Annotated in this window: 359 protein-coding genes, 2 rRNA genes, 1 other RNA gene and 4 pseudogenes (1 of these 366 only partly in view); 159 read left to right on the forward strand and 207 right to left on the reverse strand. The window is 62.4% G+C overall.

What is annotated here, in order from left to right:
• The 17 genes from R9B85_RS11380 to R9B85_RS11460 all read right to left on the reverse strand — a co-directional run.
• Positions 1-148, reverse strand: partial view of an amino acid ABC transporter ATP-binding protein gene (locus tag R9B85_RS11380; RefSeq protein ID WP_112249780.1) — the 5' end (the start) only. It extends 626 nt beyond the left edge of the window; only the first 148 of its 774 coding nucleotides appear in the window; its start codon is at positions 146-148; its stop codon lies off the left edge, out of view.
• Positions 145-804 (reverse strand): amino acid ABC transporter permease, encoded by a 660-nt coding sequence (locus R9B85_RS11385; RefSeq protein WP_025341019.1) that lies wholly within the window; start codon positions 802-804, stop codon positions 145-147. Before R9B85_RS11385 ends, R9B85_RS11380 begins: the two co-directional genes overlap by 4 nt.
• Entirely contained in the window at positions 785-1,450 is a 666-nt protein-coding gene (locus R9B85_RS11390; protein WP_112249939.1) for an amino acid ABC transporter permease, read from the reverse strand. The genes R9B85_RS11385 and R9B85_RS11390 overlap by 20 nt, the downstream gene beginning before the upstream one ends.
• Positions 1,451-1,753: 303 nt before the next feature.
• Positions 1,754-2,539 (reverse strand): MetQ/NlpA family ABC transporter substrate-binding protein, encoded by a 786-nt coding sequence (locus R9B85_RS11395; protein ID WP_085621614.1) that lies wholly within the window; start codon positions 2,537-2,539, stop codon positions 1,754-1,756.
• Between the two features lie 174 nt (positions 2,540-2,713).
• A complete protein-coding gene (locus tag R9B85_RS11400; RefSeq protein WP_112249788.1) occupies positions 2,714-3,544 on the reverse strand; it encodes a sigma 54-interacting transcriptional regulator in 831 nt (276 codons plus the stop codon).
• Between the two features lie 64 nt (positions 3,545-3,608).
• Positions 3,609-4,190 carry an alpha/beta hydrolase gene (locus tag R9B85_RS11405; protein WP_112249790.1) on the reverse strand — a complete coding sequence of 194 codons (582 nt, stop codon included), beginning with the start codon at positions 4,188-4,190 and terminating at the stop codon, positions 3,609-3,611.
• Between the two features lie 271 nt (positions 4,191-4,461).
• On the reverse strand, positions 4,462-4,863 hold the full coding sequence (locus R9B85_RS11410; protein ID WP_112249792.1) for an ExbD/TolR family protein: 402 nt from the start codon (positions 4,861-4,863) through the stop codon (positions 4,462-4,464).
• 1 nt (position 4,864) lies between these two features.
• The gene (locus tag R9B85_RS11415; RefSeq protein WP_046613603.1) at positions 4,865-5,584 is read right to left on the reverse strand and encodes a MotA/TolQ/ExbB proton channel family protein; all 720 of its coding nucleotides are present in this window, start codon (positions 5,582-5,584) and stop codon (positions 4,865-4,867) included.
• 30 nt (positions 5,585-5,614) lie between these two features.
• Positions 5,615-6,406: an energy transducer TonB gene (locus R9B85_RS11420; RefSeq protein ID WP_025341026.1), complete on the reverse strand. Its 792-nt coding sequence runs from the start codon at positions 6,404-6,406 to the stop codon at positions 5,615-5,617.
• 402 nt (positions 6,407-6,808) lie between these two features.
• Positions 6,809-7,798, reverse strand: a complete 990-nt coding sequence (locus R9B85_RS11425) for a sulfate/molybdate ABC transporter ATP-binding protein (RefSeq protein ID WP_013974693.1) — start codon at positions 7,796-7,798, stop codon at positions 6,809-6,811.
• 3 nt (positions 7,799-7,801) lie between these two features.
• Entirely contained in the window at positions 7,802-8,671 is an 870-nt protein-coding gene (gene cysW, locus R9B85_RS11430; RefSeq protein WP_423771028.1) for a sulfate ABC transporter permease subunit CysW, read from the reverse strand.
• Between the two features lie 11 nt (positions 8,672-8,682).
• Positions 8,683-9,501, reverse strand: coding sequence for a sulfate ABC transporter permease subunit CysT (gene cysT / locus R9B85_RS11435; protein ID WP_046613605.1), 819 nt, complete (start codon positions 9,499-9,501; stop codon positions 8,683-8,685).
• 100 nt (positions 9,502-9,601) lie between these two features.
• Positions 9,602-10,609 carry a sulfate ABC transporter substrate-binding protein gene (locus R9B85_RS11440; protein WP_112249794.1) on the reverse strand — a complete coding sequence of 336 codons (1,008 nt, stop codon included), beginning with the start codon at positions 10,607-10,609 and terminating at the stop codon, positions 9,602-9,604.
• A gap of 48 nt (positions 10,610-10,657) precedes the next feature.
• The gene (gene oscA / locus R9B85_RS11445) at positions 10,658-10,840 is read right to left on the reverse strand and encodes a sulfur starvation response protein OscA (protein ID WP_003258557.1); all 183 of its coding nucleotides are present in this window, start codon (positions 10,838-10,840) and stop codon (positions 10,658-10,660) included.
• Positions 10,841-11,089: 249 nt separating this feature from the next.
• On the reverse strand, positions 11,090-14,143 hold the full coding sequence (locus R9B85_RS11450; RefSeq protein WP_112249796.1) for an efflux RND transporter permease subunit: 3,054 nt from the start codon (positions 14,141-14,143) through the stop codon (positions 11,090-11,092).
• On the reverse strand, positions 14,140-15,207 hold the full coding sequence (locus tag R9B85_RS11455) for an efflux RND transporter periplasmic adaptor subunit (RefSeq protein ID WP_112249797.1): 1,068 nt from the start codon (positions 15,205-15,207) through the stop codon (positions 14,140-14,142). Before R9B85_RS11455 ends, R9B85_RS11450 begins: the two co-directional genes overlap by 4 nt.
• Positions 15,204-16,292, reverse strand: a complete 1,089-nt coding sequence (locus tag R9B85_RS11460; protein ID WP_112249799.1) for an efflux RND transporter periplasmic adaptor subunit — start codon at positions 16,290-16,292, stop codon at positions 15,204-15,206. Before R9B85_RS11460 ends, R9B85_RS11455 begins: the two co-directional genes overlap by 4 nt.
• Before the next feature lie 241 nt (positions 16,293-16,533).
• Here R9B85_RS11460 and R9B85_RS11465 point away from each other — a divergent pair, with 241 nt between their 5' ends.
• A complete protein-coding gene (locus tag R9B85_RS11465; RefSeq protein WP_112249801.1) occupies positions 16,534-17,226 on the forward strand; it encodes an RHS repeat-associated core domain-containing protein in 693 nt (230 codons plus the stop codon).
• Positions 17,227-17,278: 52 nt separating this feature from the next.
• Here the strand turns inward: R9B85_RS11465 and R9B85_RS11470 are convergent, their stop codons facing one another.
• Positions 17,279-17,551 carry a DUF3077 domain-containing protein gene (locus R9B85_RS11470; RefSeq protein WP_112249803.1) on the reverse strand — a complete coding sequence of 91 codons (273 nt, stop codon included), beginning with the start codon at positions 17,549-17,551 and terminating at the stop codon, positions 17,279-17,281.
• 525 nt (positions 17,552-18,076) lie between these two features.
• On the opposite strand from R9B85_RS11470, the gene R9B85_RS11475 reads away from it, so the two are divergent.
• Positions 18,077-18,532: an REP-associated tyrosine transposase gene (locus tag R9B85_RS11475; RefSeq protein ID WP_112249805.1), complete on the forward strand. Its 456-nt coding sequence runs from the start codon at positions 18,077-18,079 to the stop codon at positions 18,530-18,532.
• Between the two features lie 104 nt (positions 18,533-18,636).
• Here R9B85_RS11475 and R9B85_RS11480 read toward each other — a convergent pair whose 3' ends face one another.
• The 7 genes from R9B85_RS11480 to R9B85_RS11510 form a co-directional block, all read right to left on the reverse strand.
• Positions 18,637-19,530 (reverse strand): ABC transporter permease subunit, encoded by an 894-nt coding sequence (locus R9B85_RS11480; protein ID WP_112249806.1) that lies wholly within the window; start codon positions 19,528-19,530, stop codon positions 18,637-18,639.
• Complete coding sequence (locus R9B85_RS11485; RefSeq protein ID WP_112249808.1) at positions 19,527-20,447, reverse strand: ABC transporter permease subunit; 921 nt, start codon at positions 20,445-20,447, stop codon at positions 19,527-19,529. The genes R9B85_RS11480 and R9B85_RS11485 overlap by 4 nt, the downstream gene beginning before the upstream one ends.
• Positions 20,444-21,586, reverse strand: coding sequence for a polyamine ABC transporter ATP-binding protein (potA, locus tag R9B85_RS11490; protein ID WP_016712588.1), 1,143 nt, complete (start codon positions 21,584-21,586; stop codon positions 20,444-20,446). The genes R9B85_RS11485 and potA overlap by 4 nt, the downstream gene beginning before the upstream one ends.
• A gap of 71 nt (positions 21,587-21,657) precedes the next feature.
• Positions 21,658-22,752, reverse strand: a complete 1,095-nt coding sequence (locus tag R9B85_RS11495) for a polyamine ABC transporter substrate-binding protein (protein ID WP_112249810.1) — start codon at positions 22,750-22,752, stop codon at positions 21,658-21,660.
• Between the two features lie 158 nt (positions 22,753-22,910).
• Complete coding sequence (locus R9B85_RS11500) at positions 22,911-24,008, reverse strand: polyamine ABC transporter substrate-binding protein (protein ID WP_085621599.1); 1,098 nt, start codon at positions 24,006-24,008, stop codon at positions 22,911-22,913.
• A gap of 170 nt (positions 24,009-24,178) precedes the next feature.
• Complete coding sequence (locus R9B85_RS11505; RefSeq protein WP_112249812.1) at positions 24,179-25,540, reverse strand: aspartate aminotransferase family protein; 1,362 nt, start codon at positions 25,538-25,540, stop codon at positions 24,179-24,181.
• Positions 25,541-25,587: 47 nt separating this feature from the next.
• Positions 25,588-26,946 (reverse strand): glutamine synthetase family protein, encoded by a 1,359-nt coding sequence (locus tag R9B85_RS11510; RefSeq protein ID WP_112249814.1) that lies wholly within the window; start codon positions 26,944-26,946, stop codon positions 25,588-25,590.
• A 574-nt stretch (positions 26,947-27,520) separates the two neighbouring features.
• Between R9B85_RS11510 and R9B85_RS11515 the strand changes: the two genes are divergently transcribed.
• Positions 27,521-28,897, forward strand: coding sequence for a glutamine synthetase family protein (locus R9B85_RS11515; protein WP_112249816.1), 1,377 nt, complete (start codon positions 27,521-27,523; stop codon positions 28,895-28,897).
• Positions 28,898-29,048: 151 nt separating this feature from the next.
• On the opposite strand, the gene argA is transcribed toward R9B85_RS11515, so the two are convergent.
• Complete coding sequence (argA, locus tag R9B85_RS11520) at positions 29,049-30,347, reverse strand: amino-acid N-acetyltransferase (protein WP_112249818.1); 1,299 nt, start codon at positions 30,345-30,347, stop codon at positions 29,049-29,051.
• Between the two features lie 124 nt (positions 30,348-30,471).
• Positions 30,472-31,614 carry an acetylornithine deacetylase gene (gene argE, locus R9B85_RS11525; RefSeq protein WP_112249820.1) on the reverse strand — a complete coding sequence of 381 codons (1,143 nt, stop codon included), beginning with the start codon at positions 31,612-31,614 and terminating at the stop codon, positions 30,472-30,474.
• A 231-nt stretch (positions 31,615-31,845) separates the two neighbouring features.
• Between argE and R9B85_RS11530 the strand changes: the two genes are divergently transcribed.
• Positions 31,846-33,213 carry a CYTH domain-containing protein gene (locus tag R9B85_RS11530; RefSeq protein WP_112249821.1) on the forward strand — a complete coding sequence of 456 codons (1,368 nt, stop codon included), beginning with the start codon at positions 31,846-31,848 and terminating at the stop codon, positions 33,211-33,213.
• A 117-nt stretch (positions 33,214-33,330) separates the two neighbouring features.
• Here R9B85_RS11530 and R9B85_RS11535 read toward each other — a convergent pair whose 3' ends face one another.
• Positions 33,331-33,801, reverse strand: coding sequence for an Lrp/AsnC family transcriptional regulator (locus tag R9B85_RS11535; protein ID WP_015272225.1), 471 nt, complete (start codon positions 33,799-33,801; stop codon positions 33,331-33,333).
• Positions 33,802-33,927: 126 nt separating this feature from the next.
• Here R9B85_RS11535 and R9B85_RS11540 point away from each other — a divergent pair, with 126 nt between their 5' ends.
• The 3 genes from R9B85_RS11540 to R9B85_RS11550 all read left to right on the forward strand — a co-directional run bounded on the left by R9B85_RS11540 (position 33,928) and on the right by R9B85_RS11550 (position 36,539).
• Positions 33,928-34,233 carry a hypothetical protein gene (locus R9B85_RS11540; protein ID WP_112249822.1) on the forward strand — a complete coding sequence of 102 codons (306 nt, stop codon included), beginning with the start codon at positions 33,928-33,930 and terminating at the stop codon, positions 34,231-34,233.
• A gap of 216 nt (positions 34,234-34,449) precedes the next feature.
• On the forward strand, positions 34,450-36,135 hold the full coding sequence (locus R9B85_RS11545) for a GspE/PulE family protein (RefSeq protein ID WP_112249823.1): 1,686 nt from the start codon (positions 34,450-34,452) through the stop codon (positions 36,133-36,135).
• 89 nt (positions 36,136-36,224) lie between these two features.
• Complete coding sequence (locus R9B85_RS11550; RefSeq protein ID WP_215520534.1) at positions 36,225-36,539, forward strand: DUF2388 domain-containing protein; 315 nt, start codon at positions 36,225-36,227, stop codon at positions 36,537-36,539.
• Positions 36,540-36,657: 118 nt separating this feature from the next.
• On the opposite strand, the gene gcvP is transcribed toward R9B85_RS11550, so the two are convergent.
• The 10 genes from gcvP to R9B85_RS11600 all read right to left on the reverse strand — a co-directional run bounded on the left by gcvP (position 36,658) and on the right by R9B85_RS11600 (position 49,181).
• Positions 36,658-39,531 (reverse strand): aminomethyl-transferring glycine dehydrogenase, encoded by a 2,874-nt coding sequence (gene gcvP, locus R9B85_RS11555; RefSeq protein ID WP_215520535.1) that lies wholly within the window; start codon positions 39,529-39,531, stop codon positions 36,658-36,660.
• A gap of 194 nt (positions 39,532-39,725) precedes the next feature.
• Positions 39,726-40,109, reverse strand: a complete 384-nt coding sequence (gcvH, locus tag R9B85_RS11560) for a glycine cleavage system protein GcvH (RefSeq protein WP_423771029.1) — start codon at positions 40,107-40,109, stop codon at positions 39,726-39,728.
• Positions 40,110-40,160: 51 nt separating this feature from the next.
• Positions 40,161-41,243 carry a glycine cleavage system aminomethyltransferase GcvT gene (gene gcvT, locus R9B85_RS11565; RefSeq protein ID WP_112249829.1) on the reverse strand — a complete coding sequence of 361 codons (1,083 nt, stop codon included), beginning with the start codon at positions 41,241-41,243 and terminating at the stop codon, positions 40,161-40,163.
• Between the two features lie 125 nt (positions 41,244-41,368).
• A complete protein-coding gene (locus tag R9B85_RS11570) occupies positions 41,369-42,991 on the reverse strand; it encodes an ABC transporter permease (protein ID WP_112249941.1) in 1,623 nt (540 codons plus the stop codon).
• A 161-nt stretch (positions 42,992-43,152) separates the two neighbouring features.
• Entirely contained in the window at positions 43,153-44,154 is a 1,002-nt protein-coding gene (locus R9B85_RS11575) for an extracellular solute-binding protein (protein ID WP_423771030.1), read from the reverse strand.
• Positions 44,155-44,365: 211 nt separating this feature from the next.
• Positions 44,366-45,583: a 2-octaprenyl-3-methyl-6-methoxy-1,4-benzoquinol hydroxylase gene (locus R9B85_RS11580; protein ID WP_181457295.1), complete on the reverse strand. Its 1,218-nt coding sequence runs from the start codon at positions 45,581-45,583 to the stop codon at positions 44,366-44,368.
• A 9-nt stretch (positions 45,584-45,592) separates the two neighbouring features.
• Complete coding sequence (locus R9B85_RS11585; protein WP_207877059.1) at positions 45,593-46,078, reverse strand: DUF4442 domain-containing protein; 486 nt, start codon at positions 46,076-46,078, stop codon at positions 45,593-45,595.
• Positions 46,075-47,274, reverse strand: a complete 1,200-nt coding sequence (gene ubiH, locus R9B85_RS11590) for a 2-octaprenyl-6-methoxyphenyl hydroxylase (RefSeq protein ID WP_215520536.1) — start codon at positions 47,272-47,274, stop codon at positions 46,075-46,077. The genes R9B85_RS11585 and ubiH overlap by 4 nt, the downstream gene beginning before the upstream one ends.
• Positions 47,271-48,605 carry a Xaa-Pro aminopeptidase gene (gene pepP, locus R9B85_RS11595; RefSeq protein WP_112249835.1) on the reverse strand — a complete coding sequence of 445 codons (1,335 nt, stop codon included), beginning with the start codon at positions 48,603-48,605 and terminating at the stop codon, positions 47,271-47,273. The genes ubiH and pepP overlap by 4 nt, the downstream gene beginning before the upstream one ends.
• A gap of 21 nt (positions 48,606-48,626) precedes the next feature.
• Complete coding sequence (locus R9B85_RS11600) at positions 48,627-49,181, reverse strand: YecA family protein (protein ID WP_112249837.1); 555 nt, start codon at positions 49,179-49,181, stop codon at positions 48,627-48,629.
• 181 nt (positions 49,182-49,362) lie between these two features.
• Here R9B85_RS11600 and R9B85_RS11605 point away from each other — a divergent pair, with 181 nt between their 5' ends.
• From R9B85_RS11605 to R9B85_RS11620, 4 genes are all read left to right on the forward strand, one after another.
• Complete coding sequence (locus R9B85_RS11605) at positions 49,363-49,545, forward strand: TIGR02449 family protein (RefSeq protein WP_029886233.1); 183 nt, start codon at positions 49,363-49,365, stop codon at positions 49,543-49,545.
• Entirely contained in the window at positions 49,542-49,862 is a 321-nt protein-coding gene (locus tag R9B85_RS11610) for a cell division protein ZapA (RefSeq protein WP_003259368.1), read from the forward strand. The genes R9B85_RS11605 and R9B85_RS11610 overlap by 4 nt, the downstream gene beginning before the upstream one ends.
• A gap of 17 nt (positions 49,863-49,879) precedes the next feature.
• Positions 49,880-50,059: non-coding RNA, 6S RNA (gene ssrS, locus R9B85_RS11615), on the forward strand.
• An 80-nt stretch (positions 50,060-50,139) separates the two neighbouring features.
• Complete coding sequence (locus tag R9B85_RS11620; protein ID WP_207877071.1) at positions 50,140-50,748, forward strand: 5-formyltetrahydrofolate cyclo-ligase; 609 nt, start codon at positions 50,140-50,142, stop codon at positions 50,746-50,748.
• A gap of 18 nt (positions 50,749-50,766) precedes the next feature.
• On the opposite strand, the gene R9B85_RS11625 is transcribed toward R9B85_RS11620, so the two are convergent.
• Positions 50,767-50,919, reverse strand: coding sequence for a hypothetical protein (locus tag R9B85_RS11625; RefSeq protein WP_003253683.1), 153 nt, complete (start codon positions 50,917-50,919; stop codon positions 50,767-50,769).
• Positions 50,920-51,097: 178 nt separating this feature from the next.
• On the opposite strand from R9B85_RS11625, the gene R9B85_RS11630 reads away from it, so the two are divergent.
• The 4 genes from R9B85_RS11630 (at position 51,098) to R9B85_RS11645 (ending at position 56,585) form a co-directional block, all read left to right on the forward strand.
• Positions 51,098-51,547 (forward strand): EVE domain-containing protein, encoded by a 450-nt coding sequence (locus R9B85_RS11630; RefSeq protein WP_112249839.1) that lies wholly within the window; start codon positions 51,098-51,100, stop codon positions 51,545-51,547.
• A 247-nt stretch (positions 51,548-51,794) separates the two neighbouring features.
• Positions 51,795-52,754, forward strand: a complete 960-nt coding sequence (locus tag R9B85_RS11635; protein WP_207877055.1) for an HlyD family secretion protein — start codon at positions 51,795-51,797, stop codon at positions 52,752-52,754.
• The gene (gene rbbA / locus R9B85_RS11640) at positions 52,751-55,471 is read left to right on the forward strand and encodes a ribosome-associated ATPase/putative transporter RbbA (RefSeq protein ID WP_313857134.1); all 2,721 of its coding nucleotides are present in this window, start codon (positions 52,751-52,753) and stop codon (positions 55,469-55,471) included. Before R9B85_RS11635 ends, rbbA begins: the two co-directional genes overlap by 4 nt.
• Before the next feature lies 1 nt (position 55,472).
• Entirely contained in the window at positions 55,473-56,585 is a 1,113-nt protein-coding gene (locus R9B85_RS11645; protein WP_207877050.1) for an ABC transporter permease, read from the forward strand.
• A gap of 179 nt (positions 56,586-56,764) precedes the next feature.
• Here the strand turns inward: R9B85_RS11645 and R9B85_RS11650 are convergent, their stop codons facing one another.
• Entirely contained in the window at positions 56,765-57,169 is a 405-nt protein-coding gene (locus R9B85_RS11650; protein ID WP_025341058.1) for a flagellar basal body-associated protein FliL, read from the reverse strand.
• Between the two features lie 169 nt (positions 57,170-57,338).
• Between R9B85_RS11650 and R9B85_RS11655 the strand changes: the two genes are divergently transcribed.
• Positions 57,339-58,316, forward strand: a complete 978-nt coding sequence (locus R9B85_RS11655; RefSeq protein ID WP_207877048.1) for an NADPH:quinone oxidoreductase family protein — start codon at positions 57,339-57,341, stop codon at positions 58,314-58,316.
• Between the two features lie 114 nt (positions 58,317-58,430).
• Here R9B85_RS11655 and R9B85_RS11660 read toward each other — a convergent pair whose 3' ends face one another.
• The 5 genes from R9B85_RS11660 to trxA all read right to left on the reverse strand — a co-directional run bounded on the left by R9B85_RS11660 (position 58,431) and on the right by trxA (position 63,782).
• Positions 58,431-59,081, reverse strand: a complete 651-nt coding sequence (locus R9B85_RS11660; RefSeq protein WP_112249851.1) for a gamma-glutamylcyclotransferase — start codon at positions 59,079-59,081, stop codon at positions 58,431-58,433.
• A 246-nt stretch (positions 59,082-59,327) separates the two neighbouring features.
• Positions 59,328-60,296 carry a CDP-6-deoxy-delta-3,4-glucoseen reductase gene (locus R9B85_RS11665; protein WP_013974732.1) on the reverse strand — a complete coding sequence of 323 codons (969 nt, stop codon included), beginning with the start codon at positions 60,294-60,296 and terminating at the stop codon, positions 59,328-59,330.
• Positions 60,296-61,762, reverse strand: a complete 1,467-nt coding sequence (ubiD, locus tag R9B85_RS11670) for a 4-hydroxy-3-polyprenylbenzoate decarboxylase (RefSeq protein WP_112249853.1) — start codon at positions 61,760-61,762, stop codon at positions 60,296-60,298. The genes R9B85_RS11665 and ubiD overlap by 1 nt, the downstream gene beginning before the upstream one ends.
• Before the next feature lie 203 nt (positions 61,763-61,965).
• The gene (gene rho / locus R9B85_RS11675; protein WP_003253661.1) at positions 61,966-63,225 is read right to left on the reverse strand and encodes a transcription termination factor Rho; all 1,260 of its coding nucleotides are present in this window, start codon (positions 63,223-63,225) and stop codon (positions 61,966-61,968) included.
• A 227-nt stretch (positions 63,226-63,452) separates the two neighbouring features.
• On the reverse strand, positions 63,453-63,782 hold the full coding sequence (trxA, locus tag R9B85_RS11680; protein WP_112249855.1) for a thioredoxin TrxA: 330 nt from the start codon (positions 63,780-63,782) through the stop codon (positions 63,453-63,455).
• Between the two features lie 254 nt (positions 63,783-64,036).
• Between trxA and ppx the strand changes: the two genes are divergently transcribed.
• Positions 64,037-65,539: an exopolyphosphatase gene (gene ppx, locus R9B85_RS11685; protein ID WP_112249857.1), complete on the forward strand. Its 1,503-nt coding sequence runs from the start codon at positions 64,037-64,039 to the stop codon at positions 65,537-65,539.
• Here ppx and ppk1 read toward each other — a convergent pair.
• Positions 65,526-67,769, reverse strand: coding sequence for a polyphosphate kinase 1 (gene ppk1 / locus R9B85_RS11690; RefSeq protein ID WP_112249859.1), 2,244 nt, complete (start codon positions 67,767-67,769; stop codon positions 65,526-65,528). The genes ppx and ppk1 overlap by 14 nt on opposite strands.
• A gap of 213 nt (positions 67,770-67,982) precedes the next feature.
• Between ppk1 and R9B85_RS11695 the strand changes: the two genes are divergently transcribed.
• Positions 67,983-68,627, forward strand: a complete 645-nt coding sequence (locus R9B85_RS11695) for a DedA family protein (protein ID WP_181457296.1) — start codon at positions 67,983-67,985, stop codon at positions 68,625-68,627.
• Positions 68,628-69,176: 549 nt separating this feature from the next.
• On the opposite strand, the pseudogene R9B85_RS11700 reads toward R9B85_RS11695, so the two are convergent.
• Positions 69,177-69,755 (reverse strand): annotated as a pseudogene (locus R9B85_RS11700) (sterol desaturase family protein); the annotation flags it as partial.
• A 112-nt stretch (positions 69,756-69,867) separates the two neighbouring features.
• Between R9B85_RS11700 and elbB the strand changes: the two are divergent.
• On the forward strand, positions 69,868-70,527 hold the full coding sequence (gene elbB / locus R9B85_RS11705; protein WP_215520539.1) for an isoprenoid biosynthesis glyoxalase ElbB: 660 nt from the start codon (positions 69,868-69,870) through the stop codon (positions 70,525-70,527).
• Between the two features lie 178 nt (positions 70,528-70,705).
• On the opposite strand, the gene R9B85_RS11710 is transcribed toward elbB, so the two are convergent.
• Positions 70,706-71,158 carry a YaiI/YqxD family protein gene (locus R9B85_RS11710; RefSeq protein ID WP_423771031.1) on the reverse strand — a complete coding sequence of 151 codons (453 nt, stop codon included), beginning with the start codon at positions 71,156-71,158 and terminating at the stop codon, positions 70,706-70,708.
• A 172-nt stretch (positions 71,159-71,330) separates the two neighbouring features.
• Here R9B85_RS11710 and R9B85_RS11715 point away from each other — a divergent pair, with 172 nt between their 5' ends.
• On the forward strand, positions 71,331-74,180 hold the full coding sequence (locus R9B85_RS11715; RefSeq protein ID WP_112249867.1) for a class I adenylate cyclase: 2,850 nt from the start codon (positions 71,331-71,333) through the stop codon (positions 74,178-74,180).
• A gap of 134 nt (positions 74,181-74,314) precedes the next feature.
• On the opposite strand, the gene rnk is transcribed toward R9B85_RS11715, so the two are convergent.
• From rnk to cyaY, 3 genes are all read right to left on the reverse strand, one after another.
• Positions 74,315-74,725 (reverse strand): nucleoside diphosphate kinase regulator, encoded by a 411-nt coding sequence (gene rnk / locus R9B85_RS11720; RefSeq protein ID WP_016712630.1) that lies wholly within the window; start codon positions 74,723-74,725, stop codon positions 74,315-74,317.
• 146 nt (positions 74,726-74,871) lie between these two features.
• Positions 74,872-75,096, reverse strand: coding sequence for a DUF1289 domain-containing protein (locus R9B85_RS11725; RefSeq protein ID WP_112249868.1), 225 nt, complete (start codon positions 75,094-75,096; stop codon positions 74,872-74,874).
• 2 nt (positions 75,097-75,098) lie between these two features.
• Entirely contained in the window at positions 75,099-75,431 is a 333-nt protein-coding gene (gene cyaY, locus R9B85_RS11730; protein WP_051096329.1) for an iron donor protein CyaY, read from the reverse strand.
• 311 nt (positions 75,432-75,742) lie between these two features.
• On the opposite strand from cyaY, the gene lptM reads away from it, so the two are divergent.
• The 6 genes from lptM to R9B85_RS11760 are packed head-to-tail and all read left to right on the forward strand — an operon-like array spanning position 75,743 to position 80,362.
• Positions 75,743-75,955 (forward strand): LPS translocon maturation chaperone LptM, encoded by a 213-nt coding sequence (gene lptM / locus R9B85_RS11735; protein WP_112249869.1) that lies wholly within the window; start codon positions 75,743-75,745, stop codon positions 75,953-75,955.
• Positions 75,956-75,964: 9 nt separating this feature from the next.
• A complete protein-coding gene (gene lysA, locus R9B85_RS11740) occupies positions 75,965-77,212 on the forward strand; it encodes a diaminopimelate decarboxylase (RefSeq protein WP_063912185.1) in 1,248 nt (415 codons plus the stop codon).
• Positions 77,213-77,216: 4 nt separating this feature from the next.
• A complete protein-coding gene (gene dapF, locus R9B85_RS11745; protein ID WP_207877046.1) occupies positions 77,217-78,047 on the forward strand; it encodes a diaminopimelate epimerase in 831 nt (276 codons plus the stop codon).
• A gap of 13 nt (positions 78,048-78,060) precedes the next feature.
• Positions 78,061-78,771, forward strand: a complete 711-nt coding sequence (locus R9B85_RS11750) for a DUF484 family protein (protein WP_015272252.1) — start codon at positions 78,061-78,063, stop codon at positions 78,769-78,771.
• On the forward strand, positions 78,771-79,670 hold the full coding sequence (xerC, locus tag R9B85_RS11755) for a tyrosine recombinase XerC (protein WP_112249871.1): 900 nt from the start codon (positions 78,771-78,773) through the stop codon (positions 79,668-79,670). The genes R9B85_RS11750 and xerC overlap by 1 nt, the downstream gene beginning before the upstream one ends.
• On the forward strand, positions 79,667-80,362 hold the full coding sequence (locus R9B85_RS11760; protein ID WP_112249873.1) for an HAD family hydrolase: 696 nt from the start codon (positions 79,667-79,669) through the stop codon (positions 80,360-80,362). Before xerC ends, R9B85_RS11760 begins: the two co-directional genes overlap by 4 nt.
• A gap of 181 nt (positions 80,363-80,543) precedes the next feature.
• Here R9B85_RS11760 and sutA read toward each other — a convergent pair whose 3' ends face one another.
• From sutA to glnK, 3 genes are all read right to left on the reverse strand, one after another.
• Positions 80,544-80,873, reverse strand: a complete 330-nt coding sequence (sutA, locus tag R9B85_RS11765) for a transcriptional regulator SutA (RefSeq protein WP_112249875.1) — start codon at positions 80,871-80,873, stop codon at positions 80,544-80,546.
• A gap of 429 nt (positions 80,874-81,302) precedes the next feature.
• A complete protein-coding gene (locus tag R9B85_RS11770; RefSeq protein WP_112249877.1) occupies positions 81,303-82,634 on the reverse strand; it encodes an ammonium transporter in 1,332 nt (443 codons plus the stop codon).
• 46 nt (positions 82,635-82,680) lie between these two features.
• Entirely contained in the window at positions 82,681-83,019 is a 339-nt protein-coding gene (glnK, locus tag R9B85_RS11775; protein ID WP_002555808.1) for a P-II family nitrogen regulator, read from the reverse strand.
• Positions 83,020-83,534: 515 nt separating this feature from the next.
• Here glnK and R9B85_RS11780 point away from each other — a divergent pair.
• Positions 83,535-83,801: an accessory factor UbiK family protein gene (locus R9B85_RS11780; RefSeq protein WP_207877043.1), complete on the forward strand. Its 267-nt coding sequence runs from the start codon at positions 83,535-83,537 to the stop codon at positions 83,799-83,801.
• A gap of 139 nt (positions 83,802-83,940) precedes the next feature.
• Positions 83,941-85,431 carry a YifB family Mg chelatase-like AAA ATPase gene (locus R9B85_RS11785; protein WP_207877041.1) on the forward strand — a complete coding sequence of 497 codons (1,491 nt, stop codon included), beginning with the start codon at positions 83,941-83,943 and terminating at the stop codon, positions 85,429-85,431.
• A gap of 123 nt (positions 85,432-85,554) precedes the next feature.
• Here the strand turns inward: R9B85_RS11785 and R9B85_RS11790 are convergent, their stop codons facing one another.
• Together R9B85_RS11790 and R9B85_RS11795 are read right to left on the reverse strand one after the other, a co-directional pair.
• Positions 85,555-85,923: a response regulator transcription factor gene (locus tag R9B85_RS11790; RefSeq protein WP_215520543.1), complete on the reverse strand. Its 369-nt coding sequence runs from the start codon at positions 85,921-85,923 to the stop codon at positions 85,555-85,557.
• Positions 85,920-86,912 (reverse strand): response regulator, encoded by a 993-nt coding sequence (locus R9B85_RS11795; RefSeq protein WP_112249883.1) that lies wholly within the window; start codon positions 86,910-86,912, stop codon positions 85,920-85,922. The genes R9B85_RS11790 and R9B85_RS11795 overlap by 4 nt, the downstream gene beginning before the upstream one ends.
• A 238-nt stretch (positions 86,913-87,150) precedes the next feature.
• Here R9B85_RS11795 and R9B85_RS11800 point away from each other — a divergent pair, with 238 nt between their 5' ends.
• On the forward strand, positions 87,151-92,199 hold the full coding sequence (locus R9B85_RS11800; RefSeq protein WP_423771032.1) for a trifunctional serine/threonine-protein kinase/ATP-binding protein/sensor histidine kinase: 5,049 nt from the start codon (positions 87,151-87,153) through the stop codon (positions 92,197-92,199).
• Between the two features lie 117 nt (positions 92,200-92,316).
• Here the strand turns inward: R9B85_RS11800 and ycaC (R9B85_RS11805) are convergent, their stop codons facing one another.
• Both ycaC (R9B85_RS11805) and R9B85_RS11810 read right to left on the reverse strand, forming a co-directional pair.
• Positions 92,317-92,943 carry an isochorismate family cysteine hydrolase YcaC gene (ycaC, locus tag R9B85_RS11805; protein ID WP_144175718.1) on the reverse strand — a complete coding sequence of 209 codons (627 nt, stop codon included), beginning with the start codon at positions 92,941-92,943 and terminating at the stop codon, positions 92,317-92,319.
• A 73-nt stretch (positions 92,944-93,016) separates the two neighbouring features.
• Complete coding sequence (locus R9B85_RS11810) at positions 93,017-93,379, reverse strand: helix-turn-helix domain-containing protein (protein WP_423771033.1); 363 nt, start codon at positions 93,377-93,379, stop codon at positions 93,017-93,019.
• A gap of 137 nt (positions 93,380-93,516) precedes the next feature.
• On the opposite strand from R9B85_RS11810, the gene R9B85_RS11815 reads away from it, so the two are divergent.
• The 3 genes from R9B85_RS11815 to R9B85_RS11825 all read left to right on the forward strand — a co-directional run bounded on the left by R9B85_RS11815 (position 93,517) and on the right by R9B85_RS11825 (position 97,224).
• Positions 93,517-94,488, forward strand: coding sequence for a GlxA family transcriptional regulator (locus R9B85_RS11815; RefSeq protein WP_112249891.1), 972 nt, complete (start codon positions 93,517-93,519; stop codon positions 94,486-94,488).
• A 242-nt stretch (positions 94,489-94,730) separates the two neighbouring features.
• Positions 94,731-96,518 (forward strand): monovalent cation:proton antiporter-2 (CPA2) family protein, encoded by a 1,788-nt coding sequence (locus R9B85_RS11820; protein ID WP_112249893.1) that lies wholly within the window; start codon positions 94,731-94,733, stop codon positions 96,516-96,518.
• Positions 96,519-96,930: 412 nt separating this feature from the next.
• Complete coding sequence (locus R9B85_RS11825; RefSeq protein WP_085601142.1) at positions 96,931-97,224, forward strand: hypothetical protein; 294 nt, start codon at positions 96,931-96,933, stop codon at positions 97,222-97,224.
• A gap of 481 nt (positions 97,225-97,705) precedes the next feature.
• On the opposite strand, the gene ycaC (R9B85_RS11830) is transcribed toward R9B85_RS11825, so the two are convergent.
• The gene (ycaC, locus tag R9B85_RS11830; protein WP_013974760.1) at positions 97,706-98,335 is read right to left on the reverse strand and encodes an isochorismate family cysteine hydrolase YcaC; all 630 of its coding nucleotides are present in this window, start codon (positions 98,333-98,335) and stop codon (positions 97,706-97,708) included.
• Between the two features lie 262 nt (positions 98,336-98,597).
• Between ycaC (R9B85_RS11830) and R9B85_RS11835 the strand changes: the two genes are divergently transcribed.
• The 3 genes from R9B85_RS11835 to R9B85_RS11845 all read left to right on the forward strand — a co-directional run bounded on the left by R9B85_RS11835 (position 98,598) and on the right by R9B85_RS11845 (position 102,575).
• Positions 98,598-99,509 (forward strand): LysR substrate-binding domain-containing protein, encoded by a 912-nt coding sequence (locus R9B85_RS11835; protein ID WP_085621549.1) that lies wholly within the window; start codon positions 98,598-98,600, stop codon positions 99,507-99,509.
• A 203-nt stretch (positions 99,510-99,712) separates the two neighbouring features.
• Positions 99,713-100,975 (forward strand): OprD family porin, encoded by a 1,263-nt coding sequence (locus R9B85_RS11840; protein WP_207877035.1) that lies wholly within the window; start codon positions 99,713-99,715, stop codon positions 100,973-100,975.
• A 1-nt stretch (position 100,976) separates the two neighbouring features.
• Positions 100,977-102,575: an MFS transporter gene (locus R9B85_RS11845; RefSeq protein ID WP_207877033.1), complete on the forward strand. Its 1,599-nt coding sequence runs from the start codon at positions 100,977-100,979 to the stop codon at positions 102,573-102,575.
• A gap of 166 nt (positions 102,576-102,741) precedes the next feature.
• On the opposite strand, the gene R9B85_RS11850 is transcribed toward R9B85_RS11845, so the two are convergent.
• The 4 genes from R9B85_RS11850 to ycaC (R9B85_RS11865) form a co-directional block, all read right to left on the reverse strand.
• Positions 102,742-104,583 (reverse strand): amidohydrolase, encoded by a 1,842-nt coding sequence (locus R9B85_RS11850; protein ID WP_181457299.1) that lies wholly within the window; start codon positions 104,581-104,583, stop codon positions 102,742-102,744.
• A 377-nt stretch (positions 104,584-104,960) separates the two neighbouring features.
• The gene (locus R9B85_RS11855; RefSeq protein ID WP_112249900.1) at positions 104,961-105,779 is read right to left on the reverse strand and encodes an alpha/beta fold hydrolase; all 819 of its coding nucleotides are present in this window, start codon (positions 105,777-105,779) and stop codon (positions 104,961-104,963) included.
• Between the two features lie 39 nt (positions 105,780-105,818).
• Positions 105,819-106,127: a hypothetical protein gene (locus R9B85_RS11860; protein ID WP_085621544.1), complete on the reverse strand. Its 309-nt coding sequence runs from the start codon at positions 106,125-106,127 to the stop codon at positions 105,819-105,821.
• 115 nt (positions 106,128-106,242) lie between these two features.
• Positions 106,243-106,872 (reverse strand): isochorismate family cysteine hydrolase YcaC, encoded by a 630-nt coding sequence (gene ycaC / locus R9B85_RS11865; RefSeq protein ID WP_015272313.1) that lies wholly within the window; start codon positions 106,870-106,872, stop codon positions 106,243-106,245.
• Between the two features lie 320 nt (positions 106,873-107,192).
• On the opposite strand from ycaC (R9B85_RS11865), the gene R9B85_RS11870 reads away from it, so the two are divergent.
• Complete coding sequence (locus R9B85_RS11870; RefSeq protein WP_112249901.1) at positions 107,193-108,620, forward strand: mechanosensitive ion channel family protein; 1,428 nt, start codon at positions 107,193-107,195, stop codon at positions 108,618-108,620.
• 108 nt (positions 108,621-108,728) lie between these two features.
• Here R9B85_RS11870 and R9B85_RS11875 read toward each other — a convergent pair whose 3' ends face one another.
• Positions 108,729-110,015 carry an FAD-binding oxidoreductase gene (locus tag R9B85_RS11875; protein WP_313857179.1) on the reverse strand — a complete coding sequence of 429 codons (1,287 nt, stop codon included), beginning with the start codon at positions 110,013-110,015 and terminating at the stop codon, positions 108,729-108,731.
• Positions 110,016-110,171: 156 nt separating this feature from the next.
• Complete coding sequence (locus tag R9B85_RS11880; RefSeq protein ID WP_112249904.1) at positions 110,172-111,662, reverse strand: aldehyde dehydrogenase family protein; 1,491 nt, start codon at positions 111,660-111,662, stop codon at positions 110,172-110,174.
• A gap of 136 nt (positions 111,663-111,798) precedes the next feature.
• Here R9B85_RS11880 and R9B85_RS11885 point away from each other — a divergent pair, with 136 nt between their 5' ends.
• Complete coding sequence (locus tag R9B85_RS11885) at positions 111,799-112,689, forward strand: LysR family transcriptional regulator (protein WP_112249906.1); 891 nt, start codon at positions 111,799-111,801, stop codon at positions 112,687-112,689.
• A gap of 184 nt (positions 112,690-112,873) precedes the next feature.
• Positions 112,874-114,268, forward strand: a complete 1,395-nt coding sequence (gene hglS, locus R9B85_RS11890) for a 2-oxoadipate dioxygenase/decarboxylase HglS (RefSeq protein WP_215520549.1) — start codon at positions 112,874-112,876, stop codon at positions 114,266-114,268.
• Between the two features lie 144 nt (positions 114,269-114,412).
• On the opposite strand, the gene R9B85_RS11895 is transcribed toward hglS, so the two are convergent.
• The 3 genes and pseudogenes from R9B85_RS11895 to R9B85_RS11905 form a co-directional block, all read right to left on the reverse strand.
• Complete coding sequence (locus tag R9B85_RS11895; RefSeq protein WP_390899149.1) at positions 114,413-115,282, reverse strand: methyl-accepting chemotaxis protein; 870 nt, start codon at positions 115,280-115,282, stop codon at positions 114,413-114,415.
• Positions 115,277-116,320: pseudogene (locus tag R9B85_RS11900) on the reverse strand (Cache 3/Cache 2 fusion domain-containing protein); the annotation flags it as partial. The gene R9B85_RS11895 and the pseudogene R9B85_RS11900, both read right to left, overlap by 6 nt.
• 220 nt (positions 116,321-116,540) lie before the next feature.
• The gene (locus tag R9B85_RS11905; protein ID WP_112249912.1) at positions 116,541-117,467 is read right to left on the reverse strand and encodes a LysR substrate-binding domain-containing protein; all 927 of its coding nucleotides are present in this window, start codon (positions 117,465-117,467) and stop codon (positions 116,541-116,543) included.
• 155 nt (positions 117,468-117,622) lie between these two features.
• On the opposite strand from R9B85_RS11905, the gene R9B85_RS11910 reads away from it, so the two are divergent.
• Entirely contained in the window at positions 117,623-119,011 is a 1,389-nt protein-coding gene (locus R9B85_RS11910) for a NorM family multidrug efflux MATE transporter (protein ID WP_207877030.1), read from the forward strand.
• A 101-nt stretch (positions 119,012-119,112) separates the two neighbouring features.
• On the opposite strand, the gene R9B85_RS11915 is transcribed toward R9B85_RS11910, so the two are convergent.
• Positions 119,113-120,780 (reverse strand): putative bifunctional diguanylate cyclase/phosphodiesterase, encoded by a 1,668-nt coding sequence (locus R9B85_RS11915; RefSeq protein ID WP_112249914.1) that lies wholly within the window; start codon positions 120,778-120,780, stop codon positions 119,113-119,115.
• Between the two features lie 254 nt (positions 120,781-121,034).
• Between R9B85_RS11915 and rep the strand changes: the two genes are divergently transcribed.
• Positions 121,035-123,044 (forward strand): DNA helicase Rep, encoded by a 2,010-nt coding sequence (gene rep / locus R9B85_RS11920; protein WP_085621535.1) that lies wholly within the window; start codon positions 121,035-121,037, stop codon positions 123,042-123,044.
• Positions 123,045-123,109: 65 nt separating this feature from the next.
• Positions 123,110-123,682 (forward strand): xanthine phosphoribosyltransferase, encoded by a 573-nt coding sequence (locus tag R9B85_RS11925; RefSeq protein ID WP_009683322.1) that lies wholly within the window; start codon positions 123,110-123,112, stop codon positions 123,680-123,682.
• Between the two features lie 114 nt (positions 123,683-123,796).
• Here the strand turns inward: R9B85_RS11925 and R9B85_RS11930 are convergent, their stop codons facing one another.
• From R9B85_RS11930 to dadA, 5 genes are all read right to left on the reverse strand, one after another.
• Positions 123,797-125,653, reverse strand: coding sequence for an acetyl-CoA hydrolase/transferase C-terminal domain-containing protein (locus R9B85_RS11930; RefSeq protein ID WP_375149973.1), 1,857 nt, complete (start codon positions 125,651-125,653; stop codon positions 123,797-123,799).
• Between the two features lie 227 nt (positions 125,654-125,880).
• On the reverse strand, positions 125,881-126,285 hold the full coding sequence (locus R9B85_RS11935) for a c-type cytochrome (RefSeq protein WP_038408395.1): 405 nt from the start codon (positions 126,283-126,285) through the stop codon (positions 125,881-125,883).
• A 154-nt stretch (positions 126,286-126,439) separates the two neighbouring features.
• Complete coding sequence (locus R9B85_RS11940) at positions 126,440-126,988, reverse strand: cupin domain-containing protein (RefSeq protein WP_013974777.1); 549 nt, start codon at positions 126,986-126,988, stop codon at positions 126,440-126,442.
• Positions 126,989-127,097: 109 nt separating this feature from the next.
• The gene (alr, locus tag R9B85_RS11945) at positions 127,098-128,171 is read right to left on the reverse strand and encodes an alanine racemase (RefSeq protein WP_423771034.1); all 1,074 of its coding nucleotides are present in this window, start codon (positions 128,169-128,171) and stop codon (positions 127,098-127,100) included.
• 144 nt (positions 128,172-128,315) lie between these two features.
• Positions 128,316-129,659 (reverse strand): D-amino acid dehydrogenase, encoded by a 1,344-nt coding sequence (dadA, locus tag R9B85_RS11950; protein ID WP_423771063.1) that lies wholly within the window; start codon positions 129,657-129,659, stop codon positions 128,316-128,318.
• Positions 129,660-129,776: 117 nt separating this feature from the next.
• On the opposite strand from dadA, the gene dadR reads away from it, so the two are divergent.
• A complete protein-coding gene (gene dadR / locus R9B85_RS11955; protein WP_003258963.1) occupies positions 129,777-130,265 on the forward strand; it encodes a transcriptional regulator DadR in 489 nt (162 codons plus the stop codon).
• Positions 130,266-130,267: 2 nt separating this feature from the next.
• Here dadR and R9B85_RS11960 read toward each other — a convergent pair whose 3' ends face one another.
• Positions 130,268-130,621, reverse strand: coding sequence for a YkgJ family cysteine cluster protein (locus tag R9B85_RS11960; RefSeq protein ID WP_112249920.1), 354 nt, complete (start codon positions 130,619-130,621; stop codon positions 130,268-130,270).
• 211 nt (positions 130,622-130,832) lie between these two features.
• On the opposite strand from R9B85_RS11960, the gene R9B85_RS11965 reads away from it, so the two are divergent.
• Positions 130,833-132,125: an NAD(P)/FAD-dependent oxidoreductase gene (locus R9B85_RS11965; protein WP_252379166.1), complete on the forward strand. Its 1,293-nt coding sequence runs from the start codon at positions 130,833-130,835 to the stop codon at positions 132,123-132,125.
• Between the two features lie 384 nt (positions 132,126-132,509).
• Positions 132,510-133,505, forward strand: a complete 996-nt coding sequence (locus R9B85_RS11970) for an IS110 family transposase (protein ID WP_085627414.1) — start codon at positions 132,510-132,512, stop codon at positions 133,503-133,505.
• A gap of 43 nt (positions 133,506-133,548) precedes the next feature.
• On the opposite strand, the gene R9B85_RS11975 is transcribed toward R9B85_RS11970, so the two are convergent.
• Positions 133,549-133,779 carry a DUF1127 domain-containing protein gene (locus tag R9B85_RS11975; RefSeq protein WP_252379176.1) on the reverse strand — a complete coding sequence of 77 codons (231 nt, stop codon included), beginning with the start codon at positions 133,777-133,779 and terminating at the stop codon, positions 133,549-133,551.
• A gap of 177 nt (positions 133,780-133,956) precedes the next feature.
• On the opposite strand from R9B85_RS11975, the gene R9B85_RS11980 reads away from it, so the two are divergent.
• Positions 133,957-135,387 (forward strand): PLP-dependent aminotransferase family protein, encoded by a 1,431-nt coding sequence (locus tag R9B85_RS11980; protein ID WP_181457286.1) that lies wholly within the window; start codon positions 133,957-133,959, stop codon positions 135,385-135,387.
• Positions 135,388-135,447: 60 nt separating this feature from the next.
• Entirely contained in the window at positions 135,448-137,001 is a 1,554-nt protein-coding gene (locus R9B85_RS11985) for a phospholipase D family protein (RefSeq protein ID WP_112249407.1), read from the forward strand.
• Positions 137,002-137,020: 19 nt separating this feature from the next.
• Here R9B85_RS11985 and R9B85_RS11990 read toward each other — a convergent pair whose 3' ends face one another.
• Both R9B85_RS11990 and R9B85_RS11995 read right to left on the reverse strand, forming a co-directional pair.
• Positions 137,021-138,160, reverse strand: coding sequence for an MFS transporter (locus R9B85_RS11990; RefSeq protein ID WP_112249408.1), 1,140 nt, complete (start codon positions 138,158-138,160; stop codon positions 137,021-137,023).
• A 141-nt stretch (positions 138,161-138,301) separates the two neighbouring features.
• Positions 138,302-139,795 carry an aldehyde dehydrogenase gene (locus R9B85_RS11995; RefSeq protein WP_423771035.1) on the reverse strand — a complete coding sequence of 498 codons (1,494 nt, stop codon included), beginning with the start codon at positions 139,793-139,795 and terminating at the stop codon, positions 138,302-138,304.
• A gap of 196 nt (positions 139,796-139,991) precedes the next feature.
• On the opposite strand from R9B85_RS11995, the gene R9B85_RS12000 reads away from it, so the two are divergent.
• Positions 139,992-140,351, forward strand: coding sequence for a cupin domain-containing protein (locus tag R9B85_RS12000; protein ID WP_112249410.1), 360 nt, complete (start codon positions 139,992-139,994; stop codon positions 140,349-140,351).
• 169 nt (positions 140,352-140,520) lie between these two features.
• Here the strand turns inward: R9B85_RS12000 and rpmG are convergent, their stop codons facing one another.
• Together rpmG and rpmB are read right to left on the reverse strand one after the other, a co-directional pair.
• Entirely contained in the window at positions 140,521-140,676 is a 156-nt protein-coding gene (gene rpmG, locus R9B85_RS12005; RefSeq protein ID WP_003253507.1) for a 50S ribosomal protein L33, read from the reverse strand.
• Positions 140,677-140,687: 11 nt separating this feature from the next.
• Positions 140,688-140,924, reverse strand: coding sequence for a 50S ribosomal protein L28 (gene rpmB / locus R9B85_RS12010; RefSeq protein WP_003253504.1), 237 nt, complete (start codon positions 140,922-140,924; stop codon positions 140,688-140,690).
• Between the two features lie 361 nt (positions 140,925-141,285).
• Between rpmB and R9B85_RS12015 the strand changes: the two genes are divergently transcribed.
• Positions 141,286-142,893 (forward strand): ABC transporter substrate-binding protein, encoded by a 1,608-nt coding sequence (locus R9B85_RS12015; protein ID WP_423771036.1) that lies wholly within the window; start codon positions 141,286-141,288, stop codon positions 142,891-142,893.
• Positions 142,894-143,025: 132 nt separating this feature from the next.
• On the opposite strand, the gene radC is transcribed toward R9B85_RS12015, so the two are convergent.
• Positions 143,026-143,706: a RadC family protein gene (gene radC, locus R9B85_RS12020; RefSeq protein WP_207877021.1), complete on the reverse strand. Its 681-nt coding sequence runs from the start codon at positions 143,704-143,706 to the stop codon at positions 143,026-143,028.
• A gap of 128 nt (positions 143,707-143,834) precedes the next feature.
• Here radC and coaBC point away from each other — a divergent pair, with 128 nt between their 5' ends.
• The 4 genes and pseudogenes from coaBC to argB all read left to right on the forward strand — a co-directional run bounded on the left by coaBC (position 143,835) and on the right by argB (position 147,955).
• Positions 143,835-145,046: a bifunctional phosphopantothenoylcysteine decarboxylase/phosphopantothenate--cysteine ligase CoaBC gene (gene coaBC / locus R9B85_RS12025; RefSeq protein ID WP_003253409.1), complete on the forward strand. Its 1,212-nt coding sequence runs from the start codon at positions 143,835-143,837 to the stop codon at positions 145,044-145,046.
• A 5-nt stretch (positions 145,047-145,051) separates the two neighbouring features.
• Positions 145,052-145,507 (forward strand): dUTP diphosphatase, encoded by a 456-nt coding sequence (dut, locus tag R9B85_RS12030; protein ID WP_133969737.1) that lies wholly within the window; start codon positions 145,052-145,054, stop codon positions 145,505-145,507.
• Positions 145,508-145,651: 144 nt separating this feature from the next.
• Positions 145,652-147,019 (forward strand): annotated as a pseudogene (locus tag R9B85_RS12035) (phosphomannomutase/phosphoglucomutase); the annotation flags it as partial.
• A 30-nt stretch (positions 147,020-147,049) separates the two neighbouring features.
• Positions 147,050-147,955, forward strand: coding sequence for an acetylglutamate kinase (gene argB, locus R9B85_RS12040; RefSeq protein WP_085621522.1), 906 nt, complete (start codon positions 147,050-147,052; stop codon positions 147,953-147,955).
• A 161-nt stretch (positions 147,956-148,116) separates the two neighbouring features.
• Here argB and pyrE read toward each other — a convergent pair whose 3' ends face one another.
• A complete protein-coding gene (gene pyrE / locus R9B85_RS12045) occupies positions 148,117-148,758 on the reverse strand; it encodes an orotate phosphoribosyltransferase (RefSeq protein ID WP_313857218.1) in 642 nt (213 codons plus the stop codon).
• Positions 148,759-148,838: 80 nt separating this feature from the next.
• Here pyrE and R9B85_RS12050 point away from each other — a divergent pair, with 80 nt between their 5' ends.
• Complete coding sequence (locus tag R9B85_RS12050) at positions 148,839-149,618, forward strand: exodeoxyribonuclease III (protein ID WP_003253401.1); 780 nt, start codon at positions 148,839-148,841, stop codon at positions 149,616-149,618.
• Positions 149,619-149,732: 114 nt separating this feature from the next.
• On the opposite strand, the gene R9B85_RS12055 is transcribed toward R9B85_RS12050, so the two are convergent.
• The gene (locus R9B85_RS12055) at positions 149,733-150,101 is read right to left on the reverse strand and encodes a DUF4870 domain-containing protein (protein ID WP_112249417.1); all 369 of its coding nucleotides are present in this window, start codon (positions 150,099-150,101) and stop codon (positions 149,733-149,735) included.
• A gap of 23 nt (positions 150,102-150,124) precedes the next feature.
• The gene (gene rph / locus R9B85_RS12060) at positions 150,125-150,847 is read right to left on the reverse strand and encodes a ribonuclease PH (protein ID WP_252379161.1); all 723 of its coding nucleotides are present in this window, start codon (positions 150,845-150,847) and stop codon (positions 150,125-150,127) included.
• A gap of 228 nt (positions 150,848-151,075) precedes the next feature.
• Here rph and R9B85_RS12065 point away from each other — a divergent pair, with 228 nt between their 5' ends.
• Complete coding sequence (locus R9B85_RS12065) at positions 151,076-151,939, forward strand: YicC/YloC family endoribonuclease (RefSeq protein ID WP_112249418.1); 864 nt, start codon at positions 151,076-151,078, stop codon at positions 151,937-151,939.
• A 13-nt stretch (positions 151,940-151,952) separates the two neighbouring features.
• Positions 151,953-152,573, forward strand: a complete 621-nt coding sequence (gene gmk / locus R9B85_RS12070) for a guanylate kinase (RefSeq protein ID WP_112249419.1) — start codon at positions 151,953-151,955, stop codon at positions 152,571-152,573.
• 124 nt (positions 152,574-152,697) lie between these two features.
• Here gmk and R9B85_RS12075 read toward each other — a convergent pair whose 3' ends face one another.
• From R9B85_RS12075 to R9B85_RS12085, 3 genes are all read right to left on the reverse strand, one after another.
• Positions 152,698-154,239: an APC family permease gene (locus R9B85_RS12075; protein ID WP_112249420.1), complete on the reverse strand. Its 1,542-nt coding sequence runs from the start codon at positions 154,237-154,239 to the stop codon at positions 152,698-152,700.
• 113 nt (positions 154,240-154,352) lie between these two features.
• Complete coding sequence (locus tag R9B85_RS12080; RefSeq protein ID WP_112249421.1) at positions 154,353-155,126, reverse strand: gamma-glutamyl-gamma-aminobutyrate hydrolase family protein; 774 nt, start codon at positions 155,124-155,126, stop codon at positions 154,353-154,355.
• A 4-nt stretch (positions 155,127-155,130) separates the two neighbouring features.
• On the reverse strand, positions 155,131-156,513 hold the full coding sequence (locus R9B85_RS12085) for a glutamine synthetase family protein (protein WP_423771037.1): 1,383 nt from the start codon (positions 156,511-156,513) through the stop codon (positions 155,131-155,133).
• 207 nt (positions 156,514-156,720) lie between these two features.
• Between R9B85_RS12085 and R9B85_RS12090 the strand changes: the two genes are divergently transcribed.
• The 5 genes from R9B85_RS12090 to R9B85_RS12110 all read left to right on the forward strand — a co-directional run bounded on the left by R9B85_RS12090 (position 156,721) and on the right by R9B85_RS12110 (position 161,481).
• A complete protein-coding gene (locus R9B85_RS12090) occupies positions 156,721-157,593 on the forward strand; it encodes a LysR family transcriptional regulator (protein ID WP_013974798.1) in 873 nt (290 codons plus the stop codon).
• Between the two features lie 262 nt (positions 157,594-157,855).
• Positions 157,856-158,119 carry a DNA-directed RNA polymerase subunit omega gene (gene rpoZ / locus R9B85_RS12095; protein WP_003253383.1) on the forward strand — a complete coding sequence of 88 codons (264 nt, stop codon included), beginning with the start codon at positions 157,856-157,858 and terminating at the stop codon, positions 158,117-158,119.
• 59 nt (positions 158,120-158,178) lie between these two features.
• Positions 158,179-160,287 (forward strand): bifunctional GTP diphosphokinase/guanosine-3',5'-bis pyrophosphate 3'-pyrophosphohydrolase, encoded by a 2,109-nt coding sequence (spoT, locus tag R9B85_RS12100; RefSeq protein WP_013974799.1) that lies wholly within the window; start codon positions 158,179-158,181, stop codon positions 160,285-160,287.
• Between the two features lie 23 nt (positions 160,288-160,310).
• On the forward strand, positions 160,311-160,691 hold the full coding sequence (locus R9B85_RS12105) for a RidA family protein (RefSeq protein WP_085621514.1): 381 nt from the start codon (positions 160,311-160,313) through the stop codon (positions 160,689-160,691).
• Positions 160,692-160,749: 58 nt separating this feature from the next.
• Positions 160,750-161,481 (forward strand): hypothetical protein, encoded by a 732-nt coding sequence (locus R9B85_RS12110; RefSeq protein ID WP_207877009.1) that lies wholly within the window; start codon positions 160,750-160,752, stop codon positions 161,479-161,481.
• Between the two features lie 129 nt (positions 161,482-161,610).
• On the opposite strand, the gene R9B85_RS12115 is transcribed toward R9B85_RS12110, so the two are convergent.
• Positions 161,611-162,468 (reverse strand): SDR family oxidoreductase, encoded by an 858-nt coding sequence (locus R9B85_RS12115; RefSeq protein WP_207877007.1) that lies wholly within the window; start codon positions 162,466-162,468, stop codon positions 161,611-161,613.
• 190 nt (positions 162,469-162,658) lie between these two features.
• Between R9B85_RS12115 and exbB the strand changes: the two genes are divergently transcribed.
• From exbB to R9B85_RS12145, 6 genes are all read left to right on the forward strand, one after another.
• Entirely contained in the window at positions 162,659-163,633 is a 975-nt protein-coding gene (exbB, locus tag R9B85_RS12120; protein ID WP_207877005.1) for a tonB-system energizer ExbB, read from the forward strand.
• A gap of 3 nt (positions 163,634-163,636) precedes the next feature.
• A complete protein-coding gene (exbD, locus tag R9B85_RS12125; RefSeq protein ID WP_112249425.1) occupies positions 163,637-164,065 on the forward strand; it encodes a TonB system transport protein ExbD in 429 nt (142 codons plus the stop codon).
• On the forward strand, positions 164,062-164,793 hold the full coding sequence (locus R9B85_RS12130) for an energy transducer TonB (protein WP_112249426.1): 732 nt from the start codon (positions 164,062-164,064) through the stop codon (positions 164,791-164,793). The genes exbD and R9B85_RS12130 overlap by 4 nt, the downstream gene beginning before the upstream one ends.
• Before the next feature lie 94 nt (positions 164,794-164,887).
• Complete coding sequence (locus tag R9B85_RS12135) at positions 164,888-165,814, forward strand: hydrogen peroxide-inducible genes activator (protein ID WP_013974805.1); 927 nt, start codon at positions 164,888-164,890, stop codon at positions 165,812-165,814.
• Between the two features lie 3 nt (positions 165,815-165,817).
• Positions 165,818-167,896: an ATP-dependent DNA helicase RecG gene (recG, locus tag R9B85_RS12140; protein ID WP_112249427.1), complete on the forward strand. Its 2,079-nt coding sequence runs from the start codon at positions 165,818-165,820 to the stop codon at positions 167,894-167,896.
• Between the two features lie 78 nt (positions 167,897-167,974).
• Positions 167,975-169,378 carry an aminoacyl-tRNA deacylase and HDOD domain-containing protein gene (locus R9B85_RS12145; protein WP_252379157.1) on the forward strand — a complete coding sequence of 468 codons (1,404 nt, stop codon included), beginning with the start codon at positions 167,975-167,977 and terminating at the stop codon, positions 169,376-169,378.
• A 125-nt stretch (positions 169,379-169,503) separates the two neighbouring features.
• Here R9B85_RS12145 and R9B85_RS12150 read toward each other — a convergent pair whose 3' ends face one another.
• From R9B85_RS12150 to R9B85_RS12165, 4 genes are all read right to left on the reverse strand, one after another.
• Complete coding sequence (locus tag R9B85_RS12150; RefSeq protein ID WP_112249429.1) at positions 169,504-169,878, reverse strand: helicase; 375 nt, start codon at positions 169,876-169,878, stop codon at positions 169,504-169,506.
• Between the two features lie 149 nt (positions 169,879-170,027).
• Positions 170,028-170,327 (reverse strand): HU family DNA-binding protein, encoded by a 300-nt coding sequence (locus R9B85_RS12155; protein WP_112249430.1) that lies wholly within the window; start codon positions 170,325-170,327, stop codon positions 170,028-170,030.
• A gap of 186 nt (positions 170,328-170,513) precedes the next feature.
• Positions 170,514-171,662, reverse strand: a complete 1,149-nt coding sequence (locus R9B85_RS12160) for an NAD(P)/FAD-dependent oxidoreductase (RefSeq protein WP_423771038.1) — start codon at positions 171,660-171,662, stop codon at positions 170,514-170,516.
• A 16-nt stretch (positions 171,663-171,678) separates the two neighbouring features.
• A complete protein-coding gene (locus R9B85_RS12165) occupies positions 171,679-171,846 on the reverse strand; it encodes a rubredoxin (RefSeq protein WP_003253349.1) in 168 nt (55 codons plus the stop codon).
• 246 nt (positions 171,847-172,092) lie between these two features.
• On the opposite strand from R9B85_RS12165, the gene R9B85_RS12170 reads away from it, so the two are divergent.
• A complete protein-coding gene (locus R9B85_RS12170) occupies positions 172,093-172,650 on the forward strand; it encodes a chorismate--pyruvate lyase family protein (protein WP_112249432.1) in 558 nt (185 codons plus the stop codon).
• Positions 172,650-173,540 carry a 4-hydroxybenzoate octaprenyltransferase gene (ubiA, locus tag R9B85_RS12175; protein WP_133969750.1) on the forward strand — a complete coding sequence of 297 codons (891 nt, stop codon included), beginning with the start codon at positions 172,650-172,652 and terminating at the stop codon, positions 173,538-173,540. Before R9B85_RS12170 ends, ubiA begins: the two co-directional genes overlap by 1 nt.
• A gap of 100 nt (positions 173,541-173,640) precedes the next feature.
• On the opposite strand, the gene R9B85_RS12180 is transcribed toward ubiA, so the two are convergent.
• Positions 173,641-174,012 carry a COG4315 family predicted lipoprotein gene (locus R9B85_RS12180; protein ID WP_112249433.1) on the reverse strand — a complete coding sequence of 124 codons (372 nt, stop codon included), beginning with the start codon at positions 174,010-174,012 and terminating at the stop codon, positions 173,641-173,643.
• Between the two features lie 172 nt (positions 174,013-174,184).
• Between R9B85_RS12180 and phoB the strand changes: the two genes are divergently transcribed.
• The 3 genes from phoB to R9B85_RS12195 all read left to right on the forward strand — a co-directional run bounded on the left by phoB (position 174,185) and on the right by R9B85_RS12195 (position 177,799).
• Positions 174,185-174,874 carry a phosphate regulon transcriptional regulator PhoB gene (phoB, locus tag R9B85_RS12185; protein WP_003253341.1) on the forward strand — a complete coding sequence of 230 codons (690 nt, stop codon included), beginning with the start codon at positions 174,185-174,187 and terminating at the stop codon, positions 174,872-174,874.
• Positions 174,875-174,922: 48 nt separating this feature from the next.
• Positions 174,923-176,230 (forward strand): phosphate regulon sensor histidine kinase PhoR, encoded by a 1,308-nt coding sequence (gene phoR / locus R9B85_RS12190; RefSeq protein ID WP_375149963.1) that lies wholly within the window; start codon positions 174,923-174,925, stop codon positions 176,228-176,230.
• 228 nt (positions 176,231-176,458) lie between these two features.
• Positions 176,459-177,799, forward strand: a complete 1,341-nt coding sequence (locus tag R9B85_RS12195) for a hemolysin family protein (RefSeq protein ID WP_112249435.1) — start codon at positions 176,459-176,461, stop codon at positions 177,797-177,799.
• Positions 177,800-177,916: 117 nt separating this feature from the next.
• On the opposite strand, the gene R9B85_RS12200 is transcribed toward R9B85_RS12195, so the two are convergent.
• From R9B85_RS12200 to R9B85_RS12235, 8 genes are all read right to left on the reverse strand, one after another.
• Complete coding sequence (locus tag R9B85_RS12200; protein WP_133969754.1) at positions 177,917-178,813, reverse strand: M23 family metallopeptidase; 897 nt, start codon at positions 178,811-178,813, stop codon at positions 177,917-177,919.
• A 239-nt stretch (positions 178,814-179,052) separates the two neighbouring features.
• Complete coding sequence (locus R9B85_RS12205) at positions 179,053-179,949, reverse strand: response regulator (protein ID WP_423771039.1); 897 nt, start codon at positions 179,947-179,949, stop codon at positions 179,053-179,055.
• Between the two features lie 164 nt (positions 179,950-180,113).
• On the reverse strand, positions 180,114-180,884 hold the full coding sequence (phoU, locus tag R9B85_RS12210) for a phosphate signaling complex protein PhoU (RefSeq protein ID WP_112249438.1): 771 nt from the start codon (positions 180,882-180,884) through the stop codon (positions 180,114-180,116).
• Positions 180,885-181,071: 187 nt separating this feature from the next.
• The gene (gene pstB, locus R9B85_RS12215) at positions 181,072-181,905 is read right to left on the reverse strand and encodes a phosphate ABC transporter ATP-binding protein PstB (protein WP_112249440.1); all 834 of its coding nucleotides are present in this window, start codon (positions 181,903-181,905) and stop codon (positions 181,072-181,074) included.
• A 72-nt stretch (positions 181,906-181,977) separates the two neighbouring features.
• Positions 181,978-183,594, reverse strand: coding sequence for a phosphate ABC transporter permease PstA (gene pstA / locus R9B85_RS12220; protein ID WP_215520567.1), 1,617 nt, complete (start codon positions 183,592-183,594; stop codon positions 181,978-181,980).
• Positions 183,595-183,665: 71 nt separating this feature from the next.
• Positions 183,666-185,954: an ABC transporter permease subunit gene (locus R9B85_RS12225; RefSeq protein WP_112249442.1), complete on the reverse strand. Its 2,289-nt coding sequence runs from the start codon at positions 185,952-185,954 to the stop codon at positions 183,666-183,668.
• 140 nt (positions 185,955-186,094) lie between these two features.
• Positions 186,095-187,093: a phosphate ABC transporter substrate-binding protein PstS gene (locus tag R9B85_RS12230; protein WP_056793940.1), complete on the reverse strand. Its 999-nt coding sequence runs from the start codon at positions 187,091-187,093 to the stop codon at positions 186,095-186,097.
• Positions 187,094-187,316: 223 nt separating this feature from the next.
• A complete protein-coding gene (locus R9B85_RS12235; RefSeq protein WP_112249443.1) occupies positions 187,317-188,606 on the reverse strand; it encodes an MFS transporter in 1,290 nt (429 codons plus the stop codon).
• A gap of 360 nt (positions 188,607-188,966) precedes the next feature.
• Between R9B85_RS12235 and R9B85_RS12240 the strand changes: the two genes are divergently transcribed.
• The gene (locus R9B85_RS12240) at positions 188,967-189,365 is read left to right on the forward strand and encodes an acyl-CoA thioesterase (RefSeq protein WP_003253317.1); all 399 of its coding nucleotides are present in this window, start codon (positions 188,967-188,969) and stop codon (positions 189,363-189,365) included.
• Between the two features lie 71 nt (positions 189,366-189,436).
• Positions 189,437-190,333 carry a D-hexose-6-phosphate mutarotase gene (locus R9B85_RS12245; RefSeq protein ID WP_423771040.1) on the forward strand — a complete coding sequence of 299 codons (897 nt, stop codon included), beginning with the start codon at positions 189,437-189,439 and terminating at the stop codon, positions 190,331-190,333.
• 123 nt (positions 190,334-190,456) lie between these two features.
• On the opposite strand, the gene R9B85_RS12250 is transcribed toward R9B85_RS12245, so the two are convergent.
• The 5 genes from R9B85_RS12250 to R9B85_RS12270 form a co-directional block, all read right to left on the reverse strand.
• Complete coding sequence (locus tag R9B85_RS12250) at positions 190,457-190,990, reverse strand: DUF3299 domain-containing protein (RefSeq protein WP_370290545.1); 534 nt, start codon at positions 190,988-190,990, stop codon at positions 190,457-190,459.
• Positions 190,991-191,038: 48 nt separating this feature from the next.
• Positions 191,039-191,284 (reverse strand): GlsB/YeaQ/YmgE family stress response membrane protein, encoded by a 246-nt coding sequence (locus R9B85_RS12255; protein WP_112249445.1) that lies wholly within the window; start codon positions 191,282-191,284, stop codon positions 191,039-191,041.
• Between the two features lie 96 nt (positions 191,285-191,380).
• A complete protein-coding gene (locus R9B85_RS12260) occupies positions 191,381-192,463 on the reverse strand; it encodes a 5-(carboxyamino)imidazole ribonucleotide synthase (RefSeq protein WP_112249446.1) in 1,083 nt (360 codons plus the stop codon).
• 10 nt (positions 192,464-192,473) lie between these two features.
• A complete protein-coding gene (gene purE, locus R9B85_RS12265) occupies positions 192,474-192,965 on the reverse strand; it encodes a 5-(carboxyamino)imidazole ribonucleotide mutase (RefSeq protein WP_003253304.1) in 492 nt (163 codons plus the stop codon).
• A gap of 171 nt (positions 192,966-193,136) precedes the next feature.
• Complete coding sequence (locus R9B85_RS12270) at positions 193,137-194,069, reverse strand: LysR substrate-binding domain-containing protein (protein WP_075046777.1); 933 nt, start codon at positions 194,067-194,069, stop codon at positions 193,137-193,139.
• A gap of 182 nt (positions 194,070-194,251) precedes the next feature.
• On the opposite strand from R9B85_RS12270, the gene aspA reads away from it, so the two are divergent.
• The 4 genes from aspA to R9B85_RS12290 all read left to right on the forward strand — a co-directional run bounded on the left by aspA (position 194,252) and on the right by R9B85_RS12290 (position 199,320).
• Positions 194,252-195,676: an aspartate ammonia-lyase gene (aspA, locus tag R9B85_RS12275; RefSeq protein ID WP_112249494.1), complete on the forward strand. Its 1,425-nt coding sequence runs from the start codon at positions 194,252-194,254 to the stop codon at positions 195,674-195,676.
• 273 nt (positions 195,677-195,949) lie between these two features.
• Positions 195,950-196,942: an AraC family transcriptional regulator gene (locus tag R9B85_RS12280; protein WP_112249447.1), complete on the forward strand. Its 993-nt coding sequence runs from the start codon at positions 195,950-195,952 to the stop codon at positions 196,940-196,942.
• Between the two features lie 231 nt (positions 196,943-197,173).
• Positions 197,174-198,217 (forward strand): histone deacetylase family protein, encoded by a 1,044-nt coding sequence (locus R9B85_RS12285; protein WP_207876993.1) that lies wholly within the window; start codon positions 197,174-197,176, stop codon positions 198,215-198,217.
• Positions 198,217-199,320 carry a polyamine ABC transporter substrate-binding protein gene (locus R9B85_RS12290; protein ID WP_112249450.1) on the forward strand — a complete coding sequence of 368 codons (1,104 nt, stop codon included), beginning with the start codon at positions 198,217-198,219 and terminating at the stop codon, positions 199,318-199,320. Before R9B85_RS12285 ends, R9B85_RS12290 begins: the two co-directional genes overlap by 1 nt.
• A 30-nt stretch (positions 199,321-199,350) precedes the next feature.
• Here the strand turns inward: R9B85_RS12290 and R9B85_RS12295 are convergent, their stop codons facing one another.
• The gene (locus R9B85_RS12295; protein ID WP_112249451.1) at positions 199,351-200,898 is read right to left on the reverse strand and encodes a PLP-dependent aminotransferase family protein; all 1,548 of its coding nucleotides are present in this window, start codon (positions 200,896-200,898) and stop codon (positions 199,351-199,353) included.
• A gap of 90 nt (positions 200,899-200,988) precedes the next feature.
• Between R9B85_RS12295 and R9B85_RS12300 the strand changes: the two genes are divergently transcribed.
• From R9B85_RS12300 to R9B85_RS12310, 3 genes are read left to right on the forward strand one after another with little or no spacing between them, the layout of a single operon-like run.
• Positions 200,989-201,618 carry an FMN-binding negative transcriptional regulator gene (locus R9B85_RS12300; protein WP_112249452.1) on the forward strand — a complete coding sequence of 210 codons (630 nt, stop codon included), beginning with the start codon at positions 200,989-200,991 and terminating at the stop codon, positions 201,616-201,618.
• An 11-nt stretch (positions 201,619-201,629) separates the two neighbouring features.
• The gene (locus R9B85_RS12305; RefSeq protein WP_112249453.1) at positions 201,630-202,076 is read left to right on the forward strand and encodes a GNAT family N-acetyltransferase; all 447 of its coding nucleotides are present in this window, start codon (positions 201,630-201,632) and stop codon (positions 202,074-202,076) included.
• A gap of 7 nt (positions 202,077-202,083) precedes the next feature.
• Positions 202,084-202,755: a GNAT family N-acetyltransferase gene (locus R9B85_RS12310; protein WP_207876992.1), complete on the forward strand. Its 672-nt coding sequence runs from the start codon at positions 202,084-202,086 to the stop codon at positions 202,753-202,755.
• Between the two features lie 184 nt (positions 202,756-202,939).
• Here R9B85_RS12310 and oadA read toward each other — a convergent pair whose 3' ends face one another.
• Entirely contained in the window at positions 202,940-204,748 is a 1,809-nt protein-coding gene (gene oadA / locus R9B85_RS12315) for a sodium-extruding oxaloacetate decarboxylase subunit alpha (RefSeq protein WP_112249455.1), read from the reverse strand.
• Positions 204,749-204,759: 11 nt separating this feature from the next.
• Positions 204,760-206,175 (reverse strand): acetyl-CoA carboxylase biotin carboxylase subunit, encoded by a 1,416-nt coding sequence (locus R9B85_RS12320; protein WP_112249456.1) that lies wholly within the window; start codon positions 206,173-206,175, stop codon positions 204,760-204,762.
• A gap of 189 nt (positions 206,176-206,364) precedes the next feature.
• Between R9B85_RS12320 and R9B85_RS12325 the strand changes: the two genes are divergently transcribed.
• A complete protein-coding gene (locus R9B85_RS12325; protein ID WP_286675447.1) occupies positions 206,365-207,327 on the forward strand; it encodes a LysR family transcriptional regulator in 963 nt (320 codons plus the stop codon).
• Here the strand turns inward: R9B85_RS12325 and R9B85_RS12330 are convergent.
• Positions 207,269-207,487: a PA3496 family putative envelope integrity protein gene (locus R9B85_RS12330; protein ID WP_080563834.1), complete on the reverse strand. Its 219-nt coding sequence runs from the start codon at positions 207,485-207,487 to the stop codon at positions 207,269-207,271. The genes R9B85_RS12325 and R9B85_RS12330 overlap by 59 nt on opposite strands.
• 213 nt (positions 207,488-207,700) lie before the next feature.
• Positions 207,701-208,567 carry a transcriptional regulator HexR gene (gene hexR, locus R9B85_RS12335; RefSeq protein WP_011536461.1) on the reverse strand — a complete coding sequence of 289 codons (867 nt, stop codon included), beginning with the start codon at positions 208,565-208,567 and terminating at the stop codon, positions 207,701-207,703.
• Positions 208,568-208,670: 103 nt separating this feature from the next.
• On the opposite strand from hexR, the gene zwf reads away from it, so the two are divergent.
• The 5 genes from zwf to R9B85_RS12360 all read left to right on the forward strand — a co-directional run bounded on the left by zwf (position 208,671) and on the right by R9B85_RS12360 (position 214,503).
• Positions 208,671-210,113, forward strand: a complete 1,443-nt coding sequence (gene zwf / locus R9B85_RS12340; RefSeq protein ID WP_112249459.1) for a glucose-6-phosphate dehydrogenase — start codon at positions 208,671-208,673, stop codon at positions 210,111-210,113.
• An 88-nt stretch (positions 210,114-210,201) separates the two neighbouring features.
• Positions 210,202-210,516, forward strand: coding sequence for a hypothetical protein (locus tag R9B85_RS12345; RefSeq protein ID WP_112249460.1), 315 nt, complete (start codon positions 210,202-210,204; stop codon positions 210,514-210,516).
• A 130-nt stretch (positions 210,517-210,646) separates the two neighbouring features.
• Positions 210,647-212,833 carry a DNA helicase II gene (gene uvrD, locus R9B85_RS12350; protein WP_423771041.1) on the forward strand — a complete coding sequence of 729 codons (2,187 nt, stop codon included), beginning with the start codon at positions 210,647-210,649 and terminating at the stop codon, positions 212,831-212,833.
• Between the two features lie 293 nt (positions 212,834-213,126).
• Positions 213,127-213,981, forward strand: coding sequence for a Tim44 domain-containing protein (locus tag R9B85_RS12355; protein WP_112249462.1), 855 nt, complete (start codon positions 213,127-213,129; stop codon positions 213,979-213,981).
• 114 nt (positions 213,982-214,095) lie between these two features.
• On the forward strand, positions 214,096-214,503 hold the full coding sequence (locus R9B85_RS12360; RefSeq protein ID WP_112249463.1) for an SMI1/KNR4 family protein: 408 nt from the start codon (positions 214,096-214,098) through the stop codon (positions 214,501-214,503).
• Between the two features lie 141 nt (positions 214,504-214,644).
• Here the strand turns inward: R9B85_RS12360 and R9B85_RS12365 are convergent, their stop codons facing one another.
• Complete coding sequence (locus tag R9B85_RS12365) at positions 214,645-216,405, reverse strand: cation:proton antiporter (protein ID WP_112249464.1); 1,761 nt, start codon at positions 216,403-216,405, stop codon at positions 214,645-214,647.
• Positions 216,406-216,748: 343 nt separating this feature from the next.
• Between R9B85_RS12365 and R9B85_RS12370 the strand changes: the two genes are divergently transcribed.
• Entirely contained in the window at positions 216,749-217,234 is a 486-nt protein-coding gene (locus tag R9B85_RS12370) for an acyl-CoA thioesterase (RefSeq protein ID WP_112249465.1), read from the forward strand.
• Here R9B85_RS12370 and pdxY read toward each other — a convergent pair.
• Positions 217,231-218,103 carry a pyridoxal kinase PdxY gene (gene pdxY / locus R9B85_RS12375; protein ID WP_112249466.1) on the reverse strand — a complete coding sequence of 291 codons (873 nt, stop codon included), beginning with the start codon at positions 218,101-218,103 and terminating at the stop codon, positions 217,231-217,233. The two genes, R9B85_RS12370 and pdxY, sit on opposite strands and share 4 nt — an antisense overlap.
• Before the next feature lie 120 nt (positions 218,104-218,223).
• Here pdxY and R9B85_RS12380 point away from each other — a divergent pair, with 120 nt between their 5' ends.
• Complete coding sequence (locus R9B85_RS12380) at positions 218,224-218,616, forward strand: DUF3301 domain-containing protein (protein WP_112249467.1); 393 nt, start codon at positions 218,224-218,226, stop codon at positions 218,614-218,616.
• Here the strand turns inward: R9B85_RS12380 and R9B85_RS12385 are convergent, their stop codons facing one another.
• From R9B85_RS12385 to zigA, 3 genes are read right to left on the reverse strand one after another with little or no spacing between them, the layout of a single operon-like run.
• Positions 218,617-219,588, reverse strand: a complete 972-nt coding sequence (locus R9B85_RS12385; protein WP_207876991.1) for a CobW family GTP-binding protein — start codon at positions 219,586-219,588, stop codon at positions 218,617-218,619. It abuts the gene before it with no gap.
• Between the two features lie 40 nt (positions 219,589-219,628).
• Positions 219,629-220,255 (reverse strand): DUF1826 domain-containing protein, encoded by a 627-nt coding sequence (locus tag R9B85_RS12390; RefSeq protein WP_423771042.1) that lies wholly within the window; start codon positions 220,253-220,255, stop codon positions 219,629-219,631.
• Complete coding sequence (gene zigA / locus R9B85_RS12395; RefSeq protein ID WP_423771043.1) at positions 220,252-221,460, reverse strand: zinc metallochaperone GTPase ZigA; 1,209 nt, start codon at positions 221,458-221,460, stop codon at positions 220,252-220,254. Before zigA ends, R9B85_RS12390 begins: the two co-directional genes overlap by 4 nt.
• 192 nt (positions 221,461-221,652) lie before the next feature.
• Between zigA and folE2 the strand changes: the two genes are divergently transcribed.
• Positions 221,653-222,558 (forward strand): GTP cyclohydrolase FolE2, encoded by a 906-nt coding sequence (gene folE2 / locus R9B85_RS12400; protein ID WP_423771044.1) that lies wholly within the window; start codon positions 221,653-221,655, stop codon positions 222,556-222,558.
• Here folE2 and R9B85_RS12405 read toward each other — a convergent pair.
• On the reverse strand, positions 222,542-223,069 hold the full coding sequence (locus tag R9B85_RS12405) for a DUF3617 domain-containing protein (protein WP_015272374.1): 528 nt from the start codon (positions 223,067-223,069) through the stop codon (positions 222,542-222,544). The genes folE2 and R9B85_RS12405 overlap by 17 nt on opposite strands.
• Positions 223,070-223,200: 131 nt before the next feature.
• On the opposite strand from R9B85_RS12405, the gene cls reads away from it, so the two are divergent.
• A complete protein-coding gene (gene cls, locus R9B85_RS12410) occupies positions 223,201-224,640 on the forward strand; it encodes a cardiolipin synthase (RefSeq protein ID WP_112249473.1) in 1,440 nt (479 codons plus the stop codon).
• 123 nt (positions 224,641-224,763) lie between these two features.
• On the opposite strand, the gene cfaB is transcribed toward cls, so the two are convergent.
• On the reverse strand, positions 224,764-225,948 hold the full coding sequence (cfaB, locus tag R9B85_RS12415; protein WP_423771045.1) for a C17 cyclopropane fatty acid synthase CfaB: 1,185 nt from the start codon (positions 225,946-225,948) through the stop codon (positions 224,764-224,766).
• Positions 225,949-226,154: 206 nt separating this feature from the next.
• Here cfaB and lpdA point away from each other — a divergent pair, with 206 nt between their 5' ends.
• Positions 226,155-227,555: a dihydrolipoyl dehydrogenase gene (lpdA, locus tag R9B85_RS12420; RefSeq protein WP_252379398.1), complete on the forward strand. Its 1,401-nt coding sequence runs from the start codon at positions 226,155-226,157 to the stop codon at positions 227,553-227,555.
• 439 nt (positions 227,556-227,994) lie between these two features.
• Entirely contained in the window at positions 227,995-228,180 is a 186-nt protein-coding gene (locus tag R9B85_RS12425) for a hypothetical protein (protein ID WP_064491861.1), read from the forward strand.
• A gap of 509 nt (positions 228,181-228,689) precedes the next feature.
• Here R9B85_RS12425 and R9B85_RS12430 read toward each other — a convergent pair.
• From R9B85_RS12430 to R9B85_RS12465, 8 genes are all read right to left on the reverse strand, one after another.
• Positions 228,690-229,094, reverse strand: a complete 405-nt coding sequence (locus R9B85_RS12430; RefSeq protein ID WP_064491886.1) for an antitoxin Xre-like helix-turn-helix domain-containing protein — start codon at positions 229,092-229,094, stop codon at positions 228,690-228,692.
• 164 nt (positions 229,095-229,258) lie between these two features.
• Positions 229,259-229,474, reverse strand: a complete 216-nt coding sequence (locus R9B85_RS12435; RefSeq protein WP_047595890.1) for a tautomerase family protein — start codon at positions 229,472-229,474, stop codon at positions 229,259-229,261.
• Positions 229,475-229,523: 49 nt separating this feature from the next.
• On the reverse strand, positions 229,524-230,621 hold the full coding sequence (locus tag R9B85_RS12440; protein ID WP_081273207.1) for an alkene reductase: 1,098 nt from the start codon (positions 230,619-230,621) through the stop codon (positions 229,524-229,526).
• Between the two features lie 28 nt (positions 230,622-230,649).
• Positions 230,650-231,216 carry an OsmC family protein gene (locus R9B85_RS12445; protein WP_064491859.1) on the reverse strand — a complete coding sequence of 189 codons (567 nt, stop codon included), beginning with the start codon at positions 231,214-231,216 and terminating at the stop codon, positions 230,650-230,652.
• Positions 231,217-231,283: 67 nt separating this feature from the next.
• Positions 231,284-231,955 carry a DsbA family oxidoreductase gene (locus R9B85_RS12450; protein ID WP_064491858.1) on the reverse strand — a complete coding sequence of 224 codons (672 nt, stop codon included), beginning with the start codon at positions 231,953-231,955 and terminating at the stop codon, positions 231,284-231,286.
• A gap of 47 nt (positions 231,956-232,002) precedes the next feature.
• The gene (locus R9B85_RS12455) at positions 232,003-232,344 is read right to left on the reverse strand and encodes a carboxymuconolactone decarboxylase family protein (protein WP_064491857.1); all 342 of its coding nucleotides are present in this window, start codon (positions 232,342-232,344) and stop codon (positions 232,003-232,005) included.
• A gap of 94 nt (positions 232,345-232,438) precedes the next feature.
• Complete coding sequence (locus tag R9B85_RS12460) at positions 232,439-232,999, reverse strand: TetR/AcrR family transcriptional regulator (RefSeq protein WP_064491856.1); 561 nt, start codon at positions 232,997-232,999, stop codon at positions 232,439-232,441.
• A 61-nt stretch (positions 233,000-233,060) separates the two neighbouring features.
• Positions 233,061-233,846 (reverse strand): SDR family NAD(P)-dependent oxidoreductase, encoded by a 786-nt coding sequence (locus R9B85_RS12465; protein ID WP_064491855.1) that lies wholly within the window; start codon positions 233,844-233,846, stop codon positions 233,061-233,063.
• A gap of 321 nt (positions 233,847-234,167) precedes the next feature.
• Between R9B85_RS12465 and R9B85_RS12470 the strand changes: the two genes are divergently transcribed.
• The 4 genes from R9B85_RS12470 (at position 234,168) to R9B85_RS12485 (ending at position 238,562) form a co-directional block, all read left to right on the forward strand.
• Complete coding sequence (locus R9B85_RS12470) at positions 234,168-236,225, forward strand: carbon starvation CstA family protein (protein WP_064491854.1); 2,058 nt, start codon at positions 234,168-234,170, stop codon at positions 236,223-236,225.
• A gap of 13 nt (positions 236,226-236,238) precedes the next feature.
• Positions 236,239-236,442, forward strand: coding sequence for a YbdD/YjiX family protein (locus tag R9B85_RS12475; protein WP_064491885.1), 204 nt, complete (start codon positions 236,239-236,241; stop codon positions 236,440-236,442).
• Between the two features lie 108 nt (positions 236,443-236,550).
• Positions 236,551-237,897: a cache domain-containing protein gene (locus tag R9B85_RS12480; RefSeq protein WP_064491853.1), complete on the forward strand. Its 1,347-nt coding sequence runs from the start codon at positions 236,551-236,553 to the stop codon at positions 237,895-237,897.
• A 32-nt stretch (positions 237,898-237,929) separates the two neighbouring features.
• Positions 237,930-238,562, forward strand: a complete 633-nt coding sequence (locus R9B85_RS12485; RefSeq protein WP_064491852.1) for a response regulator — start codon at positions 237,930-237,932, stop codon at positions 238,560-238,562.
• Here the strand turns inward: R9B85_RS12485 and R9B85_RS12490 are convergent.
• On the reverse strand, positions 238,498-238,677 hold the full coding sequence (locus R9B85_RS12490) for a hypothetical protein (protein WP_231114277.1): 180 nt from the start codon (positions 238,675-238,677) through the stop codon (positions 238,498-238,500). The two genes, R9B85_RS12485 and R9B85_RS12490, sit on opposite strands and share 65 nt — an antisense overlap.
• A gap of 50 nt (positions 238,678-238,727) precedes the next feature.
• On the opposite strand from R9B85_RS12490, the gene R9B85_RS12495 reads away from it, so the two are divergent.
• Positions 238,728-239,696, forward strand: coding sequence for an IS5-like element IS2000 family transposase (locus tag R9B85_RS12495; RefSeq protein ID WP_064491851.1), 969 nt, complete (start codon positions 238,728-238,730; stop codon positions 239,694-239,696).
• A gap of 70 nt (positions 239,697-239,766) precedes the next feature.
• On the opposite strand, the gene R9B85_RS12500 is transcribed toward R9B85_RS12495, so the two are convergent.
• Positions 239,767-240,243: an SIR2 family protein gene (locus tag R9B85_RS12500; RefSeq protein ID WP_064491850.1), complete on the reverse strand. Its 477-nt coding sequence runs from the start codon at positions 240,241-240,243 to the stop codon at positions 239,767-239,769.
• Positions 240,244-240,384: 141 nt separating this feature from the next.
• Here R9B85_RS12500 and R9B85_RS12505 point away from each other — a divergent pair, with 141 nt between their 5' ends.
• A complete protein-coding gene (locus R9B85_RS12505) occupies positions 240,385-240,894 on the forward strand; it encodes a hypothetical protein (protein WP_423771046.1) in 510 nt (169 codons plus the stop codon).
• Here R9B85_RS12505 and R9B85_RS12510 read toward each other — a convergent pair.
• The 22 genes from R9B85_RS12510 to rpmH all read right to left on the reverse strand — a co-directional run bounded on the left by R9B85_RS12510 (position 240,891) and on the right by rpmH (position 263,345).
• Positions 240,891-242,041, reverse strand: a protein-coding gene (locus R9B85_RS12510) for an IS3 family transposase (protein ID WP_087535084.1) whose coding sequence is annotated in 2 segments (ribosomal slippage) — positions 240,891-241,807 and positions 241,807-242,041 — 1,152 coding nt in all. Because the reading frame shifts where the segments join, the coding sequence is not laid out codon by codon here. The genes R9B85_RS12505 and R9B85_RS12510 overlap by 4 nt on opposite strands.
• Before the next feature lie 841 nt (positions 242,042-242,882).
• Positions 242,883-244,718 carry a glutamine--fructose-6-phosphate transaminase (isomerizing) gene (gene glmS / locus R9B85_RS12515; RefSeq protein WP_207876985.1) on the reverse strand — a complete coding sequence of 612 codons (1,836 nt, stop codon included), beginning with the start codon at positions 244,716-244,718 and terminating at the stop codon, positions 242,883-242,885.
• A gap of 3 nt (positions 244,719-244,721) precedes the next feature.
• Positions 244,722-245,498, reverse strand: a complete 777-nt coding sequence (locus R9B85_RS12520) for a DeoR/GlpR family DNA-binding transcription regulator (protein WP_112251652.1) — start codon at positions 245,496-245,498, stop codon at positions 244,722-244,724.
• Positions 245,499-245,805: 307 nt separating this feature from the next.
• The gene (glmU, locus tag R9B85_RS12525) at positions 245,806-247,173 is read right to left on the reverse strand and encodes a bifunctional UDP-N-acetylglucosamine diphosphorylase/glucosamine-1-phosphate N-acetyltransferase GlmU (protein WP_112251653.1); all 1,368 of its coding nucleotides are present in this window, start codon (positions 247,171-247,173) and stop codon (positions 245,806-245,808) included.
• Positions 247,174-247,286: 113 nt separating this feature from the next.
• A complete protein-coding gene (locus R9B85_RS12530) occupies positions 247,287-247,712 on the reverse strand; it encodes a F0F1 ATP synthase subunit epsilon (RefSeq protein WP_023383131.1) in 426 nt (141 codons plus the stop codon).
• 44 nt (positions 247,713-247,756) lie between these two features.
• Positions 247,757-249,133, reverse strand: a complete 1,377-nt coding sequence (gene atpD / locus R9B85_RS12535) for a F0F1 ATP synthase subunit beta (protein ID WP_003253197.1) — start codon at positions 249,131-249,133, stop codon at positions 247,757-247,759.
• A 27-nt stretch (positions 249,134-249,160) separates the two neighbouring features.
• Positions 249,161-250,021 carry a F0F1 ATP synthase subunit gamma gene (gene atpG, locus R9B85_RS12540; RefSeq protein WP_112251654.1) on the reverse strand — a complete coding sequence of 287 codons (861 nt, stop codon included), beginning with the start codon at positions 250,019-250,021 and terminating at the stop codon, positions 249,161-249,163.
• Positions 250,022-250,069: 48 nt separating this feature from the next.
• A complete protein-coding gene (gene atpA, locus R9B85_RS12545; protein WP_063912289.1) occupies positions 250,070-251,614 on the reverse strand; it encodes a F0F1 ATP synthase subunit alpha in 1,545 nt (514 codons plus the stop codon).
• Positions 251,615-251,635: 21 nt separating this feature from the next.
• Positions 251,636-252,172: a F0F1 ATP synthase subunit delta gene (locus R9B85_RS12550; protein ID WP_003253191.1), complete on the reverse strand. Its 537-nt coding sequence runs from the start codon at positions 252,170-252,172 to the stop codon at positions 251,636-251,638.
• A 12-nt stretch (positions 252,173-252,184) separates the two neighbouring features.
• Positions 252,185-252,655 (reverse strand): F0F1 ATP synthase subunit B, encoded by a 471-nt coding sequence (locus tag R9B85_RS12555; protein ID WP_027917106.1) that lies wholly within the window; start codon positions 252,653-252,655, stop codon positions 252,185-252,187.
• Positions 252,656-252,712: 57 nt separating this feature from the next.
• Positions 252,713-252,970 carry a F0F1 ATP synthase subunit C gene (gene atpE, locus R9B85_RS12560; protein WP_003097235.1) on the reverse strand — a complete coding sequence of 86 codons (258 nt, stop codon included), beginning with the start codon at positions 252,968-252,970 and terminating at the stop codon, positions 252,713-252,715.
• A 144-nt stretch (positions 252,971-253,114) separates the two neighbouring features.
• Entirely contained in the window at positions 253,115-253,984 is an 870-nt protein-coding gene (gene atpB, locus R9B85_RS12565) for a F0F1 ATP synthase subunit A (protein ID WP_112251655.1), read from the reverse strand.
• A 16-nt stretch (positions 253,985-254,000) separates the two neighbouring features.
• Positions 254,001-254,408, reverse strand: coding sequence for a F0F1 ATP synthase subunit I (locus R9B85_RS12570; RefSeq protein WP_008092225.1), 408 nt, complete (start codon positions 254,406-254,408; stop codon positions 254,001-254,003).
• 149 nt (positions 254,409-254,557) lie between these two features.
• Positions 254,558-255,430, reverse strand: a complete 873-nt coding sequence (locus R9B85_RS12575; protein WP_085621457.1) for a ParB/RepB/Spo0J family partition protein — start codon at positions 255,428-255,430, stop codon at positions 254,558-254,560.
• Positions 255,431-255,439: 9 nt separating this feature from the next.
• Entirely contained in the window at positions 255,440-256,231 is a 792-nt protein-coding gene (locus tag R9B85_RS12580) for a ParA family protein (RefSeq protein ID WP_112251656.1), read from the reverse strand.
• 18 nt (positions 256,232-256,249) lie between these two features.
• Positions 256,250-256,900 (reverse strand): 16S rRNA (guanine(527)-N(7))-methyltransferase RsmG, encoded by a 651-nt coding sequence (rsmG, locus tag R9B85_RS12585; RefSeq protein WP_112251657.1) that lies wholly within the window; start codon positions 256,898-256,900, stop codon positions 256,250-256,252.
• A complete protein-coding gene (mnmG, locus tag R9B85_RS12590) occupies positions 256,897-258,789 on the reverse strand; it encodes a tRNA uridine-5-carboxymethylaminomethyl(34) synthesis enzyme MnmG (protein ID WP_015268403.1) in 1,893 nt (630 codons plus the stop codon). The genes rsmG and mnmG overlap by 4 nt, the downstream gene beginning before the upstream one ends.
• Before the next feature lie 621 nt (positions 258,790-259,410).
• The gene (gene mnmE, locus R9B85_RS12595; RefSeq protein ID WP_207876981.1) at positions 259,411-260,781 is read right to left on the reverse strand and encodes a tRNA uridine-5-carboxymethylaminomethyl(34) synthesis GTPase MnmE; all 1,371 of its coding nucleotides are present in this window, start codon (positions 260,779-260,781) and stop codon (positions 259,411-259,413) included.
• Between the two features lie 88 nt (positions 260,782-260,869).
• A complete protein-coding gene (gene yidC, locus R9B85_RS12600) occupies positions 260,870-262,552 on the reverse strand; it encodes a membrane protein insertase YidC (protein WP_112251659.1) in 1,683 nt (560 codons plus the stop codon).
• Positions 262,553-262,554: 2 nt separating this feature from the next.
• Positions 262,555-262,800, reverse strand: a complete 246-nt coding sequence (gene yidD / locus R9B85_RS12605) for a membrane protein insertion efficiency factor YidD (RefSeq protein ID WP_075046823.1) — start codon at positions 262,798-262,800, stop codon at positions 262,555-262,557.
• Positions 262,793-263,197, reverse strand: coding sequence for a ribonuclease P protein component (gene rnpA / locus R9B85_RS12610; RefSeq protein ID WP_003253166.1), 405 nt, complete (start codon positions 263,195-263,197; stop codon positions 262,793-262,795). Before rnpA ends, yidD begins: the two co-directional genes overlap by 8 nt.
• 13 nt (positions 263,198-263,210) lie before the next feature.
• Positions 263,211-263,345 carry a 50S ribosomal protein L34 gene (gene rpmH / locus R9B85_RS12615; protein ID WP_003253163.1) on the reverse strand — a complete coding sequence of 45 codons (135 nt, stop codon included), beginning with the start codon at positions 263,343-263,345 and terminating at the stop codon, positions 263,211-263,213.
• 596 nt (positions 263,346-263,941) lie between these two features.
• On the opposite strand from rpmH, the gene dnaA reads away from it, so the two are divergent.
• Genes dnaA through gyrB form a run of 4 tightly spaced genes read left to right on the forward strand, consistent with a single transcriptional unit; the run spans position 263,942 to position 270,168 of the window.
• Complete coding sequence (gene dnaA, locus R9B85_RS12620; RefSeq protein ID WP_112251661.1) at positions 263,942-265,480, forward strand: chromosomal replication initiator protein DnaA; 1,539 nt, start codon at positions 263,942-263,944, stop codon at positions 265,478-265,480.
• A gap of 40 nt (positions 265,481-265,520) precedes the next feature.
• Positions 265,521-266,624, forward strand: a complete 1,104-nt coding sequence (gene dnaN, locus R9B85_RS12625) for a DNA polymerase III subunit beta (protein WP_112251662.1) — start codon at positions 265,521-265,523, stop codon at positions 266,622-266,624.
• Positions 266,625-266,639: 15 nt separating this feature from the next.
• Positions 266,640-267,743 carry a DNA replication/repair protein RecF gene (recF, locus tag R9B85_RS12630; RefSeq protein WP_112251663.1) on the forward strand — a complete coding sequence of 368 codons (1,104 nt, stop codon included), beginning with the start codon at positions 266,640-266,642 and terminating at the stop codon, positions 267,741-267,743.
• Between the two features lie 4 nt (positions 267,744-267,747).
• A complete protein-coding gene (gyrB, locus tag R9B85_RS12635) occupies positions 267,748-270,168 on the forward strand; it encodes a DNA topoisomerase (ATP-hydrolyzing) subunit B (RefSeq protein ID WP_112251664.1) in 2,421 nt (806 codons plus the stop codon).
• A 335-nt stretch (positions 270,169-270,503) separates the two neighbouring features.
• On the opposite strand, the gene R9B85_RS12640 is transcribed toward gyrB, so the two are convergent.
• On the reverse strand, positions 270,504-271,796 hold the full coding sequence (locus tag R9B85_RS12640) for a sigma-54 interaction domain-containing protein (protein WP_112251667.1): 1,293 nt from the start codon (positions 271,794-271,796) through the stop codon (positions 270,504-270,506).
• Positions 271,797-272,018: 222 nt separating this feature from the next.
• On the opposite strand from R9B85_RS12640, the gene R9B85_RS12645 reads away from it, so the two are divergent.
• Genes R9B85_RS12645 through R9B85_RS12655 form a run of 3 tightly spaced genes read left to right on the forward strand, consistent with a single transcriptional unit; the run spans position 272,019 to position 275,029 of the window.
• Positions 272,019-272,903, forward strand: a complete 885-nt coding sequence (locus tag R9B85_RS12645; RefSeq protein WP_112251668.1) for an MBL fold metallo-hydrolase — start codon at positions 272,019-272,021, stop codon at positions 272,901-272,903.
• A 39-nt stretch (positions 272,904-272,942) separates the two neighbouring features.
• Entirely contained in the window at positions 272,943-274,214 is a 1,272-nt protein-coding gene (locus R9B85_RS12650; RefSeq protein ID WP_423771047.1) for an NAD(P)/FAD-dependent oxidoreductase, read from the forward strand.
• The gene (locus R9B85_RS12655) at positions 274,211-275,029 is read left to right on the forward strand and encodes a sulfite exporter TauE/SafE family protein (protein WP_112251670.1); all 819 of its coding nucleotides are present in this window, start codon (positions 274,211-274,213) and stop codon (positions 275,027-275,029) included. The genes R9B85_RS12650 and R9B85_RS12655 overlap by 4 nt, the downstream gene beginning before the upstream one ends.
• Here R9B85_RS12655 and R9B85_RS12660 read toward each other — a convergent pair.
• On the reverse strand, positions 275,018-275,905 hold the full coding sequence (locus R9B85_RS12660) for a LysR family transcriptional regulator (RefSeq protein WP_133969799.1): 888 nt from the start codon (positions 275,903-275,905) through the stop codon (positions 275,018-275,020). The two genes, R9B85_RS12655 and R9B85_RS12660, sit on opposite strands and share 12 nt — an antisense overlap.
• A gap of 238 nt (positions 275,906-276,143) precedes the next feature.
• Here R9B85_RS12660 and R9B85_RS12665 point away from each other — a divergent pair, with 238 nt between their 5' ends.
• Both R9B85_RS12665 and R9B85_RS12670 read left to right on the forward strand, forming a co-directional pair.
• A complete protein-coding gene (locus tag R9B85_RS12665) occupies positions 276,144-277,790 on the forward strand; it encodes a GMC family oxidoreductase (RefSeq protein ID WP_112251672.1) in 1,647 nt (548 codons plus the stop codon).
• A gap of 98 nt (positions 277,791-277,888) precedes the next feature.
• Positions 277,889-279,508, forward strand: a complete 1,620-nt coding sequence (locus R9B85_RS12670; RefSeq protein ID WP_112251673.1) for an MFS transporter — start codon at positions 277,889-277,891, stop codon at positions 279,506-279,508.
• A gap of 313 nt (positions 279,509-279,821) precedes the next feature.
• Here the strand turns inward: R9B85_RS12670 and R9B85_RS12675 are convergent, their stop codons facing one another.
• Genes R9B85_RS12675 through glyQ form a run of 4 tightly spaced genes read right to left on the reverse strand, consistent with a single transcriptional unit; the run spans position 279,822 to position 284,180 of the window.
• Positions 279,822-280,607 carry a lysophospholipid acyltransferase family protein gene (locus R9B85_RS12675; protein WP_112251674.1) on the reverse strand — a complete coding sequence of 262 codons (786 nt, stop codon included), beginning with the start codon at positions 280,605-280,607 and terminating at the stop codon, positions 279,822-279,824.
• A 46-nt stretch (positions 280,608-280,653) separates the two neighbouring features.
• Positions 280,654-281,181, reverse strand: coding sequence for a D-glycero-beta-D-manno-heptose 1,7-bisphosphate 7-phosphatase (gene gmhB / locus R9B85_RS12680; RefSeq protein WP_112251675.1), 528 nt, complete (start codon positions 281,179-281,181; stop codon positions 280,654-280,656).
• Positions 281,182-281,184: 3 nt separating this feature from the next.
• A complete protein-coding gene (glyS, locus tag R9B85_RS12685) occupies positions 281,185-283,236 on the reverse strand; it encodes a glycine--tRNA ligase subunit beta (RefSeq protein ID WP_133969803.1) in 2,052 nt (683 codons plus the stop codon).
• Positions 283,233-284,180 (reverse strand): glycine--tRNA ligase subunit alpha, encoded by a 948-nt coding sequence (gene glyQ / locus R9B85_RS12690; protein WP_027592054.1) that lies wholly within the window; start codon positions 284,178-284,180, stop codon positions 283,233-283,235. Before glyQ ends, glyS begins: the two co-directional genes overlap by 4 nt.
• A gap of 83 nt (positions 284,181-284,263) precedes the next feature.
• Here glyQ and R9B85_RS12695 point away from each other — a divergent pair, with 83 nt between their 5' ends.
• Both R9B85_RS12695 and R9B85_RS12700 read left to right on the forward strand, forming a co-directional pair.
• A complete protein-coding gene (locus R9B85_RS12695; protein ID WP_112251677.1) occupies positions 284,264-284,815 on the forward strand; it encodes a DNA-3-methyladenine glycosylase I in 552 nt (183 codons plus the stop codon).
• A 41-nt stretch (positions 284,816-284,856) separates the two neighbouring features.
• On the forward strand, positions 284,857-285,744 hold the full coding sequence (locus R9B85_RS12700; RefSeq protein WP_423770276.1) for a lysophospholipid acyltransferase: 888 nt from the start codon (positions 284,857-284,859) through the stop codon (positions 285,742-285,744).
• Positions 285,745-285,883: 139 nt separating this feature from the next.
• Here the strand turns inward: R9B85_RS12700 and R9B85_RS12705 are convergent, their stop codons facing one another.
• The 5 genes from R9B85_RS12705 to def are packed head-to-tail and all read right to left on the reverse strand — an operon-like array spanning position 285,884 to position 290,412.
• Complete coding sequence (locus tag R9B85_RS12705; protein WP_046615308.1) at positions 285,884-286,198, reverse strand: tetratricopeptide repeat protein; 315 nt, start codon at positions 286,196-286,198, stop codon at positions 285,884-285,886.
• An 11-nt stretch (positions 286,199-286,209) separates the two neighbouring features.
• Positions 286,210-287,583, reverse strand: a complete 1,374-nt coding sequence (trkA, locus tag R9B85_RS12710; RefSeq protein WP_013970264.1) for a Trk system potassium transporter TrkA — start codon at positions 287,581-287,583, stop codon at positions 286,210-286,212.
• 23 nt (positions 287,584-287,606) lie between these two features.
• Positions 287,607-288,917: a 16S rRNA (cytosine(967)-C(5))-methyltransferase RsmB gene (rsmB, locus tag R9B85_RS12715; protein WP_112251681.1), complete on the reverse strand. Its 1,311-nt coding sequence runs from the start codon at positions 288,915-288,917 to the stop codon at positions 287,607-287,609.
• The gene (gene fmt / locus R9B85_RS12720; RefSeq protein ID WP_112251682.1) at positions 288,914-289,846 is read right to left on the reverse strand and encodes a methionyl-tRNA formyltransferase; all 933 of its coding nucleotides are present in this window, start codon (positions 289,844-289,846) and stop codon (positions 288,914-288,916) included. Before fmt ends, rsmB begins: the two co-directional genes overlap by 4 nt.
• Before the next feature lie 59 nt (positions 289,847-289,905).
• A complete protein-coding gene (gene def, locus R9B85_RS12725; protein WP_016712797.1) occupies positions 289,906-290,412 on the reverse strand; it encodes a peptide deformylase in 507 nt (168 codons plus the stop codon).
• Positions 290,413-290,619: 207 nt separating this feature from the next.
• Between def and dprA the strand changes: the two genes are divergently transcribed.
• From dprA to R9B85_RS12740, 3 genes are all read left to right on the forward strand, one after another.
• On the forward strand, positions 290,620-291,717 hold the full coding sequence (dprA, locus tag R9B85_RS12730; protein ID WP_112251683.1) for a DNA-processing protein DprA: 1,098 nt from the start codon (positions 290,620-290,622) through the stop codon (positions 291,715-291,717).
• 42 nt (positions 291,718-291,759) lie between these two features.
• Positions 291,760-292,317: an L-threonylcarbamoyladenylate synthase gene (locus R9B85_RS12735; RefSeq protein ID WP_023660948.1), complete on the forward strand. Its 558-nt coding sequence runs from the start codon at positions 291,760-291,762 to the stop codon at positions 292,315-292,317.
• 441 nt (positions 292,318-292,758) lie between these two features.
• A complete protein-coding gene (locus R9B85_RS12740; RefSeq protein WP_112251758.1) occupies positions 292,759-293,070 on the forward strand; it encodes a hypothetical protein in 312 nt (103 codons plus the stop codon).
• Positions 293,071-293,345: 275 nt separating this feature from the next.
• On the opposite strand, the gene R9B85_RS12745 is transcribed toward R9B85_RS12740, so the two are convergent.
• A complete protein-coding gene (locus R9B85_RS12745; RefSeq protein WP_112251684.1) occupies positions 293,346-294,323 on the reverse strand; it encodes an NADPH:quinone reductase in 978 nt (325 codons plus the stop codon).
• Between the two features lie 134 nt (positions 294,324-294,457).
• Between R9B85_RS12745 and hemF the strand changes: the two genes are divergently transcribed.
• Positions 294,458-295,369 carry an oxygen-dependent coproporphyrinogen oxidase gene (hemF, locus tag R9B85_RS12750; protein ID WP_112251685.1) on the forward strand — a complete coding sequence of 304 codons (912 nt, stop codon included), beginning with the start codon at positions 294,458-294,460 and terminating at the stop codon, positions 295,367-295,369.
• Positions 295,370-295,394: 25 nt separating this feature from the next.
• A complete protein-coding gene (gene aroE / locus R9B85_RS12755; RefSeq protein WP_112251686.1) occupies positions 295,395-296,219 on the forward strand; it encodes a shikimate dehydrogenase in 825 nt (274 codons plus the stop codon).
• Between the two features lie 140 nt (positions 296,220-296,359).
• Here aroE and R9B85_RS12760 read toward each other — a convergent pair whose 3' ends face one another.
• The 3 genes from R9B85_RS12760 to betC all read right to left on the reverse strand — a co-directional run bounded on the left by R9B85_RS12760 (position 296,360) and on the right by betC (position 300,502).
• Entirely contained in the window at positions 296,360-297,925 is a 1,566-nt protein-coding gene (locus R9B85_RS12760; RefSeq protein WP_112251687.1) for a SulP family inorganic anion transporter, read from the reverse strand.
• A gap of 115 nt (positions 297,926-298,040) precedes the next feature.
• A complete protein-coding gene (choX, locus tag R9B85_RS12765) occupies positions 298,041-298,970 on the reverse strand; it encodes a choline ABC transporter substrate-binding protein (protein WP_112251688.1) in 930 nt (309 codons plus the stop codon).
• A 14-nt stretch (positions 298,971-298,984) separates the two neighbouring features.
• Positions 298,985-300,502, reverse strand: a complete 1,518-nt coding sequence (gene betC / locus R9B85_RS12770; RefSeq protein WP_112251689.1) for a choline-sulfatase — start codon at positions 300,500-300,502, stop codon at positions 298,985-298,987.
• A gap of 108 nt (positions 300,503-300,610) precedes the next feature.
• On the opposite strand from betC, the gene R9B85_RS12775 reads away from it, so the two are divergent.
• The gene (locus R9B85_RS12775; RefSeq protein ID WP_423770277.1) at positions 300,611-301,510 is read left to right on the forward strand and encodes a choline sulfate utilization transcriptional regulator; all 900 of its coding nucleotides are present in this window, start codon (positions 300,611-300,613) and stop codon (positions 301,508-301,510) included.
• A 110-nt stretch (positions 301,511-301,620) separates the two neighbouring features.
• Here the strand turns inward: R9B85_RS12775 and R9B85_RS12780 are convergent, their stop codons facing one another.
• Complete coding sequence (locus R9B85_RS12780; protein WP_112251691.1) at positions 301,621-302,238, reverse strand: NAD(P)-dependent oxidoreductase; 618 nt, start codon at positions 302,236-302,238, stop codon at positions 301,621-301,623.
• A 52-nt stretch (positions 302,239-302,290) separates the two neighbouring features.
• On the opposite strand from R9B85_RS12780, the gene R9B85_RS12785 reads away from it, so the two are divergent.
• Positions 302,291-302,623: a DOPA 4,5-dioxygenase family protein gene (locus R9B85_RS12785; RefSeq protein ID WP_112251692.1), complete on the forward strand. Its 333-nt coding sequence runs from the start codon at positions 302,291-302,293 to the stop codon at positions 302,621-302,623.
• Between the two features lie 120 nt (positions 302,624-302,743).
• Here the strand turns inward: R9B85_RS12785 and trpA are convergent, their stop codons facing one another.
• Both trpA and trpB read right to left on the reverse strand, forming a co-directional pair.
• Positions 302,744-303,553: a tryptophan synthase subunit alpha gene (trpA, locus tag R9B85_RS12790; protein ID WP_215521513.1), complete on the reverse strand. Its 810-nt coding sequence runs from the start codon at positions 303,551-303,553 to the stop codon at positions 302,744-302,746.
• The gene (trpB, locus tag R9B85_RS12795; RefSeq protein WP_112251694.1) at positions 303,550-304,767 is read right to left on the reverse strand and encodes a tryptophan synthase subunit beta; all 1,218 of its coding nucleotides are present in this window, start codon (positions 304,765-304,767) and stop codon (positions 303,550-303,552) included. The genes trpA and trpB overlap by 4 nt, the downstream gene beginning before the upstream one ends.
• A gap of 111 nt (positions 304,768-304,878) precedes the next feature.
• On the opposite strand from trpB, the gene R9B85_RS12800 reads away from it, so the two are divergent.
• Positions 304,879-305,775, forward strand: coding sequence for a LysR family transcriptional regulator (locus R9B85_RS12800; protein ID WP_112251695.1), 897 nt, complete (start codon positions 304,879-304,881; stop codon positions 305,773-305,775).
• Here the strand turns inward: R9B85_RS12800 and R9B85_RS12805 are convergent.
• Entirely contained in the window at positions 305,772-306,095 is a 324-nt protein-coding gene (locus R9B85_RS12805) for a DUF883 family protein (protein ID WP_112251696.1), read from the reverse strand. The genes R9B85_RS12800 and R9B85_RS12805 overlap by 4 nt on opposite strands.
• A gap of 150 nt (positions 306,096-306,245) precedes the next feature.
• Here R9B85_RS12805 and R9B85_RS12810 point away from each other — a divergent pair, with 150 nt between their 5' ends.
• Together R9B85_RS12810 and R9B85_RS12815 are read left to right on the forward strand one after the other, a co-directional pair.
• Entirely contained in the window at positions 306,246-306,461 is a 216-nt protein-coding gene (locus R9B85_RS12810) for a dodecin (RefSeq protein WP_013970282.1), read from the forward strand.
• Between the two features lie 101 nt (positions 306,462-306,562).
• Positions 306,563-306,784: a DUF1161 domain-containing protein gene (locus R9B85_RS12815; RefSeq protein ID WP_112251697.1), complete on the forward strand. Its 222-nt coding sequence runs from the start codon at positions 306,563-306,565 to the stop codon at positions 306,782-306,784.
• Between the two features lie 98 nt (positions 306,785-306,882).
• Here the strand turns inward: R9B85_RS12815 and R9B85_RS12820 are convergent, their stop codons facing one another.
• Positions 306,883-307,887 carry an LLM class flavin-dependent oxidoreductase gene (locus R9B85_RS12820; protein ID WP_112251698.1) on the reverse strand — a complete coding sequence of 335 codons (1,005 nt, stop codon included), beginning with the start codon at positions 307,885-307,887 and terminating at the stop codon, positions 306,883-306,885.
• A 152-nt stretch (positions 307,888-308,039) separates the two neighbouring features.
• Between R9B85_RS12820 and R9B85_RS12825 the strand changes: the two genes are divergently transcribed.
• Together R9B85_RS12825 and R9B85_RS12830 are read left to right on the forward strand one after the other, a co-directional pair.
• Positions 308,040-308,465: an OsmC family protein gene (locus R9B85_RS12825; protein WP_112251699.1), complete on the forward strand. Its 426-nt coding sequence runs from the start codon at positions 308,040-308,042 to the stop codon at positions 308,463-308,465.
• A 73-nt stretch (positions 308,466-308,538) separates the two neighbouring features.
• Positions 308,539-308,772 (forward strand): DUF1161 domain-containing protein, encoded by a 234-nt coding sequence (locus tag R9B85_RS12830; RefSeq protein WP_112251700.1) that lies wholly within the window; start codon positions 308,539-308,541, stop codon positions 308,770-308,772.
• Between the two features lie 33 nt (positions 308,773-308,805).
• Here the strand turns inward: R9B85_RS12830 and R9B85_RS12835 are convergent, their stop codons facing one another.
• Positions 308,806-309,219, reverse strand: a complete 414-nt coding sequence (locus tag R9B85_RS12835; protein WP_112251701.1) for a hypothetical protein — start codon at positions 309,217-309,219, stop codon at positions 308,806-308,808.
• Positions 309,220-309,274: 55 nt separating this feature from the next.
• Positions 309,275-309,688 carry a hypothetical protein gene (locus R9B85_RS12840; protein ID WP_015268455.1) on the reverse strand — a complete coding sequence of 138 codons (414 nt, stop codon included), beginning with the start codon at positions 309,686-309,688 and terminating at the stop codon, positions 309,275-309,277.
• Positions 309,689-309,773: 85 nt separating this feature from the next.
• On the opposite strand from R9B85_RS12840, the gene R9B85_RS12845 reads away from it, so the two are divergent.
• The gene (locus R9B85_RS12845) at positions 309,774-310,847 is read left to right on the forward strand and encodes an aminopeptidase (RefSeq protein ID WP_112251702.1); all 1,074 of its coding nucleotides are present in this window, start codon (positions 309,774-309,776) and stop codon (positions 310,845-310,847) included.
• A gap of 123 nt (positions 310,848-310,970) precedes the next feature.
• Here the strand turns inward: R9B85_RS12845 and R9B85_RS12850 are convergent, their stop codons facing one another.
• Positions 310,971-311,621, reverse strand: a complete 651-nt coding sequence (locus R9B85_RS12850; protein WP_112251703.1) for an HAD family hydrolase — start codon at positions 311,619-311,621, stop codon at positions 310,971-310,973.
• Positions 311,622-311,743: 122 nt separating this feature from the next.
• Positions 311,744-312,292 (reverse strand): gamma carbonic anhydrase family protein, encoded by a 549-nt coding sequence (locus tag R9B85_RS12855; RefSeq protein WP_112251704.1) that lies wholly within the window; start codon positions 312,290-312,292, stop codon positions 311,744-311,746.
• A gap of 66 nt (positions 312,293-312,358) precedes the next feature.
• Between R9B85_RS12855 and prlC the strand changes: the two genes are divergently transcribed.
• The 6 genes from prlC (at position 312,359) to R9B85_RS12885 (ending at position 320,791) form a co-directional block, all read left to right on the forward strand.
• Complete coding sequence (prlC, locus tag R9B85_RS12860) at positions 312,359-314,446, forward strand: oligopeptidase A (protein WP_112251705.1); 2,088 nt, start codon at positions 312,359-312,361, stop codon at positions 314,444-314,446.
• A complete protein-coding gene (locus tag R9B85_RS12865) occupies positions 314,443-314,724 on the forward strand; it encodes a YheV family putative zinc ribbon protein (protein WP_133969829.1) in 282 nt (93 codons plus the stop codon). Before prlC ends, R9B85_RS12865 begins: the two co-directional genes overlap by 4 nt.
• A gap of 112 nt (positions 314,725-314,836) precedes the next feature.
• Positions 314,837-316,831, forward strand: coding sequence for a M3 family metallopeptidase (locus R9B85_RS12870; protein WP_252379139.1), 1,995 nt, complete (start codon positions 314,837-314,839; stop codon positions 316,829-316,831).
• Positions 316,832-316,908: 77 nt separating this feature from the next.
• Positions 316,909-317,967 carry a PA0069 family radical SAM protein gene (locus R9B85_RS12875; protein WP_112251708.1) on the forward strand — a complete coding sequence of 353 codons (1,059 nt, stop codon included), beginning with the start codon at positions 316,909-316,911 and terminating at the stop codon, positions 317,965-317,967.
• 380 nt (positions 317,968-318,347) lie between these two features.
• On the forward strand, positions 318,348-319,067 hold the full coding sequence (locus tag R9B85_RS12880) for a carbonic anhydrase (RefSeq protein WP_085621386.1): 720 nt from the start codon (positions 318,348-318,350) through the stop codon (positions 319,065-319,067).
• Between the two features lie 191 nt (positions 319,068-319,258).
• Positions 319,259-320,791, forward strand: a complete 1,533-nt coding sequence (locus tag R9B85_RS12885; RefSeq protein WP_112251709.1) for a SulP family inorganic anion transporter — start codon at positions 319,259-319,261, stop codon at positions 320,789-320,791.
• Positions 320,792-320,926: 135 nt separating this feature from the next.
• Here R9B85_RS12885 and R9B85_RS12890 read toward each other — a convergent pair whose 3' ends face one another.
• Positions 320,927-321,568, reverse strand: coding sequence for a hypothetical protein (locus R9B85_RS12890; RefSeq protein ID WP_112251711.1), 642 nt, complete (start codon positions 321,566-321,568; stop codon positions 320,927-320,929).
• Positions 321,569-321,938: 370 nt separating this feature from the next.
• Here R9B85_RS12890 and coxB point away from each other — a divergent pair, with 370 nt between their 5' ends.
• From coxB to R9B85_RS12910, 4 genes are read left to right on the forward strand one after another with little or no spacing between them, the layout of a single operon-like run.
• On the forward strand, positions 321,939-323,066 hold the full coding sequence (coxB, locus tag R9B85_RS12895; protein ID WP_015268462.1) for a cytochrome c oxidase subunit II: 1,128 nt from the start codon (positions 321,939-321,941) through the stop codon (positions 323,064-323,066).
• Positions 323,067-323,109: 43 nt separating this feature from the next.
• Positions 323,110-324,699 carry a cytochrome c oxidase subunit I gene (ctaD, locus tag R9B85_RS12900; RefSeq protein WP_013970300.1) on the forward strand — a complete coding sequence of 530 codons (1,590 nt, stop codon included), beginning with the start codon at positions 323,110-323,112 and terminating at the stop codon, positions 324,697-324,699.
• Between the two features lie 10 nt (positions 324,700-324,709).
• The gene (locus tag R9B85_RS12905; RefSeq protein WP_112251712.1) at positions 324,710-325,276 is read left to right on the forward strand and encodes a cytochrome c oxidase assembly protein; all 567 of its coding nucleotides are present in this window, start codon (positions 324,710-324,712) and stop codon (positions 325,274-325,276) included.
• 16 nt (positions 325,277-325,292) lie between these two features.
• Positions 325,293-326,180, forward strand: coding sequence for a cytochrome c oxidase subunit 3 (locus R9B85_RS12910; protein ID WP_112251713.1), 888 nt, complete (start codon positions 325,293-325,295; stop codon positions 326,178-326,180).
• Between the two features lie 98 nt (positions 326,181-326,278).
• Here R9B85_RS12910 and R9B85_RS12915 read toward each other — a convergent pair whose 3' ends face one another.
• Positions 326,279-326,482, reverse strand: coding sequence for a twin transmembrane helix small protein (locus tag R9B85_RS12915; protein ID WP_003258925.1), 204 nt, complete (start codon positions 326,480-326,482; stop codon positions 326,279-326,281).
• Positions 326,483-326,545: 63 nt separating this feature from the next.
• On the opposite strand from R9B85_RS12915, the gene R9B85_RS12920 reads away from it, so the two are divergent.
• From R9B85_RS12920 to R9B85_RS12940, 5 genes are read left to right on the forward strand one after another with little or no spacing between them, the layout of a single operon-like run.
• Positions 326,546-327,283, forward strand: a complete 738-nt coding sequence (locus tag R9B85_RS12920) for an SURF1 family protein (RefSeq protein WP_112251714.1) — start codon at positions 326,546-326,548, stop codon at positions 327,281-327,283.
• Positions 327,252-327,833, forward strand: coding sequence for a hypothetical protein (locus R9B85_RS12925; RefSeq protein ID WP_112251715.1), 582 nt, complete (start codon positions 327,252-327,254; stop codon positions 327,831-327,833). The genes R9B85_RS12920 and R9B85_RS12925 overlap by 32 nt, the downstream gene beginning before the upstream one ends.
• 9 nt (positions 327,834-327,842) lie before the next feature.
• On the forward strand, positions 327,843-328,922 hold the full coding sequence (locus R9B85_RS12930; protein WP_112251716.1) for a COX15/CtaA family protein: 1,080 nt from the start codon (positions 327,843-327,845) through the stop codon (positions 328,920-328,922).
• Positions 328,907-329,800, forward strand: coding sequence for a heme o synthase (gene cyoE, locus R9B85_RS12935; protein WP_112251717.1), 894 nt, complete (start codon positions 328,907-328,909; stop codon positions 329,798-329,800). The genes R9B85_RS12930 and cyoE overlap by 16 nt, the downstream gene beginning before the upstream one ends.
• The gene (locus R9B85_RS12940) at positions 329,797-330,429 is read left to right on the forward strand and encodes an SCO family protein (RefSeq protein WP_049275720.1); all 633 of its coding nucleotides are present in this window, start codon (positions 329,797-329,799) and stop codon (positions 330,427-330,429) included. The genes cyoE and R9B85_RS12940 overlap by 4 nt, the downstream gene beginning before the upstream one ends.
• 119 nt (positions 330,430-330,548) lie before the next feature.
• Here R9B85_RS12940 and R9B85_RS12945 read toward each other — a convergent pair whose 3' ends face one another.
• The 3 genes from R9B85_RS12945 to R9B85_RS12955 all read right to left on the reverse strand — a co-directional run bounded on the left by R9B85_RS12945 (position 330,549) and on the right by R9B85_RS12955 (position 333,062).
• Positions 330,549-331,319, reverse strand: coding sequence for a MetQ/NlpA family ABC transporter substrate-binding protein (locus R9B85_RS12945; protein ID WP_112251718.1), 771 nt, complete (start codon positions 331,317-331,319; stop codon positions 330,549-330,551).
• Between the two features lie 64 nt (positions 331,320-331,383).
• Positions 331,384-332,055, reverse strand: coding sequence for a methionine ABC transporter permease (locus R9B85_RS12950; RefSeq protein ID WP_085621373.1), 672 nt, complete (start codon positions 332,053-332,055; stop codon positions 331,384-331,386).
• Complete coding sequence (locus R9B85_RS12955) at positions 332,055-333,062, reverse strand: methionine ABC transporter ATP-binding protein (protein WP_061305075.1); 1,008 nt, start codon at positions 333,060-333,062, stop codon at positions 332,055-332,057. Before R9B85_RS12955 ends, R9B85_RS12950 begins: the two co-directional genes overlap by 1 nt.
• Positions 333,063-333,287: 225 nt before the next feature.
• On the opposite strand from R9B85_RS12955, the gene katE reads away from it, so the two are divergent.
• Positions 333,288-335,423 carry a catalase HPII gene (katE, locus tag R9B85_RS12960; protein WP_207878746.1) on the forward strand — a complete coding sequence of 712 codons (2,136 nt, stop codon included), beginning with the start codon at positions 333,288-333,290 and terminating at the stop codon, positions 335,421-335,423.
• Between the two features lie 109 nt (positions 335,424-335,532).
• Here the strand turns inward: katE and R9B85_RS12965 are convergent, their stop codons facing one another.
• From R9B85_RS12965 to zur, 4 genes are all read right to left on the reverse strand, one after another.
• Entirely contained in the window at positions 335,533-336,240 is a 708-nt protein-coding gene (locus R9B85_RS12965; protein ID WP_112251721.1) for a PA5502 family lipoprotein, read from the reverse strand.
• Positions 336,241-336,367: 127 nt separating this feature from the next.
• The gene (gene znuB, locus R9B85_RS12970; RefSeq protein ID WP_112251722.1) at positions 336,368-337,150 is read right to left on the reverse strand and encodes a zinc ABC transporter permease subunit ZnuB; all 783 of its coding nucleotides are present in this window, start codon (positions 337,148-337,150) and stop codon (positions 336,368-336,370) included.
• Positions 337,143-337,919 carry a zinc ABC transporter ATP-binding protein ZnuC gene (gene znuC / locus R9B85_RS12975; RefSeq protein WP_133969843.1) on the reverse strand — a complete coding sequence of 259 codons (777 nt, stop codon included), beginning with the start codon at positions 337,917-337,919 and terminating at the stop codon, positions 337,143-337,145. The genes znuB and znuC overlap by 8 nt, the downstream gene beginning before the upstream one ends.
• Positions 337,916-338,401: a zinc uptake transcriptional repressor Zur gene (gene zur, locus R9B85_RS12980; protein ID WP_112251724.1), complete on the reverse strand. Its 486-nt coding sequence runs from the start codon at positions 338,399-338,401 to the stop codon at positions 337,916-337,918. The genes znuC and zur overlap by 4 nt, the downstream gene beginning before the upstream one ends.
• 18 nt (positions 338,402-338,419) lie before the next feature.
• Here zur and R9B85_RS12985 point away from each other — a divergent pair, with 18 nt between their 5' ends.
• Positions 338,420-339,376 carry a zinc ABC transporter substrate-binding protein gene (locus tag R9B85_RS12985; RefSeq protein WP_207878744.1) on the forward strand — a complete coding sequence of 319 codons (957 nt, stop codon included), beginning with the start codon at positions 338,420-338,422 and terminating at the stop codon, positions 339,374-339,376.
• Between the two features lie 111 nt (positions 339,377-339,487).
• On the opposite strand, the gene R9B85_RS12990 is transcribed toward R9B85_RS12985, so the two are convergent.
• Both R9B85_RS12990 and R9B85_RS12995 read right to left on the reverse strand, forming a co-directional pair.
• Entirely contained in the window at positions 339,488-340,438 is a 951-nt protein-coding gene (locus tag R9B85_RS12990) for a homoserine kinase (protein WP_112251726.1), read from the reverse strand.
• Between the two features lie 69 nt (positions 340,439-340,507).
• A complete protein-coding gene (locus tag R9B85_RS12995) occupies positions 340,508-340,795 on the reverse strand; it encodes a DUF2782 domain-containing protein (protein ID WP_013970316.1) in 288 nt (95 codons plus the stop codon).
• Positions 340,796-340,870: 75 nt separating this feature from the next.
• Between R9B85_RS12995 and polA the strand changes: the two genes are divergently transcribed.
• The gene (polA, locus tag R9B85_RS13000; protein ID WP_207878743.1) at positions 340,871-343,618 is read left to right on the forward strand and encodes a DNA polymerase I; all 2,748 of its coding nucleotides are present in this window, start codon (positions 340,871-340,873) and stop codon (positions 343,616-343,618) included.
• 401 nt (positions 343,619-344,019) lie between these two features.
• On the opposite strand, the gene yihA is transcribed toward polA, so the two are convergent.
• Positions 344,020-344,652 carry a ribosome biogenesis GTP-binding protein YihA/YsxC gene (yihA, locus tag R9B85_RS13005; RefSeq protein WP_003252993.1) on the reverse strand — a complete coding sequence of 211 codons (633 nt, stop codon included), beginning with the start codon at positions 344,650-344,652 and terminating at the stop codon, positions 344,020-344,022.
• A 201-nt stretch (positions 344,653-344,853) separates the two neighbouring features.
• Here yihA and R9B85_RS13010 point away from each other — a divergent pair, with 201 nt between their 5' ends.
• From R9B85_RS13010 to R9B85_RS13045, 8 genes and pseudogenes are all read left to right on the forward strand, one after another.
• Positions 344,854-345,156 carry a c-type cytochrome gene (locus tag R9B85_RS13010; protein ID WP_015268479.1) on the forward strand — a complete coding sequence of 101 codons (303 nt, stop codon included), beginning with the start codon at positions 344,854-344,856 and terminating at the stop codon, positions 345,154-345,156.
• 31 nt (positions 345,157-345,187) lie between these two features.
• Positions 345,188-345,805, forward strand: a complete 618-nt coding sequence (locus R9B85_RS13015) for a c-type cytochrome (RefSeq protein ID WP_003256951.1) — start codon at positions 345,188-345,190, stop codon at positions 345,803-345,805.
• A gap of 195 nt (positions 345,806-346,000) precedes the next feature.
• The gene (gene dsbA, locus R9B85_RS13020) at positions 346,001-346,633 is read left to right on the forward strand and encodes a thiol:disulfide interchange protein DsbA (protein WP_112251729.1); all 633 of its coding nucleotides are present in this window, start codon (positions 346,001-346,003) and stop codon (positions 346,631-346,633) included.
• Between the two features lie 34 nt (positions 346,634-346,667).
• Positions 346,668-347,500: pseudogene (locus R9B85_RS13025) on the forward strand (endonuclease/exonuclease/phosphatase family protein).
• Between the two features lie 27 nt (positions 347,501-347,527).
• Positions 347,528-349,471 (forward strand): GGDEF domain-containing protein, encoded by a 1,944-nt coding sequence (locus R9B85_RS13030; protein WP_112251731.1) that lies wholly within the window; start codon positions 347,528-347,530, stop codon positions 349,469-349,471.
• 94 nt (positions 349,472-349,565) lie between these two features.
• Positions 349,566-349,961, forward strand: a complete 396-nt coding sequence (locus R9B85_RS13035; RefSeq protein ID WP_112251732.1) for a hypothetical protein — start codon at positions 349,566-349,568, stop codon at positions 349,959-349,961.
• A 66-nt stretch (positions 349,962-350,027) separates the two neighbouring features.
• Positions 350,028-350,816 (forward strand): N-acetylmuramoyl-L-alanine amidase, encoded by a 789-nt coding sequence (locus R9B85_RS13040; RefSeq protein WP_423770278.1) that lies wholly within the window; start codon positions 350,028-350,030, stop codon positions 350,814-350,816.
• A gap of 321 nt (positions 350,817-351,137) precedes the next feature.
• Complete coding sequence (locus tag R9B85_RS13045) at positions 351,138-352,742, forward strand: EAL domain-containing protein (RefSeq protein ID WP_112251734.1); 1,605 nt, start codon at positions 351,138-351,140, stop codon at positions 352,740-352,742.
• 39 nt (positions 352,743-352,781) lie between these two features.
• Here the strand turns inward: R9B85_RS13045 and R9B85_RS13050 are convergent, their stop codons facing one another.
• Positions 352,782-354,548 (reverse strand): KinB sensor domain-containing domain, encoded by a 1,767-nt coding sequence (locus R9B85_RS13050; protein ID WP_112251735.1) that lies wholly within the window; start codon positions 354,546-354,548, stop codon positions 352,782-352,784.
• An 11-nt stretch (positions 354,549-354,559) separates the two neighbouring features.
• The gene (gene algB, locus R9B85_RS13055; RefSeq protein ID WP_112251736.1) at positions 354,560-355,906 is read right to left on the reverse strand and encodes a sigma-54-dependent response regulator transcription factor AlgB; all 1,347 of its coding nucleotides are present in this window, start codon (positions 355,904-355,906) and stop codon (positions 354,560-354,562) included.
• 211 nt (positions 355,907-356,117) lie between these two features.
• Here algB and R9B85_RS13060 point away from each other — a divergent pair, with 211 nt between their 5' ends.
• The 6 genes from R9B85_RS13060 (at position 356,118) to R9B85_RS13085 (ending at position 361,628) form a co-directional block, all read left to right on the forward strand.
• On the forward strand, positions 356,118-356,939 hold the full coding sequence (locus R9B85_RS13060; RefSeq protein ID WP_207878737.1) for a BON domain-containing protein: 822 nt from the start codon (positions 356,118-356,120) through the stop codon (positions 356,937-356,939).
• A gap of 174 nt (positions 356,940-357,113) precedes the next feature.
• Positions 357,114-357,404, forward strand: coding sequence for a hypothetical protein (locus R9B85_RS13065; protein ID WP_112251738.1), 291 nt, complete (start codon positions 357,114-357,116; stop codon positions 357,402-357,404).
• 41 nt (positions 357,405-357,445) lie between these two features.
• The gene (locus R9B85_RS13070) at positions 357,446-357,607 is read left to right on the forward strand and encodes a DUF1328 domain-containing protein (RefSeq protein ID WP_003252966.1); all 162 of its coding nucleotides are present in this window, start codon (positions 357,446-357,448) and stop codon (positions 357,605-357,607) included.
• A gap of 2 nt (positions 357,608-357,609) precedes the next feature.
• Positions 357,610-358,080, forward strand: a complete 471-nt coding sequence (locus tag R9B85_RS13075; protein WP_133969853.1) for an inhibitor of vertebrate lysozyme family protein — start codon at positions 357,610-357,612, stop codon at positions 358,078-358,080.
• Positions 358,081-358,823: 743 nt separating this feature from the next.
• On the forward strand, positions 358,824-360,152 hold the full coding sequence (gene gltP / locus R9B85_RS13080) for a glutamate/aspartate:proton symporter GltP (protein WP_025337235.1): 1,329 nt from the start codon (positions 358,824-358,826) through the stop codon (positions 360,150-360,152).
• Positions 360,153-360,398: 246 nt separating this feature from the next.
• Entirely contained in the window at positions 360,399-361,628 is a 1,230-nt protein-coding gene (locus tag R9B85_RS13085) for a nucleoside recognition domain-containing protein (RefSeq protein WP_423770279.1), read from the forward strand.
• Positions 361,629-361,653: 25 nt separating this feature from the next.
• Here R9B85_RS13085 and R9B85_RS13090 read toward each other — a convergent pair whose 3' ends face one another.
• The 9 genes from R9B85_RS13090 to R9B85_RS13130 form a co-directional block, all read right to left on the reverse strand.
• Positions 361,654-362,271 (reverse strand): ABC-type transport auxiliary lipoprotein family protein, encoded by a 618-nt coding sequence (locus tag R9B85_RS13090; RefSeq protein ID WP_112251741.1) that lies wholly within the window; start codon positions 362,269-362,271, stop codon positions 361,654-361,656.
• Positions 362,268-363,206: an MlaD family protein gene (locus R9B85_RS13095; protein WP_046616914.1), complete on the reverse strand. Its 939-nt coding sequence runs from the start codon at positions 363,204-363,206 to the stop codon at positions 362,268-362,270. Before R9B85_RS13095 ends, R9B85_RS13090 begins: the two co-directional genes overlap by 4 nt.
• A gap of 3 nt (positions 363,207-363,209) precedes the next feature.
• A complete protein-coding gene (locus R9B85_RS13100) occupies positions 363,210-364,001 on the reverse strand; it encodes an ABC transporter ATP-binding protein (protein WP_112251742.1) in 792 nt (263 codons plus the stop codon).
• A complete protein-coding gene (locus R9B85_RS13105; RefSeq protein WP_112251743.1) occupies positions 363,998-365,131 on the reverse strand; it encodes an ABC transporter permease in 1,134 nt (377 codons plus the stop codon). Before R9B85_RS13105 ends, R9B85_RS13100 begins: the two co-directional genes overlap by 4 nt.
• 116 nt (positions 365,132-365,247) lie before the next feature.
• On the reverse strand, positions 365,248-366,270 hold the full coding sequence (locus R9B85_RS13110) for a DUF5924 family protein (RefSeq protein ID WP_112251744.1): 1,023 nt from the start codon (positions 366,268-366,270) through the stop codon (positions 365,248-365,250).
• Between the two features lie 161 nt (positions 366,271-366,431).
• Positions 366,432-367,832, reverse strand: a complete 1,401-nt coding sequence (locus tag R9B85_RS13115) for a M16 family metallopeptidase (RefSeq protein WP_112251745.1) — start codon at positions 367,830-367,832, stop codon at positions 366,432-366,434.
• 30 nt (positions 367,833-367,862) lie between these two features.
• Positions 367,863-369,521: a Na/Pi cotransporter family protein gene (locus R9B85_RS13120; RefSeq protein WP_423770280.1), complete on the reverse strand. Its 1,659-nt coding sequence runs from the start codon at positions 369,519-369,521 to the stop codon at positions 367,863-367,865.
• 281 nt (positions 369,522-369,802) lie between these two features.
• Complete coding sequence (locus tag R9B85_RS13125; RefSeq protein ID WP_112251747.1) at positions 369,803-370,573, reverse strand: TerC family protein; 771 nt, start codon at positions 370,571-370,573, stop codon at positions 369,803-369,805.
• A gap of 71 nt (positions 370,574-370,644) precedes the next feature.
• The gene (locus R9B85_RS13130; RefSeq protein ID WP_015268498.1) at positions 370,645-371,952 is read right to left on the reverse strand and encodes a CitMHS family transporter; all 1,308 of its coding nucleotides are present in this window, start codon (positions 371,950-371,952) and stop codon (positions 370,645-370,647) included.
• Between the two features lie 267 nt (positions 371,953-372,219).
• Between R9B85_RS13130 and R9B85_RS13135 the strand changes: the two genes are divergently transcribed.
• Complete coding sequence (locus R9B85_RS13135; protein ID WP_112251748.1) at positions 372,220-372,621, forward strand: GFA family protein; 402 nt, start codon at positions 372,220-372,222, stop codon at positions 372,619-372,621.
• Positions 372,622-372,747: 126 nt separating this feature from the next.
• Here the strand turns inward: R9B85_RS13135 and R9B85_RS13140 are convergent, their stop codons facing one another.
• The 10 genes from R9B85_RS13140 to R9B85_RS13185 all read right to left on the reverse strand — a co-directional run bounded on the left by R9B85_RS13140 (position 372,748) and on the right by R9B85_RS13185 (position 382,562).
• A complete protein-coding gene (locus tag R9B85_RS13140) occupies positions 372,748-374,703 on the reverse strand; it encodes a DUF4105 domain-containing protein (RefSeq protein WP_423770281.1) in 1,956 nt (651 codons plus the stop codon).
• Positions 374,700-375,020, reverse strand: a complete 321-nt coding sequence (locus tag R9B85_RS13145) for a DUF2388 domain-containing protein (RefSeq protein WP_003256970.1) — start codon at positions 375,018-375,020, stop codon at positions 374,700-374,702. Before R9B85_RS13145 ends, R9B85_RS13140 begins: the two co-directional genes overlap by 4 nt.
• 37 nt (positions 375,021-375,057) lie before the next feature.
• Entirely contained in the window at positions 375,058-375,351 is a 294-nt protein-coding gene (locus R9B85_RS13150) for a DUF2388 domain-containing protein (protein WP_112251750.1), read from the reverse strand.
• 85 nt (positions 375,352-375,436) lie between these two features.
• Entirely contained in the window at positions 375,437-375,754 is a 318-nt protein-coding gene (locus tag R9B85_RS13155) for a DUF2388 domain-containing protein (RefSeq protein WP_112251751.1), read from the reverse strand.
• A 306-nt stretch (positions 375,755-376,060) separates the two neighbouring features.
• Positions 376,061-376,276, reverse strand: a complete 216-nt coding sequence (locus tag R9B85_RS13160; protein ID WP_112251752.1) for a DUF1127 domain-containing protein — start codon at positions 376,274-376,276, stop codon at positions 376,061-376,063.
• A gap of 382 nt (positions 376,277-376,658) precedes the next feature.
• Positions 376,659-378,152 carry an acetyl-CoA hydrolase/transferase family protein gene (locus R9B85_RS13165; protein ID WP_112251753.1) on the reverse strand — a complete coding sequence of 498 codons (1,494 nt, stop codon included), beginning with the start codon at positions 378,150-378,152 and terminating at the stop codon, positions 376,659-376,661.
• Between the two features lie 186 nt (positions 378,153-378,338).
• A complete protein-coding gene (locus R9B85_RS13170; RefSeq protein ID WP_015268505.1) occupies positions 378,339-379,775 on the reverse strand; it encodes an NAD(P)(+) transhydrogenase (Re/Si-specific) subunit beta in 1,437 nt (478 codons plus the stop codon).
• A 2-nt stretch (positions 379,776-379,777) separates the two neighbouring features.
• Positions 379,778-380,092 (reverse strand): NAD(P) transhydrogenase subunit alpha, encoded by a 315-nt coding sequence (locus tag R9B85_RS13175; protein WP_003256966.1) that lies wholly within the window; start codon positions 380,090-380,092, stop codon positions 379,778-379,780.
• Between the two features lie 11 nt (positions 380,093-380,103).
• Positions 380,104-381,225, reverse strand: coding sequence for a Re/Si-specific NAD(P)(+) transhydrogenase subunit alpha (locus tag R9B85_RS13180; protein ID WP_112251754.1), 1,122 nt, complete (start codon positions 381,223-381,225; stop codon positions 380,104-380,106).
• Positions 381,226-381,662: 437 nt separating this feature from the next.
• Complete coding sequence (locus R9B85_RS13185) at positions 381,663-382,562, reverse strand: LysR family transcriptional regulator (RefSeq protein WP_423770282.1); 900 nt, start codon at positions 382,560-382,562, stop codon at positions 381,663-381,665.
• A gap of 161 nt (positions 382,563-382,723) precedes the next feature.
• On the opposite strand from R9B85_RS13185, the gene R9B85_RS13190 reads away from it, so the two are divergent.
• The 4 genes from R9B85_RS13190 to R9B85_RS13205 all read left to right on the forward strand — a co-directional run bounded on the left by R9B85_RS13190 (position 382,724) and on the right by R9B85_RS13205 (position 390,428).
• Positions 382,724-383,905 carry an acyl-CoA dehydrogenase gene (locus R9B85_RS13190; RefSeq protein ID WP_112251756.1) on the forward strand — a complete coding sequence of 394 codons (1,182 nt, stop codon included), beginning with the start codon at positions 382,724-382,726 and terminating at the stop codon, positions 383,903-383,905.
• A gap of 14 nt (positions 383,906-383,919) precedes the next feature.
• Positions 383,920-385,140 (forward strand): CaiB/BaiF CoA transferase family protein, encoded by a 1,221-nt coding sequence (locus tag R9B85_RS13195; protein WP_207878727.1) that lies wholly within the window; start codon positions 383,920-383,922, stop codon positions 385,138-385,140.
• A 567-nt stretch (positions 385,141-385,707) separates the two neighbouring features.
• Positions 385,708-387,244 (forward strand): 16S ribosomal RNA (locus tag R9B85_RS13200).
• A gap of 292 nt (positions 387,245-387,536) precedes the next feature.
• Positions 387,537-390,428 (forward strand): 23S ribosomal RNA (locus tag R9B85_RS13205).
• Together the 16S and 23S rRNA genes form the textbook arrangement of a ribosomal RNA operon.
• Positions 390,429-390,482: the final 54 nt, after the last annotated feature.

Raw genomic sequence — 390,482 nt, forward strand, 5'->3', positions numbered from 1 at the left:
GGCAGCGCAGCAGCGTGCTTTTGCCACAGCCGCTGGGGCCGAGAATGACCACCACCTCGCCGGCCGCCACCTGGAGGTCGACGTCCTTGAGCACCTGGTGCTCGCCAAAGAACTTGTTGAAACCCTGGAATTCGATCAATGCGCTCATGAGTGGGCCCAGCGGCGTTCCAGCACGCGTGAAGCGGCGGACAGCGGATAGCAGACGATGAAGAAGAACAGGAACAAGGCGCCGTAGATCAGCACCGACTCGTAGGTGCGTTCGATGATCTGCTGGCCGGCCTTGATCACCTCGACCACGCCGATCAGCACCGCCAGCGAGCTAGTCTTGATGATCCGCGTGTAGATGTTGATGGTCGGCGGGGTCATGCGTTTGAGCGCCTGTGGCAACAGCACATAGCCATACAGCTGCCAGCCGGCCAGGCCGATCGACAACCCCGCCTCGCGTTGGCCGCGCGGCAGCGAACGCAGCGCGCCTCGCACCACCTCGCCCACCTCGCTGGCGCCCCACAGGCCCAGCACCAGCACCGCGCACCAGAAGCTGGGGATGCTCAAGGCCAGGAAGATCGGCAGGCCGAAGAACACCAGGTACAGCCAGACCAGCACCGGGATGGCACGGAACAGCTCCAGGTACACCTGCAAGGCAATGTTCAAGGCCCGGTTGCCCAAGGTTGCCAGCACGCCATAGAGCACACCGCCCAGCGTCGCGAAGAGGATGCCCAGCGCAGAGATGGCCAGGGTCTGCGCCGCGCCGCCAGCCAGCTGCGGCAATGCCTGCAGTAGCAGCTCAGACGCCGAGCTGGCCATGTTGCAGCCTCCTTTCGACATAACGCAGCAGCAACGACAGCGGCAGGAACAGCAGCACGCAGAGCAGGGTCAGCACGGTGAGCATTTCATAGGTCTTGTAGTACAGCGCGATGTAGTTCTTGGTGGTGTAGAGAATTTCCGGCACGGCCACCGCCGATACCACTGTGGTTTCCTTGAGCAGGAAGATGAAGTTGGCGAACAGTGCCGGCAGGCTGAGGATGCCGGCCTGGGGCAACACCACGTGGCGCAGCAGCTGGCCTTCGGACAGGCCGATGGAACGCCCGGATTCCAACTGGGCACGGGGCACGGCTTCGATGCCGGCACGCAGCACCTCGGTGAGATAGGCACCGCCCATGAAGGTCATGGTGATGATCGCTGCGGCAAAGCCGGAAATCTTCAGGCCCAGGCTGGGCAAGGCGAAGTAGACGAAGAACAGCTGGATCAGCAGCGGCGTGTTGCGGGCCAGCTCCACGTAGGCTTTTACCAGGCGCCACAGGTATGGGGTGCGCAATACCAGCAGCGTGGCATTGACCAGGGCGACCAGCAGCGAGATGGCGATGGCGATCAGGCCGACCTGCAGGGTCACGCCCACGGCCTTGAGGAAGGCGGGCAGCGTGCCGAGGATGAATGCGATGTCGAGGGTCATGGTGAAGCAGGTCTGCAGAGTGCGCGTGGGCACGATAGCTAGACTCTAATGATCTAAAAACTTTTTAATAAATATCTTTATTGCATATACATATCACTGAGAGTTCCGCGCTGGAGGCATATATTGGCGGCGCACGCAGAACCTTGTGGGAGCGGGTTTACCCGCGAAGCACGCAACGCGGTGGCTGGCACGGGCTTCGCCCGTGTTCGCGGGTAAACCCGCTCCCACAGGTAACTATGCCCCCGAACAAAAACGCCGACACTAGAGTGTCGGCGTTGGGTCATGCCAGGTAATGCAAGCGCATCAGAACGCCGGCAGCACCGCACCTTGGTACTTCTTGGCGATGAATTCCTTCACTTCCGGGCTGGTCAGGGCCTTGGCCAGTTTCTGGATGGCTTCGCTGTCCTTGTTGTCCGGGCGGGCGACCAGGAAGTTCACGTATGGCGAGTCGCTGCCTTCGATCACCAGCGCGTCCTTGGCCGGGTTCAGGCCGGCTTCCAGGGCGTAGTTGGTGTTGATCATGTCCAGGTCGACCTGATCCAGCACGCGCGGCAGCATGGCCGACTCAAGCTCGCGGAACTTCAGCTTCTTCGGGTTCTCGGCAATGTCCTTGGGGGTGGCCAGGGCGTTCTTCGGATCCTTCAGGGTGATCAGGCCAGCCTTCTGCAACAGCAGCAGGGCGCGGCCGCTGTTGCTGCCCTCGTTAGGGATGGCAACGGTGGCGCCTTCTTTCAGCTCGCTCAGGCTCTTGACCTTCTTCGAGTAACCACCGAAGGGTTCGACATGCACGCCGATCACGGTATCCAGGTGGGTGCCCTTGCCTTCGTTGAAGTTCTGCAGGTACGGCAGGGTCTGGAAGTAGTTGGCGTCCAGGCGCTTCTGGTCAACCTGCACGTTCGGCTGCACGTAATCGGTGAAGACCTTGATCTGCAGGTCCACACCTTCCTTGGCCAGGGTCGGCTTGATCAGTTCGAGGATTTCGGCGTGCGGTACCGGGGTGGCAGCAACCACCAGTTTTTCGGCGGCGGTAGCCAGGCCGGCGAACGACAGGGCAGCGGCCAGGGCAGTGGTCAGCAGGGTCTTCTTCATGGTGGTCCTTGTTCTGGTTCTGGGCCATCGACGATGGCGAATCGGGTGCCCAACCGGTTCACCAGCGGGCGTGGGGCGACAATACCGAGATTTTTTATTCCGTAACAATATCTTTTATTTAGCTGCTTATTCCAAAAACAAACTGCCATCAGCCACTTTGCTTATGAGCGGTGTCTAGCGCGCGGGGTTGGCCAGATCGAGGTCCTCAGCCAGGATCTCTTCGCCATCATTCACCAGCAAGGCGAAGTGGATGACGTTCTCCAGTTCACGGGTGTTGCCGGGCCAGGGGTGTGCTTCCAGCACCTGCTGCGCCGCCTCGCTCACCAGCGGCACAGGCCGTTGCAGACGCACGCTGTAGATGCCCACGAAGTACTCGGCCAACGGCAGGATATCGCCGGGCCGCTCGCGCAGCGGCGGCAGCTCCAGCGCCCCCTCGCGCAGGTACTGGTACAGGCGCTCGTTGAAGCGCCCTGCACGCACCACACGCGCCAGGTCGATGCTGGTAGCGGCCACCAGGCGTACGTCCACCGGTTGCGGCTGCTGCGCGCCCACCCGGGTAACCTCGCGGTTTTCCAGCGCGGCCAGCAGCTTGCCCTGGATGGCCAGCGGCAAGTCGGCGATCTCGTCCAGGTACAACGTGCCGCCGTTGGCCGAACCGAACCAGCCGGCGCGGCTGCTGGCTGTGCCGCCCTGGCTGCCGGCGCTGTAGCCGAACAGCTCGGCATCGGCGTAGGTGGGGCTGATGCCCGCGCAGTTGACCGACACGAACAGCCCGCTGCGGTCGCTGGCGCGGTGGATCTGCCGGGCCAGCAGCTCCTTGCCGGTGCCGGTTTCGCCACGGATCAGCACCGGCACGGGTTGCGGCGCCAGGTGCTCCAGCTCTGCGCGCAACTGCTGCGAACGCGGGTCGATGAACACCAGCGCCTTGGCGCGGATGCTCAGCGGGCTCTTGTCCAGCTCGGGGAAGGTCAGCAACGGCTGGCCAAAGGGGTTTTGAAAAGTCATGACGAACTCCCGCCCCAGGCCTGCGGTGGCCGGGCGTCAGGCAAACGGTAAACAGTAAGGGCGATCAGGCACGGCGCAGTGCGCGCTGCTCGACCCGGCTCTGCAAGCGATACAGGTAGGCGAAACCTTGTTCCCAGCGCTCATGGCCGGACTTGACGTTGATGTGCCCGGCGTTGGTCAGCAGCCCTGCTTCGGCCCCCCAGGCCTGGGCCAGGTACAGTGCCCTCGGCACGCTCACGGCCGGGTCGTTGTCCGAGCTGACCACCTGGCTGGGGAATGGCAGTACTGCGGTCGGGATCGGCGCGAAGTTGCGCAGCGCCGGCGCGCAGGTCGGCCGTTCTACGTCAGCGGGTGCCACCAGCAGCGCGCCACGTACCCGCCGCAGCAGGGCCGGGCTGGCTTGCGCGGCCCAATGCGCGACAGTTATGCAGCCCAGGCTATGGGCAATCAGAATCACCGGCGAGCGCTCGGCGACGATCGCCTGCTCCAGTGCCTGCACCCAGTCCTGGCGTTGCGGGGTCAGCCAGTCGTGCTGCTCGACCCGGGCACTGTTGGGCAGGGTGCGCTGCCAGTGACTTTGCCAATGGTTGTCTGGCGATCCTTGCCAGCCCGGCACAATCAGGTAACGAATCGACTCATTGCGCATGGGGACGCCTCCAGTGAGTTTGCGTGCTTGGAGACAAGTATAGGGAGGGAGTTATATCAGTAAAGGAATAAGAAGCTATTTATTAATAACCAAAATGCGATTTCTGTGGGAGCGGGTTTACCCGCGAATGCGTCGGTGATGCCTACATCGCATTCGCGGGTGAACCCGCTCCCACAGGGGCATTGATAGCCATGAAATCCTGGCAAAAAAAGGGCCATCCCCTGCCAAGAGATATGGCCCATAAGCACTTGCCTGAAGAGGGTTGCCGGGTTCAGCGCGCGGTAATCACCGCCAGCTTGCTGATCCCCGCACGTTCGATGGCCGCCATGGCCCGCGCCACTTCGCCGTAGTTCACGCCGTCATCGGCCTGCAGCTGTACGCGCACGTCCGCGTCCTTGTCCTTGGCAGTCTTGAGGCTGGTTTCCAGCAGGTCGGGCTGGATCTCGTCCTTGTTGATGAACAACTTGCCGTCACCATCGATGCTGACCACCAGCGGGTCCTTCTGCTCCACCGGGGCCACGGCCTCGGTCTTGGGCAGGTTGATGGGGATGGCGTTGGTCAACAGCGGCGCGGTGACGATGAACACCACCAGCAGCACCAGCATGACGTCCACCAACGGCGTGACGTTGATTTCACTGAGGACTTCGTCGCTGTCCTGGGTCGAAAAGGCCATGTCAGGACGCCTCCTTCACCGGCTGGGTAAAACCGGCCTGGGGCCTGTGCACGGCCGGGTGCACCAGCACGCGGAAGGCACTCTTCTGCGCCAGGCTGTAGAAGTCGTGGGCGAAGTCATCGAGGTCGGCGGCGGTGAGCTTGAGGCGGCGCAGGAAGTAGTTGTAGACCAGCACTGCCGGCACCGCGACGGCGATACCCACGCCAGTGGCGACCAGTGCCGCGCCAATCGGCCCGGCCACGGTTTCCAGGCTGGCGGAGCCGGCTGCGCTGATGCCCTTGAGCGCTTCCATGATGCCCCACACGGTGCCGAACAGGCCGATGAAGGGCGAGGTGCTGCCGATACTGGCGACCACTGCCAAGCCGGTTTCCAGCGAGCGGCGCTCACGCACGATCTGCTGGCGCAGGGCACGTTCCAGCCTGTCCTGGTGATTGATGGCGTGGCTCAGGTCATTGGCCTGGCTGTCACCGACGGCGATGGCGGCGTAACCGGCCTGGGCAACGCGGGCGGCCGGCCCAGGCAGTTCGTGGCTGGGCTCGGCAGCCGAGTCCAGGCTCGAGGCGGCCCAGAATTGCTGGTGGAAGCGCTTGTCCTGGTTCTTCAGCCGCACGAACTGCACGACCTTGACCAGGGCCAGGCCCCAGGTGACGACAGAAAAACCGACCAGCAGCCAGATGACTGCGCTTTCAACGGATTCGAGAGGGGATGCCAGCAGGCTCATGATGATGTCTTCCTGTGTTCTGCGAAAAAGTTAGCGAAGCTTGAAATCGATCGGCACGCTGACCCAGCCGGTCTGGGCCACATCGCCCTGCTTGGCAGGCACGAAGCTCCAGCGCTTGACCGCAGCCAGTGCGGCGGCGTCGAGGGCATCGCGGCCGCTGCTCTTCTGGATCTGGATCTGCCCGGGCTTGCCGCTGGGCAGCACCTCGACGCGCAGCAGCACGGTGCCTTCCCAACCGCGGCGCTGGGCCATCTGCGGGTACTCCGGCGCCGGGTTCTTCAGGTACGCCGCGTTGGCCGACGCCGGGGTGACTGGGGCCGGCGCGGGTGGCGCAGGCGGGGCTGGGGCGGCCACAGGGGCTGGCGGCGGGGCTTCGACCGGCTTGGGCTGGGGTTTGGGCTGTTGCTTGACCACCGGCTTGGGCACGGGCTTTGGCTTGGGTTTGGGCTTGGCCGCCAGTTCGTCGACCACCGGCGGTGGTGGCGGCTGGACCACCGGCGGTGCCGGGGCTGGGGGCGGTGGTTCGACCACAGGCGGTGCCGGCGCAGCGAACTCGATGGTCATCGGCGGTACCTGCGGTGGCACCACCGGCAGCTCGGGTGTTGGTGCCTGGCTCACCCAGTACGCTGCAGCGCCATGCAGGGCCAGCACTAGCAGGCCCAACACCAGCTTGTCGCGGCGCTTGAGCCCGCTGACGGGCGTGCGTTGCAGGCGCAGCTGGCCAAGCGGGAGGCGAAGCGTGCGTCCAAGGTCGACCAGGTCGCCCGGGGCTGGGCGCCATGGCTGGTCGTAGGCCCTGACGGCCGACTGGACATTACCCATTGATCAAACTCCTGGGGTCTCGATTCAGGTGTGTGGCTGAATCATCGGGGGCAGGGGCTTATCTCTTAAAGTAATGTTTAAAATTATCGTTATAACTTTAATGAATATGTTTTTTGAGGGATTGTGGCGAAGCCGCGGAATTCGCGGCCTGTGGCTTTAGGGCCTTAAGACGATGCATTGCGGGCATGCAAAATATTCGTGCACGGCATGAGATTGCCGCGAGGGCTGCGCCCTCGATCGCGACGCAAGGCCGCTCCCACATGGACCGCGCAAGCCCAGGCATTACGCGATCCCCTGTAGGAGCGGCCTTGTGTCGCGATGGGCTGCAAAGCAGCCCCGGCAATCCATCAGGCATAAAAAAGCCCGGGACCAACCCCGGGCTTTTTCATCATCAAAGGCGACTCAGATATCCGCCACCTTCTGCCAAACCTTCGGCCGGAAGAACAATGTCTCTCCCCGCGCCAACCCGGTCAGGCTGTCATGGTCCTTGACCACCTCGGCCTCGATCAGCTCGCTCTGCCCTTCCACCTTCAAGGTCACCCGCGTGGTCGCGCCCAACGGCCGGATGTCCCGCACCTCGGCCGCATGGTGCCCTTCGGTCTCATGCCGCGACAGCGACACTTCGTGCGGGCGGAACAGCACATGATGCCCTTCGCTCAGGGCAAGACGGTTGGAATCACCTAGGAAGTGATAGACGAAATCGTTGGCCGGGTGCTCGTACACCTCGCCCGGCGAGCCGATCTGCTCGATCACGCCCTTGTTCATCACCACGATGCGGTCAGCCACCTCCATGGCCTCTTCCTGGTCGTGGGTAACGAACACCGATGTCAGGTTGATGTCCTCGTGCAAGCGCGCCAGCCAGCGGCGCAGTTCCTTGCGCACTTTGGCATCCAGTGCACCGAAAGGCTCATCCAGCAGCAGCACCTTGGGCTCCACCGCAAGCGCACGGGCCAGGGCGATACGCTGGCGCTGGCCGCCGGACAACTGCTCGGGGTAGCGGTCGGACAACCAGTCCAGCTGCACCATGTTCAGCAGCTCATGCACCTTCTCGGCAATCTTGCTCTCGCTCGGGCGCTCGCCCTTGGGCTTCATGCGCAGGCCGAAAGCGACGTTGTCGAACACGCTCATGTGGCGGAACAACGCGTAGTGCTGGAACACGAAACCGACGTTGCGGTCGCGCACGTCATGGCCGGAAACGTCTTCGCCATGGAACACGATATTGCCTTGGTCCGGGGTTTCCAGGCCGGCAATGATGCGCAGCAACGTGGTCTTGCCGCAGCCGGACGGGCCAAGCAGGGCCACCAGCTCGCCGCTGTTGATGTCCAGGTTGATGTTGTCCAGGGCCTGGAAGCTGTTGAAGCGCTTGCTGACGTTACGAACTTCGATCGACATGAATCATTCCTCCGCGGCGCTGTGGCGCAGGCGGTTAATACGGTTCTCGCTCCACTGCTTGAGCAGCAGGATGAAGAGCGCCAGGATCAGCAGCAGGCTGGCCACGCTGAAGGCCGCGACGTGGTTGTACTCGTTGTAGAGGATCTCCACGTGCAGCGGCAAGGTGTTGGTCACGCCGCGAATGTGGCCAGACACCACCGACACCGCGCCAAACTCGCCCATGGCCCGCGCGGTGCACAGCACCACGCCGTAGATCAGGCCCCATTTGATGTTCGGCAGGGTCACGTGCCAGAACATCTGCCAGCCATTGGCGCCGAGCAGGCGCGCGGCCTCCTCTTCCTGCGTGCCCTGCTCCTGCATCAGCGGGATCAGCTCACGGGCCACGAACGGTACGGTGACGAATATGGTGGCCAGGACGATGCCCGGCAGGGCGAACACGATCTGGATATCGTGGTCCTGCAGCCACGGCCCGAACAGGCCTTGCGCGCCGAACATCAGCACGTAGACCAGGCCGGCGATCACCGGCGACACCGAGAACGGCAGGTCGATCAGGGTGACCAGGATACTCTTGCCACGGAAGGTGTACTTGCTCACGCACCAGGCGGCGCTGACGCCGAACACCAAGTTCAGCGGCACCGAAATGACCACGGCGAGCAGGGTCAGCTTCAGCGCCGACAACGCGTCAGGCTCGAAGATCGCCTCGAAGAAGGTGCCAAAGCCATTCTTCAGCGCCTGCGATACCACGATCACCAGTGGCAGCAGCAGGAACAGCGCGAACACCAGCCAGCCAAGGCCGATCAGGATACGCCGCGAAGTGGCACTGCCCCGGCGGGCGTTGGCGGCGGCGGTTGCATTCAGGGATGAACTGGACATGCCGGCCTCCTTCAAGGGGTTTCGATGCGGCGCTGCAGCAGGTTGATCAGCAGCAGCAGGATGAAGGAAACCACCAGCATCAGCACGCCGATGGCGGTCGCGCCGGTGTAGTCGTACTGGTCGAGCTTGACCATGATCAACAGTGGCAGGATCTCGGTCTTCATCGGCATGTTGCCGGCAATGAAGATCACCGAACCATACTCGCCCACGCCACGGGCGAAGGCCAGGGCAAAGCCTGTCAGCCAGGCAGGCAGCAGCGCTGGCGCCAGCACGTGGCGGAACACCTGCAGCGGCTTGGCCCCCAGGCAGGCGGCGGCCTCTTCCACTTCACGCGGGATATCGGCCAGTACCGGCTGCACCGTGCGCACCACGAAGGGCAGGGTGACGAAGGTCAGCGCCAGGGTAATGCCCAGCGGGGTGTAGGCGATCTTGAAGCCCAGGTCGGTGGCGAACTGGCCGACCCAGCCCGAGGGCGCGTACAGGGCGGTCAGGGCGATACCGGCTACGGCCGTGGGCAGGGCGAACGGCAGGTCGATCATCGCATCGATGATCTTGCGCCCGGGGAAGGTGTAGCGCACCAGCACCCAGGCCAGCAGGGTGCCGATCACACCGTTGATGATGGCGGCGAACAGAGCGGTGCCGAAACTCAGCTTGAGCGCGGCGATCACCCGCGGCGCACTGATGACGTTCCAGAACTGCTCCCAGGTCAGCTGCGCGGCATGCACGAACATGGCGGCCAGCGGTATCAGCACGATCAGGCTGAGGTACACCAAGGTGTAGCCCAGCGTCAGCCCGAAGCCGGGTATGACGGGGGAAATGCGGCGTGACATAAATATCCCTGGTTGAACGCACGAAACCCGGGACATATCCCGGGCCGGTGCTAGCTTCTGAATCCTGGGGCTGCTGCGCAGCCCCGCTTTTCCTTGGCGTTTACTGTGCCTGATAGATCTGGTCGAACACACCGCCATCGTTGAAGAATTTAGGTTGTGCAGTTTTCCAGCCACCGAAGTCCTTGTCGATGGTTACCAGTTCCAGTTTCGGGAACTGCTTGCCAAACTCGGCAGCGACCTTCGCGTCACGAGGGCGGTAGAAATTCTCGGCGGCAATCTTCTGCCCGGCCGGGCTGTACAGGTGCTTGAGGTATTCGCCGGCAATCTCGGTATTGCCCTTCTTCTCGGCGTTCTTGTCCACAACGGCCACCGGCGGCTCGGCGAGGATCGACAGCGACGGCACGACGATTTCGAACTTGTCGGCACCACCGTCTTCCTTCAGCGCCAGGAAGGCTTCGTTTTCCCAGGCCAGCAGCACATCGCCCTGGCCGTTGTTGACGAAGGTGATGGTCGAGCCACGGGCGCCGGTATCCAGCACTGGTACGTGCTTGAACAGCTCCTGCACGTATGCTTTGGCCTTGTCTTCGCTACCCCCGGTTTTCAGGCCGTAGGCCCAGGCAGCCAGGAAGTTCCAACGGGCGCCACCGGAGGTTTTCGGGTTGGGGGTGATGACCGATACGTCCTTCTTGATCAGGTCGCCCCAGTCCTTGATGCCTTTCGGGTTGCCCTTGCGTACCAGGAACACGATGGTCGAGGTGTACGGGGTGCTGGCATCCGGCAGGCGGGTCTGCCAGTTGTCCGGCAGGGTCTTGCCGAGCTTGGCGACTTCATCGATGTCGCCGGCCAGGGCCAGGGTCACCACATCGGCACGCAGGCCGTCGATCACCGCACGAGCCTGCTTGCCCGAACCACCGTGGGATTGCTGGATCTTCACCTTGTCGCCCGGGTGGGCCTGCTGCCAGTGCTTGATGAACTCGGCGTTGTACTGCTGGTACAGCTCGCGGGTCGGGTCGTAGGACACGTTCAGCAGTTCGTAGTCCTTGGCGATGGCGGAACCGGCAAAAACAGCACTGGCCAGGGCGGCGAGCGCATAACGGCGGATGGACATGGTGAAGCTCCCGATTGGCATTTTTCTAGTTTTGGATGGGTGGTGCGATCAGCCGGTCTTGTTGCCGGGCTGCTGCAGGCGGAACTTCTCCTTGCGCTCGATCTGCACGACCTGAGCGTTGTGCACGGTGATCTCCACCGCACCGAATCGCAGGTCGCGCAGGGCGCTCTGGATTTCACGCAGAATGGTGGCTTCGTCCTGACCGTCGATGCTACGCAGAGATGCACTCATGCTCGTTCTCCTTGGAGTGAGGGTGCCGGGCTGAGGTTTGAAGGGGATTTGCGCCTGGCTTGAGGGCAATAGTAGTGAGGCGGGGTTATTCTTAAAAATACTGTTTAAGAATGTTTATATAACCAAATAAAAAGACCAATTTGAAGGCGACAGAAGGCCCTGTGGGAGCGGGTTCACCCGCGAATGCGGCGGTGGCTCCACCATCGCATTCGCGGGTAAACCCGCTCCCACAGGGTCCGTACCAGGGCTTCAGTTGTGCTTCTGCGGCTCGCGGATCTTGTACCAGGCCACATACAACGCCGGCAGGAACAGCAGCGTCAGCAGGGTCGCCACGATGATCCCGCCAATCATGGCGTATGCCATCGGCCCCCAGAACACCTCGCGGGCAATCGGGATCATGCCCAGACTCGCCGCAGCCGCGGTCAGCAGAATCGGCCGGCGCCGGTGGTTGGTGGCCTCCACCACCGCATCCCACGGCGAGTAGCCCTGGGCTTCGAACTCGTCGATCTGGGTCACCAGGATCACCGAGTTACGAATGATGATGCCCGCCAGCGCGAGAATGCCGAGAATCGCCACGAAGCCCATGGGCGTACCTGTGGGCACCAGCGCAATGATCACGCCAATCAACCCCAGCGGCGCCACGCTGACCACCAGGAACAGCTTCTGCACGCTGTGCAGCTGGATCATCAGGAACGTCGCCATCAGGAACAGCATCAGCGGGATGACCTTGCGGATCGGTCCCTGCGCCTTGGCGCTCTCCTCCACCGTACCACCGGTGGCCACTTCGAAGCCCACCGGCAACTTGCTGGCGAACTCGTCGATCTTCGGCTTCAGCTGGGCCACCAGGTCGGTGGGCTGGATGTCGCCGTTGACCGAGGCCTTGATGGTGATGGTCGGCTTGCGGTCACGCCGCCACACCAGCGGCTGCTCCAGCTCGTAGCGCACGGTGGCGAAAGCCAGCAGCGGGATCGAGGTGCCGTTGGGCGTCAGGATCTGCAGGTTCTGCAGAGTGTCGGGCGAACCACGCTCGCTGTCCTCGGCACGGGCGACCACGTCGACCAGATAGATGTTGTCGTTGACCTGGGTGATCTGCACACCGCTGACGATGCTGTTCATCACATTGGCCACATCCTCCGACGACAGGCCCAGCTGGCGCGCCTTGTCCTGGGCGATTTCCACGCGCAGCACCTTACCCGGCTCGTTCCAGTCGTAGATCATCTCGCCGATGTGCTCGTTCTGATCGAGCAAGGTGGCCAGTTCGATGGCGTGCTTGCGTACCTCGTCGATATTGGCACCGCTGACCCGATACTGGATGGGTCGGCCCACTGGCGGGCCCATTTCCAGCGATTGCACGTTGGTGCCGACGCCAACGAACTCTTCATGCAGGATCTTCTGCAGGCGGTCCATCATGGCCTGGCGTTCCTCGAAGCCCTTGCTGACAATCACCAGCTGCGCGTAGTACGGGTTCTGCAACTGCTGGTCGAGGGGCAGGTAGAAGCGGATCGCGCCCTGGCCGATATAGGTGCTCCAGTGCACCAGGTCCGGGTCGTCCTTGATCCGCGCCTCGAAGCGGTCGACCACCTTGCGCGTTTCCTCGATCGAGGCGTTCTGCGGCAAGTTGAGGTCAACGAGGATTTCCGGCCGGTCCGAGGACGGGAAGAACTGGTTCTGCACGAAGCGCTCGCAGAAGATCGCCAGGGCGAACAGCACCACGGTGCCGATGATGGTCAGCCAGCGGTTGCGCATGCACCACAGCAAACCATGCTCGAAGGCCCGGCCGACACGGCCCGGCTCGGCTTCATGGGCCTTGAGCTTGGCGCTGCTGAGAATGTGCACACCAAGCACCGGGGCGAAGAACACCGCCACCACCCACGACACCATCAGCGCCACGGCAATTACCGCAAACAGGGTGTAGGTGTACTCACCCGCAGAACTGGCGTTGAGGCCGATCGGCACGAAGCCGGCCACCGTCACCAGGGTGCCGGTGAGCATGGGGAAGGCTGTGGAGGTATAGGCAAAAGTCGCCGCCTGTTCCTTGCTTTCGCCCATTTCCAGCCGGGTGACCATTACCTCCACGGTGATCATCGCATCGTCCACCAACAGGCCCAGGGCGATGATCAGCGCCCCCAGCGAAATCCGCTGCATGGTGATACCGCTGTATTCCATGAACACGAACACCATGGCCAGCACCAGCGGGATCGAGCAGGCCACCACCAGCCCGGCACGTACGCCGAGGCTGACGAAGCTCACCGCCAGCACGATCACCACCGCCTCGAACAGCGCACTGGTGAAGCCGCCGACAGCTTGCTTGACCACCACGGCCTGGTCGGAAACGGTATGCACCCCGACGCCCACGGGCAGGTCTTCGACCACCTGATCCATGCGCTTTTTCAGCGCTGCACCGAACACCTGGATATTGCCGCCAGCCTTCATGCCGATGGCCAGGCCCAACGCCGTCTGGCCGTTGTAGCGGAACATCGGTGAAGGGGGATCGACGTAGCCGCGCTCGATATCGGCGATGTCGGCCAGGCGGAAGAAGCGGTCGTTGATCTTCAGGTTGACGGTTTGCAGGTCCTTTTCCGAGGTGAACTGCCCGGAGGTACGCACCGAGATACGTTCCGGCCCTGCCTCGATCACGCCGGCAGGGGTCACGGCGTTTTGCGATTGCAGGGCCTGCATGACCTGGCGCTGGTCGATGCCCAGGGCTGCCAGCTTGCGGGTGGAGAAGTTCAGGTACAGCACTTCGTCCTGGGTACCGATCAGCTCGATCTTGCCGATGTTGGGCACATCACGCACCTCGGCCCGCGCCTGCTCCACATAGTCGCGCAGCTGGCGCAGGGTCAGGCCGTCGGCGGTGAAGGCATAGATGGAACCGAACACATCGCCGAACTCATCATTGAACCCGGGCCCCTGGATACCCGCAGGGAATTCACCGCGAATGTCCTGGATCTTCTTGCGCACCTGGTACCAGATGTCCGGGATGTCCTTGGCCTTGGTGGTGTCGCGCAGGTACACGTAGACCGTGGATTCGCCGGGGCGGGTGTAGCTTTTGGTGTAGTCGAGGGAATCGAGTTCCTCGAGCTTCTTCTCGATGCGGTCGGTGACCTGGTACAGGGTTTCGTCCTGGGTCGCGCCGGGCCAGCGGGTCTGGATGACCATGGTCTTGATGGTGAACGACGGGTCTTCCTCGCGGCCCAGGTTGAAGTAGGAGAAGATCCCCATCAGCAGGCCAACGAACATCAGGTACCAGACGAACGATTGATGCTTGAGTGCCCAGTCGGACAGGTTGAAGCTTCCTTTCATTGCGCATCCTCGTCGAAGGTGACCTTCTGGCCAGGCTTGAGGCTGTTCACGCCTGCAGTCACCACCCGCTCGCCAGGCTGCACGCCCGAGGTCAGGACAATGCTGTCGGCGGTGCGACCGATCAGGGCCACGTCACGAGTAGCCACGGTCTTCTGCTGCGTATCGATCACCCATACCTGGGTCTTGCCGTCGCGCTCGAGCAAAGCACTCAAGGGCAGTTCGCTGCGCGGCGATACCTCCGAACTCAGGGTCACGCTGATGGCGGTGCCCAGGTGGAAGGCCGCCGGGGTGCTGGCCAGGGTCAGGCGCGCGCGGCGGGTACGAGTCGTGGCGTCCGCCTGGGGTTCCAGTTCCCGCAGGCTGGCGGTGGTGTTGATGGTCGGGTCCAACTGCGAAGCAACGGTGAAGGTCAGGCCTTTGCTCAACTGCTCGGCCAGGCCTATCGGCAGGTCGATTACCGCTTCTTTCACATCCGGCCTGGCCAGGGTTACCACGGCCTGGCCGGCGGTGACGGTTTGCCCGGCTTCGGCCTGCCAGGCAGTGATTACCGCCGCGTGGTCGGTGCGCAGGGTGCTGTAGTCGAGCTGATCACGGGCCTGGCTGACGGCCGAGCGCGCCTGCTCCAGTGCCGCGCTGGTGGTTTTCAGGTTGGTCTGGGCGATATCCAGCTGGGCCTGGGCGCCTACGCCACGGTCGTACAGCTGTTGCTGGCGGCGGGCATCGGCCTGGGCGTTGATCCACTGCGCCTGCACCTTGGCCAGGTCGCCTTCGGCGGCACGCAGCTGGTTCTGCTGGTCGGTCGGGTCGAGGGTGGCCAGGGTGTCACCCGGCTTCACCTGAGCGCCCACATCCAGCCAGCGTCGGGCAATACGCCCGGAAACCCGGAAGCCCAGTGTGCTTTCGAAGCGTGCCTGGATACTGCCGGCAAAGCGGCCCAGCTGCGACTGCACCTGGGGTTCGACCTTGACTGACAATACCGGCCGGATCGGCTCTGGTGCCTCGTCCTCGCTATTGCAACCGGCCAGCAGCACACCGGCCGACAGCATCAGCAGCAGGCGCTTCATAGCTCACCCCCTTGGGCCCTGGCGTCGACTTTCTGCACCTGCATGCCGGGGTGCAGCAACTGCCCGCCATTGACCACCACGGTCTCGCCACCCTTCAGGCCACTGGCGACCACGATCCTGCCGGTGAGATAGCGGCTGACTTCGACCTTGCGCAGTTCTACCTTGTCGCCCTCGCCCACTACCCAGACGGCAGGTTCGTGCAGAGCCTTGGTCAGCGCCGACCATGGCAGCTCGACGCTAGGCCGGCCCTGGGCGTTGGTGGTGGCGGTGACCGGCGCGCCCAGTTGCATCCCGGGCGGCACATTCTTGAGCCCTACCTTGACCTGCACTGTGCCGCTTTGCTCCGACACGGTCGGGGTGATTTCGCGTACGAAGCCATGGGCCTGAACCTTGGGGTCGTCGAGCAGGCTGACGATCACCCCGGCATCGCTGGGCGGTGCCACCAGCAGCGATTCGTAGACGTTGAATACCGCGTCACGGTCGCCATCGGTGGCCAGGCTGAAGATCGGCATGGTCGCCTGCACCACTTGGCCGACCTCGGCCTGGCGCTCGGTGATCACACCATCGGCTTCGGATACCAGTGCGGTGTAGCTCAACTGCTCGTTGGCGTTGGCCAGTTGCGCCTGGGCCGCCTTGAGGGCGCTCTGGTTGCTGCGCAGGGCGGCTTCGGCGGCGTCGTATTCGCTCTGGCTGGTGTAGCCCTTGGGCAGCAGTTTCTGCTGGCGGACGAAGGCCGCGCTGGTCTGGGTAACCCGCGCTTGCGCTGCGAACACCTCGGCCTTGGCCGAGTCGACGTTGTTCTGCAAGTCTTTCGGGTCCAGGCGTGCCAGCACCTGGTTGGCCTTGACGTGATCGCCGACATCGACGCTGCGCGAAATGATCTTGCCGCCCACACGGAACGACAGGTCGGTCTGCACCCGCGCCTGCACATCACCGGTCAGGGTGACCCTGGCGGCGAAGTCGGTCGGCTGTACCTGTTGCACGCCTACGCGTGGCAGTGTTTCGGTGGTTTCTTCCTTGCTACAGCCTGACAGCAGGGTACCCAGCCCCAGGCAAACGACCAACAGCGGACGCATCAACGTCATGCAGGCTCCTTGCTTGCGCGCAAATGATTCGTGGGATGCGACTGTCAGCGTAGTTCAGGGTTCGATAAACATCACTGACAAGAGTCAGTGAGCATTGAGGTGATGACCTCTTCGATGCCGAGCACGTGCGCAGAAGGTGCAGTTGAGGTTTGGGCAAGCCAGGGCTGCCTGACAGATTTGCCAGTTACCAGAAACCTCTCCAGACGGCATTCTTGGCGATGTTCACAGAGAGGTGGCATACATGGCTAGGGAGCAATCCTGCTCGGCGCATCAGCGCCATTTTGGCTATTCACCCTATGGCTATTCTGCGCGGACGATGCAAGACATTTCGCTGATCGGCTTCAACGGCGAGCCAAATGACTGGTCTGGGTTCTACCTCCTGGGCCAAGGTTACAGAGCCTACAGCACTTTACTCATGCGGTTCCTATCACCAGATACGTTAAGCCCATTCAATGCTGGAGGCATCAATGCCTATGCCTATTGCAAGGCAGATCCGATCAACTTTATTGATCCAACCGGAGAGATGCCCCAGAGACCTGTTGCCACCCATCGTAGGGTAACCTGGCCTGTTGCGAGCCTTTCCGAAAATTACTCGTTTCTGTACCCACGAAAAAAGCCCGATCCCCATTTCGTGCAGCAGCCTCGAAGTATCTTGAAAAAAACCAGTACCCTGCCGATCGAGATGCCACCTGAACCTCTGCGAAAGGAGTTTGAATTTGATCTTTCAGGCCTCGACAAGGACAAGCTGGAAACTGTGAGCAAGATGATTTCAAACGAGTTAAGAGAAAACAAATCAAAGATAAAGGCTCTGCGTGCCGATGACCCACAGATACAAGAATTCATAGCCCTCCGGAATTCTGGCCGACGAGTCAAGACAATGCTTAACGCAGAGGCGAAAGCTATAAGAAATGAAGAACAAGACAATACCGGCTAGTTTGAGCTCAAAAGCCTCTTCGAAGTCATATCTGCGAAGAGGCCTGTACAAGTCAGAGCTGAATAGAAGCCCGATTCAGCCCTAACTCAATGTCGTCGATCAAAGCTTTGGCAAAGCCACTGAGAATTCTCGCGGCACTGCCGGCCAGCCGGTCATTTTCCATTTCGGCTTCCGTCGTCAGGTGATTGATGCAGCCGAGCATTACGGAGAGTTCGGAAAAGGCGTAGTTGAAGGGGATATTGGCCTGGACGCGGAAGAGGTCCATGCAGGTTTCTTTACCGACGGTGCTGCTGTTTGTTGGGTGATTCGGGACGTGCGTCGTCATGGTTGGAATCCAATGTCGTTTATGGAACCGCCAGCTCATCTTTCTCACGGATAAGGGGTGGCAGCCGTACGTGGGGTGAGAAAACCGAGGACATTGAACCCGGCCAGACCGAAGCCTGCCCACGCAAGGCCGCCATGACAGGAAGCCTGTTCAACATCGAGCGGGTTCTCACACCCGGTCACCTTGCTTGGCGACCCAACGACGTTATCCCTGGGGCATTTCCCCTACAACAGAGCAGCTTCCACATGGCTCGTAGGATAATTCCCAAGCTGATTTGACTGAAGCACTTGGTTTGAGTTGATGAAAATTCGTACACCTTGCGGGCCTCTTCGCGGGTGAACCCGCTCCCACAGGGGGGAGCGCCAGATTTCAAGATGTGCACCATATCTGTGGGAGCGGGTTCACCCGCGAAAGGGCCGGTATTGCCACCAGAGTGTCTGCCATATTCAGAAACCATGATCCAAAAAGCACCTGCATCCCAGCCGCTACCTTTGAGAGCTCACCTGCTTTTCAAGGAAGAAAACAATGTCTCGGGCCCAATCCCATTTATTGCGCCGTGGCCGCTATTCACAGCATGGCAGGCTCTATCTGCTAACCACCGTCACCCACCAGCGCAAGCCACTGTTCCATGACTTTCAACATGCCCGATTGGTGATTCACCAATTGCGCCAGTCAGATGAGGAGCACGCCTGTCGGTCACTGGCTTGGGTATTGATGCCGGACCACCTGCATTGGCTGATTGAGCTGAAAGGTACGACGCTGGGGACCTTGATGCGCAGATTCAAATCCAGGTCCAGCCTGGTGTTGCATCGGGCAGGGGTTGAGCATGATCCGGTTTGGCAACCCGGGTATCAGGACCGGGCACTAAGAAGGGAAGAAAGCATGGTGCATTTCGCCAGATATATCGTTGCCAATCCGTTGCGGGCTGGCCTGGTCAAAAGTGTCAGGGACTATCCACATTGGGATGCAGTCTGGCTTTGAATCAGAGTTGAGGCATTCGCGGGTAAACCCGCTCCCACAGGATTAACACAGGCCCGAGGCAGTGATTTTCCTGTGGGAGCGGGTTCACCCGCGAATAGGCCGGATCAGGCCGAAGCCGTAACCTGCACCGGTCGCTTGACCTGTGGCTGCGAGGCATTGGCCGCCGCGCCTTCTTCGATCGCCTGCTGAATCGCCTTGCGACGACGCTCTTCTGCCTGGCGGCTGAAGTACCAGACGAAGAAGGTCACCAGCGACACCGACAGCAGGATCAGGCTGGCGACGGCGTTGATCTCCGGTTTCACGCCCAAACGCACCGCCGAGAACACTTCCATCGGCAAGGTGGTCGAACCCGGGCCCGACACAAAGCTGGCCAGCACCAGGTCATCCAGCGACAGGGCGAACGACATCATGCCGCCCGCCGCCAGCGACGGCGCGATCATCGGGATAGTGATCAGGAAGAACACCTTCCACGGCTTGGCACCCAGGTCCATCGCAGCTTCCTCGATCGAAAGGTCCAGCTCACGCAGGCGGGCCGACACCACTACCGCCACATACGCCGCACAGAACGTGGTATGGGCGATCCAGATGGTGACGATGCCGCGCTCCTGCGGCCAGCCGATCATCTGCGCCATGGCCACGAACAGCAGCAACAGCGACAGGCCGGTGATCACCTCGGGCATTACCAGCGGTGCGGTGACCAGGCCACCGAACAGCGTGCGGCCCTTGAAGCGGGTGACCCGGGTCAGCACGAATGCCGCCAGGGTACCCAGCGCCACCGCCGCCACCGCCGTGTAGCAGGCGATTTCCAGCGAGCGCATGACCGAACCCATCAGTTGGGTGTTGTCGAGCAGGCCGACGTACCACTTGACCGACCAACCACCCCATACCGTCACCAGCTTGGAGGCGTTGAACGAGTAGATCACCAAAATCAGCATTGGCAGGTAGATGAACAACAAGCCGAGCACCAGCATCAGCTTGGAGAAACCGAAGCGCTTCATGCCCTGCCCTCCATTTCTTTGGCCTGGCTGCGGTTGAACAGCAGGATCGGCACGATCAGGATCGCCAGCATCACTACCGCCAGCGCAGAGGCCACCGGCCAGTCACGGTTGTTGAAGAACTCTTGCCACAGCACCTTGCCGATCATCAGGGTTTCCGGGCCGCCAAGCAGTTCAGGAATCACGAACTCGCCCACCACCGGGATGAACACCAGCATGCAGCCGGCGATGATGCCGTTCTTCGACAGCGGCACGGTGATTTTCCAGAAGCTGTTGAAGGTACTCGAACCCAGGTCCGAAGCGGCCTCGAGCAGGCTCTGGTCGTGCTTCACCAGGTTGGCGAACAGCGGCAGGATCATGAACGGCAGGTACGAATAGACCACGCCGATGTACACCGCCAGGTTGGTGTTGAGGATTTGCAGCGGCTGGTCGATCAACCCGATCCACAGCAGGAAGCCGTTGAGCAGGCCGTTGTTGCTGAGAATGCCCATCCAGGCATAGACGCGGATCAGGATCGCGGTCCAGGTCGGCATCATGATCAGCAACAGCAGGACCGTCTGCGTCTCCTTCTTGGCGTTGGCAATGGCATAGGCCATCGGGTAGCCGATCAGCAGGCACAGCAAGGTGCTGAAGAAGGCCATCTTCAGCGAGCCCAGGTAGGCCGAGATGTATAGCTCATCCTCGGTCAGCAGGCCGTAGTTGGCCAGGTTGAGCACCAGCTGGATCTTGTCTTCGACGTAGCTGTAGATCTCGGTATACGGCGGGATCGCCACATCGGCTTCGGCGAAGCTGATCTTCAGCACGATGAAGAACGGCAGCATGAAGAACAGGAACAGCCAGATGAACGGCACGCCGATCACCAGGTGCCGCCCCTCCGGGGTGATGCGCTGGAAGGCTCGCTTGAGCTTGCGCAGTTTCATGACCGCAGTACCACGCCGCTGTCGTCTTCCCACCACACGTACACTTCATCGCCCCAGGTTGGGCGAGTGCCCTGGCGCTCGGCGTTGGCAACGAACGACTGGACGATCTTGCCGCTCGGCAGCTCGACATAGAACACCGAGTGGCCGCCCAGGTAGGCGATGTCGTGGACCTTGCCGCGCGACCAGTTGTGCTCGCAGGTAGGCTGCTGGGTGGTGACCAGCATCTTTTCCGGGCGCAGGGCGTAGGTGATGTGCTTGTCTTCCACCGAGGTGGTGATGCCGTGGCCGACGTAGATCTTGCGCTCCAGCTCCGGGCTGGCAATGATCGCGTGGCCTTCGGCGTCGTCGACCACTTCACCTTCGAACAGGTTGACGTTACCGATGAACTCGCATACCAGGCGGCTGGTAGGCGTCTCGTAAATGTCCACCGGCGAACCGATCTGGGCGATCCAGCCCAGGTGCATGATGGCGATGCGCTGGGCCATGGTCATGGCCTCTTCCTGGTCGTGGGTCACCATCACGCAGGTCACGCCCACTCGTTCGATGATCTCCACCAGTTCCAGCTGCATCTGCGAGCGCAGCTTCTTGTCCAGTGCGCCCATCGGCTCGTCGAGCAGCAGCAGCTTGGGGCGCTTGGCCAGCGAGCGGGCCAAGGCCACGCGCTGGCGCTGGCCACCGGACAGCTGATGCGGCTTGCGCTTGGCGTACTGGGTCATGTGCACCAGCTTGAGCATCTCGGCCACGCGGGCGTCGATCTCGGCCTTGGGCATCTTGTCCTGCTGCAGGCCGAAGGCGATGTTCTGCGCCACGGTCATGTGCGGGAACAGCGCGTAGGACTGGAACATCATGTTGATCGGCCGCTCGTAGGGCGGCATGTCGGTGATGTCGACGCCATCGAGGAAGATCCGCCCTTCGGTCGGGCGCTCGAAACCGGCCAGCATGCGCAGCAAGGTGGACTTGCCGGAACCGGAGCCACCCAGCAGGGCGAAGATCTCGCCCTTGCGGATTTCCAGGGACACATCGTCCACAGCTACCGTTTCGTCGAACTTTTTCGTGACCCGGTCGATCTTGACCAGCACCTGCTTGGGTTGCTGGCCACCCTCGAGGGCTTTTTTATAGGCACCGGAGGCAACTGCCATGAGTGAAACTCCCAACAAGATTTTTGTGCCCGCGAGCCCTGTTCTACAGGTACCGCCACGGGCCTGGATTTTTACTTACCCGACTTGACCTTGGTCCAGCTACGGGTCATCAGCCGTTGCACCTTGGGTGGCAACTCTGAATTCACGAACATCTTGTTCAGCACTTCCTGCGGTGGGTAAACCGCGGCGTCAGTCCTCACGGCCTGGTCCATCAGGTCGCCAGCCTTGGGGTTCGGGTTGGCGTAACCGACGTAATCACTGACCTGGGCGATAACCTCAGGCTTCAGCAAATAGTTGATGAAGGCATGCGCCTCTTTGACGTTCTTGGCGTCCTTGGGGATCGCCAGCACATCGAACCAGAGGTTGCCGCCTTCCTTGGGAATTGCGTAGGCCAGGTTCACGCCCTTCTTCGCTTCTTCGGCGCGGGTCTTGGCCTGGAACACATCACCCGAGAAGCCTGCCGCGACGCAGATGTCGCCGTTGGCCAGGTCGGTGATGTACTTGGACGAGTGGAAGTAGGTCACGTACGGGCGTACTGCCAGCAGTTTCTTTTCGGCCGCCTGGTAGTCCTTGGCGTTGGTGCTGTTGGGGTCCAGCCCCATGTAGTTGAGCACCGCCGGCAGCATTTCGTCCGCCGAGTCGAGGAAGGCCACGCCACACTTGGCGAGCTTCTTCATGTTTTCGGGCTCGAACAGCACCGCCCAGGAGTCGATGGTGTCCACGCCCAGCGCAGCCTTCACCTTGTCGACGTTGTAACCGATACCGTTGGTGCCCCACAGGTAAGGCACGGCGTACTGGTTGCCCGGGTCGTTCCTTTCCAGGCGCTTCATCAGCGCCGGGTCCAGGTTGGAATAATTGGGCAGCAGGCTCTTGTCGAGCTTCTGGAACGCGCCCGCCTTGATCTGCTTGCCGAGGAAATGGTTGGAGGGCACTACCACGTCATAGCCGGTATTACCGGCCAGCAGCTTGCCTTCCAGGGTTTCGTTGGAGTCGAACACGTCTTGCACGGGCTTGATGCCCGTGGCTTTCTCGAAGTCCGCGAGTGTGGTCGGCCCGACATAGTCAGACCAGTTGTAGAAGTGCACCGTAGGCGCCGCTTGGACGCTGCATGCCAGCGTCAGGCCCGCTCCAGCCATCAAGGCTTTGCGGAATACAGAAATGGACAAGTGGGTGGTCCTCACAATCAGTGCCTGGGTAGCGACAATGCTGCCGCACACGCAAAACCGGCGCGCAACTTACCTTCGCAGCTTCGATGCCGCAATCATCAATTGCCTTTCACTGGCTCTGGGCCGGGGTTCGCCGGCCCAGAGGTGCCGCATCGGGGTTATTTGCCCGACTTGATCTTGGTCCAGCTACGGGTGATGTCACGCTGGGCCTTCGCTTCAGGTGCAGCGATGGCATACAGCTGTTTCTTCACTTCGGCTGGCGGATAGATGCTTGGGTCGCTGGTGATTTCCTTGTCCACGAACTGGGTGGCGGCAGCGTTGCCGTTCGGGAAGCGCACGGCGTTGGTGATTTCAGCCATGATTTCCGGCTGCATCAGGAAGTTCATGAACTGGTAGGCAGCGTCTTTGTGCTCGGCGTCCTTGGGGATGGCGACCATGTCGTAGAAGGTACCGGCACCTTCCTTCGGAATGACGTAGTCGACCTTGACCTTGTCGCCGGCTTCGTGGGCACGGGCCTTGGACTGCTCCAGGTCACCCGAGTAACCGACGGCTACGCAGATGTTGCCGTTGGCCATGTCGCCGATGTACTTGGACGAGTGGAAGTAGGTGATCGAAGGACGGATCTTGAGGAACAGGTCCTCGGCAGCCTTCAGGTCTTCCTTCTTGGTGCTGTCGGTCGGCTTGCCGAGGTAGTGCAGCGCAGCCGGGAGCATTTCGGTCGGCGCGTCGAGGAAGCTCACGCCGCAGCTTTTGAGCTTGGCGATGTTCTCAGGCTTGAACACCACGTCCCACGAGTCGATCTTGTCCACGCCCAGCGCGGCCTTGACCTTCTCCGGGTTGTAGCCGATGCCGATCGAGCCCCACATGTACGGGAAGGCATGCTTGTTGTCTTTGTCGCTGGCATCGCCAACGGCCTTGAGCAGGTCAGGGTCGAGGTTCTTCCAGTTCGGCAGCTTGGAACGGTCCAGTTCCTCGTACACGCCAGCCTTGATCTGCTTGGCCAGGAAGTTGTTGGACGGCACCACGATGTCGTAGCCAGACTTGCCGGCCAGCAGCTTGGCTTCGAGGGTTTCGTTGCTGTCGAACACGTCGTACTTGACCTTGATACCGGTCTGCTTCTCGAACTTGGCGATGGTGTCCGGAGCGATGTAGTCCGACCAGTTGTAGACGTTCAACACCTTGTCTTCAGCCTGAACAGCGGTAGCCATGGCGCCCATCAGGGCGGCGGCCAGCAACGTCTTGCCCATTTTATTCATGCGTAATGCTCCAGAATTTATTATTTAGCCATCTGTTCAGCAGCCAGGACCTACGGTGCAGAGCGCGCGGCGACTGAAACAGTCGCTAGTCTGGCAAGTTACAAGGCTCTGTATCAAGGAAAGCAGGGCCTTGTAACCACTTAATGTCACATCGCTAGCCTAGCAAACTGTCAACGAATCGCTTCGAGGGTCAGGTCCAGGCATTTGCGTGCCTTTTCCACCAGTTCGTCGATCTCTGCATGGCTGATCACCAGCGGCGGCGCAATGATCATGGTGTCACCCACCGCGCGCATGATCAGGCCGTTGTCGAAGCAGAAGGTGCGGCAGATCATGCCCACGCCCTTGCCTTCGTAACGGCTGCGAGTGGCCTTGTCCTTGACCAGCTCGATCGCGCCGAGCAGGCCCAGGCCGCGTACCTCGCCCACCAGAGGGTGGTCCTGCAGTTCACGCAAACGCTTTTGCAAATACGGTGCCGCTTCGGTACGGGCCTTCTCGACAATTTTCTCGTCGCGCAGGATGCGCAGGTTTTCCAGGCCTACTGCCGCCGCTACCGGGTGGCCGGAGTAGGTGAAGCCGTGGTTGAAGTCGCCGCCTTGGCTGAGTACCTGGGCCACGGTGTCACGCACGATCACACCGCCCATGGGGATGTAACCGGAAGTCAGGCCCTTGGCGATGGTCATCAGGTCGGGCTTGAGGTCGTAGTAGTCGGAGCCGAACCACTCGCCGGTACGGCCAAAACCGCAGATCACTTCGTCGGCGACGAACAGGATGTCGTACTTGGCGAGGATCTCCTTCACCTTCGGCCAGTAGGTTTCCGGCGGGATGATCACGCCGCCGGCACCCTGGATCGGCTCGGCGATGAAGGCGGCGACGTTGTCTTCGCCGACTTCGAGGATTTTCTGCTCCAGCTGCTCGGCTGCCCACACCCCGAACTCATCCGGGGTCATGTCGCCACCTTCGCCGAACCAGTAAGGCTGCGGGATATGCACGATGCCAGGGATCGGCAGGCCGCCTTGTTCGTGCATGCCGCTCATGCCGCCCAGGCTGGCGCCAGCCACGGTGGAGCCGTGGTAGCCGTTGATGCGGCCGATGATGGTCTGCTTCTGTGGCTTGCCTTTCAGCGCCCAGTAGTGGCGGACCATGCGCAGCACGGTGTCGTTGCCTTCGGAGCCGGAGCCGGTGAAGAACACATGGGTCATGCCCTGTGGCGCCACGTCGGAGATGGCCTTGGCCAGCTCCAGCGCAGGCGGGTGGGCAGTCTGGAAGAACAGGTTGTAGTAAGGCAGCTCACGCATCTGCTTTTCTGCCGCCTGCACCAGTTCTTCACGGCCATAGCCCACAGCCACGCACCACAGGCCAGCCATGCCGTCGAGGATCTTGTGCCCCTCGCTATCCCACAAATGCACACCCTGGGCCTTGGTGATGATACGCGGCCCCTTCTCCTTCAACTGCTTGTAGTCACTGAAGGGTGCGAGGTGATGCTCCCCGCTCAGGGCTTGCCATTCACGGGTTTGCGGGTTGTTGACGCTCATGTGCTTCTCCGTTGTTCGACAGCCGCGTCCTGCGGCACCAAGTTTGATCAGACAGCAAACAGCAGGAACTCACGCTCCCAGGAACTGATGACTCGCTTGAAGTTCTCGTGCTCGGCGCGCTTGGTGGCGACGTAGCCGGTGATGAACTTCTTGCCCAGGTACTGCACCAGTGCACGGCTGTTTTCCATGCGTTCCAAGGCATCTTCGATGGTCAGTGGCAGGCGCAGGTTGCGGCGTTCGTAGCCACGGCCCTGCACCGGCGCGCTGGCGTCGATGCCTTCGACCATGCCGATGTAGCCACACAGCAGGCTGGCGGCAATGGCCAGGTAAGGGTTGGCGTCGGCGCCTGGCAGGCGGTTCTCGACCCGACGGCTTTGCGGGCCGGCGTCCGGCACGCGCAGGCCGACGGTACGGTTCTCCTCGCCCCACTCCACGTTCACCGGCGCCGAGGTGTCGGGCAGGAAGCGGCGGAACGAGTTGACGTTCGGGGCGAACAGCGGCAACGCCTCTGGTATGAACTTCTGCAGGCCACCAATGTGGTGCAGGAACAGTTCGCTCATGCTGCCGTCGTCGTTGCTGAAGATGTTCTTGCCGGTGGCCACGTCGACCACGCTCTGGTGCAGGTGCATGGCACTGCCTGGCTCGCCGGTCATGGGCTTGGCCATGAAGGTGGCGGCGACGTTGTGCTTGAGCGCAGCCTCGCGCATGGTGCGCTTGAACACCAGGATCTGGTCGGCCAGGTGCAGGGCATCGCCATGACGGAAGTTGATCTCCATCTGCGCCGTGCCGTCTTCATGGATCAGCGTGTCGAGGTCCAGCTGCTGCAGTTCGCACCAGTCGTAGACGTCTTCGAACAGCGGGTCGAATTCGTTGGCGGCTTCGATCGAGAACGACTGGCGACCGGTTTCCGGGCGGCCCGAACGACCTACCGGAGGCTGCAGCGGGAAGTCAGGGTCTTCGCTGCGCTTGGTCAGATAGAACTCCATCTCCGGCGCGACGATCGGCTGCCAGCCCTTGTCGGCGTATAGCTTGAGGACTTTCTTCAGCACGTTGCGCGGCGACAGTTCGACCGGGTTGCCCTTCTTGTCGTAGGTGTCGTGAATCACCTGGGCGGTCGGCTCGATGGCCCATGGCACCAGGAACACTGCGTTCTCGTCGGGGCGGCAGATCATGTCGATGTCCGCCGGGTCCAGCAGTTCGTAATAGATGTCGTCGTCGACGTAGTCGCCGGTCACGGTCTGCAGCAGCACGCTCTCGGGCAGGCGCATGCCTTTTTCGGCGATGAATTTGTTGGTAGGCGAAATCTTGCCGCGCGTGATGCCGGTCAGGTCACTGATCATGCATTCGACTTCGGTGATCTTGTGCTCTTTCAACCAATCGGTGAGCTGGTCGAGGTTGTTACTCATAAATACCTCAGGAGGTAAGGTGGTCCGCGCACTGATTCTGGATGGAGTACATTGCTAAAGCAAAAACCCCCGCGCAGAGCCACAGTGGATACACTGAAAACAGGTGCGTCCGTAATGAGTTCGAAAGGCAGGAAGACGAAACGAAGGGCGGCAAGCCGCTATGAGGGCAGGTCCGTGAGCGCCAAACGTCAATTATTGCGGCCAGGGCGGCCACGCCATCGACGAAGCTTGCAAAAATGACGGATGTACCCGATGGCACTGCGCAGGCAGTGCTTTCAGGTCTCGGCAAGCGGACCATGTGACCCTCGTATTATTGTGTTCTGGGTTGAGACCGAGCTTAGCCTTGTTCATTTTTTTACACAACCACTCCGTAAAAAATAAAACACGGTTGGTCGGAGATAGCCCTTTGCGCGGGAAATAGCGGATAATGGTTTGCCCCGAGATGCAGCAAATCTGCCGTCGATGTGCCATTTCAGGGCATCATGGGGTTGGCTTGACATCAGTTTGTCTTTTCGATTGACTGGTCTTGCAAGCCCCCCTTGATTGATATTTTTAACAACAAAGGTGTTGCATCATGTCGGTACCCCCGCGTGCCGTTCAGCTTAACGAAGCGAACGCGTTCCTTAAGGAACATCCTGAGGTTCTCTACGTTGACCTTCTGATTGCAGATATGAATGGTGTGGTGCGTGGCAAGCGCATAGAGCGCACCAGCCTCCACAAGGTTTACGAGAAAGGCATCAACCTGCCTGCCTCCCTCTTCGCCCTGGACATCAACGGTTCCACCGTTGAAAGCACCGGGCTGGGCCTGGACATCGGCGATGCTGACCGCATCTGCTATCCAATCCCTGACACCCTCTGTAACGAGCCGTGGCAAAAGCGCCCTACCGCTCAGCTGCTGATGACCATGCACGAGCTCGAAGGCGAGCCGTTCTTCGCCGACCCGCGTGAAGTGCTGCGTCAGGTGGTGAGCAAGTTCGACGAACTGGGCCTGACCATCTGCGCCGCGTTCGAGCTGGAGTTCTACCTGATCGACCAGGAGAACGTGAATGGCCGCCCGCAGCCGCCGCGTTCGCCAATTTCGGGCAAGCGCCCGCAGTCGACCCAGGTGTACCTGATCGACGACCTGGACGAATATGCCGACTGCCTGCAGGACATCCTGGAAGGCGCGAAAGAGCAAGGCATCCCGGCCGACGCCATCGTCAAGGAAAGCGCCCCGGCGCAGTTCGAAGTCAACCTGCACCACGTGGCCGACCCGCTCAAGGCCTGCGACTACGCGGTACTGCTCAAGCGGTTGATCAAGAACATCGCCTACGACCATGAAATGGACACCACCTTCATGGCCAAGCCCTACCCGGGCCAGGCAGGCAACGGCCTGCATGTACACATTTCCGTGCTGGACAAAGATGGCAACAACATCTTCACCAGCGAGGATCCCGAGCAGAACGCCGCGCTACGTCACGCTGTCGGCGGTGTGCTCGAGACCCTGCCCGCGTCCATGGCGTTCCTTTGCCCGAACGTCAACTCGTACCGCCGCTTCGGCGCGCAGTTCTATGTGCCGAACGCGCCAAGCTGGGGCCTGGACAACCGCACCGTGGCCCTGCGGGTTCCGACCGGCTCGCCGGACGCCGTGCGCCTGGAGCACCGCGTGGCCGGTGCCGACGCCAACCCGTACCTGATGATGGCCGCCGTACTGGCCGGTGTGCACCATGGCCTGACCAACAAGGTCGAGCCGGGTGCGCCGATCGAAGGCAACTCGTACGAGCAGCTGGAGCAAAGCCTGCCGAACAACCTGCGCGATGCCCTGCGCGAGCTGGACGACAGCGAGATCCTGAACAAGTACATCGATCCGAAGTACATCGACATCTTTGTCGCGTGCAAGGAGAGCGAGCTGGAGGAGTTCGAGCATTCGATCTCCGACCTCGAGTACAACTGGTACCTGCATACCGTGTAAATGAAAACGCCGCCCACAAGGGCGGCGTTCTTGTTTGAGATCGGTGTCGCCTGCTTCGCGGGTAAACCCGCTCCCACAGGGACCGCGCCGGCCTCAGGTCCGGTGAGGATCCTGTGGGAGCGGGTTTACCCGCGAAGAGGCCAGTACAGGTTTACAAGGGCTTCTCGAAAATCTTCGAATTGCGCTGATAGTTGTACAGCGAAGCCCGCGCCGCCGGCAGCCGCTCCACGCCACTCGGTGCAAACCCGCGTTCGCGGAACCAGTGCGCGGTTCGCGTCGTCAGCACGAACAGGGTGTTCAGCCCCAACTGCCGCGCCCGGCTTTCGATACGCTCCAGCAGTTCGTCGCCACGCCCGCCATGGCGGTACTCCGGGTTCACCGCCAAGCACGCCAGTTCGCCGGCGTCGGAGTCGGCAATCGGGTACAACGCCGCACAGGCGATGATCATGCCTTCCCGCTCGACCACGCTGAACTGCTCGATCTCCCGCTCCAGCACCTCACGCGAACGGCGCACCAGGATGCCCTGCTCTTCCAGCGGGCTGATCAGCTCCAGCAAACCGCCCACATCCTCGATGGTTGCCTCGCGCACCACTTCGAACTGCTCCTGCGACACCAGCGTGCCGCCACCGCCACGGGTGAACAGCTCGGTCAGCAAGGCGCCATCTTCGGCATAGCTGACGATATGACTGCGCGCCACGCCGCCTTTGCAGGCTTCGGCCGCGGCATCCAGCAATTCGCCCTGGTAATCGCTGCCCAGGCGCTGCAAATGCGGGGCAACCTGCTGCGGGCGCAGCTCACGCACCAGCTTGCCATCTGCATCCAGCAGGCCCGGCTCGGCACCAAACAGCAGTAGCTTGTCGGCACCCAGTTCGATTGCGGCACGGGTGGCCACGTCTTCGCAGGCCAGGTTGAAGATTTCGCCCGTGGGCGAATAGCCCAGCGGTGACAACAACACGATGGAGCGCTCGTCGAGCAGGCGGCTGATGCCCTTGCGGTCGACCCGGCGTACTTCGCCGGTGTGGTGGTAGTCCACGCCTTCGAGCACGCCGATCGGCCGCGCCGTGACCAGGTTGCCGGACGCCACGCGCAGGCGCGAGCCCTGCATCGGCGAAGCGGCGATGTCCATCGACAGGCGCGCCTCGATTGCCAGGCGCAGGGCGCCGACAGCATCGATCACGCAATCCAGGGTGGCGGCATCGGTGATGCGCAGGCCACGGTGGTAGTGCGGGGTCAGGCCGCGCTCGGCCAGGCGGCTTTCGATCTGCGGGCGCGAGCCATGTACCAGCACCAGGCGCACGCCAAGACTGTGCAGCAACACCAGGTCGTGGACGATGTTGCCGAAATTAGGGTGTTCCACCCCATCGCCAGGGAGCATGACCACGAAGGTGCAGTCGCGATGGGCATTGATATACGGGGAGGCATGACGCAGCCAGTTGACGTAGTCGGGCATGACAGGGCCTGTGGATAAGTGGACGGAGAACGGCGATACAGGGGGCGTTCAGGATCATCGTCGGAACAGGCTTGCGGTCACGCGCGGTCTCCTCTAGGCAGGAACGAATCAATTCGATTGACGTTTAGTCCAGGCAATAATGCCGGATCAAGTCACGCAATAGACGCACGGTAGGCTCGATTCGTGACATTTCAAGGTATTCGCCGGGCTGGTGGGCACAGGCGATGTCGCCGGGGCCCAGCACGATGGTCTGGCAACCCAGCTGCTGAAGATAAGGCGCTTCGGTGCCGAACGCCACCGCTTCGGCGCGATGGCCGGTCAGGCGCTCCGCCACCTGCACCAGCTCGGTGTCGGCGGCCTGCTCGAATGGCGGCACCTCCGGGAATAGCGGCGCATGGTCGATGCGCACCTCGAAGCGCTCTGCCACCGGCACCAGCTTGGCACGGATGGCCGCGCGCAGTTGCTCCACATCCATGCCTGGCAGCGGGCGCAGGTCGAATTCCAGGGCGCACTGGCCGCAGATACGGTTGGGGTTGTCACCGCCGTGGATGCAGCCGAAGTTCATGGTGGGGGTCGGCACGGTGAATTGCGGGTTGCGGTAGGTTTGCTGCCATTGCTGGCGCAGGCCCATCAGCTCGCCCATCACTGCGTGCATGGCCTCCATGGCGCTGCGGCCCAGGCTTGGGTCCGAGGAGTGGCCGCTGCGCCCGAGGATGTCGATGCGGTCCATGAGGATGCCCTTGTGCATGCGAATCGGCCGCAGCCCGGTGGGCTCGCCGATCACTGCCGCACGGCCGAGTGGCTGCCCGGCCTCGGCCAGAGCGCGCGCGCCGGACATTGAGCTTTCTTCGTCACAGGTGGCGAGGATCAGCAGCGGCTGCTTGAAATCGTGCTCCAGCAGCGGGATGACTGCCTCGATGGCCAGGGCGAAGAAGCCCTTCATGTCGCAGCTGCCCAGGCCGACCCAACGGCCATCGGTTTCGGTCAGCTTCAGTGGGTCACTGGCCCACAGCTGTTCGTCATAGGGTACGGTGTCGCTGTGCCCCGCCAGCACCAGGCCACCCGGGCCAGTGCCACGGCTGGCCAGCAGGTTGAACTTGCCGGGGCTGACCTGCTGGATGTCGCACTTGAAACCCAGGTCGCCCAGCCAGCCGGCCAGCAGGTCGATGACCTGGCGGTTGGACTGGTCCAGCGCAGGCTGGGTGCAACTGACCGAAGGCGCGGCGATCAAGGCGGCGAACTGGTCTTTCAGCGTCGGCAACGGCATGCGCGTACTCCTCGGAAGCGTTGCCCATCATAGCAATGCCACTCGTTCGCAGGGCAACCGTGTGGCCTTCTTCGCGGGTAAACCCGCTCCCACAGGGAAAGCGCCACACCTGAGGGCAACACAGTACCTGTGGGAGCGGGTTCACCCGCGAAGAAGCCCACCACGATCCAACAGACGAGAGCCGACTCCTGTAGACTGCTGGGCAACCACGCCCCCTCCTTCGAGCCTGTGATGCACAAAGAAACCGAACTCAAGCTCCGCGCCAGCCGCGAGACCCTTGCCGCCCTGCGCGAGCACCCTCTGCTGAAAAAGCGCAACAAGTCCGGCTGGCAGACCCGCGAACTGCTCAACCAGTACTTCGACACCCCAGAGCGCGAGCTCTCCGCTGCCCGTGTGGCCCTGCGCCTGCGCCGCGATGGCGAGGCCATCATCCAGACCCTCAAGTGCCGCGGCACCAGCGTGGCGGGCCTGTCCGAACGCAACGAGCACGAATGGCAGCTGGACAAGGTCAAGCTCGACCTGAAGAAGCTCGACGACAGCTGCTGGCCCGCGCAACTGGCCAACCTGGACAAAAAGACCATCAAGCCGCTGTTCACCACCGACTTCACCCGTGAATACGCCGAAATCGCCTGGGGCCGTGGCAAGAGCAAGGTGGTGATCGAGGCCGCGCTGGACCAGGGTTTCGTGATCGCCGGCAAGCGCAAGGAAGAAATCTGCGAGCTGGAACTGGAACTGCGTGAAGGCGAGCCTCAGGCTCTTTTGGAACTGGCCGCCGAGCTGGCCGCCAGCCTGCCACTGATGCCATGCGACATCAGCAAGGCCGAGCGTGGCTACCGCCTGCTGGAGCCGGACAGCTACGAGCTGGGCCTGCCGCACACCGAGCTGGAAGGCGAAATGGCCGTGGACGACGCCTACGCCGCACTGGCCTGGCAACTGCTGGGCAGCAGCCAGCGCCTGGCCGAGCAATACCGCCACAACGGCCACTGGCGCCTGTTGCAGGACTGGGTCGAGTGCCTGAGCGAGCTGCGTGCCATGACCGCCAGCCTGGGCCAGGCCGCGCCGCGCGCCACTACCCGCGACCTGCGCAGCAGCCTTGACGCCCTGCTCGAAGACTGGCGCCCACTGGTGCAGGCCGGCAATGAGGACGAAGATATCCGCCGCGCCGCTCCCGAGCAGTTCGTCGAAGAGCTGGAAGACGTGCGCTGGGGCCAGTTCTCGCTGGAAACCTCGCGCTGGCTGCTGGCCCGCGCCTGGACCGTGGAGCGCAAAGGCCGCGGCGAGCGCCAGGGCAAGGCGCAGCTGGCCAGCTGGCTGGCGCACCTGCTGGGCGAAGAAGGCCGTGCGTTGAAACTGCCGCTGTACACCCAGCGCCCGGAAGACCTGGCCGAGCAGTTGCCGCGCATCGAACAGCTACTGGCCTGGCTGCACCATGCCCGCCAGGTGCTGGAAGCGCCACAGATGGACCGCCTGTATGGCGACCTGAAGAAGCTGCATGAGCTGGCTGAACAGCCGATCAGCGATGAAGTGCTGGAAGCGCGTATCGAACAGGCCCGGGCGGTAGATCAGAGCCGCGGCTGGAAGCACCTGCTCAAGGCTTGATACCGCGTAGCCTTCTTCGCGGGCTTGCCCGCTCCCACAGGGAACTGCACAAGGCCTGGGCCTGCACAGCACCTGTGGGAGCGGGCGAGTCGGGGCGCCGAACCGCCGCGAATGGCCTCAACGCGAAAGTGGCAGGCTGGTGGTGGACTTGATCTCCGATAGCGCCACGATCGAGTTCACCTCCTGTATCCCCGGCACGTTCGACAGCTTTTCGAAGAAGAACCGCTCATAAGCCTCGATATCCGGGGTAACAATGCGCAACAGAAAGTCCACCGAGCCCATCAGCACATAACACTCCAGCACCTCCGGAAACCCACGGATCGCGTCGGTGAACTCGGTGAAGTTGGAGCGCCCGTGGGCGTTCAGTTTCACCTCGGCGAATATCTGCGTGTTCAGGCCGACCTTCTTGCGATCCAGCAAGGTCACCTGCCCGCGAATCACCCCCTCCTCCTTCAACCGCTGGATACGCCGCCAGCACGGCGATTGGGACAGCCCCACGCGTTCGGCGATCTGCGCGCTGGACAGCGAAGCGTCCTCCTGCAGCAGTTCGAGGATACGGCGGTCGTAGGCGTCCAGCTCGCTGTGCATCAATAATTCTCCTGAACAGCACTTCATGAATAGAACAATTCGCCGATACGGCGAAATGATCAAATCATAGCGAAAAAATACCGCCACCAACGTGCAAGAATTTCTCCCACATTCGCGGAGACCAGCATGAACGCACAGCCCCGTACCGACGCCTGGGCCGCCAGCAGCGCCCACAGCACCGTGCACTATCGCCTGCAGGCCGAGGCCGAGCCTGACAGCCTGTGCCGGGTGCTCAACCTGTTTGCCCTGCAGTTCCTGACCCCGCACAGCGTGCAGGTCAACCAGCAGGATGACTGGCTGGATATCGAGGTCGGCATCGGCGGCCTGAGCTGGCACCGGGCCGAGGTGATTGCGCAAAAATTGCGCAACCTGGTGTGTGTGGGTGAAGTGAGCCTGACCAATCTGCAGCGGGTGGAGCTGGCGGTGGTCTGAGCGATCAGTTGTACCTGTGCTGGCCTCTTCGCGGGCGCGCCCGCTCCCACAGGTACTGCACAGTATTCAAGGCCTGTGCGATCCCTGTGGGAGCGGGTTCACCCGCGAAGAGGCCAGCACAGGCACTGCAAGATCCCGAAACCCTTCATCCCCATCAACCCAGCCCCGCCCGTCTAGCCTTGATCAGCACTCCCCTGTCAGGCACGGACGCCAACCATGCACACCTCCGACAACCCGGCACTCGACCTCAAGCGCGTGCTCCAGGCCCTGCTCGCCGACCAGCATCTACACGCCAACGACACCCTTCAGGTACTCGAGCACGCCGCCACTCACCCCACCGCTCACCCGCTGGAACAGATCGCCGCCTGCGCCCTGGAAGACCGCCGACACCCTGGCCAGCCCCTGGACCTGGACCGCCTCTGCCAATGGCTGGCCAACAAGGTCGGCCAGCCCTACCTGCGCATCGACCCGCTGCAACTGGACCTGCCCCAGGTCACCGGCCTGATATCCCCTGCATTCGCCCAGCGCCATGGCATCCTCATCGTTGCCGCCGACGCCTCCAGCGTCACCGTCGCCAGCGCCCAACCCTACCAGGACGACTGGCTGGCCGACCTCACCCGCAGCCTTGGCCGGCCGGTCCGTCGCGTGCTGGCCAACCCGCAGCAGGTTCGCCAGGCAGGGCAGTCGTTCCATCGCCTGGCCCAATCGGTAAAGGGCGCGCAACACCAGCAGTCAGCAAGCCTGGGTGAACTCGAACAGCTGCTGGAACTGGGCAAGCGCCAGGCCGAGGCCAGTGCGGACGACGCGCACATCGTGCATATCGTCGACTGGCTGCTGCAGTACGCCATCGAGCAACGCGCCAGCGATATCCACCTGGAACCACGCCGCGAGCAGGGCCAGTTGCGCTACCGCATCGACGGCCTGCTGCACAACGTCTATGCCTTCCCCGCCGGAGTGACCCTGGCGCTGGTCAGCCGCCTGAAACACCTGGGGCGCATGGACGTCGCGGAAAAGCGCCGGCCGCAGGATGGCCGGCTGCAAAGCCGCCTGCCTGGCGGTGGCGAGGTAGAATTGCGGCTGTCGACTCTGCCGACCCCGTTCGGCGAAAAGCTGGTGCTGCGCCTGTTCGACCCGCAACAGTTGCAAGAAGGCTTCGACCGGCTCGGCCTGGATGGGGCGCAACTGGAACAGTGGCAAAGCCTGCTGCGCCAGCGCCAGGGCATCATCCTGGTCACCGGCCCCACCGGGTCCGGCAAGACCAGCACGCTGTACGCCAGCCTCAAGCTGCTGGCCACGCCGCAGGTCAACCTGTGCACCATCGAAGACCCGATCGAGCGCCTGGATCCCGCCTTCAACCAACTGCAGGTGCAGCCTGCGCTGGACCTGGGTTTCGCCAACGGTGTGCGGGCCATGCTGCGCCAGGATCCGGACATCATCATGATCGGTGAAATCCGTGACCGCGAGACCGCCCTGGTGGCGGTGCAGGCAGCCCTGACCGGGCACCTGGTGCTGTCGACCCTGCACACCAACGACGCCTGTGGCGCGATCACCCGCCTGCAGGAGCTGGGTGTGGCCGACTACCTGATCAAGGCAACGCTGGTGGGGGTCATGGCCCAGCGGTTGGTTCGCACGCTGTGCGCGGATTGCCGGGGTGGTGCAGCGCTGCCCGAAGGCCAGCCGTGCCGTACCTGTCGTGGCACCGGGTTCCATGGCCGCACAGGGTTGTTCGAGCTGCTGGTGCCCAGCGACAGCCTGCGCGCCCTGATAGGCCCGGGCAGCGACCTGGCCAGTTTGCGGCGTCAGGCCGTGGCCGATGGATTGCTCGATCTGCGCCGCTGCGGTGAAGCCAAGGTAGCCTGCGGGCAGACCCGCCAAGAGGAAGTGCTACGGGCCTGTTCCTGAGCAAAAATCCTTTGTATTCAAGGAACTTGCACCCCCGTGGCAGGATCAAACCGCGCATCTTCAACCCTCACCCTTCGAGGTGTTTCAACATGCGTTTCAAAACCGCCATCGCTGCCGCTGCCTTGCTTTCGCTGCCTATCGGCTCGGCCATGGCCGATACCTTCTGGCGTAACGTGATGACTACCGGTGCTACCACGGCATCGAGCTACCTGACTTCCGGGGATCACAAGCTGGTGATGGCGGCGCAGGATGACGCTGGCAGCTTTGTGGCCAGCGAAGGCGCGATCCGCGGCCCGTTCCTTGAAGCGGCGATTCGCCAGGCCCGCGCGCAGAACCCGGAGATGCAGGCTTCCGACATGGAACTGGCCAATGCCATCCTGGCCAAAAATGCGGTAGCCGAGTAACCGCGTCGCCTGCTTCGCGGGTGAACCCGCTCCCACAGGTACTGCACAGTATTCAAAACTTGCAGAAGCCCTGTGGGAGCGGGTTTACCCGCGAAGAGGCCGGCACAGGCAACCACAATTAGCGATAAGCCTCCACCGGCACACAAGCACAGAACAGATTCCTGTCCCCATACACGTTGTCGACCCGGTTCACCGCTGGCCAGTACTTGTGCTGGCGCACGTGAGCACTGGGCGCCACCGCCTGCTCCAGGCTGTAAGGCCTGTCCCACACCGCCAGCACATCGGCCAGGGTATGCGGCGCATGCTTGAGCGGGTTGTTCTCCGCCGGCCAGTTGCCCTCCTGCACTTCGCCAATTTCCGCCCGAATCGCCAGCATCGCCTCGACGAAACGGTCCAGTTCGGCCTTCGACTCACTCTCGGTCGGCTCGACCATCAACGTGCCCGGCACCGGGAACGACATGGTCGGCGCGTGGAAGCCATAGTCCATCAGGCGCTTGGCCACGTCCTCTTCGCTGATGCCGGTCAGCGCCTTCAGCGGCCGCAGGTCGAGGATGCACTCATGCGCCACCCGCTGGTTGCGCCCGCGGTAGAGCACCGGGAAAGCGCCACCCAGCTGGCTGGCCAGGTAATTGGCCGAGAGGATCGCCACCTCGCTGGCATCTGCCAGCTGCGGCCCCATCATGGCTATGTACATCCAGCTGATCGGCAGGATGCTCGCACTGCCCCAGGGCGCGGCGCTGACTGCGCTGTTGTTCGGGTCCAGGCCGGGTATCGGCACCACCGGGTGGCTGGCGACGAACGGCTTGAGGTGCGCGCGAATGCCGATCGGGCCCATACCCGGGCCACCACCACCGTGGGGGATGCAGAAGGTCTTGTGCAGGTTCATGTGTGAAACGTCGGCGCCGATATCCGCCGGCCGTGCCAGGCCCACCTGGGCATTGAGGTTGGCGCCGTCCATGTAAACCTGGCCTCCGTGCTGGTGGACCACCTCGCAGATTTCGCGGATCCCCTCTTCATACACGCCGTGGGTCGACGGATAAGTGATCATCAGGCACGACAACCGATCCCCGGCCGAGTTGGCCTTGGCCTTGAGGTCGGCCAGGTCGACATTGCCATCATCGTCGCAATCGACGATCACCACCTCCATGCCGGCCATTTGCGCCGACGCCGGGTTGGTGCCGTGGGCCGACGACGGGATCAGGCACAGCGTGCGTTGTGGCTGGTGGCGGCTGCGGTGGTAGCGGGTAATGGCCATCAGGCCGGCGTACTCGCCCTGGGCGCCGGAGTTGGGCTGCATGCAGATGGCATCGAAGCCGGTAATGGCGCACAGCCAGCTTTCCAGCTCGTCGATCATTGCCTTGTAGCCGGTGGCCTGGGCCGCCGGGGCAAACGGGTGCAGTTGGGCAAAGCCAGGCCAGGTAATGGGGATCATCTCGCTGGTGGCGTTGAGCTTCATGGTGCACGAACCCAGCGGGATCATCGACTGGTTCAGCGCCAGGTCCTTGTTCTCCAGCTGCTTGAGGTAGCGCAGCATCTCGGTTTCGCTGTGGTGCAGGTTGAACACCGGGTGGGCGAGGAACGGCGTGCGCCGCACCAGGCTGGCGGGGATGCCTTCGGGCAGGGCCAGCTGATCGAGTGTGGCGATGTCGAGGCCATGGTCCACCCCCAGGAAGATGTCGAACAGTCGCAGCACCGTGTGCTCCGAGCAGGTCTCGTCCAGGCTCACGCCCAGGTGCCCGCGGCCGAGGATGCGCAAGTTGATCTGCGCGGCTTCGGCGCTTTCGATGATGGCCGCCTGGGCACCGCCGACATCCAGGGTGAGGGTGTCGAAGAAGTGCTGATTGAAGCGCTTGATACCCTTGGCTTCGAGGCCGGCGGCGAGGATGAAGGTCAGCCGGTGCACGCGCTGGGCAATGCGCTGCAGGCCTTCCGGGCCGTGGTACACCGCGTAGAAGCCGGCGATGTTGGCTAGCAGCACCTGGGCCGTGCAAATGTTGGAGTTGGCCTTCTCGCGGCGGATATGCTGCTCGCGGGTTTGCAGCGCCATGCGCAGCGCGGTATTGCCACGGGCATCGCGCGACACGCCGATGATGCGCCCCGGCATGGCTCGCTTGTAGTCATCGCGGCAAGCGAAATAGGCCGCGTGGGGGCCGCCATAGCCCATCGGTACGCCAAAACGCTGGGTCGAGCCCAGCACCACATCGGCGCCCAGCTCCCCTGGTGGTGCCAGCAGCACCAGGCTGAGCAGGTCTGCGGCTACGCAGGCCAGGGCATGCTGGCTGTGCAGATGATCGATCAGCGGACGCAGGTCGCGCACCTCGCCATGAGTATCCGGGTACTGCAGCAAGGCCCCGAAAACCGCGTGTTTGCCAAGGTTATCCACAGAGTCGACGATCAGCTCGAAGCCAAAGCCCTCGGCACGGGTCTTGAGTACCGACAGGGTCTGCGGGTGACAGTGCTCGTCGGCGAAGAAGGCATTGCTCTTGTTGCGCGCCACCCGCTTGGCCAGGGCCATGGCCTCGGCGGCGGCAGTGGCTTCGTCGAGCAGCGAGGCATTGGCCAGGGCCAACCCGGTGAGGTCGATGACCATCTGCTGGAAGTTCAGCAGCGCCTCCAGCCGGCCTTGGGCAATCTCGGGTTGATAGGGCGTATAGGCGGTATACCAGCCCGGGTTCTCCAGCACGTTGCGCAGGATGACCGTGGGGGTGATGGTGCCGTGGTAGCCCATGCCGATCAGGCTGGTCCAGACCTGATTCTGCCCGGCGTAACCGGCGAGCTTGGCCAGGGCGGCCTGTTCGTCCAGTGCCGGCGGCAGGTCGAGGGGGCGATTGAGGCGGATGTCTGGCGGTACGGTCTGCTCGATCAGCTCACTGCGGCTGGCGACACCCAGCGCATTGAGCATGGCCTGCTGCTCCGTGGCATCCGGGCCCAGGTGGCGACGCAGGAAAGGGTTGAGCTCTTGCAGTTGATGCAGGGATGGCGACTGGGACATGACGACGCTCTCTTCCTGAAACAGCTCTCATGGAGACTTACAAGTCTAGGAAGGGATTGCCGATTGTGCGGGGAAAGTTGCTTGCAGGCCCGGCCTCTTCGCGGCTAAAGCCGCTCCCACAGGGACCGCACAGATATCAGACGCTGTGCAGTACCTGTGGGAGCGGCTTTAGCCGCGAAGAGGCCGACGCGGTATTACTCGCCGATGGCAGCCTTGTAGCCAGCAGCATCCAGCAGCTTGTCCAGCTCGGCCGGGTTGCTTGGCTTGAGCTTGAAGATCCACGACTCGTAAGGCTGCTCGTTGAGCAGCTCAGGGCTGTCAGCCAGCTCTTCGTTGACCGCGATCACTTCGCCAGAGACCGGCGCATAGATGTCCGAAGCGGCCTTGACCGACTCGACCACACCGGCAGCGTCGCCAGCACCAAACACCTTGCCGACTTCGGACAGCTCGACGAACACCACGTCACCCAGGGCTTCCTGGGCGTGGTCGCTGATACCCACGGTCACGGTGCCGTCGGCTTCCAGGCGAGCCCACTCGTGGCTTTCGGCAAAACGCAGGTCGGCGGGGATATTGCTCATGTCTTGAATTCCTCGATTGGCTCAGCGGTACGCCCGCCGGTTGAAAATTGTTCAGATCAGGATCTTGCCGTGGCGCACGAAGGTCGGTTTGACCACCCGCACCGGGTACCACTTGCCGCGGATTTCCACCTCGGCCCGGTCGCCAGTGGCCATGGGCACGCGGGCAAGGGCGATGGACTTGCTCAGCGTAGGCGAGAAACTACCACTGGTGATCTCTCCTTCGCCAATCCCGGCTACACGCACCACCTGGTGGGCACGCAGCACGCCACGCTCTTCCAGCACCAGGCCGACCAGTTTTTTCTGTACACCTTGTTCGATTTCCTTCAGCAGGCCGGCGCGGCCGATGAAGTCGCGCTCGGCGGGCTCCCAGGCGATGCTCCAGCCCAGGTTGGAAGTGAGTGGTGTGTGTGCTTCGTCGATGTCCTGGCCGTACAGGTTCATGCCGGCTTCCAGGCGCAGGGTGTCGCGGGCGCCAAGGCCGCTTGGGGCAATACCGGCGCCGACCAGGTCGTTGAAGAAGGCCACGGCCTGCTCGCCAGGAAGGATGATCTCCAGGCCGTCTTCACCGGTATACCCGGTGCGGGCAATGAACCAGTCGCCTTCGGCCATGCCCTCGAATGGGCGCAGTTCGCGAATCAGCGCGGCGCGCGCGGGGCTGAGCAGGGCGGCGACCTTTTCGCGTGCATGCGGGCCCTGGATGGCGAGAATGGCCAGGTCGGGACGGACCCGGAAGTCCACGGCATAACCGGCACGCTGTGCGGCCAGCCAATCGAGTACCTTGGCCCGGGTAGCCGCGTTGGTGACCAGGCGGTAGCCGGTTTCGGTGCGGTAGACAATCAGGTCGTCGATGACCTTGCCCTGCTCCTGCAGCAACGGGCTATACAGCGCCTTGCCGATATCGTCGAGACGGGCCACATCGTTGGCCAGCAGGCGCTGCAACCAGGCAGTGGCGTCGCTGCCGTCGACATCGATCACAGTCATGTGGGACACATCGAACACCCCGCAATCGCTGCGCACCTGATGGTGCTCCTCGACCTGCGAGCCATAGTGCAGTGGCATGTCCCAGCCACCGAAATCGACCGTCTTGGCGCCCAGCGCCAGGTGCAAGTCGTACAAAAGCGTGCGCTGTCCCATGGGTTTCTCCTTCCGGGCGTGGCGAAGCGGCGGCGGTCGATGACGTTGGGTCGTCAGCTCTTCTTGTGTAGGACCCGCCGCGCGAGTGCCGCGCATTGTAGCCGCAAGGGCGCGGGCTGACACCCTCAGTGACTGTGACCGGGTCGACGTGCCGAACGGCGGATCAGGCCGATGACCGGCAGCAGGCCCACCAGCACCAGGGTCAGTGCCGGCAGCGATGCACGCGCCCACTCCCCCTCGCTGGTCATCTCGAACACACGTACCGCCAAGGTGTCCCAGCCGAACGGGCGCATCAGCAAGGTGGCCGGCATTTCTTTGAGCACGTCGACGAACACCAGCAGGGCGGCGCTGAGCGCGCCAGGTACCAGCAGTGGCAGATACACCTTGAAAAACAATCTCGCGCCGCCGACGCCCAGGCTGCGGGATGCCTCGGGCAGTGATGGGCGGATGCGCTCCAGGCTGCTCTCCAGCGGCCCGTAGGCCACCGCGATGAAGCGCACCAGGTAGGCCAGCAGCAAGGCCGCCAGGCTGCCCAGCAGCAGCGGCTTGCCGGCACCGCCCAGCCAGCTGGACAGCGGGATGACCAGGTGGTTGTCGAGGTAACTGAAGGCCAGCATGATCGACACCGCCAGCACCGAGCCGGGCAAGGCATAGCCCAGGTTGGCCAGGCCTACCCCGGCGCGGATACCACCCGTCGGCGCCTGGCGCCGGGCAAAGGCCAGCAGCAACGCCACGCACACCGTGACCAGCGCCGCCATGCCGCCCAGGTACAGGGTGTGCAGCACCAGGCCGACATAGCGCTCGTCCAGGTCATGCCGGCCGCGCTGCCAGAACCACGCCAGCAGTTGCAGCAGCGGGATGACGAAGGCGCAGGCGAACACCAGCAGGCACCAGCCACTGGCCAGCAACGCCTTGAACCCGCGCAGGTGGTACAGCGCCTGCCCGCGCGGCCGCTCGTTGCCGCTGCGGCTGGCGCCCCTGGCACGGCGCTCGCCATAAAGCACCAGCATTACTGCCAGCAGCAACAGGCTGGCCAGCTGGGCCGCGCTGGACAGGCTGAAGAAGCCGTACCAGGTCTTGTAGATGGCTGTCGTGAAGGTGTCGAAGTTGAAAACTGCCACCGCGCCAAAGTCGGCCAGAGTTTCCATCAGGGCCAGGGCGATACCGGCGCCGATCGCCGGCCGTGCCATTGGCAGGGCCACACGCCAGAACGCTTGCAGCGGGGACAGCCCCAGCACCCGCGCCGCCTCCATCAGCCCCTTGCCCTGGGCAAGGAATGCAGTACGCGCCAGCAGGTAGACATAGGGGTAGAACACCAGCACCAGGACGACGATCACCCCGCCAGTGGAACGCACCCGCGGCAGGCGCATCGGCCCGAACACCTCGCGCAGGGCGCTCTGCACCGGGCCGGCGAAGTCCAGCAGGCCGACGAAGACGAACGCCAGCACATAGGCCGGGATGGCGAACGGTAGCATCAGCGCCCAGTCCAGCCAGCGTCGGCCAGGGAACTCGCAGAGGCTGGTCAGCCAGGCCAGGCTGACGCCCAGCACGGTGACGCCGATACCCACACCCACCACCAGCGTCAGGGTATTGCCCAGCAGGCGAGTCATCTGGGTGTCGAGCAGGTGCGACCAGATCTGCATGTCGATCGACTGCCAGGACAACAGCAGAACGCTCAGGGGCAGGAGCACCAGGGCGGCGACCAGGGTGACCGGGAGGTACCAGCGGCGTTGGGGGGTGTGGGGCAAGGCTGAAGTCTCGAGTGCGATGGCGACCGCTGCGCGGTCGTTCGCGGGTGAACCCGCTCCCACAGGGTTCGGCGCCGCCCTTGGGGGCAGTGATATTCCTGTGGGAGCGGGTTCACCCGCGAAGAGGCCCTTGCAGGCCCCGGAAGGATAAAGCCTGGCGCTTAGTTCCAGCCAGCCCGATCCATCAAGCGAATCGCTTCAGCCTGACGCTTGCCAGCGATTTCCACCGGAATGCTGTCAGCCTTGAAGCTGCCCCACGCCGCCACTTCTTCCGATGGCTTGACCTTCGGGTTGGCCGGGAACTCCTGGTTGATGTCGGCGAACAGCTTCTGCGCCTCTTCACCGGTCATCCATTCCACCAGCTTCTTCGCTGCCTCCGGGTGTGGCGCGTGCTTGGTCAGGCCGATGCCCGACAGGTTCACGTGCACGCCACGGTCACCCTGGTTGGGCCAGAAGATCTTCACCGGCAGTTTCGGGTTCTGCTTGTGCAGGCGGCCATAGTAGTAGGTGTTGACCACGCCCACGTCGCACTGGCCGGCCTCGATGGCCTGGATCACGGCGTTGTCGTCGGAGAACACATCGGTGGACAGGTTGTTGACCCAGCCTTTGACGATTTGCTCGGTCTTCGCCTCGCCGTGGGTCTCGATCAGGGTGGCGGTCAGCGACTGGTTGTACACCTTCTTCGCCGTGCGCAGGCACAGGCGGCCTTCCCACTGCTTGTCGGCCAGGGCTTCGTAGGTGCTCAGCTCCTGCGGCTTGACCCGCTCGGTGGAGTAGATGATGGTGCGGGCGCGCAGGCTCAGGCCGGTCCAGTCGTGGGACGAGGCGCGGTACTGCGGTGGGATGTTCTGGTCGATGATGTCGGACTTGATCGGCTGCAGGATGCCCATCTGCTCGGCCTGCCACAGGTTGCCGGCATCGACGGTCAGCAGCAGGTCGGCCACGCCATTTTCGCCCTCGGCCTTGATGCGCTGCATCAGCGGGGCTTCCTTGTCGGTGATGAACTTGATCTTGACCCCGGTCTTGGCGGTATAGGCATCGAAAACCGGCTTGATCAGCTCGTCGATGCGCGAGGAGTACACCACCACTTCGTCCGCTGCCTGGGCGGCGCCGCCGAACAGGGTCAGGGCCAGGGCGGCCAGTAGGGGCTTGCGTGGCAACATGGAAAGCACTCCTCGGATCGTATGAGAGGCGCAAATGGTAGTGAATCCCATTTTCCGACTCATCTACATAGCCGTTACCGGATGTTGCAGAGGGATAACAGTTGCAAGGCTCCTGTGGGAGCGGGCAAGCCCGCGAACACCGGCAAAGCCGGTGCCATTCACCGCGTTGCCTGTTTCGCGGGCATGCCCGCTCCCACAGACTCCAGCAATCTCATGCCTTGGCCAGATCCGGCAGGTCGCCGCTCAAACCCAGCGCCTGTCGCACGAACATCGCTTTGGCCTCCGGCATCTGCTCCACCAGCTTCAACCCGCTGTTACGCAACCAGCGCAACGGCAACGGGTTGGCCTGGAACAACCGCTCAAACCCTTCCATCGCCGCCATCAGCGCCAGGTTGTGCGGCATGCGCCGCCGCTCGTAACGGCTCAGCACCTTCACATCAGCCAGCCGCTCGCCACGCTCGCAGGCATTGACCAGCACCTCGGCCAGCACCGCTGCATCCAGGAAGCCCAGATTGACGCCCTGCCCGGCCAGCGGGTGAATGGTGTGCGCGGCATCGCCGATCAATGCCAGGCCTTCATCCACATAGCGCTTGGCGTGGCGCTGACGCAGCGGCACGCACACTCTAGGGTCGGCTTGCAGCACATTACCCAGGCGCCCCTCGAAAGCCCGCTCAAGGGCCTTCAGGAAGGCAGCTTCATCCAGCGCCATCAATTGCTCGGCATGCTCCGGCGTGGTCGACCACACGATCGAGCACCAGTCCTGCTGGCCATCGCGGGTCAACGGCAGGAACGCCAATGGCCCTTCATCGGTGAAGCGCTGCCAGGCCGTGGCCTGGTGCCCGGCACTGCAACGCACGCTGGTGACGATGGCATGGTGCAGGTAATCCCACTCGCGGGTTTCGCAACCGGCCAGGCGCCGCACTGCCGAGTTGGCGCCATCGGCCGCGATCACCAGCGGCGCGCGCAGTTGCCGGCCATCTGCCAGGGTCAGTAGCCATTCATCGCCAGAACGGCGTAGCTGCTCCAGCCGCGCATTCGCCAACAGGCCGATGTCGCTGTCATGCAGGCGCTCCAGCAGGCCGTCCTGCACCACCCGGTTCTCGACGATATGGCCGAGCGTCTGGGCGTGCACGCTGGCAGCCGAAAAGTGAATCTGCCCGGTGCCGCTGCCATCCCACACATGCATGTCCGAGTATGGCGTGGCACGCCGCCGGGCAATGCCATCCCAGGCGCCAAGGCGCTCCAGAATGCGCTGGCTGGCCGCCGACAGCGCGCTGACACGCGGCTCGAACGGGGCCTGGACATCGAACGGCTTGACCGTCAGCGGGCCGCCGTCGAGCAAGAGGATTTGCAGGCCACTGTGGCGCAACGCCAGAGCCAAGGCGCTGCCGACCATACCGGCACCGACAATCAACAGATCTGCGCGCATTTCCATGCCTTACGCCAGCCTCGCTTGCGGCTTGAGCCGCACATATAGGGTTTTATCGACCCGCGCCACCAGCTCGCCGGTGCCGTCGCGGATGTCGACCTGCAAACGTGGCAGGCATTTCTTGCCGGTGGCGGTCTGCTGGCGGATGTCTTCCAGCAGCGCGTCATCGACGTGGAGTTCGGCATACACCGGGCCTTTGCCCGGCGCAATGAAATCGATGCTGGCTGCCTTGTCCCAGACGATGTAGTCACGCCCCAGCTGCTCGATCAGCAACAGCATGTAGAAAGGGTCGACCATCGAATACAGGCTGCCGCCAAACTGAGTACCGACATAGTTGCGGTTCCAGCGGGTCAGCTTCATCGCCACCTTGGCGCTGCGCAGGTCCGGGCTGATGTGCTGCACGCGGATACCGGCCCCCAGATACGGCGGGTACAGGTTCAACCGCCAGCGCAACAGGCGTGCCCGGCGCGCCAGCCGGCGCGCGTCGTCGCTCATGCCTGCCCCCGCGGGTCGGGGCGGGTACCAAGGCCCATGGCCTGCCTGGCGAACCAGCTCTTCGCCGGTGGCAACAGGTCCAGCCCGAGCAGGCCAAGGTTGCGCCCGGCGGCCAGCAACGGCTGGCTGCTGCCGAACAGGCGGGTGACCTGGTCGGAAAAACCGATGGTCATGGCCTGGTCCATGCGCTGGCGCTGGTGGTAGGCCTGCAACGTGGTCAGGTCGCCAGGCTGCTGCGGGCCGGCCAGCAGTGCCTCGGCCAGCGCCTGCACGTCACGAAGCGACAGGTTGAAGCCCTGGCCGGCAATGGGGTGCAGGCTGTGCGCGGCGTTGCCCAGCACCACCAGATGCGGCCGCACCTGCTCCTGGGCCTCGATCAGCGACAGTGGGTAGAGGTGCCGCGCGCCGACCTGACGCAAGGCGCCCAGACGATAGCCGAACACACCCTGCAGCTCGCGTAGGAAATTGCGCTCATCGATGTCGGCCAGGCGCCGCGCGTCCATGCCCTGGCGGGTCCAGACCAGCGCACAGCGGTTATCCGGCAGCGGCAACAGGGCCATGGGGCCTGCTTCGGTGAAACGCTCGAAAGCCTGGCCGCCGTGGGCCTCGCCCGGGGTGATATTGGCGATCAACGCGCTCTGTTGATAGGGCGTGTGGCGTACGTGGATGCCCAGCTGTTCGCGCAGGCCGGAGCGGCCACCGTCGGCCAGTACCGCCAGGTCGCACTCCAACTGGGTGTCGTCGTTCAGTTGCAAACGGTAGCCACCTTCGATGGCCTGCATCGCGGTCACTTCCGCCGGGCAGCGCCAGCTCACCACCTCGCTGTCCAGCCCTTGCCACAGGCACTGGCCCAACCAGGCGTTTTCCACCACGTAGCCCAGCGCCGGTACGCCCTCTTCCTGGGCATCCAGGCGGGTGGCGCCGAAGCGGCCGCGGTCGGACACATGAATTTGCCGAATCGGCTCCGCGCGGTGCTCGATGGCCTGCCACAGGCCCAGCTGCTGGTAGATCTGCCGGGTACCGAACGACAGTGCCGACGAACGCGCATCGTAGCTGGGTTGAAAGCTGTCACCCGGGGCGAACGGCTCGATCAGCAGAATCTTCCAGCCCCGCGCCTTGGCCCCCGCCTGTAGCGCCAGGGCCAGGCTCGCGCCCACCAGGCCGCCGCCGATGATCGCCAGGTTTACCCGGTTCATGCCGCGTCCTTGCGGGCGGCCTGCATCAACGCCTCGATCTCGGCGACCGTGCGCGGCACGCCCGAAGTCAGGATTTCACAGCCTTGCCTGGTCACTACCACGTCGTCCTCGATCCTTACACCAATGCCGCGCCATTTCTTCGCCACGGCCTGATTGTCGGCGCCTATGTAGATGCCCGGTTCGACGGTAAGCGCCATGCCGGGTTCAAGCACCCGCCACTCGCCACCCACCTTGTACTCGCCCACATCGTGTACATCCATGCCCAGCCAGTGCCCGGCGCGGTGCATGTAGAAGGCACGATAGGCCTCGCTGTCGATCAGCGCCTGCACCTCGCCCTTCAGCAGGCCCAGTTCCACCAGGCCCTCGGTGATGACCCGCACGGTGGCCTCATGGGCATGGTTCCAGTGCTTGCCGGGGGCGATTTCGGCAAACGCTGCGGCCTGAGCCTTGAGCACCAGCTCGTAGATGGCCTTTTGCTCCGGCGAAAAGCGCCCGCTGACCGGGAAGGTACGGGTGATGTCGCTGGCGTAGCAGTCGATCTCGCAACCGGCATCGATCAGCACCAAGTCGCCATCCTTCAGCGGGGCGTCGTTCTGCTGATAGTGCAGGATGCAGCCATTGCGCCCGGCCGCGACGATAGAACCGTAGGCCGGCATCTTCGCCCCACCCTTGCGGAATTCGTAGTCCAGCTCGGCTTCCAGGCTGTATTCGTGCAGCCCGGCCCGGCAGGCCTGCATGGCCCGCACGTGGGCCCGCGCCGAGATATCTGCGGCAGCGCGCATTACCTTCACTTCCGCCGCCGATTTATACAGGCGCATGTCGTGCAGCAGATGATCCAACGCAACGAACTCGTTCGGCGGCTGGGCGCCCAGGCGGGCCTTGGAGCGGATCACGTTGATCCAGTCCATCAGCCGGCGATCGAACTCGGGGTTGCTGCCCATGGCGCTGTACACCCGCTCACGGCCTTCGATCAGGCCCGGCAGGATCTCGTCGATGTCGGTGATGGGGAAGGCATCGTCTGCGCCGAAATCGCGCACCGCACCTTCCTGGCCGGCCCGCAGGCCATCCCACAGCTCGCGCTCGGGGTTGCGTTCACGGCAGAACAGCACGTATTCGCCATGCTCGCGCCCGGGGATCAGCGCAATCACCGCTTCCGGCTCGGGGAAACCACTGAGGTACTGGAAGTCGCTGTCCTGGCGGTAGACGTGCTCGACGTCGCGGTTGCGGATGGCAACCGCGGCAGCGGGCAGGATGGCGATGCTGTTGGGTACCATCTGCGCCATCAGCGCCTTGCGCCGACGGGCATACTCGGCCTTGGGAATGTGGCTCATGGGCAGACTACCCCCGGTTGATCAGTGCAGCGATGGCTTGGGTGCAGGGGCGGCCGGCTTGGCCAGCTCGGAGAACAGCAGCAATGGCGCCACGCGCAGGTATTCCATGACTTCCATGTAGTCGCTCTCGCCATCCTCGGACTCCTCGAGGGCTTCCTGAACCTGGGAAATGGCCACCAGGTCCTGCAGCACTTCCTTGGCCTCGTCGGACAGGTCCTTGCCACCGGCATTCAGGCCAAAACCGGTAATGAAGCCTTGGCACCACTGGCCCAGCGCGGTGGCGCGGTCGCTCAGGGCGGCGGCGTCGGAAGGCAGCAGCAGGACGATCGCCATGTCGTCGCTGGTGAGTTCGCCCTTGACCATTTCCTGCAGGCCGACCAGGGCGTTGCGAACGGAGTCACCGGGCTCGGTTTCCAGCAGCTGGGCCGCATCGGCCAGCCAGCCGTCGGCGTCGAAGCCGGCACCGGCGCAGCTGCGGCCGATCAGCAGGCCGTGCAGTTCGGCCGGGGTGACAGGATGGCCATTGCTGGACAGCAGCATGGCGAAGGCGATGTAGGGCGATTGGGTATTGGGCATGGGCAGCTAGGCGCCAGACGGCGCAATGACTAGAATGGAGACCTTGTATCCTAGCACCGGCAGGCGCGCCAAGACCATCGGCACTGGCCGTCGCCGCCCAGGGAGAGGCATCATCGCCAGGTGACTCAACGACGGAGCGAATCGAGTGCAACCCACGCAAGAGAACGACCTGCAGGCACTGATGAGCCGATTCGAGCTGCTGATCGAACGTGTCGAGCAACTAAAACGGCAAAATGCACTCCTAGTAGCTCAGGAAAAATCCTGGCGCGAAGAGCGCGCCCACCTCATCGAAAAGAACGAGATCGCCAAGCGCAAGGTCGAGTCGATGATTTTACGCCTCAAGGCTCTGGAGCAAGACTCATGAGTTCAAGCAATAGCGTCACCGTGCAGATCCTCGACAAGGAATATTCGATCATCTGCCCGCCGGAAGAGCGCAACAACCTGGTCAGCGCCGCGCGCTACCTGGACGGCAAGATGCGCGAGATCCGCAGCAGCGGCAAGGTGATCGGCGCCGACCGCATTGCGGTCATGGCAGCGTTGAACATCACCCACGAAATGCTGCACCGCCAGGAAGACCGCAACGATGCCCCGGCAGGCGGCACCACCCGCGAACAGGTGCGCGACCTGCTGGAACGGGTCGACCAGGCACTGTCCGACGACGCGGATACCAAAATCGGCTGAGATTGGTATACTGGCGCCACTCCCTGGGGGATGCGCCAGTCGGTTATGTCCCTGAGCCGATACGCACAACCACGGGGGTTGCACGCTGGGGCCGGTGTGCATGTCCGCCCGACGGAAAGCCTTAACGCCCCCTGCAATCTCCACCTTGAACTTTCGGGTTCAAGGGCTACACCGATAGCGGTCTTATCGGGGAGCCTGAATTCTCTTGCCCGCCCCCTCCGGCGGGCAATTCGTTTTGGCCGAGCGCTCGGCCAGCACACCTGGGATCGCCCGTGCCATGACCGACACCGCGCAGCTCACCCGCCCCCAGCTTCGTCGCCTGCTTCGCAATGCCCGCCGCGCCCTTACCCCTGCCCAGCAACGCCAGGCCGCCCTTGGGCTGTATCGCCAGCTGGCGCAGCACCCGCTGTTCCGCCGCGCCCGGCACATTGCCCTGTACCTGCCCAACGACGGTGAAATCGACCCATACCTGCTGCTGCGCGAAGCCCAGCGCCGCGGCAAGCGCACCTACCTGCCGGTGTTGCACGCCTGGCCGCGCACGCGCATGGTGTTCCAGCGCTTCGAGCACGGTGAAAAGCTCAAGCCCAACCGCTTTCGCATTCCGGAACCCGTTACCGACCGCAAGCGCCAGCGGCCGATCTGGGCATTGGACCTGATCCTGCTACCGCTGGTCGGCTTCGACGAAGTAGGAGGGCGGCTGGGAATGGGCGGTGGTTTCTATGATCGCAGCCTGGCCTACCAGGCGCGTCGCCAGACCTGGAAAAAGCCGTTGCTGTTGGGGCTGGCACATGAATGCCAGAAGGTCGAGCGGCTGGCTCAGGCCAGTTGGGATGTGCCGCTGCAGGGGACGGTCTCGGACCGTGGCTGGTACCTGGCGCCGCGTTGAGCGGCGCCGGCGTGGGCATCAACGTTGTGGCTGGCTGGCGTCGACCGGCATCTGATAGGCGTTGTCCAGCTTGCGCTCCCAGAACCCTTGCGCATAACCGGTAGTGACCACACCCAGGCCAAAAATGAACACCAGAATCCACAGCAGATCCGGCTTTTTACGTTGATTCATCGAAGATTGCCCCCCAAGCAAACTGTTCAGGCTCGGCGGTTTTCTGGGAACCACCGGAGCATCGCGCTTTAAACGGGGCGCATTTTCCGACAACCTGCGTCTGCAAGCAAACCTTGACGTCAACCGGCTGTCGGTTTCGTGCAACAGGTTATTTCAAACCTTTTCAGGAGCAGCACCCATGGCCTACTGGCTGATGAAATCCGAGCCTGACGAGCTCTCCATCGAAGCCCTCGGCCGCCTCGGCGAAGCGCGCTGGGACGGCGTGCGCAACTACCAGGCGCGCAATTTCCTGCGGGCCATGTGCGTTGGCGACGAGTTCTTTTTCTACCACTCCAGCTGCCCGCAGCCGGGCATCGCCGGCATCGCCAGGATCACCCGCGCTGCCTACCCGGACCCGACCGCGCTGGACCCGCAAAGCCACTACTACGATGCCAAGGCCACGGTCGACAAGAACCCGTGGAGCGCGGTGGATGTGGCTCATGTGCAAACCCTGCCACGGGTGCTGGAGCTGGGCTGGCTGAAACAGCAGGCAGGCCTGGCCGAACTGCCCCTGGTGCAAAAGGGTAGCCGCCTGTCGGTGATGCCGGTGACGCCGGAGCAATGGGCGGTGATTGTCGCTTTGCGTTGAAACTGCAGCTAAGGTCAGATCTTGCTGACCGGCGCGGTCCGCTGTAGGAGCGGCCTTGTGTCGCGATGGGGCGCACAGCGGCCCCGGGATGTCAGCGTCACCCCATGAATTGCCGGGGCTGCTTTGCAGCCCTTTCGCGACACAAGGCCGCTCCTACAGGGACTGTGGGGGCCTTTGATTGATATCAACACATCGCCAATGGCCGCAGGCCATGATGCAGTGTGCATGACCGCAAGGATGCAGAACGATGAACCGATACGCCCCCAGGATCTTCGCCATCGCGCTGATCGCCCTACTCGCAGCAGCCGGCGGGCTGGGATACTGGAAATCGCTCCACGACCAGTTGCCCGAAGGCCTGAGCATGGGCAACGGCCGCCTCGAAGCCACCGAAGTGCAGATCGCCAGCAAAATCCCCGGCCGCCTGGCCGAGGTGCTGGTCGACGAAGGTGACAAGGTCACTCGCGGCCAGCTGCTGGCGCGTATCGACACCCGCACCATGGAAGCCCAACGCAGCCAGGCCGAAGCTGAAGTGCTGCGCGCCCGGGAAAACTACGCAGCCGCCCAGGCCAGTGTGCAGCTGCGCCAGAGCGAACTGCTGCTGGCCAGCCAGGAGCTCAAGCGCGTGCGCGAGATCTTCCAGCGCAAGTACGCCAGCCAGCAATTGCTCGACCAACAGCAGGCGCGCTTCGACACGGCCAACGCCGCCGTGGTCGCCGCCCGCGCCCAGCTGGCGGCGATCAAGGCCGCCATCGGCGCCGCCGAGGCCCAGGTGGCGCAACTCACCAGCGAAATCGACGACAGCAGCCTGCGCGCACCGATCGACGGCATCATCCAGCTGCGCCTGGCCGAGCCGGGTGAAGTGCTGGGTGCCGGTGGCCGTGTGCTGATGTTGATCGACCCCAGCGACCAGTACATGAACCTGTACCTGCCGGCCTCCACCAGCGGCCGGCTGACCGTCGGCGACCAGGCGCGGATCGTGCTCGACGCCCTGCCCGAGCGGGCGCTGCCGGCGAAGGTGGCCTTTGTCGCGGCCAAGGCCCAGTTCACCCCCAAGCAGGTGGAAACCCGCGACGAGCGGCAGAAGCTGGTGTTCCGGGTCAAGTTGCGCCTGACCGACCCGGGCGCCGTGCCGCAGGCCAAGCCGGGCATGCCAGGCGCCGGCTATGTACGCACGGCTGAAGTGGACTGGCCGGCCAACCTGCAATGAACGCCCCGGCACTGTTGGCCGAGGGCATCAGCCATCGATATGGCCACCTGGTGGCTCTGCACCCCCTTGGGTTCAGCCTGCCGGCGGGCACCCGCTGCGCGCTGATCGGCCCTGACGGGGCTGGCAAATCGACCCTGCTGGGGCTGATCGCCGGCGTCAAGCGCCTGCAACAGGGCGAGCTGCAGGTGCTGGGCGGCTCGATTCGCCAGCGCCGCCATCGCGCGGCGCTGTACCCGAAAGTGGCGTTCATGCCGCAGGGGCTTGGCAACAATCTGTACCCGGAACTGTCGATCAGCGAGAACATCCGCTTTTTCGCCACCCTGTTCGGCCTCGGCCGGCGCGAGTGCGAGCAACGCATGGCCAACCTGCTGCAGGCCACTGACCTGCAGCGCTTTGCCGAGCGCCCGGCCGGCAAGCTGTCGGGCGGCATGAAGCAGAAGCTGGGCCTGTGCTGCGCACTGATCCACGAGCCGGACCTGCTGATCCTCGACGAACCGACCACCGGCGTCGACCCGCTGTCGCGGCGGCGCTTCTGGGAGCTGGTCGAGCAGGTGCGCGCGCAACGCCCGCAGCTGACCCTGCTGGTGGCCACCGCCTACATGGAAGAAGCCGAGCAGTTCGAGCATTGCCTGATGCTCGACGGCGGCCGCCTGCTGGCGGCAGGCCCCAGCCATGAACTGGCCGCAGTCACCCGCAGCGGCAAGCTGGACGACGCCTTCACCCACTACCAGGGCGCGGGCAAGGCACACCATCAACCCCTGACCATCCCGCCGCGCCCTGCCATGGACGGCCCGGTCGCCATCGAGGCGCACGACCTGACCCTGCGCTTTGGTGACTTCACTGCGGTCAACAAGGTCAGTTTCGCCATTGGCCGCGGGGAGATCTTCGGCTTTCTCGGCTCCAACGGCTGTGGCAAGACCACCACCATGAAAGTGCTCACCGGCCTGATGCCGGCCAGCGAGGGCAGCGCCAGCCTGCTCGGCCGCCCGGTGGATGCCAGCGACCTGGCCACGCGCAAGCGGGTCGGTTTCATGTCGCAGAGTTTTTCGCTGTATGGCGAGCTCAGCACCCGGCAGAACCTGGCCCTGCATGCCCGCCTGTTCGACCTGCCCAAGGCCGAAACCGCCCAGCGCATCGATGAGCTGATCGAACGCTTCGACCTGAGCGCCATCGCCGACCAGCCGTCCGGCGCCCTGCCCCTCGGCCTACGCCAGCGCCTGTCACTGGCGGTGGCGGTGCTGCACCGCCCGGAGGTGCTGATCCTCGACGAACCCACCTCCGGCGTCGACCCGGCCGCCCGCGACGATTTCTGGCGCCTGCTGGTGGAGCTGTCACGCGAGCAGGGCGTGACCATTTTCCTCTCCACCCACTTCATGAACGAAGCCCAGCGCTGCGACCGCATCTCGCTGATGCATGCCGGCCGGGTGCTGGCCTGCGACACGCCCGACGCCTTGCAGCATCAGTACCAGGGCGACACCCTGGAAGACGCGTTCGTACGTTGCCTGGAACAGGCCCAGGAACTGGCCCCGCAGGCCACCGACAATACCGTACTGGAGCAGGCAGCCTCGCCGGCACCGGCGCTGCGTCAAGGCTTCAGCCTGCGCCGCCTGCTGACCGTGGCCAGCCGTGAGGGCAAGGAGCTGCTGCGCGACAAGGTACGCCTGGCCTTCGCCCTGCTGGGGGCGATGTTCATGATGGTGATCTTCGGCTATGGCATTTCCCTGGATGTGGAAAACCTTGCCTTTGCCGTGCACGATCAGGACCAAAGCCCGCAAAGCCGGGCCTACCTCGAAGCCTTTCGTGGTTCACGCTATTTCGCCGAACAGGCGCCCATCCGTGATACCCGCGAAATGCACCAGCGCCTGCAGCGCTCGGAAATCAAACTGGCGCTGGAAATTCCGCCCGGCTTTGGCCGCGACCTGTACGCCGGTCGCCAACCGGTGGTGGCCGCCTGGCTAGACGGCGGCATGCCGTTCCGCGCGGAAACCAGCCGCAACTACGTGGAAGCCGTGCACCAGGCCAACCTCGAGCAACTGGCCAAGGCCAGCCCCCTGCCGCAGCCGCGCCAGGACCTGGTGCGTCTGGAAACCCGTTTTCGCTACAACCAGGATGTGGTCAGCGTGAACGCCATCGGCCCGGGAGTGATGGCGCTGATCCTGGCCTTCATCCCGGCCATGCTCACCGCGCTGGGCATCGTCCGCGAGAAAGAGCTCGGCTCCATCACCAACTTCTACGCCACGCCCCTCACCCGCCTGGAGTTCCTGCTCGGCAAGCAGATGCCCTATCTGGTCGTGAGCCTGGTCAACCTCGCTCTGCTGGTGGCAATGAACCGCTGGCTATTCGCCGTGCCGCTCAAGGGCAGCGTGCTGGCCCTGGCCTGCGGCGGCGTTGCCTACCTGCTGGCGACCACCAGCCTGGGCCTGCTGATTTCGGCGTTCACCCGCACCCAGATCGCCGCCATCCTCGGCACCATGATCATCACCAGCCTGCCGACCATCCAGTTTTCCGGGCTGATCGTGCCACGTTCGTCACTGGACGGCGCGGCGGCAGTGATGGGCCAACTGTTCCCGGCAGGCTACTTCCTCGACATTGCGGTCGGCACCTTCACCAAGGCGCTGGGCCTGCGCGAACTGTGGCCGCAGTGCCTGATCCTGCTGAGCTTCTTTGCCGTGTTCACCGGCCTGAGCCTGGCCATGCTGAAGAAGCAGGAGGCCTGAGATGTCGCGCCTGAATCACACCCTGCGCCTGGGCCTTAAAGAGCTGACCAGCCTGCGCCATGACAGCGTACTGCTGTTGTTCCTGCTGTATGCCTTCAGCGTGGCCATCTACATGCCGGCGGCGGGCTCGGTAATCGGCGTGCACAACGCCAGTGTCGCGATAGTGGACGAAGACCACAGCCTGCTCTCGCGCAAACTCGGCGAAGCCTTGCAACCGCCCGAGTTCCAGCCCGCCGCTCCGCTGGCCGCAGAGCGCCTGGACCAGGCCATGGACAGCGGCCAGTACACCTTCGTGATCAACGTGCCGGTGAGTTTCCAGAGCGACCTGCTGGCCGGGCGCTCGCCGGAGCTGCAGATCAATGTCGACGCCACAGCCATGAGCCAGGCCTTCATGGGGGCTGGCTACATCGGCCGCATCTTCGAACGCGAGTTGCTCGACTACAGCCAGCGCAACAATACGCAGAGCCCGGTGGTAATTAACGCCAAGGCCCTGTTCAACCCCAACCTGGAGGGTGGCTGGTTCCTGGCGGTGATCCAGATCGTCAACAACATCACCATCCTGGCGATCATCCTCACCGGCACCGCGCTGCTGCGCGAACGCGAGCACGGCACCCTCGACCACCTGCTGGTGCTGCCGCTGACCGCGCTGGAAATCATGCTGGCGAAAATCGCCAGCAATGCGCTGGTGGTGGTGATCTGCACCTGGATTTCGCTGGTGGTTGTGGTCAAGGGTGCGCTTGGCGTGCCGTTGGTCGGCTCGATGGGGCTGTTCCTGGCAGTGACCGCGCTGTACCTGTTCGCCAGTACCGCACTAGGGATATTCCTCGCCACTCTGGCACGCTCGACGCCGCAGTTCGGCCTGCTGGCGATCCCGGTGATCATCCCGATGCTGTTGCTGTCAGGCGGCAGCACACCACTGGACAGCATGCCGCAGTGGTTGCAGTGGGTGATGCAAGGGTCGCCGTCGACTCACTTCGTCAGCCTTGGCGCCGCAATCCTGTTCCGTGATGCCGGGTGGACGGTGGTGTGGCCGGACATCCTGGCGCTGGCCGTGATCGGCCTGGTGTTCTTCGCCGTGGCGCTGGCGCGGTTTCGCCGTAGCCTGGCGTCCTGACCCGCGCATACCCGGCTCAAAATCTGAAGTTTGCGCGATTCCTGTGGGAGCGGGTTTACCCGCGAATACCGGCGCAGCCGGTGCCATGCACCGCGTTGGATTCTTCGCGGCTAAAGCCGCTCCCACGGGATCGCGCCACAGTGCGGATTGCGCTGCTCCTGAGAGAGCCGGCTTGCCGGTCACTGCACGATCAGGTTGTTGAACAGCAGGTCCTCAACAATCGGCTTGCCCTCTTCGGCTTCCATCACCTGCTGCACCTGCTTCAGCGCTTCCTGGCGAAGATGCTCCTTGGCTTCGACGTTGCTCATGCTGTCCACCGACTGCTGGGTGAACAGCGCCACCAGCTGGTTGCGGATCAGCGGCTCATGGTGCTTCACCGCCTTCGCGGCTTCGTCGCCGGTCACTCGCAGGGCCACATCGGCCTTGTACACGCGCAGCCGCGGGCTGCCGTCGAGCGCATAGTTGCCGACAAAGGGCGGGCTCAGGCTGATGTAGGCGACCTTGGGCGCCCCTTCCTTGGCTTCCTCGGCCATGGCCGCAGCCGGCAGCAGCAGCGCCAGCACCATCAAGATCCACGCTTTCACAAATTCGCTCCTCAATACAGTTGGCGCCAGCTTACCCAGCATGCCCTTCAAACCCAAGCCCGGGCTAGTGCCGCCACTTATGCCCGCACATCAGGGCGGGCCATGCTCGTTGACCCGGCAGGCGGCCTTCCTACACTTATCGGCCACGACCCGCAAAGGAATAGCCCCGATGAAAGCTGTGTTGTGCAAAACCCTGGGCCCGGCGCGCAACCTGGTGCTGGAAGAAGTACCCAGCCCGGTGCCGAAGAAAAACGAAATCCTGCTGGATGTGCATGCCGCCGGGGTCAATTTCCCCGATACCCTGATCATCGAAGGCAAGTACCAGTTCCAGCCACCGTTGCCGTTCTCCCCAGGCGGCGAGGCGGCGGGCGTGGTGGCCGCAGTCGGGGAAAAAGCCGGCGCGTTCAAGGTCGGCGAACGGGTCATGGCGCTGACCGGCTGGGGTGCGTTCGCCGAGCAGGTGGCGGTGCCGTTCTACAATGTGCTGCCGATCCCCCCGAGCATGGACTTCACCACTGCTGCAGCGTTCGGCATGACCTACGGCACCTCCATGCACGCCCTGCGCCAGCGCGGCCAGTTGCAGGCGGGCGAGACCCTGCTGGTGCTGGGCGCTTCCGGCGGGGTCGGGCTGGCGGCGGTGGAGATCGGCAAGGCGCTGGGCGCGCGGGTGATCGCGGCGGCCAGCAGTGCGGAGAAACTGGCTGTGGCCAAGGCAGCCGGGGCAGATGAACTGATCGACTACAGCCAGGCCAGCCTGCGTGAGGAGATCAAGCGCTTGACGGGTGGCCAGGGCGTCGACGTGATCTACGACCCGGTGGGTGGCGAGTTGTTCGAGCAGGCGGTGCGCGGGCTGGCCTGGAATGGCAGGTTGCTGGTGGTGGGCTTTGCCAGCGGGGCCATCCCGCAGCTGGCGGCCAACCTGGTGTTGCTCAAGGGCGCGGCGGTGCTCGGGGTGTTCTGGGGGGCGTTTGCCCAGCGTCAGCCGGAGGACAATGCGGCCAACTTCCGGCAGCTGTTTGCCTGGCATGCCGAAGGCAAGTTGAAGCCGCTGGTGTCGCAGACTTATCCACTGGCTGAGGCAGGGGCGGCCATTGAGAGGCTGGGGCAGCGGCAGGCTGTGGGTAAGTTGGTGGTGCTGGCCAGGTAAGACAGTTCCGGCCTTTTCGCGGGTGAACCCGCTCCCACAGGGACCGCACCGCCCTCAAGGAATGTGCAGTACCTGTGGGAGCGAGTTCACCCGCGAAGAGGCCGGCACAGGTAATCAAACTTCCCGCAGGTTATGGCAGCGCCTGAACCGCGCCTCCAGGTTGCGATCGGGCATCTGGTGGCTGCGCAGGGCATTCAAGGTCTGTTCGACGTAATCACGCGTGGTGCCATAGCGCCCCTTGGCACTGGCCAGGATCTGGCTGAGCAGTGTGTCCGGCAGGTTCCCGGCGTAGCACGGTAAATGCCGCTCCAGCACGAAGCCCAGAGCCTGCACCTTGCTGCCATCACCCAAACGGCAACTGAGCCAGTGCGGCCGGTACGCCGGGTATGGCATCTCGCGCTGCCACAGGGCCATCAGCGAATCGTCCAGGGTGCTTTCATCCAGCCGGTAGGCAAAACCACTGCAGGAGCCACCACGGTCCAGGCCGAACACCAGGCCGGGGGTTTCCGGCGTGCCGCGGTGTTCGTGCGACCACAGGTACAAGCCTCGGTGGTAACCATGCACTCGAGCGCGTTGGCGTTCCACCGAGTTGCACTCCGGCCGCCAGATCAACGAACCATAGGCGAACAGCCACACCGGCCCACCCTGATGGCGAGACATGGTTGTCTTCATGGAACTGAACAACTGTTCGCGAGTATGTTGCTGACCGAAGTCGAGTGTCGGTGGATATGGAACTTCCCAGGACATACTTTCAAGTGCCGACATAAGCTGCCGCCATTATCCCTGTGAACTACGGATGTAGCGAGATTCGATTACGATGCACCCCAAAGCCTCTGTACCAGGGGCGCTTGCAGTAACCATAGGACAGAAGTGCAGGAATACTCAAGCCCTCGCGCCAGAGTTTCATCCGCGCTCCCGACGACTGGAAAGTACTGTTTCGGCAACTGCGAAAGTTATTGGCCAAGGCGGTAACAATTACCGCCTTATACCCATACTTTCAAACTTCGGTTATTAGCCGCGTGGCGCGTAGGCAAAAACATCTGCGCGCATGCGATGCGCATCCATGCCGGCTTCGACCAAGGCGTCGAGAGTGGCATAGATCATGTTCGGCGAGCCGCTGGCATATACATGCACGCTGTTGAGGTCGGCGATGTCCTCGCAAACAGCCTCATGCAGCATGCCGCAACGGCCTTCCCAGCCGCACAGGTCGCTGACCACCTGGTGCAGGAACAGGTTGGGCAGGCGCTGCCATTCGTCCCAATGCTCGATCTGGTAGAAGTCCTCGGGCCGGCGCACGCCCCAGTACAGGTGCACCGGGTGCTTGAAACCCTGAGCCCGGCAATGCTCGACCAGGCTGTGCATCTGGCCCATGCCGGTGCCAGCAGCAATCAGCACCAGCGGCCCGTCGGGCAACTCGGCCAGGTGGGTGTCGCCGAACGGCATTTCGATGCGAGCCAGACCGTCGCGCTTGAGCTGCTCGATAAGTTGCAGCGCACTGGGCTCGCGCGCCAGCACATGCAGCTCCAGCTCGCGCCCGGCATGGGGTGCGGAAGCCAGCGAAAATGCCGCCTGCTTGCCGCCTTCGCGTTCGATCATCAGGTACTGCCCCGCGTGGTAGCGCGGCGGCCTGCCAGCCGGCGCGCGCAACCGCACGCGCCAGACGTCGCCACCGACCTCGACGCACTCACTGACACTGCACGCCAGTTTGCGCACCGGCAGCTCGCCCAGGGCGAGCACACCATCCCAGAGCAACACGCAATCCTCCAGCGGCTCGGCAATGCAGGTGAACAGCTCGCCATGGTCGCGGACTTCGCCGTCCTGGCGTACCCGGCCTTCGACCAACAACGCGGCGCAGACATGGCAATTGCCATTGCGGCAGCTGTTCGGGCAGTCATAGCCCAGCCGCCGCGCTCCATCCAGGATCCGTTCCCCGGGTTCGAGCGCCAGCACCGCCCCGGACGGCTGCAACGTTACCTGCATCAATCTATTCCCAACTGATCCCACAGCTCATCGATACGGCGGGTGACGGCCTCGTCCTTGACGATGACCCGTCCCCATTCGCGTGTAGTCTCGCCCGGCCACTTGTGCGTGGCGTCCAGGCCCATCTTCGACCCCAGCCCGGATACCGGCGACGCGAAGTCCAGGTAGTCGATCGGGGTGTTGTCGATCATCACCGTATCACGCTTGGGGTCCATGCGCGTGGTGATGGCCCAGATCACATCATTCCAGTCACGGGCATTGATATCGTCATCGGTGACAATAACGAACTTGGTGTACATGAACTGTCGCAGGAACGACCATACACCCAGCATCACGCGCTTGGCGTGGCCCGGGTACTGCTTTTTCATGGTCACCACCGCCATGCGGTACGAGCAGCCTTCCGGCGGCAGGTAGAAATCGACGATTTCCGGGAACTGCTTCTGCAGGATCGGCACGAACACTTCGTTCAGCGCCACGCCGAGGATCGCCGGTTCGTCTGGTGGGCGACCGGTGTAGGTGCTGTGGTAGATCGGTTTCTGCCGATGGGTGATGCGCTCGACGGTGAACACCGGGAAGCTGTCCACTTCGTTGTAGTAGCCGGTGTGGTCGCCGTATGGGCCTTCCGGGGCCATTTCGCCCGGGTGGATCACACCCTCCAGGATGATTTCGGCGGTGGCCGGCACCTGCAGATTGCTGCCCCGGCACTTGACCAGTTCGGTGCGGTTGCCGCGCAGCAGGCCGGCGAAGGCGTACTCGGAGAGGGTGTCCGGCACCGGGGTCACGGCGCCGAGGATAGTGGCCGGGTCAGCGCCCAGGGCCACGGCCACCGGGAACGGCTGGCCAGGGTTCTTCTCGCACCATTCGCGGTAGTCGAGGGCGCCGCCACGGTGGCTGAGCCAGCGCATGATGACTTTGTTGCGGCCGATCACCTGCTGGCGGTAGATGCCCAGGTTCTGGCGGTCCTTGTTCGGGCCGCGGGTGACTGTGAGCCCCCAGGTGATCAGCGGCGCCACATCGCCCGGCCAGCAGTGCTGGATCGGCAGAGCGCCGAGGTCGACATCGTCCCCCTCGACCAGCACTTCCTGACACACTGCATCCTTGACCACTTTCGGCGCCATCGACACGACTTTCTTGAAGATCGGCAGCTTGGACCAGGCATCCTTCAGGCCCTTCGGCGGCTCGGGCTCCTTGAGGAAGGCCAGCAGCTTGCCGATCTCGCGCAGTTCATCGACCGACTCGGCGCCCATGCCCATGGCCACGCGCTCCGGGGTTCCGAACAGGTTGCCCAGCACCGGAATGTCGAAGCCGGTGGGTTTTTCGAACAGCAATGCCGGGCCCTTGGCACGCAGGGTGCGGTCGCAGACCTCGGTCATTTCCAGGACGGGGGAGATCGGAACCTGGATGCGCTTGAGCTCGCCGCGCTGTTCCAGGCCACGGATGAAGTCGCGCAAGTCGCGATACTGCATGCAGGAGCCTCGTATTGGCCGTATCGGTCGGGGTGCAGAGTGTAGCGCCGTTCGGGCTCTGTTTGGGGGCAAAAATGCATTGGGGCCGCTTCGCGACCCATCGCGACACAAGGCCGCTCCTACAGGTTACGTATTCCCTGTAGGAGCGGCCTTGTGTCGCGATGGGCTGCAAAGCAGCCCCAATCAATCCCGAACTGAAACGCTTACTTGCGCTTCATCGACAGGAAGAACTCATCGTTGGTCTTGGTCTGCTTGAGCTTGTCGACCAGGAACTCGATGGCGGCGATTTCGTCCATCGGGTGCAGCAGCTTGCGCAGGATCCACATGCGCTGCAGTTCGTCGTCGGCGGTCAGCAGCTCTTCGCGGCGAGTGCCGGAACGGTTGATGTTGATGGCCGGGAACACGCGCTTTTCAGCGATGCGGCGATCCAGCGGCAGCTCCATGTTGCCGGTGCCCTTGAACTCTTCGTAGATCACCTCGTCCATCTTCGAGCCGGTTTCGACCAGCGCGGTGGCGATGATGGTCAGCGAACCGCCTTCCTCGATGTTACGCGCGGCACCGAAGAAACGCTTCGGCTTCTCCAGGGCGTGGGCATCGACACCACCGGTCAGTACCTTGCCGGAGCTCGGGATCACGGTGTTGTAGGCACGCGCCAGACGAGTAATGGAGTCCAGCAGGATGACCACGTCCTTCTTGTGCTCGACCAGGCGCTTGGCCTTCTCGATCACCATTTCGGCAACTTGCACGTGGCGGGTTGGCGGCTCATCGAAGGTAGAGGCAACCACTTCGCCGCGCACGGTGCGCTGCATTTCGGTCACTTCTTCCGGGCGCTCGTCGATCAGCAGGACGATCAGGTGGCACTCGGGGTTGTTACGGGTGATGTTGGCCGCGATGTTCTGCAGCATGATCGTCTTGCCCGCTTTCGGCGGGGCAACGATCAGGCCACGCTGGCCTTTGCCGATCGGGGCGCACAGGTCGATGACGCGGCCGGTCAGGTCTTCGGTGGAGCCGTTACCGGCTTCCATCTTCAGGCGCTTGTTCGGGAACAGCGGCGTCAGGTTTTCGAACAGGATCTTGTTCTTCGCGTTTTCCGGGCGGTCGAAGTTGATGGTGTCGACCTTCAGCAGGGCGAAGTAACGCTCTCCTTCCTTCGGCGGGCGGATCTTGCCGACGATGGTGTCGCCGGTACGCAGGTTGAAACGGCGGATCTGGCTGGGCGAGACGTAGATATCGTCAGGGCCGGCCAGGTAGGACGCATCAGCCGAACGCAGGAAACCGAAACCATCCTGGAGGATCTCCAGCACGCCGTCACCCGAGATCTCTTCGCCGCTTTTCGCGTGCTTCTTCAGCAGGGCGAAAATCACGTCCTGTTTGCGCGAACGGGCCATGTTTTCGATGCCCATCTGTTCGGCCATTTCCAAAAGATCGGTAATCGGCTTTTGCTTGAGTTCAGTCAGGTTCATAAGGGGAGTGACGTAATCATGTAAGAAGGGAGAATTAAGCTTCTGGCTTAATGAGGCCGCGCCGCTAGATGGCGACAGGATCGCGTACTGATTCGAATTAGGGATGCTTCGGCGACGGCATGTAGAGGGCACTGGAGAAGCAGTGCGAGGCCGAATGTAACACTTGCTTTTTTCTGCGTCTAGTGCTCTGAAAAAGAAAAGCCCCGCATCTGCGGGGCTTTTCCACATCACAGGTGGGCGTCGAGGAACGCGGCCAGCTGCGATTTGGACAGGGCGCCGACCTTGGTGGCTTCGACGTTGCCGTTCTTGAACAGCATCAGCGTCGGGATACCACGCACGCCGTGCTTGGCCGGGGTTTCCTGGTTCTCGTCGATGTTCAGCTTGGCGACGGTCAGTTTGCCCTCGTAGGTAGCAGCGATGTCGTCCAGTACCGGAGCGATCATCTTGCATGGACCGCACCATTCAGCCCAGTAGTCGACCAGTACGGCGCCTTCGGCCTTAAGGACATCGGCTTCGAAGGAGGCGTCGGTGACATGTTTGATCAGATCGCTGCTCATGGATATCTCCAGGGTCGTAAGCAAAAAAACGTGGCCCATGATAGCCGCACCCACGCCCGACAGGAAGCCGCGGACGATTGAGTGTAACTATAGTTGTGCAAGACGCCACGAATCGAAACTGTCACACAAACGTCATAGCATCGAATGGCACATTGCCTTGCATCAAGGCCAGCTCAACGGCTTTGTACCACGCGTTGGCGACAGCCTGCTATCGTGGCACGATTGCCAGGTTAACGACCGAGAACAACCAGATCATGCCGCATACCATCGCGAAGAACCTGTCCCTGATCGCCGCCATCGACCTTGGCTCCAACAGTTTCCACATGGTCGTGGCCAAGGCCCACCATACCGAAATCCGCATTCTCGAGCGGCTCGGCGAGAAGGTTCAGTTGGCCGCCGGCATCGACGAAGACCGCAAGCTCAGTGAAGAGGCAATGGAACGAGGCCTGGATTGCCTCAAGCGCTTTTCCCAACTGATCAACGGCATGCCGGCAGGCTCCGTGCGCATCGTCGGTACCAACGCCTTGCGCGAAGCGCGCAACCGCAACGAATTCATCCAGCGCGCCGAAGCCATCCTTGGCCACCCGGTCGAGGTGATTTCCGGCCGTGAAGAAGCGCGCCTGATCTACCTGGGCGTGTCGCACACCCTGGCCGATACCCCCGGCAAGCGCCTGGTGGCCGATATCGGCGGCGGCAGTACCGAGTTCATCATCGGCCAGCGCTTCGAGCCGCTGCTGCGCGAAAGCCTGCAGATGGGCTGCGTCAGCTTCACCCAGCGCTACTTCCGCGATGGCAAGATCACCCCGGCCCGCTACGCCCAGGCCTACACCGCCGCGCGCCTCGAGCTGATGAGCATCGAGAATGCCCTGCACCGCCTGACCTGGGACGAGGCCATCGGCTCGTCCGGTACCATTCGTGCCATCGGCGCTGCCATCAAGGCAGGTGGCCTGGGCAATGGCGAGGTCAACGCCGAGGGGCTGGCCTGGGTCAAGCGCAAGCTGTTCAAGCTGGGTGAGGTCGACAGGATCGACTTCGAAGGCGTCAAGCCGGACCGCCGCACCATCTTCCCCGCGGGCCTGGCAATTCTCGAAGCGATCTTCGATGCCCTGGAACTGCAGCGCATGGACCACTGCGACGGAGCCCTGCGCGAAGGCGTGCTGTTCGACCTGCTGGGCCGCCACCACCACGAAGATGTGCGCGAACGCACCCTGAACTCGCTGATGGAGCGCTACCACGTGGACCAAGGCCAGGCCGCGCGCGTCGAGCGCAAGGCGCTGCACGCTTTCGACCAGGTGGCCGCCGCGTGGGACCTGAAAGACGGGAACTGGCGCGATCTGCTGGGCTGGGCCGCGAAAGTGCACGAAATCGGCCTGGATATCGCCCACTACCATTACCACAAGCACGGCGCCTACCTGATCGAGCACTCCGACCTGTCAGGCTTCTCCCGCGAGGACCAACAGATGATGGCCTTGCTGGTGCGCGGCCACCGCCGCAACATTCCCAAGGACAAGATCGCCGAACTGGGCGAGGAAGGGGTCAAGCTGCTGCGCCTGTGCGTGCTGCTGCGCTTCGCCATCCTTTTCCATCACATCCGTGGCAACCAGCAGATGCCCAAGGTAGAGCTGAAGGCTGGCGATAACAGCCTGGATGTGGTGTTCCCCGCCGGCTGGCTGGAACAGAACCAGCTGACCCAGGCCGACTTCGCCAACGAGGCGGAGTGGCTGGCCCGGGTCGGCTTCGTCCTCAGCGTACGTTGAGGACCGGGTTGCTCAGGCGCTCCAGCAGGGTCGCCTGGGCACTACGCGGGTTCTGGTTGCCGGTTGGCGTGCTGCGCACGTAGCGCCCGTCCGGCTGCAGGGTCCAGGCGTGGGTGTTGTCGGTCAGGTAGCCTTCCAGCTCCTTCTTCACCCGCAGCAACAGCTTCTTGCCTTCCACCGGGAAGCAAGTCTCGACGCGCTTGTCGAGGTTGCGCTCCATCCAGTCGGCACTGGACAGGTAGATCTGCTCTTCGCCGCCATTGAGGAAGTAGAACACTCGCGTGTGCTCGAGGAAGCGGCCGATGATGGAGCGCACCTGGATATTGTGCGAAACCCCCGGAATACCTGGGCGCAGGCAGCACATGCCACGCACCACCAGATCGATCTTCACGCCCGACTGGCTGGCCTTGTACAGCGCCTTGATGACCTTGGCGTCGGTCAGCGAGTTGAACTTGGCAATGATATGCGCCGGCTTGCCTTCGAGGGCGAACTGGGTTTCGCGCGCGATCATGTCGAGCATGCCCTTCTTCAGGGTGAACGGCGCGTGCAGCAGTTTCTTCATGCGCAGGGTCTTGCCCATGCCGATCAGCTGGCTGAACAACTTGCCGACGTCCTCGGTGAGGGCGTCGTCGGAGGTTAGCAGGCTGTAGTCGGTGTACAGACGGGCGTTGCCGGCGTGGTAGTTACCGGTGCCCAGGTGCGCATAACGCACGATCTCACCCTGCTCGCGGCGCAGGATCAGCATCATCTTGGCGTGGGTCTTGAAGCCGACCACGCCGTAGATCACCACCGCACCGGCCGCTTGCAGGCGGCTGGCCATCTGCAGGTTGGACTCTTCGTCGAAGCGTGCCCGCAACTCGATCACTGCGGTGACCTCCTTGCCGTTACGCGCCGCGTCCACCAGCGCATCGACGATTTCCGAGTTGGCCCCGGAACGGTACAGCGTCTGGCGCACGGCAAGCACATGTGGGTCCTTGGCGGCCTGGCGCAGCAGGTCGATCACCGGGGTGAAGGACTCGAACGGGTGCATCAGCAGGATGTCCTGCTTGCCGATCACGCTGAAGATGTTGTCGGCGTTGACCAGCAGCTTGGGGATCGCCGGGGTGAACGGCGTGTACTGCAGCTCGGGGTGGCTGTCCAGGCCGGTGATGCTGAACAGGCGGGTAAGGTTGACCGGGCCGTTGACCTGGTACAGCTCGCTTTCGCTGAGGCTGAACTGCTTGAGCAGGTAGTCCGACAGATGTTTCGGGCAGGTGTCGGCTACTTCCAGGCGCACGGCGTCACCGTAGCGGCGCGAGAACAGCTCGCCGCGCAGGGCGCGAGCCAGGTCGTCGACCTCTTCGGAGTCCAACGCCAGGTCGGCGTTACGGGTCAGGCGGAACTGGTAGCAGCCCTTCACCTTCATGCCCTGGAACAGGTCGTCGGCGTGCGCGTGGATCATCGAGGACAGGAACACGTAGTTGGCGCCGGGGCCACCCACATCTTCCGGCACCCGGATGACCCGCGGTAGCAGGCGCGGGGCCGGGATGATCGCCAGGCCCGAATCGCGGCCGAAGGCATCGACACCCTCGAGCTCGACGATGAAGTTGAGGCTCTTGTTCACCAGCAGCGGGAATGGGTGAGTCGGGTCGAGGCCGATCGGGGTGATGATCGGGGCGATTTCATCGCGGAAGTAGCGGCGCACCCAGGTCTTGAGCTTGGGTGTCCAGTAACGGCGGCGGATGAAGCGGATATGGTGCTTTTCCAGCTCCGGCAGCAGCACATCGTTGAGAATCGCGTACTGGCGCTCCACTTCGCTGTGCACCAGGTCGCTGATGCGCGCCAGCGCCTGGTGCGGCTGCAGGCCGTCGGCACCGGCCTGCTCACGGGCAAAGTTGATCTGCTTCTTCAGGCCGGCGACGCGGATCTCGAAGAACTCGTCGAGGTTGCTGGAGAAGATCAACAGGAACTTGAGGCGTTCGAGCAGCGGGTAACTCTCGTCCAGCGCCTGTTCCAGCACACGGATATTGAACTGCAGCTGCGAGAGTTCGCGATGAATGTACAGGCTGCTGTCGTCCAGGCCCGGGATGACGATCGCCGGGGCCGGCGCAGGGGCCGGAGCCGCAGCCTCTGCCACCGGTTCCGCGGCAGGCTGGGGGGCCGGCGGCAGGTCTGGCGGGGTCTGCACCATCTCTTCGGGGAGTTCCTGAGCATCCTTGATCGCGACAGGGGTTAGCACTTCATTATTCATCTGGCGTTCCTGAGGACGTTAACGCCCTATCATCTATTGAGCGGCAAGATAAGCGCCCATTATGACGCCTGTGTTACATGCCAGGGCAAGCCATGCCGCGTGGCTTCTGGCATTCTCCGAGCGGGAATTGTTCATGTCGAGACACATTTGGACACTTTCACGAACGCGCGCGAAGGGGTAGGCTTCGCGTTCATTTCGCCAGCACCTCAGAAAATGCTTCAACAATTCCTGCAGGATTTCGGCTACTTCGCCCTTTTTCTAGGCACCTTCTTCGAAGGCGAGACCATCCTGGTGCTTGCGGGATTCCTTGCGTTCCGCGGTTACATGGACATCAACCTGGTGTGCCTGGTGGCGTTTTTCGGCAGCTATGCCGGCGACCAGCTGTGGTACTTCATGGGCCGCCGCCACGGGCGCAGGATCCTGGCACGCAAACCGCGCTGGCAGGCGATGGGTGACCGGGCGCTGGACCACATCCGTCGCCACCCCGACATCTGGGTACTGAGTTTCCGCTTCGTCTATGGCTTGCGCACGGTCATGCCGGTGGCCATTGGCCTGTCCGGCTACCCACCACGCCGCTATCTGCTGCTGAACGGTATCGGCGCGGCCATCTGGGCAGTGGCCCTGGGCGCGGCCGCGTACCATTTCGGCGCCATCCTCGAAGGCCTGCTGGGCAACGTGAAGCGCTACGAGCTATGGGTGCTCGGTGGCCTGTTGGCGCTGGGCGGCCTGCTATGGCTGCGCCGGCGCTTCCGCACGTTGCGCGCGGAGCGCAAGGCGGCGGGCAAGGCCCAGGCCCCAGAGGCTGAGCAGGCTGTAAGCCACGAGCAGCAACCAGGCCAGCGGCACGACCACCGCTAGGCCCAGTGCGCCGGCCAGGTACAGCGCCGGCGCATTCGCCAGCAACCGTACCAGCTCCAGGCGCACGGCCCATGGCCGGTTCTCCAGCAGCGCGCCAAGCACGAACAAGCCAAACGCCATCAGCCCCCAGCCGAGCAACAGGGCGGCGGTTGGCACTCGCTCGGCTACCTCCATCAGATAGCTGCCCAGCGCCACGTAAACCACGAATTGCGCCGCCACATAGGCCTGCTGCGCGCGGCCCAGGGCAACCTCGAACTTGCGGAACAACGCCAGGTCCTGCTTGGCCTGTGGGTAGCGTGCGGCCACATCGGCCGGGCGCCAGCCGGTGGGCATGAACCAGATCCGCAGCTTGTCCCACAGGCTGTCAGCGCGCCGGGCATCGTGCCAGAGCTGGGCATAGAACTGCAGGTTGGCCCACAGCGGGTTCCAGCTGGCCAGCGGCGTGGTCACCCCGAACACCACCGGTTCGGCCGGGTCCTCCTCTTTGAAGGTGCCGAACAGACGATCCCAGAGAATGAACACGCCGCCGTAATTGCGATCCAAGTAAGCAGGATTTTGCGCATGGTGGACGCGATGGTTGGATGGCGTGATCAACACCCACTCGAGCCAGCCCAGCTTGGGAATGTGCCGGGTATGCACCCAGAACTGGTAAAGCAGGTTGAGCGACGCCACCGTGATGAACACCAGCGGCGGCACACCGAGCAACGCCAGCGGCAGGTAGAACAGCCACGAGAAGATGAACCCGCTGCTGGTCTGGCGCAGCGCCGTAGTGAGGTTGTACTCCTCGCTCTGGTGATGCACCGAGTGCGCAGCCCACAGCACGTTGCGCTCGTGGCCAAGACGGTGCAGCCAGTAATAGCAGAAGTCGTACAGGACAAAGGCCAGCAGCCACACCCACCAGGCCTGCGGCGGCAGCTGCAGCAACGCCATGTGCTCGAACGCCATGGCATAGGTCACCAGCCCCACCCCTTTGGTCAGCAACCCGGTACTGGTCGACAGCGCGCCGGTGCTGAGGCTGTTGATCGAGTCGGCCAGGGTGAAGTTGCGCTGGCCACGCACATGGTCGGCCAGCAGCTCGACGGCGATCAGCACGAAGAAGAACGGCACGGCCAGCAGAATCAGGTCCATGGGTACGACCTCAGACGTTATCCGCCAAGATTAGGCCGCGCTTGCGGGAATCCCTATGGCTACATCTGCCAAACTAGAGGACATTTAGCGCCTCGACACTGGAGTAAAAAGCATGACAAAAAAAGTAGCGGTGATTCTTTCCGGCTGTGGCGTTTATGACGGCGCCGAAATCCACGAAAGCGTGATCACCCTGCTGCGCCTCGACCAGCGTGGTGCGCAGGTGCAGTGCTTCGCGCCGAACATTGCGCAGATGCATGTGATCAACCACCTGACCGGCGAGGAAATGCCCGAGTCGCGCAATGTGCTGGTGGAATCGGCGCGCATTGCCCGCGGCGAGGTCAAGGACATCCGCGAAGCCAGGGCCGAAGACTTCGATGCGCTGATCGTGCCGGGCGGTTTCGGAGCGGCGAAAAACCTGTCCAACTTTGCCGTGGAAGCTGCCAACTGCAGCGTCCACCCGGATGTGCTGGCCCTGGCCGAAGCCTTTGCAGCGGCGTGCAAGCCGGTTGGCCTGATCTGCATCTCGCCGGCGCTGGCGGCGAAGATCTACGGGCCGGGTGTGGTCTGCACCATCGGTAGCGACGCGGGCACTGCGGAGACCATGACGAAGATGGGTGCTACCCATGAAGAATGCGATGTACACGACATTGTCGAAGACACCCAGCGCAAGCTGGTCACCACCCCGGCGTACATGGAGGCCAAGTCGATCAGTGAAGCGGCTGGAGGCATCTACAAGCTGGTGGACCGGGTGCTGGAGCTGACGCACGAGTAACCGGTGCAAGATCAGCATCTGAAGCGGTCCCTGTGGGAGCGGCCTTGTGTCGCGAAAGGGCCGCAGCGCGGCCCCGGCAATTCATGCGGCGAAGCTGAAATCCTGGGGCCGCTTCGCGGCCCTTTCGCGACGCAAGGCCGCTCCCACACGTCGCGCCCATCCCGCCAGCCGGGTCGTTTCAAGGCTTGGACAACCGGGCGATGATCCGGTCCAGCGCATTGGCAAACGCCTGCTTCTCACGCTCGCCATAAGGCGCCTGCCCTCCCCCCACCTGACCCTGCTCGCGCAGGCCGGTAAACAGGTTGCGCGCCGCCAGCCGATCACCCATGTTGCGCTCGTCGAACTCGCGACCGCGCGGGTCCAGCGCCGCCACGCCCTTTTTCACCAGGCGGTCGGCCAACGGCACGTCACTGCAGATCACCAGCTCGCCGGGCACGGCGTGCTCCACCAGGTAATCGTCAGCTGCGTCCATGCCGCTGGGCACCACGATCAAACGCACGATCGCGAACGCCGGCTTGGCCACAGCCTGGCCCGCCACCATCACTACCTCGAACTTGCGCTTGAGGGCGAACTTTACGATCAGATCCTTGGCCGCCTTGGGGCAGGCGTCGGCATCGATCCACACACGCATCGGAAAACCTCGCAATCAGCTTGAGGCCTCCATCATGCCTCAAGCGCAACGAAAGCTGGAGCAGCTGCCACGCACGTTGGGAAAATGGCGCCAATATTTCAATTGCCGCTTATCCGACCCCGCCACTCAGGCTAAACTCGCCACAGCTCCGCTGGCCTGCCCCGAGTGCGCAATGAACCACCCCCACGAAATCCGCCCTGACCTGGACGAAGGCATCGACCGCAAGGTCCTGGCGACATTGCGTGCGCGCTTTCTGCGGCTCAACCAGGGCCGGCTGCAGCGGGCCCTGGAGGGCCTGTCGACGCGCCAGCAACAGGTGCTGACGCTGCTGCCACTGCTGTTTCATGTGAACCACCCGTTGCTGCCGGGCTATGTCTCCGGCAGCACTCCCGCCGGCGTATCGGGCTACGAGCCGAGCGCCGACCTGGTAGTCGAGGCCCAGCGCCTTGCCCGCTCGTTCACCTACAAAGCCCGCCATGGCAATCCGCCGCGGCCGATCCACGGCCTGTTCCTGATGGGCAGCCTGGGCTCGCTGGCCCAGGCCGAGCACAGCGACATGGACCTGTGGGTATGCCACGCGCCCGGCCTGGCCGACGAGCAGCTGGGCGAGTTGCGCCGCAAATGCCAGCTGCTGGAGGCATGGGCAGCAAGCCTGGGTGCCGAGGCGCACTTCTTCCTGATCGACACGCAAGGTTTCGCCCAGGGCCAGCGCGAGGGCCAACTCGGTTCCGACGATTGCGGCACCACCCAGCACTACCTGCTGCTGGACGAGTTCTACCGCACCACTATCTGGCTGGCCGGGCGCACGCCTCTGTGGTGGCTGGTGCCGGTCTACCAGGAACACGATTACCACGCTTATACCCAGACTCTGCTGTCCAAGCGCTTTATCCGCAGCCAGGACGCCCTCGACCTCGGCAACCTCGCGCACATTCCGCCCGGCGAATTCGTCGGCGCCGGCTTGTGGCAGCTGTTCAAAGGCATCGACTCGCCCTACAAGTCACTGCTCAAGCTGCTGCTGACCGAGGCCTATGCCAGCGAGCACCCCGCCGTCCGCTGCCTGAGCCTGGACTACAAGCAGGCAGTGTTCGCCAACCAGCTCGACCTCGACGAGCTGGACCCCTACGTGATGGTGTACCGGCGCATCGAGCGTTACCTGCTGCAGCGCGGCGAACACGCGCGCCTGGAGCTGGTGCGGCGCAGCCTGTACCTGAAGGTGAACAAGAAGCTCAGCGACCCGGCCCGGGCCAATGGCTGGCAGCGCCGGCTGTTGCAGCGCCTGGCCGACGAGTGGGGCTGGGACCAGCGCCAGTTGGCCCTGCTGGACAGTCGCAACCAATGGAAAGTGCAGCAGGTTGCCGTCGAGCGCCGTGAACTGGTGGCCGAACTGAACCACAGCTACCGCTTCCTCAGCCAGTTCGCCCGCACCCAGAACGCCAGCAGCCGCGCCGACCAGCGCGATCTCAACGTGCTGGGCCGGCGCCTTTACGCAGCCTTCGAGCGCCGCGCCGGCAAGGTCGAAGTGATCAACCCCGGTATCGCCCCGGACCTGGCCGAAGGCACCCTGACCCTGGTCCAGGCGCCTAACCGCAAGGAGCCTGGCAGCTACCACTGGGAGCTCTACACCGGCAACCTGAGCCCTCATGAAGTGGACCACTTCAGCCCGCTAAAGCGCTGCCGCGAGCTGCTCGAACTGCTGACCTGGGCCCATCGCAACGGGGTGATCGACAGCAGCACGCGCCTGGCGCTACACCCAGGTGTCAGCGACCTGAGCGAATTCGAACTCTTCAACCTGGTGGGCTGCCTGCAGCAGAGCATCCCCCTGCCCTTGCCGACCGTCAGCGAAGTTCGCTTGCTGCAACCCAGCGTTGCCGAGGAAGTGCTGCTGCTGGTCAACGTCGCCATCGACCCACTGCGCCACCACCGCGACCTGAACATCCTGATGACCACCGAGCGCACCGACTCGCTGAGCTATGCAGGCGTGCGCGAAAACCTGGTTCTGACCCTGGACCAGGTCACCCTCAACAGCTGGAACGAGGTATTGGTCCAGCGCTATGACGGCGAGCACGCGCTGGTGCGCTGCCTGCGCGACTTCCTCAACAGCCCCGTGCTGCGCGGCCACCGTCCGAGGGTGCGGGTGCGCTGCTTCTGCCAGAGCCGCGCCCAGGCCATCGGCCAGCGCGTGGAGGAAATCTTCGACACCGTGCAGCTGCTGCTGGACCAGGGCCTGAACCACCGCTACCTGCTGCAGGTGGCCCAGCACACCCATGTGCTGGAGCTGCTGGCCGGACATGTCGGCCTTACCACCCTGGCCGAACATGAGGCGCTGCTGGACCACCTGGGCCAAGAGCGTAGTGCCTACAGCCCGTTGTACCTGGACGCCAACGCCCTGCAGGACCACGACCTGCACCTGGTGCTGGAGCAAGGTCGGCCAGCCTGCATCCAGGTGTTCTACCGCCTGCAGGGTGGCTGGGCCGAGCTGTACGTGCTGGATGAATACAACGCCCTGTGGCAGCAACGCCTGCCGCTGCACGACGAAGCCCACCTGCTGTTGCCGCTGCAGCGCTTCCTGCGCTCTGTGGTGATGCGCCGGGATGCCCGTCTGCCGTTGGACACTCAGCGCGCGGCCTCACTGGACATCCACTACGCGCAACTGTTGCCTTCCGGGCCAGGCAAGGCACGCAGCATCGAGCCGCGCCAGGCCCCGTTCGAGGGTAGCGACCAGCCTTACTACGAGGTGCAGGCAATCATCCAGGGCGGGGTGGCGGGTGCGGCGCACGTGACGCTGTACTGCGACCAGCAGGAGTTTTCCGAACTGGAGCATGGTGAGCAGCTGTATGCGGTGGTGGCCAGGCAGATCATCGGCCAGCGACGGGGTGCAGAGCAGTACCGCTGCTACATCACCGACCTGGACTTGTCCGAGTTGCTGGATGACCAGCTGGGGTCGACGCAGCTGTACCTGCGCTACAAGCGGGAGCTGGAGCAGGCTTTGAACGAGGGGTTGGAGCAGGTCCTGGGCGAATGACCCAATGCAGTACCTGTGGGAGCGGGTTCACCCGCGAACACCGGCAAAGCCGGTGCCATACACCGCGTCGCCTGCTTCGCGGGTGAACCCGCTCCCACAGGGTCCGTCATGGACCTGTGAATGCCTTCGTGATTCTACAGGTCGAAATCGCCCGCCGCTTCCGGCTGGTATTCCACTTCCAGCAGCTTCAGCTTGAGGGTCTTGCCCCCCGGTGCCGGCCAGTCGATCTGCTCGCCCACCGACAACCCGAGCAAGGCACAACCGATCGGCGCCAGGATCGAGACCTTGCCTTCCGGCCCGGCATCCTTCGGGTAAACCAGGGTCAGGTGGTAGTCCTTGCCGCTGGCTTCCTCACGGCAGTGCACGCGCGAGTTCATGGTCACTACGCCTGCCGGAACTTCCTCGTGACCGACCACCTGCTCGGCGCGGTCCAGCTCGTCCTGCAGGGCGAGCACACCCGGCGTACTCTCGTCGAGGCTGTCGATCAGACGCTCCAGACGTTGTACGTCCAATCGGGTGAGGATGAGGGAAGGCTTGGTGCTCATGATCCAGTCAGACTCCTTTGAACAGGCGGTTTTCATCGTGCAGATAAAGCAAAACCCCGCCCAAGGGCGGGGTTTGTGAAGGCTTTGGCGTCACCGACGCAGAACTCGACGTTACCACAGCCGGGTAAATACTCAAGCCCCTGCGATCAGTGTGCCTTAGCCTGGTCGCGCAGGGCCTGGGCCTCGCGGCAGATCTGCCGGCGCCGTTCGTCATCGGCCGAACGCCATTCGCGGATGTGCTCGACATGCCGATGGCAACCCGTGCAGACCCGCTGTTCGTCCAGCCGGCAAACGCTGATGCAGGGCGACGGCACTGCGGGGCTGACGTTGCTGTAGAGCGGCTTGGGCGGCCGGGCCTGGGGGCTGCTCATGTTCAGATCTCGTCGAAGTCCAGCTTCTCGCCGGCCCGCTCCCAGACGATGCGCTCGAGCATTTCGCCCAGCAGCTCTTCGCTCTTCTCGCATACCCACTTGCCGCTGTCTTCGTCGTAGTCGAAGTGGAAACCGCCGGAACGGTCGGCCAGCCACAGCTGGCGCAGCGGCTCCTGGCGGCTGAAGATCAGCGTGCTGCCGTTGTCGAACTTGACGGTCAGGACGCCAGCGGAGTTCTCCATGTCCAGGTCCAGGCCGCTCTCGTCGAACAGGTCCTCCAGGGCCTGTTGGGTAGCGTCGACCAGATCATGGAAACGCGCTTCACTCAAACTCATTGCAGGAACCTCGAAATTGGCTGCGTTACAGGCAAGCCCGGCAAGATACGGGCGCTTGCCACCGAATGCAAAGGTTTAGCCGTTGCCTTCACTGGCATGAACTCAAAGCCTGTGGGAGCGGGCATGCCCGCGAAGCAGGCGCCGCGGTGTGTGGCACCGGCTTTGCCGGTGTTCGCGGGCAAGCCCGCTCCCACAGGGCCCCTTGCAGGCGGTAAGAATAGCCCGCCCGGCGGGCCGGCCCTTGCATAGGCAAGCCGCCGGTCGCTCGGTATACTCGGGCGCAATACTGCATTTTTCTAAGGATTTCACCCATGAAGCGCCTGATTTCCTCCTTCGCGGCGCTGGTCGCTGTTGCCTGCCTCGTTTCGGCCTGCGGCCAGAAAGGCCCGCTGTATCTGCCTGAAGACGGCGATAACGGCAAAGCGCACAAGTCGCACCAGCACCAGCCAAAAGCCAAGCCGGCCCCGGTAGAGGAGCAGCAGCCCGAGCTGCAGTCCGAGCCCGAGCAGTCGCCAGCGCAGTAAGGAAACCAGATGAACGCTTTCAACTACCGCGACGGCGAGCTGTTCGCGGAAGGCGTGGGCCTGTCGGCCATCGCCGAACGCTACGGCACTCCGACCTACGTGTACTCGCGCGCCCACATCGAGGCCCAGTACCGCAGCTACGCCGACGCCCTGCAAGGCACCGAGCACCTGGTGTGCTTCGCGGTAAAGGCCAACTCCAACCTCGGCGTGCTGAACGTGCTGGCGCGCCTGGGCGCAGGCTTCGACATCGTTTCCGGCGGTGAGCTGGAGCGCGTGCTGGCCGCTGGCGGCCGTGCCGACCGCGTGGTGTTCTCCGGCGTCGGCAAGACCCGCGACGACATGCGCCGTGCCCTGGAGGTCGGCGTGCACTGCTTCAACGTCGAATCAACCGACGAACTGGAGCGCCTGCAAGTGGTGGCCGCCGAGATGGGCAAGGTTGCCCCGGTCTCGCTGCGGGTCAACCCGGATGTCGACGCCGGCACCCACCCGTACATCTCCACCGGCCTGAAAGAGAACAAGTTCGGCATCGCCATCGCCGATGCCGAGGCCATCTACGTGCGCGCCGCGCAGCTGCCGAACCTGGAAGTGGTCGGTGTCGACTGCCACATCGGTTCGCAACTGACCACCGTCGAGCCTTTCCTCGATGCCCTCGACCGCCTGCTGGTGCTGGTCGACCGCTTGGCCGAGTGCGGCATCCACCTGCGCCACCTGGACCTGGGTGGCGGTGTCGGCGTGCGTTACCGCGATGAGGAGCCGCCGCTGGTGGCCGACTACATCAAGGCCATCCGCGAGCGCGTCGGCGACCGCGACCTGGCCTTGGTGTTCGAGCCGGGCCGCTACATCGTGGCCAACGCCGGCGTCCTGCTGACCCGCGTGGAATACCTCAAGCACACCGAGCACAAGGATTTCGCCATCATCGATGCGGCGATGAACGACCTGATCCGCCCGGCCCTGTACCAGGCCTGGATGGGCGTCAGCGCAGTCAAGCCACGCACAGGGGAAGGCCGTGCCTATGACCTGGTCGGCCCGATCTGCGAGACTGGCGACTTCCTCGGCAAGGACCGCGTACTGAACCTGGCCGAAGGTGACCTGCTGGCCGTACAGTCCGCGGGCGCCTATGGTTTTGTCATGAGCTCCAACTACAACACCCGTGGCCGTTGCGCTGAAATCCTGGTCGACGGCGACCAGGCCTTCGAAGTACGCCGCCGCGAGACCATCGCCGAATTGTACGCTGGCGAAAGCCTGCTGCCGGAGTAAGCCCATGCTGCTGCGTTTTACCAAGATGCATGGGCTGGGCAACGACTTCATGGTCCTCGACCTGGTCAGCCAGCACGCGCACATCCAGCCCAAGCACGCCAAGCAATGGGGTGACCGCCACACCGGCATCGGCTTCGACCAGTTGCTGATCGTCGAGGCACCGAACAACCCGGAAGTGGACTTCCGTTACCGCATCTTCAATGCCGACGGCTCCGAGGTCGAGCAGTGCGGCAACGGTGCGCGCTGCTTCGCCCGCTTCGTGCTGGACAAGCGCCTGACCGCGAAAAAGCGCATCCGCGTGGAAACCAAGGGCGGCATCATCGAACTGGACGTGCAGAACGACGGCCAGATCAGTGTCGACATGGGCCCACCGCGCTTCAACCCTGCCGAAATCCCTTTCGTCGCCGACGAGCAGGCGCTGAACTACCCACTGGAAGTCGACGGCCAGGTGCATTCCATTGCCGCCCTGTCCATGGGTAACCCGCATGCCGTGCTGCGTGTCGATGACGTGCGCACCGCCCCTGTGCACCAGCTGGGCCCGAAGATCGAAAACCACCCACGCTTCCCGCAGCGGGTGAATGCCGGCTTCCTCCAGGTCATCGACCGCCACCGCGCCAACCTGCGCGTCTGGGAACGTGGAGCTGGCGAAACCCAGGCCTGCGGCACCGGCGCCTGCGCCGCCGCCGTAGCGGCGATCAGCCAGGGCTGGATGGACTCCCCGGTGTCCCTCGACCTGCCCGGTGGCCGCCTGCACATCGAATGGGCCGGCCCCGGCAAGCCCGTGCTGATGACCGGCCCAGCCGTACGCGTCTACGAAGGACAGGTTCGTCTCTAAGCGAGTAACCGCCATGACCGATCAGCCCCAGGTTGTACCCCAGCAGTCCGCCGAGCTCGATGCCGAAGCGGTGGTCGCCTATCTGCGCGCCCACCCCACCTTCTTCGCCGAGCACGACGAGTTGCTGATCGAACAGCGTATCCCTCACCAGCGTGGCGACAGCGTGTCGCTGGTCGAGCGCCAGCTCAAGCTGCTGCGCGACCGCAACATCGAAATGCGCCACCGACTGTCGCAACTGATGGATGTGGCCCGCGACAACGACCGGCTGTTCGACAAGACTCGCCGGCTGATCCTGGACCTGCTCGATGCTGGCAGCCTGGAAGAAGTGGTAATGGCGGTCGAAGACAGCCTGCGCCAGGAATTCCAGGTGCCCTTCGTCAGCCTGATCCTGTTCGGCGAAAATGTCGCGCCGGTCGGGCGCTGGGTGAGCAACGCCGAAGCGCAGCAGGCCATCGGTGCCCTGCTGGGCGGCGGCAAGACGGTCAGCGGCAACTTGCGCGAGCACGAGCTGGCATTCCTGTTCGGTGAAGAGCAGCGCCGGGAAGTGGGCTCCAGCGCCGTGGCAGCCTTGGAATACCAAGGCTTGCACGGGGTGCTGGCGATCGGCAGCCGCGACCCGCAACACTACAAGAGCAGCGTCGGCACGCTGTTCCTTGGCTACATTGCCGAGGTGCTTGGCCGCGTTGTGCCTCGCGTTACCCAGACCTTGCGCCCGGTACGCTGATGGAACGCCAGCTGGAGGCTTATTGCGCACACCTGCGCAACGAGCGCCAGGTGTCTGAGCACACCCTGCTGGGCTACCGCCGCGACCTGGACAAGGTGGTCGCCTACTGCAAGGAACATGGCATTGCCGGTTGGCAGGCGCTGCAGATCCAGCAGCTACGCCAGCTGATCGCCCGTCAGCACCACCACGGTCAGTCCTCGCGCAGCCTGGCCCGGCTGCTGTCGGCGGTACGTGGCCTGTACCGCTACCTGAACCGCGAAGGCCTGTGCCAGCACGACCCGGCCAGCGGCCTGAGCGCACCCAAGGGCGAACACCGGCTGCCCAAGGTGCTGGACACCGACCGCGCCCTGCAGTTGCTCGATGGCGGTGTCGACGATGACTTCATCGCCCGTCGCGACCAGGCCATCCTCGAACTGTTCTATTCGTCGGGCCTGCGCCTGTCCGAGCTGACCAACCTCGACCTCGATCACCTCGACCTTGCCGCCGGCCTGGTGCAGGTGCTGGGCAAGGGCGGCAAGGCCCGCGTGCTGCCGGTCGGGCGCAAGGCTCGCGAGGCATTGCAGGCCTGGTACCGCCTGCGCGGCATCGGCAACCCACGCGACCGCGCGGTGTTCATCACCCGCCAGGGCAACCGCATCAGCCCACGGGCCGTTCAGCAACGGGTGAAGGCGGCCGGTGAGCGCGAACTGGGCCAGCACCTGCACCCGCACATGCTTCGCCATTCCTTCGCCAGCCATGTGCTGGAATCGTCCCAGGACCTGCGCGCGGTGCAGGAGATGCTCGGCCACGCCGACATCGGCACCACGCAGATCTATACCCACCTGGACTTCCAGCACCTGGCTGCGGTGTACGACAGTGCCCACCCTCGGGCCAAACGCAGCAAAGGCACAGACTCATGAGCATCAAGCTGATCACCTTCGACCTCGACGACACCCTGTGGGATACCGCGCCGGTAATTGCCAGCGCGGAAGTCGTGCTGCGCGACTGGCTCGAAGCCAACGCCCCCATTCTCGGCGGCGTGCCGGTGGAGCACCTGTTCGCCATTCGCGAGCGCCTGGTGCAAGCCGAACCCGGCCTGAAGCACCGCATCAGCGCCCTGCGCCGACGAGTGCTGTTCCACGCCTTGGAAGAAGTCGGCTACAGCGAAAAACACGCGCAGGAACTGGCCAACGAAGGCTTCGAAGTATTCCTGCATGCCCGCCACCAGGTGGAGATTTTCCCGGAGGTGCAGCCGGTGCTGGAGATCCTGCGCCACCACTACACCTTGGGCGTGGTCACCAACGGCAACGCCGACGTGAGCCGCCTGGGGCTGGCGGACTATTTTCGCTTTGCCCTCTGTGCCGAGGACCTCGGCATCGGCAAGCCGGACCCGGCGCCGTTCCTCGAAGCCCTGCGTCGTGGTGACGTGGACGCCAGCGCAGCAGTGCACATCGGTGACCACCCGGGCGATGACATCGCCGGCGCCCAACGTGCCGGGCTGCGCGCGGTGTGGTTCAACCCTCAGGGCAAGGCGTGGGTAGGCGAACAGGCGCCGGACGCCGAGATCCAGCGCCTGTCGCAGTTACCCGACATCCTCGCGCGCTGGCGCTGACAGGGGCCGCCTCGCGGCCCATTCGCGGGTAAACCCGCTCCCACAGGGACCGTGCAGGCCCTAAGGCCTGTGGTGAACCTGTGGGAGCGGGTTCACCCGCGAAGAGGCCGGCAAGGGCAACACAAAACCAGCAGGCACAAAAAAGCCCGCAGCGACGGCGGGCTTTCTTGCGAACAGCCACTCAGATAGGGCGGCTGCCGTACTTGTTGTCCGGCTTCTTGGGTGGATCTGCGACCACGTTGGCCTCGACTTCCTGAACCTTGCCGCCGCGAGCGAGGAACTCTTCCATGGCCTTGGCCAGGGCATCACGCTCCTTCTGCTTGGCTTCCATGCTCGGCATCTCGTCTACCGCGACTGCGGCCTTGGATTTGCCCTTGGCAGCAGGTGCCGGGCTGCTGTCGTCATCGCCAGCGTCTTCGGCGCCGTCATCAGCTGCCGCTTCGAGGCCTTCATCACCCTCGTCTTCGTCGCCTACTTCGAGGTCATCATTTTCCAGATCGTCGTCGCTCATGTTCTACCTCATGACTTGCGAAAAGCAGGTTAGTTATAGACCAGTGCAGCCGTAGACCGGCAGCCACCAGTGAAAATTCAACTGGCCGTGGGTTAGGCCACTGCCCTAGGGTCGGCGCTCCTGATGGGAGGCGGCACCCAGCAGGCCCTGCTCCTGGCAGGACCTGACAAATCCTTTAGCCCCTGCTGGCCACACGCTACTGGCAAGCCTAGCAAAGGCTGGCGAAGCGTGTGGACTACTCGTCAAACACCCTTCGGCGCGCATTCTAGCGCGCCAGCAGAAAAAGCAAAGCACCATGAATGCTCTGCGTTTTGTAAGATTTCCGCCTACGTCGCGAACGTGTCGAATAAACCGTTTGCCGTGCGGGAAATGCTAAAAATCTGGCAAAAAAATGCCCGGCAAGCCGGGCAAGTTTTTACCGCGTCGCAGTTACAGGTTGTAGCCGCGCTCGTTGTGCTGAGCCAGGTCGAGGCCGACCGACTCTTCTTCTTCGCTGACCCGCAGGCCCATCACCACATCCAGCACCTTGAGGATCACGTAGGTGACGATGGCGGTGTAGACCACGGTGAATATCACGCCCTTGGCCTGGATCCAGACCTGCATGCCGATGTCGGTGACGGCACCGAAGCCGCCCAGCGCCGGGGCTGCGAACACGCCGGTGAGGATGGCGCCGACGATACCGCCGATGCCGTGTACGCCGAAGGCGTCCAGCGAGTCGTCATAGCCGAGCTTGCGCTTGAGGCTGGTGGCGCAGAAGTAGCAGACCACACCCGAGACCAGGCCGATCACCAGGGCACCCATCGGGCCTACGGTACCGGCAGCCGGGGTGATGGCGACCAGGCCGGCGACCACACCCGAAGCGATGCCCAGCGCGCTCGGTTTACCGTGGCCGATCCACTCGGCGAACATCCAGCCAAGGGCCGCAGCGGCGGTGGCGATCTGGGTCACCAGCATGGCCATGCCGGCGGTGCCGTTGGCGGCAGCGGCAGAGCCTGCGTTGAAGCCGAACCAGCCGACCCACAGCATGGCAGCGCCCATCAAGGTGTAGCCCAGGTTGTGCGGGGCCATAGGGGTGGTCGGGTAGCCCTTGCGCTTGCCCAGAACCAGGCAGCAGACCAGGCCCGCGATACCGGCGTTGATGTGCACCACGGTGCCGCCGGCGAAGTCCAGCACGCCCCAGTCCCACATCAGTGCGCCGTCACCGCTCCAGACCATGTGCGCGATCGGCGCGTAGACCAGGGTGAACCAGATGCCCATGAACACCAGCATCGCAGAGAACTTCATGCGCTCGGCGAAGGCACCGACGATCAGTGCCGGGGTGATGATGGCGAAGGTCATCTGGAAGGTGATGAATACCGCTTCAGGGAACAGCGCGGCAGCCGAGGTCAGGTTCGAGGGCGTGACGCCACTGAGGAACGCCTTGGAGAAGCCGCCGACGAAGGAATTGAAGTTGAGCACGCCCTTTTCCATACCGGTGGTATCGAAGGCCATGCTGTAGCCGTAGACGACCCAGAGAATGCTCATCAGGCCAGTGATTGCAAAGCACTGCATCATCACCGACAGCACGTTCTTGGAACGCACCATGCCGCCATAGAACAGGGCCAGGCCCGGAATGGTCATGAACAGCACCAGCGCCGTTGCGGTCAGCATCCAGGCGGTGTCGCCGGAGTTCAGCGCTGGGGCAGCTTCCTCTGCCAGGGCAAGCCCGGGCATTACGAGGGACAATAGGGCTCCTAGCCCTGCGATCTTACGCAGAGTCATGTTGTTTTCTCCTGGGGCGTTGGGTTTGGTGAGGCTTTGTTGCTGCTTAGATCGCGTCGGTATCGGTTTCGCCGGTACGGATACGGATCGCCTGCTCCAGATTCACCACGAAAATCTTGCCGTCACCGATCTTGCCGGTGTTGGCTGCCTTGGTGATGGCTTCGATTACCCGATCAAGGTCCTTGTCATCGATGGCGACATCGATCTTCACCTTGGGCAGGAAATCGACCACATATTCAGCACCGCGATACAGCTCGGTGTGGCCCTTCTGCCGACCGAAGCCTTTGACTTCAGTGACGGTGATGCCCTGCACGCCGATTTCCGACAGCGACTCGCGCACGTCGTCCAGCTTGAACGGCTTGATGATGGCTGTGACTAGCTTCATGAAACTCTCTCCCGATTTGGTGGACTTGCCCCAGGAAAACAAACCCGTCTCAAGTCTAAGCGCAGCGGTTGGCTTTGTAACGCGTCGTCGGCATCCGGCTCCGCGTGCGCACTGCCTGGTCACAAGGAACTGCATCAGTGCATGGCTCGCAGTGGTCTTTGCAGAAACCTTGCCAGTTCCGTCAAAGCGCGGGAAAACAGAGAGTTATGTGAATCAGTCGGGATTGGCCAGTCGCCAGCATAGGAAAGATGCACAATTTCGGTGCGTTCCGACCTGGCGAATTGCTCGAAAAATGTGCAGTTTCAGAGGAGCGCTGCTTCCTGTAGGAGCGGCCTTGTGTCGCGATAGGGGTGCGAAGCGCCCCGACGATTTGTGCCTGGATACTGATATCGCTGGGGCCGCTGTGCGGCCCTTTCGCGACACAAGGCCGCTCCTACACCAGCCAGCGACGAGGCCGGATGCTCATGCATGCGTGCTACACTGCCGGCCATTTCCCAGTATCAATGGACAGCCCCATGCTCGCGCCCAAAGCCCTTCTCGACGCCCTGAGCGACCAGGCCTCGCGCCTGTTCAGCAACGATACCGCCCAGCCCCGCGCCGAACTGGAAAGCCAGTTCAAGGTGCTGATGCAAGGTGCCTTCAGCAAGCTCGACCTGGTCAGCCGCGAGGAATTCGACAGCCAGATGGTCGTGCTGGCGCGCACCCGAGCACGCCTCGAAGCCCTGGAAAAACAGCTAGCCGAGCTGGAAGCACGGCTGAACCCAGCCCCACAGGATGAATGAGCGCGCAAGGGCATGAAAATACAGGGTAACGCCCTAGCCTGAAAAACCACGACGCACACTTGTTGCTCCGGCCCGGGCTGCGCTCGCTATGCTTGCCAAGCCGCAGGAAGCGGCCCTTTTCAGCGACAACGGAGCGTCCATGTCCTTAGCCCTCGTCCACAGCCGCGCCCAGGTGGGCGTGCAGGCACCGGCGGTCAGCGTCGAAACTCACCTGGCCAATGGTTTGCCCCATCTCACTCTGGTCGGCCTGCCGGAAACCACGGTCAAAGAGAGCAAGGACCGGGTACGCAGCGCCATCGTCAACTCCGGTTTGAACTACCCGCAGCGGCGCATCACCCAGAACCTCGCCCCCGCCGACCTGCCCAAGGATGGCGGGCGCTATGACTTGGCCATTGCTCTGGGCATCCTCGCCGCCGATGGCCAGGTGCCCGCGGCCACCCTTGCCGAGGTCGAATGCCTGGGAGAACTGGCGCTGTCTGGCAAGTTGCGCCCGGTGCAGGGCGTTTTGCCCGCAGCACTGGCGGCACGCGAAGCAGGCCGGGCGCTGGTGGTGCCACGGGAGAATGCCGAGGAGGCCAGCCTGGCAGGCGGGCTGGTGGTGTATGCGGTGGGGCACCTGCTGGAGCTGGTCGCCCACCTTAACGGCCAGGTGCCGTTGCCGCCGTATGCCGCCAACGGCCTGATCCTGCAGCAACGCCCGTACCCGGACCTGAGCGAGGTGCAGGGGCAACTGGCGGCCAAGCGTGCACTGCTGCTAGCGGCGGCCGGGGCGCACAACCTGTTGTTCACCGGGCCTCCCGGTACCGGCAAGACCTTGCTCGCCAGCCGCCTGCCGGGACTGCTGCCACCGCTGGACGAGCACGAGGCGCTGGAAGTGGCAGCGATCCAGTCGGTCAGCGGCCATACGCCTCTGAACAGTTGGCCGCAGCGGCCTTTTCGCCATCCACACCACTCCGCCTCCGGCCCGGCGCTGGTCGGCGGCAGCAGCCGTCCACAACCGGGCGAAATCACCCTGGCCCACCATGGCGTGCTGTTTCTGGATGAATTGCCGGAATTCGAACGGCGTGTGCTTGAAGTGTTGCGCGAGCCGCTGGAATCGGGCGAGATCGTGATTGCCCGGGCCCGCGACAAGGTGCGTTTCCCCGCACGCTTCCAGCTGGTGGCGGCAATGAACCCCTGCCCTTGCGGCTACCTGGGCGACCCCACAGGCCGCTGCCGCTGCAGCACCGAGCAGATCGCGCGGTATCGCAACAAGCTGTCCGGGCCATTGCTGGACCGTATCGACCTGCACCTGACCGTGGCCCGGGAGAGCACCACGCTGAACAACCAGCCCTGCGGCGAGACCAGTGCCGATGTGGCGGCCAAGGTAGCCGAGGCACGTGAACTGCAACAACGGAGGCAAGGGTGTGCGAATGCGTTTCTCGACCTTCAGGGGTTGCGCCGCCATTGTGGGTTGGCGGTGGCGGACCAGGCTTGGCTGGAGGGGGCCTGTGAACGGCTGACCCTGTCGTTGCGCGCGGCACACCGGTTGCTGAAGGTGGCGCGAACGCTGGCAGATCTGGAAGGTAGCCAGGCAATTGGCCGGGCGCATCTGGCCGAGGCCCTGCAGTACCGGCCGGGGAGCAGTTAGATTGCCGGGGCTGCCTTGCAGCCCATCGCGACACAAGGCCGCTCCCACAAGAGACACCACAGTTTCCAGGGTTGTGGAGATCCCTGTGGGAGCGGGCAAGCCCGCGAAGGGCCGACACAGGCATCACTGGCTGCCCAGCAAAGCCTCTTCAACAACCTTCAGCAGCACCTCTTCGGAAAATGGCTTGCCCAGGCAGGCCAGCGCCCCAAGCGCCATCGCAGCCCGCACAGCCCCTTCATCCCAATGCGCCGACATGCAGATCACCGGCAAATGCCACTCCAGCCGGGCCAGTTCGCGCTGCACCGCCAGCCCGCCCATCCCCGGCATCCTCAGGTCGAGCAGCACACACCCAGCCTGCCGCGCCAGTGCCGAGGCCAGGAACAGGTCCCCTGCAGCAAACGACAAGGTCTCGAAACCTGCCGAACGCAGCAGGTTTGCCAGGCTTTTGCGCACCGACGCATCGTCGTCGACGATGCACACCGCTCTGCTCATGCGCCGCCCAGGCCCTCAGGCTGCGCCCCGATAACGTTGTGCATGGCCACCAGCTCCAGCAGCGAGCGGGACTGCATCTTGTTCATGATGTTCTTCTTGTGCACCTTGGTCGTCACCTCGCTGGTGCCGATCTGCCTGGCGATCTGCTTGTGCGACAGGCCGCCGACCACCAGCGAGAACACCTGGCGCTCGCGCTGGGTCAGGCGCCGGTACTTTTCCTCGACCTGCCGCGCATGGTGCCACCTGCGCCCTTCGGCCACGGCACGCCTGCGCACCGCCTGCAGCAGTGTCAGCAGCTGGTCTTCGTCGAACGGTTTGGTCAGGAATTCCACGGCCCCGGCACGCATGGCCTGGACGGTCATCGGGATGGTGCCGAAGCCGGTCATGAACACGACCGGCCAGGGCAGCGCCAGCCGGCGCAGCGCGTCTTGCACCTCCAGGCCGCTGGTATCGGGCAGGTGCATGTCCAGCAATAGGCAGGCATAGGGTGTTTCCAGGCGGGCATCGAACAACGCCTCGGCACTGGCGAACAAATGATGCGGAATGTCATGCGAGCGCAGCAGGCGGCCCAACGCCGCACGCACCGACGGGTCGTCATCCACCACCAGCACCGGCACGTTCAAGCGTTCATCGAACAGCTCGACAGCGTCGGCCACGTCGCATAGCGGCGATTTGCCCAACGCCTCGCCAGGCACCTCGAGGCAGATCTCGGCGGCCAGGCGGTAGCCCCGGCGCGGCACGGTCTGGATCAGGCCACGGTCGCCAAAGGCCTTGCGTAGCAAGGACACCTGCACCTGCAGGTTGTTGTCCTCGACCACCGTGCCGGCCCACACCTGGCTGAACAGCTCGTCCTTGCCGACCACCCGACCCTTGGCCTTGATCAGCATCGCCAGCACCTCGAAGGCACGCCCGCCCAACAGGATCGGCTTGCCATCAACAAAGGCTTCGCGCCGCTCCAGCGACACATGGGCATTACCTATTCGGATCATGGCTTCCTCGCGCGGGCACGGGCGTTTCCCAGCCCCGGGCAGCCTAGGCCAGCGTACGCCGTCAGACAATTATCCCGAGGGATAGGTTGGCCTGAGGACTATACAAAAGCCCGTCAGCCCCCAGGGGACGATAACGGACAACAGCGTGCCCGTTCCTGCCAAGCAGGCTGCAGCCCGCATCCGTGCTGGGTCCGCTGCGTATACTCGCGCGTCAGGATGTCGCTAGCAGGGGTACCTTATGCTCGATGAACGCCTTGCCCACAGGCCCATCGATTACGACCAGTCCATCGACGAGGGCTGGCTGAACCGGTGCGACATCCGCGCGCTGGGCCAGGAAGGTGAGCTCAGCTACTTCCGCCTGCGCGACCCTGCCACCCATCAGGCCTGGATCGCCGTGCGCGCCCCGCGCGAGGCCCCCGCCGCCTGCCAGCGCCTGGAACGTGACTACCGCCTGCAACTCGACCCGCAGTGGGCGGTGATCCCCTCTGCGTTCGTGCGTTCGGCCGAAGGCCCGCTCCTGGTGTATCCGGCCGGCCGCTCCATCGCCGACCTTATCGCAGAAGGCCCTGCGGCCCTGGTGCCGTTTCTCGATATTGCGGTGAATGCGGCCACTGCCTTGGCCCAGGCCCACGAACGCAATGTGCTGCACGGCGCGCTGCGGCCCGAGCATGTGTGCCTGCACGCCAACCAGCGTGTGCGGCTGGGCTGCTTTCGCGCCGACCCGGCGCAGCTGATCAGCGAACAAGGCACCCCGCTCGGCAACTGGGCGTACCTGGCGCCGGAACAGGTCTGCCCGCACGGCAGCAGTAGCGACCGACGCACCGACATCTATGCCCTGGGCGCGATCCTCTACCAGCTACTGCTGGGTGAACTGCCACTGGCCGGGCGCGACACCCAGCACTGGCGCCAATTGCATGCGGGCGTGCAGCCGCGGACGGCCTGCGAAGTGGACGGCAATGTGCCGCAACCCCTTAGCCGGATCCTGGCCAAGGCCTTGGCAAAAGAACCGGACGCCCGCTACCAGACTGCCCGCGCCCTGGCGGTGGACCTGGCCCATTGCCAGCGGCAGTGGGCCGCCAGCAAGTCCATCGAGGCCTTCGAACCCGGCTGTGCCGACCCGGTCACGCCCGACCGCGCACGCCTGTATGGCCGCAGCTCCGAGCAGAAGGCCATCGCCCTGCTGCTCAAGCCCCTGAGCCGTGACAGCAAACCACAAGCCCTGTTCATCAATGGGGCTACCGGCATGGGCAAATCGAGCCTGGTCGAGGCAGCACTCAAGGCCAACGCCCAGGGTTACTGGGCCACCGGCAAGTGCAATGGCGTTGCCCAGGCCACGCCCTACGCACCCTGGGTCGAAATTCTCGGCGCGCTGACCACCCAGTTGCTGGCCAAGAACAGCCAGGACCTCGACACCCTGCGCCGCGAGATCCTGCGCCGCATCAAAGGCCACGGCCGGCTGCTCGGCAAGCTGGCGCCAGACCTGCAGCTGGTCCTCGGCCCCTTGCCCGAATTGCCGGCCAAGCCCACGCGCCTGGCGCTGCAGAAGGAGCTGCGGGCGATCGTCGAATTCCTGCAGGTGTTCAGCCGCCCCGGCCAGCCGCTGGTGCTGTTCTTCGATGACCTGCAGTGGGTCGACGACGCCAGCCAGCAACTGCTGACGCAACTGCTGGCTCACGCGCCCGGCAACCTGTTGCTGATCTTCGCCCGGCGCAATGATGCGCCAGCCAGCAGTACTCCCCTTGCCCTGCCCACAGCGGTGCGCAGCACCACGCTGAACCTGCGGCCCCTGGCGGTGGGCGCGGTGGCTGAGCTGATCGGCGAGCGCTACCACGTCGGCCCCGAGGACGCATTGCAGGTGGCCGAGCTGGTGCACGAAAAGACGGCGGGCAACCCGTTCTTCATCAATCAGATTCTCCGGGCCCTGGTCGAGGACCAGCTGTTCACCTTCGACACCCAGGCCATGCGCTGGTCATGGTGCCTGAAGGCCGTGGCCCGCCACCGCTATTCCGACAATGTCGCCGACCTGATGATCCACCGCCTGGCGCGCCTGCCAGAGCCGCAGCGTGACCTGCTGCGGGTGGCCAGCGCGGCGGGCAGCCGCTGCGATGAACGCCTGCTTCAGCAGGTGCTCTTTCAAGTGCCCGGCGAACCGTTGAAAGCCTTGATTGGCGCGGGTTTCCTGCAATCGGGCCAGAACGGCCTGGGCTTCGCCCACGAGCGGGTAATGGAAGCCGCCTATGCCCTCACGCCCGCGCCCGAGCGCGCCCAGCTGCATGCACGAATTGCCCTGGCCATGCGCCAGGCCGGGCCGGGCCGCCTGCAAGAGGCGCTGTTCGAGCTTGCCAACCAGCTGCAACGCGCCAGCCCATGCGGCTTTTCAGCAGATGACTGCGAAGCGTTCCTGCAACTTTTACGCGAGGCAGCGGCACGTGCACGCGACGGTGGCGCTTTCGAACAGGCAGCTGGCTACCTGCACACGGCCGAGCAGTTGCTGCACCGCGGCACAACGCTGGAAAGCCGCGCCACGCATGGCTTTGCCATAGCCTGCATGGCCACCGAGTGCGACATGCAACTGTCGCGAATGACCGCGGCCGAGGCCCGCATCAGCGAGTGCCGCCAGCGCGCACGGTCGGCGTTGGACCAGGCGCGGGTATGCCGCCTGCAGGCACTGCTGAACACCTTGCGCGGCGACTATCAAGCGGCCATCGACAGCGCCATATCCGGCCTGGACTTGCTGGGTATAAGCCCGGTGCGGGGTATCGACTGGCAACAGGTCGAAGCCAGTCATGCCAATGTACAGGCCTTGGTGGAACAGAAAGGCCGGCACTGCCTGGAGTCGCTGCAGCGCACCGATTCGGAGGAAGTGACAGTTGCCATCAGCCTGCTGGCCACCCTGTCGTCATCGTTTTTCGTAAAGGACGACATCTGCTTCCTGCACCTGGCCAAGCTCATGGAGCTGTCGCTGTTGCACGGCGTCGCCCCGGGCAGCACCTACGGCATGGCCTGGTACGGGGTGATGATTGCCGAGCGCTTCGGCGCCTACCATGATGGCCATGCTTGCTGCCTGGCTGCGCTCAAGCTGATAGAGCGGCACGGTTTCGACGCTGACCTGACCAGCGCGCTGCTGGCCCTGGACCAGGTCAGCGCCTGGACTTCGCCCATGGAGTTCGCCCGCCGTACCGCAATGGATGCGGTCGACTCCGGGCGCCTGAGCGGCGACCTGGCGATGAGCTGCTATGCCTGCAACCACCTGGTTTCCGATTCGCTGTTCATGGGCCGCTACCTGCCGGACGTTATAGAGGAGCTGGCGCAAGGCCTGGCCACCGTGCGCCGCTACGGTTATGGCGACGTCGAGCAGATCCTGCAGGCCCAGCAAGCGTTCGTCGCCAAATTGAGCGGCACGCCCTGCCCGGCCGTGGCCGCAGCCTCAAAATCGCCTACCACACGGTTCTTTCAGTACCTGCTGGCCGGCATGTGCGACTTCTACCTGGGCAACATCCCGCAGGCCATGCGCAATCTGGCACTGGCCGGCGACAACGCCTGGGCGGCACCGGCGCACATCAACCTGGCCGACTATCACCTGTTCCGCGGCCTGGCCCTGGGCAGCCCCGAAGCCGTTGGCAACCTTGCCGACAAGCTGCGCGAGCTTCAAGCCCTGCGCGAACGCTTCGGCCGCTGGGCCGGCTTCAACCCGGCCACCTTCCGCAACAAGCTGTTGCTGATCGAAGGCGTGATCGCCAAGCTCGAAGGCGACGGCCTGGCCGCCATCCGCTGCTTCGACCAGGCACAGATCGCAGCTACAGCCGCCGGTTTCATCCATGAACAGGCGCTGGCCCACGAACAGCTGGCCGAGGTCTGTATCCCCAGCGGCCTGATATCCGGCGCCAACCTGCACCTGCGCATCGCCCGCGACTGTTTCCACATCTGGGGCGCGACCGGCAAGGTGCACCAGCTGGAGGCTCTGCACCCGTTCCTGCGCACCCAGCCGATCCAGGAAACACACCGCGCCACCCACCAGGCCAAGCTCGACCTGGAAGCCGGCATCGAGGCAGCACGGGCGCTGTCCGAGGAAGTGCTGCTCGAGGGCCTGATCGAAACCCTGATGGGCCAGCTGACCCAGCATTCCGGCGCCGACCACGGTGCTCTGCTGATCGTCAGCGGTGCCGAATTCCAGATGGCTGCCCTCGCCTACATCGACGACGCCGGGCTGCACGTGAGCATGGACGACTGCCAGAAGTTCATGACTCAAGCCCCGCTGTCGATCATCAACGCCACCATGCGTACCAAGAAGCCGCTGGTGCTCAACGACGCCCTCAGCGATTGCCCGGAGGCTTTCCGCCAGGAGCTACAGGCGCGCAACGCCCGTTCGGTGCTGTGCCTGCCGCTGGTGATCCAGGGCGTGCTGATCGGCCTGGTATACCTGGAAAACCGCCTGGTGCCGAACCTGTTCGGCAGCCAGCGCCTGGCCATGCTGGAGATCCTCGCCTCGCAGGCCGCGGTGTCGCTGCAGACCGCCAAGTTCTATACACGCCTGGCAGAAGACAACCAGACCCGTGCGCAGATGGAGGCCGAGTTGCGCCGCTCCCGCGCGGAGCTGGCGCGCACGGCGCACCTGCAGGTGATGAACGAGCTGTCGGCGTCCATCGCCCACGAAATCAGCCAGCCGCTGCTGGGCATCGCCTCCAACGCCGCTGCCAGCCTGCGCTGGCTGAAACGCGCCAAACCCGACCTGGAAGAGGCGATTGCCGGGCTGGAAGACATCCGCAACGACAGCGAACGGGCCGCCAACATCGTGCGTGCGCTGCGCTCGCTGGCCAAACAGTCGCCGATGCAGCTCAAGGTGGTGAAGCTGGACGAGCTGATCCGCGAAGTGGTGCGCCTGACCTCGGCCGATGCCGCCAAGGGCAAGGTGGATGTACAGATGCGCTTGCAGGCGGGGGTAGGCGTGATGGCCGACCCGGTGCAATTGCAGCAGTTGGTGTTCAACCTGATTACCAACGCCCTGGAGGCGCTGGCGGGGTATCGCAGTGACGGGGTGCTGCGGATTGCGTCGGCGGTGGTCGGGGATGGGGTGGAAATCTGCGTGGACGACAACGGGCCGGGGATTGCAGCGGATGAAAGAGAGCGGGTGTTCGAGGCGTTTCATACCACCAAGGTCGGCGGCATGGGGATGGGCCTGGCGATCTGCAACTCGGTGGTGCAGACCCATGGCGGGCAGTTGCAGGCGCTGGTGTCGGAGCTGGGGGGGTGTCGGATTCGCTTCACTTTGCCTGTGAATCATTCTTGAGCCTGTACCGGCCCTTTCGCGGGTGAACCCGCTCCCACAGGGGAAGTGCATAGCCTGAGGACTGCACGGTTCCTGTGGGAGCGGGTTTACCCGCGAAGGGGCCGGTACAGGTTTACATCAACGGCCGCTCAAGGCCGCATAGCTGTTCATCAGGTTGCGGTAGTTGGGGATGCGCTGCGACAGCAGGTTGCCCAGCCCTTCGATGTCGTTGCGCCAGTCGCGGTGCAGCTCACAGGCCACCGAGAACCAGTTCATCATCTGCGCGCCCGCCTGGGTCATGCGCACCCAGGCCGCCTGCTGCACGGTTTCGTTGAAGGTGCCCGAAGCATCGGTCACCACGAACACTTCAAAACCTTCCGCCAGCGCCGACAAGGTCGGGAACGCCACGCACACATCGGTCACCACGCCAGCGATGATCAGTTGCTTGCGGCCAGTGGCCTTGATCGCCTTGACGAAATCTTCGTTGTCCCAGGCGTTGATCTGGCCTGGGCGGGCAATGTACGGCGCATCCGGGAACATCTCTTTCAGCTCGGGCACCAGCGGGCCGTTCGGGCCTTGCTCGAAGCTGGTGGTGAGGATGGTCGGCAGGCCGAAGAACTTGGCCAGGTCGCCCAGGGCCAGCACGTTGTTCTTGAACTCGTTGGGCGAGAAGTCCTGCACCAGCGAAATCAGGCCGGTCTGGTGGTCGACCAGCAGCACCACGGCGTCGTCTTTGTTCAGGCGCTTGTAATCGGGTTGGCTCATCGGGGTGACTCCTTGGGTTGGGAAAACGGGCCGGCACTGTCCACAAGGGGCTATACCGGCGGATAGTTTCGGCTTAAGGATGGGCCTGCGCCTGACGCCAGGCCTTGGGCGGCTGGCCGACCAGGCGGCTGAAGGCACGGGTGAAATGGGCCTGGTCGCAGAAGCCGCATTCCAGGCTCACGTGGGTGATCGGCGCCTCGGTGGCGAGCAGCCGCTTGGCCTTTTCCATGCGTGCCAGCAGGCGCCAGGCCTGGGGCGAGAGGCCGGTGTTGACCTTGAATGCGCGGGAGAAGTGGCTGCGTGTGAGGTTGCACACGCTGGCGATCTCGATGATCGACAACGGGCTGTGCAGCATCAGTTCCTTGGCCCGGCGCAACCGCGCAGGCGTCAGCGCGCCGGCGGGTTGCAGCGGCGCTTGGGGCGTCCCGAGGTGCATGGCGACTCTCCTGTTCAATGCAGAAAGTCTCGCCCTCGGCACATGACAAAGTCCTGAGGCAAACCTGAATTGTTCTTAATTGTGTGCGGCTGGATACCTTAAGATGCATGACATATTCAGCTATAGAGCCAAGATGCATGCAGCAGAACGCCCACCGCACCGTGGCCATGGTGCTGTTCAACGATGTGTTGTTGCTGGATGTCACCGGGCCCATGGATGCGTTCGCCATCGCCAACCGGTTCTTGCCTGCCGAGCGGCAGTACCGATTGCTGACGCTGGCCGAGGGGCAAACGGCGGTGCGCGGCTCATGCGGGCTGAAAGTGATAGCCGACCTGCGTCTGGAGGATTTGCCGGACGCCGTCGACCTATTGCTGGTACCAGGCGGCCCAGGGGCCTATGACATCGCCCTGCCAGGCATCGAACGCTGGCTGCCCCAAGCCGTGCGCCGGGCCAAACGCTTCGGCGCCATCTGCACCGGGGTATTCCTGCTGGGCCGTGCCGGGCTGCTGAATGGCTATCGCTGCACCACTCACTGGAACTACGTGGAGCGCCTGGCACAGGCGTTTCCCGAGGCCAAGGTCGAGACCGAGCAGATCTATGTGATCGACCGTTGCCTGATTACCTCGGGCGGCATCACCGCTGGCATCGACCTGGCACTGGCGGTAGTGGCCGAGGACCATGGCAAGGCACTGGCCCTGGAAGTGGCCAAGGTGCTGCTGGTCGCCCGCCATCGCCAGGGCGGGCAGACACCCTATGGGCCACTGCTGGCGGCTGTACCACGGGACGATTCGCCGATTGCCCGGGTGCAGGCGTACATCGTCGACCATATCGAGCAAGCCTTCACCGTGCAGAAAATGGCCGACCTGGTGGCCATGAGCGGGCGCAACTTTGCCCGGACGTTTCTGCGCGAGGTCGGGATCACGCCGCTGCAGTACCTGCAGAATGCGCGCATCGACCGGGCGCGCAAGCTGCTGGAAGGCACCGACCTGCCCTTGAAGGTAGTGGCTGCGCAGTGCGGGTTTGGCAGTGACCGGCATTTGCGCAAGGTGTTCTGCGAGCGGATTGGCATGACGCCGGCGCAGTATCGGGCGCAGTTTGGTGGCAGCTGAGTATGTAGATTTCCTGTGCCGGCCTCTTCGCGGGTGAACCCGCTCCCACAGGGGATGCGCAGGCTTGAAGGCACCGCTGTTCCTGTGGGAGCGGGTTCACCCGCGAAGAAGCCAGCACGACTGTCACCTTGTTCAGGACAATGTGTCTTCCCCACAGCAGATTGTCTGGCACCCCCCAATTCCCCAGAATTGTCCGTCAAACTGATCTAACGCTGCCCCGGCAGCTCATGGAGTACGAGCCAATGCCACACGAAGGCAGCCTTCTGCAAACTGCGGTGATCTTCCTGCTTGCCGCTGTCCTCGCCGTCCCGCTGGCCAAGCGCCTGCAACTGGGGGCCGTGCTCGGCTACCTGCTCGCCGGCGTGATCATCGGCCCGCAGGCGCTGGGCCTGATCCGCGACACCGAAAGCGTGGCGCACATTTCCGAGCTGGGCGTGGTCCTGCTGCTGTTCATCATTGGCCTGGAACTGTCGCCCAAGCGCCTGTGGCTGATGCGCAAGGCCGTGTTCGGCGTCGGCACCGCCCAGGTGCTGCTGACCGGTGCGCTGATCGGCGCCATCGCCCTGTTCGGCTTCAGCCAGACGCTACCGGCGGCCATCGTGCTCGGCCTGGGCCTGGCGCTGTCGTCCACCGCCCTTGGCCTGCAGAGCCTGGCCGAGAGCAAGCAGCTCAACGCCCCGCACGGCCGTTTGGCGTTCGCCATTCTGCTGTTCCAGGACATCGCCGCCATTCCGCTGATTGCCTTGGTGCCGCTGCTGGCCGCCAGCGGCCCGGACACCAGCCACGGCGACAGCCTGGAGCACGGCCTGAAGGTGTTCGCCAGCATCGCCGTGGTCATCGTCGGTGGCCGCTACCTGCTGCGCCCGGTGTTCCGCACCGTGGCCCGCACCGGCCTGCCGGAAGTGTCCACCGCCACCGCGCTGCTGGTGGTGATCGGCACTGCCTGGCTGATGGAAGAAGCCGGCATTTCCATGGCCCTGGGTGCCTTCCTCGCCGGCTTGCTGCTGGCCGATTCGGAATACCGCCACGAGCTGGAATCGCAGATCGAACCGTTCAAGGGCCTGCTGCTGGGGCTGTTCTTCATCAGTGTCGGCATGGGTGCCAACCTGCACCTGCTGCTGGAAATGCCGTTGGTGGTGCTGGGCCTGACCCTGCTGCTGGTGGCCGTGAAGCTGGTACTGCTGGTCGGCGTCGGGCGCCTGGCCGGTGGCCTGAACAGCGCCAGCGCCCTGCGCCTGGGCATGGTGCTGGCTGCCGGTGGCGAATTTGCCTTCGTGGTGTTCAAGCTGGGCAAGGACCAGGGCCTGTTCGATACCCAGACCTACGACCTGCTGCTGATGACCATCACCCTGTCGATGGCAATTACCCCGCTGCTGATGATTGGCTGTGCCCGCGCCCTCAAGCGCCCGCAACCGGCGCGTGAGGTGCCGGAGCATTACAAGCAGATCCAGACTGACACGCCACGGGTGGTGATTGTCGGCATGGGCCGCATGGGCCAAATCGTCGCGCGCATCCTGCGGGCACAGAAGATTCCGTTCATTGCCTTGGAAACCTCGGTGGACACCATCGAGATGACCCGCATGTTCGAACAGGTACCAGTGTTCTACGGCGACCCGCTGCGCCCCGAGGTGCTGCATGCTGCCAAGGTGGGCGAGGCGGAGTATTTCATCATCACTATCGATGACCCGGAAGCTGCCATTCACACGGCGGAACGGGTGAAACGCCTGTACCCGCACCTGAAGGTGCTGGCCCGCGCGCGTAACCGCCAGCATGTGCATAAGTTGGCGGATGTCGGCGCCGAGCCGATTCGCGAGACGTTCTACTCCAGCCTGGAGATGACCCGCCGGGCATTGGTGGGGTTGGGGTTGAGCGACGCGCAGGCGGCGGACCGGATTGCGCGGTTTACCCAGCATGACGAAGAGGTGCTGGTGGCCCAGGGGCAGGTGCGTGATGACCGGGCCAAGGTGATGCAGACGGCCAAGGAGGCCCGGGCTGAGTTGGAGCGGTTGTTTGATTCGGATGCGGATTGAGGATTTCGAGCGCATGACTGTAGAGATGCAGCGCCCTTGAGATCGAGCGCCGCCATTACGCGAACACAAAAAAACCATCACAAAATCGTCCGATTCTCAGCTAGGTCCTACTTCCCCGCGAACCATTTCCTACGGTCACACCAATCCCGAGGATTTATCCTACGCACCGTGTCGACGCCCGTCTGATTGTCCGGGGAAAGCCTGCTCTCTAGGCTTGCCGGGTCGCTGTCGGTTCAGCGATCGGGTGTGGAAACCCGGCAGGTAAATCGGAATAGCTGTTGTCATGGCAGCTGCGCGCGGGAGGCCGAATGGCCTGCCGGGGTTCCGATAGCCTGGCTTTCCACCCCGCGTGCAGCCGCCACCCTTCGCGTGGAAACGGATGGTGCCGGCCAACCTCTATCGGAGTTTGGCTATGAAAAAAATTGTCCCCAATCCACCTCTTCCCGACACCAAAGAGCGCGCTTTCAGCCGCTGCGATGCCGGCCATCCACCTTTGTTCACAGTAAACCCGGGCGTCTCTGCCCACGACGCCCTGGTGCATGTCGCCCAGTACCTGCGCGGCGCCTACGACTGTGGCTACAAAGCCCTGGAACACCTGGATGAAACGGGCAAGAGCCTGTTCTGGAGCAACCTGAATGCGCTCGAAATGGCAGAAGGATTGGTTGAGGCATTGCTGGATGGGATTGAGTCGCAGCCTGTAAGTTGAAGTGCATTGCATTTGCACAGAGCAGGCTGCGGTAACCGGCCTGCTCCGCCTCAATATAGGAAACGCCCTACAAAACGGGTCAATCCCCGTCTGATTGTTCGAGGAAACCCTTCTCCCTAGGCTCACTTGGCCGCACTGATCGCAGCCAGGTATCGCATTGAGCCCCAACAACCCCACCGCGAAAGTCGAAAGCATCGCCACGGAAAACTGCTTTACAAGCGGTACGCTTATCTGCCGAGCAAAGAAAAGGGCCACTGTCACCAGTGGCCCTGTGCTCGTGCTTGATATTCATATACACACCCTCAAGCCGGGGTGTGGAGGTCTCACCCGACGCTGATGATTCAGCCATCGACGGGGTTCCTACGCCAGCTATTGCCGCTGAATGGCAGCTGGTTTCGCGCTCAGGTGAAACGCTAACAACACTCCTGGACCAAGTCAACGATGGCCCCCTTGCAGAAGCCATCCATCAGATTACTTGGTGTTACTTACCCGCAGTCAGCGCGTTGTAGCTGGTAATCAGGTTGCGATAATCCGGAATGTGGTTGGAGCAGAGCGCCGCCAGCCCTTCGATGTCGTTGCGCCAGTCGCGGTGCAGCTCACAGGCCACGCCGAACCAGGTCATCATTTGCGCGCCGGCGCGGCTCATGCGGTCATGGGCAGCATCGCGGGTCATTTCGTTGAAGGTGCCGGAAGCATCGGTCACCACGAACACTTCGAACTCTTCTTCCAGGGCCGACAGCGCCGGGAACGCTACACAGACCTCGGTCACCACGCCGGCAATGATCAGCTGCTTCTTGCCAGTCGCCTTCACTGCCTTGACGAAGTCTTCGTTGTCCCAAGCGTTGATCTGGCCAGGGCGGGCGATGTACGGGGCGTCCGGGAACAGGGCTTTCAGCTCTGGTACCAGCGGGCCGTTGGGGCCTTGTTCGAAGCTGGTGGTGAGGATGGTCGGCAGGTTGAAGAACTTGGCCAGGTCGGCCAGGGCCAGCACGTTGTTCTTGAACTTGTCCGGCTCGATGTCACGGACCAGGGACAGCAGGCCAGCCTGGTGGTCGACCAGCAGGACAGCGGCATCGTCTTTGTTCAGGCGGTTGTAGGTGAATTTGCTCATGGTCTGTGCTCCTAAGGGTTATGAATTTTTCAGCATTCGGGGGTGTTTCGCGTTGATGGGCACAGATTAAAATCATCACCTTTGTGGCGGTAGATAGCAGAATTTGGCTTTAGCGTTCTGTTTTATGAACGATAGATTTGCAGGGGCTGTGCCGGCCTCTTCGCGGGTAAACCCGCTCCCACAGTGATGGCGCAGTACCTGTGGGAGCGGGTTTACCCGCGAAAGGGCCGGCACAGGCAATCAAGTACCTGGAGACCGATCATTGGAAGACCTCAACTCCCTCTACTACTTCACCCAGGTAGTCGAGCACGGCGGCTTCGCCCCGGCTGGCCGGGCGCTGAACATGCCCAAGTCGAAGCTCAGCCGGCGCATTGCCGATCTCGAAGACCGACTGGGCGTGCGCCTGCTGCACCGCACAAGCCGCCACTGCTCGCTCACCGAGATCGGCCAGGCCTACTACAATCGCTGCCTGGCCATGCGCGTGGAGGCCGAGGGCGCGGCGGAGATCATCGAGCGCAACCGCAGCGAACCGCGCGGTCTGGTGCGTATCAGTTGCCCGACCACCCTGCTCAATTCCTGGGTCGGGCCGATGCTGACCCGCTACATGCTCAAGTACCCGCAAGTGGAACTGTTCATAGAGAGCACCAACCGCCGCGTCGACCTGCTGCACGAGGGCTTCGACGTCGCTCTGCGGGTGCGCTTTCCACCGCTGGAGAACACCGACATGGTGATGAAGGTACTGAGCAACAGTACCCAGTGCCTGGTCGGTCAGCCGCAGTACCTGGAGCAACTGCCCAAGGGGTTTGACCCACAGTTGCTGGGCACGCTGCCCAGTGTGCATTGGGGCAGCGCGCAGCGGGAGTATCAGTGGGAGCTGTTCCAGGGCGAGGACAGCAGCCGCAGCATCGTCATCCCGCACACGCCACGCATGGTGACTGACGACCTGTTCGCCTTGCGCCATTTCGTGGTGGCCGGAGTGGGCATTGCGCACCTGCCGCGGGTGGCGGTGCGCGAGGACCTGGCGGCGGGGCGGCTGGTGGAGTTGCTGCCGGACTGGCACCCGCGCTGCGGCATCGTGCATGCGATCTTCCCGTCGCGGCGCGGGTTGCTGCCGTCGGTGCGGGCGCTGATCGACCATCTGGCCGAGGAGTTTGCGATCAGCGACATGGCTTGAGCCGGTTGCCGCCTGTGCCGGCCTCTTCGCGGGTAAACCCGCTCCCACAGGGTCATCAATAGCTCCAAGGTTTGTGCAGTACCTGTGGGAGCGGGTTTACCCGCGAAGAGGCCGGCACAGGCAAAACCAGCCAGAGCACACACATACAAGACCCCTGGCCTATCCTTCATCCACATTCCCGGATCATCCTTCCCGGAGCCCCCATGATCCGCGCCACTCACGGACCAGGCCGCGCCCTGCTCGCCACCCTCGCCCTGTGCCCGGCGCTCAGCCAGGCCGAAGAGCCCGGCTGGTCGCTGCTCAGCCGCAACTACTTCCTGCACAGCGACTTCCGCTCGCCCTCCGGCAGCGGCCAGAACTACCGCCAGGAATGGGCCCAGGGCTTCATTGGCGAAATCCGCTCCGGCTTCACCGAGGGCACGCTCGGCGTCGGCATCGATGCCCATGGTTTTCTCGGCCTCAAGCTCGACGGCGGCCGCGGCCATGCCGGCACCGGCCTGCTGCCGCGCGACAGCGATGGCCGTGCCGAGTCCGACTACTCCAGCGCCGGCGCCGCACTCAAGCTGCGCCTGGGCAACACCCAGCTGCGCTATGGCGAAATGACCGTGGAAACCCCGGTGTTCGACACCAGCGACAAACGCCTGCATCCGGAATACGCCACCGGCTGGTTCCTGGACAACACCGACCTGCCAGACTGGCGCCTGCAGGCCGGGCGCTTCACCGCCTTCAACAACCAGGACAACAGCTCCAGCCATGATGACTTCAGCGGCTACGGCGCTACCACCGACAACCGCGCCATCAGCCTGGCCGGTGCCACGTTTGCTCCCGACGGCCCATTCGGCGGCGCGCTGTACGCTGGCCAGTTGGAAGATACCTGGCGCCAGGCCTACCTCAACCTGAACCTGGCCGAAGGCAACTGGCGCCTGGACGGCAACCTGTACAAGACCCGCGACACCGGCAATGCCAGTGCCGGGGCAATCGACACCCTCGCCTACAGCCTGCTGGCCAGGTACAGCTTCGGCGCCCAGGCGCTGAGCCTGGCCTATCAAAAGGTCGAGGGCGACACCCCGTTCGACTTCGTCGGCGGCGACTCCATCTACCTGGCCAACTCAATCAAGTACGCCGACTTCAACGGCCCCGGCGAGCGCTCGTGGCAACTGCGCTACGACCTCGACTTCGCCACCCTCGGCGCACCCGGCCTGAGCCTGATGGGCCGCTACGTCAGCGGCCGTGGCATCGACGGCAGTCATGCCCCGGCAGGCGGCGCCTATGTGGACCAGTACGGCGACGGCGGCAAGCACTGGGAGCGCGACATCGACCTGAAATACGTGGTGCAGGCCGGCGCCGCCAAGGACCTGAGCCTGTCGTTTTCCCACGTCAGCCACCGCGCCAACCAGGCCCAGGCCGGCGATGACATCGACCGGATCTACCTGATCATCGAATACCCACTCAAAGGCAGCTTCTGACATGAGCACGTCCCCTTCAGGCGCCTGGAGCCCATTGCGCAACGCCACCTTCCGCATGCTGTGGATCGCCACCATCGCTTCCAACATCGGCACCTGGATGCACGAAGTGGGCGCCGGCTGGCTGATGACCACGCTGTCGGCCAGCCCGTTGCATGTGGCTCTGATCCAGGTAGCCGGCTCGCTACCGATGTTCTTCCTCGCCCTGCCGGCCGGCGCGGCGGCGGATATCGTCGACAAGCGCCGATATCTGTTGCTGGTGCAGTTGTGGATGTCGTCGGTGGCCGTGGTGCTGGCGGCCCTGACCCTGCTCGGGCTGATGAATGTCACCCTGCTGCTGGTGCTGACCCTGGCGCTGGGCATCGGCACGGCACTGATGATGCCGGCCTGGAGTGCGCTGACACCGGAGCTGGTGGGCAAGGACGACCTGGCCAACGCGGTGGCGCTATCCAGTGTTGGTATCAACGTGTCACGCGCCATCGGCCCGGCTTTGGCGGGCGTGGTGGTGAGCATGGTCGGCCCGTGGCTGACCTTCGCCCTGAATGCCATCTCGTTCGCCGGGGTGATCCTGGTGCTGTTCCTGTGGAAGCGCGAGGTGAAGGAGCCGCTGCTGCCGGCCGAGCGCTTCGTCGGCGCCATGCGCACCGGGCTGCGTTTCGCACGCAGCGCCAAGCCCTTGCAAGCCGTGATATTGCGCGCCTTGGCGTTCTTTTTCTGCGCCAGCGCCGGCACCTCGCTGCTGCCATTGATCGTGCGTGGCGAGATGCATGGCACCGCCGCCGATTTCGGCCTGCTGCTGGCGGCCATCGGCATCGGCGCGGTGGCCGGCGCCACCTTGTTGCCACGCCTGCGCGAACGCATCAGCCGCGACCGCCTGGTGCTGCTCGCCAGCCTGCTGTATGCCCTGTTCCTGCTGGCCCTGGCGCTGGTGCGCAACTTCTATGTGCTGCTGCCGGCGATGCTGCTCAGCGGCGCGGCGTGGATAGCTGTGTTGTCCAACCTGCAGGTGGCGGCGCAGACCTCGGTGCCGGCCTGGGTACGGGCGCGGGCGTTGTCGGTGTACATCCTGATCTTCTTTGGTGCCATGGCCAGTGGCGGGTTGCTGTGGGGCACGCTGGCCAGCCATGCGACGATCACCTTGAGCCTGCTGCTGGCCGCAGGTGGCCTGGCGCTGGGCACGCTGCTGACCTGCAAGGTGACGCTGCCGGAAACCGCAGCCGAGGAGCTGACGCCGTCACTGCATTGGCCAGTGCCGCTGCTGAGCGACGACATGGACAAGGAAAGCGGGCCGGTGATGGTCACCGTGGAATACCACATCGAGCCGGCCAAGGCGGAGGCGTTCCAGCAGGCCGCGCGGGAGCTGGAGGCAATGCGCAAGCGCAATGGCGCGTTGTCGTGGGGGTTGATGCGCGACAGTGCGGACCCGGCGTTGTGGCTGGAATTCTTCTTCGAGGAATCGTGGCTGGAGCATTTGAGGCATCACCACCGGGTAACCCGGGGTGAGCTGAAGATCGAGGCCCGGGTGCGCATGTTGCAGACCGAGGGGGTGGAAGTGAAGATTCGGCATCTGTTGGCGGGTGGGGAGCACAAGGCTCACCATTGATGCTGGCTTTCCCGGCCCTTTCGCGGGTGAACCCGCTCCCACAGGTACAACGACAACCTTGAGGTTTGTGTTATCTCTGTGGGAGCGGGTTTACCCGCGAAGGGGCCGGCACTGAAGGAACAAAAAAAGGGGCCAGATACTGACCCCTCCTTCACATCAGCTCAGCTTAGAAAGCAAAGCACGAACAACCCAACGCCCCCCAGAAGCCCTGGAAGTCATTCACCGGCACATTCGAATGCCGTGCCTTCTCATGGCTGTGCGCATGCACCCCGCAAGGCCCCACACACTGGTGCGCCACCGCTGCCAGCGACGGCGTGCCCACGCGCCAGTGGCCCGGCACCTTGGTCACCGGCGACCATTCCGGCAGCACTGGCACCTGGGGCGGGCCGAGCTTGTCGAATTCCGCCGCACCATACACCACCTTGCCATCGACCACGGTCAGCACCGACTCGATGCCCTTGATCGCCTCTTCATCGACACTGAAGAAGTCCAGCGACAGTGCCGCCAGGTCGGCCAGTTGGCCCACCTTGATCTGGCCTTTCTTGCCCTGTTCGCTGGAGAACCAGGCGCTGCCCTGAGTGAACAGCTGCAGCGCAGTGTCTCGACTGAGGCCTTCCGGATACAGCTCCATGCCACCGACGGTCTTGCCGCTGACCAGCCAGTACAGCGAGGTCCACGGGTTGTAGCTGGACACGCGGGTAGCGTCGGTACCGGCGCCCACCGGCACGCCCATGTCGAGCATGCGCTTGATCGGCGGGGTCTGCTCGGCGGCCTTGGCACCATAGCGGTCGACAAAATACTCACCCTGGAAGGCCATGCGGTCCTGGATGGCGATACCGCCGCCCAGCGCACGCACTCGCTCGATGTTCTGCGGGGTGATGGTTTCGGCGTGGTCGAAGAACCACGGCAGGCCATTGAACGGGATGTCCCGGTTGACCTTCTCGAACACGTCGAGCATGCGCGTGATCGATTCGTTGTAGGTGGCATGCAGGCGGAACGGCCAGCGCTGCTCGACCAGGTGGCGCACCACCGGTTCCAGCTCTTGTTCCATGGTTTGCGGCAGGTCCGGGCGCGGCTCGAGGAAGTCCTCGAAGTCGGCGGCGGAGAACACCAGCATTTCGCCGGCGCCATTGTGGCGCAGGAAGTCGGTGCCACTGTGCAGCTTCACGCTGGAGGTCCACTTGCGGAAGTCGTCCAGCTCTTCCTTGGGTTTCTGGGTGAACAGGTTGTAGGCAATGCGCACGGTCAGCTGGTTGTTGTCGGCCAGCTCCTGGATCACCTGATAGTCGTCCGGGAAGTTCTGGTAGCCGCCGCCGGCATCGATCGCGCTGGTCAGGCCCAGGCGGTTGAGCTCGCGCATGAACTGGCGGGTGGAGTTGACCTGGTATTCCAGCGGCAGCTTCGGCCCCTTGGCCAAGGTGGCGTAGAGGATCATCGCGTTGGGGCGGGCGATGAGCATGCCGGTCGGGTTGCCGAACTTGTCGCGCTGGATCTCGCCACCCGGCGGGTTGGGGGTGTCCTTGGTGTAACCGACGGCCTTGAGCGCGGCGCGGTTGAGCAGCGCCCGGTCATACAGGTGCAGCAGAAATACCGGGGTGTCCGGTGCGGCCTGGTTGATTTCTTCCAGGGTGGGCATGCGTTTTTCGGCGAACTGGAATTCGTTCCAGCCGCCGACCACGCGCACCCACTGCGGGGTGGGCGTACGCGCAGCCTGGTCCTTGAGCATACGCAGGGCATCGGCCACCGACGGCACGCCTTCCCAGCGCAATTCCAGGTTGTAGTTCAGGCCACCACGGATCAGGTGCAGGTGCGAGTCGTTCAGGCCGGGGATTACCGTGCGCTGCTTGAGGTCGATGATCTGCGTGGTGGCGCCCTTGTGGGCCATGGCTTCGGCGTCATTGCCTACCGCGATGAAACGGCCGTCCTTGATGGCGACGGCGGTCGCGGTGGGCTTTTCACGATCAACGGTGTGCAATTTGCCGTTGAACAGAATGAGATCGGCGGTCATGGAACCTCCTTGGGTGGATGCGTGAGCGGAACCGGCGGAACCGGTAAAGGGCAATGCGGACCAGAGCGCGCCGGCGGCACCGAGCACGGTACTGGTGGCGAGGAACTGGCGACGGGTCTTGTCGTTGCGGTCCTGGGACATGGTCTTCTCCGTCTGGGTGCGGTAGCGGCAGGCGCAACTGCGGAGCATGCCGTTTGCTGTAGGGGCAAGGCTTGGATGGATGTGCGGTGGGTTGTTGAAGGTTAGCCCGGTTCAGTATTTGTGCTGCCTGGGCTGGCCTCTTCGCGGGCACGCCCGCTCCCACAGGGACACCACCGGCCTTGAAAACTGTGGTATCCCCTGTGGGAGCGGGTTTACCCGCGAATGCCCCAGCACAGTTACTTCTGAAGGAACGCCAGCAAGTCTTCGTTCAGCTGCTGTGCATGAGTCACCGCAAACCCGTGCGGCGCCCCTGCATACACCTTCAGCTCAGCCCCGCGAATCAGTTCCGCCGCCTGCTTGCCGGTGGTCTCGAACGGCACGATCTGGTCATCGTCGCCGTGGATCACCAGGGTCGGCACATCGACCTTGGCCATATCCGGACGGAAGTCGGTTTCGGAGAATGCGGTCACGCAATCCAGGGTGCCCTTGATCGATGCCATCAGCGCAATGTTCAAGGTCTGGGTCTGCACGCCCTGGGACACCTGCTGCCCATGGTTGATGCCATAGAACGGCGTGGCGAAATCGGCGATGAATTGCGCCCGGTCGGCACGCAAGCCAGCGCGGATACCCTCGAATACCGACAGGTCGACCCCTTCAGGGTTGTCGTCACGCTTGCCGAACACCGGCGTCACCGCGCCCAGCAGCACCAACCCGGCCACCCGCTCGCTGCCGTGGCGGGCGATGTAGCGGCTGACGTCACCGCCACCCATCGAGAAGCCCACCAAGGTCACATCGCGCAGGTCGAGGTGCTCGATCAGCTGGGCGATGTCATCGGCGAAGGTATCGTAGTCGTAACCGCTCCACGGCTGGCTCGAACGGCCGAAACCACGGCGGTCGAAGGCGATGGCGCGGTAGCCGCGGCTGGCCAGGAATTCCATCTGCGAATCCCACATGTCGGCATCCAGTGGCCAGCCGTGGCTGAACAGCACCGGCTTGCCGCTGCCCCAGTCCTTGAAGTAGATCGAAGTGCCATCGCGGGTAACGAAGGTGCTCATGTCGGTATCTCCTTGAAAATGTCGAGGTAAAGGCCTGGCTCAGCCACGCAGCCAGTTGGCGCAGCGGCGGGTTACCCAAGGCATGATGTAGAACACCACGGGCAGGATGACGAACACATTGACGATCAGGTTGCCGGCAATCACACCGCCCAGCTGCGGGAAGCGTGCGAACAGCGGCGCCAGCAGTTGCGGAATGACCATGGTCATCGGGCAGATCACCAGGTAGGTCAGCAGCGCCTGCTTCCAGCGCGGCGGTTGCGCTGCCGTGGTGCCCGGGGTGCTATCAAGAACCTGGTGTTGCAGGCATACGGTTACCACTTCGCGGTTGTCTTGGAGTGCGGTGTTCATCAGCGTTCCTTGGGATGAGCTTGCCCGCATCCACTGTGCAACGGCGGACGGGCGCTGGATTGGACAGGTGTGCTGCCTTGCCGGGCACCGACTGGCGGTGCCCGGGGCGATCGGTTTACTTGCTGGCGTTGAAGGCGTTGTAGCTGGTGATCAGGTTGCGGTAGTCCGGGATGTGGTTGGAGCACAGCGCAGCCAGGCCTTCGATGTCGTTGCGCCAGTCGCGGTGCAGCTCACAGGCCACGCCGAACCAGGTCATCAGTTGTGCGCCGGCCTGGCTCATGCGGTCGTGGGCGGCGTCGCGGGTCATGGCGTTGAAGGTGCCGGAGGCATCGGTGACCACGAACACTTCGAACTCTTCTTCCAGGGCCGACAGTGCCGGGAAGGCTACGCACACTTCGGTCACCACGCCGGCGATGATCAGCTGTTTCTTGCCGGTGGCCTTCACTGCCTTGACGAAATCTTCGTTGTCCCAGGCGTTGATCTGGCCTGGGCGGGCGATGTACGGGGCGTCCGGGAACAAGGCTTTCAGTTCCGGTACCAGCGGGCCGTTCGGGCCTTGTTCGAAGCTGGTGGTGAGAATGGTCGGCAGGTTGAAGAACTTGGCCAGGTCGGCCAGGGCCAATACGTTGTTCTTGAACGCGTCCGGCTCGATATCGCGGACCAGGGACAGCAGGCCAGCCTGGTGGTCGACCAGCAGGACAGCGGCGTCGTCTTTGTTCAGGCGGTTGTATTTGAAGTTGGTCATGGTCGTTGCTCCTAAGGGTTTTGATCTTTTCAGTAAGTTGGGTGTTTCGCGTTGATGGGAGAAGATTAAAACCATGACCTTTCAGGCGGTAGATAGCAGTTTTTGGCTCTAGCGTTCTGTTTTGTGAACGATGGTTTTGTGTGGGCCGTACCGGCCCTTTCGCGGCTAAAGCCGCTCCCACAGGGATTGCGCTGGATTTGAATCGTGCGCAGTACCTGTGGGAGCGGCTTTAGCCGCGAAGAGGCCGGCACAGGCCCCATTGCCTGCCCGGCCAACCTGCTCTATTACTACCCACAGCCCTCCCCTCACCCGAGACCACCATGCTGGCGTTCATCCAGTCATACCCGCTGTTGCTCGGCACCGCCCTGATCCTGCTCGACCTCGTGCTCTGGCAACTGATTCCTCTCCAGCAAAGGGCCTGGCGCATCGGCGCGCGGCTGGTGCTGTTCCTGCTGTTCAGCTCGGTGCTGGTAGCTGCCGGCATGAGCCCGCTGCAACCGCCACCCTGGCCCGATGATGTCTCGCGCAACCTGATCGCCACGGTACTGGCGATCGGCTGGTGGCTGTTTGGCGCACGTACGGTGACGGTGGTGTTCGGTCTGTTGCTGGTTGCCCGCGGCAGCCATGGCGGGCGTTTGCTGCAGGATGTGCTGGGAGCGCTTATCTTCCTGGCGGCCGTGGTCGCTGCCGCGGGCTATGTGTTGCAGTTGCCGGTAAAAGGCCTGCTGGCCACATCGGGGGTCATGGCCATCGTTATCGGCCTGGCGCTGCAGAGCACACTGGCCGACGTGTTCAGTGGCATCATCCTGAACACCACGCGGCCGTATCAGATTGGCGACTCGATCTCCATCGACAACACCGAAGGCAAGGTATTGGAAATCGACTGGCGTGCCACCCGCCTGCTCACCAGCACCGGCAGCCTGGCGGTAATCCCCAACTCGGTGGCGGCCAAGGCCCGGCTGCTCAACCACAGCCGCCCGGCCGATGTGCACGGGGTGTCGATCAGCGTGGTGGTGCCGGCCAAGGTGCGGCCCAAGCGGGTGTTCGATGCGCTGGAAAAGGCCTTGCAAGGGGTCAGTGCCATTCTTGCGACCCCAAAACCAAAGGTGACGGTGAAAGCCTCGACGCTGGAATCAGTGGAGTACGAAGCCAGTGGCTTCGTGGCCGACGCGGGCGCGAAGGGCGACGCGCGCAACCAGCTGTTCGACCTGGCCCACCGGCACCTGGAGGCCAGCGGGGTAATGTGGAACGCCGACCTGGCCATGCCGCCACGCAGCCGCCAGCGCGAGGTGCTGGACGAGGTGCGGGTGTTCCGCTCGCTGAGCGCTGAAGAGCGCGATGCGCTGAGCCAGCGCATGACAGCGGTGGAATACCTGGCGGATCAGGTAATCCTGGGCGTGGGCGAGCATTCCGATCATTTGCTGGTGATTGGCAGCGGGGTGGTTTCGGCGTCGATTCGCGATGGCGACAGGCTGGTCGAGGCCGGGCGCATGGGGCCGGGAGAGGTGCTGGGTATCGAGGGGATCATCGACGAAGAGGAATCGCTGGCCGAGTTCCGCACGTTGACCGGTTGCGTGCTGTATCGGATCGACAAGGAACAGGTGAAGAGCTGCCTGGTGCAACGCGGTGATGTGCAGACGGCGTTGAGCAAGTTGCAGCGGTTTCGGCGGCAGAGCCGCGAGTCGTTGTTGATGCAGAAGCCGGTTTCGATCAAGAAGGGCGGCTTTCTCAGCTGGCTGCACAAGTAAGCCTGGCCCGGCCCCTTCGCGGGTAAACCCGCTCCCACAGGGACCACACAGGTCTCAAGGACTGTGGAGATCCTGTGGGAGCGGGTTTACCCGCGAAGGGGCCAGTGCTTACAACACAACTCTCAGGCATTGCCCCGCGTGGTACAGCGAGAACCCGGACTCGTAGAACGCAGTCCGCAGCGAGGGTGCACTCACCCCCTTCATCGGCGAGAACGGAATCGGCAGGCTGCCCTCCTCCCCCTTCAGCAAGAACTCGGCGAACGCCCGGCCAATCACGGTGCCGGTGGTATTGCCCCGCCCGTTGTACCCGGTCACCGCCACCAGCCCTGGCGCCGGTTCGAACAGGCGCATCAGGTGATCGGGGGTGAAATCGATGCAGCCGGTCCAGTGCATTTCCCACTCGACCTTGCCCAGCTCCGGGTAATAGTGGCTCTGGATGCGGTCGGCCCAGCTGCGCACGAACCACGCCGGCTTGTTGTCGACCCGGCCCAGGCTGCCTAGCAGCAGGCGGCCCTGGTCGTCGCGACGGATGCTGCTGAGCACGGTGCGGGTGTCCCAGGAGCCTTGGCCATGTGGCAGCACCTTGTCGGCTGCAGCCCCCTGCAACGGCTTGGACGCCACCTGGTAGTAATAGCCACGGAAGAACTGCTTCTGCAGGTTGCTCCAGTCGCCTTCGGTGTAGGCGCCAGTGGATATCACCACCTTGTCGGCGCGCACCGAACCATGCGCTGTCTTCACCCGCCAGGCATCGCCGTCACGCTCCAGGCCTTCGACCGAAGACTGCTGAAACAGCTTGCCACCCAGGCGTGCCACCGCTGCGGCCAGGCCCTGGGTGTAGCCCATGGGGTTGATGGTGCCGGCGCGGCGGTCGAGCAGCGCGGCGGAGATCTTGTCGGTGCCACAGTATTCCTGGCACTGGGCGCCGGTCAGCAGCTCCACGTCGGCACCACGGCGGCGCCATTGTTCGTGGCGGGCCTCGAGGTCGGCGATACCGGTGGCGTTGTGCGCCATGTGCAGCGTGCCTTTGTGCTGGGCCTGGCAGTCGATGCCAAGGCGTTCGATCATGGCGAACACTTCGGCCGGGGCTTCGCCGAGCACCTTGTTCAGGCGGCTGCCCTGCTGCAGGCCGAGAGTTGCCTCGACATCATCGGGGCGGATCCAGGTGCCGGCGTTGACCAGGCCGACGTTGCGCCCGGAGCCACCGTGACCGATCTTCCAGGCCTCCAGCAGGATCACCGACTTGCCCTGTTCGAGCAGGTGGATGGCCGCCGACAGGCCGGTAATGCCGCCACCGATCACGCAGACATCGGCCTTGTGCTCACCGGCCAGGGCCTGGGCGGCGACGGTCGGTTTGCTGACGAATTCCCACAAGCATTCTTGACGCAGTTCGGACATGGCCCGGCTCCAGCAATTTTGTTCTTGTTGGGGCTGCTTTGCAGCCCATCGCCGGCAAGCCAGCTCCCACGGGGATCGCACAGACTCCAAGCTTGTGCGATCCCTGTGGGAGCTGGCTTGCCGGCGAAACGGGGGCGAAGCCCCCGCCTGCGGCTATCAGTCGAACACGATACCCTGCGCCAGCGGCAGCTCGCGCGAGTAGTTCACGGTATTGGTCTGGCGACGCATGTAACCTTTCCAGGCATCCGAACCGGACTCACGGCCACCGCCAGTCTCCTTCTCGCCACCGAACGCACCGCCGATCTCGGCGCCGCTGGTGCCGATGTTGACGTTGGCGATGCCGCAGTCGCTGCCCGAGGCGCTCTGGAAGCGTTCGGCTTCACGGATGTCGGTGGTGAAGATGCAAGACGACAGGCCTTGTGGCACTTCGTTGTTCAGGCGCAGGGCCTCTTCGAAGTCGTCGTAGGCCAGCACGTACAGGATCGGGGCGAAGGTTTCGTGGCGTACCACGTCGCTTTGCGCCGGCATTTCAGCGATTGCAGGCGATACGTAGTAGGCGTTGGGGTACTGGTCTGCCAGCTGACGCTCGCCACCAAATACCTGGCCACCTTCGTCACGGGCCTTGGCCAGCGCGCCCTGCATGGCGTCGAACGACTGCTTGTCGATCAGCGGGCCCACCAGGTTGTCCTTGCGTGGGTCACCGATACGCACCTTGCCGTAGGCGGCTTTGACGCGGGCCACCACTTCGTCCTTGATCGAACGGTGCACGATCAGGCGGCGCAGGGTGGTGCAACGCTGGCCGGCGGTGCCGACTGCGGAGAACAGGATGCCACGCACGGCCAGGTCGAGGTCGGCGCTGGGGGCCAGGATCATGGCGTTGTTGCCACCCAGTTCGAGGATGCTGCGGCCGAAGCGGGCAGCCACACGTGGGCCCACTTCGCGCCCCATGCGGGTGCTGCCGGTGGCGCTGACCAGCGGTACGCGCGGGTCGTCGACCATGGCTTCGCCGGCTTCACGGCCGCCGATCACCAGTTGTGCCAAGCCAGCCGGGGCATCACCGAAGGCTTTCAGGGCTTTGTCGAACAGCGCCTGGCAGGCCAGCGCGGTCAACGGGGTCTTCTCGGACGGTTTCCATACCACCGAGTTACCGGCGACCAGGGCCAGGGCGGTGTTCCAGGCCCAGACTGCGACCGGGAAGTTGAAGGCGCTGATCACGCCGACCACGCCCAGCGGGTGCCAGGTTTCACGCATGTGGTGGCCAGGGCGCTCGGAAGCGATGGTCAGGCCGTACAGCTGGCGCGACAGGCCAACGGCGAAGTCGCAGATGTCGATCATTTCCTGCACTTCGCCCAGGCCTTCCTGGGTGATCTTGCCGGCTTCGATCGAAACCAGTTCGCCAAGGTCGCCCTTGTGCTCACGCAGCACTTCGCCGAACAGGCGCACCAGCTCGCCACGGCGCGGGGCCGGTACGCTGCGCCAGGCTTCGAAGGCGCTCTGGGCCTGATCGATGCGGGCGATGGTCTCGGCCTTGCCGAGCAGTTTCACCGAGGCGATCTGGCTGCCGTCGATCGGCGTGTGAACAGGGTAGTCGCCCTGGGTGTAAGCCTCGGCAGCAACGCCAAGGCGCTCGAGCAGTCCAGCAACCATTTGTGCATCTCCTACATCGGGTGATGGGGTGGAAAAATGATGTGGATCAGTATTAATCCGATCACACCAGTGCAACAAACGACCTTTATTCCGCATATCATTCCGTCAGGTAATGATTTGAGCCGCAGAGACCGCTATGTCCAAACGCCTGGTGCCCTCCATGACCGCCCTGCAGTGCTTCGAAGCTGCAGCCCGCCATTTGAGCTTTACCCGTGCCGCCGAAGAGCTGCACCTGACCCAGAGCGCGGTCAGCAAGCAGGTGGCGCAGCTTGAAGACATGCTGCGCCATCACCTGTTCCTGCGTATCCGCCGCCGCCTGCAGCTGACACCGGCGGGCAGCCTGTACCTGGCCGAGGTCAACAAGATCCTCACCCAGGTGGATATGTCCAGCCGCTACGTGCTCACCTACGGCGAGCAGACCGAGATATTGAAGGTAGCCACTCAACCGAGTTTTGGCGTGCGCTGGTTGATCCCGCACCTGAAGGGCTTTGGCAAGCGCCACAACAACATCCACCTGGATATCCGCAACGAGATGGAGCCGTTCGCCCTGCTGCAGGGCTCGGCGGACGTGGTGTTCTTCTATGGCCAGGGCACTTGGCCGGGGGCCACCTGCGTGGAGCTGTTCGGTGAGGAGGTGGTGCCGGTTTGCGCGCCGGAGCTGCTGGCTGGCCGTGAGCTGAGCAATGCCGCAGAGCTGGCCGATTTGGTGCTATTGCAGAGCACCTCGCGGCCAGAGGCCTGGCACGAGTGGTTCCTGGAGTTGGGCTTGCAGAGCGTCAGTGCCTACCATGGGCCGCGCTTCGATACCTTCTACATGGCCCTAAGTGCGGCGCAGGCCGGGTGCGGGGTGGCGTTGGTGCCGCGCTACCTGGCGGCGAAGGAGTTGGCCGAGGGGAGTTTGGTGGTGCCGTGGAACCATGCGATGCGCAGCGCCGGGGCGCATTACCTGGCGTATGCCGAGCATGCAGCGGAGGTGCCCAAGGTAAGGGCATTGGTGGAATGGATTCGCGAGCAGCTATCGACCTGAGGGCCTCTTCGCGGGTAAACCCGCTCCCACAGGTATCACGCAAGGCCTGAACCCTGTGAGGTACCCGCGAAAGGGCCCTGAAGGTCGATCAAAAAAGGAATGACACTCTCACTTTTTTTCGCTTGTGAGCCAAGTGCATTCCCAGCTTTCATGTAAGCGTCCGAACCCAACCAGGAAGCTAGCGATGCCCGCCCACGATTTCGTCAGCCCCGACAGCATCCGCGCGCAGTTCTCTGCCGCCATGTCGCTCATGTACAAACAGGAAGTGCCCCTGTACGGCACGCTGCTGGAGCTGGTGAGCGAAATCAACCAGCAGGTCATGGCCCAGCAACCCGAGGTTGCCGAGGCCCTGCGCTGGACCGGCGAAATCGAGCGCCTGGACCAGGAGCGCCATGGTGCCATCCGTGTCGGCACCGCCGCAGAGCTGGCTACCATCGCCCGGCTGTTCGCGGTCATGGGCATGCAGCCAGTCGGCTACTACGACCTCAGTTCCGCCGGCGTGCCGGTGCATTCCACCGCCTTCCGCGCGGTGCACGAGCAGTCGCTGCACGTCAGCCCGTTCCGCGTGTTCACCTCGCTGCTGCGCCTGGAACTGATCGACAACCCGAAGCTGCGCGAGCTGGCAGATAGCATCCTGGCCAAGCGCCAGATCTTTACCGCCCGCGCCCTTGAACTGATCGACCAATGCGAGCGCGATGGTGGCCTGAACGCCGCCGATGCCGAGGCGTTCGTGCAGGAAGCGCTGCACACCTTCCGCTGGCACCATGACGCCACCGTCACTGCCGAGCAGTACCAGCAGTTGCACGACCAGCACCGCCTGATCGCCGATGTGGTGGCCTTCAAGGGCCCGCACATCAACCACCTGACCCCGCGCACCCTGGACATCGATGCGATCCAGCTCGGCATGCCGGCCAAGGGCATCCCGCCGAAGGCCGTGGTCGAAGGCCCGCCCACCCGCCGCCACCCGATCCTGCTGCGCCAGACCAGCTTCAAGGCCCTGCAGGAAAAGGTCGCCTTCAGCGACCAGCAGGGCAGCGAAGGCAGCCATACCGCGCGGTTTGGCGAAATCGAGCAACGCGGCGCGGCGCTGACGCCGAAAGGCCGCCAGCTGTACGACAAGCTGCTCGACGCCACCCGCGCCGCCCTGGGTGGCGCCCCGGCCGAGGCCAATGCCGAACGCTACATGGCGTTGCTGAAGGACACCTTTGCCGAATTCCCGGATGACCTGGCGCAGATGCGTGAACAGGGGCTGGCCTACTTCCGCTACTTCGCCACCGAAAAAGGCCTGGCCGCGCGCGACCAGGACGACCGCCCGACCACACTGCAAGGCTTGATCGAGGCTGGCCATGTGCACTTCGAGGCGTTGGTGTACGAGGACTTCCTGCCGGTCAGTGCGGCGGGGATTTTCCAGTCCAACCTGGGTGACGATGCGCAGGCGGAGTATGGCAGCAACGCCAACCGCGACGCGTTCGAAGCGGCGCTGGGGCTCAAGGTGCAAGACGAACTGGCGCTGTATGCGCAGAGCGAACAGCGCTCGCTGCAAGCGTGTGCGCAGGCGTTGAACCTGGGCTCGCTGTAAGGCTCGGACGGTACTTGGTCTTTCGTGGTCTGTTCGCGGGCTCGCCCGCTCCCACAGGTCTACCGCTGCCTTCCGGCTGGGTGTAATCCTGTGGGAGCGGGCAAGCCCGCGAAAAGGCCCTGACCGGCACGACAATGTCAGCGCTTAGCGGCCACCCCGAAAACGGTCCACTTCCTGGCGCAACTGCGCCGCCAACCCTTCCAGCTCCCGCGCGGTAAACGCCAGTTCGTTGGCCACCTCGCGTTGCTCGCCGTTGGCCTGGGCGATGCTCTGCAGATTGCGGCTGAGTACCGTCGCGGTGCTACTCTGCTCCTGGGTCGCGGTACTGATCACGGCAAACTGTTCGCCGGCGGCGCGGCTCTGCTCGTCGATACGCGCCAGCGCCTGCGCCACCTTGTCGTTGCGCTCCAGGCCTTCCTGCATCAGTTGGTTGCCCTGCTCAAGGGTCGAGATGGCATGCCCGGTCTGCTGCTGGATGCTGGTGATCATGCCGGAGATTTCATCCGTGGCCTGGCGCGTCCGCGCTGCCAGGCCACGCACTTCATCCGCCACCACGGCAAAGCCACGGCCCTGCTCCCCAGCACGGGCCGCTTCGATGGCGGCGTTCAATGCCAGCAGGTTGGTCTGTTCGGCAATCGCGGTAATCACGCTGATGATGCCGCCGATTTCCTGCGAACGTGCGCCCAGGCTATCCATCACCGTGGCCGTGCCGCCGAGGGCCTCGGCAATTTGTTTCAGCGAGCGCGAAGCCTCGTCCATGGCGCTGCGGCCGATGCGCGTCTGCTGGGCGTTGTCGCGGGCCATGCGTTCGGTACCGGACATGTTGTCGGCGATGTTCATCGAGGTGGCGCTGAATTCCTCGACTGCGCCGGCCATGCTGGTGATTTCGCCGGATTGCTGGTCCATGCCTTCGCAGGCGCCGGCCGATAACCCGGACAGCGAGCGGGCACGGTTACTGACCTGCTCGGAGGCGCTGCGGATGTGTTCGACCATGGTCGACAGCGCCTCGCCCATCTTGTTGAAGCTGCGCGCCAGCTGCCCGATTTCATCATGGCTGGTCACCGCCAGCCGGGCGCTCAAGTCGCCCGCCCCCAGCGCTTCGGCCTGGCGCACCAGGTCATCCAGCGGGCGCAGCTTGCGGCGCAGCAGCCACAACGTGGCGGCCACCGCCAGCAGCATCGCCAGCAGGCTGCCGATCGCCAGGCGCAGGCCGACGCTCCAGGTCACCTCGCGGATTTCTGCCATCGGCATGCTCGCGACCACTGTCCACGGGCCCTCGGCAAACGGCGCGGTGGCACTGTACAGCTGCTGCTCGGCATTGGCCGGCGGCACCAGCCACTGACCCTTCTCGTCCTGCAGCGCCAGCGAACCGGTCTGGCCGATGCGAAAGCGCTTGAGGTTGGCGAACTGGGCGTTCTGCGCCTCGGTGTAGTCAAAGCCGACGAACAACACGGCGATCACCCGCCCTGCGCTGTCGCTCACCGGCACATAACGGGTCATGTAGTTGCGCTCGAACAGCACGGCACGGCCGATGTACATCTGCCCGGCCAGCAGTTTCAGGTAGGCCGGATGCTGGCGATCGAGCTGGGTACCGATGGCGCGGCTGCCGTCCTGCTTCTTCAGGTTGGTGCTGATGCGCACGAAGTCGTCGCCGCTGCGCACGAACAGCGTGGCGATGCCGGCCGTCATCTGCTGGAATTCGTCCACTTGCTGGAAATCGTTGTTCAGCAGGTGGTCGCCCTGGTACAGGGCAGGCGTTGTCTGGCCGGCGACCTGCACGGTCTCGCCCGCATGCAGCGCCAGGCCCGAGGCGAAGCGCCGCTCGAACAGGCCGCTCAAGCGCTGGGTGTTGTCCTTGAGCGAACCGTGGAAGCTGTCGAGCTGGTCGGCCAGCAGGCGCGCTTCGCTGGCCAGGTGGGCCTGGCGTGTGGCGAGGTTGGCGTCGTCCAGCGAACGCAGGGCAAACAGGGTACTGCCGGAAATCACCAGCGCCAGCACGATGGCAAGGGCGACACCGAGCTGTGAGGCAATACGGGCACGCGGTTGAGACATGGGGCAAGCTCCTGGCAAGAGGCCGGGATCATCCTGATCACGCTGACCACCCGCTTGTTATCGACGGGAAGCGCGCCCTCTTCCGGGACGCTGGTGCCAGTGAATCGGCGTCGCCGGCGAATACTTGAGTGTCGGGCAAGGATATTCGCAAACCTTTGCGCTTTCCTGTGATGCCCTTTTCGCGGGCTTGCCCGCTCCCACAGGGGCCGCGTCGCAGAAGTCAGAGACGTGGCAGGACTTCTACAGCGGGTAAATCCATAGCCGCCACCTCTTGCTCGAGAAATGCGCTCAGCCGCCGCAGGCGCTCGCCGCCGCGCCGGGTGCGTGGCCACACCAGGTAGTAATCCATGCCGCTGGGCACGGCCGTCGGCCAAGGCAGGCTCAACCGCCCCTGCGCCACATCCTCGGCCACCATCAGCAAATCGCCCATGGAAATGCCGTAGCCACGCGCCGCAGCAATCATGCCCAGCTCCAGCGTGTCGAAGACCTGCCCGCCCCTGAGCGAAACCTTGTCACTCAACCCCATACGCTCCAACCATTCCCGCCAGTCGCGCTTGTCCACCGTGGGGTGCAGCAGCTCGATGCAGGCCAGCCGACGCTCGTCCCAGGGTTCCTCGTCGAGCAAGTCTGGCGCACCCACGGGGATCAACAACTCCGGGAACAACTTGCGCACTTCCCATTCCGGCGGGAACACCCCGTCGCTGAGCAACACTGCGCAATCGAAAGGTTCCTGGTTGAAGTCCACGTGGTCGACATCCATCCAGGCGCTGGTCAGCTGCACTTCGTTGCCAGGCTGCAAGTGGCGAAAGCGGCTAAGGCGCGCCAGCAACCAGCGCATGGTCAGGGTCGAGGGGGCCTTCATGCGCAAGATGTCATCCTCACCGCGCAAGGTATCGCAAGCCCGTTCCAGCGCGGCAAAGCCTTCGCGCACGCCGGGCAGCAGCACCCGCGCCGCTTCGGTCAGTTGCAGGCTGCGGCCGCTGCGCACGAACAGGCGGCAGGCAAAGTGCTCCTCCAGTGTGCGGATATGCCGGCTGACCGCGCTCTGGGTAATCGACAGCTCTTCGCCGGCGCGGGTGAAGGAGCTTAGCCGCGCGGCGGCTTCGAATGCGCGCAGGGCATACAGCGGGGGGAGCTGACGGGACATGAGGCACCTGCCATACGGGGCTGTGAAATGAATCACCGGGAAGCATATATACATGAGTCAGACTCATGCCAATGATCGCTTTTATCCTTTTGTGCAAAGTTGACCAAAGCCTCAGAATCGCCCTTCGTTGATCACCCCAGGAAAAGGACTGCCCCATGCATGTCGCGCCCACCACAGAACTCAAGGCTTTGCTGCGCCTGGCCGGGCCGCTGATCGCCTCGCAGTTGGCGCACATGCTGATGGTGCTGACCGATACCCTGATGATGGCCCGCATCAGCCCGCAAGCCCTGGCTGGCGGCGGTCTGGGCGCGGCAAGCTACTCGTTCGTGTCGATCTTCTGCCTGGGCGTGATCGCTGCGGTCGGTACCCTGGTGGCGATTCGCAAGGGCGCCAACGACATCGAGGGCGTCACCCGCCTGGCGCAGGGTGGCCTGTGGCTGGCCTGGGGCCTGGCGCTGTTCGCTGCGCTGGTGCTGTGGAACCTTGAGCCGGTACTGCTGCTGTTCGGGCAAAAACCCGAGAACGTTGCCTCGGCCGCCGAATTCCTCACCCTGCTGCCACTGGCCCTGCCCGGCTACCTGACCTTCATGGCCTTGCGCGGCTTCACCAGCGCGCTGGGCCGGTCTACCCCGGTGATGGTCATCAGCCTGGTAGGCACGGTGCTCAACTACCTGTTCAACGTGGCGCTGATCGAAGGCATGTTCGGCCTGCCCAAGCTGGGCCTGATGGGCATCGGCCTGGTCACTGCGGTGGTGTCGATGGGCATGGCCATTGCCTTGGCGCTGTATATCCGCTGGCACACGGCGTATGCCGCCTACCCGCTGCGCAAGGGCCTGTCACGCCCGTCGCTGCCGGCCCTGCGCGAGCTGTGGCGGCTGGGCCTGCCGATTGGCGGCACCTACATGGTGGAAGTCGGCCTGTTCGCCTTCGCCGCGCTGTGCATGGGCGTACTGGGCAGCACCGAGCTGGCGGCGCACCAGATCGCCCTGCAGATCGTCTCCACGGCATTCATGGTGCCTACCGGGTTGTCGTATGCGGTGACCATGCGCGTGGGGCTGTACTACGGCGCCGGCAACCTGCTGGCGGCGCGCAGCGCCGGGCGAGTGGGCATCGGCTTCGGGGCAATGATCATGTTTGCCTTCGCCGCGCTGTTCTGGCTGCTGCCCGATGCACTGGTGGGGTTGTTCATCGACCGTGACGACCCGGCGTTTGCGGCGATCTTCCAGCTGGCGGTGCAATTGCTGATGGTGGCAGCGTGGTTCGAGCTGTTCGATGGCATGCAGACGATCGCGATGGGCTCGATCCGTGGGCTGAAAGATGCCAAGACCACCTTCCTGATCGGGCTGGTGTGCTACTGGCTGGTGGGGGCGCCGAGCGCCTGGCTGTTCACCTTTACCCTGGGCGGTGGCGCGGTTGGCGTGTGGTGGGGGCTGGCGTTGGGGCTGGCTTGTGCGGCGGTGGCACTTACCTTTGGCTTTGAGTGGCGGATGAAGCGGCTTTTGGGCAAAGCCGGGTTTGGTGGCGCGGCGACGACTTCGGCCTGACTTGCGGGCCTCTTCGCGGGTAAACCCGCTCCCACAGGGAATGCGCAAAGTCAGAATCCTGTGCAAAAGCCTGTGGGAGCGGGTTCACCCGCGAAAGGGCCCTAAAGGACTGCGCCCAACTGGCAGCCGGTCGCCTGCAGCAAAAACTCCATCAGCTCCCCCACCGGCAGCGGCTTGCTGACCAGGAACCCCTGCACCTGGTCACAACCAAACCCGCGCAACAACGCCATCTGCTCCTCACTCTCCACCCCCTCGGCCACCACTTCGAGGTTGAGGTTGTGCGCCAGGTTGATCATGGCGTGCACGAGCTTGCGGTTCTCCTCGCGCATTTCCATTTCCGCGACAAAGCTGCGGTCCACCTTCAGCAAGGTGATCGGCAAGCTGTTGAGGTGCACGAACGAAGAGAACCCGGTACCGAAATCATCGAGCGAAAAGCGCACGCCCAGACGCCCCAGGGCGTCCATGGTCTGCCGCACCAGCTCGTTACGGCGCATGACCGCCGTTTCGGTCAGCTCGAATTCCAGCCAGCGGGCATCCACGCCATGCTCGAGGATCAGGCGGCTCAAGGTCGCCAGCAGCTGGCTGTCCTGGAACTGGCGGAAGCTCAGGTTGACCGCCATGTGCAGCGGTTCCAGGCCGCGCTCGCACAGCGCCTGCATGTCGCGAAGGGCACGGGATATCACCCAGTACCCCAGCGGCACGATCAGGCCACTCTGCTCGGCCAGCGGCACGAACTCGCTGGGCGGCAACAGGCCGCGCTCGGCATGCCGCCAGCGCACCAGCGCCTCGAGGCCGACGATGCGCCCGTCGGCCAGGTTCAGCCGCGGCTGGTAATGCAGCTCCAGCTCGTCCCGGCGCAAGGCGCGGCGCAGTTCGCTTTCCAGGTCGGCAAGGCTGCGGGCATTGCGGTTGATGCGCTCGTTGAACACATGGAAAGTGCAACCCTGGCTGCCCTTGGCCTGGCGCATGGCGATGTGCGCGTGCCACATCAACGGGTCGGCACCACCTTGGGCACGGGCATGGGCCAGGCCCAGGCTGCAGCCCAGCAACAGGCTTTCGCCGTCGACCCAGTAGGGTTCGGCCAACGCCTCGACAATCCGCTCGGCAATCCATTCGGCACGGTTGGGATCGCGTCGGGTATCGATCAGCAGGGCGAACTCGTCGCTGCCCAGGCGCGCCAGCTGGTCGCCCGCCTCCAGTTGCTGTTTGAGGCGCGCCACCACCAGCAGGATCAGGCGGTCGCCACTCTGGTGGCCGAGGGCGTCGTTGACGTGGCGGAAGTTGTCCAGGTCCAGGTGGCCAAGGGCAAGGCCACCGCCGTCGTTCTCGGCCAGGCGCGCGGTCAGCAAGGCCTGGAAGCCCTGGCGGTTGGCGATGCCGGTCAACGGGTCCTGCTCGGCCAGGCGCTGCAAGGTGGCCACCAGCACACCGCGCTCGCGCACATGGCGCAGCGAGCGGCGCAAGGTGTCGGCATTGAGCTGGTCACGCACCAGCCAGTCGCTGACAGCGCTGGGCGCTACCTGGGGCTCGTGGTCGAGCAGCAGGATGCTCGGCAGCTCGCAGCGCCCGGGTGCGGGCTGCAGGGCCGGGGTTGTCAGCACAACGGCCTGGCGGTCCTGGTTGAACAGGCTGTCGACCGACTCCCAGTTCGGCGCTGTCAGCAGCACAACGCTGCCACCCAGGGCAGGCATGCACGCGCGTAGCAGCGCGCCCCATTCCGGCTCATCGGCCAACAGCAGCAAACGCAATGGTTCGACAGGCGTGGACAAGCGGGCTCCTTAGGGTTTCACGGTGCAACGGAAACTGCCAGGTATGCTACTGCATTAATGAAAATGATTTTCACTTTAATGCATGTTTTTACCGGTGTAGCATCCCGACGTATTTTGTCGTGCATCCTGCGCGAAACTGCGCCAGCCGGCAAATCCCGTTTACATATTTGACTCAGACGTCAGACGGTCGCGCCACAAACGCCCCATGCCTGTTAGAATGCGCGGCTATTTTCTGGCGACCCCCGGTTTCTAGCATGTCCCGACTCAATCCCCGGCAGCAGGAAGCCCGTGACTATGTCGGCGGCCCTCTTTTGGTGCTCGCCGGTGCAGGCTCGGGCAAGACCAGCGTGATCACGCGCAAGATTGCCCACCTCATCCAGAACTGCGGCATTCGTGCCCAGTACATCGTGGCGATGACCTTCACCAACAAGGCCGCGCGCGAGATGAAGGAGCGGGTCGCCACCCTGCTGCGTCCGGGGGAAGGCCGTGGCCTGACAGTGTGCACCTTCCACAACCTGGGCCTGAACATCATCCGCAAGGAGCACGAGCGCCTGGGCTACAAGCCGGGGTTCTCGATCTTCGACGAGTCCGACATCAAGGCATTGCTGTCGGACATCATGCAGAAGGAATACTCTGGCGACGACGGCATCGACGAGATCAAGAACATGATCGGTGCCTGGAAGAACGACCTGATTCTGCCCGCCGAGGCCCTGGAGAAAGCGCGCAACCCGCGCGAGCAGACCGCCGCCATCGTCTACACCCACTACCAGCGCACGCTCAAGGCGTTCAACGCGGTAGATTTCGACGACCTGATCCTGCTGCCGGTCAAGCTGTTCCAGGAGCACCCCGATGTGCTGGAGCGCTGGCAGAACCGCGTGCGCTACCTGCTGGTGGACGAATACCAGGACACCAACGCCAGCCAGTACCTGCTGGTGAAGATGCTGATCGGCATGCGCAACCAGTTCACCGTGGTAGGCGACGACGACCAGTCGATCTATGCCTGGCGTGGCGCCCGGCCAGAAAACCTCATGCTGCTCAAGGAGGACTACCCCTCCCTGAAAGTGGTGATGCTGGAACAGAACTACCGCTCAACCAGCCGCATCCTGCGCTGCGCCAACGTGCTGATCGCCAACAACCCGCACGCGTTCGAGAAGCAACTGTGGAGCGAGATGGGCGTGGGCGACGAGATTCGCGTCATCCGCTGCAAGAACGAGGAAGCCGAGGCCGAACGCGTGGCCATGGAAATCCTCACCCTGCACCTGCGTACCAACCGCCCGTACAGCGACTTCGCCATCCTCTACCGCGGCAACTACCAGGCCAAGCTGATCGAACTGAAGCTGCAGCACCACCAGGTGCCGTATCGCCTGTCGGGCGGCAACAGCTTCTTCGGCCGCCAGGAGGTCAAGGACCTGATGGCCTACCTGCGCCTGCTGGTGAACCCGGACGATGACAACGCCTACCTGCGGGTGATCAACGTACCGCGCCGCGAAATCGGCTCCACCACGCTGGAAAAACTCGGCAACTACGCCACCGAGCGCGGTATTTCGATGTACGCCGCCAGCGAGGAGCTGGGCCTGGGCGAGCATCTGGACGCCCGCTACACCGAGCGTTTGCAGCGCTTCAAGCATTGGCTGGACGGGGTGCGCCACAAGGTCGCCCTGGAAGACCCGATTGCCGCGCTGCACGAGATGATCCGCGATATCGACTACGAGAACTGGATCCGCCAGCAGACCGCCAGCGACAAGGCGGCCGAGTTCCGCATCAGCAACGTCTGGTTCCTGGTCGAAGCGCTGAAGAACACCCTCGAGAAGGACGAAGAGGGTGACATGACCATCGAGGACGCCATCGGCAAGCTGGTGCTGCGCGACATGCTCGAGCGCCAGCAGGAAGAGGAAGAGAACGCCGAAGGTGTGCAGATGATGACCCTGCATGCCTCCAAGGGCCTGGAGTTCCCCTACGTGTTCATCATGGGCATGGAAGAGGAAATCCTCCCGCACCGCTCCAGCATCGAGGCCGACACCATCGAAGAAGAACGCCGCCTGGCCTACGTGGGCATCACCCGCGCGCGCCAGACCCTGGCCTTCACCTTCGCCGCCAAGCGCAAGCAGTACGGTGAAATCATCGACTGCACGCCCAGCCGGTTCCTCGACGAACTGCCACCGGACGACCTGGCCTGGGAAGGCCTGGACGATGCGCCGGTCGAGGTGAAGGCCGCACGGGGCAACAACGCCCTGGCCGATATCCGGGCAATGCTCAAACGCTGATCAACCATTACTCTTTAACTTTGCCGCTATTTGCGGCCACCTTTGTTACATCGAGGAATACCACAGTGGAAGCACTGCATCAGAAGATTCGCGAAGAAGGCATCGTGCTTTCCGATCAGGTTCTCAAAGTCGATGCGTTTCTCAACCACCAGATCGACCCTGCACTGATGCAGCTGATCGGTGACGAGTTCGCCCGTCTGTTCGCCGACGCGGGCGTGACCAAGATCGTCACCATCGAAGCCTCGGGCATTGCCCCGGCGGTGATGACTGGCCTGAAGCTGGGCGTGCCGGTGATCTTCGCGCGCAAGCACCAGTCGCTGACCCTGACCGAGAACCTGCTGACCGCCTCGGTGTACTCCTTTACCAAGCAGACCGAGAACACCGTTGCCATCTCGCCGCGCCACCTCAACAGCAGCGACCGCGTGCTGGTGATCGATGACTTCCTGGCCAACGGCAAGGCGTCGCAGGCACTGATCTCGATCATCAAGCAGGCCGGCGCCACCGTCGCCGGCCTGGGTATCGTGATCGAAAAGTCGTTCCAGGGCGGCCGTGCCGAGCTGGACAGCCAGGGCTACCGCGTTGAATCGCTGGCCCGGGTGAAGTCGCTGGAAGGTGGTGTGGTGACCTTCATCGAGTAAGGCCGCTACGCGATCTCTGTGGGAGCGGGTTTACCCGCGAATGCGATGGCACATTCCCTACCGCATTCGCGGGTAAACCCGCTCCCACAGGGGACCGATGCACCCAGGGATCTATTAGGTTGCCGCCAACCCCGCCAGCAACAAACGCTGGTACAGCTCTTCCTTCAGCCCCTGCGGCTGATCCAGCCCCATCCGCGCCAGATGCCGCTCATACCCCTCCGGCCCCGGCGCATCCAGCGCTGCCTTGCCCAGCTCCAGCACCTCGCTCAGCTTGAACTTGCCCTTCAACCAGTTCAGCGCCCGCAGCAAATCCCGCTCTTCGGCCGTAAAGTCCGTGCCCAGCGGATACTCCGGGAACAACTGCGAGTGACGCGCCCTGATCGCTTCCAGCCGCTGCGGTGTGTTGTCGGTAAAGCGCGCTTCCAGTTGAAAATCCCTGGCCAGTTTGCCGGCATCTTTCGCCTGCTCGATCAGCCCCTGCTGGAACCGCGAATCACACACCGCCAGCAACCGCGCAATCACCTCGCTGTCGGTCTGCCCGCGCAAATCAGCAATGCCGTACTCGGTCACCACGATATCGCGCAGGTGCCGGGGGATGGTGCAATGGCCATAGTTCCAGAACAGGTTCGAGGTCACCTCCCCGCCCGCCTCACGCCAGCTGCGCAGCAGCAGGATCGAGCGTCCGCCCTCCAGCGCATGGCCCTGTGCGACGAAGTTGTACTGCCCGCCCACGCCACTGAGTACCCGGCCATCCTCCAGCTGGTCGGCCACCCCGGCGCCGAGCAGGGTCATGCCGAACACGGTGTTGATGAAGCGCGCATCGCGGCGCTGGCGGCGTTTGAGTTCTTCCTGCCCATATAGCTCGTTGATGAAGCTGATACGCGTCATGGCAAACCGCGCGCGCTGCTCCAGCGGCATGTCGCGCAGGCGCTGGTAGAACGCCTGCGGGCCGAGGAAGAAGCCGCCATGCAACAACGCGCCCTCCTTATCCGCCGTGCGTCGCAACAGGCCTGCCTCGGCCAGCACCAGCAGGCCGTTGACGAACATCTCGCTGCAGCCATACAGGCCTTGAGCGAAGGTATCCAGGCCCCCTTCCCGCTCGATCAGCGCCCGCCAGGAGCCGACATCCAGCGCATTGAGCACCGCACGGTAGCCCGCGTTGTCGCCCTGGCGCGCCAGCAATGCCGCGGCGACCGCATCGCCCATGGCACCAATACCGATCTGCAGCGTACCGCCGTCACGCACCAGGCTGCTGGCGTGCAGGCCGATACAGTGGTCCTGGGTGTTGACCGGCATGTTTGGCGTGGAGAACAGGCGGCGCTGCTCAGCTTCGTCGAGCAGCAGGTCGAAGGAATCGATGGGCAGCTCGGCGTCGCCCGGCATGTAAGGCAGCTCGGCATGCACCTGGCCGAGCATGAGGATCGTTTCGCCAGCGGCGCGGCGCTTGGCGATCATCGGCAGCAGGTCGAGGGTGATATCCGGGTTGCAGGCGAGGCTCAGATGGACAGGCCGTTCTGGGGTAGCAGCCACCAGCTGGGCGATCAGGTTCAGGCCCTTGGCGTTGATGTCGCGCGCGGCATGGCTGTAGTTGCTGCTGATGTAGTCCTGCTGCGCCGGCGCGCTGTGCAGCAAGCTGCCTGGCTGCATGAAGAACTGCTCGACGCGGATGTTGCGAGGCAACGTGTCGTTGCGCAGATCAGCAAGGTAGGCGAGTTCTTCGTAGTCGGCGAAGACGCGCTCGACGAAGGGTTCGAGAAAGCGCCGTTGCAGGCCATCGCCCAGTGGCGGGCGGCCAAGGGACAAGGCCGTGTAGATGGTCAGCTGCCGCTCCGGTAGCTCGCGGACGCGGGCATAGAGCGCGTTGACGAAGGCGTTGGGCTTGCCCAGGCCCAGCGGCAGGCCCATGTGGATATGGGCTGGCAGGCGCGACAGGACTTGCTCGACAGCCTGGTCGATGGAGCAGAGGTGCATCGGGGCCTCCTGAGACATCCATGGGTTCAGGGGTTGGACATGGGCTTTGGTGGGTTGGTTGCCTGTACCGGCCCTTTCGCGGCTGAAGCCGCTCCCACAGTTACAGCACAAGATTCAAGAACTGCGAGATTCCTGTGGGAGCGGCTTCAGCCGCGAAAGGGCCGGTACAGGCACCACAAAAACAAAGCCCGCCATCAATGGCGGGCCTCATGCAATTCAGCTGTTTCTCACAGCCCGGACATCTTCTTGATTGCCCCTTTCAGGTCGTCATCCGAGCAGTCCGCGCAGGTGCCTTTGGGTGGCATGGCGTTGATGCCGGTAATGGCCTTGGCCAGGATGCCATCCAGGCCGCCCTGGTGGTCGGCGCGTTCCTTCCACGCCGCAGTATCGCCAATCTTCGGCGCGCCGAGCAGGCCGGAGCCATGGCAGGCATTGCAGTGCTTGGCGATGATCTCGTCCGGCGTCTTGGCACCACCGCCACCTGCGGCGGCGGCCACTTCCATGCCCTTGCACTCCTGGCCCTGGACACACACCTGGCCAACCGGCTCCAGGCGCTTGGCGATGTCATCATTGGTCGCAGCGGTTGCGCTCATTGCCCAGAGGGCGAATACGGCTGCTGGTACGGCCAGCATCTTCTTGATTTGGTTCACGCGAACACCCTCATGGTGGCTAATCACGCTCGCGGCCACGGATCGGCGAGCGTTGAAAAGTATAGCGGGAACCCAGAGGCCGTGAAACGACCCCACACAGGAAAGGGGTATTGCCGAATCAATGCACTGCGCTGGATCAAAAGTTTGAAGGTGTCGCCGCACTGATCAAGCGCGCCGGCCGGTCGAACGGGTTACGAAAACGGTGCGGGCGGGTGCTTTCGAAGTAGTAACTGTCACCCTCTTCAAGGATGAATATCTCGTTGCCGACCACCAGCTCCAGGCGGCCTTCGAGCAGGATGCCGGTTTCTTCGCCGTCATGGGTAAGCATTTCGGCCCCCGTGTCGGCACCCGGTGGATATACCTCGGTGAGGAAGGCGATAGCACGGTTGGGGTGCGACTTGCCGACCAGCTTCATGGTCACGGCACCGTCGGAGATATCGATCAGCTCATGGGCCTTGTAGACGATCTGCGTGGGGCTTTCAGGTTCCAGTTCGACCGAGAAGAACTCGACCATGGACATGGGAATGCCGCTCAGTACCTTGCGCAGCGAGCTGATCGACGGGCTCACGCTGTTCTTCTCGATCATCGAGATGGTGCTGTTGGTCACGCCGGCACGCTTGGCGAGTTCGCGCTGGGACAGGCCCTTGAGCTTGCGGATGGCTTGCAGTCGTTCGCCGACGTCCAAAGCTGGAGCCTCCTGAAACGGTGGAAAGGGGGGTGGATGTGAACGATATCATGGCAATGCCGTTCAGTATTTACAACACACCGCCCCTCAACCTGTCCGCTTCAGCGTGTCATTCGCCGATGTAGTCCCGCGGTACCCGCTTCAGGTTGCAGAAAATCTGGTACGGAATGGCACCCGCGTGTGCGGCCACTTCACTGGCAAGAACATGCTTGCCCCACAATTCGACCGGGCTGCCGACGGTGGCTTCCGGCACATCGGTCAGGTCGATGCTGAGCATGTCCATCGATACCCGGCCAATCAGTTGGGTGCGCTTGCCAGCGACCAGCACCGGGGTACCGTTGGGCGCCTGGCGCGGGTAGCCATCGGCGTAGCCCATGGCAACGACGCCTACACGGGTTGGCCGTGGGCTGACGAACTTGGCGCCATAGCCCACCGGCTCGCCGGCAGGCAGCTCGCGCACGCTGATCACCCGCGATTGCAGGGTCATCACCGGCTGCAGGCGCTCGGCCTCGGCCTGGGCCACCTCGAACGGCGTGGCACCGTACAGCATCAGGCCCGGGCGCACCCAGTCGCTGGGGGCCTGCGGCCAGCCCAGCACACCGGGGGAGTTGCGCAGGCTGCATTCGGCGGCCAGGCCCTGGCGGGCAGCCTCGAACACGGCGATCTGCTGGGCGGTGGCGTCGGCATCCAGTTCGTCGGCGCGAGCGAAGTGGCTCATCAGCACGATGCGCGCGACCTTGCCGCTGGCCAGCAGGCGCTGGTAGGCCTCGTGGTAGTCCTTGGGGTGCAGGCCGACGCGGTGCATGCCGCTGTCGAGCTTGAGCCAGACGGTGAGCGGCTTGTGCAGCTGGGTCTTTTCGATCGCTTCCAGCTGCCACAGCGAGTGAACCACGCACCACAGGCCGTGCTCGGTGATCAGGGCCAGTTCGCTGGCTTCGAAGAAGCCCTCCAGCAGCAGCACCGGGGCCTTGATGCCGGCAGCGCGCAGCTCCAGCGCTTCTTCGATGCAGGCCACGGCAAAGCCGTCGGCTTCGGCTTCCAGGGCCAGGGCACAGCGCACGGCGCCGTGGCCGTAGGCGTCGGCCTTGATCACGGCCAGGGCTTTGGCACCGGTCAGTTCACGGGCCAGACGGTAGTTGTGGCGCAGGGCCTGGAGGTCGATCAGGGCGCGGGCGGGACGCATGGCGGCTGCCTTATGGTGGTTCGGGTTGAAATCGGTGTTGGGTTCTTCGCGGCTGAAGCCGCTCCCACAGGGGACCACAAAATGTCCGGGAACATACGATCCCTGTGGGAGCGGCTTTAGCCGCGAATAGGCCGGTACAGGCTATTACTGCTGGTGAGCCGGCGCAGTCTGCCCGTGCTTGGCCACTTCCGGGCTATTGCCATAACGGGAAATGTCCAGGCCTTCGGCACTGATCTGCGGCTTTTTGCGCGCAATCAGGTCGGCCAGCAGGCGACCGGAGCCGCACGCCATGGTCCAGCCCAAGGTACCGTGGCCGGTGTTCAGGAACAGGTTGCGGAACGCCGTGGCACCGACGATCGGCGTGCCATCCGGGGTCGCCGGGCGCAAGCCGGTCCAGAAGCTGGCCTGGCTCAGATCACCGCCGCGAGGATAAAGGTCGTTGACGATCATCTCCAGCGTTTCGCGCCGACGCGGGTTCAGCGACAAGTCAAAACCGGCGATTTCAGCCATGCCGCCGACGCGGATACGGTTGTCGAAACGGGTGATGGCAACCTTGTAGGTCTCGTCGAGAATGGTCGAGGTCGGGGCCATGTCGGCGTTGGTGATCGGCACGGTCAGCGAGTAGCCCTTCAGCGGGTACACCGGGGCCTTGATGCCCAGCGGCTTGAGCATCTGCGGCGAATAGCTGCCCAGCGCCAGCACGTAACGGTCGGCGGTTTCCAGCTTGCCGTCGATCCATACGCCATTGATGCGGTCACCCGCGAAGTCCAGGCGCTGGATGTCCTGGCCGAAGCGGAACTCCACGCCCAGCTTCACGGCCATTTCGGCAAGCTTGGTAGTGAACAACTGGCAATCGCCGGTCTGGTCGTTGGGCAGGCGCAGGGCGCCGGCCAGGATGTCCTTCACGCCAGCCAGGGCCGGTTCGACGCGGGCAATGCCATCGCGGTCGAGCAGCTCGTAAGGCACGCCGGACTGTTCGAGCACGGCAATGTCCTTCGCCGCGGCATCCACCTGGGCCTGGGTACGGAACAGCTGGGTGGTGCCCAGGCTGCGGTTTTCGTAGGCGAGACCGGTTTCGGCGCGCAGTTCGTCGAGGCAGTCACGGCTGTACTCGGACAGGCGCACCATGCGTTCCTTGTTCACCGCGTAACGGCTGGCGGTGCAGTTGCGCAGCATCTGTGCCATCCACAGGTACTGGTCGACGTCGCCGGTGAGCTTGATGGCCAGGGGCGCGTGACGCTCCAGCAGCCACTTGATGGCCTTCAGCGGCACGCCTGGGGCGGCCCAGGGCGAGGCATAGCCGGGCGAGATCTGGCCGGCGTTGGCAAAGCTGGTTTCCATGGCCACCGCCGGTTGGCGATCGACCACCGTTACTTCGAAACCTTGCCGGGCCAGATAGTAGGCACTGGCGGTTCCGATCACACCGCTACCAAGCACCAGAACTCGCATCGTTTTATCCCTCGCACGCGGCGCGCCGCAGTCTTTTATTGAAATGGCATGAATGCGCGCAGTATAGGAATTTGAAGGCAGTGCAATTCACTATATAAAAGCCTATTATTGGCGAGAATTCTCGGCAAAATCGCCTTTCACGGAGGGGCATCCCCTATGAGAACCCAGCACCAGAGCAAGCGTGAACTGGACAAGATCGACCGTAACATCCTGCGTATCCTGCAGAACGACGGGCGTATTTCCTTCACCGAACTGGGCGAGAAAGTCGGGCTTTCCACCACCCCTTGCACCGAGCGGGTCCGCCGCCTGGAGCGCGAGGGCATCATCATGGGCTACAACGCCCGCCTGAACCCGCAGCACCTCAAGGGCAGCCTGCTGGTGTTCGTGGAAATCAGCCTGGACTACAAATCGGGCGACACCTTCGAGGAGTTCCGCCGCGCGGTGCTGAAACTGCCTCACGTGCTGGAATGCCACCTGGTTTCAGGCGACTTCGACTACCTGGTGAAGGCGCGCATTTCCGAGATGGCCTCGTACCGCAAGCTGCTCGGCGACATCCTGCTGAAGCTGCCGCACGTGCGCGAATCGAAGAGCTACATCGTGATGGAAGAGGTGAAGGAAAGCCTTTGCCTGCCGATCCCGGACTGAAGTCAGACCAGCACCTGGCGGGTGGTGGCAATGAACTGGTGGACCAGCTGCTCGGCAGCAGGCTCGATCATCTGTTGAGGGCCACGACCACGCGGGCAGGCCAGGCGCGGCGTGGTGCCGAACAGGCGGCAGATCATCGGGCGCTCCTCATACACCGTGCAGCCGTTGGGGCCCAGGTGCACGCAGTCCAGGCGCTCCAGCGCGGCATCCTGCTCGGCCTGGGACTTGCGCGGCAGGCGGGCCATTTCTTCCGCCGAAGTGGTGACCGGGCCGCAGCAGTCGTGGCAGCCGGGTTCGCACTCGAAGGAAGGGATGAGTTCGCGCAGGAAGTGGATCTTGTGGCGGTTGCAGGACATGGCTGGGTACAAAGCTAAATAGATAAGTTCGATTATAGGCCCATTCGCGGGTAAACCCGCTCCCACAGGATTGTGGATGCATCAGGCATTGCGCTGTCCCTGTGGGAGCGGGTTTACCCGCGAACGAGGGCGCAGCCCTCGCCTTGTTGCCCACCACCCTACCCCGGCTTATCCTCCTCCCTCTCAGCCCACCAGCCTCAGGACCTGCCCAATGATCCACAGCGCGCAGCACGCCGCCTCCTATTACGCCGCCAGCAGCGCGCCACACCCCGACCACTCCTTCCTGCAAGGCGAGCACAGCGCCGACGTGTGTATCGTCGGCGGCGGCTACTCGGGCCTGAACACCGCCATCGAACTGGCCGAACGCGGCTTCTCGGTCATCCTGCTGGAAGCGCGCAAGCTCGGTTGGGGCGCCAGCGGGCGCAATGGCGGCCAGCTGATCCGCGGCGTTGGCCATGGCCTGGAGCAGTTCCTGCCGGTCATCGGTGAGGACGGCGTGCGCAGCATGAAGCTGATGGGCCTGGAAGCCGTGCAGATTGTCCGCGAGCGGGTCGAAAGGCATGCCATCGCCTGCGACCTGACCTGGGGTTACTGCGACCTGGCCAACAAACCCGCCGAACTGCTGGGCTTTGCGGAGGATGCCGAAGAACTGCGCGGCCTCGGCTACGCACATGAGCTGCGCCTGGTCGGCAAGGACGATATCCACAGCGTGGTCGGTGCCGACTGCTATGTCGGCGGGCTGGTCGACATGGGCTCCGGGCACCTGCACCCGCTCAACCTGGCCCTGGGCGAGGCTGCCGTGGCCAGCCGCCTGGGCGTGAAGCTGTTCGAGCAGTCCGAGGTCACACGCATCGACTACGGCCCGGAAGTACAGGTACACACCGCCCAGGGCCGGGTACGCGCCAAGACTCTGGTGCTGTGCTGCAACGCCTACCACAACGACCTCAACCGCGAGCTGGGCGGCAAGGTGCTGCCAGCCGGCAGCTACATCATCGCCACCGAGCCGCTGGGCGAGGAACGCGCCCGCGCGCTGCTACCGCAGAACATGGCAGTGTGTGACCAGCGTGTCGCACTGGATTACTACCGCCTCTCTGCCGACAACCGCCTGCTGTTCGGCGGTGCCTGCCATTACTCGGGCCGCGATCCGAAGGACATTGCCGCCTACATGCGGCCGAAGATGCTCAAGGTGTTCCCGCAGCTGGCCGACGTACGCATCGACTACCAGTGGGGCGGCATGATCGGCATCGGCGCCAACCGCCTGCCGCAGGTCGGCCGCCTGGCCAGCCAGCCGAACGTGTATTACGCCCAGGCCTACTCCGGCCATGGGCTCAACGCCACCCACTTGGCCGCGCGCCTGCTCGGCGAAGCCATCAGCGGCCAGGAGAGCGGGCGGTTCGACCTGTTCGCCAAGGTGCCGCACATCACCTTCCCCGGCGGCAAGCACCTGCGCTCGCCGCTGCTGGCGTTGGGGATGTTGTGGCATCGCCTGAAAGAGCTGATCTGAAAGCTGCGCGGCCCCTGTAGTAGCGGCCTTGTGTCGCGAAAGGGGTGCGTAGCACCCCCAGGTTTCAGCTTCGCCGCAAATATCGCTGGGGCCGCTCTGCGGCCCTATCGCGACACAAGGCCGCTCCTTGTATGTTGTGTCTGGCCTAGCGGGAGAGGTTATTCTCGTCGGGCTGAAGAAGCACTTCCGGGGAGGCCGATCGCTCCTGAAGGCAGGCATTGCCCCTGACCTTGTATGTAGAGAGGCCCCCCGCCTCATTGCCCACTGCGAAGAGTATCGAGAAGCCGACAAGTCGGACTTCGCATTACAAGGTTGCAGCAGCATGAAGTTCGAGGTCGGGGAACCGGAGGCCATTGTTACCTAACTCGCTTGGAGAGGGAAGAAATGAGTGTCTGGGTTGGCGTCGATATCGGCTCACGTACTTCGGTCGTTGGGGTGCGTAAAGATGGGCGTCCGGCCGGACAGTGGGATATCGCTCAAACCCCTGCAGGCCGTAAGGCTGCGGTGAAAAAGCTGCTGGCACTCAAACCCAAGTCGATCGTGATGGAGGCGACCGGAATCTATTACCTGGACTTGGCCCTTGAGCTACATGCGGCTGACCTCCCTGTATCCGTGATCAACCCCAAGAGCTTCCACAATTTCGCCAAACTAATGCTGGTGAACAGCAAGACCGATGCAATAGATGCTCAACTGCTGTCCGAGTACGGCGAGCGTATGACACCGCGCTTGTGGACACCTCCAAGCCTTGTGCAGCTTGAGCTGAGGGCTCTGGGGCGACACATCAATCGTTTGGTGGGGCATCGTACAAGGGCGAAGAACGAACTGCATGCATTGCAGGCGACCGCTACAACCGTGTCGATGCTGATCGAGGATCAGGAGGAAGCGATTGCTTCACTGGATAATCGAATTGAGCGCTTTCGTAAGGCGGGCCGCGAGCTGGTCGCCCAGTGTCCGACGCTTACTCGGCAGTACAAGCAGCTGCTCGCAGGGCCTGGGATGGGAGAAGTCTCGGCACTTGCGGCATTGGCTGAACTGACCATCCTTCCTCAAATACTCAAGTCCTCGCAGGTAGCTCGCCACGCGGGTCTCGATGTTCGACAGACCCAATCGGGAACGAGCATTGATAAGCCCGGCAGACTCGGCAAAAGTGGGAATGCTTATCTACGGGCAGCCATGTACATGCCTGCCTTGACCGCAGTGCGCTGCGACCCTTATGCGAAGGCTTTTTACGAGTCGTTGGTCAACAGGGGCAAGAAGAAAATGCAGGCTATCGCTGCTGTCATGCGCAAGTACCTGACAGGCATCTGGGCATGCATGCGCGGGGATGAGCCATTTGATACGGCCAAGCTTTTCAGCTCTGAACACCTCAGAAAAGCTTGACCGCCAACAGAGTATCTACATCGACCGCGCGACATCTGTATGGTCAGTCCTTCCAGAAGGGCTTTCGCCCCTCGCTTCGGGCCTGCTCCCAGCTCAGCCCGACATCGCGCAACTCATCGTCAGTCAGCTGCAGCAGCGCCCTGCGGGTGTGCCAGCGATGCAGCATCAGCCCCCAACGCCCCAACCCTTCCGGCGCGTTGAACACCTTGGCCTGCTGCCCGGCTTCCAGTTCCCTGGCCAACAGTTGCAAGCGCACATCGCTCATGCCACCCATCGCTGCATTCTCCATTCGATTGATACCGTGGAGAAAGCATGCGCGTCGACAGCATCGGCAATACAGATCCAATACAGTCTTATTATTCCCATACAGAATTGGCCGCAGACAGACTGAATGCTGTATTTTCCAAGCAACTGTACCGGTCGCTACCCTATTGCAGGGCAGGAGTATGCCGTGACCCTTTACCTGAACCTCGCCGAGTTGCTTGGTGCCCGCATCGAGCAGGGCCTCTATCGCCCCGGCCAGCGCCTGCCGTCAGTGCGCGCCCTGAGTGTGGAGCACGGGGTCAGCCTGAGCACCGTGCAACAGGCCTACCGCATGCTGGAAGACAGCGGCATGGTCTCGCCCCGACCCAAGTCCGGTTACTTCGTCAGCGACCACCGCCAGCTGCCGGCACTGCCCGCTGTCAGCCGCCCGGCCCAACGCCCGGTGGACATCTCGCAGTGGGAACAGGTGCTGGAACTGATACGCAGCACCCCGCGCCAGAATGTGGTGCAGCTCGGCCGTGGCATGCCCGACATTGACAGCCCCACCCTCAAGCCACTGCTGCGCAGCCTCGCCCAGCTGAGCCGGCGGCAAGACATGCCTGGCCTGTACTACGACAACATCCACGGCAACCTGGCCCTGCGCGAACAGGTGGCCCGGCTGATGCTTGACTCCGGCTGCCGCCTGAGCCCGGCCGACCTGGTAATTACCACCGGCTGCCATGAGGCACTGTCATGCAGCATCCGCGCCGTGTGCGAGCCGGGCGATATCGTCGCGGTCGATTCCCCAAGCTTCCACGGCGCCATGCAGACCCTGAAGGGCCTGGGCATGAAAGCCTTGGAAATCCCCACCGACCCGGTCACCGGCATCAGCCTGGAAGCGCTTGAGCTGGCCCTGGAACAGTGGCCGATCAAGCTCATCCAGATCACCCCCAGCTGCAACAACCCGCTCGGCTACATCATGCCCGAGGCCCGCAAGAAGGCGCTGCTGGGCCTGGCTCAACGCTACGACGTGGCCATCCTGGAAGACGATGTTTATGGCGACCTTGCCTATACCTACCCGCGCCCGCGCACACTCAAGTCATTCGACGACGATGGTCGTGTGCTGCTTTGCAGCTCGTTCTCCAAGACCCTCGCCCCCGGCCTGCGGATAGGCTGGGTAGCGCCCGGGCGCTACCTGGAGCGGGTGCTGCACATGAAATACATCAGTACCGGCAGCACGGCCAGCCAGCCCCAGCTGGCCATCGCCGACTTCATCGCTGGCGGGCACTACCAGCCCCACGTACGGCGCATGCGCAGCCAGTACCAGCGTGGTCGCGACCTGATGAGCGCCTGGGTGACCCGCTACTTCCCGGCGGGCACCCGGGTCAGCCGGCCCCAGGGCGGCTTCATGCTGTGGGTGGAGTTGCCTGAACATTTCGATACGCTGCGGCTGAACCGCGCTTTACTGGAAGAGGGCGTGCAGGTTGCCGTGGGCAGCATCTTTTCGGCCTCGGGCAAATTCCGCCACTGCCTGCGCATGAACTTCGCCGCGCGGCCAACGCCGCAGATCGAAGCTGCCGTGCGCAAGGTGGGTGAAACCGCCCTTCGTCTACTGGATGAAGAAAACGCCGGCGCGTAACTTTGCGCCGCCCATCACGGTCCAATCCTTCAAGCCTTCGTTGCACAGGACGATCTACCCTTGAGACTCCAGCGAGCCCTGCCTCTGCTGCTGGTGCTGCTGCTTGGCCTTGCCGGCTGTGCCAGCGTCGGCACGCCCCGCGAGACCAGCCAGGCGCTACCCGCCAACGACTCGGCCTTCGGCCGCTCGGTGCTGCGCCAGGCCGCGCCCTACGACGGCCGCTCGGGCTTTCGCCTGTTGCCCAACAGCAACGAGGCGTTCCGCGCCCGCGCCGAACTGATCCGCAACGCCCAGGCGAGCATCGACCTGCAGTACTACATCGTCCACGATGGCCTCAGCACCCGTGCCCTGGTGCATGAGCTGCTGCGCGCCGCCGACCGCGGCGTGCGCGTGCGCATCCTGCTCGACGACACTACCAGCGATGGCCTGGACGTCATCATGGGCACCCTCGATGCCCACCCGAACATCCACATCCGCGTGTTCAACCCGCTGCACCTGGGCCGCAGCACCGGCGTGACACGCGCCGTGGGCCGCCTGTTCAACCTGTCGCGCCAGCATCGGCGCATGCACAACAAGCTGTTCCTGGTGGACAACAGCATGGCCATCGTCGGCGGGCGCAACCTGGGCGACGAGTATTTCGATGCCGAACCCAACCTGAACTTCACCGACATCGACCTGCTAGGAGTAGGCCCGATAGCCGAACAGTTGGGGCACAGCTTCGACCAGTACTGGAATAGCGCCCTCAGCCGACCGATCACCGACTTCCTCTGGCACGACCCGGATGCCAGCGACCTGCGCGCCAGCCGCCACCGCCTGGAAGTGTCGCTGGCCGAAGCCAGGACCCAGCGCAAAGCCCTGTATGATCGCCTGATGGCCTACCAGTCGCAGCCGCGCCTGGATGTGTGGCGCAACGAGCTGATCTGGGCCCATGCCCAGGCGCTGTGGGATGCGCCGAGCAAAGTACTGGCCAATGACGAACCGGACCCGCAATTGCTGCTGAGCCAGCAACTGGCGCCGGACCTGGCCAGCGTGCAGCGCGAGCTGATCCTGATGTCGGCCTACTTCGTGCCGCGCGAGCCGGGCTTGCTGTACCTGACCGGCCGCGCCGATGCCGGCACTTCGGTGAAGCTGCTGACCAACTCGCTCGAGGCCACCGACGTGCCGGCCGTGCATGGCGGCTATGCGCCCTATCGCCGGGCCTTGCTCGAGCACGGCGTGCAGCTGTACGAGCTTCGCCGCCAGCCAGGCGACCCCAGCGCCGGGCGCTTGAGTTATCACGGCAGCTCGGATTCGAGCCTGCATACCAAGGCGATCGTGTTCGACCGGCGCAAGACATTCATCGGCTCATTCAACTTCGATCCGCGTTCGGTGCTGTGGAATACCGAGGTAGGCGTACTGGTGGATAGCCCGGAGCTGGCTGAATACACCCGCGAGCTGGCCCAGCAGGGTATGGCGCCTGCATTGAGCTATCAGGTGAAGCTGGTGGGTGACCAGATGGTGTGGGCGACCGAGGACAATGGCCACCAGCACATGCTGACCGCCGAGCCTGGTGGGATATGGCGACGGTTCAATGCCTGGATCAGCAAGGCGGTCGGCTTGGAAAAGATGTTGTAGCTACAGGCCTCACAATCCATCAGGCAGACACCGGCTCGAAGGCCCCACGCCGCCGGGTCAACACCACCAACCCCGCCGCGCCCACCGCCATCAGCAACGGCAACGCATGCCCGCTGATCCATTGGCTGCCTGCCCCCGCCAGCAATGGCCCGAGCAAGCAGCCAATACCCCACAGCTGCGCCACATGAGCGTTGGCCCGCACCAGCGCATCATCCCGGTAGCGTTCGCCAATCAGCACCAGCGACAAGGTGAACAAGCCCCCCGCACTGGCCCCGAACAGCACCCATAGCGGCCAGATCGCTGGTGTATGCAGCAGCAGTGGAATCGCCAGGCTGGACACCAGCAGCGTTACCGCGCAGCCGGTGAACAGAGAACGTCGCGACATGTGGTCGGCCAGCGCCCCGATGGGCAGCTGCAGCACCGCATCGCCTACCACCACGGTACTGACCATGAACAGGGCGACTTCGGTGCTGAAGCCCTGCTGCAGGCAATACACCGGCAACAAGGTCAGGATCATCGCCTCGAACGAGGCGAACAGGGCAATGGCCCAGGCGATTACGGGCAAGCGCCGGCAGAAGGAGAACAGGTCGCCGAAGGTGACGCTGCAGGCCTCCGTGCTGGGTGCCCCGCCACGGCCGAGGAGAATCAGCGGTGCCACCAGCAACAAGCCGGTAGCGGCCCAGAAGCCGAAGTCATCATCCGAACCGAGAAAGCCCAGCACCAGCGGCCCGGCCAGCTGGCTGAGGGCATAGCTGCTGCCGTACAGCGCCACCAGGCGACCACGCCATTGCTCGACCACCAGCTGGTTGATCCAGCTTTCGCCGAGTATGAACACCACGGTCAGCGACATGCCGATCAGCAACCGTAGCAGCAACCACAATGGGTAGCTGGGCAGCAGTGCGACCAGGCCGATCGACAGCGCCCCGCCCCACAGGCACAGGCGCATGGCTGAGGGCACGCCAACCCAGCCGGCCAGGCGGCTGGCCAGGCTGGCACCTACCAGCACGCCCAGCGCCGGCATCGCGGCCATCACGCCGATGGCGAAGCTGCCGTAGCCCCAGGCCTCCAGGCGCAGGGATACCAGCGGCATGCTCACGCCGAGTGCCAGCCCGACGCTTAGCACCGATGCCAGTACGGCGAAGTAGGTACCCCAACGCATTGCAGCCTCCCAGGCCAAGAATTTTCCATGGCCATTCGCGGGTAAACCCGCTCCCACAGGTACACCACCGCCCTTGAGAGCGGTGCAGTACCTGTGGGAGCGGGTTCACCCGCGAATTGGCCGCAAAGCGGCCCCCCGGGATTACAACTTGATCCAGGTCGCCTTCAGCTCGGTGTACTTCTCCAGCGCATGCAGCGACTTGTCACGGCCGTTGCCCGACTGTTTGAAACCACCGAACGGCGCGGTCATGTCGCCGCCGTCGTACTGGTTGACCCAGACGCTGCCAGCGCGCACGGCACGGGCGGTCTTGTGGGCCTTGGAGATGTTCGAGGTCCAGATGCCAGCGGCCAGGCCATACGGCGTGTCGTTGGCAATGGCAATGGCTTCTTCGGCGGTATCGAAGGCGATCACCGACAACACCGGGCCAAAGATTTCTTCCTGGGCAATGCGCATGGCGTTGGTCACGCCGTCGAAGATGGTCGGCTCGACATAGGTGCCACCGGTTTCTTCCAGGGTGCGCTTGCCGCCGGCCAGCAGCTTGGCGCCGTCCTTGTGGCCTGCCTCGATGTACGACAACACGGTGTTCATCTGCTGAGTGTCCACCAGCGCACCGACAGTGGTCTGTGGGTCCAGCGGGTTGCCTGGCTTCCAACCTTTCAGGGCCTCGACCACCATCGGCAGAAACTTGTCCTTGATCGAACGCTCCACCAGCAGGCGCGAACCGGCAGTGCACACTTCACCCTGGTTGAAGGCGATGGCGCTGGCGGCAGCTTCGGCGGCGGCTTGCAGGTCCGGAGCGTCGGCGAAGACTATGTTCGGGCTCTTGCCACCGGCTTCCAGCCAGATGCGCTTCATGTTCGATTCGCCCGCGTAAACCATCAGCTGCTTGGCGATCTTGGTCGAACCGGTGAATACCAGGGTGTCGACGTCCATGTGCAGGGCCAGGGCCTTGCCCACGGTGTGGCCGTAGCCTGGCAGCACGTTCAGCACGCCAGCCGGGATACCGGCTTCGATAGCCAGCTGGGCGATGCGAATGGCAGTCAGCGGCGATTTTTCGGACGGTTTGAGCACTACCGAGTTACCGGTGGCCAAGGCTGGGCCGAGCTTCCAGCAGGCCATCAGCAGCGGGAAGTTCCACGGTACGATGGCACCTACCACACCCACTGGTTCGCGGGTAACCAGGCCAAGCTGGTCGTGCGGGGTCGGAGCGACTTCGTCATAGACCTTGTCGATGGCTTCGGCAGTCCAGTGAATGGCTTGCGCCGCACCCGGGATGTCGATGCTGGAGGAGTCGCCGATCGGCTTGCCCATGTCCAGGGTTTCTAGCAGCGCCAGCTCTTCGACGTTCTTGCGCAGCAGGTCGGCGAAGCGGATCAGCTTGGCTTTGCGCTTGGCCGGGGCCAGCTGCGACCAAACGCCGGAGTTGAAGGTGGCACGGGCGTTTTCCACAGCGCGGTTGGCATCGGCCAGGTCGCAGCTGGCAACCTTGGCCAGGAAGCGTCCGTCGACCGGGCTCAGGCACTCGAAGGTTTCACCGGATGCGGCATCGGTGTATTCGCCGTTGATGAAGGCACGGCCTTCGATCTTCAGTTGCTGGGCACGTTGTTCCCAGTCCGCACGAGTCAGGGTGGTCATACGAAACTCCTCCTCTTGTTTAGGTGCAACGCCGCACTGAGGACTCACAGGCGTTGTCAGAATTCTGGCCGGGCGACGAGCGCACACTGGCAAGCGATACCCTAAACCAGCCCGGGTAAACTATCAATATATTTGACACAGAAGGCTCAAAAGCCTACTGATGTGCATTTTATTAAACAAAAACAGGAGCCGAACCATGAGTATCGCCAGCATCATCGACTTCGCGCAGGTCATCACCGAGGCCGAACGCTACCGCCCGGCGGCGGAAAAAATCCTCAAGGGCGAGCCAGACCAGGCGGTCTACAACCATTATTCCAGCCCGTGCGGGCAGTTTGCCGCAGGCGTGTGGGAAGGCGAGGTGGGGCAGTGGACGGTGAACTACACCGAGCATGAATACTGCGAGATCGTCCAGGGCGTTTCGGTGCTGCGGGACCAGGATGGCGGAGCCAAGACCCTGCGTGCCGGTGATCGGTTTGTCATCCCGGCCGGCTTCAAGGGCACCTGGGAGGTGCTGGAGCCTTGCCGCAAGATCTATGTGATGTTCGAGCAGAAATGATTTGAGGCTGTGCCGGCCTCTTCGCGGGTAAACCCGCTCCCACAGGGCCTCGCAATCGTTGAGGATGGCGCTCTACCTGTGGGAGCGGGTTCACCCGCGAAGAGGCCCTGACAGGCATAAAAAAACCCGCGTCCTTTCGGATGCGGGTTTTTTTCAGGTCGCCGATCAATTACTTGATCTTGGCTTCCTTGTACACCACGTGCTTGCGAACAACCGGATCATATTTCTTGATCTCGATTTTGTCCGGAGTGGTGCGCTTGTTCTTGTCGGTGGTGTAGAAGTGGCCGGTACCGGCACTCGAAACCAGACGGATCAATTCACGCATGATGTTCTCCCTTAAACCTTGGCGCCAGCTTTACGGATGTCAACCAGAACGGCGTCGATGCCGCGCTTGTCGATGATACGCATGCCTTTGGCGGAAACGCGCAGACGCACGAAACGCTTCTCGGATTCAACCCAGAAACGGTGGTGCTGCAGGTTCGGCAGGAAACGACGACGGGTTTTGTTGTTTGCGTGGGAAATGTTGTTCCCGGTTACTGGACCCTTACCAGTAACTTGACAGACTCTCGACATGACTCAGCCCTCTAAAACCACATGCCCAACCCGGCATGGGTTGGCCGCTTAATCTCTCAGTCTTTGGCGCCTGGGCGCCGTGATTCTGGAGGTCTTACCGACCGGATACGCTGACGCGACAGGCCGAGCCCCTAGAAAAGAGCGCTGCTTTATACCAGAAAGACTCGGCCACAACAACAGAAGATACGTTTCCGGCACCGACCAAGCGCGCCGGGCCAGCATAGCGGCAGGCGCCGCCAGCCGTCGACCGCTCGTCGACAGTTTTGTAAAAAAGGGTGTGGTCATTTCCCGACGGGCACACTAGGGTAGGCCTTTTCCAGACTGCACTGGCAGATGGGCCACTGACAGCCAAGGAGCCACCATGCGTGCCGCCGCCCTTTCCTTATTGTTCAACTCCTTGTTCGCCGCAGGCGCCCTGTTCGCCGCCGGCGTTGCCCAGGCAGCCCCGCTGAGCGTCTGCAGCGAGGCCAGCCCCGAAGGCTTCGATGTGGTGCAGTACAACTCGCTGACCACTACCAACGCCACGGCCGATGTGCTGATGAACCGCCTGGTGGAATTCGACGCGGCGCAAGGCAAGGTGGTGCCGAGCCTGGCGGCCAGCTGGACTGTTTCGGCCGACGGCCTGAACTACGACTTCACCCTGCGCGATGATGTGAAATTCCACAGCACCGCCTACTTCAAGCCAAGCCGCGCCCTGAACGCCGACGATGTGCTGTTCAGCTTCCAGCGCATGCTCTACCCCGCCCATGCCTGGCACAAGACTGCACCGGGCGGCTACCCGCATGCCCAGTCGCTGCAACTGGGCGGCCTGATCAAGGCGATCGAGGCGCCGGCACCGAATACCGTGCGCTTCACCCTCAATCACCCGGATGCCACGTTCCTGGCTACCTTGAGCATGGGCTTCGCCTCGATCTACTCCGCCGAGTACGCAGACAAACTGCTCAAGGCCGGCACGCCGGAGAAGCTCAACAGCCAGCCGGTCGGCACCGGGCCATTCGTCTTCCAGCGTTTCCAGAAGGACGCCGTGGTGCGCTACCGCGCCAACCCCGACTACTTCGCCGGGAAGCCGGCGGTCGACCCGCTGATCTTCGCCATCACCACCGATGCCAACGTGCGCCTGCAGAAGCTCAAGCGCGGCGAGTGCCAGGTCGCGTTGTCGCCCAAACCGCTGGACATTGCCGAAGCTGGAAAGGACGGCAACCTCAAGGTGGCCAGCACCCCGGCGTTCATGACTGCCTTTGTCGCCATCAACAGCCAGCACCCGCCGCTGGACAAGCCGGAGGTGCGCCAGGCCATCAACCTGGCCTTCGACAAGCAGGCCTACCTCAAGGCCGTGTTCGAAGATTCCGCGGTGGCTGCCAACGGCCCCTACCCGCCCAACACCTGGAGCTACGCCAAGGACTTGCCCGGCTACCCGCTGGACCTGAAGAAAGCCAAGGCCCTGCTGACCAAGGCCGGCCTGGCCGAAGGTTTCAGCACCACGATCTGGACCCGTCCTTCAGGTAGCCTGCTCAACCCCAACCCCAGCCTTGGCGCGCAGATGCTGCAGGCTGACCTGGCGAAGATTGGCGTGAAAGCGGAAATCCGCGTTATCGAGTGGGGCGAGCTGATCCGCCGCGCCAAGGCGGGCGAGCATGACCTGCTGTTCATGGGCTGGGCGGGTGACAACGGCGACCCGGACAACTTCCTCAGCCCGCAGTTTTCCTGCGCGGCGGTGCAGTCTGGGACCAACTTCGCACGCTTCTGCGACAGCCGCCTGGACCAGTTGATCAGCGCCGGGCGCACCACCAACGACCAGAGCGTGCGCAGCCGGCTTTACCAGCAGGCGCAGACGCTGATACAGCAGCAGGCGCTATGGGTGCCACTGGCGCACCCTACGGCGGCGACACTGTTGCGTCAGGGGGTTGAGGGGTATCAGGTGAGCCCGTTCGGGCGGTTGGACTTCAGCAAGGTTTCCGTAACCAAGTAAACCTGTGCCGGCCCTTTCGCGGGTGAACCCGCTCCCACAGGTGCTGCACCACATTCAAGATGGGTGCAGTACCTGTGGGAGCGGGTTACCCGCGAAAGGGCCGGTACTGCAGCACAAAACTCCAGTTTTTCCTCAGGCCACAATCCACCCATGCTCGACCATCGACAGCGGCTCGCCGTCACCGATGATGATGTGATCCAGCACCCGCACATCGATCAACGCCAGCCCCCGCTTCAACGACAGGGTCAGATGCACATCGTCCTGGCTGGGTTCACTGTTGCCCGAGGGGTGGTTGTGGCACAGGATCAAGGCCGCCGCGTTATGCAGCAACGCCCGTCGTACCACTTCGCGCGGGTAGACATTGGCCCGATCTATCGTGCCTCGGAAGAGGATCTCAAACGCCAACGGCCTGTGCTTGGTATCGAGAAAGAGGCATCCGAACACCTCGCTGACTTCATGTCGCAGCATCGCTTTCAAATAGCGCCTCACCGTTGCCGGGCTGTCCATCGCGGATTCACGCTCAATCGAAGTTGCAAGGTGCCTGCGCCCGATCTCTAGCAGCGCCTGCAGCTGGCTGTACCTCACCGGGCCCAACCCAAGCTCGCCGACGAAGGCCTCACGGTCTGCCTCCAGCAACTGGCGCAACCCCCCGAACTTCACGAGCAGACCTCGCGCCAGCTCCACGACATTGCGCCCACGCACACCTGAGCCGAGAAATACAGCCAGCAATTCCGCGTCCGTCAGGCTTCCGGCCCCACGCTGCAGCAACTTCTCCCTCGGCCGCTCTTCAGCCGGCCATTCCCTGATATTCATCCCGTCCCTCTGCCCTTGCTGCGGCCCATTTCGGCCCTGTGTTAATCTATTTCGCCTCGTACATGCGACGTTCTGCCGCAGGCATTTTCAAACGTCGACGCCCGCTCTCACTGGAAAAAGGCAAGCCTATGCAGCGGCTGTATCGCAAGCGCATCGTTCTCGGCGTGGGTGGCGGCATTGCCGCCTACAAAAGCGCCGAACTGATTCGCCGACTCCTGGAGCACGGCGCGCAGGTGCGCGTCGTCATGACCCGTGGTGGTGCAGAGTTCATCACCCCGCTGACCCTGCAGGCGCTGTCGGGCCACCCGGTGCACATGGACCTGCTCGACCCTGCCGCCGAAGCGGCCATGGGCCACATCGAACTGGCCAAGTGGGCCGACCTGGTGCTGATCGCCCCGGCCACCGCCGACCTCATGGCGCGCATGGCCCAGGGCATGGCCGACGACCTGCTGACCACCCTGGTGCTGGCTACCGATGCCACCGTCGCCGTGGCCCCGGCCATGAACCAGGCCATGTGGCGCGACCCGGCGACCCAGGCCAACCTCGAACTGCTCAAGAGCCGTGGCATCCAGGTGTTCGGCCCGGCGTCCGGCAGCCAGGCCTGTGGCGATGTGGGCCTTGGCCGCATGCTTGAAGCCACCGACCTGGCCTGGTGCGCCGCGGAAAGCTTCAAGCGCCAGGCCCTGACCGGCAAGCACGTATTGATCACCGCCGGCCCGACCCAGGAAAACATCGACCCGGTGCGCTACATCACCAATCATAGCTCCGGCAAGATGGGCTTCGCCCTGGCCGAAGCGGCCGCCGAAGCCGGGGCTCGGGTCACCCTCGTCACCGGCCCGGTACACCTGCCGACCCCCGACCGGGTCAGCCGAATCGACGTGGTCAGCGCGCGGGACATGCTCGCGGCCTGTGAAGCGGCCATGCCGTGCGACCTGTTCATCGCCTCTGCGGCGGTTGCGGACTACCGCCCGGAAGTCGTTGCCACGCAAAAACTGAAGAAAGATCCTACGACCGGCGACGGCATGCTGCTGCAGATGGTGCGCAATCCCGATATCCTTGCCACCATCGCTGGCCGCGCCGACCGCCCGTTCAGCGTCGGTTTCGCCGCCGAGACCGAACACTTGCTCGATTACGCCACGCGCAAGCTCAAGGACAAGAACCTCGACCTGATCGTCGCCAATGATGTGGCCAACCCCAGCATCGGCTTCAACAGCGAGGAAAACGCCTTGACCGTGATCGACCGCCAGCAGCACCAGACCCTCTTCGCGCAGACCAGCAAAGGCAAGATTGCCCGGCAACTGGTCGCCTTCATCGCCGAACGGCTCAATCAGGTTCAATAAGTTACATGCACGCTCTTCAAGCCAAGATCCTCGACCCACGCCTGGGTAGCGAATTCCCGCTGCCGACCTACGCCACCCCCGGTTCCGCCGGCCTCGACCTGCGCGCCCTGCTCAAGGAAGACACCGTCCTCGAGCCAGGCCAGACCCTGCTGATCCCGACCGGCCTGTCGATCTACATCGGCGACCCGAGCCTGGCGGCGGTGATTCTGCCGCGCTCGGGCCTGGGCCATAAGCACGGCATCGTGCTGGGCAACCTGGTCGGGCTGATCGACTCGGACTACCAGGGCGAGCTGATGGTGTCGTGCTGGAACCGTGGCAACACGCCGTTCACCATCGCCGTTGGCGAGCGCATTGCCCAGCTGGTGCTGGTACCCGTGGTACAAGCCCATTTCGACATCGTCGAAGCGTTCGATGAAAGCCAGCGCGGCGCTGGCGGCTTCGGCCATTCCGGCAGCCACTGAGCCGAGAAATGACCGTTCAGGCCAAGGATGGCGAACTCTCTGGCGAAACCACCGTCCAAGCGTTCAGTTTGCGCCTGCCCAGAAAGCCTTTGACTAATGGAGCTTCCAGAGATGAACGACATGGCCCACCTGGCACCCGCCGCGCTGCCAGACAGCATTTTCCGCGCGTATGACATTCGCGGCGTGGTCGGCAAGACCCTTCACGCCGAAACCGCCTACTGGATTGGCCGCGCCATCGGCGCGCAGAGCCTGGCCCAGGGCGAACCGCAGGTTTCGGTCGGCCGTGATGGCCGCCTGTCCGGCCCGATGCTGGTCGAACAGCTGATCAAGGGCCTGGTCGATGCCGGCTGCCAGGTCAGCGACGTCGGCCTGGTGCCCACCCCGGCGCTGTACTACGCAGCCAACGTGCTGGCCGGCAAGTCCGGTGTGATGCTGACCGGCAGCCACAACCCGTCGGACTACAACGGCTTCAAGATCGTCATCGCCGGCGATACCTTGGCCAACGAACAGATCCAGGCACTGCTGACCCGCCTGAAAACCAACAACCTTAGCCGCGCCGATGGCCGCGTGGAAAAGGTCGAGATCCTTGACCGTTACTTCCAGCAGATCGTCGAGGACGTGAAGCTGGCCAGGAAGCTCAAGGTGGTCGTGGACTGCGGCAACGGTGCCGCCGGCGTGGTCGCGCCGCAACTGATCGAAGCCCTGGGCTGCGAAGTGATCCCGCTGTTCTGCGAAGTCGACGGCAACTTCCCCAACCATCACCCGGACCCGGGCAAGCCGGAAAACCTCGAAGACCTGATCGCCAAGGTCAAGGAAACCGGCGCCGATATCGGCCTGGCCTTCGACGGTGACGGCGACCGCGTCGGCGTGGTGACCAACACCGGCAGCATCGTCTACCCCGACCGCCTGCTGATGCTGTTTGCCCAGGACGTACTGTCGCGCAACCCGGGCGCCGAGATCATCTTCGACGTCAAATGCACCCGTCGCCTGACCCCGCTGATCAAGCAGCACGGCGGCCGCGCACTGATGTGGAAGACTGGTCACTCGCTGATCAAGAAGAAGATGAAGCAGACCGGCTCGCTGCTGGCCGGCGAGATGAGCGGTCACATCTTCATCAAGGAACGCTGGTACGGTTTCGACGACGGCATCTACAGCGCCGCGCGCCTGCTGGAGATCCTCAGCAAGGCCGATCAGAGCGCCGAAAACCTGTTTGCCGCCTTCCCGAACGATATTTCCACGCCGGAAATCAATATTGATGTGACCGACGAGGGTAAATTCAGCATCATTGATGCACTGCAACGCGACGCCGACTGGGGCGAAGCCAACCTGACCACCATCGACGGTGTGCGGGTGGATTACGCCCACGGCTGGGGCCTGGTTCGCGCCTCCAACACCACCCCGGTGCTGGTGCTGCGTTTCGAGGCCGACAGCGACGCCGAATTGCAACGTATCAAGGATGTTTTCCGTACCCAGTTGCTGCGGGTTGAGCCTGAGCTGCAACTGCCGTTCTGACCGACTATCTGTTCCTTACAGGAGCCCTGCATGACCCTCGATCGCGATGCCGCTTCCCATGTAGCCGAGGTTTTGTCCGAAGCACTGCCTTACATTCGCCGCTTTGTCGGCAAGACCCTGGTGATCAAGTACGGCGGCAACGCGATGGAGAGCGAGGAGCTCAAGACCGGCTTCGCCCGTGACATCGTGCTGATGAAGGCTGTGGGCATCAACCCGGTAGTGGTCCACGGTGGTGGCCCACAGATCGGCGACCTGCTCAAGCGCCTGTCGATCGAAAGCCACTTCATCGACGGCATGCGCGTCACCGACTCGGCGACCATGGATGTGGTGGAGATGGTGCTGGGTGGCCAGGTCAACAAGGACATCGTCAACCTGATCAACCGCCACGGCGGCAGCGCCATCGGCCTGACTGGCAAGGACGCGGAGCTGATCCGCGCCCGCAAGCTGACCGTCAGCCGCCAGACGCCCGAGATGACCACCCCGGAAATCATCGACATCGGCCACGTGGGCGAAGTGGTAAGCGTGAACACCGACCTGCTGAACATGCTGGTGAAGGGTGACTTCATCCCGGTGATCGCGCCGATCGGCGTGGGTGCCAACGGTGAGTCGTACAACATCAACGCCGACCTGGTGGCAGGCAAGGTAGCCGAGGCGCTGAAGGCCGAGAAGCTGATGCTGCTGACCAACATCGCCGGCCTGATGGACAAGCAGGGCGAAGTACTGACCGGCCTGACCACCGAGCAGGTCAACGAACTGATCGCCGACGGCACCATCTACGGCGGCATGCTGCCGAAGATCAAGTGCGCGCTGGATGCGGTGCAGGGCGGGGTGAACAGCTCGCACATCATCGACGGCCGCGTGCCGAATGCGGTGCTGCTGGAGATTTTCACCGACAGCGGCGTGGGTACCCTGATTACCAACCGCAAGCCGCGCTGATTGGTTGGTTAACCTGCACAGGCCTCTTCGCGGGCACGCCCGCTCCCACAGGGATAGCGCCAACCCTGTGGGAGCGGGTTTACCCGCGAAGAGGCCAGAACAGGCGACACAAAAAAGGCGACCTTCACAAGAAGGTCGCCTTTTTCATTTCCAGACCCGGATCAGATCCCGTACTGCGCCCGGTAAGCTTCCACAGCCGGCAGATGCTGCTTCAGCTGCGGGTCATCGGCCAGGAACTCCAGCACCTGCGTCAGCGAAACGATGCTGACCACCGGAATACCGAAGTCGCGCTCCACTTCCTGAATCGCCGACAGCTCGCCATTGCCACGCTCTTCGCGGTTCAGCGCGATCAGCACGCCTGCGGCCTTGGCCTGCTGGGCTTTGATGATCTGCATGACCTCACGAATGGCGGTACCGGCAGTGATCACATCGTCGATGATCAGCACATCACCAGCCAGTGGTGCACCGACCAGGCTGCCACCTTCACCGTGGTCCTTGGCTTCTTTGCGGTTGAAGCACCATGGCACGTCGAGCTGATGCTGATCGGCAAGGGCCACGGCAGTAGTCGCTGCCAGCGGGATACCCTTGTAGGCCGGGCCGAAAAGCACATCGAACGGGATCTTGCTGTCGACGATGGCTGCGGCATAGCAACGGCCCAGTTCGGCCAGGGCGGAACCGCTGTTGAACAGGCCGGCATTGAAGAAATACGGGCTGGTACGCCCCGATTTCAGGGTGAATTCACCGAAACGCAGTACCCCGCGATCGATGGCAAAACGGATGAAGTCGCGCTGATACGGCTGCATGGATAGTCCCGGACACCACGGATTTAGCTAAATGGGTTGAGCTCGGGTATCATACACGCACGAGATTTTTGGGGCCATTTATGCGGATCATCAGTGTGAACGTAAATGGCATTCAGGCTGCGGCCGAGCGTGGTTTGCTCAGCTGGCTGCAAGCCCAGAATGCCGACGTCATCTGCCTTCAGGATACCCGCGCCTCGGCCTTTGAACTCGATGACCCAGCTTTCCAGCTCGATGGCTATTTCCTTTATGCCTGCGACGCGGAGGTGCCAGCCCAAGGTGGTGTGGCCCTGTATTCGCGCATGCAGCCCAAGGCAGTCATCACCGGCCTGGGCTTCGAGACAGCCGACCGCTACGGGCGTTACCTGCAAGCAGATTTCGACAAAGTCAGTATCGCCAGCCTGCTGCTGCCTTCGGGCATGAACGGCGACGAAGACTTGAACCAGAAGTTCAAGTTGATGGACGACTTCGCCAAGTACCTGGACAAACAGCGTCGCAAGCGTCGCGAATACATCTACTGCGGCTCGTTCTACGTGGCGCAGCAGAAGCTCGACATCAAGAACTGGCGTGACAGCCAGCAGTCGCCGGGCTTCCTGGCGCCGGAGCGCGCCTGGATGGATGCGATCACCGGCGAGATGGGTTACGTCGATGCCCTGCGCGAAGTCAGCCGTGAAGGCGACCAGTACAGCTGGTGGCCGGACAACGAGCAGGCCGAGATGCTCAACCTGGGCTATCGGTTCGACTACCAGATCCTCACTCCGGGCCTGCGCCGCTTCGTGCGCAACGCCCGCCTGCCGCGTCAGCCGCGCTTCTCCCAGCATGCGCCGCTGATCGTCGACTATGACTGGACGTTGACCATCTGAAGGCATGGGGCCGCTTTGCGGCCCTATCGCGACACAAGGCCGCTCCTACAGGGAATGCATATCCCTTGCAGGAGCGGCCTTGTGTCGCGATAGGGCTGCAAAGCAGCCCCAGCATTATTTGATCGGCCGCCAGATCATCGGGTAGCGATACGGCTTGCCCTCATTCGCCCGCACAGCCGCGATGATGATCAGGATCATCACCGCGACCATCAGCATGGCGAACAGCATCAGTCCGATGAACACGAACATCAGCAGGAAGCAGATGAACCCGGCAATGGTCACGCTGATCTGAAAGTTCAGCGCCTCTTTGCCCTGGGCGTCGATGAAAGGGTCTTGCTCGCGTTTGAGGTGCCACAGCACCAGCGGGCCCAGCAAGTGCCCGAGCGGCACCACCAGGCCCAGCAGCGCGGAGAGGTGGCAGAACATCGCCCACTGCCGGATTTCGGCATTGGGCGGGGTGATCGACAGGTTGGATTCGCTCATGCCCCGCACCTCCCTGGCTGGGTTCAGTCGGCCAGCGCCGCCTGCTGCAGTTCGAAGATCTCGGTCATGCCCTTCTGTGCCAGGGCGAGCATCGCGTTGAGGTCTTCAGGCTGGAACGGCGCGCCTTCGGCAGTACCCTGCACTTCGATGAAACCACCGGCGCTGGTCATGACCACGTTCAGGTCGGTTTCGGCAGCGGAGTCTTCCAGGTAGTCCAGGTCAAGCACCGCTTCGCCCTGGTACATGCCCACCGACACTGCGGCGATCATGTGCTTGAGCGGGTTGCCGGCCTTCAGGCCACCGCGCTTCTTGATCACCGCCAAGGCGTCGCACAGGGCGACCATGGCACCGGTGATGGACGCGGTACGGGTACCGCCATCGGCCTGGATCACGTCGCAGTCGACGTACAGAGTAATGTCACCGAGTTTGCTCATGTCCAGCGCGGCGCGCAGCGAACGACCGATGAGACGCTGGATTTCCAGGGTGCGGCCACCCTGTTTGCCACGGCTGGCTTCGCGCTGGTTACGCTCGCCGGTGGAGCGCGGCAGCATGCCGTATTCGGCGGTCAGCCAGCCTTGGCCCTGGCCTTTGAGGAAGCGCGGCACACCGTTTTCCACGCTGACCGTGCAGATGACCTTTGTGTCACCGAACTCGACCAGTACCGACCCTTCGGCGTGCTTGGTGTAGTTGCGGGTGATGCGGATCGAGCGGAGCTGATCGGCGGCGCGACCACTTGGACGTTTCATCTGGGATACCTGTACTGGGACTTTGAATCTGCCGAGCATTATAGAGCCCACGGCCAGGGGAAGACATGCCTATTGTCGCGCCCCGCACAGCCCGTCGCCTTTTCCTACCGGCCAGGCCACCCGTCGGTAACATGGGTGGATTGGGCGCCAAGGCCCCACTGCGCTACAATCCTGCGCCTTGCAGCCGAGAGGCTCCCACCGTTCATTCATATACGCGAGGTACTCCCCATGGTGCACAGCATGACCGCTTTTGCTCGTGTCGAGCGCGCCGGCAGCCAAGGCACCCTGGTCTGGGAGCTGCGCTCGGTCAACCACCGTTACCTGGAGCCGCACCTGCGTCTGCCCGAGGCCCTGCGCGACCTCGAAGGCGCCGTGCGTGAAGGCCTGCGCCAGGGCCTGTCGCGGGGCAAGGTGGAATGCACCTTGCGCCTCAACGAAGACAGCAACGGCAAACCGCTGAAGGTGGACCGCGAGCGCGCCGCGCAGCTGGTTGCCGCCGCCGAGGAAGTGGCCGGGCTGATCAAGCAGCCGGCACCACTGAACCCGCTGGAGGTGCTGTCGTGGCCAGGCGTGCTGGTAGCCGACGCCAGCGATCCACAGGCACTGAATACAGAAGCCATGGCGTTGTTCGATCAGGCGCTGGCCGAGCTCAAGGCCGGGCGCCAGCGTGAAGGCCAGGAACTGGCCCGGTTGATCAACGAACGTTTGGACAACATGGCCAGCGAAGTCACCACCCTGCGTGCCCTGGTGCCGCAGATGCTGGCAGCGCAACGGCAGAAGATCCTCGACCGCTTCGGCGACATGCAGGCCGAACTCGACCAGCAGCGCCTGGAGCAGGAGATGGTGCTGCTGGCGCAGAAGAGCGACGTGGCCGAGGAACTCGACCGCCTCAGCACTCACGTCACCGAAGTACGCCGGGTGCTCAAGGGTGGCGGTGCCGCCGGCCGACGCCTGGACTTCCTGATGCAGGAACTCAACCGCGAGGCCAATACCCTAGGCTCCAAGGCCTTCGACCCACGCAGCACGCAAGCGGCGGTCAACCTGAAGGTATTGATCGAACAGATGCGTGAACAAGTACAGAACATCGAGTAAGGCCACCCCGACCATGAACCACAGCAGCGGCACCCTCTACATCGTTTCGGCCCCTTCGGGCGCCGGCAAGACCAGCCTGGTCACCGCCCTGATCAAGGCCGACAAGCGCGTAAGCGTCTCGGTCTCGCACACTACCCGCGCCATGCGCCCAGGCGAAGAGCACGGCGTGAACTACCACTTCGTCAGCCATGACGACTTCAAGGGGCTGATCGCCAAGGGTGACTTCCTGGAACACGCCGAAGTGTTCGGCAATTTCTACGGGACTTCGCGCAGCGCGCTGCAAGAGGTGCTCGACCAGGGCAATGACCTGATCCTGGAGATCGACTGGCAAGGCGCCCAGCAGGTACGCAAGCTGATGCCCGAGGCCTTGTCGGTGTTCATCCTGCCGCCAAGCCAGCAGGCCCTGCGCGAGCGCCTGGATGGCCGCGGGCAGGATAGCGAAGAAATCATTGCCGGGCGCATGCAGGAAGCGGTCAGCGAGATGGTGCACTACGACGAGTACGACTACGTGATCATCAACGATGATTTCGACGTGGCGCTGGAGGATTTGAAAGCGGTGTTCCGCTCCAATCGCCTGCGGCTGAAGAAGCAGCAACAACGCAACAGCGGGCTGCTGAAAGAACTACTTTCCTGAAAGAGCGAACGGGGCTGCTTTGCAGCCCATTCGCAGCACAAGGCTGCTCCTACATCGACAGCGTACATCGCGCCATTGCAGGAGCAGCCTTGTGCTGCGAATGGGGCGCAAAGCGCCCCCAGCTTTATTCCTGCAAAGGCAAGGTAGCCTGCTGACGCAGGGTTGCCCCCAGGAAGTATGCCGGCGCGCGCAGGCGCGACAGCATCATCAGCACGATGCCCAGCACCGAGATGATCGCGGCGATCACGAACACCAGCCCCAGCCCGCCCACATGCGAGCCGCTGCCGAAGTCCGGCGAGGCGCTGTCGATGGCGGTACGCAAGAAGATCACCGACAGGATTACCCCACCCACCAGCGGGCACAGGCCGCGCATCAGGAAGTGGCGCAGGCTGTCGAACAGGCTGTGGCGGAAGTACCAGACACAGGCGAAGGCCGTCAGCGAATAGTAGAAGCAGATCATCATGCCCAGTGCAGTGATGGTATCCGCCAACACGTTCTCGCTCAGGGTGCGCATGGTCACGTAGAACAGGCCCGCAGCCACACCAGCGCAGATGGTGGCGTAACGCGGGGTCTGCGAACGTGGGCAGACGCTGGCGAACTTCTGCGGCACTGCACCGTAGTATCCCATGGCCAACAGGGTGCGCGCCGGCGACACGAAGGTCGACTGCAGCGACGCCGCGGTACTGGCCAGCACAGCGATGGACATCAGGATCGCCAGCGGCCCCATGACCGGACCGGCCAGGTGGGCGAAGACGTTTTCCTGGATGCGCGGGTTGTTCAGGCCCAGGCCTTGTTCGCTGATACCGGCAAACTGCAGGGTGGCAATGGCGGTGAACAGGTACAGGCCGAGGATCAGCAACACGGTCCAGGTGGCCGCCTTGCCCGGCACCTCGTCACTGCCGACCGATTCCTCGCTGACGGTCAGGCACACGTCCCAGCCCCAGAAGATGAAGATCGACAGCGACAGCCCGGCGGCAAAGGCCGAGAACGATTCGACGCCGAACGGGTTGAACCAGGCGAAATCGAATTCCAGCGGTGGCGGCGCCGTGGTTTCGCCGAAAGCGGCAAAGGCAAATCCGATCAGCACCAGCAACTGCAGGGCCACCAGGCCGTATTGCACGGTCATGGTGGTGGTCATGCCGCGACAGCAGATCCACACCGCCAGGGCGATGAACACGCAACAGGTGGTTATGTTGATGAGCAGGTTGTCGGCCAATGCCGCCAGCTCATGCTTGCCGGTGATCTGGCCAAGGAACAGGTAGAAGAAATCGACCGCCACCCCGGCCAGGTTCGACAACACGATGGTGGTGGCGACCACCAGGCCCCAGCCGCCGATCCAGCCGATCATCGGGCCGAAGGCACGCGCCGACCAGGTAAACGAAGTGCCGCTGTCCGGCTCCGCCGAATTCAGTTCGCGGTAGCCCAGGGCCACCAGCAGCATCGGCAGGAAGCCGACGATGAACACCGCTGGCAGGTGTGCGCCCACTTCGCGCACGGTCGGGCCAAGGGCGCCGGTCAGGGTGTAGACCGGGGCGATGGTGGAAATGCCCAGCACCACGCTGGCCAGCAAGCCCAGCCGGCCCGTGGCCAGGCCCTTGCTGCGCTGGGTGTTGCCCGCGTCGGCCGCCACATCGGGTGGGCGGCCGGCTTCTGTGTAATTGCTCATGAGTATTTGCCGTAAATTTTGGAATTGTTTTCACAGGCCTTGCGCACAAGGCCCGCTTTCACTCATTGAAAGCTTGTTGCCGGGAACAAGTCATCCGAGACCTTCGGGTGACGTCAGAATGCCTCCTGCCGTGCGCCCTCCCGTGTAGCGTAAGCAATGCAGGCCTCGCGAAACGCCTGGAACAGGCGCCGCGAGACCGGGTTCTCGGTAAATCGCCACTCCGGGTGCCACTGCACGCCAAGCACAAAGCCCGGCGCCGCAGGCATGGACACCGCTTCGATCAGGCCATCCGGGGCCCGTGCCTCGACGCGCAGGCCCGGGGCCAGGCGGTCGATGCCCTGGCTGTGCAGCGAGTTGACCTCGAACTGCGCAGCCAGGCCCAGGCGCTCGAACAACCCGCCAGGCTCGATGCCGACAAGGTGACGAGCGCCGTATTGCACCTCCAGGGGTGCGTCCTCAGGTTCACGGTGGTCAAGGTAGCCGGGCAGTTCCTGCACGCGCTGGTGCAGGCTGCCGCCCAGCGCCACATTCAATTCCTGGTAGCCACGGCAAATACAGAACACCGGCACACCAGCGGCAATGGCCGCCTGCAACAGCGGCAGGGTCAGGCGATCGCGTGCCAGATCGTGCCGGGTACCCGCCGCGCTGGGGGCGCCATTGTAATGATGCGGTTCGATATTTGAAGGTGAGCCGGTAAAAACAATGCCGTGCAGACGAGCCAGCAGCGCCTGCGTGTCGCTGCCCCCGTCGCGGGCCGGCAAGATCAATGGCAAGCCGGCAAAGCCGGCCGCCTCGACATACTTGTCGCCTACCGTATGCGACGAGTTCTTCCCCACCTGCTGGCGGCAGGCGCTGACACCGATCAAGGGGACCGCATTTGCGCTCATGGGCTTACACCGTGTGCAGGTACCAGTTGTACTCGAGGTCGGAAATCGACACTTCGAACTCGGCCAGTTCGCTTTCCTTGCAGGCCACGAAGATATCGATGTAGTCCGGGCTGATGTATTGGTTGAGGACTTCGCTGTCGTCCAGCGCGCGCAGGGCATCGCGCAGGTTGTTCGGCAGGCTCTGCTCCAGTTGCTCGTAGGAGTTGCCTTCGATCGGTGCCTGCGGTTCGACCTGATTGGTCAGACCATGGTGAACACCGGCGAGGATCGCCGCGAGCATCAGGTAGGGGTTGGCGTCGGCGCCGGCCACGCGGTGCTCGAGGCGTACGTTGTCGCTGCTGTCGGTGGGCACGCGCACGGCCACGGTGCGGTTGTCCAGGCCCCAGCTTGGCGCATTGGGCACGTAGAATTGCGCGCCGAAGCGGCGGTAGGAGTTGATGTTCGGGCAGAGGAAGGCCATCGACGCCGGCATGGTCTCCAGCACACCACCGATGGCGTGGCGCAACGCGTCGCTTTGCAGCGGGTCGTCGCTGGCGAAGATGTTCTTGCCGGTTTTCTTGTCCAGCAACGAAATATGCACGTGCAGGCCGTTGCCTGCCTGGCCTGGGTAAGGCTTGGCCATGAAGGTGGTGTCCATTTCATGGTCGTAGGCAACGTTCTTGATCAGGCGCTTGAGCAGGATCGCATAGTCACAGGCCTTCAGCGGGTCGGCCACATGGTGCAGGTTGACCTCGAACTGTGCCGGGGCGCTTTCCTTCACGATGGCATCGGCGGGCAGGCCCTGCTCCTTGGCGGCTTCGAGCATGTCCTGCAGGCAGTCGGCATATTCGTCGAGGTCGTCGATCAGGTACACCTGGGTCGACTGCGGGCGCTTGCCGGAAATCGGCGAGCGCGGCGGCTGCGGGCGACCGTTGAGGTTGTCCTGGTCGATCAGGTAGAACTCAAGCTCGAACGCGGCGCAGATATCCAGGCCCAGGTCATCGAACTTGCTCACCACCTGGCGCAGTACTTCGCGCGGGTTTGCGAAGAACGGCTGGCCATCGAGCTCATGCATGGTCATCAGCAGCTGGGCAGTGGGACGCTTCTGCCATGGCTCGTCCGACAGCGTGCCGGGGATCGGGAAGCAGATGCGGTCGGCATCGCCGATGTCCAGGCCAAGGCCGGTGCTCTCGACGGTGGACCCGTTGATGTCCAGGGCGAACAGCGATGCCGGCAGGTTGATGCCCTTCTCGTACACCTTGTGCAGGCTGGCCCGCTCGATGCGCTTGCCACGTACCACGCCGTTCATGTCGGAGATCAGCAGGTCGACGTACTGCGTGTCCGGATGGGCCTGGAGGAAGTCATTCATCTCGCTGGAAGAACTGGCGCACGGGGTTACCGACGTCATGGCTGTACATCCTTTGATTTGCTGCGGCGATGTGGGGGATACGGCTGGCGCCTCACGGGCGACGATGGTTGCAGCTGTTGTTCTTTTCACTTTCCCATCGTGGGGATTGGTTACCCGACCGGGCGCATTGATTCCCGGGGGCCGTTCCACTATAAAATGGCCAAAACGCAACAGACATTGGCAATTCGGCAAGCAGAGCGTGCACCAATGCAATATCAGATTACCCATGCCGACCTCTCCCTGGTCCTGGCCCTGGAACGTGGCCGCTCGCTGGCCAAGGCCGCCGAGCTGCTCAAGGTCGACGTGTCGACGGTCTTCCGCTCGATCCGCCGACTGGAGTCGGCGCTGGGCACCGCCTTGTTCGTCAAGAGCCGCAAGGGCTACCTGCCGACTGATACCGCCCAGGCCTTGGCTGAACAGGCCGAGCGCGCCGAGCAGGCGCTGGAGGCAGCGCGCATCGCCATGACCAGTGGCGAGCAGGTGGTCAGCGGCACCGTGCGGCTGACCTGTACCGAGGCGGTGATGCATAGCTTGCTGCTGCCGGCTCTGGCCGAGTTCATGCCCAACTACCCGGCCTTGTCGCTGGAGATGGGCACTTCCAATACCTTCGCCAATCTCAGCCGGCGCGATGCCGACATTGCCCTGCGCCTGACCAACACGCCACCAGAGCACCTGGTGGGCCGCAACCTGGGGTCCACCTCCTACGTAGTCTGCGGCCAGCCGCAATGGCGCGAACGCCTGGCAGAGTCACCTGCCAGCGTGCCGTGGATCGCCCCCGACGACTCGATGCAGGACCACCCCACGGTGGTCTGGCGCAACCAGCAGCACCCGGGGTTGAGCCCGCGCTACCAGTGCAGCGGCATGTCGACCATCGCCCAGCTGGTCACGGCCGGGCTCGGCGTGGCAGCGTTGCCGGACTACATGGTGCACGCGCTGCCCGGGGTGGATGCGCTGAGCGGGCCGCTGCCGGGTTGCGACACCCAGCTGTGGCTGCTGACCCGGCCGGACTGCCGGGCGTTGCGCTCGGTGCAGACCCTGTTCGAGGAGCTGACCCCGCGGTTGCGTGACGCGATGCTCTGAGGGTATCGTCAGGCTCATGTATCGAGAGTGTCTGTTGCGGCCCTTTCGCGGCTGAAGCCGCTCCCACAGGGTGCGGTGATGGACCTGAGGACAATGCGGTCCCTGTGGGAGCGGCTTCAGCCGCGAAGAAGGCAACACAGGGCTTGAAGGTAACCACCCGACAAAACAGCGCTTCCCTATTGGCTGGTGATTTTTTAAACTATCGAGTCCGCCTGCCCATTATCGGGCTGCACGCCCACCGCAATTGCTACTGAGGAAGACCATGGCCCGCGTAACTGTTGAAGACTGCCTGGAACACGTGGATAACCGCTTTGAGCTGGTCATGCTCTCGACCAAGCGCGCTCGCCAGCTGGCGACCGGCGGCAAAGAGCCACGCGTTGCGTGGGAAAACGACAAGCCGACCGTTGTTGCCCTGCGTGAAATCGCCGAAGGCATCGTCACCAACGAATTCATCGCCGCTGAAGAGATCGTCACCGAGGATCCGGTGTTCGCCGCGTTCGAGGACGAGAACAACGAGGCTGTCTGATTGATGCCAGGTCGACGTCGCACGGCGCAAGGCCCCCTTCCTCGGCAGGAGGTAAACCCATGCCGGGTATAGAAGCCTTGGCCGAACGGCTGTCGACCTATCTTGGCCCCGAACAGGTCAACCTGGTCCGGCGTGCCTATTTCTACGCCGAACAGGCCCACGATGGGCAGCGCCGCCGCAGTGGCGAGCCCTACGTGACCCACCCGCTGGCCGTGGCCAGCATCCTCGCCGACATGCACATGGACCATCAGAGCCTGATGGCGGCCATGCTGCACGATGTGATCGAAGATACCGGCATCGCCAAGGAAGCCCTCAGCCAGCAGTTTGGCGAGACCGTGGCCGAACTGGTCGACGGGGTCAGCAAGCTGACCCAGATGAACTTTGAGACCAAGGCCGAGGCGCAGGCCGAAAACTTCCAGAAGATGGCCATGGCCATGGCCCGCGATATCCGCGTGATCCTGGTCAAGCTGGCCGACCGCCTGCACAACATGCGCACCCTGGAAGTGCTGTCCGGCGAAAAACGCCGGCGCATCGCCAAGGAAACCCTCGAGATCTACGCCCCCATCGCCAATCGCCTGGGCATGCATACCGTGCGCGTGGAGTTCGAGGACCTCGGCTTCAAGGCCATGCATCCGATGCGTTCGTCGCTGATTCACCGTGCGGTGAAAAGCGCTCGCGGCAACCGCAAGGAAATCGTCGCCAAGATCGAGCATTCGCTGGCCAACTGCCTGGCTGCCGACGGCATCGAGGGCGAGGTCAGCGGCCGGCAGAAACACCTCTATGGCATCTACAAGAAGATGCGCGGCAAGCGCCGCGCCTTCAACGAGATCATGGACGTGTACGCCTTCCGCATCGTCGTCGACAAGGTCGACACCTGCTACCGCGTACTCGGTGCGGTGCACAATCTGTACAAGCCGCTGCCCGGTCGTTTCAAGGATTACATCGCGATCCCAAAGGCCAACGGCTACCAGTCGTTGCACACCACGCTGTTCGGCATGCACGGCGTGCCCATCGAAATCCAGATCCGCACCCGCGAGATGGAGGAGATGGCCAACAACGGCATCGCCGCGCACTGGCTGTACAAGTCCAACGACGACGAGCAGCCCAAGGGCAGCCACGCCCGCGCCCGCCAATGGGTCAAGGGCATCCTCGAGCTGCAGCAACGTGCCGGCAACTCGCTGGAATTCATCGAGAGCGTGAAGATCGACCTGTTCCCGGACGAGGTCTACGTGTTCACGCCAAAAGGCCGCATCATGGAGCTGCCCAAAGGCTCCACGGCCGTCGACTTCGCCTATGCGGTGCACACCGACGTCGGCAACAGCTGCATCGCCTGCCGCATCAACCGCCGCCTGGCGCCGCTGTCCGAACCGCTGCAAAGCGGCTCGACGGTGGAAATCGTCAGCGCCCCGGGCGCACGGCCGAACCCGGCCTGGCTCAACTTCGTGGTTACCGGCAAGGCGCGTACGCACATCCGCCACGCGCTCAAGCAGCAGCGTCGCTCCGAGTCCATCAGCCTGGGCGAACGCCTGCTGAACAAGGTGCTCACCGGCTTCGACAGCAGCCTGGAGATGATCCCCCAGGAACGTATCCAGGCGATTCTCGCCGAGTACCGCCTGGAACTGATCGAAGACCTGCTCGAAGACATCGGCCTGGGCAACCGCATGGCCTACGTGGTCGCACGCCGCCTGCTGTCGGCCGAAGGCGAGCAGTTGCCAGCACCGGAAGGCCCGCTGGCGATCCGCGGTACCGAAGGCCTGGTGCTGAGCTACGCCAAGTGCTGCACGCCGATCCCGGGCGACCCGATCGTGGGCCACCTGTCAGCCGGCAAGGGCATGGTCGTGCACCTGGAAAACTGCCGCAACATCAGTGAAATCCGCCACAACCCCGAGAAGTGCGTACAGCTCTCCTGGGCCAAGGACATCACCGGTGAATTCAATGTCGAGCTGCGTGTCGAACTGGAGCACCAGCGCGGCCTGATTGCCTTGCTGGCCAGCAGTGTCAACGCTGCCGACGGCAACATCGAGAAAATCAGCATGGACGAACGCGACGGCCGTATCAGCGTGGTCCAACTGGTGGTCAGCGTGCACGACCGCGTGCACCTGGCGCGTGTGATCAAGAAGCTGCGTACCCTGACCGGTGTGGTCCGCATCACCCGCATGCGTACGTAGTCCGCCAACCGCAAGGAGTCATCATGAGCAAGACCGTCATCAACAGCGACAAGGCCCCTGCCGCCATCGGCACCTACTCGCAGGCGATCAAGGCCGGCAACACCGTATACATGTCGGGCCAGATCCCGCTGGACCCGAAGACCATGGAACTGGTCGATGGCTTCGAAGCCCAGACCGTACAAGTGTTCGAGAACCTCAAGGCCGTGGCTGAAGCCGCTGGCGGTTCGTTCAAGGACATCGTCAAGCTGAACATCTTCCTCACCGACCTGAGCCACTTCGCCAAGGTCAACGAGGTGATGGGCCGCTACTTCGAGCAGCCTTACCCGGCCCGCGCCGCCATCGGTGTTGCCGCGCTGCCGAAAGGCGCCCAGGTCGAAATGGACGCCATCCTGGTCATCGAATGATGCCCCGGTGACGGGCGCCCTGCCCGTCACCTTCCCTTCTCTGCAAGGTTACCCCGTCATGCGTCAAGCACTGCCCCTAGCGCTGGCAGCCCTGCTTCTGGGCGGCTGCGCCAGCCACAAACCCGAAGATTTCAACGGCACCTGGATCAACCAGGACGCCATCAATGCGGCCGTCAAGGGCGGCAGCCTGCGCCAGGCGCTCAATGAGCACGGGCCGGTGTTCGAGTGGAAGCTCGACGTTGCCAGCCAACAGGCCAGCTACAGCAATGGCTTCGAAGCGGCCGACGGCCAGCTGAGCGCCACCGACAAGCAATGGCAGGCCAGCTTCCAGGGCGGCCAGACTGAACAGCTGTCGCTCGATGGCGACGAACTGCAGGCTGTCGATCAAAACGGCGGCAAGCAGACCTTCGTGCGCGCCAAAGCGCCGACGGCGGCCAATGCGCCACTGGGCAGCAGCTTCGAGAAAGCCCTGTACCAGGCCTATCTGGGCGGCAACTGGAAGATCATCGAAGGCCAGGGCAAAGGTGCCAGCGTGCGCTTCGGCGACACCGGCAACGTCACCGGCCTGCCGGGGCCAGACCGTTTCGCCCTGTGCCTGGCGGGTGATTGCGCGACCATGGGTGGCAGCAACGACAGCCTGTGGCTGGAGCGCAACCAGCGTGGCGCGCCGTTCATCCTCAAGCGCGATGGCGACAAGCTGGAGATTTTCCAGGCAGTGAACCGGGCGCAGCCGGATGAAATGCCAGTGCTGGCAGCCGGCAAGCGCCAGTGGGTGCTGGAGCTGGATTGAGACTTGCTGGATCGCGGCCGAATACACCGGCCTCTTCGCGGGTAAACCCGCTCCCACAGGTACACCGCCAGGCTTGAAACCAGTGGTATATCTGTGGGAGCGGGTTTACCCGCGAAGAGGCCAGTAGCCTCAGCACAGGCCTTTCAGGATGGCCGCATAACCTTCCTTGTAGCTCGGATACGCCGGCGCCCAGCCCAACGCCCGCGCCCGGGCGTTGCTGCAGCGCTTGCTGCCGGTGCGCCGCACGCGCTGCTCATCCGACCATTCGGTTACCCCCATGTACGCCCGCAGCCAGGCCACCACATCGGCCAGCGGCGCCGGGTCGTCGTCGACGCCGATGTAGCAATCGTCCAGCACCTTGCCGTCGGCATCCGCCTGCAACAGGAACGCCAACAGGCCGGCAGCATCCTCGGCATGGATGCGGTTGCCATACAGCGGTGGCTCCTCGGCCACGCGGTAGCCTTGGCGCACCTGGCTGAGCAGCCACTCGCGGCCCGGGCCATAGATGCCGGTCAGGCGCACCACGCTGGCCGGGATGCCGCTGGCCAGTGCCAGCCGTTCAGCCTCCAGCATCAACCGCCCGGAATAACCTTCAGGCTCGGTGGCGGCGCCTTCTTCGATCCACTCGCCGTCCTTCTGTGCATACACGCTGCTGCTGGACACGAACAGCAGGCGCCGTGGGCGTTGGCCACGCTCGGTCAGCCAGGCCAGCACATGGCGCAAACCGTCGACATAGGCTGCCTGGTAACCCGCCTCGTCGTGCTGGCTGGCCGCCACGCAATACACCAGGTAGTCCGGCGCGCGCTGCGGCCAGGCGTCGGGAATCGATGGCTCGGACAAGTCCGCAGCCACCGGCACGACCCCCGCCGGCAACTGCCCGACCGACCGACGCAGGCCGCTCACCTGCCAACCGCGCGCAAGCATCTGCCGGGCAAGGCGCCCGCCTACATCACCACATCCCACCACCATCACGGAAAGGCCTGACATCTCTAAACTCCCTAGACCAATTGATCAGCCCGACCACGCTACACGATGGATGGCTAGACCATAGGCGAAAAAAGCAACAAGATTACTTTTGTTAACAAGAATTACTTGCAATAATGGCCGCCAAATTGTTCTCGGCCTACCTCGAGGCCTTGGAGAACGTTCACTTTATTCTTCATCAGGTCCGGCCAGCATGACACGTACTCAACCTTCCGCTTCGCCAACCCCGTCGCGCGCCTGGCGCGCCATCGCCGCGCTGACACTCAGCCTGGTGCTGGCCCCGGCGGCCATGGCCGATGAGCCAACTGCCAATGCTGCCACGCCTGCAGCCGCTACTGCACCAGCTGCTCCGGCAACTGCTCCAGTCGCAGCACCGGCTGACGGCGCAGTTGCCGCCACCCCGGCTGATGCCCCGGTCGCGGTAGACCCGAGCGTCGAAGCCCTGGTTGAAGACACCTCGCTGGGCATGGCCCACGACCTGTCCCCATGGGGCATGTACAAGAACGCCGACGTGGTGGTGAAGGCGGTAATGATCGGCCTGGCCATCGCCTCCATCATCACCTGGACCATCTGGATTGCCAAAGGCTTCGAGCTGATGGGCGCCAAGCGTCGCCTGCGTGGTGAAATCGCCCTGCTGAAGAAGTCCGCCAGCCTCAAGGAAGCCAGCGAGGTTTCCAACAAGGAAGGCACTCTGGCCCACACCCTGGTCCACGATGCCCTCGAAGAGATGCGCCTGTCGGCCAACGCCCGCGAAAAAGAAGGCATCAAGGAGCGCGTCAGCTTCCGCCTGGAGCGCCTGGTACACGCCAGCGGCCGCACCATGAGCAGCGGCACTGGCGTACTCGCCACCATCGGCTCTACTGCGCCATTCGTCGGCCTGTTCGGTACCGTATGGGGCATCATGAACAGCTTCATCGGCATCGCCAAGACCCAGACCACCAACCTGGCCGTGGTTGCCCCGGGTATCGCCGAAGCCCTGCTGGCCACCGCCCTGGGCCTGGTCGCAGCAATTCCGGCCGTGGTCATCTACAACGTCTTCGCCCGCTCCATCGCCGGCTACAAGGCCCAGGTGTCCGACGCCTCCGCCCAGGTGCTGCTGCTGGTCAGCCGTGACCTGGACCACCAGGGCAGCGATCGCGTTGCCCCGCACATGGTGAAAGTGGGGTAAGCCATGGGCCTGCATCTCAACGAAGGTGGCGACGACCTCGCCGAGAACCACGAAATCAACGTTACGCCGTTCATCGACGTAATGCTGGTGCTGCTGATCATCTTCATGGTCGCAGCCCCCTTGGCCACAGTCGACATCAAGGTCGACCTGCCGGCCTCGACCGCCAAGCCGGCACCGAGGCCCGAGAAACCGGTGTTCGTAAGCGTCAAGGCCGACCAGAAGTTGTACGTCGGTGACGATCAGGTCCCTGCCCCCGACCAGCTTGGCCCGATGCTCGATGCCAAGACCAAGGGCGACAAGGAAACCACCATCTTCTTCCAGGCTGACAAAGGCGTGGATTACGGTGACCTGATGGACGTGATGAACAACATGCGCGCGGCCGGCTACCTCAAAGTCGGTCTTGTAGGTCTCGAGACGGCAGCCAAGAAATGACAAGAACGCGCTCTAACATGGCGCGCTACGGTGGCAGCCTGGCGATCGTGCTGGGCGTGCACGTGGTCGCCGTGCTGCTGACGCTCAACTGGTCGGTGCCCCAGGCCATCGAACTGCCCCCGGCAGCCATGATGGTCGAACTGGCGCCGTTGCCAGAGCCTGCGCCACCACCGCCCCCTAAAGCGGCGCCGCAGCCACCGGCACCGGTCGAGGAACCGCCGCTGCCGAAGCTGGCCGAGGCACCCAAACCCAAGATCGCCATTGCCAAGCCGCCCAAGCCGAAGGCCAAGCCGCAGCCGCCAAAGCCCGAGAAAAAGCCTGAGCCGCCGAAGGAAGCACCGCCGACCGAACAAACGGTAGACGCACCGCCCAGCAACACGCCACCGCAGAAGTCCGCGGCACCGGCGCCGAGCATTGCGTCCAACAGCAACGCCCTGCCGACCTGGCAGAGCGACCTGCTGCGTCACCTGGCCAAGTACAAGCGTTACCCGGAAGACGCGCGTCGGCGCGGCCTGCAGGGCATCAACCGCCTGCGCTTCGTGGTCGACGCCGAAGGCAAGGTGGTGTCGTACTCCATGGCCGGTGGCTCGGGCAGTGCCGCCCTGGACCGGGCGACCCTGGAAATGATCCGTCGGGCCGGCACGGTACCCAAGCCGCCACCCGAGTTGCTGAACAATGGCACGATCGAAGTCGTGGCACCGTTCGTCTACTCGCTGGACCGCCGCTGAGACTTTTGCTTCTGTCACAAATCGGCAAGTCTGATAACGTGCGTCTATCGATTGCAGCCGCTATGCTGGGCTCGCAACTTCATGGACGCACGTTATGACCCTCACAGAATTACGCTACATCGTCACACTCGCCCAGGAACAGCACTTCGGCCATGCCGCCGAGCGCTGCCACGTGAGCCAGCCGACCCTGTCGGTCGGTGTGAAGAAGCTCGAGGATGAGCTTGGCGTGTTGATCTTCGAGCGCAGCAAGAGCGCGGTCCGTCTGACCCCGGTCGGCGAAAGCATCGTCGCCCAGGCACAGAAGGTACTGGAGCAGGCCCAGGGCATTCGCGAGCTGGCCCAGGCCGGCAAGAATCAACTCACCGCCCCGCTCAAGGTCGGTGCCATCTACACCGTCGGCCCGTACCTGTTCCCGCACCTGATCCCGCAACTGCACCGCGTGGCGCCGCAGATGCCGCTGTACATCGAAGAGAACTTCACCCACGTACTGCGCGAAAAACTGCGCAACGGCGAACTGGACGCGGTGATCATCGCCCTGCCGTTCAACGAAGCCGACGTGCTGACCCTGCCGCTGTACGATGAACCGTTCTGCGCCCTGATGCCGGCCGACCACCCGTGGACGGCGAAAAAGACCATCGACACCGCCATGCTCAACGACAAGAGCCTGTTGCTGCTCGGTGAAGGCCACTGCTTCCGCGACCAGGTACTGGAAGCCTGCCCAACGCTGAACAAGGGCGGTGAAGGATCCAAGCACACCACGGTGGAGTCCAGCTCGCTGGAAACCATCCGCCACATGGTCGCCTCGGGCCTTGGCGTGTCGATCCTGCCGCTGTCGGCGGTGCACAGCCACCATTACGCCCCCGGCGTCATCGAGGTTCGCCCATTGACTGCACCGGCTCCATTCCGCACCGTGGCCATTGCTTGGCGCGCCAGCTTCCCGCGGCCGAAGGCCATCGAGATCCTCGCCGATTCGATCCGCCTGTGCTCGGTCGCCAAAGCCCCAGCGGAACAACCGGCCTGAGTCATGAGTGAGCTGTCGAAGGTCCCGGTCACGGTACTCAAGGGGGTTGGCGAGGCCATGGCGGAGAAACTCGCCAAGGTCGGCCTGGAAAACCTGCAGGACGTGCTGTTCCACCTGCCCCTGCGCTATCAGGACCGCACCCGCGTGGTGCCGATCGGCCAACTGCGCCCTGGCCAGGACGCGGTGATCGAGGGGGTGGTCAGCGGCGCCGACGTGACCATGGGCAAGCGCCGCAGCCTGGTGGTGCGCCTGGGTGACGGCACCGGTGTACTGAGCCTGCGCTTCTACCACTTCAGCAACGCGCAGAAGGAAGGCCTCAAGCGTGGCACCCACCTGCGCTGCTACGGCGAGGCCCGCCCCGGCGCTTCGGGCCTGGAAATCTACCACCCGGAATACCGCGCGCTGAACGGCGACGAACCGCCGCCACCGGTCGAGCAGACCCTGACACCGATCTACCCGTCCACCGAAGGCCTCACCCAGCAACGCCTGCGCCTGCTGTGCCAGCAGAGCCTGGGCCTGCTCGGCCCGCGCAGCCTGCCGGACTGGCTGCCCGACGAACTGGCCCGGGACTACCAGCTGGCGCCGCTGGACGATGCCATCCGCTACCTGCACAACCCGCCGGCCGACGCCGACCTCGACGAGCTTGCCGAAGGCCAGCACTGGGCCCAGCACCGCCTGGCCTTCGAAGAACTGCTGACCCACCAGCTGTCGCAGCAACGCCTGCGCGAAAGCCTGCGCAGCCTGCGCGCGCCGGTGCTGCCCAAGGCCCAGCGCCTGCAGGCGCAGTACCTGGCCAACCTGGGCTTCCAACCGACCGGCGCGCAGCAGCGGGTGGCCAACGAAATTGCCTACGACCTCAGCCAGCACGAGCCGATGATGCGCCTGGTGCAAGGCGATGTGGGTGCCGGCAAGACCGTGGTCGCCGCCCTGGCCGCGCTGCAGGCCCTGGAAGCCGGCTATCAGGTGGCCTTGATGGCGCCTACCGAGATCCTCGCCGAACAGCACTACATCACCTTCAAGCGCTGGCTCGAACCGCTGGGCATCGAAGTGGCCTGGCTGGCCGGCAAGCTCAAGGGCAAGGCCCGGGCAGCCGCCCTGGAGCAGATCGCCAACGGTGCGCCAATGGTGGTCGGCACCCACGCGCTGTTCCAGGAAGAAGTGAAGTTCAAGCATCTGGCCCTGGCGATCATCGATGAACAGCACCGTTTTGGCGTGCAGCAACGCCTGGCCCTGCGCAAAAAGGGCGTGGCCGGCGAATTGTGCCCGCACCAGCTGATCATGACCGCCACGCCAATTCCGCGAACCCTGGCCATGAGCGCCTATGCCGACCTGGACACCTCGGTGCTCGACGAGCTGCCGCCCGGGCGCACGCCGGTGAACACCGTGCTGGTGGCCGACAGCCGCCGCTTCGAAGTGGTCGAGCGGGTGCGCGCGGCCTGCGCCGAAGGGCGCCAGGCCTACTGGGTGTGCACCCTGATCGAAGAATCCGAAGAGCTGACCTGCCAGGCCGCCGAAAGCACCTACGAGGAGCTGGGCAGCGCCTTGGGCGAGTTGCGGGTGGGGCTGATCCACGGGCGCATGAAACCGGCGGAAAAGGCTGAGATCATGGCCGAATTCAAAGCCGGCAACCTGCAGTTGCTGGTCGCCACCACGGTCATCGAGGTGGGTGTGGACGTGCCCAACGCCAGCCTGATGATCATCGAGAACCCCGAGCGCCTGGGCCTTGCCCAGTTGCACCAGCTGCGTGGCCGGGTTGGCCGGGGCAGCGCCGTCAGCCATTGTGTGCTGCTGTACCACCCGCCACTGTCGCAGATCGGCCGCGAGCGGCTAGGGATCATGCGGGAAACCAACGATGGCTTCATCATCGCCGAAAAAGACTTGGAACTGCGTGGCCCGGGCGAGATGCTAGGCACCCGCCAGACCGGCCTGTTGCAGTTCAAGGTCGCCGACCTGATGCGCGACGCCGACCTGCTGCCGGCCGTGCGCGACGCCGCCCAGGCCCTGGTCGCACGCTGGCCGGAGCATGTCAGCCCACTGCTTGACCGCTGGCTGCGTCATGGCCAGCAATATGGCCAAGTGTGACGCTGGTCCCATAATGGATCCAGTTTTGCCCCTAGGCTGGTTATACTTCGCGTTTAAAAGAATCAGTGGATACGGACCATGACTGAAGTTGCCCTGGACACCGCAACCCCACACGCTCCCTCGGTCATCCGGCTGCTGCTCGACAAACTCGGCGTGGCCTACCGCGAGGTGGTCGAACATCCGCACCTGCCGGCAGCGGCGCGGGTACAGACCGTGCTGCTCGACGACGAGGTCGGCGCCATGATGGTGCTGTTCCCGCAGAGCCAGCTGCTGGACCTCGATCGCCTGGCGGAACTGACTGGGCGCAAGCTCACCGCGGTGTCGGTGCCGCGCCTGAAGCAGATGCTGGACAAGCACCAGCTGAAGGCATTGCCAGGTATCCCGGCGCTGACCAGCTCGCCGTGCCAGTACGAAAAAAGCCTGCTCGACGCCGAAACCGTTTTTATCCAGTCTGGCGAAGCCGGCCTGCTGCTGGCAATCGAACGCGCGCACTTCAAGCGCATGCTGGCCAAGGCAAGCGCCAGCAGCTTCGGTCAGGAAGTCGAGGCGATCAGCCCCAACCTCGATCGCCCCGATGATGACACCCGGGAAATCACCAATGCCGTCCAGGCCTTCACTGCCCGGCGCATCCACAAGCGCCTGGAAGAAACCATCGAAATTCCGCCGCTGGCCGACACCGCGCAAAAGATCATCAAGCTGCGGGTAGACCCCAACGCCAGCATCGACGATATCACCGGCGTGGTGGAGACCGACCCGGCGCTGGCTGCGCAGGTGGTGAGCTGGGCGGCATCACCCTACTACGCCTCTCCGGGCAAGATCCGCTCAGTGGAAGATGCCATCGTGCGCGTGCTGGGCTTCGACCTGGTGATCAACCTGGCCCTTGGCCTGGCGCTGGGCAAGACCCTGAGCCTGCCGAAAGACCACCCGCAGCAGGCCACGCCGTACTGGCAGCAGTCGATCTACACCGCCGCGATCATCGAAGGCCTGACCCGCGCCATGCCACGAGCCGAGCGCCCCGAGGCCGGCCTGACCTACCTGGCCGGGCTCCTGCACAACTTCGGCTATTTACTGTTGGCGCACGTGTTCCCGCCGCACTTCTCGCTGATCTGTCGCCACCTGGAGGTCAACCCGCACGTTTGCCACACCTACGTGGAACAACACCTGCTGGGCATCAGCCGCGAGCAGATCGGTGCCTGGTTGATGAAGCTGTGGGACATGCCGGAAGAACTGTCCACCGCGCTGCGCTTCCAGCACGACCCAGCCTATGAAGGCGAGTTTTCGGCGTTCCCCAACCTGGTATGCCTGGCCACCCGCCTGCTGCGCTCGCGGGGGATCGGCTCTGGGCCACAGCAGGAGATTCCGGACGAGTTGCTGGAGCGGCTGGGGATTACCCGGGACAAGGCCGAGGATGTGGTGAACAAGGTGCTCGAGGCAGAGAGCCTGTTGCGTGAGCTGGCTTCGCAGTTCCACGCACCGCACTGACATGATTGGCCCCTGTGGGAGCGGGTTTACCCGCGAAGATCGCGACGCGGTGTATGGCACCGGCTTGCCGGTGTTCGCGGGTAAACCCGCTCCCACAGGGTATGGGTCAGCAGGCCTATAGGCGTTCAGCCCTTTTTCTTCGGCTTCAGGTACTTCATCAACCCCTGGAACCACATCACCAGCGCCGGATTGCCCTTGATCTGGATGCTCTTGTCCTGAATCCCCTGCATGAACGCCAACTGCTTGTTACCTGCCTGCATGGTGGCGAAGCCATAGGCTGCGTCCTTGAAGGCAATGGCAAACGCCGGCTGCGGGTGCGCGCCGCCCTTGCTGCTGACGCGTTCGTTGCTGACGATGAAGTGCCGGGCGACCTTGCCGTCCAGGGTCTGCATCTGGAACACCAGGTCCTTGCCCTTGAGCTGCTGCTGGAACGCCGGGTTGTTGCGGCTGGCCCTGGCCATCAACAGCCCCATGGCCCAGAGAAGAAAGCGGAACTTCATCAACGCGCCTCGAATTAAAAGTGACTAAGGCGCGCAGTCTATCCTTTTCCAGAACTATTTATGCAAGTTCGAAACATTTTGCCTGCAGAAAGCACAACGGGCGCCCTGGGGCGCCCGCTTGGCTGACACTGGGGGTTGTCAGGGAGCGATCACTTGCCTTTCTTGGACGGCTTGACGGGGGCGTTGACGCTGTCACGCAGGTTCTTGCCTGGCTTGAAAGCCACGGTATTGCTGGCCTTGATCTTGACCGGTTCACCGGTTTGCGGATTCTTGCCGGTACGCGCACCGCGATGACGTTTTTCGAAGGTGCCGAAACCGACCAGGGTCACGGTGTCCTTGTCCAGGGCACCCGTGATGCTGTCGAGAATCGCGTTCAAAACCTGATTGGCCTTTTCCTTGGTCAGATCGGCCTTTTCGGCGATGACGGCGGCGAGTTCTGGTTTGCGCATAGTGAAGCCTCTTTGACGGAATTCTTGTTGTTATGCCGTGCTGCCCTTGGAGCAGCGCTCAAGGCACCGCAGGCTCTAATCTGCGGCAGACGGAAGTGAGGATGGCACGTGCACCGGGGCCGCGCCAGTATCTGGGCGGCCATTGTGCAATCAACAACAGGATAAATCCGACAGAACGCCAGCTATTTACGCCATCACGGCCGGCAGCTGGCGATTCAGGGCCAGCTTTTCCATCACGGCCGCCCCGGTGAGGGCGTAGCCCAGCAGCTTGCCGTCTGCATCAAGGCAAAGCACCTTGAGGTCACTGCCCTGCCCCTCCACCTGCCAAGTGCCTTCGTGGCCCTGGGGCGGCGGCGAGACCACCAGTGGGCAGGCCGGGGTTTTCACGGTGATCGGCATCGGCCCGTAGGCGACCGTTGTCGGCTTGCCGGCCAAGGTTTGCGCCAAGGCCCGGGCACAGCTCATCAGCGGCATCACATAGAGCAGGTTGATACCATCGACTTCGGCACAGTCGCCAAGGGCAAAGATGTTGGCGTGGGACGTACGCAACTGGCGGTCCACGCAAATGCCGCGGTTGGTCTGCAGGCCAGCGGCGGCGGCCAGGTCGGTGCGCGGGCGCAGGCCGATGGCCGAAACCACCAGGTCGCAGGCGATCACGCTGCCGTCGGACAGGTGCGCCTCCAGGCCCTGGGCCACCTGCTGCAGGCGGGTCAGTACCGGGCCCAGGTGAAAGCGCACGCCCAGGCCTTCCAGCCCGGCCTGCACGGCAGTCGCAGCGGCTGGGTGCAGCAGGGTCGGCATGATTTGCTCGCACGGCGCCACCACATCGACCTGGAAGCCGCCCTGGCTCATGTCGTTGGCGAATTCGCAGCCGATCAGGCCGGCACCGAGGATCAGCACACGCTGTTTGCCGACGGCGGCGGCACGGAAGCGCGCGTAATCTTCCAGGTCGTTGATCGGGAACACCTGTTCGCCGCCGTCGCCTTCGATCGGTACCTGCACGGTCTGCGCACCCCAGGCCAGCACCAGGTCGCGGTATTCCACCGCCTCCTCCCCAATCCAAAGGCGCTTGTGGCCTGGGTCGATGCCGCTGATGCGGGTATGGGTACGGATCTCGGCATTCAGTTGCTCGGCCATGGCGCCCGGCTCGGCCATGCACAGGCCGTCGGCGTCCTTCTGTTTGGCAAAGCCGGTGGACAGCATGGGCTTGGAGTAGGAACGACCGTCATCGGCGGTGATCAGCAGCAGTGGCGTCTGCGCATCGAGCTTGCGAAATTCACGGGCCAGGTTGTAGCCCGCAAGGCCGGTACCGATGATTACCACAGGGGACGTCATGTCGTGCTTTCCTCGATTAGCCGATGGAGATCATTTCAAAGTCGCTCTTGCCCACGCCGCAGTCGGGGCACAGCCAGTCTTCAGGCACATCTTCCCAGCGGGTGCCGGGGGCGATGCCGTCGTCGGGCCAGCCTTCGGCTTCGTCGTAGATCAGGCCACAGACAATACATTGCCACTTTTTCATGGGGGTGGGATTCCTCGGTTCAGGCTGGGGCTGTGTTGCGGCTGATGGCCCTTTCGCGGCTAAAGCCGCTCCCACAAGGACCGCACAGCAGCAGAGGTTGTGCGTTCCCTGTGGGAGCGGCTTTAGCCGCGAAGAAGCCAGCGCGCGATTCGTGGGGGCTTTGTAGCGGCCCTGTCGGCAGTATGCAAGCAGTCGGGGCAATCATGCTAAGCTCGCCGCCTCTCTGGTTGTAACAAGCAGACCGACGTGTCGTACGAATCCCCGCAAGCAGCCGCTGTCGCGTGGCTGCCGTATTCACAGCTGGCGACCGATCTCGACCAGCCCACCCTTGACTGGCTGTTCGACGAGGGCTCGCTGACCCGCCGCCTGACCCGTCTGTCCAACGATCACTTCTCCGTCACCCCGCTGTTCGAGGGCTGGCAACCGCTGCGCGATGACGAATGCCAGGCACTGGGCACCACCGCCGGCGCCGAAGGCTGGGTGCGTGAGGTGTACCTGCGCGGCCATGGCCAACCTTGGGTGTTCGCCCGCAGCGTCGCCAGCCGCAGCGCCCTGGAGCGCGGTGGGCTGGACCTGGAAACCCTGGGCAGCCGTTCGCTGGGCGAGTTGCTGTTCTGTGACCAGGCGTTCATCCGCCACCCCATCGAGGTGTGCAGTTATCCACAGGCCTGGCTACCGAGCGAAGCGGCACACGTGGCGCTGTGGGGCCGCCGTTCGCGCTTCGAACGTGGCGGCCTGGACCTGCTGGTAGCAGAGGTGTTTCTGCCAGCATTGTGGCAAGCGGCCAAGGAGGAAAACCGCTGATGTACCTGCAACTGCTCAAGTCGCTCAACCACCTGCACCCACGGGCCTGGGACTTCGTCCAGCTCAGCCGCATGGATCGGCCGATTGGTATCTACCTGCTGCTGTGGCCGACCTTGTCGGCGGTGTGGATTGCCGGCAACGGTTCACCAACCCTGGCCAACGTGCTGATCTTCGGCCTCGGTGTGGTGCTGATGCGCGCCGCAGGTTGCTGCATCAACGACTTTGCCGACCGCAAGGTGGACGGCCATGTCAAACGCACCGCCGACCGCCCCCTGGCCAGCGGCCGGGTTCGCCCGCGCGAAGCACTGGCGCTGTTCGCCATCCTGGTCGGCGTGAGCTTCCTGCTGGTGCTGTGCACCAACAGCCGCACGGTGTGGCTGTCGTTCGGTGCGGTAGCACTGGCGTTCTGCTACCCGTTCATGAAGCGCTACACCTATTACCCGCAGGTGGTACTGGGGGCGGCGTATTCCTGGGGTATTCCCATGGCCTTCACCGCAGCGGGCGGCGAACTGCCGGCCAGCGCCTGGCTGCTGTACATCGCCAACCTGCTGTGGACGGTGGGCTACGACACCTACTACGCCATGGTCGACCGTGATGACGACCTGAAGATCGGCGTGAAGTCGACCGCTATCCTGTTCGGCGACGCCGACCGCACCATCATCCTGACCTTGCAGCTGCTGTCGCTGGGCTGCCTGTTGCTGGCCGGCAGCCGCTTCGAGCTGGGTGGCTGGTTCCACCTGGGGCTGCTGGGCGCGGCGGCGTGCTTTGCCTGGGAGTACTGGTCGACGCGCAAGCTGGACCGGGAGTCGTGCTTCAAGGCGTTTCTGCACAACCACTGGGCCGGGATGCTGGTGTTCATCGGGGTGGTGCTGGATTACGCATTGCGCTGAACGCACCGCCCTTGTGGGAGCGGGTTTACCCGCGAATGCAATGCTTGCTGCACTGCAGCATTCGCGGCTGAACTCGCTCCCACAAGGAAAGCGGACACTCTCAAGGCTTGGCGATATGCCAGACATCCTTCACGCCATCACCGGTCTTGTCCCCGGCCTTCTTGTCCTTGATGAATGTATACAGCGGCTTGCCGTCATAGGCCCACTGCTTGCTGCCGTCATCGCGCATCACCACCGTCCACTTGTCCTTGGCCGGTTCGTCATTGGCCTTGACCATCAGTGGTGGCCAGTTGGTGGCGCATTCGCCGTTGCACATCGACTTGCCGCCCGCATCCTTGTCGAAGGTGTACAGGGTCATGCCGGCATGGTCGACCAACATGCCGCCCTTCTCCATCGCATGGTCGGCAGAGGCCACCCCCGGTAGCGCCAGCGCAGTGAAAAGGGCCATCCAGCTCAGCGTTTGTCGTGTCATTGGATTCACCATTGTTTCGGGGGGATTGAGTTGAAATTGCCGCGATTGCGGCTCTTTCAAGCCTAGTTCAGTCATGGAATGTCGCCAGAACAGCCAACACCCTGTCACACAGCTGCAATAATTCCGTTATCTAATGCGGGCCAAGACACCGTATCCAGGAGAGGTTTTGAGCATGGTTGGCAGGAACATTCTGATCGTCGACGACGAAGCACCGATTCGCGAGATGATCGCCGTTGCCCTGGAAATGGCCGGCTATGACTGCCTGGAAGCGGAAAACTCCCAACAGGCCCACGCGATCATCGTCGACCGCAAACCGGACCTGATCCTGCTCGACTGGATGCTGCCGGGCACCTCCGGCATCGAGTTGGCCCGCCGCCTCAAGCGCGACGAACTGACCGGCGACATCCCGATCATCATGCTCACTGCCAAGGGTGAAGAGGACAACAAGATCCAGGGCCTGGAAGTAGGCGCCGATGATTACATCACCAAGCCGTTCTCGCCGCGCGAGCTGGTCGCCCGCCTGAAAGCCGTGCTGCGCCGCACCGGCCCGAGCGACAGCGAGGCACCGATCGAAGTCGGCGGCCTGCTGCTCGACCCGATCAGCCACCGCGTGACCATCGACGGCAAGCCAGCCGAGATGGGCCCTACCGAATACCGCCTGCTGCAGTTCTTCATGACCCACCAGGAGCGCGCCTACACCCGTGGCCAGCTGCTTGACCAGGTGTGGGGTGGTAATGTCTATGTCGAAGAACGCACCGTCGACGTGCACATCCGCCGGCTGCGCAAGGCGCTGGGTGAAGCCTACGAAAATCTGGTACAAACCGTCCGGGGCACCGGCTACCGCTTCTCGACCAAGAGCTGATCGAGCCGAAAAGCGCCAAGCTGCACGTCGTTGTACAAGGACCGTCAATTGAACCAGAACTGGCACGCGACCCTGATTCGCCACCTGCTGCTGCTGATTACCGTCTGCCTGATCGGCGGGCTGGTCAGTGGCTACTATGGATGGAGCCTGGCCATCGGCCTGGCGCTCTATCTGGGCTGGACCCTCAAGCAACTGCTGCGCCTGCATGACTGGCTACGCAACCACCAGCCCGACGAAGCACCGCCCGATGGCTACGGCCTGTGGGGCGAAGTGTTCGACAGCATCTACCACCTGCAACGCCGCGACCAGCGCGTGCGCGGCCGCCTGCAAGCGGTGATCGACAGGGTGCAGGAGTCTACGGCCGCACTGCGTGACGCGGTGATCATGCTCGACAGCGACGGCAACCTGGAATGGTGGAACCGCGCCGCCGAGACCCTTCTGGGCTTCAAGACCCCACAGGACGGCGGCCAGCAAGTGACCAACCTGGTGCGCCACCCGCGCTTCAAGGAATACTTCGAGGCGGAAAACTACCTCGAACCGCTGGAGATTCCCTCGCCGATCAACGACCGCATGCGCGTGCAGTTGCACATCACCCGCTATGGCAACAACGAGCACCTGATGCTGGTGCGCGATGTTACCCGCATCCACCAGCTGGAGCAGATGCGCAAGGACTTTGTCGCCAACGTCTCCCACGAGCTGCGCACACCGCTGACGGTGATCACCGGCTACCTGGAAACCCTGCTGGACAATGTCGAGGACGTGAACCCGCGCTGGAGCCGAGCCCTGCAGCAGATGAGCCAGCAAGGCTCGCGCATGCAGACACTGCTCAACGACCTGTTGCTGCTGGCCAAGCTGGAGGCCACCGACTACCCGTCGGACAACCAGCCGGTAGCGGTCGATGCCTTGCTCGCCGCGATCAAGAACGACGCCCAGGCCCTGTCCGGGCCGCGCAACCAGCGCATCACCCTGGAAGCCGCGCCCGGCGTGCAGTTGAAGGGAAGCGAGTCGGAGCTGCGCAGCGCCTTTTCCAACCTGGTGTTCAACGCGGTCAAGTACACCCAGGACGAAGGCAGCATCCGTATCCGCTGGTGGGCCGATGCCCAGGGCGCGCACCTGTCGGTGCAGGACTCGGGGGTGGGCATCGATGCCAAGCACCTGCCGCGCCTGACCGAGCGCTTCTACCGGGTCGATTCCAGCCGTGCGTCGAATACCGGCGGCACCGGGCTGGGGCTGGCGATCGTCAAGCATGTGCTGATGCGCCACCGCGGCAAGCTGGAGATCAGCAGCGTGCCGGGGCATGGCAGTACCTTTACCTGTCACTTCGCGACGGCACAATTGGCCAACGGCAAGGCTTGAGGACCTGGGGGGCTGCCTTGCAGCCCATCGCCGGCAAGCCAGCTCCCACAGATGCTCCGCTCTCCCCCGTGGGCGCTGGCTTGCCGGCGATGGGCCGCAAAGCGGCCCCAATGAATCCACCACACTTTGCTTTTGCGGCCCCAGCCGCTACATTGGACCCCCTGTGCCAGCAAGAGCTGGCTCTTTTTTTCTCTCTATCTCGAAGACGGACCCCGTAAAAACTCCATCATGGACCCTTCCCCTGGTATCAGCCTCACCTCGTTATTCGCCGATTTCGGCATGATCATCTTTGCCTTGCTCCTGGTGCTGCTCAACGGCTTCTTCGTTGCCGCCGAGTTCGCCATGGTCAAGCTGCGCGCCACCCGCGTCGAGTCCATCGCCGAGCTGCACGGCTGGCGTGGCAGCATCCTGCGCAAGGTACACAACCAGCTCGACGCCTACCTGTCGGCCTGCCAGCTGGGCATCACCCTCGCCTCGCTGGGCCTGGGCTGGGTCGGTGAACCGGCGTTCGCCCACCTGCTCGAGCCGCTGCTGGCATACCTGGGCGTGGACACGCCCGAGCTGATCAAGGCCATCTCGTTCTTCGTCGCCTTCTTCGTCATCTCGTACCTGCACATCGTGGTCGGCGAGCTTGCGCCCAAGTCCTGGGCCATCCGCAAGCCCGAACTGCTGTCGCTGTGGACCGCCGTGCCGCTGTACCTGTTCTACTGGGTGATGTACCCGGCCATCTACCTGCTCAATGCCAGTGCCAACGCCATCCTGCGCATCGCTGGCCAGGGCGAGCCCGGCCCGCACCACGAGCACCACTACAGCCGTGAAGAGCTCAAGCTGATCCTGCACTCCAGCCGTGGCCAGGACCCGAGCGACCAGGGCATGCGCGTGCTGGCCTCGGCCGTGGAAATGGGCGAGCTGGAGGTGGTCGACTGGGCCAACTCGCGCGAGGACATGGTCAGCATCGACGCCCATGCGCCGTTGAAGCAGATCCTCGCCCTGGTGCGCCGTCACAAGTTCAGCCGCTACCCGGTTTACGACGCCGAGCGGGAGGAGTTCACCGGCCTGCTGCATATCAAGGACCTGCTGCTGGAACTGGCCGAACTCGAGCACCTGCCCGAAACCATCGACCTCGACGACCTTGCCCGGCCACTGGAGCGCGTGTCGCGGCACATGCCGCTGGCGCAGTTGCTGGAGCAGTTCCGCAAGGGCGGCGCGCACTTCGTGCTGGTGGAGGAAGCCGATGGCAAGGTAATTGGCTACCTGACCATGGAAGACGTGCTGGAAGTGCTGGTAGGCGACATCCAGGACGAACACCGCAAGACCGAGCGCGGCATCCTCGCCTACCAGCCTGGCAAGCTGCTGGTGCGTGGCGACACGCCGCTGTTCAAGGTCGAACGCCTGCTGGGCGTCGACCTTGACCATATCGAGGCGGAAACCCTGGCGGGGCTGGTCTACGAGACACTCAAGCGCGTACCTGAAGAAGAGGAAGTGCTGGAGGTTGAAGGGCTGCGTATCATCATCAAGAAGATGAAAGGGCCGAAGATCGTGCTGGCCAAGGTGCTCAAGCTGGATTGAGGGCCAGGGGGCTGCTTTGCAGCCCATCGCGACACAAGGCCGCTCCTACAGGGGTTCGCGTGTCCCTGTAGGAGCGGCCTTGTGTCGCGATAGGGCCGCAAAGCGGCCCCAAAAATCTCAAGGGTTACCCGCAGTGAAGTCAGGCAATCCACCGATCGGCCTGTCGAACCGATAAGGTATCGACTCCAGCGCCAACCCCACATTGCGCTGCACCACGAAATGCAGGTGCGGCCCGGTGCTGTTACCGGTATTGCCCGACTTGGCCAGCATCTGCCCCTGGCGCACTCGTTGCCCCTCCGCTACCACCACCGAACCGCGCATCAGGTGCAGGTACACGCCCATGGTGCCGTCCGGGTGCAGGACCCTGACGAAATTGCCTGACGGGTTGGGGCCGCGCCCGCTCTGGCTGTTCTCCGTCTTCACTACCACCCCTTCCCGCGCCGCGATGATGGTGGTGCCTTCGGGCATGGCGATATCCATGGCATAGCGCCCCTTGGGCCCAAAATGACTGACCCGGCCATTGGGGCCCTGGGTCACGCGGAACGGCCCGCCAATCCAGGGGAATGCATAGCGAAAGCCCTGGGGCCGCTTGCCCGGATCGCCCATGGCCTGCAGCAGAGTCGAGCGGTAGTTCAACAGCAGCCCGGGCCGCCCCCTGAGCACGCTGAGCATTTGCGTGGTGCGCGGCGGCAGCACCCGGCGCACCGTGCGCGGGGCATTGCCACCTTGTGCGTTCACCAGGTTGTCCAGGCGCAACTCAACCTCCACTGGCACATGCAGCTGGTTGCGGGCCGAAAAGCTCACGCCGCCGTTGAAGGTTATCGCGTTCAGCAGCACCTGGCCTTCGGGCACTTCCACCATGGGTACGCGCCGCACAAAGGTTTTGGCACCGGGGCCGGGCCGGTCGGAATAGGAGGTCACACGGCCATCATCGGTGATCTCGTAAATGGTCATGCCCAGGCTCGACGCCGAGGCCATGAGCAATGCACAGAACAGCAGCAGGCGGGCGGGCATGATAGTGGCTTTTTGACAGTTATGATCTGTCGAAGACTAGCAGCGGGTTTTGCGGCGGGTATTGCAGTTGGTCGGATGGCCGTGGGCTGCACAGTTTTTTGTAGGCGCGGCCTTGTGTCGCGAAAGGGCTGCGCAGCAGCCCCAGGATTTCAGCGTCGCCGTATCGATTGCTGGGGCTGCTTTGCAGCCCTTTCGCGACACAAGGCCGCTCCTACAAAGAGGGCGGTGTGAGGTTGGAGTCAGGCGCCGGGGGTGAAATGCTTCTGCGCCGTCCCGCGGGCAATCAGCCGCGACAGGTAGTCGAGCTTCTGAGCATCCTGGTCGACGAACTTGAAGGTCAGTTGCAACCAGTCACTGTCGGGCTTGGGTTCCAGTGCCGCGACGGCATGCAGGTAGCCGTTAAGGCGGGCAACCTCGGCGTTCTCGCCCTGCTCCAGGTCCAGCACCGCGCCTTCCAGGACCTGGGGCAGCGCGTCGCCACGGCGCACCACCAGCAAGGCCTCTTTAAGGCTTAGCGCCTTGATCACGCACGGCTGCATGCCGCCTGCCAGGCGCAACTGGCCCTGGCCACGGCCGGTCGGCGCGGGGGCGGCGGGCCGGGGGGCGTTGGTCACTGGCCGGGCGGGAGCCGGTGCAGCTGCCGGCGCCGCAACCTTTACCGCTTCAGGCTTGCCGGCTGTCAGCGCATTCAGCGAGTCATTGGCGAACGCCGAGTTGACCCGTGCCGGGCCGCTGGCCATGAGGCTGTCGAGCTTGCCGATCCTGGTCAGGGCCTTTTTCACCTTGGTCAGCAACTGCTCGTTGGTGAACGGTTTGCCGACAAAATCGGAAACGCCCGCCTGGATCGCCTGGATGACGTTTTCCTTGTCGCCACGGCTGGTCACCATGATGAACTGCAGGTTCTTCAACTCTGGCTGCTGGCGGCACCAGGTGAGCAGCTCAAGCCCGGACATTTCCGGCATCTCCCAGTCGCACAGGACCAGGTCGAACGCTTCCTTGCCCAGCATGGCCATGGCCTTGCGACCGTTGACGGCGTCGTCGATGGTCATGCCCGGGAAGGCATTGCGCAGGCATTTGCGGACCAGATCACGGATAAACGGGGCGTCATCCACGACCAGCACATTCACTTTACTCATCGATACTCCTTCTGAATCCCGACTAGCCTACCGCCGAATAATGGCCACTTGCTACAACTTGGTCACGCCGGGACTTCTTCACATCGTTCGCGGGTGCCTGCCGGCTCCTCGACCGCAAACGAAAACGCCCGGCCAAGGCCGGGCGTCGATGCTCGGGAGCAACCTTACTTATCGTCAGGTTCGCCCGGAACATTAGCGTTTTCGCCATCAGAAACAGCAGTGCCCTGCACTTCTGCCGTCATACGCTTGAGGCCCATGTGACGCACGTCGGTGCCGCGCACCAGGTAGATCACCAGCTCGGAGATGTTGCGCGCATGGTCGCCGATACGCTCCAGCGAACGCAGGACCCAGATCACGCTCAGTACCCGCGAGATCGAGCGCGGGTCTTCCATCATGTAGGTCACCAGCTCACGCAGGGCGGTCTTGTATTCACGGTCGATGGTCTTGTCGTACTGGGCCACCGACAGCGCCAGGTCGGCGTCGAAGCGGGCAAAGGCGTCCAGCGCGTCGCGGACCATGTTGCGCACCTGGTCGCCGATATGGCGCACCTCGACATAGCCGCGCGGCGACTCGCCTTCCTCGCACAACTGGATGGCGCGACGGGCGATCTTGGTCGATTCGTCACCAATGCGCTCCAGGTCGATCACCGACTTGGAGATGCTGATGATCAGGCGCAGGTCGGAGGCCGCCGGCTGACGACGGGCGAGGATGCGCAGGCACTCCTCGTCGATGTTGCGCTCCATCTGGTTGATCTGCTCGTCGACTTCGCGCACTTGCTGGGCCAGGCCCGAGTCGGCTTCGATCAGCGCAGTGACTGCGTCGTTGACCTGCTTTTCGACCAGGCCGCCCATGGCCAGCAGGTGGCTGCGCACCTCTTCGAGCTCGGCGTTGAACTGCTGGGAAATGTGATGGGTAAGGCTTTCTTTGTTGATCATCGTTCGCTCCGCGAAGAAGCTGCAAGCTTCAAGTAGTTCGTGTCATTCCCTGGTCCACCTTGGCAAACACATCCTGTGGGAGCGGGTTCACCCGCGAACACCGGCGAAGCCGGTGCCAGACACCGCGGCGACTGCTTCGCGGGTAAACCCGCTCCCACAGGGGCCAGGTACCTGTCCCGAGCGGCGATCAGCCGTAGCGACCAGTGATGTAGTCTTCGGTCTGCTTCTTCGCCGGGTTGGTGAACAGGGTGTCGGTATCCCCGAATTCGACCAGTTTGCCCATGTACATGAACGCGGTGTAGTCCGAAACACGGGCCGCCTGCTGCATGTTGTGGGTCACGATGACGATGGTGTACTTGGATTTCAATTCGTAGATCAGTTCCTCGACCTTCAAGGTCGAGATCGGGTCCAGTGCCGAGCACGGTTCGTCGAGCAGCAGCACTTCCGGCTCCACGGCGATGGTGCGGGCAATGACCAGACGCTGTTGCTGGCCACCGGAAAGGCCCAGTGCCGACTCGTGCAGGCGGTCCTTGACCTCGTCCCACAGGGCCGCACCCTTCAGCGCCCATTCAACCGCTTCGTCGAGCACGCGCTTCTTGTTGATGCCCTGGATGCGCAGGCCGTAGACCACGTTTTCGTAGATGGTCTTGGGGAACGGGTTGGGCTTCTGGAACACCATGCCCACACGGCGGCGCAGCTCGGCCACGTCTTCGCCCTTGCGGTAGATGTTGTTGCCATACAGATTGATGGCGCCTTCCACGCGGCAGCCATCAACCAGGTCGTTCATGCGGTTGAAGGTACGCAGCAGGGTCGACTTGCCGCAGCCGGACGGGCCGATGAAGGCGGTCACACGCTGCTTGGGGATGTTCATCTGCACATCGAACAGCGCTTGCTTGTCACCGTAGAACAGGCTCAGGCCTGGCACTTCGATGGCTACGGTTTCTTCGGCCAGGCGCAGGCTCTGCTTGTCGCGGCCCAGGGCAGACATGTCGATGCCGTGGGCATGGGATTCTTGCTGCATGGTCAACTCCATACGCTAACAATTCGTTTCAAAGGGCCGCCCGGCTCGCGGGCGGCACGCTTGCAATCAGGTTCAGCTGTCGAGGGCCTTGTACTTCTCGCGCAGGTGGTTACGGATCCACACGGCCGAGAGGTTGAGGGCCGCGATCACCAGCACCAGCAGCAACGCGGTGGCATAAACCAGCGGCCGCGCGGCCTCGACGTTAGGGCTCTGGAAGCCGACGTCATAGATGTGGAAGCCCAGGTGCATGATCTTCTGGTCCAGATGCAGGTACGGGTAGTTCCCGTCCACCGGCAGCGACGGAGCCAGCTTTACCACGCCCACCAGCATAAGTGGCGCCACTTCACCAGCGGCGCGGGCCACGGCGAGGATCATGCCGGTCATCATCGCCGGGCTGGCCATCGGCAGGACGATCTTCCACAGGGTTTCGGCCTTGGTCGCGCCCAGGGCCAGCGAGCCTTCGCGCACGGTGCGCGGGATACGCGCCAGGCCTTCCTCGGTGGCCACGATCACCACCGGCACGGCCAGCAGCGCCAGGGTCAGCGATGCCCACAGCAAGCCCGGGGTACCCAGGGTTGGCGCCGGCAGTGCTTCGGGGAAGAACAGGCGGTCGATCGAGCCACCCAGCACGTAGACGAAGAAGCCCAGGCCGAACACGCCGTAGACGATCGCCGGTACACCGGCCAGGTTGTTCACCGCGATTCGGATCAGGCGGGTCACCGGGCCCTGTCTGGCGTATTCGCGAAGGTACACGGCAGCCAACACACCGAACGGAGTGACGATCACGGCCATGATCAGGGTCATCATCACGGTACCGAAGATGGCCGGGAAGATACCGCCCTCGGTGTTGGCTTCACGCGGATCGTCGCTGAGGAACTCCCAGACCTTGGTGAAGTAGGTGCCCAGCTTGGTGAACCCCGACATGGCATTCGGCTGGATGGCGTGCACCACCTTGCTCAGGTTGATTTCCACTTCACGGCCGTTGCCATCGCGGGCCACCAGGCTGTCGCGGGCGAAGGCCTGGTGCAGGCCGGTCAGACGGTCTTCGATGGCCTTGTAGCGGCTGTTCAGCTCGGCGCGATCAGCGTCCATGTCGGCCTGGGCAGCGGCGTCCAGCTTGCCCTCCAGCTCCAGCTTGCGGGCCTGCAGGCGCAGGCGCTCGAGGCCATGGTTGATGGCACCGATGTCTTTCTTCTCGAGGCTTTGCAGTTCGCTGTTGAGCTGGTTGGCACGCTTCAGGCGGGCCTGCAGTTCGTTCCAGGCAGCAGCGCCTTCGGCGACCACGCGGCCTTCTTCCTTGACGCTGACCAGGTAGCCGTAGAAGTTGCCCCACTCGCGGCGCTCCAGGGCGATCAGGTCGGTCGGGTGCTTCTCATCGATCAGCCAATCGCCAACCACCCAGGTGAAGTCGCTGCCGTTGAGATCGCGGTTGCCCACCTTGATCAGCTCACGGGTCATGAACTCCGGGCCCTGGTCAGGCACTGGCAGGCCGGCGCCCTTCAGGCGGGCACGGGGTACTTCCTCCTTTTGCACCACTTCGCCGATGACGACATGATCGGCCTGGCCCGGCACCTTGTAAGTGGCCTGGACAAGATCGGCCGGCCAGAAGTGGCCCAGGCCGCGCACGGCAATCACCGCCAGCAGGCCAACGGTCATGATCACTGCCATGGCCACCGCGCCGCCGCTCATCCAGACGCCTGGGGCGCCGCTCTTGAACCAGCCTTTGAGGGAATCCTTTTTCACGGATCGCTACCTTTCTATCAAAGCGACGAGTATTTCTTGCGCAGACGCTGGCGAATCAGCTCGGCCAAGGTGTTCATGATGAAGGTGAACATCAGCAGCACCAGCGCGGCCAGGAACAGCACGCGATAGTGGCTGCCGCCGACTTCCGACTCCGGCATTTCGACGGCCACGTTGGCGGCCAGCGTGCGCATGCCCTCGAACAGGTTCAGCTCCATCACCGGGGTGTTGCCGGTGGCCATCAGCACGATCATGGTCTCGCCCACCGCGCGGCCCATGCCGATCATCAGCGCCGAGAAAATACCTGGGCTGGCGGTGAGGATCACCACGCGGGTCAGGGTCTGCCAGGGCGTCGCACCCAGGGCCAGAGAACCCAGGGTCAGGCTGCGCGGCACGCTGAACACGGCGTCTTCGGCGATGGAGTAGATGTTCGGGATGACCGCGAAACCCATGGCGATGCCCACGACCAGGGCGTTGCGCTGGTCATAGGTGATCCCCAGGTCGTTGGTGATCCACAGGCGCATGTCGCCGCCGAAGAACCAGGTTTCCAGGTGCGGGCTCATGGTCAGGGCGAACCAGCCGGTGAACAGGATGACCGGGATCAGGATCGCCGCTTCCCAGCCATCCGGGATGCGCAGGCGAATCGACTCGGGCAGTCGGGTCCAGGCGAAACCGGCCAGCAGGATACCGAGCGGCATCAGCAGGAACAGGCTGAACACGCCTGGAAGGTGGCCTTCCAGGTACGGGGCGAGGAACAGGCCGGCGAAGAAGCCGAGGATCACCGTCGGCATCGCTTCCATCAGTTCGATCACCGGCTTGACCTTGCGGCGCATGCCCGGGGCCATGAAATAAGCGGTGTAGATGGCCGCGGCAATTGCCAGCGGGGCCGCCAGGATCATGGCGTAGAACGCGGCCTTGAGGGTACCGAAGGTCAGCGGCGACAGACTCAGCTTGGGCTCGAAGTCGGTGTTCGAAGCGGTCGACTGCCAGACGTATTTCGGCTCGTCGTAGTTCTCGTACCACACCTTGCCCCACAGCGCGCTGAAGGAAACCTCCGGGTGCGGGTTGCGCAGGCTCAGCGGCAACAGCTTGCCGCCCTCTTCGATGATGATGCGATTGGCACGTGGCGACAGGGCCAGGATGCCAGGGCCTTCGGCGACCGGCTCGACCAGCAAGGTACGGTGCGCAGTGCTGTGGAACACGCCCAGCTCGCCTGCGGCGTCGAGGGCGACAAAGCCCTTGCGGCGCTCTTCGGCGTCGATTTGCACGACCGCAGCCTTGCCCATCTGGAAGGTGCGAATCAGCTTGAAGCGCGATTCGCCATCAGGATCACGGGCCATGAACCACTGGGCCAGGCCGCCCTTGGAATCGCCGATGATCAGCGAGATGCCGCCGACCAGCTGGGCGGTGGCGGTAATTTCGGTGTCGGCGCTTTCAGACAGCTTGTAGCGCCCGTTGAGGCTCTTGTCGCGCAGGTTGAACACGTCCGCGGTGGCGCGGCCGTTGATCACGTACAGCCACTGCTGACGCGGGTCGATGAAGATGTTCTTCACCGTTTCGGTCATCTGCGGCAGTTCGATGCGGTTCTGTTCGGTGGTGACCTCTTCGGTCATCATGTTTTCGGTGCGGGTCAGCTCGACCACCTGCAGATGCGCGCCGGTGGAGCCGGCCATAAGCAGGGTGTCGCCATTGACGTTGACGCTGACATGCTCCAGCGCACGGCCCTGCTCGTCGAGCACGAACGGCTGTTCGCCGTACGGGTAGTCGATGCTGGGAGCGATGGTTTTCTTGTTGTCCGGATAGGTGACCTTGTAGGTGTGGTGGAACACCAGCGCCTGGCCGTTGGACAAGCCCAGCACCACCAGCGGGCTGCCCGGCTGGTCGGCACTGATCGAAGTGACCTGGGTGCCTGCCGGCAGCGGCAGGTCGACACGCTTGAGCTCGTTGCCGGTCTTGGTATCGAAGAACAGTGCCTGGCCCTTGTCCGAAACGCGCATGCCCACCAGGTTCTGCTCTTCAAGCGCGATCATCAGCGGCTTGCCGGCATCCTGCTGCAGCCAGGTCGGCTCCAGGGCTTTCTTGCTGGTCAGCTCGGCGCCCTGGAACAGCGGCAGCACCACATAGGCCAGATAGAAGAAGATCAGGGTGATCGCCGCCAAAACGGCAAGCCCGCCCACCAGTACATACCAGCGGGTCAGGCGATCCTTGAGCGCGCGCATGCGGCGCTTGCGTTGCAACTCCGGCGTATTGAAATCAATCCGCACGGGCGGGGAGTTTTGGGTCATGTTGGAGTTGGCCAGATCATTCATGCGCACACCCTAGCGGTCCCGTGTGACAAAAACATTACAAAGTGGTGACGCACGAAAGCCCGCCGCTCAGTAAACCTGGCTTCGGACTGGGAATCTCGTGGAAGAGGCCGGGCAGCAGCACCGGCCTCCTCCTCAGTTACTTACTTTTTTGCGACGTTACCCGCGTGGGACAGGCCCAGGTCAGCCAAGGTCTTGTCGACGACTTTGGCCGGCAGCGGGATGTAGCCGTCCTTCACCACGACCTGCTGGCCAGCTTGCGACAGCACCAGCTTGACGAACTCGGCTTCCAGCGGCGCCAGAGGCTTGTTCGGGGCCTTGTTGACGTAGACGTACAGGAAGCGCGACAGCGGGTAAGTGCCGTTCAGGGCGTTGGTTTCGTTGTCTTCAACGAACTCACCGCCTTCCTTCTTGGCCAGGGCCACAGTCTTGACGCTGGCGGTCTTGTAGCCGATACCCGAGTAGCCGATGCCGTTCAGCGAGGAGCTGATCGACTGCACGACCGAAGCCGAGCCAGGTTGTTCGTTGACGTTAGGCTTGAAGTCGCCTTTGCACAGGGCTTCTTCCTTGAAGTAGCCGTAGGTGCCCGATACCGAGTTACGGCCGAACAGCTGCACTGGCTTGTTGGCCAGGTCGCCGGTCACGCCCAGGTCACCCCAGGTCTTGACGTCGGCCTTGCCACCGCACAGGCGGGTGGAAGAGAAGATGGCATCGACCTGGGCCATGGTCAGGCCTTTGATCGGGTTGTCCTTGTGCACGAATACAGCCAGGGCGTCTACGGCGACCGGGATGGCGGTCGGCTTGTAGCCGTACTTCTGCTCGAAGGCCTGCAGCTCGACGTCTTTCATCTTGCGGCTCATCGGGCCAAGGTTGGCGGTGCCTTCGGTCAGCGCAGGTGGCGCGGTGGAGGAGCCGGCAGCCTGGATCTGGATGTTTACGTTCGGATATTCCTTCTTGTAGGCCTCGGCCCACAGAGTCATCAGGTTGGCGAGGGTGTCCGAACCGACGCTGGAGAGGTTGCCCGAAACACCGGTGGTCTTGGTGTAGGTCGGGATCGCAGGATCGACAGCGGCTACCGCGTTGGCGGTTGCAACGCCAGCGGCGGCAAAGGTGAGGGCCGCCATCAAACGCTTCAGTTTCATGCCTTGCTCCTAGCAGGAATATTGGGGTGTTGGATGGAACGGGCCCAAGTATCTGCAGGCCGCATGAATACGATATGACTTGATTATGACAATTGGATGAAAGGCCATCATCAAAACAGGCCTGGCCTCTTCGCGGCTAAAGCCGCTCCCACAGGAATGGCACCGGCTTCAAGGCAATGCCGCACCTGTGGGAGCGGCTTTAGCCGCGAAGAGGCCAGCAGCCTTAACGCTTGTTGGCGAGCAGGTACAGGCCCACGGCCAGACCAACGGCACACAACCCCGCCACATAGTAGGCAGGCGCCATCGGGCTCACTTTCAACAGCGCAGTCACCACCATCGGTGTCAGCCCGCCAAAGATCGCGTAGGCCACGTTGTACGAGAACGACAGCCCGCTGAAGCGCACCACCGCCGGGAATGCCTTGACCATCACATAAGGTACCGCACCGATCACGCCCACACACAGGCCGGTCACCGCATACAACGGGAACAGCAGCTCGGGCCGGGTCGGCAGGCTGTGGAAGAAGGTCCAGGAACTTGCCAGCAGCAGCAGGCTGCCGATCACGAACACCCGGCCAGCACCGAAGCGGTCTGCCAGGCTGCCAGCACCGATGCAGCCGAAGCTGAGCAGCACGATCGCCATGCTGTTGGCCTTGAGCGAGTCGATAGGGCTGATGTGGTAGATGCTCTGCAGCAGTGCCGGGGTCATCAGGATGACTACCACGATGGCAGCAGACAGCATCCAGGTCAGCAGCATCGATAGTATGATCGCACCACGATGGTCACGCAGCACCGCGCGCAACGGCAGCTCCTCGGCCAGCGCCTTGCGCTGCTGCATTTCGGCGAACACCGGGGTTTCGTGCAGCCAACGGCGCAGGTACACCGAGAACAGGCCGAACACACCGCCAAGCAGGAACGGGATACGCCAGGCGTAATCGGCCACTTCTTCGGCGCTGTACACGCTGTTGATCAAGGTGGCCACCAGCGAGCCCAGCAGAATGCCCGCGGTCAGGCCCGCAGTCAGGGTGCCGCAGGCGTAGCCGGTGTTGCGCGCTGGCACGTGCTCGGACACGAACACCCAGGCGCCCGGTACCTCGCCACCGATTGCAGCGCCCTGGATCACGCGCATCAGCAGTAGCAGGATCGGCGCCAGCATGCCGATCTGTGCATAAGTCGGCAGCAAGCCCATGATCAGCGTTGGCAGGGCCATCATGAAGATGCTCAGGGTGAACATCTTCTTGCGCCCGAGCAGGTCACCGAAGTGAGCCATGATGATGCCGCCCAGCGGCCGCGCCAGGTAGCCGGCGGCAAAAATGCCGAAGGTTTGCATCAGGCGCAGCCATTCGGGCATGTCGGCCGGGAAGAACAGCTTGCCGACCACCGTGGCGAAGAACACGAAGATGATGAAGTCGTAGAACTCCAGCGCGCCGCCCAGGGCGGACAGTGAGAGGGTCTTGTAGTCACTGCGGGTCAGCGGCCGCGAGGGCTGCTCGATACTGCTCGGCACGGAAGTCATCGCTGATTGTTCTCTTTGTAGGCATGCAGGCCGCTTGGCACGCGGCTTCTGGATTGGGGAGACAAGCGAAGATAGCAAATTGCTGAGCTGCGCCGAAAGCGATACAAAATCCCTACACATATTCATGAATGCACGGTCGTCGCTGGCCGTTATGCTCTATATACTGGCAGTTCGTAGGAAAAGGTTGCTGCTAGCGTGGGATGTTGTGCGAAAACGCCGGTCTTTATGTCAGGCGGTTTCGCAGAGTTTCCCTACGGCCGCTCAGTGAAACGAAATCGGCGTAGTATGTTTCAAGCTGAATCGTTTACCCGGCCTTTGCGCCACCCCAACGAAAGCGTCACGGGTCAGAGGCCCCATCGCATGATTGAGCTCGAACAAGAAGATCCTATCCCGCAAGGTGACCTGGCCTTGCAGATCACAGCACTGCCGCGCGAGACCAACGGGTTTGGCGACATCTTCGGCGGCTGGCTGGTCGCCCAGATGGACCTGGCCGGTACCGCCATGGCCAGCCGCGTCGCCGGCGGCCGCGTGGCCACCGTGGCCATCGACCGCATGGCCTTTCTGGTCCCGGTCGCCGTCGGCGCTCAACTGTCGTTCTATACCCAGACTCTGGAAATCGGCCGCAGCTCGATCCAGATGATGGTCGAAGTGTGGAGTGACGACCCGCTGTCCAGCGAATGGCGCAAGGTCACCGAAGCCGTCTTCGTTTTCGTCGCCATCGACGGCAGTGGCCGCACCCGCTCCGTACCTCGTCGCTGAGCCACGCCGGCGGTAAACTCATTGCATGTGCCCGGGTCCAAGGCCCACTGGCAATCAATGAGATGAATGCAATGGCTACCTACCAGGTCGTAACCGAGCAACATGGCGAACTCAGCTGCTGGCGTATCAGCAACGACCACGCCGAACTACTGGTCGCCCAGCAGGGCGCGCAGATCCTCAGCTACCAGCGCGTTGGCCAGCCACCGCTGCTGTGGCTGAGCGACCAGGCCATCTTCCGTCAGGGCAAGTCGGTACGCGCCGGTGTGCCGGTGTGCTGGCCGTGGTTCGGCAACCTGCAGCGCAACCCCCAGGCCGTGCAGGCCATGTACCACGGCGAACAGGCACCCGCGCATGGCCTGGCGCGGGCGCGCGACTGGCAATTGCTGGGTATCGAGGAAACGGGCGAAGGCCTGCGCATCGAATTCGAACTACCGGAAGCGCAGGGTGACCTGCCTGGCTGGCCTCATGACGTCGAGCTGAAACTGGTAGTGGTGCTGGGCGAGGACCTGCGGCTGAACCTGACCAGCCGCAATATGGGCAACACTCCCGTCACCATCAGCCAGGCCCTGCACAGCTACTTCGCAGTCAGTGACGTGCGCCAGGCGCGGGTCGAAGGGGTCGAGGGGCTGAGCTACATCGAGACCCTGGCTGACTGGGAGCAGCGCCAGCAGCAGGGGTCGTTGGGGTTTGCAGGGGAGACTGACCGGATCTACCTCGCTACCCCACCGAAATTGAGCATTGTCGACCCGCACTGGAACCGGCGGATTACTCTGACCAGCAGTGGGTCGCGCTCGGCGGTGATCTGGAACCCTTGGACCGAACGGGCCAGGGAACTACCGGACATGGCCGATGATGGGTGGCAGCGGATGCTGTGCATCGAGACGGCGAATGTGTGGGATGACCTGGTGGAGTTGAAACCTGGGGCCAGCAGTTCGCTGGAGGTCAGGATTGGCTGTGAAATGATCTGAGTTTTGCAGTATCTGTTCGGGCCCCTTCGCGGGTAAACCCGCTCCCACAGGGTCTCCACGATATTCAAGGTTTGTGACGACCTGTGGGAGCGGGTTTACCCGCGAAAGGGCCGGTACAGGCAATCAGAGGTCTGCGTCCTCCACCACCCTCACCTTCCCCGCATCCAGCGCATAGGCCGCATCGGCCAGGTCGTTGCTGACCTTTTCCACCTTCAGCTTGCCGCTGACCCAAAGCGGTGTGTAGATATCATCGATCTTCAGGCCTTTCGGGTAGCGCACCAGCACCAACTGGTTCGGTGGTGGTGGCGGCACATGGATGCACGCTCCTGGGTAAGGCACCAGGAAAAACAGCGTGCTGTTGCCCTTGGCGTCGCTCTCCAGGGGCACCGGGTAGCCGCCCAGGCGAATATCCTTGCCGTTCATGGCAGCCACAGTCTTGGTCGAGTACATCACCGCCGGCAGGCCCTTGCTCTGCTTCAGGCCGCCCTTGTCGGTAAAGGTGCCCATGGCTTCCGGGGAGTTGTGGTCGATTTCAGGCATTTGCTCGAGTGCCTGCTGGTCCGACTTTGGCATCAGCTCCAGCCAGTCGGTTTCAGGCAGTTCGGCATGAGCCAGGGTACTGACCAACAGCAGTGAGGCGAGGAAAAAGGCACGCATGAAAATGCTCGGCAACTCGAATGAATTGCCGGGCATTCTAACCAATATTCAGCGTTTCTTGATGAATCCGTAGATCACCAGGAGGACGACTGCCCCCACCAGCGCGCCAAAGAAGCCCGCGGCCTCTCCGGCCTGATAGATGCCCAGCGCCTGGCCGCCGTAGGTGGCCAGCAGGGAGCCGGCAATACCCAGCAGGATGGTCATGATCCAGCCCATGCTGTCGTCGCCCGGCTTGATGAAGCGGGCCAGCAGGCCGACGATAAGGCCGATGAAGATGGTCCCAATGATACCCATGGCAATCCCTCTGCAGTGATGATGGAACAAGCCAAAGCCTAGACAGCGCTTTGGCTCGTTGCCATTTCAGAGGGCAAGCCGCTGGTAGAAGTTCGATCAGTTGCCGATCAGGGCATCTACTTCGGCAATCTTGCGCTCGAGGGTGGCCATGTCGTGGCAGCGCAGGGTGGCGTGACCAACCTTGCGACCAACCTTGAAGGCCTTGCCGTAGTGGTGCAGATGGCAGTCACCGATGGCAACCACCTTGTCCACCGCCGGCACTTCACCGATGAAGTTGAGCATCGCGCTCTCGCCAACCTTGGCGGTCGAGCCCAGCGGCAGGCCGGCGATGGCGCGCAGGTGGTTCTCGAACTGGCTGCACTCGGCGCCTTCAATGGTCCAGTGCCCGGAGTTGTGTACACGCGGGGCGATTTCGTTGGCCTTGAGGCCGCCGTCGACTTCGAAGAACTCGAAGGCCATCACGCCCACATAGTCCAGTTGCTTGAGCACGCGGCCCACGTAGTCTTCAGCCAGAGCCTGCAGCGGGTGCGCCTGGCTGGCGACCGACAGGCGCAGGATGCCGCTTTCGTGGGTGTTGTGCACCAAGGGGTAGAAGCGGGTTTCGCCATCACGGGCACGTACGGCCACCAACGACACTTCGCCGGTGAACGGCACGAAGCCTTCCAGCAGGCACGGCACGCTGCCCAACTCGGCAAAGGTACCGACCACGTCCTCAGGCGTGCGCAGCACCTTCTGGCCCTTGCCGTCGTAACCCAGTGTGCGGGTTTTCAGCACGGCCGGCAGGCCGATGCTGGCCACCGCGGCGTCCAGGTCGGACTGCGAGAGAATGTCGGCGAAGGCCGGGGTGGGGATACCCAGGTCGCGGAACATGCTCTTTTCGAACAGGCGGTCACGGGCGATGCGCAGCGCCTCGGCGCTGGGGTACACCGGCACGAACTGCGAGAGGAAGGCGACGGTCTCGGCCGGGACGCTTTCGAACTCGAAGGTGACCAGGTCGACTTCGTCAGCCAGCTGGCGCAGGTGGTCCTGGTCGCCGTAGTCGGCACGCAGGTGCTCGCCCAGCGGCGCGGCGCAGGCGTCCGGCGCCGGGTCGAGGAAAGCGAAGTTCATGCCCAGCGGGGTACCCGCCAGGGCCAGCATGCGGCCCAGCTGGCCGCCACCGATTACACCGATCTTCATGGGTTGAGCCTCAAGCCTGGCGCGGGTCTGGGTTGTCCAGCACAGTGTCGGTCTGCTCCGTGCGGAACTGCTTGAGCGCCGCGTGGTATTGCGGGTACTTGGCGCCGAGAATGCTGGCCGACAGCAGCGCGGCGTTGACCGCACCGGCACGACCGATAGCCAGGGTGGCAACCGGCACGCCGGCTGGCATCTGCACGATCGACAGCAGCGAATCGACACCCGACAGCATCGACGATTGCACGGGCACGCCCAGCACCGGCAGGTGGGTCTTGGCGGCGCACATGCCTGGCAGGTGGGCTGCGCCACCGGCACCGGCGATGATCACCTCGATGCCACGGCCCTCAGCCTCTTCGGCATACTGGAACAGCAGATCCGGGGTGCGGTGGGCGGAAACCACCTTCACTTCGTAGGGAATGCCGAGTTTTTCCAGCATATCGGCGGTGTGGCTAAGGGTGGACCAATCGGACTTGGAGCCCATGATCACGCCAACCAGTGCACTCATCGTCGAGCCTCTTCGCTTGTGCGCCCTTGGGCGCGTCAAAAAACAACAAGCCACGCGGGACGACCGGCGTGGCTTGTTTGCTGATCAGGACCGGACGCATCCGGTCGAAAGGCCGCGCAGTATACCGTAAGGTGGTGCGTTTAAGGCACCCCGGCGACCAACTGTCGCCCCTTATTTTTCGGGGCTTTGACTGACTTTTGGGTCAACCATCGCCGCCCCCTCGAGCTTGCGCCACAACAGCCTTACATTGGCCTTGCGCACCAGGGCGCAACGATACAGGCGGATTTCCAGTGGCACGTGCCACTGGCTGCCGCCGCAGATCGCCAGTTCGCCCCGTTCCAGTTCGCCACGCATCGACAGGCGCGGTACCCAGGCGATGCCCATGCCTTCCAGCGCCATGCTCTTGAGGCTGTCTGCCATGGCGGTTTCATAGACAGTGGTATAGCGCAGGTTGCGCTGGCGCAGCAGCAAGTTCACCGAACGGCCAAGGAAGGCTCCGGCGGTATAGGCCAGCAGCGGCACGCTGCCCTCGCCCTCCAGGTCGAACAATGGCTTGCCTTCCGCATCCACAGCGCACACAGGCAACATTTCGGTGGTACCCATGTGCAGCGACGGGAAGATTTCAGCATCCATCTGCAGGGCGGCATCCGGGTCATAGAAGGCCAGCATCAGGTCGCAGCCTCCTTCGCGTAATGCATGCACGGCATCGCCGACGTTGGTCGCAACCAGACGGGTGGCGATGTTCAACCCATCGTTGCGCAACTGGGCCACCCAACGCGGGAAAAAGCCCGACGCCAGGGAGTGTGCCGCAGCCACCTGCACCACTTCGCCCTGCCCGCCTTCCAGATGATGCAAATGGCGGAGAATTTCGCTCAACTGGTCGACAACGGTACGTGCCGTGACAAGAAAAAGCTGGCCGGCTTCAGTCAGTTCTATTGGCGTGCGGGAACGATTCACCAACTGCAGACCCAAGGCTGCTTCAAGGCTGCGAATACGCCTGCTGAAGGCAGGTTGAGTCACGAAACGCCGCTCTGCCGCCTGGGAAAAACTGCGGGTTGCTGCCAGCGCGCTGAAGTCTTCCAGCCATTTGCTTTCAAGGTTCACGAAGCACATCTCCCGGCGCGCACCAAAATGGAACACGCTCGAATGTCAATTGGCGTCACATGAAACACTATGCCGTTTGTGCATAGGTTAGCGTGCAACAGCATTGGCCGCAAAATCACCTTCAGGCCTAGGATTGGCGCCATTCCGGCATGTGCCGGGTCAAATTCGAGATGATATACATCATGTCCTCCGCTGCATCGTTCCGCGTCGAAAAAGATTTGTTGGGTACCCTTGAAGTTCCTGCAGATGCCTACTACGGCATCCAGACCCTGCGCGCTGCCAACAACTTCCACCTCTCCGGTGTTCCGCTGTCGCACTACCCGAAGCTGGTCGTGGCCCTGGCCATGGTCAAGCAGGCTGCTGCCGACGCCAACCGTGAGCTGGGTCACCTGAGCGATGCCAAGCACGCTGCCATCACTGCAGCCTGTGCCCGCCTGATCAAAGGCGATTACCACGACCAGTTCGTGGTGGACATGATCCAGGGCGGTGCTGGTACCTCTACCAACATGAACGCCAACGAAGTCATCGCCAACGTCGCGCTGGAGGCCATGGGCCACCAGAAGGGTGAGTACCAGTACCTGCACCCGAACAACGACGTGAACATGGCGCAGTCGACCAACGACGCCTACCCGACAGCCATCCGTCTGGGCCTGCTGCTGGGCCACGACGCCCTGCTGGCCAGCCTCGACAGCCTGATCCAGGCCTTCGCTGCCAAGGGCAAAGAGTTCGATCACGTACTGAAGATGGGCCGTACCCAGCTGCAGGACGCCGTACCGATGACCCTGGGCCAGGAATTCCGCGCTTTCGCCACCACCATGACCGAAGACCTGCAGCGCCTGCGCTCGCTGGCCCCGGAACTGCTGACCGAAATCAACCTGGGCGGTACCGCCATTGGCACCGGCATCAACGCCGACCCTGGCTACCAGGCCTTGGCCGTACAGCGTCTGGCTACCATCAGCGGCCAGCCGCTGGTACCGGCTGCCGACCTGATCGAAGCGACCTCCGACATGGGCGCCTTCGTACTGTTCTCCGGCATGCTCAAGCGTACCGCAGTCAAACTGTCGAAGATCTGCAACGACCTGCGCCTGCTGTCCAGCGGCCCGCGCACCGGCATCAACGAGATCAACCTGCCAGCGCGTCAGCCAGGCAGCTCGATCATGCCAGGCAAGGTCAACCCGGTTATCCCTGAAGCCGTCAACCAAGTGGCCTTCGCCATCATGGGCAACGACCTGGCCCTGACCGTCGCCGCCGAAGGTGGCCAGCTGCAGCTGAACGTGATGGAGCCGCTGATCGCCTACAAGATCTTCGACTCGATCCGCCTGCTGCAACGTGCCATGGACATGCTGCGCGAACACTGCATCGTCGGCATCACCGCCAACGAACAGCGCTGCCGTGAACTGGTCGAGCACTCGATCGGCCTGGTCACCGCCCTGAACCCATACATCGGCTACGAAAACGCCACCCGTATCGCCCGCGTTGCCCTGGAAACCGGCCGCGGCGTACTGGAACTGGTGCGCGAAGAGAAGCTGCTGGACGACGCGATGCTCGACGACATCCTGCGTCCGGAAAACATGATCGCTCCCCGTCTGGTTCCGCTGAAGGCGTAACCAGGCTGCTGTAAACAGTCTCACCAGGTCGAGGGACTAGACACCTCTCAACCTTTCCAAGGCCCGAGCCTATGCTTCGGGCCTTTTTTTTGCCTGCAAGATTTTGGGGCTGCGTTGCAGCCCATCGCGACGCAAGGCCGCTCCCACAAGAGCCCTGCGTTCACCGCTCAATGTGGGAGCGGCCTTGTGTCGCGATAGGGCCGCAGAGCGGCCCCCGAACATCGGCACACAACTTGCTCCATAATGCGTCCCAGGCCGACGGGATTACCCAGCATGCTGCACAGCCACCTCACCACCCTCAACGCGGTTTCGCTGATCCTCAACGTATTCCAGGCAGACGGTTGCGAAGCGTCGGCGCTACTGGCCGGCAGCGGCATCGGCCCGGCGGACCTGGGGCACGCCGATGCACGCATCACCACCCAGCAGGAACTGCAGGTGTGTGCCAACGCCGTTGCCCGGCGCGAGGATATCGGCCTGGAACTGGGCCGGCGCATGCATGTGTCGTGCTACGGCATGCTCGGTTACGCCCTGCTCTCCAGTGCCACTTTGGGTGACGCCTTGCGCTTGGCGCTGCAGTATCCGGCACTGCTGGGAACAGTCTTCAAGCTGCGTTTGCTGGAGGACGGCCAACGCGTCTGGTTCAGCGCCAGCGACTACCACGACAGCCCGACGCTGACCGCCTTCAATGCCGAGTTCTGCCTGGTATCGCTGAAAGTCATCTGCGACGACCTGCTCGGCCGACCGCTGCCCCTGCTGGGCGCCCGCTTCGAACACCCACGCCCGGGCTACCATGCCCTCTATGCCGGTGCCTTCCAGTGCCCGATCGGGTTCAGTGCCGAGGACAACGCCTTTGCCTTTGAACGGCGCTGGCTGGACACGCCACTGCCGCTGGCCGACCCGATTACCCACAAGGCCATGAGCGAACGCTGCCGGCGCCTGAACCTTGAATTCACAGGCCGCCAAGCCTGGCTGGGGCGGATTCGCCAACTGCTGGCGCAACAACTGGATGCAGCGCCCGGGCTGGAAGGGCTGGCGCGGCAGATGAACTGCTCATCGCGCACCCTGCGCCGGCATTTGCAGGCGTTGGGCAGCAGTTATCAACAGCTGCTGGATGAATTGAGGTTCGAACGGGCCAAGCAGTTGCTGGCTGATGAGCAGATGCCGATCTATCGGATTGCCGAGTCCCTGGGTTTCAGCGAGACCGCCAGTTTCCGGCATGCCTTCCAGCGCTGGAGTGGCGTTGCGCCCAGTCACTTCCGCGGTTGACCTGTACCGGCCCTTTCGCGGGTGAACCCGCTCCCACAGGGATTGCACACACCCAGGTGCAACACTGTACCTGTGGGAGCGGGTTCACCCGCGAAAGGGCCAGTACAGGCCACCAACAAATCCAGCCAAAGAGCTTGGCCACATCGATCCCCTTTTGGCCACTTGCGTCGTTCTCCCTCACTGGCCCACCCATGAAAATGGGCCCACGCCAGTACCCACCGGAGAACAAAAATGCTGACGATCTATTCCGATGACCACCGCCTGCACCACGGCCGCTGCGAGCTGATCGACGGCAAGCTGATGCCCTGTTTCGAAATGCCGTCACGCGCCGACCATGTGCTCGACCAGGTAAAAAAGCGCAACCTCGGCGACATCCAGGGCCCCACCGACTTCGGGCGCGCACCGTTGCTGCGCATCCACAGCGCCAGCTACCTGGACTTCTTCGAAGGCGCCTGGGCGCGCTGGGCCGCACTGGGCCAGGAAGGCGACTTGCTGCCGTTCACCTGGCCCGCACGCACCCTGCGCCAGGTAAAACCCACCGGCCTGCACGGCGAACTGGGCTACTACAGCTTTGATGCTGGCGCACCGATCACCGCCGGAACCTGGCAGGCTGCCTACAGCGCCGCCCAGGTCGCCCTTACCGCCCAGGCGGCGATCCAGCAAGGCGCCCATTCGGCCTTTGCCCTGTGCCGCCCGCCAGGGCACCACGCCGCTGGCGAAGTCATGGGCGGCTATTGCTACCTGAACAACGCCGCCATTGCCGCCCAGGCCTTCCTCGACCAGGGCCGGCGCAAGGTCGCCATCCTCGACGTCGACTACCACCACGGCAACGGCACCCAGGACATCTTCTACCACCGCAACGATGTGTTCTTCGCCTCGATCCATGGCGACCCGCGCGACGAGTTCCCGTTCTTCCTCGGCCATGCCGATGAAACCGGCGAGGGTGCCGGTGAAGGCTGCAACATCAACTACCCACTGCCGGCCGGCAGCGACTGGGCCGCCTGGAGCGCCGCCCTGGATGACGCCTGCCAGCGCATCGCCGCCTATGACGCCGACGTGCTGGTGGTCTCGCTGGGCGTGGACACCTTCAAGGACGACCCGATCTCGCAGTTCAAGCTGGACAGCCCGGACTACCTGGAAATGGGCAAGCGCATTGCCCAGCTCGGCAAGCCGACCCTGTTTGTGATGGAAGGCGGCTACGCTGTGGAAGAAATCGGTATCAACGCGGTCAATGTGCTGGAAGGCTTCCAGCACGCCCAGCCAGGAGCCCGGTAATGGTCCGACTCAAGCGTCTGCTCGCCCCGTTCATCGCCGTCACCTTGTTAACCGGTGCCCTGCAGGCCCAGGCCGAACAGCGCACCCTGCGGGTGTACAACTGGTTCGACTACATCACCCCGCAAACCCTCACCGAGTTCCAGAAAGACAGCGGAGTGAAGCTGGTCTACGACATCTTCGACACCAACGAGGCGCTGGAAGCCAAGCTGCTGACCGGCAACTCCGGGTATGACGTGGTAGTACCGTCCAACGTGTTCCTCGCCAAGCAGATCGAAGCGGGAGTGTTTCAGCCGCTGGACCGCAACAAGCTGCCGAACTGGCAGCACCTGGACCCGGCGCTGATGAAGCTGATCGAGGCCAACGACCCCGGTAACAAATTTGCCGTGCCCTACATGTACGGCACCGTACTGATCGGCTTCAACCCGGCCAAGGTCAAGGCTGCGCTCGGCGACAACGCCCCGGTGGACAGCTGGGACCTGATCTTCAAGGAAGAGAACATCGCCAAGCTCAAGCAATGCGGCGTGGCCCTGCTCGACTCGCCGTCGGAAATCATGCCGCTGGCCCTGCAGTACCTGGGCTTGCCACCCAATAGTGACAAACCGGCTGATTACAAGAAAGCCGAAGCGCTGATGCTGAAGATCCGCCCGCACATCACCTACTTCCACTCCTCGAAGTACATGGCTGACATCGCCAACGGCGATATCTGCGTGGCAGTGGGCTACAGCGGCAGCTTCTCGCAGGCCGCCAACCGGGCCCGCGAGGCGAAGAATGGCGTGGTGGTGGACATGCGCCTGCCCAAGGAAGGTGCACCGATCTGGTTCGACATGCTGGCGATTCCGAAGAACGCGGCCAACCCGGAAGATGCCCACGCGTTCATCAACTACCTGCTGCGGCCCGAGGTGATTGCGCCGATCAGCGACTTTGTCGGGTACCCAAACCCGAACAAGGACGCGACCGACAAGGTGAGCCCGGCGATTCGCAACAACCCCAACCTGTATCCGACGGCGGAGGCAATGGCCAAGCTGTATACCCTCAAGCCCCTGGCGCGGGATGCCGAGCGGGCGCGGACCAGGGCCTGGACGCGGATCAAGTCCGGAACCTGATTTAGAGCCGGGGCTGCTTTGCAGCCCCATTCACTTTCTCCAAGCCTTGCGCAAGCGCATCAACGCCTCGGCAATCTCCCCCTCCGGCACCGCTGCAAACCCCAGCACCAGCCCCGCGCGCTTATCCACAGGCTGCTCGCTGTCCGCCAGCCAGAAATTACTCAGCGGCGTTACCTCAACGCCGACCGCTTCCGCCTTGGCCACCAGCTCCTGCTCCCGCGCAAAGTTATCCACATCAACCTTCACATGCAGCCCCGCCGCCACCTCCGGCATGCCTCCCAACCCCGGAATATCCACAGGCCAACCAGCCTTGAGCACATTGCGCCTGCTCAACGCCGCCTTGCGCATGCGCCGGATATGCCGCTGGAAATGCCCCCGGGCCATGAACTCTGCCATCACGCACTGGCTACTGACCTCCGAATGCCGCACCGCCAGCGCCCTGCCCTGGCTGAACGCCTGCGCCAGTTGCGGCGGCGGCAGTACCAGGTAGCCCAGGCGCAATGCCGGAAAGGCGATCTTGCCGAAGGTGCCGACGTACAGCACCCGCCCGTGCTGGTCGAGCGCCGCAAGCGGGGCCAAGGGCGCACCGCTGTAGCGGTACTCGCCGTCATAGTCGTCTTCGATGATCCAGCCATCGCTGCGCTCGGCCCAGGCCAGTAGCTCCAGGCGTCGCGCCAGGCTCATCGTCACCCCGGTCGGGTACTGGTGGGCCGGCGTGACATAGGCCAGCCGGCAATCCGCCAGCTGCCCGAGCCGGCGACAGTCCATGCCGTCCTCGTCCACCGGTACGCCATGCAACCTGCCACCGGCCAGCGCAAAGGCATGCCCGGCTGCGCGGTAACCCGGGTTTTCCACAGCCACACCTTCGCCCGGCTGCAATAGCAACTGTGCACAAAGGCTGATGGCCTGCTGCGCACCACTGGTGATCACTATTTGTTCAGCCGCACAACTCAGCCCACGCGAGCGACGCAGGTAGGCTGCAATCAGTTCACGCAGCAGCGGCTCACCTGCAGGGTCACCGTAACCCAGCTGCGCCGGATTCGGGTTGCGCCAGAAACCCGCCTGCAGCTTGGCCCAGACGTCGAACGGGAACAGGTCGAACGCCGGAATACCGACGCGAAATGCACGCGGGGCACCGCTTCTTGGGGGCGGTAGATGGTTAGTTTTCAGGCGCTGCAAAGGCTCGCTGGACCACCGCTTGCTGGATAAATCCTCAGTATTTTCCCGGGAAAATGTGGATAAGTCTGTTGATAAGCCCCTGGATAACCCTGTGGATACTTGTGTGGATAGTTTTACATTGGAGAGTTTCGGCAGCTGGCTGACATAGGTGCCATCGCCTACCCGGCTCTCGATGTAGCCCTCGGCATATAGCTGGTCATAGGCCCGCACCACGCTGTTGCGTGACAGCGCCAGCATGGCGGCCAGATCACGCGTGGCGGGTAGCCGCGTGCCACTGCTCAGGCGCCCATCCAGCACCCGCGCACGTAGCGCCTGGTACAGCTGCTGGCTGAGCCCGCGGCGGCGATCAAGGGCGATCCCGGCAGGGTCGAAAGGCAACACGAGGGGGCGCTCGCTCATGGCATTGGACCTATCAAAACAGCTGTTAATGGCTCTTACTATGAGCCAATAGCCTGCCTAGGATGAAGCCATCGCACAAGGAAACCGAGCATGTACAACAGCAAACCCCATCAGGAACATGACCTCGGGCACCTGCACCAGCACATGCTCGACACCCGCCTGGCCATCCTGGTAAGCCAGGGCGAACAAGGCCTGCTGGCCACGCACCTGCCCGTGCTGGTCGATACCGGCGAAGGCGAATTCGGCACCGTCTATGCCCACCTGGCGCGAGCCAACCGCCAGTGGCACGACCTGGAGCATGGTGGCGAAGCCCTGCTGGTGTTCCCCGGCGCCGATGCTTATGTCAGCCCTGGTTACTATCCGAGCAAGGCCGACAACCCCAAGGTGGTGCCAACCTGGAACTACCTGGCCGTGCACGCCTATGGCCCGGCGGAAGTGATCCACGACGCAGAACCATTGCTGGCAATTGTCAGTCGCCTGACCGAGCGCCACGAACAAGGCCGCGACGAACCGTGGAAAGTCACCGACGCTCCGCGTGAGTACCTCGATGGCATGCTCCGCGCCATCGTCGGTGTTCGCCTGCCCATCGCCCGCCTGCAAGGCGCGCGCAAGCTCAGCCAGAACCGCTCCGAGCAAGACATTGCCGGCGTGCGTGAAGGCCTGCGCGCCAGCCCCGACTACCTGGATAACCAACTCGCGGCGCACATGCGCCAACTCTGAAGGAATAGCCCATGTCCAGCGTTACCCTGCGTTCCGTCACCAGCCAGGACCATGCTGCCTGGCTCGCCCTGTGGCAGGCCTACCTGCACTTCTATGAATCCGAATTGCCCGAAGGGGTCAGCCTCAGCACCTGGCAACGCTTGCTCGACCCGAACGAACCGACTCATTCGGCACTGGCTTGGGTCGATGGCAAGGCCGTGGGTATGGTCAACTTCATTTACCATCGTACCAACTGGAGTATCGGTAACGCCTGCTACCTGCAGGACCTGTACGTGGACAGCACGCAGCGTGGCCTGGGCATCGGCCGCCAGCTGATCGAGCATGTCTACACTGCAGCCAAGGCCGAAAACTGCAGCAAGGTGCACTGGCTGACCCACGAGACCAACGCCACCGCCATCAGCCTGTACCAGCAGGTTGCCGAGCGCTCGGGCTTCATTCAATTCCGCAAAGAGTTCTAAGCCGAACATGACCGACGCATTGAACTGGAAACCCGCCGCAGTCCCCCAGGCCGAGCCCATCGACGGCCGCTTCACCCGCCTGGAAAAGCTCGACCCGGCGCGCCATGGCGACGATCTCTGGGAGGCGCTGCAAGGTCCGGCTGCCGACCCGGTGCTGTGGGACTACCTGCCCTATGGCCCGTTCACCGAACGTGCCGCCTTCAACCGTTGGCTGGAGGGCAACGCCGCCGGCCGCGACCCGCTGTTCTACACCGTGATCGACCGCCCGAGCGGCCAGGCGCAGGGCATCCTCAGCCTGATGTCGATCGTACCCGACCACGGCCGCATCGAAATCGGCCACGTCGCCTTTGGCGCCGCCATGCAGCGTACGCCCAAGGGCACCGAGGCGGTGTACCTGCTGGGCAAGCTGGGCTTCGAGCTGGGCAACCGCCGGCTGGAGTGGAAGTGCAACAACGCCAACGCCCGCTCCAAGCGCGCGGCGGAGCGGTTTGGCTTTGTATTCGAAGGGGTGTTCCGCAAGCATCTGGTGGTGAAGGACCACAATCGGGATACGGCGTGGTATTCGATTACCGATGATGAGTGGCCAGCGGTGGCTGCCGGGTTCGAGCGGTGGTTGAGCGAGGAAAACCAGAAGCCCGAGGGGCAGGTGCAGACCTTGGAGGCGTGCCGCAAGGGTTGAGAGTTGCACTGGACCAACCGGCCTCTTCGCGGGCTTGCCCGCTCCCACAGGTTTTCCACAGGTCTCGAGACTGGTGGTGTACCTGTGGGAGCGGGCAAGCCCGCGAAGAGGCCGGCAGATTCAACGCAAAAAAAGGGGAGCATCCGCTCCCCAGAGGTTAACCGCTTGTAGATGAGGGCTTATCTCAGCCTTCGATCTCGATCAGGATCTCGCCCGGTGTCACACGGTCGCCCTTGGCTACATGAATGGCCACGACCTTGCCGGCGATACCCGCCTGCACTTCAGTCTCCATCTTCATGGCTTCGGTGATCAACACGGCCTGGCCGGTCTTGACCATGTCGCCTTCCTTGACCAGCACATCGACGATGTTGCCTGGCATGGTGGTGCTGACATGGCCCGGGGCACTGGCCTGCTTGCGCTTGCTGCCGCCACCGCCGACGAATTCGTTGAGCGGCTCGAACACCACTTCTTCCGGCATGCCGTCGATCGACAGGTAGAAGTGACGCTTGCCTTCGGCCTTCACGCCCACACCGGTGATGTCGACGCGGTAGGTTTCGCCGTGAACGTCGATGACGAATTCGGTCGGTACACCTTCACCGCTATGGGACGCCACTGCGCCCGCTTCAGGAATTGGCAGCAGGACTTCCGGGGTCAGGGTGCCGGCTTCGCGCTCTTCGAGGAACTTGCGGCCGATGTCCGGGAACATGGCGAAAGTCAGCACGTCTTCTTCGCAACGGGCCAGGGCGCCGATGTCGGCACGCAGCTTGGCCATTTCTGGCTTCAGCAGGTCGGCGGGGCGCACATCGATCACTTCTTCACTGCCGATCGCCTGACGACGCAGCTGCTCGTTGACCACGCCCGGGGCCTTGCCGTAACCGCCTTGCAGGTACAGCTTCACCTCATTGGTGATGGTCTTGTAGCGCTCGCCGGCCAACACGTTGAAGAACGCCTGGGTACCGACGATCTGCGAAGTCGGGGTCACCAGCGGCGGGAAGCCGAGGTCTTCACGAACGCGAGGGATCTCAGCCAGCACTTCGTTCATGCGGTTGAGGGCGCCCTGCTCCTTGAGCTGGTTGGCCAGGTTGGAAATCATGCCGCCCGGTACCTGGTTGACCTGCACGCGGGTGTCCACGGCGGTGAACTCGCTTTCGAACTGGTGGTACTTCTTGCGCACGGCATAGAAGTACAGACCGATTTCCTGCAGCAGCTCCAGGTCCAGGCCGGTATCGAATTCGCTGCCCTTGAGCGCGGCAACCATCGACTCGGTACCCGGGTGACTGGTGCCCCAGGCGAAGCTGGAGATGGCGGTGTCGATGTGATCGGCGCCGTTCTCCACAGCCTTCAGCTGGCACATTGCGGCCAGGCCGGCAGTGTCGTGGGAGTGGATGAATACTGGCAGCGACTGCTCAGCCTTCAGCGCCTTGACCAGTTCACCGGTGGCGAACGGGGTCAGCAGGCCGGCCATGTCCTTGATCGCCACCGAGTCGCAACCCATGGCTTCCATCTGCTTGGCCTGCTTCACGAAGGCTTCGATGGTATGTACCGGGCTGGTGGTGTAGGCGATGGTGCCTTGGGCGTGCTTGCCGGCAGCCTTGACCGCTTCAATGGCCACGCGCAGGTTACGCACATCGTTCATGGCATCGAAGATACGGAACACATCGATACCGTTGACCGCTGCCTTGGCGACGAAGGCCTTTACCACATCGTCGCTGTAGTGGCGGTAGCCCAGCAGGTTCTGGCCGCGCAGCAGCATTTGCAGGCGGGTGTTGGGCAGCGCCGCGCGCAGCTTGCGCAGGCGTTCCCACGGGTCTTCCTTGAGGAAGCGCACGCAGGCGTCGAAGGTGGCGCCACCCCAGACTTCCAGCGACCAGTAGCCGACCCTGTCGAGCTTGTCGCAGATCGGCAGCATGTCTTCGGTACGCATGCGGGTGGCCAGCAGGGACTGGTGGGCGTCGCGCAGGATCGTGTCGGTTACGTGAATTTTCTTGGACATTATTGGGTTCCTCACAGGCCTGCGTGGGCGGCGATGGCGGCGGCGATGGCCAGGGCCAGCTCTTCGGGTTTGCGCTTGATCGAGTAGTTGGTCAGTTCCGGGTGGCTTTCGACGAAGCTGGTGTTGAACTGGCCGCTACGGAATTCCGGATTGCGCAGGATTTCCTGGTAGTACGCGGCAGTGGTCTTCACCCCTTGCACGCGCATGTCGTCCAGGGCCCGCAGGCCGCGGTCCATGGCTTCTTCCCAGGTCAACGCCCACACCACCAGTTTCAGGCACATGGAGTCGTAGAACGGCGGAATGGTGTAACCGGTGTAGATCGCCGTGTCGGTACGCACGCCCGGGCCGCCGGGGGCGTAGTAGCGGGTGATCTTGCCGAAGCTCGGCAAGAAGTTGTTCTTCGGGTCTTCGGCGTTGATACGGAACTGCAGCGCGTAACCGCGGTGCTGGATGTCTTCCTGCTTGACCGACAGCGGCAGGCCCGAGGCAATGCGAATCTGCTCACGGACGACGTCTATACCGGTGATTTCCTCGGTGATGGTGTGTTCCACCTGTACCCGGGTGTTCATTTCCATGAAGTACACCTCGCCATCGGCGAGCAGGAACTCCACGGTACCGGCGTTCTCGTAGTTCACTGCCTTGGCCGCACGCACCGCCAGGTCGCCGATGTAGGCGCGCTGCTCGGGGGTGAGCTGAGGGCTCGGGGCGATTTCGATGAGCTTCTGGTTGCGGCGCTGGATCGAGCAATCGCGCTCGAACAGGTGCACGACGTTGCCAAAGCTGTCACCGAGGATCTGCGCCTCGATGTGCTTGGGATTGACGATGCACTTTTCCAGGAACACTTCCGCAGAACCAAAGGCCTTGGTAGCCTCGGAGATGACGCGGGGGAAGTTCTGTTCCAGTTCTTCACGGCTGTTGCAACGGCGAATACCACGGCCGCCACCACCAGAGGTGGCCTTGAGCATGACCGGGTAACCGATGCGGTCACCTTCGCTCAGCGCTTCGTGAATATCGGCAACGTTGCCTTCGGTACCCGGGGTTACCGGTACGCCGGCGGCGATCATGGTGCGACGCGCTTCGGTCTTGTCGCCCATGCGGCGAATGACCTCGGCTGCCGGGCCGATGAACTTGATCCCGCGCTCGGCGCAGATCTCTGCCAGTTCAGCGTTTTCCGACAGGAAACCATAACCTGGGTGCAGGGCATCACAACCGGTTTCCACAGCCAGGTTCACCAGCTTGCGCGGGTTCAGGTAACCGGCCAGCGGCTCGGCACCAATGCTGTGGGCTTCGTCGGCGCGCTTGACATGCAACGCGTGGCGGTCGGCGTCGGAATAGATCGCCACCGAGCGAATGCCCATCTCGGCGCAGGCGCGCACGATCCGAACTGCAATTTCACCTCGGTTGGCGATCAGGATTTTTTTTATCACTGGAGTCTTCCCAAAGCCGTAGGAACAGTCGAGCCGGTTCTCCCGGTCGGCGCGTGACCAGACGTTGCTGGCCAGTCGCACATTCACCCTAGCGCTGTAGGTTGATAAACAAAAATCAATATTTGTTAGGGGCTGTATTAGCAAAAGCTTATAGTGCGGTAACAAGGTGTTGCCGAAGGGCGGATAAAAATGCGTAAGTCCTTGATGCGTATGACGTTGCGTCAATTGCAGATCTTCAACGAGGTATGCGATTTACGTTCGTACAGCCGGGCGGCGGAAGAGATGGCCCTGACGCAACCCGCCGTTAGTCTACAGATCCGCCAGCTCGAAGAGCTGATCGGCCAACCGCTGTTCGAGTACGTGGGCAAGAAGCTCTACCTGACCGAAGCTGCCGAGGCCCTGCAACGCGCCAGCCACGATATCTTCGGGCGCCTGGAGAGCCTGGACATGCAGCTGTCGGACATGCAGGGCTCATTGCAGGGGCAGTTGAAGCTGGCGATCGAGTCCAGCGCCAAGTATTTCGTGCCACACCTGTTCGCTGCCTTCAAACAGCGTCACCCGGAGGTCAACCTGACCCTGACCGTGGTCAATCGCGCCCAAGCCATCCGCCGCTTGTCGGACAACCGCGACGACCTGATCATCATGTCCATGGTGCCGCAAGACATGGGCCTGGAGTTTCTGCCGTTCCTCAACAACCCAATCATCGCGGTGGCGCCGCCCGAGCACCCGCTTTGCAAGCTGGAGCAACTGCGCCTGCAGGACCTTGAGCCTCATACCCTGCTGGTGCGCGAACAAGGTTCGGGCACACGCAAGGCTTGCGAGGAATACTTCAAGGACAAGCGCGTGCATTTCACGCAGACCTTGGAGGTGGCTTCGGCAGACGCCCAGCGAGAGTGCGTGATCGCCGGCTTGGGCATTGCCATGCTGACCCGCCATGCGGTCAACCTGGAGCTGGCCACCGGTGTGTTGAGGGAGCTGCCCGTGGAAGAACTGCCGCTGTACCGCAGCTGGTGCGTGGTGCAGTCCAAGGCCAAACGGCAGTCGCCGGTGGCCTTGGCTTTCCTGGCGTTCATTCGCAGCGAACGTGCGTTGATCAGCGCGCTGGTTGAGCGTTTTTCGGGGAAGCTGCTGCCGACGCCTGCCAGACCGTGAGCTCTTGCAGCTCCGGGTAGTCCACTAGCTCGCGGAGCAGTTGACGTTGGTCGCAATAGCTCTCGATCGCGCGGCGGTATTCCATGCGGCGCTGATCCTTTTCCTGCTGCTTGCGAGCCTTGGCGCTGGGTTGGTACGTACCGTCGAAGTCACGAGCCATTGCCTGTCTCCCAGATAGATGCGGGAACTTCAGACTGGCTTTGGCGGTTTACGGTTTGGCTGTGGAATGGTGACAAAACAGTGAAATTTATAGCACCTGTGCCGACCTCTTCGCGGGTAAACCCGCTCCCACAGGTGCTCACCAGCCTCAAGGACGGTGCAGTACCTGTGGGAGCGGGTTTACCCGCGAAAGGGCCGGCACAGGCAACGACAATCAGTCGTCGGTAGCCTTGATCGACTTGGGCGACAAGCGCAGGCTGCGCAAGCTGCGCTTCACGCTCTTCAGGTGGTTGACCAGGCTCGGCCCGCGCGCCATGGCCACACCCATGGCCAGCACGTCAATCACCACCAGGTGGGCGATACGCGAGGTCAGCGGGGTGTAGATTTCGGTGTCTTCATGCACGTCGATTGCCAGGTTTACCGTCGAAAGCTCCGCCAGCGGTGTCTGGCTGGGGCACAGGGTAATCAGGTTGGCACCGCTCTCACGGACCAGGTTGGCGGTAATCAACAGGTCCTTGGAACGGCCCGACTGGGAAATGCATACCGCCACATCACCCGGCTTCAGGGTCACCGCCGACATCGCCTGCATGTGCGGGTCGGAATAGGCTGCCGCGCTGAGCAGCAGGCGGAAGAACTTGTGCTGGGCATCGGCCGCTACCGCACCGGAGGCACCAAAGCCATAGAACTCCACACGCTGCGCCTGGGCCATGGCGGTCACTGCCTGCTGCAGCGCCTGCGGGTCGAGGTGCTCGCGCACTTCCATCAGGGTGTGCAGCGTGGTGTCGAAGATCTTCAGGCTGTAGTCGGCGACCGAGTCGTCTTCATGAATGGCGAACTGGCCGAAACTGGCCCCCGCAGCCAGGCTCTGCGCCAGCTTCAGCTTCAGGTCCTGGAAGCCCGAACAACCGATCGCACGGCAGAAACGCACGATGGTCGGTTCGCTGATACCCACGCTGTGCGCCAGGTCGGCCATGGAGCTGTGCATGACGGCAGCCGGGTCGAGTAGCACGTGGTCGGCCACTTTGAGTTCCGATTTGCGCAGCAGGTGGCGCGATTGGGCGATATGTTGCAACAGATTCACAGGCTGGACTCGGTTATGATCGGCTGGCCGGGTTGTAGCTATCTTGTAGTTATACTACATGGACGCCAACCCGCCCAGTTAAACGAACGTGGAGAGTGGTGGTTTGACTATTCCTTGCGACATTCTGGTCTTCGGCGGCACCGGCGATCTGGCCCTGCACAAATTGCTTCCGGCGCTCTACCACCTGTTTCGCGAGGCCCGTCTTGACCCTGCCGTGCGGATCATCGCACTGGCGCGACGCAACTTGCCACGCAATGACTATCTCAAGCTCGCCGAACGCCATTGCCGGGCACAGATCGCCCGCAACGACTTCGACGAAGAGGTCTGGCAGCGTTTTTCCGCGCGCGTCGACTATTTCGCCATGGATGCTTCGCAAAGCGCCGATTTCGGCCGCCTGGCGCGTTACCTGGGCGAGCCCGGCGGCTTGACGCGCATCTTCTACCTGGCCACCGCCCCCAACCTGTTCGTGCCGATCGCCAAGCACCTGCACAACGCCGGCCTGGCCGACGCCGAAGCGCGCATCGTTCTGGAAAAGCCGATCGGCCACTCGCTGGAGTCGGCTACCGCCATCAACGAAGCGATCGGCGCAGTGCTTGAGGAAAACCAGGTATTTCGCATCGACCACTACCTGGGCAAGGAAACCGTGCAGAACCTGATGGCCCTGCGTTTTGCCAACGCCCTGCTGGAGCCAGTGTGGCGCAACAGCCAGGTCGACCACGTGCAGATCAGCGTTTGCGAGACCCTGGGGGTAGAGAACCGCGGCGCCTACTACGACCGCGCCGGGGCGACCCGCGACATGCTGCAGAACCACTTGCTACAGCTGCTGTGCCTGGTGGCCATGGAGCCCCCCGCGCAGTTCGAGGCCGAAGCGGTGCGTGACGAGAAAGTGAAGATCCTGCGCGCCCTCAAGCCCATCACTGGTCAGGACGTACAGGACAAGACCGTACGCGGCCAGTATGGCGCCGGGCACATCGGCGGCCAGGAAGTGCCGGCCTATTATTTCGAAAAGGACGTCGACAACGACAGCGACACCGAAACCTTCATCGCCATCGAGGCGCACATCGACAACTGGCGCTGGGCGGGCGTGCCCTTCTACCTGCGTACCGGCAAGCGCATGGCACGCCGCTCATCGCAGATCGTCATCCAGTTCAAGCCGGTGCCCCACGAGCTTTTCAATGGTGGCCAAGTCAACCAGCTGCTGATCCAGCTGCAACCGGACGAACGCATCAGCTTGCGCATGATGACCAAGAGCCCGGGCAAGGGCATGCGCCTGGAACCTGTGGACCTGGATCTGAACCTGGCCCAGGTGTTCAGCCAGACCCGCCGCTGGGACGCCTACGAGCGGCTGTTGCTGGATGTGCTTGAGGGCGACTCGACGTTGTTCATGCGCCGCGACGAAGTGGAAGCGGCCTGGGCCTGGATCGACCCGATCATCAAGGGCTGTGAAGAGCACTTCCAGGCACCAAGACCGTACCCGGCAGGCAGTAACGGGCCGGAGCAAGCCAACAGCTTGCTCGCCAGGCATGGCAGGCACTGGCATAGCTGAAGCACTGCCCTGCTCCCGTGTCAGATGAAAGAGCAGAAAGTAGCCCCAGCGCACTGGCGCTACTTTCAACACGAGACAGGAACAGACAATGGCTATTATTACCAACCTCGTTGCAGTCAATGACATCGCCCACGGCAAGCAGGTGTTCAGGGTTCATGGCACCGTTACGGTCGCCACCCCGGCCATCGAACCGGTGCTGGTCGAACCCAAGCTGCGCCACAGGGGTGGCTGGGAAGTGCTGGAGCTTCAGCTGGTGGATAGCGGCGCAATCACCCCGCAGGTCCTGACGGAAAAAACCGTGGTTTTCGAACGTGCAGGCGGCACTGGCTGGAAAACCGTGGAGATCATCCATGCTGACGGTTCTCAGCGCTGCGAAATTCGCACCATCGAAGCGATTGACTGAGCCGCTGCCGGCCAGGTCGCCTGAACGGCGGCCTGGCACCTGCCATCGGCTCGATGAACGGGCATGCGGCAGGTGAATATTCATACAGTAGAAGTTTGCCCCATTTCCTGCTGCGCCCTAGAATGGCCCGATGCGCACAGACGACCTCTCCCTCCTGCTGAATTCCCTCAACGATGCCCAACGCCAGGCCGTAGCGGCCACGCTCGGGCGTCAACTGGTGCTTGCTGGCGCCGGTTCCGGTAAAACCCGCGTGCTGGTGCACCGCATTGCCTGGCTGATCCAGGTGGAGCAGGCATCGCCGCACTCGATCCTGTCGGTGACCTTCACCAACAAGGCCGCGGCAGAAATGCGCCAGCGGATCGAGCAACTGCTGGGCATCAACCCGGCGGGCATGTGGGTCGGCACCTTCCACGGCCTGGCCCATCGCCTGCTGCGGGCGCACTGGCAGGAAGCACGACTGGTGCAGAACTTCCAGATCCTCGACAGCGACGACCAGCAGCGCCTGATCAAGCGGGTGATGCGCGAGCTGGGCCTGGACGAGCAGAAATGGCCGGCACGCCAAGCCCAGTGGTTCATCAACGGGCAGAAGGACGAAGGCCTGCGACCGCAAAATATCCAGGCCGGGGGCGACCTGTTCCTGTCGACCATGCGCGACGTCTATACCGCCTACGAACAGGCCTGCGAGCGCGCCGGGGTCATCGACTTTTCCGAGTTGCTGCTGCGCGCCCTTGACCTGTGGCGCGACCATCCCGGCCTGCTGGAACACTATCAGCGGCGTTTCCAGCATGTGCTGGTAGACGAATTCCAGGATACCAACGCCGTGCAGTACGCCTGGCTGCGCCTGTTGGCACGCGGTGGCGCCAGCCTGATGGCAGTGGGCGATGACGACCAGTCGATCTACGGCTGGCGCGGTGCCAAGATCGAGAACATTCACCAGTACACTGCCGACTTCCCAGACGCCGAAATGATCCGCCTGGAGCAGAACTACCGCTCCACCGGCGGCATCCTCAAGGCGGCCAACGCGCTGATCGCCAACAACAGCGGGCGCCTGGGCAAGGAACTGTGGACCGACCTGGGCGAAGGCGAACCGTTGACCCTGTATGCGGCCTACAACGAGCACGACGAAGCGCGCTACGTGGTGGAAACCATCGAAAGCCTGGTCAAACAGGGCAACGCGCGTAGCGAGATCGCCATCCTGTACCGTTCCAACGCCCAGTCGCGGGTGCTGGAAGAAGCCCTGCTGCGCGAACGCATCCCCTACCGCATCTACGGTGGCCAGCGCTTCTTCGAGCGCGCCGAAATCAAGAACGCCATGGCTTACCTGCGGCTGATCGAAGGCCGCGGCAACGATGCTGCCCTGGAACGGGTGATCAACGTGCCGCCACGTGGCATTGGCGAAAAAACCGTCGAAGCCATCCGCGAGCATGCCCGCCACAGCCAGCTGTCGATGTGGGAAGCCATGTGCCAGCTGCTCGCTGCCAAAGCCCTGAAAGGCCGCGCCGCCAGTGCCTTGGGTGCGTTCATCGAGCTGATCGAGGGGTTGGCTGCCAAGGTCGTGGACATGCCACTGCATACCATGACCCAGACCACCATCGAGCAGTCCGGGCTGATCATCTATCACCAGGAAGAAAAGGGTGAAAAGGGCCAGGCACGGGTAGAAAACCTTGAGGAACTGGTCAGCGCAGCGCGCAACTTCGAGTCCACCGAAGAAGACGCCGACCTCTCGCCACTCTCGGCGTTCCTCGGCCACGCCTCGCTCGAGGCAGGCGACGCCCAGGCCGACGAGCATGAAGACAGCGTCCAGCTGATGACCTTGCACAGCGCCAAGGGCCTGGAGTTCCCGTATGTGTTCCTGGTGGGCATGGAAGAAGGCCTGTTCCCGCACAAGATGAGCCTGGAAGAGCCTGGCCGCCTGGAAGAGGAGCGCCGCCTGGCTTATGTGGGCATCACCCGCGCCATGCGCCAACTGGTCATGACCTACGCTGAAACACGTCGCCTGTATGGGAGCGAGACCTACAACAAGGTGTCACGTTTCGTACGCGAAATTCCGGCGGGCCTGGTTCAGGAAGTGCGCCTGTCCAACAGCGTCAGTCGCCCGTTCGGCGGGGCCAAGACGGCGACGAACAGCAACCTGTTCGCCAATGCCAGCATTCCGCAGACCGCGTTCAACCTGGGTCAGCGTGTGCAGCATGCGGTGTTTGGCGAGGGTGTGATCCTTAACTTCGAAGGCTCCGGCGCCCAGGCACGGGTGCAGGTGAATTTTGCCGAAGGCAGCAAGTGGCTGATGCTGGGGTATGCCAAGCTCGAGGCCATCTAAAAGCCTGCGCAGGTCCTTGTAGGAGCGGCCTTTGTGGGAGCGGCCTTGTGTCGCGAAAGGGCCGCAAAGCGGCCCCACGATTGTGGCTTTGACGCTGATATCTTAGGGCTGCTTCGCAGCCCTATCGCGACACAAGGCCGCTCCCACAGGTATTGGGTCAGCATTCAAAAAGTCCGGTCCAGCCGGGTTTGTAACACTCAGGCAAAAGCTAGAAACATTATGTCGCTGGTCATGTGCCCGGGAACCTGTGCACCATGACGCGCGTGCAATCCACAACAGGGGATATCCCACTTATGCAACGTTTTCTTAGCATCGCTCTGGCGCTCTGCGTCGGCCTGACGCTGAGCCTGGACGCCAACGCCAAGCGTTTTGGCGGCGGCAAGAGCTCGGGCTCCGCGCCTATCCACCAGACCCGCCAGGCCACGCCAACCACGCCTGCCGCCGCGCCGACCGCACCTGGCCGTGCCGCTCCGGCCGCCAGCGGTGCTTCGCGCTGGTTGGGCCCTCTGGCCGGCCTCGCTGCCGGTGGCCTGCTGGCTTCCATGTTCATGGGTGACGGTTTCGAAGGCTTCCAGATCATGGACTTCCTGATCGTGGCGCTCATCGCCTTCCTGGTGTTCCGCTTCATCGCCGCGCGCCGTCGCCAGCAGCAGCCGCAAATGGCCATGCCAGGTCATGCGCCGATGCAGCGTGAAGCTCACGGTCAGCCTGCCCAGCCGTCGATCTTCGGTGGTTCGGCCGCACCTGCCGCCGCAGCCGCCCCGGTGATCAACGCCCCGGCCTGGTTCAACGAGCAGAACTTCCTGGCTGCTGCCCGTAACCACTTCCAGGCGCTGCAGCAGCACTGGGACGCCAACGAGATGGACAAGATCGCCGAGTTCGTCACCCCGCAGATGCTGGAGTTCCTCAAGCGCGAGCGCGCCGAACTGGGTGATGGCTTCCAGTCCACCTACATCGACAACCTCGAGGTGCAGCTGGACGGTGTCGAAGACCGCGCCGACCGCACCGATGCCACCCTGACCTTCCGTGGCATGTCGAAGAACTCGCGCTTCGACCAGGGCGAAGTGTTCAGCGAAAGCTGGCACATGGTTCGCGCCCAAGGCGAAAACCAGCCTTGGCTGGTGGCCGGTATCCGTCAAAACGGCTAACCGTTGCGTGCTGCACAAAAAACCCCGGGCCTGTCCCGGGGTTTTTGCTTTTGCCAGAGTGGCCTACTAGGGTATAACGCGCAGCGTTGTCATCTAGGTCAGAGGAAGTGAACCGTGGAAGAAGTGATCGAACAACTCCGTGAAGCCAACGAGCCAGTGCCGGTGCCCCTTGAGCTTCCCGACGAGGACCAGCTGGTCGAGATCGAAGAAGAGCTGTTCATCAACATTCCGTTCGTGTTCAAAGAGTTCCTGCTGACCGTCAGTGACGTGGTGTATGGTTCACTGGAGCCGGTGACCGTTACCGACCCACAGTCGCATACCTACCTGCCGGAAGTCGCCGCCAACGCCTGGGATGCCGGCGTGCCACGTGACCTGATTCCATTGTGTCAGGACGGCGACAACTACTACTGCGTCGAAGAGGATGGCACCGTGGTGCTGTGGGATGCCGAAGAGGAAAGTGTCGGCGAAGACAGCTGGGAATCGGTGTGGCACTGGGCGCGGGATGTCTGGCTGGAGAGCTGATTCCAACCTCTGTTTTGATGCTGTACTGCACAAAGGTCAGCACCCATGCAGTACCTGTGGGAGCGGGCGCGCCCGCGAAGAAGCCAGCACGGTGATTGGCCCCAGCCGCGCCGGTGTTCGCGGGCATGCCCGCTCCCACAGTCAGTGCGTATTCTCGCGGCTGTTCTCCAGCGTCTCCAGCAAGGCAATCTGCATGCGCGTATGCACGCGGATAAACCAGCGCCACAGCAAGGCCACCACTACCGCAGCCACCACGGCAATCACCAGCAGCAACTCGCTGGTCGGCAGAATGCTCGCCGACAGCGCCGATAGCAGCAGGAAAATAACCAGCAGCGACAACAGCGGGATCACCTCGGCAATCACACGACGCACGCGCTGGGTATGCCGCCCGGCCATTTCCGGCTTGACGCCCATCTCTGCCAGTAGCATCGACAGTGCCTTGAGCTTGCGATAGGCAGCAATCAGGAATGGCAACGACAGCAACAACGCTGCGCCCCATATCAGCGCTTTCTGTTGGCTGGCATCGCTGACCCACTCGCTGAGCCAGTTGCCGATCCGCCCTGCGAAATAGCCACCACTGAAGAAGATGGCGATTACCAGCGCCAGGTTCACCCCAACCTGCAACAGGATGCGCCGGATCATCGCCACGAGCATGGCGCTCTCGCCCTGCGGCTGGATGCTGCGCAACCATTCGCCATACAACGACAGCACCCGCGCCAGGCGGCTGGGTACCACCTTGCCCAGCTTGAGCGACAGCGGGTCGGCGGCACGGATCAGGTAGGGTGTCAGCAGCGTGGTGATTGCAGACACCGCCACAGCCACCGGGTAGAGGAAGTCGCTGGTCACCTGCAGGGTCATGCCCAGCGCGGCGATGATGAAGGAAAACTCGCCGATCTGCGAAAGCCCCATGCCCACTCGCAGCGATGTACGCCCGTCATTGCCCGCAATGAACGCGCCCATGCCGCACGACAGCATCTTGCCCAACACCACTGCCAGGGTAATGACCACGATCGGCCAGGCGTAGTCGATCAGCACCTGGGGGTCGATCATCAGCCCGATGGCGACGAAGAAAATGGCGCTGAACAGGTCACGCACCGGTTCGATCAGGCTCTCGATCTTAAGCAACTGGCGCGATTCGGCCATGATCGCGCCAATCAGGAAGGCACCGAGCACCATGCTGTACTCCAGCTTGACCACCAGCAGGCAAAAGCCGAAGCACAGGCCCAATACGGTAATCAGCAACATCTCGTTGCTTTCGAATTTTGCCACGTAGGCCAGCAGGCGTGGCACCAGCAGGATGCCGATGACCAACGCGACGATCATGAACAGCGACAGCTTGCCGACAGTGGAGAACACCTCGCCCGAGCTGACCGTGCCGCTGACGGCGATGCCCGACAGCAGGGCGATGATGCCGATGCCAAGGATGTCCTCGACTATCAGTACGCCAAAGATCAGCTGGGCGAAGCGCTCGTTCTTCATCTTCAGGTCGTTGAGCGCCTTGACGATGATGGTGGTCGAAGAAATCGCCAGGATGGCGCCGAGGAACAGCGAATCCATGGTGTTCCAGCCGAACCAGCGGCCGATCTCGAAGCCGATCCAGATCATCAGCACGATTTCCAGGAACGCCGCGATGAACGCCGTGGCGCCTACCTTGAACAGCTTGCGCAGGCTGAATTCGAGCCCCAGGCAGAACATCAGGAAGATCACCCCCAGCTCGGCGAGGATCTTGATGGTGTCTTCGTCGTGGATCAGGCCGAACGGTGGGGTGTGCGGGCCGATGATGAAGCCGGCGACGATGTAGCCCAGCACCACAGGTTGCTTGAGACGGTGAAAGAGAACGGTGACCACGCCGGCGACCAGCATGATGACTGCCAGGTCCTGGATAAAGCTGATGGCATGCATGGCGTGATACTCCTTTTCTCGTCCGTTGCTGGATGCCTGGGCAGACCGCTCCTCTGCCAAGGCAACCCTGAGCGAGCAGCAAGTACATACTGTTTTGAATGCATGAAAAGCCCATGTTGCATGGGTGTAGTCAGGTTAACATCGCACCCCGCCGCAAATAGGCGGTGCAATATGCAGAAACAGATCGGCTGGAAAAGCGCCGCTGATGGCATGATCGGCGTGACGATGGAGCGTCAGCCAACGTCCCGTACCAGGAAGGCAAATTCAAAAGAGGGGAATACAAGTGTCTGCAGATAATGCCCCCCGTTCGCCCGATTCAGCGCAACCTCACCGTGAGCACACTATGGAACCTGGAAACGCCCAGCTGAGCATGACCGTCCTGATGACCCCGGACATGGCCAACTTTTCTGGCAACGTACATGGCGGCACCCTGCTCAAGTACCTCGACGAAGTGGCCTATGCGTGTGCCAGCCGCTATGCCGGCAGCTATGTAGTCACCCTGTCGGTCGATCAGGTGATCTTCCGCGAGCCGGTGCACGTGGGGGAACTTGTTACCTTCCTGGCGTCGGTCAACTACACCGGCAACACCTCGATGGAGGTGGGCATCAAGGTGGTGACCGAAAACATCCGCGAGCGCTCGGTACGTCATTCCAACAGCTGCTTCTTCACCATGGTCGCGGTCGACGACAACCGTCGCCCGGTGCCGGTGCCGCCACGCCAGCCGCAGAGCAGTGAAGAAAAGCGCCGCTTCCTTCAGGGCCAGCAACGCCGACAGATCCGCCAGGAGCTGGAAAAGCGTTACCAGGACCTGAAAACCGACTCGATTTAAAGCGCCAGAAGCTGTGCCTCGAAGCGCACCCTTGGGTGCGCGATGCGGTCCTGGGCCCGCACCAACTGCAGTTCATAGCTGGCGCATACCTGAGTTTCCAGCAGCACTTCGTGTACGGCCGCAGCGGTGAATTCGAACGCCTGGACCCAGCTGTCGCCGAGCAGGACGCGAGCCAGGAACAGGCCTGAGGTCAGGTCCCCCACCCCCACCGGCTGCCGCGGAAACGCCAATAGCGGGCGACGCAGGTGCCAGCTGTGCTCGGCGGTCACCAGCAGCATCTCGAACTGGTCCTCGGCGCGCCCGGGGTAGGCCAGGTGCTTGACCAGCACCACCTGCGGCCCTCGCTGCAACAGGCTGCGCGCCATGTTCACGCAGTCCTCCAACGACTGCGCCCGGCGGCCACAGAAGCTGTCCAGCTCCAGCTGGTTGGGGCACAGGATGTCAGCCCTGGCGGCCGCCTCGTCGAGCAGGAATTCACTGACTTCCGCAGGCACGATGCAACCCTTCTCAGGGTGCCCCATGACTGGGTCGCACAGGTACAAAGCCTTTGGGTTCACTGCCTTGATCCGCTCGACGCCGGCCAGAATCGCCCGGCCTTGTTCGGCACTCCCCAGGTAACCGGACAACACCGCATCGCAATGGCCCAGCTCGCCGATGTTGGAAATGCCTTCCACCAACGCAGGAATTTGCGCAGGAGCAAGCACTTCACCTGCCCACTGGCCATACTGTGTGTGATTGGAGAACTGCACGGTATTGAGCGGCCACACATTGACCCCGATACGCTGCATGGGAAATACCGCGGCACTGTTGCCGGCGTGGCCGAACACCACATGGGACTGGATGGCGAGCAAGTGCGGGGTACGTTTCATGCGGGAGGTTTCCAAAGCTGTTTCAGTGATTGTGCGCAAGGCAGTATGAACTCGATTGCCACCTGTACGACAGGCCAGGGACGCAGTTAAGCTGGATCGACCTGTTTGGAGCATATGCAAATGTTGACCCTGGAAAACCTCTTCGTCCTGATGCTGGTCGCCACGGCAGGCGCCTGGTTGTGGCACAACCACGGGTTGCGCGAGAAAGCCCTGGAACGGGTCAAACAGCATTGCACCAAGCTCGACCTCGAACTGCTCGACGATGCGGTCGCACTCAAGCGCATCGCCTTTGTCCGTGACGCCAACGGCCGCAAGCGCCTGGCGCGCGTCTATGCCTTCGAGTTCACCGTCACGGGCGAACAGCGCCACCCCGGTACCGTGACGCAGTTCGGCGCCCACAGTGTGCAAATCGAACTTGCGCCCTACCCGTTCGAGATCAAGACCCCACCGCGCGCCGACAATGTCATCGAAATGCAGCAGTGGCGCCAGGAGCACAACCGCTGGCGCAACTGATCAACTGATACGACATTCGCTCAACCCGGCCTGCAGCGCGGATTGCGATTGCGGCTGGTCGAAAATCAGCTCGATGCGCGTATCCCTGCGCCAGTCGCTGGGCTGCCAGGCGGGCATGTCCCCATTCAGGCCATTGAATGATTGCCAGCCCTCCACGCTGTGGATAACCCCCTTGGCGCGTCGCCACGGCCAAGCCCGCAAGAACGCCTGCAGCCGCTGTGGATAAAACTGCTGGCCAGGGTGCCAGCGCCAGCCAATGCTCCAACCCCCTTCTCCCTGCTGGGCAAGACAGATCGGCTGGCCAGGGTCCGTCCATAGCGTCGCCGTTGGATTTCCAGGATTGTCGACAATACTGTTATCCACAAACGGGCTGTCAACAATGCCATTGGGTACGGCCGGAAGCTCTGACAAGGGCAGCTTACCTTGAACGGTCCAGAACAGTCTTTTCCCAATTAATTTGTTTTTTATCAACAGCTTGTGTTTTTCATCCACAGCCTCTGACTTGTTCAATACGACGCTTTCAGCAGCCTCGAGGGCCTGCTGTTGAGCCTCTGGAAGCTGCTCGCACCGAACCATCGACTGCGCATCCACAACCATCAGCAATGGTTGTATTGTCAGCACTCCAGCCCATGGGGCTTTTTGCAACTGAGCGAGCAACTGCAACGGATGACCCAGCCCGGACGGCTCGATGAACAGCCGGTCAGGGCGGGATTTGCGCAGCAGTTGGCCCAAGCCCACCTGAAACGGCATGCCATTGACGCAGCAAAGGCATCCACCTGCGACCTCGCCGATGGCGATGCCGTCTTCGTCACGGCTGAGCAAGGCAGCATCCAGACCTACCAGGCCAAATTCGTTTATCAATACAGCCCAGCGCTCATTGGCCGGGCGCTGGGCCAGCAGATGACGGATCAGGGTCGTCTTGCCGGCCCCCAGCGGGCCGGCAATCACGTGAGTAGGAATGTTCTGCAGCATGGGGCGGCTTCGGGCGATGGTGATGCCTCACTATGCGCCGTCAGGCCAGCCAGTCAAGGCTGAGCAGCAGGCGCCCCTGCTGCCCCGAGGGCGAACGATGCACCAGCCCCGCGCCTTCGTTGCCCTGCCACTTCTCCCCTTTGAGCACAGCCACATCGCCAGCTTGCAGGTGCTGGATGTTATCCACAGGTGGTATCGCTGTGTGTAAGTCTCCACGAGGGCTGGCGTCCTCTTTCAGCCACTCGCTACCTGCGCCACCGTAGGTGGTGAGCAGGCGCAGCGGAACGTTATCCACATGGAAGCGCGGGCACATGGGGCCTGTCAGTACCCGCAGGCGCAAGCCGACCCGCTGCGCACCCACCAGGCAGGTATAGGCAGCCACCAACCAAGCCACATCCGCCACGAATGCCTCGTAGCCGTGCAAGTCCGCCGCTTCGCGCAATAATTCGGTCAATACCGGCATGTGCTGCTCGTCTACATCGATGACGCGCTGGTCTGCCAAAGGCTGGCCGAGGTTGACCACCAGTGCGGAAAAATCCTCAAGCTGCGCCGGCAAACGTCGGCGCCATACCGCCAGGTTCACGCCATCCTGCAACACCTCGGTCAGCACCTGCGGTGTTTCACCAAATACCTGGAAAATATCCACAGGTTTGCGTGCGGGGTTCATGCTGCGGCCTCCTCATGCCATGGACCGAACGGATCCGGCAGGCGCAACCAGCCCATAGGCCCCAAGTCCATTTCCTGCTCGGTCAACAGGCATGCTTCGAGTGCTGTGGATAATTTTTCGAAGTCGATATTCTGCCCTATGAACACCAGTTCCTGGCGGCAGTCACCACTCTCGGCAACCCAGTTCTTCAAGATCGCGGCGGTGTTATCCACATCCTGTGGCCACTGCTCGCGCGGCACGAAGCGCCACCAGCGGCCCGCCAGGCCATGGCGCATCATGCCGCCTGCCTGCGACCAGCTCCCGGCCTCCTGGTACTTGCTGGCCAGCCAGAAAAAACCCTTCGAACGCAGGAGCCGCCCATTGCTCCAGGGCGTGTGGATAAAATCGAAAAAGCGTTGTGGATGAAGGGGGCGCCGGGCCTGCCAGGTGGTGGCGGCAATGCCGTACTCTTCGGTTTCCGGCACGTGCTCGCCGCGCAACTCCTGCAGCCAGCCAGGGGCCTGGGCAGCCTGGTCGAAGTCGAACAGGCCGGTGTCGAGGATGCGTTCCAGCGGTACCTGGCCCATGACCATGGGCACGATCTGCGCCCGGGCATTCAGGCTGCGCAGAATCGCAATTAGCTCTTCGCGCTCGTGTTGGCTGATCAGGTCGATCTTGCTCAGCAACAGCACATCGGCGAACTCGACCTGTTCGATCAGCAAGTCACTGATCGAGCGCTCGTCTTCCTCACCCAGGGTTTCGCCACGGCTGGCCAGGCTGTCTGCTGCCTGGTAATCCCGCAGGAAGTTCAGGCCATCGACCACGGTGACCATGGTGTCCAGGCGTGCCATGTCGGACAGGCTGCCGCCCTGTTCGGCACGGAAGGTGAAGGTCTCGGCCACAGGCAGTGGCTCTGAGATTCCCGTGGACTCGATCAGCAAATAATCGAAACGCCCTTCCTCGGCCAGACGCGCCACTTCCTCAAGCAGGTCTTCACGCAGCGTGCAGCAGATGCAGCCATTGCTCATCTCCACCAGCTTCTCTTCGGCACGGTTGAGGCTGACGTTGCGCTGCACCTCGCTGGCATCGATGTTGATTTCGCTCATGTCATTGACGATAACCGCAACCCGCAGGTTTTCGCGGTTACGCAGCACATGGTTGAGCAAGGTGCTCTTGCCGGCGCCAAGGAAGCCGGACAGCACGGTGACAGGGAGACGGTTGGGCATGGCGAAACCTCTTCAGGCGAGCGCATTCGAAACGATGCATTGCACAATGTTATAAAGTAACAATACAATTTCGCCAAGACGTTCGTGACAGACGAGGAGCTAACGGGAAGAAAATGGCCCTTGTTCATCCTCCCCTGCATTGCAGCTTGATCGGCAGTGGCTGCTGATCTCCCTTTTTGTATGGAATGCCAGATGACCCAGCTCAAACTCCCCGACATTGCCGCTCAAACCCAGGAATACGCCTTACCTTTGGACTGGGTGGGTATGTGCGGGATAGCCCAACCTGTGCGGTTCGAAGGGTGCACGGCAGCTGCTACTGTCGATGCTGGCGTTAGCCTGGTAGATGGCTGTTCACGCGGTATCCATATGTCGCGGCTTTATCTTGCCCTGGAGTCGTTGGAGCATCAGCCCCTGACGCCTCTCACTATCCGGCAACTGCTGGCTGACTTCCTCAGCAGCCATGAAGGCCTTTCTTCCGCAGCCTATCTGCGTCTGCGCTTTGAGCATCTGCTTAAAAGGCCTGCTTTGATCAGCCCGTTGGAGGGCTGGAAAAGCTATGCCGTGGCAGTCGATGCAAGGATTGAAAATGAAATGTTCCACGTGGAACTATCCGTTTCAGTTCCTTATTCCTCGACCTGCCCCTGCTCGGCTGCACTTGCACGTCAGCTGATTCAGCAGCAGTTCCAGGCAGATTTCAGAGAGGAGCAGGTCGACACGTCTGCAGTGCTGCAGTGGCTTGGCAGCGCCGAAGGCATCGTAGCGACGCCCCATAGCCAACGCAGTAGCGCCCAAATCCAGGTAAGGCTGCACAGCAAGCAGCAGGTTCTGCCAATCACCGAGCTGATCGACCGCATAGAAGCTAGCCTGGGGACAGCGGTGCAGACCGCGGTAAAGCGCGCAGACGAACAAGCCTTTGCCTTGGCCAACGGCCAGAACCTCATGTTCTGCGAAGACGCCGCTCGACGCCTGCACAAGGCGCTACGGCAAATAGAATGGAGCACGGCCTTCAAGCTGCGCGTGGAACATGCAGAAAGCCTGCATGCCCACGACGCTGTCGCTACCAGCCAGTGGCAATGGGATGTCAGCTGCGCGGCTTGACCGAACCGCAGTCATTGCCCAACCACACGGCACGGGTGTTCATGCTGCCTTGCTGCTGTACACCCGAGGCGTTGAACGTTCCATTGACCTGGGTGGTGAATTCCCGGTCACTGAGGAAAGTCGCCTGGCCACTGCCCTGCGCTTTAGGGCAGCTGAACTGAAACTTCCACACATTACCGGTGCGGTCGGTGATCTTCTGGGTACATCCTGACTTCGGGTCCTGCAGCGGGATATCGTTGGTGGCGACCTGTTCTGGCGTCAGGCACGAGCGCACCCCCTTACCGCCAACAGTCACCCCCTGCTTGGCCAGCACACCCTCCATCATCGCGCGCTGCTCCGGCGGCAGGTTCTTCAACTGGCCGAGCATGAACTCCATGTCGGGTAACGGCTTGCCATCGACCTGCATGTTGCTGGTGGTCAGCTCCCACAAACCCGGCTGTAGCATCTGAGCATGCACCAGCGGGCTGCTCACACCTAGGGCCAACGCCAACAGTGGCAGACGAATCTTCATGGACGAACGCTCCTGGAAAAAACCGGCCAAGCGGGCCGGGCTGAGCCTTAGACGCCGAATCCACCTTCAGGTTGCAACGCGGACCGGGAACGTGTTCTGTTACTCAAGTGTACTCGGCCAGCAGGATGCATATGGACTACCACAGCCCCTACTTCTTCGGTTACCTACTCGGCCTGATTCACCTGCTGGGTATCGTCGCTGCACTGCACGCGCTGTTCACCGTGCGTACTGCCCAGGGCGCAATCGCCTGGGCCATGCCGTTGTTCTTCATCCCCTACCTCACCTTGATCCCTTACCTGGTCTTCGGCGCACGCTCGTTCTATGCCTACATCAAGGCCCGACGCCAGGCCAACCAGGAAATGCATGTGGCCATGGCCAACCTCAACTGGCGGCCCTGGGTAGAAGAAGCCCTCACCGCCCGCGAGTCGGAAAGCTATGCGGCGTTGCGCGCCATGCCCAAGCTCGGGCGCATGCCCTGCCTTGCCAATAACGAGGTGAAGCTGCTGATCGATGGCAAGGCGACATTCGATGCCATCTTCGCCGCTATTGAGAATGCCCGCGACGTGGTGCTGGTACAGTTCTTCATCATCCATGACGACCGCCTTGGCAAAGCACTGCAGCAACTGCTTCTGCGCAAGGCCGCCGAAGGAGTGAAGGTGTTCGTGCTTTATGACCGCGTCGGCAGCCATGCCTTGCCGGCCAGCTACAGCCAGCTGCTGCGCGACGGTGGTGTACAGGTTCATGCCTTCGCAACGCGTCGTGGCTGGTTCAACCGCTTCCAGGTGAACTTCCGCAACCACCGCAAGATCGTGGTGGTGGACGGCCTGCTCGGTTTCATCGGCGGGCACAACGTGGGCGATGAATACCTCGGTGACCACCCGCAGCTCTCACCCTGGCGCGACACCCATGTGCAGATCAGCGGGCCGGTGCTGGCCTGCCTGCAGGAGTCGTTCGCCGAAGACTGGTATTGGGCCACGCGCCAGCTACCACCGCTGATTCTGCCGGACACCTACCCGGACAACGGCGTGCTGTGCCAAGCCTTGGCCAGCGGCCCGGCAGACCCACAGGAAACCTGCTCATTGTTCTTCCTTGAGGCGATCCATTCAGCCAACCGGCGCGTATGGATCACCAGCCCGTATTTCATCCCCGACGAGGCGGTGTTCGCCGCTTTGCGTTTGGCGGTGCTGCGTGGGGTCGATGTGCGAGTGCTGATTCCGTCGCGCCCAGACCATCGCATCGTCTATGCCGCCTCCAGCCTCTTCGCCTTCGAAGCGGTACGTGCGGGGGTACGCATGTTCCGCTACCAACCGGGCTTCCTGCATCAGAAGGTGGTGCTGGTGGATGACGATGTCAGCGCGATCGGTAGTGCCAACCTGGACAACCGCTCGTTCCGCCTGAACTTCGAAATCACCCTGCTGACGGTCGACCGTGGCTTCGCTGACCAGGTCCAGAACATGCTGCTCAATGACTTTGAACAGGCACGGGAAATTACTGCGGAGGACAGCCGCGATACTCATCGGCTGCAGCAACTGGGGATGCGGATTGCGCGGCTGATTTCGCCGATTCTCTGATGCGTATCGCGGACCGTGTGGGAGCGGGTTTACCCGCGAAGACGTCAGTGGCTGTACCGACGCATTCGCGGGTAAACCCGCTCCCACAAGGTTCGGTGTCGCGCTTGCGTGCTTTGTCGCAATTCAGCGATACAGGTCTTCACGCGTCCAGGGCAGGTCATGATGCCCATCGGCGTAGGGCTTCACGGCCAGAATCTGGTGCAGGTTGATCCAGCCCTTCTGGAATGCATAAGCACACCCGGCCAAGTACAGGCGCCAGATACGCAAAGTCTTCTCGGGCACCAGTGCTGCCGCTTTGTGCAGCTGGTTCTCCAGGTTCTCGCTCCAGTGGTGCAAGGTCTTGGCGTAGTGCAAACGCAGGCTTTCCACGTCTACCACCTCTAGCCCCGCCTCACAGATGCTGGCACTGATCATCGACAGGTGCGGCAGCTCACCGTGAGGAAACACGTAGCGATCGATGAACTCGCCAGCACCACGCCCGACCGGCCGACCATCGACATGCTTGGCCGTGATACCGTGATTCATCACCAGGCCCCCTTCCCTAACGGCACCGAACAGCTTCTGGCTATACAGCGCCAGGTTGGCATGCCCGACATGCTCGAACATGCCAACGCTGACAACCTTGTCGAAGCGGCCATCCTGAGGCAGGTCACGGTAGTCGAGAATCTGCAGGTCTACCTTTTCGGTCAGCCCCTCTGCCTTCACCCGCTCGCGGCCGAGCTTGAGCTGCTCCTTGCTCAAGGTGATACCAAACACCTTGGCGCCATATTCGCGAGCAGCAAAACGCGCCAGTCCTCCCCAGCCGCAACCAACGTCGAGCAGGTAGTCACCTGCGTCCAGGCGCAGCTTGCGGCACAGATGATCGAATTTGTCCTGCTGTGCCTGATCCAGCGTGTTGTCCGGCTCGCGGAAGTAGGCGCACGAGTAGGCCATGTCCTGATCCAGCCATAGCTGATAGAACGCGTTGGATACATCGTAATGGTAGGAAATGGCTTCGGCGTCGGTGCTCTTGTCGTGAGCAAGCCGCTGCGGTGGGGTTTCGTCCTCATCGGCCAGCAGTGCTTCGCTCAGCTCATCGCATACCCGGATGGCTTCACCAATATCGCCTTCGAGCTCCAGCTTGCCTTCGACGAACGCCGTGCCCAACTGGTCCATGCTCGGGTGGCTCAACTGGCTGATCAGCTGTGGTTCCTTGACCAGAATGGTGACCTGCGGGCTAGGCCCCAGATCGAACTGGTTACCGTCCCACAGTTTCAGCCGCAGCGGCAGATGCAGGCTCTGCAGTGCCGGTGGAAGTTGCGCAAGCATGAACGACCCTCCTGTCCGTATTTGGCCACGACGCCTGATATTTCGAACGTCGCCGGATCAGAGTAGTTCATTCGTGGGATGTTTCCTCTAAACGAGACCATGGTCTAGAACCAACTGATCTTATCCACACGGCAGATTGTATACAATTTTGGCATCTCAGCTTAACCTTGTGCCCCTCTTGCCTTCTTCATACTGGAGTTGAACCCATGAAATCCTATGACGTGGTGATCATCGGCGGTGGCCCTGGCGGCTACAACGCAGCCATCCGTGCCGGCCAGCTGGGTCTGAGCGTAGCTTGCGTTGAAGGCCGTTCCACCTTGGGCGGCACTTGCCTGAACGTGGGCTGCATGCCCTCCAAGGCGTTGTTACATGCTTCCGAGCTTTACGAAGCCGCCAGCGGTGACGAGTTCGCCCACCTCGGTATCGAAGTCAAACCTAACCTCAACCTCGCCCAGATGATGAAACAGAAGGACGAGAGCGTGACCGGCCTGACCAAGGGCATCGAGTACCTGTTCCGCAAGAACAAGGTCGACTGGATCAAGGGCTGGGGCCGCCTGGATGGCGTCGGCAAGGTCTTGGTCAAGGCCGAGGACGGCAGCGAAACCGCACTGCAGGCCAAAGACATCGTCATTGCCACCGGCTCCGAACCTACCCCCCTGCCGGGCGTGACCATCGACAACCAGCGCATCATCGACTCGACTGGTGCACTGTCGCTGCCACAGGTGCCCAAGCATCTGGTCGTAATCGGCGCCGGCGTGATCGGCCTCGAACTGGGTTCGGTATGGCGCCGCCTGGGCAGCCAAGTGACGGTCATCGAATACCTCGACCGTATCTGCCCGGGCACTGACGAAGAAACCGCCAAGACCCTGCAGAAGGCCTTGGCCAAGCAAGGCATGGTGTTCAAGCTGGGCAGCAAGGTGACCCAGGCCAGCGCCAGCGCCGATGGCGTGAACCTGACCCTGGAGCCGGCCGCCGGCGGCACTGCAGAATCGCTACAGGCCGATTACGTACTGGTCGCCATCGGCCGCCGCCCCTATACCAAAGGGCTGAACCTGGAAAGCGTTGGCCTGGAAACCGACAAACGCGGCATGCTCGGCAACGACCACCACCGCACTTCCGTGCCGGGTATCTGGGTGATTGGTGACGTCACCTCCGGCCCGATGCTGGCGCATAAAGCCGAAGACGAAGCGGTGGCCTGCATCGAACGCATTGCCGGCAAGCCCCACGAGGTCAACTACAACCTTATCCCTGGCGTGATCTATACCCGCCCGGAGCTTGCCACCGTGGGCAAGACCGAAGAACAGCTCAAGGCCGAAGGGCGTGCCTATAAAGTCGGCAAATTCCCGTTCACGGCCAACAGCCGCGCCAAGATCAACCACGAGACCGAAGGCTTCGCCAAGGTCATCGCCGACGCCGAGACCGACGAAGTGCTGGGTGTGCACCTGGTCGGCCCGAGCGTCAGCGAGATGATTGGTGAGTTCTGCGTGGCCATGGAGTTCTCGGCCTCGGCGGAAGACATCGCCCTCACCTGCCACCCCCACCCGACCCGCTCCGAGGCCTTGCGCCAGGCAGCTATGAATGTGGACGGGATGGCAATGCAGATCTGATGCGAGATCGCCGGGGGCTGCTTTGCAGCCCTTCGCGACACAAGGCCGCTCCTACAGGAAATTGCGTTCTCCTGTAGGAGCGGCCTTGTGTCGCGACGGGGCGCATGAAATTAGAGAATTAAAACTGTCGCTGAGGGATTTCATTTTCCGGGGCCCTCAGCATTGCTTAGAGAAAACGCAAAACTGTCGCAGCCTCCACTATCCCTCGTCCAATCATATTTTCTAGAGAATTAAAACTGTCGCAGCCAGAAGCCACGCGGCTCTTACACAAACGTTGGGTGTGCCAGTGTCACAGGCAAAAGAAGGCAAGCCTGCAGCAGATCCGCGGCAAGTGGCGGATTGTCCTGCGATAACCGGCCCATCGGAGATAGACTCACCTCCGTCTCAGCCCGGGGCAAGGCCGCCGAGGCCATTTACCCCCGCATGGAGCGCATTACCCTTGAACAAGATCAATCCCCTGTTGATGCCGCTGCTGATCATCACACTGGTCGGTATCGGCTCTGCCATCATCTTCTACGCAGTAGGCGAGAGGTACAACCGTAACGGCGAGTTCGGTTTCGGCTGCTCGCTCCTCACTCTGGTGTATTTCCTGCACCGCAGGTGGGCCCGTCATACTTCTGCATAACCGCTGCCTCGTTGCGCTGTTCGGGAAGAGGCTCGATCTATAACCAGTTCAAGGAGGGCGATTACGACGCATACAGCGCGTTCCACAATGACTCAGCGGCCTTCGAGAAAATCATTGCTGATATGGCGTCGATCGAAGTCGCCTGATCTTCTATTAACGAAAAGCCCCGGTTTGAACCAGGGCGTTTTCTTTTATGCGTCCCAAATTCACGACTACTTCGACCCTGGTATCGCCCGCATGAAGCTGGCTGTGGCCTTACAACTGCAGGATGACAAAAGCCCGGCATAGGCCGGGCTTTTTGTGCCGCTGTTTGCATACCTACGTCTGGCCGTGTGGCTCTAGCGGAGGCCTTTGACGAGCTCGCCGTAATCCTTGGACAGCCAGGTCATTGGCCCACCGTAGAGGTTGAAGCCAACTCGATATCCTTAATCGAGGTCGTTATGCAGAAGCGCACCCCAGTGGTCCTCTATCCCAATGCGGGAACCACAGTAAATGGAGACTCTGCAGCGCTAGCTTGATCCCTGCGCCACGCCGATGCGCTGTAACTGATCAATGCGCTTGCAGGTCTCATAGAGCGAGATCATGTCGCCTTGCGCCATGATCTCCAAGGGAGAGCGTCCCTCGAAGAATTCATTCTCGTTTATGAACCCAGGGAATCCTTTGACGTTAGCCTGATTGGCAAACGTGGTCCGCAACGATGCGTGGATGCTTAGCACCAGGCCAATTCGCTGCTGCTGATCTTGATCGAGCCGTCGGCCAGCACCGCAGTCTTGAGAGGCGCGGCGGTATGTAGAGTGCGATATGCGCAGGATTCTGCAGGCTTGGGTCGGGGAGGCCTGCCAGCCGGCGATGATGCGCAGCGCCACTTTCAGACCTACCGAAGACTGCTCTTGGTTGAAACGCCCGCCGCCCATAATGCCGTCTACTCTTGCCGACCTCAGGCAGTTTACCTCTGATAGCATGAGTGAAGCACTATGAGCACCAGCCATCCATATCCTGCCTAGCTCACTTTTTTCAAAAGTGATCTAAAGCAAGCTGGCCCAGCCTACGCATGGCGTGGACCAGGCCAGCTTCAGTATCAGCCGTTCTGAATGGCTCGGACTTTCTCAGTGGTAATAGGCTCACCACCGATGCCCCAATCGCCGCTCTTCACTTCTTCAAAAATCACCCAAGTCACAGCCCGCATCTTCTCTCCCTCGACGGAGACCATGGCGTCGGTAATCTTGCTGATGATCTCGGCCTTTTGCTCCGAAGAGAAAACACCCTCAATGCCTTTTACAGTAACCAGTGGCATGTCCGGACTCCTACAGTAGTGGAATAGCGTGGTGAATCAACCGGGACGGTTATCCCTGGTATGTCGCATAGTCGGTGTAGCCCTTCGCTCCAATCACACCGTAGAAGGTGGAGTGATCGCTCGGTGCAAGTGGCCAACCGTTCTGCATCCGCTCAACCAGATCAGGGTTGGCAATATACGAGGTGCCGAAGGCGATCAGGTCATGATTGCCATTCTGCAGCTCAGCTTCTGCCAGCTCAGCGGTGAAGCCACCAGCACCGATGACCGTGCCTTTGTAGAGCGAGCGGAACTGCTTGTAGAAGCCTTCAGGGAATGGAACTGCGGCCAGCGTTGGCTGGTAGTTCAGATGGACAAAAGCCAACTCACGCTCGTTCAGTTCAGCGGCAACGCTCATCCAGGTTGCTTCTTCTTCCGGATAAGGGCGCAGGTCGTACAGACGCCCGAACGGAGAGATACGCACGCCGACGCGGAAGCTACCGATGGCATCGCCGATCGCATCGATCGTTTCCAGCAGGAAGCGCTGTCGATTCTTGATCGACCCTCCGTACTCGTCAGTGCGCGTATTGATCTGGCTGCTCAGGAACTGGTCGAACAGGAATGCGTTGGCCGCCATCAGCTCGACGCCATCGAAGCCCGCGTCCACCGCACGCAATGCGGCGGCAACGAAGTCGTCAGTGACACGGTGAATCTCGTCGACAGTCAGCGCACGCGGGACGCTCGGTGCAACCGGGCCAGCTACACCGGGGCCAGTCCAGGCGTAAACTGTGGTGCCCACGGCTGGCTCGGCACTCGCCGAAACTGGCGCTGCGTTGCCTGGCTGGAGGGATACGTGCGACATGCGGCCCACATGCCACAGTTGGGCGAAGATCTTGCCGCCTTTGGCATGAACGGCATCAGTGACTTTGCGCCAAGCGCGGGTCTGTTCGTCGGTATAGATACCAGGCGTGTACAGGTAACCGCGCCCCTCGTCGGAGATTGGCAAGCCTTCAGTGATGATCAGACCAGCCGAGGCACGCTGGGCGTAATACAACGCGGTCAGCTCGGACGGCACGTTGTCTTCCGTCCGGGTACGGGTCATTGGGGCCATCACTACGCGGTTGGCCAGTTTGAGGCCGTCCAGGTCGTATGGAGAAAACAGCTTTTTCATGATCTACCTCTGCAAACGAATACGTGAATCAGGCAGCTGGCTGGCCAGCGATAACTTCCAGCTTGGGCACCATGCGGATAGCCTTCGAGAAGTTGGCGAGGTTCACGGAGGTCTTGGTGACGATGCGATGCAGTTCTTCCACCTTGTCGGCAGGTGCATCAGTGTGGATGCGCACCACGTAGCTCATCTCGTCGAAGCCTGGGTTGACGCTTTCGTCCAGGCCCAGGAAGCCACGAAGATCCAGTTCACCACTGGTCTCGATTTCCAGGCTGTGGATGGTGATACCCATGACTGACGCGTTCACCACATAGCCAACAGAGAGGCAGGCGTTCAGACCAGAGATGAGCAGCTCCTGCGGGTTGGGGGCAGAGTTGGTGCCCAGCAGTTCCAACGGCTCATCAGCTGCGATCTGGACATTTCGTGGGTAGTCGGTACCGCTCAGGTGAAAGCGGTCGATGGTGGCCACGGTGCGGGTCTGATGCTCCCACTTGGTGTTGATCTTGAAGCGTGCGTGACGCTTGGATGGATCTTCAGCGACGCCCTGTGCGAATGCTTGCAGAGCAGCGACATCGATACCGTTGAGATGCTTGTCCATTTTCAAATCCTCTTAAAATCGTGGATAAAAGATCAAAATTGCGACGCACCCGAAGGCGATCACTCGGTTAGTGCGAACAGCCCGTGATTGAACAGCTGTTGGCACTGATTGCCTCTTCATCACTCGAAAGCTCTTCCATCGCAGCACGGAGCACTTTGATAAACACTGCCGGCTCCTGTGCACCGGAGATGTAGCGGTTGCCGTTGATCACGAACAACGGAATGCCGGTACCTAGTCCGTTCACTGCTGCTTCATCACTCAGGATTGCGGCTTCCGCCGAATCGAAACCAACGAGGTCTGTTGCCCCCACCTCTGTCGCCAGGTCCCGCAAGACCCGTTCGTCGAAGATATTCTTGCCCTCAGTCGTTCCGGCCAGATAAAGCCGCTCGACATAGCGTGCCTGCAGAGCCGGGTCAGAAATCGCCTTCACGTACTGGTGAGCGGCGGAGGTATCCCCGAAGCGCATGACGTCAAACCGGTAGTCCAGCCCCTCAAGTGCAGCACTTTCTTGCACGGCTTCCATGAACACGTCCGCTCGACCTTGGCTACCGGTTTTCTGTACCAAAGCCTGGTTGAAAGAGATCGGGGTCATGCCTTTGGCCAAGCGGTATGCACGCGGCACGATTTCAACTTCGACCTCATCCTTGAGATCATCAATGGCCTTCTCCAAGCGCCTCTTTGCTATCCAGCACCAGGGACAGACAAAGTCGGACCAGACCTCAACCGTAATTTTCTTCATGGAATCTCCTCTCTATCTGTCTCTGCTGGATAAGCTGCGAAAGCCACTCAGCTCTGAGGTTTGCTGTCCATGGCGTCCAGGACATGCGTGCTGTAAACCACTGCCGCACCAGCGTTCATGTTCACGGCCACACCAAGTGCCTCGGCAACTTCCTCGGTGGTGATGCCGAGCTTCTTGGCTTCTGCAGCGTGGAAAGCAATGCAACCATCGCAGCGCGTGGTGACAGCGACAGCCAGCGAGATCAGCTCACGGGTCTTGGCATCGAGGTGATTGGTTTTGCTACCTGCATTACCAAGCATTGCCACGCCCCGCAGGGTGTCAGGCGAATGTGCACCGAACTCTTTCAGACGGGCGCTTACATCGGTGACGGTTTGTTGCCAGTTAGGCATGCTAGACATGATTACCACCCTACTAGTTGATAGGTATGACTTACCAAAAAATGGGCCGAAACGGGTCGCGTATCGGCCCCCTTATTCGCAGATATCAGTACTCTGCGATCATCCGAAGAACTGCCATATTTACCATCTCACCGTCCTTGGTAGCCCAGTTAATGAAGCTCGATCCCTCAAGGATGCTGAGCAACAAGTAAGACTTCTCTCTGGACCCTCGCCCCTGGGGTAACTCACCAGCGGCAATGCCTTCGTCCATCACTCTGGTCAACCAGGACAACTGAACATCGAAGAAGCGTCGTGTCAGGCGCTGAAGCCCATCTGGCAGCGCAGCCATTTCAGCTGCCAGCGCGCCACACAAAGGCAAAAGACCACCCTCAGTGCTGGAGTAGAAAAGCACATAGAACGCCTTGAGCCTTTCTTCCGCACCTTTCTGATTGATCTCAATACGCTCGAACTCAGCCTGCACTTGCGAAACGTACTCTTCGACGATCGCGATACCCAGGTCTTCCTTTGTCGGGAAGTGGTAATGAATGCTTGCTTTGCGAATACCGACCGCATCAGCAAGATCCGCATAGCTGAACGCCGCATAGCCTTTGGTCCGCATCAGTCCTTCAGCGGCTTGAATTAACGCGTCCCGTGTTGCCAGTGCCATACATTCTCCTGCCTTCATCGCCCGACCAGAAAAGAGCGATTCCGGCCACTACTCAGACAGTTTACTTCCCTTGCTTGCGGGCGGCCATGACCCCACCGTCCACGTCCCACACTGCGCCGGTCACCCAAGACGCCTTGTCAGAGAGCAAGAACACAATGGACTCAGCCACATCCCGTGGGGTGCCGTTGCGACCCAGCGGGTGGAAGTTGTTGAAATCATTCAGCGCGCCTGCCAATTGCTCACCAGGGATGAAACGCTCGAAGATCTTGGTTTCCACAATGCCTGGGCTGACCGAGTTGACGCGAATGCCGTGCTGCGCCAGCTCGCCTGCCGCGTGCGTGGTCAGGGCATCCAGGCCCATTTTGGCCATGGAGTAGGCCGACGCTGGAACACCTTCGACGGCTTGGCGCGCAGCCACAGCAGTGACGTTCACGATCGAGCCAGGTTTGCCCTGAGCTACCAGCTGTGCTGCCACCTGACGGGTCAGGAAGAAGACAGCGCGGTTCAGGTTGAGGAAGTTGTCGTAATCCTCCAGCGAGTGCTCGATGAAAGCTTTCGGGTAGTAGATACCCGCGGAATTGACCATCAGGTCAATGTCCTTGTGGCTGGTGGCCAATTTCTCGATCAGTGCCTGGACACTGACAAAATCGGTCAAGTCGACCGCGTAGGCTACGACCTTATCTTCGCCAGCAACGGCAGCCAGTTGTTGGCGTGCTGCTTCGGCTTTCTCAGGGCGGTTACCCACGATCACCACCGAACCACCTTGCTCGGCGACCATCTGTGCGGTTTCCAGACCGATACCGCTCGTTCCACCTACCACCAGAAGCTTGCGACCTTTGAACTGCATGATGATGTCCTCTGTTCGTTTGTCTACCTACTAGTAGGTAGACTATTCCTCGATCTGACGAGTGTCAAGCTACCGCTGATCGGCGAGGCTGGATGGAAGCGAATCAGGTGAGTTGGGCTAAAGGCTTGGTGCCGGCGCGGGGAGCGGAATCAGCATCCCCTTTCCCGAGGCACGGACTACGTAGTTCTACGTAGCCTGCGCCCGTAGTACTGCGCATTTTCTTGTGGACGCAGGACGGCGAGAGTGTCGCCGTCCTGATAAGGGCACACAAAACAACAAAAGCCGTCGCCGGGTTTACCACCCGCGACAGGAGAATATTCGATGACCACACTGGCTACCCGAATTGCCTGGTTCGCCGTCGCCTTGCTGGGTGCATTTGCTCTAGGCACCCTGGCATTGCGCAGAGGCGAAGCCATCAGCGCCCTCTGGATCGTGACCGCTGCCGTCGCCATCTACCTGATTGCCTACCGCTACTACAGCTTGTTCATCGCCAACAAGGTGATGCAACTGGACGCCACGCGTGCTACCCCCGCCGTGCTCAACAACGATGGTCTGGACTACGTCCCGACTAACAAGCACATTCTCTTCGGCCATCACTTCGCTGCCATCGCCGGCGCAGGTCCGCTCGTGGGCCCGGTGCTCGCTGCGCAGATGGGCTACCTGCCCGGCACGCTCTGGCTGATCGCCGGCGTCGTTCTGGCCGGCGCGGTGCAGGACTTCATGGTGCTGTTCATCTCCACCCGCCGTAACGGCCGCTCCCTGGGCGAGCTGGTACGCGAGGAGATGGGTCCGATCCCCGGTACCATCGCGCTCTTCGGTGCCTTCCTGATCATGGTGATCATCCTCGCGGTGCTCTCCCTGATCGTGGTCAAGGCCCTAGCGGAAAGCCCCTGGGGCATGTTCACGGTGATGGCCACCTTGCCGATCGCGGTATTCATGGGCGTGTACATGCGCTACATCCGCCCAGGCCGCATCGGCGAGATCTCGGTGGTCGGCGTGGTGCTGCTGCTCGCCTCAATCTGGCTCGGTGGGATCGTCGCCGCCGATCCTTTCTGGGGCCCAGCGTTCACCTTCACCGGCGTGCAGATCACCTGGATGCTGATCGGCTATGGCTTTGTCGCCGCCGTGCTGCCAGTGTGGCTGATCCTGGCTCCGCGGGACTACCTGTCGACCTTCCTCAAGATCGGCACCATCGTCGCCCTGGCGATCGGTATCCTAGTCATCGCTCCTGACCTGAAAATGCCGGCCGTGACCCACTTCATCGATGGCACGGGCCCGGTGTGGAAGGGCGCGCTGTTCCCGTTCCTGTTCATCACCGTCGCCTGCGGCGCGGTGTCCGGCTTCCATGCACTGATCAGCTCGGGCACCACGCCGAAGCTGCTGGCCAATGAAAGCCACGCGCGCTACATCGGCTACGGCGCGATGCTGATGGAGTCCTTCGTCGCCATCATGGCCATCGTCGCCGCCTCGGTCATCGAGCCGGGCGTGTACTTCGCCATGAACAGCCCGGCCGCATTGGTTGGTGCGGATGTCACCAGCGTCGCGGCTACCGTCAGCAGCTGGGGCTTCACCATCACCCCTGAGGTCCTGCAACAGACGGCCAAGGACATCGGCGAACACACGATCCTGGCCCGCGCCGGCGGCGCGCCGACCTTGGCCGTGGGCATCGCTCAGATCCTCCACCAGGCGCTGCCAGGCGAGAACACCATGGCGTTCTGGTACCACTTCGCGATCCTGTTCGAGGCGCTGTTCATCCTCACCGCGGTCGATGCCGGTACCCGTGCCGGCCGCTTCATGCTGCAGGACCTGCTGGGCAATTTCGTGCCTGCGCTGAAGAAGACCGACTCGTGGACCGCCAACCTGACCGCCACCGCCGGTTGCGTGGCCATGTGGGGCTGGCTGCTGTACCAGGGGGTGATCGACCCGCTGGGCGGCATCAACACCCTGTGGCCGCTGTTTGGCATCTCCAACCAGATGCTGGCGGGCATCGCGCTTATGCTCGGCTGCGTAGTGCTGATCCGCATGAAGCGTCAGCGCTATGTCTGGGTGACCTTGGTGCCGGCGGTATGGTTGCTGATCTGCACCACCACGGCCGGGTTGATCAAGCTGCTCGACCCGAACCCTGCGATGGGCTTCCTGGCCTTGGCGAACAAGTACAGCACCGCCGCCGCCGCGGGCCAGGTGCTGGCCCCGGCGAAGGACCTAGCGCAGATGCAGCACGTTGTGTTCAACGCCTACACCAACGCGACCCTGACCGCGCTGTTCCTGCTGGTGGTCCTAAGCATTCTCTGGTTCGCGATCAAGGTCGGCCGCCAGGCCTGGGTCATACCCGAACGTACCGACAAGGAGTCGCCGTTCCAGCCACAACCCGATGCCTGAGGAGCCTGCCAGCATGTTCAATGACTTGAGCAAGATGGGCAAATACCTGGGGCAGGCCGCGCGGATGCTGGTCGGCATGCCAGACTATGACGCCTACGTGGAACACATGCAGGGCAAACACCCGGACAAGCCGGTTATGTCCTACGAGGCGTTCTTCCGCGAACGGCAGGAAGCGCGCTACGGCGGTGGCAGCGGACGCCCCGTTCGTTGCTGCTGAGCGTCTACTGATGCAAGCGAGCGCCACGCTCATCGTGGCGCTCTCGCGTTCCAGGGCTGGCAACCCGCATAGTGGCGTCGCCAGCTCCTCCTCGCCTCGGAAAAGTCCATGCAACTCAAGCACAAGATCGTCACCCTCAGTGTGCTGCCGCTGATCCTCTCGGTGCTGTTCATCTGCGTCCTCGTATTTGCTCAGAGCCGCAAGCTGGAAGAGGAACAGGCCCGCCTGGTGGAAAGCAGCATCATGACGTCGAAGAAGGCAGAGCTGAGAAACTACCTGAGCTTGGCGATGAGCCTCATCGCGCCGTTGTATGAAGGCAGTACCGACGATGATGCGACTCGCCAGCGCGCCTTGGAGATCCTGTCCCAAGCTAACTTCGGCCTTGATGGCTACTTCTTCGTGTACGACCAGCATGGCAAAAATCTAATGCACCCGAGGCAGGCCGAGTTGATTGGCAAGGACCTCATTACGCTGACCGACAAAAACGGATTACCGGTAATCCAGGCTCTACTCAAGAGCGCCCGGGAAGGCGATGGTTACCAACTGTACGACTGGCAAAAGCCGTCGACCGGACAGGTCACCGGCAAGCTGGCATACGTGGTGATGCTCGATCGCTGGGGCTGGATGCTCGGCACAGGCATCTACATCGACGATGTCGAGGTGGCGACCCTCAAGTCGCGCCAGGAGGTGGCCTCGGGCGTGCTGACGACAGTGATGGCGATCGCTTCGTTCTCGCTGGTTGCTGTGCTCGTAATCTTTGCTGGTGGCCTGATGCTGAACGTCAGTGAGCATCGCTTAGCCGACCGAAAGCTTTCCACACTCAACCAACGGATCGTGAACCTGCAGGAGGAGGAGCGCTCGCGGGTTTCGCGTGAACTGCATGATGGAATTAGCCAGGAGCTAGTATCAATCAAGTTTCAGTACGAACTGGCCGCCATCGAACTGGCCAATGGTCGAAGTGAGGGGTTGGAAAATCTTCGCAAAGGAACTTCGAGACTCGGAGCCGCCATCGGCGAGATACGTCGCATTTCCCATGATTTGCGCCCCTCGCTTTTGGACACGCTGGGACTGTCACCTGCCATCGAACAACATGTCATTGAGTTCGAGCAGCGCACCTCGATTCACACCCGGTATGAATGTGGAATGGATGCCACCGACATCGATACGGGGCTTAAACTGACACTGTTCCGCATCATCCAAGAGGCACTGGCGAACGTTGAGCGCCATGCGAAAGCCAACACCGCGATCGTCTCCGTCTCACTCCAGCAGGGCATGATTGTGCTACGGGTTGAGGACAACGGTGTCGGGTTTGACACTCGGGCAGCCGACGAAAGCCACGGCATCGGTCTGAGGAACATTCGCGAACGAGTGGATCACCACTTGGGTAGCGTTAGCATCACCTCTTCTTACGGCCGTACCGAACTGCAGGTGCAGATACCGGTTACGATCACTTGAGCAGCCTCGTCAATCGAACCCTTGAGAACTCCATGAGCGTAACCCACCCGGTCAGAATTGCTTTGGTCGACGACCACGTCCTTGTGCGCGATGGCGTCAAGGCTCTGCTAGGCGCGATCCCGCATTTCGAGGTAGTCGGTCAGGCCGAGTCAGGTGCCCAAGCAATTGAATTGGTAGCGAACACCGAGCTGGACATCCTCTTGGTCGATGTAGGGCTTCAGGACATGAATGGGTTGGAGCTCACGCGCAAGCTGCGTGACCTCTATCCGGATATCAAGATCCTCATGCTGAGCATGTATGACAATCAGGAGTATGTACGCACCTCTATCAGTTCAGGAGCACTCGGTTACGTGTTGAAGAACGCGCCGTCTGCAGAGCTCATCGCTGCCATTGAAGCCATCGCCGCAGGAGGAAGCTTCTACAGCTCGGAGATCACTCGCAAGCTCGCCGGGGGTAGCCGCGATGAGCACGATTTGACCCCTCGTGAGCTGCAAGTGCTTTCGATGATCGCCAAGGGCCATAACAACAAGGAAATGGCCCGCCAGCTGGATATCAGTGTACGAACAGTTGAAACCTATCGACTGAGCATTAGACGCAAGCTCAACATCGATACTCCCGCGGCAATCGTAAAATACGCCTTGGAGCATGGCCTGATGTCGATCTAAGCATGCCCAGCCGCCAATTCACTACTGCCGCCGATACCTGGATTTGAACGTCAGGAAAGCGCTCGTGATAACTCGACAAAAGCGGAGGTAGCCTTGCTGCAGCGGTGCTTTCCAAAGTACCAATACACAGGGTGCTCCGAAGGGAACCCCGCTTGAGCGCGGTCTCTGCCTCAGTGGAAAGGCGCAGCAGCTTATCGGCTAACCCGTCGCGAGCGTTTCCTGGCCGAGATGGAACAGGTGGTTCCGTGGAGTGGACTGGTGGCGTTGATCGAGCCTCACTACCCAAAGGCTGGCGGTGGCCGCAAGCCTTATCCTCTGGAAACCATGCTGCGCATTCACCTGCTGCAGAATTGGTTCTCTTTGAGCGATCCCGCCATGGAAGAGGCGCTGTACGAGATCACTTCGATGCGCCAGTTCGCTCGTCTGACGCTCAGCGCTCCGATCCCCGAAGACACGACGATCATGAACTTCCGGCACCTGCTGGAGAAGCATCAGTTGGCAGCCGGCATTCTGGAAACCATCAACAATTACCTGCAAGACAAGGGCCTGTCGTTGCGCCAGGGCACCATTGTCGACGCGACCATCATCCACGCGCCCAGTTCGACCAAGAACAAGGAAGGCAAGCGCGATCCTGAAATGCATCAAACGAAGAAGGGCAACCAGTACTATTTCGGCATGAAGGCCCACATCGGCGCGGATGCTGAATCGGGTCTGGTGCATCACGTTCATGGCACCGCCGCGAACGTAGCTGACGTGACGGAGGTCGCTCAGCTATTGCATGGCGAAGAGAATGTCGTGTGTGCGGATGCGGGTTACACAGGCGTGGAAAAGCGGCCAGTACACGAGGGACGGCAGGTGATATGGCAGGTCGCTGCCCGCCGCAGCACCTACAAACACTTGAGCAAACGCAGCGTGCTCTACCAAGCCAAGCGCAAGATCGAAAAGGCCAAGGCGCAAGTGCGTGCGAAGGTGGAGCACCCGTTCCGGGTGATCAAACGCCAGTTCGGCTATGTAAAGACTCGTTTTCGCGGCTTGGCCAAGAACACGGCGCAACTGACCACGCTGTTTGCCCTGTCGAATCTGTGGATGGTGCGCCGGCAATTATTGCCTGCTGCGGGAGAGGTGCGCCCGTGAGTCCGGATAACCAAGGCTTTGCCTTGGTTATCCAATAATCAGCGACTGAAAAGCGGGCTTTTCGGCATCCCTAAGCCGCCCATTTCCGACTGATGAGCAACTTGTTCGGAGTTTCCCTAGCCGAGTCACCATGAATATGCCAAATATCCTTAGAGCCTGCCTGATAGCGGCGGAATAGGCTGTAACGGGATTCTGGATAAAGGAAGGCCGGGTTGTAGAGCGGTCCTGCGAAGGCTTCCTCGATCGTAAAGTCGTAATTGGTGGTGAGGATGACCTTGAATGGGTCACAGATCCGTTGATGCGCCTCAATGGGAGTGATTTGCTCAAGCAGCTTAGCGAAAGCCACTTTGACCGCGTGTTCAGTATGCCGGAAAACCCCCGTCGACCGAGCACAGAGCTCTTCGATGAACATCGAAAGGGGCTTGGACCCTAGGTGGTGGATTAACTCATCAGCCTCAAATTGGGCGGCAAGCTCGCGCAGGATCTGCGTCCAATCCTTCTGAAGTGCAGCCCGGTTGACGCCATTCCCTAGCAGCAGGCTATGCATGGAGTACTCGCTCTTGTTGATTTAGCTGCCGAAGACAGCTGATGTCCATCAATGACGGTTGGGCGGAACAAAGCGATATCATATAGCCAGTTTATGCGCTGATCGCTACAGTGGTCGCCAATACAAAAAGGACGTGCCTGTATGAGAAGGAAAGCTCGCATACTCATCCTATGCAAAACATATCCGTCGCCCAGTGCAGCTTATACGGAGACATCCTGCGTCGCTGGAATGGACGAGGCTGGGAATCTGATCCGTCTCTATCCGGTACCATTTCGCCTGGTCACTGATGATCAACAATTCTCAAAGTGGCAGTGGATCGAAGCCTTGATCGAAAAAAGCTCCAACGATCACCGACCGGAAAGCCATAAGATAGGCGTGGACACGATTGAGCTGCGCGACATCATTCCCACTTCGAAAGAGTGGAGTCAACGGAGGGGAATGCTCAGCAAGCTGCCCATCTACGACAGTTTTGACGCTCTCGAACAGGCACGGCTGAACTCCAACGTCACACTCGGGTTGATAAAACCTGAGCGGTTCACTGGCTTGGAAATCCGAAAAGCTGCGTCCGAAAGCTGGACTGATGCGGAGCTTGAAAAACTTGAGAGGATGCAGCGCCAGCCAGGTCTGTTTGAATCGCCCCTGGTTTTCTAGACACTCTCCAAGCTCAGGAAATAGCGTTTCTCATACTCTACTGGAGACAGCTGCATAGCACTGCTGTGTCGGCGTTTAGGGTTATAGAACATCTCGATGTAATCGAAAATATCACTTCGGGCTTCTTCACGGGTTGTGTAGATCTTTCGTCGGATTCGCTCTCGCTTCAAAAGCTGGAAAAAGCTCTCGGCTACGGCATTGTCGTGGCAGTTTCCCCGCCGGCTCATGCTGCTGATTACATTGTTGGCCTTCAAAAAGCTTTTCCAATCCGAGCTACTGAACTGACTGCCTTGATCTGAGTGAATCATAACTTGCTGCTGAGGCTTGCGTCGCCAAACAGCCATCAACATCGCGTCGATAGCCAGGTCGCTGCACATCCTTGGCTTCATTGACCAACCAATTACTTGGCGTGAGAACAGATCCAGCACTACCGCGAGGTAGAGCCACCCTTCATAGGTGCGGATGTAAGTGATATCTGTCACCCAGACCTTGTTCGGCTCACTTACCTTGAACTGCCGCGCGAGGTGGTTGGGCGAGGCCACTGTTGGTTTTCCACCATAGAACCCTGGACGCCGCCGATAGCCCGTTTGAGAACGCAGCCCCTCCGCCTGCATCAAGCGCCTGACTCGATTTCGGCCGCATTCCTCTCCCAGCTCACGCAGGTCATCGTGAATTTTGCGGTAGCCGTATACACCTCCGCTTTCCAGCCAAGCGTGTTTGATCAAGCCAAGCAGACGTTGATCTTCTTTTGCTCGGGCAGATTGAGGCTCGGCCAGCCAGGCGTAATAGCCGCTGGGGTGCACCTTGAGGGTTTGGCAAAGGCGCCGCACCGGGTAATCAGTCGAGTGCTTCTTGATGAAGGCGTACTTCAGCCGCACTCCTTGGCAAAGTACGCGGCGGCCTTTTTTAAGATGTCTCGCTCTTCCGTCACGCGCTTGAGTTCAGCGCGTAGCTTGCGCAGTTCGGCCTGCTGATCGTCGTCTTGCTGACGCTGCTCTTGGGGCTTGCTGTAGACCTTGATCCAGGCGTAAAGACTGTGCACGGACATGCCCAGGCGCTGGGCGACATCGGCGACAGGTTTGCCTTTCTCGGTCACTTGCTTGACCGCTTCGATCTTGAATTCTTCGGGGTAACGCTGACGACTCATGGCACCTCCTATTTGGGCCTCATTATGAGGCTTGGAGGTGTCTACGAAACCAGGGGCGATTCAGACCCAAGCAGCATGCGCCCCAGAGATGATAATGGGAGAAGTGCACAATCGCTGGCAGACCTCAGCTCGTTTGAGCGCCAGGGGGTCGTGGTTTGCAATGGCCTCCGCTTCGGCGAGGTGTCTGCCTTCGCAGGTGCGCCACATTACATCGAGGTAATGGTCCGCTCGAGTGAATACTTTCCCGCAAAATGGGCAATTTCTGAGCAATACAGTGTTGTGCTTGTAGCAGACAGACACATTGGCCTTCCCATAGCGTCTCCAATAGGAAAAACCTTTGGTTGCTACGTCCTCTCTAACACAGTCAGGGCAGAACCAAGCAACCGGCTCACTGTATTGCACACCGGGAGAAATATAGTCGCTTCCGGAGTATGAAATATCCCAATCATTCTTAATGACATGAAATGCGGCGTGCATCGTGTGACAGTGAACAAGCCGATTGAAACCATAGCAACCAGGCCACCCGAATTCTGCAGCGAGAATCCGGACTGCATCGGCCTTGATCACACGGCTAGTAGCAGCCAGGGTTTCGAATGTAGCTGCCTTTGGATCGCCCCAACAGAGGAGCAAGTTTCTTCTCACGTATGACTGAAGAGATTCATCAACCTGTATGGGGAGGGGCATCAGAAAACGCCAGATTTAGGTAGGGAGGGGTGGACCGGGCAGGAGGGTGAGCCGTCCGATGGAGGGAAGCGAGAGCTTCCCTCCATCGGCGACAGTTTTAATTGTTCGAAAACAGTTTTAATTCAACAAAACCAGCAAAGCGCCCCTGGCTTCTGGCTTACTCGACCGTAACCGACTTGGCCAAGTTACGCGGCTGGTCCACATCCGTCCCCTTGAGCACGGCCACGTAGTACGACAGTAGCTGCAGCGGGATGGTGTAGAGGATCGGCGCCAGGGCGTCGGCGATGTGCGGCACCTTGACCACATGGGTGCCTTCACCGTTGCTCATGCCGGCCTGCTCGTCGGCAAACACTACCAGCTCGCCACCACGGGCGCGCACTTCCTGCAGGTTGGACTTAAGCTTCTCCAGCAGTTCGTTGTTCGGCGCCACAGTAACCACTGGCATGTCGTTGTCCACCAACGCCAGTGGGCCGTGTTTCAGCTCACCTGCCGGGTAGGCTTCGGCGTGGATGTAGGAGATTTCCTTGAGCTTGAGCGCACCTTCCATCGCCACCGGGTACTGCGCACCACGGCCGAGGAACAGGGTGTGGTGCTTGTCGGCGAACAGTTCGGCGATTTTCTCGACAGTGGCATCCATGGCCAAGGCTTCGCCCAGGCGGGTCGGCAGGCGGCGCAGCTCTTCTACCAGCTCGGCTTCGACACCGGCTTCCAAGGTACCGCGCACCTGGCCCAGAGCCAGGGTCAGCAGCATCAGCGAAACCAGCTGGGTGGTGAAAGCTTTGGTCGAGGCCACGCCGATTTCCGGACCGGCCAGGGTCAGCAGGGTCAGGTCCGACTCACGCACCAGCGAGCTGATACCGACGTTGCAGATCGCCAGGCTGCCGAGGAAGCCCAGTTCCTTGGCGTTGCGCAGCGCGGCCAAAGTATCGGCGGTTTCGCCAGACTGCGAGATGGAGACGAACAGGGTGTCCGGCTGCACTACTACCTTGCGGTAACGGAATTCGCTGGCCACTTCGACCTGGCACGGGATCCCGGCCAGGCTTTCCAGCCAGTAACGGGCGACCATGCCGGCGTGGTAGCTGGTACCGCAGGCAACGATCTGCACGTTGCGCACCTTGGCGAACAGTTCAGCAGCCTGCGGGCCGAAGGCCTGGACCAGCACGTTGTCCTTGCCCAGGCGGCCTTCCAGCGTGCGCTGCACTACGCTTGGCTGTTCGTGGATTTCCTTGAGCATGAAGTGACGGTAGGTACCCTTGTCGGCAGCTTCGGCGCCTTCGTGGTACTGCACGGTTTCACGCTGAACCTTGTTGCCTTGCTGGTCCCAGATGGCGACCTGGTCGCGGCGGATTTCGGCGATGTCGCCTTCTTCCAGGTACATGAAGCGGTCGGTGACCTGGCGCAGGGCCAACTGGTCGGACGCCAGGAAGTTCTCGCCCAGGCCAAGGCCAATGACCAACGGGCTGCCACTGCGTGCAGCTACCAGGCGATCAGGTTGCTTGGTGCTGATCAGAGCCAGGCCATAAGCGCCATGCAGCCGCTTTACCGTAGCCTTCAAGGCATCGGTCAGGTCCGGAACGCTCTTCAAGGTGTGGTGGATCAGGTGGACGATGACTTCGGTATCGGTTTGCGAAGTGAAGACATAGCCAAGGCCCTTCAGCTCTTCGCGCAGTTCTTCGTGGTTCTCGATGATGCCGTTGTGCACCACGGCCACTTCATTGCCCGAGAAGTGCGGGTGGGCGTTGCCCTCGGTCGGCGCACCGTGGGTGGCCCAGCGGGTGTGGGCGATGCCCAGCTGGCCGGCCAGTGGCTCGGCGGCAACAGCGGCTTCCAGCTCACTGACCTTGCCGATACGGCGGCGGCGCTGCAGTTCACCGTTCTGGGTCAGGACGGCCAGGCCGGCGCTGTCGTACCCGCGGTACTCAAGACGCTTGAGGCCTTCGATCAGGATGGCTGTGATGTTGCGTTCGGCGACGGCACCAACGATTCCACACATGGTTTATTGCTCCTGGCTGATCGCGGCGCAGATCAGGTTGATGCCGCGGGCTTGAATTTGTTCGCGTGCCGCTGCGGGCAGGCGTTCGTCAGTAATAAGGGTGTGCACGCTGCTCCAGGGCAGCTCGAGGTTGGGGATCTTGCGCCCTACCTTGTCCGATTCGACCATCACGATAACTTCACGGGCGACTTCGGCCATTACCCGGCTTAGCCCGAGAAGTTCGTTGAAGGTGGTAGTGCCGCGGCCAAGGTCGATGCCGTCGGCGCCGATGAACAGTTGATCGAAATCGTATGAGCGCAACACCTGCTCGGCCACCTGCCCCTGGAACGACTCGGAATGCGGGTCCCAGGTGCCACCGGTCATCAGCAGCACCGGCTCGTGTTCGAGGTCGCAAATGGCGCGGGCCACGTTCATCGAATTGGTCATCACCACCAGGCCAGGGTGGCGCCCCAGTTCGGGGATCATGGCCGCCGTGGTGCTGCCGCTGTCGATGATGATGCGCGCATGTTCACGGATACGCGCCACGGCGGCGCGGGCGATGGCCTTTTTATAGGAAGACACCGGCTGGGCAGGTTCACCTAGCAGTTCTTGCGGCACCGGTACCGCGCCACCGTAGCGCCTTAGCAACAGGCCATTGGTTTCCAGGGCAGCGAGGTCCTTGCGGATGGTGACTTCCGAGGTTGCGAAACGCTTGGCCAACGCGTCCACACTCACCTCGCCCTGCTCGCTGAGTAAAGCCAGGATGTTGTGCCGCCGCTGCGGGGTGTTTCGTTTCGACATGAGCGCTTAAGTTTCGTTTCGAAAGATAATGATGGCAATCAAAACCTAAGATGAGCGATTCGTCAAGGTGTCACTGCCCTGTGGATAATTTCTTACGGCACTCGCCATGCCTTGTGGGAGCGGCCTTGTGTCGCGAAAGGGCTGCGAAGCAGCCCCGGCAATATTCGCGTTACCTTTGAAATCATTGGGGGCCGCTTTGCGGCTCTTTCGCGACACAAGGCCGCTCCCACAAGGAGCACCAATCGACCAAGAAAAAAGCCGACTTATTCACATAAGTCGGCTTTCGATCGAAACAGCTGTGTATAACTCAGCTCTTCTTGATCTTCTCAGGCCGCTTCCAACCCGAGATATTGCGCTGGCGCGCACGAGCCACTGCCAGGTCACCTGCCTCTACGGCCTGGGTGATGGTCGAACCGGCTGCAGTGGTCGCGCCCGCCTTGATTTCCACAGGCGCCACCAACGAGTTGTTCGAGCCGATGAACACGTCCTCGCCCATCACGGTCTTGAACTTGTTGGCGCCATCGTAGTTGCAGGTGATGGTGCCGGCGCCGATGTTGGTGCGTGCACCGATTTCGGCATCGCCCAGGTAGGTCAGGTGACCGGCCTTGGCGCCTTCCCCGAGGTGGGCGTTTTTCAGTTCGACGAAGTTACCCACATGGGCCTTGGCGTCCAGCACACTGCCCGGGCGGAGGCGGGCGAACGGGCCGGCATCGCTGCCCTCGCCCATCACGGCGCCTTCAAGGTGGCTGTTGGCCTTGACCACCGCACCTTTGCGTAGGGTGGTGTTCTTGATCACACAGTTAGGGCCAATCTGCACATCGTCCTCGATGACAACCTTGCCTTCGAGAATCACGTTGATATCGATCAGCACATCACGGCCAACAGTCACTTCACCGCGGACATCGAATCGCGCCGGGTCGCGCAAGGTAACGCCCTGGGCCATCAGGCGACGGCCTTCACGCAACTGGTAATGGCGCTCCAGCTCGGACAGCTGGCGACGGTCGTTGGCGCCTTGCACTTCCATCGGATCGTGCGGCTGCTCGGTAGCCACCACCAGGCCATCGGACACAGCCATGGCAATCACGTCGGTCAGGTAATACTCGCCCTGTGCGTTGTTGTTCGACAGGCGGCCCATCCAATCGGCCAGGCGCGCGGCTGGCAGGGCCAGAATACCGGTATTGCCTTCCTTGATAGCTTTCTGCGCATCGTTGGCATCCTTGTGCTCAACGATGGCAGTCACCTTACCCTGCTCGTCACGCACGATGCGGCCATAGCCAGTCGGGTCGTCGAGGGTCACCGTGAGCAAGCCCAGCTGCTGCTCGTTGGCCTTCGCCAGCAGACGCTGCAAGGTTTCCACTTCGATCAACGGCACATCACCGTACAGCACCAACACGGTTTCGGCAGTCAAGGCCGGCAAAGCCTGGGCAACCGCATGGCCGGTACCCAGCTGCTTGTCCTGCATGACAAAGTTCAGGTCGTCGGCGGCCAGGCGCTCGCGAACCAGCTCGGCACCATGGCCAATGACCACATGAATACCTTGCGGCTGCAGCTGACGCGCGCTGTGGATAACATGGCCAAGCATGGAGTTGCCAGCTACCGGGTGCAGTACCTTGGGCAGCGCCGAGCGCATGCGGGTGCCTTGGCCGGCGGCGAGAATAACGATATCGAGTGACATTACTGGCTACCAATCCTGGGTGGTCAGTGAAATGACCGGTTTTAGGGGTTACAAAAAAGAAAAAGGGTAGCCGATGGCTACCCTTGTTCTCAATCTACATGAAGCCTGCGGAATTAACCGCCGAACTTCTTGCGGATCTGCTGGACGGTACGCAGCTGGGCTGCGGCCTCGGCCAGACGTGCGGATGCGGCACTGTAGTCGAAATCCGCGCCCTTCTCATGCAGGGCCTTCTCAGCTGCCTTGACGGCATCCTGAGCGGAGGCTTCGTCCAGGTCGGCTGCACGTTGCACGGTGTCGGCGAGTACCTTGACCATGTTCGGCTGCACTTCCAGGAAGCCACCGGAGATGTAGAACACCTCGCGCTCGCCGCCCTGCTTGGTCAGCGTGATCGGACCAGGCTTGAGATTGGTGATCAGCGGCGCGTGGCCTGGAGCGATACCGAGATCGCCCAGGTTGCCGTGCGCTACTACCATCTCGACCAGGCCGGAGAAGATCTCTCCTTCCGCGCTGACGATATCGCAATGGACTGTCATAGCCATCTGCTTGCCTCAACCTGATTAGCGCCCCTTTCGGGGCGCCGGGATTACAGTTTCTTGGCTTTCTCGATCGCTTCGTCGATGCTGCCGACCATGTAGAACGCTTGTTCTGGCAGGTGGTCGTAGTCACCTTTGAGGATGCCGCTGAAGCCAGCGATGGTGTCTTTCAGGGAAACGTACTTGCCTGGCGAACCGGTGAAGACTTCGGCCACGAAGAACGGCTGCGACAGGAAGCGCTGGATCTTACGAGCGCGGGCTACCAGTTGCTTGTCGGCTTCGGACAGTTCGTCCATACCCAGGATGGCGATGATGTCCTTCAGCTCTTTGTAGCGCTGCAGAACATACTGAACGCCACGAGCGGTCTCGTAGTGCTCGTTGCCGATCACGTTCGGGTCCAGCTGGCGCGAAGTCGAGTCCAGTGGGTCGACCGCTGGGTAGATACCCAGGGAAGCGATGTCACGGGACAGAACGACGGTGGCGTCCAGGTGGGCGAAGGTGGTCGCTGGCGACGGGTCGGTCAGGTCGTCCGCAGGTACGTATACGGCCTGAACGGAGGTGATCGAACCTTCCTTGGTGGAGGTGATGCGCTCTTGCAGAACGCCCATCTCTTCAGCCAGGGTCGGCTGGTAACCTACCGCCGAAGGCATACGGCCCAGCAGTGCGGATACTTCGGTACCGGCCAGGGTGTAACGATAGATGTTGTCGACGAACAGCAGAACGTCGTTACCTTCGTCACGGAACTTCTCGGCCATGGTCAGGCCGGTCAGCGCTACGCGCAGACGGTTTCCTGGTGGCTCGTTCATCTGACCGTAGACCAGCGCTACCTTGTCGAGAACGTTGGAGTCCTTCATCTCGTGGTAGAAGTCGTTACCCTCACGAGTACGCTCACCCACACCAGCGAACACGGAATAACCGCTGTGTTCCATGGCGATGTTACGGATCAGTTCCATCATGTTCACGGTCTTGCCAACGCCGGCACCACCGAACAGACCAACCTTACCACCCTTGGCGAACGGGCATACCAGGTCGATAACCTTGATGCCGGTTTCCAGCAGGTCGTTGCCGCCTGCCTGGTCAGCGAACGAAGGCGCTGGCTGGTGGATACCGCGACGCTCTTCTTCGCCGATCGGGCCGGCTTCGTCGATCGGGTTGCCCAATACGTCCATGATACGGCCCAGGGTGGCCTTACCAACTGGAACGGAAATGGCAGCGCCGGTGTCAACGACATCCAGACCGCGCTTCAGGCCTTCGGTCGAGCCCATCGCAATGGTACGAACCACGCCGTCGCCCAGCTGCTGCTGAACTTCCAGGGTGGTTTCCGCGCCTTGTACTTTCAGCGCGTTGTAAACACTCGGCACGACGTCACGTGGGAATTCCACGTCGATGACGGCGCCGATGATTTGAACGATACGTCCGCTACTCATAGCTGGATCCTCTGAATTTTTGAACCGTTAAACCGCGGCAGCGCCGCCGACGATTTCCGAGATCTCCTGGGTGATCGCAGCCTGACGCGCCTTGTTGTAGATCAATTGCAGCTCTTTGATCAAATCACCGGCGTTGTCTGTGGCGTTCTTCATGGCGATCATCCGGGCCGCTTGTTCAGCAGCGTTGTTCTCGACCACCGCCTGGTACACCTGCGACTCCACGTAACGCACCATCAAGCCGTCCAGCAGCTCTTTTGCGTCGGGTTCGTACAGGTAATCCCAGTGATGCTTGAGATCCTGATCCGGGGTTGCCACCAACGGTACCAATTGCTCGACCGTCGGTTTTTGGGTCATGGTGTTGATGAACTTGTTCGAAACCACCGAGAGGCGATCGATACGGCCGTCCAGGTAGGCGTCCAGCATCACTTTGACGGAGCCGATCAGATCGTTGATCGATGGCTCTTCGCCCAGGTGGCTGATCGCGGCTACGACGTTGCCGCCAAAGATGCGGAAGAAAGTCGCACCCTTGCTACCGATCACGCACAGGTCGATTTCCACGCCCTGTTCGCGGTTTGCGTTCATGTCCTTGACCAGGGCCTTGAACAGGTTGGTGTTCAAGCCACCGCACAGACCACGGTCACTGCTCACCACGATATAACCGGCGCGCTTTACAGGGCGCTCGATCATGAACGGGTGGCGGTACTCCGGGTTGGCGTTGGCCAGATGACCGATCACCTGGCGGATACGCTCCGCGTAAGGACGGCTAGCAGCCATGCGCATTTGTGCCTTGCGCATCTTGCTGACCGCCACTTTCTCCATGGCGCTGGTAATTTTTTGCGTGCTTTTGATGCTCGCAATCTTACTGCGAATCTCTTTTGCGCCTGCCATGTATCACCTATCAGGTTAGCAAGCGGGGGCCGCAGCCCCCGCTGCGGCTTACCAGGTCTGGGTGGCCTTGAACTTCTCGATACCGGCTTTCATGCCAGCGTCGATTTCGTCGTTGAAGTCACCCTTCACGTTGATCTTCGCCATCAGTTCGGCGTGATCACGGTTGAAGTAGGCGATCAGAGCTTGCTCGAAGCTGCCGACCTTGGAGACTTCCACGTCAGTCAGGAAACCACGCTCAGCGGCGTACAGCGACAGTGCCATGTCCGCGATGGACATTGGCGCGTACTGCTTCTGCTTCATCAGCTCGGTTACGCGCTGACCATGCTCCAGCTGCTTGCGGGTCGCTTCGTCCAGATCGGAAGCGAACTGGGCGAATGCAGCCAGTTCACGGTACTGAGCCAGAGCGGTACGAATACCACCGGACAGCTTCTTGATGATCTTGGTCTGGGCGGCACCACCTACGCGGGATACCGAAACACCGGCGTTCACTGCAGGGCGGATGCCCGAGTTGAACATGGCCGATTCCAGGAAGATCTGACCGTCGGTGATGGAAATCACGTTGGTCGGAACGAACGCGGAAACGTCGCCAGCCTGGGTTTCGATGATCGGCAGGGCGGTCAGGGAACCGGTCTTGCCAGTGACTGCGCCGTTGGTGAACTTCTCGACGTACTCTTCCGAAACGCGCGATGCACGCTCCAGCAGACGGGAGTGGAGATAGAACACGTCGCCTGGGTACGCTTCGCGTCCTGGTGGACGGCGCAGCAGCAGGGAGATCTGACGATAGGCAACGGCCTGCTTGGACAGGTCATCGTAAACGATCAGAGCGTCTTCACCGCGGTCACGGAAGAACTCGCCCATGGTGCAGCCGGCGTATGGCGCCAGGAACTGCAGTGCGGCGGATTCCGAAGCACTGGCAACGACCACGATGGTGTTGGCCAGGGCGCCGGCTTCTTCCAGCTTGCGAACGATGTTGGCAACGGTGGAACGCTTTTGGCCGACAGCAACATAAACACAGAAAATACCGGAGTCTTTCTGGTTGATGATGGCGTCGATGGCCATGGCGGTCTTGCCGATCTGACGGTCACCGATGATCAGCTCGCGCTGGCCACGGCCGACAGGGATCATGGCGTCGACGGACTTGTAGCCAGTCTGTACAGGCTGATCTACCGACTTACGCCAGATAACGCCCGGAGCGACCTTTTCGACCGCGTCGGTTTCGGTGGTGGTCAGAGGACCCTTGCCATCGATCGGGTTACCCAGAGCGTCGACGACGCGGCCCAGCAGGCCTTTGCCGACCGGAACTTCCAGGATGCGACCGGTGCACTTGGCGCTCATGCCTTCGGCGAGGGTGTCATAGGCACCCAGGATCACTGCACCTACGGAGTCTTGCTCCAGGTTCAGGGCCATGCCGAAAACGCTGCCAGGGAACTCGATCATTTCGCCGTACATGACGTCGGCCAGACCGTGGATCCGCACGATACCGTCGGATACCGAAACAACGGTACCTTCGTTACGGGCTTGGGAGCTCACATCGAGGTTGTCGATGCGGCCCTTGATGATTTCACTAATTTCGGAAGGATTGAGTTGCTGCATTGCTCTGCTGCCCCTTCAAACTCAAGATTTCAATGCTTCGGCCAGTTTCGCGATCTTGCCGCGAACAGAGCCATCGATTACCAGGTCACCAGCGCGGATGACGACGCCGCCAATCAGGCTGGCATCCTCCGACGCGTGCAGGCGCACTTCCTGGCCTAACCGTGCACTGAGAACCTTGGCGAGTTTGTCTTGCTGTTCTTGGTTCAACGCGAAGGCACTGGTGACTTCCACGTCCACGGATTTCTCTTGCTCGGCCTTGTACAGGTCGAACAGGGCGGCAATCTCCGGCAGAAGCAGGAGACGGTCGTTTTCCGCGGCAACATGAATGAAATTCTGTGCCTGTGCATTGAACTTGTCACCGCACACGTCAATGAACGTGGCGGCCTTTTCTGCGCTCGTCAGTCGCGGGGCCTTGAGCAGGCGCTGCATGGTGTCGTCTTGCGACACCGCAGCAGCCAGGCCGAGCATGGCTGACCAATTGGCCAGTTGCTGATGGGCCTGGGCATGCTCAAAGGCAGCCTTAGCGTAAGGTCGGGCCAACGTGGTCAGTTCTGCCATGATCGCCCTCGCTTAAATTTCAGCGGCCAGTTTGTTAACCAGCTCCGCATGCGCGTTTTGATCGATTGTGGCGCCAAGGATCTTTTCAGCACCGCCAACGGCCAGGGCACCCACTTGGGCACGCAGGGCGTCTTTAGCGCTGTTCAGTTCCTGTTCGATCTCGGCCAGAGCCTGAGCCTTCACACGGTCAGCTTCGACGCGGGCCTGATCACGGGCTTCCTCGACAAGCTGAGCAGCGCGCTTCTTGCTTTGCTCAATGATTTCGGCTGCCTGTGCTTTAGCTTCACGCAGTTGCTGACCCACTTTCTCTTGGGCCAGCTCCAGGTCGCGAGCTGCGCGGTTGGCAGCGTCCAAGCCGTCGGCAATCTTCTTTTGACGCTCTTGCAGAGCAGTGATGACCGGAGGCCATACGTACTTCATGCAGAAGAGTACAAAAATCAGAAAAGCAACGGATTGGCCAATCAGGGTTGCATTAATGTTCACGCCAACACCTCGCTCGGTCTTAATTCATCACAGCCATCAACTCGTGGGTACGAGTGATTAGCCGGCGATCTGACCAACGAAGGGGTTCGCGAAGGTGAAGAACAGAGCGATACCAACACCGATCATGGTTACGGCGTCGAGCAGACCGGCAACGATGAACATTTTCACCTGCAGCATTGGAACCATTTCAGGCTGACGAGCAGCGCCTTCCAGGAACTTGCCGCCCAGCAGGCCGAAACCAATGGCGGTACCCAGAGCACCCAGGCCGATCAGCAGAGCAACAGCGATAGCGGTCAGACCAACTACAGTTTCCATCTTTCCTCCCGACTTTTACGTCGTATTGGTTAGGTTTTTAGTTTGAAGCGGTAAAACAAATCGTTTGGTACAGCATGCCCTTGCGGACTTTTTAAGCCCTCCCCCCAAACGAGCGGGGAAGGCTATCAGACACGCCAGGCGGTCTTAATGGTTATCTTCGTGAGCCATCGACAGGTAGACGATGGTAAGCATCATGAAGATGAAGGCTTGCAGGGTGATGATCAGGATGTGGAACACAGCCCACGCCCACTGCAGCACCACACCCAGGCCGCTGAGCCAGAGGATGCCGGCGCCGAACATCACGGCGATCAGGATGAACACCAGCTCGCCGGCGTACATGTTGCCGAACAGACGCAGTGCCAGCGAGATCGGCTTGGCGATCAGGGTGACGAATTCCAGCAGGAAGTTCACCGGAATCAGCAGGATCTGCACGAAGATGTTCTTGCTGCCGAACGGGTGCAGGGTCAGCTCACCGAGGAAGCCGCCCAGGCCTTTGACCTTGATGCTGTAGAAGATGATCAGGGCGAACACGCAGAAGGCCATGGCCAGGGTCGCGTTCGGGTCGGTGGTCGACACGGCGCGGAACGGAATGTGCGGGTCACCGGAGATCAGGATGGCCAGCTGAGGAATCCAGTCGACCGGTACCAGGTCGATGGCGTTCATCAGGAACACCCAGACGAAAATGGTCAGCGCCAGCGGAGCGATTACCGGGCTACGGCCGTGGAAGGAGTCCTTCACGCTGCCGTTGACGAAGTCCACCAGCACTTCAACGAAGTTCTGCAGGCCGCCAGGTTGGCCGGAAGTCGCCTTCTTGGCCGCCATGCGGAAGATGAACAGGAAGATCAGACCCAGCGCGACGGACCAACCCAGGGTGTCCAGGTGGAACGCCCAGAAGCCCATTGCCTTGGCTTCTGCAGCCGAATGGGCGAAGCCCCAGCTGCCGTCTGGTAGTTGACCGTAGGTCAGGTTCTGCAAGTGGTGCTGGATATAGCCCGAAGCGGTTTCTGCTGCCATGGTTGCCTCAAACGCCCTAAGGTCTCGAAAGTCTTTTATTCATCAGCAGGGGCGCGAACCAGCTGACCAAAAGGGTCAACACGAAGACGCCGAATACTGCTAACGGCGCCAGTGGCTTCACTCCTGCGAAGGTCAGTGCAAAAAGCACTGCCGTCAAAATCATCTTGCCTGCCTCGCCAGCGTAGAACGACTTGACGATGGCTTGTGCCGCCCGGGCCCCACTGAAGCGAAAAGCCTTCCAGGCGAAATACACGTTGGGTAGCCAGGCAATCAAACCTCCGCAAAGGCCTGAATATCCACTGACCGCCCCTTTCCACTGCCACAACACCAACGTTGCCAGCAGCAGTACGACGAATTGAGCCAGCAGTACCGGGAAAACCGCCCAGCGATGGAAAGGCAGGCGGTTTGGCGTGCGTATTTCCATCACAACTGCTCCTCGGAAGTCGACCACCAAGTCAGCTATGACTTGGCATAATTTGTGCCGACAAAATGCGCGCAGAGTATAGGGGTGGATTAACCCCTATTCAACTATTCGGTAGTGATTTCCGACTGCGCGCTACAACGGGAATTGTTTCAGCGGATGTGAGCAAGCACGCCTTGCAACTCGTCAAGCGAGTTGTAGCGAATAACCAATTGGCCTTTGCCCTTGTTGCCATGGCGGATCTGCACGGCCGAGCCCAGGCGCTCTGCGAGCCGCTGTTCAAGGCGTGCAATATCCGGATCAGGTTTGCTCGGTTCGACCGGATCAGGTTTGTCGCTGAGCCACTGACGAACCAGTGCCTCGGTTTGGCGCACGGTGAGGCCACGTGCGACAACATGACGCGCCCCCTCCTCCTGGCGATGTTCTTCCAGGCCGAGCAATGCACGGGCATGGCCCATCTCCAGGTCGCCATGGGCGAGCATCGTCTTGATCGCGTCTGGCAGGGTGATCAGGCGCAGCAGGTTGGCCACGGTTACCCGCGACTTGCCCACGGCATCGGCCACCTGTTGCTGGGTGAGCTCGAACTCCTGCTGCAGGCGCTGCAGGGCCAACGCCTCTTCCAGCGGATTGAGGTCTTCGCGCTGGATGTTCTCGATCAGCGCCATGGCGATGGCGGCTTCGTCGGGCACCTCGCGGACCATCGCCGGAATCTTGTCCAGGCCAGCCTGCTGGGTGGCGCGCCAGCGGCGCTCACCGGCGATGATCTCGTAGCGGTTGCCATCGATCGGGCGCACCACGATCGGTTGCATCACGCCATGGTTGCGAATCGAGTGCGCGAGCTCTTCCAGCGCCTGCGGGTCCATGTCCCGGCGCGGCTGGTATTTGCCACGCTGGATCAGTTCGACCGGCAGGTGTTGCAGTTCTTTCTGGTCGATCTTCACAGCCTGCTCTTCGAGCGCGCTGACGGAAGGACCACTGAGCAGTGCATCCAACCCACGTCCGAGACCCCGTTTCTTGACGGCCATACGGATTCCTTAAGTTGTTTGTGCAGTGCGTGATTGACGGCGTTGACGGCGTACCAGTTCCCCGGCCAGGGCCAGATAAGCCAGCGCGCCGCGCGATTGCTTGTCGTAAGCCAGGGCCGGCATGCCGAAGCTCGGGGCTTCGGCCAGGCGAATGTTGCGCGGAATGACCGTGTCGTACAGCTGCGGGCCAAAGTGCTCTTTCAGCTGCGCCGAGACATCGTTGTTCAGGCTCAGGCGCGGATCGTACATGGTCCGCAGCAGGCCCTCGATTTTCAGCTCCGGGTTCAACCGGGCGGCAATCCGCTTGATGTTATCCACAAGGTCGCTGAGACCTTCCAGTGCGTAATACTCGCACTGCATCGGGATGATCACGCCATCGGAGGCGACCAGGGCATTGAGCGTGAGCATCGACAACGACGGCGGGCAGTCGATGAGGATGAAATCGTAATTGTCGCGGATCGGTGCCAAGGCATTGCGCAGGCGGCTTTCCTTGACCTGCATTTCCAGCAGCACCACTTCGGCAGCGGTCAGGTCACGGTTGGCCGGCAACAACTGGAAACCACCGTGTTCGGAGTAATGCATGGCCTGGGCCAGGTCGCATTCCCCGATCAACAGGTCGTAGACCGAGTGCTCGAGCTCGTGCTTGTCCACACCGCTGCCCATGGTGGCGTTGCCCTGCGGATCGAGGTCGATCAGCAGCACACGACGCTTGGTCGCAGCCAGCGAGGCGGCGAGATTGATACAGGTGGTGGTCTTGCCCACACCACCTTTCTGGTTCGCGATTGCGAATACCTTAGCCATTGTTGCGTGTGTTCCCAGTCATGCCTTGCGGCGCAGTATCAGCAGATGGCGCTGGCCCTGGCAACCCGGAACGGTCAGGGCCTGCTCGCTTTCCACTGTGAAGTCTGCGGGCAATGCTACCAGTTCATCGGCAGGATGCAGCCCCTTCATTGCAAGCCATTGCGTCCCGGTGTCGCCCAGATGGCGGGTCCAGTTGGTGAAGTTCTCCATGCTGCTGAAGGCGCGGGAGATGATTCCGTCGAACGCTTGTGTTGGCTGGAAGGCCTCGACCCGGCTGTGGATAACCGTGAGGTTGTCCAGCTTGAGTTCCATTTTCACCTGGGTCAGGAAGCGGGTCTTCTTGCCATTGGCGTCCAGCACCGTCACGCGTTTGTGCGGATGCAGGATAGCCAAAGGGATACCGGGCATGCCACCGCCGCTGCCGACATCCAGCCAGTTGTCACGCTCGCTGTGGATAAACGGCATGACACTGAGGCTGTCGAGCAGGTGGCGCGACACCATCTCGTCGGGGTCGCGCACGGCAGTGAGGTTGTAGGCTTTGTTCCACTTGATCAACAGGCCCAGGTAGCCGAGCAGCTTTTCGTGATGCTCTGCGGTCAGCTCGACACCGAGCTGGCGCGCACCTGTGGACAACTCTTCTGCGTGTTGCGGGGTGACCAGGGAACTCAAGCGCTTTGCTCCAATTCGCGGCCAGCGCCGCGTTTTTTCAAGTGAATCAGCAACAGGGAAATCGCCGCCGGGGTGACGCCCGGGATGCGCGAGGCCTGGCCCAGGGTCTCCGGACGGGTCTGGCCCAGCTTGCCCTGGATTTCCTTGGAAAGGCCGGAAATCGTCGAGTAATCGATATCCACAGGCAGGCGAGTGTCTTCGCTGGCGCGCAGACGGGCGATCTCATCCTGCTGGCGATCGATGTAACCGGCGTACTTGGTGCGGATTTCGACCTGCTCGGCGACCTGTGGATCGATCGCTTCGCCGCCGGTCGCCTCGATCAGGCCGGCGTAGTCGATTTCCGGGCGCGCCAGCAGGTTGAGCAGGCTGTACTCATGGCTGAGCGGGGTGCCGAACTTATCCACAATGGCTTGGCCTTGCTCGGTGTTCGGACGTACCCAGGTCGACTTCAGGCGCTGCTCCTCGCGTTCGATGCCGTCGCGCTTGGCGCAGAAGGCGGCCCAGCGCTGGTCGTCGATCAGGCCGAGCTCGCGGCCCTTTTCGGTCAGGCGCAGGTCGGCGTTGTCTTCGCGCAGGATCAGACGGTACTCGGCGCGCGAAGTGAACATGCGGTACGGCTCCTGGGTACCCAGGGTAATCAGGTCGTCGACCAGTACGCCAATGTACGCCTCGTCGCGGCGCGGACACCAGCTATCACGGCCCTGCGCACGCAGTGCGGCGTTGGTCCCGGCCAGCAAGCCCTGGGCGCCGGCCTCTTCGTAACCGGTGGTGCCGTTGATCTGCCCGGCAAAGAACAGGCCGCCGATGACTTTGGTCTCGAGGCTGTACTTGAGGTCGCGCGGGTCGAAGTAGTCGTATTCGATGGCGTAGCCCGGGCGCACGATGTGGGCGTTTTCCATGCCGCGGATCGAACGCACCAGCTCCAGCTGCACGTCGAACGGCAGTGAAGTGGAAATACCGTTGGGGTACAGCTCATGGGTGGTCAGGCCTTCCGGCTCGATGAACACCTGATGGCTTTCCTTGTCGGCGAAGCGATGAATCTTGTCTTCGATCGACGGGCAGTAGCGAGGGCCGACACCTTCGATCACACCCGAGTACATCGGCGAACGGTCCAGGTTCGAGGCAATGATCTCGTGGGTGCGTGCATTGGTGTGGGTGATCCAGCAGCTCACCTGGCGCGGGTGCATCTGGGCATTGCCCATGAACGACATCACCGGGATCGGCGTATCGCCTGGCTGTTCGGTCATCACCGAAAAGTCCACCGAACGGCCATCGATGCGCGGCGGAGTACCGGTTTTCAGGCGGCCAACGCGCAGCGGCAATTCACGCATGCGGTGGGCCAGGGCGATCGAAGGCGGATCGCCGGCGCGACCACCGGAATGGTTTTGCAAACCAATGTGGATAAGGCCGCCGAGGAAGGTACCGGTGGTCAGTACCACAGATTCGGCGAAGAAACGCAGGCCCATCTGGGTCACCACGCCTTTGACCTGGTCCTGCTCGACGATCAGGTCGTCGCAGGACTGCTGGAATATCCACAGGTTCGGCTGGTTTTCCAGGATTTCACGCACCACTGCCTTGTAGATGGCGCGGTCGGCCTGTGCACGGGTGGCGCGTACCGCCGGCCCCTTGCGGTTGTTCAGAACGCGGAACTGGATGCCGCTCTTGTCGGTGGCCAGCGCCATGGCGCCGCCGAGAGCATCGATCTCTTTGACCAGATGGCTTTTGCCAATACCGCCAATGGCGGGGTTGCAGCTCATGTGACCGAGGGTTTCCACGTTATGGGTCAACAGCAGGGTTTTCACACCCATGCGTGCAGACGCAAGCGCAGCCTCGGTACCGGCATGGCCGCCGCCGATGACGATCACTTCAAAACGGGAAGGGAAATCCACCACGCACCTCGTGCCTGTTTTTGCGAATAGAGAAGGTAAGCGGACAAGTATAGGGACTTCACCCCCTTTAAAGAAACCTTCTGAGCAAAATTTGACCAGCCTGTGGATGAGTGGCAGGTAACAGAAATCAAAGAGGAGAAATTTAAAAAAGCTTTGTTTTTATGTTTATTCTTATGCACAAGCCATTCTGTGGATAAGGTTACCTAGGCCTTTGTTCATGCAGGATAGAGAAAAATTAAACCCTGTGGCTGGAGTGCCATGAGGGCTATGGATAACACGATTTAGCCTGTGGATTAAATGACTGTTTACCCACAGGCGGGTTTGTCCTCAGAAAAAAAGCCTGCTTATCAACGGAGCTGAAGGCGACTTTTCCACAGGGCTCCTGAGCACGGATTCGAGCCTGTGAATGAAAAAAAACATCGAGGTAGGGCTGGATACGGACAAGGTGGGAGCGGGCGAGCCCGCGAAAGCGTCGGTACAGCCACAGAGATTCAGGGCTTGTAAGGGCCTCTTCGCGGGCACGCCCGCTCCCACAGGTACCCGGTTATCTCCTGTAACGAATTACAGGCAAAAAAAAAGCCGCTCCCGAAGGAGCGGCTCTTGGCCTTGCCTGGCTGTGGATTACTTGCCGATGCAGAAACTGGAGAAAATCCTTCCCAACAGGTCGTCTGAGCTGAATGCCCCGGTAATTTCTCCCAGGGCCTGCTGCGCCTGTCGCAGGTCTTCTGCCAGCAGCTCACCCGCGCCAGCCAGGGTCAGTTGCGCACGGCCGTGTTCCAGGTGCTCACTGGCCTGGCGCAGGGCATCCAGATGGCGCCGACGGGCGCTGAAACCACTCTCGGCTGTCTGTTCATAACCCATGCACGCCTTCAGGTGGTCACGCAGCAGCTGCAGGCCTGTGTCGTCCCCTTTGGCACTGAGGGTGATGGTCACATGGCCGTCATCGCACTGTTCCAGCGCGATCCGCTCACCACTCAGGTCGGCCTTGTTGCGGATCAGCGTGACCTTGCCTGGGTCTGGCCGCTGGTCGAGAAATTCCGGCCACAGGGCGAATGGGTCGCTGGCCTCGGGTGCGGTGGAGTCCACCACCAAAAGCACCCGGTCTGCCTCGCCAATGGCCTTCAGCGCACGTTCCACGCCGATCTTTTCCACATGGTCATCGGTGTCGCGCAGGCCGGCAGTATCGACCACGTGCAGCGGCATGCCGTCGATGTGGATGTGTTCGCGCAGGATGTCCCGGGTGGTGCCGGCGATATCGGTGACGATCGCTGCTTCGCGCCCGGCCAGTTGGTTCAACAGGCTCGACTTGCCGGCATTCGGCCGACCGGCGATGACCACGGTCATGCCGTCACGCAGCAAGGCACCCTGCCCGGCTTCACGCTGCACCTTGGACAGCTCATCGCGCACCACATCGAGCATCGACAGTACGTGACCGTCGGCAAGGAAGTCGATTTCTTCCTCCGGGAAGTCGATCGCCGCCTCGACGTATATGCGCAGGGCAATCAACGCCTCGGTCAGGAAATGCACGCGCTTGGAGAATTCCCCCTGCAGCGAACGAAGTGCATTGCGCGCGGCCTGGCTGGAACTGGCCTCGATCAGGTCGGCGATGGCTTCGGCCTGGGCCAGGTCGAGCTTGTCGTTGAGGAATGCACGCTCGCTGAACTCGCCTGGGCGAGCCAGCCGGCAACCCACTTGTACACAGCGCTGCAGCAGCATATCCAGCACTACCGGGCCACCGTGGCCTTGCAGTTCCAGCACATCCTCGCCGGTGAACGAATTCGGCCCGGGGAAAAACAGCGCGATACCTTCGTCCAGCACCAGCCCTTCCTCGTCGCGGAACGGGCCGTAATGGGCATGGCGCGGCGTAAGCGTACGGCCGGTAATCAACTGGCCGGCCTGGGCGGCCAAGGGGCCGGACAACCTGACAATACCCACACCGCCGCGGCCCTGGGCGGTGGCGATGGCGGCGATGGTTTCACGCACAGTGTTCATGCTCGAAAGCCTCTACGACAAAAACGACAGATAGCAAAAACGCCCCACTAGGGGGCGTTTTTTATTCACAGGCTAGCGCAGTAGCCTGTCAAGCAGCAGCTTTTTTGCTGGCTGCTTCGATGCTGCGGGTGATGTACCACTGCTGTGCGATCGACAGGCAGTTGTTCACAACCCAGTACAGCACCAGACCAGCCGGGAACCACAGGAAGAAGAAGGTGAAGATGATCGGCATCATTTTCATCACCTTGGCCTGCATCGGATCCGGCGGCGTAGGGTTCAAGCGCTGCTGGATGAACATGGTGGCGCCCATGATGATCGGCAGGATGAAGAACGGATCCTTGATCGACAAGTCGGTAATCCACAGCATCCATGGGGCCTGGCGCATTTCCACACTTTCCAGCAGCACCCAGTACAGGGCCAGGAACACTGGCATCTGCACAAGGATCGGCAGGCAGCCGCCCAGCGGGTTGATCTTCTCTTTCTTGTACAGCTCCATCATCGCCTGGGACATCTTCTGGCGATCGTCACCGAAGCGTTCCTTCAGTGCAGCGAGCTTCGGCGCAACGGCACGCATGCGCGCCATCGAACGGTAGCTGGCAGCCGACAGCGGGAAGAACAGGCCTTTGATCAGCATGGTCAGCACGATGATCGACCAGCCCCAGTTACCCAACAGGCTGTGGATATGTTGCAACAGCCAGAAGATCGGCTGGGCGATGAACCACAGGAAGCCGTAGTCGACGGTCAGTTCCAGGCCTGGGGACAACTCTTTCAGCTTGGACTGGATTTTCGGGCCGGCGTACAGCATGGCGCTGGTCTCGACCTTGCCGCCAGCAGGTACGCTGATGGCCGGGCCGGTGTAGCCGATGATGTAGTTGCCCTGGCTGTCCTTGCGGGTCTGGACAACATTGTTGTCCGACTTGGCCGGAATCCAGGCGGTCACGAAGTAGTGCTGCAGCCAGGCAACCCAGCCGCCGGACACATTTTCTTTCAAACTACCTTTGTCGATGTCCTTCATCGAGACCTTTTTGTAGGGCTCGGAAGCTGTCCACAGGGCCGCGCCCAAGTAGGTAGCGGTGCCGGTGGCAGTGCTCGACGACGGATCGGAGCTGGCATCACGCTTGAGCTGGGCAAACATGTTGCCGCTCCAGGCCTGGCCGCTCTGGTTGTCGATCAGGTAGCTGACGGTCAGGTCGTACTCGCCGCGCTTGAAGCTGAAGCGCTTGATGTAGTTGACGCCGTTGTCGCTGAACTTCAGGTCGACCACCAGTTGTTCCTGGCCATCGGCCAGCTGGTAACCCTTCTTGTCGGTAGCGTACAGAGGGCGACCGGCCGGACGGGCATCCGGACCGTTGACGCCGGTCAGGCCGCTTTGTGCCAGGTAGACACGCTCGCCACCGTTGTCGAACAGCTGGAACGGAATGTCCGGGTGGTCCTGGCGCCGTGGGTACTGCGGCAGGTTCAGCTGGACGATGTCACCACCGACCGGATCGATAGCCAGGTCCAGGACATCGGTCTTGACCCGGATCAGGTCCTTGCTGACCGCAACCGGCGCCAGTTCGGCTGCGCTGGTTTCGGCGTTGGCGCTTGGCACATCGGCGCTGGCGCCGGCATTACCGGCCGGTACGCCATCCGGCAAACCCGGGGCAACGGTGCTGGCAGCAGTATTCTGAGTCGGCAGGGCAGCCTGGCCGTAGTCCTGGTTCCACTTGAGGACCATGACATAGGACACGATTGCCAGGGCGACGATCAGGATCGTGCGTTTAATATCCATGATTACTCGGCTATCGAAGAAGTTCGGGATGAAGGAGCGGGAGGAACGGGATCGAAACCGCCGTCGTTCCACGGATGACAACGCCCCAGGCGACGAACGGCTAGCCACCCACCACGCCAGAGGCCGTGGTTTTCGATGGCTTCATAAGCGTAACAGGAGCAACTGGGGAAGAAACGACAGTGGCTGGCCATCAGAGGACTAATGGCATAACGGTAAAACTGGATCGGAACGAGCGCCAGTTTACGCATCTTGGCTGTCTACCCCTGCGGAATTGGCGGTCACTGCTGGAGTGGGCCGGCTGCGCGCCAGGCGTTTCCAGAGTTTGCCAAAGTGTTGGTGCAATTCCGGGTTTTCTATCTCACCCAATCCCTTGCGCGCGACGATCACAATGTCCAACCCGGCAAGCAACTGCTGGTTCAGGCGAAAGGAATCGCGCATCAAGCGCTTGAGGCGGTTGCGTTGAACGGCGAGCTTGACGCTCTTCTTGCCGATTACCAGGCCGAGGCGTGGGTGATCGAGGCCGTTCTCGCGAGCAAGGATCAGCAGGTTTTTCCCTGGAACCTTGCCGGTTGGGGAGTCGAAGACCGCTTTGAAATGTCGGGGTGTAAGCAGTCGCTTTTCCCGACTGAAGTCCTGACTCACCACCTGTGCCGAAAAATCAAATGGCCAGACGCTTACGGCCTTTGGCACGACGACGCGACAGAACAGCGCGGCCGTTCTTGGTAGCCATACGGGCACGGAAGCCGTGGGTGCGCGCGCGCTTGATGGTGCTTGGTTGGAAAGTACGTTTCATGGCGTGTTACCTGGTTTGTCGACGACGGGCCGGGATGGCCCCCTTTTTAAGAGACCGGCGATTCTAGAGAAAGCAAGCCCGTAGGTCAATTTCCAACCAGTCTTTCCATATAGAGCACGTGATGGACGGTGCGTGCTTGCCCAATCCCTCACGGGTGCTTGATCGGACACACGAATTGGGGACAACATGAAAAAAAAGAAGAGACATATAAAAAGCTTTTCTGAAGAATCTATAAATCTTAAGTGGATAACCTTCTGTGGATAACCATCTCTAACCCATAGAAATCGGGCTGTACAGAGTTTTACAAGTGCGTTATCAACCCGTGCTGCGCTTGTTTTCTTCATGGTCGAAAGCTGTGGATTAAAATGCCGCTTATCCACAGCTGAGTTATCAACAGCTCTGACCTCAGGGTTGTGCATAGCGCTCATGGTCGGTTATCCACAGGGCTTATTCACAGCATGACGAAGCCGTTTTGGTCGATAAATGGCTGTTTTGTCATGGTTCCTAACGTGTCCACATGTGGATAACTGGACGCTCGACCGGTACAATGGCGGTTTGTTTTTGCCTCATCCGGCTTTCAAACTCAGGGGATATCCGTGTCAGTGGAACTTTGGCAGCAGTGCGTGGAGCTTCTGCGCGATGAACTGCCTGCCCAGCAATTCAACACCTGGATCCGTCCGCTACAGGTCGAAGCCGAAGGCGACGAGTTGCGCGTCTATGCGCCTAACCGTTTCGTTCTCGATTGGGTCAATGAAAAGTACCTGGGTCGTTTGCTCGAGCTGTTGGGCGAAAACGGCAGCGGCATTGCGCCTGCTCTTTCCTTGTTGATCGGCAGCCGTCGCAGCTCCGCGCCACGTGCCGCGCCCAACGCGCCAGTAAGTGCTGCGGTGGCCGCCTCGCTGGCCCAGACCCAGACGCAGAGCCAGACACAGAAGGCCGTGCCGGCAGCGGTCGAACCCGTCGCCTTGGCGGCGGCCGAACCTGTACTGGTCGATGAACTGGCCGAGCCATCCTCGCGTGATAGCTTCGATGCCATGGCCGAACCGGCTACTGTGTCGGCCGGCAATGCCCGGACCGAACAACGGACCGTGCAGGTCGAAGGTGCGCTCAAGCACACCAGTTACCTGAACCGCACCTTCACGTTCGACACTTTCGTCGAAGGCAAGTCGAACCAGCTGGCGCGCGCAGCTGCCTGGCAGGTGGCAGACAACCCCAAGCACGGCTACAACCCGCTCTTCCTTTATGGTGGTGTGGGCCTGGGTAAAACCCACCTCATGCATGCTGTGGGTAACCACCTGCTGAAGAAGAACCCGAACGCCAAGGTCGTGTACCTGCATTCGGAGCGCTTCGTCGCGGACATGGTCAAGGCGCTGCAGCTGAACGCCATCAATGAATTCAAGCGTTTCTACCGCTCGGTGGATGCGTTGCTGATCGACGATATCCAGTTCTTTGCCCGTAAAGAGCGCTCGCAGGAAGAGTTTTTCCACACCTTCAACGCCCTGCTCGAGGGTGGCCAGCAGGTAATCCTTACCTCTGACCGCTACCCCAAGGAGATCGAAGGCCTGGAAGAGCGCCTGAAGTCGCGCTTTGGTTGGGGCCTGACGGTGGCCGTCGAGCCTCCGGAGCTGGAAACACGCGTGGCGATCCTGATGAAGAAAGCCGACCAGGCCAAGGTCGAACTACCGCATGACGCGGCCTTCTTCATTGCCCAGCGTATCCGTTCCAACGTCCGTGAACTGGAAGGCGCATTGAAGCGGGTGATCGCTCACTCTCACTTCATGGGCCGCGACATAACCATCGAACTGATTCGTGAGTCGCTCAAGGATCTGCTGGCGCTGCAGGACAAGCTGGTCAGTGTGGATAACATTCAGCGTACTGTCGCCGAGTACTACAAGATCAAGATCTCCGATCTTTTGTCCAAGCGTCGTTCGCGTTCCGTAGCGCGTCCACGTCAGGTGGCCATGGCCCTGTCCAAGGAACTGACCAACCACAGTCTGCCGGAAATCGGCGACATGTTCGGTGGTCGCGACCATACGACGGTGCTGCACGCATGCCGCAAGATCAACGAACTGAAGGAATCCGACGCGGACATCCGCGAGGACTACAAGAACCTGCTGCGGACGCTGACGACCTGATGGCCGTCTGCGCAGCTAATTGAAGGCAAGGGACTAGACCATGCATTTCACCATTCAACGCGAAGCCCTGTTGAAACCCCTGCAACTGGTCGCCGGTGTCGTCGAGCGCCGCCAGACCTTGCCGGTCCTGTCCAACGTATTGCTGGTCGTACAAGGCCAGCAACTGTCGTTGACTGGTACCGACCTGGAAGTCGAACTGGTAGGCCGCGTGCAACTCGAAGAGCCGGCCGAGCCTGGCGAAATCACTGTCCCGGCACGCAAGCTGATGGACATTTGCAAAAGCTTGCCGAACGACGCCCTGATCGATATCAAGGTCGACGAGCAGAAACTGTTGGTCAAGGCCGGCCGTAGCCGCTTTACCCTGTCGACCCTGCCTGCCAATGACTTCCCGACCGTGGAAGAAGGCCCGGGCTCTCTGACCTGCAACCTGGAACAGAGCAAGCTGCGCCGCCTGATCGAGCGTACCAGTTTCGCCATGGCCCAGCAGGATGTGCGGTACTACCTCAACGGTATGCTGCTGGAAGTTTCCCGCAACACCCTGCGAGCTGTATCCACTGACGGCCACCGCCTGGCGCTGTGCTCCATGAGTGCACCGATCGAGCAGGATGATCGCCACCAGGTCATCGTGCCGCGCAAAGGTATCCTCGAACTGGCGCGCCTGCTGACCGACCCGGAAGGCATGGTCAGCATCGTCTTGGGCCAGCACCACATCCGCGCTACCACCGGTGAATTCACCTTTACTTCCAAGCTGGTAGACGGCAAATTCCCGGACTACGAGCGCGTACTGCCCAAGGGCGGTGACAAACTGGTGATTGGTGACCGTCAGGCGCTGCGTGAAGCCTTCAGCCGTACTGCAATTCTTTCCAACGAAAAGTACCGCGGAATCCGCCTGCAACTGGCCGCTGGCCAACTGAAGATCCAAGCCAACAACCCCGAGCAGGAAGAAGCTGAAGAAGAAATCAGCGTGGACTACGATGGTAGCTCGCTGGAAATCGGCTTCAACGTCAGCTACTTGCTGGATGTGCTGGGCGTGATGACTACCGAGCAAGTTCGTCTGATCCTGTCCGACTCCAACAGCAGTGCTCTGCTGCAGGAAGCTGGCAACGACGATTCTTCCTACGTTGTCATGCCGATGCGCCTGTAACCCGTAGCAGGCGAAATGTCCCTTCGACGTATCATTGTCACCGCGGTGCGCAATCTGCACCCGGTGACACTCTCACCCTCCCCCCGCATCAACATCCTTTACGGCGCCAACGGTAGCGGCAAAACCAGCGTGCTTGAAGCCGTGCATCTGCTCGGGCTGGCGCGTTCGTTCCGCAGCACCCGCCTGAATCCGGTTATCCAGTACGAACAACCTGCCTGTACCGTGTTCGGCGAGGTGCAACTGGCCGAGGGTGGCAGCAGCAACCTGGGTGTATCCCGGGAGCGGCAAGGGGAGTTCACTATTCGTATTGATGGGCAGAATGCTCGGAGTGCGGCACAGCTAGCTGAGCTGCTTCCGCTTCAGCTCATCAATCCAGACAGTTTCCGCCTGTTGGAAGGCGCTCCAAAAATACGCCGCCAGTTCCTGGATTGGGGAGTGTTCCACGTGGAACCACGTTTCCTGCCAGCCTGGCAACGGCTGCAGAAGGCACTGCGGCAGCGGAACTCATGGTTGCGGCATGGTACACTTGACCCAGCTTCGCAAGCCGCTTGGGACCGGGAATTATGCCTGGCCAGTGCGGAGATAGATGAATACCGTCGCAACTACATCAAGGCCTTGAAGCCCGTCTTCGAGCGAACCCTGAGCGAACTGGTCGAGCTGGACGGGTTGACCCTTAGCTACTACCGAGGCTGGGACAAGGACCGGGAACTGCAAGAAGTACTCGCGTCCTCTCTCCTTCGCGATCAGCAGATGGGCCACACCCAGGCCGGTCCGCAGCGCGCTGATCTGCGTCTTCGTCTGGCTGCCAACAATGCAGCCGACATCCTGTCGCGTGGTCAGCAAAAGCTGGTGGTGTGCGCATTGCGCATTGCCCAAGGCCACCTCGTTAGTCAGGCTCGCCGCGGTCACTGTATTTATCTCGTGGATGACTTGCCGTCCGAACTGGACGACCAGCATCGCCGCGCGTTGTGCCGCTTGCTTGAAGAATTACGCTGCCAGGTGTTCATCACCTGTGTAGATCACGAATTACTGAGGGAAGGCTGGCAGACGGAAACGCCAGTTGCTTTGTTCCACGTGGAACAAGGCCGTATCACCCAGACCCACGACCATCGGGAGTGAATGCATGAGCGAAAATCAAACGTACGACTCCTCCAGCATCAAGGTGCTGAAAGGTTTGGATGCCGTGCGCAAGCGCCCCGGCATGTACATTGGCGACACCGATGATGGTAGCGGCCTGCACCACATGGTTTTCGAGGTAGTCGACAACTCGATCGACGAAGCCCTCGCCGGTCACTGCGATGACATCACCGTCATCATCCACCCGGACGAATCCATCAGTGTGCGCGACAACGGTCGCGGCATTCCGGTCGACGTGCATAAAGAAGAAGGCGTTTCCGCAGCCGAGGTCATCATGACCGTGTTGCACGCCGGCGGTAAGTTCGACGACAACTCTTACAAGGTATCCGGCGGTCTGCACGGCGTAGGTGTTTCTGTTGTGAACGCCCTGTCCGAAAAGCTGGTACTGACCGTTCGCCGTAGTGGCAAGATCTGGGAACAGACCTACGTTCACGGTGTTCCACAGGCGCCGATGGCGGTTGTCGGTGACAGCGAAACCACCGGTACCCACATCCACTTCAAGCCTTCGGCTGAAACATTCAAGAACATTCACTTCAGCTGGGACATCCTGGCCAAGCGTATCCGCGAGCTGTCGTTCCTCAACTCGGGCGTTGGCATTCTGCTGAAGGATGAACGTAGCGGTAAGGAAGAGTTCTTCAAGTACGAAGGTGGCCTGCGTGCTTTCGTCGAATACCTGAACACCAACAAGACCCCGGTCAACTCCCAGGTATTCCACTTCAACGTCCAGCGTGACGATGGCGTGGGTGTTGAAGTCGCCCTGCAGTGGAATGACAGCTTCAACGAAAACCTGTTGTGCTTCACCAACAACATTCCGCAGCGTGATGGCGGTACTCACCTGGTGGGCTTCCGTTCCTCGCTGACCCGTAGCCTGAACAGCTACATCGAACAGGAAGGACTGGCCAAGAAGAACAAGGTGGCGACCACTGGTGACGACGCCCGTGAAGGCCTGACCGCAATCATCTCGGTGAAGGTGCCGGACCCTAAGTTCAGTTCGCAGACCAAGGACAAGCTGGTCTCCTCGGAGGTGAAAACCGCCGTGGAACAGGAGATGAACAAGTACTTCGCCGACTTCCTGCTGGAAAACCCCAACGAGGCCAAGGCCGTCGTTGGCAAGATGATCGACGCTGCCCGTGCCCGTGAAGCGGCACGTAAAGCCCGTGAGATGACTCGCCGTAAAGGCGCGCTGGATATTGCTGGCCTGCCAGGCAAACTTGCGGACTGCCAGGAAAAGGACCCTGCCCTTTCCGAACTGTACCTGGTGGAGGGTGACTCTGCGGGTGGCTCGGCCAAGCAAGGCCGCAACCGTCGCACCCAGGCGATCCTGCCGCTGAAGGGTAAAATCCTCAACGTCGAGAAAGCGCGCTTCGACAAGATGATCTCGTCCCAGGAAGTGGGCACGCTGATCACTGCACTTGGCTGCGGTATCGGCCGCGAAGAGTACAACATCGACAAGCTGCGTTATCACAACATCATCATCATGACCGATGCTGACGTTGACGGTTCGCACATCCGTACGCTGCTGCTGACCTTCTTCTTCCGTCAGCTGCCGGAGCTGGTCGAGCGCGGTTACATCTACATTGCCCAGCCACCGCTGTACAAGGTAAAGAAAGGCAAGCAGGAGCAGTACATCAAGGACGACGAGGCCATGGAAGAGTACATGACCCAGTCGGCCCTCGAAGATGCCAGCCTGCACCTGGACGAGTCGGCACCAGCGGTTTCTGGTGTGCAGCTGGAAGCGCTGGTGAATGAGTTCCGCAGTGTCATGAAGACACTCAAGCGCCTGTCGCGCTTGTATCCGGAAGAACTGACCGAGCACTTCATCTACCTGCCGGAGGTGACCCTGGAGCAGTTGGGTGACCATGCTGTGATGCAAGCCTGGCTGGCTAAGTTCCAGGAACGTCTGAACAGCAGCCAGAAGTCCGGCCTGGTTTACAAAGCCAGCCTGCGTGAAGACAAAGAGCGCAACGTATGGTTGCCAGAAGTGGAAATTACCTCCCACGGCCTGGCCAGCTACGTCACCTTCAACCGGGACTTCTTTGGCAGCAATGACTACCGTACCGTAGTCAACATTGGTGCCAAGCTGTCCAGCTTGTTGGGCGAAGGTGCTTACGTGCAGCGCGGTGAGCGCCGCAAGGCAATCGTCGAGTTCAAGGAAGGCCTGGATTGGCTGATGAACGAAACCACCAAGCGCCACACCATCCAGCGATACAAAGGGTTGGGCGAGATGAACCCTGAGCAGCTGTGGGAAACCACCATGGACCCGACCGTCCGCCGTATGCTCAAGGTCACCATCGAGGATGCGATTGCTGCTGACCAGATCTTCAACACCCTGATGGGTGATGCGGTCGAGCCACGTCGTGATTTCATCGAGAGCAACGCGCTGTCGGTATCGAACCTGGACTTCTGATCCGGTGTAGATCACCAGACACAAGAAAGCCCGCAAATGCGGGCTTTTTTGTGCCTGTAGAAATCAGTAACCGCTGAGGACGTTGACGATCACACCACTGGCAATGGCCACCAACACATAGTCCCCGTTCAAAATGTCAGCACAGAGGTAAAGGTCCGTGAAGTGCCACCCCTGTGGGAGCGGGTTTACCCGCGAACACCAGCGAAGCCGGTGCCATCCACCGCGTCGAATTCTTCGCGGGTAACCCGCTCCCACAGGTGTGGCGCTGTATTCGGGTGCTGTGACGTACCTGTGGGAGCCGGCTTGCCGGCGATACGGCCAGCACAGCCAACGCTTCAATTCAGGCCAAGCGTCTTCAACCGGCGATACAGCGTGCGCTCGCTCAGGCCAAGGTGACGGGCCAGTTCACTGCGTGAGCCCTTGAACTGTTCCAGTGCCTGCGCCAGCTCGCCCAGATGATTGCGCCTGCCACCTGCCGTAATCGCCCCCGCCGGCCCAATATCCTCCGGCAAATGCTCTGGCCGGATCAGTCCGTCATCGGCAAACAAGCGAGCCCTTTCCAGAATGTTGCGCAGCTCGCGAATGTTGCCCGGAAATGGATGCAGCCCAAGCTGCTGCAAGGCGTCGTCGCTCAGCCTCGGTGTCGGCTTGTCTGCCATGCGCTGCAGCAGGCTCTGGGCGAGCAAGGGCAGGTCCTCTACCCGTTCGCGCAAAGCAGGAAGACGGATCGGGAAGCCGCTGATGCGGTAGTACAGGTCTTCGCGGAAGGTGCCGTCCGCGACCATTTGCCTGAGCGGTTTATGGGTTGCCGACACCAGGCGGAAATCCGAATGCACCGTACGCAGGCTACCCACCGGGCGGAAGCTGCCGGACTCGATCAGGCGCAGCAGCTTCACCTGCATCGCCAGCGGTACCTCGCCGATCTCGTCCAGGAACAGGGTGCCGCCATGCGCCGCTTCAGCCAGGCCGATCTTGCGCTGGTTGGCGCCAGTGAACGCGCCCTTCTCGTAACCGAACAACTCGCTCTCGAACAACGACTCGGTCAGGCCAGTACAGTCGACCACCACCAACGGACCGTTCGCCCTGGGGCTGCCCATGTGTACTGCTCGAGCGAACAGTTCCTTGCCGGTACCCGACTCACCCTGCAGCAACACCGGGATCTGCGCCGGCGCCGCACGCTGCAGGCTGGCCAGAGCCGCCTTGAAAGCTGGTGCTCGGCCGACCAGCCCTTGTTCCTGAGGCTGCGCTGACGCCAGCGTGATGCTGGTCAGGCGTTCGACAAAGGCGACCACCCTGTCCTGTTCATCCAGGATTGGCCGCAGCTCGACATCCACATGTTCGGGGCCGCGTGGCGTGTGATGGATGTGCAGCACACGCTCCGGCACCTTGCTTTGCCACGCCTTGCGCATCGGGCAATGCTCGCCGGCCTGGTCGCAAGGCACTGCGTAGTGGTGCGAGACCTTGTGACATTTTTCACCCAGGGGTGCCTGCTCATGGCGGCCGAACTGGCGGCGATAGGCAGCATTGGCCGCCAGGATGTTGTAGTCGGTATCCAGCACGATGGTTGGCAGGGCATCGTGCTCGAGATAGGAAACCAAAGCTAGGATGAGGGGATGGGCTTCAGGCATGACGGCACCGATTGGATGACCGGGGCAGGGTAACAAGGACTGCCAAACACTGCCATCAGCTGACAGTCGACTGCCATCTGCGCTGCCACTGTCATCGGCAACTGACAGCAACGGGCCGGTTTCCCTGGCCCACGCGTAGGAAATTGCCTGGCATGCATCTTGATAAATCTCCTGGCACTGCCTACGCCTGTACAAGGCCGGGCGGATAAATTGGAGAACGCGATGATCATCGGCAACAACCTGCACGTGGACGCCTTTTACGACAAGGCGACTTCGACCATCAGCTATCTGGTCATGGACCGTGAAACCCGCCAATGCGCATTGATCGACAGTGTGCTGGATTACGACCCCAAGTCCGGGTGCACCCGCACTGCCTCGGCGGACCGCCTGATCCAGCGCGTGACCGAGCTTGAAGCCAGCGTACAGTGGGTGTTGGAAACCCATGTGCATGCCGACCACCTTTCGGCGGCGGCCTATTTGAAGGAAAAGCTAGGTGGCCATACCGCCATCGGCGCGCACATCACCCAGGTACAGAAAGTGTTCGGTGCCCTGTTCAACGCCGAGCCTGGCTTCGCCCGCGATGGCAGCCAGTTCGATGTGCTGTTCGAGGATGAGGAAGGTTTCCGTATTGGCAACCTGCATGCCCGCGCGTTGCACACCCCCGGGCACACGCCTGCGTGCATGAGCTTCATGATCGAGGACGCCGGCGAGATCGCGGTGTTCGTCGGCGACACCTTGTTCATGCCCGACTACGGTACCGCTCGCTGTGACTTCCCGGGCGCCGATGCCCGCACCCTGTACCGCTCGATCCGTCGCCTGCTGGCCTTCCCCGATCAGACCCGGCTGTTCATGTGCCACGACTACCTGCCAGGTGGCCGTGACATGCAGTACGTCACCACCGTGGCCGAGCAGCGCGCCAACAATATTCATATCCACCAGGGCGTCGACGAGGCCAGCTTCGTCGCCATGCGTGAAGCCCGCGACAAGACCCTCGACATGCCCGTACTGATCCTGCCTTCGGTGCAGGTGAACATGCGCAGCGGCCAGTTCCCCGCGCCGGAAGATAACGGTGTGAGCTACCTGAAGATTCCGCTGAACAAGCTGTGACCGCCCTGCCCCATAACCAGATTTACAGGATTTACCGCCATGCCTGCCTTGTTGTCCCCTGCCAATACCGACCACCACAAAGTGGTCATCGTCGGTGCCGGCGCCGCCGGAATCGCCACTGCTTCCAGCCTGATCAGCCGTGCCCCGTCGCTGGATGTGACCTTGATCGACCCCGCCGAAGTGCATTACTACCAGCCCGGCTGGACCATGGTCGGTGCCGGTGTGTTCAAGGCGCCAAGCACTGCTCGCACCATGGCCTCGACCATTCCGCGCGGCGTGCGCTGGATAAAGGCACGCGTGCAGGGGTTCGACCCGTTGGGCCAACTGGTCCTGCTCGAAGGTGGCCGCGCCATCAGTTATGAACAGTTGGTGGTCTGCCCCGGCCTCAAGCTGGATTGGGCGGCCATTGATGGCCTCAGCGAGACCTTGGGTCGCAATGGCGTCACCTCCAACTACCGCTACGACCTGGCGCCCTACACCTGGGAACTTGTGCAGAAGCTCAAGCAAGGCCGAGCCCTGTTCTGCCAGCCGCCCATGCCGATCAAGTGCGCAGGCGCGCCGCAGAAGGCGCTGTACCTGTCTTGCGACCACTGGCTGCGGCACGGTCATCTGGGGGCTGTGAAAGCCAGCTTCTTCAATGCCGGCGCGGTGTTGTTCGGAGTGGCGGACTACGTGCCCGCACTGATGAAGTACATCGACAAGTACGCCGTGGACCTGCATTTTTCCCACCGCCTGGTCGCCGTGGACGGCCCGAACAAGCGCGCCACCTTCGTGTGCACCTTGGCCGATGGCAGCAGCGAAACCCGTGTCGAGGCCTTCGACATGCTGCACGTGGTACCACCGCAGGTGGCACCGGACTTCATTCGTGAAAGCCCGTTGGCCGACAGCGCCGGCTGGGTCGATGTCGACCCGCACACCCTGCGCCATCGCAAATACACCAACGTGCATGCCCTGGGTGACGTAGCCAATACCAGCAATGCCAAGACCGCCGCCGCTGCACGCAAGCAAGCTCCGGTCGTGGCCAACAACGTGCTGGTGGCCCTGGGCAGATTGCCTACCCTGGCCCAGTACGATGGTTATGGCTCATGCCCGCTCACCGTCGAGCGCGGCAAGATCGTCCTGGCCGAGTTCACCTATGGCGGCAAGCTGGCTCCAAGCTTCCCCAACTGGCTGCTGGATGGCCGCAAACCGACACGTCTGGCTTGGTTGCTCAAGGCACAGGTGCTGCCACCCTTGTACTGGAAAGGCATGCTCAAGGGCCGCGAGTGGCTGGCACGGCCACAGCCGTTGGTAGCCGAGGGTCGGCAGTGATCGAACATCAAATACTGGGAGCGGGGCTGGGCGCGATCATCGGTGCCGTGCTGGCGTTGACCGGTGCCGGCGGTGGCATTCTCGCAGTGCCTTTGCTGGTGTTCGGCCTGGGTTTGTCGATGGTCGAGGCTGCACCGGTCGGCCTGCTGGCTGTCGGCATGGCGGCAGCGGTGGGTGCTGTGCTGGGCTTGCGTCAGGGCCTGGTGCGCTACCGGGCGGCATTGTTCATCGCATTGATCGGTGTGGCAGCGGCCCCGTTCGGGCTGATGCTGGCCCACCGTTTGCCGAATACGCCACTGCAGTTGGTGTTCGCCGGGCTGTTGGTATACGCCTGCCTGCGCATCTGGCGCAAGGCGGCCAAGGAACTGCGCGGCGAAGCCAATGACGCCCATCGCTACATCGAACCCTGCGTGCTGAACCCGTTGCAGGGCCGTTTGCGCTGGACCCTGCCCTGCGCGCGCGCCCTGGCCTTCACCGGCGCACTGTCCGGGCTGCTGTCCGGCCTGCTCGGCGTGGGCGGTGGCTTTGTCATCATCCCGGCCCTGAACCGCTACACCAACCTGCGGATGGCCAGCATCGTCTCCACTTCGCTGGCGGTGATCGCGCTGGTGTCCACCGGCAGTGTGGTCAGCGCCAGCCTGGCAGGGGTCATGCACTGGCAGGTTGGCGCCCCGTTCGCCGTCGGTGCGGTGCTCGGCCTGCTGCTGGCGCGGCCATTGGCGGCCAGGCTGGCCGGGCCGCGCTTGCAGCAGATGTTTGCCGTGGCCGGTTGGGCTGCGGCTCTGCTGCTGGCCGGCAAGGCGCTACTGGGCTAGCAGCTCGCTCTGTTCTGCCGCGCACAGCGCCAGCAGGTAGTCCCACACTACCCGCAGGCGCACCGACTTGTGCAGTTCGCGGCGGGTGCAGATCCAGTAGCTGCGCTGGATGGTTTCGCCAGGCAGCACGCGCACCAGCGTCGGGTCGTGGCGCGCCATGTAGTTGGGCAGTACGGCGATGCCCAGCCCGGCGCGGGCGGCGGTTTGCTGGGCGATTACGCTGGTGCTGCGAAACACCACGTTGGGGGCGCGACAGAAGCTGTTGAGAAACAGCAGTTCCTGGCTGAACAACAAGTCGTCCACGTAGCCGATCCAGCTGTGCCGGGCCAGGTCCTCGCGGTTGCGCAGCGGAGGGGCACGATCCAGGTAGGCTTGGCTGGCGTACAAGGCCAGGCGATAGTCGGTGAGCTTGCGGGTGATCAGCAGGTCTGCGTTGGGCCGTTCCAGGTGGATGCTGATTTCCGCCTCGCGATTGAGGATGCTGACGAAGCGCGGCACCGCCACCAGCTCCACCTCCAGGCCGGGGTAGCGGTCGAACAGCGCATTCATGCGCGGGGTGAAGAACATGATGCCGATGCCTTCGGTCACACCCAGGCGAATCTTGCCGAGCGGTGTGATGGCCTGGGTGATTTCTTCCTGCGCCAGCAGGGCGACGTTCTCCATGGCTTCGGCATGCTTGAGCAGGGCCTGGCCCGAGGGGGTCAGTTCATAGCCCTGGGCATGCTGCACGAACAGCGCGGTACCCAGGCTTTGCTCGATGCTCTCGATGTGCCGGGCCACGGTGCTGTGGGTAGTGTTGAGGCGCTTGGCGGCGGTAAGCAGACGGCCGCTGCGCTGCAACTCGAGGAAAAACCGCAGATCGTTCCAGTCGAACATGCTGATCCTTGTGGCTGTTCGTCCGGCCTCTTCGCGGGTAAACCCGCTCCCACAGGGATCGCGCAGGCTTCAGAAGCAGCGCCGAACCTGTGGGAGCGGGTTCACCCGCGAAGAGGCCGGTACAGACTTACCACTGTGCTAAAACGCACAGCGGCTGCGCGAAATCTCGTGTTTCCTCCACGAAATTACTCACTAAGATGGATCGGGACAAGAATAATAATCAGGCCCGAGGTTGCACATGCCATCAGCCGATTCTGTCTTCGACTACCTGGTCGTAGGGGCCGGTCCCGCCGGTTGCCTGTTGGCCAATCGTTTGTCCGCCGACCCTTCCTGCCGCGTGCTGCTGCTGGAGGCGGGTGGCCGCGACAACTATCCCTGGATCCACATCCCCGTTGGTTACCTCTATTGCATCGGCAACCCGCGCACCGACTGGTGCTTCAAGACCGAGGCGCAGCCTGGCCTGGGCGGTCGTGCGCTGGGCTATCCACGCGGCAAGGTGCTGGGTGGCTGCTCCTCGATCAACGGCATGATCTACATGCGCGGCCAGGCCGCCGACTACGACCGCTGGGCCGAGCAAGGCAACGACGGTTGGGCCTGGAAGGACGTACTGCCGCTGTTCAAGGCCAGCGAAAGCCACTTTGCCGGCGCCAGCGAGCACCACGGTGGTGATGGCGAATGGCGGGTCGAGCGCCAGCGCTACAGCTGGCCGATCCTCGATGCCTTCCGCGATGCCGCCGAGCAGAGCGGCATCAGCAAGGTCGACGACTTTAATACTGGCGACAATCAGGGCTGTGGATACTTTCAGGTGAACCAGCGCAGCGGTGTACGCTGGAACGCGTCCAAGGCTTTCCTGCGGCCGATCAAGGACCGCCCCAACCTCACCGTGCTGACCAGCGTTCAGGTTGACCAGGTGCTGCTCAACAACACCCGCGCACGGGCGGTGAAGGCGTTCTGGCAGGGTGCCTGGCACGAGTTTGCGGCACGTCGCGAGATCATCCTCTGTGCGGGCGCGGTGGGCTCTCCTGGTATCCTGCAGCGCTCCGGCATCGGCCCACGACAGCTACTGGAAAGCCTGGGCATTGGCGTACGTCACGACATGCCCGGTGTTGGCGGCAACCTGCAGGATCACCTGCAACTGCGCCTGGTCTATCAGATTCGCAATACCCGCACCCTCAACCAGATGGCCAACAGCCTGTGGGGCAAGATGGGCATGGGCCTGCGCTACCTCTATGACCGCAGTGGCCCGCTGGCCATGGCGCCGAGCCAGCTGGGGGCATTCGTGCGTTCAAGCCCTGAGCAGGCCACCGCCAACCTGCAGTACCACGTGCAGCCGCTGTCACTTGAGCGCTTCGGCGAGCCACTGCACACGTTCCCGGCCTTTACCGCTTCGGTGTGCAATCTGCGCCCGGCCAGCCGCGGGCGTATCGATATCCGCAGCAGCGACATGAACAGCACGCCGCTGATCGACCCCAACTACCTCAGTGACCCCCAGGACCTGCGCGTTGCCGCCGATTCCATTCGCCTAACCCGGCGTATCGTCCAGGCCCCTGCCCTCGCCGTGTTCGACCCGAAGGAATACCTGCCGGGCCCAGCCCTGCAAACTGAAGAGGAGCTGTTCGAAGCTGCCGGCAAGATCGGCACCACCATCTTCCACCCGGTCGGCACCTGCCGCATGGGCAATGGCGAACTGGACGTTGTGGATAACCAGTTGCGCGTGCACGGCATCCCCGGTCTGCGCGTGGCAGACGCCTCGATCATGCCGCAGATCACCTCCGGCAATACCTGTTCACCCACCCTGATGATCGCCGAGAAGGCGGCGCAACTGATTCTCAAAGGAGCTGCCACCCAGACCTATCTGAACGAAGACGCGATACCGACGCCCTGACCACGGGTGCGTGCAGTACCGGCAGCTGGCGGTCAGAAGCTGCCGACAGTGGAACAACAAGAATAATCACTGTGGCCTGCGGGCCGAGGACAGCAACGATGTCGGATTACATCCAAGAGCAGGGTGCGGCGGCCAGCAGCTCCAGCCGTCGTGAAGAACGCAAGATCATTTTCGCGTCATCCCTCGGGACAGTTTTCGAGTGGTATGACTTTTTTCTCTATGGTGCGCTGGCAGCGGTCATCAGCAAGCAGTTCTTCGCTGGCGTGAACGACACCACCGCCTTCATCTTCGCCCTCATGGCCTTTGCTGCCGGCTTCCTGGTGCGGCCGTTCGGTGCGCTGGTGTTCGGCCGCCTGGGCGACATGATCGGGCGCAAGTACACCTTCCTGGTGACCATCGTGCTGATGGGCCTGTCCACCTTCGCGGTGGGGTTGTTGCCCACCTACGCCAGCATCGGCATCGCGGCACCGATCATCCTGGTAGTCCTGCGTATGCTGCAGGGGCTGGCGCTGGGTGGTGAATACGGCGGTGCGGCCACCTACGTGGCCGAGCATGCGCCGCCCGGCAAGCGCGGTTTCCACACCGGTTTCATCCAGTCTACCGCCACCCTTGGCCTGTTGTTGTCGCTGCTGGTGGTGCTGGGCAGCCGCTATGTCAGTGGCGACCAGTTCGAAACCTGGGGCTGGCGCCTGCCGTTCCTGCTGTCGATCGTGCTGCTGGCGATTTCCACCTGGATCCGCATGAGCATGCACGAGTCGCCGGCGTTCGTGAAAATGAAGGCCCAGGGCAAGGTCAGCAAGTCGCCAATCCGTGAGTCGTTCACCTCCTGGCCGAACCTGAAGGTGGTGCTCACCGCCCTGTTCAGCATCAACGCAGGGCAGGCCGTAACCTTCTACACGGCGCAATTCTACGTGCTGTTCTTCATGACCCAGATGCTGAAGATGGACCCGGCCCAAGCCAACACCCTGCTGATCATCAGCGTGGTCATTGGTGCGCCGTTCTTCGTGTTCTTCGGCTGGTTGTCCGACCGTATTGGCCGCAAACCGATCCTGATGCTCGGCCTGCTGCTGGCCACGGTGCTGTACTTCCCGTTGTTCAAGGCGCTGAGCCACTACGCCAACCCTCAGATCGACGCGGCCAGCCGCCAGGCGCCGATCGTGGTCACCGCCGACCCACAAGGTTGCACCTTCCAGTTCGACCCGGTGGGCAAGGCGCGTTTCGACAGCCCGTGCGACAAGGTCAAGACATTCCTGGTCAAGCAGGGCCTGCCGTACAGCTCGGTGGATGTGGCGGGCAGCGATGTGGTGGTCAACATCGGTGACAAGACCATCAATGGCTTCGACGAAGCGGCCATGCGTGCGGCGGTGGAACAGGCTGGCTACCCGGCCAAGGCTGACCCAGGGCAGGTCAACCAGGTGATGGTGGTGGTGCTTATCGTGGCGATGATCCTGATCGCGACCATGACCTATGGCCCGCTGGCGGCGGTGATGGTCGAGCTGTTCCCGACTCGTATCCGCTACACCTCGATGTCGCTGCCTTACCACATTGGCAACGGCTGGTTTGGTGGCTTCCTGCCAACGGTGTCGTTCGCACTGGTGGTGTATACCGGGGATATCTTCTATGGGCTGTGGTACCCGGTGCTGGTAACCGGGGTCAGCCTGGTGGTGGGGATTTTCTGCCTGAAAGAAACCAAGGATGTGGATATCGACAAGATCTGACGGTTGGCTGTAGGAGCGGCCTTGTGTCGCGAAAGGGCCGCGAAGCGGCCCTGGGGTTTCAGCAGTGATGCACAAATTGCCGGGGCTGCTTCGCAGCCCTATCGCGACACAAGGCCGCTCCTACACAGATCACCCACACCTGCATGAACCCATAAAAAAACCGGCTGTAAAAGCCGGTTTTCTTATGCCCCAAAAAAACTTATGCACGATTTTCAGAAAAATGTCATACACAGAAATAAACAGCTAATTCAAAGACTTAGCGTCGATTCAGAGCATTTCATCCAGAAATTGCACACAAGTTATCCACAGAAGGTCAGGCCATCTGCTCCTGGGGCTTCTCCTCTGCTGGTGGCAGCGAACCCATGGCGCGCTGGGTCGCTTCGTTCCACGCTGCGGCGCGGTCATTGAGCTCGGCGATGGCCCGTGGCCCGGTGCCGTTGGCATACATCGGTTCGCCAATCACCACCTCGATGGTGCCAGCGCGTTTGCCCCAGCCGTTCTTCGGCCAGAACTTGCCGGCGTTGTGGGCAATCGGCAACACCGGCAGCCCGGCATTCACCGCCAGCGCGGTGCCGCCGCGGGAGAACTTGCCCATTGTGCCGAATGGCACCCGGGTGCCTTCCGGGAAGATCAGCACCCAGGTTTTCTGCTTGAGCAACTCGTCGCCCTTGCTGGCTACCTGGCGCAGGGCTTCCTTGGGGTTGTCGCGGTTGATCGCGATCGGCCGCAGCATGGCCATGGCCCAACCGAAGAACGGCACGTACAGCAACTCGCGCTTGAGCACCTGGCTCAGCGGCGAGAAGTACTGGGAAAGGAAGAAGGTTTCCCAGGTGCTCTGGTGATTGGACAGAATCACGCAAGGCTCATCAGGCACGTTCTCGGCACCAGTGACCTTGTAGTCGATACCCAGGATGGTGCGCACCAGGAACAACGCGCAACGGCACCAGTACACGTTGATGAACTTGTAGCGCTTGGGGAAAGACAGGAACGGCGCGACGAAGAAGCTCAGCGAGCACCACAGCAGAGAACTGGTGCCCAGCAGCAGGTAAAAAAGAAAGATTCTGATCGCCTGCAGGATCGACATAGTGGCTTGTACCATTGCGGGGCATGCCCGCCTGAGAAAAATGCGCCCGAAGGCGCACTGTTTAAATTAGTTCTCTGGCGATAGCTGCCAGATCGTCGAAAATCAGTGTAGTTTCCGGGACGCCTTTTTCCAGGGTCCGCTCGCCCTTGCCGGTTTTCACCAGCACGGGTTGTGCACCGACGGCCAGGGCGGCCTCCAGGTCACCTTTGCTGTCGCCAACGAACCAGACGCCTTCCAGGCCGACCTGGTAATGCTCGGCGATCGCCCGCAGCATGCCAGGCTTGGGCTTGCGGCAATCGCAGCCTTCGTCCGGCCCGTGCGGGCAATACACGATGTAACCCACCTCGCCACCCTGCTCGGCCACCAGAGCGCGCAGGCGCGCGTGCATGGTCTCAAGGGTTGCCAGCGCATAGTAGCCACGGGCAATGCCGGACTGGTTGGTGGCTACCGCCACCGTCCAGCCTGCTTTGCTCAACTGCGCGATCGCTTCGACCGAGCCAGGGATCGGCACCCACTCGTCCAGCGTCTTTATGTAGGCGTCGGAGTCATGGTTGATGACTCCGTCACGGTCGAGAATCAGCAGTTTCAAGGCTTACCCCAGCAGCGAAATGTCGGCCACGCCCAGGAACAGGCCGCGCAGGCGGCTGAGCAGGGCATAACGGTTGGCGCGTACCTTGGCATCCTCGGCGTTGACCATCACCGCCTCGAAGAAGGCGTCGACCGGGTCACGCAGGGCCGCCAGGCGGGCCAGCGATTCGCTGTACTGGCGTGCAGCAGCCATCGGTTGCACAGCCTGGTCGGCCTGCTGGATGGCCGAGTACAGGGAGAACTCGTTGGCGTTGTCGAAGTATTTCGGCTCGACGTGGTCGGCGATGGCGCCTTCGGCCTTGCTCAGCAGGTTCGACACACGCTTGTTCACCGCGGCCAGGGCCTCGGCTTCCGGCAGCTTGCGGAAGGCTTGTACAGCCTGCACGCGCTGGTCGAAGTCCAGCGCAGAACCTGGCTGCAGGGCACGTACCGACAGGTAGGTGGCCACGTCGATGCCTTCATCTTCGTAACGCGCACGCAGGCGGTCGAAGATGAACTCCAGCACCTGTTCGGCCAGGCCTACGGCCTTGACCTTGGTGCCGAACTGCTTGACCGCGAACTCGACCGCGCCGGTCAGGTCCAGGTCCAGTTGCTTCTCGATCAGGATGCGCAGCACGCCCAGGGCGGCACGGCGCAGGGCGTACGGGTCCTTGCTGCCGGTAGGCAGCATGCCGATGCCGAAGATGCCGACCAGGGTGTCGAGCTTGTCGGCGATGGCCACGGCAGCACCGGTGAGGGTCTGCGGCAGCTCGGCACCAGCACCGCGCGGCATGTACTGCTCGTTCAGGGCCAGGGCTACGTCTTCCGGCTCACCGTCGTTGAGCGCGTAGTAGTAACCGGCAACACCCTGCATTTCAGGGAATTCGCCGACCATCTCGGTGGCCAGGTCGCACTTCGACAGCAGGCCAGCACGGCCGGCACGCTGGGCGTCGCCGCCGATCAGCGGGGCGATGAAGGCGGCCAGCCTGGAAACGCGCTCGGCCTTGTCGTACACAGTACCCAGCTGAGCCTGGAACACCACGTTCTTCAGGCGCTCGTTGAAGGTTTCCAGCGGCTGCTTCTTGTCCTGCTTGAAGAAGAACTCGGCGTCGGTCAGGCGTGGGCGCACGACCTTCTCGTTGCCTTGCACGATCTGCTTGGGGTCGCGGCTCTCGACGTTGGCCACGGTGATGAAGCGCGGCAGCAGTTTGCCTTCGCTGTCCAGCAAGCAGAAGTACTTCTGGTTGTCCTGCATGGTGGTGATCAGGGCTTCCTGCGGCACTTCGAGGAAACGCTCCTCGAACGAACACACCAGCGGCACCGGCCACTCGACCAGAGCGGTCACTTCGTCCAGCAGTGCCGGCGGCACGATGGCGCTGCCTTCCTGCTGCATGGCCAGTTCGGCGGTACGCTTGCTGATCAGCTCGCGGCGCTCGGCGAAGTCGGCCAGCACGTAGGCTTTGCGCAGGTCTTCGACGTAGTTGGCCGGGGTGGTGATGACCACGTTTTCCGGGTGATGGAAGCGGTGGCCGCGAGATTCACGGCCGGCCTTCTGCGACAGGATGGTGCAGTCGACCACCTGGTCGCCCAGCAGCATCACCAGCCATTGCGTCGGGCGCACGAACTCTTCACGGCTGGCCGCCCAGCGCATGCGCTTGGGGATCGGCAGGTCGTTGAGCGAATCTTCGACGATCGTCGGCAGCAGGCCGATAGTGGCCTTGCCCGGAATGTGCTGGGAGAAGCGCAGCTTGGCGCCGGTCTGGTCGATTTCCGACAGATCCACACCGCATTTCTTGGCAAAGCCCAAGGCAGCCTGGGTCGGCTCGCCGTCTTTGAAAGCAGCCTGCAGGGGTGGGCCGTCGATATTGATGCTGCGGTCAGGCTGCTGCACATCCAGCTGGCGGATCAGCACGGCCAGGCGACGCGGCGCGGCGTAAACCTGCTTGCCGGTGTAGTTCAGGCCAGCGGCCTGCAGGCCTTTCTCGATACCGGCCAGGAAGGCTTCGCCGAGGCTGGCGAGGGCCTTCGGTGGCAGCTCTTCGGTGCCCAGTTCTACCAGGAAATCTTGAGCACTCATTGTGCAGCCTCCAGCTTAGCCAACACTTCGTCACGCAGTTCTGGGGTGGCCATCGGGAAGCCCAGGCGTGCGCGGGCTTGCAGATAGCTTTGCGCCACGTCCCGGGCCAGGGTACGTACACGCAGGATATAGCGCTGGCGCTCGGTTACCGAGATGGCGCGGCGGGCGTCCAGCAGGTTGAAGGTGTGCGAGGCCTTCAGGACCATTTCATAGGTCGGCAGCGGCAGCTCAAGCTTGATCAGGCGGTTGGCTTCGCTTTCGTAGAAGTCGAACAGCTCGAACAATTTCTCGACATTGGCGTGCTCGAAATTGTAGGTCGACTGCTCCACCTCGTTCTGGTGGAACACGTCACCGTAGGTGACCTTGCCGAACGGGCCGTCGGCCCACACCAGGTCGTACACCGAGTCGACGCCCTGGATATACATGGCCAGGCGCTCAAGGCCGTAGGTAATTTCACCGGTGACCGGGTAGCACTCGATGCCGCCTACCTGCTGGAAGTAGGTGAACTGGGTGACTTCCATGCCGTTGAGCCAGATTTCCCAGCCCAAGCCCCAGGCGCCGAGGGTCGGCGATTCCCAGTTGTCTTCGACGAAGCGAATGTCGTGGACCAGCGGGTCCAGGCCGATGGCTTTCAGCGAGCCGAGGTACAGCTCCTGGAAGTTGGCCGGGTTGGGCTTCAGTACCACCTGGAACTGATAGTAGTGCTGCAGACGGTTGGGGTTTTCGCCATACCGCCCGTCGGCAGGGCGACGGCTAGGCTGCACATAGGCGGCGTTCCAGGTTTCTGGACCCACGGCGCGCAGGAATGTAGCGGTGTGGAAAGTGCCGGCGCCTACTTCCATATCGTAGGGCTGAAGCACCACACAACCTTGAGCTGCCCAGTAGTTCTGCAGGGCGAGGATCAGGTCTTGGAAGGTACGCACGGCTGGCGTAGGCTGGCTCACGAAATTCACCTGTATCTGGGGATGCGGATGTAAAGAGCGGGAGTATAACCTGATTCGCCTCGCCCTCTACTCATTGGAGCCTTATGCCACGCTGCTTTTGGTGTACCGACGATCCGTTGTACCAGGCCTACCATGACCAGGAATGGGGAACGCCCCAGCGTGACCCGGCGTTGCTGTTCGAGATGCTTTTGCTCGAAGGGTTCCAGGCGGGGCTTTCGTGGATCACCGTTTTGCGCAAACGCGAGCGTTATCGCGAGGTGCTGCACGGCTTCGATCCGGTGAAACTCGCCGGCATGAGCGACGAACGCATAGAGGAGCTGATGCAGGATGCCGGCATCATCCGCAACCGCCTCAAGCTCAAGGCTGCCAGGCGCAATGCACAGGCCTGGCTGGCTGTGGATAACCCCGCCGACTGGCTGTGGTCGTTCGTTGGTGGTGCGCCGAAGATCAACCACTTCACGGGCCGCAGCGAGGTACCTGCGGTTACCGATGAAGCCAAAGCAATGAGCAAGGCCCTGCAGAAAGCCGGCTTCACGTTCGTTGGCCCGACCATCTGCTACGCCTTCATGCAGGCCACCGGCATGGTCATGGACCACACCACCGATTGCGATCGCTACGCCGCCTTGTTGCGCTGAGGGGTTACAATGCGCGCCTTGCTGAAATAAGGAATTCGCCTGTGGAAAAGTTCAAGGGCGCCCTGATGGTCGGGGTGCTGCGTCTGTTTGCCAAGCTGCCCTGGGGCGCTGTGCAGCGCGTCGGCGCCGGTATCGGCTGGCTGATGTGGAAGATCCCCAACGGCTCGCGCAATGTCGTGCGTATCAACCTGGCCAAGTGCTTCCCGGAGATGGACCCGGTCGAGCGCGAGCAGCTGGTGGGCCGCGCGTTGAAGGATATCGGTAAATCCTTCGTCGAAAGCGCCTGTGCCTGGATCTGGCCGCCGCAGCGCTCGCTGGAGCTGGTCAAGGAAGTGCACGGCCTGGAAGTGCTGGAGCAGGCCCTGGCCTCGGGCAAGGGCGTGGTTGGCATCACCAGCCACCTGGGTAACTGGGAAGTGCTGAACCACTTCTACTGCAACCAGTGCAAACCAATCATCTTCTACCGCCCGCCGAAGCTGAAGGCGGTGGATGACCTGCTGCGCGAGCAGCGGGTGCAGATGGGCAACCGCGTGGCGCCTTCGACCAAGGAAGGCATCCTCAGCGTGATCAAGGAAGTGCGCCGTGGTGGCCAGGTGGGTATTCCTGCCGATCCGGAGCCGGCGGAGTCTGCGGGGGTATTCGTGCCGTTCCTGGGAACCCAGGCGCTGACCAGCAAGTTCGTGCCGAACATGCTGGCCGGGGGCAAGGCGGTGGGGGTGTTCCTGCATGCCCTGCGGCTGCCGGATGGCTCGGGCTTCAAGGTGTTCCTGGAGGCGGCGCCGGAAGAGATGTACAGCACCGACGTGATGGTGTCGGCGGCGGCGATGAGCAAAGTGGTCGAGCGCTATGTGCGCGAGTACCCGAGCCAGTACATGTGGAGCATGAAGCGCTTCAAGAAGCGCCCGGCCGGCGAGGCGCGCTGGTACTGAGTTATCCACTGCTCTTCCAGTAGGCTGAATGCACTTCTGCCTGTGGTAGCAGGGACCTTGTGGGAGCGGGTTTACCCGCGAATGCAATGTTGGCTTCACCGGCGCATTCGCGGGTGAACCCGCTCCCACAGGGACCGCGTCAGCTTGAGATTTTGTCGAGCTTCTTCAGGAACACAGTCATCTCTTTCTCGGCTTGCTTGTCCCCATGGGCCTGCGCCGCGACGATCCCCTCCTCCCAGGCCTTGCGCGCCGCCGCCAGGTCACCCTGCAGCTGATGCGCCTTGCCCAGCAGCTTCCATGCCGCCGAGTACTTCGGGTCCTGTTCCACGCAGCGCGCCAGATGCACCGCCGCTTCAGCGCCATTGCCTTCATCCAGCCAGGCTTTACCCAGCCCGAACCGGAGCAATGGGTTATCCACACCCTTGGCCAGCATCTTCTCCAGCGATTCGCGCATGCCCTGTATTCCTAGAAGAAACTCAAGCCGACGTGGAACAGCTTCTCCACATCCCGAATATGCTTTTTATCCACAACGAACAGGATCACATGGTCGCCCGATTCGATCATGGTGTCGTCGTGGGCAATCATCACCTCTTCGTCACGAATGATCGCGCCGATGGTAGTGCCCGGCGGCAGGGCGATGTCTTCGATCGCCTTGCCGACCACCTTGCTCGACTTCGAATCGCCGTGCGCCACCGCTTCGATAGCTTCGGCAGCGCCACGGCGCAGCGAGTGCACGCTGACGATGTCGCCTCGGCGCACGTGCGCCAGCAGGGTGCCGATGGTGGCCAGCTGCGGGCTGATGGCGATGTCGATGTCGCCACCCTGCACCAGGTCGACATAGGCCGGGTTGTTGATGATGGTCATCACCTTTCGCGCACCCAGGCGCTTGGCCAGCAGCGACGACATGATGTTGGCCTCGTCGTCGTTGGTCAGGGCCAGGAAGATGTCGGCGTCGGCGATGTTCTCCTCGAGCATCAGGTCCTTGTCCGAGGCGCTGCCCTGCAGCACCACGGTGCTTTCCAGGGTATCGGAGAGGTGCCGGCAACGGGCCGGGCTCATCTCGATGATCTTCACCTGGTAGCGGCTTTCGATTGCTTCGGCCAGGCGCTCGCCGATCTGACCGCCACCGGCGATGACCACACGCTTGTTGGTTTCGTCGATGCGGCGCAGCTCGCCCATCACCGCGCGGATGTCCTTCTTCGCGGCGATGAAGAACACTTCGTCGTCTGCTTCGATCACCGTGTCGCCCCGCGGGGTGATGGGGCGGTCGCGGCGGAAGATGGCCGCCACGCGGGTGTCGACGTTGGGCATGTGTGCGCGGATCTGGCGCAGTTGCTGGCCGACCAGCGGCCCGCCGTAGTACGCCTTTACTGCAACCAGTTGGGCCTTGCCTTCGGCGAAGTCGATCACCTGCAGCGAACCCGGGTGCTCGATCAGGCGTTTGATGTAGTTGGTCACCACCTGCTCCGGGCTGATCAGCACATCGACCGGGATATGGTCGTTGTCGAACAGCTCTTCGCGGGTCAGGTAGGCCGACTCGCGCACCCGAGCGATCTTGGTCGGGGTGTGGAACAGCGAATAGGCCACCTGGCAGGCGACCATGTTGGTCTCGTCACTGTTGGTTACCGCAACCAGCATGTCGGCGTCGTCGGCACCGGCCTGGCGCAGCACCGTAGGCAGCGAGCCGCGGCCTTGCACGGTGCGGATGTCCAGGCGGTCGCCAAGGTCGCGCAGGCGGTCGCCGTCAGTGTCGACCACGGTGATGTCGTTGGCTTCGCTGGCCAGGTGTTCCGCCAGCGTACCGCCTACCTGCCCTGCGCCGAGGATGATGATCTTCATCCGCTACTCCCTACCTTTTGTTCTTATCCGCGCGAGGCGGCGATCTTGATCAGCTTGGCATAGTAGAAACCGTCGTGGCCGCCCTCCTGCGCCAGCAACTGACGGCCGTGGGGCTGGCGCAGGCCGGCTTCGGTGGCCAGGTCCAGCTCACGGGCGCCCGGAGTGCGGGCGAGGAAGGCATCGATCACTTCGGTGTTCTCGGTCGGCAGGCTGGAGCAGGTGGCGTACAGCAGCATGCCGCCCACTTCCAGAGTCGGCCACAGGGCATCGAGCAGCTCGCCTTGCAGGTTGGCCAGGGCCGGGATGTCGTCGGCCTGGCGGGTCAGCTTGATGTCCGGATGGCGGCGGATCACGCCGGTGGCCGAGCATGGTGCGTCGAGCAGGATGCGCTGGAACGGCTTGCCGTCCCACCAGCTGGCGGTGTCGCGGGCATCACAGGCGATCAGCTCGGCGTCAAGTTGCAGGCGGTCGAGGTTTTCGCGCACCCGGGTCAGGCGCTTGGCTTCGAGGTCGATGGCCACCACGTGGGCCAGGCCGGCTTCGGCTTCCAGCAGGTGGCAGGTCTTGCCGCCTGGTGCACAGCAGGCATCGAGCACGCGCTGGCCGGGGGCCAGTTCCAGCAGGTCGGCGGACAGCTGCGCGGCTTCGTCCTGCACGCTCACCCAGCCTTCGGCAAAGCCTGGCAGGCCGCGTACGTCGCAGGCTTCGGTCAGCACGATGCCGTCACGGCTGTACTGGCAGGCGCTGGCGCCAATACCCGCCTCGGCCAGCAGTGCCAGATAGGCATCACGGCTGTGGTGGCGGCGGTTGACCCGCAGGATCATTGGCGGGTGGGCGTTGTTGGCGGCGCAGATGGCCTCCCACTGCTCCGGCCAGAAGGCCTTCAGCGACTTCTGCAGCCAGCGCGGGTGGGCAGTGCGTACCACCGGGTCGCGCTCCATGCTGGCCAGCAGTTCCTCGCCTTCGCGTTGGGCGCGGCGCAGTACGGCATTGAGCAGGCCCTTGGCCCACGGCTTCTTCAGCTTGTCGGCACAGCCGACGGTCTCGCCGATAGCGGCGTGGGCCGGGATACGGCTGTAGAACAGCTGGTACAGGCCGACCAGCAGCAGCGCCTGCACATCGGCATCGGCGGCCTTGAACGGCTTCTGCAGCAGCTGCGCGGCCAGCAGGTCGAGGCGTGGCTGCCAGCGCGCGGTGCCGAACGCCAGGTCCTGGGTCAGGCCACGGTCGCGTTCATCGACCTTGTCCAGTTGCGCCGGCAGCGAGCTGTTCAGCGAGGCCTTGCCGCTGAGCACAGCTGCAAGGGCACGGGCGGCGGCGAGGCGTGGGTTCATTGGCCCAGCACCTTGCCGCTGGCGAATTTCTCGCGACGGCTGTTGAACAGGTCGCTGAAGTTCAGTGCCTTGCCGCCCGGCAGTTGCAGGCGGGTCAGGCTCAGTGCCTGGTCACCGCAGGCGACCACCAGGCCGTCCTTGCTGGCGGAAAGGATCTCGCCAGGGGCGCCGTTGCCTGTGGACAAGCTGGCGGCGAGCACCTTCACGCTTTCGCCATCCAGGGTGCTGTGGCAGACCGGCCATGGATTGAAGGCACGGATCAGGCGCTCCAGCTCGACGGCCGAGCGGCTCCAGTCGATGCGCGCTTCGTCCTTGTTCAGCTTATGTGCATAAGTGGCCAGGGCATCGTCCTGTACCTCGCCTTGCAGCGAACCGTCGGCCAGGCCGGCGATGGCTTGCACTACTGCCGGCGGGCCCATCTCGGCCAAGCGGTCATGCAGGCTGCCGCCAGTGTCTTCGGCGCTGATCGGGGTTACCACCTTGAGCAGCATCGGGCCGGTGTCCAGGCCTGCCTCCATACGCATCACGGTCACACCGCTCTCGGCGTCTCCGGCTTCCACGGCGCGCTGGATCGGTGCGGCACCGCGCCAGCGTGGCAGCAGGGAAGCATGGCTGTTGATACAGCCCAGGCGCGGGATATCCAGCACCACCTGTGGCAGGATCAGGCCGTAGGCGACCACCACCATCAGGTCCGGCTTCAGCGCGGCCAGTTCGGCCTGGGCTTCTGCGTTGCGCAGGGTCGGCGGCTGGAACACCGGGATGTCATGGGCCACAGCCAGTTGCTTGACCGGGCTTGGCATCAGCTTCTGGCCACGGCCGGCGGGGCGGTCGGGCTGGGTGTAGACGGCCACGATCTCGTACGGGCTGTCGAGCAGGGCCTTGAGGTGTTCGGCGGCAAACTCTGGAGTGCCTGCAAAGACGATGCGCATGGAGTTCTCGCTTCAAAAAGAAAAAGGCTTGCCGGAGCAAGCCTTCTGGAAGGTGGGGGTCAGGCTTGCTGGCGGTGCTGCTTTTCCAGCTTCTTCTTGATCCGGTCGCGCTTGAGCTGCGACAGGTAGTCGACGAACAGCTTGCCGTTGAGGTGATCGAATTCGTGCTGCACGCACACCGCCAGCAGCCCTTCGCACTCAAGCTCGTATGGCTTGCCGTCGCGGTCCTGGGCCTTGACCCGCACACGCAGCGGGCGGTCGACGTTCTCGTAGAAGCCAGGTACCGACAGGCAACCTTCCTGGTACTGGCCCATGTCGTGGGTCAGCTCTTCGACCGTGGGGTTGATGAAGACGCGCGGCTCGCTGCGGTCTTCACTGAGGTCCATGACCACGACCTGCAGGTGCACGTTGACCTGGGTGGCGGCCAGGCCGATGCCAGGGGCTTCGTACATGGTTTCAAACATGTCGTCGATCAGCTGACGCAGGGCGTCGTCGAACACCGTCACCGGCTTGGCGATGGTGCGCAGGCGCGGGTCCGGGAATTCGAGAATGTTCAAGATGGCCATAAGGTCAGGCAGTCACTGTGCGTTCGGTTGAAAACTGAGCACACATAATAAAGGGAAACGGGGATTTCAGCACCTGCGAAAGCTCGTCTAGGGTTTTCAGGGCCAGCTTATAGCCCATTCGATGGACAGGTTGTCAAAGCGTTATCAACAAAGTTATCCACAGTTTGTGCCACGTTGCTGGCCCCGTTTCGATCAAGGATGATCCCCATGCAAACCTACCATTCGTCGCCTCTTCCACCTGCCGAACTGGAGGCGAGATTACGTCTGCACCGGCTGCCGGAGACAGGATTGCGTCGCTTTAACACCTTGCTGGGGGCCTTTGGCAGTGCCTCATCGGCGCTGTGTGCTCCGGCCGGCGCCTGGCGCGCATTGGGCATACCACAGGCCACCATAGATGCCCGGCGCAGTGCCGAAGTACGTGAGGGTGCATTGGCCGCAATGGCCTGGCTAGAGCGCCCGGGCCAGTATTTACTGATGTGGGACAGCCCTGGCTACCCGCCACTATTGGCGGAAATCGACGATGCCCCTCCGCTGCTTTTCGTCGCAGGCGACCCGGCCTTGCTCGAGCGCCCACAACTGGCAATTGTGGGCAGCAGGCGTGCTTCACCCCCGGCGCTCGATACCGCTGCGGCATTTTCCCGCTACCTGGCGCAGGCCGGCTTCACAATTACCAGCGGCTTGGCTGTGGGCATCGATGGTGCCGCTCATCGGGCCGCATTGCAGGCTGGTGGGGGCACGATTGGCGTACTCGGCACGGGGTTGCAAAAACTTTATCCACAGCGCCACAAGTCGCTTGCGCAAGCGATGATCGACAATGGCAGCGCGCTGGTTTCCGAGTACCCGCTGGATGCCGGGCCGCTGCCTGGCAACTTCCCGCGGCGCAATCGCATCATCAGTGGCCTGTCGCTGGGCGTGCTGGTGGTCGAGGCCAGCCTGGCCAGTGGTTCGCTGATTACCGCACGCCTGGCTGCCGAGCAAGGCCGCGAGGTGTATGCCATACCGGGCTCCATTCACCACCCTGGGGCCAAGGGGTGCCACCAGTTGATCCGTGACGGCGCGCTGTTGGTGGAGAGCGTGGAGCAGATCCTGGAAAGCCTGCAGGGCTGGCAGAACCTGCCACCTGCGGTTGTGGACAAATTCGACCATCCTCTGCTCGCCTTGCTGCATGCTGCGCCACAAACCAGCGAAAGCCTGGCCCACTGCAGCGAGCTGCCCTTGGCCGAGGTGCTGGCGCAACTGACCGAATTGGAGCTGCAAGGCCGGGTCAGCAACGAAGCCGGGCGTTGGTTTGCCCGCGCGGGCTAAGTACACTGCTCACAAGCAAGGTTTATAGGCGGAGTGACAGAAATGGTGAGCAGTTTTCGTGTGCAACAAGCCGCACGTGAGATCCGGGCGGGCGCGGTGATCGCCTACCCGACGGAAGCGGTCTGGGGCCTGGGCTGTGACCCGTGGAACGAGGACGCGGTGTATCGCCTGCTGGCGCTTAAGTCGCGGCCTGTGGATAAAGGGCTGATTCTGGTCGCCGACAACATCCGCCAGTTCGACTTTTTGTTCGAGGACTTCCCCGAAGACTGGATCGACCGCATGGGCAGCACCTGGCCGGGGCCGAATACCTGGCTGGTGCCGCACCAGGACCTGTTGCCTGAGTGGGTGACCGGCGAGCATGACACCGTGGCGCTGCGGGTCAGTGACCACCCGGTGGTGCGTGAGCTGTGCGCGTTGGTCGGGCCGTTGATTTCCACCTCGTGCAACCCTGGCGGGCGCCCGGCGGCGAAGACCCGGTTGCGGGTGGAGCAGTACTTTCATGGTCAGCTGGATCTGGTGTTGGGTGGGGCCTTGGGTGGAAGGAAGAACCCGAGTGTGATTCGCAACCTGGCCACAGGCGAAGTCGTTCGCCCGGGCTGATACATATCCACAGGCCTTTCCGGGACCTCCTGTGGGAGCGGGCGAGCCCGCGAAGAATCCAACGCGGTGCCTGGCACGGGCTTCGCCCGTGTTCGCGGGCATGCCCGCTCCCACAGGTCAGGGCCAAGTCCCCGCAGATTTTTCTGATTTTGTCTCGAAGGGCTGTCCAGCTTGCGGCTTGGGAAATATCCTACGAGCCGCGTCCTCTGCCATCACCTTCTCAGTGGGAACCAGTGCCCCTAGGCTTCACCCATCGCCGAATAACTTGGCGATCGGGTGTGGTAGCCCGGATGCATTTTTTCCATGGCAGTCTATGGTGACTGTGCGTGGGAGGCTTTCGAGCCTGCCTGGATTGGAAAATGCCCGGGTCTACCACCTCGCGTACAGTCGCCACCCATTCACGTGGTAGTGATTGGTGGCGGCAATGAGGAGCATTTTCCAATGATGAAGAAAATAGTCCCCGATCCACCGCTTCCCTGCACCTCTACTCGCCCCTTCGGCCGCTGCGATGCCGGCCACGAACCGCTGTTCACCGTAAACCCGAACATTTCCGCCGAGGACGCCTTGGTTCATGTAGCTCTGTATCTGCGAGGCGCCTACGAAACGGGCTCGAAAGCCCTTGAGTACCTGCGCGAAGAAGGCCGTGGCATGTATTGGTCGAGCCTGCATTCCATTGAACTTGCGGAGGGATTGGTGGAGGCGATTCTCGATGGTATCGAGTCGATACCAACAAGCCGCCCTCCACAGGCATAGCGCCCTGTTCAAGGCCGACGCAGTACCTGTGGGAGCGGCGCGCCCGCGAACACCGGCGCAGCCGGTGCCATGCACCGCGGTGCCTGCTTCGCGGGCATGCCCGCTCCCACAGGGATAGCGCCGTATTCAAGGCCGACGCAGTACCTGTGGGAGCGGGTTCACCCGCGAACACCGGCAAAGCCGGTGCCATGCACCGCGGTGTCTTCTTCGCGGGTAAACCCGCTCCCACAGGTAAAGTGATTGGCCCCAGTTCTTGGGAACCTGTGGGAGTGGGCTCAGGGGATCAGTACAGTCGACCCCACAGTCCTGCGCGCCGACAGCTCCGCCTGTGCCTTGGCCACCTCACTCAGCGGATACCGCTGCTGGATATCCACAACCAGCTTGCCGCTGCCAATCATCGCAAACAGGTCATCGGCCATGGCCTGGGTATTCTCGGCATTGTTGGCATAGGTCGCCAACGTGGGCCGGGTCACATACAACGAGCCCTTCTGCGCCAGAATCCCCAGGTTCACCCCGCTCACTGCCCCCGAGGCATTACCAAAGCTCACCATCAACCCACGCGGCTGCAGGCACTCCAGCGAGGTCAGCCAAGTATCGGCACCCACACCGTCATACACCACCGGGCATTTCTTGCCGTCGGTCAGCTCCAGCACCCGCTTGGCTACGTCTTCACGGCTGTAATCGATGGTTGCCCAAGCCCCCAGCGCTTTGGCCCGCTCGGCCTTTTCGGCAGAGCTCACGGTCCCGATCAGCTTGGCGCCCAGCGCCTTCGCCCACTGGCACGCCAACGAACCCACGCCACCAGCCGCCGCATGGAACAGAATCACATCTCCCGCCTTCACCTGGTAGGTCTGCTTCAGCAGGTACTGCACGGTCAAACCCTTGAGCATCACCGCCGCCGCCTGCTCGAAGCTGATGTTGTCGGGCAGCTTCACCAGGTTGGCTTCCGGCAGCGTATGTACCTCGCTATATGCGCCCAACGGGCCACCGGCATGAGCCACGCGGTCACCCACTTTCAGCCGGGTTACGCCCTCGCCAACCGCCTCGACCACACCCGCCGCTTCGGTACCCAGCCCCGAAGGCAGGGACGGCGGCGCATACAGCCCGCTGCGGAAGTAGGTATCAATGAAGTTCAGACCGATCGCATGGTTCCGCACACGTACCTGCTGCGGCCCTGGCGGGGCTGGTTCGAACTCCACAAACTGCAGCACTTCCGGGCCGCCATGCTGGCTGAACTGGATACGCTTGGCCATCTCGCACTCCTGTCGTATGGGTCGGGAAAGGCCTTCTATCGGACGCCTTTGCTTGATCGCCGTCAACTGCGGCGCGCGGGCTGGCGGTGGTATGCTACCCGGCGAATTCTTCCCTGCCCGTTCCTGGTGACCCGATGACTAGCCGCACCGAGGCCGTGAAAGCCTACCTGCTCGACCTGCAAGACCGCATCTGCTCTGCCCTCGAAACCGAAGACGGCGGTGCCCGCTTCGTCGAGGACGCCTGGGTGCGCGAAGCCGGTGGCGGGGGCCGCACGCGGGTGATCGGTGATGGCAAAGTGATCGAGAAAGGCGGGGTCAACTTCTCCCACGTGTTCGGTGCAGGCTTGCCACCCTCTGCCAGTGCTCACCGCCCCGAGCTGGCGGGCCGTGGCTTCGAGGCCCTGGGTGTGTCGCTGGTGATCCACCCGCACAACCCGCATGTACCCACTTCTCACGCCAACGTGCGCTTCTTCATCGCCGAAAAGGAAGGTGAAGAGGCTGTCTGGTGGTTCGGCGGCGGCTTCGACCTCACCCCGTACTACGGCAATGAAGAAGACTGCATCCACTGGCACCGTGTGGCCGAGCAGGCATGCGCGCCGTTCGGCGCCGACGTGTACCCGCGCTACAAGGCCTGGTGCGACCGCTATTTCCACCTCAAGCACCGCGGCGAGCCACGCGGTATCGGTGGCCTGTTCTTCGATGACCTGAACGAATGGGACTTCGACACCTGCTTCGCCTTCATCCGCGCAATCGGCGATGCCTACATCAACGCCTACCTGCCGATCATCCAGCGTCGCAAGGGCACCCCTTACACCCCGCAGCAGCGCGAGTTCCAGGAATACCGCCGTGGCCGCTACGTGGAGTTCAATCTGGTCTACGACCGTGGCACCCTGTTCGGCCTGCAGTCCGGTGGCCGCACCGAGTCCATCCTCATGTCGCTGCCGCCGCAGGTGCGCTGGGGCTACGACTGGAAGGCCGCGCCTGGTAGCGAAGAAGCGCGCCTTACCGAGTACTTCCTGCAGGACCGCGACTGGCTCGGTCAGTAAGCCTGTGGATAACCAAGGAGCCGTCATGGACCAGTACGTTGTTTTTGGTAACCCCATCGGCCACAGCAAATCGCCGTTGATCCATCGCCTGTTTGCCGAGCAGACCGGCCAGGACCTGGAGTACAGGACGCTGCTGGCGCCACTGGACGAATTCAGCGACTGCGCGCGCGGTTTCTTCAAGCAAGGCAGCGGCGGCAACGTCACCGTGCCGTTCAAGGAAGAAGCTTACCGCCTGTGTGACAGCCTGACCCCGCGTGCCCAGCGCGCGGGTGCAGTGAACACGCTGAGCAAGCTGGCCGATGGCACTCTGCAGGGCGACAACACCGATGGCGCTGGCCTGGTGCGCGACCTGACTGTGAATGCCGGGGTGGAGCTTGCGGGCAAGCGCATTCTGATCCTTGGGGCCGGTGGTGCGGTGCGTGGCGTGCTAGAGCCGATCCTGGCGCACAAGCCGCAGTCGCTGGTGATTGCCAACCGGACCGTGGAAAAGGCCGAGCAGCTGGCGCGTGAGTTCGATGAGCTGGGGCCGGTGGTAGCCAGCGGGTTTGCCTGGTTGCAGGAGCCGGTGGATGTGATCATCAATGCCACCTCGGCGAGCCTGGCCGGGGAATTGCCGCCTATTGCCGACAGCCTGGTCGAGGCGGGGCGCACGGTTTGCTATGACATGATGTATGGCAAGGAGCTTACGCCGTTTTGCCAGTGGGCCGAGAAGCTGGGGGCGGTGAAGGTGCTGGATGGCTTGGGGATGCTGGCTGAGCAGGCGGCTGAGGCGTTCTTTATCTGGCGTGGGGTACGGCCGGATACGGCGCCGGTTTTGGCAGAGTTGCGCCGGCAGCTGGCTCGCGGCTGAGATTGTCGGGGCCGCTTTGCGGCCCATCGCGACACAAGGCCGCTCCTACAGGGGACCGCGTCAGCATGCATAGCGCGGTCGGTGTAGGAGCGGCCTTGTGTCGCGATGGGCTGCGCAGCAGCCCCAATCTCAGCCCAATATCACTCTTCAAACCGGATCGGACAAAGCTCCACCCCCTCCAGCTTCTGTAATTCCTCGATCACCTGCGGCCTTGCCCGGTGCAGCGTCAGGCTCCCCCCCGCCCGCCGCAACCGCCGCGCCTCGCGGTGCAACATATCCACCCCCGAGTAATCGATAAAATTCACCTGCCGCGCATCGATCACCACATGCGGCCCTTGGCAGCGCTGCAAGCGCACCTGCAGATAATGCGCCGCGCCAAAGAAGATCGACCCGCCCACCCGCAGCACATCCGCCTCCCCTTCACGGCTCTGCTGCACCCGGGGGCGCGAGGTGCGCTTCAGATAGAAGAACAGCGATGCCAGCACTCCGGCATAGATCGCCGTCTGCAGCTCCAGCAACAAGGTCGCTGCCGCCGTCAGGGCCATCACCAGGAACTCCGAGCGACTGACCCGAAACAGCGCACGAATGCCCCGGTGGTCCACCAATCCCCAGCAGATCAGCAAGATGCTGCCGGCCATGGCCGGGATCGGCAGGTGCGCGATCAGCCCGGCCCCGGCAACGGCGAACACCGCCACCCACAGCGCCGAGAAAACCCCGGCCATGGGCGAGCGGGCGCCAGCGTCGTAGCTCAGCCCTGAGCGGGTGAAGGAGCCGGAAGACAGGTAACCGGAGAAAAACGCACCGACAATGTTCGACAAGCCCTGTGCGCGTATCTCCTGGTCAGCGTCGATCAACTGCTCCGAACGTGCGGACAACGAGCGGGCAATCGACAGGCTGGTGACCAGCCCGAGCATGCCCACCGCGACGGCGCTCGGTAACAGGCGCAGGATCAGTTCCACATCCAGCAAGGGCAGCGGACTGAAGGGTGGCAGCTGGCCGGTGAATGCCGGCACTCGCGGCACATGGGCAAAGAACCCAGGCAGCAGCCAGGCCAGAAGGCTGACCAGAATCAGGCTTATCAACAGGCTGGGCCAGCGTGGGCGCCAGAGCTTGAAGCCTACGCCGATCACCACTGTGGCCAGGCCCAGAATCAAGGAAGGCAGGTCGACCTCGCCGGCATGGTTGGCCAGGTCCTGTACGGTCTTCAACGCCGTGGCCTGGCTTGGCAGGTCCATGCCCAGCAGGTTGGGTAGCTGGCCCAGGGCAATGACGACAGCGGCGCCCAAGGTAAAGCCAAGCACCACCGAATGGGAGACGAAGTTGACCAGTGCGCCGAACCGCAAAAGCCCGAGCAGCAACTGGAAGATGCCGCCGAGGAAGGTCAGTAGCAGTACCAGGGTGACGTAGTCGGCGCTGCCGGCCACGGCCAGCGGGCTGATGCTGGCGTAGAGGACGATGGAGATGGCGGCGGTCGGGCCGCATATCAGGTGCCAGGACGAGCCCCACAGGCAGGCGATCAGCACTGGCACGATGGCGGCGTACAGGCCGTATTCGGCGGGCAGGCCGGCGATCAGGGCGTAGGCGATGGATTGCGGCAGGGCGAGGATGGCACCGCTCAGACCCACCAGCAGGTCCTGGCGCAGGCTGCGGCCCGATTGGCGGGGGAGCCAGGAAAGGAAGGGCAGCAGGTGAGTGAGGCGATGCATGAGATATCCAGATTTCCGAAGGTGCACTGTCCCCCCGTGGGAGCGGGTTCACCCGCGAATGCGACAGTGAGGCTACCGACGCATTCGCGGGTGAACCCGCTCCCACAGGATCGGTTTACAGCTTGGTTTTTACTGCTTCGCTCGCATCCCCGCCACTTTTGGTGGTAACCCCGGCCAACCACCCTTCCAGCACCTCGGGGTGCGCCTTCAGCCAAGCCTTTGCCGCATCATCGAAGCTGATCTTCTTGTCCACAACCTCGGCCATGATGCTGTTTTCCATGTCCAGGGTGAACTTCAGGTTCCCCAACAGCTTCGCCGCATTCGGGCAGGCTTGTGGATAACCCTTGCGGGTCAGGGTATACACCTCGCCCTTGCTGCCAAACCATTTCTCCCCGCCGGTCAGGTAATGCATCTTCAGCTTCACGTTCATCGGGTGCGGGGTCCAGCCGAGGAAGGTGATGAACTGCTGTTTCTTCACCGCCCGGTCAACCTGCGCCAGCATCGCCTGCTCGCTGGACTCCACCAGTTTCCACTGTCCAAGGTTGAATTCATTCTTGTCGATGATTTCCTTCAACGACAGGTTGGCCGGTGCCCCGGAGCCGATCCCGTACAGCTTCTTGTCGAACTGGTCGGCGTGCTTCTGCAAATCGGCGAAATCCTTCACCCCGGCATGCCACACATAGTCGGGCACCGCCAAGGTGAACTCGGTTCCTTCCAGGTTGCGCGAGAGCTGCTGCACATCGCCATTGGCGATGAACTTGTCATGAAAGCCCTGCTGTGCCGGCATCCAGTTGCCGAGGAAGGCATCGACGCGGCCATCCTTGAGGCCGCCGTAGATGATCGGCACGGCCAGGCTGTCGATTTTCACCTGGTAACCCAGGCTTTCCAGCAGCAGGCGGGCCAAGGCGTTGGTCGTGGCGATGTCGCTCCAGCCGGGGTCGGCCATTTTCACGGTGGTGCATTGCGCGTCGCTGTCGGCGGCGTGAGCCGTGGCGGTACCGAGGCTCAGGGCCAGGGCGAACACGGCGGCGGAGAACTTGTGCATGGCGGCCTCTTTTCTCAATCCAGGGGTGCGGGCTGTGGATAACGTGCCTTGCGCTCGAGGTCGTCGAGATCGATGTGGTTGCGCATGTACTGTTGGCTGGCATCCACCAGCGGTTGGTGGTCCCAGCTTTTCAGCTTGCCGATGGCCAGCGCCTCGGCCACCAGGCGGCGGCGCCGCTGGCTGGCCAGAACCTGCTGGCGCAGGCTGGGGATATCCCAGCGCTGCTGTGCTTCATCGACAAATGCCTGCAGCAGCGCCTGGTGCTCCGGGCTGCCGGTGAGGTTCTCCCGCTCGTGCGGGTCGCGGCTCAGGTCATAGAGTAGGCATGGGTCGTCTTCGCTGTACACGAACTTGTAGGGCCCGCGGCGGATCATCATCAGCGGGCCGACGGTACCTTCGGCCATGTACTCGCCGATCACCTCGTCATGCCCGCCCTGCCCTTGCAGGTGGCCGATCAGCGAGCGGCCATCGAGGTGCAGGTGGTTATCCACAGCGCCGCCAGCCAGTTCGACCAGGGTTGGCAGCAGGTCGCAGGTAGACACCGAGGCGCTGACCCGGGCTGGCGCGTAGCGTTTCGGCGCGTGCACCAGCAGCGGCACCCGCGCCGACATCTCGAACCAGTGCATCTTGTACCAGAGGCCACGTTCGCCAAGCATGTCGCCGTGGTCTCCGGAGAACACGATCAGAGTGTCGTCGGCCAGGTTGCATTCCTCCAGGGTCTGCAGTAGCAGGCCGATGTTGTCGTCGATGTAGCTGCAGGCGCCGAAGTAGGCACGGCGGGCATCGCGGATTTTGTCCACAGGCAGCGGCTTGTTCCACAAGTCGTAGACTTTCAACAGGCGCTGCGAGTGCGGGTCGAGTTCTGCCTGGCTGAATTCGGCGCGGGGCATGGGGATATCCACACCCTCGTAGCGATCCCAGTAGCGCTTGGGGATGGTGTAAGGGTCGTGCGGGTGGGTCATCGACACGGTCAGGCAGAACGGCCGGCCATCGTTTTCGCGCACATGGTCGTACAGGTACTGGCGCGCCTTGAAGACCACTTCCTCGTCGAAATCCAGCTGGTTGGTACGCACGCACGGGCCTGCCTGCAGCACTGAGGACATGTTGTGGTACCAGCTCGGGCGCACGTTGGGCTCATCCCAATTCACCGTCCAGCCATAGTCGGCTGGGTAGATATCGCTGGTCAGTCGTTCTTCGTAGCCGTGCAGCTGGTCCGGGCCGCAGAAGTGCATCTTGCCCGAAAGCGCGGTGCGGTAACCCAGGCGGCGCAGGTAATGGGCGTACGTCGGTACGTCGGCTGGGAAGTCGGCGGCGTTGTCGTAGGCGCCGATGCGACTGGGCAACTGACCGCTGACCAGGGTGAAGCGCGAGGGGGCGCACAACGGGCTGTTGCAGTAGGCCGAGTCGAACACCACCGCCTGTTCGGCAAGGCGGCTCAGGTGCGGCATCTGGATCGGTGAAGAGGCGTAGATCGGCAGCAAGGGTGCGGCCATCTGGTCGGCCATGATGAACAGGATATTCGGGCGCGTCATGGTGGCTTCCATCTTTGAAGGTTATGCGGACCGCTTGCCTATCAAGATGCAACTGTGGATAACATGGGTAAAGCCCATGGCGGGCAATGACTGGGATTAGCCCTGCTTATGTTTGAGCACCTTGCCAAGTTGTCGCTGGATACATTGCGCGTGTTCGAGGCCGCCGCACGGTTGCGTGGCTTTACCGCTGCGGCGCTGGAGCTGGGGACCACGCAGCCAGCGGTAAGCCAGCAAGTCAAAAGGCTGGAGGCACAGCTGGGCACGCGGCTGTTCGACCGCATTTACCGGGGTATCGAGCTGACCGAGGCTGGCCAGGTGCTGTTCGAACAGGTTCATCAAGGCCTGCAGGCCATGGAGGACGGTATCGCCCAGGCCAGTGGGCGGGGCCAGCGCGAAGTGCTGCAGGTGGCTACCGACTTCGCTTTTGCGGCGTTCTGGCTGATGCCACGGCTGCAGCGTTTTCACGAGGCTTATCCACAGGTGGACGTTAGCCTGGTGACCGGTGAGCGTAGCCAGGGCATGTTGCGGCCGGACATTGATGTTGCTGTGCTGTTTGGCGACGGGCGCTTTCACCAGGGCGAGAGCCGTTGGCTATTCGATGAGGAGGTTTTCCCGGTGTGCAGCCCCCGGCTGACTCATAGCAAACCCTTGTCAGCCGTGGCTTTGCAACGGTTGCCCTTGCTGCACTTGAAGGGCGAGCAGGCTAGCCGCTGGTTTGACTGGGCGGGCGTGTTTCGCGGGTTTGGCGTGGCCAGCCCGCCGCCGCCGGGGCAGTTGCGGTTCGATAACTATACGTTGCTGATCCAGGCGGCGATCGCTGGGCAGGGAGTGGCTATCGGTTGGGGACATCTGGTGGATGGGTTGGTGGAGCAAGGGTTGCTATGCCGGCCGCTTGAGGGGAGTTTGCGCTCGGCGCGCGGATATTACGCGGTGCTGCCGCCTCGCAAGCGGCGTGGGGCGTTGATCGAGCGGTTTGTGGATTGGTTGGAGCAAGAGCGCAGCCTTTGAGATTTTCGGGCCGCTTTGCGGCCCATCGCGACACAAGGCCGCTCCTACAAAGGCCGGCCCGTGTAGGAGCGGCCTTGTGTCGCGATGGGCTGCGCAGCAGCCCCGGCAATCTAGACCACGAAGTTCAGATGCTCGCCCCGGTGCAAGTCCAGCTCCAGCATATCCACCATCCCCGCCGCGACCCTGGCCAGGTGCCGCAACGGCTCAGCCAATCCCGGCTCAAGCGTGCCCTCGGTACTGCGAAAATGCTCCATCCCCAACCCGGGCAGCTCCTGCGGCGCATTGATCAACGTCCAGTGCAAGGCACTGCGCTGCAACCCATCGACCACATGGTCCACACACTCCCGCTCCACCTCGCTGTACTTGCCCGGCTCATCCAGCACATCGAAATCGCCCACCAACAACAGCCGGCGTATAGTCGTACGCTTCAGCCCCGCCACCAGCGCCTCGCTCATGCGAGCTTGCGCGGGCAGATCGCCCGACGCCAGCGTCGACAACAAGGCTATTACAGCTGACCCGCCTGCCGCGCCCTGCTCCGCCTGGTCAGCATCGCCCAGCCCGCCTATCTTGAAATGCAGGCCGGGGCGCGGCGCATGGCGGTTGAGGTCGTCGACCACGGCGGTGACTTCGTGCTGGCGCGACAGCAGCTCTACCATCAAGGCATTGCCCAGGCTGCTTTCAGGCCCGAACAGGACCAGTTTGAACACTGGGGTTTCGGCGTTTTTCACTGCATCACTCCCTTTGCAGGTGGTGATGGTTGGACCGCAATCAGGAGTTATCGTGCAAAGGATCAAGGGCTATCACGCCCACGTTTACTACGACGCAGATACCATGGACCAGGCCCGTGAACTGTGTGAGGAGGCGGCGCGGCTGTTTCCCGTGACCATGGGGCGCATGCACCAGAAACCGGTGGGGCCGCATCCGGACTGGAGCTGCCAGCTGGCGTTCGGGCCAGAGGTGGTGGGGGTGGTGTTGCCGTGGTTAGCGTTGTATCGGAAGGGGTTGGTGGTGTTCATGCACCCGCTGACCGGGGATGAACTGGCGGACCACCGGGATCATGCGATCTGGATGGGGGCTGTAAGGCCGCTGGATCTGTCGATTTTTGGGGGGTAGAGCTGCATAGCCTGTGCCGGCCTCTTCGCGGGTGAACCCGCTCCCACAGGGACTACACAGATACTGGAAACTGTGAAAAACCTGTGGGAGCGGGTTTACCCGCGAAGCAGGCGACGCGGTTCAGCGACGAGCGCCGCGCACCCCTTCAGCCAGTGCCGAGCACAGGCTCAATACATCGTTGACTGCCTGCTCGGCACTCTTGGCCTGGGCAATCTTGTCGACCAGCGCCGAGCCCACCACCACGCCGTCCGACAGGCGGGCAATGGCCGCAGCCTGCTCCGGCGTACGAATGCCGAAACCAACGCTGATCGGCAGATCGGTATGCCGACGCAGGCGGGCAATGGCTTCGGTCACGTGCTCGGTGGTCGCCGAGCCAGCGCCGGTCACACCGGCCACCGATACGTAGTAGACGAACCCGGAGCTGCGCTCCAGCACCCGCGGCAGGCGCGCGTCGTCGGTGGTCGGGGTGGTCAGGCGGATGAAGTCGATACCCGCGGCCTGGGCCGGGGTCGCCAGTTCGGCGTCGTGCTCTGGCGGCAGGTCGACGATGATCAGGCCATCGACACCCGCTTGCTTGGCTTCGGCCACGAACTTTTCCACGCCAAAGCGGTGGATCGGGTTGTAGTAACCCATCAGCACGATCGGCGTGGTCTGGTTATCCACACGGAATTCGCGAACCATCTGCAGGGTCTTGGCCAAGGTCTGGCCAGCCTCCAGGGCGCGCAGGGTGGCCAGCTGGATCGCCACGCCATCGGCCATCGGGTCGGTGAACGGCATGCCCAGTTCGATCACGTCGGCACCTGCAGCCGGCAGGCCCTTGAGGATCTGCAGCGAGGCGTCATAGCCTGGGTCGCCCGCGGTGACGAAGGTGACCAGTGCCGAGCGGCCTTCGGCTTTCAACTCGGCGAAACGTTGTTCAAGACGGCTCATGCCTGTTTCTCCTGGGCGGCCATGTGGCTCATGACGGTTTGCATGTCTTTGTCACCACGGCCCGACAGGCAGATCACCATCAGGTGGTCCTTGGGCAGCTTCGGTGCGCGCTTGATCGCTTCGGCCAGGGCGTGGGAGCTTTCCAGTGCCGGGATGATGCCTTCCAGTCGGCAGCAGGCATGGAACGCGTCCAACGCCTCGTCGTCAGTGATGCTGACGTATTCCACGCGCTTCACTTCGTGCAGGTAGGCGTGTTCCGGGCCGATGCCCGGGTAGTCCAGGCCGGCGGAAATCGAGTGGGCGTCGGTGATCTGGCCGTCTTCGTCCTGCAGCAGGTAGGTGCGGTTGCCGTGCAGCACGCCCGGTACGCCGCCGTTCAGGCTGGCGGCGTGCTTGTCGGTGTGCACGCCATGGCCACCGGCTTCGACGCCGATGATCTGTACGCTTGGCTCTTCGAGGAACTCATGGAACAGGCCCATGGCGTTGGAGCCACCACCGACGCAGGCAACCAGGCTGTCTGGCAGGCGGCCTTCCTTCTCTTGCAGCTGGGCGCGGGTTTCCTTGCCAATGATCGACTGGAAGTCGCGGACCATGGCCGGGTACGGGTGCGGGCCGGCCACGGTGCCGATCAGGTAGAAGGTGTCTTCGACGTTGGTGACCCAGTCGCGCAGGGCCTCGTTCATGGCGTCCTTCAGGGTGCCGGTGCCGGCGGTGACCGGCACGATCTCGGCGCCCAGCAGCTTCATGCGGAACACGTTGGCCTGCTGGCGCTCGATATCGGTGGCGCCCATGTAGATCACGCAAGGCAGGCCGAAGCGGGCAGCGACCGTGGCAGTGGCCACGCCGTGCATGCCGGCGCCGGTTTCGGCAATCAGGCGCTTCTTGCCCATGCGCTTGGCCAGCAGCACCTGGCCGATGCAGTTGTTCACCTTGTGCGCGCCGGTGTGGTTGAGTTCTTCACGCTTGAAGAAAATCTTCGCGCCGCCGCAGTGCTCGGTCAGGCGCTCGGCGAAGTACAGCGGGTTGGGGCGGCCGATGTAGTCGCGCTGGAAGTAGGCCAGGTCTTCGAGGAACTTGGGGTCTGCCTTGGCCGCTTCGTATTCGCGGGCCAGGTCCAGCACCAGTGGCATCAGGGTTTCGGCCACGTAGCGGCCGCCGAACGAGCCGAACAGGCCATTGGCGTCAGGGCCGGGACGGTATTGGGACTGGGTCATCGGGGCGCTCCAAGGCGTAATGAACAAGTGATGGGCTTTACTCTAACCACGGCAAGCCCTGCTGAAAACCGATAAGATTGCGCAAACTTGTCAGAAAAAGTCACAGGTAATATGGCTTACGACCTCCCTCCCCTGAACGCCCTGCGGGCCTTCGAGGCCACCGCACGGCTCAATAGTGTCAGCCAGGCGGCCGAAGCGTTGCATGTCACCCATGGTGCCGTCAGCCGGCAGATCAAGGTACTTGAAGAGCACTTGGGCGTAGCGCTGTTCGTGAAGGACGGGCGTGGCATCAAACTCACAGATGCCGGCGTACGCCTGCGCGATGCCAGTGGCGAAGCCTTCGACCGCCTGCGTAGCGTGTGCGCGGAGCTCAGCCACGATGTCAGCGATGCACCATTCGTGCTGGGCTGTTCGGGCAGCTTGCTGGCGCGCTGGTTTATCCCGCGACTGGGGCGGCTGCAGGCTGACTTGCCTGAGCTGCGCTTGCACCTGTCGGCCGGTGAAGGTGACCTGGACCCGCGGCGGCCAGGGCTGGATGCGCTGCTGGTATATGCCGAGCCGCCATGGCCGGCGGACATGCAGGTGCATGTGCTGGCCGAGGAGCGCATCGGGCCGGTGCTCAGCCCGCATTTCGCCGGTTTCGAGCGCTTGCAGGGCGCGCCGGTCAAGGCGTTGCTGGGCGAAGCCTTGCTGCACACCACCTCGCGCCCGCAGGCGTGGCCGACCTGGGCGCTGGAACAGGGGTTGGAGCCGGCGGCCCTTCACTATGGTCAGGCTTTCGAGCACCTGTATTACCTGCTGGAGGCTGCCGTGGCCGGGTTGGGTGTGGCGATTGCGCCGCAGCCGCTGGTCGCCGATGACCTGCGGGCGGGCCGTTTGAGTGCGCCGTGGGGTTTTTCACCTACCCCTGCAGCATTGGCGCTTTGGGTGCCCAGGCGCGCCGCGGACGGGCGCGCCGAGCAGTTGGCGCAGTGGCTAAAGGCAGAACTGGCGCGCCAGAGCGCTTAGTTGCGCTTGCACAGCAGGTAGGCCGCCAGCAGGCCCAGTGCGCCGATGGCAACACCCGCCGTGGTGTACGGGTGTTCCTGGGCGTAATCACGGGTGGCGAGGCCGGTCTGGCGGGTCCGCTGCTTCACTTCCTCGTAGGCATCGCTCAGCAGGCTACGGGAATGCCGAAGGGCGCTTTCGGCGTTGCTGCGGATGGCCTTCACCGACTTCTGGGATTCTTCCGACGCGTCATGCTTGAGGTTCTCCAGGCTCTTCAGAAGGCTCTCGATTTCGGCTTCCATACTTTCCAGGGACGTTTTACGCAGCGAATTGCGGTGCATGTTGACTCTCCTTCGCGTTGTGGGCTGTAGAGGTTGCGACTGCCAAGCGAAGCGAAAGTGCGATCGAACTTTTACCAACGGTGACGGTTCGCAGGTAAACCCTGCCTGCGCTGCTAGGCTGAATCTCACCGTTATCCAAGGAGAGCGCTCATGACCGATCATCACACCTACAAGAAGATCGAACTGGTAGGGTCGTCGACCACCAGCATCGAGGAGGCCATCAACAATGCCCTGGCCGAAGCCGGCAAGAGCATCAAGCACCTGGAATGGTTCGAAGTGATAGATACCCGAGGCCATATCCGCGACAACAAGGCGGCGCACTTCCAGGTCACGCTGAAGGTCGGCTTCCGTATAGCCAACAGCTGAAACACTGCCGGGCTGGATGAGCCCGGCATGATGGGGTATTCAGGAAGGGCGCGCCTTGGCGGGCGCCCCTTCTGATTTCATCTGCACAAGGAAAGCGAGTGATGAACAAACTGATTCTGGCGCTGGGCCTGATGGCCCTGGCCGGTGGTGCGCTGGCGGCGGGCAAGCCGTGCGAGGAGCTCAAGGCAGAGATTGCGGCCAAGCTGGATGCCAAGGGGGTCACCGGCTACAAGCTGGAGATCGTCGACAAGGGCGAGCCGGCCGGCAAGGTGATTGGCAGTTGCGAGGCTGGTACCAAGGAGATTGTGTACCGCCGCGGTTAACGGATTGGATTCTTCGCGGGTAAACCCGCTCCCACAGGTACAGCTTCGCTCTCAGGCCTGTGATACCCCTGTGGGAGCGGGTTTACCCGCGAAGAGGATCACCCGCTCTTGAGCGCCTGCGCCATCAGTTCATATGACCGAATCCGGTCCGCATGCTCATACAAATCACAGGTAAAGATCAGCTCATCTGCCCCGGTCTGCTCCAGCAGCACTTCCACCTTGGCCCGCACCTTTTGCGGGCTGCCGATCATCGCCAAACCGAGGAAGCTGCCTACCGCGTCCCGCTCATGGGGCAGCCACAGCCCATCCATGCTTTCCACCGGCGGCTTCTGCATCAGGCTCTGCCCGCGAATCAGTGCGAGGATGCGCTGGTACACCGAAGTGGCCAGGTACTCGGCCCTTTCATCGGTTTCCGCCACTACCATGGGGATGCCCAGCATCACATACGGCTTGTCCAGCGTGGTCGAAGGCTTGAAGTGGTTGCGGTACACGCGGATCGCCTCATGCATCAAGCGCGGCGCAAAGTGCGAGGCGAACGCGTAGGGCATGCCGCGCATCCCGGCCAGCTGGGCGCTGAACAGGCTGGAGCCAAGCAGCCACATCGGTACCTCGGTATCGTGCCCAGGCACGGCGATCACTTTTTGATCATCGGTACGCGGGCCGAGGTAGCGTGACAGTTCTTCGACATCGTCCGGGAAGTCATCCGGGCCGCCGGCGCGGTCGCGACGCAGGGCGTAGGCAGTCATCTGGTCGGAGCCTGGCGCGCGGCCCAGACCCAGGTCGATGCGCCCCGGATACAGGCTGGCCAGGGTGCCGAACTGCTCGGCGATCACCAGCGGCGCATGGTTGGGCAGCATGACCCCGCCAGAGCCCACGCGAATGCTCGAGGTCCCCCCAGCCAGGTAGCCGATCAGCACGGAAGTCGCCGAACTGGCGATGCCGTCCATGTTGTGGTGCTCGGCCACCCAGAAGCGGTTGTAGCCAAAGCGCTCGACGTGCTGCGCCAGGTCCAGCGAGTTGTGCAGTGACTGCGCCGGGCCGGCGTCGGCACGTACCGGCACCAGGTCGAGGGTGGAAATCTTCAGGTCACGCAACTGCGTCATGGAGCCTCCGCAAAGGTGTTTGGCCACAGGCCTTTTCAACTCTGTATGGGCATATTCGAAGGATTCAATGCTTGCCGTGCGATTGCTCTGAACTTGCCGTAGGCGGCTGACCTCTGAAGCCATAAGCATGTAACCCGAGACCAGGAGGCATCATGAAAAAGACAGCATCGGCGATCTGGCAAGGTGGCCTGAAAGACGGCAAAGGGCTGCTTTCTACCGAAAGTGGCGCACTCAAGCAGAACCCCTACGGCTTCAACACCCGTTTCGAGGGCTCATCCGGGACAAACCCGGAGGAGCTGATCGGCGCGGCACACGCCGGCTGCTTCTCGATGGCGCTGTCGATGATGCTGGGCGAAGCGGGGCTCACCCCGGACAGGATCGACACCGCTGCCGAAGTGACACTCGACAAGCAAGCTGATGGCTTCGCCATCACCGCAGTGCATCTGGTGCTCAGGGCCAAGGTGCCTGGGGCGAGTGAAGCGCAGTTCTTGCAGATCGCCGACAAGGCCAAGGCTGGTTGCCCGGTGTCCAAGGTGCTGAACGCGAAGATCAGCCTGGATGCGGCACTGGTGGGTTGAAACAGTGCAATGAGGGCGGTTTGTTGTAGTCTAAACAGCGTCGGCAGCACGCTGCCCTTTCAGGAGCCGTTTCATGATTCGCGTCGCAATCGCCGTGTTGGCTTCCCTGGTCGCCACGTCTACGCTGGCGGCGGTCAAGCCGTGCGAGGAGCTCAAAGCCGAGATCGAGGCCAAGATCCAGGCCCAGGGTGTTTCGTCCTATACCTTGGAGATCGTGCCGAACAGCGAGGTCAAGGACCAGAACATGGTCGTCGGGACCTGCGATGGTGGGACCAAAAAGATCATTTATCAGAAAAATGATCGGTGAGTCCTTGACCTGGGGCCGCTTTGCGGCCCCAGGTCAAGGAATGCAGAACACCTCGCTAGGCTCGTTCACCACCACCTTGCGGCTGCCGTCATACAGCAGCACCTGCGGCTCCATCACCGGCGCCCGTGCCTCCAGGCGATAGCGTTCACCGGCCTTGAAGTTGTCAAAGCGCACGGTCAGGTAGCAGGTACGGTCCCTGGGCTGGGTCGTGAGGCCGCCCCCCTTGACCTCATAATCGAAGCGCACTACCAGTTCGTGCTTGCCCGGCGTCACCTGGAAGTAACGGCCATCCTCCAGGCGCTGGCCATCAAGGCGGTCGGCCATGATTATTCTGCCTGGGGTCATGGTGTACAGGTCGACCCAGGCCTGCTTGGGGTCGACGGGCGGCAAGGGGCTGGCGCAGGCCCCCAGTGTACTGAGGGCGATCAGCATCATGGGCTGGCGCATGGCAAGACTCCCGCTTGCGACTTATAGACTACAAGCATAGCGCCGTTTGTGCGTTTCAGGTGCGCTGGCAGCCTGCGGGCAAGCCCTGGCCAACCAGTTTCTGCTGGTGGTCGTAGAGTTTGATCCAGGGGCGGAAGCCGATGCTGCCAGCCTGCAGCTGGTAGCGCTGGCCGGCACTGAAATCCTTGAAGGTCAGCTTGACCTGGCAATCCCGCCACAACGGCTCCTCGACCGGGCCGATATTGCTGGGGGTAACCGGAAACTGGTAGCGCACGGTCAGCTCGTGGCTGCCGGGCTGTACTTCGAAATAACGGCTGTCGGCCCAGTCGCGTTCATCTACCTGCACGGCGTGCAGCGAGGTGTTGTCGTAGGGCGTGAGGTCGATCCAGGCCTGGTTCGGGTCCGGGTCTGGCAAGGTCGAACAGGCGGATATCAGCAACAGTGAGCCGGTGACCAACAGTGCACGCATGGCGAAACGCCCCCTTGGCGAGATAGTCTTGGAGTGAATCGGCCTTGAGCGAGTCAGACAGTTGCAGATGCTTCGACTTATTCTTATGCAGCGCTCAGGCCCTGGGCCACTCGACCTTGTTTTCACCCGTTTGGTTCCCCTGCTGGCGGTGCTCCTGCTGAACGGTTGCAGCAGCGCGGCCTACTATGGGCAGTTGGCCGAGGGCCAATGGCAGCTGCTACGCGCACGTCAGCCACTGGAGCAGGTAGTGGCCAACCCGGCCACTTCAGCGCAATTGCGCGCGCGCCTGGAACACGCCAAGCAGGCGCGGGCATTTGCCAGCCGGCAGCTGAAGCTGCCGGACAACCGCAGCTACCGGGTATATGCCGACCTTGGCAGGCCCTACGTGGTATGGAATGTGTTCGCAACCCCCGAGCTGTCGTTGCAGCCAGTGACGCACTGCTTCCCGATCGCGGGATGTGTGGCCTATCGCGGCTATTACCACCAAGGCGCGGCGCGTGGTGCGGCGGCGTTGATGCGCCAGGACGGCATGGATGTTTACGTGGGCGGCGTGGAGGCCTATTCGACCCTGGGCTGGTTCGACGACCCGATCCTGTCGTCGATGGTGGGCTGGAGCGACGAGCGCCTGGCCACGCTGATCTTCCATGAGCTGGCGCACCAGCGCTTTTATGTGCAGGACGACACCGAGTTCAACGAGTCGTTTGCCTCCTTCGTCGAGCAGGAGGGCACGCGGCAATGGCGCGTGGAGCGGGGCCTGAGTGCCTCTGGCGGGGAGCAAGGGCAGCAGCGTGAGCAGTTCATCCGGTTGGTGCTGGCCAGCCGCGAGCGGTTGCAGGCGATTTATGCCGGGCCTCTGGATGATGCGCAGAAGCGGACGGCCAAGCAGGCGGAGTTCGAGCGGCTTAGGCGGGAATACCGGCAAGTGCGTGATGCCCAGTGGGGTGGCGACAAGCGCTATGACGCCTGGATGTATGGGCCGATGAGCAATGCCAAGCTGTTGCCGTTCGGGCTGTATGATCAATGGGTACCGGCGTTTGCGGCGGTATTCCGTGAGGTTGACGGGGATTGGGCTCGGTTTTATCAGCGGGTCGAGCAACTGGGCCGGTTGCCGATTGAAGAGAGGAAAGTGGCGTTGCAGCGGTTGATGGTGAACCTGTGAGAATTTGGGGCCGCTTTGCGGCCCATCGCGACGCAAGGCCGCTCCCACAAAGGTCTTGCATACGTAGATCAATGTGGGAGCGGCCTTGCGTCGCGATGGGCTGCAAAGCAGCCCCAATGGCCCTCAAGCCCTGAGAAATGCCTGATACATCTCGGCCAAGGTAGCAAAGTGGAAGGCCGGTTCTTCCGCCATCAACTCTTCCTGGCTACCAAACCCGTACCCCACCGCCACCGCCTGCAAGCCATTGCTGCGCGCACCGATCAGGTCATGCTTGCGGTCGCCGATCATCAGCGTCTGCGCCGGGTCCAGCCCTTCTTCATCCAGCAGGTGGCGAATCAGCTCCACCTTGTTGGTGCGCGTGCCGTCCAGTTCACTGCCGTAGATCACCTTGAAGTGGTGGTCGAAGGCGAAGTGCCGGGCGATTTCACGGGCGAACTCCCACGGCTTTGAGGTGGCGATGTACAGCGTGCGGCCTTGGCCGGTCAGGGCTTCGAGCAGCTCCGGTACACCTTCGAACACCAGGTTTTCGTACAGGCCGGTGACCTTGAAGCGTTCCCGATAGAAATTCACCGCCTCCCAGGCCTTGGCTTCGTCGAAGCTGTAGAACTGCATGAAAGCCTGCAGCAGGGGTGGGCCGATGAAGTGCTCGAGGCGGGTCAGGTCCGGCTCGTCGATGCCCAGCTTGGCCAAGGCGTACTGGATCGAGCGGGTGATGCCCTGGCGCGGGTCGGTCAGGGTGCCGTCGAGGTCGAATAGGATGTTCTGCTGGTGCATTTGCGGGGGTCCACTTTGAGTGCTGCGTGGTCTTCTTCGCGGGTAAACCCGCTCCCACAGGGGTATCACAGGGCCTGAGGCCGGCGCCGTACCTGTGGGAGCGGGTTTACCCGCGAATGCGATCATTCAGGTTGGTCGTAGCCTTCGGCCAGGTGCTGGTCCTTTAGCTTCACATAGTTGCTGGCGCTATAGGAAAAAAACGCGTGTTCCTGCTCGTTCAGCAGCCGGGCCTGTTTCACCGGGCTGCCCATGTACAGGTAGCCACTGACCAGACGCTTGCCCGGCGGCACCAGGCTGCCGGCGCCGATAATCACTTCGTCCTCGACGATGGCGCCGTCCATGATGGTACTGCCCATGCCGACCAGGATGCGATTGCCCAGGGTGCAGCCATGCAGCATGACCTTGTGACCGATGGTCACTTCGTCGCCGATGATCAGCGGGAAGCCGTCCGGGTTGAACGGGCCGGCATGGGTGATGTGCAGCACGCTGCCGTCCTGCACGCTGGTACGCGCGCCTATGCGGATGCGGTGCATGTCGCCGCGTATCACGGTCAATGGCCAGACCGAGCTGTCTTCACCGATTTCCACGTCGCCCAGCACTACCGCCGATCGGTCGACGAAGGCCCTGGGCCCAACTTTCGGAGTGTGTTGCTGGAAGCTTCGGATGGCCATGATAGCGTCTCTCATCTGTGCCGATAGGCAGGCTGCCTGCTGCGGTCGGCGTCGATTGTAATTAAGATGGGGCAGTGTTTCTTCTGCCAAGGTATCCAAACCGTGAGTGCGAACAACCCGCTTCTGCAGTCCTACGATCTGCCGCCCTTCTCGCAAATCCGTGCCGAACACGTGTTGCCGGCGATCGAAGCGATCCTGGCCGACAACCGTAAAGCCATTGCCGAGATCCTCGAAAAGCAGGGCAAGAACCCTACCTGGGCTGGCCTGGTGCTGGCCATGGACGAATTGAACGACCGCCTGGGCGCCGCCTGGAGCCCGGTCAGCCACCTCAATGCGGTGTGCAACAGCGCGCAGCTGCGCGAAGCCTACGAGTCGTGCCTGCCGGCGCTAAGCGCCTACTCTACCGAACTGGGCCAGAACCGCGCGCTGTTCGAAGCCTACCAGGCGCTGATCGACAGCCCCGAAGCCGCCGGCTTCGACGTGGCGCAAAAGACTATCCTCGAGCACGCCCTGCGTGACTTCCGCCTGTCGGGTATTGACCTGCCGGCGGATAAACAGCAGCGCTACGCCGAAGTGCAGAGCAAGCTCAGCGAGCTGGGCAGCCGTTTCTCCAACCAGCTGCTCGATGCCACCCAGGCCTGGACCAAGCACGTTACCGACGAAGCCGCGCTGGCTGGCCTGACCGATTCGGCCAAGGCCCAGATGGCCGCCGCCGCCCAGGCCAAGGGCCTTGACGGCTGGCTGATCACCCTGGAATTCCCCAGCTACTACGCGGTGATGACCTACGCCAGCGACCGCGCCCTGCGCGAAGAGCTGTACGCCGCCTACTGCACCCGTGCCTCGGACCAGGGCCCGAATGCCGGCCAGTTCGACAACGGCCCGGTGATGCAGGAAATCCTCGGCCTGCGCCAGGAGCTGGCCGAACTGCTGGGCTACAAGAACTACGCCGAGCTGAGCCTTGCCACCAAGATGGCCGAGTCCAGCGACCAGGTGCTGAGCTTCCTGCGTGACCTGGCCAAGCGTTCCAAGCCGTTCGCCGCTCAGGACCTGCTGCAACTCAAGGCCTATGCCGCCGAGCAGGGCTGCCCTGAGCTGGCCAGCTGGGACGCCGGCTACTTCGGCGAGAAGCTGCGCGAGCAGCGTTACAGCGTGTCGCAGGAAGCCCTGCGCGCCTACTTCCCGATCGACAAGGTGCTGGGCGGCTTGTTCAGCATCGTGCAGCGCCTGTACGGTATCGAAATCGCCGAGCTCAAGGGCTTCGACAGCTGGCATCCGGATGTGCGCCTGTTCGAGATCAAGGAAAACGGCCAGCACGTCGGCCGCTTCTTCTTCGACCTCTACGCCCGCGCCAACAAGCGTGGCGGTGCCTGGATGGATGGCGCGCGTGACCGTCGCCGCACAGCTGCTGGCCAGTTGCAGAGCCCGGTGGCCAACCTGGTGTGCAACTTTACCCCGGCCGCGCCCGGCAAGCCGGCGCTGTTGACCCACGATGAAGTCACCACGTTGTTCCACGAGTTCGGCCATGGCCTGCACCACATGCTGACCCGCATCGAGCATGCCGGTGTATCCGGCATCAATGGCGTGGCCTGGGACGCGGTCGAACTGCCGAGCCAGTTCATGGAAAACTGGTGCTGGGAGCCGGAAGGCCTGGCATTGATCTCCGCCCACTACGAAACCGGTGCCCCCCTGCCCCAGGACCTGCTGGACAAGATGCTGGCGGCGAAGAACTTCCAGTCGGGCATGATGATGGTGCGCCAACTGGAGTTCTCGCTGTTCGACTTCGAGCTGCACGCCACCCATGGCGACGGCCGTAGCGTGCTGCAGGTGCTCGAAGGCGTGCGCGACGAGGTGTCGGTCATGCGCCCACCGGCGTACAACCGCTTCCCCAACAGCTTTGCGCACATCTTCGCTGGCGGTTATGCGGCGGGCTACTACAGCTACAAATGGGCCGAAGTGCTGTCGGCTGACGCCTTCTCGCGCTTCGAGGAAGAAGGCGTGTTGAACGCCGATACCGGCCGTGCCTTCCGCGAGGCGATCCTGGCACGCGGTGGTTCGCGCGAGCCGATGGAGCTGTTCGTCGACTTCCGTGGCCGTGAACCTTCCATTGATGCATTGCTGCGCCACAGCGGCCTGAGCGAGGACGCTGCGGCATGAGTGAGGGAGCCGTGAACAAGACCAAGAAGCGCTTCATTGCCGGGGCGGTATGCCCGGCATGCAGCGAGACCGACAAGCTGATGATGTGGAACGAAGACGGCGTACCGCACCGCGAGTGTGTGGCCTGCGGCTTTACCGACACCCTCAACGAGCAGGGCTTGTCGGTGCCGAAGGAGCTCGGCACCCGGGTCAACCATCTGGAGCCGAAAGCCGCGCCGGCCAAGGTACAGACGGTGCAGTTCTTCCCCAACCCGAAGCTGAAGAAACCGGCTGAATAACGCAGTCGTGCCACCCGGGCTTGCATGCCCGGGTGGTAGATATTCAGGCCGCCTGCCGCACGCTGGCCATGCAAACTCGCCTGCTCTTCCCTACGAGCAAGGTGTTGCACCCATGGACAACCCCCTTCTGCAAAACAGCCATACCCCCATCGATTATCCGTCGATCACGCTTCAAAACATGCAGGCTGCTTTCGACTACGTGCTGTTGGCGCACGAGCAAGGTATCGAGCGCATCATCCGCGACCAGCAGGCATTGCCAACCTGGGATGACATGGTGCTGGCGGTGGACGGGCTGGATAGCCAGCTACTGGCAGTGTTGTATGCCGCCTCGCCATTGGTTGGTCGGGATGAAGCCTGGGCTGGTGCCATCTTCGACTTCTTCGCCAAGGCCACGGAGCGGTTCGAACAGAAATTCACCAACTCCGCACTGCACGCCCTGTATGAGCGCTTGGCCAACAGCGATATCGGCAAGCAGCTGGATGCACAGAAACGCGCCACTTTGCGCTGGCATCTGCAAAAGTTTATCTCCAGTGGTGCATCGCTCGACCCAGCCGGCAAGATGCGCCTGGCCGAACTGCTGAAACAGATTGGAGCCGCGCGTGAGGCGTTTCGCAGCAACATCAACCGGCCAGGGCTGAGCATCACGGATGAGTCCGAACTGAGCGGTGTACCTCAGCGCATCCGTGACGAGCTGGCTACAAGGGCACAGGAAGCGGGTGAACCGGGATGGTTGATTGCTTGTGAAAGCGTTACCACCGACGCCGTGCTCAAACATGCCGACAACCGGCAACTGCGTGAGCGCGTGTACCGGGCTTACAACACCAGAGGCGTCGGTCTTGGCCAACAGCAGGATAATCGCTCGCACCTGGAGCAAGTGGCGAAGTTGCTGGAAGAAAAGGCCCACCTGCTCGGCTTTGCCAGCCATCTGGAGCAGAGCCTGCATACGAAGAGCGCGGGTTCGGTCGCCCAGGTGCGCAGCTTTCTGCATGACCTGGCTGGCCATGTGAGTCCGGCCGTGCTGCAGTGGCGTGCAGATATGCAGCGCCAGGCCGCCGCCGAAGGGCTGGGGAGTGTCCAACCTTGGGACATTGCCTACCTGCAGGCCTCGTCGCGCGAGGTGCTTTCCACCGAAGCCTTGCGCGAACACTTCCCGCTGAACGCCGTTGTCAGCGCTTTGAAGCAATTGGCGGATAAGCTGTTTGGCGTGACGCTGCAGGCCAGACCGCTGGCGACCTGGGATGACAGCGTGCAACCGTTCGAGGTGTGGCAGGACAACGCCTTGATCGGTTTCCTGTACCTGGACGCCGTACAGCATGCCGGCAAACAGCCTGACTCGGTGTTCACCACCTACATTCGCAACCGCCGGGTCGATGCCGAGGGAATCTTCCAGGCGGCCTCGGTTGTGGTCTACAGCGACGTGCCAGCAGCGCTTCCGGGTAGCCAGCCGTTGCTGGACCATCTGTCACTGCGCAAGCTGTTCCATGAGTTTGGCCATGCCTTGCACCATTTGCTGGTGCGCACTACCAACCACGTGATGTCCAACGTCACCGAACTCGGTACAGATGGCGTGGAGCTGTTCGGCAAGCTGTTCGAGCGCTGGGTCTGGGACGCGGACTACCTGGTGGCGATTTCTTCGCCCCGCCAGGATGGCAGCAAGCTTTCACGGACCCGGGTCGACGAGTGCCTGCGCCGCTTGCGGCAACAAGGCGTGGAAGAAACCGCGCGCGATCTGAGCATGGCGCTGTTCGACCTGGACCTGCATGGCACGCCGAATGATGGCCGGTCCCTTGAGCAGCGCCTGCACGATGCCCGTGAGCAGTGTGGCTACTGGCCCCTGGCCGATTTCGAGCACCCGGCGCATGCCTTCGACCATCTGGTGAACGGCTACGATGCCGGCTATTACGCCTATCTGTGGTCGGATGTGCACGCCTTCGACCTGTTCACCCGCTTCGAGGCCCAAGGCTTGCTGAACCGGGCCACAGGACGGGCGCTGCAGGAGGCATTGCTTGCCCCGGGGGCATCGCGCCCGTTACGTGACGGCATCGAGGAGTTCCTTGGCCGGAAGGCCAGCCAGTTGCCTTACCTGTGTTGGCATGGCTTGAAGTGAGGATGTGCTGACCGGAGGTGCTGGAAAGCATCAGGCGCACACGATACTGTATATGAATACAGTATTCGAGGTAAGCCATGATTCCTCCAGCACCGCAAAAGGGCCGTGGCACGGCGCACAATCCGCACAACCGCTTTGCTTCCAGCCATTCGGTGGTGGAGGATGACGGCTGGTATCAGGAGGTGCCGCAAACCCAGGGCACCGAGGTGCGGGCAGAGACGGCCAAGTCGATGATCAGCCGCAACACCTCACCCGACCTGCCCTTCGACCGCTCCATCAACCCTTACCGTGGCTGCGAGCACGGATGCATCTACTGCTATGCCCGCCCTTCCCACGCCTACTGGGACCTTTCCCCCGGTCTGGATTTCGAGACCAAGCTGATTGCCAAGACCAACGCCGCCGAGGTGCTTGCGCAACAACTGAGCAAACCGGGTTACGTATGCGCACCGATCAACCTGGGTAGCAATACCGACCCGTATCAGCCGATCGAGCGTGAACAATTGCTGACTCGGCGCCTGCTCGAAGTGCTGCTGCGTTTTCGCCACCCGGTGACCATCGTTACCAAGGGTTCACTGGTGCTTCGCGACCTCGACTTGCTGGCCGAGATGGCGCGCCAGCGCCTGGCACGGGTGATGATCAGCTTGACCACGCTGGACGATGACCTGAAACGGGTGCTGGAGCCGCGTGCGGCGTCACCCAAGGCGCGTTTGCGGGCGATCCGCGTGCTGCGCGAGGCGGGAGTGCCGGTGGGGGTGTTGTGTGCGCCGATGATCCCGATGATCAACGACAGTGAACTGGAACGGCTGCTGGAGGCGGCCAGGGAGGCCGGTGCGCAGAGCGCTGCCTACATGATGTTGCGCCTGCCGCTGGAAGTGGCACCGTTGTTCGAGCAATGGCTTCAGGATCATTACCCGCAGCGGGCGGCGCATGTGTTGAGCCTGATTCGCCAGAGCCGCGGTGGCGAACTGTATGACAGCCGGTTTGGTTCACGGATGCGCGGTGAAGGCGTGTTTGCCGAGTTGCTGGCGCAGCGCTTCGCCAAGGCGATGAAACGGTTGGAGTTTGAAGGGCGAGAAGCGCAGGCGCTGGATTGTTCGGCGTTCTGCCCACCGGGTGGGCAGATGGCGCTGTTCTGATGTTCGAGCCATTGGACGGTCTCTGTGGGAGCGGGTTTACCCGCGAATGCATCGGTGGCTTCAATGACGCATTCGCGGGTAAACCCGCTCCCACAGAGGCCGTGCTCTGCTCAGAATTCTACTAATGACAACCAATAATCAGGCTAATACATATTGGCAGTTGATGTTTTTTTGCTATTATCCAATACCCGCCTTTCCTATCTGGAACACCCGTTCTAGAGCCTTCGAATTAAGTTTCAGTTAAGTTTTCCCCGCTAGCGTAGGCAACCAGTCCACGAAGACTGTGATCTATGGCCCGTGCGTGTCATCTAAATCTCCGCATAGCCAGAATCTTTCACCGGTAAAATGGATTTACCTACACACCGTCAAGAGGATGAATCATGCCCGTCAAGGACCCATCCAAGGTCGTACCGCAGGTCCCCGCGGAGAGCGCCGATGCCGCCCTTAAGCACATCGTCGACGGCTTCCTGCGTTTTCACCATGACGTTTTCCCCGAGCAGCAAGAGCTGTTCAAGAAGCTCGCCACCGCGCAAACCCCGCGCGCCATGTTCATTACCTGCGCCGACTCGCGCATCGTTCCCGAGCTGATCACCCAGAGTTCGCCTGGCGACCTGTTCGTGACTCGTAACGTCGGTAACGTGGTACCGCCTTATGGCCAGATGAACGGCGGCGTTTCCAGCGCCATCGAATACGCCGTGCTGGCGTTGAAAGTGCACCACATCATCGTCTGTGGCCACTCCGACTGCGGCGCCATGCGTGCGGTGCTCAACCCGCAATCGCTGACCAAGATGCCGACCGTGTCCGCCTGGTTGCGCCACGCCGAAGTGGCCCGCACCGTGGTCGAGAACAACTGTTCGTGCGGTAGCGAACACGAAACGATGCAGGTGCTGACCAAGGAAAACGTCATCGCCCAGCTGCATCACCTGCGCACACACCCTTCGGTGGCTTCGCGCCTGGCAGCCGGTGAGCTGTTCATTCATGGTTGGGTCTACGATATCGAGACCAGCAAGATCGAAGCCTACGACGCCGCCAGCGACAGCTTCCTGCCCCTGGCTGCTGGCGAGCCGGTCCCCTGCGCTACTCCGAGAGGCCGCTACTAAGCGACCCGTCCACCCGCTGAAACCTTGATAGCCGGCTGCACCCTGTAGGGGTGTGGCGCGGCCTTCGGCTGCCCTGAATTCCCTGACTGCCTGCCGGCACGCCCGCTGGCGGCCCGCGCCTGCGCGCTCGTCGGGGACAAACGTGCCCACGGCCAGAGGAATGGCTGTGTGACAAAGAAAGGAGAAACACGGTGAACATTACACAGTTGAAAGCGGCCCTGCCGCGTGAGTTGCTGGCGTCGGTGGTGGTCTTCCTGGTGGCCCTGCCGTTGTGCATGGGCATTGCGATCGCCTCGGGCATGCCGCCGGCCAAAGGCCTGGTTACCGGCATAATCGGCGGTATTGTCGTAGGTTTCCTTGCCGGTTCGCCGCTGCAGGTCAGTGGCCCGGCCGCCGGCCTGGCAGTATTGGTGTTCGAGCTGGTACGCCAGCATGGTATAGCCATGCTCGGGCCGATCCTGCTGCTGGCCGGCTTGCTGCAGTTGCTGGCCGGGCGCTTGCGCCTGGGCTGCTGGTTTCGGGTTACCGCTCCGGCGGTGGTGTACGGCATGCTGGCGGGGATTGGCGTGCTGATCGTGCTGTCGCAGCTGCATGTGATGTTCGACACTGCGCCGCAGCCATCCGGCATGCAGAACCTGCTGGAGTTCCCGGCGACCGTGGCCGCGGCCCTGCCGCAGGAAAGCGCTGGCTCCGGTTGGATGGCTGGCACACTGGGCCTGGGCACCATTGCCATCATGTGGGGCTGGGAGCGCCTGCGACCGCAGCGGCTGCGCTTCGTGCCGGGTGCCCTGCTGGGCGTATCGGCCATGACGGCCATAAGCATGTGGCTGGCTTTGCCGGTGAACCGCGTACAGGTGCCGGCCGACCTGTCCGAGGCCATCGACTGGATCCGCCCTGGTGACCTGATGCAACTGGCCGACCCTACCCTGTTGGTCGCCGCTTTTGCCCTGGCCTTCATCGCCAGCGCCGAAACCTTGTTGTCGGCTGCAGCGGTTGACCGCATGCACAGCGGCCAGCGCTCGGACTTCGACCGTGAGCTGTCAGCCCAGGGCATCGGCAACATGCTGTGCGGGGTGCTCGGCGCGTTGCCGATGACCGGGGTAATCGTGCGTAGCTCGGCCAACGTGCAGGCGGGTGCGCAGACTCGGGCTTCGGCGATCTTCCATGGCTTGTGGCTGCTGGCGTTCGTGGTGGCGCTGAGCAGCGTGCTGCAGCAGATCCCGGTGGCGAGCCTGGCCGGTGTGCTGGTATTCACCGGGGTCAAGCTGGTGGATTTCAAGGCGTTTCGTGGGCTTGGCCGCTATGGCCGCATGCCGATGTTCACCTACGCGGCGACGGCGCTGGCGATCATCTTTACCGACCTGCTTACTGGCGTGCTGCTGGGGTTTGCGCTGACCTTGCTGAAGCTGGCGCTGAAGGCGGCGCGGTTGAAGATCAACCTGGTCAGCCTGGAGAAAGCTGGGCACATGGAGCTGCGGTTGAGTGGCGCGGCCACTTTCCTCAAAGTGCCGGCGCTGACCCAGGTACTGGATAGCGTGCCGGCGGGGACCACGCTGCATGTGCCGCTGGGTAACCTGAGCTATATCGACCACTCGTGCCTCGAGCTGCTTGAGGACTGGGGCCGGAGCAATTCGGCGAATGGCTCGCGGTTGCTGATCGAGCAGCGACGGTTGAAGCGGCGGATCGAGGGGCGGATGCGGACTACGGCGGGGGTTGGGGCCTGAAGCTGAAAGCCGCCTGAACCGGCCTCTTCGCGGGCACGCCCGCTCCCACAGGTACTGCGCAGGCTTTGAACCCTGTGCAGTACCTGTGGGAGCGGGTTTACCCGCGAAGAGGCCGGAACAGTTTTTACAAATGGATCAGGCCGGCTGGCCCAGCTCCACGCCCAGCTGCCGTGACAGGCAAGGCCAGCGCTTCCAGGCCTCGCCAGTTTCCGGGCTGCTCAATTTCTCGCGGTAAGCCTCTACCGACTCCACCGCGAAGCTTTCGTCATTCAACATTTCATCCACCGAGTGGTGCACCACTTCATCCAGCTGGTTGGCAAACGCCTCGCCGATCAACTGGTGGGCAATCAGGTTGGCGACGGTGGTGTCGACCGGGATCAATGGCTGCTGGAAGTGACGGATGTACAGGTCGTTCACCTCTTCCACCAGGCGGTGCGCCAGGTAGGCCTCATCCAGCAGGCAGTCCAGGCCCACATGGCCTTGCATCACGCTGGGCGGCTGCAGGAAGTAGGCTTCGGCAATTTTCAGTACAGGTTTGATCTGCGATTCGATCCCGGCCTCGCGGGCGACCTCATGGGCGGCCTCCAGCAGTTCCGGAACCTGGTCGATGTAGGCGCTGACGAAGCGCGCCAAAGTACCCTGGGCGTCCTGCTCAGGCAGTTGGATCGAGGGGTGCAGATGGGGCAGTTGCAGCTCGAGACGCTGTTTCAATTGGCCGGTCCGGCCTTCGTGTTGATGGGCTTGGCTTACCTGCTCGCGTACAGCAGCGATGTTCATGACAACTCCAGGGACATTACGTTTCAAACGGAAGACACTAAATTAGCTCGGTATACAGAATACCTAAGACGTATTTGTTATAAGTCGCGAAAACGTGTGCATGCTCAGGCATATCGAAATGCCATTATTGCGCCATGCCGTGTCAAGCGCGCGGTTTTCAGGCCGTTCAGCCATTTCAATGAAGTTCATTTCACGGCCTTCGTTGCGTGCCGTTGGTCGCTGTCTATACTCCCGGTGAACGTGATTCGTTGATGAGGCCCGACTGCTTTTAGCAGGGGCTCGGTCGTCGAAGCCAGGCAGTCTTGACCACCGTTCCCTCTTGCCGCAGGCCACGCCTCCGGGACTACAAGAACGAGAAGGGGAACCCGCAATGATGCGACATCCACATGTCTGGATGGGCCTCCTGTTGTGGTCGGTTTTTGGTCAGGCCAACGCCGCCTGGACCGTGAACATGCACCCAGGGGCGACGGAAGTCTCCAACGCCGTCTTCGACCTGCACATGACCATCTTCTGGATCTGCGTGATCATCGGCATCGTTGTCTTTGGCGCGATGTTCTGGTCCATGGTCATCCACCGCCGCTCAACCGGCCAGCAGGCTGCGCATTTCCACGAGCACACCTGGGTGGAAATCCTCTGGACCGTGGTCCCCTTCCTGATCCTGGTGGCCATGGCCATTCCGGCCACCAAGACCCTGATCGACATCTACGATGCCAGCGAGTCGGACATCGATATCCAGGTTACCGGCTACCAGTGGAAGTGGCACTACAAATACCTGGGCCAGGATGTGGAGTTCTTCAGCAACCTGGCCACCCCCACAGAGCAGATCCACAACAAGGCACCCAAGGACGAGCACTACCTGCTCGAAGTCGACCAACCGCTGGTGCTGCCGGTGGGCGCCAAGGTGCGCTTCCTGGTGACTGCTGCCGATGTCATCCACTCCTGGTGGGTGCCGGCCTTCGCGGTCAAGCGTGATGCCATCCCCGGCTTCGTCAACGAAGCCTGGACCCGTATCGAGAAACCCGGCATCTACCGCGGCCAGTGCACCGAGCTGTGCGGCAAGGATCACGGCTTCATGCCGGTGGTCGTCGAGGTCAAGTCCAAGGCCGACTACGACACCTGGCTGGGCGAGCGCAAGGCCGAAGCTGCCAAGCTCAAGGAGCTGACCAGCAAGGAATGGACCCTGGAGGAACTGGTGGAACGTGGTGACAAGGTCTACCACACCACCTGCGTGGCCTGTCACCAGGCTGAAGGCCAGGGCCTGCCGCCGATGTTCCCGGCGCTCAAGGGTTCGAAGATCGCCACCGGGCCGAAGGAAGCCCACCTGGGCATCGTCTTCCACGGCAAGCCCGGTACTGCCATGGCCGCGTTCGGCAAGCAGCTCTCGGAAGTCGACATCGCCGCCGTGGTCACCTACGAGCGCAACGCCTGGGGCAACAACAAGGGTGACATGGTCACGCCGAAGGACGTGCTGGCGCTGAAGCAGGCAGAAGCGCAATGAACCGGGTTACTCGCGGCAATCAATGGGTTGCAGGAGGCAGGACATGAGTGCAGTGATCGACGACCACGCCCACGGCCATGACCACGCGCACGGCCCGGCCAAGGGCCTGATGCGCTGGGTACTGACCACCAACCACAAGGACATCGGCACGATGTACCTGTGGTTCAGCTTCATCATGTTCCTGCTCGGTGGCTCGTTCGCCATGGTGATCCGCGCCGAGCTGTTCCAGCCAGGGCTGCAGATCGTCCAGCCGGAATTCTTCAACCAGATGACCACCATGCACGGCCTGATCATGGTGTTCGGTGCGGTGATGCCGGCCTTCGTCGGCCTCGCCAACTGGATGATCCCGCTGATGATCGGCGCGCCCGACATGGCCCTGCCGCGGATGAACAACTTCAGCTTCTGGCTGCTGCCGGCGGCTTTCCTGTTGCTGGTCTCGACCCTGTTCAGCCCGGGCGGCGGGCCCAACTTTGGCTGGACCTTCTACGCTCCGCTGTCCACCACCTACGCGCCGGCCAGTGTCACCTTCTTCATCTTCGCCATCCACCTGATGGGTATCAGCTCGATCATGGGCGCGATCAACGTGATCGCCACCATCCTCAACCTGCGCGCCCCGGGCATGACCCTGATGAAGATGCCACTGTTCGTCTGGACCTGGTTGATTACCGCGTTCCTGCTGATTGCGGTGATGCCGGTGCTGGCCGGTGTGGTGACCATGATGCTGATGGACATCCATTTCGGCACCAGCTTCTTCAGTGCCGCCGGTGGCGGTGACCCGGTGCTGTTCCAGCACGTGTTCTGGTTCTTCGGCCACCCCGAGGTATACATCATGATCCTGCCGGCCTTTGGCGCGGTCAGTTCGATCATCCCGGCGTTCTCGCGCAAGCCGCTGTTCGGCTACACCTCCATGGTTTACGCCACCGGCGCCATCGCCTTCCTGTCGTTCATCGTCTGGGCCCACCACATGTTCGTGGTCGGTATCCCGGTGGTTGGCGAACTGTTCTTCATGTACGCCACCATGCTGATCGCCGTGCCTACCGGGGTGAAGGTGTTCAACTGGGTCAGCACCATGTGGGAAGGCTCGCTGACCTTCGAGACGCCGATGCTGTTCGCCATCGCCTTCGTCATCCTGTTCACCATCGGCGGTTTCAGCGGGCTGATGCTTGCCATCGCCCCGGCGGACTTCCAGTACCACGACACCTACTTCGTGGTGGCGCACTTCCACTATGTGCTGGTGCCTGGGGCGATCTTCGGCATCTTCGCCTCGGCCTACTACTGGCTGCCGAAATGGACCGGCCACATGTACGACGAAACCCTCGGCAAGCTGCACTTCTGGCTATCGTTCATCGGCATGAACATGGCCTTCTTCCCCATGCACTTCGTGGGGCTGGCGGGCATGCCACGGCGAATTCCCGACTACAACCTGCAATTCGCCGACTTCAACATGGTGTCGTCGATCGGCGCGTTCATGTTCGGCGCCACGCAGATCTTCTTCCTGTTCATCGTCATCAAGTGCATCCGCGGCGGTGCGCCGGCACCGGCCAAGCCATGGGATGGCGCCGAGGGCCTGGAGTGGTCGATCCCTTCGCCTGCGCCGTATCACACCTTCCAGACGCCACCGGAAGTGAAATAGGAACCGTGCCATGAATGGCCTTTCGCTGAAACGCCTGGTGTTGCGCCTGTTGATGCTGACGGTGGTGATGTTCGCCTTCGGCTTCGCCCTGGTGCCTATCTATGACGTGATGTGCAAGGCCTTCGGCATCAACGGCAAGACCGGTGGGCAGTATGAAGGCAGCCAGGTCAGCGACACGACGCGTTCGGTGCGGGTGCAGTTCATGTCGACCAATGCCAGCGACATGGTCTGGGACTTCTACTCCACCGCAGATCAGCTGGAGGTCAACCCGGGCGCGGTGAACCAGATGATCTTCATTGCCCACAACCCGACCGATCGGCCGATGAGTGCGCAAGCCATTCCCAGCATCACCCCGGCCGAGGCCGCGGCGTACTTCCACAAGACCGAGTGCTTCTGCTTCACCCAGCAGGTGCTGCAGCCCGGTGAACGCATCGAGATGCCGGTGCGCTTCATCGTCGACCGCGACCTGCCGGCCAGCGTGAAGCACCTGACACTGGCCTACACCTTGTTCGACATCACCGCTCGCCACCCGCCGGTCGCGCATGTCGCGGCCCAGGACGTCCAGGGCGCCCGTTAAGGGAAGGAGAACAGCAATGGCAAGTCATGAGCACTACTACGTTCCGGCGCAGAGCAAGTGGCCGATCATCGCCACCATCGGCATGTTCATCACGGTGTTCGGCCTGGGCACCTGGTTCAACGACATGAAGGCTGGCCACCCCGACTCGCACGGGCCGCTGATTTTCTTCATCGGCGCGTTGTTCCTGGCCTACATGTTGTTTGGCTGGTTCGGTTCGGTGGTGCGGGAAAGCCGCGCGGGGCTGTACAGCCCGCAGCTTGACCGCTCGTTCCGCTGGGGCATGAGCTGGTTCATCTTTTCCGAGGTGATGTTCTTCCTGGCGTTTTTCGGTGCGCTGTTCTACGTGCGCGTGCTGGCCGGGCCGTGGCTGGGCGGTGATGGGGCCAAGGGTGTTGCGCACATGTTGTGGCCGACCTTCGAATTCACCTGGCCGCTGCTGCACACGCCCGACCCGAAACTGTTCCCGCCGCCCAAGGAAGTGATCGACCCGTGGCACCTGCCACTGATCAACACCATCTTGCTGGTCAGCTCCAGCGTGACCATCACCATCGCCCACCATGCCCTGCGCCGTGACCACCGTGGCCCGCTGAAATTCTGGATGGCGCTGACCATCGTCCTGGGCGCCAGCTTCATCGCGTTGCAGGCCTACGAGTACCACGAGGCCTATACCAAGCTGGGGCTGACGCTGGGGTCGGGGATATATGGCGCGACGTTCTTCATGCTCACCGGCTTCCATGGCGCCCACGTGACCCTGGGCACGATCATCCTGATCGTGATGTTCGTGCGCATCTTGCGCGGGCATTTCAACCCGGAGAAACACTTTGGTTTCGAGGCGGCCAGTTGGTACTGGCACTTCGTCGATGTGGTGTGGGTGGGGTTGTTCATCTTTGTCTATGTGCTGTGAATAGAGAACCCTGTGGGAGCGGGCGCGCCCGCGAATGCGTCGGTACATTCAACATCGCATTCGCGGGCATGCCCGCCCCACAGGGTCAGCTGAAAACTTCAGAAAGGGGCGTGAGATACGAGCTGACCACTGATGAAGCCCCAGGCGACAAGGCCGATGGTCAGGGCCGCCAGGGTCACCCGCACGGTCAGCGCTTTCAGCAAACGGGTCGAGTTTTCATCGTCCTTGACCAGAAACACCAGGCCACTGAACAGGCTGGCAATCGTGGCCAACAGCATCAGGACAATCGCGGCCTTGAGCATGGCGATACTCCGGGGGGATGCGGTGATGTGGATAAGTATAGCGATCGGCCCGGCGAGGCTCCGATGAGGCCGTTTCGTCCGGGCTGGGTACCAACCCTGGTGGTGCTTGCGCTGCTGCCGGGGCTGATCGCGCTTGGCTGCTGGCAGCTCGGCCGGGCTGAGGAAAAACGCGTGCTGCTGGCCGCGTATGCCGAGCGGCGGGTCGAAACGCCAGTGGCCACGGCCCAACTGACGGCGAACCAGGACAATGCCTTCCGCCGCGTGCATCTCTATGGCCGCTTCGACGCCGAGCACAGCCTGCTGCTGGACAATCGCATGCGTGATGGCCTGGCCGGTGTCGAGCTGCTGCAACCCTTCCATGATCAGGCCAGCGGCGTGTGGTTGCTGGTCAACCGCGGCTGGCTGCCCTGGCCGGACCGCCGCACGCCGGTGCAATTCGATACCCCTGCCCAGGCGTTGGCGCTGGACGCTTCGGTGTATGTCGCGCCTGGCAGCACCTTTCAGCTGCATCCCGACCCTGCAGGCGGCCAGTGGCCGCACCTGCTGACCGCCGTGGATGCCACACAGCTGTGGCAGCAGCTCGATCGCGAAGGCTTCGCCCATGAATTGCGCCTGGAACCCGGCCCGGCGACCTATCGCCTGGACTGGCCGGTCGTTGCCATGGGCCCGGAAAAACACCTGGGTTACGCCGTGCAGTGGTTTGCCCTGGCGACCACTTTGGTACTGCTCTACCTCTACTTCGGCTGGCACCACAACAAGGAGAAACGCCATGGCCACCGCCACTCCACTGGAAGTGCCTGAACGTAGCAAAACCAGAGCCCGCGGGCGTTTGCAGCTGCTGCTGATTCTGCTGGTGGTGCTCGGGCCGATGGTTCTGGCCACCAGCATGTACAAGCTCAAATTCTGGGTGCCGGACGGCCGCAGCTACCACGGCGTGATGATTGGCAACGGTGAGAACCTTTCCGATCTCGGCGTTGCGGGCCAGGACGAGCGCTGGCAGCTGCTGGTGAGCACACCTACAGCCTGCGCCGAGGACTGCCAGCGGCTGGTGTACCTGGCCCGGCAGATCCAGGTCGGCCTGGGCCGTGATGCCAGCCGTGCCAGCCATGCCCTGGCAGCCGCCCAGCCGGCAAGTGCCGACTACCAGGCGTTGCTCGGTCGCGAATACCCACAGTTGCAGCGCTACCCGCTGGATGCGCAACGCTACCTGCAAAAGGTCGGCGAGGCCGGCCCGCAGCTGTGGATCGTCGACCCGCACGGCAACCTGGTGCTGCGCTACGACGCCAAGGTCGACGGCAAGCATGTGCTGGACGACCTGCGCCACCTGCTCAAGCTGTCCAACATCGGCTAGGAGCCTGCCATGGCCAGACCCGGATTCCGCCTTGCTGTGTTCGCCACCCTGCTGGCACTGCTGGTCGTCCTGCTTGGTGCCTATACCCGCCTGACCCACGCCGGCCTCGGCTGCCCGGACTGGCCGGGTTGCTACGGCTTCATCAGCGTGCCCAAGAGCGAAGCGCAGCTGGCTCATGCCGAGCTGCATTTCCCCGAACACCCGGTGGAAGCCGCCAAGGGCTGGGCCGAGATGGTCCACCGCTACTTCGCCGGCACCCTGGCGATGGTGATCGCCCTGCTCGCCTTGCAGGCGCTGCGCCGGCATGCCCGCGATGGCCAGCCTTATCGCCTGCCCCTGCTGTTGCTGGGCGTGGTGCTGGCCCAGGCAGCCTTCGGCATGTGGACGGTCACCCTCAAGCTGTGGCCGCAGGTGGTCACCGCGCATCTACTCGGTGGTTTCACTACCCTGAGCTTGTTGTTCCTGTTGTCCCTGCGTCTGTCCCGGGCCTTTGCGCCCTTGCCAAAACTGCCATTGAGCCTGCGCCGGATCGCCGCGCTGGCCTTGTTGGTGGTAATCGGCCAGATCGCCCTGGGCGGCTGGGTCAGTGCCAATTACGCGGCCGTCGCCTGCGTCGACCTGCCCACCTGCCACGGCCAGTGGTGGCCGGCGGCGGACTTCAGCAATGGTTTCCACCTGACCCAGCACGTCGGGCCCAACTATCTGGGCGGGCAACTGGACAGTGATGCGCGCACGGCCATCCACATCAGCCACCGCCTGGGTGCATTGCTGGTGACCTGCGTGCTGCTGATGCTCAGCTGGAAGCTGCACCGTTGCGGGCTCCCTGGCCTGGCGCGGCTGGTGCTGCTGGTACTGGTGGTGCAAGTCGGCCTGGGCATCAGCAATGTGCTGCTGCACCTGCCGCTGGCCGTGGCCGTGGCGCACAACGCTGGTGGTGCGCTGTTGCTGCTGAGCATGGTGCTTGTGAACTACCGCATCCGCGTGGTCGACAAGGTTCGCGTGGGTGTTGGCCATGGCTGGCGCCTGCGGCCTGTGGCAGGCGTGGGTATCTCCCACCACATGAGGAATGATTCGTGGCGACGCTTCTGAGCGCACAGAGGGCAAGTTGGCGTGATTACCTGGAGCTGACCAAACCCAAGGTGGTGGTGCTCATGCTGATCACCTCGCTGGCGGGCATGTTCCTTGCCACCCGTGCTGGCGTCAGCTGGAGCGTGCTGCTGTTCGGTAACTTGGGTATCGGCTTGTGTGCAGGCGGCGCGGCGGTGGTCAACCATGTGGTGGACCGACGCATCGACGCGTTGATGGCGCGTACCCACAAGCGCCCGCTGGCCCAGGGCCGGGTCGGGCCGCTGCCTGCGTTGCTGTTCGCCCTGGTGCTGGCGCTGCTGGGCATGGCCTTGCTGCTGGTGTTCACAAACCCCCTCACCGCCTGGCTGACGCTGGCTTCCCTGCTCGGCTATGCGGTGCTCTACACCGGCTTTCTCAAGCGTGCCACACCGCAGAACATCGTCATCGGTGGCTTGGCTGGCGCCGCCCCGCCATTGCTGGGCTGGGTGGCGGTCAGTGGCCATGTCAGCGCCGAGCCCCTGCTGCTGGTGCTGATCATCTTCGCCTGGACCCCACCCCACTTCTGGGCCTTGGCCATCCACCGCAAGGAGGAATACGCCAAGGCCGATATCCCGATGCTGCCGGTGACCCACGGCGAGCGCTACACCAAGCTGCATATCCTGCTGTACACCTTGGTATTGCTGGCGGTAAGCCTGCTGCCCTATACCATCCACATGAGCGGCCTGCTGTACCTGGCCTGCGCCCTGGTACTGGGCCTGCGCTTCCTGCAATGGGCCTGGGTGTTGTACCGTGGCAGCCGGCCGCACGCGGCGATCGGTACCTTCAAGTACTCTATCGGCTACCTGTTCGCGCTGTTCATCGCGCTACTTCTCGACCATTACCTGTTGCTGAACCTATGACCCGAACCCAGAAAACCGTCTTCATCCTCGTTGCCCTGGTCGCGTTGATCCTGGGCCTGACCGTAAACAAGGTGCTCAATGGCCGCGACCAGCCGAACCCCGCCGAGCTGATCGATGCCGGCATCATCCTGCTGCCGCAGAGCCGTACGGTGGCCGACGTGACCATGACCAACCAGGACGGCCAACCGGTGCAACTGGATGACCTGAAGGGCAAATGGTCGCTGCTGTTCTTCGGCTACACCTACTGCCCGGACATCTGCCCGACCACCCTGGCCCAGCTGCGCCAGGTGAAGAGCGAGCTGCCCAAGGAAGCCGTCGACCGGCTGCAGGTGGTGCTGGTGAGCGTGGATCCGAACCGCGACACACCGAACCAGCTGAAGCAGTACCTGGGTTATTTCGACAAGGATTTCGTCGGGGTGGCGGGGTCGATCGAGGATACCCAGAAGCTGGCCAATGCCTTGAGCATTCCGTTCATTCCGGCCGATACCAGCAAGCCGGGGTATACCGTGGATCACAGCGGCAACCTGGCGGTTGTGGGGCCGGATGGGCGTCAGCGCGGGTTCATTCGGGCGCCGTTCAACAACCAGAAGCTGGTGGCGCAGTTGCCGGGGCTTGTGAAGCGGGATTGAGTTAGCCACAAAAGCTTCGCGGGTAAACCCGCTCCCACAGGGATAGCGCCAGACTCACGGCTTACGCTGTACCTGTGGGAGCGGGTTTACCCGCGAAGAACCCAGCGCGATTATTCGGCTTAGAACGCCGGCACCACAGCGCCTTTGTACTTCTCGTTGATGAACTGCTTCACCTCAGGCGAGTGCAGTGCAGCAGCCAGTTTTTTCATGGCATCCGAGTCCTTGTTGTCCGGGCGGGCAACCAGGATGTTCACGTAAGGCGAGTCGCTGCCTTCGATGGCCAGGGCGTCTTTCTCTGGGTTCAGCTTGGCTTCCAGCGCGTAGTTGGTGTTGATCAGGGCAGCATCGACCTGGGTCAGCACGCGCGGGATGGTGGCTGCTTCCAGCTCACGGAACTTCAGGCTTTTCGGGTTCTCGGCAACATCCTTCACGGTGGACAGGATGTTCTTGTTGTCTTTCAGCTTGATCACGCCGGCCTTGTCCAGCAGCAGCAGCGCGCGGCCGCCGTTGGTGGCGTCGTTGGGGATGACCACGGTGGCACCGGAGGACAGCTCGTCCAGCTTCTTGATCTTGGCCGAGTAAACGCCCAGCGGTTCGATGTGCACGCCGGCAACACTCACCAGGTTGGTGCCCTTGGCTTTGTTGAACTCATCGAGGTAAGGCTGGTGCTGGAAGAAGTTGGCGTCCAGGCGCTTTTCGGCAACCTGCACGTTCGGCTGGATGTAGTCGGTGAATTCCTTGACCTTCAGCTCCACGCCCTCTTTCGCCAGTGCAGGTTTGACGAAGTTGAGGATCTCGGCGTGCGGCACCGGGGTAGCGGCGACGGTCAGGGACTCGGCGTGGGCCGAGAAGGCCGCGACAGCGGCGACAACAGCAAGCAGCTTCTTCATTGATCACTCCTTGTGAGGGCCGCGACGGCCCCCGAACGGGTCGGACGGGCCGACCCCATTGGGGTTACTTACGGGAAAAATGTACGACCAGTTTGTCGCCCACGCTTTGCAGGACTTGAACCAGTACCAGCAACAGCACCACGGTGACGACCATCACATCGGTCTGGAAACGCTGGTAGCCGAAGCGAATGGCCAGGTCGCCCAGGCCGCCTGCACCGACCACACCGGCCATGGCGGTGTACGACACCAGGGTGATGGCGGTCACGGTAATGGCGGCGAAGATGCCCGGGCGGGCCTCTGGCAGCAGTGCGCTGGTGATGATCTGACGTGTGGTGGCGCCCATCGACTGGGTGGCCTCGATGATGCCGCGGTCCACTTCACGCAGGGCGGTTTCCACCAGGCGCGCGAAGAACGGCGTGGCACCCACCACCAGCGGCGGAATGGCGCCGGCTACGCCCAGCGAAGTGCCGGTGATCAGCACGGTGATCGGAATCATCACGATCAGCAGGATGATGAACGGCAGCGAGCGCAGGATGTTGACGATCAGCGACAGCAGCGCATACACACCCTTCTGCTCGAACATCTGCTTCGGCCCGCAGAGGAACAGCAGCACGCCCAGCGGCAAACCGAGCAGCACGGTGAAGAACAGCGAGCCGAACAGCATGATCATGGTATCGACGCTGGCCAGCCAGATTTCGGCCCAGTCGACGTTGGCAAAGAAACTCAGGGCGTCCATCAACGCAGTACCTCCATATGTACGTCAGCTGCCTTGAAGCGGGCGAACGCCGCTTCCATGTCACCGCCGATCAGGGCGAGGGTGAGCTGGCCATAGGGGACATCCTTGATGCGGTCGATACGCCCGGCAAGGATGCTGTAGTCCACGCCGGTTTCGCGGGCAACGGTGCCCAGCAGTGGCGCGTAGGTGGCGTCGCCCTGGAAGGTCAGGCGCACGATACGGCCTGGCACATGGGCGAAGTCGTCACGCTGCTCGCCTTCGTCGACCTGCTCGTCTTCCTGGACAAAGCGCTTGGTGGTGGGGTGCTGCGGGTGCAGGAACACCTCGGCCACCGAGCCTTGCTCGACGATCTGGCCGGCGTCCATCACTGCCACGCGGTCACAGACCCGGCGGATCACGTCCATTTCGTGGGTGATCAGGACGATGGTCAGCTTCAGCTCACGGTTGATTTCGGCCAGCAATTGCAGGACCGAGGCGGTGGTTTGCGGGTCGAGGGCGCTGGTGGCCTCGTCGCACAGCAGGATCTTCGGGTTGGTGGACAGGGCTCGAGCGATGCCGACGCGCTGCTTCTGGCCACCGGACAGCTGCGCCGGGTACTTTTTGGCATGGTCGGAAAGGCCGACGCGGGCCAGGAGCTCGGTCACGCGCTTGTCGATTTCGCTGCGCGACAACTCGCCGGCCAGGGTCAGTGGCAGGGCGACGTTGTCGGCGACGGTCTTGGAGGCCAGCAGGTTGAAGTGCTGGAAAATCATCCCGACCTGCTGGCGGAAACCGCGCAGCTGGCTGGCATTGAACGCGGTAACGTCTTCGCCATCGACGATGATCTTGCCGCCGGAAGGTTCTTCCAGGCGGTTGATCAGGCGCAGCATGGTGCTCTTGCCGGCGCCGGAATGGCCGATCAGGCCGAACACCTGGCCATCTTCGATGGTCAGGCTGGTCGGATTCAGTGCGGGGATTTCCCTACCGGCGACGCGGTAGGTCTTGTGTACCTGTTGGAACTCGATCACGTAGCGAACCTTGTGGGGCGCATGGAATTTGGGTCAGCGGTTAGCTGGGGTCGCGCATTTTAGCCTTTTCCCATAGCTGTTCTTAGCATTTATTTCGTAATGCTCCAATCCTTCGGGCATATGGCGACAACCGGTAATTCTGATTGAACGCTCGGCAAAGCGCTCCGGTCACTACCTGAACAAGCCCGAACGGGCACGCCTGTAGAGTGATGAGGAGAGCCGACCATGCCCAGCAAGAACACGGATGCGCCAAAGCACAGCGAGGCCGCTGGCACCCAGACCCCGGACCGGGCCAATACCAACGCCAAGTTGCAGAGCCTGGAGGCTGACCGCAGCGATGCCACGGGCCGGGCGCTGCGTACCAACCAGGGGGTGCGCATCGCTGACAACCAGAACACGCTGAAGGCCGGTGATCGAGGCCCCTCGCTGCTCGAAGATTTCATCATGCGCGAGAAGATCACGCACTTTGACCACGAGCGCATCCCTGAGCGCATCGTGCATGCGCGAGGGACCGGGGCGCATGGTTTCTTCCAGAGCTACGGCAACCACGCCGAGCTGACCAAGGCTGGCTTCCTGCAGGACCCGGAAAAAGTCACGCCCGTCTTTGTGCGGTTTTCCACGGTACAGGGCCCGCGCGGCTCTGCCGACACCGTGCGTGACGTGAGGGGTTTTGCGGTCAAGTTCTACACCGACGAAGGCAACTTCGACCTGGTGGGCAACAACATGCCGGTGTTCTTCATTCAGGATGCGATCAAATTCCCGGATTTCGTTCACGCCGTAAAGCCGGAGCCGCACAACGAGATCCCGACCGGCGCCTCGGCCCATGACACCTTTTGGGATTTCGTCTCGCTGGTACCGGAGTCGGCTCATATGGTGATGTGGGCGATGTCGGACCGTGCGATCCCGCGCAGCTTGCGGATGATGGAAGGGTTCGGGGTGCATACCTTCCGCCTGATCAACGCCCAGGGCGTAGCCAGCTTCGTCAAATTCCACTGGAAACCACGCCAGGGTGTGCACTCCCTGCTATGGGACGAAGCGCAGAAACTGGCAGGCAAGGACGCTGACTTCCAGCGTCGCGACTTGTGGGAGGCTATCGAGACCGGCGATTACCCGGAGTGGGAACTGGGCGTGCAGATCGTGCCGGAAGCCGACGAGCACAAATTCGATTTCGACCTGCTGGACCCGACCAAGATAATCCCGGAAGAGCTGGTGCCGGTTACACCTTTGGGCAAGATGGTCCTGAATCGCAACCCGGACAACTTCTTTGCCGAAGTAGAACAGGTGGCGTTCTGCCCGGGTCATATCGTGCCTGGCATCGACTTTACCAACGACCCTTTGCTGCAGGGCCGGCTGTTCTCCTACACCGACACGCAGCTTAGCCGCCTGGGCGGGCCAAACTTCCACCAGATCCCGATCAACCGCCCCGTCGCGCCCAACCACAACAACCAGCGCGACGCCCTGCATCAGCATGTGGTGCACAGGGGCCGTGCATCCTACGAGCCCAATTCCATCGACGGCGGCTGGCCGAAGGAAACGCCACCTGCCGCGCAGGATGGCGGCTTCGAGAGTTACCAGGAGCGTATCGATGCGCACAAGATCCGCCAGCGCAGCGAGTCGTTCGGCGACCATTTCTCGCAAGCGCGGTTGTTCTTCCAGAGCATGAGCCCGACCGAGCAGCAGCACATCATCAAGGCTTACAGCTTTGAATTGGGCAAGGTGGAGCGGGAGACGATCCGTGCTCGGGAAGTGAATGAAATTCTTGCCAACATCGACCTGAAGCTGGCGGCTGCGGTGGCTGCCAACCTGGGCTTGCCAGCGCCGAGCGCGGGCACAGTGCAAGTGAAGGGTAGCCAGCTTGCGCAGTCGCCTGCCCTCAGCCAGATGAACCACCCTGGTTCGGTGGGCATCAAGGGGCGCAAGATTGCCGTGCTGGTGGCAGATGGCGTAGACGCTGCCAGCGTGGACAAGTTGGTCAAGGCCCTGGAAGCACACAGTGCCCGGCCATTGGTTCTGGGGCCAACCTCAGCACCGGTGAAGGCTGCGGACGGCAAGCAACTGCCGGTGGATGCTTCCATGGAGGGGATGCCATCGATCATGTTCGACGGAATTGTCGTGCCGGGTGGCAAGGCGTCGACCGATGCGCTGGCGGCCAGCGGGTTGGCCAGGCATTTCCTGCTGGAGGGCTACAAGCACCTGAAAGCGATGGTGTTGACCAAAGAGCTTTTGGGCAGCCTGGGGCTGAAAGAAGACAAGGGGTTGCTGCTGGGAGATGAGCAGAAGACCGTGGATGCCTTCGTCAAAGCGGTAGAGGGGCATCGGGTGTGGGAGCGGGAGGCGGCTGCGGAGGCTGTGCCGGCCTAAGGGGCTGCTTTGCAGCCCATCGCGACACAAGGCCCCTCCTGCAGGAGATCGCATTCCCTTGTAGGAGCGGCCTTGTGTCGCGAAAGGGGCGCGCAGCGCCCCCAGATTCTTAACGCTGATGCGGAACCAGAACTACCTGCGCCGGCAGCGACCGCTGGATTTCATGCTTCTGCTTCAGCTCGAACCCGCTGTCGATCTTGCGCACGCGCTTCTCCAGCAAGGTCTTCAGCCAAGGCGCATCCTCGGTGCGCGGCACCTGGAACACAACATCGCATTGATAGCTCACTACATCGGCGGCAATGTCATCCAGCTGGCGCCGCATGGCGCGGCTATCGGTGGTCTTCAAGGCCACGACGGTGCTCGGTGCAGCCGGGTCGATGATGCGCGCCTTGGGCTTGGCCTCGGCCGCTTTCAACGCCGCTTCAGCCTTTTCCAGCTCGGCCTTGCGCGCCTGGGTCACGGCGTCGCCACCAGTCACCGCCGGGGCCTGTGGCATCAGCGCGCGGGCACGGGCCAGGGCGGTTGCAGCAGCGTTCACATCACCCTTCTGCAGGAAGATCTGGCTACGTTGCAGGTAGGCTTCGGCAAGCTGGCGCTGGTATTGCTCCAGGCGCGCGTCATCCGGCGCCTGGCCCTGCAGGGCAGCCAGCTGGTCTTCGGCGGTGGCCAGCTCGTTGCTGGCGATGTTTTGTTGCAACTGCTGCCAGGCATCGGCTTGAGCAGGTGCGGTGGCCTGTTCGACCGGCGCGTTGGAACACGCAGCCAGGAACAGGGAAAACGCGGCAACAAGCAGATAACGGGAGGCGAACGGCTTCATTCCTGCGACTCTCTATTTGCGCAAAAAGCGAGCAAGTCTACACCCAGGTGCGCACGCTCGAAAACAAGTCTTACAGACCCTTTACGTGCGAAAAGGTTGCAGGGCGCGCCTTCACGCGCCCTGTTTTTCAGCGTTTCGGCAGGGCCAGGCTCAGCAAGAATAGCACTGCCGCGCAGACCACGATCGACGGGCCGGCGGGGGTGTCCTTGAACCAGGACATGGCCAGGCCGCCGCATACCGCGGTCACGCCCAGCAGGCTGGCGCCCAGGGCCATCTGCTCGGGAGAGCGGGCGTGACGTTGCGCCGCAGCGGCAGGAATGATCAGCAGCGAGGTGATCAGCAGCACGCCGACGATCTTCATGGCCACGGCAATCACCACCGCGATCAGCAGCATCAGCGCCATGCGCAGCCCGGCCACCGGCAGGCCTTCGACCATTGCCAACTCTTCGTGCACGGTGACTGCCAGCAACGGCCGCCACAACGCAGCGAGCAGCAGCAACACCAGCACGCTGCCGCCAATTATCCAGGCCAGGTCGGTGGTGCTGATGGCCAACAGATCGCCGAACAGATAGGCCATCAGGTCGATGCGCACATCGTGCATGAAGCTCAGCACCACCAGGCCCAGCGACAAGGTACTGGGTGCGAGGATGCCGAGCAGGGTGTCGGAGGCCAGTGGCTGGCGTTGCTGCAAGGTCACCAGCAAGATCGCCAGCAACAGGCAGCCTACTGTTACCGCCAGTGCCGGGCTGACGTCCAGGGCAAAGCCCAGGGCAACGCCGAGCAGGGCGGCGTGGGACAGGGTGTCGCCAAAATAGGCCATGCGCCGCCACACCACGAAGGAGCCCAGTGGGCCGGCCACCAGCGCCAGGGACAAGCCGGCAAGCAAGGCGTAGAGAAGAAAATCAGCCATGCTTGCAGTGCGCTCCGTGAACATGGGTGCCAGGGGCGACCACCGAACCGTGCAGGTCGTGACTGTGGTCGTGATGGTGGTGGTAGATGGCCAGGCTGGGGGCGGCGGTCTGGCCGAACAGCTCGACGAATGCCGGGTCACCGCTGACCTGCTCTGGGTGGCCCGAACAGCACACGTGGCGGTTCAGGCACACCACCTGGTCGGTTGCACTCATCACCAGGTGCAGGTCGTGGGAAACCATCAGCACGCCGCAACCGTGGCGGTCGCGCAGGCGGGTAATGAGGTTGTACAGCTCGGTCTGGCCGACCACGTCTACGCCTTGCACCGGCTCGTCGAGCACCAGCAACTGGGGTTCGCGCAGCAGGGCGCGGGCCAGCAGCACGCGCTGCATCTCGCCGCCGGAAATGGTCTGTATCGGGCTGTCGATGACCTGCTCGGCGCCCACTTCCTGCAACGCCGACAAGGCTGCCGCGCGGTCTACACCGGGCACCAGGCGCAAGAAGCGCAGCACCGACAGCGGCAGCGTGGCATCTACCTGGATTTTTTGCGGCATGTAGCCAATGCGCAGTTTCGGCTTGCGCCATACCCTGCCGCGGTGCGGCTTGAGCAGACCGAGCACGGCGCGCACCAGGGTAGTCTTGCCCGCGCCGTTCGGGCCAATCAGGGTAACGATCTGGCCGGGTGCGACCGATAGGTCGATGCTGTCGAGCACCGCCTCGCCACCGAAGGTGACGCCGACCTGCTCCAGGCGGATCAGTGCGTCGCTCATGCCGCGCTCCGGCAGTTGCTGCACAGGCCGACCACCTCCACGGTCTGGGTCTCGACCGTGAAGCCCACGCCCTTGGCGCTGCTGATGATGGCCTCGCTGATGCTGTCCTGTTCCAGCTCGATGGCCACATGGCAGGCCCGGCAGATCAGGAACTGCCCTTGATGCACGTGCTCGGGGTGGCTACAGCCGATGAAGGCGTTGAGCGAGGCGATGCGGTGCACCAGGCCGTTTTCCAGCAGGAAGTCCAGTGCCCGGTACACCGTCGGTGGTGCAGCGCGGCGGCCGTCCTGCTCGCTGAGTACGGCGAGGATGTCGTAGGCACCCAGCGGCTTGTGGCTTTGCCACACCAGTTCCAGCACACGGCGGCGCAGTGCGGTCAGGCGCAGGCCCTGGCGGGTGCACAAGGCATCGGCTTCAGCCAGTGCGCTGTGTACGCAATGGGAATGGTCGTGAGGACGGTTTGCCAGCGGCGTGATGGACATGGGCAGCGACGGTTCTGGATGGAGACGTTATTATGTTACCTGTTTCTGACGACTCGAGTATTCACCGTGTCCCGATTCCTAGTCCTTTTTGTCGCTTTCATCGCATTTTCCGCCCAGGCTGACGTGCGTGTGCTGACCAGTATCAAACCCCTGCAGCAGATCGCCGCCGCCGTCCAGGATGGTGTCGGCAATCCAGAGGTATTGCTGCCGCCGGGTGCTTCGCCGCACCACTATGCGCTGCGCCCGTCCGACGTGCGGCGGGTGGCGGACGCCGACCTGCTGTACTGGATCGGCCCGGACATGGAGAACTTTCTGCCACGGTTGCTGAGCAATCGCAGCAAGCCCACGGTGGCCGTGCAGTCGCTGCCGGGCATGAAGCTGCGCCATTTTGGCGAGGACAGCCAGTCCCATGAAGAGGAAGACCACGACGACCATGACCACGACCACCGCCCAGGCAGCCTTGATGCTCATTTGTGGCTATCGTCGGTCAACGCGCGGGTGATTGCAGCGAAAATGGCCGCTGACCTGGCGCAGGTCGATCCGGTGAATGCGGCACGCTACCAAAGCAATCTCAAGGCCTTCGACGCACGCCTGGACGCGCTGGATGGACGGATCAAGGCGCGGGTGGCCGGGATTGCCGGCAAGCCGTACTTCGTGTTCCACGAAGCGTTCGACTATTTCGAGGCCGAGTATGGCCTGAAGCACACCGGGGTGTTCACCGTGGCAGCCGAAGTGCAGCCCGGCGCGCAGCACGTGGCAGCCATGCGCAAGCGCCTGCAGGAAGTGGGCAAGACCTGTGTGTTCAGCGAGCCGCCGTTGCGGCCGCGCCTGGCCGAGACCTTGACTGCCGGCTTGCCGGTGCGTCTGGCCGAGCTGGATGCGCTGGGCGGCAATGACCCGGTGGATGGCAAGGGCTATGAGCGCTTGCTGGAGAAACTGGGTGGCGACCTGGTTGGGTGCCTGGAGCAGCTGTAAGCCTGTGCCGGCCTCTTCGCGGGCACGCCCGCTCCCACAGGGACAGCACAAATCTCAAGCCTGTCACCATACCTGTGGGAGCGGGTTTACCCGCGAAGAAGCAAACGCGGTCTAGAGGGCAAACGGCAGGTGCAAGGCCACCTGCTGACGCTGCGCCAAACGCACTTCGAACTCGCTCGGGTCATGGATCATCACATCCATCCCGGCAAACGATTCTGCTGCAATCAGGCGCGACAGCCAGAAGCGCACGCAGCCTACCCGCAACATCTCCGGCCACAGCTCGGCTTCGGCTGCGGTGAACGGCCGCAGCGCCGCATAGGCTGCCAGCAACGCCTGGGCGCGTGGCACATCGATCGCGCCGTGTTCATCCAGGCACCAGTCATTCACGGTGATGGCGATGTCATACAGCATCGGCCCGGAACAGGCGTTGTAGAAGTCGATCACACCGGTCAGGTGTGTGCCTTCGAACATCACGTTGTCGCGGAACAGGTCGGCGTGCAGGTTGGCCCGTGGCAGCGCCAGGATCTGAGCCTTGTGCGCGCTGATTTCGTCCAGCGCCGGCTGCAGCAGCGCGGCTTGCTCGGCGCTGAGGCGCGGCAGCAACTCGGCACCCGAGGCCAGCATCCAGTCCAGGCCGCGGTCGGTGCGGCGCTCGATGATGTGCTCGCGGGTGGCCAGGTGAATATGGGCCAGCAGCTCGCCGACCTGGGCGCAGTGCTGGGCGTTCGGTGCCTTGATGTGCTTGCCCGACAGCCGTGGCTGCAGCAGCGCCGGCTTGCCGCACAGCTCGCGCAGGCCGTTGCCGTCGCGGTCACGAATCGCATAGGGCACCGGCATGTCGGCCGCGTGCAGGGTGTCCAGCAGCTCGATGAAGAACGGCATGTCCTCGCTGGGCCCGCGCTCGATAAGCGTCAGGACGAACTCCCCCTGTTCGAGGCTGACGAAGAAATTGCTGTTTTCGGTGCCGGCGGCGATGCCCTGGAAGTCGAGCAGACGGCCCAGCGCGTACGGTGCCAGAAAGGTTTCCAGCTCAGGCCGGGTCACGGGGGTGAAGACTGACATGATGAAGAATTGCCCATACGGGCACTTCCGCCGGGAAGTGCCGGGTTGATGTGAACGGTGCGCGTCAGATTACCACTCGAAGATCTTCCAGGACGGAATCAGCATGTCCGGCTGGTCGGATCGAATGAAATTGCCATCAGAGCCATCGGCGCGTACCAGGAAATAAGGCTTGCCGTTTTTCGGCGTGATCTTGATTGCATACAGGAACCCGTTCTGCCGGTACTCCTGGATGGTTTTGTCGCCTTCCGTGCGAATGGTCACCTCGGGATCGGCCGAGGGGGCGTCGTCCGCCGCCAGGGTGACGACAGGCATGGTTGCCAACAGACCGAGCAGTAACAGGCGATTGAGTGTACGCATGATAACCTTGTCCCTTTGTCGTCAATGATTCTGGCTATTCTAGCGCCGGACCCGTCGAAAAGGTTGATTCTGCTCATGAGCCAAGCGCCCCTCGTCCTGGTGGACGGTTCCTCCTACCTGTACCGCGCCTTTCACGCGCTGCCGCCGCTGACCACCTCCAAGGGCATGCCGACCGGCGCGGTGAAGGGGGTGCTGAACATGCTCAAGAGCCTGCGCAAGCAATACCCCGACAGCCTGTTCGCGGTGGTGTTCGACGCCAAGGGCGGTACCTTCCGCGATGCCATGTTCGCCGAATACAAGGCCAACCGCCCGAGCATGCCGGACGACCTGCGGGTACAGATCGAGCCGCTGCATGCCAGCGTCAAGGCGCTGGGCTACCCGCTGCTGTGCGTGGAAGGGGTCGAGGCTGATGACGTGATCGGCACCCTGGCGCGCAGCAGTGCAGCCCTGGGCCGGCCGGTAATCATCTCGACCGGTGACAAGGACATGGCGCAGTTGGTGGACGGGCACATTACCTTGGTCAACACCATGACCGGAAGCGTGCTGGACGTAGCTGGCGTGCACGAGAAATTTGGCGTCGGCCCGGAACACATCATCGATTTCCTGGCCCTGATGGGCGACAAGGTCGACAACATTCCCGGCGTGCCAGGTGTGGGCGAAAAAACCGCAGTGGGCTTGCTGACCGGCATCGGCGGTGGCCTCAGCGACTTGTACGCCAACCTGGACAAGGTCCCGGCGCTGGCCATTCGCGGCGCCAAGACCCTGCCGGCCAAGCTGGAAGAGCACCGCGACGCCGCGTTCCTGTCTTATGAGCTGGCTACCATCAAGGTCGATGTGCCCCTGGATATCGAAGTAGATGCCCTGGTGTGCGGCGAGCCGGACCGTGAAGCGTTGCTGGCGCTGTACACCGAGATGGAGTTCAAGAGCTGGGTCGCCGAGGTGCAGCGTGACGCGGCCAAGGCCGGTGACGACATCGCGCCGATCGTGGAGCAAGCGGCCAAGGCCGAGCCCAGGTATGAAACCATCCTCGACCAGGACCGTCTCGACTTCTGGCTGGAGAAGCTGCGCCAGGCGCCACTGTTCGCCTTCGACACCGAAACCACCAGCCTGGACGCCCAGCAGGCGCAACTGGTTGGTGTGTCGTTCGCTGTCGAGCCGCATGAAGCGGCCTATGTGCCGCTGGCCCATGACTATGAGGGGGCGCCGGTTCAGCTGGACCGCGCAGCCGTACTACTGGCGCTGAAGCCGCTGCTGGAAGACCCGGCCAAGGCCAAGGTCGGGCAGAACGCCAAGTACGATATCAACATCCTCGCCAACGGCTCACCCGCCATCGAAATGCGCGGCGTGGCCTATGACACCATGCTCGAGTCGTACGTGCTGAACTCTACCGCCACCCGTCACGACATGGACAGCCTGGCGCAGAAGTACCTCGACCACACCACCATCGCCTTCGAGGACATCGCCGGCAAGGGCGCCAAGCAACTGACCTTCAACCAGATCCACCTGGACAAGGCCGGCCCCTACGCCGCCGAAGACGCCGACATCACCCTGCGCCTGCATCACGCGCTGCAGGCACGCCTGGCGCAGACACCGAGCGTGCAGCCGGTACTGATGGACATCGAGATGCCGCTGGTGCCGGTGCTGGCCAGGATCGAGCGCCAGGGTGCGCTGGTCGATGCCGCGCTGCTGAAGGTGCAGAGCGGTGAGCTGGGGGTGAAGATGGCTGAGCTGGAGCAGCGCGCCTATGAGCTGGCCGGTGAGGAGTTCAACCTCGGCTCGCCCAAGCAGCTGGGTGCGATTCTCTACGACAAACTGGGCATGCCGGTGCTGAGCAAGACCACCAAGGGCCAGCCATCCACGGCAGAAGCAGTGCTCGATGAGCTGGCCGAGCAAGGCTACCCGCTGCCTGAGGTACTGATGCAGTACCGCAGCCTGAGCAAGCTCAAGAGCACCTACACCGACAAGCTGCCGGGGCAGATCAACCCGCGCACCGGGCGTATCCACACCTCCTACCAGCAGGCGGTTGCGGCCACCGGCCGGCTTTCGTCCAGCGACCCTAACCTGCAGAACATCCCTATCCGTACTGCCGAAGGCCGGCGCATCCGCCAGGCCTTCGTCGCCAGCCCGGGCTACAAGCTGCTGGCGGCGGACTACTCGCAGATCGAGTTGCGCATCATGGCCCACCTGGCCAAGGACGAAGGCTTGCTGCATGCCTTCCGTAACGACCTGGATGTGCACCGCGCCACGGCCGCGGAGGTATTCGGCGTAGCTCTGGAAGACGTCACCACCGACCAGCGTCGCAGTGCCAAGGCCATCAACTTCGGCCTGATCTATGGCATGAGCGCCTTTGGCCTGGCCAAGCAGATCGGTGTCGACCGCAAACAGTCGCAGGATTACATCGACCGCTACTTCGCCCGTTACCCGGGCGTGCTGGCCTATATGGAGCGCACCCGTGCCCAGGCTGCGGAGCAAGGCTTTGTTGAAACCTTGTTCGGCCGCCGCTTGTACCTGCCTGACATCAATGCAAAGAACCCGGCTCTGCGCAAAGGCGCCGAACGCACGGCGATCAACGCCCCCATGCAGGGCACTGCGGCCGACATCATCAAGCGGGCCATGGTCAATGTGGATAACTGGCTGAGCGAGAGCGGGCTGGATGCCCGGGTGATCCTGCAGGTACACGACGAACTGGTACTTGAAGTGCGCGAGGACTTGGTTGAGCAGGTTAAAGATGAAATTCGCCTGCACATGAGCAAGGCCGCGCAACTGGATGTGCCGCTGCTGGTCGAGGCAGGAATTGGTGCGAATTGGGACGAAGCTCACTGATCCGACGCGCAAAGCTGTGTAGGATCCGTGACGTAGGGATGCGGATCCTGGCACTGCTCAGTGCCAGTGGTGCTGAGGTTTCATGAAACTATCGCAAATAGTTTTCAGGGCTTTGGAACTAAACCGGTGAAGCGGAACTCAGAGTAACTGAATGGCTGGTGAAGCCTTTCGATGCTCCTATGTTGTGTTAAGTGTTGGCAGATATCTGGACCCCGCCCTAGCGGTCCGGACTTGGACCCCGAACTTCCCCCTCCCCATACGAAGTCCGGGGTTTTTTTTGCCCGGAATTTGACTTATGGCTAGTGGAGAACCCTGTGGGAGCGGGTTTACCCGCGAATGCGATGTCGGATGCACCGCCGCATTCGCGGGTAAACCCGCTCCCACAGGTTACGAGCAAGCCTTCAAATGACTGGCTTGTCTTCCAGCTCCATCCAGTCCGCCAACACGCGATAAGCATCTTCCACGCCCAGGCGCTTGGGCGCCGAGAACAGCTGGATGGTCACGCCGTCGCCCCAGCCCTTGCGGATTTCCGACTGCACCTTGAGCAGGGTGTTCTTGCCCGCGCCGTGGGTCAGCTTGTCGGCCTTGGTCAGCAAGATGTGCATCGGCATGCTGCTGGCCTTGGCCCAGTCGAGCATCATCTTGTCGAAGTCGGTCATCGGGTGGCGAACGTCCATCATCAGGATCACGCCACGCAGGCACTCCCGGCTGCCCAAATAGGCTTCCAGGTGTTTCTGCCAATGTTGCTTGAGCGGAATCGGGACTTTTGCATAACCGTAGCCCGGCAGGTCGACCAAACGCCGTTCATCGTCCAGACTGAAGAAATTCAACAGCTGGGTGCGCCCGGGGGTTTTCGAGGTGCGTGCCAGGCTGGCATGAGTCAGGGTATTGAGGGCGCTGGATTTGCCGGCGTTGGAGCGGCCGGCGAAAGCCACCTCGTAACCCTGGTCGTCCGGGCATTGTTCGACCTTGGCAGCGCTGAGGGCGAATTTGGCTTTCTGGCAGAGGCCGAGGATGGGGTTCTTGACTTGCATGGGATATCCGATGTGGGTGTTGCCTGACTCTTCAGGTCCGAGCCTGGCAAGCGGTGTCGTTTCCGTTTGGATGGCGGAAGTATATAATGCCCCAGTTTTTGTGTGCTCATTCTCCCAGCGAAGGAGAACGGGCATGGGGTGTCGAACAATAGCTCGCGCAACAGAACGCAGCGCGGCCCCCAACCCTGAAGGTCGTTCCGCATGGCGAAATGGCTGCTTGCTGTCGGTATGTTCCTGCCGTTTTTCAGCGCACAGGCTACACAGGATCCCGAGGTGTTGTACAACCGCACGTGTGCGGCCTGTCACACCGGGCAGTTGCCACAGGCACCCAGGCAGGGTGACCGGGCAGCATGGGAGCCAAGGCTGGCGCAAGGCATGGATGTACTGGTGAAGCACGTTACCCAGGGTTTCAAGGCTATGCCGCCGCGTGGATTGTGCATGGACTGCAGTGCCGAGGACTACCGTTTGGTCATCCTTTGGATGAGCGGCAGTCCCGATACATAACATTTCACCCTTAGCCGTGTTGGATTAGCTGATGAACAAACTAGTCGTGAGTCTGCTGTTGACCCTGGGTGTCGCAGGTGCGGCCACTGCTGCGCAACCCGTCAAAGGCGATGCCGCCGCCGGCCAGGCCAAGACGGCCGTCTGTGGCGCCTGCCACAACCCCGACGGCAACAGCCTGGCACCGAACTTCCCGAAACTGGCCGGCCAAGGCCAGCGCTACCTCGAAAAACAATTGCACGACATCAAGTCGGGCAAGCGTACCGTGCTGGAGATGACCGGCATGCTGGCCGCGTTCAGCGACCAGGACCTGGCCGATATCGCCGCCTACTTCTCCAGCCAGAAAGGCAGCGTGGGTGCCGCCGATCCCAAGCTGGTCGAACGTGGCCGGGCGCTGTTCAACGGCGGCGACCTGGAAAAAGGCATGCCTGCCTGCACCGGTTGCCACTCGCCTAACGGCGCGGGTATCGCCTTGGCCGGCTTCCCGCACCTGGGCGGGCAGCACGCGCAGTATGTGACCAAGCAGCTTACCGACTTCCGCGAAGGCAACCGCACCAACGATGGCGATGCCATGACCATGCGCACCATCGCCGGCAAGTTGAGCAACCACGATATCGAGGCGTTGGCCAGCTACATCCAGGGTCTGCACTGACGCCTTGGGTAGCCGGCGATGGGCCATTACAGGCGGCGTATTAACTTTCAGTTAATGTTGTAGGCCAATGATTAAAGGGCGGCGGGACCGCCCTTTTTTCCGTCCGCAGCCGTTACACTACAGAACTCGACCCCTTCGCGGCTTGTCTCAGTGCAGGTCGCGTCGTGGCGACCAATGACTGTCCAGGAGTAAAGCATGCGTAAACTGATTCTCAGCGCCGCGCTGGTCGCTGCCAGCGTATTCGGTATGACTGCCGTCCAGGCCGCCGAGCCTGTCGCCGGCAAGGAATACCTCGAGCTGAGCAACCCTGTTGCGGTTTCCGTGCCTGGCAAGATCGAAGTGGTCGAGCTGTTCTGGTACGGCTGCCCACACTGCTACCACTTCGAGCCGACCATCAACCCATGGGTCGAAAAACTGCCGAAGGACGTCAACTTCAAGCGCGTACCGGCCATGTTCGGTGGCGCATGGGACGCGCACGGCCAGATGTTCCTGACCCTCGAAGCCATGGGCGTCGAGCAGAAGGTGCACGCCGCGGTGTTCGATGCCATTCAAAACCAGCGCAAGCGCCTGACCGACCCGCAGGACATGGCCGACTTCCTCGCCACCCAAGGCGTGGACAAGGACAAGTTCCTCGCCACCTTCAACTCGTTCGCCATCAAGGGTCAGGTCAACCAGGCCAAGGAACTGGCGAAGAAGTACGAGATCACCGGCGTACCGAGCATGGTGGTCAACGGCAAGTACCGCTTCGACCTGGGTACTGCCGGCGGGCCGGAAGGCGTACTGAACGTTGCCGACCAGCTGATCGCCAAGGAGCGCGCCGCTAAGTAAGCGGCGTAACCCATGCGCCGCTTCAGAACCGCGCGTGGCATTGGCCTGCACCAGCCGCAGGTCAACGAGCATCACCTGCAGGCCCCTGGCCTGCCCGAGGATGGTCGCCTGCGGCTGCTCAGTTTCAACATCCAGGTGGGCATCAGCACCGAGCGCTACCGGCATTACGTGACCCGCAGCTGGCAGCACCTGCTGCCGCACAACGGGCGTGCCGGCAACCTGCAGAAAATTGGCCAACTGCTGGGCGACTTTGACCTGGTGGCCTTGCAGGAGGCCGATGGCGGTAGCCTGCGCTCGGGCTACGTCAATCAGGTCGAGCACCTTGCCCACCTGGGGGCCTTCCCCTACTGGTACCAGCAACTCAACCGCAACCTCGGGCGTTTTGCCCAGCACAGCAATGGCGTGCTCAGCCGTCTGAAGCCGCAGCTGCTGGAGGATCACCCGTTGCCCGGCCCGTCTGGGCGTGGTGCGATCCTGGTGCGCTTTGGCGAGGGTGAAGATGCGCTGATCGTGGTGATGATGCACCTGGCCCTGGGAGCCAAGACCCGCGCCTTGCAGCTGGGCTACATCCGCGAGCTGATTGGCGGCTACCGCCACCAAGTGCTGATGGGTGACATGAATACCCATGCAACCGACCTGCTGGAGCACTCGCCGTTGCGCGACCTCGGCCTGGTTGCCCCACAAGTGGAAGCCACCTTCCCCAGTTGGCGCCCACAGCGGTGCCTGGACCACATCCTGCTCAGCCCGAGCCTCACGCTGGAGCGTGTCGAGGTGCTGGCGCAGCCAATTTCCGACCACCTTCCCGTTGCTGTCGAGATTCGATTGCCTGATGCATTGACTGTGGATACGCTGCCGGTCCTGAGCTAATTGCCATCACCGTTTGCGGACCCGGGCATGACTGAAGACGCTGAGCGCTGGAAAGAGAAATACCTGAAAAGCATCGAGCAGCAGGAAAAGCTCGAGCGCCGTTGGGACGCCCGTCTCGACCTGCTGCGTCGCGGCCTGGTACGCAGCACCCTGGCTGCCGAAGGCAGCGACAAGGTGGTGGACCAGTGCATGAAGGAAATGCGCGAGGTCATCCGCAGCGACAACATGGACGCCGGCCTTGCAGGGTTGATTCCACGTCTTGAGAAGGCGGTGCTGGACTCCGAGCAGCGCCGGGAAGCCCGCATGAACCAGGTCAGCGATGCGCTGGCCGCACTGGTGGGCCAACTACAAGGCCTGCCATTGCCAAACGATGTGTCGCGGCCGTTGAAAAAGCTGGCGAAGAAGCTCGATGGCGGGGTGGCCCAGTCACGTGACTTGCCACCGTTGCTGGGCGAGTTGAGCGGCTTGCAGGGCCGCGCGCTGTCAGCCTTGGGCAAGTCGGCTGAGGACGCCCGGCCCGGCTTCTTGCAGCGCTTGTTCGGCAGCCGCGAGGATGATCTGCAAGGCGAGCCAGAGCTTGTGCCGCTCGCGCTTCCGGTTGTCGAGGCGCAGCCCTTGGTGGCACCGGCCGCCGTCGATGCCCCGCAGGCCGACGATGTGGACGCGCTCCAGCCGCTGCCAGCCTCTTCAGCTTCTGTTGTCGAAGCACCCGTAGCGTCGGAGCCCGTGCTGGAGGCTCCTGGCCCGGCGCTGATCGAAACGGCCGAACTGGCACCGGCCCCGCTACCGCAGCCGCTACCGGACGATGTGCCGGCACCGGAAGCTGTCACCAGCGAATCTCCGGCTGAAGCAGAACCGGCACAAACACTCGAAGAAACCTTCGGCGAAGATGGCACCTACGCCCTGCCTTACGCTGTGGAACCGCCCTACAGCCAGGTTGCCGAGCACATCGAGCACACCCTGATCGGCCTGCTCGATGACCTCAGCCTGCCGGAGCGACACAAGGCCCAGGCGCTCGAGATGCGAGAACGGGTCGCCCGCGGCCTGAACTGGTATGAGCTGATCCCGGTGCTGGATGACCTGGCCGTGCTCATGCTGGCAATCACTGACAGCGGCCAGCACGAATTCGAAACCTATCTGCAGCAGCTCAACGAACGCCTGGAAGGTTTCCAGAGCCACCTGCACGAGGCCAGCGCCGGCCATGCCGACAACAGCTCGGCCGCCCGCGAGCTGGATACCCAGCTGCGTGAGCACGTCGACGGGCTGCAGAGCAGTGTGCAAGGCGCCGCCGACGTCGACAGCCTCAAGCACATCCTGGAAAACCGCCTGGAAGGCCTGTTGGTGACCATGGACGAGCACAAGCATGAGCGTGATCGCCGCGAGCAGGAGCTGGCTGGGCGCCTGCAAGGGCTTTCGGAGCGGGTGGCGAGCATGGAGCACGAGGCACTCGGCTACCGCGAGCACCTCGAAGAACAGCGCCAGAAGGCCTTGCTCGATCCCCTCACCGGCTTGCCCAACCGAGCGGCCTGGAGCGAGCGGGTCGAGCGCGAAATGCTCGAATGGCAGGCACATGGCGGCCATCTGGCGATGGCGATCCTCGACCTGGACCATTTCAAGCGTATCAACGACAGCTATGGGCACCTGGCTGGGGACAAAGTACTGAAGATCGTCGCCGACCAGTTGCGCAAGCGCCTGCGCAGCGGTGACTTCATCGCCCGTTTTGGCGGCGAGGAGTTTGTCCTGTTACTGCCGCAGACCTCGCCGGCCGCCGCTGCCCAGATAGCCGAGGTGCTGCGAGCCACGGTCGAGGCGTGCCCGTTCCACTTCAAGGGCGAACGGGTGGTGATCACCACCTCCATCGGCCTGGGTGCATTCCGGTCCGGCGAGCGCGGCGACCAGGTGCTCAAGCGCGCTGATGCGGCGCTGTACCGGGCCAAGGAACTGGGGCGCAATCGTGTCGAGCAGGGGTAGATAGTTACCGCGCTAATGGTGGCGTGTGGATCGAAACTGGCAAGGCTGGCCAGCAGGTGGCCGGCCTTCGTCGCTCCATACAAGGAACCGGAACATGAAAATTCGAGCATGGTACGTGCCGCTCATGATCGGGCTGGCTTTCCAGGCCAGCGCCCACGCCAAGCAAACCATCCTGACAGCGCATATTGCTGCGGATGGCACGCTGATGCAGCAGTCGCCGCAATGGATCAGCAGTATCGAACTGCAGGCACAGCCCAACTACTTCAACCAGTACAAGATTCTGCTCAAGCCTTCCGCCGTGTCAGGTAACCCTCGTTTCTGTGTGGCTTCACCTATCGATGCCAGTAGCTATGAGCGGCAACTGCATGGCCAAGCCAAGGTCATCGGTGCTCCGCTAACCAGCCATGTGACCGTCATGACCCAGTTGGTGGATGTTGAAAGCGCAAGCGGTGACAACGCGCTGGAGTTCATGCTGATGTGCAGCCGCTGACTCGCGGCAAGCACGGCCCTTGGGGAGCACGTTATACTGTAGCGCTCATACGCTGAGGCCACTGACGTGCTTTCCACGCTTAAAAAAACCCTGATTCCCTTCCTGCTGTTGGCTGTCGCCGGTTGCTCGACCGGCCTGCGCGTCGACCGTAGCCACCCTTCGGTCAACCAGGACAACCGCATCCAGTTCGTTGTCCTGCATTACACCAATGCTTCGCTGGAGCGTTCCCTGGCGTTGCTCACCCATGGCGAAGTGAGCAGCCATTACCTGATTGGTGACGGCCCGGCGACGGTGTACCAGCTGGTGGATGAAAGCCGCCGCGCCTGGCATGCTGGTGATAGCCAGTGGCAGGGCCGGACCTGGCTGAACTCCTCCTCCATCGGTATCGAAATCGTCAACCCGGGTTTTACCGACACGCCGAATGGCCGGGTCTGGCATCCTTACAGCGAAGCGCAGGTCCAATCGCTGATCGCGCTGCTCAAGGACATCGTCAAACGTAACAATATCGAACCACGGCACATCATTGGCCACAGCGATATCGCACCGCTGCGCAAGCTTGACCCGGGGCCGCTATTCCCGTGGAAGCGCCTGGCCGACGCCGGATTGGGTGTCTGGCCGGATGCCAATGCCGTGGCACGGCAGCAAGCCTATTTCAGCGTCAACCCGCCGAGCGTTGGCTGGTATCAGCAGGAGCTGACCCGGTTTGGCTATGCGATCGAGCAAACCGGGGTACTGGATGTTGCCACCCGCCATGTGATCGCCGCGTTCCAGATGCGTTTCCGCCCGCAGCGCTTCGATGGCATGCCGGATGCGCAGACGGCGGCGATGCTGCAGGTGCTTAACCGGATGCGTTGAGCCGCCAGCGAGGTTCTGTGGGAGATTGCCCAGCCCTTTGGGCTGCGCTGTCGCACAGATAACTGAATTCGCAAGCGATCCTCGTGCCCTGTGGGAGCGGCTTTAGCCGCGAAGAATCCAACGCGGTGCCAGCCACCGCGTTTGCTTCTTCGCGGGCACGCCCGCTCCCACAGAGTCCGCGTAGCGCCTGCAAATCGAGTTCTCTGCGCGACAGCGCAACCTTGGGAGATGGCCATCTCCCAACAAGCAAACGAAGCGCCAAACGGCAAAGGTGATTCCTGATCCAGTTGCTATACCTTAGTTATCAACTGGATGCCTTCGATGTCAGCCTTCATCGCCTTGCTGCGCCAAATTTTTTACCGTCCCTGGATGCTGGCCACATTGGCAGCACTGGCCAGCGCGGCTCTGTTGCTTTCTGCCAGTATCGGCATTGCCCTGCAACAGATGAAGCAAAGCGAGAGTGCACAGATGAACGCCCAAGGCGAACGCTTTCTCGAGCGCCTTGAGCAGGTGTTCGGCCAGTTGCGCGAAGGGGTCGACCTGTTGCAGGCGCAGCCCTTGCGCGGCTGCAGCCCGGCGATGCTGACGGCATTGCAGCAGGTAGGCCTGAGCTCACGCTTCATATATGAAGCGGCATACGTGGATGGTGATATCGCCTGTTCGAACCGCGGTGATGAGCGGGCGTTCGAACCCTTGCGCATCCCCGACATCCAGGGGCCGACTTACAGCTACTGGCTGAACACCACGACCGAGCCGAACGAGAACCTGGCCGCATTGATGCTGGGGAGGGGCAAGTTCGTGGTGTCCACCTCTCGTGGGCACCTGACCGATGTGGTCGACCTGCCCCCGGGCGGTAGCCTGGTCGTGGTGCTGGACAACGGCACCCGGGCTATCCCCGTGCTGGGCCCCCCGCAGGTATGGCCGCCACCCTCGGCCTGGTCGACCAGCCACAAGTCGCTGCTCGAACTCAGCGATCGCCTGATCTACCGAATGCCGACCAAGTCACCGGACTACCAGTTGGTGTTGATTGCCCCGAGGGCGAGCCTGCCGTTGAGAATGAACGGCATGCTCTGGCTTCTGTTCCCCGGCAGTGTGCTGGCGGCCTGCTGCATCGGCTGGCTGGTGTTGCAACTGATCCTGCAGCGGCGGTCGATGAGCTCGGAATTGCAGAATGCCCTGCGTCGCGGCGAACTGCAGGTGCTCTACCAGCCGATCTTCGAGCTCGACAGCCGGCGCTGTGTCGGGGCGGAGGCCCTGGTGCGCTGGCGTCGCCCGGACGGCACCCTGACCAGCCCGGACCTGTTCATCCCGTTGGCGGAAAACACCGGGCAGATCCGCCAGATCACCGACTTTGTCCTGCAGCGTGTGCTGGAACAGTTAGGGCAACTGCTGCGCTCGCACCCCAACTTGTACATATCGGTGAACCTGGCGGCTTGCGATGTGATGGTGCCGCGCATTGGACGGGTGGCGGCACGCTTGCTGGCCATGCACCGGGTAGCGGCCAGCCAGATTGCCTTCGAGGTGACCGAGCGCGGCCTGATCGATGTGGTGGTGGCGCGCGACAACCTGCAGGCGCTGCGCGCGGTGGGGCATCAGGTGCTGATCGACGATTTTGGTACGGGTTATTGCAGCCTGGCCTACCTGCAAACCCTGCCGGTGGACTGCTTGAAGATCGACAAGGCCTTTATCGATGCCCTGGGGCACGACGCCGCCAGCAGCGGTGTTGCGCCGCATATCATCCGCATGGCCCACGACCTGCACCTGCGGGTGATTGCCGAAGGCATCGAGTGTGAAGACCAAGCGGTACTGCTGACCAGCGAAGGGGTCAATTATGGCCAAGGCTGGCTTTTTGCCCGGCCACTGAATGCCCGGCAGTTTGCCGAACTGGTGACCCGCGGACGGTTGCCGCGGCGGGTTGAGCATTGAGTGATCCTGCACCGGCGATGGGGCCGTGACAGGCAACATTCAGACCGGCAGCGCCATGTAGAACTGGGTCCCCTGCCCCGGTCGGGAAAACACGCCCATGCGCCCGCCATGCAGCTGCACGATCTCTTTGCACAACGCCAGCCCCAGCCCCGCGCCGCCTTTCTTGCGCCCTACCTGTACGAAGGGCTCGAAGATGCGCCCTTGTTGCCCATAGGCAATGCCTTCGCCGTTATCTTCGACACTGATGATCACCCGCTCCGCATGCCGTCGTGCGTGCAGGCGGATACGCCCGCCGCTGGCGGTATGGCGGATGGCATTGTGCAACAGGTTGTCCAGCACCCGGTCAAGTTGGGTGACGTCTGCCTGGATACGCGGTAGCGGCGGCTCCAGTTCCGTGATCAGCTCGATCTGCTTGTGCGCCGCCGGTTCGGCAAAGCGCTGTTGTGCACGCTCCAGCAGTTCGTCGATGGCGCAGGGAGCCAGATCGAGCTTCTGCATCCCACTCTGGTAGCGGCTGAAGTTGAGCAGGTCGTTGATCAACTGGGTCAGGCGCTGCATTTCCTCGCCGATGGTCTCCAGCAGGTCATGCTCGCGCGACTCGGGCGGGAACTTGAGCCGCTCGCGCAACAGGCCGAAGGCCATGTGCATGCCGGTTACCGGCGTACGCAGCTCATGGGAAGCGCGCAGCACGAATTCGCTGCGCACGCGTTCGAAGGCTCGCTGCTCGGTTACATCGTGCAACACCATCACTGCGCCAAGTATCGGTCCTTGCGGGTGGCTGACCGGGGTCAGGCTGTAGGCGAGCAGGCGCGTTTCGTCATCGACGTCCATGTTCAGGTCGTCCGGCTGACGGTCGAGGTTGCCGCCGCGCAGTACCTGGCGTAGCTGCTGTTCCAGCTCCGGGCGCTGCAGGGCTTCGGCCAGGCTGCTGCCAGCGCGGCTATCGGTCCAGCCCAGCTGGCGCTGCGCCACCGGGTTGAGGTGCTCCAGGCGGCCTTGGCGGTCGATGATCAGCAGGCCATCGTCAATGCTATCCAGTACGGCCTGCAAGCGTTGCTGGCCGGCCAGCAGTTCATCGACGTTGGTGGCCTGGTGCTTGCGCAAGGCATCGGCCATCAGGCCGAAGCGTCGGGTCAGTTGGTTCAGTTCCGTGGCTTGTGTGACCGGCAGGGTAACGTCGAAATCGCCCTTGCCGAGTTGGTCGGCTGCTTTGGCCAAGGCTTCGATCGGCTGGCCGAAGCGCCGGGCAATATTGTGGGCGGTGATGAAGCCCAGTACCAGTACCACCAGGCCCATCAGGCCAAGTACACCGCTGACCAGCAGGGCGTGGTCGCGGGTGTGCTCCTCGCTGCGGGTGATGTACTCCAGGGCCTGCTTGTGGGAATCGATCAGGTCGGTGCGGACCTGGTTGAACGCGGCCCCCAGTGGTTGCTCAACCCCCATGCTGCGGGAGGGCGCCGGGCTATCGCGGTAGGCCTGGAGGAAGGCCTGGTAATTGCTGCTGGCCTTGCTGAAGCCGGTGCGCTCGCCGCCTTGGTCCAGCCCTTGCTCGAGCAGTTTCTGGAAGTTTTCCTGCAGCAGCCGCAGGTTCTCCGGGGCGGTGTCTTCATCAAGGATCAGGGTCAACTGTTCGCCAAGGTTCTGGCGCAACTTCAGTCCTGTTTCCAGGGTGTGGGTGGTATCGCGCACCAGTCTCTGCTGCACCGTGGCCATCTGCAGCACGCTGACCAGGCCCAGCAGCAGCCCGAGCAGGGCCACGGTGACCAATGCCGAAATGCTGAGGAAAAGCCGCGTGCGCAGCTTCATGGGACGCCACCTCACAGGTTGTACTGCTTGCGCTTGCGGTACAGGGTGGAGGCATCGATCCCCAAGGTCTTGGCCGCCTGGTCAAGGGTGTCGCTGGCGGCCAGCACCGCGCCGATATGGGCGCGTTCCAGCTCATCGAGGCTCAGTGCGGCGCCGACGCGCGGAGCATTGCCTGCAGGCTGCTCGCCCATGCCCAGGTGGCTGATTTCCACACGTTCCTGCGGGCAGATGATGCTGGCCCGCTCTACCACGTTGCGCAGTTCGCGAATGTTGCCGGGCCAGCGGTAATTGAGCAGGGCTGTGCGGGCTTCGTCACTGAAACCGCGGGCAGGCCGGGAGTATTCCTTGACGAAGCGGGCGAGAAAGCGGTCGGCCAAGGTCAGGATGTCTTCACTGCGCTCGCGCAGCGGCGGCAGGTGCAGGGTGATGACGTTCAGGCGATACAGCAGGTCTTCGCGGAAGCGGCTCTCTCGCACCATCTCTTCGAGGTTGAGGTTGGTGGCGGCGAGGATACGCACATCGGCGCGACGGGTGACTGGGTCGCCGACGCGCTCGTATTCCTTGTCCTGGATGAAACGCAGCAGTTTGGGCTGCAAGGTCAGTGGGAAATCGCCGATCTCGTCGAGAAACAGCGTGCCCCCATCTGCCTGGCTGACACGCCCCAGGGTGCTTTCGCTGGCGCCGGTGAAGGCGCCGCGGGTATGGCCGAACAACTCGCTTTCCATCAACTCGGCGTTCAGTGACGGGCAGTTGATGGTCACGCAGGATTTGCGCGCGCGCTTGCTCCAGCCATGGATGGCCCGGGCCAGCTCACCTTTACCTGTGCCCGACTCGCCAAGGATGAGGATGTTGGCATCGGTGGTAGCGACCTGGCGGGCGGTTTCCAGCACTGCCATCATCGCTGGACTGTGCGAGTCGAGGCCGTCCTTGGGTTTGCGTACTTCACCTTCCAGGGCCTCCAGCCGAGCGGAAAGCTGACGCACCTCCAACTGCTTGGACGTAGCCAGGCGCAGCTGGTCGGGGCTGCACGGTTTGACCAGGTAATCGGCGGCACCGGCCTGGATCGCGTCTACCGCCGTATCGATCGCCGAGTGCGCGGTGACGATCACCACCCGCATCCAAGGGGCCTGGATACGCATCTGCGCCAGCACATCGAGGCCGTTGTCCTCGCCCAGGCGCAAATCGAGGAAGCAAAGGTCGAAGACCTGGCGCTGCAACAAGGCTTCGGCCTGGGCGGCGCTGTTGGCCGTTGCCACATTGTAGCCCTCGTCTTCCAGGCAATAGCGGAAGGTGCGCAGGATCGCGGACTCGTCATCCACCAGCAGAATGCGGCCTTGGTTGTCCTGGGCTGACTCCATGTGCTGCGCTCCTTTAGGAAAGATCTTCATTTAGTGTGGGAAAAATCGGGCAAGTTGCATGGTCCATTGTGAAGGAACCTGTCCTTTGCATGCTAGCCACTGGCCAATCAGCGCTTGGAGGCCGCGCTTTTCAGATGATTTTCTTAGAGGGTCACGGTGGCACATTGGTTGCGAGGATTTTCAGTTTTTGCCTACAAGAGGAGGCACTGTCATGCGCTTTTCCATCCGCGCCGCCATGTTGGCAGCCACCCTGCTACCAGGGTTCACGCCGGTATTCGCCGATCCGGTACAGGACGCCCGCCTGGAGGGGGCGCTGCAAACCGCCCTGTCGCTGAACCGCATGCTCGACCCGTTCCGTATCCAGGTCGAGGTGGACGGCAAGCAGGCGCGGCTTTCCGGGGAGGTGGAGAACGACGTCGAGCGCCAGCTGGCCGAGCATGTGGCCCTGGCTACCCGTGGCATCGAGCAAGTAGACAACCAGCTGCAGGTCAATGCCCAGCTCGTGGAGCGCCCGCTGGAGTTGCGTGCCTACGCCCAGCGCCTGGAGGATGCCACCCTGGCTGCGGTGATCCGTGCGCGGCTGTTATGGAGCCGTACCACCGAGAAGGCGCCTATAGATGTGCAGAGCAGCGAAGGCGTGGTGACCCTGCGCGGCAAGGTCGACAGTGCCGAGGCCAAGGAGCTGGCTGGCGTGGTGGCGCGTACCACCGAGGGCGTGCACCTGGTCAACAACCTGGTCAGCCTCGATAGTGCCGCCATGGCCAAGGCCCGGGAAACTCCGGTGGGGGTGCCGACCGGCCCGCAGCCGAGCGACAGCTGGATCATCGACAAGATCCAGAACAGCTACCGCTTCAGCCGCAACCTTGATGGTCTGAACCTGAAGGTGGCCAGCGAAGAGGGGCTGGTTCGGCTTTCGGGCGAAGTGGTCAGCAGCGAGCAGAAAACCATCGCCGTGGAGATCGCCCGGCAGATCATCGGCGTGCGCGGGGTGGATGCCGACCTGCTCAAGGTGGCGACCAAGGTCGAGGGCTGATCGTGCAATTCGCACGGCCGCACGGACCGCATCGTGCAGGATACGTCCTTGCCGATTTCGGTAGATTAGGATAACTATTTGATTTAATTGAATTTTATCTGAATCAAAAGGCTGGCATGCAGGCTGCAATTACCTGTTCAGGTTTGAACAAGAATTACAGCAGGAGGAGCCGGCATGAACCGCCAATCCGTCAACCGTTTGCAGAGCGCCGCACTGCCCCTGCGCCAGATGCTGTCACTCGGCTTGGCGTTGTTGCTGACCTTGGCCGCTGGCCTCTTCTATTACAGCTGGCAGACCGCGCGCCTGGCCGAGCAAGTGGCGGCACAGACCGCCCTGTTGACGCAGATTCAGGCAACCCGTGCCAACACCCTGGTCAAGGCCGTCGACCCGCTGCCAACCGGCCAGGCCACTACTTCACCGGCCACGCTGGAAAATGTCGTACCCCAGGACCGCTGGGTGTTCTGACCGCCGACCAGACCGATTCTGAAAAAGAAAGGAGAACCACCATGCTGAGTTGGGCTATCACTTTCCTCATCATCGCCATTGTCGCCGCCGTACTGGGCTTCGGTGGTATCGCGGGCGCTGCCACCGGTATCGCGAAGATTCTGTTCATTGTCTTCCTGGTGCTGTTCGTAGCCTCCTTCTTCTTTGGACGTGGACGAGGTTGAAGATGGGCAGGAAGCGTTGGACATCCCTGGCTGCCGCCCTGTTACTGGGCGGCAGTGCGGCGGCGATGGCGGCCAATGACGGCCAGGTCCGGGTCGACCAGTTGCTCGGCTCGGACCCTGAGTACCGGGAAACCTGGCAGGACACGATCAAAGGCGAGGAACGCCTGCCTGATTGGGTGGTCAATCTGACCGGCAGTGCCCAGCAGCAGATGTCTGCCGTTACCGAAGACGGCGACAAGTATCTGGTCGGCCCATTATGCGAAGGCCCGGACAACTGCACCTACAAACGCCTGATCGTGGCGTTCAGCTGGGACAAGGACGATGCCTACGGGATGCTCGTGGAGGTACCCGAAGGTTTGCCGAACGACAAGTCGCCCACCCGCCATGCGCAGTACCGCTGGCTGGGTGAACCGGACGACGGCATGAAGGCGATGCTGCAGGAGCAGCTCAAGCGTGACCCGAACTGGTACTGAGCGTTTGTACCCGGTACGGATGAAAGGTCATGCACTGTCACATAATAGAAGCTGAACCTTTCTATATTTCAGCCTTCTATGATGCGCCGCCCCGAGGAGGGGCTGCACATGACCAAGGGGCCGGGCCGTTCTGATTGTTGCAGGATCGGAGTGGCCTAGGGGTACAGGGAGTACCTCCAGCAATGGGCCGGGTCAGGAAAGGCGGAATCGGAAGTTTCAGGTCGGCGGTGTCATAGGGGCACTTGACCAGACCTGGCTTCCGAGGAGCCATGTAGGAAACGTCTCTTCCCTGCACGATTTTCTCTTCGAGACACATTTTGTCTCGACCGCACATCATTTTTTTTCGATCACCCCGACGCTTGTTCAAGCGGCATTTCAGCCATTCGGATTGTCGAACAGGCCATCTTCCCCGTCCTTTCTATCCTGCCAAATCTGCCTAAATATGGCGGTTTGGTCTTGTTCGGGATTCCGAACGTTGTAAATCAAGCACTTGCGAACCCCCAGTTTCGGTCAGAAACGTTATGCGTAAACGGCATGGGTCATGCGCTTCCGGCATTAGATTTCCCCCTTTGCCATCGCAATAGTTGCCGCCTTTTTCGCCGGCCGGGCGCCCTGTCGCTCGCCTGCGGTGTCCTTACATGAAGTCGCCGGACGGAAGCAGCTATTGCTCGTAACCTAGCCAACGGCTCTGTTACGGGCCTTTCCGTTGGGTGCCCATGACCACTAGAACAAAGGGTAAAGACATGAAGAAGGCAAAACTGAGCCTCGCCTGGCAGATCGTCATCGGTCTGGTCCTGGGTGTTGCAATCGGCGCGCTACTGAATCATTTCAGTGCAGAAAAGGCATGGTGGATCAGCAATGTTCTCCAGCCTGCTGGTGACATCTTCATTCGCCTGATCAAGATGATCGTCGTCCCGATCGTGATTTCGTCGCTGATCGTGGGTATCGCCGGGGTTGGCGACGCGAAGAAACTGGGCAGCATCGGCCTGAAGACCATCATCTACTTCGAGGTGGTGACCACCATCGCCATCGTCGTCGGCCTGGTGTTGGCCAACCTGTTCCACCCGGGCGCCGGCATCGACATGAGCACCCTGGGGACCGTGGACATCTCCAAGTACCAAGCCACCGCGGCCGAAGTGCAGCATGAGCACGCGTTCATCGAAACCCTGCTGAACCTGATCCCGTCGAACATCTTCGCAGCGCTGATGCGTGGCGAAATGTTGCCGATCATCTTCTTCTCGGTAATGTTCGGCCTGGGCCTGTCGAGCCTGCAGGCAGAGCTGCGCGACCCGCTGGTACGTACCTTCCAGGCGGTTTCCGAGACCATGTTCAAGGTCACCCACATGATCATGAACTACGCCCCTATCGGCGTGTTCGCCCTGATCGCCGTGACCGTCGCCAACTTCGGTTTCAGCTCGCTGCTGCCGCTGGCCAAGCTGGTGCTGCTGGTGTACTTCGCCATCGCCTTCTTCGCCTTCATGGTGCTGGGCCTGGTCGCCCGCCTGTTCGGCTTCTCGGTGATCAAGATCATGCGCATCATGAAAGATGAGCTGATTCTCGCCTACTCCACCTCCAGCTCCGAAACCGTGCTGCCGCGCGTGATCGAGAAGATGGAGAAGTACGGTGCACCGAAGTCGATCTGTTCGTTCGTGGTACCGACCGGCTACTCGTTCAACCTCGACGGTTCGACCCTGTACCAGAGCATCGCGGCAATCTTCATTGCCCAGCTGTACGGTATCGACCTGTCCTGGAGCCAGCAGCTGCTGCTGGTGCTGACCCTGATGGTCACTTCCAAGGGTATCGCTGGCGTACCGGGTGTTTCCTTCGTGGTGCTGCTGGCCACTCTGGGCAGCGTTGGCATCCCGCTGGAAGGCCTGGCCTTCATCGCCGGTGTCGACCGCATCATGGACATGGCCCGTACTGCCTTGAACGTTGTGGGCAACGCTCTGGCAGCCTTGGTCATCGCGCGCTGGGAAGGCATGTACGACGCCGCCAAGGGCGAGAAGTACTACGCCTCGCTGATGGCCGGCAAGCAGGAAGCGGCCATGGTTGGCGAAGCTGCCAAGCGCTGAGCCTGATGAGCTGAACAAGAAGCCCCGACCTGTCGGGGCTTTTTGTTGCCTGTGAGATCCTGGGGCCGAGCAGTGGCCATTGTGGGAGCGGGTTCACCCGCGAATCAGGCAACACGGTGTATGGCACCGGCTTTGCCGGTGTTCGCGGGTGAACCCGCTCCCACAGGGGCCTGTGTACGGGCTGCGGTCTCCAGCCTTGAGCCCCGATACGCTATCATTCGGGCATTTTTCAGGGGGAACACTCGGATGCTCAACGGCCTTTGGCTTGGCTTTTTCCTAGTGGCGGCAGTGTCCGCCCTGGCCCAATGGCTGGTAGGCGGCAACGCCGGCATCTTCGCGGCGATGGTCGAGAGCATATTCGCCATGGCCAAGCTGTCGGTCGAGGTGATGGTGCTGCTGTTCGGCACGCTGACCCTGTGGCTGGGCTTTCTCAAGATCGCCGAGAAGGCTGGCATCGTCGAGTGGCTGGCCAAGGTGCTCGGCCCGTTGTTCGCCCGATTGATGCCGGAAGTTCCACCCGGTCACCCGGCGCTGGGCCTTATCACCATGAACTTTGCCGCCAACGGGCTGGGCCTGGACAACGCCGCCACGCCGATCGGCCTGAAGGCCATGCGCGCGCTGCAGGAGCTTAACCCCAGCAGCACCACGGCGAGCAACGCGCAGATCCTGTTCCTGGTGCTCAACGCCTCGTCGCTGACGCTGCTGCCTGTAACCATCTTCATGTACCGGGCCCAGCAAGGCGCGGCGGACCCGACCATGGTGTTTCTGCCCATCCTGCTGGCGACCAGCGTCTCGACCCTGGTCGGCCTGCTGTCGGTGGCGGTGATGCAGCGCCTGCGCCTGTGGGACCCGGTTGTGCTCGCCTACTTCATCCCCGGCGCCTTGCTGCTGGGTGGTTTCATGGCTTTTCTTGGCACCTTGTCGGCAGCGGCGCTGGCCAACCTGTCGTCGATTCTGGGTAACCTCACGCTGTTTGGCGTGATCATCCTTTTCCTGGTGATTGGTGCCTTGAAGCGGGTGAAGGTTTATGAAGCCTTTGTCGAAGGCGCCAAGGAAGGCTTCGATGTGGCCAAGAACCTGTTGCCCTATCTGGTGGCGATGCTGGTGGCAGTGGGAGTGCTGCGTGCTTCAGGCGCGCTGGAGCTGGCCCTGGACGGTATTCGCCATGCGGTGAACTGGATGGGCCTGGACACCCGCTTCGTGGAGGGCCTGCCCACTGCTCTGGTCAAGCCGTTCTCCGGCAGCGCGGCGCGGGCGATGCTGATCGAGACCATGCAGAGCCAAGGCGTCGACAGCTTCCCGGCGCTGGTCGCTGCGACGATTCAGGGAAGTACCGAAACTACCTTCTACGTGCTGGCGGTTTACTTCGGTGCGGTGGGTATCCAGCGCGTACGGCATGCGGTGGGGTGTGCGCTGCTGGCCGAATTCTCCGGTGTCGTCGCAGCGATCTTCGTCTGCTACTGGTTCTTCGCCTGACGCCCCCACAAAAAGCAGGCAGGCCTCAGTGAGCAGGAACGCTGGCTGCTTGCGCAATGGTCCAACTGACCACCTGCCCGGTCAGTTGGTCACAGGCCTTGCCAAAGCCGGCAACCACCGCTGACACCTGCTTATCGGCCAATGGCTGGCGGATTTCGAAGCGCTTGCTGGCCAGGATCCGTTGAGTGCGGCCCTGCACCAGGCGTGCGTCATAGCGGATCACCACCTCCGCCGCCCCGTCCGTGCGGTACTCGGTCTGGAATGCCTGCAGCTCGCCAGCCAGCTCGTAGTCGGCCTGCAGGTTGCTGTCATCGGCGCTCAGGCGCTGCACCTGGCCGTCACGCTGGAAACCGTCAAGCAGTCGGTTGCGCAGCAGCACCGGCACTGCGTCGCTCCAGCGCGCGCCTTTGTAACTGCTGACCACATCGCCCTGGGGAATCACGGCAATCCGTGGCCCGGCCAGCACTTCGCTGGCCAGCGGCTTGTTCAGGCGCAATGACCAATCCAGCGCCGGCGCCGTCCGGCCGGGCTGGTTCACCGGCAGGCGGTACAGGTCGACGGGCTCGCTCTGTGGCAGGATCGAGCAGGCACTGGCCAGGCTCAATGCGGCCGCCAGGGCCAGCAGGCGCAGCGACGGTTTCATGGTTGGAACTCCTTGTTGTTGTCGCGGCCGAGCAGGTAGCCGCTAGGGTCGGCCTCCAGTTGCCGGGAAATACCTTTGAGTGCGTTGAGGGTTTCGCGCAGCTCGCGAATCGCCGGGGTCAGCTGGTTCAGGCCCTGTGCGCCGTCGCCGATGGCTTCGCGGTTGTCCTCGAGCAGGCGGTTGATGGTGGCGGTGCTCTCGGCAAGTGACTGCATGGCTTGCTCGGCGCTGCCGATTGCCTGCTTGCCTTCGCTGCCGAGCAGGCCGTTGGCATTGCGCATCAGTGCCTGGGTTTCGGCCAGGGTGGCGCTGGCCTGCTTGCCCACCTGCACCAGTTGCTCGATGGCCTGGGTGATGCTGCCGTGCTGGCCAGCGAAGGCGCCAGTGGTCTTGTCGAGGTTGGACAGGGTGTTGCTGAGGTGGCCGATGTTGTCTTCGGAAAACATCTGGTTGGCGTTGTGCAGCAGCAGGTTGATGTTGGTCACCAGGTCGCTGCTGTCATTGAGCAGACGCGAAATTGGCGAGGGCGAGGCGATGATCACCGGCAGCTTGCCATCCTTGCCTTTCAGCTCAGGGCTTTGCGGGGTGCCGCCGCTGAGCTGGATGAACGAGTTGCCGGTCACGCCGGCCAGGGTCAACTTGGCCTGGGTGTCTTCCTTCACCGGGGTGTCGGCGCTCAGGCGCACCCGGGCCAATACCCGGCGCGGGTCTTTCGGGTCCAGGCGCAGGGTGGACACATCACCCACCTTGATGCCGTTGTACTGCACCGGGCTGCCGCGGGACAGACCGGAGACGGCTTCGTTGAACACCACTTCGTAGTCCTTGAAGGCGTCGTCGACACTCGACTTGGCCAGCCACAGGCCGAACAGCATGGCGCCGGCCACCACCAGGACGGTGACCAGGCCGATAAGAACGTGATGGGCTCGGGTTTCCATTGCTCAGCGCTCCTGCCCGGCACGGGTGGCGGCCTGCTCGGCTGCGCGCCCGCGTGGGCCATGAAAGTATTCTTGAATCCAGGCGTCGTTGGTCTGCTCGACCTCTGCCAGCGGACCGGCCACCAGGACCTTCTTCTGCGACAGCACGGCGATGCGGTCGGTAATGGTGTACAGCGTGTCGAGGTCGTGGGTGATGAGGAACACCGACAGGCCCAAGGCGTCACGCAGGGTCAGGATCAACTGGTCGAAGGCGGCGGCGCCGATCGGGTCCAGGCCGGCGGTGGGTTCGTCGAGGAACAGGATGTCCGGGTCCAGCGCCAGGGCACGGGCCAGCGCGGCGCGCTTGATCATGCCCCCAGACAGCGAAGCCGGGTACTTGTCGGCGGCCGAGATCGGCAGCCCGGCCAGGGCCAGCTTCACTCCGGCCAGGTGCTCGGCATCGGCACGGGACAGACCGGCGTGCTCGATCAGCGGCAATGCCACGTTTTCGGTGACGGTAAGCGAAGAGAACAGCGCGCCTTTCTGGAACAGTACGCCGAAGCGCCGTTCGACCAGCGAACGCTGCTCTTCGCGCAGGCCGGCCAAGTCCTGGCCGAACACCTTGATCTGCCCTTCGTCGGGCCGCCGCAGGCCAATGATGCTGCGCAGCAGCACCGACTTGCCGCTGCCCGAGCCACCGACCACGGCGAGGATCTCGCCGCGATACAGGTCGAGGTCGAGGTTTTCGTGCACGCTCTGGCGGCCGAAGCGGTTGCAGATGCCGCGGGCCTCGATCACGCGTTCCTGGCCATTCACCAGCCCATCTCCATGAAGAACAGTGCAGCCACCGCATCCAGCACGATGACCACGAATATCGACTGCACCACCGCCGAGGTGGTGTGCGCGCCCACCGATTCGGCGCTGCCGCTGACCTTGAAGCCCTCCAGGCAGCCAATGGCGGCGATCAGGAAGGCGAAGAACGGTGCCTTGGCCAGGCCGACCAGGAAATGCTGCACGCCGATGTCGCTTTGCAGCAGCGACAGGAACATGGCTGGCGAGATGTCCAGTGTCAGCGCGCATACCACCGCGCCGCCAACGATGCCGCAGATCATCGCGATGAAGGTCAGCAAGGGTAGCGAAATCAACAGCGCCAGTACTCGCGGCACCACCAGCAGCTCCATGGGGTTCAGGCCCAGGGTGCGTATGGCGTCGATTTCCTCGTTGGCTTTCATCGAGCCGATCTGCGCGGTGAACGCGCTGGCAGTGCGGCCGGCCATGAGAATGGCGGTCAGCAGCACGGCGAACTCGCGCAGGAACGAGAATGCCACCAGGTCGACGGTGAAGATGGTCGCGCCGAAATCGGCCAGTACCGTGGCGCCGAGGAAGGCCACCACTGCGCCCACCAGAAAGGTCAGCAGGGCGACGATTGGCGCGGCGTCCAGGCCGGTCTGTTCGATGTGCGCCACGACCGGGGTGAAGCGCCAGCGATGGGGTTGCAGGGCCCGGCGCAGCAGGGTTTCGAGGATCAGGCCAACGAAGCCGAGTACCTGCATGGTGTCTTGCCACAGGGTACCGACGGCGCAGCCGATGCGTTCCAGCAGCAACAGCAGCACGTTGCGCTCGGGTTCCTTGACCGGGATGCAGTAGTCCTGCACAGAGCAGTAGACGTTCTTTAGTAGCGCGCGGCTGGCTTCGGGCAGTTCGTGGGTGCAGCGAGACAGGCGCTCGGAGCCGAGCAGTTCGGCCAGCAGCGAGGCGCCGGCGGTATCCAGGCGGCCCAGTTGGCTGAGGTCGGCGACGGTATCGGCAGCGTATTGCGCGCGCAGGCGCTCGCTCTCACGCTTGAGGCTGGTGTAATGCGCCAAGGTCCAGTCACCGGTAATGCGCAGGCAGGCCGGTTGGCTACTGGTGTCCAGGGTGGCGCTGGGGGTGGTCATCGGCTCCATGCTACTGACTCGGCGCTAAGGCTTAGGGGCTGATCATAGCGCAGCGGGCATGGGCTGTTTGGTGATTATGTGCTGTCTTCACGGACCTTGGGGGCCGCAAAGCGGCCCCCTTTCACTCACCCCGCGGGCGCTTCGTCGACCACCTTGAAGCGCAGCACGCCGATGACCTGGCCATCCTCGGTCAGCACCCTCACCTGCCACTTGCCCACCGGGTTCGGCGGGAAGTTCTGCTTGTGGGTCCAGGCCCGGTAGCCTTCCTTGCGCCCGCCGTGGATGTCCAGGGCAATACGGTCGACTTCCTGGCCGTCCTTTTGCCACACGTGATAGATCCGCTCATTCAGGCCGCGTGGTGCGTTGATCGCGGTGTAGGCGTACAGGCCGCTGCTACGGATGCGGCTGGCGGCAATCTCGTCCAGCGAGTCGCCCGGCTGGCGGTTCAGTACTTCGGTGCTGACCGCCACTTCGGTCATCCACAAGGTCGCTGGTGGCACCCAGGAGCGCAGCAGCCAGCCCCCGCCGCCGACCGACAGGGTGACCACCACCAGGGCCACGGCGCGGCGCCAGTTGTTGATCGGGAAACTGCTGACAAGGCTGGGGAACGACAGGGCCATGGCTGCGATAAGGGCCAGCTTGAAGCTTTGCGCAGTGGTCAGGTGCAGGATGATTGGCAGTGCAGTCAGCAGGGCGGCGAACAGGGTCAGGGTATGCAGCGCCAGGAACAGCCAGCGCCTCGGTGCCAGCCATTTGTAGTACAGCGGGTCGATGATCGAAATCAGCCCGGCGGCACCGAGCAGGCCGGTGAACACCAGCTGGCCGCTGTTCCAGGTGGTGGTGATGAAGAAAAACGGCAGTACGAAGAACAATGATTCCTGGTGGATCATCTGCGTCGCGTAGCGCAGCAATGGCTGTGGTATTTCGCGGTTGAAGGTGCGCGCGAACAGGCCGGTGAGGGTGTTTTCCAGCATCAGCCAGAGCCAGCTGACCAGCATGAGCACGGCTATCCAGCTGGCCAGGCCAGCCTGGCGGTCGACCAGGATGAAGCTGCCGATGCCGGATAGGAAACCGCCGAGCGCGATGATGCCGGGGTAGCGTTTGAGCAGTTCGATGATGCGCTGGACGATGTGGGGGATTTGGGGCATTGGGAGCTACAACAGAAAGGATGGGTGGCTGTGCCGGCCTCTTCGCGGGTAAACCCGCTCCCACAGGGTTAGTGCAGCTTTCAGGAATTGCACTAACCCTGTGGGAGCGGGTTTACCCGCGAAGGGGCCGGTACTGGCAAAAGGATACCGCCGATTCACCGCTAGCGTGTAGCACCGCCCGGCTTTTCCGGACCATGCCGCCGCCAGCGCAACAGCCCCGCCGCCAGGATCAGCCCCAACAGCAAGGCAACCAGCCCGTAGAGCTCATCATAGCCAAGGAACGGCTTCTCGATCCGCACATAGCCATCTTCCTTGAGCAGTTCCTTGAGCGCCTCGTTGGCCTGCGCCAGGCTTACCTGGCGCAACTTGCGCACCGGGTTGGCGAAGCGCCCGTCGCTATAGTCGTTCAACGCGCCCCAGTAGTAGTCGGCCAAGGCACTGTTGCCCTGGGTGCTCCAGCTTTCCTTGGCGACGCTGGCGTACTTGATGCGCTCGAAGATGTCCGGGTCGAGTCCTTCCTTGCGCAGGTGGTCGAACAACTTCTGCATCACCTCGACCGCCTGGTCGATGTCCTCGCGCTCCAGGTCGGCATTGAGGCTCAGCAGACCGGTGTCGCCAAAGCTCTCGCGTTTTGCCGAGGGGCCGTAGGACAACCCGTTGCGCAGGCGCAGTTGGTCGTATAGCGCCCAGTCCAGGTAGTGCGACAGCAGGTCGAGGGTGGCCTGGTGGTCGTTGTCCAGCACTGGCTCGACGAACAACCAGTGCAGCTTGACGCTGTCACCTAACCAGCCGCGGGTCAGGTCGCGGCGCTGTTCAGCTTGCTGGCCGATGCTTTCCAGGGTGCGGCGTTCCTCCGGCTCGGTGGCGGGCAGTTCGCCAAAGGTGCGTTCCAGATAGGCCGGCAGCAGGCGGTCGAGTCCGCCGACCACGATCAGGGTCATGTTGTTGGCCGCGTACCAGCGGTCACGCAAGGTGTTCACCTGCTCCAGGGTCATGTCGTCGAGGTTGGAGCGCTCCGGGCATTTCAGGCCCAGTTCGGTGGCCAACTGGTCACTGGCGGGGTGGCCGATGTCCTGGCGGTCGAGCCAGCGCTGCAGATGGCCATAGTGGCCGCCATCCTCACGCTCGATGATGCGCTTGGCAGTGGCCAGGGCCTTGGCATCGATGCGGGTGTCATGGATCACTGCCAGCAGCAGGTCGAGAACCTTGCGCTGGTTGCGCGCCGGGGCTTCGATGACGAAGGTGGTGTCGGCGCTGCTGGTATAGGCGTTCCACTCGCCGCCCAACGATTGCAGGCGCTCTTCCAGGCCCCCCTCGCCGGTTGCGTCGATGCCGCTGAACAGCAGGTGTTCGAGCAGGTGCGGCAGCTCTTTCTGCTCGCAATTGAAGTCATCCAGGCCGACGCCGACCACCAGGCGAATCGCCACATGGTCACGTTCATAGCCGTTTTTCAGGATGACCTGAAGGCCATTGGGCAACAGGTAGCCTTCAACCCGCGAGCGGTCGAGGGCGAACGAGGGCAGGCTGCAGATCAGCAGGCAAACGAACATCAGGCAACGCATGGGCGAGCTTGGGTCCTCAGGTAGGCGAAATCACGGCAAACGGGCTTCGTCCGGCACGCTGTCGAGCATCAGCCCGCCCGTGTCCGAGCCGCCCAGTACCACATAGGCACTGCTACAGAACAAAGAGTTCAACCGTTTCATGTCGGCGATCAGCTCCAAGTGTAGCGAACTGGTCTCGATACTTTGCACTACCTTGCGCTGCAGGCGGCTGACATGGGCGTGGGCAAGGCGCCGTTCCTGGGCGCGAAAACGGCGTTTTTCCCGCAGCAGCAGGCGGGCGCTTTCCGGGTCGGCACTGAGGAACACCGACAAGCCCAGGCGCAGGTTGGCCAGCAGCTGTTCCTGCAAGCCGGTCAGCTCTTCCAGGCCCACCTGGGAAAACTCCCGGCGCTGGCTGGTTTTCTGCTGCTGCACCTTGCGCAGCATGCGCTCGATCAGGTCGCAGGCCAGCTTGAGGTTGATCGCCAGTTCGATAATTTCTGCCCAGCGGCGGTTGTCCAGCTCGCTAAGGTCTTCACGCGTCATCTGCGCCAGGTAAAGCTTGATCGCGCTATACAGGGCTTCGGCATCCTCGCCCAAGGCGCGCACCTGTTGCGGCAGGGCGGCCTGGGTGCCGCGCAGGGCCGCGAGCATGGCTTCGAGCAGGCTGTCGACGATATCTCCAAGGCGCAGGGTTTCGCGGGAGGCGTTGGCCAAGGCCAGGCTGGGGGTTTCCAGCGCCGAGGTGTCGAGATGGCGCGGGCGGATCTGGCCGTTGCCGTTTTCCCGTTCGGGCAGCAGGCTGTTGCACAGCCGGCCCATGGGTTTGACCGTGGGCAGCATGATCAGGCAACGCAGCGTGTTGTAGAGCAGATGGAAGCCGATGACCAGCTCCTGTGCGCTGAAGCTCAGTGAGTCCATCCAGCCCACCAGCGGGTGCAGCACGGGGATGATCAGCAGCAGGCCGATCAGCTTGTACAGCAAGCTGCCCAGTGCCACGCGGCGCCCGGCGGCGTTTTGCATGCTGGTGCTGATGAAGGCCAGCAGCCCGCTGCCGATGTTGGCGCCAACCACCAGGCCGATGGCCACCGGCAGGCTGATCACTTCGGCACCGGCCAACGTCGCGGTGAGCAGCACGGCGGCCAGGCTGGAATAGGAAATCATGGCGAACAGTGCGCCGACCAGGGCGTCGAGCATGATGTCGCCGGTCAGCGAAGCGAACAGCACCTTCACGCCCTGGGCGTGGGTAATCGGCGTAGCTGCTTGCACGATCAGCTCCAACGCCAGGATGATCAGGCCAAGCCCGATGCCTACCCTGCCCAGCTGGCCGGCCCGCGTCTGTTTGCGCGAGAGGAAGAAGATCACACCCAGGAAGATCAGCAGAGGCGACAGCCAGGACAGGTCCAAGGTCAGCACCCGGGCCATCAGGGCGGTACCCACATCGGCGCCGAGCATGATCGCCAAGGCCGGAGTCATGGCCATCAGCCCCTGGCCGACGAATGAGGTGACCAACATGGCTGTGGCATTGCTGCTTTGCACCATGGCAGTGACCAGAATGCCGGCGACGAACGCCAGCGGGCGTTTGCTCATGTTCTGGCTGATGATGCGCCGCAGACTCGAGCCGAATACCCGAAGGATGCCGGTACGCACGATGTGGGTGCCCCAGACCAGAAGCGTAACGGCCGAGAGCAGGTTGAGCAGGGTCAGCATGGCGACGGCCCCCTGATGCATTGGCCCAGAGGGCCAAGAGACGAAGCGTGAGCGTTTGAAGAATTTTCAGTGCTCACTCAAAGCTTTAGTTGTTTTGCGCAGCTGTCGCCAGCTTCGCATGGCTGCCATTTATTTGAAACACACGGGAAATGAATGATTTCTGTGCGGCCTGTGGGAGCGGGTTTACCCGCGAAGAGGTCGGCACAGAAAAGCTGCATTCCAGTCATCCAAAAATGAAAAGGGCCCTGCGAAGGGCCCTTTATATCCTGCACTTCCTGATCTTATTGACCCGGAATGTCCTTGCGCAGTTTCACTGGGTCATGCTCTTTGCCGTTCTTGCGGGCCAAGGCAGTGCGCATGCGAATGTTGATGGCTTCCACTGCCAGCGAGAACGCCATGGCGAAGTAGACGTAGCCTTTCGGCACATGCACGTCGAAAGCTTCGGCGATCAGCACGGTACCGACCACGATCAGGAAAGAAAGTGCGAGCATCTTCAGCGACGGGTGCTTGTCGATGAAGTCACTGATGGCGCCTGCGCACAGCATCATCACCAGCACGGCGACGATGATCGCGGCGATCATTACCGGTACGTGGGACACCATGCCCACTGCAGTGATCACCGAGTCCAGCGAGAACACGATGTCGATGATGGCGATCTGGATGATGGTATAGAAGAACTTGCCACCTGCGCCTTTGGGTTCTTCCGCGTTCTCGTCCTCGCCTTCCAGGCCGTGGTAGATCTCTTGCGAGCTTTTCCACAGCAGGAAAAGGCCACCAAAGAACAGGATCAGGTCACGCCCGGAGATGCCCTGGCCAAGGACCACGAACAGGTCGGCGGTAAGGCGCATGACCCAGGTGATCGAGAGCAGCAGCATGATACGGGTGACCATGGCCAGGGCCAGGCCGAAGATCCGGGTGCGCGGCTGCATGTGCTTGGGCATGCGGCTGACCAGAATCGAGATCATGATGATGTTGTCGATACCGAGGACGATCTCAAGCGCGGTAAGGGTAAAAAAGGCAACCCAGATTTCCGGGCTGGTCAGCCATTCCATTTGTTTTCCTTCGAACGGTAAAGGCGACGCGCCCGTATCAGGGCGCGTTGCGTTAGGGAAATACGCGTTTATTAAAGACTACTGAACAGCGGAAAAATGCCCATCAGCAGCGCGGCGAGCATTATGCACAGGCACACCAGCACTGCCCACTTCAAGGTGAAGCGCTGATGATCGCCGAACTCGATGCCGGCCAGGGCCACCAGCAGGTAGGTGGAGGGTACCAGGGGGCTGAGCAGGTGTACCGGCTGCCCGACGATCGACGCACGGGCCATTTCCACCGGGCTGATGCCGTAGTGGCTGGCAGCTTCGGCCAGCACCGGCAGCACGCCGTAGTAGAAGGCGTCGTTGGACATGAAGAAGGTGAACGGCATGCTCACGATCGCGGTGATCACCGCCAGGTATGGGCCCAGCGCCTCGGGGATGACCGACAGCAGGCTCTTGGACATGGCGTCGACCATGCCGGTGCCCGACAGGATGCCGGTGAAGATGCCAGCGGCGAAGATCAGCCCGGTGACCGCCAGCACGCTACCTGCGTGGGCGGCGATGCGGTCTTTCTGCTGCTGCAGGCACGGGTAGTTGACGATCATGGCGATGCTGAAGGCGATCATGAACAGCACCGGCAACGGCAGCACGCCGGCGATCAGCGCGACCATCAGGGCTGCGGTCAGGGCACCGTTGAAGTACAGCAGCTTTGGCCGGCGTGCGTCCGGGTACTGCGAAACGGTGATTTCGCTGTGGTCGATGTCGTCGGTGGGCAGGTGCAGTTCGCCCAGGCGGGCACGTTCGCGCTTTCCGTACATGTAGGCGATGGCCAGGATCGCCAGCACGCCGAACAGCATGGCCGGGATCATCGGCACGAAGATGTCCGACGGGTCCACGTGCAGTGCGCTGGCGGCGCGGGCGGTCGGGCCACCCCAGGGGGTCATGTTCATCACCCCGCCGGCGAGAATGATCAGGCCGGCCATGATCCGCGGGCTCATGCCCAGGCGGCTGTACATCGGCAGCATGGCGGCGCAGCAGATCATGTAGGTGGTGGCGCCGTCACCGTCGAGCGAGACCACCAGGGCCAGTACTGCGGTACCGACCGAGACTTTCAGCGGGTCACCCTTGACCAGCTTGAGGATCTTGCGCACGGCCGGGTCGAACAGGCCGGAGTCGATCATCAGGGCGAAGTAGAGGATGGCGAACATCAGCATCACGCCGGTAGGTGCGAGCTTGCTGATGCCCTCGAGCATCATCGGGCCGATCTTGGCGGAAAAACCGCCGAACAGGGCGAACAGGATCGGTACCAGGATCAGCGCGATCAAGGCCGACAGGCGCTTGGTCATGATCAGGTACATGAAGGTGATGACCATGGCAAAGCCGAGGAAGGTCAGCATGGCAATACTCCAGGCGTGGCGCGGCGAAAGGAACGTCGATTCGGGCGGATCAGCGCGTTTGGCGCTGTGCGTGGAGCATGCGGAGGGAGGCTACGGAAAATCGGGCACAGGAATACATCAGAATCACCATTGTTGTTGTTGATTGGGCCGGGCGCGGTGGTTACCGGGTGCCCTGGCTGACCGGTCTTGTGCCGGTAGTGGGGGCTATCCTATGAGGGCAAGCTTTCAGCCAGCTTTCGCCGAAGCAAAGGCGACGAGAGGTAGGTGATGCAGGATGTGACCGAGGGTGGCTGCCATTGTGGCGCCTTGCGTTATCGGTTGGAGGGCGACCTGACGGACATTGCCCATTGCCATTGTTCGATCTGCCGGCGGGTCAGCGGCGGGCTGGTGGTGACCTGGCTCACCCTGCCCCGCTCGGGGTTCCGGTGGCTGGCAGGCGAGCCGAACTGCTATGTGGCACCGGCCAGCTGCAGCCGGTACTTCTGTGGGCATTGCGGGGCGCATGTGGCGCTGGTGACAACGCACAGCCCGGAGACGGTGGATGTGACGGTAGCGACGCTGGACTACCCGGAACGGGTGCGGGCCAGCCGGCATATCTGGGTGGGTAGCCGGTTGCCTTGGCTTCACCTGGATGAAAATCTGCCTTCGGAGGCGGAGGAGAACCTGTAAGAGATTGTGTTGGTGCTGCTGGCCCTATCGCCGGCAAGCCAGCTCCCACAGGTGTCCCACCACCTTCAGACCTGTGGTGGTCTTGTGGGAGCTGGCTTGCCGGCGATAGGGCCGGTACAGCCGTACTTACAACTGCAGGCCTCCTGCAGCCTTGTGCAATGCCCGCAGATGCTCGCCCACCTGCTTCACATTGGCTTCCACCGCTGCAATCTCCCTGGCCCGCGACGGCTCCAGCAGTGCCCTCACCTCTTTGTCCAGGCTGGTGCTCAAGCGCAGCAACTGCGCTTGCCGCTCGCTGCTGACCTGCTCCAGGTGCTTGCGCTCCTGCGGCTGAGGCAGCCCGTAGCCCTTGCTGTCGAGCAACTCTGCCGGGCGGCTGAGGAAGCCACTGTTGGCAAGCATCTGCCTGAGGGTCGCATCGGCCTTGCTGACGCTGCCATCGTTCAGCGCAGCGGCGTTCAGGTAGCGCTGCTTGACCTCGTCCTGGGCCAGCAGCAGTTGCCGGCGCAAGCTGGCCTGCTCAAGCAGCAGCAAGGCGGCGCTGGTGCGCAGGTCGGCCTGGGCGAACCAGCCCCGCCGTTGTTCGGCATCCAGGGCCAGCCAGTCTTCGACCTTGGCCTGCTTGATTGGCAACTGCTTCTTCAATACCTCGAACATGGCCTGGTAACGGTCGCGGTAAGAATCGAAGCGATAACCCAGGCGCAGCGCCTCGCGGGGGTCGTCGAGCACGCTGGTGTCGGCCAGGCCCCTGCCCTTGAGCACGGCCAGCAGGCCATTGGGCATGATGCTGTCGAGGTCGTTCAGGCGTGGGTTGGCGGTGCCGCTGCGCAGCAGCTTCAACGACTCTACTGCGCAGTTGTTGGACAGGAACCAGTAGTTGCCGTCGTAGCTCCAGTGCATTTCGGCGGCCTGCCGCACCAGGTTCTCGATCTCCTCGCGGTTGAGCCGCAAGGGCACCGAGGCCAGGCTGCGCAATTCGGTCTTGGTGTATTCGTCGATCACCTGGCCCAGCGGCAGCACGAACAGGCGCGAGGGATAGGCGCCGACCAGGCCGTCCCAGCTGGAAAGCTGCACATCGTTGACAAAGGCTCGGTACGACAGCACCAGGCTCTGGTCGAGGTCCAGGCGGCAGTCCGGCCCGCGTGGGCGGCCCGGCTTGCAGATCACCAGGCGCAGCATGCTGTGGCCCCAGCGGCTGACCAGGTTCTGGTTGGCTTCGGCCAGCAGGTAGTCCACCTCATAGACCCGCTCGGGGTCGATTTCGCCCAGAGGCTGGCGGGCGAAGTCGCTGCCGGCATTGATGAACGGCAGGCCCTTGGCGCAGCTGTCCTGCTGCGGTGCCCAGCCGAAGTGTTCGCGCAGGTACTGGTTCAGCGCCGGACGGCGGCAGCCGTAGCTCGGGTCGAGGAGGAAGTACTCCATGTTGACCGCGATGTACTCCTTGGGGCTGCTCAGTTCATAGCTGTCGGGGCTGCGCACGAACTGGCCGTTGTGCTGCTCGCGCTCGCCGCGTCGGCCCACGTACTGCTGCCAGCCGGCCAGGTCGAGCAGGCGCGGGTCGTCGCTGAGGGTGAAGCGGCGTTCGGCCTGGCCACGGCAGGCTTCTGGCAGGCCGACTTTGCCCAACGTACCTTGCTGGCGCTTGCAGCGGGCGATCAGCGCGTTCTCGGCGCTGGGCCACAGCCGGGCACGGTCGTAGATATGGGTGAGTTCGTGCAGCACGGTGGCCAGCAGTTCTTCTCGCACCGTGCCATGTGGGCGGTTGGTGCGCTTGGTGGCAGCACTGCCATCGGTGAGGCTGGGCAGCAGGCGGCGATTGAGTTCGAGGGTAGATACCAGCGATGCCTGGCCATAGGCGTCGGCCGGCATGTTGTCGTTCCAGCTGACCCGCACGCGGCGATTCAGCTGTTGCTTGAAGCCAGGGGGCAGCTTGCCCATGGCTTCGTCGAGCAGAGCCTGAGTGGCTTGGGCCTGCTGCGAGTCAAGGCCGGACGCCTGCAGCTCGAGCTGCAGGTCGGCCAGGGCGGGCGTGCCGAGCAGCGTCAGGGCGCAGCCGAGCAGCCAGGCGCGCACGCGGTTCACAGCGCGAGGATGGCTTCAGCCAGTACCTGGTCGCTGGCGTCGCGCGCTTGCGGCACGCGCTCGCGCAGGGTGTTGAAGGCGGCCTCGAGCTGGGCGCCACGGATGTCACCGTTGCTGGCGACAAAGCTGGCGGCGTCGTCATGGGCTTCGCGCACCACTTTGGAATCGCGGATCGAGGTGGTGGTGTCAGAGGTGAAATCGATCGAACGGCCAAAGGCCCGCACGATGATATTGCTGGTGGCCACCAGGGTCTGTGCCTGGGCCAGGTCGGCCAGCAGCAACATGCCGAGGGTAGCGGCAATCAGCGGTTTACGCATGGAGCATCTCCGAAAAAATACAGGGAGTCAGATGTAGTTATTGGACGAGAATTGCCTGCGCCAGTTCCAGATCGCCGACGGTATGCCGAGCGTAATTGTGGCGTAATGATTCCAGCGCCGCCTCCAGCCGCGCACCGCGGATCTGGCCGTCGCTGGCGACGAAGGCCGCGGCATCGTCCTGGGCCTGGCGGACCAGTTTGCGGTCGAACGGTGCGGTGGTGACCTGGCTGGTGACATAGCCTGTGATGACCAGGCTTTGCGTAGTGGTATCCATGGCATGGGCGCTGGCCATGCCAACAACGGAGAACAGCAACGGCAACAGATAACGCATGGGCTCTACAACAGCTGTAAGCGTGAGTGGCAAAGGTGGATAAGGCTGTGCTGGTGGCCAGCACAGCCGAACTGCTCAGCCAGTGTCAAAGCGCCAGGATGGCCTGGGCCAGTTGTGCGTCGCTGGCCTGCAGGGCTGGCATCTGCGAGCGGATGTGCAGGAAAGCACTTTCCAGCTTGGCACCACGGATGTCGCCCTGGCTGCCAACGAAGCTGGCGGCGTCGTCACGGGCGGCCTGGACGATCTTGTCGTCACGGAACGAGGAGGAAATATCGGATGTTGCATCGGTGGACGCGGCTACCGCGCCAACGACGGCGTCGGTGGTGACAACGAAGCTGGTGGCGTTTGCGGTGCCGGCCAGGCTCAGCAACAGGGCGGCGCCAATCAGGTATTTACGGGACATGATCGTGGACTCCTGGACTAGGGTCGGGTGGTTCTGCTTTATCGGACGCTCGCACAGCTCGTCGCGGTACTTTTCAACAGTGCGTTCTACCAGACTGTTACGCCAAGCGTATCACGCGCCGGTGTTTCTGGATGTTAATGAACAGCGCGCTAATAAACTGTTCTGGCCGTTTTTTAGATTTTAGAAACTGTACACGTGTACCTGCGAAAGGCTCTGGCGTGCCGTCTGCAAACAAAAAACCCGTCGCAGTCACCTGCAACGGGTTTTGGGAATTCGCGGTGCCGGCCGAAGCCGGCAAGCCGGAGCTTAGCGCCAGAAAGGCTTGCTCAGCTCTTCGTAACGCTGCGACTCGCTGATACCAGCGTCAGCCAGCAGGCGGGCGTCCAGGCGAGCCAGTTGACGGCGGCTGGCCATACGGCGCTGCCACAGCAGCAGGGTAGACAGGGCGCGCAGCGGCAGCGAAGTGTTGGACTGCTGGGCGTTGCTTTCGAAAACCAGACCGGAACTGAGGGTACGTTCCATGATGCTTCATCCTTCCGCTTATGGCGGGATTAGGTAGTGATTTAACTGATGCCAATGATCCTCCTCTGTCGTCCATAACAGTAGATACAGTTCGGTTGAAAGACGATGGTCCAGTTAACTGTGTAACCCTACTGTTGCACTCGAAATAGGCGCAACTGTACTGGTCCGCACTTGTTTGGTGCGTTATGGCTTCGGTGAAGAGATTTTTCGGGCGGAAGAGCTAAAAGCAACCAGTACAGTAGTACAGTTTTTTACAAAACACTGTAATGCTGGCCTGTAGGAGCGGCCTTGCGTCGCGAAAGGGCCGCAAAGCGGCCCCAGGATCACAAGGATAAAGACCGGAACAGCGGAAGCAGGGCCGCCGTTCCGTACCACAACTGGATCAGCTAGCCAGCATGCGCCCGGTTTCTTCCAGATTCTCGTGCCAGCTCAGGGCTTCACGCAGGATGTGCGGGGTATGGCCGCCACGCTGGCAGGCGCGATCGAAGTAGTCATTCAGCGCTGCGCGATAGTCCGGGTGCACACAGTTGTCGATGATCGCCCGGGCGCGCTCACGTGGCGCCAGGCCACGCAGGTCGGCCAGGCCTTGCTCGGTGACCAGGATGTCAACGTCGTGCTCGGTATGGTCGACATGGCTGACCATCGGCACCACGCTGGAAATCGCGCCACCCTTGGCAATCGACTTGGTGACGAACACAGCCAGGTGTGCGTTACGGGCGAAGTCACCCGAGCCGCCGATGCCGTTCATCATCCTGGTGCCGCAGACATGGGTGGAGTTGACGTTGCCGTAGATATCGAACTCCAGCGCGGTGTTGATACCGATGATGCCCAGGCGACGGACCACTTCCGGATGGTTGGAAATTTCTTGCGGGCGCAGTACCAGCTTGTCCTTGTAACGTTCCAGGTTGCCGAACACGTCGGCGTTGCGGCGCGTCGACAAGGTGATCGAGCTGCCCGAGGCGAAGCTCAGTTTGCCGGCATCGATCAGGTCGAAGGTGGAGTCCTGCAGTACTTCGGAGTACATGGTCAGGTCTTCGAACGGCGACTCGATCAGGCCGCACATCACTGCGTTGGCGATGCTGCCGATACCGGCCTGCAGCGGGCCAAGCTTGTTGGTCATGCGGCCAGCTTCGACTTCTTTCTTGAGGAAGTTGATCAGGTGGTCGGCAATGCCCTGGGTTTCGTCATCCGGCGGCAATACGGTGGACGGCGAATCTGGCTGGTCGCTGATGACGATGCCGACGATCTTGGCCGGGTCGATCGGGATGGCGGTGCTGCCGATACGGTCGTCGACCTTGACCAGCGGGATTGGCGTGCGGGTCGGGCGGTAAGTCGGGATATAGATGTCGTGCAGGCCTTCGAGGTTGGTGTTGTGCGAGAGGTTGATCTCGACAATTACCTGCTTGGCGAAGATCGCGAAGCTGGCCGAGTTGCCCACCGAGGTGGTTGGCACGATGTGGCCCTGCTCGGTGATGGCCACGGCTTCGATGACCGCGATGTCCGGCAGCTTCAGCTGCTGGTTGCGCAGCTGCTCGACGGTTTCCGACAGGTGCTGGTCGATGAACATCACCTGGCCGTCGTTGATGGCCTTGCGCAGGGTGCTGTCGACCTGGAACGGCATGCGGCGAGCCAGTACGCCAGCCTCGGTCAGTTGCTTGTCCAGGTCGTTGCCCAGGCTGGCGCCGGTCATCAGGCTGATTTTCAGTGGCGACTGCTTGGCACGTTCGGCCAGTGCATGTGGTACGGCCTTGGCTTCGCCGGCGCGGGTGAAACCGCTCATGCCGACGGTCATGCCGTCCTCGATCAGACCAGCGGCATCAGCCGCACTCATTACCTTGCTGTGCAGGGAGGACAAGCGGATACGATCACGGTACATGGATTGTTATCTCGGGCTACTGAAACTACTGCAGCGCAGTCTAGAGACTTCGCCCCCTGCCGTCCCACGACCATGGTCGTATGAGGAGCCTTGGAATAGCGCCGTTGATCCGGATCAATAAAAGAAAAGCCCCGGCAGATTCTGACCGGGGCTTCCTTCATATCTGCTGGTTTGCAGCGGCCGTTGTCACTCCACCGCCTTCACCATGTCTTCGATGACCTTCTTGGCGTCGCCGAACACCATCATGGTCTTGTCGAGGTAGAACAGTTCGTTGTCCAGGCCGGCATAGCCGCTGGCCATCGAGCGTTTGTTGACGATGATGGTCTTGGCCTTGAACGCTTCGAGGATCGGCATGCCTGCGATCGGCGACTTCGGATCGTTCTTTGCCGCCGGGTTGACCACGTCGTTGGCGCCCAGTACCAGCACCACATCGGCCTGGCCGAACTCGGCGTTGATGTCTTCCATCTCGAACACCTGGTCGTATGGCACTTCTGCCTCCGCCAGCAGCACGTTCATGTGCCCGGGCATGCGGCCCGCCACCGGGTGGATCGCGTACTTCACGGTCACGCCGTTGTGGCTCAGCTTCTCGGTCAGTTCCTTGAGCGCATGCTGGGCGCGAGCCACCGCCAAGCCATAGCCTGGGACGATGATCACGCTGTCGGCGTTGCTGAGCAGGAAGGTGGCATCGTCGGCCGAGCCGGACTTCACCGGGCGCTGTTCTTTGGAGCCCTGCGCCGCGCCAGCATCGGTATCACCACCGAAGCCACCGAGGATGACGTTGAAGAACGAACGGTTCATCGCCTTGCACATGATGTACGAAAGGATGGCACCGGACGATCCGACCAGGGAGCCTGCGATGATCAGCATCGAGTTGTTCAGCGAGAAGCCGATACCGGCTGCTGCCCAGCCCGAATAGCTGTTGAGCATTGACACCACCACCGGCATGTCGGCGCCCCCGATCGGAATAATGATCAGCACGCCCATGATGAAGGCCAAAACCAGCATCAGGGTGAAGGCGCTGTAGTGGCCGGTAAAGGTGAACAGCAGGCCCAGGGCGATAGTGGTAAGGCCGAGGATCAGGTTCAGCTTGTGCTGGCCGGCGAACTGTACCGGTGCGCCCTGGAACAGTCGGAACTTGTACTTGCCCGACAGCTTGCCGAAGGCGATGACCGAGCCGGAGAAGGTAATGGCACCGATGGCTGCGCCGAGGAACAGTTCCAGGCGGTTGCCGGTGGGGATCGGGTCGCTCATGGCGGCAACGATGCCCATCGATTGCGGCTCCAGCACCGCGGCTATGGCGATGAACACCGCAGCCAGGCCGATCATGCTGTGCATGAAGGCGACCAGTTCCGGCATCTTGGTCATCTCGACCCGCTTGGCCATGATCGATCCGGCGGTGCCGCCGACCAGCAGGCCCACGAGAACGTAGCCGATACCGGCGGTAGCAAGCTCGGCCCCAAGCTTGTAAATGAGGCCGACCGTAGTGACGATGGCAATACCCATGCCGATCATGCCGAACAGGTTGCCGCGCCGCGAGGTAGTCGGGTGCGACAGGCCCTTGAGCGCCTGGATGAAGCACACCGAGGCGACGAGGTAGAGGAGCGTTACCAGATTCATGCTCATGCTTACTTCTGCGCCTCGTTCTTGGTTTTCTTCTTGAACATCTCGAGCATGCGACGGGTGACCAGGAAGCCACCGAACACGTTGACCGCGGCCAGCGCCACTGCGAGGGTGCCCATGAGCTTGCCGGCCGGTGTCACCGTCAGGGCGGCGGCCAGCATGGCGCCGACGATGACGATCGCGGAGATGGCGTTGGTCACGGCCATGAGCGGCGTGTGCAGCGCCGGGGTAACGTTCCACACCACGTGGTAGCCCACATAAATGGCCAGCACGAAGATGATCAGGTTGTAGATGCCATGGGATATCAGCATGTCTTCCATTGTCGTGCTCCTTAGCCGTTCTTACGGACGACCTGACCATCACGGCACATCAGGCAGGCCGCGACGATATCGTCTTCGAGGTTGATGACCAGCGCGCCGTCCTTGTCGAACAGCAGCTTCATGAAGTCCAGCAGGTTGCGTGCATACAGCGCCGAGGCATCGGCGCCCACCTGGGCCGGCAGGTTGGTCGGGCCGACGATGATCACGCCGTTCTCCTGTACCACCTGGTCGGCGACAGTCAGTGGACAGTTGCCGCCTTGGGCTGCTGCGAGGTCGATGACCACCGAGCCAGGCTTCATCTGCGCTACGGTTTCGGCGCTGAGCAAGGTCGGTGCCTTGCGCCCCGGGATCAGAGCAGTGGTAATGACGATATCCGCCTGCTTGGCGCGCTCGTGCACGGCCTGGGCCTGGCGCTGCATCCAGCTTGCCGGCATCGGCCGGGCGTAACCGCCGACACCTTCGGCGCACTCGCGCTCTTCATCGGTTTCGTAGGGTACGTCGATGAACTTGGCACCCAGCGATTCGATCTGCTCCTTCACGGCCGGGCGTACGTCGGACGCCTCGATCACCGCGCCCAGGCGCTTGGCCGTGGCAATGGCCTGCAGGCCGGCAACGCCCGCGCCCAGGATCAGCACGCGCGCGGCTTTTACGGTGCCGGCGGCGGTCATCAGCATGGGCATGAATCGTGGGTAGTGATGAGCAGCCAGCAACACCGCCTTGTAGCCGGCGATATTGGCCTGCGACGACAGCACGTCCAGGCTCTGCGCCCGCGAGGTGCGCGGCGCGGCTTCCAGGGCGAATGCGGTAATGCCGCGCTCGGCCATCTTGCCGATCAGCTCACTGTTAAAGGGGTTGAGCATGCCCACCAGGAGGCTGCCACTGTTGATCAGGGCCAGTTCCTGGTCGCTGGGGGCGACCACTTTAAGCACCAATTGGGCACCGTAGGCATCGGCTGCACTCCCCAGGGAAGCGCCCACGGCCTCATAGGCACTGTCCGGAATGCTGGCGTTGAGCCCTGCCCCCCGTTGGACGGTGACCTGATGGCCCTGGCCAATCAGTTTCTTGATGGTTTCCGGGGTCGCAGCGACCCTTGTCTCACCGGTCTGCGTCTCGAGAGGAACACCAATGTGCACGACTATTTCTCCTGCGGTGACCTTTTGTCTTTGTAAAAGCCAGCACACTTCGGATGGTGCGCTGGGGCGGCTGTGGAGCGCCGACCCGCCGAATCCCGGGCGGGCGAAGCATTTTGCAGACGAAGCCAGGGGCCTTCAACCAGTTCTGAAGCGAAACGAAGTTAAAACTACAAGTCACCCTGTGACCGTATGTCGCAACAGTCGGGCTGCGGCCCGTCAAACATGGGCTATTGGCAGATTAGGAGAAAAAAACAAAAAATTTGCGGTCAATTCGCTTATGGCTTTGTGAATGTCGCAAAATAACCGGCAAAGCCGCGCCGTAAGCAGGGTTAAAGGGGATTTTTGCATCTGCATAACAGTTTATGTGGATGCGACAAATACATATATCTGTAGGTGTTAAAAATAATTGACTACGAGGTCAGCTTTGTCGTGCTCTGTCATGTCTTGGCCGTGTACGCCTGCGCCTGGCTTACCAGCCAGTCGCGGAAGGCGCGCAGCGAAGCCGACTCAACCTTGCGCTCCGGAATCATCAGATAGTAGGCCGTGTCACTACTCAGGGCATGCCTGTTAGCGACCACCAACCTACCCTCCTCCAACTCGCGCTGTATCAGGAACGGCGGAATCAGGGCGATGCCCATCTCATGCATGGCCGCCTGGGCGAGCATCGAGAATAGTTCATAGCGCGGGCCTGTCATGTCGCGTTCCACATTCATGCCGACGCTGCCGAACCATTGCCGCCAGGCATAGGGGCGCGTGCTCTGCTGCAGCAGTGGCAATTGGGCAATGCGCAGCGCGTCGAGTTCGCCCTGCCCGGCCAGCAGCGCTGGGCTGCACACCGGTACCGGGTTTTCCCCCATCAGCCGGTGCGACTGCGTGCCGGACCAGTCGGCATCGCCGAAATAGATAGCGGCATCGAAGGTGGTGTCAGCAAACAGGAATGGCCGGGTGCGGTTGGTGAGGTTGACGGTGACCTCCGGGTGGCGCTGCTGGAAGTCCTTGAGGCGCGGTAGCAGCCATTGGGTACCGAAGGTGGGCACGACGGCCAGCTCGATCACGTTGGCGCCCTGCTGGCGCATTACCGACAAGGTATCGCGCTCTACCGCGTCCAGTTGGGCGGCCACCTGCCGGCTATAGGACAGGCCGGCTTCGGTCAGCTTCACGCCGCGGCGCGAGCGACGGAACAGTTCCACATTAAGGAAAGCTTCCAGGCCACCTATCTGCCGACAGACGGCGCCTTGGGTCAGGGCAAGTTCCTGGGCGGCTTTGGTAAAGCTCTCGTTGCGCGCCGCTGCCTCGAAGCATACCAGGGCGGCGGTGCTGGGTATCTTGCGACGCATGTACGTCAACCTCACTCGTCAGGCTGTCAATATGGCGTTTTGCCGATTTACGAAGTGACAAATTATCACTAATTGGTGCGCAATCCTCGTTTGTCCCGGCGGACGATCAGGCCTAGGCTCAAAGGCACAAGAAACTGCCCACTATTTCGAGGATTTCGCTCATGGCCGGTAAAGCAAGCTTCAACTGGATCGACCCGCTGCTGCTAGATCAGCAGCTCACTGAAGAAGAGCGCATGGTGCGTGACAGCGCTTATCAGTTCGCCCAGGACAAGCTGGCCCCGCGCGTGCTCGAGGCCTTCCGTCATGAGCAGACCGACCCGGCGATCTTCCGTGAAATGGGCGAGGTCGGGTTGCTGGGCGCCACCATTCCCGAGCAATACGGTGGCAGTGGCCTGAACTACGTGTGCTATGGCCTGATTGCTCGCGAGGTAGAGCGTATCGACTCCGGCTACCGTTCGATGATGAGCGTGCAGTCGTCGCTGGTGATGGTGCCAATCAACGAGTTCGGTACCGAGGCACAAAAGCAGAAGTACCTGCCCAAACTGGCTAGCGGTGAATGGATCGGTTGCTTCGGCCTGACCGAGCCTAACCACGGCTCCGACCCGGGTTCGATGATCACTCGTGCCCGGAAGGTCGAGGGCGGCTACCGCCTGACCGGCAGCAAGATGTGGATCACCAACAGCCCGATCGCCGATGTATTCGTGGTATGGGCCAAGGACGATGCGGGTGATATCCGCGGCTTTGTCCTGGAAAAGGGTTGGGAGGGCCTCAGTGCGCCGGCGATCCACGGCAAGGTCGGCCTGCGCGCCTCGATCACTGGCGAAATCGTCATGGACAACGTCTTCGTGCCAGAGGAAAACATCTTCCCGGATGTACGCGGCCTCAAAGGCCCGTTCACCTGCCTGAACTCCGCCCGCTATGGCATCTCGTGGGGGGCGCTGGGCGCCGCGGAAGCCTGCTGGCACACCGCGCGTCAATACACCCTGGACCGTCAGCAGTTCGGCCGTCCATTGGCTGCCAACCAGCTGATCCAGAAGAAACTGGCCGACATGCAGACCGAGATTACCCTGGCGCTGCAGGGCTGCCTGCGTCTGGGGCGGATGAAGGACGAAGGCACGGCTGCGGTGGAGATCACATCGATCATGAAGCGCAACTCCTGCGGCAAGGCGCTAGATATTGCCCGTATGGCGCGTGACATGCTGGGTGGCAATGGTATTTCCGATGAGTTCGGCGTGGCCCGCCACCTGGTCAACCTAGAAGTGGTCAACACCTATGAAGGTACCCACGATGTGCATGCGCTGATCCTGGGGCGTGCGCAGACTGGTATCCAGGCCTTCTATTGATAAGGAGCCAGCCCATGGGCGCGCTATCACATCTGCGGGTGCTGGACCTTTCTCGCGTGTTGGCCGGCCCATGGTCTGGCCAGATTCTCGCTGACCTTGGGGCCGATGTGATAAAGGTCGAGCGCCCTGGCAGTGGAGACGATACCCGTTCGTGGGGGCCGCCCTTCCTCAAGGATGCCGAGGGTGAGAACACCAGTGAGGCGGCCTATTACCTGTCGGCCAACCGCAACAAGCGCTCGGTGACCATCGACTTCACCCAGGCCGAGGGGCAGCGCCTGGTGCGTGAACTGGCGGCGAAGTCCGATATCGTCATCGAGAACTTCAAGGTAGGCGGATTGGCTGCCTATGGCCTGGACTACCAGAGCCTGAAGGCGATCAACCCGCGGCTTATCTATTGTTCCATTACGGGGTTTGGCCAGACCGGGCCTTATGCCAAGCGCGCGGGTTATGACTTCATGATCCAGGGGCTGGGCGGGCTGATGAGCCTGACCGGCCGCCCGGAGGGTGAAGAGGGTGCGGGGCCGGTCAAGGTCGGGGTGGCGCTGACTGATATCCTTACCGGGTTGTATTCAACTGTGGCAATCCTCGCTGCCCTCGCCCATCGCGAGCAGACTGGGGTGGGCCAGCATGTCGACATGGCGTTGCTGGATGTGCAGGTGGCCTGCCTTGCGAACCAGGCGATGAATTATCTGACCACGGGCAACCCTCCTCGTCGCCTGGGTAATGCGCACCCCAATATCGTGCCTTATCAGGATTTTCCGACCGCGGATGGCGACTTCATCCTTACCGTGGGCAACGACAGCCAGTTTCGCAAGTTCGCCGAGGTGGCCGGGCAGCCGCAATGGGCGGACGACCCGCGTTTCGTTACCAACAAGATGCGGGTGGCCAACCGGGCCGAGCTGATTCCTTTGATTCGCCAGGCCACGGTCTTCAAGACCACGGCGGAGTGGGTGAGCCAACTGGAGGCAGCAGGGGTGCCGTGCGGCCCTATCAATGACCTGGCGCAGATGTTCCAGGACCCGCAGGTGCTGGCGCGCGGATTGGCGGTAAGTATTCCGCATCCGTTGGCGGGGAGTGTGCCGCAGGTGGCGAGCCCGATACGGCTGTCGGAGACGCCGGTTGAGTACCGTCGCGCGCCACCGCTGCTGGGTGAGCATACCGAGGCTGTGCTGGAGGGCGTATTGGGGCTGGATGCAGGTGAGGTGCAGCGGCTGCGCAGTACTGGTGTGCTTTAAGGGCGTTTGGCCTTGATGAAAAGCGGGGAGGCCGTCAGGCCTCCCCGTTTTGCTTTTCAGCGATATCGGGGTTTCTCGAAATTAAGGGTTGACGCGGTTTCGAATCCCCTTATAATGCGCCCCACTTCCGACGTAGTCGAAGCGCAAAACTTCTTGAAAATCAATTGGTTAGGTGGTTCAGGTAGTATCGGAAGTGCTTCGGTCGCTAGATCGCAGTGGTTGAGATGATGGTTGACAGCGCTTTTAAACGCTGTATGGTTCGCCTCCCGCTACGAGAGATCGCAGCGAGTCAAGTGTTTGAAGCTAAACGAGTTTCTCGCAAAAAACTTCAAAATAAACGCTTGACAGCAAATGAGGAAAGCGTAGAATGCACGCCTCGGTTGAGACGAAAAGCTCTTAACCAAACGCTCTTTAACAAATCGAATCAAGCAATTCGTGTGGGTGCTTGTGAGTACGGACTGATAGTCACAAAGATTATCAGCATCACAAGTGGCCATGCGAGAAATCACATAGTCATTTGAGATTGCTGAGCCAAGTTTAGGGTTTCTTAAAAACCCAAGCAGTATTGAACTGAAGAGTTTGATCATGGCTCAGATTGAACGCTGGCGGCAGGCCTAACACATGCAAGTCGAGCGGATGACGGGAGCTTGCTCCTTGATTCAGCGGCGGACGGGTGAGTAATGCCTAGGAATCTGCCTGGTAGTGGGGGACAACGTTTCGAAAGGAACGCTAATACCGCATACGTCCTACGGGAGAAAGCAGGGGACCTTCGGGCCTTGCGCTATCAGATGAGCCTAGGTCGGATTAGCTAGTTGGTGGGGTAATGGCTCACCAAGGCGACGATCCGTAACTGGTCTGAGAGGATGATCAGTCACACTGGAACTGAGACACGGTCCAGACTCCTACGGGAGGCAGCAGTGGGGAATATTGGACAATGGGCGAAAGCCTGATCCAGCCATGCCGCGTGTGTGAAGAAGGTCTTCGGATTGTAAAGCACTTTAAGTTGGGAGGAAGGGCAGTAAGCTAATACCTTGCTGTTTTGACGTTACCGACAGAATAAGCACCGGCTAACTCTGTGCCAGCAGCCGCGGTAATACAGAGGGTGCAAGCGTTAATCGGAATTACTGGGCGTAAAGCGCGCGTAGGTGGTTCGTTAAGTTGGATGTGAAAGCCCCGGGCTCAACCTGGGAACTGCATCCAAAACTGGCGAGCTAGAGTACGGTAGAGGGTGGTGGAATTTCCTGTGTAGCGGTGAAATGCGTAGATATAGGAAGGAACACCAGTGGCGAAGGCGACCACCTGGACTGATACTGACACTGAGGTGCGAAAGCGTGGGGAGCAAACAGGATTAGATACCCTGGTAGTCCACGCCGTAAACGATGTCAACTAGCCGTTGGAATCCTTGAGATTTTAGTGGCGCAGCTAACGCATTAAGTTGACCGCCTGGGGAGTACGGCCGCAAGGTTAAAACTCAAATGAATTGACGGGGGCCCGCACAAGCGGTGGAGCATGTGGTTTAATTCGAAGCAACGCGAAGAACCTTACCAGGCCTTGACATGCAGAGAACTTTCCAGAGATGGATTGGTGCCTTCGGGAGCTCTGACACAGGTGCTGCATGGCTGTCGTCAGCTCGTGTCGTGAGATGTTGGGTTAAGTCCCGTAACGAGCGCAACCCTTGTCCTTAGTTACCAGCACGTTATGGTGGGCACTCTAAGGAGACTGCCGGTGACAAACCGGAGGAAGGTGGGGATGACGTCAAGTCATCATGGCCCTTACGGCCTGGGCTACACACGTGCTACAATGGTCGGTACAGAGGGTTGCCAAGCCGCGAGGTGGAGCTAATCTCACAAAACCGATCGTAGTCCGGATCGCAGTCTGCAACTCGACTGCGTGAAGTCGGAATCGCTAGTAATCGCGAATCAGAATGTCGCGGTGAATACGTTCCCGGGCCTTGTACACACCGCCCGTCACACCATGGGAGTGGGTTGCACCAGAAGTAGCTAGTCTAACCTTCGGGAGGACGGTTACCACGGTGTGATTCATGACTGGGGTGAAGTCGTAACAAGGTAGCCGTAGGGGAACCTGCGGCTGGATCACCTCCTTAATCGACGACATCAGCCTACTGATGAGCTCCCACACGAATTGCTTGATTCATGGTTGAAGACGTTGTTCCTGGTCAGAGCTCGGAAATGAGCATTCGCTTCGAATGTTGATTTCTGACTTTTGTCAGATCGTTCTTTAAAAATTCGGATATGTGATAGATATAGACTGATGACCAGTTTCACTGCTGGTTAATCAGGCTAAGGTAAAATTTGTGAGTTCTGCTCGAAAGAGCAACATGCGAATTTTCGGCGAATGTCGTCTTCACAGTATAACCAGATTGCTTGGGGTTATATGGTCAAGTGAAGAAGCGCATACGGTGGATGCCTTGGCAGTCAGAGGCGATGAAAGACGTGGTAGCCTGCGATAAGCTTTGGGGAGTCGGCAAACAGACTGTGATCCAGAGATCTCTGAATGGGGGAACCCACTCAGCATAAGCTGAGTATCTTGTACTGAATACATAGGTGCAAGAGGCGAACCAGGGGAACTGAAACATCTAAGTACCCTGAGGAAAAGAAATCAACCGAGATTCCCTTAGTAGTGGCGAGCGAACGGGGACCAGCCCTTAAGTTGGTTTGAGATTAGTGGAACGCTCTGGAAAGTGCGGCCATAGTGGGTGATAGCCCCGTACACGAAAATCTCTTGTCAATGAAATCGAGTAGGACGGAGCACGAGAAACTTTGTCTGAATATGGGGGGACCATCCTCCAAGGCTAAATACTACTGACTGACCGATAGTGAACCAGTACCGTGAGGGAAAGGCGAAAAGAACCCCGGAGAGGGGAGTGAAATAGAACCTGAAACCGTATGCGTACAAGCAGTGGGAGCCTACTTTGTTAGGTGACTGCGTACCTTTTGTATAATGGGTCAGCGACTTATATTCAGTGGCGAGCTTAACCGAATAGGGGAGGCGTAGCGAAAGCGAGTCTTAATAGGGCGTTTAGTCGCTGGGTATAGACCCGAAACCGGGCGATCTATCCATGGGCAGGTTGAAGGTTAGGTAACACTGACTGGAGGACCGAACCGACTACCGTTGAAAAGTTAGCGGATGACCTGTGGATCGGAGTGAAAGGCTAATCAAGCTCGGAGATAGCTGGTTCTCCTCGAAAGCTATTTAGGTAGCGCCTCATGTATCACTGTAGGGGGTAGAGCACTGTTTCGGCTAGGGGGTCATCCCGACTTACCAAACCGATGCAAACTCCGAATACCTACAAGTGCCGAGCATGGGAGACACACGGCGGGTGCTAACGTCCGTCGTGAAAAGGGAAACAACCCAGACCGTCAGCTAAGGTCCCAAAGTCATGGTTAAGTGGGAAACGATGTGGGAAGGCTTAGACAGCTAGGAGGTTGGCTTAGAAGCAGCCACCCTTTAAAGAAAGCGTAATAGCTCACTAGTCGAGTCGGCCTGCGCGGAAGATGTAACGGGGCTCAAACCATGCACCGAAGCTACGGGTGTCATCTTTGATGACGCGGTAGAGGAGCGTTCTGTAAGCCTGTGAAGGTGAGTTGAGAAGCTTGCTGGAGGTATCAGAAGTGCGAATGCTGACATGAGTAACGACAATGCGAGTGAAAAACTCGCACGCCGAAAGACCAAGGTTTCCTGCGCAACGTTAATCGACGCAGGGTTAGTCGGTCCCTAAGGCGAGGCTGAAAAGCGTAGTCGATGGAAAACAGGTTAATATTCCTGTACTTCCAGTTATTGCGATGGAGGGACGGAGAAGGTTAGGCCAGCCTGGCGTTGGTTGTCCAGGTTTAAGGTGGTAGGCTGAAATCTTAGGCAAATCCGGGATTTCAAGGCCGAGAGCTGATGACGAGTTGCCTTTAGGCGACGAAGTGGTTGATACCATGCTTCCAAGAAAAGCTCCTAAGCTTCAGATAACTGGGAACCGTACCCCAAACCGACACAGGTGGTTAGGTAGAGAATACCAAGGCGCTTGAGAGAACTCGGGTGAAGGAACTAGGCAAAATGGCACCGTAACTTCGGGAGAAGGTGCGCCGGCGAGGGTGAAGGACTTGCTCCGTAAGCCCATGCCGGTCGAAGATACCAGGCCGCTGCGACTGTTTATTAAAAACACAGCACTCTGCAAACACGAAAGTGGACGTATAGGGTGTGACGCCTGCCCGGTGCCGGAAGGTTAATTGATGGGGTTAGCGCAAGCGAAGCTCTTGATCGAAGCCCCGGTAAACGGCGGCCGTAACTATAACGGTCCTAAGGTAGCGAAATTCCTTGTCGGGTAAGTTCCGACCTGCACGAATGGCGTAACGATGGCGGCGCTGTCTCCACCCGAGACTCAGTGAAATTGAAATCGCTGTGAAGATGCAGTGTATCCGCGGCTAGACGGAAAGACCCCGTGAACCTTTACTATAGCTTTGCACTGGACTTTGAATTTGCTTGTGTAGGATAGGTGGGAGGCTTTGAAGTGGGGACGCCAGTTCTCATGGAGCCATCCTTGAAATACCACCCTGGCAACTTTGAGGTTCTAACTCAGGTCCGTTATCCGGATCGAGGACAGTGTATGGTGGGTAGTTTGACTGGGGCGGTCTCCTCCCAAAGAGTAACGGAGGAGTACGAAGGTGCGCTCAGACCGGTCGGAAATCGGTCGTAGAGTATAAAGGCAAAAGCGCGCTTGACTGCGAGACAAACACGTCGAGCAGGTACGAAAGTAGGTCTTAGTGATCCGGTGGTTCTGTATGGAAGGGCCATCGCTCAACGGATAAAAGGTACTCCGGGGATAACAGGCTGATACCGCCCAAGAGTTCATATCGACGGCGGTGTTTGGCACCTCGATGTCGGCTCATCACATCCTGGGGCTGAAGCCGGTCCCAAGGGTATGGCTGTTCGCCATTTAAAGTGGTACGCGAGCTGGGTTTAGAACGTCGTGAGACAGTTCGGTCCCTATCTGCCGTGGACGTTTGAGATTTGAGAGGGGCTGCTCCTAGTACGAGAGGACCGGAGTGGACGAACCTCTGGTGTTCCGGTTGTCACGCCAGTGGCATTGCCGGGTAGCTATGTTCGGAAGAGATAACCGCTGAAAGCATCTAAGCGGGAAACTTGCCTCAAGATGAGATCTCACTGGGATCTTGAATCCCCTAAAGGGCCGTCGAAGACTACGACGTTGATAGGTTGGGTGTGTAAGCGCTGTGAGGCGTTGAGCTAACCAATACTAATTGCCCGTGAGGCTTGACCATATAACACCCAAGCAATTTGCTGACGCAGATTGCGGTGGTGAAGACGAAACGAAC

Source organism: Pseudomonas sp. NLJ1, from assembly GCF_049486705.1.
Lineage (GTDB): Bacteria > Pseudomonadota > Gammaproteobacteria > Pseudomonadales > Pseudomonadaceae > Aquipseudomonas > Aquipseudomonas inefficax.

Coding starts and splice junctions, on each gene's coding strand:
- lptM (WP_112249869.1), top strand. CDS start 75,743: ATGAAGCGCCTGATTTCCTCCTTCGCGGCGCTGGTCGCTGTTGCCTGC.
- R9B85_RS12405 (WP_015272374.1), bottom strand. CDS start 223,069: ATGAAGATTCGTCTGCCACTGTTGGCGTTGGCCCTAGGTGTGAGCAGC.
- R9B85_RS12260 (WP_112249446.1), bottom strand. CDS start 192,463: ATGAAGATCGGTGTAATCGGTGGCGGCCAGCTGGGCCGCATGCTGGCC.
- R9B85_RS11635 (WP_207877055.1), top strand. CDS start 51,795: ATGAACCGATACGCCCCCAGGATCTTCGCCATCGCGCTGATCGCCCTA.
- R9B85_RS11415 (WP_046613603.1), bottom strand. CDS start 5,584: ATGAGCCTGCTGGCATCCCCTCTCGAATCCGTTGAAAGCGCAGTCATC.
- R9B85_RS12705 (WP_046615308.1), bottom strand. CDS start 286,198: ATGCGCGAATCGCTGGAGAAGATGCTGGCCAAGGGTGTGGATAACCCA.
- R9B85_RS12435 (WP_047595890.1), bottom strand. CDS start 229,474: ATGCCACTGGTTACTGTAAAAGGCATTGAGGGTGTTTTCTCTTCGGAG.
- R9B85_RS12865 (WP_133969829.1), top strand. CDS start 314,443: ATGAGTGAGGGAGCCGTGAACAAGACCAAGAAGCGCTTCATTGCCGGG.
- R9B85_RS12130 (WP_112249426.1), top strand. CDS start 164,062: ATGACAAGAACGCGCTCTAACATGGCGCGCTACGGTGGCAGCCTGGCG.
- R9B85_RS13090 (WP_112251741.1), bottom strand. CDS start 362,271: ATGAAACCGTCGCTGCGCCTGCTGGCCCTGGCGGCCGCATTGAGCCTG.
- R9B85_RS12570 (WP_008092225.1), bottom strand. CDS start 254,408: ATGGAAATACGCACGCCAAACCGCCTGCCTTTCCATCGCTGGGCGGTT.
- R9B85_RS13015 (WP_003256951.1), top strand. CDS start 345,188: ATGAACAAACTAGTCGTGAGTCTGCTGTTGACCCTGGGTGTCGCAGGT.
- R9B85_RS13190 (WP_112251756.1), top strand. CDS start 382,724: ATGGCCGGTAAAGCAAGCTTCAACTGGATCGACCCGCTGCTGCTAGAT.
- R9B85_RS11850 (WP_181457299.1), bottom strand. CDS start 104,583: ATGACCGCCGATCTCATTCTGTTCAACGGCAAATTGCACACCGTTGAT.
- cfaB (WP_423771045.1), bottom strand. CDS start 225,948: ATGCTTGCGCAACTTCCACCGGCACTGCAGAGCCTGCATCTGCCGCTG.
- R9B85_RS11535 (WP_015272225.1), bottom strand. CDS start 33,801: ATGCACAGCGAGCTGGACGCCTACGACCGCCGTATCCTCGAACTGCTG.
- R9B85_RS12325 (WP_286675447.1), top strand. CDS start 206,365: ATGCGTAAGTCCTTGATGCGTATGACGTTGCGTCAATTGCAGATCTTC.
- R9B85_RS11580 (WP_181457295.1), bottom strand. CDS start 45,583: ATGCGCGCAGATCTGTTGATTGTCGGTGCCGGTATGGTCGGCAGCGCC.
- R9B85_RS12155 (WP_112249430.1), bottom strand. CDS start 170,327: ATGCGCAAACCAGAACTCGCCGCCGTCATCGCCGAAAAGGCCGATCTG.
- R9B85_RS12845 (WP_112251702.1), top strand. CDS start 309,774: ATGCAGCGCTCAGGCCCTGGGCCACTCGACCTTGTTTTCACCCGTTTG.
- katE (WP_207878746.1), top strand. CDS start 333,288: ATGCCCAGCAAGAACACGGATGCGCCAAAGCACAGCGAGGCCGCTGGC.
- R9B85_RS11550 (WP_215520534.1), top strand. CDS start 36,225: ATGCGTTTCAAAACCGCCATCGCTGCCGCTGCCTTGCTTTCGCTGCCT.
- R9B85_RS11410 (WP_112249792.1), bottom strand. CDS start 4,863: ATGGCCTTTTCGACCCAGGACAGCGACGAAGTCCTCAGTGAAATCAAC.
- atpE (WP_003097235.1), bottom strand. CDS start 252,970: ATGGAAACTGTAGTTGGTCTGACCGCTATCGCTGTTGCTCTGCTGATC.
- R9B85_RS11810 (WP_423771033.1), bottom strand. CDS start 93,379: ATGCACCTCGGGACGCCCCAAGCGCCGCTGCAACCCGCCGGCGCGCTG.
- R9B85_RS12870 (WP_252379139.1), top strand. CDS start 314,837: ATGGACAACCCCCTTCTGCAAAACAGCCATACCCCCATCGATTATCCG.
- R9B85_RS13075 (WP_133969853.1), top strand. CDS start 357,610: ATGGGCAGGAAGCGTTGGACATCCCTGGCTGCCGCCCTGTTACTGGGC.
- cyaY (WP_051096329.1), bottom strand. CDS start 75,431: ATGAGTTTGAGTGAAGCGCGTTTCCATGATCTGGTCGACGCTACCCAA.
- pstA (WP_215520567.1), bottom strand. CDS start 183,594: ATGAGCGGCGGCGCGGTGGCCATGGCAGTGATCATGACCGTTGGCCTG.
- rsmB (WP_112251681.1), bottom strand. CDS start 288,917: ATGAACCCACGCCTCGCCGCCGCCCGTGCCCTTGCAGCTGTGCTCAGC.
- R9B85_RS12835 (WP_112251701.1), bottom strand. CDS start 309,219: ATGCGCCAGCCCATGATGCTGATCGCCCTCAGTACACTGGGGGCCTGC.
- R9B85_RS12985 (WP_207878744.1), top strand. CDS start 338,420: ATGGAGACGTTATTATGTTACCTGTTTCTGACGACTCGAGTATTCACC.
- R9B85_RS13095 (WP_046616914.1), bottom strand. CDS start 363,206: ATGGAAACCCGAGCCCATCACGTTCTTATCGGCCTGGTCACCGTCCTG.
- R9B85_RS11440 (WP_112249794.1), bottom strand. CDS start 10,609: ATGTCCATCCGCCGTTATGCGCTCGCCGCCCTGGCCAGTGCTGTTTTT.
- ppx (WP_112249857.1), top strand. CDS start 64,037: ATGCCGCATACCATCGCGAAGAACCTGTCCCTGATCGCCGCCATCGAC.
- R9B85_RS11645 (WP_207877050.1), top strand. CDS start 55,473: ATGTCGCGCCTGAATCACACCCTGCGCCTGGGCCTTAAAGAGCTGACC.
- oscA (WP_003258557.1), bottom strand. CDS start 10,840: ATGAGTGCATCTCTGCGTAGCATCGACGGTCAGGACGAAGCCACCATT.
- R9B85_RS11710 (WP_423771031.1), bottom strand. CDS start 71,158: ATGCGTGTGTGGATCGATGCCGACGCCTGCCCCAAGGCGGCCAAGGAT.
- R9B85_RS12455 (WP_064491857.1), bottom strand. CDS start 232,344: ATGCCTAACTGGCAACAAACCGTCACCGATGTAAGCGCCCGTCTGAAA.
- R9B85_RS11975 (WP_252379176.1), bottom strand. CDS start 133,779: ATGGGTGGCATGAGCGATGTGCGCTTGCAACTGTTGGCCAGGGAACTG.
- znuC (WP_133969843.1), bottom strand. CDS start 337,919: ATGAGCGACGCACTGATCCGCCTGGAGCAGGTCGGCGTCACCTTCGGT.
- R9B85_RS11910 (WP_207877030.1), top strand. CDS start 117,623: ATGCATGTCGCGCCCACCACAGAACTCAAGGCTTTGCTGCGCCTGGCC.
- R9B85_RS11405 (WP_112249790.1), bottom strand. CDS start 4,190: ATGCGCAATGAGTCGATTCGTTACCTGATTGTGCCGGGCTGGCAAGGA.
- R9B85_RS13165 (WP_112251753.1), bottom strand. CDS start 378,152: ATGTACCGTGATCGTATCCGCTTGTCCTCCCTGCACAGCAAGGTAATG.
- purE (WP_003253304.1), bottom strand. CDS start 192,965: ATGAGTGCACTGGTTGGCGTGATCATGGGCTCCAAGTCCGATTGGTCC.
- ycaC (WP_144175718.1), bottom strand. CDS start 92,943: ATGAGCCAACCCGATTACAAGCGCCTGAACAAAGACGACGCCGTGGTG.
- R9B85_RS13130 (WP_015268498.1), bottom strand. CDS start 371,952: ATGCTGACCTTCCTCGGCTTTGCCATGGTCATCACCTTCATGTACCTG.
- pepP (WP_112249835.1), bottom strand. CDS start 48,605: ATGAGCCACATTCCCAAGGCCGAGTATGCCCGTCGGCGCAAGGCGCTG.
- alr (WP_423771034.1), bottom strand. CDS start 128,171: ATGCGTCCCGCCCGCGCCCTGATCGACCTCCAGGCCCTGCGCCACAAC.
- R9B85_RS11470 (WP_112249803.1), bottom strand. CDS start 17,551: ATGACGACGCACGTCCCGAATCACCCAACAAACAGCAGCACCGTCGGT.
- R9B85_RS12445 (WP_064491859.1), bottom strand. CDS start 231,216: ATGGACAAGCATCTCAACGGTATCGATGTCGCTGCTCTGCAAGCATTC.
- R9B85_RS11395 (WP_085621614.1), bottom strand. CDS start 2,539: ATGAAGAAGACCCTGCTGACCACTGCCCTGGCCGCTGCCCTGTCGTTC.
- R9B85_RS12745 (WP_112251684.1), bottom strand. CDS start 294,323: ATGGCCAAGCGTATCCAGTTCAGCCAGCATGGCGGCCCGGAAGTGCTG.
- R9B85_RS13145 (WP_003256970.1), bottom strand. CDS start 375,020: ATGCGTAAACCGCTGATTGCCGCTACCCTCGGCATGTTGCTGCTGGCC.
- R9B85_RS12460 (WP_064491856.1), bottom strand. CDS start 232,999: ATGGCACTGGCAACACGGGACGCGTTAATTCAAGCCGCTGAAGGACTG.
- rpmB (WP_003253504.1), bottom strand. CDS start 140,924: ATGTCGAGAGTCTGTCAAGTTACTGGTAAGGGTCCAGTAACCGGGAAC.
- R9B85_RS11855 (WP_112249900.1), bottom strand. CDS start 105,779: ATGAGCACCTTCGTTACCCGCGATGGCACTTCGATCTACTTCAAGGAC.
- yidD (WP_075046823.1), bottom strand. CDS start 262,800: ATGCGTAAACTGGCGCTCGTTCCGATCCAGTTTTACCGTTATGCCATT.
- R9B85_RS12255 (WP_112249445.1), bottom strand. CDS start 191,284: ATGGGTATCATTGGGACCATCTTCATCGGCCTTATCGTCGGCCTGCTG.
- dut (WP_133969737.1), top strand. CDS start 145,052: ATGCACGCTCTTCAAGCCAAGATCCTCGACCCACGCCTGGGTAGCGAA.
- R9B85_RS12850 (WP_112251703.1), bottom strand. CDS start 311,621: ATGCACCAGCAGAACATCCTATTCGACCTCGACGGCACCCTGACCGAC.
- R9B85_RS12450 (WP_064491858.1), bottom strand. CDS start 231,955: ATGAAGAAAATTACGGTTGAGGTCTGGTCCGACTTTGTCTGTCCCTGG.
- R9B85_RS12145 (WP_252379157.1), top strand. CDS start 167,975: ATGACTGAAGTTGCCCTGGACACCGCAACCCCACACGCTCCCTCGGTC.
- R9B85_RS11760 (WP_112249873.1), top strand. CDS start 79,667: ATGAGCATCAAGCTGATCACCTTCGACCTCGACGACACCCTGTGGGAT.
- recG (WP_112249427.1), top strand. CDS start 165,818: ATGAGTGAGCTGTCGAAGGTCCCGGTCACGGTACTCAAGGGGGTTGGC.
- glmS (WP_207876985.1), bottom strand. CDS start 244,718: ATGTGTGGAATCGTTGGTGCCGTCGCCGAACGCAACATCACAGCCATC.
- xerC (WP_112249871.1), top strand. CDS start 78,771: ATGGAACGCCAGCTGGAGGCTTATTGCGCACACCTGCGCAACGAGCGC.
- R9B85_RS11660 (WP_112249851.1), bottom strand. CDS start 59,081: ATGTCGGCACTTGAAAGTATGTCCTGGGAAGTTCCATATCCACCGACA.
- R9B85_RS11500 (WP_085621599.1), bottom strand. CDS start 24,008: ATGAATAAAATGGGCAAGACGTTGCTGGCCGCCGCCCTGATGGGCGCC.
- R9B85_RS11620 (WP_207877071.1), top strand. CDS start 50,140: ATGACCGACACCGCGCAGCTCACCCGCCCCCAGCTTCGTCGCCTGCTT.
- fmt (WP_112251682.1), bottom strand. CDS start 289,846: ATGCGCATCGTCTTTGCAGGCACTCCAGAGTTTGCCGCCGAACACCTC.
- def (WP_016712797.1), bottom strand. CDS start 290,412: ATGGCCATCTTGAACATTCTCGAATTCCCGGACCCGCGCCTGCGCACC.
- dprA (WP_112251683.1), top strand. CDS start 290,620: ATGCAAACCTACCATTCGTCGCCTCTTCCACCTGCCGAACTGGAGGCG.
- R9B85_RS12050 (WP_003253401.1), top strand. CDS start 148,839: ATGCGGATCATCAGTGTGAACGTAAATGGCATTCAGGCTGCGGCCGAG.
- hemF (WP_112251685.1), top strand. CDS start 294,458: ATGACTAGCCGCACCGAGGCCGTGAAAGCCTACCTGCTCGACCTGCAA.
- R9B85_RS13135 (WP_112251748.1), top strand. CDS start 372,220: ATGCAGGATGTGACCGAGGGTGGCTGCCATTGTGGCGCCTTGCGTTAT.
- R9B85_RS11665 (WP_013974732.1), bottom strand. CDS start 60,296: ATGCAGGTAACGTTGCAGCCGTCCGGGGCGGTGCTGGCGCTCGAACCC.
- R9B85_RS12500 (WP_064491850.1), bottom strand. CDS start 240,243: ATGCATAGCCTGCTGCTAGGGAATGGCGTCAACCGGGCTGCACTTCAG.
- R9B85_RS11800 (WP_423771032.1), top strand. CDS start 87,151: ATGCTCGATGAACGCCTTGCCCACAGGCCCATCGATTACGACCAGTCC.
- cysT (WP_046613605.1), bottom strand. CDS start 9,501: ATGTCACGCCGCATTTCCCCCGTCATACCCGGCTTCGGGCTGACGCTG.
- znuB (WP_112251722.1), bottom strand. CDS start 337,150: ATGGCTGATTTTCTTCTCTACGCCTTGCTTGCCGGCTTGTCCCTGGCG.
- trpB (WP_112251694.1), bottom strand. CDS start 304,767: ATGACCCAGTCCCAATACCGTCCCGGCCCTGACGCCAATGGCCTGTTC.
- phoU (WP_112249438.1), bottom strand. CDS start 180,884: ATGATCAACAAAGAAAGCCTTACCCATCACATTTCCCAGCAGTTCAAC.
- R9B85_RS12195 (WP_112249435.1), top strand. CDS start 176,459: ATGGACCCTTCCCCTGGTATCAGCCTCACCTCGTTATTCGCCGATTTC.
- R9B85_RS11875 (WP_313857179.1), bottom strand. CDS start 110,015: ATGTCCGAACTGCGTCAAGAATGCTTGTGGGAATTCGTCAGCAAACCG.
- cysW (WP_423771028.1), bottom strand. CDS start 8,671: ATGTCCAGTTCATCCCTGAATGCAACCGCCGCCGCCAACGCCCGCCGG.
- R9B85_RS13060 (WP_207878737.1), top strand. CDS start 356,118: ATGCGCTTTTCCATCCGCGCCGCCATGTTGGCAGCCACCCTGCTACCA.
- R9B85_RS11990 (WP_112249408.1), bottom strand. CDS start 138,160: ATGCGTTGGGGTACCTACTTCGCCGTACTGGCATCGGTGCTAAGCGTC.
- R9B85_RS11970 (WP_085627414.1), top strand. CDS start 132,510: ATGAGTGTCTGGGTTGGCGTCGATATCGGCTCACGTACTTCGGTCGTT.
- R9B85_RS12180 (WP_112249433.1), bottom strand. CDS start 174,012: ATGACACGACAAACGCTGAGCTGGATGGCCCTTTTCACTGCGCTGGCG.
- atpG (WP_112251654.1), bottom strand. CDS start 250,021: ATGGCAGGCGCAAAAGAGATTCGCAGTAAGATTGCGAGCATCAAAAGC.
- R9B85_RS11485 (WP_112249808.1), bottom strand. CDS start 20,447: ATGAAACTGCGCAAGCTCAAGCGAGCCTTCCAGCGCATCACCCCGGAG.
- R9B85_RS11400 (WP_112249788.1), bottom strand. CDS start 3,544: ATGACTTTTCAAAACCCCTTTGGCCAGCCGTTGCTGACCTTCCCCGAG.
- R9B85_RS12760 (WP_112251687.1), bottom strand. CDS start 297,925: ATGCATCGCCTCACTCACCTGCTGCCCTTCCTTTCCTGGCTCCCCCGC.
- glmU (WP_112251653.1), bottom strand. CDS start 247,173: ATGTCACTCGATATCGTTATTCTCGCCGCCGGCCAAGGCACCCGCATG.
- R9B85_RS12280 (WP_112249447.1), top strand. CDS start 195,950: ATGCTGCACAGCCACCTCACCACCCTCAACGCGGTTTCGCTGATCCTC.
- R9B85_RS12810 (WP_013970282.1), top strand. CDS start 306,246: ATGACCGATCATCACACCTACAAGAAGATCGAACTGGTAGGGTCGTCG.
- R9B85_RS12820 (WP_112251698.1), bottom strand. CDS start 307,887: ATGACGCAGTTGCGTGACCTGAAGATTTCCACCCTCGACCTGGTGCCG.
- R9B85_RS11475 (WP_112249805.1), top strand. CDS start 18,077: ATGTCTCGGGCCCAATCCCATTTATTGCGCCGTGGCCGCTATTCACAG.
- R9B85_RS11455 (WP_112249797.1), bottom strand. CDS start 15,207: ATGAAGCGCCTGCTGCTGATGCTGTCGGCCGGTGTGCTGCTGGCCGGT.
- glnK (WP_002555808.1), bottom strand. CDS start 83,019: ATGAAGCTAGTCACAGCCATCATCAAGCCGTTCAAGCTGGACGACGTG.
- R9B85_RS12235 (WP_112249443.1), bottom strand. CDS start 188,606: ATGACTTCCGTGCCGAGCAGTATCGAGCAGCCCTCGCGGCCGCTGACC.
- R9B85_RS11790 (WP_215520543.1), bottom strand. CDS start 85,923: ATGAGCAGAGCGGTGTGCATCGTCGACGACGATGCGTCGGTGCGCAAA.
- R9B85_RS12665 (WP_112251672.1), top strand. CDS start 276,144: ATGCCATCAGCCGATTCTGTCTTCGACTACCTGGTCGTAGGGGCCGGT.
- R9B85_RS13170 (WP_015268505.1), bottom strand. CDS start 379,775: ATGAGCATGAATCTGGTAACGCTCCTCTACCTCGTCGCCTCGGTGTGC.
- R9B85_RS13065 (WP_112251738.1), top strand. CDS start 357,114: ATGAACCGCCAATCCGTCAACCGTTTGCAGAGCGCCGCACTGCCCCTG.
- R9B85_RS11480 (WP_112249806.1), bottom strand. CDS start 19,530: ATGAAGCGCTTCGGTTTCTCCAAGCTGATGCTGGTGCTCGGCTTGTTG.
- R9B85_RS11870 (WP_112249901.1), top strand. CDS start 107,193: ATGCTGGCGTTCATCCAGTCATACCCGCTGTTGCTCGGCACCGCCCTG.
- R9B85_RS12670 (WP_112251673.1), top strand. CDS start 277,889: ATGTCGGATTACATCCAAGAGCAGGGTGCGGCGGCCAGCAGCTCCAGC.
- R9B85_RS11780 (WP_207877043.1), top strand. CDS start 83,535: ATGCTCGCGCCCAAAGCCCTTCTCGACGCCCTGAGCGACCAGGCCTCG.
- R9B85_RS13160 (WP_112251752.1), bottom strand. CDS start 376,276: ATGGAACGTACCCTCAGTTCCGGTCTGGTTTTCGAAAGCAACGCCCAG.
- R9B85_RS12390 (WP_423771042.1), bottom strand. CDS start 220,255: ATGAACCCCGCACGCAAACCTGTGGATATTTTCCAGGTATTTGGTGAA.
- R9B85_RS12775 (WP_423770277.1), top strand. CDS start 300,611: ATGTTTGAGCACCTTGCCAAGTTGTCGCTGGATACATTGCGCGTGTTC.
- R9B85_RS12240 (WP_003253317.1), top strand. CDS start 188,967: ATGATTGAGCTCGAACAAGAAGATCCTATCCCGCAAGGTGACCTGGCC.
- R9B85_RS11545 (WP_112249823.1), top strand. CDS start 34,450: ATGCACACCTCCGACAACCCGGCACTCGACCTCAAGCGCGTGCTCCAG.
- atpB (WP_112251655.1), bottom strand. CDS start 253,984: ATGGCAGCAGAAACCGCTTCGGGCTATATCCAGCACCACTTGCAGAAC.
- exbB (WP_207877005.1), top strand. CDS start 162,659: ATGACACGTACTCAACCTTCCGCTTCGCCAACCCCGTCGCGCGCCTGG.
- R9B85_RS13155 (WP_112251751.1), bottom strand. CDS start 375,754: ATGTCCCGTAAATACCTGATTGGCGCCGCCCTGTTGCTGAGCCTGGCC.
- R9B85_RS11885 (WP_112249906.1), top strand. CDS start 111,799: ATGTCCAAACGCCTGGTGCCCTCCATGACCGCCCTGCAGTGCTTCGAA.
- folE2 (WP_423771044.1), top strand. CDS start 221,653: ATGACCCAGCTCAAACTCCCCGACATTGCCGCTCAAACCCAGGAATAC.
- R9B85_RS12825 (WP_112251699.1), top strand. CDS start 308,040: ATGAAAAAGACAGCATCGGCGATCTGGCAAGGTGGCCTGAAAGACGGC.
- dsbA (WP_112251729.1), top strand. CDS start 346,001: ATGCGTAAACTGATTCTCAGCGCCGCGCTGGTCGCTGCCAGCGTATTC.
- R9B85_RS11860 (WP_085621544.1), bottom strand. CDS start 106,127: ATGAACACCGCACTCCAAGACAACCGCGAAGTGGTAACCGTATGCCTG.
- R9B85_RS13035 (WP_112251732.1), top strand. CDS start 349,566: ATGAAAATTCGAGCATGGTACGTGCCGCTCATGATCGGGCTGGCTTTC.
- R9B85_RS12285 (WP_207876993.1), top strand. CDS start 197,174: ATGCTGACGATCTATTCCGATGACCACCGCCTGCACCACGGCCGCTGC.
- R9B85_RS11750 (WP_015272252.1), top strand. CDS start 78,061: ATGACCGATCAGCCCCAGGTTGTACCCCAGCAGTCCGCCGAGCTCGAT.
- R9B85_RS11725 (WP_112249868.1), bottom strand. CDS start 75,096: ATGAGCAGCCCCCAGGCCCGGCCGCCCAAGCCGCTCTACAGCAACGTC.
- R9B85_RS11530 (WP_112249821.1), top strand. CDS start 31,846: ATGCACAAAGAAACCGAACTCAAGCTCCGCGCCAGCCGCGAGACCCTT.
- R9B85_RS13150 (WP_112251750.1), bottom strand. CDS start 375,351: ATGCGTTATCTGTTGCCGTTGCTGTTCTCCGTTGTTGGCATGGCCAGC.
- R9B85_RS12580 (WP_112251656.1), bottom strand. CDS start 256,231: ATGGCTAAGGTATTCGCAATCGCGAACCAGAAAGGTGGTGTGGGCAAG.
- R9B85_RS12305 (WP_112249453.1), top strand. CDS start 201,630: ATGTCCAGCGTTACCCTGCGTTCCGTCACCAGCCAGGACCATGCTGCC.
- R9B85_RS11460 (WP_112249799.1), bottom strand. CDS start 16,292: ATGACGTTGATGCGTCCGCTGTTGGTCGTTTGCCTGGGGCTGGGTACC.
- R9B85_RS13110 (WP_112251744.1), bottom strand. CDS start 366,270: ATGCCCCAAATCCCCCACATCGTCCAGCGCATCATCGAACTGCTCAAA.
- R9B85_RS11425 (WP_013974693.1), bottom strand. CDS start 7,798: ATGTCGATCGAAGTTCGTAACGTCAGCAAGCGCTTCAACAGCTTCCAG.
- gcvT (WP_112249829.1), bottom strand. CDS start 41,243: ATGGGACAGCGCACGCTTTTGTACGACTTGCACCTGGCGCTGGGCGCC.
- R9B85_RS11420 (WP_025341026.1), bottom strand. CDS start 6,406: ATGGGTAATGTCCAGTCGGCCGTCAGGGCCTACGACCAGCCATGGCGC.
- elbB (WP_215520539.1), top strand. CDS start 69,868: ATGACAAAAAAAGTAGCGGTGATTCTTTCCGGCTGTGGCGTTTATGAC.
- coaBC (WP_003253409.1), top strand. CDS start 143,835: ATGCAGCGGCTGTATCGCAAGCGCATCGTTCTCGGCGTGGGTGGCGGC.
- R9B85_RS11820 (WP_112249893.1), top strand. CDS start 94,731: ATGCCACACGAAGGCAGCCTTCTGCAAACTGCGGTGATCTTCCTGCTT.
- ycaC (WP_013974760.1), bottom strand. CDS start 98,335: ATGAGCAAATTCACCTACAACCGCCTGAACAAAGACGATGCCGCTGTC.
- R9B85_RS11385 (WP_025341019.1), bottom strand. CDS start 804: ATGGCCAGCTCGGCGTCTGAGCTGCTACTGCAGGCATTGCCGCAGCTG.
- R9B85_RS12330 (WP_080563834.1), bottom strand. CDS start 207,487: ATGGCTCGTGACTTCGACGGTACGTACCAACCCAGCGCCAAGGCTCGC.
- pyrE (WP_313857218.1), bottom strand. CDS start 148,758: ATGCAGCCGTATCAGCGCGACTTCATCCGTTTTGCCATCGATCGCGGG.
- R9B85_RS12080 (WP_112249421.1), bottom strand. CDS start 155,126: ATGAGCGCAAATGCGGTCCCCTTGATCGGTGTCAGCGCCTGCCGCCAG.
- yihA (WP_003252993.1), bottom strand. CDS start 344,652: ATGCAAGTCAAGAACCCCATCCTCGGCCTCTGCCAGAAAGCCAAATTC.
- R9B85_RS12920 (WP_112251714.1), top strand. CDS start 326,546: ATGAGGCCGTTTCGTCCGGGCTGGGTACCAACCCTGGTGGTGCTTGCG.
- aroE (WP_112251686.1), top strand. CDS start 295,395: ATGGACCAGTACGTTGTTTTTGGTAACCCCATCGGCCACAGCAAATCG.
- R9B85_RS12470 (WP_064491854.1), top strand. CDS start 234,168: ATGACCACACTGGCTACCCGAATTGCCTGGTTCGCCGTCGCCTTGCTG.
- R9B85_RS12230 (WP_056793940.1), bottom strand. CDS start 187,093: ATGAAACTGAAGCGTTTGATGGCGGCCCTCACCTTTGCCGCCGCTGGC.
- R9B85_RS12370 (WP_112249465.1), top strand. CDS start 216,749: ATGGAACCTGGAAACGCCCAGCTGAGCATGACCGTCCTGATGACCCCG.
- R9B85_RS12355 (WP_112249462.1), top strand. CDS start 213,127: ATGCAACGTTTTCTTAGCATCGCTCTGGCGCTCTGCGTCGGCCTGACG.
- R9B85_RS12430 (WP_064491886.1), bottom strand. CDS start 229,094: ATGGGCGGCGGGCGTTTCAACCAAGAGCAGTCTTCGGTAGGTCTGAAA.
- R9B85_RS12015 (WP_423771036.1), top strand. CDS start 141,286: ATGCGTGCCGCCGCCCTTTCCTTATTGTTCAACTCCTTGTTCGCCGCA.
- zur (WP_112251724.1), bottom strand. CDS start 338,401: ATGTCCATCACGCCGCTGGCAAACCGTCCTCACGACCATTCCCATTGC.
- R9B85_RS12480 (WP_064491853.1), top strand. CDS start 236,551: ATGCAACTCAAGCACAAGATCGTCACCCTCAGTGTGCTGCCGCTGATC.
- R9B85_RS12110 (WP_207877009.1), top strand. CDS start 160,750: ATGCGTCAAGCACTGCCCCTAGCGCTGGCAGCCCTGCTTCTGGGCGGC.
- R9B85_RS12475 (WP_064491885.1), top strand. CDS start 236,239: ATGTTCAATGACTTGAGCAAGATGGGCAAATACCTGGGGCAGGCCGCG.
- R9B85_RS12575 (WP_085621457.1), bottom strand. CDS start 255,430: ATGGCCGTCAAGAAACGGGGTCTCGGACGTGGGTTGGATGCACTGCTC.
- R9B85_RS12930 (WP_112251716.1), top strand. CDS start 327,843: ATGGCCAGACCCGGATTCCGCCTTGCTGTGTTCGCCACCCTGCTGGCA.
- R9B85_RS13010 (WP_015268479.1), top strand. CDS start 344,854: ATGGCGAAATGGCTGCTTGCTGTCGGTATGTTCCTGCCGTTTTTCAGC.
- R9B85_RS12915 (WP_003258925.1), bottom strand. CDS start 326,482: ATGCTCAAGGCCGCGATTGTCCTGATGCTGTTGGCCACGATTGCCAGC.
- R9B85_RS12660 (WP_133969799.1), bottom strand. CDS start 275,905: ATGTTCGACTGGAACGATCTGCGGTTTTTCCTCGAGTTGCAGCGCAGC.
- gcvH (WP_423771029.1), bottom strand. CDS start 40,109: ATGAGCAATATCCCCGCCGACCTGCGTTTTGCCGAAAGCCACGAGTGG.
- choX (WP_112251688.1), bottom strand. CDS start 298,970: ATGCACAAGTTCTCCGCCGCCGTGTTCGCCCTGGCCCTGAGCCTCGGT.
- R9B85_RS11695 (WP_181457296.1), top strand. CDS start 67,983: ATGCTTCAACAATTCCTGCAGGATTTCGGCTACTTCGCCCTTTTTCTA.
- R9B85_RS12875 (WP_112251708.1), top strand. CDS start 316,909: ATGATTCCTCCAGCACCGCAAAAGGGCCGTGGCACGGCGCACAATCCG.
- hglS (WP_215520549.1), top strand. CDS start 112,874: ATGCCCGCCCACGATTTCGTCAGCCCCGACAGCATCCGCGCGCAGTTC.
- dapF (WP_207877046.1), top strand. CDS start 77,217: ATGCTGCTGCGTTTTACCAAGATGCATGGGCTGGGCAACGACTTCATG.
- R9B85_RS12925 (WP_112251715.1), top strand. CDS start 327,252: ATGGCCACCGCCACTCCACTGGAAGTGCCTGAACGTAGCAAAACCAGA.
- R9B85_RS11930 (WP_375149973.1), bottom strand. CDS start 125,653: ATGCACCTCTGCTCCATCGACCAGGCTGTCGAGCAAGTCCTGTCGCGC.
- R9B85_RS12840 (WP_015268455.1), bottom strand. CDS start 309,688: ATGCGTGCACTGTTGGTCACCGGCTCACTGTTGCTGATATCCGCCTGT.
- R9B85_RS11905 (WP_112249912.1), bottom strand. CDS start 117,467: ATGTCCCGTCAGCTCCCCCCGCTGTATGCCCTGCGCGCATTCGAAGCC.
- R9B85_RS11845 (WP_207877033.1), top strand. CDS start 100,977: ATGAGCACGTCCCCTTCAGGCGCCTGGAGCCCATTGCGCAACGCCACC.
- R9B85_RS12205 (WP_423771039.1), bottom strand. CDS start 179,949: ATGAGTAAAGTGAATGTGCTGGTCGTGGATGACGCCCCGTTTATCCGT.
- R9B85_RS11605 (WP_029886233.1), top strand. CDS start 49,363: ATGAGCCGATTCGAGCTGCTGATCGAACGTGTCGAGCAACTAAAACGG.
- R9B85_RS13120 (WP_423770280.1), bottom strand. CDS start 369,521: ATGCTGACCCTGCTCAACCTGCTCTCGGCCGTTACGCTTCTGGTCTGG.
- R9B85_RS12065 (WP_112249418.1), top strand. CDS start 151,076: ATGGTGCACAGCATGACCGCTTTTGCTCGTGTCGAGCGCGCCGGCAGC.
- argA (WP_112249818.1), bottom strand. CDS start 30,347: ATGCCCGACTACGTCAACTGGCTGCGTCATGCCTCCCCGTATATCAAT.
- R9B85_RS12485 (WP_064491852.1), top strand. CDS start 237,930: ATGAGCGTAACCCACCCGGTCAGAATTGCTTTGGTCGACGACCACGTC.
- phoB (WP_003253341.1), top strand. CDS start 174,185: ATGGTTGGCAGGAACATTCTGATCGTCGACGACGAAGCACCGATTCGC.
- gltP (WP_025337235.1), top strand. CDS start 358,824: ATGAAGAAGGCAAAACTGAGCCTCGCCTGGCAGATCGTCATCGGTCTG.
- cls (WP_112249473.1), top strand. CDS start 223,201: ATGGACTACCACAGCCCCTACTTCTTCGGTTACCTACTCGGCCTGATT.
- R9B85_RS12055 (WP_112249417.1), bottom strand. CDS start 150,101: ATGAGCGAATCCAACCTGTCGATCACCCCGCCCAATGCCGAAATCCGG.
- mnmE (WP_207876981.1), bottom strand. CDS start 260,781: ATGAACACTGTGCGTGAAACCATCGCCGCCATCGCCACCGCCCAGGGC.
- rep (WP_085621535.1), top strand. CDS start 121,035: ATGTCCCGACTCAATCCCCGGCAGCAGGAAGCCCGTGACTATGTCGGC.
- R9B85_RS11610 (WP_003259368.1), top strand. CDS start 49,542: ATGAGTTCAAGCAATAGCGTCACCGTGCAGATCCTCGACAAGGAATAT.
- lysA (WP_063912185.1), top strand. CDS start 75,965: ATGAACGCTTTCAACTACCGCGACGGCGAGCTGTTCGCGGAAGGCGTG.
- R9B85_RS13185 (WP_423770282.1), bottom strand. CDS start 382,562: ATGCGTCGCAAGATACCCAGCACCGCCGCCCTGGTATGCTTCGAGGCA.
- R9B85_RS12530 (WP_023383131.1), bottom strand. CDS start 247,712: ATGGCTATGACAGTCCATTGCGATATCGTCAGCGCGGAAGGAGAGATC.
- R9B85_RS12650 (WP_423771047.1), top strand. CDS start 272,943: ATGCCTGCCTTGTTGTCCCCTGCCAATACCGACCACCACAAAGTGGTC.
- R9B85_RS12225 (WP_112249442.1), bottom strand. CDS start 185,954: ATGAATGATCTGGCCAACTCCAACATGACCCAAAACTCCCCGCCCGTG.
- R9B85_RS12310 (WP_207876992.1), top strand. CDS start 202,084: ATGACCGACGCATTGAACTGGAAACCCGCCGCAGTCCCCCAGGCCGAG.
- R9B85_RS11540 (WP_112249822.1), top strand. CDS start 33,928: ATGAACGCACAGCCCCGTACCGACGCCTGGGCCGCCAGCAGCGCCCAC.
- R9B85_RS12250 (WP_370290545.1), bottom strand. CDS start 190,990: ATGCGTGCCTTTTTCCTCGCCTCACTGCTGTTGGTCAGTACCCTGGCT.
- R9B85_RS12505 (WP_423771046.1), top strand. CDS start 240,385: ATGAGAAGGAAAGCTCGCATACTCATCCTATGCAAAACATATCCGTCG.
- R9B85_RS11815 (WP_112249891.1), top strand. CDS start 93,517: ATGCAGCAGAACGCCCACCGCACCGTGGCCATGGTGCTGTTCAACGAT.
- uvrD (WP_423771041.1), top strand. CDS start 210,647: ATGCGCACAGACGACCTCTCCCTCCTGCTGAATTCCCTCAACGATGCC.
- betC (WP_112251689.1), bottom strand. CDS start 300,502: ATGACGCGCCCGAATATCCTGTTCATCATGGCCGACCAGATGGCCGCA.
- R9B85_RS12735 (WP_023660948.1), top strand. CDS start 291,760: ATGGTGAGCAGTTTTCGTGTGCAACAAGCCGCACGTGAGATCCGGGCG.
- R9B85_RS11465 (WP_112249801.1), top strand. CDS start 16,534: ATGGCTAGGGAGCAATCCTGCTCGGCGCATCAGCGCCATTTTGGCTAT.
- R9B85_RS12675 (WP_112251674.1), bottom strand. CDS start 280,607: ATGGTACAAGCCACTATGTCGATCCTGCAGGCGATCAGAATCTTTCTT.
- R9B85_RS12695 (WP_112251677.1), top strand. CDS start 284,264: ATGCCACGCTGCTTTTGGTGTACCGACGATCCGTTGTACCAGGCCTAC.
- R9B85_RS11515 (WP_112249816.1), top strand. CDS start 27,521: ATGTCGGTACCCCCGCGTGCCGTTCAGCTTAACGAAGCGAACGCGTTC.
- radC (WP_207877021.1), bottom strand. CDS start 143,706: ATGAATATCAGGGAATGGCCGGCTGAAGAGCGGCCGAGGGAGAAGTTG.
- R9B85_RS11895 (WP_390899149.1), bottom strand. CDS start 115,282: ATGGGCGAGGCGCTGTCGACCATGGTCGAACACATCCGCAGCGCCTCC.
- R9B85_RS12815 (WP_112251697.1), top strand. CDS start 306,563: ATGAACAAACTGATTCTGGCGCTGGGCCTGATGGCCCTGGCCGGTGGT.
- R9B85_RS12830 (WP_112251700.1), top strand. CDS start 308,539: ATGATTCGCGTCGCAATCGCCGTGTTGGCTTCCCTGGTCGCCACGTCT.
- R9B85_RS11600 (WP_112249837.1), bottom strand. CDS start 49,181: ATGCCCAATACCCAATCGCCCTACATCGCCTTCGCCATGCTGCTGTCC.
- ubiH (WP_215520536.1), bottom strand. CDS start 47,274: ATGAACCGGGTAAACCTGGCGATCATCGGCGGCGGCCTGGTGGGCGCG.
- R9B85_RS11995 (WP_423771035.1), bottom strand. CDS start 139,795: ATGACCACCCTGACTCGTGCGGACTGGGAACAACGTGCCCAGCAACTG.
- R9B85_RS12115 (WP_207877007.1), bottom strand. CDS start 162,468: ATGTCAGGCCTTTCCGTGATGGTGGTGGGATGTGGTGATGTAGGCGGG.
- zigA (WP_423771043.1), bottom strand. CDS start 221,460: ATGCCCAACCGTCTCCCTGTCACCGTGCTGTCCGGCTTCCTTGGCGCC.
- R9B85_RS12300 (WP_112249452.1), top strand. CDS start 200,989: ATGTACAACAGCAAACCCCATCAGGAACATGACCTCGGGCACCTGCAC.
- R9B85_RS13030 (WP_112251731.1), top strand. CDS start 347,528: ATGACTGAAGACGCTGAGCGCTGGAAAGAGAAATACCTGAAAAGCATC.
- R9B85_RS11770 (WP_112249877.1), bottom strand. CDS start 82,634: ATGACTCTGCGTAAGATCGCAGGGCTAGGAGCCCTATTGTCCCTCGTA.
- R9B85_RS12805 (WP_112251696.1), bottom strand. CDS start 306,095: ATGCACCGCAATTCGCTGCGTAAAACGTCCCTGGAAAGTATGGAAGCC.
- R9B85_RS11880 (WP_112249904.1), bottom strand. CDS start 111,662: ATGGTTGCTGGACTGCTCGAGCGCCTTGGCGTTGCTGCCGAGGCTTAC.
- rpmG (WP_003253507.1), bottom strand. CDS start 140,676: ATGCGTGAATTGATCCGTCTGGTTTCGAGTGCCGGTACCGGCCACTTC.
- yidC (WP_112251659.1), bottom strand. CDS start 262,552: ATGGATATTAAACGCACGATCCTGATCGTCGCCCTGGCAATCGTGTCC.
- trkA (WP_013970264.1), bottom strand. CDS start 287,583: ATGAAGATCATCATCCTCGGCGCAGGGCAGGTAGGCGGTACGCTGGCG.
- R9B85_RS13050 (WP_112251735.1), bottom strand. CDS start 354,548: ATGAAGCTGCGCACGCGGCTTTTCCTCAGCATTTCGGCATTGGTCACC.
- R9B85_RS11935 (WP_038408395.1), bottom strand. CDS start 126,285: ATGCTGGCCGTACCAGCAGCCGTATTCGCCCTCTGGGCAATGAGCGCA.
- R9B85_RS12890 (WP_112251711.1), bottom strand. CDS start 321,568: ATGAACATCGCTGCTGTACGCGAGCAGGTAAGCCAAGCCCATCAACAC.
- exbD (WP_112249425.1), top strand. CDS start 163,637: ATGGGCCTGCATCTCAACGAAGGTGGCGACGACCTCGCCGAGAACCAC.
- R9B85_RS11630 (WP_112249839.1), top strand. CDS start 51,098: ATGGCCTACTGGCTGATGAAATCCGAGCCTGACGAGCTCTCCATCGAA.
- R9B85_RS12105 (WP_085621514.1), top strand. CDS start 160,311: ATGAGCAAGACCGTCATCAACAGCGACAAGGCCCCTGCCGCCATCGGC.
- pstB (WP_112249440.1), bottom strand. CDS start 181,905: ATGCAGCAAGAATCCCATGCCCACGGCATCGACATGTCTGCCCTGGGC.
- rpoZ (WP_003253383.1), top strand. CDS start 157,856: ATGGCCCGCGTAACTGTTGAAGACTGCCTGGAACACGTGGATAACCGC.
- recF (WP_112251663.1), top strand. CDS start 266,640: ATGTCCCTTCGACGTATCATTGTCACCGCGGTGCGCAATCTGCACCCG.
- argB (WP_085621522.1), top strand. CDS start 147,050: ATGACCCTCGATCGCGATGCCGCTTCCCATGTAGCCGAGGTTTTGTCC.
- R9B85_RS13045 (WP_112251734.1), top strand. CDS start 351,138: ATGTCAGCCTTCATCGCCTTGCTGCGCCAAATTTTTTACCGTCCCTGG.
- R9B85_RS13195 (WP_207878727.1), top strand. CDS start 383,920: ATGGGCGCGCTATCACATCTGCGGGTGCTGGACCTTTCTCGCGTGTTG.
- R9B85_RS11585 (WP_207877059.1), bottom strand. CDS start 46,078: ATGAGCGACGACGCGCGCCGGCTGGCGCGCCGGGCACGCCTGTTGCGC.
- R9B85_RS12800 (WP_112251695.1), top strand. CDS start 304,879: ATGGCTTACGACCTCCCTCCCCTGAACGCCCTGCGGGCCTTCGAGGCC.
- argE (WP_112249820.1), bottom strand. CDS start 31,614: ATGCCGTTGCCGACGCTGAAAGACCAGTTCGCCGCCTTGATCGCCGCG.
- R9B85_RS12075 (WP_112249420.1), bottom strand. CDS start 154,239: ATGAGCAATTACACAGAAGCCGGCCGCCCACCCGATGTGGCGGCCGAC.
- lpdA (WP_252379398.1), top strand. CDS start 226,155: ATGAAATCCTATGACGTGGTGATCATCGGCGGTGGCCCTGGCGGCTAC.
- R9B85_RS12965 (WP_112251721.1), bottom strand. CDS start 336,240: ATGAAGCCGTTCGCCTCCCGTTATCTGCTTGTTGCCGCGTTTTCCCTG.
- coxB (WP_015268462.1), top strand. CDS start 321,939: ATGATGCGACATCCACATGTCTGGATGGGCCTCCTGTTGTGGTCGGTT.
- R9B85_RS11625 (WP_003253683.1), bottom strand. CDS start 50,919: ATGAATCAACGTAAAAAGCCGGATCTGCTGTGGATTCTGGTGTTCATT.
- aspA (WP_112249494.1), top strand. CDS start 194,252: ATGTCCTCCGCTGCATCGTTCCGCGTCGAAAAAGATTTGTTGGGTACC.
- R9B85_RS11575 (WP_423771030.1), bottom strand. CDS start 44,154: ATGTTGCCACGCAAGCCCCTACTGGCCGCCCTGGCCCTGACCCTGTTC.
- R9B85_RS12440 (WP_081273207.1), bottom strand. CDS start 230,621: ATGAAAAAGCTGTTTTCTCCATACGACCTGGACGGCCTCAAACTGGCC.
- R9B85_RS12150 (WP_112249429.1), bottom strand. CDS start 169,878: ATGAAGTTCCGCTTTCTTCTCTGGGCCATGGGGCTGTTGATGGCCAGG.
- pdxY (WP_112249466.1), bottom strand. CDS start 218,103: ATGAAACGTACCCCGCACTTGCTCGCCATCCAGTCCCATGTGGTGTTC.
- sutA (WP_112249875.1), bottom strand. CDS start 80,873: ATGAGCGACGACGATCTGGAAAATGATGACCTCGAAGTAGGCGACGAA.
- glyS (WP_133969803.1), bottom strand. CDS start 283,236: ATGAGTGCTCAAGATTTCCTGGTAGAACTGGGCACCGAAGAGCTGCCA.
- rnk (WP_016712630.1), bottom strand. CDS start 74,725: ATGAGCACCAAGCCTTCCCTCATCCTCACCCGATTGGACGTACAACGT.
- rph (WP_252379161.1), bottom strand. CDS start 150,847: ATGAAACGTCCAAGTGGTCGCGCCGCCGATCAGCTCCGCTCGATCCGC.
- R9B85_RS12940 (WP_049275720.1), top strand. CDS start 329,797: ATGACCCGAACCCAGAAAACCGTCTTCATCCTCGTTGCCCTGGTCGCG.
- R9B85_RS11655 (WP_207877048.1), top strand. CDS start 57,339: ATGAAAGCTGTGTTGTGCAAAACCCTGGGCCCGGCGCGCAACCTGGTG.
- R9B85_RS12160 (WP_423771038.1), bottom strand. CDS start 171,662: ATGACGTCCCCTGTGGTAATCATCGGTACCGGCCTTGCGGGCTACAAC.
- trpA (WP_215521513.1), bottom strand. CDS start 303,553: ATGAGCCGTCTTGAACAACGTTTCGCCGAGTTGAAAGCCGAAGGCCGC.
- R9B85_RS12550 (WP_003253191.1), bottom strand. CDS start 252,172: ATGGCAGAACTGACCACGTTGGCCCGACCTTACGCTAAGGCTGCCTTT.
- ubiD (WP_112249853.1), bottom strand. CDS start 61,762: ATGCAGTATCGCGACTTGCGCGACTTCATCCGTGGCCTGGAACAGCGC.
- R9B85_RS12200 (WP_133969754.1), bottom strand. CDS start 178,813: ATGCCCGCCCGCCTGCTGCTGTTCTGTGCATTGCTCATGGCCTCGGCG.
- gyrB (WP_112251664.1), top strand. CDS start 267,748: ATGAGCGAAAATCAAACGTACGACTCCTCCAGCATCAAGGTGCTGAAA.
- rbbA (WP_313857134.1), top strand. CDS start 52,751: ATGAACGCCCCGGCACTGTTGGCCGAGGGCATCAGCCATCGATATGGC.
- rho (WP_003253661.1), bottom strand. CDS start 63,225: ATGAACCTGACTGAACTCAAGCAAAAGCCGATTACCGATCTTTTGGAA.
- R9B85_RS12380 (WP_112249467.1), top strand. CDS start 218,224: ATGTTGACCCTGGAAAACCTCTTCGTCCTGATGCTGGTCGCCACGGCA.
- R9B85_RS11505 (WP_112249812.1), bottom strand. CDS start 25,540: ATGAGCGTCAACAACCCGCAAACCCGTGAATGGCAAGCCCTGAGCGGG.
- ctaD (WP_013970300.1), top strand. CDS start 323,110: ATGAGTGCAGTGATCGACGACCACGCCCACGGCCATGACCACGCGCAC.
- polA (WP_207878743.1), top strand. CDS start 340,871: ATGAGCCAAGCGCCCCTCGTCCTGGTGGACGGTTCCTCCTACCTGTAC.
- R9B85_RS11450 (WP_112249796.1), bottom strand. CDS start 14,143: ATGAAAGGAAGCTTCAACCTGTCCGACTGGGCACTCAAGCATCAATCG.
- R9B85_RS12950 (WP_085621373.1), bottom strand. CDS start 332,055: ATGGACGCCCTGAGTTTCTTTGCCAACGTCGACTGGGCCGAAATCTGG.
- spoT (WP_013974799.1), top strand. CDS start 158,179: ATGCCGGGTATAGAAGCCTTGGCCGAACGGCTGTCGACCTATCTTGGC.
- atpA (WP_063912289.1), bottom strand. CDS start 251,614: ATGCAGCAACTCAATCCTTCCGAAATTAGTGAAATCATCAAGGGCCGC.
- R9B85_RS11965 (WP_252379166.1), top strand. CDS start 130,833: ATGATCCACAGCGCGCAGCACGCCGCCTCCTATTACGCCGCCAGCAGC.
- R9B85_RS13125 (WP_112251747.1), bottom strand. CDS start 370,573: ATGGAATGGCTGACCAGCCCGGAAATCTGGGTTGCCTTTTTTACCCTT.
- R9B85_RS12465 (WP_064491855.1), bottom strand. CDS start 233,846: ATGCAGTTCAAAGGTCGCAAGCTTCTGGTGGTAGGTGGAACGAGCGGT.
- R9B85_RS12295 (WP_112249451.1), bottom strand. CDS start 200,898: ATGAGCGAGCGCCCCCTCGTGTTGCCTTTCGACCCTGCCGGGATCGCC.
- R9B85_RS12385 (WP_207876991.1), bottom strand. CDS start 219,588: ATGCTGCAGAACATTCCTACTCACGTGATTGCCGGCCCGCTGGGGGCC.
- R9B85_RS11510 (WP_112249814.1), bottom strand. CDS start 26,946: ATGAGTAACAACCTCGACCAGCTCACCGATTGGTTGAAAGAGCACAAG.
- R9B85_RS12000 (WP_112249410.1), top strand. CDS start 139,992: ATGAGTATCGCCAGCATCATCGACTTCGCGCAGGTCATCACCGAGGCC.
- R9B85_RS12995 (WP_013970316.1), bottom strand. CDS start 340,795: ATGCGTACACTCAATCGCCTGTTACTGCTCGGTCTGTTGGCAACCATG.
- ycaC (WP_015272313.1), bottom strand. CDS start 106,872: ATGACCAACTTCAAATACAACCGCCTGAACAAAGACGACGCCGCTGTC.
- dadR (WP_003258963.1), top strand. CDS start 129,777: ATGAGAACCCAGCACCAGAGCAAGCGTGAACTGGACAAGATCGACCGT.
- R9B85_RS11785 (WP_207877041.1), top strand. CDS start 83,941: ATGTCCTTAGCCCTCGTCCACAGCCGCGCCCAGGTGGGCGTGCAGGCA.
- R9B85_RS12880 (WP_085621386.1), top strand. CDS start 318,348: ATGCCCGTCAAGGACCCATCCAAGGTCGTACCGCAGGTCCCCGCGGAG.
- R9B85_RS12165 (WP_003253349.1), bottom strand. CDS start 171,846: ATGAAAAAGTGGCAATGTATTGTCTGTGGCCTGATCTACGACGAAGCC.
- prlC (WP_112251705.1), top strand. CDS start 312,359: ATGGGGCAGTGTTTCTTCTGCCAAGGTATCCAAACCGTGAGTGCGAAC.
- R9B85_RS12740 (WP_112251758.1), top strand. CDS start 292,759: ATGATGAAGAAAATAGTCCCCGATCCACCGCTTCCCTGCACCTCTACT.
- R9B85_RS13085 (WP_423770279.1), top strand. CDS start 360,399: ATGCTCAACGGCCTTTGGCTTGGCTTTTTCCTAGTGGCGGCAGTGTCC.
- gmk (WP_112249419.1), top strand. CDS start 151,953: ATGAACCACAGCAGCGGCACCCTCTACATCGTTTCGGCCCCTTCGGGC.
- R9B85_RS12855 (WP_112251704.1), bottom strand. CDS start 312,292: ATGGCCATCCGAAGCTTCCAGCAACACACTCCGAAAGTTGGGCCCAGG.
- R9B85_RS12090 (WP_013974798.1), top strand. CDS start 156,721: ATGCAATATCAGATTACCCATGCCGACCTCTCCCTGGTCCTGGCCCTG.
- R9B85_RS12345 (WP_112249460.1), top strand. CDS start 210,202: ATGGCTATTATTACCAACCTCGTTGCAGTCAATGACATCGCCCACGGC.
- gcvP (WP_215520535.1), bottom strand. CDS start 39,531: ATGTCCCAGTCGCCATCCCTGCATCAACTGCAAGAGCTCAACCCTTTC.
- ppk1 (WP_112249859.1), bottom strand. CDS start 67,769: ATGAATAATGAAGTGCTAACCCCTGTCGCGATCAAGGATGCTCAGGAA.
- R9B85_RS12905 (WP_112251712.1), top strand. CDS start 324,710: ATGAATGGCCTTTCGCTGAAACGCCTGGTGTTGCGCCTGTTGATGCTG.
- R9B85_RS11825 (WP_085601142.1), top strand. CDS start 96,931: ATGAAAAAAATTGTCCCCAATCCACCTCTTCCCGACACCAAAGAGCGC.
- ubiA (WP_133969750.1), top strand. CDS start 172,650: ATGTACCTGCAACTGCTCAAGTCGCTCAACCACCTGCACCCACGGGCC.
- R9B85_RS11840 (WP_207877035.1), top strand. CDS start 99,713: ATGATCCGCGCCACTCACGGACCAGGCCGCGCCCTGCTCGCCACCCTC.
- oadA (WP_112249455.1), bottom strand. CDS start 204,748: ATGTCCAAGAAAATTCACGTAACCGACACGATCCTGCGCGACGCCCAC.
- R9B85_RS12640 (WP_112251667.1), bottom strand. CDS start 271,796: ATGCCTGAAGCCCATCCCCTCATCCTAGCTTTGGTTTCCTATCTCGAG.
- algB (WP_112251736.1), bottom strand. CDS start 355,906: ATGGAGTCAGCCCAGGACAACCAAGGCCGCATTCTGCTGGTGGATGAC.
- R9B85_RS11795 (WP_112249883.1), bottom strand. CDS start 86,912: ATGATCCGAATAGGTAATGCCCATGTGTCGCTGGAGCGGCGCGAAGCC.
- R9B85_RS12085 (WP_423771037.1), bottom strand. CDS start 156,513: ATGACGTCGGTAACCCCGTGCGCCAGTTCTTCCAGCGAGATGAATGAC.
- R9B85_RS12910 (WP_112251713.1), top strand. CDS start 325,293: ATGGCAAGTCATGAGCACTACTACGTTCCGGCGCAGAGCAAGTGGCCG.
- rpmH (WP_003253163.1), bottom strand. CDS start 263,345: ATGAAACGTACTTTCCAACCAAGCACCATCAAGCGCGCGCGCACCCAC.
- R9B85_RS13070 (WP_003252966.1), top strand. CDS start 357,446: ATGCTGAGTTGGGCTATCACTTTCCTCATCATCGCCATTGTCGCCGCC.
- R9B85_RS12945 (WP_112251718.1), bottom strand. CDS start 331,319: ATGAAGAAGCTGCTTGCTGTTGTCGCCGCTGTCGCGGCCTTCTCGGCC.
- R9B85_RS12365 (WP_112249464.1), bottom strand. CDS start 216,405: ATGCATGCCATCAGCTTTATCCAGGACCTGGCAGTCATCATGCTGGTC.
- R9B85_RS11715 (WP_112249867.1), top strand. CDS start 71,331: ATGAACCACCCCCACGAAATCCGCCCTGACCTGGACGAAGGCATCGAC.
- R9B85_RS11960 (WP_112249920.1), bottom strand. CDS start 130,621: ATGTCCTGCAACCGCCACAAGATCCACTTCCTGCGCGAACTCATCCCT.
- atpD (WP_003253197.1), bottom strand. CDS start 249,133: ATGAGTAGCGGACGTATCGTTCAAATCATCGGCGCCGTCATCGACGTG.
- R9B85_RS12290 (WP_112249450.1), top strand. CDS start 198,217: ATGGTCCGACTCAAGCGTCTGCTCGCCCCGTTCATCGCCGTCACCTTG.
- potA (WP_016712588.1), bottom strand. CDS start 21,586: ATGGCAGTTGCCTCCGGTGCCTATAAAAAAGCCCTCGAGGGTGGCCAG.
- R9B85_RS12245 (WP_423771040.1), top strand. CDS start 189,437: ATGGCTACCTACCAGGTCGTAACCGAGCAACATGGCGAACTCAGCTGC.
- R9B85_RS12520 (WP_112251652.1), bottom strand. CDS start 245,498: ATGTCGAAACGAAACACCCCGCAGCGGCGGCACAACATCCTGGCTTTA.
- R9B85_RS13105 (WP_112251743.1), bottom strand. CDS start 365,131: ATGGAGCCGATGACCACCCCCAGCGCCACCCTGGACACCAGTAGCCAA.
- R9B85_RS12135 (WP_013974805.1), top strand. CDS start 164,888: ATGACCCTCACAGAATTACGCTACATCGTCACACTCGCCCAGGAACAG.
- dnaN (WP_112251662.1), top strand. CDS start 265,521: ATGCATTTCACCATTCAACGCGAAGCCCTGTTGAAACCCCTGCAACTG.
- R9B85_RS12645 (WP_112251668.1), top strand. CDS start 272,019: ATGATCATCGGCAACAACCTGCACGTGGACGCCTTTTACGACAAGGCG.
- R9B85_RS12990 (WP_112251726.1), bottom strand. CDS start 340,438: ATGTCAGTCTTCACCCCCGTGACCCGGCCTGAGCTGGAAACCTTTCTG.
- trxA (WP_112249855.1), bottom strand. CDS start 63,782: ATGAGCAGCGATCTGATCAAACATGTCACCGACGCCTCCTTCGAAGCC.
- R9B85_RS11390 (WP_112249939.1), bottom strand. CDS start 1,450: ATGACCCTCGACATCGCATTCATCCTCGGCACGCTGCCCGCCTTCCTC.
- R9B85_RS13115 (WP_112251745.1), bottom strand. CDS start 367,832: ATGCGTTGCCTGATGTTCGTTTGCCTGCTGATCTGCAGCCTGCCCTCG.
- R9B85_RS13175 (WP_003256966.1), bottom strand. CDS start 380,092: ATGGAAGACATGCTGATATCCCATGGCATCTACAACCTGATCATCTTC.